The organism is Amycolatopsis sp. FU40 (assembly GCF_021903635.1).
Taxonomy (GTDB): Bacteria; Actinomycetota; Actinomycetes; order Mycobacteriales; family Pseudonocardiaceae; genus Amycolatopsis; species Amycolatopsis dendrobii.
In genome coordinates, this window is sequence record NZ_CP091381.1 from 4,557,774 (window position 1) to 5,010,947 (window position 453,174).

Genomic DNA, 453,174 nt, shown 5'->3' on the forward strand with positions numbered 1-453,174 from the left:
ATCCGGCCCGCGCTGGTGTGCGGCTGGGCGATGTACCCCTCTTCTTCCAGGGCGGCCATGTCGTTGCGCACGGTGGCACTGGAAACGCCGAGGTTGTGCCGCTCGACGATCGTCTTCGACCCGACCGGCTCCTGGTTCGAGACATAGTCGGCGACGATCGCGCGCAGCACCTCGAAGCGACGCTCGTCCGTGTTCGCCACCGGCACCTCCTTCGCGGTCCTCCTGCTACTCACAACGAGTTTACGGACCCGGTGGTGCCCGGCGCGCCCTCCGGTCCGGGCGGCCGGGGGTAAAAGGCAGGCAAACAATTTTTAATAGCGACGAACCGGGCAACTCGGAACTTGGCTTGCACGGGGAACCGGAACCCGGTTTTCTGCCTCGGAAAGACTATGAACCACTCGATCCGAAAGCAGTGGCCGACATGAACGCACTTTCCCCCGAAATCGCCGAAATCCGGCAGCGGGCCGCGGAAGCACAGGAACAGCTGAAGCACGTGTCGGCGACCGCGACGAGCCAGGACGGCGCGGTCACCGCGACCGTCAACACCGCCGGTGCGCTGCAGGAACTCCGGTTCGGCCCCCGCGCGGACGAGATGCCGCGCGCCGCCCTCGCCGCCGCCGTGCTGGCCACCGCCCGGCGCGCGCAGGCCCAGGCGGCGCAACAGCTGACCGCGATCATGGCTCCGGTGATCGGCGAGCACAGCGACGCGATGAAATTCCTCGAAGAACAGATCCCGGAACCGGAAGTTCCCGAGGAAACGGCCCCGCCTTCGACGCCGCAACCGCAATTTTTCGACGCGCAGGACGATTCCGCCCCGCCGCCCGCCCGGCCCGCGCGTCCGGCCCGCCCGGCGCCGGACCCGACCGATGACGACGACTACTACGGCGGCGGCTCGTTCCTGGGGAGGAACTGATGACCGGACCCCACGTCGACCTTCCGTCGCTGCGCGCGCACAAGGGAGAGGTCGAGAACATCGCGGCCGGGGTGCACACCGCGGCGCAGGCGACTGACTCCGTGCAGACGTTCGGGGACGACGCGTTCGGCATCGTCGGCCAGGTGTTCGCGATGCCGCTGCAGATCTGGATGTCAGTGGCGACGTCGTTCGTCAAGGACCTGGGCGGCGAAGGCGACGAGATCGCGAACCTGCTGCAACAGGCGCACGACCACTACGACACGCACGAGCAACAGACTGTCGGCCACATCAACGGCCTCGGCAAGGAGCTGCCGGAATGACCGAGACGCAGGAAAACCCGCTGGTCGCGAAGTCGGAGTCACCGAGCGGCCTCACTGCGAACATGGGGTCGTCCTCGAACGAGCTGGACAACCTCAACGCCCAGACCTCCGGCGCGGGCATCGTCAACGATCTCTCCGCGACCCAGACCGACTTCCGGCACGGCGACTGGGGCAACCTCGTCGTCGACGGGATCACCGACGGGCTCGACCTACTCGGCGTGGCGATGGACCCGCTCGGCAGCCTGGCCAGCGCTGGCGTCGGCTGGCTGATCGAGCACATCAGCTTCCTCAAGGAGGGCCTCGACCAGCTCGCCGGCAATCCGGAAGCGGTCACCGCCAAGGCCGTGACCTGGTCGAACATCGCGAAACAGCTCGCCGAGAGCGCGGACCAGTACGAACAGGCCGCGGGCAAGGTGGCGCCGAACTTCCAGGGCCAGGGCGGCCAGGCCTACCAGGGCCGGGCGAAGGAGTACGTGGACAAGCTCCGCAACGCGGCCGGACAGGCCAACGGCGCGTCCACCGCGATGAACGTCGCCGGCGCACTGGTCGGCACCGAACGCGGGCTGATCCGCGACATGATCTCGTCGTTCGTCGGCGAGTTGATCATCAAGGGGCTCGCCGCCCTGGCGTCGTCGTGGTGCACCTTCGGCGGCACGGTGGCCGCGTTCATCGCGGACACCGTCGTCGAGGGCGGGATCCTGGCGGAGAAGATCGGCACCCGGATCGCGAAGGTCGTGGAGAAGCTGGACAAGCTCGCGGAAAGCGCGGGCAAGTCGAAGGCGGCGATCGAGCAGGCGGCGAACGCGCTGCGCAAGGCCGGCAAGGCGGCGGGCAAGATCACCGACAAGAGCGTCGACGTCGGCGTGAACCTGGAGAAGAAGGCCGGGGAGCTGAAGGACGCGGGCAAGGCCGAGTCCGCCGCGGCCAAGGCCGAGGGCTGGAAGGACGCGGCCAAGGAAAAGGTGCAGTCGCCGCTGAACGAGAAGTGGAAGGACCGGGTCAACGAGTGGGGAGAGACCTACTCGGAGGACGGCCGCAGCGTGCTGAGCCCGAAGGGCTGGAGGGAGGCCGAGGGCGGCGTGCCGAAGTGGAGCCCCGCCGACACGGTCGGCGTCGGAGCCGAGACCCGGCGGCAGGAGAACGAACAATACGACCGATACTCCGAAGCGTCCGAAGCCGCCAAGAAGGAACGCGAGGCCGGGGAGGCCGAGGAGGCGAAGGGCGGCTCCGGCGAGTGACCCGGCAAGCTGTGCAAGCAGCCGCGGACCAGGCCAACCGCGAAGGCAGGCTGCATCCGTCCCAGCGGCGGATGGTGCTGGACGGCAACTTCTGGACGCTCGTCCTGGTGCTGCTCGTCCTCGTCGCGCTGGCGGTCCTGACCCCGATCTGGTTCGGCATCAGTCCCGCCATGATCCGGACCACCAACGATCTCAACGCCTACTTCGGCAAGCCGCTGGTGTCCTACTGGTCGAAGAACGCGCCGCTGTTCATCATGTCGCTGGTCTTCCTGGTCGGCGCGGTGTATCCGGGGCGCGCGATCGGGCGGCGGCTGGCGGACTGGCGCGGGGGCAAGGCGGACGTGGTGACGGGCTTGACGCACGATTTCGGGCACGTGCAGCACCGGCCGTCCGGCGTCCTGCCCCCGATGTATTTGTACGAGATCACCGAGCGGATCCCCTTCACCTACCTCGTCGTGAACGGCAAGAGCTACCGGCTCGATCCCGATCTGCGGAGCCGGGTGCTCGGCGGCCGCGCCAACGGAGCGGTATTCACCCCGCGCAGCAAGATCCTGGTCAACGTGGTCGCGGCATGACGACGAAGGCCGACCCCGGCGGGGTGGCCGCCGCCAACCTCGCCGGACGACTGCACCCGAGCCAGCGCGGGGTGGTCCTGGGCTGGTTCTTCTGGGCGGTCTGGGTGTTCGTCGCGATCGAGGTGGCGATCGCGGTGGTCGCGCTCGCCAAGTCCGGCTTCACCGCTTCCGCGTTGGTGGCGACGGCGGTCGCCGCGGTCGTGGCCGTGCTGGCGGTCCGGTTCGGGAGGCGGCAGTTCGCCGAGTACCGCGCGCCGCTGACAGTCGTGCCCGGGCCGGTGCACGATTTCGGCTCCGGCCCGATCACCGACGACTACCCGGTCGGGTTCAAGCACACCCCGCGCGGCCCGGGGACCGTCGAGAAATGGCAGCTCCGCGTGGGCGGCCGCACCCTTCGGGTCGATCCGGCGCGCGGCAAGCGGCTGGCGGCCGAGCGGGTCGTCGCGGTGTGCCTGCTGGCGAACAGCGGCACGGTGGCGAGCATCGTCGGCGAGAACGGCGTGTGGTGAACCCGGGTCAGGAGTTCTTCGGGAACCCCAGGTTCACCCCCGCGTGCGAGGTGTCCGGCCAACGGGACGTGACCACCTTCGTCCGCGTGAAGAAGTGGAATCCCTCCGGTCCGTAAGCGTGCGTGTCGCCGAACAGAGAGTCCTTCCAGCCGCCGAAGGAGTAGTACCCGACGGGCACCGGGATGGGCACGTTGACGCCCACCATGCCGACCTCGACCTCGTTCTGGAACCGGCGCGCCGCGCGTCCGTCGCCGGTGAAGACGGCGGTTCCGTTGCCGTACGGGTTGGCGTTGACGAGTGCGAGCGCGTCGTCGAAGCTCGCCGTCCGCGCGACGGACAGCACCGGGCCGAAGATTTCGTCGGTGTACACCGTCATACTGGGCGTGACGCGGTCGAAAAGCGTGGGGCCGAGCCAGAATCCGTCGTTCGCGCCGTCCGCTTCCACGCCCCGGCCGTCCATCACGAGTTCCGCGCCTTCGGCGACGCCGGTGTCCACATAGGACGAAACGCGCTCGTGGTGTGCCCTGGTGACCAGCGGGCCCATCTCCGACGACGGTTTGCGTCCGTCTCCGACGCGCAGTTTTCGCATCCGGTCAACGATTTTGGCCACCAGCTCGTCCGCGATCGGCTCGACGGCGACCACCACCGACACCGCCATGCACCGCTCCCCCGCGGACCCGAAACCAGCCGATACTGCGGCGTCCGAGGCCAGGTCGAGGTCGGCGTCCGGCAGCACGATCATGTGGTTCTTCGCCCCGCCGAGCGCCTGGACGCGTTTGCCGTGGCTGGTGCCGGTTTCGTAGACGTAGCGCGCGATCGGAGTGGAGCCGACGAAGGAGATCGCCTTGACGTCCGGGTGCGCGAGAAGTCCGTCGACCGCGACTTTGTCGCCCTGCAGCACGTTGAACGCGCCGGACGGCAGGCCTGCTTCAGCGAGAAGCTCCGCGATGAACAGCGCCGCGGACGGGTCCTTCTCGCTCGGCTTGAGCACGACGGTGTTGCCGCACGCCAGCGCGTTCGGCACGAACCAGAGCGGCACCATCGCCGGGAAGTTGAACGGCGAGATCACGCCGACCACGCCGAGCGGCTGCATGATCGAGTAGACGTCGACGCCGGTGGAGGCGTTCTCGCTGAACCCGCCCTTGAGCATTTGCGCCGCGCCGCACGCGTATTCGACGTTCTCGATCGCGCGCGCGACCTCGCCCGCGGCGTCCGATTCGACCTTGCCGTGCTCGCTCGTCACGATCTTCGCCAGCTCGTGTTTGCGGGCTTGAAGCAGCTCGCGGAACGCGAACAGCACCCGCGTGCGCCCGGCGAGCGAGGTGCCCCGCCAGCCTGGCAGCGCGGCGGTCGCGGCGGCTACCGCTTGGTCCACCTCGGCCGGTCCGGCGAAGTCCACCTGCGCGCTGACCTGGCCGGTCGCCGGGTCGTACACGTCGCCAGTGCGTCCGGCGCCGACGACCGGCTTGCCGTCGATCCAATGGCTGATGCGGTCGGTCACGACGTCCGCTCCTTCCGGTCGGGTGCCCACGAGTCTCCGGGCGAGGCGCCCGGCTCCGCCATCGACAACGTGTACGGACTACCCCTCTCCGCCGTACAGTCTGTGCCCTGCCGGCCAGCAAGGGGGGACCGATGTACCCGACCGTCGCCGAGGCGCTCGCGTTGCCGGTGCTGCGCCAGGGGTGTCCGCGCGTGGTCGCGGGCAGCACCGGGCTCGAACGGCGGGTCCGCTGGGCGCACGCGGCCGAGGTCGCCGACATCGCGCACCTGCTGCGCGGCGGGGAACTCGTGCTCACCACGGGGGTCGCGCTCCCGGACGACGACGCGACGCTGAGCCGATACGTCGCTGACCTCGCCGAAGTGGGTGTCGCGGGCTTGGTCGTCGAGCTGGTGCGGCACTGGAACGACCGGCTTCCGCGCGCCCTTGTCACGGCGGCCGAGCAGCGCGGATTGCCGCTGGTGACGCTGTCTCGCGAGACCCGCTACGTCGCGGTGACCGAGGCAGTGAACGGCATGATCGTGGACGCGCAGCTCGCCGAGCTCCGAGCGGCGGAGCGGGTGCACGAAACGTTCACATCGCTGACCGTCGCCGGCGCCGAGCCCGCCGCGGTGCTGGCCGAGGTAGCGCGGCTGACCGAACAGCCGGTCGTGCTGGAAACGCTGGAACACGAAGTCCTCGCCTACGACACGGCGGGCACCGATCCGGGCGAATTGCTGATCGGCTGGCCCGCCCGGTCGCGAGTGGTGCAGGTCGGCGAGCGCACCGGCTACCACTCGGCGGCGGGCTGGCTGGTCACCGTGGTCGGCGCGCGCGGCCACGACTGGGGTCGGCTGGTGCTCGTGTGCGCCGAGCCGCCGCCGCATCGGTACCAGGTGGTCGCCGAACGAGCCGCGTCCGCACTCGCGGTGCACCGTCTCGTCGCGCGCGACTCCGACACCCTCGAACGGCAAGCGCACCGTGCGGTGTTGACCGAGCTGCTGAATTCCCCTGCGCCGACCGCTGAGATCCTCGCACGCTCTTCTGCACTCGCCGTGCCCCTGACCGGACGACAGCTGGTCGGCCTCGCGGTACGGCCGCGCATCACCGCGACTACGCGTCCGACACTGTCCACGCCGCCACTGTTGCGCGAACTCGCCGAAGCGACCGCGCTCGCGACGCGCCGAGCGAAGGTGTCTGCGCTGGTCTCGACAGACGAGACTGCCGTACGCGCGCTTCTTGCGCTCTCGCCGGAAGCCAACGCCGACGCCGTACTCCAGCGCCTAGCCACCGACATCCACGACGCGCGCGCTTCCGCGCCAGCCGCGCTCGGCGTAGGCACGACGGTCACCGGACCCGCTGAGGCACAACGCACTTTGGTCGAAGCCGCGCACGTCGCTGCCGCTGCGCTCGACGAGGACGACGGGCAACCGTTGCACCGTCTCAAGGATGTTCGGCTACGCGGCCTGCTGCATCTTCTCGCCGACGACGAGCGCGTACACGCCTTCGCCGCGCGAGAGCTGGGCCCGCTCCTCGAACGCGACGCTGCTTCCGGCAGTCGCCTAGTCCCAGCGCTGCGGCACTACTGCGCGCACGGCGGCAACAAATCCGCCGCGGCTGTCGCCGCCCACACCTCGCGGACGGCGTACTACCAGCAACTCGCCCGCATCGAACAGGTGCTGGGAGTGCGACTGGAAGACCCGGAGTCGATGTTGTCGCTGTACGTGGCATTGCTCGCGCACGACCTCAGCGCTGCCACCCGTCCGAGCGAGGAAAACCCACCCGGACGAGGAGCACAGTGATCGGGTTCGCGGCGCCGATATCCCTCGTATGGTGTTCTCTTCCTTCGCTCCGGTCGCAGCCGCCCTGATCGGTTTCGGCGGCCTGGCCGCACCGCACGTCCCGGAGTCGGTGCTGCAGCTGACCATGCACGAGACCTCCGGGCGCGTCACGAGCGCGTCCCTGACCTGCGACCCCACCGGCGGCACGCACCGCCACCGCGACACCGCCTGCGCGACCCTCACGGCGGTCGACGGCGATTTCGCGCGCATCGCCCCGCACCGGCAGAAGTGCACGATGATCTACTCGCCGGTGGACGTCACGGCCCTGGGCACCTGGCGCGGCACACGGGTGACGTACCGGGCGACGTACCCGAACAAGTGCGCGGCGGACAGCCAGTCGAACGGGGTGTTCGCGCTTTAGGCCCGGCGGCGGCAATCGGTTCCGGCGGTCCCGGAACCGATTGCCGCGGCGAACAATTCGGTGGGACGACGCCGCGGGTCTCCGTAGGCTGCGTCGTCGTGATGACCCCCACGACCCTGCGCGAACTGTACTTCGCGGTGCACAGCTACACCGGCCCGGCGCTGTTCTCCGACGTGCTTTCGCCGTGGCTCGACGAGTTCGCCGTCGCCGCGCGCGAGATGCTCGCCCCGCTGGCGGTCTGCGGAGAATGGCAGCGGACGGAGTACGTGTGGGGCGATCTGCTCGAGCAAGCGTATGCGCTCAGCCGGATCAGCGATCTCCTGCTGCTGGGCTTCCAGTCCGGTCTCCCGGACGGAGCCGAAACGCCGTGGGCGCACCGATTGCACCTGCCCGAGCACGACGTGCGCGTCACCGCGGGCGAGTACGTCGGCTTTTTCTCGGCGCTGGGCATGCGACGGGTGGACGTCGCGCGGTTCGATCCGTTCTTTCACGAGATCGCGGCCGTCGACCAGAGCGATGATCCGGACACGCCGATCGAGATCACCGGCGAACAGTGGCCGTGCCTCATGCTCGGCGAGATGCTGTTCGGCCGGGCCGGCGTAGCCGTGCGGGCCGGGGAACGCCGTGCGACGGCCGGGATCGCGGACCGGTCGGCGCTGGAGGATTCGTTCCTCCGCCGCCACCGGCCGACCAGCGACGGATCGCTCGGCTGGGGGCACAATTCGCAATGGAAGACCGACTTCCGCCGCGACTACCTGACCGCGGACGCCTACCGGTTCAACGTCGACGCGAACGCGGACATCGACCAGCGAAGCCCGTTCGGTGACGAGGACCTGACCCCGGCGGAGCGCCGCGACCTGGTGCGCCATCGCTGCGCGATGCGCCGCTCCGAGCATCTCCCGGACGAGAATCCCGACGAAAACCCCCTCGCCGACTGGCGGCTGACCGTGCCCCGGAGCTGAACCCCGTCATTCGCACGGGGCCTGGGACCGGACGATCTCCCGCGCCTGCGAACGGCTCAAATTCCAGGCAGGCCAAGCGTCGTCGGCGATCGGGCGCAGCAGGCAAGCCGCGTCGGGGCGGCGGGCCGCGACGACCGGGGCCACGTCGGCGGAGAAGCGGCTCAGGTAGCGGACGTCGAGCGGCTTGCCCTGCGCCGCCCGGTCCAGGTTGGCGGTCGCGATCGCTGCCTCCGGGTTCGCGGCGGCCAGTCCCAGCAGCGCCAGCGCGGCGGTCGCGATCGCCGCGCGGGGCAGCCAGTTCGCGCGGAGGGTGCCGAGCGTCGCGCCGATCAGGACGAACACCACTCCCAGCCAGATCTCGCACACCTCCACCAGCAAGCGCAGCACGGTGAATCCGTAGGCCTGCTGGTAAGTCCACATGCGACTCAAGGCGGACAGCACCACGACCAGGCTCAGCACAGTCAGCGCACCGAGCAGCGCCCGCAAGACCGCCCGGTCGGCGCTGGTGGCTTTCGGGGCCCAGCGCAGGGCCGCAGCGAGGATGCCGAGGGTCAGCACCGTGCAGGCGCAGAGTTGCCAGAAACCGCCGCGTGCGTAGTCCGCCGAGGTGAGGCCGTCGGTGCGGAGAACGTAGTCCGTGCCGCCGAAAAGGGCGGTCGCTTGCACCCCGACGTACGCGGTGAACAGCACCGACAAAGTGCCCAGCAAGGACGTCCACGACAGCCGGTCGCCGACCGTGGTTCTCCGGTTTTCCCGTTCGGGCAAGGGATCCGCGGAGATCAGGAAGACGGCTGCCATCGCCGCGAAACCCACTCCGAACACGAGCGCGGTTCGGACGGCCGAGCTGGGACGCACTTCCGGGACGAGGTCGCCGACGAACTGCGCGAAGCGGGGGTCCGCGCTGATCAGCAACGGCAGGAACACGACCAGGACCAGGCCGGACAACAGCACCGCGCCGAGCACTCGGCCTTGTTGCCGACCGGGGCGGGGACTCCGGCGGAGCAGCCACGGCACCGCGCGGAACGCTTCGAGCGGGACGGCGAGAGCGTCGTACGTCGTGCCGTGCACCGTCCGCTTCCCGACGACGGCGAGCGACGCCACGACTGCCGCCGCGAGCCCGCACAACACGAACAGCCACTCGGCCGCCCGCAGGGCTCCTACCGCGAGCAGCGCGGTCGCCAGCAGCGCCCAACCGGCTTGCCGCCACCGCCTCGCGTTTCCTTCTCGCGTCCCGGACAGCCTCGTGCGCGTCAAAAGCACCGCGGCGGCGATCAGCAACGCCAGCACCCAGCCGATCCCGGGCCGGTCCACCGGCACGACGACCGCTCCTGCGACCGCGACTGCCAGCGCGGCCAGTTTCGCCCCGACGGGCACCGCTGTTTCGGCCCGCTCGAACAACGGCCTCGGCCCCGACTGCCGGACGACGCGCACCGCCCACGGCGGAACGGCATGCGCGGGGTGATTCTGGACCTGCTCGGACATGGAACCTCTCTCTTCGCGATAGCAAATAGCAGTGCGCGCGGCGGCTGCGGGGAGCCTCGGCGACGCGATGGGGGACTTCTCGGCAACGGAGGCGCGCGGCGATACTCATTCCGCCGACAGGCCCAAAGGTCCGTGAGGGTTTCCCTCACGGAATCAGATTCCCTCAGAGGCCCCCTCACGGACCGCAGTGGGAAAGCAGCCCGCCGTCAAGCGGGCAGTGTCACCCGGATCCGGCACCCCGGCCCGCCGCCGCCAGCAGCGAGACCTCCGCTGGAGACCGGCTCGGGATCGACCACCGCGACGGTCCCGCCGTGCAGTTCCACCACCCACCGCGCGATCGCCAGCCCCAGCCCGGTCCCGCCGCCCCCGGCGCGTTCTCCCCGGGTGAACCGCTCGAACACCCGGTCCCGGTCGGGTTCCGGGATCCCCGGCCCCTGGTCGTGCACCTCGATCCGCGCTTCCCCCGGCTCGACCCGCGCCAGCACCGCCACTTCTCCCCCGGCCGGGCCGTGCCTGGCGGCGTTCTCCAGCAGGTTCAGCACCACCTGGTAAATCCGCTCCCGGTCGGCGGACACCGTCGCGCCGGACGGCGTCACCGAGACCGCGAACCGGACTCCCCGGCCCGCCGCCGCGGCCATCGCTTCCGCCTCCGCCGCGACCTCGGCGAGCAGGTCTTCGAGGTCGACCGGCGAGAGGTCCAGCGGCAGCGTTCCGGCGTCGATCTGCGACAGGTCCAGCAGTTCGGCGACCAGCCGCCCCAGGCGTTCGGTCTGGTGCAAGGCCGTGCGGAGCGTCGCGGGATCCGGCGAGGCGACGCCGTCCACCAGGTTCTCCAGCACGGCGTTCAGCGCGGTGATCGGCGTCCGGAGCTCGTGCGAGACGTTCGCGATCAGTTCGCGGCGCTGCCGGTCCGCGGTGGACAGGTCGGCGGCCATCTGGTTGAACGCCGCGGCCAGCGAGCCGACCTCGTCGCGGGCGGTGGCGCGGATCCGGCGCGTGTAATCGCCTTTCGCCATCGCCCGCGCGGCCGCCGTCATCTCGCGCAGCGGCCTGGTCATGCCGTGCGCCAGGATCTGCGACGTCAGCAACGCGATCGCCACCGCGGTCACCGTCGTCCGCGGCGGCAGCCAGCCGATCTGGTAGCGGAAGAACGCGAACGCGATCCCGCCGGACGCGACCATCAGGATCGCCAGTTTCAGCTTGATCGACCGGATCCCGTCCAGCGGCCTCGGCAGGAAATCGACGGCCTTCGCGACGAACGGCTTCACGCGGGAACCTCCAGCGCGTACCCGACCCCGTGCACCGTCCGGATCAGGTCGGCCCCGAGCTTGCGCCGCAACGCCTTGATGTGGCTGTCGACCGCCCGCGTACCCGCTCCGGTCGCCTGCACGTCCCAGTCCCACACCTCGCTCAGCAGCCGTTCCCGCGGCTGCACCGCACGCGGACGGCGCGCGAAATGCACCAGGAGATCGAATTCGATCGGCGTCAGCTGGGCGGGTTCGCCCCCTCGGCGAACCCGGCGTTCCGCGATGTCGATCTCCAGGTCTCCCAGCACGATCCGCTCCTCCGCCGCGGCCGACGAGCGCTCCACCCGCCGCAGCAGCGCCTGGATCCGCGCGGACAGCACGCGCATCGAGAACGGCTTCGTGAGGTAGTCGTCCGCGCCGACGCCGAGGCCCACCAGCAGGTCGGTCTCGTCGGCGCGGGCGGTGAGCATGAGCACCGGCACCGGACGGCGCGCCTGGATCCGGCGGCACACCTCGAGACCGTCGAAACCGGGCAGCATCACGTCGAGAACCACCAGGTCGGGACTGGTCGCCGCCTCCGCCGCGACCGCACCGGGACCGTCGTGCGCGACCGTCACGGAGAACCCTTCCGCGCTCAGCCGGGCATCGATCGACGCGGCGATGGTGAGGTCGTCCTCGACGACCAGCACCCGTCTTCCCCCGTTGTCCATGCCGCCGACTTTAAGCAATCGCCGTGGAGGCCATCCGGGCGAGATGTGGAGATCCGGTGGAGATGTTTCCGCCGTTTTGCCCGGACGTCACGAGCAGGTTGTGACGCAGGTCATGCACCCCGGCGCGGTTCGGCGCAATCGACAGACTGCGCCAAGGGCGGCCGAACAGTGAACAGTCTGTCTCTGCCCCCGGCCCCCGCCCGGCGCGCAGGATTCCGCAATGGAGCCGACGACACGTGAGCACAGCCGGGTGGACCTCGGCGACGTGCGGGCGCTGCGAGGCAGCCGGTTCTTCAACGACGAACTGGCCCCGGTCCCGGTCGAGAAGCGGACCTGGACGACCTACAACTATTTCGCGCTCTGGATGGGGATGGCGCACAACATCCCTTCGTACGCACTGGCCGCGTCGCTCATCGCGCTCGGCATGAACTGGCTGCAAGCGCTGATCACGATCACCGTCGGCAACCTGATCGTGCTCGCGCCGATGCTGCTCAACAGCCACGCCGGCACCAAATACGGCATCCCGTTCCCGGTCTTCGCCCGCGCGTTCTACGGCCTGCGCGGCGCGAACCTCGCCGCGCTGCTGCGCGCGTTCATCGCCTGCGGCTGGTTCGGCATCCAGACCTGGGTGGGCGGCGAGGCGATCTACGTGATCGTCGGGCGCCTGGCCGGGTCCGGCTGGCGCGATTCGGCGGTGATCGCCGGGCAGCACTGGACGATGTGGCTGTCGTTCGCGGTGTTCTGGCTGTTGCAGATGCTGATCATCTGGCGCGGCATGGAGGCGGTCCGCAAGTTCGAGAACTGGACCGCGCCGCTGGTGTCGGTCGGGTTCCTGATCCTGCTCGGCTACGTGCTGGTGAAGGCGGGCGGCCTCGGCCCGATCCTGCACGACAGCGGGAAGCTCGGCTGGGGGCCGGGATTCTGGAAGGTGTTCGCGCCGTCGCTGATGGCGATGATCGCGTTCTGGTCGACGCTGTCGCTGAACATGCCGGACTTCACCCGCTTCGGCGGCAGCCAGCGCAAGCAGATGCGCGGGCAGATCCTCGGGCTGCCGACGACGATGACCTTCATCGCGATCGTCGCCATCCTCACCACGTCCGGCGGGCACGTGCTCTACGGGCAGGACATCTGGGACCCGGCGCAGCTGGCGGACAAGTTCTCCAGCCCGGTCGTGGTGGTCGTCGCGCTGATCGCGCTCGTGCTGGCGACGATCTCGGCCAACCTGGCGGCGAACGTCGTCAGCCCGTCCTACGATTTCTCCAACGCCTTCCCGAAGCGGATCACCTTCGCGCTCGGCGGACTGATCACCGGCGTGATCGGCGTCCTGATCCAGCCGTGGCGGCTCTACTCCGACCCGGACATCTACATTTTCGCCTGGCTCGGCTTCTACGGCGGCCTGCTCGGCGCGGTCGCCGGAGTGCTCGTCGCCGGGTACTGGGTGGTCAAGCGGACCCGGCTGAAGCTGGCCGACCTGTACCTGCCCAGCGGGCAGTACTGGTTCACCGCGGGCTGGCACTGGCGCGCGCTCGTCGCGACCCTGATCGGCGCGGTGCTCGCGGTCGGCGGGGCCTACGGCGGGCCGTTCCCGGCGGACGGGCTCATTCCGTTCCTGAAACCTTTGTACGACTACAACTGGGCAATGGGTTTCGTCGGCGCGTTCGTCGGCTACATCCTGCTCAGCCTTCCTGTGAACGCGCACCGGAACGAGGAGGAAACCAGTGTCTGACACGGTCCGAGCCGGCTTGATCCAGCAGCGGTGGACGGGCGACAAGGAGTCGATGATCGCGAACGCGGTCGACGCCATCGGCAAGGCGGCTTCGCAAGGCGCGCAAGTGGTGTGCCTTCAGGAACTGTTCTACGGCCCGTATTTCTGCCAGGTGCAGGACGCGGACTTCTATTCCTACACCGAGGCTATTCCGGACGGCCCCACCACGAAGCTCATGCAGGAGGTCGCCGAACGGCACGGCGTGGTGCTCGTGGTGCCGATGTACGAACAGGAACAGCCGGGCGTCTACTACAACACCGCGGCGGTGATCGACGCCGACGGGAAATACCTCGGAATGCACCGCAAGAACCACATTCCGCAGGTGAAGGGCTTCTGGGAGAAGTTCTACTTCAAGCCGGGCAACCTCGGCTATCCGGTCTTCGACACCGCGGTCGGCCGGATCGGCGTGTACATCTGCTACGAACGGCACTTCCCCGAAGGCTGGCGCGCGCTCGGGCTGGCCGGGGCGCAGATCGTGTTCAACCCGTCGGCGACGAGCCGCGGGCTGTCGGAATACCTGTGGCGGCTGGAGCAGCCCGCGGCCGCGGTGGCGAACGAATACTACGTGGGCACGATCAACCGGGTCGGCGTGGAACCGCTGGGCGACAACGACTTCTACGGCCAATCGTACTTTGTGGACCCGCGCGGCCAGCTCGTCGGCGAGGCGGCGTCGGACACCGAGGAGGAGATCGTGGTCCGCGATCTGGACATGGGCAGGCTCGCCGAGGTCCGCGATCTGTGGCAGTTCTACCGCGACCGCCGCCCGGACAGCTACGGCCCGCTCGCGGAGGCCTGATGACGACCCTTATCCGAGGCGGGCAAGTAGTTTCGCCTTCCGGCGCGGTCACCGCCGACGTGCTGGTGGACGGCGAAACCATCGCGGCGGTAGGCGCGCCCGGCACGCTCGCCGGCGACGAAACGATCGACGCGACCGGGAAGTACGTGCTGCCCGGCGGAATCGACGCGCACACGCACATGGAAATGCCGTTCGGCGGCACGCATTCGGTCGATTCCTTCGAAACCGGCACCATCGCCGCCGCATGGGGCGGCACGACGACGATCATCGACTTCGCCGTGCAGGCCAAGGGAACTTCCCTGTTGTCCACTCTGGACAAGTGGCATGCCAAAGCGGACGGCAACTGCGCGATCGACTACGGGTTCCACATGATCGTGTCGGACGTCAACGACTCCTCGCTCAAGGAAATGCGCGCGTGCGTCGACGGCGGGGTCGGCAGTTTCAAGATGTTCATGGCCTACCCCGGCGTTTTCTATTCCACCGACGGGGAAATCCTGCGCGCCATGCAGCAGGCGCGCGAGATCGGCGCGACGATCATGATGCACGCGGAAAACGGCATCGCGATCGACGAACTGGCCGCACAGGCGGTCGCCGCCGGGAACACCGATCCGGTGCAGCACGGCCTGACCCGGCCGCCCGAACTGGAAGGCGAGGCGACCTCACGGGCGATCCGGCTCGCTCAGGTGACCGGATCCCCGCTGTACATCGTGCATTTGTCGGCCGCGCAGGCGCTCGCCGCGGTCGCCGAGGCGCGGGACAACGGGCAGAACGTCTTCGCCGAAACCTGTCCGCAGTATCTGTATCTGTCCATTGAGGACCTGGCGAAACCCGATTTCGAGGGCGCCAAGTTCGTCGCTTCGCCGCCGCTGCGGGAAAAATCGCACCAGGCGGACCTGTGGCGCGGGCTGCGCACGAACGACCTGTCCGTGGTTTCCACCGACCATTGCCCGTTCTGCTTCAAGGATCAGAAGGAACTGGGGCGCGGCGACTTCCGGGCGATCCCGAACGGGATTCCGGGCGTCGAGCACCGGATGGACCTGCTGCACCAGGGTGTGGTCGCGGGCGAGATCTCGCTGGGCCGCTGGGTCGAGACGTGTTCGGCGACGCCCGCGCGGATGTTCGGGCTGTACCCGCGCAAGGGCGTGATCGCGGCGGGCTCGGACGCGGACATCGTGGTGTACGACCCCGCGGCGACCCAGACCCTGTCCGCGGCTACGCATCACATGAATGTGGATTACTCGGCGTACGAGGGGTTTTCGCTCACTGGAAAAGTCCACACTGTACTGTCGCGCGGTCGCGTCGTGGTCTCGCCGGACGGATTCCACGGCAGCCCCGGGCACGGCAAGTTCCTGTCCCGTGAACTCAATCAGTACCTGAATTGAGGGCCGCCTGATGGATTTCGGGATCGTGTTGCAGACCGACCCGCCCGCGGCGGAGGTCGTGCGGATGATGAAGGCCGCCGAGGACGCCGGGTTCCGGTACGGCTGGACGTTCGACTCGTGCGTGCTGTGGCAGGAACCGTTCGTGATCTACTCGCGGATCCTCGAAGCGACGTCCGCGCTGGTCGTGGGCCCGATGGTGACCAGCCCGGGCACGCGCGACTGGTCGGTGATGGCGTCGACCTTCGCGACGCTCAACGACATGTTCGGCAACCGCACGGTGTGCGGCATCGGCCGCGGCGACTCCGCGCACCGGGTGGTCGGCCGTCCGCCGTCCACTTTGGCCACCGTGCGGGAATGCATGCGCGTGGTCAAGGATCTCGCCGAAGGCCGCGAGGTCACGATGAACGACACCGCGGTCCGCATCCCGTGGATTCGCGGCGGCCGGCTGGAAATGTGGATGGCCGGGTACGGCCCGAAGGCGCTGCGGACCGTCGGCGAACACGCGGACGGCTTCATCCTGCAATGCGCCGACCCGGCCATCGCCCGCTGGACGATCGGCGCGGTCCGGGACGCCGCGCGCGCCGCGGGCCGCGATCCAGGCGGGATCACGATCTGCGTCGCGGCCCCGGCGTACGTCGGAGAAGACCTGGCACACCAACGGGAACAGCTCCGCTGGTTCGGCGGCATGGTCGGCAACCACGTCGCGGACCTGGTGGCCCGGTACGGCTCGTCCGGCCCGGTGCCGCGCGAACTGACCGACTACATCCGCGAGCGCGAAGGCTACGACTACTCCCACCACGGCCGCGCCGGAAACCCGTCGACCGCGTTCGTGCCGGACGAGATCGTCGACCGCTTCTGCCTGCTCGGCCCGGCCTCGGCGCACATCGCGCGGCTGGAGGAACTGGCGGAGCTGGGAGTGGACCAGTTCGCGTTGTACCTGATGCACGACGAGCGGGAGGAGACGATGGCCGCGTACGGGGCGCAGGTGATTCCGAAACTGACCGCCTGATCAGTCCGTCATCGCCTGGTACACCAGCTGCCGCAGCTGCTGCCGGATCGGATGCGTCGACGACGGCAGCAGCTGCGTGTAGAACGCCACCGTCAGATCCTCGTCCGGATCCACCCAGAACGCCGTCGAAGCGGCCCCGCCCCACGCGTATTCGCCAGGCGTGGCAAGGGTTTTCGCCTTCACCGAGTCGATCAGGACCGAGAAGCCCAGCCCGAAACCGTACCCGTCGAAGGGCATTTCCGCGAACAGCGGGCGGCCGTACGCCTCCAGGTCCACATGCCCCGGCAGGTGGTTGGCCGTCATCAGGTCCACCGTGCGCGGGCTCAGAATCCGCACGCCGTCGAGTTCGCCGCGGCGCAGCAGCATCTGCGTGAAGCGGTGGTAGTCCGCCGCCGTCGAGACCAGGCCGCCGCCGCCCGAAAGGCATGCCGGGCGCGACGTGCCGACTGCGCCGAAGGCATCGTTGCGGACCAGCTTCTTCGTCCCGGGCGCGGGCAGATACAACGCGGCCAGCCGGTCCGTGTCCGAAGTCCAGAACCCGGTGTCGGTCATGCCCAGCGGGCCGAAGATCCGCTCGGCGAGCACCTCGTCGAGCGGCTTCCCCGCGAGCACCTCGACCAGCCGGCCGAGGACGTCGCTCGCGACCGAGTAGTTCCATTCGGCGCCCGGCTGGAACACGAGCGGGAACCGCGCCCACGCCTTGGTGCATTCCGCCAGGTCCAGTCCCGGCGGCGTGCCCCATTCGTACCCGCCGGCGCGGTAGACCGCGTCGACCGGGTGCGTGTGGTGGAAGCCGTAGGTGAGGCCCGCGGTGTGCGAAAGCAGGTGCCACAGCCGGATCGGTTCGGTCGCCGGCTCCGTGACCGGAGCCAGCGCCGAACCTTTCGCGTACACCCGCGGCTCGGCGAATTCCGGCAGCCACCGGGAAATCGGGTCGGTGAGGTCGATCAGGCCCTCCTCGACGAACGTCATCGCCGCCACCGAGGTGACCGGCTTCGTCATCGAGAAGATCCGCCAGATCGTGTCGGTCTCGACCGGGGCGCCCGCTTCGACGTCCCGCGAGCCGTGCGAGGCGACGTGCACGATCCGGCCGTGCCTGCTCACCACCGCGAGGAAGCCCGGCAGCAAGCCGTCGTCGACGTACCGGGCGAAATGCCGGTCGATCCGCCGCAGCCGTGTCCCGTCGAAACCCGCGTCGGCCGGATCGGCCTCCACCTTCACCTCGGTCGCCATGGCGGCGACCTTACGCCGGACTGGCCGCTTTCCGCTCCGCTGCCTTTTCCTCGCGCCAGGCTTCGTCGTTCTTGCCCTCGCGCCAGTACCCGGACAGCGACACCGCGTCCCGAGCGACGCCGCGTTCGTCGAAGAGGTACCGCCGCAGCTCCCGCACGAAACCGGCCTCGCCGTGGACGAACGCGTGCACGTCCTCGTCCGGCCACGGCAGCCCCTTCACCGCCGCGACCAGATCGTCGGACGCCGAGCGGTGCAGCCACGTGACCTGCGCGTCGGCCTTCGTCGCGAGTGGCTGGTGCTCCGCTTTGTCCGCCACGAGCAGGAACACGTGCGCCAGCGCCCCCGGCGGCAGCGCCTCCAGCGCGGCGGCGATGGCGGGCAACGCCGATTCGTCGCCCACCAGCAGGTGCCAGCCGGCGTCGGCGCGCGGCGCGTACGCCCCGCCCGGACCGGCCAGCAGCAGTTCGTCGCCGGGTTGCGCGCGCTGCGCCCACGGCCCGGCGAGCCCCTCGTCGCCGTGCACGACGAAGTCGAGCACCAGTTCGCCCGCGGCCTCGTCGTACGAGCGGACGGTGTACGTGCGCAGCCGCGGAGCGTGCTCGCGCGGCAATTCCTCGCGGATCCGGTTCAGGTCGAACGGCTCCGGATACTCCACCCCGTCCACCTTGAAGATCACCTTCACGTACGCGTCGGTGAACTCGTTCGGGCGGAAATCCTTCAGCCCCTCGCCGCCGGCCACGATCCGGATCATGTGCGGCGTCAGGTGCTCCTTGCGCAGCACCTCCAGCCGCACCGCGGTCCTCCCCTTGCGCGCCGGACCTTCGGCCATCGAACACCCCTGTTTCAGTAAGGTTTACCTAAGTCGTGGCTCCCACGGTACGCGCCTTCACCCGTTCCGCCCAGTCCCGGACGCTGCGAGCGCCGCTCGGCCCCGCAATCCTTTGACGCCAAGTCCGTGAGGGGAACCTGCGGGACTCCGATTCCGTGATGGTCCCCCTCCGTCCGCGAGGCGCCGCCACCGCCCTCATGCTTCCCACGGCTTCGAGACCCGCGTGTTCTGGAACGCGGTGATCCGCCATCCCTCGTCGCCCCGCACCAGAACGTAGGTCAGCGAGCTCTCCCGCCCCTCGGCCGCCGGGTCGTCTCCGCCGGTCAGCGACGAACCGCCGCCGGTCACGATGACCGCGACGTCGTCCCGCAGGAACCGCACCCGCGGTTCGCCGAAGCCGGTGAGCTTCGAGCCCTTCAGCGGCCCCTCGAACAGCTCCCGGTGCGAGTCCACGATCGCCTGGCGGCCGGTGGACCGGAGCCCGAAGAACGTCACGTAATCGGCGTCTTCGGTGAACAGGTTCCCGTAGGCGGTGGCATCGCCGTTGTTCCAGGCGTCGGCGAGCCGGGTGAGGACGGACAGGACTTCTTCGCGCTGCGACATGCTGATACTCCTTAACGAACGTCGTTCGCGTACGAGGTCCAGTTGTACTCACGAACACCGTTCGCGTCAAGGCCGGGGGTCGTCTAGGCTTCGGGGATGACCGCACCGCCCCCGCCATGGCGCCGGACGCCGAGCCCGCGCCGGCGCGCCGCGAAGCAGATGCTGTCGCAGGAACTGATCGTGAAAACCGCGCTCGAAATCCTCGCCGCGGAGGGCATTGACGCCGTCTCGATGCGCCGGGTCGCGCAGCAGCTGGAGACCGGGCCCGCGTCCCTTTACGCGTACGTGGCCAACAAAGAGGAACTGGACGAGCTGATGCTCGACGCGGCGCTGAGCGAGGTGCCGTGCCCGGAACCGGATCCGCAGCGATGGACCGAACAGGTCAAAGAGCAAGTGCGGCAGCAGATCCGGGCGATGATGGCGTATCCGGGCATCGCGAAAGTCGCGTGGCAGACACCGATCCCGGTGACGCCGAATTCGCTGCGGCAGGGTGAAGTCATGCTTCAGCTGCTCCGCGCGGGCGGGCTCGATCTCAAGCAGGCGGTCTTCGCGGGCGACGCGTTGAGCACGTACGCCAAGGCATTCGCCTACGAGGCGAGCGGCTGGACGTTCGGCGATTACGACCCGGAAAAGATGAGCGAACGCGGCCGGCAGATGGCGGAGTACATGCAGTCGCTGCCCGCGAGCGCGTTCCCGAACCTGTTGCGGGCCGGGGAATTCTTCACCGCGGAGACCAGCCAGCCCCGCCTCGAATTCGCCCTGGAGGCGTTCGTGGCGGGGCTGGCGGCGATGGTCAAACGGTAAGCACGATCTTTCCGCGCGTGTGCCCCTGTTCCAGCTCGCGGTAGGCGGCTTGGACCTCGGCCAGCGGGTACGTCGCGGCGATCGGGACGTCGAGCAATCCCTTGTCCGCCAACGCGACGAGGTCGCGCAGAACCTCGGTGCTGGCCCCGGCGATGTTGCCCTCGGTCTTCACCCGGTACTTCTCGGCGGCGGCGAAGTCGACCACCGTGTCGATCCGGCCGGGGTAGACGCCGAGCCGCAAGGCGAGTTCGACGTAACCGTCGCCGTAGGTGTCGATGAACGCGTGCACCTGGTCGCCGGTCAGCTCCCGGAGCCGCTCCTCGAGCCCTTCGCCGTATGCGATCGGGACGATGTCGTGCTCGCGCAACCACTCATGGTTCGCTTCGCCGGCAATGCCGATCACGGTCGCGCCGGTGAGCTTCGCCAATTGCACAGCCAGCGAGCCGACTCCGCCAGCAGCCCCGGACACGACGATCGTCTCGCCCTCGCGCGGGCACACCGCGCCGACCGCGGCGTATGCGGTCGTTCCGGCCACGAACAAGCCGCCCGCGACCTCCCACGACAGCCCGCTCGGCTTCGGCACGAGGTGTTCCGCCGGGACGAGCACGTACTCGGCGTGACTGGAGCGGGTGTGCACGAAGCCGACGACCTCGTCCCCCGCCTGGATTTCCTCGACGTCCGCGCCGAGTTCGACCACCACTCCGGCCAGGTCGCTGCCCTGTCCGGACGGGAAGGTCGACGGCCAGCGTTCCGCCAGCGCGCCGACGCGGATCTTCGTTTCCCCCGGATTGATCCCCGCGGCCCGGACCTGGACGAGCACCTGCCCGGATTCCGGCTCCGGCCGGGGCACTTCGGCCAGCTGCAGCACTTCGATCCCGCCGTGTTCGCCGTATCTGACCGCTTGCGGCATACGCGTCTCCCTCGCTCGTATGCTTAGCCCAACAAACGATCGAACGGATTTATGCCCGGCGGGCGAAAATTCAGCCGGCCAGCCTCCGGACCACCGCATCCGCGAGCAGACGGCCCCGATCCGTCAGCACCGCGCGGCCTCGACTGTCCAAATCGGACACTTCGAGCAGGCCCTCCGCGGCGGCCGCCCGCGCCTGCGTGACCCCGGCTTCGTCGAGCGCGGCCAACGCCAGTCCGTCGGAGATCCGAAGCTCCAGCATGATCCGCTCCAGGTGCCGGTCTTCCGGGGTGAGCACCTCACGGTCGGCTTCCGGGCTCCGGCCCTCCGCGAGCAGGCTTGAGTACTTCGCCGGATGCTTGACGTTCCACCACCGCACGCCCCCGACATGGCTGTGCGCGCCCGGTCCGGCGCCCCACCAGTCGCCGCCCTGCCAGTAGCCGAGGTTGTGGCGGCATCGCGCGGCCTCGCCGCTCGCCCAGTTCGAGACCTCGTACCAGGTCAGGCCCGCACCGGCGAGGACCGAGTCGATCATCTCGTAGTAGCTGGCCAGCGTGTCGTCGTCCGGCGCGGGCAGTTCGCCGCGCCGGACCCGGCGGGCCAGCGCGGTGCCATCCTCCACGATGAGCGCGTACGCAGACACATGGTCGACTCCGGCCGACAACACCGCGTCGAGCGATGCGCGCAGGTCTTCGACCCGCTCCCCCGGCGTGCCGTAAATAAGGTCGAGGTTGACGTGCTCGAACCCGGCGGCCCGGGCCTCGCGCGCGGCGTCGACCGGACGGCCGGGGGTGTGCACGCGGTCCAGCACCTTCAGCACGTGCCGGGCCGCGGACTGCATGCCCAGCGACACCCGGGTGTAACCCGCGTCACGGATGCCCGCGAAGAACTCGGGCGAAGTGGACTCCGGGTTCGATTCGGTCGTCACCTCCGCGCCCGGCGCGAGCCCGAACACCGACCGGACCCCGTCGAGCACCTCGGCCAGCCCGTCCGCGCCGAGCAGGGACGGGGTCCCGCCGCCGACGAACACCGTCTCGGCCCGCGGTGCGGCGCCGAGGATCTCCGCGCCGAGCTCCAGCTCGCGACGCAGCGCGTCCAGCCACGACCGAGGCGAGGCGGCGGAGCCGAGTTCGCCCGCGGTGTAGGTGTTGAAGTCGCAGTAGCCGCAGCGGGTCGCGCAGAACGGCACGTGGACGTACACGCCGAACGGACGGGTGCCGAGGCCCGCGAGCGCGGTCTCGGGCAGTCCGGCAGGAGGACGGTGGGTGTCGGGAACAGGCACGACGTCCATTCTCCCCCGCCTCGCGCGGACCGCCGCGTGCCCCTGCGCCACCCGGCGGAAAGTTCGGCCGCCGAACGATGCGCCACCCGCAGCGCATCCGGTTGACAAGCGCGCGAAACCGTCCCACGATGCGTCCGAAAGCCGGGAAAGACCTGGCAGATCGTCCGGCCAATGCACATCCGAGGCGGTTTCGCACCCCTGGCGTGAGCCTTCTCCCACCATCCGGACGCCCTTGGACGACGTTCGGCCCGCGTGGCAATCTGAGCCGGTGAGTCCTGCCGGTGTCCTTCTCGTGGCGCGCCGCCACGTCGACCTTCTCCGGGTCGCGAGCGCGCTCTGCCGGCCTGTTCGCTGACTCCCGCGCAAAGCCTGCCCAGCCCGCCACCTGGACCACCGGCCCGCTCCAGCCCCCGCACCGACGCCGCGGCGGAGCCGCCTCGACAACCCTGCCCGGAGGATCTCCATGTCCGCACCCCCGCGTGAAACGCCCGCGAAGGGCCGCACGCCCCGGCCACGCCAGAAGCGGGGCGAGGGTCAGTGGGCGCTCGGTTACCGGGAGCCGCTGAACCCGAACGAGCGCTCGAAGAAGGACGACAGCCCGCTGAACGTCCGCTCGCGGATCGAAAACATCTACGCGCACCGGGGTTTCGACTCGATCGACCCGGGCGACCTGCGCGGCCGGTTCCGCTGGTTCGGCCTCTACACCCAGCGCAAGCCGGGCATCGACGGCGGCCGCACCGCGCTGCTGGAGCCCGAGGAGCTGGACGACCGCTACTTCATGATGCGCGTCCGCATCGACGGCGGTGCGCTCACCACCGAGCAGCTGCGGGTGGTCGGAGAGATCTCGCGGGAGCACGCGCGCGACACCGCCGACATCAGCGACCGGCAGAACGTCCAGTACCACTGGATCGAGATCGAGGACGTGCCCTCCATCTGGTCCCGGCTGGAGAACGTGGGCCTGACCACGACCGAAGCCTGCGGCGACTGCCCGCGCGTCGTGCTCGGCTCCCCGGTCGCCGGCATCGCCGCGAACGAGGTGCTCGACGCCACTCCGGCGATCGACGAGATCCTCGAGCGCTACATCGGCGACCCGCGGTTCGCGAACCTGCCGCGCAAGTTCAAGACCGCGATCTCCGGGCTGCCGGACATCGTGCACGAGATCAACGACGTCGCCTTCGTCGGCGTCGACCACCCGGAGCACGGCCCCGGCTTCGATCTCTGGGTCGGCGGCGGGCTCTCCACGAACCCGATGCTCGCGCAGCGGCTCGGCGCGTGGGTCCCGCTGGACGAGGTGCCGCAGGTCTGGGAAGGCGTCGTCTCGATCTTCCGCGACTACGGCTACCGGCGGCTGCGCTCGCGGGCGCGGCTGAAGTTCCTGGTCAAGGACTGGGGCACCGAAAAATTCCGGCAAGTTCTCGAGTCGGAGTACCTGAAGCGGAAGCTGATCGACGGCCCGCCGCCGGAAAACCCCGCGACCCCGATCGACCACGTCGGCGTGCATCCGCAGAAGGACGGCAACTACTACGTCGGGGCCGCGCCGGTCGCCGGGCGGGTGTCCGGCAGCACGCTGGTCGCCGTCGCCGACGCGGCCGAGCGGGCCGGATCGCGGCGGGTGCGGCTGACCCCGCACCAGAAGCTGGTCGTGCTCGACGTCCCCGAGGCCGAAGTTCCCGCGCTGCAAGCGGAACTGGCCGAGCTGGGCCTGCAGACCAAGCCGTCGCCGTGGCGGCGCAGCGTGATGGCGTGCACCGGGCTGGAGTTCTGCAAGCTCGCGATCGTCGAGACGAAGGTCCGCGCGCAGCAGCTGGTGGCGGACCTGGAGAAGTCGCTCGCCGACATCAACGCGCAGCTGGAAACGCCGGTGTCGGTGCATCTCAACGGCTGCCCGAACTCCTGCGCCCGGGTGCAGACCGCGGACATCGGGCTCAAGGGGCAGATCGTCACCGACGCCGACGGCAACCAGGTCGAAGGCTTCCAGGTGCACCTCGGCGGCGGCCTCGGGCTCGACGCCGGGTTCGGCCGGAAGCTGCGCGGCCACAAGGTCACCGCGGGCGAACTGGTCGAGTACGTGGAACGCGTGGTGCGCGCGTACGTCGCGGGCCGCGAACCGGGCGAACGCTTCCCGCAGTGGGCGTTGCGGGCGGACGAAGGGGTGCTGCAGTGACCGCGGTGGCGGACTACCGGGCGCTGGCCGAGCGTGCCGAGAAGGAACTGGCCGACGCGACCGCCGAAGAAGCGTTGCGCTGGACGGTCGAGACCTTCGGCGACGACTTCATCGTGGCGTCGAACATGCAGGACGCCGTGCTGATCGACCTCGCCACGAAGGTCAAGCCCGCGGTGGACGTGCTGTTCCTGGAAACCGGCTATCACTTCGCCGAAACCCTGGGAGTGCGCGACGCGGTCCAGACGGTGTACCCGGACGTGCGGATCGTCAACGCGCAGGCCGAGCAGAGCGTCGCCGAACAAGACGCGGAGTACGGGCCGAAGCTGCACGAACGCGACCCCGGCCAGTGCTGTTTCCTGCGCAAGGTCGTGCCGCTGCGGCAGACGCTCGGCAAGTACTCGGCGTGGGTCACCGGCGTGCGCCGGGTGGACGCGCCGACCCGCGCGAACACGCCGATCGTCACCTGGGACGAGCGCAACGGCCTGGTGAAGATCAACCCGATCGCGGCGTGGACCGACGACGAGTTCAACGGCTACCTGCACGAGAACGGGATCCTGGAGAACCCGCTGGTGTCGATCGGCTACCTGTCGATCGGCTGCGCGCCCTGCACGGCGAAGGTCGAACCGGGGCAGGATCCGCGCAGCGGCCGGTGGGCGGGACAGTCGAAAACCGAGTGCGGACTGCATGGCTGACACAGGAGGACTGATGACGACGGCGGAACCGGCGGCCGACGCGGCTGTCGACAACCTGGCCGCCTTGGAGTCCGAGGCCATCCACATCTTCCGCGAGGTCGCGGGCGAGTTCGACCGGCCGGTGATCCTGTTCTCCGGCGGCAAGGACTCGACGCTGATGCTGCACCTGGCGATCAAGGCCTTCTGGCCCGCGCCGGTGCCGTTCCCGCTGCTGCACGTGGACACCGGGCACAACTTCGACGAGGTCCTGGAGTTCCGCGACCGCGTCGTCGAAAAGCACGGGCTGCGCCTGGTGGTCGCGAAGGTCCAGGACTGGATCGACGACGGACGGCTCGAGGAGCGCGCCGACGGCCTGCGCAACCCGCTGCAGACCACGCCGTTGCTCGAGACGATCGCGGAGAACAAGTTCGACGCGGTCTTCGGCGGCGGTCGCCGCGACGAGGAACGGGCACGGGCGAAGGAGCGGATCTTCAGCCTGCGCAACGCTTTCGGCCAGTGGGAGCCGCGCAGGCAGCGGCCGGAGCTGTGGAACCTCTACAACGGGCGGCACCGTCCGGGCGAGCAGGTCCGCGTGTTCCCGCTGTCCAACTGGACCGAAGCCGACGTGTGGAACTACATCGCGCGGGAAAAGGTCGAGCTGCCTTCGATTTACTACGCCCACCAGCGCGCGGTCTACCAGCGCGACGGCATGTGGCTCAGCGAGGGCCCGTGGGGCGGGCCGCGTCCCGGCGAGGACGTGCGCGAGCTGAGCGTGCGCTACCGGACCGTCGGCGACGGTTCCTGCACCGGCGCGATCGAATCCACGGCGTCCACCGTGGAGGAAGTCATCGCCGAGGTACAGGCTTCGCGGCTCACCGAACGCGGCGCCACCCGCGCCGACGACCGGATGTCCGAGGCGGCCATGGAAGACCGCAAACGGGAGGGCTACTTCTGATGTCGAGCCTGCTGAGGCTGGCCACCGCGGGCAGCGTGGACGACGGGAAGTCCACGCTGGTCGGGCGGCTGCTGTACGACACCAAGTCCGTCCTGGCCGACCAGCTCGACGCGGTCACCCGCGCGTCTGTCGACAAAGGACTGTCCACTCCGGACCTGTCGCTGCTCGTCGACGGCCTGCGCTCGGAGCGCGAGCAGGGCATCACGATCGACGTCGCGTACCGCTATTTCGCCACGCCGAAGCGGTCGTTCGTGCTCGCTGACACCCCGGGGCACGTGCAGTACACGCGCAACACGGTCACCGGCGCGTCCACCGCGCAGCTCGCGGTACTGCTGGTCGACGCGCGCAACGGCGTGGTCGAGCAGACCCGGCGGCACGCGGCCGTGCTGGCGCTGCTCGGCGTGCCGCAGCTGGTGCTGGCGGTGAACAAGATCGACCTCGTCGGCTACGACGAGAACACCTTCGGCGTCATCGCCAAGGAGTTCACCGCGCACGCGGAATCGCTGGGCTATGACTCGGCGTCCGTCGTCACCATTCCGGTTTCCGCGCTGGTCGGCGACAACGTCGCCACCCGGTCGGAGAAGACTCCGTGGTACGACGGCCCGTCGCTGCTGGAGCACCTCGAAAACGTGCCGGTGGCACCGGATCCGCACGATTCCGCGCTGCGGTTCCCCGTGCAGTACGTGATCCGCCCGCGCACCGCCGAGTACCCGGACTATCGCGGCTACGCCGGCCAGATCGCTGCCGGAACGGTGCGTCCTGGAGACGAGATCGTCGTGCAGCCGCAAGGGATCCGCAGCCGGGTCGAGCGGATCGACACCGCGGACGGTCCGCTGGAAGAGGCAGGCGCCGGAACCTCGGTGACCCTGTTGCTCGCCGACGACATCGACATCAGCCGAGGCGACCTGATCGCGGCCGCCGACGCGCCGCCGGAAGTCACCGACGAGATCACCGGCACGCTGTGCTGGCTGTCGTCGAAGCCGCTCAAGACCGGCGCGCGGGTGCTGATCAAGCACGGCACCCGGACCGTGCAGGGGCTCGCCGCCGAGTTGCACGCCCGGTTCGACGAGCAGACTCTGTCCAGTGTGGACTCGCCGGGAAGCCTGGAGCTCAACGACATCGGCAGTGTCAGCCTGCAGCTGGCCGAGCCGCTGCCGGTGGACGACTACGGCGTGAGCCCGCGCACCGGCGCGTTCCTGGTCATCGACCCGAAGGACGGCGACACCCTCGCCGCCGGACTCGTCGGCGAGCGGTTCTCGTGACGCCACCCCTGGTCGCCGTCGCGCACGGCAGTCGTGACCCCCGCTCCGCCGCGACGGTGCGGGCGCTGGTCGACGTCGTCCGTGCGCAGGCACCGGGGCTGGACGTGCACGAGTCGTTCCTCGATCTGTCGGAGCCGCGCGTCACGGACGTGCTGCGCGGGCTTTACGCACAGGGGCACCGATCCGCGGTCGTCGTCCCATTGTTGCTGGGCAGCGCTTTTCACGCCCGGGTCGACCTGCCCGCGCTGGTCGACGAGGTGGCCGCGGAGTGCCCCGGGTTCCGGATCAAGGTCTCGGACGTGCTCGGCGCCGGCCCGGCCCTCGAAGCCGTCGCCCTGGACCGGATCGCCGGAGCCCGCCGCAGCAGCGGAACCGGAGTGCTGCTGAGCGCTGTCGGTTCCTCGAACCCCGAGGCCAACGCTGTCGTCGCCGGGGTGGCCGCACGCTGGGAAAAGCAGCTCGGTCTGCCGGTGAACGAGGCGTTCGCGAGCGCCGCCCAGCCGGACATCCCGGCCGCCGCGGCCCGGCTGCGCGACCGCGGCGTGCGGCATCTCGTGGTGGCGTCGTGGTTCCTGGCCCCCGGCCTGCTGCCAGACCGGATCGCGTCGCTGGCCCGCGAGGCCGATCCGGACGCGTTCATCGCCGAACCGCTCGCGGACGACCCGCGCGTGGCAGACGTGGTGATCGGCCGGTACGCCGCCGCGATTTCCGGGCTGCTGCGGACCGCCGCCTGACCGTCACACCGGGCAGCCCGCGCCGGTCGCCCGCAGCGAGGCCTCCCACAACCGCTTCTGCAGGTCGGCGTCGTGCGAACGCGCGCTGGACTGGACCAGCTCGGGGTAGCCGCGGATCTCGAAAAGCCCGCCGGGGCCGTAGTACTCGCCGTTGCTCGCGGCGGGATCGGCCGCCGCCCGCAGCGTCGGCAACGCACCCATCGCAGGCGTCCGCCCGAATAGTCGCGCGATCGCCAGGTTCGCACCCCGGAAAGCTGCCGACGAGTGCCGGAAGATCTCCGTGGCCGCCCCGCCGGGATGCGCGGCCAGCGAGACGGTTTCGGTGCCACGCAAGCGTTTCGCGAGTTCATAGGCGAACAGCAGATTGGCGAGTTTCGACGCCGGATACCCGCTGGCCGCCTTCAGGTCGTCCGGGTCGATCCGGCCGAACCGGTGCGCGATGCTGCTGACCGTCACCACGCGGGACCCCGCCACGTCCAGCAGCCGGTCGAGCAGCAGCGCCGTCCACGCGAAGTGGCCGAGGTGGTTGACCCCGAACTGCATCTCGAACCCGTCCGCGGTCCGGCCGGGCGCATTGGTCACGCCGGCGTTGTTGATCAGCAGGTCGATCCGGTCGTGCCGGCCGCGCACCTCGTCGGCTGCCTCGCGGACGGAGTCCAGCGACGCCAGGTCCAGCCGGACGACCTGGGTTTCCCGGCCGATCCGGCGAGCCGCGTCCTCCGCTTTCCCCGGATCCCGGCAAGCCAGCACGACGCGAGCGCCGCGGTCAGCCAGCGCGCGGGCTGTTTCGAAGCCGATGCCGGTGTTCGCTCCGGTGACCACCGCGACGCGGCCCTTCTCTAACCTGAACCACTCGTTCATGTTGTATAGTGAACCATCAGTTCATCTTCATCGGCAAGGAGCGGCAGTGCGGGCAGACGCGGCGCGGAACCGGGCGGCGATCCTCGCGTCCGCACGAACCCTGCTGATCGCTCGCGGACCCGACGCCGGAATGGACGAGATCGCCGCCGACGCCGGGGTCGCCGTCGGCACGCTCTATCGGCATTTCCCGGCCAAACAGGATCTGGTGCGCGAGATCGCGGAAGACCTCGGTGCCGCGATCGCCGAGGTGCTCGACAAGGCGGCCGCCCGCGTCGCCGCCGATCAGACTGCCGCGGCGGACGAACTTCTCGATCTCATCCGCCGGGTCGTCGTCGATCTCGGCGAAGAACGCCTTCTCCGCGCCGCACTCTCGAATCTCTCTCCCGAACCGCTCCAGACGATGCGCGAGCACGCCGCCAAAACGATCGAATCCCTGATCGCCGCCGCCCACCGCGACCACGCGCTGCGGCCGGGAATCTCCGCGGACGACGTCGGCCTGCTCCTCGCCGCCTCGCCGGGCGCGGACGTTCCGGAGCCCGCCCGGGAGCGATGGACCGAACTGGCCTGGCTCGCCCTGTCGGACCACAGCCGGTAGACCCGAACGGCCGATCAGGCCACTCCTACCGCCACAAGGTGAGCTCTATTCACATTTTCCGTCACGGTGCGCTGCTGTGAACGGTCAATCCTTGACGCGCTACTTAACTTGCCGGTAACTCTCTAATCGCTGCGCAGCTTTCTCTCTCCCCCGTGAAACCCGCAGGTAGGAGCACACAGATGAAAGCACCTCACTTTTACCGGCTGGCCGCGCTGACGGCGGTCGCCGCCCTTCCGCTCGCCCTCGCGGCCCCGGCGTCCGCCGCGACCGCGATCACCTTCGACTGCCAGGCCGACGCACCGGTGGTCGGCCCGCAGCAGGTGTCGCTCACCCAGAACGCCGACGTCACCGCACCCGCGACGGTCGCCCCCGGCGGGGCGTTCGACGTCGTCATCGACCCCGCGCCCAACACCGTCCCGAGCGACGTGGGCGGCAACAAGGTCAAGAACATCAACACCTTCGCGCTGAAGTTCCCAGTCCCGGCGAACTCGACCTACGTCAGCGCCGACCTCGCCGGCGGCTCCGGCCTCGGCGACACCCCGCCGACGATCAGCGTCGCCGACGGCGTCGCGACCCTGAGCTTCCCCGGCCCGATCGCCGGCGGTTCGACCTTCGAACTGCCGACCGTCACCGCGCACCTCAAGGCAGGCGACTCCGGCAAGATCGAGACGAAACTGTCCGGCACCAGCTACAGCGACCCCGGCCTGACCTTCAAGGCCGTGGCCAGCAGCATCATCGGCGACGTCACCGCGCCGACGGCGTGCTTCCCCAACCCGAGCCCGGTTTTCACCACCACGACCATCGGCTGACCCGGACCGCGGCCACCCGCTGCGCCCGGGTGGCCGCGCCCGGCTCACGGGAGCAACAGTCCCCAGTAGACCGCCCACGGCACGAACACCAGTCCCGCCACGAGCGGTGCGACCGCCCCGCGCCGCCGGCCCGGGTTTCTCAGCCCGGTTGCGGTCACCGCCAACGCGACCACGGTCGCGACCGCCAGCGCTTGCACTGCCAGCCACGGCAACGGCCGCCCGAGGAACACCGGTCCGAGATCCTTCATCCCGGACAACTGGGCCCAGCCGAGCATTCCGACGAAACCGGCGACCGTCGCCGTCCCGAGTCCGGCCAACCACCGCGACGACCTGGTCCCCCGGCGACGCATCAGCGCGACCACGCCGCCGACCGCGAAGCCTCCGAGCAGCAGCGCGAGCGCGATCCCTTGCGCCCAAACAGATTCCCACCAGGACAACGGCCTGAGCGCTTCCGTTGGCCGCTGCGTGAAGGCCGCGGTCTCGACATGGCCGCCCCGCCGATCCGCCAGCCACTCCGCGACCGCCGCCGGATAGCCAGGCACGACCCGAGGCAGCCGGTCGAACCCGGCGTCGCTGGTCGCGTACAGATCCGGCCCGCCACCGGTGACGAACCGGATCGTGTGGTTCGGGTGTCCTGCCAGCGCGTCCGCGAAAATCCGCGAACTCTCGACCGGCACGTGGTTGATGTCGAGGTCGCCCCACAACGCCAGGATCGGCTGCTTCAGTCGTCGCAGCACCGGCACCGGGTCGTAACCGGCCTCGGGGAACAATCCGGATCCGACCGCGAACCGCGTCCCCTGCACGGGCAACGCCCTCAGCAACGAACCGGAAATCCCTTGGTGGCGAAGGACATTGCCCCAGTACCACGAGGTTTGCCGCGCTCCGCCCCACCCGGACCCGCCGACCGTGATCACATACGAGATGTCCGGTGCCCGCGTCGCGGCGAGCGGCGCGACCCACGCGCCCTCGCTGACTCCCCAGACGCCGACCTCCGCGGCTCCCGACCGCGCCCGCAACGCGCGGACCGCCGAGACCAGATCGTCCGCCAGCACGCCGTAATCGCGCTGGGTCTTGGAATAGCCGCTGGCACGCCGGTCGTAGACGAGTGTCGTCACGCCGAGCCGCGTGAACATCTCGGCCTGCGCGCGGAGGTTGTCCCGCGTCCGCCAGTCCGACCCGCCTTGCAGGACGATCGCGGACTTCGCCGGCCCGTCCGGCCGGAATACCGTGCCGTGCAACGTGATTCCGCCCGCGCCGGCGAAACTGACCTCCGCGGACGGCTGTGCTTGTACCGGCTGGGCGGTCGGCAGGACCGAGCCCAGCACGAGGATCGCGGCGGCGAGCCGCGATTTGCCCCAGGGCAGCATGAAGTGTTCTCCTTGCTTCGGGAGATCGTGCGACGTTTTCCCTCGTTCCTGGGTGCCGAGTGGCCGCTCGGCACCCAGGGCCTTCCTCCGGTTCAGTCCCGGGCGGCCTCCTCTCCGCCCGGCGCCGGGAACGCGAGCATCCGCGTCTCGACCCGGCGCGCCCCCTCCGGCGTCTCGCCGTCCGGCCGCTGATACCGCCGCAGCAAGGCGAGATATGCCTCGAAGAAATCCCCCAGCTCGTCCAGCGTCACGGTGATCGCGCCGCGCGAGTACGGAATCGCGTCCGCCCACTCCCCCAGCTGCGGCCGCTCGCGCTCGAACCGTTCGTACAGGTCGGTGTCGCCCGCGAGCCACAGCCGGTGCAGTTCGCCGATCGCCGCTTTCGCCGGATCGTCTTCGGCAGGCGGCAACCGCAGGTCGTGCGGCACGGCGCGCCACCAGCGCTCCCGCCCGCGCGCGCGTTCGGGAAGCTCCTCGACGAACCCGTTCTCCGCCAGCACCCGCAGGTTGTAGCTGGTCCCGCCGCTGGTCACGCCCAGCCGCTCGGCGAGCGTCGTCGAGGTCGCCGGTCCGGACGCGGCCAGCAGCTCGAGAATCCGCTGCCGCAACGGGTTCGCGAGCGCCTTGAGGGCCTTCAGGTCAGCGGGACGGTGTTCTGCCATGCCCCCAAGGTAGCGGTGCACGAGTTTTGATGCACGAGTTTTCGTGCATCAACTTCACCCCCGCTCCCCGCGAGGCGGTGTGCGAAAGTGTCAGGCATGGCTGACGAACTGGTGCACTACGAGGTGGCGGCCGGCATCGCCACGATCACCCTGGACTCCCCGCACAACCGCAACGCGCTGTCGGCGCAGCTGCGGCGGGAACTGAGCGAGTCGCTGAACAAGGCCCGCGAGGACGACGCGGTGCGCGTGGTGCAGCTGACCCATACCGGCCCGGTCTTCTGCGCGGGCATGGACCTGAAGGAAGCCCGCGGCGCCGGTTCGTCCGACCAGGGCGTGAACGAGTTCCCGCGGATCCTGGACCAGCTGTGGACGAGCCCGAAACCGGTCGTCGCGCGCCTGGCGGGCCCGGCTCGCGCGGGCGGCATCGGCATGGTCGCCGCGTGCGACATCGCGGTGGCGGTCCCGGAAGCGACCTTCGCCTTCTCCGAGGTCCGGATCGGCGTCATCCCGGCGGTCATCAGCCTCACGGTGCTCCCGCGGCTGACCGCCCGGGCCGCGCACGAACTCTTCCTGACCGGCGACGTCTTCGACGCGAAGCGCGCGGTGGAGATCGGCCTGCTGAACGCCTGCGTTCCGGCGGAAGACCTGGACAAGACGGTCGAGGGCTACCTCAAGTCGCTGACCCTCGGCGGCCCGAAGGCCTTGGCCGCCACGAAGGAACTGCTGGCCCGCCCGCGTCCGGCGACCCCGGCCGAAGGCTTCGCCGACATGAACGCCCTGTCCGCGGGCTTCTTCGCGAGCGAAGAAGGACAGGAAGGCATCCAGGCTTTCGCGCAGAAGCGCAAGCCGAACTGGGTCCCGCAGGACTGACGCTGTCCGGGAGGGGAACCCGGAAGGACTCTGATTCCGCCAGGGTTCCCCTCACCGCCCGTTAAGCGTCCACCAGCACCAAGGTCAGCCGCCGGTCACCGGAGCCCATGGCCCGCTGCGCGTCCGACAACACGCTCCGCACCGCCAGGTACGCCTTGGGCTCGGCCGCCTTCAATCCGTCCGACCCGGCCCAGATCAGCACGTGCTCGCCGGTCGGCAGCCACGACAAATCCGTGAGCATGTCGTACAACGCGTCCAGATTCCGCCCGAAATAAGACGGAAAAGAAAGCGCCTCGCCGATCGCGTCCAGCGCCGACAGCTTGTCCAGCGTGCGCGTTCCGTCGACCCGATGCGGGTAAGCCCCGCGCGCGAACGCCGCGTCCGCCGCGGCCTGCGCCGTCTCCCCGCTCACCGCGCGGGATCCACAACGACGAACGACGCGTAATGGTCCGCTGTGTAATACAACTCTTTCCCCGCCCCCGTGATCAGCCTGCGCGCCCCTCGGTCCGGGCTGCCCGGCGTTTTCACGGTGTATTCGTGGTAATAGCCGTTCTTCTCCGCGGGAAGCTTTTTCTCCCGGTTCTGGAAGACGACGTCGTCATTGCGCGGATACGGGTAGGGCCCGCCCTTTTCAATCAGGTTCCACGTGTCCTTCGCCTGCGAAGGCAGCGAGGACAACGGTTTGACCGGCAGCTTCGAGTCCGCTCCCGGCACCTTCCCGGAGGCGGCGGCGGGAGCGCCCGACGAGGACGACGGCGCCGGCGAATCCGAGGAGCCGGCGGTTTCCTTGACGAGCCACCCGCCGAGCACCAGCACGAGGAGACCGACGAGCGCAGCGGTGATCCGCCTACGGTTGACCATGGTGTGCCAGCTTAGGAGCGGCCGGGACCGTCGTCGTCACGGGCCGTGCCGAACCGGCGGCCGAAGCGCTCCACCAGCTTGTCGATGGCCCACGCGGCGAGCAGGCACAGCGGCACGAGCACCGCCATCACCAGCACGAACTGCACGGGGAACCAGGCTTGGGCGAGCCACAGCTCGACCCCGTCCCACCAGTTGGCCAGGCCTTCGAACACGAATGTGAGCCTACGCGCGCTCCCCTGCGCCGGGTCGCGCAGGGGAGGTAGGTTGCTGCCATGTTCGCCGTATACGCGCAGGAACCCAACGCCGAGTCCCCGCTCGATTCGCTGGTCGTCGGCGAGCGGCCGGAACCCGAGGCGCCCGAAGGCTGGGTCCGGGTGCACGTCAAAGCCGCCAGCCTGAACATGCACGACCTGTGGACCTTGCGCGGCGTCGGCATCAAGCCCGACCAGTTCCCGATGATCCTCGGCTGCGACGGCGCGGGAACGCTCGACGACGGCACCGAGGTCGTGCTGCACTCGGTGATCAACGCGCCCGGCTGGCAGGGCGACGACACGCTCGACCCGAAGCGCACCCTGCTCACCGAAAAGCACCAGGGCACGTTCGCCGACCAGGTCGTGGTCCCGGCCCGCAACGCGGTGCCGAAGCCGGCCGGACTGAGCTTCGCCGAGGGCGCGACGATGGGCACCGCGTGGCTCACCGCGTACCGGATGCTGTTCGTGAAGTCGGGTCTGCGGCCCGGCCAGACGATGCTGGTGCAGGGCGCGTCCGGCGGGGTGTCGACCGCGCTGATCGCGCTCGGCCGCGCGGCCGGGTTCCGCGTGTGGGTCACCGGGCGGAGCGAGGAGAAGCGCGCGCTGGCCGAGAGCGTCGGCGCGCACCAGACGTTCGAATCCGGCGCACGGCTGCCGGAGCGGGTGGACGGCGTGTTCGAGACGGTCGGGAAGGCGACCTGGGGGCACACGCTGAAGTCGCTGAAGCCGGGCGGCGTGGTCGTGGTGTCCGGCTCGACCAGCGGCCCCGACCCCTCAGCCGACCTGCAGCGGGTGTTCTTCCTGCAACTGCGGGTCCTCGGCTCGACCATGGGCACCCGCGACGAGCTGGCCGACCTGCTCGCCTACCTCGACCTGAAGGGCATCAAGCCGCAGATCGGCACCGAGCTCCCCCTCACGGAGGCCCCCGCGGGATTCGCCGCGATGGCCGCCGGGGAGACCGCGGGCAAGATCGTTTTCACCCGCTGAAACCAGTCGCACCGCGCTGGCCTGGGCTTTTCACGTTCAGTGAGCTCGGGCCAGCGCTTTTACCTGTTCTCCGGTGAATCGTCAACACCCCAGCTTTGCAATCAGATAGTGACCCCCAAAGTTCCACCAGAACTCGACCTTGGGCGGTTAACCTGGAGAACATGACCGCGACGCAGCGGCCCGCCCCGGCCGGCCGGGGCGGCCGGCACCCCAGCGAACCGGAGCCGATCCGGGAATCCTTCCGGCGGTTCGCCGGCATGCGCACGCGCGTGCTGGAGGTCGGCCCGCCCGTCGCCGAGGCTCCCGCACCCAAGCGCACGCGCCGCAAGGGCGCCGAGAAGCCGCGCGCTCCCCGGCTCGTGTTGCTCCACGGGTATTGCGACAGTGCCGACACGTGGCGTCCGGTACTCGGAGAACTAGCCGCCGAGGGCATCGCCGCGATCGCCGTCGACCTCCCCGGCTTCGGCGAGGCGCAGCCGCTGCGCCCCGGCCCGATGCTGCCGCAGCTCGACGCCTTCACCGCCGCGGTAGTGCGAGAGCAGGCCGTGCTCGGCCCGGTCGTGCTCGCGGGCAACTCGCTCGGCGGCACGATGAGCCTCCGCGCGGCGCAGAACCACCGGCTGCCGACCAACGGCGTGGTGTCGATCGCCGCGCCGGGTTTCGTCGACTCGTGGCTGGTGCGCACGGTCGGGCGCAATCCGCTGCCGCTGCGGCTGTACTCCTCGCTTCCGTTGCCGGTGCCGGGTTTCCTGGTTCGCGCGGTCGCCGAACAGCTCGTGCCGCGGATCCTCTACGCCGACTCGCGCCAGGCGGACGCGGGCCAGGTCCGGCGGTTCACCACGCTCTTCCCCGACTACCGGGCCACCACGTCCCGGCTCGAAGAGGCCCGGCAGCTCGTCGCGGAGCTGGCCGACGCGTACCGGCTCGACCAGATCAAGATCCCGCTGCTCGCGGTCGCGTGCGGCAAGGACAAGCTGGTGACGGCCGCGTCCGGGCGGAAGCTGCACACCCTGGTGCCGCACAGCAGGCTCGTGGTGCGCGAGGACTGGGGCCACTGCCCGCAGCTGGACGACCCGGCCGAGGTCGCGGAGCTGCTCACGTTCTTCGCCGCGGGCGCGGTCCGCTCGGCCGCGCGCCCGGCGCCCACGGTCAGCGATGTCGAGGACAACTCCGCGACCGGGTGACGCAGGCTGCCGAGATCGTCACACTATGGAGTCGGTGACAGGCGCGGCGCCTCCGGGTACGGTGCCCTGCCAGGGCCCGGAACCCGGGTCCTGCGAACCACCAGTCTGAGGAGACATCGATGTCAGCTCCGCGCGGCCCTAACCTGGGCTCCGGGTCCGGGATCTTCCGGCGGAAGCCGATCGAAACCATCGAGCACACCGGGGAAAGCGGCCTGCAGCGCACGCTCGGCCTGCGGCAGCTGACCGCGATCGGCGTCGGCGGCATCATCGGCGCGGGCATCTTCTCGCTCGCCGGTGCGGTCGCGAACAAGACCGCGGGCCCGGCCGTGCTGATCTCGTTCCTGATCGCGGGCATCGCGAGCGCCGCGGCGGCGTTCTCCTACGCGGAATTCGCCGGTCTCATCCCGCGCGCGGGTTCGGCTTACACCTACGGCTACGCGGTGCTCGGCGAGATCGTCGGCTGGTTCATCGGCTGGGACCTGCTGCTGGAGTACACGGCGATCGTGTCCGTGGTCGCGATCGGAATCTCCGGCTACTTCAACGATTTGCTGGGCTTCCTGCACGTGTCCTTGCCGAACTGGATGGCCGGCGCACCCGGTACAGAACCAGCGGGCGTCGCGGCAGGCTCCTACAAGGTCAACCTGTTCGCGGTGCTGCTCTGCCTGCTGATCGCCTTCATTCTCAACCAGGGCATGAAGAACGCGGCGCGCTTCGAAACGCTGCTGGTGTACCTGAAGGTCGGCCTGGTGCTGCTGGTGATCGTGGTCGGCGCCTTCCACATCCAGAGCGGCAACTACAGCAACTTCTTCCCGTTCGGCCTGAGCGGCGCTTTCACCGGCGCGGCAACGGTGTTCTTCGCGGTCTTCGGCTACGACGCCATGTCCACCGCGGCGGAGGAGTCGCAGGACTCGCAGAAGCACATGCCGAAGGCGATCATCTACTCGCTGGCGATCTCGATGGTGCTGTACGTGCTGGCCTGCCTGGTCCTGACCGGCATGGTGAAGTACACCGACATCAACCCGGAAGCGGCCTTCTCGAGCGCGTTCGCGAAGGTCGGCCTCGGCTGGCTGGGCGCGATCATCGCGGTGGGAGCCATCATCGGCATCCTGACGGTCTTGTTCACATTCCTGATGGGCGCGACGCGCGTGGGCTACTCGATGAGCCGCGACGGCCTGCTGCCAAAGTGGTTCTCGAAGACCCATCCGGTGCGCAAGGTGCCTTCGCGCATCACCTGGATCCTGGGCGGCGCTTCGGCGTTGATCGCGGGCGTGCTCCCCATCGGCGAGGCCGCGGAACTGACGAACATCGGCATCCTGCTGGCCTTCGTGGTCGTCTGCATCGCGGTGATCGTGCTGCGCTACAAGCGCCCCGACCTGCCTCGCACGTTCAAAACTCCGGGCATGCCGGTGGTCCCGGTCATCGGCGTGGTGTTCTCGATCTGGCTGATCACGTTCCTGAAGCCGGAAACCTGGCTGCGCTTCGCGATCTGGTTCGCGATCGGCATGGTGATCTACTTCGCCTACGGCAAACGCCACTCCGCCATGGAGCGCGGCGCGGACGCTGGCGACGGGGAGTCCGGCGGAGTCAAGTCCACTTCGGACTGAGCTCTTCGACCGGATCGAACGGGTTGTGACGCGGGGGACGCCGTTGGTGGCGTCCCCCGCGTTTTCTTTGCGCTGCTGGTGAACTCGCTTCACCGGCCAGGTTCGCTCCGAAAACTCCGGAGCACGGCGCGGCCGGCACTGAGGCGATGCCTTGGTCCCGTGCACAATCGGGCACCGTTTCCGGTCCACCCGCGCGCACCGCCTCCGCGCTCGCCGCACGCGACCAGATCACGCATGGCGACTCGAGCCGGACTGCCACCGGGCCAGTATTCGAAACGCCGCCCGCGGCCACGCTGAACCTCAGTGCAGCCAGCAGCCGGGCCGCACGACCAGAGCGCGGCAACCGGCCAACCCGCGGTGTTCCCGGCCTCTCGTCACAGCGGGCATCGCACCGTCGCGACCCCAGCCCTCGCCGAAGCCAGACGCCTCAGCGCAACCGATCGAGCCGTTCCGCCGCCGCCTTTGCCTCGGTGCGCAGGCGGGCCACGATCGAGGCCGCTGAACCGTCACCGGCGAGCGGGTACGTCTGGCCCGCCCACAGCGACATCGCCTCCGGGTCACCGGCTTTGGCAGCCGCCGCGCGGACCGGTTTGCTCAGGTGGTGCAGTTGCGGGTACGCGGCTGGCGCGTCGGCGGAGAGGTCGCTCAGGACGCGGTTCACCATGCCCCGCGCCGGACGTCCGCTGAACGCGCGCGTGAACGCTGTCGTCCGGCCGGCTTCGGCGAGCGCGCGGCGTTGGGTGTCGCCGGTGCCGGCTTCCGTCGCGAGCAGGAAAGCCGTGCCCAGCTGCGCCGCCGACGCACCGGCGGCCAGCACCGCCGCGACGTCGGCGCCGTGGACCAGTCCCCCGGCCGCGATCAACGGCAGGCTCGTGCGCGCGCCGAGCAGCCGCAGCAGTGCGAGCAGGCCGTATTCCTCGCCGCCGGCCGGGCTGCCCGAGTCGTCGGTGAACAGGCCGCGGTGTCCGCCGGCTTCGAAGCCCTGCACAACCAGCGCGTCGGCTCCGCGCGCGGCGGCGAGGTCGGCTTCCTCCGGGTTCGTGACGGTGACCGCGACCTTGCCGCCCGCCTCGTGGATCCGCTGCACCTCGGCGGACGTCGGCGCGCCGAAGGTGAACGACACCACCGGAACCCGGTGCCGCACGACGAGGTCGAGTTTCGCCGGGTACTCGTCGTCGTCCCACACCGCGTCGCCGAGTTCGACGCCGTAGCGGACGGCTTCGGCCAGCAACCGTTCGCGGTGCGCGCTGAGATCGGCCACCGACCGGCCGCCGGGGACGAACAGGTTCACGCCGAACCGGCCGCTGGTGAGGTCGGCCGTGTGCGCGATCCGGGCGTCCAGCGTCTCCGGGCTGAGGTAGCCCGCGGCGAGGAAACCGAATCCGCCCGCGGCCGTGACGGCGCCGACCAGCTGCGGAGTCGTCGGCCCGCCCGCCATCGGAGCCACGATCACCGGGAACTCGAGATCATCGAACATGTCCCCGAGCCTAGTGCCGCACCGGAAATGCGCCGGGCCGCCGCCGCGTTGCAGAAGAGCATGACGGCAACCCTGGAACAGCTCCGCGCGCTGACGGTGGAGGAGAACGGCCTCGCCACCGTGGCCACGACCCGCGCCGACGGCACCGTGCACGCGTCCGTCGTGAACGCGGGCCTCCTGGACGACCCGGTGACCGGCAAGCCGAGCGTGGGCTTCGTCGCCGTCGGCGGCGCGCGCAAACTCGCCCTGCTGCGCCGCAACGGCCACGCGACCGTGACGTTCCGCCGCGGCTGGCGCTGGCTCTCGGTGACCGGCCCGGCCCGCCTGATCGGCCCGGACGACCCCGACCCCGCCTTCCCCGCCGACGGCCTCCCGCCCCTGCTGCGCGAGGTGTTCCGAGCCGCCACCGGCACCCACGACGACTGGGCGGAGTACGACCGCGTGATGGCCGCCGAACGCCGGGCCGCGGTGTTCGTGGAGGTCGGCAAGATCATCGGGAACGGCTGAGCCGACCCCGGTGCTGCGCGCACGAGCGGTTCGGCTCATCCCCTCCCGGCAAGCGCCTCGGGCACCACCCGGACCGGAAACGGCCGCCGCGCTTCGAAGACCTCTGCGCCCGCGGCTTTGGCGATCCGCTGGTAACAGCCGTCTTCGTCGAGTTCGAACACGGTCAGTTCGGGTGCGACGGGGTCGATCACCCAATAACTCGGCACTCGCAGCCGCTCGTAGACCGCTTTCTTGGTGTTCAGATCATGGATCGCCGTGCTCGGAGACAGAATCTCGACCGCGAGCACCGGGGGTGCCGGCAGGTCCTTGGCGGTGAAGTCTTCGCTCCAGCCCACCAACACATCCGGTTGCAGCTCCACCCGATCGCCGACGTGCACCGCGAACGGCGCGCCCAGGACGTCGAACTCCGGCGGGCAAGCGGCCTCCAGCACGTGATAGAGCCGGTATCCGATCTTCTGATGGCGGTATCCGGGCGCCGGAGTCACGAGCAGCGCCCCATCGATGAGTTCGTAACGGCGGCCATCATCCGGCATCCCCTCAAGGTCCCGCACTGTCATGGGACCGGACCCGGGCGGATTCTGGCTCTCCATCATGACCGTCATGGTGCTCTCCTTTCCCTGTTCGCGCCAGAGAATCCCTGTCAGCAATTGAGGACACCACCCGCCACCGACAAAAAACGGCGGCCCCGGAAACCCGGAGCCGCCGTTCACCCGAAGGTGGTGCTACTTCTTGTTCTTCCCGTTGTCCTCAGTGGACAGTGCCGCGACGAAGGCCTCCTGCGGCACTTCCACCCGGCCGACCGTCTTCATCCGCTTCTTGCCTTCCTTCTGCTTCTCCAGCAGCTTTCGCTTCCGCGAAATGTCGCCGCCGTAGCACTTGGCGAGCACGTCCTTGCGGATGGCGCGGATCGTTTCGCGCGCGATGATCCGCGAGCCGATCGCCGCCTGGATCGGGACCTCGAACTGCTGCCGCGGAATCAGCTCGCGCAGGCGGGTCGCCATGCGGTTTCCGTACGTGTAGGCAGCGTCCTTGTGCACGATCGCGGAGAACGCGTCCACCGTCTCGCCCTGCAGCAGGATGTCGACCTTCACCAGGTCCGCCACCTGCTCGCCGGACTCCTCGTAGTCGAGCGACGCGTAGCCGCGCGTGCGCGACTTCAGCGTGTCGAAGAAGTCGAAGATGATCTCCGCCAACGGGATCGTGTAGCGCAGCTCGACGCGGTCCTCGGACAGGTAGTCCATGCCCAGCAGGGTGCCGCGCTTCGCCTGGCACAGCTCCATGATCGTGCCCACGAACTCCGACGGCGCGAGGATGCTCACCTTGGACACCGGCTCGTGCACTTCGGAGATCTTGAGCCCGCCCGGCCAGTCCGACGGGTTCGTGACGACGACCTCGCTGCGGTCCTCCAGCACCACGCGGTACACCACGTTCGGCGCGGTCGAGATCAGATCGAGGCCGAACTCGCGCTCCAGCCGGTCCCGGGTGATCTCCAGGTGCAGCAGGCCGAGGAAGCCGCAGCGGAAGCCGAAGCCCAGCGCGACCGACGTCTCCGGCTCGTAGGTCAGCGCGGCGTCGTTGAGCTGCAGCTTCTCCAGCGCCTCGCGCAGCTCGGGGTAGTCCGAACCGTCCACCGGGTACAGCCCGGAGAACACCATCGGCTTCGGTTCGCGGTACCCGGCGAGCGGTTCCGTCGCGCCGTGCCGCTCGGACGTCACGGTGTCGCCGACCTTCGACTGGCGCACGTCTTTCACGCCGGTGATCAGGTAGCCGACCTCGCCGACGCCGAGTCCCTTGCTGGCCTTCGGCTCCGGCGAGATGATCCCGACCTCGAGCAGTTCGTGCGTCGCGCCGGTCGACATCATCTTGATCTTCTCGCGCGGCGTGATCTTGCCGTCCACCACGCGGATGTACGTCACGACGCCGCGGTAGGTGTCGTAGACCGAGTCGAAGATCATCGCGCGGGCGGGCGCGTCCGCGTCGCCCACCGGCGGCGGGACCTGGCGCACGCATTCGTCCAGCAGCTCGGTCACGCCCATGCCGGTCTTCGCCGACACGCGCAGCACGTCCGAGGGCTCGCAGCCGATGATGTGCGCGATCTCCGCCGCGTACTTCTCCGGGTCCGCCGAGGGCAGGTCGATCTTGTTCAGCACCGGGATGATGTGCAGGTCGTTCTCGAGCGCGAGGTACAGGTTCGCGAGCGTCTGCGCCTCGATCCCCTGCGCGGCGTCGACCAGCAGGATCGCGCCCTCGCACGCCTCCAGCGCCCGCGAGACCTCGTAGGTGAAGTCCACGTGGCCGGGCGTGTCGATCAGGTGCAGGACGTGGTCCTTGCCGTCCACCTGCCAGGGCAGCCGGACGTTCTGGGCCTTGATCGTGATGCCGCGTTCCCGCTCGATGTCCATGCGGTCGAGGTACTGCGCGCGCATGGCTCGCTCCTCGACGACGCCGGTCAGCTGCAGCATCCGGTCCGCCAGCGTCGACTTGCCGTGGTCGATGTGGGCGATGATGCAGAAGTTGCGGATCAACTCCGGCGGCGTGAAGGTGGTGTCGGCGAACGTCTTGGGCGCTGTCACTCGGGCTGTCCTCGGGATGGTGGGGGATGTCCGTACCCCATCGTCCCATGGACCTCCGGGTGCGGGTGGGGGTCATCCCCGATGCGGCCCCGCGCGACTCGTGATGACCTCGAAGCATGAGCACTTCACCCTCCCCCTCGCCGCCCGGTCCCGGCGTCCTCGACGCCGCCCTCGACCGGGCCTTCGGCCATCCCAGCGGGCTGCTGGGCAGGCTCGGCGGCAAGCTGATGGCGATCGGCAACGCCGCGACCGAGCACCGCGTCGTCGGCCTCGCCCGCCTCGAACCCGACGAGACCGTGCTCGTCATCGGCCCCGGCCCCGGAGTCGGCCTCGACGCGGCGAGCAAACTCGCCGGCGAGGTGATCGGCGTCGAACCCTCCCCGCAGATGCGCGAACTCTGCACGGACCGCTGCGGAGACCGCGCCGAGGTGCGCGCGGGCAGCGCGGCCCGGACCGGTTGCGCGAACGCGTCCGCGGACGTCGTGCTGACCGTGAACAACGTCCAGTTCTGGGAAGACCGCCCGGCGGCCTTCGCCGAACTGTTCCGCGTGCTGCGGCCGGGCGGGCGGCTGCTGCTTTCGGCGCACGAGAAGTGGCTTCCGGTGACGCGGCACGAACTGGCCGGCGAAGCCGCCGCCGCGGGATTCACCGACCTGCAGACCTGGACCTGGGACCCGCCGGGGTTCGCCGCGCTCGCCGCCCAGCTCCGGGCCGTGAAACCGGCCTAGCGCTGGTCGCGGCGCAACGGATGGTCCTCCGGGACCTCGACGAGCACGATCCGCAGCCCGTCCGGGTCGGCGATCCACGCCTCGTCGGTGCCCCACGGCTCGCGCCGGGCCTCGCGCACCGGTTCGACCCCGCGTCCGGCGAGTTCGGCCAGCGTCGCCGGGAGATCGCGGACCTGGAGGAAAAGATTGACGTCCGGACCGGGCCCCGCCTCGCCCGTGCCGACCACCTCGATCGACCCGCCGCCGGCGAAGAACCGCGTGCCGCCGGGGAACTCGCGCTCGATCGCGAGGCCGAGGGCATCGCGGTAGAACGCGGTGGACACCTCGTGGTCGCGGGGGTGGATCAGCACCCGGCTGCTCAGTACGTCCATGGCTCCTGCCTACCCGAGCGGCTCAGGCGACCGCAATCGCAGCGATCCCGGCCAGCACCACCAGCGATCCGGCGAGGCGGCGGACCGCGTTGCGCTCGCGGAGCACGAGCCAGGCCGCGACCCCGCCGAAGACGATCGACAACTCGCGCGCCGGCGCGACGAGGCTGACCGGCGCGATCCGCAGGGCGTACAGGACGAGCAGGTATCCGGCGGGCGAAGCGAGCCCGACGATCAGCACCTCGCGCCGGTGGTCCCGCCACAGCCGCTTGACCTCGGACCGGCCGCGGGCGGCGGACGGCGCGAGCAGGATGCTCTGGCCGATCGCGCCGCCGCCGAAGTAGACGAGCGGAGGCACGCCGAGCGACGTGACCGAGTGCGCGTCCCAGAGCGTGTAAGCCGCGATGACCGTTCCGGTGGCGACGCCGTAAAACACTCCGGCACGGCGAGCGTTCGCGTCGCCGCTGCTGCCGCCGACGCTGATCACCAGCACTCCCGCGACGACGAGGAAGGCACCGACCAGCCCGAGCACGCCGGGCCGTTCGCCGAGGACCGTGACAGCCACGAGCACCGACACCAGCGGCCCGGTGCCGCGGGCCAGCGGGTAGACGATCGACAGGTCGCCGACCTCGTAGCCGCGCTGCAGCACGATCCCGTACACCACGTGCAGCACCGCGGTGCCCAGCGCGGCGAACAGCCACGTCCATTGTGGACGCTCCGGTTCGACTGCCAGCGCGACCGCGATCGCCGGGAGCATCGCTGCGGCAGAAACCGTGTAGTAGAGCCAGACGAATCGCGGACCGCCGCCGGAAACCCGTTTGGCGGCGAGGTTCCACGCGGCGTGCACGACGGCGGCGACGAGGACCATGGCGAGGGCAGAGGTGTTCATCTGCGACCCTTTCAGGTTTTCAGCGCACGCTGAAGACCGGGTCCTCCAGGCTTTTGTCCCGTCAGATGAACGGCAGGGCTCGGTGTCCCGCCGAAGGTGCCGCTCGGACCAGGCCCGCCCGCCCTCGTTGTCTTTCGCGACCCGCTCCGCGGGACCACGGGCAGGCGACGGAACCCTAGGCACTACCGAGATCCACCGTAACCGAGCCGCGGACGGAACGCCGAACGGTTGCCGGCTCCGGGGCCGTCTCCAGCGCCGCGAGCAGGGCTGTTAAGATTTTCGACTGTTGCCGTGCGGCATTCCGTCAGGGAGGAAACCCGGCAGTCCCTCGGGACTGATCCGGAGCCACACGAAACGCGGCAGCGACCTTCACCGAGTGAAAGAGGAACGCCTCCATGGCCAACATCAAGTCGCAGGTCAAGCGCATCACGACGAACGAGAAGGCGCGGCAGCGCAACCTGGCGATCCGGTCCTCGGTGAAGACCGCGATCCGCAAGTTCCGCGAGGCCGCCGACGCCGGTGACAAGGACAAGGCCCTCGAACTGCAGCGCGACGCCGCTCGCAAGCTCGACAAGGCCGTCACCAAGGGCGTCATCCACGCCAACCAGGCCGCGAACAAGAAGTCGGCTCTCGCGAAGCGCGCGAACCAGCTCTGAGCGCAGTCTTTCCGGAAGGCCCGGCGGCTTTGGCTGCCGGGCCTTTTCCGTGTGCTGAGCAGGGGACGGCTCCGGCTCCGGCTCCGGCTCCGGCTCCGGCTCCGGCTCCGGCTCCGGCTCCGGCTCCGGAGGAACGGTCGCGGCGGCAGGCGCCTTGAAACTCAGCGGTCTCCCTTGGCCGCGACCACGTCGAGGACCGCGCGCTGCAGCGCGTAGTTCGCATCGGCCGCCGCGCCCTTGACCTCGGCGTTCAGCCGCGCCACGACGCGCATCGCGGTCGCCAGGCCGTCCTGGCCCCAGCCGCGGGACTGCCCTTGCGCCTTGCGGATCTTCCACGGCGGCATGCCCAGTTCGCCCGCCATCTGGTTCGGGTTGCCGCGCCCGGCCGCGGACACGCGAGCGATCGTGCGGACCGCGTCGGCCAGCGCGTCGGCCACCAGGACGTGCGGGACGCCCAGCTGCATCGCCCACTGCAGCGACTCCATCGCGGCTGCCCGGTCGCCCGCGACGGCCTTCTCAGCCACCGCGAAGCCGGTCACGTCGGCGCGTCCGGTGTGGTAGCGGCGGACCGCCTGCTCGTCGACGACTCCCCCGGTGTCGGCGACCAGCTGCGTCGCCGCCGAGGACAGCTCGCGCAGGTCCGAACCGACCGAGTCGAGCAGCGCCATCAGCCCCGCGGCGTCGATCTTGCCGCCCGCTCGGCGCACCTCGTTGCGGACGAACGCCTCGCGCTCGGCCGGCTTGGTGAGCTTGGGGCATTCGGTGATTTCCGCGCCCGCTTTTTTCAGCGCGCCCGGCAGTGCCTTGGCAGCCTTGCTCCGCCCGCCGCCGCTGTGCACGACCACGAGGACGATGCCGTCGGCGGGTGCCTTCACGTATGCGAGGACCGCGTCGGACAGCTCCTGCGAGATGTCCTGCGCCGACTCCAGCACGATGACGCGCCCCTCGGCGAACAGCGAAGGGCTCACCAGCTCGGCCAGCACGGGCGGTGTGAGATCGGACACCCGCATGCGCGTGAGGTCCGCCGTCGGGTCCGCGGCCTTGGCCGCGTCGAGAGACGCTCGCACAGCCCGTTCGATGAGCAGTTCTTCCTCGCCCGTGACGAGGTGCAGCGGCGCGGGTGCGGTGGTCACCCGGCCATCTTCTCACCCGGCCGCCGGGCCGTCCGCTCCGGTGATGTGGGCCGCCTCCGTGGCACGAGCTGATCGGGATGTCGTACGGTGTAGCCGAGGACGCGCCCACCGGCGCTCCGACAACCGAATACCGCTCATCCAGAGGGGCAGAGGGAACGGCCCGACGAAGCCCCGGCAACCGGCGTACAGCCTGTCATCCCGCGATCGCGGGGTAGCTGACGACCACGGTGCCAATTCCGGCCCGCTTCGGCGGGGCAGATGAGGAAAGGAACCTCGCGATGACTGCAGCCCTCAGCGCCACCTCCGCCAACAAGACGATCGACCTCGGTCCGGCCGTCGAACTGGTGTCGAAGGAAGAAGGGCACCGGCAGCCGCTCGCTCCGGAATTCGTCTCCGTCGAAGACTTCTCGCCGCTCGAGGTCGCCTACGACTTCGGCCGCGTCCGCCGCGAGGACATCGAGGCGGGCCCGCGCAACATCTGGCGTTACAAGAAGCTCCTTCCCGTCCCCTCGACCGTCGAGGAGACTCCGAACACCGAACCCGGCTGTACCAGGCTCGTCCGCGCCGACCGGCTCGCGAAGGAACTCGGCCTCAAGCGCGTGTGGGTCAAGGACGACACCGGCAACCCGACGCACTCGTTCAAGGACCGCGTGGTCGCCGTCGCGCTCGCCGCCGCCCGCGAGTTCGGTTTCGAGGTCCTCGCGTGTCCGTCGACCGGCAACCTGGCCAACGCGACCGCCGCCGCGGCGGCCCGCGCCGGCTGGCGGTCGGTCGTGCTGATCCCGAAGAGCCTCGAACGCGCGAAGATCCTCACCACCGCCGTCTACGACGGCGACCTGATCGCCGTCGACGGCAACTACGACGACGTGAACCGGCTCGCCACCGAACTGGCCGCCGAGCACCCGAAGTGGGCGTTCGTGAACGTCAACGTCCGCCCGTACTACTCCGAGGGCTCGAAGACGCTCGCCTACGAGGTCGCCGAGCAGCTCGGCTGGCGCATCCCCGAGCAGATCGTCGTGCCGATCGCCTCCGGTTCCCAGCTCACCAAGGTGGACAAGGGTTTCCGCGAACTGGGCCAGCTCGGTCTCGTGGACGCCAGCCCGTACAAGGTCTTCGGCGCACAGGCCACCGGCTGCTCGCCGGTCTCCACCGCGTACCGCAACGGCCACGACGTCGTCCAGCCGGTCAAGCCGGACACGATCGCCCGCTCGCTCGCGATCGGCAACCCGGCCGACGGCCCGTACGTGCTCGACGTGGTCAACCGCACCGGCGGCGCGATCGAGGACGTCACCGACGAAGAGGTCGTCGAAGGCATCCGGCTGCTCGCGCGCACCGAAGGCATCTTCACCGAAACCGCGGGCGGCGTCACCGTGGCGACCGCGAAGAAGCTCGTCGAAACCGGCAAGCTCGACCCGGACGCCGAAACCGTCCTCCTCATCACCGGCGACGGCCTCAAGACCCTCGACGCGGTCGAGAACCACATCGGCCCGAAGGCCACCGTGCCGCCGTCCGCCGAAGCCGTCGCCAAGGCGCTCGGCTACTGACGCACCGGCCCGGGGTCCTCCGCACTACCGCGGGGGACCCCGCGGCTCGCCCCGGCGCACAACCGCCGGGCCGCTTCCTTCCGGCAGGACGGCGGTGTCACCGTCCACATCGGTCCGGGTGACCAGCACTCCCATCGTGCCGAGAACGTCCACTGTGGACTTGCTCGGATGGCCGTATCCGTTGCCCGCGCCGACACTGATCAGCGCCGTGCGCGGCCGCACCGCCGCGAGGAACTGCGGCAGCGAATACCGCGAGCCGTGATGCGGCACCTTCAGGACGTCCGCTCGCAGGTCGACGCCCTCGGCGAGCAGATCCGCCTGTGCGGCCAGTTCGACGTCTCCGGTCAGCAAGACCCGGCCAGCCGCTGTTTCGGCGCGCAGGACGACCGAACTGTTGTTGATCATCGTGCCGTCCTGCAACGCCGGTGCACGCGTGGTGGCGTAGCGCGGACCGAGCACCTCCAGCGACAGCCCCGGCCATTCCAGCCGCTGCCCATCGCTCAACTGCGCCAGCGGCACGCCACGACGCCGCGCTTCGCCGGAAACCGACTGCCACGCCCACGCCGGAGCACGCCCTGGTCCAACCGCGATCGCACCGACTGCCCGACCGTCGAATACCGAGGCGAGACCGCCGATGTGATCCGCGTGCAGGTGACTCAGCACGAGCAACGGCACCCGCTCGACGCCCAGCCTTCGCAGGCATTCGTCGACCGGCCCTGGTTCCGGCCCGGTGTCGACGACCACGGCGCGGCCAGGCTCGGCGGTGGCCAGGACGACCGCATCTCCTTGTCCGACATCGCATTCCACCATCGCCCAGCCGTCCGGCGGCCAGCCAGGTGCCAAGACTTTGGCAGGCACGACCGTCAACAGCACGACGACCAGTCCGATCGCCACCAGCAGCCGGATCCGACGAAACCGCGCCGCCACCACGACTGCGACCAGCAAAGCCGCCGCGCACAGTCCGCCCCACCAGCCGCCAGGCCAGGACAGCGTCGCGCCCGGCGCTCTCGCCCCATGCCGGGCGACGGTGATCAGCCATCGGGCTTCCGGATCTGCTGCGTGGATCAGCACCTGACCCGCACCTGGCCACCACGGTCCGACGACTGTTGCCAGCACTCCCAGCACAGTCACCGGCGCAACTACTGGCGCCGCAAGGACATTGGTCACGACGGAGACCAGGCTGACCGTGCCTGCCATACCGGCGATGATGGGCGCGGTGACCACGAACGCGGCTAGCGGAACAGCGAGCCCTTCGGCGTAACCGGCTGGAACTCCCCTTCGCACCAACGAATCCGCCCAGCGCGGCGCGAGCAGCACCAGCCCCGCCGTGGCGAGCACCGACAATGCGAAGCCGAAATTACCCGCCATCGTCGGATCCCACGCCACCAGTGCGCACACCGCGAAGGCCAATGCGGGCAACGCTGAACCACGTCGTCCCAGTGCCAGCGCGAGCAGGCCGATGCCGCCCATGACGCCTGCCCGCACCACGCTCGGTTCAGGGCCCACCAGGACGAGGAATCCCGCCAAGCAGGTGCCAGCCGCTGCGGCGGACAACCTCGGACCTGCTCGGACCAATCGGCACAGCAGCAGGACGGCTCCACCGATGATCACAAGGTTCCCGCCGCTCACGGCCATCAAGTGGGTGAGCCCGGAGGCCTTGAACTCCCCCTCGACCCGTTGCGGCAGCGCGCTCGTGTCGCCTAGCACCAGTCCGGGCAGAAGGCCCGCTGGTTCTTCCGGCAGGATCGCGCACAGCGAATGCAAGCTGTTCCGCAGGGCCGCAGCGGCTTGCTGCCACCACGGTGCTGGCCCGACGCCGACTGGCGCGGCACGAACGGAGAGGACTGCCGCGGTTAGCTCGCCGCCGCGTGCGGGCAGGAGGCGACCGGACGCCGTTACCTCCTGGCCGGGCAGCAAGCCGCCCCATTCCGCGACTGGTGCCAGCAACAGGGCCCGGCCGGTCGATTCGACTGGCTGACCGTCCACTGTGGCCGTTGCGACCCGGGCGGGGATCGCCACCGACCTGGTTCCTGCTTGCTGGTCCGCATAGCCAGCTTGGTGAATCGGCCGCGGCCGCTCGCTGATCTCGACCCGCAGCGTCGCGGTGACGCCACGTGCGGCAGCGGCCCCCAACGGGTCGGACGCTGCGTCGTGAATGCGCAGCGCGGTTGGCACGGCAGCAATGAGCCCGACCAGCAGCAGCGCTCCCCCGGCTCCGACGTATCTGGCACGACCGCGCGCTAGGAGCACTGCAGCGCCGACCACCGCTACGGCACCGATCACTGTTGCGACCCACCAGCCGAGTTGCAGTCCGGCGAGCGTGGCCGCCCATCCGGCGACGGCAGCGGGAACGAGACGGAAATCGTGATCGCGCCGCGCCTCTTCCTCGATTTCCAGCTTCATCCGACGGTCACCTGCTCGCGGAGCTTCTCGAACTTGCTCTGGCCAATGCCGTCGACGTCGCGGAGTTGTTCCACGCTCGAGAATCCGCCGTGCTGGGTGCGCCAGTCGGTGATCCGCCGGGCGGTGACTTCACCGACGCCGGGGAGGCTGTCGAGTTGTTCGGCGGTCGCGGAGTTCAGGTCGACTTTGCTGGCTGCGGCTCCTGAGCCCGCCGGCGCTGCTTGCGCAGCCGGGACGCCGACCGCCACCTGCTCCCCGTCGGTGAGTTTGCGGGCGAGGTTCAGTGCGGTCAGGTCGACGCCTGGGTTGGCACCGCCCGCTGCGCGGAGTGCGTCGGCGACGCGGGAACCCGCCGGCACGGTAACCAGCCCCGGCGAGCGCACGTGGCCGACTACGCTGATTACCAGGTTCTCGTTGGTTTTCGACGCGTGCGGCACTTGCGCACGCGCCGCCGGGAGCGGCGGGGCGACTTCGGCCGCGGGTGAGCGACCGAAGATGGCCAAGCCTCCGGCGATGACGGCAGCGGCTGCCAGCAAAGCCAGGGCGAAGATCATTCCCCGGCGGCCCAGGAAGCCCGGCAGACCGGTTGAGCCGGGGAGCCAGCGACGGGCCAGGCGATGTTCGGTGTGTTCCGGCAGCCAGCTGCGGACCAGTTTGCCGCCTGGCAATGGGCTTTCCGGAGGGGTTGGGCTGTCGGCGAGTGCGGACAGGCGGGCTTTGCGGCCCGGTGGCCGCACGAGCGGCGCACCGTCCGCCGACGGGCCGCCCAGTAGTGGTGAACTGTCAGCAGACAGCCCAGCTTTCGAACCCGCGGTGCGGGAGTGCGGCATTGCGCCGTCAGCGCCCGCAGACGGGCGAGAGTTCGGTTCCCACTCCGTGCCCGTGGGCGGCTGGCTGCCTGCCGTTGCCGCCGCACTCCCCCGGCTGCGCGCTGACCGGCCCGCGCGACCGAGAGGCAGCCAGCGGCGTGCCGGCCCGCTGCCGGGTCCGGCGAGGTGCGGAACGGCGGCCAGCTGGTCGGCCAGCCAGGTGAGCCTGACGTTGACGGGAGTGCCCTGGTCTCGGGCGGAGTGCTCGAACACACGATCGACGCTAGGCGTCGGCCGGTCCGGCGGCGAGAGGGTTCCGCGCGATCTGTGGACAACCCGCCCCTTGGGGACAACTCGCCGGTCAGCGCAGGTCACGCGCCGGAGCTTGTCGGGGCACGCGGTCATACTGGCGGGTTCGGCCTGCGGCACCGGTGATCGAAAGGCCTTCGCATCCGCCGACCTCATCCGCCAGACCTGGCAGCCAGCTGTCGAACGGGAGCTTGCCGCAGCTGTGGACCACAACGGCCTGACCTTGCGCCCGATCTCCGGGCAAGAAGAACTCGATCTCTTCTGCCGACTCGCCCGCACCCTCGACCACGAACTCGCCACCGGCCGGAGTGGACGTGGGTCGCGCTCCGCGGCGGCGAGCTCGTCGCCAGGGCAGCGTGGTGGGGCCGCGCCGACGAACGTTTCTGCTGGACTTCTTCGATCTTGAGGAGGTGACCGTCGGCGCTCGGCTGCTCCGGACCGCGATGGCGGAGATCTTGCCTCAAACACCTGACTGGCGCGAAAAAGCCGAGACCCGAAGCGTTGTCGAGGACCGGATGACGGCGTTCGAACAGACTGGGGCTCGCCTGCTCGCCGAGCGGCTGCGTTTCGAGCGGCGGCAAGGGACTCCGGTCGCCCCGCCGCAAAAACGGCTGGTCTTCCGGAAGATCCGCGGCGAAGACGAGGTCCTCGACTTGATGACCCGAGTCTTGGACGGAACGCTCGACGCCCACAGCCGCGACGATCTCGCCCGAATGTCCGCTCGCGAAGCGGCGATCCGGCATTACGAGGACGAATTGGCGCACGACCGCAGCCTGCGGGACTGGTGGCGGGTCGCCGCGCTGCCCGACGGCACGCCGGTCGGGTTCGTCACGCCGGCGCGCAACGATTACCACCCCGTCATCGGCTACCTGGCCGTCCTGCCCGAGCATCGCGGCAACGGCTACCTCGACGAAATTCTCGCCGAGGGCACTCGAATCCTTGCCGCCCAAGAGGTTCCGCGCATCCGGGCGGCTCCGGCACCCTGATTACCGCGGGCCGGAGTTCGCCGCGCTCGGCGCCGAACTCGCCGGGGAAGGGCACCTCGACCCGCGGATACTCGGAAAAGCCGCTGGCCACGACGAACAAGACCTCAAGCGCGTCTGGCACCTGCTCGCGCGATTCGGCAACCCGGAATCCGGTTAGGCGCGCTGCACGACCACGCCGAGCACGCCAGGCCCGGTGTGCGCACCGATGACCGCGCCGATCTCCGACACCACGCATCCCCCGGCGCACCCCGGGATCGCTTCTTCGAGCCGGTTCGCCAGTTCGACGGCTCGCTCCGGCGACGCGAGATGATGCACCGCCAGTTCGACCGGCCCGGTGCCCGCCGCCTGTACGGACAACTCGACCAACCGCCCGATCGCGCGGTTCATCGTGCGCACTTTCTCCAGCGGCAGAATCCGGCCGTCGGACATGTGCAGCACCGGTTTAACCGCCAGCGCGGTGCCGAACAATGCCGCGGCCGAGCCGATCCGGCCGCCGCGGCGCAGGTGTTCCAACGTCTCGACCACGAACAACGTCGACGACCGTTCGGCCGCTTTCGTCGCGGCCTCTTCGACTTCCGCTGGGCTGGCCCCGGAAGCGGCGGCGTCCGCGGCGTGCAGGGCGGCGAAGCCCAAACCCATCGCTGTGGTGCGGGAATCGACGACGCGGACCCGGTCCGAGCCGACTTCTTCCGCTGCCAGAACGGCGGCTTCCCAGGTGCCGGACAGCTCTCTCGACAGGTGCACTGACACGACCGCGTCCGCGCCCGCGTCGAGCGCGGCCCGGAATTCGGTGGCGAACTCGGCGGGAGTCGGCCGGGAAGTCGTGACGATCTTGCGCTCCCCCAGCGCTTCCGCGAGCGCGGCGGGACCCATCTCGATGCCGTCGAGCGAGCACGCCCCTTCCACGAGGACGTGCAAGGGCACCACCCGCACCGAGTGCCGCTCGGCGAAGCCTTCGGGCAGGTGCGCGGTGGAGTCCGTGACCACGGCGACCGACACGTCGTCAGCCTACGTGGCCGGAGCCGAGGTGCGGGGCAACGAGTTTCGCCATCGCGGTGCCGACGGCTTCGTGTCCGGCCCATCCCCAGTGCATGCCGTCGGGATTTCCCGCGCCGCTCAAGACATGTTCGCCAACCACGCCGGGCGTGTCGAGCAACGGCACTTCGCGTCGCGCGGCCCACGAAGCGATTGCAGCGGCCGCTTCGGCGCGTCCCGTGTGTACGCGTCCGTACGCATCAGCGCGGTGCACCGAAGGCAGCATCCCGAACACAGGCAACTCAGGCCGCAACGCGCGCAACGCTTCGACGGACTGGTCCAGATAGCTCACGGTCAGCCGCGCAGGAAGCACGCGAGGACGTCCGCGCATCACGACAGACAACCGTGGCTGCGCAGCGAGATAGGCGCCGCGTACAACGCGACGCACGCCGTCAGGGCGAAGATAGCGAAGGCCCTGACGCAGATAAGTCGGCAACGGTGACGGCAGCGTGTCCATGTGGCCGACAGCGAGCACGACAGCGTCGACGCGCCGCAGATCCGCCCACACGCGCGGGTCGCCAGTGAGAGACCACCACAGGTCGCGTGCGGTCCAGCCGATACCTGCGACGAGGTCGGCTTGTCCGGACAGCGCGTTCGCCGCGACGTTGGGCCACAGGCGCGGATCGTCGGCCGCGCAAGGGCCCTCGGGGCCGTGGAAACAGAGTGAATCGCCGAAGACGAGCAACTGGGGGCTCATTCGGGTCAGCCGGTGATGCCCGCGTTGTACGCGTGCAACCGCCACTTCCCCTCGCGGTGGCCGAGGTCGACCCAGTGGCAGTTCATGATCCCGCCCAGCGACGGCCAGACCTCGACCGGAAGGCCGAGCAGCTTCGCCGTCAGCGCGAGGATCAGGCCGCCGTGCGAGGCGAGCAGCACCGATTCCCCGGCTCCGGAGTTCGGCTGCATCAGGTCGTCGACCACCTCGGCCGCGCGTTCGGCGACCTCGACGCGGGACTCGCCGCCCGGCGGGGCCCACGCGGCGTCGCCGCGCCACAGCTCGCGATCGCCGGGATAACCCTCGTCGACCTCGGCCCCGGTCAGGCCCTGCCACTCGCCCAGATGCGTCTCGCGCAGCCGCTTGTCGATCTGCAGCGGCACGCCGATCGCCTCGGTGAGCACCGTCGCCGTGTCAGTGGCGCGGCGCAGATCGGACGCGATCACCAGCTCCGGCGCGAACCGCGCGAGCGCGGGCACGGCGAAGCGCGCCTGGTTCCAGCCGACCGGGGTCAGCGCCGAATCGAGGTGTCCCTGCATGCGGCCGGCGGCGTTGTAGTCCGTCTCGCCGTGCCGCCAGAGCAGCAGCCGCCGCGGGCTCACGCCTCCGGGCCGTCCGCGTCGTCGCTGTCGTTGGCGGGGACCGTCGCCAGCCCTTCGACCTCGATCCGCGGGCAGTCCTTCCACAGCCGCTCGAGGCCGTAGAACGAGCGCTCGTCCGCGTGCTGGACGTGCACGACGACGTCGACGTAGTCGAGCAGCACCCACCGGCCCTCGCGCGCGCCTTCGCGCCGCACCGGTTTGTGCCCCTCCAGGCGGAGCTTCTCCTCCACGTTGTCGACGATCGCGCCGACCTGCCGCTCGTTGGCCGCGGACGCGATCACGAACGCGTCGGTGATCACGAGCTGCTCGGACACGTCCAGCACGACCACGTCGCTGGCCAGCTTGTCCGCCGCCGCGTGCGCGGCCGCCACCGCCAGGTCCCGTGCCTCGGACGTCGCTGCCACAGTGCTCCTTCAAGATTTCGGGTACGCCCGGACGAGGGTACCCGGTCAGGCATCGGCGTCCTTGCGGTAGAGGTCCTTCTTGGCGATGTAGCGCACAACGCCGTCGGGCACGAGGTACCAGACCGGCTCGCCGCGTTCGACGCGTTCGCGGCATCCGGTGGACGAAATGGCCATGGCGGTGACCTCGACCAGGCTCACCTTGCCGCTCGGCAGATGGTGCGAATTGAGCCGGTAGCCCGGCCGGGTGACGCCGATGAAATGCGCGAAGTCGAACAGCTCGCCGGCCTTGTGCCAGGTGAGGATCTGCTCTAGGGCGTCGGCCCCGGTGATGAAGAACAGCTCGTCGTCCGGGTACTCCTCGTGCAGGTCCCGCAGCGTGTCGACGGTGTAGGTCTGGCCGCCGCGGTCGATGTCGACCCGGCTCACCGAGAAGACCGGGTTGGACGCGGTGGCGATGACCGTCATCAGGTAGCGGTCCTCGGCGCGCGTGACGCGGCGGCCGGACTTCTGCCACGGCTGCCCGGTCGGCACGAAGATGACCTCGTCGAGCGCGAACCGCGACTGGACCTCGCTGGCCGCGACGAGGTGGCCGTGGTGCACGGGGTCGAAGGTGCCGCCCATGACCCCGATCCGGCGTGGTGACATAGCCGGTGAGCCTATACGCGCGGGCACGCGAGGGCTTCCCGTCGCGACTGCGACCTAGGTTACTGTTGTGACATGAGTCACATAACTGTGCGTTCTCAGGTGGAAACTGTCCGTCGCGGTCCGGGCGGCTCCCGGATTGTCGGGGGCATGGGGTAGACCGGGGGACGTGGACATCACCGACACCACCCCAGACCTCCGGACCCGCGCGGAAGCCCTGCTCCGGGCGCTCGCCGGGGACAGCGCCGCCCTCCGAGAGGACCAGTGGACCGCCATCGAGGCGCTGGTCGCGCACCACCGGCGCGCGCTCGTCGTGCAGCGCACCGGCTGGGGGAAGTCGGCCGTGTACTTCCTCGCCACCGCGCTGCTGCGGGAACAGGGAGCGGGGCCGACGGTGATCGTGTCGCCGCTGCTCGCCCTGATGCGCAACCAGATCTCCGCCGCCGCCAGGGCGGGGATCCACGCGGCCACCATCAACTCGGCGAACGCGCAGGAGTGGGACCAGGTCCAGGCGTCGGTGGCCGCGGGCGAGGTGGACGTGCTGCTGGTCAGTCCGGAACGGCTCAACAACCCGGACTTCCGCGACAGCGTGCTGCCGAAGCTCACCGCCAGCGCCGGCCTGCTGGTGGTGGACGAGGCGCACTGCATTTCCGACTGGGGCCACGATTTCCGGCCGGACTACCGGCGGCTGCGCACGCTGCTGGGCGATCTGCCGGAAGGCGTGCCGGTGCTGGCCACCACCGCGACCGCGAACGACCGGGTGGCCACGGACGTCGCCGAGCAGCTCGGCATCGGCGGCGAGACGGACACGCTCGTCCTGCGCGGTCCGCTCGACCGGGAAAGCCTGCGGCTGGCCATGGCCGAACTGCCCAGCGACGAAGCGCGGCTGGCGTGGCTCGCCGAACACCTGGCGGAGCTGCCGGGGTCGGGCATCATCTACACCCTCACCGTCGCCGCCGCGCACGACGTCACCGCGCTGCTGTCCGATCGCGGTTATCCGGTGGCCGCCTACACCGGGAAGACCGATCCGGCCGACCGCCAGGCCGCGGAGGACGACCTGCTGGAGAACCGGGTCAAGGCGCTGGTGGCGACGTCCGCGCTCGGGATGGGCTTCGACAAGCCGGACCTCGGGTTCGTGGTGCACCTCGGCGCGCCGTCGTCGCCGATCGCCTACTACCAGCAGGTCGGCCGCGCCGGCCGTGGCGTCGAACGGGCCGAGGTGGTGCTGCTGCCCGGACGGGAGGACAAGGCGATCTGGGCGTACTTCGGGTCGCTGGCGTTCCCGGACGAACTGCGCGTCACGCAGGTGCTCAACGCGCTCGCGTACGCCGACCGTCCACTTTCGACAGCCGCACTGGAGCCGTCGGTCGAGCTTTCCCGGTCTCGGCTGGAGATGGTGCTGAAAGTGCTCGATGTGGACGGTGCGGTGCGCCGGGTGCGCGGCGGCTGGGAGAGCACCGGCCAGCCGTGGGAGTACGACCGGGAACGGTACGAACGCGTCGGTGTCGCGCGGGCGGCGGAGCAGGAGGCGATGCTCGGGTACATCCGCACTGGCGGGTGCCGGATGGAGTATCTGCGGCGGCAGCTCGACGATCCGGAGGCAGCGCCGTGCGGCCGGTGCGACAACTGCACCGGGGAGCACTGGAGCACGGCGGTGTCCGACGAGATCGCGGGCGCCACGCGGGAACGGCTGGACCGGCCCGGGGTCGAGGTGGCGCCGCGGAAACAGTGGCCGAGCGGGATGAAAGGGCTCGACGTGCCGCTGTCGGGACGGATCAAGACGGAGGAGCAGGCCGAGCCGGGACAGGTGCTCGGCCGGCTCACGGACGTCGGCTGGGGCGGCAGGCTGCGCGAACTGCTCGGCCCGGGCGCGCCGGACGCCGAGGTCCCCGACTCGGTTTTCGACGCGTGCGTGAAGGTGCTCGCGGGATGGCAGTGGGCGCAACGTCCGGTGGCGGTGGTGGCGATCCCGTCGGCGACGCGGCCGCAACTGGTGGACAGCCTCGCACTGCGGCTGTCGGCGATCGGCAGGCTGGACTACCTGGGAGAGCTGGCGTCGGCCGGACCGCCGCCGCGGCAGGCGAACAGCGCGCAGCGGCTGGCCGATCTGTGGCGGAGGCTGAGCCTGCCGGAGGACGTGGCGGCGAGCGTCGCGCAGACGCGCGGACCCGTGCTGCTGGTGGACGACCTGATCGACACCGGCTGGACGATGACACTGGCGGCACGGCTGCTGCGCCGGGCCGGGGCGGAGGGGGTGCTGCCGTTCGCGCTGGCCACTACTGCTTGAGGCGAGCTGGGCCTGGGTGGCTGGGCGGGACGGCATGGGTGGCCGGGGTCGGCGGCTGGTGGGCGCCTTCATGCCTGGGCCGTCGTGCGGGATCGGCTCGGCGGCTTGGAGGCTAGGCGCGATCGGCTCGGCGGCACGATCGGCTTCGGCGGCTAGGCGGCTAGGCACGATCGGCTAGGCACGATCGGCTAGGCGCGATCGGCTAGGCGCGATCGGCTTCGGCGGCCGGAGGCGACGGCTGGCTGCCAGGTGCGCCGAGCGGGGACCGGGCGCGAGGCCGCCGACGTTCCGTCTGCTCGCACGGCGACCGACGAGCCACTCGCATCCCAGCAGCATCGCCTGCGGCAAAGGCAATCCCGCGTCACGGACCGCAGTGGGACAAGCACCAACTGCCATCCTTTGCCGGGATCTACCGATCTCCGGGCATTTCTGGCAAAGTCCCGTTCCACCCGTGCGGACGTGTGGAGGTTGCCCGATGGCCGGTTCTGCGACCGAAGGCATCGCCCGGCATCGGTTGCCGGTGCGGAAGTTGTTCGCTGCCAGCGCGGGCAATGCGCTCGAGTGGTTCGACTGGACGATCTACGCGACCTTCAGCATCTACTTCGCCGGCGCGTTCTTCCCTCCTGGCAACGAAACGCTCGCCCTGATCAACACGTTCGCGACCTACGCGCTCGCGTTCTTCTTCCGGCCGCTCGGCGGCGTGCTGCTCGGGCGGTTCGCCGACGTGCACGGGCGCAAGCCCGCCATGATTCTCACCATTTCGCTGATGGCGGGCGGGTCGGTCGCGATCGGGCTGCTTCCCACGTTCGCGCAGGTCGGGTGGCTCGCTCCGATTCTCCTGCTGCTCGCGCGGATCGCGCAGGGGCTTTCGCTCGGCGGCGAGGTTTCCAACGCTTCCGCGTACCTCGGCGAGGTCGCGCCCAAGGAGCGGCGGGGGCGCTACTCGTCCTTCTTCTACATCTCCACCGGGTCCGCGGTCCTCATCGCGACGGTGCTCGGGTTCGTGCTCGCCCGCACGATGGACAAGGCGCATCTCAGCTCGTTCGGCTGGCGGATTCCGTTCCTGCTCGGCGGGGTGCTCGGGCTGGTCGGGCTGTGGCTGCGCCGCAGTCTCGCGGAAACCGAGCTATACCACGAGAAAAAGGAGACCGCGCGGCAGGTTCAGCGGCCGCTGCTCACCACGATCACCCAGCATCCGCGGGCGGTCGGGCAGCTCATCGGGTTCTCGATGCTCTCGACGCTGTGCTACTACACCTTCTTCAGCGCCCTCACGTCCTTCGCCGTCAAGGGGCGCGGCGCGGACGACGTCGACACCTTCCTCGCGCTTTCCATCGCGACCGCGCTGTTCGTCGTCCTCCAGTACCCGATGGGCGCCCTCGCGGACCGGGTCGGGCGGCGGCCTCAGCTGCTGGTCTGGTCCGGGGCGACGGCACTCGTCATCGTCCCGCTCTCCTACCTCGTGCGGCCCGGGTTCGGGAATCTGCTCATCGTGTTCTGCGTCGGCCTCGCGCTCTACACCGCGATGACCTCGCTCGCCCCGGCGATCATGAGCGAGCTCTTCCCCACCGAACTCCGCGGGCTCGGCATCGGCGCTTGGTACAACCTGACCGTCGCCGTGTTCGGCGGGACCGCGCCGCTCGTGCTCAGCGCGTTGTCCGCGGCGGGCGCTGCCACCGCGTTCTTCTGGTACGTAGCCGCCGGGGCGGCGATCGCGTTCTTCGTGATCTTCCGGATGCCCGAAACGAAGGGCAGCGAACTGAGGTAAACCCGTTCGCGCGCGGTCGGTAGGCTTTGCCGATCGACTACGCGAAGGAGGGACACCGTGCGCAAGCCCGAGGTTAGTGAGGAACTGGCCCGACGCGTGGTGGCCGCTCTCCGCCGCGCCTTCGACGTCGATCTCGACCCGTCCGCGGCGCTCATCGCGGTGTCCACTCGCGACGGTGTCGACTACCAGTGCAACCTGGCGATGAGCCTCGGCAAACGGCTCGGCAAGCCGCCGCGCGAGGTCGCCGCCGGGATCGTCGAGAACCTGGAACTGGACGGCGTCGCCGACCGGCCCGAGATCGCCGGGCCCGGATTCCTGAACTTCGTGCTGCGCCGCGAATGGCTCGAGCAGCGCGTCGCCGAGCAGGCGAAGGACGACCGGCTCGGCGTGGCGGAAGCCGAACAGCCGCGCCGGGTCGCGCTCGACTACAGCAGTCCCAACGTCGCCAAGGAAATGCACGTCGGGCACGTGCGCTCCACGGTGATCGGCGACGCGATCACCAGGCTGCTGCGCTTCGCCGGGCACGAAGTGCTGCCGCACAACCACCTCGGCGACTGGGGCACGCCCTTCGGCATGCTCATCGAGCACCACCTCGACGAACCGTCCGGCGACCGCAGCGACCTCAACGCGTTCTACCAGGCCGCGCGCCGGAAGTTCGACGCCGACGCGGCCTTCGCGAACCGCTCCCGCGAGCGGGTGGTGAAACTCCAGAGCGGCGACCCGGAAACGCTCGCCTTCTGGCAGGAGCTGGTCGACGAGTCGACACGGCACTTCAACGCCGCCTACCGCAGGCTCGGCATCACGCTCACCGACGACGACATCTACGGCGAAAGCTTCTACAACCCGTACCTGGGCGAGGTCGTCGACGAGCTCGAAGCCGACGGGCTCACCGAGATCAGCGACGGCGCGGTCTGCGTGTTCCCCGACGGCTTCACCAACCGCGATGGCGACCGGCTCCCGCTGATCGTCCGCAAACGCGACGGCGGCTACGGCTACGCGGCCACCGACCTCGCCACCGTCCGGTACTGGACCGCCGAACGCGGCGCGACCGACTTGCTGTACGTCGTCGGCACCCCGCAGGCACAGCACTTCGCGATGGTCTTCGCGGTGTCCCGTGCGGCAGGCTGGCTCGACGGCGTGCACGCCGAGCACATCGGGTTCGGCTCGATCCTCGGCGCGGACGGCAAGGTGATCCGCACCCGCGCCGGCGAGACGATCAAACTCTCCAGCCTGCTCGACGAAGCGGTCGCGCAGGCCGCGGAAGTCGTTGCCGAGCGCAGTCAGCTCAGCAAGGAAGAGCAGCAGGAGGTCGCGCACGCGGTCGGGATCGGCGCGGTGAAGTACGCCGACCTTTCCAGCGACCGCGAACGCGACTACGTGTTCGACTGGGACCGCATGCTCGCCAAGGACGGCAATACGTCCGTCTACCTGCAGTACGCGCACGCACGGATCGAGTCGATCCTCGCCAAGGCAGGCGAAACCGCCGAAGAAGCACCAGTGCTGCTCAAAGAACCGGCGGAACGCGCGCTCGCGCTGACGCTGCTGCGGTTCAGCGAAGCGATCAGCGCGGCGACGTCCGCGTACGCGCCGCACAAGCTCTGTACGTACCTGTACGACACCGCAGTCACCTTCTCGCGCTTCTACGAACAGTGCCCGGTGCTGACCGCGGAGACGTCCGAGCTGCGCGCTTCGCGGGTGCAGCTCGCGAAGCTCACCTCGCGCACGCTCGTGCAGGGCTTGGGGTTGCTGGGCATCGAAGCCCCGAACCGCCTCTAGCTCAGCGGCCGAGCTGTCCAATGTGGACGAGCGCCATCAGCGTGTCGGCGACCTCGTCCACGGCTTTCCCCCGCGCGGCGGGCGGCAGTTCACCGCACCACGTCGGAGCCTGGCTCATCGCTGCGTGCATGCACTGCAGCACGGTGTCGACGCTGGTGACGGCGAACTCGCCGCTCGCTAAGCCTTCTTCGATCAGCGCGCGGAAAAGCGCGTCGTGGCGCAGGCGGAGCTCCTTGATCCGCTCGCGTTGCGCGCTCGGCCATTCGCGCGGCATCAGGAACAGCCGCAGCGCCGCCGGATAGTCGTTGACCGCGACCGTGACGTGCTCGTGGATCAACGCGCGCAGCCGGACTTCCGGCGTGCCCTCGGTGCGTTCGAGCAGGTGCTCCAGCCGGGCCGTCCACTCGTCGCCGAGCGTCTCGATCGCGGCCGTGCCCAGCTCGTCCTTGCTGGAGAAGTAGTAGTACAGCGAGCCCTTCGTGACGTCCAGGCGCTCGGCGACGTGCTCCAGGCTCACCGCGTCGTAGCCGCGTTCGCCGAACAGCTCGGCCGCCGCCGTCAGGATCTCCTGGATCCGCTTGCCCCGCTTGCGCTGAACGCGCTCGGACGGCGGTTTCACCGCGCCCATCCTGCTCCTCCCGGTTTTCCGCTGTCCTGGAAGCCTACCGGCTGACTACGCGTTCAACTCTTGACTCATCAGTCAAATTTTGTCACCGTGGTCAGACGACAGACGGGAGCGAACGATGGAGTTCGAGGACATCCGGTACGAAATCGACGGTCCGGCCGCGGTCGTCACGATCGACCGGCCGGAGCGCTACAACGCCTTCCGCGGGCGGACGGTCGACGAGCTGATCAAGGCGTTCCGCTTGGCGTGGGCGGACAAGCACGTGCAGGCGGTGATCCTCACCGGAGCCGGCGAGAAGGCGTTCTGCACCGGCGGCGACGTCAAACAGCGCGCGGAGACCGGCGACTACGGCCCGACCGAGAGCGGCATGTTCGAGATCGGCAACCTGCACAAGCTCATCCGCGACATCCCGAAGCCGGTGATCGCCGCGGTCAACGGCGTCGCGATCGGCGGCGGGCACGTGCTGCACGTCCTGTGCGACGTCACGATCGCCAGCGAGACCGCGCGGTTCGGCCAGGCCGGTCCGCGGGTCGGGTCGTTCGACGCCGGGTTCGGCTCGGCGTATCTCGCACGGGTCGTCGGCGAGAAGAAGGCACGCGAGATCTGGTTCTTCTGCCGCCAGTACGACGCGGCCGAAGCCGAGCGGATGGGCCTGGTCAACGCCGTCGTCCCGCCGGGCGAACTGCTCAAGACCGCCAAGGCGTGGGCCCAGGACGCTGCCGCGCTGAGCCCGACCGCACTGCGGTTTCTCAAGCAGTCCTTCAACGCGGACACCGATCACCAGGCCGGACTGTCCAATTTGGCCATGTCCGCGCTCGACCTGTTCACTGCCTCGCCGGAGGGCCTGGAGGGTGCGCAAGCGTTTGCGGAGAAGCGCAAGCCGGACTTCGTCTCGCACGTGAACTGGCACTGACCATGGACTTCACCTTCACCGGCGACGAGGACGCCTACCGGCAAGAGCTGCGCCGGTTCGCGGCGAAAGTCCTTGCACCGCATTACCAATCCGACGACAAGGCGGCGAAGCTGCGGCCTCAGCTCGTCGCGGACCTGGCCTCGATGGGCCTGACCGGCCTGCGCATCCCGGAACGGCACGGCGGCCAGGAGGCCAGCGCGGTCGTCGCCGGGATGGCCGCCGAGGAGGTCGCGCGCGGCGACTTCAACGCGGCTTACCTGATCATCGTCAGCGCGCTGGTCAGCGACATCCTCACCCGCAACGCGACCGAGGAGCAGCAGGCGGCGTGGCTGCCGCCGATCGCGTCCGGCGAGGTCGTGCCCGCGTTCTGCATCACCGAACCCGGGCACGGCACCGATGCCGCGAAGCTGGAGATGAAGGCCGAACCGGACGGCGACGGCTGGCGGCTCACCGGCGAGAAAACGTCGATCACGCTGGGCATGTCCGCTGACGTCGCGCTCGTGCTCGCCCGCACCGGCGGCCCCGGCGCCCGCGGCGTCAGCGCGTTCTGGGTCGAACTGGACGACGCGCATGTCTCGCGGGCGGCGTTCGACGACCTCGGCAGCCGGGCGATCGGACGCGCTTCATTGCACTTCGACGGGCTGCCCGTCCCGAAGGAAGCGTTGGTCGGCGGCGAGGGCCAAGGGTTCGTCTCGGTGATGCAGGGTTTCGACTATTCGCGCGCGATCATCGGCCTCGCTTGCCTTGGCGCAGCGCAGGTTTCGCTCGACGAGGCGTTGCAATGGTCGCGCGACCGCGAGGCCTTCGGCAGCCCGATCGGCACCTTCCAGGGCGTCGCGTTCCCGCTTGCCGAGCAGGCGACCTACCTGCGCGGAGCCCGGCACGTCTGTTACGAGGCGTTGTGGCGGAAGGACAACGACGTCGAGCACAGCACCGAGGCCGCGATGGCGAAGTTCTGGGCGCCGAAGCTGGCCGCCGAGACCATCCACCAGTGCCTGCTGACCTTCGGGCACCTCGGGTACTCCAGCGAAAGTCCCGTCGGGCAGCGGCTTCGCGACGTGATCGGCCTCGAAATCGGCGACGGCACCGCACAGGTGTCGAAGCTCGTCATCGCGCGCAATCTGCTCGGCCGCGCCTACGCCCCCTAAAGGAGAAAACATGCTCAAAGACAAAGTCGTCATCGTCACCGGCGCGGGTCAGGGCATCGGCCGCGGCATCGCCGGGAAGCTGGCCGCCGAGGGCGCGACCGTCGTGGTCAGCGACATCAACGAGACCACCGCGAAGGAAACCGCGGCCGCGATCGGCGGGCTCGGCGTCAAGACCGACGTCACCTCCCCCGAGTCCGTCGCCGGCGCGGTCGAGCAGGTCCGCGCGCAGTTCGGCCGGATCGACGTGCTGGTCAACAACGCAGGCTGGGACAAGGCGGGTCCGTTCGTGGAGTCCGATCGCGCCGATTGGGACCGCGTCGTGCAGATCAACCTCTACGGCGTCCTCAACACCTGCCGCGAGGTGCTGCCGGTGATGGTCGAGCAGGGCTTCGGGTCCGTGGTCAACATCGCGTCGGACGCCGGTCGCGTCGGCTCGTCGGGCGAGGCGGTGTACTCGGCGGCGAAGGGCGGCATCATCGCGTTCACGAAGTCGATCGCCCGGGAACTGGCGCGCAACACGGTCAACGCCAACGTCGTTTGCCCTGGTCCGGCGGACACCGAACTGTTCGCCTCGCTCGGCGGAGACAACCCGAAGCTGCGCGAAGCACTGACGAAAGCCATCCCGTTCCGGCGGCTCGCGCAGCCGTCCGACATCGCGAACGTGGTCGCCTTCCTGGCCTCCGACGAGGCCGCCTATGTCACCGGCCAGACCGTCAGCGTCAGCGGCGGCCTCACCATGAGCTGACCCGGAGCCCGTCATGCCGTTCGCGACGATCCTCAACGACGAGACGATCGAAGCCCACACCCGCGCCGGGTACTGGGTGAACCGCACCATCACCGACTACCTCGACGACGCCGCGGCGGCCACGCCGGACAAGACCGCGTTCGTCGATTCGCAGCGCAGCGTCACCTTCAGCCAGCTCAAGCGCGAGGTCGACCGGTGCGCGCTCGGGCTGCTGGAGCTGGGCGTCCGGCCCGGCGACGTCGTGTCGTTCCAGCTGCCGAACCGGATCGAATGGATCGTCGTGCACTACGCGGCGAGCCGGATCGGCGCGGTCAGCAATCCGCTCATCCCGATCTACCGGGACCGCGAGGTCGGCTTCATGGTCGCGCTCGCGAAGTCGAAAATCCTGGTGGTGCCGCGGGAATTCCGCGGTTTCGACTATCCGGCGATGGCGGAGCGGCTCCGTCCGCAGTGGCCGGAGCTGGAGCACGTGCTGGTAGTCGGGTCCTCCTGGGACGAGTTCGCCGCGACGCCCTGGGAAGAGCGCCGGGAGCGGCCGACGTGGCGGCCTGATCCCAACGACGTCACCCTGCTGATCTTCACCTCCGGCACCACCGGCGAGCCCAAGGGCGTGATGCACACGCACAACACCGCCGTCGCCGCGAACAATCCGCTCCCTGGCCGGCTCGGCATCACCTCAGACAGCGTCCTGCACATGGCGTCGACGCTCGCGCATCTCACCGGTTTCCTTTACGGCGCAAGGCTCGGCGTGCAGAACGGCGCGACCTGCGTGCTGCAGGACGTATGGGATGCCGCACGGTTCGTGGAACTGGTCGCCGAGTACGGCATCACCTACACCTCCGCCGCCACGCCGTTCCTGCACGACCTGCTGTCCGCGCCGAATCTCGCCGCCCACGATCTCAGTTCCCTGCAACGGTTCTGCTGCATGGGCGCACCGATCCCCCGTGCGCTCGTGCGGCAGGCACGGCAGAAACTTCCCGGTCTCGTCGTGCTCGGCGGCTGGGGCCAGAGCGAGGACGCGCTGGTCACGCTCGGCGTCCCGGGCGATCCGGACGACAAGCTGATCGACACCGACGGCTATCCGTGGCCTGGAATGCGGATCCGGATCGTCGGCGCGGACGGGACCGAATTGCCACCGGGCACCGAGGGCAGGTTGCAGGTCGCGGGGCCGTTCCTGTTCGTCGGTTACGCCGAACGGCTCGAACTGGCCCGCGAGAGTTTCACCGGCGATTGGTTCGACACCGGCGACCTCGCGACGATCGACGCCGACGGCTACCTCCGCATCGCCGGTCGCACCAAGGACGTGATCATCCGCGGCGGCGAGAACATCCCGGTCGCGTATGTGGAGAACGTCCTTTGCGAATACCCGGACGTCGAGGCGGTCGCCGTGGTCGCGGTCCCCGATCCGCGGCTTCAGGAACGCGCGTGCGCCTGCCTGGTGCTGAAACCCGGCACTCACCTGGATCTGGAGAAGCTGCGCGGTTTTCTCTCCGAGAAGGGCGTCGCCAAGCAGTACTGGCCGGAGCGGGTGGAACTGTTTCCGGAACTCCCCCGCACCGCCAGCGGCAAGATCCAGAAGTTCCAGCTCCGGTCGCTGGTCGAAACGGAGAGCGGGACCGGTCCCCGGCCGGCTCAGTAGCTTCGGGCGCGAGAGAGGGGAGAATCTCGTGTCCCGCACCGATCCCGACTACGCCCGCGCCCTCGTCCTGGTGGAGGAAGCGCTGTCCCGGCTGCACGGCCCGATCCGCCGCGAACGACGGCGGCTGCGCTGGGAGCGGTGGTGCAAGCGGCCGTACTACCGTTTCGAACCGGAGGGCAAGAAACCTCAGCTCGTGCATCTCGCCGGACTCCGCGTCACTCCGCTGTGGACGACCGTCAGCACCGGCGTCTCCGACGTCGACGTGCGTTATCCGGTGTCCGCGCGCCGCCGGTTCACGATCGGGTGGCGCTGGCTGGTGCGGCACGACTACGACGAGTTCCGCGTGCCGATCTCGCTGGTCGCCGACGCGAGCGGCCAGGCCGTGCTGATCGCACCAGGCGGCCAGACGTACCCCGCGGACGAAACCGGCTGGCAAGCCCTGGCCGCTCTGCTGTACAAGGAATACGCCATGCCGCCGGGCGGGCGCTGGTACGGCGCGGGCTGAGGTCAGCCGCGCAGCTTCCTCCGCAGCGAAAGACCCGCCCCCAGTGCGGTCATCGACGCGCGCGTCATCCCGCGGCTGAACCGGCTCTCGGTCACGAACTGCTCGGCGCTGCGCAGCGAACCACGCACTTGCGGGTACGCGTACTTCCGCATCCGCCGCTCGTAGTCGGCAACCGCAGCGGTCACATCGCCACCGCGGGAAAGGTTGCGGCACAACACTTGCGCGTCGCGCAGGGCGATGTTCGCGCCGATGCCGCGGAACGGGGTCATGCTGTGCACGGCGTCGCCGAGCAGGGTGACCGGGCCGGTCTCCCAGTCGCGGACCGGCACCGACGTGCGGATCGGCAGCATGCTCACCGTGCCGTCCGGCGAATCCCGCACCAGCCGGCCGAACGCGGGATGCCAGTCGCGGATCCGGCCCAGGATCAGTGAACGAAGCGCGGGAGCGTCCAATTCGGCGAGGTCGGCCGGGAAGTGTGCGGCCTTCGCGCCGTAGGACCACATCACGTAACTGGCGGTGTTGTCGAACAGCACGGGGTCGACGGCCGCGGTCTCGTCATTGACCGAAGCCGACGGAAACTCGTGCGGCGCGGTGAACATTCCGCAGCCCGGCGGGGGCAGCACGAGTGTCGGGGCCGTCGCGAGCCGCTTCGGAAGCTGCGTGCGGGACTCTTCGGTCAGCGGGAATTTGCCGATGACGGTACGGATTCCGGTGTCCACGCGCTTCGCGTGCGGCAACAATTGCGCACGGACCCGGGAGCTCGCGCCGTCCGCGCCGACGACCAGGTCCGCCTCGGCAGTGGTGCCGTCCGCGAAGTGCAGGCCGACCCCCTTCGAATCGGTCTCGTAACGCATGAATTCCTTGTCGTACCAGAGGATTCCGTCCAGTCCGGACGACAGCACCTGGTGCATCGAAATCCGGCTGACCGAATGGTGCGCGGCGGTCGCGTCCGAGCTGGGCGGAGCGTCGAAGGCCGCCAGCTCGCGCATCTTCTCGGTGACGAAGCCGAACGTCCCCTCGCTTACCCCCGTCGTGGCCAGGAACTGCTCCCACGCCTTCGGCGGGAGGCATTCGTGCAGCGCGGCGGAACCCATCGGCGCGATGTGCACGCGGTAGCCCTGCAAGCGCTCGGTCCGGGTGCGGCTGCGCTCGTACACCGCCACCTCGACTCCGGCCCGCGACAGGCCGTGCGCCAGGCACAACCCGCCGGTACCGCCGCCCACCACCGCCACCTTGATCTTCTTCACGGTCATCCCCTCTCGGTCGGCCTCCATAATTATCCGGATGGATGATTGTGTCAACCATAGAGATGATTAATGCGTCGGTTAGGCTGCGCAGGTGTCCGAGACCACCCCGCGCCGCGCGCCGCGCCCCGGTGAGCGCCAGCGCGATCCCGAACGCACGAAGGCCCGCATTTTCGAGGCGGCCAAGGCCGAGTTCGGCAGCAAGGGGTACGCGGCCGCGCGGGTCAGCGACATCGCGCAGCGCGCCGGAGTGAACAAACAGCTGATCTCGTACTACTTCGGCGGCAAGGAAGGCCTGTACGCGGAGGTCGCGAGCGAACCGTTCGCCGGGTTCTCCGCGATGACCACGGCGGACCGTCCGCTCGCGGACGTGGTCGCGGATTTCGCCAGGAGCGGCCTCTCCGACCAAGACCAGGCCCGGTTGTTCCTGCGGGAGAACATGGCCGAGGGCGCCCCGAGCGAGGCGGGGGCGGAGTCGCAGCGCGAGTTTTTGCGGGGCCAGCTCAAGTACATGCGGGCGCGGCAGGAAGCGGGCGACTTCCCGTCCGATGTGGACCCGAAGACGTTGCTGCTGATGCTGATGGCGGCGGCGAGCGCGCCGACGTCGCTGCCCCGGATCGCGGAGGCGCTCACCGGGGAGGATCCGTCGTCGGAATCCTTTGTGGAGTACTACGCGGAGCAACTGGCTCGCGTGGCTCGGTATCTCTCGGGGGCTTAGCGGCGCAGCGGAACGAGGTCGTCCGCGTGCACGACCTCCCGGCGGTGCTCCACCGGGACCTCGTGGCTCGACCGCCCGATCAACGCGGGCAACTCCCCCGCGTCGAACCCGACCACACCACGCGCCACCGGGACATCCGCCGCATCCACCAGATCGACCACGTCACCGGCCTCGAAATCGCCGTCCAAACCGGTGATCCCGGCCGCCAGCAGCGACCGGCGGCGCAGGATCGCCCGCACAGCGCCGTCGTCCAGGCGGAGCCGGCCGGAGGTGTCGGCGGCGTACCCGAGCCAGAATCGGCGGGCGGACAGGCGGGTGTCGGCGGGCGCGAACGCGGTGCCGACGTTCGCCTCGCGCAGCGCGTCGCCGGCGTCGGCGGCTGCGGCCAGCAGCACCGGGATTCCGGCGCCGGCCGCGGTGCGTGCGGCGGAAAGTTTCGAGACCATGCCGCCGGTGCCGAGGCCCGAGGACGACATTCCGACCGCGATGCCCTCCACATCGGACTCGCCGCGCACCTCGGTGATCTTGCGGGTCGCGCCGTCGCGCGGGTCGCCGTCGTACAGACCGTCCACATCGGACAGCAGGACCAGCGCGTCGGCGCCGACGAGGTGTGCCACGAGTGCGGCGAGCCGGTCGTTGTCGCCGAAGCGGATCTCTTGCGTGGCAACGGTGTCGTTCTCGTTCACGACCGGCACCGCGCCGAGCGCGAGCAACCGGGAGAACGTGCGCTGCGCGTTGCGGTAGTGCGAGCGGCGGACGACATCGTCGGAAGTGAGCAGCACTTGGCCGACCGTCAGGGAGTAGCGGCCGAACGATTCCGCGTACGCGTGCGCGAGCGCGAGTTGTCCGACGCTCGCCGCGGCCTGCTGGGTAGCCAGGTCACGCGGGCGCTTGCCCAGCTTCAACGGCGCCAGCCCGGCGCCGATCGCGCCCGAGGACACGAGGACGATCTGCGCGTCGCGGGCCACGCGGTCCGCGATGGCGTCGACGAGCGCGTCGAGGCGAGCCACGTCGAGCCCGCTGCCCGCGGTGGTCAGCGCCGAAGAACCGACTTTGACGACCAGCCGGCGGGCTTCCGCGATCTCGTGGCGCGTGCCGCTCACCGGTCGCGCTCCGCCTGCTCCTCGTCGTCCCACACGTCGTCCAGCTCGGCGTCGATGGACGGGGTCGTTTCCTCTTCTTCGACCAGGTCCTCGTCCTCGCCGGTGCCGTCGCGGCGGATCCGGCGGGCTTCCTTGCGGTCGGACGCGCTGACGCGGTCGTTGCGCTCCAGCCGGACGTCCGTGCCGCGGCCGGAAAGATGCACCGCGACGCCCGGGGTCGAGGGCTGCCATTCGAACTGGATGTCGCCGATGGTGACCGGGCTGCCCGGACGCGCGCCGTTCTTCGCGAGCGCTTCCTCGACGCCGAGCCGGTTGAGCCGGTCCGCGAGGTAGCCGACGGCCTCGTCGTTGGCGAAGTTCGTCTGCCGGATCCACCGCTCCGGGCGCGAGCCGCGGACGATGAACCCGCCTTCTTCCTCCGGATCGCGCTCGACGGTGAACCCGCTGTCATCGATCGCCAGCGGGTGCAGCACGATCTTCTCCGGCTCCAGCACCGGCTGCGCCTCGCGGTAGGCCTCGACGACCTCCGCCAGCGCGAAGCTCAGCTCCTTGAGGCCCTTGCGCGACGCGGTCGACACCTCGAACACGCGCAGCCCGCGCGCCTCCAGGTCGGGGCGCACGAACTCGGCCAGCTCGGCCGCTTCCGGGATGTCGATCTTGTTCAGCACCACCACGCGCGGACGTTCCTCGAGCTTGCCGCCGAGCCCCGGCGTGTAGCGGGCCAGCTCCTCCTCGAGAGCGTCCACATCGGACAGCGGATCGCGGCCGGGCTCCAGCGTCGCGCAGTCGACCACGTGCACCAGCACGGCGCAGCGTTCGATGTGGCGCAGGAAGTCCAGTCCGAGCCCGCGGCCCTCGGACGCGCCCGGGATCAGGCCCGGCACGTCGGCCATCGTGAACACCGACGACCCGGCGGTGATGACGCCGAGGTTCGGCACGAGCGTGGTGAACGGGTAGTCGGCGATCTTCGGCTTGGCCGCGGACAGCACGGAAATCAGCGACGACTTGCCCGCGGACGGGAAGCCGAGCAGGCCGACGTCGGCGACCGAACGCAGCTCCAGCACGAGGTTGCGGCTCTCGCCGGGCTCGCCGAGCAGCGCGAAACCCGGCGCCTTGCGGGCCTTCGACGCGAGCGCGGCGTTGCCGAGCCCGCCTCGGCCGCCCTGTGCGGCGACGAACCGGGTGCCCGGGTTGGTGAGGTCCGCGACGAGCTCGCCGTCCTCGGTGAACACGACGGTGCCCGGCGGGACCTTCATCTCCAAGCCCTCGCCCTGGGCCCCGTTGCGGTTGCTGCCCATGCCCATCTTGCCGTTGCCGGCGCGGGCGTGCGGGCGGAAGTGGAAGTCGAGAAGGGTGTGCACGTTGGCGTCGACGACGAGGGTGACGTCACCGCCGTTGCCGCCGTTGCCGCCGTCCGGGCCGCCGAGCGGCTTGAACTTTTCGCGGTGCACCGAGGCACAGCCGTTTCCCCCGTCCCCGGCGGTCAGATGGATGACCGCGCGGTCCACGAACCGGGACGCCATGGGTTTGCCTCACTTCACGTGCGAAAAAAGTATCCGGACAAAAACAAACGAGGGGTGGTGCCGGAGTTATTCCGGTCCCACCCCTCGCTTGGAGGTTCTGACGCTGTCGAGACCGAAGATCAGGCCTCGACTGGCACGATGTTGACCGTCTTGCGGCCGCGCTTCGAGCCGAACTCGACCGCACCGGCGGCGAGCGCGAACAGCGTGTCGTCGCCGCCACGGCCGACGTTCACGCCGGGGTGGAACTTGGTGCCCCGCTGGCGGATCAGGATCTCGCCCGCGTTCACCTCCTGGCCGCCGAAGCGCTTGACACCCAGTCGCTGGGCGTTCGAATCACGACCGTTGCGGGAGCTGGACGCACCCTTCTTGTGAGCCATCGCTCAAGCCCCTTCTGGGAAAAGTGTGTGTTGCGAAGATCCGGAGGACTACTTGGAGATGCCGGTGACCTCGACGCGGGTCAGCTTCTGCCGGTGACCCTGGCGCTTGTGGTAGCCGGTCTTGTTCTTGAACTTGTGGATCCGGATCTTCGGACCCTTGGTCTGCTCGACGACCTTGCCGGTGACCGAGACCTTCGCCAACGCGTCGGCGTCCGTGGTGACCTCGCCACCGTCCACGAACAGCACGGCGGTGAAGGTGTGCTCGGTGCCCGGCTCGCCCTCGAGCTTCTCGACCTCGACGACGTCGCCGACGGCAACCTTGTACTGCTTGCCACCGGTCTTGACGATCGCGTACGCCGACACGGAAGTCTCCTGCATTACTCGACAATGGGTTAGGGGGCTGGCGCGGCCGGCCCGCCCGGGGGCGGTCCAGGTGCTCGCGCAGCGGCTCATGCTTGCGATGAGCCGTACTACAGGTTACGGGAGGCCCCGGGCGCTGCTGCACCCGGGGTACCCGTGGTGGATCAACTCTGGTCCGAAGCCTTCACCGGCGGCCCTGCCGGACGCGAAGCGGCGCGGCGCGGACGGCGCCGGGTGCTGCGCACGGCCGGGGCCGGGACATCGACCTCGGGTTCTTCTTCGGAGGCCGCCTCGGCGGGCTCCTTCGGGGCTTCCGCCTCCGGCGCGGCCTGGCTGGCCGCGGGCTCCGGCTGCTTCGCTTCCGGCTGCTGGACGGGGGCCGGGGCCTCCGTCTTGTCTTCGGTCTTTTCCGGCGCGGCGGCCTGCTCGGCCGTTTCCGGCTCCGCCGGTTTCACGGCCTCGGCGGCGTCCGCCGCGGCTTCCGGAGCGTGGTGCTCGTGCTTGGCCTTGGACGCGTTGGCCATGGCCTGCACCGCCGACACGACCGACTCGCGCTGTTCCGGAGTCGGGGCCGGGGCGGACTGCTCCGGCTTGGGCTCGTGGTGCTGCTGCTCCTCGCCCTTGCCGCGGCCGCGGGAGCGCCGCGAGCTCTTGGTGTCGCCGCCGCCGTGGCTGTGGCCGTTGTGCCCGTTGCCGCCGTTGTGGCCGTTCCCGTTGCCTCCGCCGCCGGTGCGCTGCGGTTCGGTGGACACGACGACGCCGCGGCCCTTGCAGTGCTCGCACGGCGTGGAGAACGCCTCGAGCAGCCCGGTGCCGATCTTCTTGCGCGTCATCTGCACCAGGCCCAGCGACGTGACCTCGGCCACCTGGTGGCGCGTGCGGTCGCGGCCGAGGCATTCGGTGAGCCTGCGCAGCACCAGCTCGCGGTTGGATTCGAGCACCATGTCGATGAAGTCGATGACGATGATGCCGCCGATGTCCCGCAGCCGCAGCTGGCGGACGATCTCCTCCGCCGACTCCAGGTTGTTGCGGGTCACCGTCTCCTCGAGGTTGCCGCCCGAGCCGGTGAACTTGCCGGTGTTGACGTCGATCACAGTCATCGCCTCGGTGCGGTCGATGACCAGGTAGCCGCCCGAGGGCAGCCAGACCTTGCGGTCGAGCGCCTTCGTGATCTGCTCGTCGATCCGGTGCTCGGCGAAGGCGTCACCGGTGCCGGTGTAGCGCTTGAGCCGGTCGGTCAGGTCGGGCGCGACGTGCTGCACGTAGCCGTGGATGGTCTCCCACGCCGTCGAGCCCTGGACCTCCAGCTTCGCGAAGTCCTCGGTGAACAGGTCGCGCACGACCTTCACCAGCAGGTCCGGCTCCTCGTACAGCATGGTCGGGGCGCCGCCCTTCTTGGCGGACCCGGCCGAGGCCTTCTCCTTGATGACGTCCCACTGCGCCTTGAGCCGCTGGACGTCCCGGTCGAGCTCCTCCTCGCTGATGCCCTCCGAGGCGGTGCGGATGATGACGCCCGCGTCCTCCGGGACGATCCGCTTGAGGATGTCCTTGAGCCTGCGCCGCTCGTTCTCCGGCAGCTTGCGGGAGATGCCGGTGGCCCCGCCCGCGGGGACGTAGACGAGGAAGCGGCCGGGCAGCGAGATCTGCGTGGTCAGCCGGGCGCCCTTGTGCCCGACCGGGTCCTTGGTGACCTGCACCAGCACGCTGTCGCCGGTGGACAGCGCCTGCTCGATCTTGCGCGCCTTGCCTTCCAGGCCCGCGGCGTCCCAGTCGACCTCGCCCGCGTAGAGCACCGCGTTGCGGCCGCGGCCGATGTCGATGAACGCGGCCTCCATGCTGGGCAGCACGTTCTGGACGCGGCCGAGGTAGACGTTGCCGACGATCGAGCCGGTGCCCGACGACGTCACGAAGTGCTCGACCAGCACGCCGTCCTCGAGCACGGCGATCTGCGTGGAATCGCCCTTCTCGGCGACGACCATGGTGCGGTCGACCGACTCGCGGCGGGCGAGGAACTCGGCCTCGGACAGGATCGGGGCGCGGCGGCGGCCCGCCTCGCGGCCGTCGCGGCGGCGCTGGCGCTTGGCCTCCAGCCGCGTGGAACCGCGGACGCTGCGCACCTCGTCGCGCGCCGGGCGCTCGGCCTCGGCGGCCTTGGCCTGGCGGACGTGCGTGACGGTGTTCGGCGGGTCGTCGGCGCCGGTGGTCTCGGCCCCGTCGTCGTCCCCGCCCTTGCGACGGCGGCGACGGCGGCGGCGCTTGCTGCCGCTGTCGGACTCGGCGTCGTCGTCGGACTCCGCCTCGGCGTCGCCGGACTCGTCCGGCTTCTCGGTCTTGTCCTTGGCGTCCTTGGCGTCCTTGGCCTGCTGGTCGTGCTGGCCCTCGGAGGTTTCGTCCTCGTTCTCGTTCTGGGCCTCGTCGCCGCCCTTGCCCCGGCCGCGGCCGCGACGGCCGCGGCGGCGCCGGCGACGGCCGCCCGCGTCGTCGCCGTCCTCGTCGGACCGCTCGTCGCGGGTCTCGTCGGGGGTTTCTTCCTCGGCGGTGTCGGCGGCGCGCTCGGACCGGCCCGGACGCTCGGCCTGCGCGGGAGCCTCGCCGACGCCGAACACCGGCTCGGGCTTGCTCCGCGTCTGCTGCGCGGGCTCGGGCGGCAGGAACACCGGCGAGGGCGCGGCGAAGACCGGCACGTGCACCGGGCCGCGGGCCGGGGTGGCCTGCTCGGTTTCCTGCTGCTCGGCCGGGATCGCGGGCGCGACGGCCCGGCGGGCGCGCCGGGTGCGGGTGCGCTTCTCGCCGGATTCCTGAGCGGCTTCCGGTTCGGCGGTGTCGGCGGCGGACGGGCGGGCCGGTTCGGCCGTGGACGCCTGCTCGGCGGGGGTTTCCGACGCGGTGTCCGCAGCCGGCGCCGGGGCGGCGGCTGCGGGCGGCGCGGCGGCTTCCGGGGATTCGGGGGTCTGCGCGGCGGCGCCCTGGGCGGCTTCCGGGGCTTGCTCGCTGTCCTGGGCCGCGGCGGTCTGCTCGGCGGCGTCGTTTCCGGCTGCCTCCGGCTCGGCCGCGGCCGTGGCCTGCTCGGCGGCGTCGGCGGTCTCCGCGGCCGGAGCGGCGTCGCCGGTCTCGCCGGCGGCCTCCGCGTCGAGGATGACCGCGACGCGGTGCGCGACCTCCTTGGTCACGCTCGACTGGGCGCTGCGGGGGCTCTCCCCCAGCTCGGCGAGCTTGCCGAGCAGGTCGCGGCTGCTCAGGCCGAGCAGCTTGGCCAGCGCGTGCACGCGGATGCGCGGCGGCAGCTCGCCCAGCCTGCTGGTCGTGGGTGCGACGGTATTCCCGCCGGTCTGATCGGCGGGTGTGTCCGCGTTCGACATATGTCTCCTCCGCCCCCGGGCGCGTCAGCCGGTTCGCACCGGTGGTGACGCGGCCGCGCAGGGGCCCTTTCTGTTCCGTGCCCGCCGTGGTGGTGACCAGCGGCGGGAATCCTGCTGGCAGCCGTGCGGTCCGCCGGGTCGGCGGCCGCTCGGTTCCTGGTCTGCTCGGCGGGGTGCCGGCCTGCTCGCGACCCCCGGGCCACCCGCCACGACATCGACCTTGGCCCGGCCTCCCGGGGGCGACGCGCGTGGTGCCGGTCCGGCACTCCTCCGGGCCGCCCACGACGCGGGCGGGATGCCCGTCGGCGCAGCGGCCAACGCGAGTATCCCACACCCGGGGGGACACCCGGTGTAGTCGGTGTCCCGCGGCAGGCGCCCGGGCGTGCCGCGATCATGCACTCGGGCGAACTTCCGCGCTTCGCTTGTCGCGCCGGGCCAGGGGTGGTTAGCGTGCGGGCTCGGGCGCTCGCGCGGGCGCCCGGCATAGCCCCGCGCGCGGTGGGAGGTCCGGTGTCTGTGCTGGCGCGGCCGCTGCGGGCGGCCGTGTGCTCCGTCCTGGTCCTCGCCGGCTGCGCCGCGGTCTCCCCCGCCGCCGTCGCGAGCCCCGGATGCGCCTCCGGCGGCCGGGCGGTGCGCTACGTCGTGGCGTTCGACCGCGGAACCCCGGAATCTTCCGCCCGCCAGCAGACGAGCGCGGGCTGCGGGCGGCTCGTGGGCTACTACCCGCAGATTTCCGTGGCGGTCGTCACGTCAGCCGATCGGGGGTTCGCGGACCGCCTCGGCCCGGAACGGACATTCAGCGCGCAAGCCACCCGCGCGGCCGCCGGACAGCCGGGCGCCGCGGCCCAGCCCGCGCGGGCCGAACTCCCGCTCAGCGACCCGGCGCGGGTGCCCGCCGCGGACCTGTCCGCGCAGCAGTGGGACATGGACCTGATCGGCGCCCCGGCCGCGCACCAGGTCACCGAAGGCAGCCGCGCGGTGGTCGTCGGCGTCCTGGACTCCGGCGTCGACCCGAAGCACCCCGACCTCGCCGAGGCGATCGACCCGGACGATTCGGCGGGCTGTCTCACCGGCGTCCCGGACCCGAGCGCGGCCGCGTGGCAGCCGACGACCTCGGCGCACGGCACCCACGTCGCGGGCATCATCGCCGCGGCCGACGACCGCAAGGGCATCACCGGCGTCGCGCCGGGCGTGCGGATCGCGTCCGTGAAGGTGATCGACGACCGCGGCTACGCCGATCCCGAGGCGGCGGTCTGCGGGATCATGTGGTCGGCCGCGCGGCATCTGCCGATCGCCAACAGCAGCTGGTTCGTGAACCCGTGGTCCCTGTCCTGCGTGCGCGGCAACGACCGCGGCGTGGTGCACGAGGTGCTGGCGCGGGCCGTGGAGTACGCGACTTCGCAGGGCACGCTGAACGTCGCCGCCGCGACCAACGAGGCGGTCGACCTCACGCCGTCGGGCCGCTCGGGTTCGCCGTCCGCCGCCGGGAAGTGCGAGGCCCTGCCCGCCGGGCTGAGGGACGTGGTGACGGCGTCGGCGGTCAGCCCGGACCGGGTGAAGTCGGGCTACAGCTCGTACGGGCTCGGTGTGGTCGATGTCACGGCCCCGGGCGGCGACGACGACCGGTGCGTGGTTTCGACCGTGCCGGGCGGCTACGCGCCGATGTGCGGGACGTCGATGGCCGCGCCGCATGTCGCCGGAGTCCTGGCGTTGCTCAAGTCGGTGCATCCCACGTGGACGGCCGCCCAACTGCGCCGCACGCTGGATTCCCGCGCGACGCCGATGCCGTGCCCGGACAACTACGACCTCACCGGCGACGGCGCCCAAGACGCCTACTGCTCCGGCTACGACGGTTACAACGGCTTCTACGGCCACGGTCTCGTCGACGCCCGGTCCGCGGTGGCGCCCGCGCAGACCGGACTGCCCAGCCCGGCCCGCTGACCGAACCCGCGCTTCAGGCGTTAAGTCAGCAGCAGTTTCGCGATCCTCCTTGTCGCGCCCCAGATCCCGAGCGCGGCGAGCACCAGCAGGTACGCGAGGTTGCCCAGCATGCTCCAGGAGAAGATGCCGGCGGAGAGCCCGCGCATCAGCTCGATCCCGTGGTAAAGCGGGAAGCAGCGGACCAGCCACTGCAGCGCCTCCGGGTAGACCGTGATCGGGAAGAACGTGGTGGAGAACAGGAACATCGGCATCAGCACGAGCTGGATGTAGTCGAACTGGGAGGTCGACTTCAGGAAACTGACCAGCGTGATGCTGATGGCCGCGAACGCGAACGACACGAGCAGCGCGGCGGGCAGGAGCAGCAGCGCCCACCACGACGTCAGCAGCCCCATGACGCCGGTGACCGCCAGGAACGCCACCGAATAGAGACCGCCGCGCATCATCGCCCACGCGATCTCGCCGAGCGCGACGTCCAGCGGACCGACCGGGGTCGCCAGCATCGCGTCGTACGTCTTGGCGTAGCGCAGTTTGAAGAACAGGTTGTACGTGCACTCGAAAACCGCGCCGTTCATCGCCGACGACGCCAGCAGCGCGGGCGCGACGAACGCGACGTAGCTCATCGGCTGCCCGTCCGGCCCCGGCACGGTGGTGACCAGCTTGCCGAAACCGACCTGGAACGCGAGCAGGTAGAACAACGGCTCGAGCGCGCCGGACACCAGGATCGTCCACGACCGTCCGTAGACGGTGAGCGCGCGTTCGATCAACGCGGTCGCGCGGCCGCTGTACATGCCCGCGGGCAGCACGCGGAGCAGAATTCCGCGCCGCTGCGGGAGAATCGGGGCGTTTCGCAGATCGGTCATCACGCCACCAGCCGTCGGTAGAAGCCGCGGTGCGCGATCGTCCAGCCGATCGCGACCAGCGCCGCCAGATACGCGAGGTGCCCGAGCACCGGGAGCAGCTCACGGCCGCCGAGCGTGGCGGCGCGCGAGAGCTCGGTGCCGTGCCACAGCGGGGAAATCCAGGCGAGCCAGCGCAGGTACAGCGGCAATTGGGTGATCGGGAAGAAGGTGCCGGAGAACAGGGTCATCGGGATGACGATGAAGCGGAAGACCAGCCCGAACCGCTGTCCCTCGTCGAAGGTCCACGCCGCCATCGCGGCCATGAGCGATCCGCAGGCGAGGCCGGTGAGGACGCCGACGAGGATCACCAGCAGCGCTCCCGCGTTCGCCCAGGCGCCGAACAGCAACGCGATGAGCGCGTAGACGGTGCCGGAGAGGGCGAGCCGCAGAGTGGTCCAGATCTGGTGCCCGCCGAGGACCTGACCGGGAGACACCGGTGTCGCGGTGACCGCCAGATAGTCCTTCTGCCATTTGAATCCGCTGAGCACCGGATAACTCGACTCGCTGACGCCCTGCTGCGCCGCGCCCGCCACGAGCAGCGCCGGGGCGACGTACACGAGGTATGACACCCCGCCCGTCGCCGGACCGGCCTTGACCTGCGAGCCGAACCCGAGCCCCATCGCGGCGAGGAAGAGCACCGGTTGCAGGCCGGTGGAGTAGAGCGTGCTGAGCCAGTGCCTGCGGTACCAGGTCCAGTAGCCCTCGACGCGCAGCCAGGCGCCGTGGAACCGGCCGACGACGCGGCCGGTGGCGGGAGCGGTCATCAGTCCACCAACGTCCGGCCGGTGAGGCGGAGGAAGACGTCCTCCAGGGAACTGCGCCGGACCAGGCTCGACAACGGGCGCAGGCCGCGCTCGTGCGCGCGCTCGAGGGTGGCCTCGCCGGTCATCGTGTAGAGCAGCACCCGGTCCGGGAGGACTTCGACGCGTTCGGCCAGCCCCTCGAGCCGGTCGGCCGCGTCCTGCTGCTCTCCCGGCGCGAACCGCAGCTCGACGACTTCCCGGGTGGAATGCCGCGCGATCAGGCCGGCGGGCGAGCCTTCCGCGGCGATCCGCCCGCCGTCCATGACGACCAAGCGATCGCACAGCTGCTCTGCTTCGTCCATGTAATGGGTGGTGACGATGAGCGTGGTGCCGCGCGCTTTGAGCCGGAAAAGCCGGTCCCACAACAGATGTCGCGCTTGGGGGTCGAGGCCGGTGGTCGGTTCGTCGAGCAGCAGCAATTCCGGATCGTTGACCAGGGACCGGGCGATGGTGAGCCGCCGCTTCATGCCGCCGGACAGCGAATCGACCGGCTGCTCGGCGCGGTCGGACAACTGCGCGAACTCCATCAGCTCGACCGCTTTGCGCCGGACATGGGCGCGGGAGAGACCGAAGTAGCGGCCGTAGACGTGGAGGTTCTGCCGGACGGTGAGCTCCACGTCGAGGTTGTCCTCCTGCGGCACCACGCCGAGGCGCGCACGGATCCGCGGCCCTTCGACGTCCGGGTCCATGCCGAGGACGCGCAGATCGCCGTCGGTGCGCGGAGACACGCACGCGATCATCCGCATCGTCGACGATTTCCCGGCCCCGTTGGGCCCGAGGAAGCCGAACGCCTCCCCTGGCCGCACCTCGACGTCGACGCCGCGGACTGCCTCGAATTCTCCGAACCGTTTGACCAGCGCTTTCGCTTGCACGAGGGCTGGTTCCGATGCCGACTCTCCCACGAGGAACGACAGTAGAGGGAGGGACCGACAATTCTCGACCCGTTTCCCGAGCCGCGGAGACCAGGCGTACGCGAGGGGACCCCTGAAGGAATCAGATTCCCTCAGGGGCCCGCCTCGCGAACTCGATGCCGAGCCGGCGTCAGCGCACCGTCACCGGAACCGAACGGGTCACCCCGTTCACCGTCACCGAGACCTCCGCCGTCCCCGGGCGCAGGCCCCGCACCGTCCCGGTGGCCGGGTCGAGCGACACCACGTCCCACGGCGCGGGCGGCCAGCAGCCGATGTGCACCCCGCGACCGCCCCAAGCGGCGCTCACCGGATACGCCACCGGAATCGACCGGCCCTCCTGCGTCACCGCGGCGGTCACCTTCCCGGTCCCGCCGCGCGCAAGCGTGCCCGGGCCGGTCACCGTCAGCGCGTCGACGTTCGGGCGCGTCTCGAAGCGCACCGGCTGGCCGCGGTCCGCGGGGTCCGCTCGCACGAGGGTCCAGCCGACGAAGCCGCCGTCGCCGGGGGCCGCGGCCGGGGTCTTGCCCGAGTTGCCGTTCACGAGGTACGGCACGCCGTCCGTGCGCGACAGGCCGAATACGCCCGCGTGCGAGGCCAGCGAGGCGGCCGGTTTTCCGGATTTCTCCTCGAAACCGGTCAGCCACGTTTGCAGCAGCGCGGCCTCCTTCCGGTCGCCCAGCTGCGAATTGCCGGTCGGGCTCGGGTCTTTCACCGGGTGGTGCATCGCGACGACCACCCCGCGCACGGAACGGTCCTTCGCCGCGTTGTCGAGCGCCTCGCGCAGCATGCGCACCTGGTCGAATCCGCCCGCGCGCAGCGAGCCGCGCGAGGAGTCCATCAGGATCAGCCGCACGCCGTGGACGTCGACCACGCGGTGCGTTTCCCCGAACGCGTCCTGGAAGTTCTTCAGGCCGTTGCCGCCCTCGGCCTCGTGGTTGCCGGGGACGTAGTACCAGGGGACGCGGCCGTCCAGTTCTTCAGTGATGATCTTGCGGGCCAGCACGAAATCCGGCGCGGTGCCGCGGTCCACGAAGTCGCCGTTGATCAGCACGAGGTCCGGTTTCGCGGCGACTGCCTCGCGCAGTGCCCGGCGTGCTTGGGCGACCAGCGGGCCGTCCGGGGCGTCGGCGGTGAACTGGGCGTCGCTGACGACCGCGATCTTCAGGCCGCCCTCGCCGAGCGTGCCGTTGGCGACGAGCGCCGGGTCCGGGACGGCCGGATCGTGCGGCACGGCCGTGGTCGGCGCGACCTCGAAGGTGAGGTCGTTGAAGACCAGCTTGCCCTCGTATTGCTTGCCCGCCGCGGTTTCCACGGCATAGAACCGGGTGAGGCGCTGCCCGTCCGGCAGTCCGGCGGGCACCGCGGCGGTCACGTACCGCCAGCCGGTCCAGTTGACGCTCAGCGAAAGGTCCACAATGGACGCCGTGTTGGCGCCGTCGCGGAGTTCCGCGCGGATCCAGGCTCCCTTGCCGTCGCCGTTGATCCACATGCCGATCTTCTGCGTGCCGGCCGGAACCGCGATCGGGTTGGCAGCGTTGACGTACGCGGCGCGAGTGGCGGTGGTGCCGGTGAGCCGGTAGTCGAGCGCCAAGCCCTTGCCGCCGTTTCGTCCGTCCGCCGATGACAACGCGGCGCCGACGACCGCCGGGTACACCGTGGCGGACCAGCCTTCCGGACCGGCCAGCGGCGCCGCGACCTTGGCTTCGGTGCCCACCGAAGCCGCCAGGTGCATGGTCTTCCCGCCCGCGTGCACGGTGACCGCAGTGGCCCCGGACGCGGTCTTCGCGGTGGCTGCGAAGCCCTTGCCCGAAGGTTCGATCTTCACCACAGCGGGGTCGTATTCGAGCTTCACGTCCGACGGTTCGATCCAGGTGCCGTAACCGTCCGCGTCGTAGCCGTAGACCTGGAACTCGCCGCGCGCGTCCGCACCCGACAGCGCGACCTGCTTGGTGCTCGCGCCGAGGCGGACCGGCTTGCCCAGCACGGTCAGCTTCGTGCGGCCGTTCACGAAGTTCTGGTGCGCGGTGACCGTCACGTCGGCTCGCGCGTCTGGGTGCAGGAAGTCAGGCTGCGCGGTGAAAACGTTCTTCGTGACAGTGCCGCGGAACGGGTTCGACGTAGTCCAGAACGGCCTGGACGCCACCGCAGCACCCGTCTCGTCGTGGCCGTTCGGCACGAGCGCGCGGCTCAGGCCGGACAGCACGCGGGTCGAGTCGTCGCCCTCCTGCGCGGGGGCGGGCGCGAAGCCGGTCAGCCGTCCGCTGCCAGCGACGGTCGCGAAGCCGATGCCGTTGGGCACCAAGCGTTCGCCGCCGTCCGACGGCGAGTTGCGCACCAGCGGCGCGGCCTCGCCCTCGCCGCGCGCGAGCAGCGTCGAGGAGCCGCCGCCGTCGAGGTTGATCGCGTCGTCGGCACCGAGCCGCTTCAACTGCCGGGCCATTTCCAGCTCGGTCATCCCGCGGCTGTCGGCTTGGCGGCCGTCCACCGTGACGAGCCACATCCGCTTGCCGTCAGCGGAAAAACCGACGCCGGTACGCGGCGCGAGGGTGACGTCGTCGAGTTGCTGGAGCTGTCCGTCCTTCAGCAGTGTCTTGTTCCCGCCGACCGCGACCGCGATCTTGCCCGCGTCGGTCCGCGGCGCATACGAAACGCCCACGCGGTCACCGACGTGCAGCGCCGACAGCGTGTCCGCGCCAGCTTCCCGACCGAGCAGCAGCGTGCTGCCCGCTGGAATCGGGCCGTCCGCGGGCTTCGGACGCACCTGCGTCACGACGCCGTCGCGGACCTCGACCTCGACGACCTTCTGCGCACCGGCGACCGACGTCGCGCGCGCCGACGAGCCCCAAAGCGGCGTGTAGACCCCGAGAGCGTCCTTGCCGAGCACCGGGCTGTTGAAGTTCGTGGCGGGGACAGCGCGGCCGTCCGGCAGCGTGACCGACGCTTCGAGGAAGATGTCGGCGAGCTTCGCGCGTCCCTCCGCGGTGATCGCCGCGGTGGTGTTGTGGCCCGACGCGGGCGCGTTGTGCAGCTCGCCCTTGTCGATGCCGACGCCGAGCGGCGCGCCCGAGGCGTTGATGTCGAAGAAATCGCCGTTGACGCCCGCGACCGCACCGGCACGAGCGGCCTGCTGAGACAGCGGGGTGCGCGCGGAAACGGTGCCCGGGCTGAGGTAAGTCGGCTTCAGGACCTTGCTGGTGAGGTCGACGCTCAGCGCGTCGCCGCGGATCCAGCCCTTCGGGTCGAAGCGGTCGAACTGGGTGAGGTTCAGACCAGGCGCCACCGCGTTGGTGGCGCTGCTGGTCTCGAGGCCGTCGTCGGCGGCGGGCGCCGCGGCGATCGCCGGGGCCTCCCGGGCCGAGGAGAAGGCGGAGGCGCTCTCGACCGGCGGCGGGCCGAGCGGAGCGGAGAGCGGGTCGGCATGCGCAGGCGTGGCCAGCGACAGCGCCAGCAGGGCGCTGAGCAGCACAGATCTTGATCTTTTCACCAGGTACCCCACGATCGCGAAAATGGCTCAGGTCAGCCAAATCCATCGGCGCGACCGCCGGAAGGCCCTGCGGTGAACGGGACCTGAATGGCGCAGGATTATCCGCTCAGGGGGTCATGCGCGCGGCGAGGAACTCCTTCGCGACGGCCTCGTCGCCAGCGATCTCGGGCTGGGCGTCGGTGCGATTCCACAGCAGCACCAGCAAATCCTGCGCGGGCGCCGCGACCGTGGCGACCGCTTCGCCCTCGCCGAGCTCGGGCGGTTCGCCGGGCACAACGGTCCACGAGTGCCCGGTGTCGGTGGTGCGCAAGGTGATCGGCGCGGCCAGCGGAACCTCGTGCTTCCAGCGAGCGACGCGCGGCAGCATCGTGCCGAGCACCTCGTGGACGCCGTCCGCGGCGATCAGCGGATCAAGCCGCGTCGCTACTCCGCGTGCGCCGGACAAGTCGACCAAATGCACGGCGGTTTCGTGCACCTGACGGCGGAACCAGAACGCCTTCGTCTTCTCCGCGGCGCCGAAAACCCAGCACGAGTCGGCGGGATCGGCCGCGTCGAGCGCGTCCAGCAGCTCGGCCGCGCTCTCGGCGTACCAGGGCGCGAGGTCGGCGCCCGGCGAAACGTCGAATTCCTGGTTGCTCAGCTCGCCGGTGCGGACGATCCCGGCGGCCCAGCGGTGCACGTTGCCCAGATGCGTGACGAGGTCGCGCTTGGTCCAGTCGCCGCAGTACGGGACCGGGTTGCCGAGGTCGCCCGCGGCTTCCGCGGCGAAGGCTTCGGTGAGCGAACGGAGGTGCGGCAGGTAATCACGCGGAGGCAGCGGCAGAGCAGTCACCGGTGGAGGTTAACCGATCCGCTGGGTTCCGAGCACCGACAACAACCGCAGTGCTTCCTCTCCCGGCGAACCCGGCGCGGCGGTGTACAGCACGACCTCCTGGTCCCGGTCGGAGATGCCGAGCACGTCGCAATCCACCGTCACGGTCCCGACGACCGGATGCTCGAACGTCTTGCTGAAGGTCGATTCGGCCACCACGTCGTGCGACGCCCACAGCGCGGCGAACCGCTCGCTCCCCGCGAGCAAGTCCGCGACGAGAGTGCGCACCTCGGGGTCGTCCGGGTACTTCGCCGCCGTCACCCGCAGCCGGTTGGCCATCGCACGAGCGAACGCCTCGGCTTCCACCAGGCCGTACAAGCGGCCACGGCCGTGGGCGAGGAAGACCCGGCGCGGCAAGCTGCGCTCCTCGCGGGACAGAGCGGAGAAATCCTCCAGCAGCGCGGCGGCGAGCGGATTCCAGGCGAGCACCTCGTACGTCGCGGAGAACACGATCCCGGCCGTCCGCGGCAACCGGTCCAGCAGGTCGAGGATGGTTTGCCGGACCTCTCGCGACGGGCCCCGCGCGGGGCGCGGCGCGCCGGCGAGTTCGTGCAGGTGGTCGCGTTCGACGTCCGAAAGCCGCAACGCGCGGGTCAGCCCGGCCAGCACCTCGTTCGACGGGTTCGGGCCGCGCGCCTGTTCGAGCCGCGTGTAGTACTCGACCGAGATGAACGCCAGCCGCGCGACTTCCTCGCGGCGCAGGCCGGGGGTGCGCCGCCGCCTGCCCGCGGGAAGGCCCACGTCGGCCGGTGCGATGCGTTCGCGCCTGCTGCGCAGGAAACCCGCCAGTTCCGTTCGGTCCACCGGTCCAGTCTGCGCAGTCCGGCCGGGCTCAGCCAGGTACACCCGGTGCCTGGTTGCCCTCGCTTCGCCGACGAACGATCGAAGCCATGACCGAAACACGAACGAACCTCCTGCTCGACGGCAAGATCGCCTTCATCAGCGGCGCCGGGCGCGGGATCGGCGCGGCGGCGGCCCGGTTGTTCGCCAAGGAGGGCGCGAAGGTCGTCCTGGCCGCGCGCACCGAACCGCAGCTGAAGGCGGTCGCCGAACAGGTGCGCGCGGAAGGCAGTGTCGCGGATTATCTGCGATGCGATCTCGCCGACCCGACAAGCGTTCAGGCCGCGATAGACCGGGTCCTGGAGCTGCACGGACGCCTCGACCTCGCGTTCAACAACGGCGCGACCGCCACGCCGCCAAGACCGCTGGACCAGGTGCCGCTGGCCGATTTCGACCGCCTGTACGAGGTGAATCTGCGCGGGCCGTGGCTGGCGATGGCCGCCGAGGTGAAGGCGATGCGGGCCAGCGGCGGCGGGGCCATCGTGAACACGTCCAGCATCGGCAGCTTCGGCGCGAATCCCGCACTGCCGGTTTACGGGGCCGCGAAACGCGCGCTGAACAGCCTGACCGAATCGGCGGCCGTCGCTTACGGACCGGAGGGAATCCGGGTGAACGCGATCGCGCCCGGCACGACGATGACCGAGATGATCCGGCAGTGGGAAGCGGCATCGCCGGGATTGCTCGACCAGCTCGCCCAGACCACTCCCCTTGGCCGCGCGGCCGATCCCGCCGAAATCGCCGAAGCCGCGGCGTGGCTGCTGAGCGACCGCGCTTCCTACGTGACCGGCGCCGTCCTGCGCGTCGACGGCGGTGCCCGGGTCTAGAAACACGAACGCCGGGCGGGGACCGCAGTCCCTGCCCGGCGTCCGCGAGGGTCAGTGCCGGTTCAATGCCGGTTCAGCCGGATCACAGGTCCGGGAACCACAGCTTCAGCTCGCGCTCGGCCGACTCCGGCGAGTCCGAACCGTGCACCAGGTTGTACTGGGTCTCCAGCGCGAAGTCGCCGCGCAGGGTGCCCGGGGTGGCCTTCTCGACCGGGTCGGTGCCGCCGGCGAGCTGGCGGAACGCGGCGATCGCGCGCGGGCCCTCGACGGCCAGCGCGACGAGCGGGCCGGACGTGATGAACTCCAGCAGGTCGCCGAAGAACGGGCGCTCCTTGTGCTCCGCGTAGTGCTCCTCGGCCACGGAGCGCTCGACGGTGCGCAGTTCCAGCGCGGCCAGCTTCAGGCCCTTGCGCTCGATGCGCGAGACGACCTCGCCGACGAGGCCGCGCGCGACGCCATCGGGCTTGACGAGGACCAGCGTGCGTTCAGTCACGACGGTATTTCTCCTTGTGCGGATTCGTGTTATTCGGCGCTGAGCCTATCCGACGCCCCGGCCGGGCCGGTCAGCGCCGCTGCGGCTGCAGCGTCTTCGACCACAGCGAGGCCCCGGTCGCGTCGCGCAGGTCGACCGTCAGCGCTCCGCTCGCACCGTCCACATTCACCTCGCCGAAGTGCTGGAATCCTTGCAGCGGCGAGGAATTCTGCGTCTGCGGGGCGTGCACGAACACCGCTTCCGGGCCGAACGTCGGGTCGAGTTTGTTCGGGCCGAACGCACCGGCGTTGAGCGGGCCGGAGACGAATTCCCAGAACGGGTCGAAGTCCTGGAACGCGGCGCGCTCGGGCGAATAATGGTGCGCGGCGGTGTAGTGCACGTCGGCGGTCAGCCACACGACATTGCGCACGCGGTGGCGCGAGATCTGGTTCAGCACCCAGGCCAGTTCGGTCTCGCGGCCGCCGGGCGCGCCGGGCAGGCCGTTGGCGACCGCCTCGATGTCCTTGCCGTCCGGAACGACGAGGCCGATCGGCATGTCCGCCTGGACGATCTTCCACGTCGCGGTGCTGCGCCGGAGCCCGTCGGCCAGCCAGCGGGCCTGCGCGTCGCCGAGGATGTGGCCGGGTTTGGCCTGATCGGAGGTATTGGCGTCGCGGTAGGTGCGCATGTCGAGGACGAACACCTCGACCCGGCTGCCGTAGCGGAAGTTGCGGTACACCCGGCCGTCGACGGCCTGCTTGCGGTCGATCGGATGCCATTCGTGGAACGCCTGGAACGCGCGCCGGGCGAGGACGTCGGCCCGCTTTTCGGTGTATTCGGGGCGGTCGTTGAGGATTTCGCCCGGGTACCAGTTGTTGACGACCTCATGGTCCCACCACCTTTGACAACTAACTACACTGACAGGGCGTCTACCAGCGAGGATAGCGACGATGAGCGCACCAGCACCACGGAAGCGGCGGCGGTTCAAGAAGCAACTGAGCGAGCGGCCGCCGGTCGTCCCGTTCACGCCGGAAGACGACGCAGCAGTCTGCTACGCCCGTCAGTCGCACTTCTCCGACGAGAGCATGTCCAGCGAAGTGCAGGTCAGGGACACCCACCGGTGGACCAGCGCGTACGACGTGCCAGTCGTCGCGACTGTGGAGGATCTGCACGTCTCCGGCGACCTGGAGCCCCACAAGCGGGACGGGCTCAGGCTCTGGCTATCGGATGCACCACCTCAGCCGTGGAAGACCCTGGTCGTGCCCAAGCTGGACCGGCTCGTGCGCAACGTCATGGACGCACTCACCCTGCTGGAGTGGCTCCGGGCACGTGGCAAGCGCCTGATCTGCATCGCCGAGGGCATCGACTCCAGCAACTCGATGTCCGAGTTCATGATCACCTTGATCGCCGCGTTCGCCCGCATGGAACGCGAACGCATGAGGGAGCGCTTCCGCTCGGCGAAGGCGGCCCTCAAGGAGGCTGGTCGCTGGGGCGGCGAGGGCCATATCTACGGCTCCATGCCGGTCGAGTTGCCCGGCGGCGGCTGGGTCCTTGGAATCGACCAGTATGCCGTCAAGATCCTTCACCAGCTGTCCAAGAAGGCTCGGTCGGGCGACGGCCTTACCGACATGTCTCGGTGGCTGAACAAGAACAACATCGTCACGCCGAGGGACCGTCAACTTCAGCTGGGGGCCGAGCGACGCGGGCAAGATCCCACCACGGTCGAGCTGAAGGGCTACAAGTGGCAGTCGAACACTCTCGGCCGCCTGCTGACGGATCCAGCGCTAGTGGAGTTCGGCATCTTTGAGCCCGCGGAGCAGGCAGAGATCGTCGCCCGGCTTGCGGAGAAGTCACGCCGCAAGACGCGTGGCAGCAATCAGCCGTACGAGTTCTCTGGCATCTTGGTTTGCCCGGAGTGTCACGAGAACCTTTGGCATCGCCTCACCTGCGTCAAGCGGAAAGGCAAGGACGGTGCCCCGGTCGAGTACCTATACAGGCACTGGCAATGCCCATCCCGAAAGCACGGACCGGCGATGAAGGCTGAAGAAGTCGAGCCGTTGGCCACGCAGGCTTTTTACAAGATCTTCGCCATGGTTCCGGTCCGCGAGCGCATCATCCTGCCGCCGACCAACCACGCCAACCAGATAGCGAAGCTGGAACGGGAGTACGGCAAGTTGATGTCCGAGGTCGCGCGGGCCAAGTCTACGGCGGACCGGCGTCGGATCATGGATGATGGAGACAAGATTCTGTCCGACATCGATACTCTCCGGGCACTTCCGGCCGATCCCGGGGGTGTGCAATGGGTGCCAACTGACCGGACTTGGCAGCAAGAACTAGAGGGGATGACACCGGAGGACCGGCGGCTCAGGTGGCTTGAACTGGGCTTCTCGTTCGCGGTCCAGAAACGGTACGACGGCACTTGGTCCGCCGGATGGCGATTGCCGAACGGTTGGCAAGAAGCCATGCCAGAAGTAGCCGAATGGTACAGTCAGCCCACCGACGTTGAATCGACGATAGCGATCGTAGACTTACCCTATCCAAAAAATACGCAATGAAGTTTAGTTGGCGGTAGCCCTGACACGGATACAGCTAGCCTGCACCTTCCGCCTCCGCATCACGCTTTCGAGCTTCCTCCCTCGCCACATCGATACGCTCGTAGACCCTCGGTGGCGCTATCGTCGCGACCGTCTCCCAGTCATGCGCTGGCGTGTCTGCGGCGAGCACGCGCGATCCGTCGCGACTAAAGAAGCGTAGATCGAGCGATAGCACATGCAAATCATGTACATTCATGCCGATATCACGCACCCAGAATTTAATATACGGCGTCGAGTTTTCGAAGTCCGCTATGCCCACACCAGAAGGCGAGGTCGCGCGAATATCCGACGAACCAATAGACCTCCTAATAACCAGGCGATGCGTTTCAAGAGGGCTAACAAAAGTAACTCGCCCACTAGAATAACCAAAGAAGTCAAATCCTCCCGTGTCGACAACATCGATACGGGCCGGAAAATTTGATACATTGACTATTTCAACCGTAGCAGTGACGATAAAAAGATAACCTTCACCCTCCTGGACGACAAGAGCAGCATTTCTGGATACAGATTTTTCTTGCAAGCTACGCGAAATATCACCTGAGAATATTTTCTCCGCACTTGAAAGCGCAGCAAGTCGCGGGGCACCTGCTAGGACAACTCCATTGTGCCTAATAATTCCACTAGCATCGTATCCCCCACAGACTCGGATATACACATAAGGAGTTTGCGCATCCAGCTGAGCCTTGAGGAATCTTTCTTCGGAATTTTCGCTTTGAACCCTCTCTCTTTTCTCCACTCTCTCTGCTCGATCTTCTGCAATCCGAGCACGCTCTTCTTGTCTCTCAGCATTCCGTTCCGCAATTCTTACCTGCTTGTTCACCGCATCCACCTGATCCTTTGCAGCTTCAGCTGATTTTCGCGTATACCACGCTGCAGCACCAGCAAAAACTAGTGCGCCCGTAGTCGCAAAGGCCGACAGCCACTCCGGAAATCCGTCAGGCATAATATAACCTCCATGTAATCACTAAAAGACGATTGCACATGCCCGCCTAAGCGCATCAAATAGTAGCAATTAACTATTGAACGCCCCCTGCAACTTCAGTCCCAAAAACCCGACGATAATCCTCACGGGCAAGTGACATTACGTTGATCCTTACCAAAGATAACCACCCAAAGGTTTCCTGAAAGAAAAGATGGATCCGGACTGCAGATCTCCCGCTTTTCAAGCTTCTCTTTTGGTATTCTCTCCAGCCTGGTCGTGTTCCGATAAAGAACGGTTGTTGTTCCATCTTCGACCTTAAGGACATATCCGACACGAGCATCGCCTCCCTTTGCTTGGATAATCTCCGCGGGCTGCCAAGACGACGGAAGGTAAAGTAAACCTACCGTAAAGGAGAACAGTAATGGGAACTGCCACTCTTCAAGCAGAACTTGAGGAAAGCTTCTTAAACGCTTCTTAACTTCCTTGGATCGGCGCCTCTTGAGGGCCTTGCCCAGGAACACCAGGATGCCTACCGCCGCAGCAGCAACCATCATCAACCATGGCACCAGCAGGAGCGCACCCGCGAAACACAGCCCACCCCCATACTGAGCCCAACTGTGAGCATCACCGCTCAATCGCAAACTAATGCGCAGCAGGTAGTATCCCAAAAATATCATAATAAAAGGCAGCTGATCTATGACAACAGTCAGAACAATGGCCTTTAGGTCAAGGGAGGCCAACAGGGCAGCCCGTGCCGAGGAGTCATCTCCCGCCAGTCCGACGACACGAAAGATAGCCACCACGAACGGCGCGATAGGAATCAGTATAGGGGCAAACTTTGAGAGGCGATCATGATTTTTTTCTTCTGAATTAGGGCTAGAACTGTTCCCAGCCGTCGAGACGACTGTTTCCTGCGGTGCATCATCGGCCGCACTGTCATCCTGTTTCACCATGTAATGATTACACAAGTTGGCCCTAACGCATAAACTTTCGCATGAGCCATCACTCGCAGTTCGGCCAATGGTTCCGATCTGTGGATAACCCATCGGGACAGTGATCAGCAACCTTGAACTATGGATTGTTGCTGAATAGTTGCCCTGAAGTTAGCAGGTCGCATACGGCGTCGACCTTATCGGCAAGCTGATCGACATCCGCGCCGTCAACGACAACCCACAGATCGCCGTCTGAACATGCAATGAGGGTCGCCGCAACCCGACGCGGCGCGGGCAAAGCTAGGCGGCCGATAGCCAGTTGAGCTTGTCGCACGGTGGCGCTCTGCGTGAGGCGGCTGGATCGAATAGCGTCACGCTCGCTCGTACCGCAGTCCGCGCCCTCGGAGTGCCCCCGCTCCGAGGCATCGGGCCTGTTTGCCTTGCGATCGGGGACAGATCGTTTGCCATCGGAGGCTCGGCAGTAGTTGTGGTCATCGTCGTTGCCCTTCCGGTTGTGGCACATCGGCGTCTGTTGTGTGTGGGAGGTGTGGTCGGCCAACGGCCGTCACCTCTCCTCGCCTGGCTGAAACCAGACTGGGGAGGGACCCTCGTGCGGCTCGAAGTCGGTTAGGTTTCCGTCCAATCCCGACACTTCCCGGCGGCCGATCCCTGGCGTCCCTGCGGCAGGTTTACGCTGGCCAGAGCCAGGACTTTGACGCAGGGACCCGTCAGGGACAACTCCCTGGTTCCCTGCTAGGTCCCTGTTCGACGCTTTGCTGCCCCGGTCGACAAGCGCAGAGGTGACGTCCTCCGCGCGGACCACCTTGTTCCCGCCCGACTTGACGGGCGCGACTCCAAACACAGCGAGCGCGGCCGTGAGGTCCCGGAAGTTCCACTCGTCGTACTCACCGGGGTTAAGTCGAGCTAGCCGGCTCAAGACAACCTGCGTCCGGACACGACGCTCCCCATTCAGCACCGCATCGATATCGGCTAAGTGGTCAGCGACCGGTCTCTCCTCGATCTCCGGCTGCGTGGTTGATTCGACCGCCCGGCCCGCCTCTTCGATCAACGCCACGGCGCGGGCAATCACCGGGGTCACCTCATCGACCCCGTCTTCAAACGGCACATAGAACGTACGGACCAGCTCGAACGTCTCGTCAGTGATGCCGACCGCGACACAGGTTCCCCGGTCAGTGTTGATCCGCAGCTCAGTCGCGCGGACGCCAGCCGCGTACTTGCCGGAACCCAGCAAGCCGTCATTGGCAACCTGGTCAGCCACCGAGAACGCGACACCGCACGAGACGTTGCGAGTGATCTCACGAGGGATGCTGTCCTTTGTCGGCGATTGAGTGGCCAGCAGCAGCACGATGCCGTACTTACGGCCTCGCTTGATCAACCGGACGGCCAACTCCGCGGCTTTCTTGCCGAACTTCGGGTGCTGGAACAGTTCGTGACACTCATCGATCCCGCACACCAAGGGATGCAGTCCAAGCCCACGCTTGTCCGCCAGCTTGCGCGAAACCTTCGGCGGGCGGCCCGGCTGCTCCCCGAGCACCTTTCCGCGTCGCTCCATTTCAGTCAGCAAGTCCGCCAACGCCTGGGTAGCCGCCTCGGCCACGCTGTCGTCCATGCCCATCCGGTATCGGGAGAGCCGCGGTCGGAACGGCTCGAAGTCGGGAGACTCCCCCATCACGAACGCCCACAGTTCGACCGTGGGATCGAGCGCCGCGCCGAGCAGCAATGTCCGCAGCGCCGCCGACTTCCCTTGCCCCGGACGGCCTCCAATCAGCCAGTTGACCCCGAGCAACGGCGCGTTGATCACCAGGCCGCGTTGAGACAGTCCGAACGGGACGCCCTCGAAAACGTCAACCTGTCCCTCGTGGACCAGCGGCCAGGCCCCGGCACCACCCCGCAGAACGCCCTTGTCAGCGATCCACAGGTCGAGGATTCCGTCCTCATCTCCCTTGGTAGGCCAGGTTTCCAGTGATGCCCGCCCGAGGTTCGCCGCCAATTTGGACCGACGCGCGGCCACCATGTCCGCGGTGACTCCAAGCGGCAACCTGACCTGCGCGAACGTGCCGTCGCCGTCCTTGCGGGCCGCCACGGTGTAAACCAGCTCGCCGCCGTTGCGATAAAACCTGTCCAGCGGGCTGATTCCCAGGTGCGCCAACGCCTTCGAGATCATCCGCTCGTCAATCCATGAATCGGCGTCGTCCCGATCAGGCCGCACCAGCCAGCCGGCGCCCGGAGTCCGGTCCCGGCCTTCAAACGCCGCCGCCACGACCGCCACCAGCGGCAGCAGGACCAGCAGAAGCGGCACAACCGTTGCGAATGCCGACCATGCAGCTTCCGCTCCTGTGTAGACATTCGCCAGCCACGGCCACATGTCCGCCCGGTCCATCACCGAGTCGAGCAGCCACAACGCTGCCGCCACAGGTGCGGCGACACGCAGCGTGATCGCGCACCGGCGGAGCACGATACCGAGCTTGGCCCACCGCGCAGTGGCGTCCGACCGGATCAGCTCCTGCGCGGCACGCCGTGCTTCGGCATCCCCCGCCAGCCGGGCGCGACGGGCGTCCGCTCGCAGGTCGGAGTAGGTCGCCCAACTCCAGAACTTGACCAGCCAGCGCCAGTTGCCGCGGAGTACGAACCACACCAGCCGGGCAACATCCTGCGGAATCTTCCTTACTCGGTAAGCGGCCACTGACCGAGCCCTCACGAGCCGACCGGACCGCCAGACCCGCGCTGCCCAGTAGGCACAGCGCTGCCACGGGTGACCGAGGGATCGGGCTGTTACGCGGCACGGTTTGGGCAACGTGTCATCGATCAACTCCCCATCGAGTACCGGGCCGACGTGTTCGACACTTCGGCCGCCGTTCCGGGCCAACTCGGTGCTTTCGCGTTTCTCCCGGCTTGAATCAGTCATCGGCCCGCACCCCCTTGCCGATCTCGGCAGTCAAGGCCGACGCAAGCCGCGAGGACAGACCGCGGGAGCACCCTGTCGTCTCCCGCGCCCATGCCGGAGTGATCGTTATCTCGGGAGTCCACGCGTTCCGGGCATCGGTCAGGTAGTCGGCGAAGAGCTTCCGTCCGGCAGCTCGGTGCCTGGACTGCGTCGCCGATTCATGGACCGCGACCACCGGCTCATGAACGCTTGCCCGCTCGGTGGCGTTCATGAACGCCACCGTCACCGCCTCGGTGAGTTTGTCCCGCAGGTCAGTGACTGCCTCGGCGGCGACGAACACGACCAACGGCGGCACCGAGTGCAACACCACTCCCGCTGGCGAACCGGCCGCCCACGACGACCAGGTGTTCATGACGTAGGTCGCGGCCAGCGTCAGCCACTTCGCCGCCCTCACCCACGCTCCGGTGCGGACCTGGTACCGAGCGGTCACCTGCTCCGCCCGCAGAATCGCCAGCAAGACCAGGCACACAGTCGGATCAAGCAGCCACGCCGTCAGCCACGGCAGCGACCCGAATGCGGCGCCGGCCGCGGCGAACCATTGGACATTGGCCGTGGTGAACGCCAACCCGAGCACGATCCCGGCCCAGCACAGACGATCCACCTGCGCCCGGACACGTTCCACCCGTAGCGCCACGACGTCGGGATGGGTCTGCCAACGGCGGACGTCGGCCGCCTCGGCGGCGTCCTCGGCCAGCCGCCGAGCACGCCCCGGCACCGTTGTGACTTTCCGAGTCTCGATGGTCATCGGCGACCACCACCCCGGCGGCGCGTGGTGGTGTCCAGCGAGGTGACTGTCAGGACGCGCGTCAGGACATAGGCCGCGATGAGGTCCGGTGCCCCGAGGACCACCAGTACCAACACCGGGTTGTGAACATGAGTGATCACCAGCCACTGAACGCCCATGAACGCCGCACCACTGAACAGGACTCGCCCTGCGAGCGAGACCACGCGGGAACCTTCGCGGGCAGCATCGGCAGCCCGCCGCGCCTTGCGCACGCCATACCGCCACACTGCGAAAAGGGCCATCAATGCCCCGGCCCCGACCAGAATCTGTGTGGACGTCAGGTTGAGCGTCATCGCGCCTCACCGCCTTCACGGCGGCGAAGCCACACCGGGTACAGGGCACGCCGGTCGGTATCCGGCAATGCACCCCACACCCCGAGCGTGTCCGGCCCTGCCGTACGAAGGTCCAGTTCCCGGCACTCGTCGATCACCGGGCAACCCGCGCACATGCGGAAAGCCAGTTCCCGGTCCGGCGTAGCTTCGCCGCACAGCCGCGGCATGTCTGCCCGGTCGAACGCCCAGAAGCACAGGCCGTCACGGGCTACCACTTCGCTCAGGACGTCGTCCGGAACCTCGGCGTACTGGTCGAGTTGAGCGGCCATCTCCGTGTAGTCGTAATCGGTCATCGCGCACCGCCGTTGAGTACGCGCTGGAGTTCCGCGGCGGAGATGACGAGCCGGGAGCGTCGACGCTCCGCGCGGAGCGTGCCGACCCGGATAGCGCGATGTAGCTCGTCGCGGTCGATGCCGAGAATCCACGCGGCATCGGCCAAGGAGTAGAACGCCGGTCGACCGGCGTCAGGAAAGTTCTTAGGCATTAGTTGAGTCCCTATAAGTCAAGAACGATAATTTAGTCGCAAATTGTGCGCTGATTTAGTCGCATCAGAGCACGCGAATGGTCCGAATGCGCGACGCGGTGTCGATCTCGACCCCGCGGTTTCCGTTAAGCGCTAATGTCGGCGCTGAGGCGGACCACGGAGGAATAGGTGTCGGAAGACTGGGCGGCGGTCGCGAAGACCATCAACGAGCGCGTCCACGCGCTCGGATGGAAACAACGCGAACTGGCCGAACGCTCGCAGGTCTCCCAGGCGATCGTCCGCGAAATTCAGAACCACACTGTGGAGCGCAAGCGCAGTGACCGGACGCTGGAAGCGCTGGCCCTGGCACTCGGCTTGCACCCCCAACACCTGATCGCTGTCTTGCACGGCCGCATCCCGCCCGCGCCGGGCCAGCCGCGCGAAGACATGGAAGATGCTGTGTCGGCGCGGCTTGCCGTCATCGAGCGTCGGCTGTCCGACATCACCGACGAACTGGCGGCACTGCGCGTGGATATCGCCGACGCATTGAGTCGGCCGGACAGGCAGTAGGGGTGCCATGCCCAGGCACGTCGAATGCCTAGGCGGCCGGGAGACCGGTTCGGTTTCGTCTGCGTTCATGCCTCAAGAAAACGGCATCGACACGCGTTTTCGCAGGTGGCTGAAGTTAACCGCGGCCCCATTAACCGCAATTAACCGTGCAGGTCAGAGCGGTTATCAGTGGTGGGCTCCAGATGGCTGAAACAAGGCTTCAGGCGGTTCGCCGAACCCTCGGGTACAAGGCCGATGACGTCATCAAGATGCTGCTTCGCCGCGCCGACTCACTCGCCGTTCCTGTCATGTCGGCGACGAGCCTCAAAACAAAGTTGTCGCGATGGGAGAACGGGCGCGAAGCGGTCAGCCAGCCATACCGGCGGCTCTTCCGAGACGTCTACGGACGTACCAATGAGGAACTTGGCTTCCCGGACGAAGAGACGAACGATGAGGCGGAAGAGCTAGTCTCCCGCCTCGCTCTAGCTCGATCCGTCGACGCGGAGACAGTCGAGATCTTCAAACGCCAAGTCGACCAGGCGCGGCATGTCGACCGCCGGTTCGGCGGCGTGGCACTGCTCGACCAGTTACGCAGCAATATCGGGCAGCTTCAAAGCCTTCTCAACTTCAGCACGATGCACGGACAACGCGAGGCGCTGGCCGGCGTTCTCACTGAGGCATCCGCGCTCGCCGGGTGGGAAGCGCTTGACCGCAACGCCATTCGGCAGGCATGGGAGCACCACGAGACAGCTAAGGCAGCCGCACGCGAAGCTGGCTCGCCAATCCTGCTGGCGCACTCAACTGCGCAGCAGGCATTCATCTTGATCGACCTCGGCGAGATCGAGCCCGCGGTTGGGCAACTCGGCGAAGCACGCGCGATCGCGGAGCGCACCGCGCCACCTGTGTTGCGCGCGTGGATGGCGGCAGCACACGGAGAAGGGCTTGCGGCAGCGGGTCAACGGGACGACGCGCTGCGGGCTTTCGATTCGGCGGACACGCATTTGCCCACCGATCCCGTTGATCCGGCGCTGCCGTTTCTGTTCCTCGGCGGCGCCCACCTCGACCGCTGGCGTGGCCATGCTCTGAGCAGGCTGGGCGAAGCCGACGCGATCCAGCAACTCGCCGACGCACTGCCCCGCCTGCCGCCAGACTTCATCCGGGCCAAGACAGGCATGTTGGTTGACCTGGCTTTCGCGCACGCAGCGGCAGGCAATCGAGATGCCGCACTCGATCACGCACGCCAGGCACGACGGCTCGCCGCGCAGATCAGGTCGGACCGCCAGCTACGCCGTCTCAGCGGACTGATTCTGCCCGGCAGTGCCTCCGCCATTGCGTGACGCGATGTAGTACAGCAACGGAACCAACGCACCGGCGCCGAGGACTTCCTTGCGCAGAGCCAGTTCCGGAATCCTGGCAAGCGGAACCCATTCCAGACGACCGACTTCCTCAGTGTCGGTAGGCTCGCCGACCTTCTCGGCGTCGCGCCACAAGTAGACATCGGTCGGTGCCGTCACTTGACCTGGCAGCGGCTCGAAGCCGATCAGATGCTCGGCCTCGCCGAGAGGCTGATAGCCGCTTTCCTCACGAATCTCACGAGCAGCCGTTGCGGCGGGGTCTTCGCCTTCCTCCACCAGGCCGCCGAGCAGTTCGTATCCCCACTGATCGGTGGCGAACCGATAGCGCCAAAGCATGAGGACCTGGTCCTGGTCGTTCACGATCAGACCGATCGCGATCGGGGCCAGGTGCACGACGTGGTACTCCCATCGCTCCCCGTTCGGCGCTTGAACATCGGTCAGCCCGAGGCGCACCCACTTGTTGTCGTAGACAGTCCGTTCGCCAAAGGTCTCCCAGGACCCAACCTCGTCAGTCACCCCGGGAGCCTAGCGCGATTCGATGCGGGCCTTAAGCCGCTCAAGGCGCCGAAGCTGGCGGGCGGAACCGATGTCCGCGGCAAGTGTCTGGGCGCGGCGGATGTGCACGTGGGCTTGCTCATGCTCGCGCATCGCTACGAACGCCATCGCCAGGTCAACCCGCAACGCGGTTTCGGCCCGCACAAACGTCGGGTCGAGACGGCTAAGCGCGTCAGTCAGGACGTCGACCGCTTCTGGCTCGCCAATTCTGGCCAGCGCGTGGCCACGCCAGCGCCCAAGGTGCACCGCGTCCAACGCGAGGTACGGCCCGGCGTCTTGTTCACCCTCGTCCGCCAGCAGCGAGGCAGCCTGATCGAATGCCCGCAAGCTCGCCGAACGCTGACCGTCGGCCGCCAGCACTTCGCCGTGGGCGGCAGCCAGCCACGACCTGAGCAGCCTGTTCGTACTCCGGTCCGCGTCCCGCCGTACGGTCTCCATCAAGTCGACCGCCACCGCTGAATCGCCAATATCCAGCAGCACGAACGCCTGGCCCGCGCGTGTGTGCGCCTCGAACGCCCGGCCTGCCGGTTCTTTGGCGGCTGCCGTGCCACTTGCGTAGTGCTGCCACGCCTGCGCAGCGTTGCCCAGGTCGAGCGCCTGCCACCCGGCGAGCGTCCGCAGCTCCGACAGCAAGGCCGCCAGCGCCTCACGGGTAGTCGGCATGACGCTGTGCCCCATCAGCTTGCCGACCTGATCGATCTTCGCGACGACCTCATCGTGCGCGAGGATCGCGCCCAACTGCCGGTCAAGCCGACGCGTGACGTTGAGCTGAGCTCGCAAGAGATCAAGGACCGTGTTGTCAACCCGAGCGGACGCACGGAGAAGCGCTCGGAACTCACGGTCGTCGTCAGTGGCTTTCCGGGAATCCCGAGGCGGGGCGAGCAACTCGTCAATCCCGACGCCGAAGATCCTCTCCAGCAGTCTCGCGGTGGCGGGCTGCGGTCGGCCTAGCGCCTTGCCGCTGTCTCCGCGCCCCGAGGCCAGTCTCTTCACGTGCCGAGCACTGAGCGTGCCTGGTTCTCCGCAGTCCTTCGCGAAGTTCGTCGCGAAGGCGGAGAACTCGTCGTAAGTCTCATGTCGCCCGCGGATGAGCTGTTCGAGCAGAGTCCGCGAAGTGCGCGGCTCCTGCTCGTCGCTCATGCTGCGCTCCCTGTCCCGTGGCCCTGGCGCGGCACCGTCGTGGCCCTCCAATGACCTTTCGATGAAATCAGTCTAACTGCGACGCTGATGTCAGCGCATCTATTGGCGTCGGCCGGTCCATTGCGACCACGAGAGGCCGGGTTGCATCGGGAGGTTTCTCATGGGCTGGTGGATCAGCTTCGACGGCACAGAGGTAGACACCGATCCGGAGACTGGCGCAGTCATCTGCGAGGACCAGAATGTCCGGATCTTCGCCGAGTCCATGCTGAGCCACATCGAGCGAGGCGTCACGGTTGAGGCGCTCGCCGAGCGGACCGGGCTCGATGAATTCCCGATCCGCGTCGCGCTCGACATCGCACGGGAGCATCGGTGTCAGGCTGGCACCGGCGAGATCAACCCGGTGCACAGGCACGCTGAATGAAGCAACGCCACAACCGCAGCGGCGGCTGCCGTGCACGCTCCGCACTCCTCGGCGTGGAACTACGCGCCGCACGCGAAGAGAAGCAGTACGGCGTGCGCGAACTGGCACGGCGAATCGGCGTGAATCCGGCGCAAATCAACAGTTGGGAATCGGCCCTGCGGAGCCCAGACATGATGGACATCGCCGGAATCCTCGGCGCGCTCGGCGTGGTCGGCGAGCGGAAAGAACGCATCTTGGAGGTCGCCAGACTGGCCGAGTCCGAAGCTATCGTGCTAGGCCAGGCAGACAAACCGCATCACATTGAGGCCGCGGAGGCATGCGCTCGCATGGCGCGCAGCATTGTCGACTGGCACTCGTTCCTAATTCCGGACATCGTGCGCACCCGCGCTTACGCCGAAGCTGCGCTCCACCTCAGCGCGTTCCCTCGCGAGGCCGTGACGGAGGATCTGCTGAACACTCGAGCGCTGGCCGCCATCGGTCATCTTCACGTGAACGCAGACGTCGCTATCTTCATCGGCGAGCGTGCGATCACGCACACCATCGGCAACCCGCTCCTAGCCTTGCAGCAATTGCGGTCCCTCCTCTTAATGACTGACCCACAGCGCGCGCCGAACGTCACGATCAACATCGTGCCCAGCCGCAACGGCGGAACCGAGCAGGCGTTTACCCGCTACTACACCCACGCCGGGCCGATCACCTACGTCTCGCACGGGTTTTGCGGCTCGTTCACACTGGACCACCAGGAACTGTACGGTGCGGTCATAGATCAGCTCGCCGCTACTGCTTGCAACCCCCGGGAGTCAGCGATCCTGATCGAAGAGCACATTCAGCGACTTGATCACGAACTTACGGACGGGAATTGAATTCCCTGCGCGCACACCAAGGGCGCTACTTTAACAAATCATGAGCCTGTAAACAAACTTGACCCGAAGCTTACATGGTGATCCAACGTATTACGCCACGTCGTACGCGAGATTAAATCAGGACTCCATTCGTCATGGCAAGTTAGTCAATATGACCTGACTTGAAGGAACCATAAAAACACTACGAGACACGGGCTCTAAAAGAGCAAGCTGTCCACCAGAAGACCCAAGCAATAACATTTGTCTAATTTTTCCATCCCTGCCGGTGACTGACTTAAGAGACAACGGAATCCGGGCTGGGTCAACGTATTCCACAGAGTAGCGCTTCGGCCTAAGGTCACCCACAACGCGCAACTCCAGCCACGTCGCAGGTGCTGAAAAATCAGCCCGGTCGGCGGACCCGTAGGTCGCCGCCAAAGAGTACAAGAAGTAGTAGATAGAGACCGCAATAGATATACCCGCAAGCGCAATATATCGCCGAATCGAGCGCTCTGACACAGTTCGCGATAGCTTCCCTAAGCGGCCTGCGACCCATTTAGACCTATCCGCAATCCACCTAGATCTCGCAAAACTTCTGTTCAAACGTTTGACGCGTCGCAGATTTGACTTACCCTTTCTCGTTAATTTAAGTCCAGCCTTCCGCGCTTCTTCAAGCGTCCTTCTTCTCTTGATAATTTCCGACCAGAGCTCTTTGCGAGATATCAAAACCCCGTTCTGATCAGTCCGCAAGTCAGAATTAAAGAAGCTTCGCACTGTTAGTCGCGCACTTAGGCGCATGATCCTGGAAAGATCCGCGCGGGCAGCCTCTATTTCCGCAACACTTTCTCGAAGCTCATCACTTGTGCTACGTATTTCTACTTCCAAGTCACGCAGTCTTCGCATATTTCGCACAGCGGCGTCAATGGTCGCCGCCGCAAGTTTTGCACCGTCACTTATCGCGCGGTATACAGACGTCGCACATACGGCGAGCGTGGTTGCAAATACTAGAATTGGCGTAAGAGAAAGCATTCTTTGCGCCGCATTTAGTGGACTTATTCCCGCCTGCGACGGATCCAGATCGAAAGCTTTAAAATACTGATACGCTATGACATACGAAAAGAACTCAACTATCAGCACGGTAAGCGAAATACCAGCTATAACTTTAGAGACGACGCCCTCTCGCGGCGGTTTCGCACTACGTGCGGTGTTCGCGACCTTAGGCGTAATTGGACGCGCACGAACAACTTTCGATCGTGGTAGTCTGGAAACCATTTGACCCTCCCGCCCCAGGTCGCGTTACTCTTTCACCGCGATCCACCAATCATGCGGGTGCCAAAAGTTGAGCTGACTGCTCGCCCAGCTACTCGCGCACACAGTTTACAGCCCGCGAATGCAGCAGGTGCAGTCGGCTTCGAGCGCGACGGCGCGCGCATCTACAAAGTTCGACTGCATACACAAATGATCACCACTATCGGAACACTCGATGCGTACTGGCTGGTGCGGCGCACGTATTGGTTCGCCAGGTCGCTGTGCGAAGGCTCCGACGCTGCGCTCCCGCCCGACACCGACGTCGGGCACCCACAGCAGGTGCTAGTGTTGTTAGTTGTCGTACTTGGTGGTCATCCCACTGGACATAAGCGGGAACTTCCGCGGCGAATCGGCGGAAGTGGGCGTCGAGCCGGTTGTAGGCGTGCTGGCCGCGGTATTCGTCGAGGGTTTCGGCGACCTTCGACTTCTCCGGCGTCACGATGTTGTGCCAGGTGCCCGCGCCGCCGGGCAGCGTGACGGTTTCGGTGAGCGGGCCGTCGGCGTACACCGTGTCGCCGCTGTGCAGGAAGAGGTCCGGACGGCGGTCGGCCATCGCGGAGAAGATCGTCATGCCGCCGAGGGCCGGGTTGATGCCGTAGTTCTGGCCGACGACGTCGCCGCTCCACAGGATCCGCGTGTTCGCGCGGCCGACCGGCGCGGTGGCGAACCGGCCGGCGACCGGCTCGCTCGCGCTGCGGCCGTCGAGGTCCACGGCGGTGACGCGGTAGTGGTACTCGGTGCCCGGGGCCAGCCCGGCGACGCGCACCTTGCCGGTGCCGCCGGTGGCGGGCGTGACGAACGGGCCGGGCACCCGGCGGGCGTGCCGGAACGACGGGTCGCGCGCGACCTCGACCATCAGCCGCGCCGGCCGGTCGGCCCGCGACCACACGATGCCGGAGCCGGCGGTCACGTCCCCGGACGCGACGCCGTGGGCGAGCACCGGACGGTCGCGGCGGACGAGCGGGGCCGCCGAGGCGGAACCGGGCAGCAGCAGCCCGCCTGCCGCGGCGAGCGCGGGGACGGCGATCCCGGCTTTGAGCACGGAGCGCCGGGAAGGGGTCGTTTCGGTCATGGCGGCCGTTCTATCCGGCGACCACGGCCAAGCGGCCAACTCGGGCTGACCGCCGGGTGAACGGCTCACTCGCCAGGAGGAAGCTCACAGCCGGCCGTCACGCTCGGTGTGCTTCCCGAACCATCTCGTGCTCGCACTCGCTCGGTTCGGACAGCGGACGCTCCACAAACCCGTGCCGCTGATACAGCGCCATAGCGTGCTCGTTGCCGCCCGCGACGCGCAACGCCAGCTCGCCCGCCCCGCGTCCCTCGCTCCAGCGCACCACGGCCCGGATGAGCGCGTCCCCGACTCCCCTGCCGCGCGCCGACGGAGCGACCCACATCGACATCAGCTCGGCTTTGTCGCCGCGTTCGGAAAGGTGCCCGCTGACCATCCCGGCCGGAACGCCGTCGAGGTCGGCCAGCACGTTGAGCGACACGTCGCGCAGCCGGGCCCGCCAGCGCGGTTCGGCGTCGCCTTCGCCTTGCCAGTCCGCGAGTTTCGAGCTGAACGCCTGCGGGTCCTCGCGCAGCGCCGCCAGCCGGAGGTCGCGCCACTCCGCCCAGTTCTCCGCGCTCAGTTCCCGCACCACGATCACACTTGCACCGTCGCCGTGGCGGCCCGGCCGTTACATCGGAATAGGGTGAAACCATGCGCATCGACCGGCTCGACCACCTCGTCCTCACCGTCGCCGACCTCGGTGCGACGGTCGATTTCTACACGCGCGTCCTCGGCATGGCCGAGGTGACGTTCGGGGCCGGCCGCAAGGCGCTGACGTTCGGCGCGAGCAAGATCAACCTGCACGAGGCCGGGCACGAGTTCGAACCCAAGGCGGACCGGCCGACGCCGGGCAGTGCGGATCTGTGCCTGATCACGAGCGATTCGCTGGAGCAGGTCGTGGAAGACCTCGCCGCGCACGGGGTGCCGATCGAGGAGGGCCCGGTCGACCGCACGGGCGCGACCGGTCCGATCCGCAGCGTCTATTTCCGGGACCCGGACCGGAACCTGATCGAGGTCAGCGTCTACCGCTGAGCCGCACCTCGCGGGAGTACACCGGCGCGGCGCCCGGTTCCGGGAAGCATTCGAGGAGCAGGTCGCCGCGGAGGTCGTCGAGTTCGTCCGGCGCTTCCTCGAGCAGCGCGCCGGCCCAGGCTTCGAGCGATCCGGTCTTCAGCGCGGCGTCCGGGACCGGGCTGAACCCGCCCGGCCCCATCGGCGTCCAGCCCGGCTCGCCGTCCGCCCGGAACGACAGCCGCCACCAGTACGGCTGCCAGTAACGCCCGGGGCTCAAGCCTGCGGCTGCTGCTGGCTCGGCAGCGTGCCCGCGGCCATCCGGCGCGCGACGTCGCGGCGCAGCCACAGGAACCACACGAACGCGGCCAGGAAGATGATCCCGATGATCGCGATCGCCGGTTGCGTGACGCCGACCGCGATGATCGCCAGCTGCAGCAGCAGGATCACCGGCACCGCCCAGACGTGCTTGAGCATCCCGCACAGCACGATCAGCACGACCGCCAGCGCGATGACGGTCCAGCCGGTGAAGCTCGTGATGCCGCCGCCGAGTTTCGCGACCACCGGCAGCGCGAGCGCGACGGTGATCGCCTCCATGATCAGCGTGCCCGCCATGACGCCGCGGAAGCCCTTCATCGGGTCCTTCGCGGGCGGCTTCACCGGAGTGTCCGGGGTTTCACTCATGCCGGCTCCTTCCCGAACAGCGTGCGCGCGTCGCCCGCGGTGACCACGGAGCCGGTCACCAGCACGCCGCCGCCCGCGAGCGGTTCCTCCGGGTCGTCGTTCTGCTCCACGAGGCCGATCGCGGTCTCGATCGCGGTCTCCAGGTCGCCTTCGGCGAGCACGCGGTCCTCGCCGAAGATCGACGCGGCCAGTTCCGCCAGGTCCTCGACCGGCAGCGACCGCGGCGACGAACTGCGCGTGACCACGACGTCGGAGACCACCGGCTCCAGCGCGTCCAGGATGCCGCGCGCGTCCTTGTCGGCCAGCACGCCGACGACCGCGACGAGCCGGCGGAAGTTGAACTCGTCGGTGATCGTCGCGGCGAGCGCCCGCGCGCCCATCGGGTTGTGCGCGGCGTCGACCAGCACTGCCGGGGCGGCCCGCACGCGTTCGAGCCTGCCCGGGTTCTCGACCTCGGCGAACGCCTCGCGCACCGCCTCGACCACGAGCTGTTTGTCTTTGCCCGCCCCGAAAAACGCCTCGACCGCGGCCAGCGCGAGTGCCGCGTTCGCCGCCTGGTGCGCGCCGTGCAGCGGCAGGAAGATCTCGTCGTAGACGCCGCCGAGGCCCTGCAGCTTCAGCATCTGCCCGCCGACCGCGACCTCGCGTTCGAGCACGCCGAATTCGCTGCCCGCGCGCGCCACCGCGGCGTCGACCTCGACGGTGCGCTTCAGCAGGACGTTCAGCACCTCGGGGTCCTGCTCGCCGATCACCGCGACCGACCCCGGCTTGATGATCCCGGCCTTCTCCGCGGCCGCGTCGGCGGGCGTCGGGCCGAGGTATTCGGTGTGGTCCAGCCCGATCGGCGTGATGACCGCGACCTGGGCGTCGGCCACGTTCGTCGCGTCCCACGCGCCGCCCATGCCCGCCTCGAGCACCGCGGCCTCGACCGGCGCGTCGGCGAACGCCGCGAACGCCATCCCGGTGAGCACTTCGAACTTGCTCATCGGCACGCCGTCCTCGCTCGCGCCGTCCACCATCGCCACGTACGGCGCGATGTCCTGGTACAGCTCGGCGTAGCGGGCGGCGGAGACCGGACGGCCGTCGAGCGCGATCCGCTCGGTGACGAGTTGCAGGTGCGGGCTCGTGTAGCGGCCCGAGCGCAGGCCCATGCGGGTCAGCAGCGAATCGACCATCCGCGCGACCGAACCCTTGCCGTTGGTGCCCGCGATGTGCACGACGGGGTAGCCCTGGTTCGGCTCGCCGAGCAGCGTCATCAGCGCCTGGATCCGGGTGAGCGACGGTTCGAGTTTCGTCTCCGGCCAGCGCTGGTTCAGCTCGGCCTCGGCGGCCATCAGGTCGCGACGGGCCTCCGGGCCGTTCTCGTCGCCGAACTCGGCGGGCGCGCCCTCGTCGTCGAGCTCGTGCAGCTCGGCGCCCTCTTCGGCGTGCAGGTCCGGGACCGGGCCGAGCGCCAGGTTGTCGCCGAGCTGGCCGATGCCGCCGATCCCGCCGCGCGACCCGCCGCCGACGGTGTACGCCGCGTCCGGCGCGTCGAGGTCCGGTTCCAGCTCGTTGCCGGGATCGTCCTCGTCGCTGTGCGCGAGCGCGCCCAGTTCGTCGACCCCCGCGAAACTGTCCGGATCGGCGAGATCCGGCCGCCGGGTCTCCTCGGGCTCCTCACCGCGCGGCACTCGTGCACTCCTCGAAGTCGCTGTCCCGGCGCGGTCGCGCGACCGGGAAGACCAGGCGAAAGGTTCGGCCCGGCACACCGTCGAGCGTACCCGGGGCCGCCGCGCGCCCAGCGCCCCCGGGGCCTGCGCGTGATCACGCCCGCAGCGATCCGTGGCAAGGTCGGGAACATGCCCTTCGACCACAACCATCACTACCACCCTGCCCTGCTCCGGCTCCTGCCGCCGGGCCCCGGCCGAGCACTGGACGTCGGCTGCGGCGACGGCCGGTTCGCCCGCAGGCTGGCGGCCGCCGGAATGACCGTCGAAGGCATCGACACGTCGGCGGAAATGATCACCCGCGCGACGTCCGCCGGTTCGCCGGGACCGGGCACAGTGGAGTACCGCCGCGCGGACGTGACGACCGAGCCGCTGGAACCCGAGGCCTACGCGTACATCTCCTGCCTGGCCTCCCTGCACCACGTCCCGTTCGAAACCGTCACGAGACTGCGCGACGCCCTCGCCCCCGGCGGCGTCCTGGCCGTCCTCGGCTGCGCCCGCCCCAGCCGCCCCGGCGACTACGCCCGCGAACTCGTCGCCGCCCCCGCGAACGTCGCGGCCCGGCTGATCGTCTTCTCCGGAGACCGTCTCAACGGCGGCCCGGACCCGATCGCCAAGGCCCCGGTGCACATGAAATTCCCGCCGCTGAACGACGTCCGCCGCGACGCCGCGCGCCTGCTGCCCGGCAGCACAGTCCGCCCGCTGGTCTTCTGGCGGTACCTGCTGACCTGGCGGAAACCCACGGATCACCCCGCAGCCGGGTGAAAACCCGCCCCGACCACCCGATCGGCGGAGAGCGCGCACGCCCCGCTTGCCGAAAGGTAAAGCGGGTCGACCGCTAGGGAGGACGGGATTCGCATGCGCATCATCCGAATCGTGCTGGCCGCGATCGCGGCCATCGCACTGCTTCTGTCGACGGCGGCGGCCGCGAGCGCCGCGCCCCGGCACTACCGCCACTACGTCGCCCTCGGCGACTCGTACACGTCGGGCCCGCTCATCCCGCTGCCCAGGCTGGATCCGTTCGGCTGCTTCCGCTCGACGTCCAACTACCCGTCGATGGTCGCGGATTCCCTCGACGTGGACCGCTTCACCGACGTCAGCTGCGGCGGCGCGGACACGTCGGACATGACCAGCCCGCAAAGCGTGCCGCTGGGCCAGAACGCCCCGCAGTTCAACGCGCTGCGCTCAGACACCGACCTGGTGACCGTCGGCATCGGCGGCAACGACTCGGGCCTGTTCGGCAAGCTGGTGGACACCTGCCCGACCCTGCGCGCCTCGGATCCGACCGGAAACCCGTGCCAGCAGCACTTCACCGTTGACGGCGTGGACACGATCAAGGCGCTGCTGCCCAAGACGCAAGCCGCCATCCAGCAGGTACTGGCCGGAATCCACGCCCGCTCGCCGCACGCCAAGGTGCTGGCCGTCGGCTACCCGCGCATCGCCCCCGCAGAAGGCTATTGCCCCGACGTCCTGCCCTTCGCCAACGGCGACTACGCCTGGCTCTCCAGCGTGGAAGAAGCCTTGAACGCAGCAGTAAGCAACGCCGTCGAGGCGGACGGCCAATCGTCCTATGTGGACACCTACACGCCGTCCTTCGGCCACGACGCCTGCCAACCCCAAGGCGTCGCATGGATCAACGGCAAAGACCTGAACCTGCTGGCCGCGGCCCCCTACCACCCCCTCTACGCCGGGATGGAAGGCGAAGCAAAGGTAATCCGCCAGCAACTCCGCTAAAACGCCGTGAGGGGCCCCTTCACGGACTCAGATTCCCTCAAGGGGCCCTTCACGGACCGCGGACCCGCCGCCCCGCCCCGCCGGGATGCCGGGATGCGCCCCAATGTGGCATTGGGTGCATCCCACGCACCGAACGCCACATTGGGTGCGCCACATGCACCCAACGCCACATTGGGGCGCTAGCCCCACTCACAAACCGCAGCCGACGCACCCACCGACGGAGGCACCCCACACCGCCCCCAACCCCGATCCGAAGCCACCCTGCGGTTCGGGGGTGCTTGTCAAGGCATCTTTCCCGCCTTGACAAGCACCCCCGAACCGTCAGCACTGAGGTTTCCCCCGGGGATCGGACACCGGGTTTTATGCCGCGTGGGCGTGGTGGTGACGATAGCTGAGACGGGTTTCGTGGGGTGTTCGGTAGTCGAGGGTGGAGTGCAGGCGGTGGTGGTTGTAGTAGGCGAGGTAGGCGAAAACCGCTTGCCTGGCTTGGTGTCGGGTGGGCCAGGAGCGGGTGCCGATTTCGGTTTTGAGGGTGGCGAAGAAGGATTCGGCGGCGGCGTTGTCGTAGCAGGACCCGGTCCTGCCCATGGAGGCCCGGATGCCGTGCGCGGTCAGGGCGGCGCGGAATTCGGTGGAGGCGTATTGGGTGCCGCGGTCGGAGTGGAACACCGCGCCCGGGCCGGTCAGGCCGCGGTCCGCGGCGAGGGCGATCGCGTCGCAGACCAGGCCGGCGCGCATGTGCGGGGCGAGGGCGTGCCCGACGATTTCGCGGGTGTGCAGGTCGAGCACGGTCGCCAAATACAGCCAGCCCTCTTCGGTGGGCAGGTAGGTGATGTCCCCGACCAGCCGCCGGCCGGGGGCGTCGGCGGTGAAGTCGCGGCCGATCAGGTCCGGCGCGGCCGCGGTCGTGTCCGGCCTGGTCAGCGAGTGCCGCCGGCGGCGGGTGTTCCCGGCGAGCCGCCGTTCGCGCATGACCCGCTCCACCTTCTTGTGGTTGACCGTCTCGCCGCGGCGGCGCAGTTCGGCGGTGACCCGCGGGCTGCCGTAAGCGCCTTGGTGGGCGGCGTGGATCCCGGCGATCTCCCCGGCCAGCCGCTCCTCGGCCCGCGCCCGCTCCTCCCGCGCCGGGGCGGCGGCGAGCCATTCGTAGAACCCCGGGCGGCGGACCCCGAGGACACGGCACAGCCGGGCGACGCCGTAGGCGGCGCGGTGGGCGGAGATGAACCGGCAGCTGCGGGTCAACGACCCATCTCCTGCGCGAAATAGGCGGCCGCTTTGCGCAGGATCTCCTTTTCCTTCTCCAGCTCCGCGACCCGCTTGCGCAACGCCCGCAGCTCCCGCTCCGCCGCGTCCCCGCCCGACGCGGCCGCGCTCTCGGCGCGGTCGACCGCCCGCACCCACGTCCGCAAGGTCTCGTGATTCACCCCCAGCTCACGAGCCACCTGCGCCAACGGACGAGCCGACGACCGCGCCAACGCGACCGCATCCCGCCGGAACTCCTCCGGATACCTCGACGAACCAGACACAACAACATCCTTCCCCAGGCCAAAGCCAAGGATCAGAGTGTCCGGGCCACCGGGGGAACCTCACACAATCAACCTTCGGGGGTGGGGGCCCAACCCCCAGCGCAATGTCGCCCGCCAGAGCGACGAGCCGCCCGAGAAATCAGGACGCAGGCAACGCACCCAACCGAGCCTCGATCCGCCCGATATCGGCAACAGCAGTCTCCCGCCGCACCTTGATCTTCTCGATCACATGCTCCGGCGCTTTGGCGATAAACGCCTCATTGCCCAACTTCCCCTCAGTCTGCGCCAATTCCTTCCGCGCAGCCCCGAGGTCCTTCTCCAGCCGCTTCCGCTCGGCAGCGACGTCGATGGTCCCGGAAGTATCCAACTCCACCGTCACCACGCCGCCAGCCAGCGCGACCTCCAGCGAAGCACTGACCGAGAACCCCTCCTCCGGCTCGGTCAGCCGCACCAGCGACCGAATCGCATCCGAGTGCCCCTCCGGATACGCCTCGCCGGTCAGCCGCGCGGCGACCTTCTGCCCGGGCTTCAGTCCCTGATCAGCCCGGAACCGCCGGATCTCGGTAATCAGCTTCTGCACATCAGCGACCCGAGCGTCCGCGACCGGATCCGCATACCCCTCGACCGCCGAAGGCCAAGCCGCGATCACCAACGACTCGCCACCGGTCAAGGCAGTCCACAGCTTCTCGGTCACGAACGGAACGAACGGGTGCAGCAACCGCAGCACGGTGTCCAGCACCTGCCCCAGCACCTTCCGCGTAGCCTCGACCCGCGCGGAATCCCCTTGGTACAGCTGGACCTTCGCCAGTTCCAGATACCAGTCGCACAACTCGTTCCAGGTGAACTGGTACAGCGCGTTGGCGACCTTGGCGAACTGGAAGTCCTCGAACAGTCCGTCCACTTCGGACACCAAGGTCGCGAGCCGCCCGAGAATCCACCGGTCGGACTCGGTCAGCTCGGCAGCAGGCGGCAGCGAGCCCGCCGCGGTGGCTCCGTTCATCATCGCGAACTTGCTGGCGTTCCACAGCTTCGTGCAGAAGTTGCGGGATCCGGCCGCCCATTCGTCGGCCAGCGCCATGTCCGCGCCCGGGTTCGCGCCGCGGGCCAGGGTGAACCGGGTGGCGTCGGCCCCGTAGGCGTCCATCCACTCCAGCGGGTCGATCACGTTGCCGCGCGACTTCGACATCTTCTTGCCGTTCGCGTCGCGGATCAGGCCGTGCAGGTACACGTGGTCGAACGGCTGGCGGCCGTCCATCTGCTGCACGCCGAACATCATCATCCGCACGACCCAGAAGAACAGGATGTCGTAGCCGGTGGACAGCACGCTGGTCGGATAGAACTTCGCCAGGTCGTCCGTCTCGCCTGGCCAGCCCAGCGTCGACATCGGCCACAGTCCCGAGGAGAACCAGGTGTCGAGCACGTCCGGGTCCTGCGTCCACCCGTCGCCCGACGGCGGCTGCTCGTCCGGCCCCACGCACACGACCTCGCCGTCCGGCCCGTACCAGACCGGGATCCGGTGCCCCCACCACAGCTGGCGGGAAATCGTCCAGTCGTGCATATTGTCGACCCAGTCGAAGTACCGCTTCTCCAGCTCGGCCGGGTGGATCTTCGTCCGCCCGTCGCGCACCGCGTCGCCCGCGGCCTTGGCCAGTTCGGCGACCTTGACCCACCACTGCAGCGACAGCCGCGGCTCCACGACCGTGTCGCAGCGGGAGCAGTGCCCGACCGCGTGCACGTACGGCCGCTTCTCCGCGACGATCCGGCCCTGCTCGCGCAGCGCGGCGACCACCGCGGGACGCGCCTCGAAGCGGTCGAGGCCCTCGAACGGACCGGGCACGGTGACCTCGGCGCGCTCGTTCATGACGGTCAGCATCGGCAGGTCGTGGCGGCGGCCGATCTCGAAGTCGTTCGGGTCGTGCGCCGGGGTCACCTTGACCGCGCCGGTGCCGAATTCCGGGTCGACGTGCCGGTCCGCGACCACCGGGATCTTCCGGCCGGTGAGCGGCAGCTCGATTTCGGTGCCGACCAGGTGCGTGTAGCGCTCGTCGTCCGGGTGCACGGCCACCGCGGTGTCGCCCAGCATCGTCTCGGCGCGCGTGGTGGCCACGACGATCGAGGCGTCGCCGTCGCCGTAGCGGATCGACACGAGTTCGCCGTCGTCGTCGCTGTGGTCGACCTCGATGTCCGACAGCGCCGTCTGGCAGCGCGGGCACCAGTTGATGATCCGCTCGGCGCGGTAGATCAGGCCGGCGTCGTAGAAGTTCTTGAAGACTGTCTGGACGGCCTTGGACAGGTTCTCGTCCATGGTGAAGCGCTCGCGCGACCAGTCGACGCCGTCGCCGAGCCGCTTCATCTGGCCGAGGATCTTGCCGCCGTACTCGGCCTTCCACTCCCAGACGCGCTCGACGAACTTCTCGCGGCCCAGGTCGTGGCGAGACAGGCCCTCGCCCGCCAGCTGGCGCTCGACGACGTTCTGCGTCGCGATGCCCGCGTGGTCCATGCCCGGCAGCCAGAGCACCTCGTAGCCCTGCATCCGGCGGCGGCGGCTCATCGCGTCCATCAGGGTGTGGTTGAGCGCGTGGCCCATGTGCAGGCTGCCGGTGACGTTCGGCGGCGGCAGTACGATCGAGAACGGCGGCTTCTCCGACGTAGCGTCAGCCGTGAAGTACCCGGCCGCTACCCAGCGGTCGTACATCGGGGCTTCCTCGGCGGCCGGGTCCCAGGCACCCGGAAGGTCGGTTTTCTGCTGCGGAGCGTTCTCGGTCACAATGGACAAGTCTACGAACCCGCCGCGGCGGGGTTACGCAGGGGGAAAGGCGGTGCGCCGATGACTCGGCCGGAGGATCCGGACGACCGGATGGAAACCCATCCGGACCTCATGGACCCGGAGTGGCGCAAGCACGCCCAGCGGGACGCGTGGCTCGGTGCCAAGAAGGACATGAAGAAGCGGCGCAAGCGCGAACGCCGCAACGCTCCGTCGCCGGTGTACGGCCGCGGCGGCGCGGTGCCGAGCCGCTGGCCCGGGATCGCGGCGATCGTCGGCCTGGTCCTGCTGCTCGCCGCGGCGGTCGTGGTGCACCAGGTTCAGCCGATCGGGGTGAACGACGACAAGATCGGGTACGTCGTCGGCCTCGGCTCCCCCGCCGCGCCAAGCACCCGGCCGCTCTAGCTCAAAAGCCGTGAAGGGCTCTTTGAAGGAATCTGATTCCTTCAAAGAGCCCTTCACGGCTTTTGAGCCGAGGATGCACAGCCTGAACTCAACAGGCTAGACTGTGCTTATGCCTGAACACCCGTCCGTTCCGCCGCGGGTAGCCGAGTCCGCGGGCTGGATCCGCGGCGTCGTCGGCCAGCTGCACCGCAGGCTGCGGCAGGTCGACAACGCCGAGATCCTCACGCCGACGCAGACCGCCGTGCTCAACCGGCTGCACCGCGAGGGTCCCGGGACCCAGGCCGAACTGGCCGCCGCGGAGCACGTCCGGCAGCAGTCCATGGCCGCGACGCTCGGCGTGCTCGACTCGCTCGGCTACCTGAACCGCACGCGCGACCCGGCCGACGGCAGGCGCGTCGTGATCTCGCTCTCCGATCTCGGCGCGAAGACCGTCATCGGGATCCGGCAGCACCGCGACGAATGGCTCGCCGCCGCGCTGACCGACGAACTGACCGAAGACGAACTCGAAACGGTCCGGCGCGCGCTGCCCTTGCTGCAGCGGATCGCCCAGCGCTGACCCCCCTTGAACCCGAGGAGCACTGACGAACACCGCGACCGCCCCCGCGAAATCCCGTTTCGGCGCGCGCCTGGTGACCCCGCTGGTCGCGAGCGCCGTGCTGAACCCGATCAACTCCACGCTCATCGCCGTCGCGCTCGTCCCGATCGGACAGGCCTTCGGCGCCGGGCCGGGCCGCACGGCCTGGCTGATTTCCTCGTTGTACCTGGCCACCGCGGTCGGGCAGCCGGTCGTCGGGCTGCTCGTCGACCGCTACGGCGCGCGGCGCGTGCTGCTCGGCGGCGCGTCCGTCGTGATGGTGGCCGGGATCGCCGGGATGATCCCGATCTCGGTCGAATGGCTTACCGGTGTCCGTGCGGTGCTCGGCATCGGCACCTGTGCCGGGTTCCCGGCCGCGATGGCAGTCCTGCGACGGCGGGCGGACCAGATCGGCGAAGGCGTTCCGGCGCGGGTGTTGTCCGTGCTGGCGATGTCCGCGCAGACGGTCATGGTGATCGGCCCGACGCTCGGCGGCGTGCTGATCGCGCTCTTCGGCTGGCCGGCGATCTTCGCGGTGAACCTGCCGCTCGCCGGGATTTCCCTCGTGCTGACCCTCTTGTGGGTGCCCAAGGACACCCCCGCCGAGAAGCCGGCTGAGAAGATCGACGTGGCCGGGATCGCGCTGTTTTCCGCGGCGCTGCTGGTGTTGCTGTGCTACCTGATGGAACCCGGCATCGGCGATCTGTGGCTGCTGGCCGCGGCGCTCGTGCTCGGCGGTCTGTTCGTGCGGGTCGAACTCCGCGCCCGGAAGCCGTTCATCGACCTGCGGATGCTCGCCGCCAACGGCCCGGTCCTGCGCACGTATTCGCGGCAGGCACTGAGTTTCCTGGCGATCTACACGATCATGTTCGGCTACGTGCAGTGGCTCGAAGAGGCGCGCGGGTTCGCCGAATCCGCCGCCGGGCTGCTGCTTCTGCCGATGTCCGGGGTCGCCGTGGGCGCGGCCGCGCTGTCCGGGCGGCCCACTGGCGTCCGGCTGCGCCTGCTGCTGGTCGGCGCCGCGCTCCTGGGCGGATCCGTCGCGCTGCTGTTCGTGAACGACGGCACCGCGTTGATCTGGCTGCTCGTGCTCGCCGCGTTGTTCGGCCTGGCGCAAGGGCTCACCAGCGTCGCCAACCAGACGACGCTCTACCGCGAAACGCCGGCCGAGACGATGGGCACCGCGAGCGGTCTCTTCCGGACCGCGCAATACCTCGGCGCGATTGTCGCGGCCACGGTCATCGCCCAATGCTATGGCGGGCATGCGGATTCCGGAGGACTGCACCGGCTGGCCGTCGTGCTGATCGTGACCAGCGCGTTGCTGCTGGTCGTGACCGCCGCGGACCGCGCGCTGCTGCGGGCCGAACGCCGGGAACGGGACCGGCAGGCGGCGATGTGACCACCCCCGTCTTGGTTTCCGCAAGGCAAAGGCGGACGATGTGCCCATGACTCGCGAAGCTCCGACTGGTGACGTGGACGAAGCCCGCCTCGATGTAGGCAAGCCGAAAGGCTGGGCGGCCGGAATCCCGGGAGTCGCGGTTTCCCTCGCGCGCGGGGTGGAGCAGATGGGCCCGGTCCGCACCGCGCGCACGCTGCGGCTGCTGAACCAGCGGGACGGCTTCGACTGCCCGGGCTGCGCGTGGCCCGAACCGCGGCAGGTCGACGGCGAGAAGCGCAAGATGGCGGAGTTCTGCGAAAACGGCGCGAAAGCGGTCGCCGAAGAGGCGACGAAACGCCGGGTCGGCCGGGAGTTCTTCGCCGCGCATCCGGTGTCCGAGCTGAACGAGCGCACCGACTACTGGCTGGGCCAGCAGGGCCGGCTCACCGAGCCGATGGTGTTGCGCGAAGGCGCTTCGCACTACGAGCCGATCTCCTGGGACGACGCGTTCGGCCTGATCGCCGACGAACTGCGCGGTCTGGCGAGCCCGGACGAGGCGATCTTCTACACCTCCGGCCGCACCAGCAACGAGGCCGCGTTCGTGTACCAGCTGCTGGTGCGCGCGTACGGCACGAACAACCTGCCGGACTGCTCGAACATGTGCCACGAATCGTCCGGCGCGGCGCTGTCGGCGACCACCGGCATCGGCAAGGGTTCGGTGTCGCTGGCCGACATCCACCAGGCCGACCTGATCGTCGTCGTCGGGCAGAACCCGGGCACGAACCACCCGCGGATGCTGTCCGCGCTGGAGCAGGCGAAGGGCAACGGCGCGAAGGTCGTCGCGGTCAACCCGCTGCCCGAGGCAGGGCTGATGCGGTTCAAGAACCCGCAGAACGTGCGCGGCGTGGTCGGCAAGGGCACGCCGCTGGCCGACGAGTTCGCGCAGATCCGGCTCGGCGGCGACCTGGCGCTGTTCCAGGCGGTCGGGCATCTGCTGCTGCAGTGGGAGGACGCCGCACCCGGGTCCATTGTGGACCGCGAGTTCGTGGAGAAATCCACGCACGGGTTCGAGGACTGGGCCAAGCAGCTGCGCGAGATCGACTGGCCGGAGACCGAGAAGGCGACCGGGCTGGCCCGCGGGCAGATCGAGCACATCGCGCGGATGATCGCGACGTCCGAGCGCACGATCTACTGCTGGGCGATGGGATTGACCCAGCACAAGCACGCGGTGCCGACGATCGCCGAGGTCGTGAACCTGGCGCTGGTGCGCGGGATGATCGGCAAGCCGGGCGCGGGCCTGTGCCCGGTGCGCGGCCACTCGAACGTGCAAGGCGACCGCACCATGGGCGTGTGGGAGAAGATGCCCGAGCCGTTCATGGACGCGCTCGACCGGGAATTCGGCATCACCGTGCCGCGCGAGCACGGCTGGGACACCGTCGACTCGATCCGCGCGATGCTCGACGGGCGCGGCAAGGTGTTCTTCGCGATGGGCGGCAATTTCGCTTCCGCCACCCCGGATTCGGAGCGCACCGCGGAAGCGCTGCGAGCGTGCTCGCTGACTGTGCACGTGTCGACGAAACTCAACCGCTCGCACGTCGTCCCGGGCCGCACCGCGCTGATCCTGCCGACGCTCGGCCGCACCGAGCGTGATGAGCAGGAGTCCGGACGGCAGTTCGTGACCGTCGAGGACTCGATGTCGCAGGTCCACGCCTCGCGCGGCCGGCTGGCTCCCGCGAGCGAGGAACTGCTGTCCGAGGTCGCCATCGTGTGCCGCTTGGCGGAGCGGCTGCTCGGCGCCGACCACGCGGTGCCGTGGCGGTCGTTCGAGAAGAACTACGACCTGATCCGCGACCGCATCGCCGCGGTGGTGCCGGGCTGCCACGACTACAACCGCCGCGTCCGCGAACCGGACGGTTTCGTGCTCCCGCACGCGCCGCGCGACTCGCGGGAGTTCACCGGCACGGCGACCGGCAAGGGCACGTTCACGGTGTCGGAGCTGGAGTACCCCGAGGTTCCCGAGGGCCGGTTGCTGCTGCAGACGCTGCGCAGCCACGACCAGTACAACACGACGATTTACGGGCTGTCCGACCGTTATCGCGGGATCGAGGACGGGCGCCGGGTGGTCTTCGTGCACCCGGACGACCTGGCCGCGCTGGGGGTCGCGGACGGGGAGATCGTGGACCTGGTCTCGGAATGGCGGGACGGGGACCGGCGGGCGCCCAGCTTCCGCGCGGTGGCCTATCCGACGGCTCGCGGGTGCGCGGCGGCGTACTTCCCCGAGGCGAATGCGCTGGTGCCGCTGGATTCCGTGGCGGAGAAGTCCAACACCCCGGTGTCGAAGGCCGTGGTGATCCGGCTGGAGCGGCACAACCACGCGTAGGTGGCTCGTGAGTGCTGGCGCCGGTGGGAACCGGCGCCAGCACTCACAAGGCGTCAGTCGATGCAGTTGTCACCGTCTGACGTGACGGGCGGCGGCTGGTCGGCCTTCGCCGGCACGCCTGCCGCGGACCCGCCGTCCGACACCCCCGGTCCTGAGTAGACCTTCCCGAGCACCACCTGGATGTGCCCTGCCGGAACGTCTGCTGATTCCTTAGCGGACAGTCCGCCCAGCTCCTTCGCCACTTCCGCGCCCTCGGCGGCGAGCGCGGCTGGGTAGCGCACGATCGACGTCCGCTGCGACGGTGCGTTTCCCGCGGCGGTGGCGGCGAACCCCTTGCCCTTCAACACATCCGCGACGCGTGCCGCCAGGCCCGAGGTGCCGCCGGCGTTGGAAATCTCCACCGCGGCCTTCGGCGCTCCGGGCGGCGCGGCGGGCGGGGCGGCTCCGATCAGCCCCGCCGCAAACGCTTTCACCTGCGCCGGATCCACCTGCACCGCGGTCGCCGTGGGATGGGACTTGTCATAGCGGTAGTCCTGGTTCACCACCGGGATCGTCGTGAACTGGATGCCGCCGCCGGACACCCCGCGCATTTTGCCGACGAAGTCCAGGATGTCCCACGACTGGTCCAGCACGACCGAGCGCTTCACCGCGTCGATGAGGTCGCTCAGCTTGCCCGGGTCGGCGAGCGTCCCGGCCGAGAGCACCTCGTGCGCCATCGAGGCGAGGAAGACCTGCTGCCGCCGCATCCGGCCGAAATCGGTGCCGGGCAGATTGTCGCGCTGCCGCACGAAAGCGAGCGCGGCGCCGCCGGAGAGCCGCTGTTTGCCCGCCGGGAAGTCCGCGCCCGAGTTCTCGTCCTTCGTGGCCTTCTTCAGGCACACCTCGACCCCGCCGACGGCCTTGCTGATCTCGGAGAAGCTCAGCAGGTTGACCTCGGCGTAGTGGTCGATGGTGATGCCGGTGAGGTCCTCGACCGCCTGCCGCGTCGCCTTGCGCGCCGCGGTCATCGACTCCTGCTCGATCTTGTCCTTGTCGGTTTCCCCGGCCGCGCGCAGTTTCGAGGCCTCGGCCGCCTTGCCGCGGCCGAACGCGGCGTTGATCTTGCCTTTTCCGCCGGGCATCGAGACGTACGAGTCGCGCGGGATGGAGAACGCCTTGACCTCCTGCTGCCCGTCCGGGATCCGCAGCACGATCAACGTGTCGGTGAGGTCGTCGCCGTTCGCGCCCGCGCGCAGTTCGTCCAGGACGCTCTGCGGCAGCGGGCTCCCGTCCGGGCCTTTGCGCGCGTCCCGGCCGACCATCAGGATGTCCATCGCCCCGTCGGCGTGTTTCTGGCCTTCGTCCACCGATCCGCCGCCGCCGATGACGTCGCTGCGCGTGATGTCGTCGAGCGCGCTCAGGGTCGAGAACCCGTACGCCGTGCCGGCGAACACCACCGTCGACAGCGCTCCGGCGATAACTTTTCCTGCGATCCGCACGCCTCTCTGGACGTCCGGCCGCCCGGATGTGCTGCATTCGTGACGCAGCTCACAACTCAGCGCAGGTGTGAGGCTCCGTTCAGATCGAGGATCGAACCGGACGCCCACGGCGTCTCCGACGAGGCCAGGAACACCACCGCTTCGGCGATCTCCTCCGGTTCGGCGACCCGGCCGAACGGGCTCTGCCCGCGCACCTCGTCGGTGACCCGGTCGGCGACGCGCTCGGTCGCGGTGAAACCCGGGGCCACTGAGGTGACCGAAATCCCGTGCGGGGCCAGCTGGACCGCCAGCGACTGGCCGAACGCGTGCAGCGCGGCCTTGCTCGCCCCGTACGGCAGGTAGTCGGGCTCGCCGCGGAACGCCCCGCGCGATCCGATGTTCACGATCCGGCCGGGCACCCCGCGGGCGATGAGGTGGCGCGCGACGTGGAAGGACACGTTCGCCGCGCCGAGGAGGTTGACGTCCAGCGTGCGCCGCCACGCGTCCTGCCAGTCCGCATAGGACATTTCGGCGATCGGCGTGCGAGTGGCCGCAGTGGTGCCCACCGCGGCGTTGTTGACCAGTACGTCGACCCCGCCGAGCTGCTCCTCGGCCACGTCGGCGATCCACTGCGCGGCGTCGGGGTTGCCGAGGTCGCCGGACACGAGCACGTGCCCGGAACCGGGCAGCGCCTCCAGCGTTTCGCGCGCGGCCTCCCGGTTGGATCCACAGTGGACGGCGATCCGGTCGCCCCTGGTGGCGAAGGCGACGGCGATGGCGCGGCCGATCCCGCGCGAGGCTCCGGTGACGAGGACGTTCATTTCGCGAACAACTGCGTCTCGTCGCGGAAAGCCTTGAACTCCAGCGCGTTCCCGGCCGGGTCGTGCAGGAACATCGTCCACTGCTCCCCCGGCTCTCCGGCGAACCGCTGGTACGGCTCGATCACGAACTCGGCGCCCGTCGCGCGCAGCCGCCCGGCCAGGTCGTGGAAGGTGTCGACGTCGAGCACCAGCCCGAAGTGCGGCACCGGCACGGCATGCCCGTCGACCGGATTGCGGCCCGCTTCCGCACGGGCGCCCGCGACTACGTGCGTGACGACCTGGTGGCCGTGGAAGTTCCAGTCGACCCACGCGTCCGCCGAGCGCCCTTCCGCCAGCCCGAGCACGCCGCCGTAGAACTCGCGGGCTTTGGGCAGGTCGTCGACCGGTATGGCCAGGTGAAAGGCGGGACGGACGGCCATGAGGCACTCCTTCGGCACGGGGATCGGTGTCTTCACGTTGACTGGCGGATGTTCGAATGTCAACATTAGGACGTGGAAGTCACCCCCCTGAGGAAGGCGGCGCGCCGCGGGCTCGCCGACGAGGCCGCCGACCGGGTGCGCGAAGCGATCTTCGCCGGGCATTTCCGGCCTGGCGCGCCTTTGCGCGAGGTCGAGCTGGCCGCGTCGTTGGAGATCAGCCGCGGTTCAGTCCGCGAGGGCATCTCCCAACTCGCGCGAGAAGGCTTGGTCCGCTGCGGCTGGCACCGTCCGACCACGGTGGTCGACGTGACTCCCGAGGACGTCGACGAGGTCTACTCGGTCCGCGCCGCGCTCGACCGGCTGGCCGCGGTCACCGCGCGCGCCAACGCGGCCGAGGCGGATCTCGACGCACTGGACGCGCTGGTCGCCGACTTGGCGAAGGCGGTCCGGAGCAAAGCTCCCGGCCCGCAGTTGCTGGCGCTGGACATCGCGTTCCACGACCGGGTGTACGCCGCCGCGGGCAACGGCCGCCTCACCGAGGCATGGCACGCGGTGCGGTCGCAGGTGTTTCTGTTTCAGCTGCAACGGGTCTCGCTCGGACATGAGCATTACCGGGCCCGAGTCGTCGCGGAGCATCGCGAATTGGCGGAACTGATTCGCAGCGGCGACCGCGAACGGCTGGCCCGGGTGGCCGAGCACCACGTGGAGTCCGCGCGAGAAAGCCTGCTCGACCGCATCCGAACCGAGTAATTTCCCGCATCCGCCCACCGCGCCGGACTGGCAGACTCGTCAGGTGGACACCGATCCGAGCCGAGCACGCGTCGCATTCACCGGCGCGCTGCACGGCAGCGGCGCGTTCCTGATCTCCGCGCTCGGGCTGTGCGTGATCGCGGCCGCGCTGGCGGCGGGCGCGAAGGTGCTGAGCCTGCTGACCGCGTTCGAGATCATCGTGGTCGTGTCGTTCGTGCAGTTCGGGCTTTTCGCGCTGCCGGTCGCGGCCGGGATCGGCGCGCTGGTCGCCTCGCTGGGAGAGCCGAGCCGAGCAGCGCGCCGCGTGTGGATCACGGTTTCCGCGCTCACCGTGGTGTTCCCGATCGGTTTCATCGCCGTGACGGCTGTCCGGCCGGCGTAACCGGCCGGACAGCGCGAACCTGCGGGTTCAGCCGCGTTTCTCTCCCGGACCGCCCCGGAATCTCCACAACTCCCGGGCAGGCTGAGCCAGTGGACCTCACCAGCAGCCCAGCCCAGACCAGCCGAGCAGTTCTCGGCGCACTGCACGCCATCGTCGCGCTCGTGGCCGTGGTCGCCGCGCTCAGCCTGTACGTCGCGGCCGCCTTCACCGAATCCCCGCTCAACGTGGGGTACATCGTCGGCGTTTTCTGCCGCATGTACGGGATCCTCGTTTTTCCGCTCGCCGCCGCGACCGGGGCGGTCGCCGGACTTTTCGTCCCCCGGCCGTACTCCAGCGTCGTCATCTGGACCACCATGCCGGCAGCCGCGGTGCTGTTCCCGGGAATCACCCTGCTCACCGGGTGGCCGTCGCTGGAGTAGCTTTCGCCCGCGCGAGCGCCTCCTCGATCCGCTTGTTGCTCGTCATGCTCATCGTCACCAGCGTCATCGACACGAGCACCCCCGCCGCCGCCACGTACGGCACTCGTACTCCGGCCGTCGCGGCGAGCCAGCCGCCCAGAGCGGCGCCTGCCGGTGCGGCCGAGGCCGAGACCAGGCGCGACGCCGCGGCGACCCGGCCCATCAACCGCGCCGGGACCACGACCTGGCGCAGCGAACCGCCGAGCACCATGGTCACCGCCATGGCGCAGCCGCACAGCGCGAACATCGCCCCGGCTAGCCACGGGTCGCGGGCGAGGCCGAATGCCAGCACCGCCCCGCCCTCGATCACCGCAGTGACGGTGAGCGCGGTCCCGGTGCCCAGCCATTTCTCGAGCGGTCCGGCGAGCACCATCGCGCCTGCCAGTCCCCCGGCGGCTTCGGCGGCGAGCAGGAAGCCGTACCCGGCGGAGTGCAGTCCCAGCGCGTCCTTCGCGAACACCACCAGCACGGCCCCGAACGCGCCGAACGCCAGATTCCCCACCGCAGGTCGCAAAGCGAGGCCGAGCAGCAGCCGATCCTTGACCACGTAAGCGAAACCCTCTTTCGAGTCCGCCCACACCGACCGGCCCGGCGCGCGCTCCGGCACCGGCGCCGGCGGCAGCGTCCGGATCAGCACCGCGCTGGCGGCGTAGGTCAGCGCATTTACCGCGAACGGCAGCGTTCTCCCTACGGTGAAAAGGAAACTCCCGATCGGCGGTCCGGTGAACTGCCCGGCCGCGGTGGACGCCCCGCGCAGATAGCCGTTGGCGCGGCGCAGCAAGGTCTGGTCCCGCGCCAGCAGATCCGGCAGGTACGCCTGTGCGGCGGTGTCGAAGAACAGCGTGCCGGTGCCGAGCAGGAACGCCACGACGAGCAGGACCGGAATGCTGAGCCAGCCGACCGCGCCCGCGGCCACCGTCGCCACCAGCAACACTGCGCGCGCCAGGTCCGCGACCCACATCGTGCGCCGCCGGTCCCAGCGGTCGACCAGCGCGCCGGCGAACAGCCCGGCCACCGGATACGGCGCGAGCACCGCCACCGTCACCAGGCTGACCACCAGCGGATCGCTGTCCAGCAGCACCGCCAGCAGCGGCAAAGCCGCGGCATACGCGCCGTCGCCTAGGGAACTGACCGTCGCGGCTGTCCACAAGCGACTGAACGCGGGAGGCATTTTCGACTTGGTCATCTGGCCGCCCCCGGCCCCGGACGGAAGAACGCGACCGCGACGGTGGCGGCGGCCTCGTCGGCGTCGCGCGCGTCCCGCAGCTCGTCGAGCAGTCCGGCCAGCCGGCGCTCGAACTCCTCGAACTGCGTCTCGCTGATCCGCGTGTGCTGCATCCGGACGTACCGGTGCGAGCCCTCGGGTGCGGTCGAGAGGTCGTTGATCGCGTGCTGCAGCAGCACGTCCCGCTGCCCCGGGGCGGGCTCGGGCAGCTTGATCTTGCGCCCGACGTGCGCGTAGTAGCGCTCCAGCACGCCGCGCACCTTCCGCGTGCGCACGACGTGCACGATCCCGGCCCGCTCCAGCACCCGCATGTGGTAGCTGGAACTGCCTTTCGCGATCCCCAGCTGCTCGGCGACCTGCGTGATCGTCGCGGGCCCGTCGCGCAGCACCGCGAGCACGCGGTGCCGCACGACGTTGCTCACGGCGCGCAGCTGGTCGGTCGTCTCGACGTGGACAGTGTCCTGCGGCGGGACGTAGCCCGCTTGATCATCCCCAGTCACGGGGATAATGGTCAACGACTCTTGACCATTTGTCCAGGGAGTATTTCCGGGCCGTGCCGGTCAGCGGCACTCAGCCGCCGAACAGCCCCACCACCTTCCGGACCAGCTCGACCACGCCGTAGCCGAACGGGGCGAGCACCCACAGCCAGGCGATCACCAGCAGGAGGGTCCGGCCGCCGGAGCGGCCCTCGGCACTCGTCATCACGCCTCGCTCCCCACCGCGGCCGCACCGGCCGGTTCGTGGAATTTCTCCTTCACCGGGCGCACGCATTCGTTCGCGACGAACCCGACCACCAGCAGGCCGATCATGATCCAGAACGACAGCTGGTAGAGATCCGGCCCGGTCTTGCCCGCGGCCTTCTGGCTGTCCGCGATCCCGTCCACGATGAGCGGCCCGAGCACGCCCGCCGCCGACCACGCGGTCAGCAGCCTGCCGTGGATCGCGCCGACCTGGTAGGTGCCGAACAGGTCCTTGAGGTACGCCGGAAGCGTCGAGAAACCGCCGCCGTAGAAGGACAGGATCAGCATCGCGCACAGCACGAACACGAGCTTCGACGCGTTCGTGGTCAACGCGATCACGAGGTACAGCAGCGCGCCGACGCCGAGGTAGAACCGGTAGATGTTCTTGCGCCCCACCAGATCCGAGGCGGACGACCAGACGAACCGGCCCAGCATGTTGGTCAGCGAGAGCAGCGCGACGAACCCGGCGGCGGACGCGGCGCCGACCGGCGCGGAGGTGCCCTTGAAGAAGTCGGTGATCATCGGCGCGGCCTTCTCCAGGATGCCGATGCCCGCGGTCACGTTGAGGCACAAGACGATCCAGAGACACCAGAACTGCGGCGTCTTCAGCGCGTTCGCCGCCGAGACGTTCGCCGTGGAGATCATCGGTTTGGCCGCGGCCTGCTTCACCGCGCCCGCCGGACGCCAGTCGTCGGCCGGGACGCGGACGATCAGCACGCCCATCGTCATGAACACCGCGTACACGATCCCGTGGATCAGGAACGCTGTCGCGATGTCGCCGGTCGTGGGCGAGGAGCCGAGCATCGCCGACGACCACGGCGACGCGATCAGCGCGCCGCCGCCGAAGCCCATGATCGCGATCCCGGTGGCCATGCCCGGCCGGTCCGGGAACCACTTGATCAGCGTCGACACCGGCGAGATGTAGCCGATGCCGAGGCCGATCCCGCCGACCCCGCCGTAGCCCGCGACCACCAGCCAGAACTGCCCGGTCGCGACGCCGAGCGCGGCGAGCAGGAAGCCGGTGGAAAAGCAGACTGTGGCGACGGTCATGGCCCAGCGGGGACCGTTTTTCTCCACCAGGGTGCCGCCGAACGCGGCGGACAGCCCCAGCATCACGATGCCGAGCTGGAACGGCAGCCCGGATTGCGTGCCGGACAGTCCCAGTGTCTTCTCCAGCGGCGTCTTGAAGACGCTCCACGCGTAGGCTTGGCCGATCGACAGGTGGATGGACAGCGCAGCGGGCGGCACGAGCCAGCGGGTCCAGCCGGGCGGTGCGACGATGCGGGAACGGGCAAGGAAGCCGGGGACAGCCATCGGCGGTCTCCTCCCAACAGTGACGAGGTGCTGGGAATGGTTTACCAGATCCTCGGCGTTGCGCCGGATGACTGTCGAATGACTTGAGAATGTCTTGTCGATGACAACAAAAGACAGCGCCAAAGACGACAAATCGAGTGGAGCGGACTGATGGGCAGAGTGACGGTGCGGCGGCCGGTACGGCGGATCTCCGCGGCCGGCGAACGGCGCCGGCCGGACTCGCTGGCCGCCGAAGAACCGCTGGAGCTGCGGGTCGGCGGCAAGGCGCTGGCGGTGACGATGCGCACGCCCGGTCACGACGTCGAACTGGCGCACGGCTTTTTGCTGTCCGAGGGCGTGCTCGGGTCCCGTGAGGACGTGGCCGTCGCGCGCTACTGCGACGGGGTCGACGACCAAGGCCGCAACACCTACAACGTGCTCGACATCGCACTCGCCGAGGGAGTCGCCCCGCCGGACACCGGCGTCGAGCGGAACTTCTACACCACCTCGTCGTGCGGCGTCTGCGGCAAGGCCGCGCTCGACGCGGTGAAGCTGCGCAGCCGGTTCTCCCCCGCCGCGTCCGAGTTCGCCGTGAAGACCGACGTCCTCTCGCAGCTGCCGGACCGGTTGCGGGAACAGCAAAAGGTGTTCTCGTCCACCGGCGGGCTGCACGCCGCCGGACTGTTCGCTTCGGACGGTCAGCTCGTCGTCGTGCGCGAGGACGTCGGACGGCACAACGCGGTCGACAAGGTGCTCGGCTGGGCTCTGCAGGCGGGCCGGATCCCGGCGCCCGATCTGGGCTTGCTGGTCTCCGGCCGCGCCTCCTTCGAACTCGTGCAGAAGGCCGCGATGGCCGGGATCGGACTGCTCGCCGCGGTGTCCGCGCCGTCGTCGCTCGCGGTCGAACTGGCCGAGGAGAACGGCATGACGCTGATCGGTTTCCTGCGCGGCGACAGCATGAACCTCTACACCGGGGACCAGCGCCTGCTCACCTGATCAGGCTTCGGCGGGCACCCAGTTGCCGTGGAAGCCGTGCGGGACCCGGTCCGGCAGGTGCACCGCGGCGACGGCGTCGAGGGTGCCCGCGTCGAGCAGGACAAGATCGCTGCGCGCCTCGGCCGCGTCGTAGACATAGCCCATCAGCACGCCCTCGTCCTCGCCCGCGTCCGCACTGGACGGAACGAAGACGAACTCCCCCGGTTCGCGGCCTGGACCGAACCGGTGCGCATCGACGGAACCCTTGCGCAGATCGTGTTTGTACACCGCGCCGACGCTGCGCGACCGGTCGTCGAGCGCCGTCGCGTAGCCGTACCGGTGCGGCAGGCCGACCAGCCGCTCGTCCACCCTCGGGAACTCCTGGCCGTGCTCGTCGATCCGTTCCTCGACGACCTTCCCGAGCGTGAGGTCCACAGTCCAGCGGTCGAGCGTCGGCTCGCCCTCGGCCGGGCCGTGCAGCGCGCGGTCGAACATCTTCGGGTGCCGGACCACGTCGAGCACGATCCGGTCGTCCTCGTCGTAGGCGTTGAGCGGGTGGAAGACGTAACACTGGCCGACGTCGAACCAGCGGACGTCGCTGTTGTCCCCCTCGCGCGGCATCACGCCGATGCGCGCCGGGTAGTCCGGATTCCACCGGTACGGCAAGGAGCTCACGCCGCGGCCGGTGCGCGCGGTGAGCGGGTCGGGCACGTCGAGGCGCACCGGGGCCTGGTCCGGATCGAAGGTGACCGGCAGGTCGTAGAACACGACATACCGTTCGGTGAGCGAGAAGTCGTGCATCATCGGCGCTCCGGTGACCTCGACGTCGACCGTCCGCCGCGCCCGGCCGTCGGTGCCGACCACCGAGTACTGGACCTTGTTCCCCAGTCCGAATTGGTACGAGACGGCGTGCAGCTCGCCGGTCCGCGGATCGCGTTTCGGGTGCGCGGTGTACCCGGAGAGGGTGCCGTCGAAGTCCCAGACGCCCAGCGTGTCCAGCTCCTCGCTGAGTTCCCACTGCGGCATTCCGCCCTCGACCAGCGCGATCGTGCGCCCGGCGTGCCCGATGACGTTCGTGTTGGCCCCGCCTTCGTCCGTGCCGACGCGGCGGCTGCGGTACCACTCGGCCCGGCCGTCGCGCAGCCGTACGCCGTGCACCATGCCGCGGCCGAGGAACCAGTGGTGCGTTTCGGGATCCGGATCGGCCGGGTTCGGCCCGTTCCGCAGGTAGCGGCCGTCGAGGTAGTCGGGCAGTTGTCCGGTGACCGTCAATCGGGTGCTCGTGTACTCGCGCTCGACCGGCGCGAAGTTGCCTTCGAGGAAGTGATTTCCCATGACCCGCTCCGTCCATAACGTGGTTATGGCCACCGGTATAACAGGGTTATGGGATACTGGCAAGCATGAGCGAGCGGACTCGGGGCGAACACGCGCGGACGCAACTGGTCGAGGCGGCGATCCGGCTGCTGGCCGACGGCGGCGCGGAAGCACTGCAGGCCCGCAAGCTGGCGGCCGAGATCGGCGCGTCCACGATGGCCGTCTACACGCACTTCGGCGGGATGGCCGCGCTCATGGATGCCGTTGCGCGAGAAGGGTTTCGACGGCTGATCGCGAACATGGCGACAGTCGAGCGCACCGACGACCCGGTCGCCGATCTGTACCAGCTGGCGCTCGCCTACCGCCGCACCGCGGTCGAGCATCCGGAGCTGTTCACGCTCATGTTCCGCGAGGCGGGCGCGCACGGACAGCCGGTCGGCGACCTGCTGAAGGACAAGCAGGACAGCGAGGCGGCATCGTCGTTCCGAGGCATGGTCGCCGCCGTGGGACGCACCATCGACTCCGGACGGCTGCACGGCGACCCGCTCGCCGTCGCCTCACAGGTGTGGAGCGCGGTGCACGGCTATGTCACCCTCGAATTGCTGGGCCACTTCGGCCGGGGCGACCGCGGGGTGACCGAAGTGCTCGCGCCACTCTGCGTGACGCTGGTCGTGGGGCTCGGCGACCGCCCTGCCGCCGCCCGGGCGTCCGTGGGGCTGCTCACAACAACCGAGTGAAGATCTTCAGAAGGCAACGTTTCGTCCCTTCCTCACGTCTTACGCTATATGGGTGAGGGGGATCGGGTGACCGAGGAGACTGAGGGCCGAAGGCGGGTGAGCCGCCGGTCCATGCTGATCGCGGGCGCCTCGGGCCTCGGCATCGCCGGGCTCGCGGTGGGGAGCGCGACCGGCGTGGTGCCGTTCAACCAGGCCATGCAGCGGGCACTGGGCGTCACGTCGTCGACGCCGGTCACACAGCTCGGCAGCATGCGGGTGGAGCGCGTCTACTCGCACGCCCGCGGCCGGGAAGTGGACCTTGTTTTCCTGCTGCCGAGCAAGAAGCCGCCGGCCGGCCTGCCGATGTCGCTGATGCTGCACGGCCTGCACGGTTCCGCCCGCTCCGCCGCCCCGAGCGGGTTGCTCAAGCAGCTGGGCAGCGACGTCGCCCGCAAAGCCGTGCCGTCGTACGGCTTCGTCGCGGTCGACGGCGGCGACAACTACTGGCACCAGGTCCGCCCCGGCGACGACCCGATGGCGATGCTCCTGGAAGAAGTCCCGCAGTGGCTGCGCGCTCGCGGCTTCGGCGGCACGGACGGCCTGCCGTTCGCGGTCGCCGGAGTGTCGATGGGCGGTTTCGGGGCACTGCTGTACGCCCGCCGCCGAGCCGAACGCCGCCAGCCGCCCGCCGCGGTCGCCGCGATCGCCCCGGCGCTCATCACGTCCTGGCCGGAAATGGCGAAACGCCGCATTTTCACCGGGATGACCGATTGGACTTCACTGGATCCGCTGCGTCACCAGTCAGCTTTGCAGGGCATTCCGACGGCGATTTACTGCGGTACGGAAGACCCGTTCATCACCGGGGCGCGGCGGTATATCGCGGAAACGCATCCGACGATCGGGTACACGGCGCACGGGAAGCACAGCGACACGTTCTTCCGGACCACGGTGCCCAGCATGGTGGGGTTCCTGGGGAAGCATTTGCGGCAGAAGGCGTGAGCCTGCTCAACGGAGAATCCCGAGCTCGTCCACCAGATGGCTCGGCGTGCCCAGGAACAGTTCCCGCGACACCGGCCCGTACGCGACGTTCAGCGTGTCCAGCCGGTAATGCCATTCCCCGCAGCAGACACCGGTGAGGCGGTAATTCACCTGCCACCGCAGCCATTCCCCTCGGGCCAGGCGGTGGGCCGGAGGGCGGCGAAAGCGGCGTGGATTCCCGTGCGGGGTCGGTTTCACCTCGACCCGCAGCAGGCCGTCCGCCTCGCGGAAGCGGACCGTCGAATCCCAGGGCGACGGCGCTTCGTCCTCGGCACCGGATCGCGGCTCGAAGTCCGTCTCTTCACTCATCCGCACCACGTGCGTGAAGGGCGCGGTCAACGCCGGGAGCGGAAAGGCGATCGGGACGGCATTGCGGCGAGCCGCCTCCGCACCGCCGCGGGACTTCTTCGTCCACGAGGTGCGCACCCACTGCACGACTGCGTCCATCGCGCCATCCTCTACCGCGGAGGACGCCGCCGCGACGAAATTACGAGACCCAGCGGGCCACGACGGACATCACCCAGAACCCGACCATCGCCGCCAGCGCCATCAGCAGCGACCACCGCAGCTGCTGCGCCCGGGTCTCCGACCCGCGCAAGCGGCGCAGGAACAGCCACGAAACCACGAACAGCGGGATCGGAAGCAGCGGCAGCGCCGACAGCCGGGTGCCGACCGCGACCAGGCAGACCAGCGTGAACAGCGCGAGCATGATCTCGGACGCGCGGACCAGCCACGGGAAGCGCGTCAGCACGGACGCGGCGACCCGTTCGCTCAGCTCCACGATGCCGACCGGAGCGGCGGAAGGCTCGGTTTCGGCGGGGACCGCTTCGCCGGGGTCGGCAGTCTCGTCCCCCCGGGGTGCGGTCAGCGGCACGGTTGTCATCCTGTCCATTATCGCGCCTGCCGCCGACACCCGGACAGCCGACTCCTGCTAACGCCCGGCAGCCGCCGGGTCAGGCCGACTTCTCGCCGCGCTCGCTGCGGGTGCGGCGCGACGGCTGGCGAGCCACGATCGTGGGGTTGACGTTCTCCCGCACGGTCTGCTCGGTGATCACGACCTTCGCCACGTCCTCGCGGCTCGGGATGTCGTACATGACCGGCTGGAGGACTTCCTCCATGATCGCGCGCAGGCCGCGGGCGCCGGTGCCGCGGAGCACGGCCTGGTCGGCGATGGCCTCGAGCGCGGTCTTGGTGAACTCCAGCTCGACGTTGTCCATCTCGAAGAGCTTCTTGTACTGCTTCACCAGCGCGTTGCGCGGCTGCGTCAGGATCGAGACGAGCGATTCCTTGTCCAGGTGGTTCACCGTCGCCACGACCGGGAGCCTGCCGATGAACTCCGGGATCAGCCCGAACTTGATCAGGTCCTCCGGCATCGTCTCGGAGAACACGTCGCTGCCCTCGATCTCGGCCTTGGTGCGGATCTCCGCGCCGAACCCGAGGCCGCGCTTGCCGACCCGCTCGTTGATGATCTTTTCCAGCCCGGCGAACGCGCCCGCGACGATGAACAGCACGTTCGTGGTGTCGATCTGGATGAATTCCTGGTGCGGGTGCTTGCGCCCGCCCTGGGGCGGCACCGACGCGGTGGTGCCCTCGAGGATCTTCAGCAGCGCCTGCTGCACGCCCTCGCCGGACACGTCGCGGGTGATCGACGGGTTCTCGCTCTTGCGGGCGATCTTGTCGACCTCGTCGATGTAGATGATGCCGGTCTCGGCGCGCTTGACGTCGTAGTCGGCCGCCTGGATCAGCTTCAGCAGGATGTTCTCGACGTCCTCGCCGACATAGCCCGCCTCGGTGAGCGCGGTGGCGTCGGCGATCGCGAACGGGACGTTCAGCAGCTTCGCCAGCGTCTGCGCGAGGTAGGTCTTGCCGCAGCCGGTGGGGCCGAGCATCAGGATGTTGGACTTGGCCAGCTCGACCGGCTCGTCCTTGGAGTCCTTCGGCCCGGACTTGTCGTCGGCCTGGATCCGCTTGTAGTGGTTGTACACCGCGACCGCGAGCGTCTTCTTCGCGTCGTCCTGGCCGATGATGTACTGCTCGAGGAACTCGTGGATGTCGGCGGGCTTCGGCAGCTCGTCGAGCTTCACGTCGCCGGCTTCGGCCAGCTCCTCTTCGATGATCTCGTTGCAGAGGTCGATGCACTCATCGCAGATGTAGACCCCTGGCCCGGCAATGAGCTTCTTCACCTGCTTCTGGCTCTTGCCGCAGAAAGAACACTTCAGCAGGTCGCCGCCGTCACCGATCCGTGCCATGGCCGTTGACCTCGTCCCCTCCGGTGCGCGGGGCGCACCTGCACAACTGTCTGGCGGCCCCGGGACTGCCAGGCGTTCCCGGAACCAACACGCATTGCCATCGACGGTACCCGTCCGAAGGCGCGGTCGGGAACACCCGACCCCCTTCGGGCACGTCGACGACCGACACTAGACCAGCGGACCGGTGCGCGTCGCGGATTCGCCGCGCACCGGCCCGTCGCGGTCAGTTCGCCGAGGCCTTCCGGTACGGGAGCACCTCGTCGATCAGGCCGTAGGCCTTGGCCTCTTCGGCGGTGAGGATCTTGTCCCGCTCGATGTCGGCCTTGATCTCGTCCGGTTCCTTGTTCGTGTGCTTCGCCAGGATGACCTCCATCTGGCGGCGCACGCGCTGGATCTCGTTGGCCTGGATCTCCAGGTCCGAGACCTGCCCGTAGGTGCCCTCGGTGGCGGGCTGGTGGATCAGCACGCGCGCGTTCGGCAGCGCCATGCGCTTGCCCGGCGTGCCCGCCGCCAGCAGCACCGCGGCGGCCGAGGCGGCCTGGCCGAGGCACACGGTCGAGATGTCCGGGCGGATGTACTGCATGGTGTCGTAAATCGCCATCAGCGACGTGAACGACCCGCCCGGGCTGTTGATGTAGATGCTGATGTCGCGGTCCGGGTCCTCGTGCTCGAGGTGCAGCAGCTGGGCCATCACGTCGTTGGCCGACGCGTCGTCCACCTGCACGCCGAGGAAGATCGTCCGCTCCTCGTACAGCTTGTTGTACGGGTTGGACTCCTTCACGCCGTAGCTGGTGCGCTCGACGTAGGACGGGAGGATGTACCGCGACTGCGGAGTCTGCGGGGCCCGGAAGTCACCCGGGAGCCGGAAGTTGCTCATGACGCTCTCCTGTGTGCTTGCGGGCTCAGTTGCTCGAGTTCAGGCCGCTGTCGCGGGTCAGCACGTGGTCGACGAAGCCGTAGTCCTTCGCCTCCTGCGCGGTGAACCAGCGGTCGCGGTCGCCGTCCTTGATGATCTGCTCGGTGGTCTGCCCGGTCTGCTCGGCGGTGATCTTCGCGAGCTCCTGCTTCCACTTGTTGAACAGGTCCGCCTGGATCGCGATGTCGGAGGCGGTGCCGCCGACGCCCGCGGACGGCTGGTGCATCAGGATGCGCGCGTGCGGGAGCGCGTAGCGCTTGCCGGGGGTGCCCGAGGAGAGCAGGAACTGCCCCATCGAGGCCGCCATGCCCATCGCGTAGGTCGCCACGTCCGGGCGGATCAGCTGCATGGTGTCGTAGATCGCGAACCCGGCGGTCACCGAGCCGCCCGGCGAGTTGATGTAGAACCGGATGTCCGATTCGGCATCGTCCGCGTCGAGCAGCAGGAGCTGCGCGGTGAGCCGGTTGGCGACCTCGTCGTTGACCTCGGAGCCGAGAACGACGATGCGCTCCTGGAGCAACCGCTCGAACACCGAGTCGGTGAGGTTGAGCCCCGCGGTGCCGGTCCGCCCCTCGGGCATGTGCTGCTTCACGTCTGCCTGCCTTTTCACCGGCGGCGGGCCGGCCGGAGGGCCGCGCCGCCGCTGTCGTGTTCAGATGCTTGAGATCTTGCAACCGACCCTAACGAACTTGGGCGGTGCAGAATGCCTGACACCGCCCAAGTTCGCTCACAGCTTTACTCCGCGGGGGTCGCCGCCGCTTCTTCGGTGACCTGCGTCTCTTCGGCCGGGGCTTCTTCGTCCGCGCCGAACAGCTCGCTGAGGTCGACCTCGGACCCGGACGCGTCCTTCACCGTGGTGCCGCGCACGACCGAGGCCAGCGCCTTGCCGCGGCGGACGTCGGCGTAGATCGCGGTCAGCTGGCCGGACTGCTGGGCCCGCTGCACGTACTCGTCCGGGCTGACGCCGAAGCGCTGCGCCTGGTAGATGATCCGCTCGGTGAGCTCGCCGTCGTTGACCGACGTCTTCTCCTTGTCGGCGATGGTGTCCAGCAGCAGCTGCGTGCGGACGGCCTTCTCCGACTCCTCCTTGACCTCGGCGTTGAACTCGTCGAGGGTGCGGCCCTCGGCCTCGAGCGCCTTGGCGAACTGCGCCTCGTCGTGGTCGAACGGGTGAATCGCGTCGTGCTTGCGGTTCTCGATCTCGGCCTCGACGACCTTCTCCGGCAGCGGCACCTCGGTGCGCTCGAGAAGGATCTCGAGGACCTTGTCGCGCGCCTGGACGCCCTGCTGCATCGTCTTGACGCGGCCGAGGCGGGTGCGCAGGTCCTCGCGCAGCTCGTCGATCGTGTCGAACTCGCTCGCCAGCTGGGCGAACTCGTCGTCGGCCTCGGGCAGCTCGCGCTCCTTGACCGACTGCACGGTGACGGTGACCTCGGCGTCCTGGCCGGCGAACTCGCCCGCGACCAGCTTGGTGGTGAACACCTTGGTCTCGCCCGCGTTGGCTCCGACGATGGCCTCGTCGATGCCGTCCACGAGCTGGCCGGAGCCGATCTCGTAGGACAGGCCGGTGGTGGAGGCCTCTTCGACGGCCTTGCCGTCGACGGTGGCCGACAGGTCGATCGACACGAAGTCGCCGGTCTGGGCCGGGCGCTCGACGCCGGTCAGGGTGCCGAAGCGGGCGCGCAGCTCGTCGAGCTGCTCGGCGACCTCTTCGTCGGTCGTCTCGACGTCGTCGACGCTGATCTCGATGCCGGCGAGGTCGGGCAGCTCGATCTCCGGCCGCACGTCGACCTCGGCGCTGAACTCCAGCACCTCGCGGTCCTCGAGCTTGGTCACCTCGAACTCGGGCTGGCCGAGCGTCCGGACCTCGCCCGCGCGGACGGCCTCGATGTACTTGGCCGGGATGGCCTCGTTGACGACCTCGTCGAGCACCGGCGCGCGGCCGATCCGGCTTTCCAGGACGCGAGCGGGGACCTTGCCGGGACGGAAACCGGGGACCCGCACCTGCTGGGCGATCTTCCGGTACGCGGCGTCGAAGTTCGGCTTGAGCTCGTCGAACGGCACCTCGACATTGATCTTCACTCGCGTCGGGCTGAGCTGCTCGACGGTGCTCTTCAAGGTCTTCTCCTCGAGCGGTAAACGATGGGGGCGGACAGTCCCTCGGGACCGCCCCGGTCACCTGCTGACCGGGATATCCGAGTCTAGGCCAGAGGGTTGACAAGACTGGCTGCGGGTCACCTGCCGAGGCAAGCCGATCAGCGGCAGGCCGTGCGCGCCCGTAGCGTCGGGGACGTGGTTTCCGGGCAGCAGAGCGAAGGTCCGGCCGCCGCCGCGGCACGGCTAACCGGGTTCGAGACGGTCTCACACGGCCCTTCAGGCACCCTGAGTGAGATCGTGCTGACCGATGGCAACCAGCGCTACGAGACGGTAGTGAAACGCGGCCACACTCCAGGCGCGACCCGGGCCGAAGCCGCCGGACTGCGCTGGCTCGCCGAGGCGGACGCGGTGCGGATCCCCCGGGTGCACGGCGCGGACGACACCTGGCTGGTCCTGGACCGGGTGGCCGAGGCCACGCCGTCGCACGCGGAGGAGTTCGGCCGGGACCTCGCCCGCTTGCACGCGGCGGGAGCCCCGGCGTTCGGCGCCCCTCCTCCGGGCGGCTTGCCGGACGCCTGGATCGGCACCGCGCCCATGCGCAACACCCCGAGCGACTCATGGCCGGAGTGGTACGCCGAGCACCGAATCCTCCCCTACGTACGGATGGCCTCGGATCTTCTCGACCCGGCAGTCTTCGAACGAGCCTGCGCCCGTATCCCGTCGATAGCTGGCCCACCGGAACCACCCGCCCGGCTGCACGGCGATCTGTGGAACGGCAACGTCCTGTGGGACTCCGACGGAGCAGTACTGATCGACCCGGCCGCGCACGGCGGGCACCGGGAGACCGATCTCGCGATGCTGCACCTGTTCGGCTGCCCGCAGCTGGAGCGGATCGTCGCCGCCTACGACGAGGTCGCGCCGCTGGCGGACGGGTACCGGGAGCGGATCGCGCTGCATCAGCTCTTTCCGCTTCTGGTGCACACGGTCCTGTTCGGCCGGTCGTACGCCGGGCAGGCGACCGCAGCCGCGCGCTCGCTGGGCTGAGTCAGCCCGCTACGGGCCCGGCGCCGTCGGGCGGGGCTCCGGCCTCGGTGACGGAAGTCGCGGTCGCGGTGTCGCCGTTCACCGTCGCGACGATCGTCACGTCCTCGGCGGTCTTGACGCCGGTGGCTGTCGCGGAGTCGATGACGTAGACCTTCGTGAAGCCGTCGGCGCTTTTCGCGGTCAGCGAGGTGGCGCTCAACGCGGTGACCTCGCCGGTCTGCGTGAACTTCGGGCCGGCGCTGGTCGCGAATTCGCCGTGCAGCACGGAACCGAGCCCGCCGCCGGGACCGCCCTGTCCGGCCGGGCCGCCCGCCGAAGCCGCGGGTCCGGCGGCCGTGGACGAGGACGAGGACGAGGACGAGGACGAGGACGAGGACGACGTGGCCGCCCAGATCGCGCCGCCGCCGCCGCCCGCGATGAGCACCGCGGCGGTCCCGCCGGCGATCCACTTGGCCCGCTTCTTGCGTGCCTGGCCGGGTTCGGGTGCGGCGCCCCAGGCCGGTCCGGGGGCGGCGGGCGGGTTCGGAGCGGGATGCGGCGCGGTCATGGCGTTCTCCTTGGTTCGAAGCTTGCTGACCCCACCGTGCGGACGGCGGCTGTGCCGGTCCTGTGCCCCGGACAAGTCCTTCCTGTGTTCGCGAATCGGCGGAACCGGGCGCAACCGCACAGCACGCTCACAGGAAGCACACATCGCACCCACACCGTCCGAACGCACGCTCGGGGCATGAGTTCGCGCACGAGATCCGCCGCCGCCCGCTTCGGGCGCCGGTCCCTGCGCGCGAAACTCACGCTGTCCGTCGTCGTCCTGTTGTCCCTTGTCTGCTTGGTGATCGGCGTGATCAGCGAGTTCGCCCTCCGCGCGTTCCTGCTCTCGCAGACCGACAACCAGCTCTCCGCCACCGCCTCCCGCGCCCTCGATTTCGCCACCCACCCCGGCCCTCCCGGCGGCGGCGAACGCAACCCGCTGGACGCCCCAGGCCAAGGCGCGGGCACCGTCACCGCCCGCTTCTCCTCCGACGGCACGGACGGCAGCGGCGGCTGGCTCTCCCCGCACGGCCAGCGCGTCACCCTCACCTCCGACGAACTGGCGGCGCTGCAACAGCTCCCCACCAACGGCCGCCCGTACACCCGAACCATCGGCGACCTCGGCGACTACCGCCTCACCGCGTTCCCGGTCCCCGACGGCGTCGTCATCACCGGCGTTCCGCTGGCACCGATGCAGCAGACGTTGCTGACCGTCGGCCTGATCCTTTTCGGAGTTGCCGCCGCCGGAGTGACCGGCGCAGCCTTCCTAGGCGCCTTCGCCGTCCGCCGAACCCTCCGCCCGCTGGAACGCGTCGCGGAAACCGCCTCCCGAGTCTCCGAACTCCCCCTGGACCGAGGCGACGTCGACCTGTCTGTCCGCGTCCCCGCCCAAGACACCGACCCGCGCACCGAAGTCGGCCAGGTCGGCGCGGCGCTGAACCACATGCTCGGCCACATCTCCTCCGCCCTCGAAGCCCGGCACGCGAGCGAACTGCGCGTCCGCCGGTTCGTCGCCGACGCCAGCCACGAACTGCGCACGCCGCTCGCCGCCATCCGCGGTTACGCCGAACTCGCCGGACGGTCCGGCAGCCACGCCCCACCGGACGTCGCGCACTCGATGACCCGGATCGAGTCCGAAGCAGACCGCATGACGGCGCTCGTCGAAGACCTCCTCCTGCTCGCCCGGCTGGACGCGGGCCGCCCGTTGGACGTCGCCGAAGTCGACCTGACTCGCTTGGTCGCGGACGCGGTCGGCGACGCGCACGTGGCCGGTCCGCACCACGTCTGGCAGCTCGCGATGCCGGACGAACCAATCCTCGTCCTGGGCGATGTCCAACGGCTGCACCAAGTTTTGGCGAACTTGCTCGCGAACGCGCGCGTCCACACGCCGCCCGGCACCACGGTCGTCACCGCCCTCTCCCGGTCCGCGGACGGAAGCGCCGTGGTCACCGTGACCGACAACGGCCCGGGGATCCCGCCCGAACTGCAGCCGGCGGTGTTCGAACGCTTCGCTCGCGGGGACTCGTCACGGTCGCGGGCAGCCGGTTCGACTGGGCTCGGCTTGGCGATCGCGTCCGCAGTGCTGACCGCGCACCACGGCGCCATCGCGATGCGCAGCCGCCCCGGCCAGACGGAATTCGCCGTGCGGCTGCCGATCGCGGTACCGGCTCAACGGGCACCGCGAGCGGATGACCGCAAGTCCCACAGCGGGCACACAGGGTAGGCACATCCCGGGCCCAGGTGCCCCCACGAGGCTGACCGCATGACCGCAGTCGCGACCCATCCAGCCGTTCCCGCCGCGCCGGCGCAGCGCGCCGAACCGAGGTGGGTGCGCCCGGCCCTCGTGCTGCTGCTCGCCGCCACGGCCGCGCTGTACCTGTGGGAGCTCAGCGCTTCCGGCTGGGCCAACGCGTTCTACTCCGCCGCCGCGCAAGCCGGATCGCAGAGCTGGAAGGCGTTGTTCTTCGGCTCCACCGACGCCGCCAACGGCATCACCGTGGACAAGACGCCAGCCGCGCTCTGGGCGATGAGCCTGTCCGCGCGGCTGTTCGGCGTGAACGCGTGGAGCATCCTGGTGCCGCAAGCGTTGATGGGTGTCGGCTCCACGTGGCTGCTCTACACGACTGTCCGGCGCACTTCCGGCGCGGCTGCGGGATTGCTCGCTGGCGCGGTGCTCACGCTCACCCCCGCGGCAGCGCTGATCTTCCGCTTCAACAACCCGGACGCGCTGCTGGTGCTGTTGCTGATCGCCGCTGCTTACTGCACAGTGCGAGCGATCGAGAAGGCCAGCCCCCGCTGGCTCGTTTTCGCTGGGGTGGCAATCGGATTCGGCTTCCTCGCCAAGATGCTGCAAGCGTTCCTTGTGCTGCCCGCTTTCGCCCTCGCGTACCTCGTCGCCGCCCCGGCCACCCTCGGCAAGCGTCTGCTGCATTTGCTCGCCGGACTGGGCGCGGTCGTGGTTTCGGCAGGCTGGTATCTCGCCGTCGTGGCGTTGTGGCCTGCTGCGGACCGGCCGTACATCGGCGGGTCGCAGAACAACAGCCTGCTCGAACTCACCCTGGGCTACAACGGTTTCGGCCGCATCACCGGCGACGAGACCGGCAGCGTCGGCGGAAGTCCGGGCGGAGGTTGGGGCAGCACCGGGCTGTTCCGGTTGTTCGGCAGTGAAATGGCTGGCGGTATCGCATGGCTGCTGCCCGCGGCGGCGCTCGGGCTCGGCGCTGGCCTCTGGTTCACCCGCTACGCGCCACGCACCGACCGCAGTCGCGCTTCGCTGCTGCTCTGGGGCGGCTGGCTCGTCGTGACCGCCGCGGTGTTCAGCTTCATGGGCGGGATCATCCACCCGTACTACACCGTCGCACTCGCCCCGGCGATCGCCGCGCTCGTCGGGACCGCTGCCGTCCAGTTGTGGCGGATCCGCGGCAATCCGGCCGCTGTCGGGCTTTTGAGCGGCGGTGTCGCGCTGACGACGGTGACGAGTTACCTGCTGCTGGACAGTTCCTGGCAACCGTGGCTCGCGCCGACCGTGCTCATTCTCGGGCTTTTGGCGGCTATCGCACTGTTTTTCGTTCAGCATTTCGGCCGGATCGCCGCTGTGCTGGGACTGGTCGTGCTGCTCACCGGAACCGGCGCGTACAGCCTCGCCACCGCGGCGACTCCGCACAGCGGCGCGATTCCGTCCGCCGGACCGAACACGCGACAAATGTTCGGGGGCGGCGGATTGCTCGGCACCACAATGCCCGGAGCGAACCTGACGGCTTTGCTGCGGAATTCCGGCGACCACCGGTGGGCCGCGGCGACCGTCGGGTCCAACAACGCCGCCGGTTACCAGCTCGCCAGCGGCAAACCGGTGCTCGCCGTGGGCGGATTCAACGGCACCGACCCGTATCCGACGCTCGCGCAGTTCGAGCAGTACGTCCGGGAAGGACAGATCCGCTACTTCCTCGGCGACGGCATGACCATGCGCGGCTCCAGCAGCGGCAGCGACGCCGCCGCCCGGATCGTCCAGTGGGTGGCCGAGAACTGCCAAATGACCACAGTGGACGGTGTCACCGTCTATGACCTGACTGCCTGATTCCATGCCGTGCGGCCAAGATCACCCGAGCGGGCGTACGTCGCACAGCGCAGGCACAGGAACACCACAACGTGGCCAAAGCCCGGCGGACGACGGTGAACGCATGAACGCCACCGCCCCCTCCCGCAGCGGCGCCCCGCGGCCCGGGACGACTCCGGTCGGCCTCGGCGGCCCGCATCCCGTGCTCGACGTCGTCATCCCGGTCTACAACGAGGAAGCCGACCTCGAACCGTGCATCCGCAGACTGCGGGCGCACCTCGCCGAACGCGCCGGCTACCCGTACCGGATCACCGTCGCGGACAACGCGAGCACCGACAAGACCCTTGCCGTGGCCGAAGAACTGGCTCGCGAGTTCCCCGAGGTCGAGGTGCGCCACCTGGACCAGAAGGGCCGCGGCCGCGCGCTGCAGGCCGTCTGGTCCGCCTCGGACGCCGCCGTGCTGGCCTACATGGACGTGGACCTGTCCACCGACCTCGCCGCGCTGGACCCGCTCGTCGCGCCGCTGCTGTCCGGCCACTCGGACGTCGCGATCGGCAGCCGCCTCGCCCGCGGCGCCCGGGTGGTCCGCGGGCCGAAACGCGAGTTCATCTCCCGCTGCTACAACCTGATCCTCCGCGGCACGCTCGCCGCGAGATTCTCCGACGCGCAATGCGGGTTCAAGGCGATCCGCGCCGACGTCGCCCGCGCGCTGCTCCCCCACGTGCGCGACACCGGCTGGTTCTTCGACACCGAACTGCTCGTGCTCGCCCAGCGCGCCGGGCTGCGGATCCACGAGGTGCCGGTGGACTGGGTCGACGACCCGGACTCGTCGGTCGACCTGGTCGCGACCGCCACCGCCGACCTCAAAGGCATCGTCCGGGTCACCCGCGCGACCCTCACCGGCGAGATCCCCGTGCACCGGCTGCGCGAACAGCTCGGCCGCGAACCGATCGGCGTGGAGGCCCCCGGAGTGTCCCCGAGCCTGGTCAAACAACTCGTCCGGTTCGCCGCGGTCGGCGTCGCCAGCACCGTCGCGTACCTGCTGCTCTTCCTGCTGCTGCGGACCATGGTCGGCGCGCAAGCGGCCAACTTCGCCGCGCTGCTCGTCACCGCGATCGCGAACACCGCCGTGAACCGGCGGGTGACGTTCGGCGTCCGAGGGCGGGCGGGAGCCGGACGGCATCAGTTCGAGGGACTGATCGTGTTCGGCCTCGGACTGGCGCTGACCAGCGGTTCGCTCGCTTTGCTCAACCACGCCACCCATCCCGGGCTCGTCCTGGAGACGACCGTGCTCGTGCTGGCGAACCTCGCCGCCACGGTGCTGCGGTTCCTGCTGCTGCGGGGATGGGTCTTCAATCCGCGCCGTACCGCTACCGAGGAGTCGTCTTGAGCACTGTCCTGTCCGCCCGGCCCGCCGCCCCGGACGCGCCGGATCGCGCGAAACCTCGCTGGATCCGTCCGGCGGTGTCCGGTCTCCTGGTGCTCACCGCTGTCCTGTACTTCTGGGACCTCACCGCTTCCGGGTTCGGGAACTCGTTCTACGCCGCGGCCGTGCAATCGGGCACACAGAGCCTGAAGGCGTGGCTGTTCGGCTCGCTGGACGCCGGAAACGTGATCACTGTCGACAAACCGCCTGCCGCACTGTGGGTGGGGACGGCTTTCGCGCGGGTCTTCGGGTTCTCCAGCTTCACCGTGCTCGCTCCGCAGGCGCTGATGGGCGTCGGCTCGGTCGGGCTGCTGTACCTGACTGTTCGCCGGGTTTCCGGGCCGCTGCCGGGGTTGCTGGCCGGTGCGATGCTCGCGCTGACGCCAGTGGCCGCGCTGATGTTCCGCTTCAACAACCCGGACGCGCTGCTCACGCTGCTGCTGATCGCCGGTGCGTACTGCACGGTGCGGGCGGTTGAGAAGGCGAGCCCTCGATGGCTTGTTTTCGCTGGCGTGGCAATCGGTTTCGGGTTCCTGACGAAAATGATGCAGGCGTTCCTCGTGGTGCCCGCGTTCGCGCTGGCTTATCTGATCGCCGCGCCGACCGGGCTCGGGAAACGCTTGCTGCACTTGGTTTACGCCGGGGTCGCGGTGATCGTGTCGGCGGGCTGGTTCGTCGCGTTGGTGGAGCTCTGGCCTTCGGCTTCGCGGCCGTACATCGGCGGGTCGACCGGGAACAGCCTGCTGGAGCTGGCTCTCGGCTACAACGGGCTCGGGCGGATCTTCGGCGGACAAGGCAACGGCGGCGGGATGGGCGGCGGTTTTGGCGGCGGCGGGAACACCGCGTTCGGCGGCAGCTCCGGTCTCGGGCGGATGTTCGGCGCGAGCTTCGGCACCGAGGTCTCCTGGCTGCTTCCCGCCGCGTTGATCGGCCTGGTGGCCGGGCTGTGGTTCACCCGGCGGGCCGCGCGCACGGACCGGACCCGCGCGTCGCTGCTGGTCTGGGGCGGCTGGCTGCTCGTGACCGGGCTGGTGTTCAGCTTCATGAGCGGCACCGTGCACCCGTACTACGCGGTGCAGCTCGCGCCCGCGGTCGCCGCGCTGGTCGCGATTTCCGGGCACGCGCTGTGGCGCGGCCGGGCGCACACCGCGCCGCGAATGGTGCTGGGCGGGATGATCGCGGCGACCGCGGTGTGGGACTTCATCCTGCTCGACCGGACGCCGGACTGGTTCCCCCTGCTGCGCTGGGCGATCGTGGTGCTGGGGTTGCTCGTGAGCACCATTGTGGTGGTCGGGGTGCCGCGGGCGCGGACCGTCCTGACCGGCCTGGCGGCGGCGATCGTCCTGACGCTCGGAGTCGGCACCACTGGGTACGCGGTGGAGACGGTTTCCCTGCCGCACAGCGGTTCTATCCCGACTTCGGGTCCGCGCAGCAGCGGCATGGGCGGTTTCGGGGGCATGATGGACGAGACCAATGGCTCCGTCGCTCAGCTTTTGGGCGGCACGACGACGAAGTGGGCCGCCGCGACGACCGGATCGCAGTCCGCGGCGAGCCTGGAGCTGGCGAGCGGCAAGTCGGTGATCGCCATCGGCGGATGGGACGGCAGCGATCCGGCCCCGACACTGGAGGAGTTCAAGCAGTACGTCGCCGCGGGCGAAGTGGCGTACTACGTGGACGGCGGCCGGGGCGGCGGCCCCGGCGGCGGGTCGAGCGACATCTCCGAATGGGTGGCCGCGAACTTCGCCGCGACCGCGGTCGGCGGCGAAACTGTCTACCAGCTCACCCGGTGATCCTCAGCCTCCTCCCAGGAACGAGGCGCATTCTGGAAAGCACGGAGAGTCATCCGCCGCGAACGTCCGGAGGTCACGATGGCCGCATACCCACGCTGGCACACCGCGAGCGAGCAGGGACCGCGCGAGCGCAACGCCGACGCGGTGAGCGCCTACGCGGCCGCCGGGGCGCGCGGAATCACCTTCGCACTCGCCGACGGCGTCGGGGACGACCCCGGCGCCGGGCGAGCCGCACAGGTCGCCGCCGCGGCCGCCGCGCGCACGCCCGTCGAATCCGGCCCGGTCAAGGCGATTCTGGCCGCCCAGCAAGCAGTCCACCGGCTGGGCGGCACCGGAGACGCGGTGCTCGTGGTGGCGATGCCCTTCGCCGGCGGATACCGGATCGCCTGGGTCGGCGACGCGCGAGCGTACTCGTGGGACGGGTCGATGATCCACAAACTGACGCGGGACCACACGATGGCGGAGTACTTCCGCTCGCGGCACCAGCCGTACTCGCCGCGGATGGAGCACCTGGTCACCACGAGCGTCCGCACGACGAGGCCCGAGGAGATCGGCACGACGGAAACCCCGAGCGGCGGCCTCCTGCTCACCAGCGACGGCGTGCACAAGGTCCTGACGCCCGCCACCATCGACGAAATCCTCGCCGACCCGGCCCGCGGCGCCTCAGCACTGGTCGCCACCGCCATCGCCCTGGGCGGCCGCGACAACGCGACGGCGCTGTTCGTGGAAGCTCCGGACGTGGCCGCGCTGGTCACGGAGAGGTTTCCGGCTGCCGCCTGAGTGAGGTCAGGCGCGCTCGCGTTTGAGGTTCCGGTACTCGCGATAGACGAGCACGATGATCACCACGTCGAGTGCGGCGAAGAACGGCAGCGCGATGGAGTGCGTTTCGAAGGCGCGGTAGATCTCGTACACGACGAACGCCGCGAGCACGACCATCGCGACCGGATACGCGCGAACCCACTTGCGCGCGAGCGCCCACACGAGGCCGAGCTTGAGCAGCCCGTGCGCCAGCAGGTACCCGACAGCGAACGTCTTGGTGCCCCCTCCGGCGAAATGCTCGGCGGCGGTTTCCAGATGCCGCGCGAGCGTGCCGGAGGGGTCGCCAAGCAGGTCGCGGGTGATGACCGCGTTGACGAACCCGGTGACCACCGTCGCGGGGATGAACGCCAGGATCAGCGCTCCGATCAGCTGAAGGGCTCCGTCGAGGCCCTTCAGCGTGATCGCGATCTTGAACAGCCGCTCGGTGGAACGGGTGGAGGTCTCCTCGCTCATCGGTACAGGAAACCGGAAAAGCCCCGGGGTTGCTGGGCTGGCAGCCGGGTTTCGGACGGGTGATCCGGTTTGCGTGGGCTGTGACGTGGCCGCGTGCCGGTTCGCGCACGCTGTGGCTCCGATCCCCGTCCAGTGCTCCGGTTCCCGCGCCTCGCGGCCCGGTCGCGTTCCTTTCACTCGCGAAGCATTGCCGCACCGCCCTTGCTCTGGCATTCCGTACAGCGCGCGTACCGTTTCGTGTGATTGTGCGGATCCTGCCCGAACACCGGATAACACGCGGCCCCGCACAATCCGAGATACACCGGCCCGCAACGCAGCGGACGGCGCCCGACTTGATGCGCGAGCCGCGCCGCGTTGTCCGGCGCGCCCGCCTGCGGCAGCCAGCCGTGCGCGGGCAGGCTCGCCAGGACGATCTCGTTCAGGTGATCGGCCCGCCGGATCAACGCCCGCCCGAGGTCGAGCAGGCGCTCGCCGAGATCCCGCACCGCGTCCGGGCGCGGGTATCGCTCGTCGAGCGCACGGGTCAGGAAGGTGAGATCCAGTGCCAGGGTGGCTTGCAGGTCGCGAATCCAGGTCACCAGCTCGGGGCCGGTGAGCCCAACTGCCGAGGTGCGCTGCTCGGGCAATCTGCTCCAGTGCCCGGTCATGCGCTGTCCCCAGCAGGTGCCGGGATTCGCCCCTCCGCACGGTTCACGCCGGGCACCGTTCTTCGTTCGAGCGGGCCTGTCCGTCCTGACGGAGCCATTCGTCCGCGCAGTCAGAACACGTCGGATCGAACCAATGGCCGCCGAGCTGCGGCACGTCCCTGCGGGCGACCGTGACTTCGGCTCCGCACAGCGCGGTGAACGTTTCCCCGGGTCGCGGCGCGAACGGCCCGTCCAGTGCGTGCCGTTTCCCTTCCGCCTGCTGCCATCTGAACACCGGACTCCTCCCCTTGTGGTGCTTGGAGTCCCATTTCGGATGTCGCCGCCGCGTAACGCAAGCCCCCGTTCCGGGTGATCATCGGAACCGGGATTTCGCCGCAGCCACAAGGACTTTCCGCGCGTGCCGGGGACCGTGCGCGGGTTACCGCCGGGTTAGCTGTCACCAGATGGTGACACCCCCGGAAGGCGGACGCCGCCGCGAGCGTTACGGCGCCCGTGCTGCCTCAGCGATGCGAGGCGCGGCAGCAGCCACGGGTGCCGCGAGGGGGAAGGCGGCGAGCGTCCGCGCGGGCATCACCTCGCTTTCCGGAGTGCGGTCGCCGCAATGACTGCTGTCGCCAAGCGCATACGCAACCCCCGCGCGAGGGTTGTCACCCGGCAGTGGCGCGAATCGCCTGCGCACAGGCTTGAGCACGCCACGACGGTGGGGTCGATCAGGACTGCCGGAAGCCACGGCTGCGCCGTGCAGGACGGGCGGCAAAGCGAGGGCCGCGGTGCAGCCGGTCGGCATGCCGGGAGCGGCCTCGCGGTCCATGCGGCGCGGCGCCCGGAGCCTGTGCCCAGCGCCCGGCCGGGTCACGCCACGGTGGTGCGGCTGATCAGCACGTCGAGGCCGGGGCCGGTCAGATCGTCCGCCGCCGCGCGACGGCCCGCCAAAGCGAGCAGCAGGGCCTCCGCCGGGCCGCGGACCTCGATGCCGTCGCCGGACGTCCAGTCCAGGTCGGTCGCGACCGCGCGCAGACCGGTCAGCCGCCGGGACACCCCGATCGGCGGAGCGCGCAGCGACAGTTCCAGCGCCCGGCGCAACCGCGCCGCCGGGATCGTCCTCGGCAGCCCGAGCGGGCGGCGGATGTCCTGGTGATGGATCAGGCCGTCGAGAAATCCGACCATCCCGCCGAACTTGCCCAGGATCCGGCCCGGCTGCGGGTGCCGGCGCAGGACGCCGATCAGCTCCTCCGGCGCGCGCACGCGGTATTCGGCGAGCCCGATTTCGTTGGCCCGGCTCAGCGAGAGCCTCGCCCGGGCCAGCCGTCGCGCCAGCTGGCGCCCGCTCAGTTCGTCGTAGCTCACGACGTGGGCGACGACCGAACGAACGTTCCAGCCGGTGCACAGCGTCGGCTGGTCCCACTGCTCTGGTGTGAGCGTCTCCAGGAAGTCCGCGAAGTCGGCGCGTTCCTCGCGAGCCAGTGTCCGTACGTCCATGCCCTCCCCCGTCCGCGGCGGACACTCACCGTAGCAGCGCACCCGTCGCGTTCGCCGGGTTGATCAGGGCGGGGAACCCCAAAGTGGACCTCTCACCACATTCATCCGATCGGGTCGAATATACGCGGATGGATAACGCCGGGAATAGTCCGGCAGATCGCGAATACCCGTTCCGGAAACACCCGGACGGACGGCTTCGGCGAAGAATTTTCCGCCCCGGGTTAGCGCGATCGGCAGCGGGCATGCAAAGATGGCGTTGCCGCAGGCAGGAGGGGTTAAGAGGGTGGAATATTCCATTCCCCGGACGCCCGCCGCGGCCGCCGGAACCAGTTCCCCTCGGGGGCGGGCTGGGAACTGTGTTCCGGCACTTTTCCGGCGGACAAGAAAGGATGCGCAATGACCGTTCCTGGCGCGGAAAATGCAGGCCAGGCATACCGTCGGACAGAAAAAACGGACATTGGCGACGACAGACCGTATGCCGTCGCCGTGAGTCAACGCCCCGGCCGGGTGACAGTGACGTTTCACGAGCCGGGCATGCCCCAGCCGGCGCCGGTCGCACCCTCGCCGCGGCCGAGCACCAGACCGGCCTATCCGTCGTGGAAGACCGCGCGGACGGCGGTCGAACTGGCCGCGCGGCAGCCGGACGGCGGGACCCGGCCGTGGCAGCTGATCGCGCTCCTGCTGATCCTGCTCGCCGGCGCGACCGCGATCGTCTTCGCGACCGCCGGCGTCCTGGCCGGCCTGGCCACCGCGGGCGGAGTCGCCCTCGTACACGTCACCGGCGCCGTGCTGCGCAAGCAGCACTCCGCGAACCGGGACGCCTGACCACCCTCGAAGCGGACGCCGGCGGCGGCTCACGGCCGCCCGCGTTCTGCGCTCCCGGTGCCCGGCCGGGCAGGGCCGGGCACCGGGAGACGAGGTTGCCGTTCTGGATTGGTTTCGGGGCCCTGCCGAGTGCTGGCGACGGCAGGGCGGGGAGCCCTGCCGCATCGGGTTGCGCGAGTTTGATTCGCGCCCCGGCTCGACGCGACTTCGCCTTCCGGTGGTTCGGCTCCAGCCCCGCTCTCGGCCGACTCCGCCTAGTTGGCGTGGCTCGGCCCCTCGACACGGCGCGGCCAACCTCGCCTCTCTGACCGCGCTCGTGCGGCTCGCGAGAACCGGCCCGCTGGGCTGGGCTGGGCTGGGCTGGGCTGGGCTGGGCTGGGCTGGGCTGGGCTGGGCTGGGCTGGGCTGGGCTGGGCTGGGCTGGGCTGGGCTGGGCTGGGCTGGGCTGGGCTGGGCTGGGCTGGGCTGGGCTGGGCTGGGCTGGGCTGGGGAGACAGTCGCCCCGCCAACCCGGATCCGCAACCCTCAGCCGCGACCGGCAACCGGCAGGCTCAACCAGCACAGGCTCAACCAGCAACCGCAGTGCGCAGTCGCCGAGCCGCGACCCGGCCCGCCCTCGTCCCGCAGACCGCCCCTCCGCGCCCAGGCAACCGCATCCCGAAGCGGCGCAAGCAGCACTGCACCGAACAGCTCAGCCGCTCAACCGCCCGCCAGGTGTTATCAATTGCAGACACCCCAACCCGTCCCACACCCTAAAAACCACGAAAAAAGCACCATCACCCCACCACGACAACGGAATTCACATCACCACTTCGAAATTGCACGTGCGAAAGCACCACCCAATGCACGAGAAGTGTCCATTCAGGTGAAATCCCCGACCTGCAGCGCCATTGATCCACCAGCCCACTACCCTCAGGAATATTCCGAACACATTCCGTACTTCGCGGAATATTCCATTCACTCACCGAAAACGAGAAAACGAGGGGTTGCAGTGGACGCCTACGACCCGCACGAGCAGCAGCACCCGAACCACGTCCCGGCGGCCGGGCCGGCGGCGGGGTTCCCGGACGGCGCCTGGCGGAAACCCTCCGCCTGCGGGCCGAATTCCGGCAACTGCGTCGAGGTCAACCTGGCCGGGGACGGACTGGTCGGGGTGCGGGACAGCAAGATCGGCGACTCCCCCGTCCTGGTCTTCGACCGGGGCGAGTGGGCACGGTTCACCGAGGCCGTGCGGCGCGGGGAATTCGACGGCTGACCAGGCACGACAACCGCAGCACCTGCCGAAAACGCCGTGCACCTTGCGAAAAAGGCGCCGACCCGGAGTATTGCCCGCCGGGTCGGCGCATTATCATCGGAGGTTCTCACATCGGCCCCTGGACGAAATGACGGAGCCCCTGGTGACCTCCCCGATCCGGCAACCGCCGCCGTCCCTGCGGACCCAGCGTTCCCGGCTGGGCTCCCGGATCCTCAAGTGGCGCACCGCTCGCGGGCTGACCCAGGTCGACCTCGCCGACGGGATCGGCTGCAAGCAGCCCAAGATCCAGAAAATCGAATCCGGCAAGGCGGGCACCCGGCCGGAGGACCTCGAGCGGATCGTCGAGGTGCTGGAGATCCCGCCGGCGGACGCCGACCAGCTGCGGGAACTCAACCGGGCCAACGATCCCTCCGCGCGCCGGGCCGAGCGGAGGATGATCACGCCGCAGTGGTTCCGCGAGGTCCTGGAACGCGAGCAAGCGGCGGCGGAAATCCTGAGCTGGACCGGGAATCGCATCCCGGGACTGCTCCAATCGGAGTATTACATGCTCGCGCAGTTCCAGGCCAGCCGCCAGGAGCGGGTCACCGACCGGGTCGCCGAACGCAAGGCGCGGCAACGGCTTTTCGACGCCTGCCCGGGTCCGCGGGCGGTCTTCATGATGGAGTACAGCTGCGTCGAGAAGCTCGTCTACGGCACCAAGGCCAGCATCGCCACCGATCAGCTCGAGCACATGATCCGGATCGTCGAAACGCATCCCTTCGCCGAGGTCCGGATCCTCCCGCGCGACGCGGCCGCCTACCCGGACGAGGACTTCACCATCCTCCGCTTCGGCCATCCCGACCTGCCCGATTTCGCTTACCAGGAAAGCAAAGTCAAGCTCATCACCGTGCCGAGGGGCCAGGACGAGTTCGCCTCCTACGAGGAGTCGTGGGAAGCCCAGCTCGCCGCGACCCTCTCGCGCGACCAGTCCCTGCAATACCTGAAGGAATGGGCGAGCCGTTGCGCGACGCCCGCCCGCTGACCAGCAGTCCCTCACGAAAGGAACAGCCACCGGTGGCCGACGAACCCTTCCCGCCTCCCGGGGTCGACCTCGACCACCCGAGCGTCGCGCGGGTGTACGACTACTACCTCGGCGGCACCACGAACTGGACGATCGACCGGGAGTTCGCCGACGAGGTGATCCGCGAGTTCCCGCTGATCCGCCCGATCGCGAAGGCCAACCGGCTGTTCCTGCACCGGCTCGTGCGCCACCTGGTGAAAAAGGGCGTGCGGCAGTTCGTCGACATCGGCTCCGGCGTGCCGACCATGGGCCACGCGCACCAGGTCGCCGACGAGCTCGCGCCGGGCGAGAGCCGCGTCTGCTACGTCGACTACGAACCGGTCGCCGTCGCGCATTCGGAAACCCTGCTGCGCGAGGCGGGCGACCTCGACCGGCACGCGGTGATCCACGCCGACATGCGCGATCCGGAACGGCTGTGGGGCCAGATCGCGGCGACCGGCGTGATCGACGTCGAGAAGCCGCTCGCGCTGCTGCTGATCGCGGTGCTGCACGTCCAGCAGCCGCCCGCCGAGGACAGCGGCGGCACCGAGGACCTCGGGCCGTCCATCGTCGCGCAGTACCGCGATCTTCTCGTCCCCGGCTCGTTTCTCGCCCTCTCGCACATCACCGACCAGGGCGTTCCCTCCGACGTGGACGCCGGGCTGGTCGAGCTGAAGCAGTTGTACGACCGGTCCAGCAGCCCGGTGATCTGGCGTTCGCGCGAGGAGATCCAGGCGCTGTTCGGGTCGTTCGAGATGCTCGAACCGGGGCTCACCTGGACGCCGTCATGGCATCCGGAGGAGTCCGGCGCGGGCGCGCCGCAGGTGGAGTTCCAGACGCCCGCGCATTCGGTGATCCTGGCCGGAGCGGCACGGAAGCCGTAATTCGCTCGCTCCGCGTCCGCGCCGCTGCGACCATCGACGCATGCGCACGAGCACTGTGGCGGACCGGATCCGCGAGGCCACCGTCTTGCTCGGGGACGGACCGGACCGCCACCGCTACCCCGACCCGACGGGATGGTGGCGTGCGCCCGAATTGCTGCGCGAACTGGGTCCCGCGCTCGCCGCGCTGTTCGCCGGCGAACGGCCGAACGTCGTGCTGGGCCCCGAATCCCGCGGGTCGCTGCTGGGTCCGCTGGTCGCGGTGGAACTCGGCGCGGGCTTCGTCGAGGTGCGCAAGAACCGGTACCCGGCCTGCGATTCCGACCGGTGGCTCCAGCGCACCTCGCCGCCGGACTACCAGGACCGGCACCTGCGGCTCGGCTTCAGCCGCCGCCTGCTGCAAGCGGGCGATCGCGTGCTGCTCGTGGACGACTGGATCGACACCGGCGGCCAGGCCTTCGCCGCACAAGCCCTGGTCGCCGACGCCGGAGCGACGTGGGTCGGCGTCGCGGTGATTGTCGACGGGCTGCGTCGCCACGAGCCCCGACGGCAGCTCCGCGTGCGCTCCCTGCTGCACTCGCGCGACTTCTGATCACCGGAACGCGTCGACGCTGCGGCTGACCCACGAAGCGAACGAGGTCGCCGGACGGCCGAGCACCTTCTCGACGTCAGAGCTGCTCCGGATCTCCTCCGCAAGCGGCTTGCCGAGGATGTCGAGCGTGCCGTCGGCGACCGGTTCCGGCATCTGCTGCACCATCTGCTCGCGTGCCTGTGCACGGCCAAGTTCGACGAATTCCAGCGGCTCGCCAAGGGCCGCGCCGAGGATCTCCGTACGCTGCCGTGGGCTCGTCGCCTCCGGTCCGGTGAGGACATACGTCTGTCCGGCATGGCCGTCCCCGGTCAGCGCGGCCGCGGCGGCTTCGGCGATGTCGAGCGGGTCCACCGCCGGGAGCGCGATGTCGCCGAACGGCGAGAAAACCTTGCGCTGGGCCCGGATCGTCGGGATCCACGCGAAAGTATTGGTGGTGAATCCGCCGGGACGGAGGACTGTCCACTCCAGACCGGACGACCGCACCGTCTCTTCCAACGCGGCGAGCGGCGCGTGCGAAACCGCGTGCGGGCGAGTTCCGGCGGCCTGCGACGACTGCAGGACGACCCGCGAGACGCCAGCCTCGGCCGCCGACCGCAGGACAGCTTCCCCGTCGACGTGCGCGCCCGCGCCGGAGACCAGCAGAAACAGTGCGTCCGCGCCCTTCAACGCAGGGACCAGGCTGCCCGCGTCCGCCAGATCGGCGACCATCGAGGTCACCCCGGGCAGTGCAGGCGGCGGGGACGTCACGCCGCGCGAAACGGCGGTCACGGCGTGCCCGGCTCCGGCCAGGGACTCGACCAGCAGGCGGCCGACGTTGCCCGTGGCACCAGTGACGACGATCATGGCTTGCTCCTCAGCTAGGGGTCGAAAGCGACACAGCGAGGCTAAAAGCCGCCGTACAGTAGGTTCCCCAGGGAAAGTATTGGAGCCGCATGACCACCACCGCGCGGATCGGCGCCGATCCGCTCGCCGCGTGCCGGATCAGCCCGGCCGTCGACCTGCTGTTCAGCCGGTGGACGACCCCGATCCTGTGGACGCTCAGCCAGTCCGGTCCGGTGCGGTTCGTCGAGCTGGAGCGGCGGCTCGGCGCGACCGGGAAGGTCCTCACCCAGCGGCTCCGGCAGCTCGAACGCGACGGTTTGGTGGAGCGGCGCTACTACGCCGAGGTGCCGCCGCGCGTCGAGTACGAGATCACCGAACTCGGCCGGAGCCTGTCGCCGGTCTTCGCCGCGCTCGCCGAGTGGACCGACGAGCATCTGCCCGCCGTCGAGAGGGCCCGCGACGCGTATACCGGGCCGCTTCCGCGTTAGAGCTCGTGAGTGCTGGCGCCGGTTCTAACCGGCATAACCACTCACGACACCCCAGCTACCCGGCGAACTGCTCGTTTCCCAGCACGCCCAGCAGCTGGATCTTCTCGAACGCCTCGCTGCGCGGCGGCGCGGTCAGCACGAGCAACGCCTGCGACTGGTCCTCGGTGAACAGCACCTGGCAGTCCACCTCGATCTCGCCGAGCTGGGGATGCACGAGCACCTTGTGGTCCTCGAACCGTTTGGCCACTTGGCGTTCTTCCCACAGCCGCGCGAATTCCGGGCTCTCCCGGGTCAGCGCGCGCACCAGTTCGCCCGCCCGCGAGCGCGGCCCCATCGACCCGTGCACCACCCGCAGGTTCGCCACCAATGCGCGGCTTTGCCGGTCCCGGTCGTGCGCCGGATAGACGAGCCGCTCGTCCGGGTTGGTGAACCACCGGTAGATCTCGCTGCGCGCCAGTCCGGTGTACTGCGATCGGTCGCCGTACAACGCGTCCGCGAACCGGTTCTGCACCAGTACTTCGCCGAGGTTCGACAGGATGAGCGCGGGCGTGTCCGACAGCCGGTCCAGGACCCGCATCAACGCCGGAGCGACGTGGGTCGCCGCGACGATCGGTGACGGTGCGTTGCGGCCGGCGAGGTGGAACAGGTAGTCGCGCTCGTCGTCGGTGAGCCGCAAAGCCCTGGCCAGCGACGCCAGCATCTGCTCGCTCGGCTGCGGTCCGCGTTGCTGTTCCAGCCGCGTGTAGTAGTCGGTGGACATCGCCGCCAGCGCCGCGACCTCCTCGCGCCGCAGCCCCGCCGCTCGCCGCCGCGCACCGGCGGGCAGCCCGACGTCCTCGGGCCGCAATCCCTCGCGACGGCTGCGGAGGAAGGCAGCCAGCTCAGCTCGATCCATGGGTCCAGTATCCGGCGGGGCCGGCGCGCCAGCCAGGGATCGCCGATCCCCCGATATGCGGTCTCTGCCGCCGCGACGCCGGCCGGCCGAAACTCAGTGGCATGAACATCACCGGAAACACCGTCTTCATCCCCGGCTCGACCAGCGGCATCGGCCTCGCTCTCGCCCGTGAACTGCAGGCGAAGGGCAACACCGTCATCGTCGGCGGACGGCGCACCGAACTGCTCGCACGGATCGCCGCCGACAACCCCGGTCTCGACACCGTCCAGATCGACACCAGCGATCCGGCGAGCATCGAAGCCGCGGCCAAGGAGGTGCTCGCGAAGCATCCTGAGCTGAACGTGCTCGTCCCGATGGCGGGCATCATGCGCGTCGAGGACTGGCACCGTCCGGAGTCCTTTTTGGATAGTGCGGAAGCGACGCTGGCCACCAACGTCCTCGGCCCGATCCGGCTCATCGCCGCGTTCGTCGAGCACCTGCAAACCCGCCCGGACGCGACCATCCTCACCGTGTCGTCCGGTCTCGCCTTCGCGCCGCTGAAAGCCACGCCGAGCTACAACGCGTCCAAGGCCGCGATCCACATGCTCAGCGAATCACTGCGGCTGCAACTGGCCGACACCTCGGTGAAGGTCGTCGAACTGGAGCCGCCGTCCGTGCGCACCGCGCTCCTGCCCGGACAGGAGGAGAGCGAGTTCGCGATGCCGCTGGACGCCTTCGTCAGCGAGGTCATGACGCTGCTCGAAACGCAGCCGGACGCGACCGAGATCCAGGTCGAGAACGTCAAATTCCTCCGCTACGGCGAGGCCCGCGGCGACTACCGCCAGGTGGTGGCGATGCTCAACGCCGCGGACCCGCACGGGAAGTGAGTCAGAGATACAGCACGGCGGTGAGCACCATGCCGCCGAGCGCGACCACCCAGGTGTAGGGCAGCGTCGAGGCCATCGCCCGCTCCGGCCGCACGCCGGAGTACTGCGCCGCCCACACCGTCTGGGTGCTGGTCGGGTCGGAGACGCCGAACACCTGGTTGTACGAGGCCATCAGCCCGACCACCGCGGGCAGCGGGTAGATGCCGCCGGTCACCAGCACCCCGGCGACGCCCGCGCCGAGGCCGAACACGTTGAGCGGCCCGCGAAACAGGCACAGCGGCACGAGCAGCACGAAGACCACCACGAACCAGACCGCGCCGGACGGGCTGATCGCCGACACGATCGGCGTCAGCGCGTTCTTGGCGCCGGGCAGTTTCACCGCGGCGAGCAGCATGCCGATCGCGACGAACAGCGCGATCGGCGGAGCGGCCACGTCGAAGGCCTTGTACAGCGAACGCAGCGCGCGGCCGTTCAGTTCGCCCCATTTCGTGGTGGTGACCAGCCCGTACAGCACTCCGGCCAGCAGCGACGGCACGATCGGCACCGCGAAGCCGAGCGCGAGCACGATCGGCAGCAACGGCGTGAGGAGCGCATACCAGGGTGCGTCGCCGCGACGGACGCGCGCCTTGGGCCGGTCGAGCTTCACCGCCCACGCGTGCCGCGCGCCGCGGCGGGTCTGGACGAGGACGTAGGCGATGCCGACCACCAGCGCCATCGGGAACAGCTTGATCATGATGGACTTGACGTCGGAGACCGGGGCGCCCAGCGCGTCGGAGAGGAACTGCCACACCGGGAGTTCCAGCGGCGAGCCCGCGGAGATGCCCATCAGGACCGTGCCGCCCGCGGCGACCGGGCGCACGCCGACCGCGATCATCGCCGGGATGCCGACCACCCCGGCCAGCATCGCCGCAGGAGCCGAACCGGTGATGCTGCCGCACAGGATCGACACCGCGAACACGCCGAGTGCCACCGCGGCCGGCCGTTCCCCGCCGAACTCGACGATCTTGCGCACCAGCGTGCCCGCGATGCCGGTTTCGTCCATCAGCGTGCCGAGCCAGGACCCGAGCAGCACGGCGATCATCGTGGACGCCAGGGCCGCGGCACCGGTTTGCAGGACGCCGTTGAGAATGCTGTTCTTCCCCTCGGCCAGCGGCGCCCCGGCGAGCAACGAGATGCCGACCGCCAGGAACACCAGTGCGAACGCCGTCGGCAGCACGCGGGTCAGCATCAGCACCACGCCGACCGCCATCAGGACCAGAATCGCGATACCCATGGTCAGTTCCCTCCGGCGAGCGCGGTGGTGAGCAGCAGCGGGCTGACGCCCAGGCCGCTGCGGTGGTGTGCGAAGCGGTGCGCGACGATCTCCTCGGCCCCGGCGACGTGCCCGCGCACGCGGAACGGGCCGAGCCGAAGCGCGGTGTGGCCGAGTCGCCGGTTCAGCTCGCGGACGTCGATGCGGTGGTGCGCTTTTTCGTGGGCGACGGCCGCCGTCCGCAACGCCTCCCGGGAGACTTGGAAGCCGTGCTCCGCAGCGAGTTTTGCCAGGCGGGCCAAGGAATCCGGGTACACCGTGACGGTGCCGCCGCGGTGTTCGGCGACCAGGATCTCTCCGCGGCCGACGCCGCCCTCGCGCTCCACGACGGGCACGTCCTCGTCGGGTTCGGCGGCCAGTTCGTCGCCGTACGCCAGGGCGATCGCGGCCCATTCGCGGAGCTGTTCCTCGCTGCGGTTCTCGTGGGTGGGCGTCGCGCGCAGCAGGCCGACGGCCAGGTCCAGGTCGGTGGTCACCGGCGGTCCTCCAGGATCAGCACGACCGGTTCGTCCGCCGCGCGGGTCTTGACCTCGGCTCCGGCCAGCGCGACCAGCTGGTCCCGGTCGAGCACGCCGGACAGGTCGGCGATTTTCGGCCCGGCCAGCAGCCATACCGCCGGTGCCCGGGAACCGCCGTCGCCGTAGCGGGTGTGCTGGTCGGCCAGCGTCGCCAGGCGCGCCGGCGCGGAACCGGCGTCGGTGTGCTCCACAATGGAACCGGTGCTGTGCAGGCGGATCACGCCCTCGCCGTCGACCACGCGCACCTGCTCGACCGGTTTCGCGAACCGGCCGAGGAATCCCGTGCGCCGCGCTTTCGCGCCGAAGACCCGGTGCTGCGCCGTCCCGTCCAGCTCGCGCACCTCGCCTGGCCGGACGCCGATGCTGCGCGCGACCGCTGCCCGGATCGCCAGGTCGTCCACAGTGGAGGATCGGTCCTTGGTGCGCAGCTCGGTCGCCCCGGTGGCCACCGCGCGCACCAGATTGCGCCGCGGATCCACCGTCACGTCCACCTCGACGCCCGCCGGATCCGCCCCCTGGGCCACGACCGCGGACTCCGCCTCCGTGCGCACGGCGAGAATGTCCGCATTGGACGGACTCGGCACGATCCGTTCGACCGATTCCCGCACCAGCGCGAGCGCCGCGCCGAGCGGGCTGATGACCTCCGCGTGCGCGGCGATCCGCCAGTCGCGCAAGGACTTTTCGCCGAGGAACGGCGTGACCGACGCGGCCCCGCCACCTCCGCCGACCAGCGTCGGCCGCTCCAGCCGGTACTCGGCGATCAGCCCGTCCACGACCGCGCGGACGGGTTTGACCGCCTGTTCCAGCACGGCTCGCGCGGCCTCGTCGACGGTCGCGCCCATCGCCGCGGCAAGCGGCTCCAATGCCAACCGCGCCGATTCGCCTTCCGCGTGCGCGTAAGCGTCATCCGGAACCACGCCGAGCGCGTTCGCCGCGCAGGTGAGGGTGAGCGCGCAACGACGACCGCCGGACAGCTCCAGCGCGACGTAATCCGCCGGGTCGTCCGGCCTCGGCGAGACCGTGACCAGCTTGGCCCCGGCGAGCGCGGAAGCAGGCTCGAAACACGCGTACGGCAAACCAGCGATGTGCGCGCTGCGCGGCCCGACCTCGGTCACCGCGCGACCGGAGAACCGGATCAGCGAACCGCCGCCGACGCCGACGGTGCGCACGTCAAGCGCGGGCAGGTACGTCTCGTGCCCGCCGAGATGTGCGTGCCGGACCTGAACCCGGCCGCGCCGGATCACGCTGACGTCCGTGGAAGTCCCGCCGGTTTCCAGGAAAACGCCCTCGCTGAGCTTCTCCCCCATCAACGCACCCGCCACGCCCGCGGCCGGTCCGGACAACGCGGTCAGCAACGGACGGCGCCGCATCTCCGGCAACGACATCACCCCGCCGTCGCCGCGCACGACCATCAGCGGCGCGGTGATGCCAGCGCGCTCCACACTGGCTTCGACCAGATCCGCCGTCGACACCATCCGCGGCATGATCCCGGCGTTCAGCACCGCCGTCCGCGCCCGTTTGGTCAGCCCGTACAGGCCGGTGATCTCGTGCGTCGCCGTCGCGAGAACGCCGCGTTCCCTCGCCGCGGCGGTCACCGCCCGCTCGCCCTCGGGATCGTCCACGCTGAACGGTTCGACGGCGACGATCACCTCGGCGCCCTGTTTGGCCAGGTCGTCGACCGCGTCTCCGGCCGCTGCGAGATCGGTGACCGGCGCGAACCGGACCGGCATCCGGCGGCCGGGAGCCAGTTCCGTCTTGCCGAGCGCGGAGAGCCGCCGGGTGGCGAACGCGTCGAAGCCGGTGCCGATGCCCGCGATGCCGACCGTCGCCACGTCGCCTTCCAGCAACGCGTTCGTCGCCTGAGTGGTGCCGTGCGCGAGGAACGACACTTCACCGCCGACTTCCGCCTGCAGTTTCTCCAGCGCTTCGAGGATGCCGTGGGCGACCCCGTCTTCGTGGTCGTGGCTGGTCGGCACTTTCACTTGGCCGAGCAGTTCGAACGTCCGCGCGTCGACGGCCACAGCGTCGGTGAACGTGCCGCCGACGTCGATGCCGACGCGCACGGGACCGGGATGGAACGCCATTGTCCGCACCTCCTGGGGGAATCGTGGTCAGTAGCCGCGGACCTCGGGCCAGCGTCGTTCGACGCCGGCGCGGTCCAGCACGCGGGCGAACTCCGCGAACCGGTCGTCGCGGACCTGGTGCGGCTGCAGCCTTTCGCGCAGCGCGAAGCCCGCGAGATGGCCGGCGACCTCGCCGACGTTCCACTCCACGGGGTGCAGCCGGTGACAGCCGTTGGTGATGTGCGTGGTGCCGATGTTTTTTCCGGCCGGCAAAAGGTTTCGCATCCGGCGCGGCAGCAGCGCGCCCAGCGGGAGTTCGAACGGGACGCTCGGCACGTCGATGTAACTGTCCCCGGCGGTCGACGGGTGCAGGTCGATCCGGTAACTGCCGATGCCGACCGAATCCTCCCGCCGCTTCCGGCCGGTCGGACCGAGGATGTCGAGGGAGACGTCCTGCTCGACGATCGTGGTGACGGCCTGGATCCGCCTCGCCTCGCGCACGTATGCGGACTTCGCCAAGCCGTCGTCAGTCCCGACGATGTCCGGACGCAGCTTCAGCCCGGGGAAACCAGTGCCGCCGTCGAGTCGCGGCGCCTCGGTCTGCAACCAGTACAGGACCGACAGCGAAAGCTGTTTCGCCTCGTAATGCGCACGGGCGACGTCCTCGGCGGTCGTGACGCCGTCGATCTCCAGCGCGGGCCGCAGCCAGTAGTCGTTGAGCGGCCAGTTGACCAGCGTGATGTCGGAGTCGAACGCACCCGGCCGGTGCAGTTTGCGGGCGAGGATCCGGCGAAAGCCCCACAGCTCCTTGTCTCCCGCGTCGGCGCTCTGGTCGGCGCTCACCGCCAGCGGGTCCGTCTCCGGGTTCGGGTCGAAGGACCGCGGCACCGGTTCCAGCGACCGCGGGTCCGGGGCCAGGAACCCCAGCAGCGGGCCCGGCCAGAACTCCGGCCGGTACTCGCGCCATCGGCGGTACAGCTCAGGCCGGTCGATCGTGTGGTTCTCGCCCGCGTGATGGGACAGCGCGAAACAGTAGGTGATGCCTTGGAGATTGGCCGGGTCGGCCGCCTCCGGCGCATGCGGTTCGCCGTGCTCGGACTGGGCTTCGGCCCCGACCGAGAACTCGGTTCCGGTCAGCGGCAGCAGGTCGCCGTTCTCCGTAGCGTCCAATGCGTACTCGGCGCGGACCGTCGTGCGAGCGCCGTCCGGCCCTTCGAAGACGACCGCCTCGACCCGGTCGCCGGTGACGTCCGCGGCGACCGGCCGGTGTCGCAAAAGGACAGTCAACCGGCCCGACGAACGATGCGGCGCCAGCATCGCTTCCAGCACCGCGAGCGCGACTCGAGGCTCGTGGCACAGCTTGCTCACTCGACCCGCACCAGGGTTCAATTCCTTGAGCGCCGAGGCTTCCGCGCGCAAGGGGTAGTGCCGCCGGTAGTAGTCGCGCACGCCCTCGCGGAACTGGCGATACGTCGCGGTCCCGCCGAACTGCTCGATCCACGGGTTTTCGTCCGGGGGCACCGCTTGCGCGGTGAACTGGCCGCCGAGCCAGTCGGTTTCCTCGGTCAGCACGACGCGGTGTCCCGCCGAAGCGGCGGCAAGCGCGGCAGCGACGCCGCCCACTCCTCCGCCGGCGACGAGAATCTCCGTGCCGAGTTCAGCCATGCTCTGTCCTAACGGGATCGTGGTGCGCCGACGTCCTCGCCGGCGACCGGTGGGCACCACAGCAGCTGCTGCTGCGCGGTCGTCTTTTCGGTGACGAGGTCCACGAGCAGGCGCACGGCCCGCCGGCCCATCTCCCGCATCGGGACCTCGAATCCGCTCGTCCCGGCCGGCCCGCCCAGCACGGCGAGGGAAAGATCGTCCGGAGTGGACAGTCCGGCCGAGTCGACGGCGGCTCGCACCGCCCGGTGCGCCGCCCCGGTGTCGGTGCCTTCCACGACCACCGCCGTGACGCCCTCGCCGAGCCATTCGCGGATCGGGACCGGGTTTCCGTTCAGCCGGAGGATTTTCGTGTCCGGCGCCGCGCGCAGCACGCCGAGCTGCCGGTCCTCCGAGGACGGTGCCTCGTCGGCTTCGCGCACGTACCGGATTTCCCGGTGCCCCAGCCCGATCAGCCGCTCCAGCACCTGCGCCGAGGCGGTGACGTAATCCGCTCCGACGTACGGGATCCGTCCTTCCAGCTCCGGCCGGCGTCCGATGTAGACCAGCGGGAAGCCGGACGCCATCAGCCGCGACACCGGTCCCTCCGGCACGTGGCGGCCGAAGAACAGGCAGCCGTCGGCCATCCGCGTGCGGCGGATCGCTTCCTCCTGGCGCGCGTCCGGCCCGCTCGTGCCGGTGAACAGGAGCAGGTCCTGGCCCAGTGCCGCGGCTTCCTCCTCGACGCCGGAAAGGATCGGATGGTACGAATCGGCCTCGTCGGTCGGGAACGCGGTGCGGAAGGTGTACAGCCCCAGCAAATTCGCCCGCGACGACGCGAGCCGGGTCGCCGCCGGATGCGGCACGTAGCCCAGTTCCTCGGCCACCCGCAGCACCCGGCTGCGGGTCGACTCGGCCATCCGCACCGTGCGATTGCCCGCCAGCACGACCGAAACCGTCGCCTGGGACACCCCGGCGATCCGGGCGATGTCGGCTTGGCGGGGCATGCGGTTGCGGCCGGGCACGGTCACCTCCAGGGGCTAATGCGGATTAGCCGAGGATCTGCGCCGCCTGGACGGCCGTCAAGGCTTCGAGGTGGTTTGTGTCCGGTTTGGCCGTCGCACGGGACTAATACGTATTAGCACCTTGACAGCCCCTCGGCGGCGCCCGAAGAGTCGCTGCGGGTAACCGCCGACGAATGGGAGCGTCCGCATGACCGAACTTTCCCGCCGCACCGCCCTGCGCGGCGCCGCCGGAGCGAGTCTCGCCCTGGCCGCGCTGCCCCTGCTCGGCACCGGGACCGCGAGCGCCGCGCCCGCCGGGTTCCCGGAATACCGGTTCCTGCGCACCGCGTTCGACAAAAGCAAACTCCGCTACAACCCGACCGGCGAGCTGATCTTCCCGTGCATCCGGGGCGTCTACGACAAGCTCGCCGACCCGCTGGGCCGCTACTACCTCTACTACGCCCCGCACGACGCGCCGGGCGGCATCTGCCTGTCCTATGCGGACAGTCTCGAAGGGCCGTTCATCGAATACCCGCGCAACCCGATCGTCAAGAACGTCTGGAAGCCGCACTACGACGTGTCGCACGTGTCGTCGCCGTTCGTGCTGTGGCACGCGCAAAGCCGCGAACTGTGGCTGTATTTCCACGGCGAGAACACCACGACCCGGCTCGCGCGGTCGAAGGACGGGATCCACTTCACCTACGACAAGACCGTGCTCTCGACGTCGATGCTGCCCAAGGGAACCACCGAGACTTCCTACGCCAAGGTGTTCGAGCACGATCTCCCGGCGCACGGCGCGAAGTACGTGATGGTGTTCATGATCAACGACACGACCAACCACCGCAGCATCGGATGGGGCTGGTCGGCCGACGCTCGCGATTGGACCTTCTCGCAGAAGCCGTTGATCCGTCCCGAAGACGTCGGCGCGAGCAACATCGGCGCGCCGACGGTGGTGCGGCGCAAGAATTCCACGTACGTCGTGTACCACGAGAACATCGAGGCCGGCGGGAACATGCTGATCACTGAAGTCGGCAACGACTTCGGCAAACGCAATCACCTCGGCGTGTTCCACGCTCCGCTCAGCGGCGCGCCGGACAACGGCCGGTGCGCCGCCGCGTCGTTCGGCACGATGAACGGCAAGGAATACATGTTCTACGAAGCGGGCGAACGGCTCAAAGGCTCGATCGCCATCGCCCGCGCCGTCTGATTCGCCGCGTCAAGCCAGGTACGTCGGCCTTCCCGCCACGATCGTCGCGGACACGGGCATTTCCCGCAGTTCCTTTGTGGACAGTCCACTCGGGTCGGCCGCCGCGAGCACCAGGTCGGCCACGTCGCCGACCTGGACGCCGCGGCGGCCGCCCGAGGACGCCGCCAGCGCCTCCGCGAGCGGAATCGCCTGCTCCGGATGCCACGGCGGCCGGTCGTCGTCGGTCCGCCCGACCGCGGCGGCGATCCCGTCCCACGGATCGAGCGGCGCGACCGGTGCGTCCGAACCGAGTTCCAGCCGGGCGCCGGATTCCAGCAGGGCACGATAGGCGTACGCGCGATCGGTGCGGCCGGGCCAATGCCGGTCGGCGACGTCGCGGTCGTCGGGCTGATGCGCGGGCTGCACACTCGCGACCAGCCCGAGCGCGGCGAACCTCGGCACGTCCTCGGGCCGCAGCAACTGCGCGTGCTCGATCCGGCCCGGACAACCGACCTCGGCGAACGCGTCCAGCGCGATGGTGTTCGCGTGGTCGCCGATCGCGTGCACCGCCGGGGTCAGCCCGTTCTCGTGCGCGCGGCGCAGCAACGGAACCAGTTCCTCCGGCGGCAGCTCCAGCAGCCCGTTCTCGCCGGATCCCGGGTAGGAGTCGTGGCAGTAAGCGGTGCGGGTGTTGAGCGAACCGTCGACGAACAGCTTGAACGGGCCGACCGTGAGCAACCCTTCGCCTGCTGCCAGCACATCGCCGGTACGGTGTCCTCTTTGGATAGTCTCGTCCAGCAAATACCTCGCTATCACGCAGGAAACCCTCGTCGCCGGCGTTGCCGTGGCCGCCCGCCGAGTCCAATCCGCGACCGTGTCCGCGTATTCGTAGTCGACCACCGACGTCACGCCCCGCTTCGCCGCGGCAGCCAGCGCGTCGGCGACCCAAGCGTCCTGCACCTCGACCGGCGCGGACGGCAACGCCGCCGTGGCGCTCATGCAGTCGTTCTCCAGCAGGACTCCGGTCGGATGCTCGCGGCCGATCAACTTCAACGCGGCCGGGCTGAGCCACAACGTATGCAGGTCCGCGCTGAACAACGCCACCGCGCGGCCCGGGAGCGCACGTTGCAGCAGATCCTTGTGCGGCCGGTCCGGCCAAAGCCCGTCCCGGAACCCGACGCCGACGACGAGCTCCCCCGCCGGAGCGTCGAGCAGCTTCTCCATCAGCATTTCGACCGCGCCCACCGCGGATTGCGCACCATCCAGGGGAATACGCCTGCGGAAACCGGCCCACTGAACGAGGTGCGCGTGCGCGTCGACAAGCCCGGGCAGGAGCGTGCCGCCGTGCCCGTCGAGCACCCGCGCGGCGAACCCGGCTCCAGCGCCCGGTTCCTCGACAGCCGACACGACGCCGTCACGCACCCGAACGTCGGCGAGCGGCCCCCGCAACCCGACCCGGACGCGGCGGAGGAGAAGATCGTCCATGTGCCCAGTCTGCCAGCCGGCCCCGTTCGGGTGAAGCGGGAATTCCGGTGCGGGGACGGGCGTTGGAACGGGTACCCGGAAAACATGGCAGCCGTCGCCCGCCGAAGGGTCAGGGCCGGTCAGGAGCGCCGCCTTCACAAGCCGCGCAGGGTTCGACTCCCTCGGTTGCCGCTTCTTTCCGCTGAACCGCGCGGGTGCGCTCGGGTCGGCTGGGGCTGGGTCGCGGATCCAGCCCGGTGGCCGGTCCCTCACGCCCAACCTCGCGGGCGAGCGTGAGTCGACGGGAGCGGGCGAGCGTGGGTCGACGGCAGTCGGGTCGCGGATCCAGCCAGACGGCCGCTCCCTTCCGCTGGATCTCACGGCTGGGCGCGGGTCGCGAATCCGGCCCGGTGGCCACTCCATTCCGCTGACGCTCACGGCTGGGCACGGGCTGGCTGGAGTCGGATCGCGGGCCCAGCCCGGTTGCCGAACCTCGCGGCTGGGCGCGGGCTGGCGGGGTTGGGCGGTGGATGCTGCCCGACGGCCTCTCCTTTCCACCGAACCCCGTGGGCGAACGCGGGCTGGCCGGAGCCGGGTCGCGGGCCCAGCCGCCGTCCACCCGGGCCGGACTTCGCGCGGAGGTCGTTCCGACGTCAGCTGCCGCGCCGTTCGCTGCGACCGGATTGAACGGCGGGACCAGCTTGCCCGGCCCTGGGCGCGATAAGCAGCCGCAACAGGCCGCGATCCCGCAGCCGACAGGGCGTGGAGACGCTGCGAACTTCCCAGCGCAGCCCGAGCGCAGGTCCCGGATCCCGGCTGGACTCGCTTCAGCTACCTGCCGCTTTCCCGCCCCAGCGCAGGTCAGCCCGCCTCACTTCCCCACAGCTCAAACACTTAGCCCTTGCGCTAACCATCCCCACCCGGCAATACTTAGCCTCATGGCTCAGTATTCGACCACGCTCGACGGGGTCTTCGCCGCCCTCGCCGATCCGACCCGGCGGGCTGTCGTGCGGCGGCTCGGGCGGGGGCCGGCGAGTGTCGGGGAACTGGCGGGCGACGCGCCGATGACGTTGCCCTCCTTCATGAAGCACGTGCGGATGCTCGAGTCGCACGGGCTGATCCGCACCGAGAAAGCCGGGCGGGTGCGGACATGCGTCCTCAACCGCGACCGGTTCGCGCTCGTCGAGGACTGGCTCGCCGAGCAGCGGCGCGTCTGGGCCGAGCGCACCGACCGGCTCGAGCAGTTCGTCACCAGCCAGGAGGACCAGCCGTGAACCCCGACCTCGATCTCGCCCTCGACCGCGTCATCCGGGCGCCCCGCAAGCGCGTCTGGGACGCCTGGACCGACCCTGCCAGCCTCGCCCGGTGGTGGATTCCCGCGCCGCTGCGCTGCCGAGTCGAGGAACTGGACGTGCGCGCTGGGGGTGCGTTCGTCACGCGGATGAGCGAGGACGGCGACACTTTCGTCCCGCATCTCGACGCGTGTTTCCTCGTCGTGGAGGACTACGAGCGGATCGTCTTCACGAACGCGCTCGACAGTTCGTGGCGGCCGGCGAAACCGCAGCCAGTCGCGATGACGGCGGAAATCGTCCTGCGGGATCATCCGGACGGCACGGATTACCGCGTCGTCGTCCGACATGGGGATCCGGCGGCCAGGGAGCGGCACGCGGATCTGGGGTTCGCGGACGGATGGGGCACGGTCACCGCTCAGCTCGCCCGGGTCGCGGAAAGCGGGTCCTGACGCGGGTATCCGTCACCGCGTTCGTCACGCTCGGCGGTGTCAGCCAAGGGCCCAGATCGTCCACAGAGGACACCAGCGGCGAGTTCTCCCGCGGCGGCTGGTTCGTCCCGCATCTCGACCAGGCCTTCGTCCAGCGGGCGTCGGAGTGGCTGGATGCGGCTGACGGACTGCTGTTCGACCGCCGCACGTACACGTCGTCCGCGCGGGACTGGCCCGCGGTCACCGATCCGGACGATCCGTTCGCCGAGAGGATGAGCTCGCTGCCGAAGTACGCCGTGTCGAAAACGCTCGAAACCGGCACCTGGGCGCCGACCACCGTGTTGCGCGGCGACGCCGCAAAGGCAGTGCGCCAACTCAAAGCGCAGCCGGGCCGGGAGTTGCAGGTCCACGGCAGCGCCCGGCTCGGCAATACCCTGCTGTCCGCGGGGGTCGTGGACAAAGTGCGGTTGGTCATGACGCCGACAGTGCTCGAGGGTGGGGCGGCTGCGGTTCCCGCATCCGGTGTCGGCGATTGGGTTGCGGTTGGTCCGGCACGAAGCCACGCCTCGTGAGTGGCGTTGCCGGTTAGAACCGGCAACGCCACTCACGAGCGTCACAGGCGTGCGGCGGAGACCATCGCGCGGTAGACGTCGGTGTTGTCCAGCGTCCCGTCGAGCCGGTCCGAGCCGGGGCCGGTCGCGGTGACCGGGGTCGGCACGCCGCTGTGGTCGCCGGTCGTCCAGTCGACGGTCAGCGAAAGTTTGGTGCCGGGAACGGGAAACGGACCGTCCTCGTTTCCTTCGGGAGCGCCGTCGGTGTCCTCGATGGCCAGTCCGCCGGTCTCGTGGTCGCCGCCGATGATCACCAGCGTGTCCGGATGCGAGCGGGTGAAGCGAAGCACCTCGGCGACCGCCGCGTCGAGCGCCCGGCCCGCGTCGAGGACGCCGTGCGCGTTGTTTTCGTGGGACATGCCGTCGATGCCCTCTTCCTCCAGGAACAGGAAGAAACCGCGCGGGTTGGCGGAAAGCGTGTCCAGTGCTTTCCGAGCCATCACCGGCAGCGCGACCTTCGGCTGGTACGCGCCCTTGCCGTCCGGGCCGTAGTCGACCATGTCCTCGTTCGCGAACAGCCCGAGCAGCCGCGGCGCGCGGGTCGCGGCGAGTTCGCCGGCGTTGCGCACATAGGTGTAGCCGGAACGCTTCGCCTGCTCGATGAGATTTCCGTGCGTGCTGCGGCTTTCCTCGCCCGGCTTGTCCGGCCACGCGCCCGGATCGCCCTTCGGCAGCCACCAGTCTTCACCGCCGCCGAGGAGGACTTCCGGGCGGCTTTCGGTGATGTACTGCTTCGCGATGTCGCTCTGCAGATCCCGCGAGGGCACGTGCGACGCGAACGCGGCCGGCGACGCGCCGGTGACCTGCGCGGTGGTGACCAGACCGGTCGACTTCCCGGCGCGTTTCGCCTGCTCGAGCACGGTCAGCAGACGACGGCCCTGTGCGTCCTGGCCGACCGCGCCGTTGCGGGTCTTGTGCCCGGTGGCCAGCGCGGTCGCCGCCGCGGCCGAGTCGGTGACGAGTTCTTCCGGGTCGTCGGGGTCGGTGTGCACCATGCCGGTCACCGGGAGCCGGTTCATGACGAGGTCGCCCTTGCGGCCGGTCGTCGCGAGCCGGACGAACTCCCGCTGCGTCGCGCCCATGCCGTCGCCCTGGATGTAGACGATGTTGCGCGCCTTCGGATGCCAGCCGGCGGAGTCCGCGACGGGACCGTCCCCCGCCGTCGCGACCGCGGGCACTGCTCCGGCCGCCGCGAGCACAGCCGCGGCGAGCACCATCGTCTTGCGCATCCGGATCCTCCTTAGTTAGGAAGCTTTCCTAACATGTTTCCCGGAGCACCGCGAGAGGGTCACCTGAATGGACGTGTCCGCCGACGGTGAACAGGACCCCGCCGAGCCTCGGCGCTCATTACGGTGGGGCGCATGGAGACCGTCACGACGCGCACCGTCGAGTACCCGGCCGACGGCCTCACCATGGTCGGCCGCCTCGCGCTCCCGGCGGGCACCGGACCCGCGCCCGCGGTCCTGATCGGGCCCGAAGGCACCGGTCTCAACGACTTCCAGCGCGCACGGGCCGACGCGCTGGCCGAACTGGGCTACGTGGCGCTCGCGTTCGACATCCACGGCGGCCGCTGGTTCACCGATCCCGACGAGATGCTGGCCCGCTGCCTGCCGCTGCTCGACGATCCCGGCCGGATGCGCGACATCGGCCGCGCGGCACTCGACGTGCTGCTCGCCGAACCGCGGACCGATCCGGGCCGGATCGCCGGGATCGGCTACGGCACCGGCGGCGCGATCGTGCTGGAACTCGGCCGCGCTGGCGTCGATCTGCGCGCGATCGGCACGGTCAACGGACTGGTCACCGGACGGCCGGGCGAGGCCGCGAACATCCGCTGCCCGGTGTGGGCGGGCGTCGGCTCGGAGGACCCGATCATGCCGCCCGCGCAACGGGACGCGTTCGCCGACGAGATGCAAGCGGCGGGCGTCGACTGGCGGCTCACGGTCTACGGCGGCGCCCTGCACGCCTTCCACCATCCGCCGGTCGGCCCGGAGCAGCGGCTGCTCCCCGGCGTCGGCTATCACGCGCGGCACGCCGAACGGGCCTGGCGCGACGTCGTGACCCTGCTTGCCGACAACCTGGGCTAACGGGCGAGGAACGGCCCCGGATCAGCCAAAACGCCGTGGATGGTGCGGCCCGCGGCGCCTAGGGTCGCAGCGGAATCGCCGAGTGCGGACGGGCTCAGCACCGGCACCGAACCGCGGAGGCCCGTCAAGCGCGCCCGCAGCACGGCCTCCGCAGCGGGAGCCAGCCAGGGAAACAGCGGCCCGAACACGCCGCCGAGCACCACGCGGTCCACATCCACCAGATTGACCGCCGACGCCAGCGCCAACCCCAGCGCCTCCCCTGCCGCCGAGACGGCCGACAGCGCCGCGTCGTCGCCCGTCGTCAAGGCGGCCGCGAGAGCATCCACTGTGGACACTCCGGCTGCGGTCAACATCGCTTCCTGCCCGGCGTAGGTCTCCAGACAGCCGGCCGCGCCGCAGCGACAGGACGGGCCGGACGGGGACACCAGGACGTGCCCGAGTTCGCCGCCGGTGCCGCGGAACAACCGCGAGTCCGCGACCAGCCCCGCGCCGATGCCGATCTCGCCTGACACGTAAAGGAAATCCGCCGCACCGGCACCGAACCACAGCTCGCCCAGGGCACCGAGATTCGCCTCGTTGTCCACTGAACCCGGGACCGGCAGGTCCAGCTCGGCCGGAACGTTCCGCCATCCCAGGTTCGGCGCGCTCAGCACCACGCCGTCGCGCACCGGGCCGGACACCGCGAGCACCGCGCCAGCGACCGTCAAGCCCAGCTCGCGCGCTTCAGCCAACTCCGCGGAAGCCAGTTCCCGCACCGCTTCCAGCACGGTTCCCGCTGGCACGCCGCGGTTGTCCCGCTCGATTCGGACCGACCGGCGGACCGTGCCGGTCAAGTCCAGGACGCACGCGGCGAGATAGTCCACATTGGCCTCAAGACCCAGCGAAGCCATCCGCGCACCGCTCAGCGACACCTCGACGCCGGGCCGGCCGCGCTCCCCCGCGCGCACGGCGGCAGTCTCGGACAGGAAGCCCGCGTCCAGCAGCGAGCCGACCAAAGTGGACACGGTCGACTTGGTCAGCCCGGTCAGCTCCGCCAGCGCGGCGCGGGTCAGCGGCCCGCCGCGGCTGATCTCGCCGAGCACCAGTTCGAGGTTCCGCGCCCGCATCGCGTCGTGCCGGACCGGTTCCATGCGCACCTCCGCTCTTGACGGCCGGGGCGGCCGCGGCGCAGTATTTAGTCTACATCGTGAACTAAATGAAGGGACGGGCATGGCCGACTACGCCCCCGCGCCGGAGGACAAGTTTTCGTTCGGGTTGTGGACCGTCGGCTGGGCAGCCGCCGACCCGTTCGGCGTCGCGACCCGGCCGCCGCTCGATCCGGTCGAAAGCGTGCACCGGCTGGCCGAACTCGGCGCGTACGGCGTCACCTTCCACGACGACGACCTGCTGGCCACCGAACCGGACCGCGACACCGCGATCGCCCGGTTCCGGAAGGCGCTGGACGAAACCGGCCTGCGCGTGCCGATGGCGACGACGAACCTGTTCAGCCATCCGGTGTTCAAGGACGGCGGCCTGACCAGCAACGACCGCGACATCCGGCGCTACGCGCTGACGAAGGTCCGGCGCAATCTCGACCTCGCCGCGGAACTCGGCGCGCAGACCTACGTCCTGTGGGGCGGCCGCGAAGGCTCGGAATCCGACGCGGCGAAAGACGTCCGCGCCGCGCTCGCCCGGTACAAGGAAGGGCTCGACGTCCTCGCCGACTACGCCGTTTCGCAGGGCTACGACCTGCGGTTCGCGCTGGAGCCGAAGCCGAACGAACCGCGCGGCGACATCCTCCTGCCGACGATCGGCCACGCGCTCGGGTTCATCTCGCAGCTGGAGCGGCCCGAGCTGTTCGGGCTCAACCCGGAGGTCGGCCACGAGCAGATGGCCGGGCTGAACTTCGTGCACGGCGTCGCGCAGGCGTTGTGGCAGGGCAAGCTGTTCCACCTCGACCTCAACGGCCAGCACGGCCCGAAGTACGACCAGGACCTGATCTTCGGGCACGGCGATCTCACCAGCGCGTTCTTCCTCGTCGACCTCCTGGAGCACGGCGGCTACGACGGCCCGCGGCACTTCGACTACAAGCCGCTGCGCACCGAGGATCCCGAGGACGTCTGGGTTTCCGCGGCGGCGAACATGCGCACGTACCTGATCCTGCGCGAGAAAGCCCGCGCGTTCCGCGCCGATCCGGAAGTCGCCGAAGCGCTCGCCGCGTCGCGGGTGCCGGAGCTGGCCACGCCGACGCTCGCGCCCGGCGAAACCCTGGACGATCTGGCCGCCGACGAGTTCGACGCCGAAGCGGCCGGTCGCCGCGGGTATCACTTCACCAGGCTCAACCAGCTGGCCCTCGAGCATCTGCTCGGCGTCCGGTAAATCAGGCGACGCGGGCGGCGGCGGTGTTTTACCGTTGCGGGCAACACGTTGACGGAGACAAGTAGCGCAGGGCACCGCGAGGGACAGAGAGCTGCCGCCGGTGAGAAGGCAGCGTCGCGGCCCAGCGCGAAGACACTCCCGAGTGCGGGGAGGAAATGCCCCGCCGGCCCGGCCGCCGTCATCCGGCCAGAACGAGGCCGCCCACCGGCGGCGAAGGTGCGGTGGCACCGCGAGTGTCCCTTCTCGCCCGCACCCCCAAGGGGTCGCCGAGTGCGCTCAGGAGAAGGAATGAGTACCCGCACCCCGGTGGCCTGCCTGCGTGACCGCGTGGGCTCCACCGTGACGATCGCCGGCTGGGTGCACCGCCGGCGCGTGCTGAAATCCGTGGCATTTCTCGTCATTCGCGACCGGTCCGGCACCGCGCAGGCGGTGTTCGCCGAGCCGCCGGAGGTCGCCGAGGAGACCGTGGTGCGGCTCACCGGGCAGGTAGTCGCCAATCCGCGGGCACCGCAAGGAGTCGAGCTGCGGGAGCCGGCGTTAGAAGTGTTGTCCGCGCCGGAAAAGCGGCCGCCGTTCGATCTTTACCGGCCGGAAGTAGCCGCCGGTTTGCCTGTGGTGCTGGACAATGCCGCGGTCGCATTGCGACATCCGTTGCTGCGGCGGCGATTCGAGGTCGCCGCCGCCAGTGTCGCGGCGTTTCGACGAGTGTTGGACGGGCAGGGATTCACCGAGATTCACACCCCGAAAATCGTTGCCACCGCGACGGAATCCGGGGCGAATGTGTTCCAGCTCGACTACTTCGGCCGTCCGGCTTGCCTCGCGCAGTCGCCGCAGTTCTTCAAACAGGCCATGGTCGGGGTGTTCGAGCGGGTGTATGAGGTGGGGCCGGTTTTCCGGGCCGAACCGCATGACACCGCACGGCATCTGGCCCAGTACACGAGTCTCGACGCGGAACTGGGCTTCATCGCCGGCCACCGCGACGTGATGGCCGTGCTGCGCGACGTCATAGCGGAGATGGCCGCTGCCGCCGGACCGGACGCGCCCGCGGTGCCCGAAGAGATCCCGTCGATCGATTTCGCCGCGGCACAAGAACTTCTGGCCAGGAACACCGGCGAGGACCCGCGCGGCGAACCGGACCTCGCGCCCGCGCACGAACGCCGGCTCTGCGAGTGGGCCGAGCGGGAACACGGGTCGGAGTTCCTGTTCGTGACCGGATACCCGATGGCGAAACGGCCGTTCTACACCCATCCGGACCCGGCGGACCCAGTCCGGTCGAACAGTTTCGACCTGCTTTTCCGCGGCCTGGAACTGGTGACCGGCGGCCAGCGGCTCCATCGGCACGCGGACTACCTGGCCGTGCTGGGCGAGGCGGCCGCGCAGTACTCGGACTACCTGGACGTGTTCGCGTACGGCATGCCGCCGCACGGCGGGTTCGCGATCGGGCTGGAGCGCTGGGTCGCGCGCGTGCTGGGCGTGGCGAACGTGCGCGGGGCGACGCTCTTCCCCCGCGACCTGCACCGCCTGCGGCCCTGACTGTCCGTGCGGGGAACCCTGAGCAGGGTTCCCCGCACGTCACTTGGCAGCGAAAGTGAGCGACCCCAGCGCGGTGACCAGCGGGGCCAGCTCCGGCAGTTCCTCCGCCTCGGCGAGCGCGGCGGAAAGCGCCGCGTCGTGCGTCGGGCGGGCGGCGGCCAGCAGCTTCTGCCCGGACGGCGTGACCTCGGTGTAGATGCCGCGCCGGTCGTCCTGGCACAGGTAGCGCGAGAGCAGGCCGCGCTCCTCCAGCCGCGTGACCAGCCGGGTCGTCGCCGACTGGCTCAGCACCACCGCGTTGGCCAGCTGGCTCATCCGCAGGTGGAAGCCGTCCTGGCGGCCGAGCACGTCGAGCACCGTGTACTCGCTCACCGACAGCTCGTGCTCGCTTTCCAGCGCGCGGTTCAGCCGGTCTTCGATCCGCGCGTGCAGCGCCGCCAGCGTCCGCCAGCCTTGCGCGCGCGCCTCGACGGCGTCGTCCGACACCGACATGGTGCACCTCCTCCAGACGGCCCCGGTTGCGGGCGGCCGCGGCCCCGAGCGGCATCAGCGCAGGTCAATGTGGTTGCAAGTATTGCGCGCGCCGATAGTGCTCGACTGCCACTGTACTCGCGAAACGCCGGGAGGTCCGCCCCGCAGGGCCTCGGCCGTCCTCCCCCGAACCGCGGCGCGGCTTTTGTCCTCGCCCGCCGGCGAGTAAGTTGTCCCCGCTACCCGGGGGAAAGGCGAGCGGCACATGACCGGCACCGGCGATTCGGACGCGGGCACGACCGCGAGACGGTTCGCGCTGGGCCGGTACGGGCCCGCTCCGCTGGTCCTGGCCGGCCGGTACGAGGTGGGCGAGCGGATCGGCGAAGGCGCGACAGCCTGCGTGCACCGCGCCGAGGACCGCGAAACCGGAGCCGCGGTCGCGGTGAAGCTGTTCCACGCCGGAGCGGTCGAACTGGGACGCAACCGCCGGGAGCAAGAGATAGCGGCCCTGCGCGCGGTGCGGCATCCGGGACTGGTCGGGTTCGTCGACGCAGGGGTCGACGAGGAGCACGCGTACCTCGTGATGGACTGCGTGCACGGGCCCACTCTGTCCGAATGGCTGCGTTCCGGGCCGCTGCCCGCCGACAAGGTCGTCGATTTGGGTGCACAGCTGGCCGAGGCGCTCGCGCACGTCCACGCGCACGAAGTGACCCACCGCGACCTCAAACCCGCCAACATCCTCATGTCCGACGACGGTCCGCGGATCGCCGACTTCGGCGTCGCGCGCATCGTGGACGCGACCCGCGTGACCGACACCGGCGCGGTCGTCGGGACGGCGGCCTACCTCTCTCCGGAGCAGGTGCTCGGCGAGCACCCAGGCCCGGCTTCGGACGTGTACGCGCTCGGGCTCGTCCTCCTGGAATGCCTGACCGGCGTCCGCGAATACCCGGGCACGGCGGCGGAAACCGCGGTCGTGCGGCTGCACCGGTCGCCGCGAGTGCCGCCGGGTACGCCGGAACCGCTGGCGAGGACTCTGCGCGCGATGACCATGCGCGATCCGGAAGAAAGACCCTCCGCGACCGCCGTGGCGCGTGCGTTGCGCGGCACGGAAACGTTGCGGCTTCCGATCAAAACGCGGCTGGCGGTGTTCTGCCGCCGCCACCGGGTCTCGCGCCGGCGCGCGGTGCTCGCGGCGGGCCTGCCGGTCGTGCTGGTCGCGGCGGGAACGCTGCTGCTCGCCACTCCGCTCCGCCCCGCCACCGGGTCCGCGCCAGGCCCCGAACCGGCTCCGATTCCGGTTTCTCCGCCCTCTTCCGCTCCGTCCGATTCACCGGACTCGGCTCCCCGGCATTCGTCGGCCGCGCCCCCGGTCCGTTCGACGAACGCGGCGACGCCCGCGCAGACCACGACTGTGCCGCCCGGCACGACGGCCCAGACCGGACCGGCGCCGGAAAGCCAGGCCAGCCAGACGAGCCAGCCGGGCCGGACCCCGCCGAGAACCCCGCCGGGACAGGCGAAACCGCCCCGGAACACCGTCACCGGCCCGCCGAGCGGGAAGACTCCACATTAGACAGACCGGACCACCCGGTCGGCTGACGCGGCGCAATTCGGTGGCGAAGTCCGTCCCGGCGCGCGATCCTGGTGGCGAGCCGGGGAGGTGGAACCGATGACCGCACACTCACGTCGGTTCGGACGGCAGTGCCGCGAACACTTCGAGCGCCCGGAAACCGCCCGCGCGGCCGAGCCGGAACCGGACGCCAAGACCGTTCCGGAGCCGGAGCGCGCGCCGGAACCGGAGCCGGAAGTCCAGCCCGGGAAGTAGCTTTCCGTTGCCGCGCAGGGGAAGCCGGGCTTACTCCGCGCGCGGCGCGGCCTCGATCGCCAGCACCGCGATGTCGTCGTGGCCGGAGTTCCCGAGCCATTCCCGCACGGCCTCGCGCAACCGGCGCACGACTTCCCGCGCCGGTTGCCCGACGCAGTCCTCCAGCACCGTGTAGAGCCGTTCGTCGCCGAACAGTTCGGTGGATTCCGTGCGGTTGCGGGCTTCGGTGACGCCGTCGGTGTAGAGCAGGCAGACGTCGCCCTCCTCGAGATGCGTCGTCGCCTCGGCGAACCGCGCCTGCGGAGACACGCCGACGAGCGTGCCGGGCACGCTGATCTCCTCGACCCCTCCCCCGCGCCGCAGCACGAGCGGGGCGGGATGGCCGCCGGAGGCGAGGGTGACGTCGAGCCCGGACTCCGCGGCGGCGACCGAACCGAGCACGAGCGTCGCGAACCGGTTGCTGCCGCCGGAGATCAGGAGTTCGTTGAGCAGCCGCAGCATCGTCCGGCCGTCGCGTTCGACCAGATGCAGCGCGGCCAGCGAATGCCGCACCCGGCCGGTCAGCGCGGCCGCCTCGGCGCCTTTGCCGCAGATGTCGCCGACCACCACGAACGCGCTGCCGTCGGCGCGGGAAAGAACGTCGTAGAAATCGCCGCCGACCCCCAGCACCCCGCCCGCGGGCTCGTACCACAGCTCGAAATTCGCGCCGTCGACCTGCGCGGGCGGCGTCGGCAGCAAGGTCGATTCCAGCCCGCGCGTGGCTTCCTCCTGGCGGGCGTAGCGCTGCGCGTTGGCCAGCGCCGTGCCGGCCGCGTCCGCGAACGCCTCGACGGCCTCGCCTTGCGCCAGGCCGAACGCGGGCTCGCCGCGCCTGCCGAGCAGCACCGCGCCCGCCATTCCGGAGCCGAACGAGACCACCGACACCTCGAGGTGCCCCTCGAACGGCTCGGCGACCGCGGCCGGAAGCGCTGCCACTTCAGTCGCCGGGACCGCGCGGACCTCCGGCCGGGCGACTTCCGTGATCGCATCGGACACCACCGGCGCGAGCTGCGCCGGCACCCGCCGGATCCGGCCGTGGCCCGCCGCGCCGTGCTCGGTGCAGCTCCACCACTCCCAGCGGCCTCGGGTCGTCGGCAGCAGCACGAAGGCGCAATCACCCAAAGCGGACGCCGCCAGTTCGGCGATCACCCGCGCCGTGCCGTGCCGTCCGCGCGCGAGCGCCAGTTTCGGACCGGCCTCGGCGAGGAACTCTTCCGGACGGCGGCGGCCGTCGTCGACCACGGTCCAGGCGCGCCAGCCGCCGGGCAGCGCGCGGATCTTGGCCGGCCGGTGGCCGACCTTGCCGGTGGTCTCGGTCACGCTGACGAGCTCGGCCGGGCCGAGCCGCTGCGCCGCCGCGTTGGCCCAGCGCAGGGCGCCTTCCGGGTCCTGGAGGAACACCGGCTCCCGGACGTCGTCGAGCACCGAGCGCCAGAAGCCGGCGTGCCCGGGCAGCTCGGCGCCGGGTGGCAGGGCCGACGCCGGAGCGGGCCGTGACACCATGCACGAACCTCCTGCCTCCGGGTCGACCTGACGGTCCTGGTCCTTCCAGGTTGGCACAGTGTGCGCGGGCGGACTGGGTCGAAGTGTAGGGCGAACCGTGGCAGGCTGGGTCGACGACCATGGCTGGCACACGCGTGGTGGGAAGGTCGGCAGAGATGACAGAGACTCCCCAGGCTTCCGGGAGCACCCGGAACTCCGGGGCCCTTGACCCGGATTCCGTCCCGGCGCACGAGGTCGCGGCGCTGGAGCGGCTGCTCGCCGCGGTGCACGACCTCGGGGACGGCAACTTCCGGCGGCGGTTCGTGGCGCACGGCGACGGGATCACCGCCCGGCTCGCGTCGGCGTTCAACGACATCGCCGAACGCAACCAGCGGCTCGTGACGGAACTCATGCGCGTGCGCGGCGAGGTCGGCCAGGAGGGCAAGCTCACCGAGCGCGTGCGCACCGAGATCGGCCCCGGCGGCTGGGCCACCGCGGTCGACACGGTCAACGGGCTGATCGAGGACGTCAGCCGCCCGGTCGTGGAGCTGGACCGGGTGCTGGGCGCGGTCGCCGAGGGCGATCTGTCGCAGCCGATGGCGCTGCAGCTGGACGGCCGTCCGCTGCGCGGGCAGTACGCCGAGCTGGCGAAGACCGTGAACGGCCTCAACGCGCAGCTTTCGCGGTTCGCCGCCGAAGTGATCCGGCTTTCCCGCGAGATCGCCGGCGAGGGCCGCCTCGGCGGCCAGGCCGAGGTCCCCGGCGTGGCCGGGACCTGGCGCGACCTCACCGACTCGGTCAACTTCCTCGCCGACAACCTCACCGAGCAGGTCCGGAACATCGCCTCGGTCACCACGGCGGTGGCCCGCGGCGACCTGACGCAGAAGATCAACGTCGACGCCCGGGGCGAAATCCTCGAGCTGAAGAACACCATCAACACGATGGTCGACCAGCTCTCGTCGTTCGCCGACGAGGTCACCCGGGTGTCGCGCGAGGTCGGTTCCGAGGGACGCCTCGGCGGCCAGGCACGCGTGCCGGGCGTGGCGGGCACCTGGCGCGACCTCACCGACTCGGTGAACCTGATGGCGGACAACCTGACCGACCAGGTCCGGAACATCTCGCAGGTCGCCACGGCGGTCGCGGCGGGCGATCTGACGAAGAAGATCGACGTCGACGCGCGCGGCGAGATCCTGCAGCTGAAGACGACGCTGAACACGATGGTCGACCAGCTCTCGTCCTTCGCCGACGAGGTCACCCGAGTCGCCCGCGAGGTCGGCAGCGAGGGCCGCCTCGGCGGTCAGGCGGAAGTCCCCGGCGCGGCGGGCACGTGGCGCGGTCTGACCGACTCGGTCAACCAGATGGCCGACAACCTGACCGACCAGGTCCGGAACATCTCGCACGTGACCACCGCGGTCGCGAAGGGCGACCTGACGCAGAAGATCACCGTCGACGCGCGCGGCGAGATCCTCGAGCTCAAGACCACGATGAACACGATGGTCGACCAGCTCTCGTCCTTCGCCGACGAGGTCACCCGAGTGGCCCGCGAAGTGGGTACGGAAGGGCAGCTGGGCGGCCAGGCCACCGTGCCCGGGGTCGCCGGCATCTGGCGCGACCTGACCGGCTCGGTGAACTTCATGGCCAACAACCTCACCGCGCAGGTCCGGAACATCGCGCAGGTCGCGACGGCGGTCGCGCGGGGCGACCTGACCAAGAAGATCGCGGTCGACGCCAAGGGCGAGATCCTCGAACTCAAGACCACGCTGAACACGATGGTCGACCAGCTGTCCGCCTTCGCCGACGAAGTCACCCGCGTGTCCCGCGAAGTCGGCACGGACGGAAAGCTCGGCGGCCAGGCGACCGTGCCGGGCGTCGCGGGCACTTGGAAGGACCTCACCGACAACGTCAACTTCATGGCCAACAACCTGACCGAGCAGGTGCGGAACATTTCGCACGTCACCTCGGCGGTGGCCCGCGGCGACCTGACGCAGAAGATCACCGTCGACGCGCGCGGCGAGATCTTGGAGCTCAAGAACATCCTGAACACGATGGTCGACCAGCTGTCCGCCTTCGCGGACGAGGTCACCCGGGTCGCGCGCGAGGTCGGCACCGAAGGACGGCTGGGCGGTCAGGCGCGCGTCCCCGGCGTCGCGGGGATCTGGAAAGACCTCACCGACAACGTGAACGTCATGGCCGACAACCTGACCGTGCAGGTCCGGAGCATCGCCACGATGGCGAGCGCGGTGGCGAACGGCGACCTGTCGAAGAAGATCTCGATCGACGCGGCGGGCGAGGTCGCGGCGCTGGCCGGGACGCTGAACGACATGGTCGAGACGCTGCGCGCGTTCGCCGACGAGGTCACCCGGGTCGCCCGGGAAGTGGGCACGGAAGGCATCCTCGGCGGTCAGGCGCGGGTCCCCGGCGTGGCCGGGACCTGGAAGGACCTGACCGAGAACGTCAACTTCATGGCGCACAACCTGACCAGCCAGGTGCGGAACATCTCGCAGGTCACCACGGCGGTCGCGCGCGGCGACCTGTCCCGCAAGATCGACGTCGACGCCCGGGGCGAGATCCTGGAGCTCAAGACGACGATGAACACGATGGTGGACCAGCTATCGGCGTTCGCCGCGGAGGTCACCCGGGTCGCCCGGGAGGTCGGCACCGAGGGCAAGCTGGGCGGTCAGGCCGAGGTCGAAGGCGTGTCCGGCACCTGGAAGCGGCTGACCGAGAGCGTGAACCAGCTGGCGGGCAACCTGACCACCCAGGTCCGCGCGATCGGCCAGGTCGCGACGGCGGTCACCGCGGGCGATCTGACCCGGCACATCACCGTGGACGCGTCCGGCGAGCTGGCGGACCTCAAGGACAACATCAACCAGATGATCGCGAACCTCAAGGAGACGACCTCCGCGAACCGCGAACAGGACTGGCTGAAGACGAACCTGGCGCGGCTGTCCGGCCGGATGCAGGGGCACCGCGACCTCGCTTCGGTGGCGACCCTGATCCTGTCCGAGCTGGCCCCGCTGGTGAGCGCGCAGCAGGGCGCGTTCTTCATCGCGCACGACGACGAGGACGCCGGAGACCCGGACAAGCTGCTCGACTGCATCGCCGCCTACGGCCTCGCCCAGGCCCGCACCGGCCTGCGCTTCCGGCTCGGCGAATCGCTGATCGGCCAGGCCGCCGTGGACCGGCGGACGATACTGGTCAACGGCGCTCCCCCGGAGTACGCGCTGGTGTCGTCCGGGCTCGGCTCGGCCCCGCCGGTCAACGTGATCGTGCTGCCGGTGCTGTTCCAGGGCGAGGTGCTCGGCGTGCTGGAACTGGCGTCGGTCAACGAGTTCTCCGCGGTGCACCTGGACCTGCTGGAGCAGCTGCGGCACACGATCGGCGTCAACGTGAACACGATCCTGTCGAACTCGCGCACCGAGGCGCTGCTGACCGAATCGCAGCGGCTGGCCCAGGAACTGCGCGCGCGGTCCGAGCAGTTGCAGGCCCAGCAGGGCGAACTGCGCCGGTCGAACACCGAGCTGGCCGAGAAGGCGGCGCTGCTGGCTCAGCAGAACCGCGACATCGAGGTCAAGAACATCGAGATCGAGCAGGCTCGCCAGGAGCTCGAGGAACGGGCCGGGCAGCTGACGGTCGCGTCGCAGTACAAGAACGAGTTCATGGCGAACATGTCGCACGAGCTGCGAACTCCGCTCAACAGCGCGCTGATCCTGGCGAAACTGCTGTCGGAGAACCCGGAGGGCAACCTCACGGAGAAGCAGATCCAGTTCGCGAAGACGATCTGGGCGGCCGGGTCCGACCTCCAGCAGCTGATCAACGACATCCTGGACCTGGCGAAGGTCGAGGCCGGGAAGCTGGACCTGCAGATGTCCGACGTGACGCTGCCGGAACTGGTGAACTACGTCGAATCCCTGTGCCGGCCTTTGACCGCGGACAAGGGCCTGGAGTTCGCGGTCCTGATCGACCCGCCGGTGCCGGGCAGCGTGCACACCGACGAACACCGCCTCCAGCAGGTGCTCCGGAACCTCCTCTCGAACGCCGCGAAGTTCACCGACGAAGGCGGCGTACGCCTGCACATCCGGATGGCGGACCCCGAAGAAGTCGAGCAGGAGTCGCTGCGCTCGGCGGCCGGGATCATCGCGTTCGGCGTCGAGGACACCGGCATCGGCATCCCCGAGGAGAAGCTGGAAGTCATCTTCGACGCGTTCCGCCAAGCGGATGGAACGACCAGCCGCAAATACGGCGGCACCGGCCTGGGCCTGTCGATCAGCCAGCAGCTGACCGAGCTGTTGAGCGGCGAACTGCGGGTCAGCAGCGTCCCCGGCCGGGGCAGCACCTTCACGCTGTACCTGCCGGTCGGCGCCGCGAACCTGATCGCTCCCACGACGCCCGTGCGGCCCACCCCCAAGCTGCCGGTCCTGCCGAGCACCATCACCGTGGCAGAGCCGAACAGCGCCCCGAAACGCTTCAACGGCGAAAAGGTCCTCATCGTCGACGACGACCTGCGCAACGTCTTCGCCCTCGCAGCGGTCCTGGAACAGGCCGGATTGGAAGTCATCTACGCCGACACCGGCGTGGCCGGAATCCGGGCACTGGAACGCCACGAGGACACCGCACTGGTGCTGATGGACGTGATGATGCCGGAGCTGGACGGCAACGCCACCATCGCAGCCATCCGCGCCGAGGCGGCCCACGAAGACTTGCCTGTGATCGCCGTCACCGCGAAAGCGACGGAGGAAGACCGCGAACGAACCCTGGCTTCCGGCGCGGACGACTACATCACGAAGCCGGTGGACACAGACCTGCTGCTGGACGTGATCGCCGCCCGCCTGGAGGCGGACGCGGCGTCGTCCTCGTCGGACGGAGAAGTACTGGAGCGGGTGACGGGAATCGAACCCGCGTAGCTAGTTTGGAAGACTAGGGCTCTACCATTGAGCTACACCCGCAGCGCCCTCGGTGACCCGGGAGCGAAGCAAGCTTAGCGTGCCCGCTAGGGTGGGTCGTACACCCCCCGGGTACATGGGTTCCGGAGGCCTCGAGAGGGTCCGGAAGCCAGGGCTTCGGGGGTGCCGGGATGTGGCGCAGCTTGGTAGCGCATCCGCTTTGGGAGCGGAGGGTCGCAGGTTCAAATCCTGTCATCCCGACCGAGAGGGGCTGGACCTGCGGGTTCAGCCCCTTTTTCGTGCCGCCGGGCGCGGCCCGGGAGCTAGCACAGCGCTCAGTGACACTCCTATTTGAGGATTTTCAGCTGCGCACCTGAGTCTCGGTCTCGCTCCCGCCCCCTGAGAGATGCTGATCAATGAGTGAACTATGTCACTCGAGAGTGAAATCAGGGCCCGCTCACGATCCGCAGCCGCTGGGACGCCGCGTGATTCTTCCGCCCAGCTCGGCGCCCCTGCCGCGCCGCCGGAAGCCGGCACCCTGGAATCGTGGCTGGCGCGCGCAGGTTTACCCCCTCACGACGTGCACCGCCTACTCGGACGCCGACCAGTCGTGGAGAATGAATGCCTTTATGCTCTAACTGGTCGCGCGCGCAAAGGCGCGCTGGTATCGGCACCATATCTTCCGACCTGCATCTTCTCCGAAGGGGCAACAGCCGACATCGTGGTGCTCGCCGGGTCCACTGGGGTCGCACTTCATCGCCGGACTGCTACCGGAGTAGCCGCATCCGTTCGCCTGCCGCGAAAGAGCCGTGTCGAACAGGAGTCGGCGCGATCGGAGCACTGAGCCAGCTGTGTCGATGGCGAGTCGGCTCGATCCTTGGCGATCGCCGCCAGCACGCCGATCTAGCGGCCTGAACGACATATCTGCCACGAGCGCCACCGACGTCTGACTAAATTTACCGGAAGTATGCACTTACAACACGACGACTATGTGACCGCAGAGGTCCACGCCGCAAATTCGCCCAGCGTACGTTGCAGATCATCTCGCGAGTGAATTTCCCTGTGGTCATCTCGGTCGATATCCTGAAGAACATCTGCACGCATCAACTGCGCCTCTCCAGTGTCCCATATTATCAATTGACTAAGTCGGCTTCGGTAATCGATCGATATAGATATAGAGGTGTTCATTCGAGCACCTCCGGAATCTACGACTACCGTCATTCCGCGATCTTCTAAATCTGCGCGGCGATCAGTTATCCAGGCAGCGGTCTCGTCAACCACTGCGAATGTATCGGTCATTTCTGCGCCCAACCACTAATATTTGAAGCCGGCGGCAATTCTGGAATGGGTAGATTTTTAAGCCGCGCGATCCGCCCCGGCTGGCCGTCTGGTGTCGACATCCTCATCCATCTAGGATCACCGGCAGAATAAAGAGAATCTTCCGGCACATCAAACTCGACGTAGCCCGTATCAGGCTTAGCCGGACCCCTGTACGCTTCTGGAGTCGCCGGAAATGCCACGTAAGTCACTCCGCCTCGACCTTCCTGAACCATTCCCGTTTTTACCATCTTATCGTATTCGTCGCGACCCATCCAGCGACCCACCCTAACCATCGCCGAGCCTGCAATTTCAGGATCGACCACCGGTTCCGCTGCAGCCCGAGCCCCCGCACCCTCTGCCGCGACGGAACGCGCCCCACCAGCAGCAGTAGCGTAACTTCCTCTTCCAAGGAATATCGCAGCTTCCATCGCATCGTTTACCGCACCGTTAAGATACACCTCCGTGTGACAGTCGTCGGCATGATCCAAGCAATAGAATGCCGCGAGCTCTTTAGCCCCGTCCACATCGTCCGGATGTTCCAGAATATGGATCCATGCCATCCGGCATCCGGTTAGACCAAAACAGGCACGCTCGCCCTTGTCGCCAGTTTCCGCTTTCCAGAAATAGTCGCCAGTGTATGTTAGCTGCGCATACGCACCCCAGCGCTTCGCCAACATGTCAGGGTCCCGGGTCCGAAGCGAGTGATTGTTGACCCACGCTTTCCGGTGTGCCTGCTTCGCCGCAGGTTGTTCCCTGAGCACACCTTTCTGCGCCAACTGCTCGCGCGTGTAGTGGGGTCTATCTCGTGATCGGTGTTTCCGGCGTTGTTGATCAGTAGGTTTCGGCTCCCGGCCAGCGGTCACCGAACGTGATGGCGAATGCGTTGATCACGGGTTTCCAGCGCATCGTCCATCGGGCGCGGCCGGTCCCGGTCGGGTCCAGGCTGCGGGTCACAAGGTACAGGCACTTCATCGCGGCCTGCTCGGTCGGGAAATGCCCGCGGGCGCGAACCGCCCGCCGGTAGCGGGCGTTGAGTGATTCGATAGCGTTCGTCGAGCAGATCATGCGCCGGATTTCAACGTCGTAGTCAAGGAAGGGAACGAACTCTTCCCAAGCGTTGCGCCATAGCCGAATCACTGCTCCGTATTTGTTTCCCCATTTCTCCTCGAGATCGTCCAATGCCGTGAGCGCAGCGGCGGGATTGGGTGCCGTGTAGATGGGTTTGACGTCCCGCTTGACTGCGTCCCAGTGCTGCCGCGCGACCAAGCGGAACGTGTTGCGGATCAAGTGGACGATGCACGTCTGAACAACGGTTTGCGGCCATACGCTCGCGACAGTCTCGGGGAGGCCTTTGAGTCCGTCGCAGACGAGGAAGAACACGTCGCGGACGCCGCGGTTCTTCAGGTCGACCAGGACGCTCATCCAGAACTTCGCGCCTTCGCCGCCGACGCCTATCCACAGCCCCAGCACGTCCTTCTGCCCGTCCACGGTGACGCCGATGGCCGCGTAGACCGGCCGGTTGGCGACCTGGCCGTCGCGGACCTTGACGTGGATAGCGTCGATGAACACCGCCGCGTAGATCGCGTCGAGTGGACGGTTGACCCATTCCTGCATCTCGGCGACAACCTTGTCGGTGATCCGCGAGATCGTCTCCTTGCTCACCGACGCCCCGTAAATCTCACCGAAATGCGCGGAGATCTCCCCGGTTGTCATTCCTTTCGCGTACAGCGACAACACGATCTCGTCCACATCGGCCAGTCGACGCTGCCGCTTCTTCACAATCCGGGGTTCGAACGTGCTTTCCCGATCCCGCGGAACCTCGACCCGCACCTCGCCGGCCGAGTCCGAGATCACGGTCTTCGACCGACTGCCGTTTCGCACGTTGGTCGATTCCCGGTCCGGCTCCGCCTGATTCTTCTCGTGGCCGAGGTGCTCGGTCATTTCCTCGTTCAGCGCCGCGCCGCTGATGCGCGCGTCACACAGATGAAACAGCGGGGCTCGTCCGCGCCGCGGAGTCGCTCGGCCGAGCAGGACCCGCATGATGGTCGTCGCTGCCACTGATGCCAGACGCACCGGCTCACCCCTTTGGACATGACTCGCGATGCGTTGCTCGATCACGCGTTCAGGATTGCGGTTGCGCATAACCACGGACTATTCCGCAGAGGCACAGTCAGCGCGATCGTCCGAACGCTCGAATCGAAGCCCCTCGAAGTTCGTGCAGCTTCACGGACGGAGCCTGCGCCGCCGGACGAGGGACATTCGCCACTGCACCACTCTCAAACAAGATCGTTCTGCGACCCTCCTATTTGACGATTTCCGCTCATCCCCGACCAGCGGCTATACTGGTGTAGCACTGCGCTTAGCCGTTCCCGCTTTGGGAGCGGAGGGTCGCAGGTTCAAATCCTGTCATCCCGACCGATAGGGGCTGGACCTGCGGGTTCAGCCCCTTTTTCGTGCAGTGAGGCGCGGGGCGGGTGCTTGTGCGGTGGTTGGCGGCTCTTCTGTTTGAGGATTTCACCTGCGCGCCCGAGCCCTAATCCTCGCTCCCGCGTCCTGGCGGGCGTTGATCGACGAGTGGGCTATGTCACTCGAGGCCGAGACCAAGAGTCCCCGCACGATCCGCGGCTACTGCGACACCGTGCGCTTCTTCCGCATCTGGCTCGCCGACCCGATCGCACCGCCCGAAGCAGACGACCCCGAGGCGTGGCTCGCTTCCGTTCCGCCCGAGCCCGAAGACTACGAACCGAACCACGGCTAACGGTGGGTCGCCTACCGCATCGCAACAACCAGTCCTGGCAATGCGAACAACAATCGCCGTGCGTTGAGCGCGTGGTTCCACTGGCTGATAGCTGAGGAGGCGATCGAGCACCATCCGATGACCCGCATGAAACCGCCGCACATCCCGGACCAGCCGATTCCTATCACCCCGGTGGCATGCATCAAGGAGGTGCTCCGGAACTGCCAAGGCCGCGACTTCCACAGCCGCCGCGACGAAGTACCTGTGGTACCGAATCGGAGAACAGCTCCCGCAGGTCAAGAACCTCAGTGTCACCCCCCACTGGCTCAGATACACCACGCTGACCTGGGCCGAGCGCAACTTTGGGTTCGCCGTCGCAGCCGGGCACGCAGGGCACGTTCCCGTCGTCAGCCGGGCAGGCAACACGCACACCTACGTCGCGGCGAAGCTCGAAGAAATCGCTGCCGCTCTGCCAGGGCTGACCGGAGAACCGCATCCACTCGCGGCAGTCGGAGCGGAGTAAGGCTCGACGAACGGGCCGCGCCAGCAATACTGTCCTGACAAATCGGCGCCCATTCCGTCGGGGAAGCGGGACCACAGGGCGCAATCCTGTCATCTCGGCCAGATGGGGCTGGATCTACTGGCGTGAACGAGCGTCTTGACAACGAGCGCCGATACCCAAGGCACACCGCAGAAGACAGATTCCCTTGTTTAGAGTTCAACCTCCTTCCCTGCCCGGGTACGAAAAACGCACCGGGGAAAGGTTTACGAGAAGCGTCCGTTCGGTCGTATTGTCGACGCCTTCCCGGTGCTACCTTCACCCTGTCGACAGTCAAGAAGTCGGCCGACAGAGCACATTCAGCGAATAGGTCCGACACTGGCGCATCGCACTTACTCACAGCAGGCACCAAAGACGCGCAACAGGGGCTCGGTTGACGACAGGGGGTATATGCGTTTTTCGGCGCGCGGGCCGCAAGAACATGGAGAAACCGCTGATAAAAGGCGGTCGCGATACAAGCCCGCCACGCGCCAGACCGAGAAATGAAACCATGATCGATGCTTTCCTACCGCGCATCCCATGACGCAGGATGCTGAATTATCCGACGAGATTTGATTTTTTCGCATGACTGCAGATACTCAAATCTCATCCGTGAAGCAATGAACCAGTAGCGCCCTGAATTGGCGCGACAGCCGGTGCACCGTTGCGCAATAGCGAACGACCCCAGCATCGCTGCGGTCCATTGCGAAATCCGGTTCCACAGCAGGTTTCGAAACGGAAATTGCGGTATTCGATCGACTCTTCAGAAGAGAGGTGTTCGCTCGATGTCACGAAGAAGATCGGGCCGGTGGAAGGCGGGCGGGGCGCTGGCCGTGCTCGCGTCGTTGTGCATGATCGCGAGTTCGCTGCCCGCACAGGCCGTGGAACCACGGGCCGAGACGCGCAGGCTGGTGGGGTATGTCGTTTCTGATCCGGAGCTGGCGAAGCACCCCGAGAAGATAGTGACAGCACTGCAGCGGGACGGATCTCTGGACGCGCTGGGGATTAAACCAGTGTCCAGATCCGAGGGCGGGAAGACCGTGCTGTCTCCCCCTCCGTTGCAAGCTGTCGACGACCCGCCCTACGTCGTCGACAGCGCAGCGTTCGACCGGGGCGCCAAACCCGTCGAGCCCTACCAGTACGTCCAGACCCCGGCTGAGTGCTGGGGCAACACCTCGGTGTTCCACGACGCGGGGTGGATCAAGAACCGGTTCTCCTACTGCCAGCTCAAGATGAACTGGGCGGTGGACCTGAAATGCTCGATCCTCAGGTGCCGGCCGATCGGCTACCTGGCGGTGTTCAACACGCTCATCGGCTACGGCAAGATCGGCGGCGACCCCGCGAAGCCCGAGCGGCGCTTCGCTGACTTCCAGCTGCTGTCCGAGCCGATCATCACCAACGGCACGTTCGACAAGCCCACCGCGCGCATGAAGGCGACCTTCAAATGCGCCGGCGAGTACCGCATCAAGAACGGCGACCTCGGCAACGGCGACGCGTGCCATCCGCAGGCCGGCCGCGACAGCAGAGAGGACCTCCTCTCAGCATGGAAGGCCAACCCGCAGACCTGGTTCACCCTGCAGTCGGAGGGCTATCCCGCGAGCCCGCAGTACGGCGAGCAACTGGCTCAAGGGGTGTTCCACACCGAATACGAGTTCGCGCCCGACGCCGACATCACCCTCAACTTCGCCAAGAGTTTCGAAGGGGGCGTGCGCTTCGACAGCGCGGATTACCTGTGGGACAAACAGGGCAGCATCTTCGACCGCGCCGTGCCCGGACTCGCGTTCTCCAAGAGCGACCCCAAGGTCGGGCGGCACGCCAAGTTCGTCGAGGAGTCCCGCGCCAACCCCGGCGCCACCTGGCCCGCGAAGGCGGACAAGAAACTACTCGGCGGCTCCCCCGCCCATGCCGACTCCCTGCACCGCGTGGCTCGCGCCAAGGGCCATGACATCGTGCTCGACCGCAACCGAGACACTTCGGAAGCCGCCTGCAAGGCCGCGGGGATGCCAGCACCGCTGCCCGACGAACCGTCACCAGTCGACTGCGACGAATACGCCTACGCCTCCACCTACGAAGGGGCCGGGGACTGGCTGGACCCGGGCAAGCACACGAACGACTTCGCGGTCCGATGGGTCAACCACGACCACAACACCGAAGCTGGCAGACGACTGTACTCCTGGTATCAGACGCATCGGATCCTGGACGTGGAACTGCTGGTTCCCGAGCGCCACGACGCCCTGGACCCGCACGACCAGGAACGTTTCTTCATCCCGATTACTCCGTAGAGCGGCTGAGCGGTCCTGAGGACCGGATAGCCTGCGGGTGCGCCCGGCGAACACACCGGACGCACCCGCCTTTCGCCCATCAACCAGATGCCTGGCGCACGCAGGAGGCTGGCCCGAGTGACCGAACCGGTGACACAAGCGTGGCAGCGGATCACCGCGGTGCTGCGAGAACATGCACCAGCCACCGCGCACGCGATCCACCCCGCAGGCCCGGCCGACAACATCCGGGAGCTTGAACGCATTGTGGGCCGCCGCCTGCCCGCCGACCTGCTGACGTGGTGGAGCGTCACGGACGGTGTCGACGACCGGCGCGACTACCATGCCGGGTCGCTGATACCGACCCATTTCATGCCGCTCTCGGTGACACGCGCCCGAGAGGAATACGCGGGCAATGCGGAGTACCCAGACCCCGGCTGCTGCACCGCGTACGGCGAACATCGCAAACCAGCAGGCGAGCCCGCATTCCCTTACTGCACCGCCCTCGTCCCGGTCTGCCGCTCCATCGACGGCGGCCTGCTTTGCGTCGACCTCCGCCCCGGCCAGGACCACGGCTGCGTCATGACCTGGTACGCCAGCGAAGGGGCCTACGCTGTCGAATGGGACGACGTCACAGCCATGCTCGCCTACGTCGCCGAACGCCTCGACGACCACGCAGCCGGACGCGTGCCCGACCGACCCGAAAGCCGCGTCGTCATCGACAACGACGGGGCACTGAACTGGGGCATGGCCGCGAACTAGCGCGACGGAACACAGAACTCGCCCTGCCGCGGGACTTGTCCGCGGGCCGGACGAGCCGCCGAGTGCCGCAGCACCGCGCAGATGCGCCTGACGTTCCAGTTTGCGGCGGCGGCAATGGTCCGGTGAATGAGTTCGGGCAGAAGCTGCACTGGCCCGGCCCGCGTTGAGCAGCAAGGGGCCATGTCACCCGAAACAGAGAACAAGAGGCCCATACGCGCCGCGGTTGCTGCCGACGCCGTGTGCTTTTCCATATCCGGCTCGCCGACCCGGTCGCACCATCCGGCGTCGAGGGCTCGAAGCGCGGCCGGATCGGTACCGCTGGAGCCAGCCGAGCCCGAGGACACCGAACGGAGGGAACCCCGAGTTTCGCTGAACCCCGTCAGCTCCAGCCCGCCGGGTTCGAACCCGTCTCGTAGTCGACAGGGCTGACGTGCTCCCATTCTTTTCCTGTCGAACTCTCGTAGGCGTGTTGCGCGACGTAGAGCAGGAATTCCGCCTCAGGCCCGCCGACCCCGGTGTACGAACGGAATTTCTCCGGGTCTTCGAGAACGGACCGGTAGGCCTGCTCCCCCGCCAGCACCACCGCTCCCCGGTAGTACAGGAAGGAATCGCTGGAGAGAGGCAAACCGGTGGCGGCGGACGGCACCGCGGCAAGCTCTGACCGGTCCAGGTCGTAGAGACGCTGGGCGAGGATGTCCTCGAACTGCTTGATCTCCGCTTCCCCGCGCCTGCCGAGTTCCGCTTCCAGGGGAGCGAAAGCGGCCTGATCCGTCGCCGGAGGGTCCCGCCGCACCAAGGAGACGAGTGCCCAGAACTCGTGGTCGTTCATCAGGGCCTGTTCCTTCCGGGTGAGTCGATGGTGTCGCCGAGACAACCGATACCGCCCAGTTCTTCGATCGATGCGGCTTCGGCTCGCGCACGGCCCTTCCGGCGGGAAAGCCGCGCGCGCCAACGGGTTCCTCGGCAACGGCCAGTCCGACCGGGTCGGGAAGTCGGGGCAGAGACCCGGGGCTCCAGACCAGGTCACTGGCAGACACCCGCCTCGCCGAATGCCCGCTCGTCCATGACATTCCTTCCGCCTGAGGATCTGCATGCGACTGCCGCCTCCGGGAACCCCTGAATTCGATCAATACTGGATCTCGTCCAGCCATTCAAAACCACCAGAGCTGGCACGCAGTTGCGTGAGCCCTTGCTTCAGGCAGCCGTCGAGACTGGCTGCCTCGGCACGGATGAATCCCTGCCCGTCGAGCCCCGGGCCCGACATCACCAACGTCCACGGCTTACCACCCTCCGCCATCCTCTCGTCGTCCACTTTGAGGATTGCGGTGATGCCTGAGCGGCCCAGCTTCTCCATAAGCTGCTCGATATTCGTCACATTCACTCCCGTCGACAGTCTTTCCAGGCTGCCGATTTATCGTTGATGGCATGCCGCTTATTTCTTAACACCGAGCACTACGACGACTTCAGCTGGTTCCGCGGGATCGTCGCCGTAGACGGACACCGTGTTCAAGTCGCGTTCCACGGGCAATTCCAGACGGATCACGCCGCGGTGCAACAGTTCGAGCCCCTGCGGAATGGCGGGCTCTTCGACGCACGCGACAGCAACCGGTCCGCTGGCCGACTGGCGAACGGACACGTGCAACGAATCCTTGCCGGCATGCACATTCTCGCGAGCTGGATCCCAGCCCGCGTGGTCGTCGACGCTGTCCGGGGAAGAAACCACCAGCAGGCCGAAGGAAAACCGGGCCGCTCCGCCTCCGTAGTAGAGGTCACCGTGGCTGTCGAAGTCCGAAAAGCCCGCCACTGTCAGTACTACTCCCGGCCTGGTCCTGGACACGGCTGCTCTGGTGGGGAGAGCAGGCTCAGGCATGAGGATAGCGTCCGGGGGAATTTTCGCCATTAGTTCACGACGTCCACCGGCGTCGTTTTTCGTTACCCCTTTGTGCGCACCGACACAAATCGTCCTGCCGGTCACCGGAGCTCGCGGAGGTGTCTTACGCTCCTTTCCGCTGATCAAGAATCAAGGAGGACACGGGTGCGCTCCCGTATTCAGGCCGCACGCCGTGGGGGCGTCGCCGGTCTTGTCGTCGCGATCGTCGCGATGCTCATGGCAATAGTCTCTCCCGCACAGGCGTCCATTCTCTGCGACCGGCATCCGGAGCTGGCGGCGTGCAAGGCCGCCGATCGGGCCAAAGCGGCGCTCGTGGCGGGCAAGGCGGTCGCCCGCACCCAGCTCGGCGCTCTGGTGTTCGGGCACGTGCGCCAGGGCATCGCAGAGGTCGCCGGTCACGCGCTCAAGGAAGCCGCCCGGACCTTGGACGAGGTCGGGGAAGCGATCGACGCCGGAGACGTCTCCCGGGCGAACCAGGCGCTCGACCGGTTCCGCGAGGACTCGCTGCAGCCCTTGCGCGACACCGTCGTCGCGACGTCGGTCGTGGTGAAGTCTCTGCCCGAACTGGCTGCGATCGCCAAGTCGGCCATAGCGCAGTTCAACGCGCTCCCGGATCTGGACATCCACATCGACGTCGCCGCGCTGGAAGCCAACAACCGCGGGCTGGCGGCCACCGCGGCCGGCATCGCGCAGGCGGCGGCCCAGCTGGACGACAGCGCCGCCCGGATCCGCGTCGCCATGGCGCAGGCCGACCGGGATTTCGCCGGGGCCAAACGCGATCTGACCGCGGCGAACACGATCCTCGCCGAGGCCAACCGGACCCTGGACAAGTTCACGGCCACCCCGTGGATGCCGGTGGGCGGGTTGTCGCTGAAGGGCATCACCTTCGATTTCGACGAGGCCTTCGGCCACCCGACCCATTCGGGCTCGCTCAATCCGGACGTCAAGGCGGTCCTGTCGGCCGTGACGGACTTCCTTCCCGGGATCGGCAGCGTCAAGAGCGCGGTCGAGGCGATCGTCGGGAAGGACGCGTTCACCCAGCAGGAACTCGACGGTTTCGAACGCGCCCTCTACGGCATGGCCGCGGTCCCGGTCGGCGGCGGCGCCCTCAAGAAGCTCCTCGCCGTCGAACGAGCGGCGAAGGTTTCCCGCGCGATCGAGCTCGCGGCGAAGAACGGGGCCAAAAACTGGCGCGTTTCGTTCGACGCACTGCCCCAGGGCAAGAACAGCGGCGTGAAAATAGTGTCGAACGCCACCGAGCTGCGGACGCTGTTCGACCATTGGACCGCCGGCGCACGGAGGCTCCCCTCACGCGGAGACAAGATCCCCGACGTGTACGACCTCGGCGAAGGCGTCACTATTCAATGGCGGAACATGTCCAGATCAGGCGGCGAAACCATCGACTTCGACACGCCGCTCAAAGAAAAGCTCAAGGTGCACGTTGATGGATGAGTCAGGTTCGCCAGCGCCGAACGATGTCGAGCGGGTCGTCGCCGAGACCATCGCGGACGGTCTCGACGACTGGGTTCCGCTGGATTGGCTGATCACCAACGCCGCACAGGTGGTTCCCGAAGACAGCGACCGCTTCACCGGATTCTTCGCCTCCGTGCTCGACTGCCTGCTCCGCGAAGAACTGATGGTCGTGGGCGAGATCGGCAACACCGGATTCGAACCATGGCCCCCCGCCGCCGTCGAAGACACCGTGGACCGCGTCGTCCGCGACTGCCAAGCAGTCGGCTGGCGACCCCGGCTGGGCCTGTACTGGCTCGCCAACACGCCGGAAGGGGACCGCCGGGCGCGGTGAACCTCGGCGCTAACTCCGGCGGAGCCGGGCCAGGGTGTGTTCGACGTTGCGGCGCGTCGCCTGTGCGGCGGCGTCCGGATCGCCGGCTTCGATGGCGGCTACCAGGTCGTGGTGCGCGTGGTTCGGGTCCCCTTCGGTGTCCAGGGTGGTGACGCTGGTGGCCACGGCGCGCATGGCGTCGAGGAAAGAGTCGAATACGTCGAGCAGCACCGGATTGTGTGCCGCGGCGACGACCGCGCGGTGGAGGGCGATGTCGGCGTCCAGCAGTTCGGGCAGCGAGCCGGCGCGGTCGCGGGCGGCCAGTGCTGTGCGGAGCGCCTTGAGGTCGGCGGCGGTGCGGCGGGTCGCGGCCAGGCCGCCCGCCTCGACCTCCAGTGCGACGCGGACCTCGTATACGTCGATCACCTCGGCCCTGCGCAGCCTGCGGTCCAAATCGGACAGTGGGGTCGCGGAGGCGACGTAGGTGCCCGAGCCTTGCTGCGAGTACAGCTGGCCTGCGGAGATCAGGGCGCGGACGGCCTCTCTCGCGGTGGACCGTCCGACCCCGAGCAGGCGGCTCAGTTCGATCTCGTTGGGCAGCTTGGCCCCGACCGGCCACTCGCCCTCGCCGATCAGCCGGCGCAGTTCCGTCGTCGCCGCGTCGACCAGTGACGTTCGGTGTACTGCCCGGACCGTCATGTCGTGTTCCTCTCCCTGCCGGGCAATCCGGCCCGTCGCGCGGCGAGGCCCGGGTGATCCGCCGATCACCCGCGCAACATATCAGGTCACCAGCTCCTCAGAAGACTTTTCGCATGGCTGAACAGGCAGGACGCGGTCGCGCAAGCGGGTGCCGAACAGCACGGCGACGCCGTAGACCACGAGCACCGCGCCGAGCGTGAACCGCAGGCCCTCGGCGTCGGCCAGCCAGCCGAACAGCGGCGAACTCAGCCCGCCGACCGACATCGCCAGGCCGAGGGTCAGCCCGCTGGCGGTGCCGGGACGAGTGGGCAGGTAGTCCTGAGCGAGCGTCACCTGGTTGGCGAACGGCAGGAACATGGCCAGGCCGAACAGCACGGCGCTGAGTTCCAGGACGAGCCGGCCCGGGCTGAGCACGATGCCCGCCAGCGCCGGAATGCCCAGCAGGTAGCCGGTTCTGATCGGCATCAGGCGGCCCATCCGGTCGCCCAGCCAGCCGCCGAGCAAGGTGCCCGCGGCGCCGGCGAGCGTGAACGAGGTCAGGGTGACCGCGGCAGCCGCGGTCGAGGCGTGCAGTTCGCGAATCGCGTACAGCGAAAGCATCGAACTCACTGTCACGTAAGGGATCGACCAGCCGACAGTCGCCGCGACAAGTCTGCCGAAGGCTCGCCAGTCGTCCGGAACGTCTGCGGTGTGCTCGGTGGCCGCGCTTCCGCTGCTGACCAAAACAGGGGCATTGCGGCGGTTAAGCAACCACAGCAACGCCATGACCAAGGCAGGGACTGCCAGCAGGTAGGTCCCGGAAAGGCCGAGCGAGCCGACTACCGCGGTGACGAGCGCGGGGGCGAGCGAACTGCCCAAGGTGCCGCCCACCGAGAACAGGCTCATCGCCTGCTGCGACCTGCCACCGGCCGCGCGGGCTTGATTGGTGGCGGGCGGATGGTAGGCGGCGACGCCGATTCCCGCTACGGCAACGCAGATCCACGTGAGAAGGTAGCTGTCCGCGAAGCCCGCGGCGGCAAGGCCGGCGGCGGCCACGAGGAAACCCATGGGTGCCAGCCAGTTGCGGTGGGACCGGTCGACGATCATGCCGAACACCGGCTGTACGACACTGGACAAACCCGTTGCGGCCAAGGCGATTCCGGACACCGCCGCGTAACTGTAGTGCCGCTCGCTCATCATGAACGGCAGCAACGCGGGCACCGCGCCCTGGTACAGATCGTTGACGACATGGGTCCCGGTCAGGAATCCCAGTTGAGCTTTTCTCATCGCTGCGCCCGCTCCAGTTGTGCCGCAACGGAAATGAGCGTCGTCTCAGCGCCGTAGCGTCCGGTGAGCAGCACGCCCGCGGGCAGCCCGCCGGGTGTCCGGAGCGCCGGGACGGTCAGCGACGGCTGGCCGGTGATGTTCGCCAGCGGGGTGAGCGGATGAAACTCCAGCATGTTCTCGAAGGTCCGCTCGGGATCCGCGTCGGCAAGGCCGCCCACCAGCGGTGGCAGGGCGGCCGTGGCGGAGCTGAGGACCACGTCGAACCGGTCGTAGCGGGTGGCGATCCGCCGGGCGGCGGCCTGCATCGACACCAGCGCGGACATGAAGGTCACGGCGTCATAGCCACGGGCTTTTTCCCGCAGCCAGCGGGTCAGCGGCAGCAGGTCCTGCTCCCGCTCGGCGGGAACCGGCACCGAGGCGGCGAGCAGCGACCACACGACGGCGAACTCCTCGCGGTAGTCGTCCGGACCGGTCGGTGCGGCGTCCGCCACGTCGTGCCCCAGATCCGCGAGCAGCGCGGCGGTGTCTTCGCACGCCCGCCGGCACCACGGGTCGTCGCTCGCCGGTCCGCGAAGCACGCCGATCCGCAGCCGGCCGGGGTCGCGCTCGGCGCTGTTCGCGAAGTGTCCGTCGGGCACCGGAGGCAACTGGTGAGTGTCGCCGGGGCGCGCGGCGCTCATGGCGTCCAGCAGCAGTGCCGCGTCAGCGACCGTGCGGGCGATCGGACCCGCGGTGGCCAGCCCGGCCGAGTCCGGGCCGGGAGCGGGACTCACCCGGCCCCTGGTCGGTTTGATCCCCACCAGTCCGCAGCACGCGGCGGGGATCCGCACCGAGCCGCCGCCGTCGCTGCCGTGCGCCGCGGGGGCCAGTCCCGCCGCGACCGAAGCGGCGGCCCCGCCGCTGGACCCGCCCGCGGTGCGCGCGAGGTCGTGCGGATTGCGGGCCGCGCCGAACACTGTCTCGGTGCAGGAAGAGCACCCGAACTCGGCCGCGTTGGTCTTGCCCAGCACCACCATGCCCGCCTGGCGCAACTGCGTCACGACCGCCGCGTCCACCTCGGCCACCCGATCCGCGAAGACCTTCGAACCCGCGGTGTAGCGCAGCCCCTTCACCGGCCACGTGTCCTTCACCGAGACCGGCACCCCGCACAGCGCGGGCAGATCGCGCGTGCCGGACAAGACCAGCGCCTCGGCCTCGCGTGCGGCCGCGAGCGCCCCTTCGCGGTCCACCGCGAGGTAGGCGCCCACTTTTTCGTTGTCGCGATCGATCCGGCCCAGGTACTCCTCGGCGAGCTCCACCGGGGAAACGTCGCGGGCCCGCACCGCTGCCGCCAGCTCGGCCAGCGTCAGATCCGTCATCTCAACCCCTCATGTCATCTGAGGACTTGCACGGTAGCCGAGCGCTCGGAGTTAGGCAATCCTTACTTCTGTGGCGCGACCGATTAAGTTCTCGGGGCTCGCCCGTCTGTACGAGTGCGATCGACGCACAGGAGGCTGGCATGACCCGGAAACTGATCTACGGCATGAACCTGACGCTCGACGGCCGCATCGCCGCGGCCAGGGACGACATCGGCTGGAGCGGGCCGCCGAGCGAGGAGCTGTTCCGGTGGTGGCTCGAACAGGAGCTCGCGAACAGCATGTCGCTCTACGGGCGCAAGCTGTGGGAAGCGATGAGTTCCTACTGGCCGACCGGCGACCAGCAGCCGGGCGCCACGCCTGCGGAAGTCGAGTTCGCGCGGAACTGGCGGGATACCCCGAAGGTGGTGTTCTCGTCGACGATCGACAAGGTCGGCTGGAACACCCGGCTGTACGCCGGTGACGCGGTCGCCGAGATCGCCCGGCTCAAGGACGAGGACGGCGGGCCGCTGAGCATCGGCGGCGCGACGCTCGCCGGGGCGGCCATGCGGGCCGGGTTGGTCGACGAGTACGCGGTGGTCACCCATCCGGTCCTGGTGGGCGGGGGTACGCCGTTCTTCAGCGCGCTGGACAGCTGGGTGAACCTGAATCTGGTGGAGACCCGGACGTTTCCCGGCGGCGTGGTGCTGGCCCGATACGAGACCAGGCGGTGAGCACGGCGGTTCACAGTGCCGCGGGCAGCCCCAGCCATGGTTTGCCGGCGACCTCGAACCCGGTGAGCTCGGCGATCTTCCCGCCGGCGATGTGCAGGACTGCGAGGTTCAGCAGCCGGTACGCCGGGTCCCCGGGAGTGCGGAGGTAGAGCGCGGCGGCGGGCATGCGGTTGACCGTCGTGGCGATGCAGCGCCAGTCGTCGCAGCCGGGTTGGAAGAGGCCGCCGGAGACCCAGCCGTCGACCGAGTCCTTGGCCGTCGTGATCACGGTGCCGGGGTCGGGCAGCATCGCGAAGCGCAGGTCGTCGCGGAGGAGGGACGTCAGCCGGTCGAGGTCGTTGCGTTCGTGGGCGTCGATGTACGACTTCACCACGTCACGCTCGACTTGCGACAGTTCGTGGGTGGCGGGGCTGCGCCAGTCGAGGCGGCGGTCGGGCAGCTGTTCGCGCATCGTCACGCGTGCCCGTTGCAGCGCGCTGGTCACCGAGGCGACGGTCAGCTCAAGGGCGTCAGCGGCCTTTGCCGCCGGCCAGCCGAGGACGTCGCGCAGGACGAGCACTGCTCGTTGCCGCGGCGGCAGGTGCTGGACGGCGACAATGAACGCCAGTTCGATCGTCTCCCTCGCGACCGCCGATTCCTGCGGGTCCTCGGGGAGCATCCGATCGGGGTAGGGCTGCAGATACGGCAGCTCAGCGGCGGGAAGCTCGGACGGCACGGGGGTGCGGTCGTTGCGCTTGTCCAGGAAGTCGAGGCAGGCGTTGGTCGCGATGCGGTAGAGCCAGGTTCGCGGCGCGGCGTGGCCTTTGAACGACTCCCGTTTGCGCCACGCGCGCAGGAACGTCTCCTGCGTCAGGTCCTGGGCGTCTTCGTAGTTCGCGAGCATTCGGTAGCAGTGGACCTGCAGCTCACGCCGATGGCGCTCGGTGACGAGCGCGAACTGCGCCGGGTCCCCTGCCCGGACTGCCTCGGCGAACGCGGCTTCGTCGGCGTCCGGCGGTCCAGCGTCGGTCATGGTCGTCGATCCTCCCATCGGCGGCGGGGGTGCTGCCGGAATTGACGACCGGGCGGAGGATTTCTGATCGGTCCGTGAAGGGCCCCTTGAGGGACTTGGCTTCCCGCAAGGGGCCCTGCACAGCCGATGCGCGGGATCAGTCGGTGGCGAGAGCCTTGGTGGCCGGGCCGATCCCCGCCCAGCCGCCGGACTGGGCGCTCCAGCGGTAGATGCCGCCGCCGTTGACTCCGTAGACGCCGTCGGCGTTGGCCGCGAACGAGTCGCCCGAACCGCCGATCCGGGACCAGCCGTTGGCGGTCAGCAGGTTGACGTCCTTGGTGGACGGTTCGATGCCGAGCAGTGTGTGCGCGCCCGCGTACAGCGCGCTCTGCGCCTTGCCGACGCTCGCCCAAGCGCTGCCGGTGCCGGTCCAGTGGTAGACACCGCCGCCGTTGGCCCCGTAGATGCCGTCGTCGTTGATCGCGAAACCGTCGCCGGAGGAGCCGATCTTGACCCAGGTCCCGGGTGCGGTCATCAGGTAGAGGTCGCCGGTGCCGGGCACGGTCCGGGCGAGCAGGTGGCCCGCGGCGTAGAACCTGGTCCCGGCGGGTCCGACCGTTTCCCAGCCGGTGCCGGTGCCGGTCCAGCGCAGGACGCCGCCGCCGTTGTAGCCGTAGACGCCGTCGGCGTTGACCACGAACCCGTCGCCGGGGCCGCCGATCTTCGTCCACTGGCCGGGGGTCCCGGTGTAGCGGTAGACGTCGTGGGTGTCGGCGCGAGTCGCGACCAGCGCGCTTTCGCCTGCGTAGACCCGATCGAACCCGGTGCCCAGCGTCGTCCAGGCGCTGCCGGTGCCGGAGTAGCCCAGAACGGCGCCGTTGGCGTCGATCCGGTACAGGCCGTGGTGTCCCGCGACGGTGTGCGCCGTGACCCAATCGCCGAGGTCGTCCACCCGGGCGGCGCTCACCGCGGGGTTGGTGGCGGTCTCGCCGAGGCAGTTGCGCTGATACGAACCGGTGACCACGCCGGTGATCCGGCCGTCGGCAGTGAACACCGGCCCTCCGGCGTCACCGCGGCACACGCCGCTCGTGCCGGTCGCTTCGAGGGCCAGCCCGTGGTCCGGCGCGCCGGCCGCGATGCTCAGCGAAGCCGACTGCGGGGTGTCCGGGATCCACTCGGTCGCCGTGCGGCCGAACCCGGCCACCGTCACCTGCCCGCTCGACGGCGGCGGCGTGGCAGCGAGATTCCCCAATGCGGCCCCGAGAACCGGCGCGACCAGCCGCAGCAGCACGACGTCGCGGTCGGTCCGCGGCGCCACCCGGTCCACGGCGATCTGGCGGGCCGGCTTCCCGGTCTCGGTCACCGCGGCGGTTACGGCGACGGCCGGCGGCGCGCCGTCGACCAGCCCGTCTCCGGCGTGCGCCCCGGTCTTGCCGGTCAGGCACGACGCGGTCGTCAACACCCATTGCGAGGAAACCAGCGTTCCCGTGCAGGCGTGGCCGCCGCTGGTCGAGTCGCCCCCGATCGCGAGCCGGACCAGCGCGGACGCCGCCGCCCCCGTCACCGGCGCGCCCCCGGCCACCGCGCTCGCCGGCGACGCGGCGGCCAGCAGCCCCGCGGCGGTCACCCCGGCGACACAGCCGGCCAAGCGCGTGGCTTTCCGGTTGAATCCCATGAAGAAACCCTTTCGTTCAGTACGCCCAAGCCGTCCTGACTGGCAGGCTCAACGGGGTTGACGATGAATTCAGCGGGCGTGGTCCGGAGATATCCGTCGAATGGGCCGCCGCCGTGCTCGCCCGCATTTCCGCGGTCCCGGTCATCGGGACAGCGAATGCCTCGGCCGGCGCCCGTCGAATTCGACGAGTCCACGACGATGAATCCACGGCGGCACGAGAACCCGTTCCCCCTTTTGCCGCATGCCCCTCCCCCGTTTGCCGACGCACCCGATCCGCTGAGCGCGCCGCAAATACCATCGCGCCCACCGGGCCGTCATTACCGCGGCATGCGGTGACGTACACCACATTCCACCGGCTCCGCGCATCCGGTTAAGATGCGCCGCTCCGCCGCCGCCCAGGCAGCCAAGAATTGCCAGTTATTTCGCTGCGGTTTTTCCCGGGTTTCGCATTTCCGCGCGAAGGCGGCCTCAAGCGGCGCCGTTCTCCGAACCTCCGCCGAACTTGGCCCACACCTTGCTCGCGGTATCCGCGACCGTCTCCCCGACCTCGGTGAAGACCTTCGTCAGCGGATCGGCCGAGGCCGTCCAGGAATCCTTGTACGACTTCGCCGCGGACTTCAGGTCGTCCTTCCAGTCCGTGGCCGGCGCGTCGTCGTCGCGGCGCGGGTAATCGCCGGTGAGGATTGCCCGGTATTCCTCCGACGCTGCCCATTTCTGCAGTTGCGTCGCCCGGACCACGGCGAACGGGTGGGTTTCCGTCTCGACGTACTTCAGCTTCAGCAGGCTGTCGCGGATGTCTTCGCCCGATTCGTATTCCGCGCCCTGCTCGAGGAAGGACGGGATGTCGATGCGGGACGGGTCGACGCCGCCGGCGAGCTGGATCTGCGCCCGCAGCGCGGCGGTCGGATCCTGGCCGCAGAGCAGACCCGCGCGGTCGCAGGACAGTTCGGCCTTGCGGTACCACTCGCTCAGCGCCGCGATGATCGCCCGGATGCCGAGCGCGCTGACCGGGGTCCAGGACATCGACATCTGGAGGGTGATCAGGCGCATCATGATCGTGCGGTAGACCGCGTGCCCGGACAGCACGTGCCCCATTTCGTGGCCGATGGCGAAGCGCAGCGATTCGTGGCTCATCTGGTCGACGAGCGCGGTGCTGATCCGGATGAACGGCTCGTCCATGCCGAGCGCGGACGCTTGCAGCCGCGGATCCTGGTAGACGAACAGGTTCGGCACGGCGGGAAGATCGAGCGTCTCGGCGCATTCGTGGCGCAGCCGGTCGAGTTCCGGATACTGCCGCGGTCCGACGCGGATTGACGACGCCAGCGCCATCAGCCGTTCGCCGCGCTCGTTGTAGAAGCCGGAAACGGCCTTGATCACCTGGGCGAATCCGGGCACCGCGCGCAGAGTGGCGAGCGCGCCGCGGTCCACCGGATGTTCGTAGGCCCTCGGGCTGATTCCCGGAAAACGCACGGCGGCCCGGCGCGCAGGTTCGATTTCTTCAGTCATCTCTCCCCCAATAGAAGTCGGTGGCAGCAGCCTACTCAAGGACGATCACCGGACGGTTCCGCGGGACTGGGTCCACCGGTTTTGTTGCCCATTAACGGAATCGCGGCGGATCAAGCAAGCGAAAACCCTGTTGTCCAGACCACTACGCGAGTACGGCGCGCACCACGGCACGGGGTGGGCGGATCGGCCGATCGGAGCAGGCATTCGCCGAGGTTTTCGCGCGCGGGGAGTTCCGGGCATTGCTCGCCGTTTCCGCGGCCGGAGTGACGTTCGCGCCGCATCAGGTCAGCGGGCCGTTGCGGCCGGGGCACGCGGACCGGCATCCGCGCCGAGCGGCGATGATCGCGGCCGACGTCGTGCGATCGGCACGGCCGCCTCGCGGGCGACGCCGTTCTGAAATCGGTCGCTGGCGCCATCGGCGGCCGCCCCCGAGTTCAGTCCGCTGCCGCTCACCATTGACGACGCTCTCCACCGGGCGAAAACGGCGGCCGCGACCGCACCGTCCGGGCAGCGGCGCTCGACCCCGGCGAGATCCGGCAGCGCGCTGCCCGTCCGGCGGGATCGGCTGGATTGGATACGATTGGCCACGACTGCGGGGGAGGCAGCGTGGCGCACGGACCTGAAGAGCCCATCCCGGGCGTGGACCTCGACCGGCCCAGCGTGGCGCGGGTTTACGACTGGTATCTCGGCGGCACGGCCAACTGGGCGATCGACCGCGAGTTCGGCAAGATGGTCCTGTCCGCCTTCCCGGCCGGGATGTACTGCGCTCGAGCCAACCGCGCGTTTCTGCACCGCGCGGTGCGGCACCTCGTCCGGCTGGGCGTGCGCCAGTTCGTCGACATCGGTTCCGGCGTCCCCACGATGGGCAACGTGCACCAGATCGCCGACGAGGTCGCGCCGGATTCCCGCGTCGTCTACATCGACCGCGAACCCGTCGCGGTCGCGCATTCCCGCATCCTGCTGGAGCGCCACGGGGATCCCGGACGCCACGCGGTGATCCAGGGCGATCTTCGCGAACCGGACGAACTGTGGCAGGCCGTCGCGGACACCGGCGTCATCGATCTCGACCAGCCGCTGGCCCTGCTGGTCACCGCGGTCCTGCACATCCAGCAGCCCGGCCCGGACGGGCGCGACCTCGGGCCGGAGGCCATCGCGCGGTACCGGGAGATGCTGCCCTCGGGCTCGTATCTGGTGCTGTCGCAGATCACCCACGAAGGGCTGCCAGAGGACATCGCCCGGCAACTGCACACGGTGATCCAGTTGTACGACACCAATGTCAGCAAGCACGTGCTGCGCTCGAACGCGGAAATCCGCGCGCTGTTCGGCGATTTCGAGTTGCTGGACCCGGGCGTCACGTGGACCGCCGCCTGGCATCCCGAGGAAAGCGGACTCACCACACCAGTTGTCGACTTCGCGGATCCGAGCGAGGCAGCGATGCTGGCCGGGGTCGCACGCAAGCCGTGAACGAAGAAGCTGTTGTGGTGCAACGGGAATGTGATCACCGGCCTTCCCAGCTCGAGCACACGCGGCCTTGGCCGGATACCCGGCCGTCTCGGGGCTACACGTCCTCGGCGCGAGAAATTCTGTAACCTGGGCCACCGGAGCGCGATTATCCACAGTGGACGATTGTCCTCGACGTCGCTCACGAGGGTGACCTCCTCGGTGATTCCCCGGGAAGCACGTCGGCGCGCTCGTCCTTGCGCACCACCGGATTTGATCTCGGCGGCGTGCGCGGCCGACCTGCCGAAGTGTTCGTCCTACGAGGACACAGTCGAGCGCATCGAGTGACCGATTCCTTGCCTGCTAACGAATCCGACGGTGGTTGCCTACCCCTGAGTCGCGGTGTACACACGGCCAGGTGTCGGGATTACCAAGGTCGGCGCCGGTCACCGCGGCGCCCTGCCGGTGCGGCTGATTCCTGTGCCGCATCGGCCCGCGTGGGCTACTGCTGGTTCCGTCCCGAAGAGCACTCCGCAGCACCGGTGGGGCGTGCGGCTGCTCGTCGCGATCGGGCTGCTGGCGGGGAGCTGGCTGATCGGCGCCCTCGTCGGCGGAGACACCGCGGCGGCCGATCCGCTGGGCGGGCAGTGTCCGGCATCCGTGCCGCGGGCGGGCGGGCTCTGCCGGCTGGCTGCTGCCGCCTCGCCGGAGCACCTGACGACCAGCGTTCGCCAGGTTGCCAAGGGAGCCGACGCAGGGCGTCCGGCGAGCAAGAAGGACAGTGCTGCTCCGACCGGCCCGATGCCGGACGTCGTGCGTGCTGGCAAGCGGGCGTTGGACACGGTGACCCAGACAAAGCCGATCCACCGGACGATCCACGCGGTGACCACCCGCAGAACGCCCGTGCAATCGATCACGGCGCCGCTCACGAGCACCGCGCGGCGGGTGACCGACGAACTGCCTGGTCTCCTTGGCGCCGCACAGTCGATCAGCAACGAGGTGCTCCCCGTTCCCCTCGCGACCACCGATCGGCCTCTCGGTGCGGACACCGCGCGATCAGTCACCGCTCCCCCGATCAGCAGGAGCCACCATCCGCCCCCGAAGGTCGCTCCGACCCGCGCTGATCGGCCCATCGAGGCCCGCTGCGGCAAAGCGGTCGCCGCGCCAGTACCGGCACCCCGCCCGCACAAGTCCGGTGCAACCAACTGGACCACCGACGCGCCCCAAGAGCTTCCCTCGCCGGCCACGGCGTCCTCGTGCACCCCGTTGGCTCCGGTCGGCGACGGCACGTTGAGCCAGGCTGGTGCCGGCGCGGTCATCGCGTTGGCCGTGCACGCCGGACGCGTGGTGCCCCGTACTTCCGGCGGACCGCCGCGTGCGCGGTGGTGGCGGAGCCAGCGATCGATGGCGGACCTGCCGACTGTTTTCCCTGACTGACCAGGACCGAATCCCCTCGCGCGCCGCGACCGGGCGGTGCGCGGCGCCCCTTGGCTCACCGTGTCCTCCCCGAGCGGCGCGGAGCCTCCGACCGACGAGGAAAGGTCCTGTCCCCATGGAGTGGAACTTGCGGCTGGCCGCGGCCCGACGCGGCATCTGGACCGCCACCGACCTGCGCACCCGCCTGGCCGCGCACGGACTGGCCGTGTCCGCCGGGAAGATGTCCAAGTGGTGGTCCGGGCGACCGGCCAGCGTCAAACTCGACGACCTGGACGCGCTGTGCGCGGTGCTGGGCTGTCCGGTCGACGAACTGCTGATTCCCGAGCAAACGAGCCGTCCGCGGCTGACGCCGGTGCCCGCGCCCGCGCGGCGCGCCCGCTGACGGCCTCGTTTTTCATGAATCGTGAAACGCCGCGTTAGAGACCTTTTCAGGAATCCCGAAACCTGGTCCGGCGCACTGAAAAACACCACCGCATTCCCCCAGATTTTCCTTACCTTGCAAGACAATCTGGTGTTTGCTTCCCCGGCGCGAAGGATGTTACAAAGGAGTCGCCGCATTCGCGGGATCCGGGAAAAACACAACCGAGCGTCTTCGTGCGACGGAGAGCTCTTTTCCGGGATTGATCGAAAGAAGGATCGAGAACGAAAAAGGAGCATCATGGATTCGGTGAAGTTTGAGGAACTGGACGCGCTGGCCGCCGAGGTGCTGCCGGAGCGCGCGGTGCTGGGCATCGTGTCCACTCCGTTCAACAACGCCGGCGGCGGCGCGAACGGCTCCGCCTCCAGCAGCTCGGCGGCCGCGTCGGGCGGCAACACGGTCGTCTACGACGGCGGCAACCACGGCGCGACGGCGCTGTCGGCCTGCCAGTCCTCGCACTCCGAGGGCACTCCCGGCCTGACCGGGACGCTCGGGCTGGGCTCCAACAACCCCGGCGAGACGATGAGCTGCACCCCGGCGGCCGTCTCCAGCTACTGAGCGCGGTGACCGCACCCGCCCGGGCGGGTGCAGGGACGCCGACGGGGCGGGGCCTGCCGTTTTCCGGCCCTGCCCCGTGCGGCGGAAACCCCAGACGACAGCGGAGAGAAGGCGACTACCGTGCACCAAGCCAAGCCCACCGCGGGTGCCGCTCCGGCGGACGCGCGTTACGCGGAGCTGGACGCGCTGGCCGGGGAGGTGCTGCCGGCCCGCACCGCGCTCTCCGCGGTCACCGGCAGCCCCGCCGCTCCGACGGCCGGCCCGGGCCGCTACGCCGTGCCCGACGGACACGGCGGAACCGTCTACTACGCTTGCCAGACCACCCACAGCGAGGGCAGCGGCGGAGTGGTCGGCGCGCTGGGACTCGGCCAGCCGCCGTCGACGACCACCACCTGCATGCCCGCCGCGGTCGAGAGCCACTGATCCGGCCGGACGCGGTGATGCCGGGGCCGCGATCCGGCTCTGCCGCGGCTCGGGTGTCTTTCCGCGGCTGCCGAAGTGCGCTGACCGCCGGATTCCGGTCACACCGTGAGCAGTGGCCTGGTCCGGATCTACCGCCGCAGCACCAAACAGCGGGGCACCGCCGATTGACTCGGGCCCGGGCGGCCATCCACGACCGCCGAACGAATCGGACCCCACCCGCGATCGCCGACCGCCACCGACGAGACCGCCGCCTTCCGGACGACACCGGCCCGCGGCGTGCCAGGGCCCCCGTCGAAGAAACCGCCGCCGGGGCGCGCCCGGCCGTACTCAGCCCCGGAGAGGACCAGCATGTGCCCGCATCCCGGACTTCCCGCCGCCACCGCGGACAACGTCGACGCGCCTGCCGCGCCGGGCGGCGAAAGCGGGGCGGTCGCGAGGATCGGGGAAGCCGGGCCGGTCGGGTTGCTGCCGGACACCGAGCCCGTCGGGGAATTCCGCGGCAGCGGGTACCGCGAACCGCCGCTTCTCGTCGCGCGCACCGACGGGCAGCTCGTCCGGCTGCCCGCGCTGCTGTACCTGATCGTCCGGCTGCTGGTCGCCCAAGAAGCTTTCGTTCCCGAGGAACAAGAAGAGACCGAAAACCGCGACGACGCCGCGACGTTGGCGAAGGTCGCGGCGGCCGCGAGCGAGGAGTCCGGGCTGCGGCTGGAAGCCGAGCACGTCGCGTACCTGCTGGACCGCAAGCTCGCCCCGCTCGGACTGACCACCTGCGCCGACGGCACCGTGCCGGAATTGGCCCGGCACAACCCTTTCCTGGCCTTGCGGGTGCGCGTCCAGGTGCTCGCCCCGGCGGCCACGTGGGTCGTCGGCGGGATGCTGGGGTGGTTGTTCTTCCCGGTTGTGATCGCGCTCCTGCTGGCCGCCGCTGGCGTCGCGGAGTGGTGGCTGCTCGCCGGGCACAGCGTGTCCGATGCGATGAGCAGCACCCTCGCCGACCCGGTCGGCGTGCTGGCAGTGCTCGGGCTCGCGGTCGCGTCGACCGGGTTCCACGAATGCGGGCACGCCGCCGCCTGCCGTTATTCCGGTGCCGTCCCGGGCGGGATGGGTGCCGGGATTTACCTGGTGTGGCCCGCTTTCTACACCGACATCACCGACACGTACCGGCTCAACCGCGCCGGGCGGCTGCGCACCGATCTGGGCGGCGTGTACTTCAACGCGATCTTCGCGCTCGCCCTCGCCGCCGCCTACTTCAGCACGGGCTGGGCGCCGCTGCTCGTGGCGGTGCTGTCGGTGAACCTGGAGATCGTGCAGCAACTCCTGCCGACGCTGCGCTTCGACGGCTACTACCTCATGGCGGACCTCGTCGGCGTGCCGGACCTGTACCGCTACATCGGCCCGATCCTCTCCCATTACCTCCTGCGCCGCCCGCGCGACGCGCGTCTGGACGCGTTGAAGCGCTGGCCGCAGACCGCTGTCACGACGTGGGTGCTGCTGATCGTGCCCGCTCTCGCGCTGGAGCTGGGCTATGTCGCCTGGCAGGTCCCGGGGCTGGTGCGCACGGACGTCCAGGCGGTGTCCGGCCTGATTTCGCACGCCGCGGCCGATCCGCATCCCGTGCTGGGCGCGATCTCGGCGGCCGTGCAGATCTTGCTGCTGGCGCTGCCGATCGCCGGGATCGCCGCGATCGCCTGGCAACTCGGCCGTGCTCTGTGGCGACTCGCCCGGCTGCGCCTTCCCGGCCTGGTCCGCAAGATCACCGACGGACCGGAACCGGCCCGGGCCCGGCGGCGTCGGCTGGCTTTCGGCGCTCTTGCCGCGGCGTTGGCGATTCCCGTCGGCGGAGGGGTCGGCTGGGCGTTGGGCGTTCTGCCCGGCAGCCGGCCCGCGGAACCGGCGGCCGCCAGCCCGGCGCCCGCGCAACCGGAACAGCGCCCGAGCACCTCCTCGTCCGCACTGTCGCCTTCTTCCCCTTCCCCGGCGCCCGCTCCGTCGGACGCGGTGGCAGCGCAGGAAACCGCCCAGGAACCGACGCCGCGGGCCGAAACCCGCCGCCCGGCCAGGCACAGCACCCCGCGGTCCCGCACGCAGCGTCCGGCCGGACCGACTGGACCGGCCGGATCGACCGGGCATCGCGACACCGGCGCGCCCGCACCGCGGCCCGGACCGAACGGCGGCGGCCCGTCGGCCGGGCAACCGCCCGCCGAGAGCGGACCGCCGCCGTTGTCCCCGACCCAGAGCCCGTCCTGCCCGCTGCTGGGCGTCTCGATGAATTGCTGAGGAGTTGGTTGCCATGCCCGTACCGCGCACGATCCGCCGGACCTCGATCACCGTCGCGACAGCCCTCGCCGGCGGGGTGCTGGCCGCGGGGACCGCCAATGCGGACCCGTCGCTGTCGAATCCGCTGAACCGCTCTGCTTCCGCGACGGCCACGAGTTCCGACGGAGCCGCCCACGCGGTGGCGCGCTGCCCGTCCGGCTACCACGTCTCCTCGGGCGGCTACGCGGTTTCCAGCTACGGACCGGCCGTCTACACGAACCGGCCCGCCGACGACGGCGCGGGCTGGGAGGTATACGCGAGCGGACACACCGAGAAACCGTTCCAGCTCAAGGCTTACGCACGCTGCACGCTGGTCTGATCCCCATCCGTCGAATGAAGGTGAGTTGTCATGTCCGATGCCGTCCGCTGGTGCCGAATCGCGACGGTCGCCGCCGGTGCGGCGCTGGCCTTCGCCGCCATGACCGCGACAGCCAGCGCGACGCAGGTGTGTCCGATGTCCGTCCCGGCCGATCAGGGAATCCACGGCTGCGGCCCGATCCACCGCGACCCGCCGGCCCCGGCCCAGCCTGGTTCGCCGGAACAGCTGGCCCAGCTCCTGCCGACGGTGAGCGTGCCCGCCCAGCCCGCGGACGGCACGCGGGCCGAGCCGGGGCCAGGCGGTCCGGCGCGGTGATCCCTCCGCGCTTTACGGATGCAGTTCCGCCCGCAGCAGCATGGCGTTGCGCAGAATCCCGTCCGGCGGGGCGGTCGTGCCGCCGTCCGTGGTCACGTAGAAGGCTCGGCCTTCCTGGCCGGGAACCCAGGCGGCACTGGACGGCCCGACCAGGCGTTCGTCGAACGGCTCGCCCGCGACGTGCCGGACTTCGCTGCCGTGCCGCGGAATGAGCGGCACTCGGTCGAGCGTGTTGGCGCGATGCCTTGTCACGTAAGCGAACCCGGCCTCGTCGTCGAGGGCGAAGTCGTCGGCGTTGTCGATCGCGGCGACGAATTCCGCGGCACCGGCCGGGTCGAGCGTCTCGGGATCGACCGGCACGCGCATGAAGACTTTCTGCGCGGTGGACGTGTAGTAGAGGTACCCGGTCCGCGCGCTGTACCGGACGCCGTTGACGCCTGGCTGCCGCGGCGGGGCGATCTCGGCGTCCGGGTCGTCGGCCATGGTGTCGTGGGCCAGCCAGATCCGGGCCCGCGCACCGCGGGCGTCGGCGTCGAGGTCGACGCGCCAGATCAGCCCGGCGAAGCAGTCGGCGACGGCCAGTACTCCGCGGCCGAGCAGGCAGCTGCCGTTGAGTGCGCGCACGCGGTCGTCGAAGGTGAAGATGATCTCCGGGGCGACCGGTTCGCCCGGCGTCCAGCCGGTGAGGTCCAGCCGGGCCAGATGCGATTCGTGCGTCGTGTACCCCTCGGTCAGGCTGAGCACGAAGACGTCCGGCCGGACCTCGGCGATCCCCGTCACGGGATGGTCGAAGCGGTGCACGAGAACGGGGCGCCGCGGCTCCGGCACGATCCACAGCTCCTGTTGCAGGAGGACGGTGACCAGCACCGACCCGTCGGAGCGGACGGCGAGGTTTTCCGGGAAGTACTTCTCCGGGAAGGCCGCGACCGGGGTCAGCGTGAGGTCCGGGACGGGGGTCATCGGCATGGCGGGTTCTCCTGACACTAAAAGAGGACGGACATCCGCTTTTCTTTTACGCTAGGCTTCCCTCCCGACGGGTGTCAAGGCGAGGAGCGGACGTTGCCGAGGGTGAGCCAGCAGTACAAGGACGACCAGCGGGGCGAAATCCTGGCGGCCGCGCGCCGCTGTTTCCTCCGCGACGGCTTCCACCGCACGTCGATGCAGGACGTCTTCACCGAGGCGGGCAAGTCCGCGGGCGCGGTCTACCGGTACTTCCCGAAGAAGGACGACATGATCGTCGCGGTCGCCGCGCAGAACCTCGACGACGTCACCGGCGTGCTGCGCACAGCCCTCGCTCGCGGCAGCGGCGAGCACGGCGTCGGCGAGGTGATGGCGGAACTGCTGGAGGCCGTCACCGACCTGCACCGCGACCGGGAACTGGCGAGCATGGCCGTGCTGGTCTGGTCGGAAGCCCAGCGCAACCCGGACCTCGCCGAACGCCTCACCGCCGCATCGGCCGAGATGAGCGCCGAGGTGGCCGGCCTCGTGCGCAGCCGCCAGGAGGCCGGGACCTGGACCGGCGCACCTGCCGAGGCTCTCGCGCAGGCGATTGTGGCGCTCCTGCCCGGGTTTCTCTTCAACCTGGCGCTGTCCGGGCCGGACGGCGTGACCGGGTTCCCCGACGCGGTCCGCACGCTTTTGCCGCGGTGAACCCCGCTTAACACCCGGCGCACCGGGTATCCCCTCCGGACTGAACTGGGGACAGACTGGGGAGACCGTGCGACAACGCGCCATTACGGCCAGGCTGCTCACCGCGCACGGCATCACCGGCCTCGGCGACGGTTTGTGGTTCACCGTGTGGGCTGTCTACCTCACCCGGATCAGGGGCTTCCCGGCCGCGGAAATGGGCGTCGGCATGGGATTGGGCAGCGGGATCGGGCTGCTCGCCGTCCTGCCGATGGGTGTTCTCGCCGACCGGGCCGGGCCGCGGATCCTGCTCGTCGCGCTGTCCGCCGCGCGAGCGACCGCGGTCGTGGGGTTCGTCTGGGTGGACAGCCTGTGGTCGCTGATCCTCGCGTCGGCTGTTTCCGCTGGTGCGCAGAGCGCCGCCGGCGGAGTCCGGGTAACCCTTGTCTGCAAACTGACAGCGCAGGAATCGCGGCTGCGGGTTCTCGCGCAGTCGAGAGTCGTCCAGCACATCTCCTACGCGCTCGGCGGCCTCGCGGGTGGCGCGGTGCTGACGGTCGGCACTGCGACGCCGTTCTTCGCTGCGTTGCTGGTGACTGCGGCCGCGTACTTGGCCGCGGCCGGTTTGACGTCTCGGGTTCCGCACGTTCCGCCGGTCCCGCAGGCGCGTCAGCACGTCGCCACCCGGGCGGTGCGCGACTGGCCGTTCCTCGCCGTCATGCTCGCCACCGCGCCCCTGACGTTGTGCTGGGCGATGCTCTCGACCGGGCTTCCGGTGTGGGTTTTCCAGGCGACGGCCGCCCCTCCGTGGACTTCGGCGTTCGCCGTCGTGGTCAGTTCGCTTGCGATCGCATTGTTGCAGGTGCGCTTCACTGAGGGTGCGAAGCGGGTGGTCAACGCGGTGCGCGCGGCGCGCTGGGCGGGGATTTTCCTGGCTCTCGCGTGCTTGCTGTACGCGACGGGTGCGTGGCCGCGCAGCACGCTCCTGGCCTTCGCGGTGCTCGCCGCCGGAGTCGTGGCCATGTTCGTCGGGGAGCTTTTCTTCGTGTCGTGCCGGTGGGGGTTGTCGCTGCGGTTGATGGCGCGGGACGCGGAAGGGCAATACCAGGGCGTTGTCGCGACGACCGAATCCGCCGTCAGCGCGGTCGGCCCGGCGGTCGTCACCGGGCTGCTGGCCGGTGCGGGAGCCGGTGGCTGGCTGATTCTCGCGGGGATCGTTCTCGTGCCGGTGCTTCCGGTGCCCGCGCTGGTGCGCCGGGCGTTGCGCACGCGTCAGCGGGCCGGGTTTGCGTCTGTCGCGGAGAGCGAGTGAGATGCTCTGATGCTCATCCCGTCCGAAGTCGCCCCGGTCGCCTGGCGCAACGGCGCAGGCACCACCCGCGAACTCGCCGCCGACGCCGATCCGTCCCGGTGGCGGATCAGCGTCGCGGACCTGCTCGAGGACGCGCCGTTCTCGTCTTTCCCGGGAATCGACCGGCTTTTCACCGCTCTCGGGCCGCTCCGGCTGACCGTCAACGGGACCCCGACGGACCTCGGGCGCGGCGACCAGATCCGGTTCGCCGGGGAGGACACCGTGAGCGTCGCCCTGGATCAGCCGACCCGCGCCCTCAACGTGATGACCCGGCGCGGGCTGTACCGGGCGGAGGTCGTCCTTCGCTCCCCCGCGGAGAGCGGCACGGACGGAGCGGTCGCGACGATCGACCTCGGCGGGCAAATCGCCGACGTTTTCCTCACGACGCTGGCATGATGCAGCGATGACCAGCACCGCCCGGCGCATGTTCGAGCTCCTTGAGCCGATCTGCCTCGTCACCTTCTTCGCCGACGAATGCAACGAGGAACTGGCCGCACTCGGCCACCGCACCTACTGGGACGGGTACTTCGCCAGCCGGGCCGCGCCGCTGGGCCGGGTGCCGGCGGAGGTCGTCCACGCAGCGTTCTACAACTTCGCCGACGGTGAGGCCGCGCGGCACATCCCGAGCGCGTGGGAGACGATCCCGCCCGAGGCGTCCGTCGCGGCGCGGGAACGAGGCAGCGCCGCTTCGGTGCGCCGGATCCTCGGCGACGAACTGGCCAGCTCGCCGGGACTGGTGCGCGCCGCCGATCTGACCGCCAAGGCCGCGACGAGCGCCCCCGTCGAGGGCCGGATGATGTACGCCGGGATGCGCACCCTGCCGGTGCCGAGCGATCCCGTTGCCCGGCTGTGGCATTCCGCGACCATGCTGCGCGAGCATCGCGGGGACGGGCACATCGCCGCGCTGGTCGGCGCGCGGATCGGCGGGGCGGAAGCGCATATCCTCTCCGCGCTGGAGATGGGAATCCACCCGCCGGAGTCGTTCGGGCGCGTGCATCACCTGCCGAAGAAGCGGTTGGCCGCGATCATGAACGGCCTGCGCGAACGAGGTCTCGTCGACGCCGAGGGCCGGTTCACCGAGGCGGGCCGTGCGGTGAAGCAGCGCATCGAGAGCATGACCGACGAGCTCGCCGCTGCGCCGTATGAAGCTCTGTCGGCGGCCGAACTCGACGAGCTGATCGCCGTGCTGGAACCGATCACGGCGAAGCTGGTGGCCGCCGGATCGCGGTGACGTAACAAGCCCGGCCCTCGCCGCGACTTCGGGTAACCCGAGTCACGACGAGGTGCCTCATGTCCATCGCCAAAGCCTTCGCCACCACCACCGCTGCCGCTGAACCCACCAGCGGCAACCTCGGCGACGCCGCACCGGCGGGCACGAAGAACGTCAGCGATTTCGTCACCGTCCAATCGCTGACCAACTTCGCCGCCATGACCGGTGCGGTTTCCGCGGCGTGGGGCGGCGCGCAGCGTCTGTGGAATCCCTTGCACGGCCAATGGTTCCCGTTCACCCTCTGTGCCCTGTTCGGCCTCGTCTCGCTGCTCGCGTCCCGGCCCGGCGAGAAAGCGCTCGACGCCGACGGCACCCCGTTGCCCAATCAGGCCGCGCCGTTCGTCCGCTGGCTCCAGCCGTCGTTTATCGCGCTGGTCAACGTCTTCGTGCTCTACGGGGCCGTCGTCGGAGCAGTCACCGCGATCAAGTGACCTCAGTCGTGCCGCGCGGCGAGGCGGACGGCGTCCGTCGCAGCGACCTCCTTGGGCGTCCGGCGTTGCGCGCCCACCCCGAGGAATCCGCCCTCCTGGTTCACCTCGGCGACGACGGTGGCGATCTCCACCAGGAACTCGCGGAAGTCCGGCAGCTCCGCCGGCGCGGCGCTCGCGACGATCGACGCGGCCGAGCGGATGGTCTTTTCCGCGTACGGCAGGTATTCGGAGTATTTGACGCCCGGCCGCAGTCCCGTGTCGAAGGCCGACGAGGCGGCGACCTCGCGGATGAACCGCCGCGGGTGCGCGACGCTCGCTTCCCGCAAGGTCTTCACCAGCGCGAACATTTCGTCCGAATCGACCCCGCCGACCGAAAGCCCGACCAGGATCCCGGACGCCATCCTCGCGCGTTGCAGGGTCGCCCAGTCCTCGGCCGTGAAGTCCTCCTCGCCTTTCGCCGCGAGCCGCTTTCCGCGACCCAGTATCCCGGCGCGGTCCGGGAGGGGTCCACAGCACCCGTGCCGGACTGTCCACTGAGGACTTTCAATGACCGGAGCGCGGCAACGAGGACAGCGATACGGAAGAGAAGCCGTTTTCCGGGCCAATTCGTCCAGCACGGCGACAACGCGGTCTCCCGGTGCGGCGTTTTCGCATTCGGCGCGCTGCCGAGGGACGGCGTTTCCTCCGGCCCGGAATCGCCTGCCCGGCAGGCAGCGCTCCGCTGCCCGGGCGCACGTCTCCCGCAATGACGCGGGAACGCTCAGTGTGCACGATCTCGAGTTCGATTGCGCCATGAGCCACGACGCCGGGGACCCTCGGCACCGTGCATTCCGGCGCGATCGTCCGGCAGCGCTTCCCCGACGGCGAGGTGCCGGCCCGGGTGGGCCGCAGGCCCGATCCGGTGCGGCTGATCGGCGACCGGCCGGTTTCCCCGGCGGCCGCGCGGCGTGCCATCGCGTACCTGCGCGAGGGCGGCTGCGCCGATCCGGAACTGAGCCAGCAGCCGCTGCTCGTCCCGGCCGCGTCGCACCTGCTGGCGACCAGCGTGTGACCGCGCTGAACTTCCGGGTCGTGCTCGAACAGGCCAAGGGGATTCTCGCCGCGCACCTGAGCATCGAGGCGGGAGAGGTGTTCTAACGGCTGCGCACGCACGCCCCGCACGCAACGGATGAAGCTCAGCGAGGTCGCGGACCGGATCGTCCGGGGAGAGTCCCCGTCCGGGCTGTCCTCGATCGCCTGAGCCACTATTTCCGATTCATGCCCGCTCGGCAATGCTTTAGCCTCGTCCGGTGGACCGGGGAGGCTACGCGATGGCGCTGGAGTTCCGGGTGCTGGGCGAGGTCGGCGCGACCGCGGGCGGCGAGGTGCTGGCGGTCGGGCACGCGCGGCAGCGGCTCGTGCTGGCCGCTCTGCTGCTCGACGCCGGCCGGGTCGTTCCGGCCGATCAGCTCGTGAGCAGGGTGTGGGGCGAGCATCCGCCGTCCCGCGTCGCGAACGCGCTGCAGACCTACGTCGCGCGCCTCCGCCGGGTCCTGCAGCCGCACGGCGGCGGCATCGAACGGCGGTCCGGCGGATACGTCATCCCGCTGCCCAGGCCGGACGCGCTCGATCTGCACCAGTTCGCCGACCTGGTCAGCCAGGCCCGCGCGACCGCCGACGACGCCGAAGCCGCGCGGTTGTACGAGCGGGCCCTCGACCGGTGGCAGGGCGACGCCTTGCTCGGGCTCGATTCGGCGTGGGCCGACAACGTCCGGCATTCCCTCACCCGCCAGCGCACCGCCGCCGAACTCGACTACGCCGACCGGCAGTTGCGCCGAGGACAGCACGGTGCCGTCCTCAGTCTCCTGGCCCGGCGCGCGGACGAATACCCGCTGGACGAACGCATCGCTGCCGCCCTCATGCGCGCCCTGCACCACAGCGGCCGCACGGACGAAGCCCTCGCCCGCTATCAGCGAACCCGCACGATGCTTCTCGACGAACTCGGTGCTGACCCGTCCCCGCACCTGCGCGCGGTGCACGAGGAGATCCTTGCCGCCCAAACCCCTACGCCCGCGCCGTTGCGGGCGTGGGCCGCGCCCGTCCCCCAGCAGCTTCCGTCCCCGCCGCCTCGGTTCGCCGGCCGCGAAGACGAACTGCGCCACCTCGACACCCTCGCCGGACAACACCCCACCGTCCCCGTCACCGTCCTGCACGGCGGGGGCGGAATGGGCAAAACCGCACTCGCGCTGCACTGGGCCCATCGGCAATCGACCGCGTTCCCGGACGGCCGCCTCTACGCCGACCTGCGCGGCTTCAGCCCGGACGGAGACCCGACCGCGCCTGATGTCGCGCTACGCGGTTTTCTGCACGCACTCGGCGTCACCGGCACTGCCATCCCCGCCGACCCCGACGCGCAGACCGCGCTCTACCGCACGCTTCTCGCCGGGAAACGCGTCCTCGTCGTCCTAGACAATGCCCGCGACACCAGCCAGATCACGCCGCTGCTGCCGGGCGAGCCGAGTTGCGCCGTCGTCGTGACCAGCCGCAACCGCATGAACAGCCTGACGACAACGCACGGCGCCACACCGCTCGCGGTCCGGCCGCTGCCCGCGTCACACGCCCGAAGCGTCCTGCTCGCCCGGCTCGGCCCGGATTATCTCGATGCCGACCCCGACGCTGCCGAACAACTCGTCACCCGTTGCGCCGGCTCTCCCCTGGCGCTGGGAATCCTGGCCGCCCGCGCCGCCGAACACCCCGGCTTCCCGTTGGCCGCGCTGGCCGCCGAACTCACCGACGTGAGCGCGCTCGACGACGGCGACGCCAGTGTCGCCGCGGTCCTGTCGTGGTCCCTGCGCGCGCTCCCGGCGCAGCACGCCGAGGTATTCGAATTGCTCGGCCTCGCACCCGGACCCGACATCAGCGTCCGCGCGGCCGCCAACCTCACCGGGTTGTCCCCCAACGCGGTCGCGGCGATTCTTCTTGCCCTCGAACGAGTTTCCCTCGTGGAGCAGGACTCGCCCGGCCGCTACCGGATGCACGACCTGGTCCGCCTTTTCGCGAGGACCCACACCAGCCTTCCCGCCGAGGCGCGCACCGCCGCGCTGGTCCGCGTCATCGGCTACTACACCGGCACCGCGCTGGCCGGAAACCGTGTCCTGCATCCGCACGGAGTTCTCCCGCAGGGCATCGACACCGGACACGACCATCCCTATCCGCATCCGCCGGCGAGCACCGGCGAAGCCCTCGACTGGTTCGACGCGGACCACGACTGCCTTCTCGACGCCCAGCGCGTCGCCTCCGCGCAAGCGTGGCACCAACCCGCGTGGCAGATCGCCTTGGCCTTGACCGCGTACCACTACCGGCGCGGATTCCTGCACGACGACCTCGCGGTCTGGCCCCTCGCCGTGCAGGCAGCCGACGCGCTCGGAACTCCGGAAACCCGCGTCCTCGCCCACCGCCGCTACGGACTGGCCTGCGCCCGCGGAGCCCGGCACGACGACGCCCTCGCCCACCTCGCCGAAGCCCTGGACCTGGCCGGCCGGGGCGAGGACCGGCGCGTCCGGGCGATCATCGAACACGACCTCGCCCAAACCTGGGAACTGCACGGCGACCAGCGCGCCGCGCTCGAGCACGCCCAGCGCTCGCTGGCGCTGTTCCGCCCGCTCGGAAACCCGGTGTGGGAAGCACAGGCCCAGAACGGCGTCGGCTGGTATCTCACCCTCCTCGGCCGGCACGAGCAGGCCCGGCCGCATTGCGAGCGCGCGCTCCGGCTTTACCGGGCAGCGAACCATCCGGCGGTGGCCGACGTCCTCGACAGCCTCGCGCACATCGCCCACCACACCGGCCGCCACGCCGACGCCATCGAGCATTACCGCGAAGCGCTCGCGCTGTACCGGGAATCCGGCAACACCTACCTCGAAGCCGACACCCTCGAACATCTCGGCCACACCCACCGCGAAACGGGCGACTCCGGCAAGGCCCGCGCGGCGTGGCAGCTGGCGCTCGACCTGTTCCGCGCCCAAGGCCGGTTCGCGGAGGTCAACGCGGTGGAAACGGCACTGGCCCGGCTCGATTCCGGGAGGACGTCCGCGTCGCGGTGAACCGCGCAGTCCAGCAGGCGGTTGTTCTAGCGGTCGCGCCGCAGCAATGCGCGTCCGGTGAGTTTCCGGTCCGCGGCAAGCAAATACGCGACCGGCGACTTCGTCACCTGCTGCCGACGAGCCTTCGCCTTCCCCGCCAGATAGGGCACGAGCGTCACGGCGACCGCCGCCCCCGCTACCGCCAACTGCCCGCCCGCGGCGGCGACACTGCCGAGCACTGTGCCCGCAGCAACGTTGAGGTCGATCTTCTGCACCAGCGTTCCCGCGGAAGCCTCGATGCCCATTCCGCGCAACGCTTTGCGGAGTTCGTCCAGCTGCGGCCGCGTCCGGGTTTCGTACAGCGCGCGCAGATGCGCTGCCGCCACTTCCAGATTCTCCACTGCGGCGACGGCTTGCAGTTCCGGGCCGAGGCTCGCGACGTGCGCCTGGAACGCGGCGAGTCCGGCCCGGTGCGTTTCCCGGAACCTGATGAGCTTTTCCACCGGCACCCGGTCCACATGGGACGGTTCGAGCACCGTCTCGAGCGCGATCTGCAGGTAGGCGCCGGAGACGTTTTCCACCGCCGGAAGCGGAACGTGCTCGTCGAACACCAGCGACACCAGCCGGTCGAGCGCACCGGTCGCGTGGTGCATGCGCGGGTCGTCGGTGACCGGTGACAGCGCTTCGCGCCTGCTCATCGCGTCGGCCAGCACGGCGAGGTAGATCGAGGCCAGTTTCGGGTCGAGGCCGACCCATGGCCCGTCCATCGGCACCGCGAGGCCGATGCCGAGAAGCCCGTCCCGCAGGGTGCTGGTCATCTTCGCGCCGGGGCCGTCGACCGGGACCGCAGTCAGCACCTCGACCGGTGGCGGCCCCGTCACCACGTGCTGGGTGATCGGCGGCGCGTACCCGCGCCAGCCCGGCCCTCTCAGGTCTCCGTGGAACGTTCGCGGCTCGTCCAGCCCGAACCGGTCCAGCAGGCGGCCGGGATCCACGTCGAAGATCTCGCCGAACGACTCGGCGACGACGTCCAGGACAGCGGCGCTCGGCGCGGTCTCCACGAGGAAGTCGGTCTCGGCGCGAAGACGGCGGACGAGGTCCCCGTCCCGGTCTTCCGCCCCGGGCGGGCGCATCCGGGCCAGACGATCCCAGGTCAGCAGCGCGAGCTTGAGCCAGTTGTCGTTCTGGACGTGCGTCCACGGGTAGTACAGGGCGAGCGACGGCATGCTGCTCCTTCACCTGGCTCCGGCGTTCCGGCAAGCTGGACCCGTGCCCATGGAATCAGCGATCGACAACCCCGCCAAGGCTCAGTTCGAGTACTTCGTCAACGAGCACCGCGACGCGCTTCAGCACTGCCTCGACGGGCTCACCGAGGAGCAGGCCCGCCGGTCGCTCGTGCCGTCGAAGACCACGTTGCTCGGGCTGGTCAAACACGTGACCTTCGTGGAGAAGGTCTGGTTCGACGAAGCCGTCACCGGTCGTTCCCGGGCCGAGATCGGGATCCCGGAGACGCCCGACGAATCGTTCGACCTCGCCGAGGACGACACCATCGCGTCGATCCAGCAGGAGCACCGCGAGGCGTGCGAAGCCGCGCGTCAGGCGACCGCGCCGCTCGAACTGACCGACGTCCTGCCCGGCAACCGGCGCGGCCCGTTGCCGCTGCGCTTCGTCTACCTGCACGTTCTGCGGGAACTCGCGCAGCATTGCGGGCACGCGGACATCCTCCGCGAGCAGATCCTCGCGGAGGACGGCGCGCCGGCTACTTCTTGACCGGATACGCCTTGGGCGAGCCGTCCTTGTCGACGCCTGCCGCGGCGTACTTGCTGACCCAGTCCGGCACGAAACCCACCTCGGTGGACAGGTCCTTGCCGGTCTTGGCGTCGAGCACGATCGGCTGCCTTCCGTTGGTGTAGCCGTACAGCGCGCCGTGCCAGGCGACGGTCAGGCCGCCCGGCGCGACGCGGTTCGCGGCCTGGTCCGGCAGGCTCCACAGTTTGGTCCCGGCCTTCGCGTCGTACGCGGTCAGCACGCCGGAGTCGGTGCAGGCGAGCACCGACTGCTCGTCGTACAGGCAGTCGCCGTACGAGTCGGGGCCCAGGTTCCGGGTGCCTTCCACGGAGAACTTCTCCGCGCCGGTCGCCGGGTCGAGGAACTTCAGGAAGGCGTGGCCGCTGCTGTACTCGTTGGCCTTCAGGACCACCATCGCGGGATCGGCGGGCAGGATCTCGACCGCGCTGGACTTCGCGGCGCCGACCCACTTCTGCTGGCCGGTGGCGAGGTCGAGCGCGGTCGCCTGGACCATGGACGAATTCTCGGCCACGTTGGAGTCGACGCCGACCACGACGTCGCCGTTCAGGCTGCCCGCGTCGTAGTCCTTGCGCTCCCACAGCTGTTTCCCGGTCGCCGGGTCCAGTGCGACGGTGAGGTTGCCCTCCGACTGCGCGAAGCTCGCGACCACAGCCTTGTCGGTGACCGCGACGACGTGCGTGACCGAACGGTCGCCGCTGATCCCGTACTGGTCGTCGGCGATCTTGGTGTTCGTCTGCCAGGCCTTGGCCCCGGTTTCGGGATTCACCGCGATGACGGCGAGCGCGAGGTAGCCGGGCGTGGTGCCCTGCTCGGGCATCCGCAGCGGGACGGCCCCGACGGCGAGTTTGCCGGTGACGAGCGGCGGGCGCGGCCCGCTCTGCTCGACGAACGGGCCCTTGTGCGCGTTCGGGTCGGCGGCCGGGCCCTCGATCTTGGTGGTGAACTTCTCGCGGCCGGTGAGGACGTCGACCGCGCTCAGCGATTCGGGGGCGATGATGTAGCCGGTGCGGTCGCGCAGCGTCATGAACTTCGACGTCACCGAGCCGCCCATGTTGGCCTGCAGCGCCGTGCTGGGCAGCGCGACGCCTTTGCTCGTGTCGAACGCCATCGGCGGGTCCGCGGTGACCGCTTCCGGTTCGGCGGAGGAGGCGGGCGCCTGCCCGGCCGGTCCGGCCTGGTCGGTGGGCAGGGTCGGGGCGGCCCCGCCGCCGCACGCGGCCGTGGCCGCCAGCACCCCCAGACAGGCCGCAGTGATCAACATTCGCCGCATCGGTGTCCCCATTCTCCCGAATCACTGCTCCATTCGGAGTCGTCCGGGAACTTAGCCGACAGAACGGCCGTCTGTGCGCGAGATTGCGCAAATGCGGCGAAAAAGGTGTCACGCGTCCGCGCGGCTACCCGGACGGGTGAAACACGCCCACCCGTCCGCGTTCGGTCCGGCTGCGCATGCCTGCCATGACCTTCCGTCCGCGGATCCTTCCGGCAGCGCTGTGCGACGAGCTCGGCAGATGGCGGCCGACGCCCGCACCGGAACCGTGCCCGACTGGCATTCCCCGACCTTTGCCGCGGCCTGGCCAATCCGGCTCCCGCCCGGCGCCGAATCCCTGTCGATCAGTCCACTGTGAACGGAGAATTGCCGTGAAGACCCTTCGCCTCGCCGGTATCGGCGCAGCTGCCGCCCTCGCCCTCACCGCGTGCGGCAGCAGCACCGACGACAACGCTTCGGGCAGTTCCTCGCCGGCGATGCCGTCCTCGGCGCCGATGTCCAGCAGCAGCGGCTCCGGCGTCACCACCAACGACCAGGTCTTCGGCCCTGCCTGTTCCCAGCTCCCGCAGGGCAGCGCGCCGGGTTCGCTCGACTCGATGGGCCCGCAGCCGGTCGCGTCCGCCGCCTCGACGAACCCGCTGCTCACGAAGCTGGTCGCGGCGGTCAAGGCCACCAACCTGGTCGACACGCTCAACAGCCAGCAGGCCATCACCGTCTTCGCCCCGGCCGATCCGGCGTTCGACGCGCTCGGCGACGCGAAGTTCAAGGAGCTCGCGGCCAACCCGAACCAGCTCGCCCCGATCCTGCAGTACCACGTCGTCGGCAAGCGCTACGACGCCAAGGGCCTCGAACAGGCCGGCGCCGTCACCTCGCTGAACACCGCGGGCGGTCCGCTGAAGATCGAGGGTTCCGGCGAGAACATGACCGTCAACGGCGCGAAGATCCTGTGCGGGAACATCCCGACCAAGAACGCGACCGTTTTCGTCATCGACAAGGTGCTCACCCCCGGCGCCAACAAGAACTGAAGCCACCGGGCCCGGCGCGCCTCCCCAGCGCCGGGCCCGGTTTCCGCTCTCTTCTCAGCTGAGCGACGAAGCGACGTGCAGATCGACGTTCTTGGTCTCCGGGGCCATGAACGCGCTCACGATCGCGCCCAGCGCGGCGATCCCGGCGGCGATGTACATCGTGGCCGACAGCCCGAGATTGGCGAGCGACCACGGCGTCGCGAACGTGCCGACCGCCGCGCCGATCCGGCTGATCCCGGTGCACAGCCCCACCGCGGACGCGCGGACCTCGGTCGGGAACAGCTCGTTCGGGTAGATCCATTCCAGAATGGACGGTCCGCCGTTGAACACCGCGTACACCGCGAACGCGAGCGCGATCAGCCACAGCGCGGCGCCCGGTTGCAGGCCGAGGTAGAACAGTCCGGCCGCGGAGATCGCGAAGCCCCAGATCAGGACGGGACGACGGCCGAGCCGGTCCACCAGCAGCAGCGCGGCGATGTTTCCGACGAAGAAGAAGAAATTGATCAGGCCGTACCCGAGGTGCGACAGGTTGCCGCCGCCGAGGTTGAACAGTTCGAGGATCTGCGGCCCGAAGGCGTAGATCGCGAACAGCGGGACGACCGTGCACGTCCAGAAAATCGAAATGAACACGACCCGCTTGAGATACCCGCCGCGCCACAACGCGGACATCGGGGTCTTCGTTTCGGCTTCCGGGAGATCGTCCAGCGTCGCGTGCTCGCCGATCGTCGCGCGCAGCACCTCCAGCGCTTCGGCGTCGCGGCCCTTGCTGTGCAGCCAGCGCGGCGATTCCGGGATGCTGGTGCGGGCGATCACGATCAGCAGCGCGGGCACCGCCGACGACAGCAGCATCCATTTCCAGCCCTGGTCCACGTTCAGCAGGAAGAACCCGACGAACGCGGCGACCGTCGCGCCGACGAACCACATCGCGTTCAGCCCGCCGACCAGCCGCGCCCGCCACGCCTTCGGCGCGAATTCGGTGACCAGCGCGGTCGCGATGGGATAGTCCGCGCCCACCGCGACGCCGATCAGCAGCCGCAGCACGAACAATTGCGCGGCGTCGGCGACGAAGAACTGCAGCACCGAGCACACGATGATCGCGATCAGGTCGATCGTGTACATCAGTTTCCGGCCGATGCGGTCGGTGAGCGGGCCGAACACCGCTCCCCCGATGAACACGCCGACGAGCGCGGACGCGCCGATCAGGCCGGACCACAGCGAGTCCATCTGCCACTGCGGGCCGATCTGCACCAGCGCGATGCCGATGATGCTGAGGATGTAGCCGTCCAGGAACGGGCCGCCGGACGAATACAACGCGAGCTTGCGATGAAACCCGTTGAGGCGGGCCGAATCCAGGGTTGCGCGAACAACAGAGCCGGCTGTGTCCGATGCGCGGTCAGTCTTCATGTCGGTTGGTCTCCTCGCTGCCGACCGCCGCCACGGCGTCGATCTCGATGCGTTTCGTCCCCCGGAACCCGGCGACCTGGACCGTCGTCCGCGGCGGCAGGTCGATGCCGGCGAAACGGTCGAGGTAAGCCTGGTGGTAGGCGTCGAACTCGCCGAGGTCGGCGAGGAACACCGTCAGTTTGAGCAGCGTGCGCAGGCTCCCTCCCGCGGCCCGCAAGGTGTCCTCGAGGTTGTCGAGAGCCACCCGCACCTGCTCGTCGATCGCTTCCGGGACGCTGCCGTCCCGCCGTGCCGGGACCTGCCCGCACGCCCAGATCACTCCGCCGAACACGGCGGCCCCGGCGTAGGGACGAGGTCCGTGCGGATGCGCCACCAGTTCGCGCGAGTTCATCGGCCCTCCCGGTGGTCCGGAATCAGGAACCCGCGCGCGATCGAATACGCGAGAGTCCACAGTGGAGTTTCTACGGACACGCCATGGGTGACCGCTTCGCGATGCCGCTGTTTCCGTTCCGCCGCAGTGGAAATCACCTGACCGTCCGGAACCTCGGACAGCGGACGGATCACCAATCCCGCGACCGGCGGGCGCGGTTCAGCGATGGCGGGCAGCCTCAGCAGGTCCCCGCCAGGCGTGCCGACCGTCCTTTCGCCACCGTCGGAAAGGGACAGTATCCGGCCAGACCGTTCCGCGATGTCCACCGCAGCCCAATCCAGCACCGGACTGCCGGCCATTCCCGGCACGACCAACGTGCCCACCACGGCGGCCGTTTCGCACGCAGGCACGAATGCCTGCAGCGGACCGCGCGAAGCCGGGTCGTGCGCCACGGCGTAGCCGTCGCAATGTTCCAGCCGGAGGCCGACCCGTCCGGCCGGGATCCGGGTCGTCTCGGCGGCCAAGGCGTCGAGCCCGGCGCCCTCGTGGACTTCGGCGGTCGCGATGACTTCGGCCAGGTATTCCGCCTCGCCGCTGCTCAGTCCCGAGGCCCGCAAGGCACGCAGGGAGACCTCGTGGATTTCCCGCACGGACACCCGGGTCCGCACCGTTTCGGCCGCCGAGACGCGCTCGGCCCTCGCCGCGGTCATTGCCCGGCCCCGGGGAACACCGTGTCGAACAGCCGGAGCCAGTTGCCGCCCAGCACCTGCGCCACGACGGTTTCGTCCAGGCCCGCTTCCAGCAATCCTTCGGTGAGAACCGGGAAATCGGCCGGTCCGCCGAACCAGGTGGGCCACACCGGCCACTGCGGTTCCACCGGGACCGCGGACGCGGGCCGCCACCGGCCGTTGCGCAGCCAGGCGACGTAGTCCTGCGACCAGTTCCGCGTGCAGTCGCTGCCGAGCGCGACGTGGTCCGGTCCGATCCGCTCGACCAGTCCCGCGACCATCTCGCAGAACTGCCGCCGGGTCGTCTTCTCGCCGCCGATCACGTTGGGGTACAAGCAACAGCCGAGCACTCCGCCGCGCGCGGCGAGGGCGTCGACGACGTCGTCCGGCTTGTTGCGCGGCGAATCCGCGAAGGACAGCGGGTTCGCGTGCGTGATCGCGACCGGCCCGGCCGAGGCGTCGATCGCGTCGCGGCTCGTGCGGTTGCCGACGTGCGACAGATCGACCAGCATTCCGACGCGGTTCATCTCCGCGACGATGAACCGGCCGTACGCGGTGAGCCCGGAATCGTGCTCGTCGTAGCAGGCCCCGCCGACGAGGTTCTGGATGTTGTAGGTCAGCTGTGCGATCCGCACGCCGAGCCGGCGGAAGACCTCGACCATCCGGTAGTCGTCGCCGAACGGCGAGGTGTTCTGGAAGCCGAGCAGCACGGCGAGCCTGCCGTCGCGCTTCGCCTGCCGGATGTCGTCGGCGTTCTCGGCGAGGACGACCAGATCGGCGTTGTCCCGCGCGAGTTCGTACCAGTCCGCGACCGCGCGCAGCGTTTCCTGCGGGCCTTCCCAGACCGCGCACGTCGCGTTCACGCCGGTGACGCCGCCCGCTTTCAGTTCCTCCAGGACTTTGCGGTCCCAGTTGTTGATCTGCAGTCCGTCGACGACAGTGAGGTCGCCGTGCTCCAGGGGGTCCACTCAGGACTCCTTTCCGGGCTTGCGGGTGAACAGCCAGTCGTCGTCCGCTCCGGACTGGACGTCGTGCGCCCGGGGCGCGCCGGAGAACAGCGTGACGCGCAACCAGTCGGTCGACTGCGGGCTGTAGTTCTCCATGCCGTAGAGGGCGAGCTGGAATCGCTGCAGGTGCAGCGGAAGGAAATCGTCGGCGAGCAGGTTCGCGCGGACCTCGCCGTAGCGGAGCCCGGCGACGGACTGCACGCGCGCGACGATGCCGCGGTGCCACGGGAATTCGAGCAGGAACTCGGCCACCGAACGGCCCGCGCCGGCGGCCGCCAGATCGTGCCGGAGGGCGTGCACGGCGCGGGCGATGCCGATCGGGTGCTCCATCGATTCGCCCGGGTCCTGACCGCGGTTGCCGCGCCGGGGTTCCTCGTTGTCCTCCGCGGAGAACCAGAACCTCGCCTGTTCACCGGGGTCGGTGAAGTCGAACTCGCGGGTCCAGTCGTAGCGGCGGGCAAGCAGGTCGCGCAGCTGACCGCAGGTCTGGGCGAGGTCGACTCGCCGGCGCTGGTCGCACGTCAGCAGGCGTTCGATCTCCGCGTCGAGCGAGTCGTCCAGTTCGACCAGGACGGTGTGCAGCACGGCTCGGGCCTCGGCGCCGAACTCCGCGGCTCGGCCGTCGAGGTCCCGCCACCGGAAACCGCCCGCCGGGAATTCGCTGAGCAGCGAAGCGATTCCGTCGAGTCGTCCGGCCAGTTCGGGACCGGTCAGGTACGGCGCGGTCGCCAGGGTGTCCCGTTCGCGGAAGTACCGGCGCGCGCGATCGAGCAGTTCGCTCGCCCGCCGGACCGAACCGGCGTCCGCCTCGGCGTCGAGGGCATGGGCCAGCGGGAGTTCCCGAGCCGAGCACCAGGCGTCGAGGATGTGCGGATGGTTCACCACGAACGGGACCATGCCGAGCCCGGTCGCGTTGCCGAGGCCGAGGTACCGCCGCCAATCGCCGGAAAGCTGTGCCGCGGACGGGTTTCGGCGAGCGGCGCAATGCTCGACCAGGTCGTAGCTGAACTCGCGCAGCAGCCACGCGGCCAGCATCTGCGCACGGTAGGGCACCTGCAACGGCGGGATTCCGGCCAGCCGGTCGAAGTCGGCGAGACCGAACTTTCCGTTGCTGTAGAAGGCTGTGCTGCGCAGGATGTAGCAGGCGTCGCCCATCGTGGCGCAATCTGGCTGTTCACCGGCAGCCAGTTGCGCCACCACGTAGTCGAAGAACCGCTCGCTGCGGTTCGCCCGAGTCCACACCAGCGTCGCAGCGTCTGCGCGGCCAGCCTCCTGCCGTGGTACTTCACGACGCAGCTCTGCCATCCGAGTGTCCGGAACTGGGCCTTCCACCAAGGCAGCGGTGACATCCCAGCGTTTCGCGATCACGCGGTCGGTGCGCTCGTTTTCCTGCAGTACGGTGGAAAACACCGCGAAGTGCAGCAGCGTGCCATCCGCGTCGATCCGGTAGACGGCCTCGCCGTGGCCGCTGTCGTCGAACTCCCACCGGGTGCGAGACACTGCCCAGCGTTCCCGCGCCGCCTGGCGGAGGAACGACCGCGCGAAGCTGTGCCGGGTGTAGCGGGAAGCGCCCAGCTCCGCCGGGGCGAGCGCGGTGTCCGCGGGCCGGGTCACGATTGTTCCCGGGGCGCGGACGTCCGCAGGTACGCGGTTTTGGTCCAGGTGAAGAACTCCGCGGCGGATTCGCCGTTCTGCTCGCGCGGCGCGGGGAACGACGAGTCCTTCAGACCGCCGAACGGCGCGTGCACCTCGGACCCGGTGTTCGGCGCGTTGACCTTCACGATGCCCGCGTCGAGGTCGCGCAGGCACTGCCGCACCGCGCGCTCGTCGTCGGTGAACACCGCCGCGGTGAGCCCGAACCGGGTGCCGTTCGCGAGCCGGATCGCCTCGTCCAGGTCGGCGGCGCGCAGCACGGTGGCGACCGGGCCGAACACCTCCTCCTGGCTGATCGTCAGCTCGGGCGTCCCGGCCAGCAGCGTCGGCGCGACGAACGCACCGCCCTCCGGGCAGTCCGCGCGGGCCAACACAGTCGCTCCCTCGTCGACCGCCTGCTGGATCGCGCCCTCGACCTCCTCCGCCGCCTGAGCGGACACCAACGGTCCGATCTCGACTCCCGGCGTCGTCCCGGCCCCGACGACGAGGCCCTTGACCCGCGCGGACAGCTCGGCGACCAGCCGGTCGCAGGCGTCCCCGACCGTGATGATCCGGCGCGCGGCCGTGCACTTCTGCCCGGTCCCGCTCATCGACGCGGTGACCAGCGCCGCGGCGGCCTGGGCCGGGTCGGCGTCGGGCAGGACGATCGCCGCGCTGTGCCCGCCGAGTTCGAGCTGCACCTTCGCGCCGCGCGGCACGACAGCGGCCTGGATCGCGCGGCCGACCGGCACCGATCCGGTGAACGTGACACCGGACAGCTCCGGCCGTTCCACCAGCTCGGCGCCCAGCGATCCGGGCGCGAGCAGCAGGTTGAGCACGCCGTCCGGAACCCCGGCCTCGATCAGGATCTCGGCGAACGCCACCGCCAGCGCGACCGTGTCGCTCGCCGGCTTCCACACCACGGAGTTGCCCCACAGCAGCGCGGGCGCGAGCTTCCACGCCGGGATCTGCACCGGGAAGTTCCACGGCGTGATCACGCCGACGACACCCAGCGGACGGCGCACGGTCCGCACCACCTCGTCCGGGTTGCCGGACGGGTAGAGCACGCCGTCGGCGCTGCGCGCCCGGCCCGCGTGATAGTGCAGCGTCTCGACCGAGGCGGCCACCTCGCCGCGCGACTCCGCCAGCGTCTTGCCCTGTTCCCGGGTCATCAACGCGGCCACCGATTCGGCGCGCTGGGCCAGCAGTTCCGCGGCCCGCCGCAGCACGAGACCGCGCGCGATGACGCCCTGGCGATCCCATTCCGGCTGCGCCGCCACCGCCGCGCGCACCGCCTCGTCCAGCAGTTCCGGCCCGGCCGTCCGGTACTCGGCCACGATCTGCGCGGGATCCGCCGGGTCGGTACTCCGCGCGACCGGTCCGTCGCCGGGAACCCACCGTCCCGCTACGAAGTGCTGCAACGACAATGCGTGATCCACGGGTGCTCCTCGACGTTCGCGACGGTGCTTGTCGTCCATGACGCTAAGTCGCGCGGAACACAGAGTGAAGTATCTATTGCCTACGCACTGATAAGGAACCATTATCAGCGGCGTGGAACTCCGCCAGCTTCGCTACTTCGTCGCGGTCGCCGAGGAACGCAGCTTCCGCCGCGCCGCCGAACGGCTGCACCTCGCTCAGCCCGCGCTCAGCCAGCAGATCGCGAAGCTGGAGAAGGAACTGTCCGTGCGGCTGCTCCTGCGGACGACCCGAAGCGTCGAGCTGACCGAACCGGGTCGCGTGCTGCTGGCTGAGGGTCGACGCGTGCTCGCGGGCAGCCAGCACGCCCTCACCGCTGTCGCGCACGCCGCACGCGGCGAACTCGGGCTGCTGCGGATCGGGTTCGTCAGCTCGGCCGCGCTCGAAATCGTGCCCGCCACCGTGCTGGAAATGCGGCGGCAGTGGCCGAATGTCCGATTCGAACTGACCGAATCGACCACCGACGCGCAGATCGCCGCGCTCGGCGACGGTCAGCTCGACGTCGGCATCGCCCGCGAGGTCGGCGAAGCGCCCGGACTCACCGTGCACCCGCTGGGCCGCGAACGGCTGATCGTGGCCGTGTCCGAGACGCATCCGTTGGCGGACAAGGAAACCGTCGAGATGGCGGAGCTGGCCGACGAGCCGTTCCTCGCCTTCCCGCGGACGCGCGTCTCGCGGTTGCACGACCACATCGAGACGCTGTGCCTGCGGTCCGGATTCCGGATGCGCGTGGTCCAGGAGGCGGTCCAGTTCCCGACCATGCTCGGCCTTGTCGCCGCCGACACCGGCATCGCCATCGTGCCGAACGCCTTGCGCGCCTTGCAGTTGCCCGGACTTCGCTATCTCGCCCTCGCCGATGCGGGCGCGGTCTCGGCCGTCTCGGCGATCTCGCGCACCGACCACGAGAACAACCCGGTGGTCGACCGTTTCCTCAGCGTCGCGCGTGCCGGATGATGGCGCGGTGGACTTCGAACCGCACCGCGGCGAACTGACCGCTTACTGCTACCGGATGGCCGGCTCGTTCCACGAGGCCGAGGATCTGGTGCAGGAAACGCTGCTGCGCGCGTGGAAAGCCCGCGACCGGTACGACCCGGCCCGCGCTTCGGTCCGGACCTGGCTGTACCGGATCGCGACGAACGTCTGCCTGACCGCTTTGGAGGGCCGGGCCCGGCGTCCGTTGCCGTCCGGTCTCGGCGCCGCCAGCGACGATCCCGGCGCGCCGCTGCGACCGGCGACGGACATCCCGTGGCTGCAACCCTTCCCGGACGCCCGCTGCGACGCCGACACCCGCGCCGGACTGCGGCTGGCGTGGGTCGCCGCGACCCAGGTCCTCCCCGCACGGCAACGGGCGGTCGTCGTGCTCCGGTCGGTGCTCGAGTTCAGCGCGGCCGAGGTCGCCACCCAGCTGGAGACGACCGTTCCGGCGGTCAACAGCGCGCTGCAACGAGCCCGCGCCGCACTCGCCGGCGCGGGCGGGATGGACGAGATCGCCGAACCGGACGACGCGGAAACCCAGGCCGTGATCGACCGGTACGCACGAGCCTTCGAGGCCGCCGACGTCGAGGCGCTCGTCCGGCTGCTCACCGACGACGCGATCCTGGAAATGCCGCCGGTGCCGCTCTGGTTCCGCGGCAGCGAGGACTACGGCCGGTTCGTGCATCGGGTCTTCGAGATGCGCGGAGCCGGCTGGAGCGTCCGCGGCCTCGCCGCCAACGGGCAGCCCGCGCTCGCCGCCTACACCCCCGACCGGCAGTTGCACACCCTGCAAGTCTTCACCGTGGCCGGCGGGCGGATTTCGCACAACGTCGTGTTCGCCGATCCGCGCGTTTTCAAGGCGTTCGACCTGCCGCCGAAGATTTTTTGACTTTCGCCGATGAGTTCGCTCGGCGCCGCCGGTAAGTACTGGCGACACCGATTGAAGGGAACTCCGCCATGAGCGTCATCGTCATCGCCTTCACCACCCTCGACGGCATCTCGTCCGATCCGGACGGCTCGTCGGCCGCCCCGGACGGCGGCTGGGCGTTCCGGCACGGCCCGGAGTCCGTGGCGGGCGACAAATTCCGCCTGGGCGCCACGCTGGACGACGGGGTCCTGCTGCTCGGCCGCAAGACCTGGGAGCTGTTCTCCGGTCTGTGGCCGCACCGCGACGACCCGTTCTCGCGGCGGATGAACGCCGTGCCCAAGCTGGTCGCCACCAGCACCCTCGCCGACACCAGCGCGTGGCAGAACTCGTCGGTTCTGGAGGGCGACCTGGTCGACGCGGTGAAACGGGAAGAGCGCGACGTCGTCGTCACCGGCAGCCTGAGCGTCGTGCACACGCTGATGGCAGCGGACCTGGTCGACGAATACCGGCTGCTGACCTTCCCCACCGTCCTCGGCCGCGGCACCCGCCTGTTCCCGGACGGCACCCGGCTCGCGCATCTGGAATGCACGTCGGCTGAACGCGTTGGCGCGGCGACGCTTTCGCGGTACGTGCGCGAAAATTCGGTGGATGGTTCCGGGCGCTAGGCCGTAGCGTCGGGGGCCATGTTGCTGGTTGTCTCGGGCGCGTCCTGCGTCGGCAAAACCACCGCTCGCTTGCACGCGCGGCATCTGCTCGGCGAAACGTACGAGACCGCCGAACTGAGCACGCTCGGCCCGATCCCGGCCGCGCCGACCGTCGCGTGGCGGCAGGAGCGAGTGGAAGTCGCGGTGCGACGCGCGATCGCGCTCGAAGCCGAGGACAGGCACCTGCTGCTGGCCGGCGATCCGATACCGGTCGGCGAAGCACTGGCGGCGCCGAGCGCGGACCGGATCGACATCGCCGGTTGCCTGCTCGACCTCAGCGACGAGGCCCACCTGGCTCGGCTCGCCCGCCGCGGCGAGCCGAGCCCCGCGAATCAAGCATTCGCGGCGTGGCTGCGTGCGCACGCGCACGACCCGGGTCATCTTCCGGAAGCCGTCACGACGGACGCCTGGCCGGAAATGCGCTGGGACCGCTGGGTCGGGCGCACCCCGGGCCCGGAGTGGGCGACAACGGTGATCGACACGTCTTCGCTCGGCCCGGCAGAGGCGGGCGAGGCAGTCGCGGACTGGTGCCGCCGCGCCGTGGCAGGCATCGCTCCGGTCTTCCGCGCGGGCTGGTTCGCCCGCTGACCGTCCGTGCGGGGAACCCTCATCGACTCTGCTTCCCTCACGGACCGGCGAACCGGCCCATCGGTCAGTCGGCGTAGCCGTGTTGGTGTGCGTAGTGCACCGCCTGCGCCCGGGTCCCGCAGCCGGTCTTCGCGAAGATCCGGTTCACATGCGTCTTCACCGTCGCCTCGCTGACCTGCAGTTCCCGCGCGATCTCCCGGTTCCCCCGGCCCGCCGCGACCAGCTTCAGCACGTCCACCTCCCGCGCCGTCAGCCCGTCCTGCGGCGGCGCGGCCGGACGCCGGGCCGCGGCCAGCAAAGTCCGCTGCACCGACAGGTCCATCACGGTCTGCCCAGCCGCCGCCGCGTGGATCGCGCGGCCGATCTCGTCGCCGTTCGCCGCCTTGGTCACGTAGCCGACCGCGCCCGCGTCCAGGGCGCGCACGATCGACGCGCTGTCCGCATAGGTCGTCAGCACGACGACCCGCGTGCCCGGCAGGTCCGCGACGATCCGCCGGGTCGCCGCCGCCCCGTCGCAGCGCGGCAGATCCAGGTCCATCAGCACCACATCGGGCTGCAGCCGCAGGGTCTCCTCGATCGCCGCGGCTCCGTCGCCCGCCTGCCCGACGACCTCGATGCCGGGCAGCAACCCGACCAGCAGCACCAGACCCTCCCGCACCGCGGGCTGGTCCTCGGCCACGAGCACGCGCACGATCGTCATGCCGGGATCCTCGCCGACAATCGCCAGCCCGCGCCGTCCGGGCCCGCGGTCACCTCGCCGCCGACCAGTTCCGCGCGCTCGCGCAGACCGGTCAAGCCGTACCCGGCGCCGGGCAAACCGCTGCCGGAACCCGTCCGGTTGACGACCGTCATCGTCACCGCGTCGTCCAGATAGGACAGTTCGACCGACACCGGCGCGCCCGCCGCGTGTTTGCGCGCATTGGACAGTCCTTCTTGGACAGTGCGGTACAGCAGCAGGGTGACGTCCGCGGGGAGTTCGCGCGGCTCGCCGGTCACCTGGATCGACGCGTTGTCCGGCAGCGAGCCGAACAACTCCGGCAACGCCATCGGATCGCCGCGCAACGCGTGCACCGCCCGCCGCGTCTCGATCAGGCCCTCCTGCGCCAACTGCCCGGCCTTCCGCACGCACGCGGCGAGTTTCTCGTCCGGCGACGGCAACTCGGCCACCAACCGTGCCGCCGCCTGCAAGTGCAGCGACAGCGCCGAAAGCGAATGCGCCTGGATGTCGTGGACCTCCCTGGCCAGCCGCGCGCGTTCCTCCAGCGTCGCGCCCCTGGCGACGGCTTCCTGGGTGAGCCTCGTCTGGTCCAGCAGGTCGCGGGCGTGGCGCGCCTGCACCCGGTACTGCCGCCGGTTGAGCCCGAGCAGCACCACGACCGACACCGCGAGCGCGTTCCCCGCCACGAGCCCGCCCGGCTGCCCGGCGAGGTATCCGCCGGCGGTTGCCGCGACCCCCACGACCGCAGCCACGGTGATGATCTCCGCCGGGGTGATCGCCGCCAGCGAGGACAACACGAGCAAGGACAGGCAGACCAGCGACGGTCCGGTGAGGCTCGGGTCCGCGACCGCCACGACCGCGCCGAACAGCGCGGCCAGCGAGAGCAGCACGCCCGCCGCCCGCGGCCAGCGGAGGTCCAGCGCCCCGAACGCCAGGCCGCTCGCGGCGGAAGCGGCCAGCGGCACCCGCTCCCACTCCGCCGCGGGCTGCGCGGTGACGAGAATCGCGACGAAGGCCGCCGGCGTCAGCAGCCGCATCAGGACCAGCGGCAGCCGAGTCATCGCATTCCCTCCCCTTGGGCGTCTTCGCTGCTCAGCGTAGTCAGGCCCGCACCGGCTGCCCGTCACGGACGGGTTCGAGCCGCCGGGATCGCCACAGCACCCCGCCCGCCCGCACCGCGACCATCGCCAGCGCCATCAACACGAAGAACAAGCCCACCCCGTCCTCGTCCAGATGCGTGCTGACCAGGAATTCGCCGACCTGCACCGCGAACGAGCGCACGTTCTCCACCGCCCACACGAACACCAGCCGCCCGACCAGCACGGCGAGCCAGATCAGCAGGTACGGCCAGCCAGCCCAGGTCTGCACGCGCCCGGTGCCCGGACTGCGCTCCACCCGGGTGGTCGCGATCAGCCCCGCCCCGGCGATCGCCCCGACGACGGCCCCGGCCAGGCCGGCCACCAGGTTCGGCGCGGTGAGCGAGATGCCGCCGGTGAAGTACAGGACCCCGATGACGGTGCACGAAACGAACGGCATGATGCCCATGACCAGGTTGTGCCGATGGCGGCCCACCTGGGTGAAAAGAACGAGAGCGAGCAGGATCCCGCCCATGACGAGAGCGTCGGTCATCACGGCCTTCTTCTGGATTCAGGCGGGCCGGAACACCCGCGTCCTCGACGCTAGGGAGCGGACCCCAGCGAATCGTCCAACCATCGACCGATTCCGGGTGGACGTGACGTACACCCGGAATACCGGGACCGGCGCGGCTCCGCCGGTACACTGTGGAGCGTCAGCGGCCGAAGACGGCTGGGCGCGATCAAAAGCCGTGGAGCCGGACGAACGATGATTCCCGCATTGCTGGTCCTGTCGACCGCGGTTCTGCTGCGCGCGCTCGCGGCCAAACAGCTCGACCGGTGGAACATCGCCGCGCCCGTGCTGATGGTGCTGTGCGGGGTCGCGACCGCGTCGTTCGCGAATCCGGGAAAACTGCTCGACCTCTTCGACACGGAAATCGCCCAGCACGTCGCCGAACTCATTCTCGCGATGCTGCTTTTCGTCGACGCCACCGAGGTCCGCGGCGGACGGCTGTGGGGACACGCGCCCAGCCTCGTCGCGCGGGTGCTGTTCCTCGCGCTGCCGCTGAGCCTCGGGCTGGCCATGCTGGCGGGCTGGGCGTTCTTCCCGGAACTGTCGTGGCCGTTGCTGCTGATCGTCGCGTGCATCGTGATCCCGAGCGATTTCGCCGCCGCCGAACGCGTCGTGCGGGACAAAACCCTGACACCGCAAGTGCGCAGCGTGCTGAACGTCGAAAGCGGCTACAACGACGGATTGGTCTCGCCGCTGTTCCTGTTCGCGCTCATCCTCGCGCGCAGCGACAACACCGCGAATACCGCCGGGAAAGCACTCGCGACCGCCTTGCCGTTCGCGATCAAAGCCATTGTCGCCGGTGCTGTCATCGGCACGGCGATCGGTTTGCTGCTGTTCCTCGCCGTCCGCGCCGGCTGGACATCCGGGCAAGGACGGCGCATCGCCCTCCTCACGACTCCACTGCTGACTTATGCGGCGACAGTCGCCATTGACGGCAACGGATTCGTCGCCTGTTTCGTCTCCGGGATCGCCTTCCGCTACGTCTACCGCGCTTTCGCCGCACGGCACCTCCGCACCGCGCACAGCCCCGCCCGGGAGCATTTCGCCCGCCCCTCGGAAGACCTGCGACTGCTCGAAGAGGTCACCGGAATCCTGACGATGGCGATGTGGTTCGTCGTCGGCGGGGCGGCGGTCGTCATGGTGTCCTTCGGCGTGCCGTGGCAGCCGATCGTGTTCTGCCTGCTCGCGCTGACCGTCCTGCGGATCATCCCGGTGATGCTGTCGCTGACCCGAACCCGGATGTCGCGCCGGGACCGGTTCCTCGTCGGCGCGCTCGGCCCGCGCGGCACGACGTCGGTCGTGTTCGGCCTGCTCGCGATCAACGGCCTCACCGGAGCGGAAAGCGACCTTGTCTTGACCCTGACGGTGGTCTGCGTCCTCGGCAGCGTGGCCCTGCACGGACTCGGCTCGACACCGCTCATCACCCGCCTGATGACGCCTCGAACGCACCGTCCGTCCGCATAGCGTGCACGCATAGTAGCCAGCGTTTTTCGGGCCATCACCGTACTTTCCCTGGTTTTTCTCCCCCGCGCGGGTGGCCTCCGGACAGTGCCCGTAACATTCCGTGACCGCCGGCAGAGTAAGGGTCAAGCGCGACGCACCACGTCGCAGTTCCGCGCAGAGGACCCCGCTCATGTCCGCACCCACGCTCGCCGAACCCCAAGCCGGACGGCACCGTTCCGGCAGCGTGCGCGTCGTCGCCGTCATTCCCGCGCACGACGAAGAAGCCCAGATCGCGCATACCGTCGCCGCGCTGCGCGGGCAGGACCGGACCGTTGACGAGGTCTTCGTCGTCACCGACAACTGCACCGACAACACCGCCACAGCGGCTTCGTCCGCCGGAGCCCGAGTCCGACCGTCCGCAAACAACACGCACAAGAAGGCCGGCGCCCTCAACCAACTGCTCGCCTGGCTGCTGCCACGGCTGGACGAGGACGACGTAATCCTCGTCCAAGACGCGGACTCCGCTTTGGACCCGCACTTCGTCAGCACCGCACTGCACCACCTCGACCACGGATACGGCGGCGTAGGCGGAGTCTTCCGCGGCGGCCCAGGCGGCGGTTTCGTCGGCCACCTGCAGCGCAACGAATACGCCCGCTACGCCCGCGACGTGCACCGGCTCCACGGAAAATGCCTGGTACTGACCGGAACCGCGGCGATGTTCCGCGTCCGTACCCTCCGCGAAGTCTCCGCCGCGCGGCTCGCCGAACGCCTGCCCGCGGGCGACGGTCACGGCGGGATCTACGACACCACCGTGCTCACCGAGGACAACGAACTCACTTTCGCCCTGCTGCACCTCGGCCACCGGGTGATCTCACCCAGTGCCTGCACACTGGAAACCGAGGTCATGACGAGCTGGAGTGCACTGTGGACACAGCGCCTGCGGTGGAAGCGCGGCGCGGTCGAGAACTGTGTCCAATACGGACTGACCCGCGTCACGTGGCGGTACTGGGGCAGGCAGCTGATGACCATCGCGGGCGTACTGGTCAGCGGCATCTACCTGACCGCCCTCGCGATCGCCCTCTGCCACGGCGGCCTGCACCTCAACCCGTGGTGGCTCGGCATCTCGGCGATTTTCGTGGTGGAGCGAGCCGTGACCGTGCGCTACCGCGGCTGGCGCCAGATGCTGCTCGCCACGTCGATGTACGAGCTGGTGCTCGACTATTTCCTGCAAGCCTGCCATCTCAAGGCATACGCGGACGCACTCCTGCGCACCCGCAAGAACTGGTGAACACCCGCACTCGGAAGAGAGAACCCCATGTACCAGAAAATCGGCGCGGCCTCGGCCGCGGGAGTGACCGGCGGACTGGCGTTCACCGGAGTGAACGTCCTGTGGCTGCTGCTGGCGGGATTCGCTTTGCTGGCAGCGGGAACGGCCATGCTGCGGATTTTGCCGAGGGTGCGGAAGCAGGAGCTGTAGCGGCGCTGTCCTGAGCGCTCTCGCAGCATCGGAGGCGCGGATGCCGAGCGAAATCGACCTGCGCCCCGCGACGGCCGCGGACAGCGACTTCTGTTTCCAGGTGCACCGGGCCGCGTTGGGCGAGCATGTCGCCGCGATCTGGGGCTGGGACGACGAAATCCAGCGTGGGTACCACGACCGTGCCTTCGTCCCCGGCCGATGGCAGGTGATCACGGCCGACGGAGCGGACGCCGGTCTGCTCGTGGTCGAGTACCGGTCGGCTGAGGTCTGTCTCGGCCGGATCGAACTCGACCCGCGGTACCAAAGCCGCGGAATCGGCGGGCGGCTGATCCGCTGGCTGATCGGCGTCGCGGCGGAACGGGGACAGCCGCTCGTGCTCGAGGTGCTCACGGTCAACACCCGAGCGCACGCGTTCTGCTTGCGCCACGGTTTCCGCGAAACCGGCCGACACGGAAGGAAAATCCTCCTGGCCCCCAGGCCAGGAGGATTGACGTCAGCCCGCGTCAGTCACCGTCCCCGTGACGTCCACATCCGGTCCGGACTCCTTCGGCTCGCCCGTCAGATGCAGCAGCACCTGCTTCGCCGGATCCGCACCGTCGTGCCGCACGGTCGGGATCGTCAGCTCGCCGCTGGTCTTTCCCGCCGGAATCCGCACCACCACCGTCAGCCGGGCCCCTGACAACGGCTGCTTCTTTTCCGGATCGACGCCGTGCTCGATCAGCCACTCCGGATCGACATCGGACGTCATCAGTTCCGGACCGTTCTTCGGCGGCCGCACCTCCCCGAGCACACTGAGGTCCGCATCGGCCGCTGTGGACAGCCGGACCGGCCACGTCAGCGCGGTGCCCTCGACCGCTGTCACGTCTGACTTCCCGACGCTGATCTTCGGGGCCGGGTCGTCGTTCTCGACGTTCAGCGAGCCCTGCGCCGACCCGACCACCGTGCCGCGGGTGGCCTTCACGTCGGCCAGGATCCGGTACGGCCAGCTCCACCGGGTGTTCCCGACGACCGTCGCGGGCAGGTCGAGCGTGTGCTGGCCCGGCGCGAGCGTGACCGCCTGGTACGTCCACTTCACCGGCATCGGCGAGACCGTCTCCGGCCGGAAGACGCGCAGCGAACCGCCGCCGTCGCCGGTCACCGTGACCGGGATCTGGTACGTCTTCGACCCGGAATCGCCTTCCTTGACCGTCAGGGCGCCGAGATCGACCCGCGTCAGCGGAGCCGGGGCCGGATCAGGCAGGCCGGGCCGCCACGCGTACACGTCCAGCAGCCACGCTTCGCTGCCCGAGGTCCGCGGCGTCAGCTCCAGGCTCGCCACCTCCTGGTGCGGCGGCAGCGGGACCCGGACTTCCTGTCCCCAGAACGACCTCGTCCGTTCGGTCCCGGCCAGGCCGGCCACCGTGAACGAGCCCAGTTTCGTGCGCACGCCCCGGGAATCGGCGACCGCGACGTCGAACGAGGCGGCCGGGGCGTTCTCCGGCGCGATGACCCGCATCGCCAGCGCCCGCGCGCCGCCGGAGGAAACCGGGCGGGGCAACTGGATCTGCGCCGGAGCACCCGCCGAGCGCACATGCACCGCGGTGCGGGTCGGGTCGGGCGCGTCTTCCAGCCCGACGAAATGCGGCGATTTGGAGGCGCCCGAGCTGACGAGGCACCGCTGATCCGGGCCGACCTGCTGGCAGACGTCCGCGCTGCCGGCGACCTTGGTCGACGAATCCGGGACCAGCACTGGCGTCCGCGCGCCGCCGAGGGCGTGCGACAGCACGCGGGCCGGATCGGCGGACGGGGCGCGCACGCCGGAACCGTCCAGCAGCGGCTCCATGCGCAGATCGTGCTTCTGGAACAGCTGCGCCGCCGCGGCGACATAGGTGGCGCCGACCGCCCGCTGCTGCGCGTCCGTCAGCCGCGCGGGCACGCCGGGCGAGCAGTTCGGATCCGGCTCGCGGGAGGAGAAATCGTCATTTGCCGGGGCCACCGCGACGCCCGGAGTCCATTCGGCATTGAAGTAATTGTGGTTCGCGCCCGAGACATAAAGCGCGCTGTGCAAGGCCGTGTCCCGGCTGACGCCGCGCGCCCCGTCGATGTATTGCTGCCCTTGGAGGTCCGAGACGTCGCCGTCGCACGAAGGCAGGAAGGTGACCGACGGGACGTCCGGCACCGGGTTGAGCCCGAACACGGTCGGCGCGATGAGCACGTCGCCGCGGATCTTCCAGCGGACCGGCCCGGAGAACCCGGTGTCGCCCGGCGGCGGGTACAAACTGTCCGTCGCCGCGCGGTTCACGCCCTCGCCGCCGCGGGAATGCCCGACCAGCAAGACATTCGACAGGTCCGCGGCCGGAGCGTCCCGGACTATCTGCGGGGCGGTCGCGCGGGCGCTGCCGGACCAGTCCGCCCAGTGCGCGAGGTGCAGCCGGACCAGCGACGACCGGGCCTGCGCGCCGCCGTCCTCCGCCGCGTGGTCGAGCGCGTTGATCGCGTTGGCCGAAATGGACACTGTCAGGAATCCCTGCGACGCCAGCAGTTCCTGGGTCTGCAGGTAGCCGCGGTAGCTCGGGATCGGCAGCATCCCGGTCTTGCACGGCCAGGCCGTCGAGTAGTCGCGCGGATCAGCCGGGTTGTAACACGGCTGATGCCGGCCGTGCAGGAACACCACCAGCGGCCGGTTGCCCGGCGCGTGCTTCGGCGCGACGACCACGCCCTGCATCTCGATCGGCCCGTCCAGTCCCGGCAGCCGCACCGGGTCGAGCGAGTACTCGCCCTTGACCGTCGAGAACTGCCCGGGTTTACCGGGATCCACCGCATTAGCGGGCAACTCCGGCAGCGGCGCCGCAGCCGGTTGCTTCGCCGTCGCGCGAGGCGGCTCGGTCAGCGAACGGCCGCCGACGCGCGCCTCCAGCCCGCGCAGATCGCGGATCCCGCCGGCCGGCAGCGAGAACGTCCGCAGATCAGCCCGTGGCTGGGCACGGCCGAGCAGCTTGCCGCCGGACCAGAACTCCACCGCACCGTCGCCGAACAGCGGTTTCGGCGCGGTCCAGACCAGCCGGCCGTCGGCGACCCGCCACTCCGGCGGCGACGCCGGGCCGGCCGGACTCGCCGCCGCGGGCTGCGCCAGCGTGACCGCCATGACCGCGGCCGCCGCGATGGGGACAAATTTGCGCAGAAGGACCTTCACTGGGTGCTCCCTCCCCGATGATCTTTCTTTTCTACCGGGAAAGCAGCCCGCCGTGCCAGAACGGCGTCCGGGAGTTCAGGCCCGGTTCTCCGCCAGCGACCCGGTGCGCAGACCGGCCACCACGATCTCGCCGAACGCGTCGCCGATCTGCCGGGGCGTCATCTCGCCGCGCGGATCGAGCCAGGTGTGCGCCCACGCGGCCACGCCGATCACCGCGAACGCCAGCACCCGCGCCGTCGCGACCGGTTTGAACGCACCGCTTTCGATTCCGCGCTCGACCACCTGCGTGACCAGGGCTTCGAACTCGTCGCGCTTGCGCTCGATCGAGGCGAACGTCGTGCTGGAAAGGAACCGGCGCTCCTGCTGGAAAATCGAGATCTCGGCCCGGTAGATGCCGATCGGCTCGACCAGCACCTCGGTCATCACCCTGCGGAGCACCCGCTCCGGCGCGCCGCCCTCGGCGAGCACCTCGCGGATCCGCCGCAGCTGGAAATCCATGAACTGGTCGTGGATTTCGTGCAGCACGTCCTCTTTGGTCTCGAAGTGGTAGTAGAACGCGCCTTTGGTGAGCTTCGCGGTGTCGACGATTTTCTGCACCGAAGTGGCGTGGAACCCGTCCTTTTCGAACAGCTTGAGCGCGGCCTCGACGAGGGCCCGCCGGGTGGCGTCCGGATCGCGCGGCGCCCTGGCCCTGCCGTCGCGTTTGCCCGTGGACGGCGGGACAGCGGGCATCGAAGTGCTCCTCACTGGCCGGGCGGCCGCGGCTACGGAGCCCAGAAGGTAACAAACACTCGCCCCTGGACGACGCGGAATCGGCAAGTCGGCCGCTTCGCACCAGGGCAGAACTGCCGGCAGCGCGCGCCCGCAGCAACCGGCTGGCACGAACGGAGCAACGATCCCGGCTTGTCAGGGACCGGAAAGACAGTGCGCGGATGGCGGCTCTCCCGCGGTTCTCCGTGCCGCACACCGCCGGCCTGGAGCAGTTCCGGGCCGCCAACACCGGCGCGCCGGCCACCCTCGCCGCGTCGGGCGTCAAGGAAACCGGCCTGGCCGCGGTCGCCGACGAGGTGCTGGCCGAGCCCTGCGCCAGCCCTCGTCCAGTGCACCGCCGCGACCTGGAAACCTTGCTGCACCAAGCTTTCAGGCCCGCATAGCCGTCTCAGCCCATTCCTCGAAGGAGGTCAGCGGAATCCCGAGCTCCCGCGCGAACTCGGGCCGCGCCGGTTGTCCGAGTTCGTTCAGCATCTTGTGCGAAAAGCCCATCGGCGGCATGCCCGCGGCAAGCGCCTCCTCGACGGTCATGTCCGGCACCGGCAACGGCACGCCCAGCACGCGCGACAGAATCGGCGCGATCTCCGCCATCGACCGGTAGTCGCTCGCCAGTTCCAGTTCGACCCGGTGGAACCGCTCCGGCTCCGCGATCGCCGCCGCGGCCGCCCGGCCGATGTCGCGCGTCGCGGCCAGCGACAGCCGGGTTTCCGGACGCAGGATCGTCACCAGCCCGCCCTCGATGCCGCGCGGGAACACGTACTGCGTGGCCGGCAGGAAGTTCTCCATGAAGAACCCCGGCTTGAGCAACGTCCACCGCGGGAATTCCGCCGCCCGGAGCCGATCCTGGATCGCCGCCTTGGCCTCCATCGACGGAGCCAGGAACGCCCAGCGCTCCTCGGCCAGTTCCGGCGACCCCGCCCCGCTCACCGAGGTATGCACGAACTGCGGCACGCCCGCGTCTTTCGCCGCCTCGATGAGGTTCACCGCCTGGGTCACCTCCCCGGCGAAATCCGGCTCCGGCCCGCTCATGTCCGGCATCTGCACGCTGAACACCGCCCGCGCGCCCTTCACCGCCCGAGCCAGCCCGTTCTTCTCCAGCAAATCCCCGGCGACGAGCTCGGCACCCGCCGCCTCGACCGCCTTCGCCCGGTCCGACGCCGGATCCCGGACCAGCGCCCGGACGGGAACGCCTGCCGCCAGCAGTTCGCGCGCCGTCGCGCCGCCCTGCCGTCCCGTCGCGCCGACCACCAGTACCGGTGCTTCCTCATCCATGATTCTCCCTGGGAACGATAAGTGGCGGGGCCCGCCGTTTCGTGTCCGCTACGATACGGCGGGGCCCGCCACTTAGCAAACCCGGAGGTCACGCCATGCCCGGCCAGCAGCGCGCGGACGCGCGACGCAACTACGCACGGATCCTCGAAGTGGCCGAGGCGGAGGTCGCCGCGCACGGCGCGAACGCGTCGCTGGAACAGATCGCGCGCACCGCCGGAGTCGGCTCCGCGACCGTGCGACGGCACTTCCCCACGCGGCACGCCCTGCTCGAAGCCGTTTCGCGGGAACGGATCGCGCTGCTGGCCGCGCGCGCCCAGGAACTAGCCGGCGAAGCCGACAGCCGCGCCGCGCTCCTGGAATGGCTGGACGACGTGGTCAGCTACTGCGTAACCGCGCGCGGTCTCGCGGCGGCTCTGGCGTACGACGTGCCGGATCCGGCGCACGGCAACTCCTGCTCGACAACCCTGGAGGAATCCGCGGCGCCGCTAGTGGCCCGAGCCGCTCGCGACGGGGCCGTTTCGCCGGAGGTGACGGTCGGCGACCTGATCGCGTTGATCGTCGGCGTCACCCTGACGACCGAACGCCATCCGGAACCAGCCGCCGAAGCCAGTCGGCTGTTCCGGATCGCGGTGGCGGGAATCAGCCCACAGCGCTGATCGCCGCGGCAAGCCGGTCGGCGACCGTGCGCGGCTCGCGCCCGAGAAGTTCGGCCAGCAAGGTACTGGATTCGGCGAAATAACCGGCCCGGGCGGCCTGGTACCAGCTCAGCATCAGCCGGGCCGCCTGCTCCGGCCAGCCGGTCGCGACCTGGTCGGCAACCCACTGTTCGTCATCGACGACAAGCCGTTTGACGCTCCGGCCCGTGAGACTCGAAGCGATCTCGGCAAGATCGTCGAAAGCGACCGCGGCCGGAGCGGCGAGCGCGACGGGACCGTCGACCGCCCGGGCGCCGGCCAGGACGACCGCAGTGGCCTCGGCGATGTCGGCACGGTCGGTGTACGGAACGGGCCCGTCTTCCGGCTGCGCGATCTCGCCGGTCCGCTGCCACGGGCCGAGCACCTGGTCAAGCGAGCCGTAAGCACCGTTGCGCAGTGCGGTCCAAGCAACCCCGGAGCCGGCGAGAATCGCCTCGGTGGCGAGATGGAAATCCGACGGCCGGTACGGGTTGCCCGGAGCAGCGCCGTGCTGGCTCGTGTAGACGATCCGCCGGACGCCGGCCGCGACAGCCGCGTCGATCGCGCTGCGGTGCAGGCTGACCAGGTCGGCAGCCGGGTCGTTCCCGGAGATCAGCAGGACCTGCTCGGCGCCGGCGAAGGAGTCGCGCAGCGCGGCCGGATCCTCGTAGGAACCGCGCCGCACGCGCACGCCGAGGTCGGCGAAATGCCGCGCCTTGGCGGTATCGCGGACGCTGACGCCGATCTGGCCGGCCGGCAGGCGCTGGAGGAGGTGCTCGACGACGGCGCCGCCCAGCCCTCCGGTCGCGCCGGTGACAACGATCATCTCTTCCCTGCCCGAGTCATAAGTTGACCCCACTGGTCAACTTCTCCTCCGCTCGACTTTAGGTAAGCTGACCAAGCTAGTCAACTTAGGTCGCGGGACGACGGCGAGAGGAGCACGGTGTCTCCGGAATCCCGGCTGCGCGCCGACGCCAGGCGCAATTCCGAGCAGATCCGCTCCGCCGCGATCGGCGCCTTCCAGGGCCGCGGCCTGACGGTTCCGCTGGAGGAGGTCGCGCGAGCGGCGGGGGTCAGCAAGGCCACGATCTTCAACCGGTTCGGCGGCCGGATCGGACTCATCGAGGCCGTGATCGAAGAGGTCGTCGCGACGGAACTGTTCGCCGTCATCGACCGCATGCGGACCATCGACGACGTCGGCGAGCAGGTCGCGTACTACCTCGCCGCGCTGCGCGACCTCCAGTACCGCCAACCCGCCGTCAACGACGTCCTGCTGCAGATCTATCCGGATTCGCCGCAGCTCATGGAGATCTGCCGCGTCGGCGGCGAAGCCAACGAAGAACTCGTCGCGGCAGCGCGGACCGCGGGCGTGGTGCGGCCCGAGTTCACGGCAGACGACCTCCATGCGCTCGTCGTCGACAACGCCCTCGCCCTCAAACACGGGGAACTGCCCGCCCGGGACGCCTACGACCGCCGCACCGCCTACCTCCTGGACGGAATCCGCGCTCTGGACTGAGGCCGCCCAGCCCAAGCGTCGATCCCGGCGAGCAGCAACTCCAGCCCGAACTGGAACCGCTCCTCGAAATCGAGCATGGACTCCACCGGCCCCGCCTCCAGGTGCACGTACTTCCGCGCCCCCAGCACGCCCTTCAGCACCTCGACCTCGTCCCCGGTCGCGCCCTGCTCCTCGAGCGTTTCGCCGAGCACGTAGCAAAAAACCGCGCTCGTCGCCCAGATCGCCCGCTTCCGCGGCAACCCGGACGCCAGCAGACCCCCGAGCAGACTGTCCACAAAGGTCAGATTGCTGCGCTTCGCCGCGTAGTTCCCGCCGACGATCCGCGCCCCGTCCCGGTGCGCGAGCAGCGCCGTGCGCAATCCGGCGGCCATGCTCCGCACGCGGCCCTTCCAATCGCCGTCCTCCGCGGGCAGCTTCGCGACCGCGCCGGCGAGGATCGCCTCGGCCATCTCGTCGATCAGCGCGTCCTTGCCGTCGAACAGGCGGTAGATCGCGGGCAGGTGCAGCCCCATCCGGTCGGCCAGCTGGCGCATGGTGAGCGCCTCCAGCCCGCCCGCGTCGACCAGGTCCAGCGCCTCGGCCACCGCCCGCTCGGCGCGCGTCGCCGCGATTCCCGCCCGTTTCGTGCCGGTTGACATGTTAACGATGTTACCAATACTCTCGCCGAGGCGGCAAGTAACAACGTTAACAAAGGAAGGGAAGCCGATGCCCCCGAATGCCGGAACCGCCGGGCAGCTGGACGTCTTCGTCCGGCAGCTGCGCTGGGAAGCCGACGGCGTCGTCTCGCTCGACCTGGCGGCCACCGCCGGGAAACCGCTGCCGAGCTGGGAGCCCGGCGCGCACATCGATCTCGTGCTGCCGAACGGCGTCGAGCGGCAGTACTCGCTCTGCGGTCCGCCCGGCGAACGCTCGTACTACCGGATCGGCGTCCGCCGGGAACGCGCGAGCCGCGGCGGTTCGGAATACGTGCACGCGTTTCTCCGCCCCGGCCAGCGTCTCGCGATCAAAGGCCCGCGGAACAATTTCGGTTTCCACCCCGCCCAGTCGTACGTCTTCGTGGCGGGCGGCATCGGCATCACCCCGATCCTTCCGATGGTCCGCGTCGCGGCCTCCCAGGGAGCCGACTGGCAGCTGTACTTCGGCGGCCGCACCAGCACGTCGATGCCGTTCCTCGGCGAACTCCGCGGCTACGGCGAGCGCGTGCACTGCCACCCGTCGGACACCATCGGCCGGATTTCGTTGTCCGCATTGGAAAAGCCCGTCGAAGCGGGCGCGAAGGTCTACGCCTGCGGCCCGGCTTCCCTGCTGTCCGATTTGGACACCGCAGCGGAGAACTGGCCCGCCGAAGCACTGCGCTTGGAACGCTTCAAAGCCCCGCAGGCCGCCCCCGCGGAGAACAAGCCGATCGAAGTCGAATGCGCGGCCTCGAAGAAGACCGTGTCCGTCGGCGCCGGCGAAAGCATCGTGAGCGCACTCGAAAAGGCCGGCATCCGCCCGGCGACCTCATGCCGGTCCGGAATCTGCGGCTCGTGCGAGACCAAGGTGCTCGACGGCGTCCCCGACCACCGCGACGGCATCCTTTCCGCGAGCGAACAAGCGGCGGGCGACCGGATGTTCGTCTGCGTGTCCCGCGCCCGCACCCCACGCCTCGTCCTCTACCTGTGACGGGAGAGATCATGACCACCGCGGCCGACGCCTACACCCCGATCACCATGGCGCGCATCCGGGAGATCATCGGGTTCCCGGACCAGTTCATCGCGGAGAAGAAGGAACCGCGGCTCGGCGAGTTCGCCATGCGGTTCATCGCGCACAGCCCGTTCTTCTGCGCCGCCACCTTCGGCGCGGACGGCCTGATGGACGTCAGCCCGAAGGGCGACCCGCCCGGTTCGGTGCGGATCCTCGACCCGTGGACGCTCGCCATCCCCGACCGGCCCGGCAACAAACTCGCCGACACCTTCGAAAACGTCACCGCGACTTCGTCGATCGGGCTCGTCTTCTTCGTGCCCGGCCTGCGCGAGGTGATCCGGGTCAACGGCGACGCCTTCGTCACCGACGACCCGGAACTGCTGGGCATGCTCAGTGCGGACAGCAAACCCGCGGTGCTCGCGACGGTCGTCCGGGTGCGCGAAGTGTTCGGGCAATGCGGAAAAGCCGTCATCCGGGCGAAACTGTGGGAGGGCGACACGCGCGGGCTCGCCGAAGCGGCGACCCTCGGCGGCGATTTCTACACGCTCTCCATCGCCGAACAGGCGCAGAAAATCAACAACAGCCTCGGCGATCTCGTCAACGGCGGCCTCTACGACGTGGTCGAGGAAAACTACCGGACCGAGCTGTTCTAGAAACTCCGTTGCTCCCGCCACGAAGCTCTGCCTAGTATCCGTTTTGTGCGATCTCGCCCCTCTTCCCTCACCGACGACACCATCATCCGCGCACTCGCCGAGCATTGGCAGCCCGTCTCCGAGATCGCTTACCTGCCTTGGGGTTTCGGCGCGCACCACTGGCGCGCCGGCTCCCTGTTCGTCACGCTGGACCAGCTCGAACCCCGGCACACCGCGGCGTCGCTGGAAAGCACTTACGCGAGCACCGCCGAACTGGCCGCCGCCGGGCTGGCGTTCGTCTGCGCCCCGGTGCCGACACGTTCCGGCCGGTTCACCGTCGGCACCGGAGTCGGCGCGCTCAGCGTCACCCCGATGCTGGACGGCCGCAGCCCCGCGGAAGACGAAGTCGACAAACCGGCAATCCTCGCCGCGCTCGACGCCCTGCACCGCACCCCGCCGCCCGCCGGACTGCGCGAGTGGGCACCGCAGGCCGGCCCCGGCTTCGCCGACGAGCTGCGCGCCCGCACCGCCGTGCCATGGACATCCGGCCCGCTGGCCGAAGATGCCCGCACCGCCCTCGCTTCCCGCGGCGACGCGATCAAACGCTGGAACGACCGCTACCTCGAGCTGGCCGCGCTAGCCGCCTCCCGGCGCGGCTCCTGGGTCCCGACCCACGGCGAACCCCACAACGACAACCAGGTCGTCACGCCCGACGGCCTGCGCCTGGTCGACTGGGAAACCCTCGCCGTCGCCCCGCGCGAACGCGATTACGCCGACCTGCCCGGCACCCCGGGCCTGGACCCGGAAATGACCGAACTGTTCGCCCTCGACTGGCGGCTCTCCGAACTGCGCGAGTACGCGGACTGGTTTTCCGCGCCGCACACCGGGAACGAGGACGACGTCATCGCACTCGAAGGCCTGCGCGAGGAACTAGGGCTCGGCTGACAGCGGCCTCAGCCGCTCAGACCAGGCTGTTCTCCTTGGCAGGCAAGGTGTTCCGAGTGGCGAGGCCAACAGCTCGGCCGACGGTATTGCGCAGCGCCAGCCCGTACCGAGTTCGCGGAACAAGCAGCGTGGCGACGAGGCTGACACGCCGACGCCTCGGATCCACCTGCCGCCGTTGTTTCGCCTCGTAGACCTGAAAAGCTCGCGCATGATCGCCAGGATGCGCTGCGAGCGCTTCGGCCAGCGTGTGCGCGCCTGCCATCGCCATGCTCGACCCGTCGCCGAGCAGCGCTACCGCGGACGCCGCGTCGCCGAGCAACGCCACGCGGCCGCGCCACCACTGGTCCATCCGCACGTTGGCGAGCGGATCGAAGAACGGTGTGGGGTGCTTCTGGTACGCCTCGACCAGTTCGGGGCTTCGCCAGCCGATTCCCGCGTACGCCTCGGCCACCATGCGCTTGTGCAGCGCGATGTCGTGACGGTCGTAGCCGGGCACTCGCCCGCTGCGGAAGGTGAACATCGCGAGCGGTTTTCCCTGGGACGGATGGAGGGTGAGCATCCGGCCGGGCGCAGTGAACATCACCGCCGTCTCCGGGTCGTCGAGGGCACTGGGCTCCACCGGCACCGTCGCGCTGTACAGGCCCAGGCTGGTCGTGAACTGCTCCGCAGGGCCGAAAACCATGCGGCGTACCGGGGAATGGATGCCGTCCGTGCCGACGACCAGGTCGAAACGGCGCGGCGGCGACCGGCGGAAGGTGACCTCGACGCCCGACCGGTCCTGCCGGAGGCTGGTGATCGTTTCGGCGAAGAGGAACTCCGCGTCGTCCCGCGCTGCCCGGTGCAGCACCGCGGACAGGTCAGCCCGGGTTACCTCGATCGACTGCGGAGAAGCCGTCGGGACCCGGAGAAGCTGCCGCCCGTCCGGACCGAGCAGCGAAAGGGCGCTCGCCCCGGTAGCGACCTCGCGCAACCGCGGGAGGATGCCCATGCTCCTCGCGAAGGTCAACGCCGGCTCCTTGACGACGACGGCGCTCCCTCCGGACCGCAACTCTTTGGCCTGCTCGACGACCGTCGGCCGATACCCGTGCCGGGCCAGCCAATACGCGAGAGCCGGACCGGCGATACCGGCACCGTGGATCAGGACGCGCGAAGGCGCCATAGCCGCAACCTTTCCGAAGAGGGAAGCGACGAGCGCCGCGAGCAGGCTTCGAAGCCCGGGCGCGGGTTCTCAGGTACGTCACTCGTCGTACCTGCAAGTCAAACACGCCCTTCAGGTACGATGCAAGACGTACCTGAAAGAGGTGAGGCGATGAGCGAGTCACATCCGGCCGGAGACGCCGACCTGGGCACGGTGTTCCGCGCGCTCGCCGACGAGCACCGCCGCACCGTGATCGCCGAACTGGCGGCGGACGAGGGCGACAGCGAGCGCACCTGCAACTCGTTCGATCTCCCGGTGTCCAAGCAGACGCAGACGCACCACTTCCGGGTGCTGCGCGAGGCCGGGCTGATCCACGAGATCAACTACGGCAACCGCAAGGGAATCCGGTTGCGCCGGGCCGAGATCGACCGCCGCCTCCCCGGACTGCTCGACCTGCTGACCGCGGAACGCCGCGCCGCCAAGCTCACCTGACCCGAACTACGACGTCCGGCTGCCGGAATCCCCGGGCGTCGACCCAGCGCCCGCCGTCGAGGCGGCCGGTGGCGGCCACCCGGTCAAGCTGGCCAGGCGAACAGAACCTGCCCCCGCCCCGACGATCTCCCCGGTGTCCGCGAACAGATAGACGCACCGCGTGAGCGTCCATTCGCAACGCACGACCGGGCGCCGCAGAACGGCCTCGAACCAGTCCGCCGCCCGGGCCGCCAGTTCTTCCGGATCGCCGGTCGCCGCGAACGCGAGGCCGGTGGGCTCGTCCGGGAGCGTGAACAACTGGTCGTGCACCTGGTCGCCGCGCAGAGTCCGGCCGTCCAGATGCACCCCGAGGGTCAAGAGAACGCATCCGGCGACGGGATCGGACAGGTCCAGGGAAGCTACCAGCGGAAGCTCCGCGCCGGGCGGGTCCGCTCGGCTGTCGAGCGGACTTGCGCGCCACTGAGCCGCGCGAATCCGCAGCGCCTCGACAAAGCGGCGTTCGGTCTCGCCGAGGTCCCCGCCGTACTCGAACCATTCGTCCGCCACAGTCAGGAAGCATGCCAGCGGAACGGCTAAGTGCCCAGCAATTCCGGCACGAAAAGATCTTCCGCCTTCATCGGCCTCTTCGACAATCCCTGCTCGAAATGCCACCGCAAGAACGCTTCCAGCGACAACCGGTTCCGCTCAATCCCGTACGGCCACCAATCCTCCCCGAACAACCGGCGGTTCTCGTCGTACAGCGCACTGAACCACGGCACCATCCCGGCGTCGCCCATGTGATTGACGACGCGGCCACGCCGGTAATCCGCCATCGCGACTTCCTTCGCCTCGACGAACCCCCGATACAGCCGCTCCGCCAACCCAGGCTGCTCCGCCAGCAGCTCCCGCCGGACCACCACTGTGTGCATGATCGGCCGGATCCCGGTGCGCCGGTAATACTCGCGCTCCACCTGCACGTAATCCGGGAACAACTGCGCCACCTCGGGCGAATCCTCCCGGATCCCGCGCGGCGGATCCGCGGTGATCAACGCGTCGATCTCCCCGCTTTCCAGCATCGGCCCGAGTGCTTTCCCCGCCGGGGCCTGCCGCGCCTCCACTTCCGCGGGATGCAGGCGCGGAACGAAATCGAACCACTCCATCGGCCAGTCGAATCCGCCGATCACCCACCGGCTTTGCTCCGGCCGCACGCCGTATTCGTCCGACAGCACGCCTTTCGCGACCACGCCCGCGTCGTGCCCGTAAGTCGCGAACTCGCCGATCGTCTTGCCGATCAAGTCGCGCGGCGCCCGGATCCCGCTGCGGGCGTTGACGTAGATCGCCGAATGCCGGAACTGCCGGTTCGGGAACACCGGCAGGGCGACGAACGGCGGATCCGGCAGGTCAAGGGTGCGCAGGTAGAACGTGAGCCCGAGCTCGGCGACAGCGAACTCCCTGCCCCGCACCATCCGCTCGAACAGGTCCGAGACGACGTCGGCGGTGTGCAGGGTCGCCTCGACGCCTTCGAAGCGGACCCGGCCGTCGAACAGCGGGCGGGTGTTGTCGTAGCGGTACAGGCCGACGTCCAGCCGCAGGTCAGTCATCACATGCCCCTCTCCGTCCCTTCTAATACTAAACGCGTTTACTATCTGCGGGCAACCGCTACGATGCCTCCCGATGGACAAGGACGCACTCGCCGAACTCTTCGCCACCGCCTCGCTCGGCGCCCCCGAGAACGCGGTGGGGTTCGTGATGTGGCGCGTCGTGCACCGCTACGTCCGCGAGGTCGACCAGGCCCTCGCCCCGCTCGACCTGACGCACCTGCAGTTCCAGACGCTCGCGCTCGCCGGCTGGCTGAACCGCACCGGCGGCCCGGTGACCCAATCCGGTCTCGCGACGTCCGGCGACATCCATCCGATGCAAGTGTCGCAGATCCTCAAAACGCTGGAGCGCAAGGGATTCGTCGCCCGCGCCCGCAGTGCCGACGACGTGCGCGCCAAACGCGTCGAGGTCACCGACTCCGGCGGAGCCGCCCTGCGCGCCGCGATGCCGCTCGTGATCGAGGTGCAGCACCGGATCTTCGGCGACGAGGGGCTGCCGGGCGGAAGCCTGCTGAACACCTTGCTGCGCCTGGACAATTCCTGACCGGGCCGCTCGCCGGGCTGCTACAGTGGAAGCGCACCTGTCTCGGGGAGGGACGATGCCGGGAGCTTTCACCGACCGCAAAGCACAAGAACGCTACTTCGCCGTCTACGCGGAAGTCCTGCGAAAGTGGCCGGTTCCGGCCGAGGAACTGGACATTCCCACGAAGTTCGGCCCCACGCGCGTCCGGCGCAGCGGCCCCGGACACGGCACGCCGATCGTGTTGCTGCACGGCATCATGGGCTCGTCGCTGTCCTGGTACCCGCACCTCGCCGAACTCGCCGCCCGGCACCCGGTCTACGCCGTCGATTCGATCGGCGAACCGGGCCACTCGGTCGAGACCGAGCCCGCGAGCACCGACGACGACCTCGCCGAATGGCTTTCCGAAGTCCTCGCCGCCCTCGACCAGGAGAAGGCGTACCTGGCCGGGGTTTCGCGCGGCGGCTACCTGGCGCTCAACCTCGCGACCCGTTCCACCGACCGGATCGCGGGCGTCATCGGGCTGGAACCGGCCGGATTCGCGGAGCTCAGCGTCCCGAAATTCATCCTTTGGAGCATGAAAGAGATCTTCCCCTGGCTGCTGCCCGCCGCGATCCAGCGCCGGATCATCGACGGCGACCCGGCCGTGCGGCGCACCCTGCGGCCCCTGCTGTTCGCCACCTTCAAGTACAAAGCACAGCTGCCGCCGCAGCGCGTCTTCGCCGACGACGAACTCCGCGCGATCGACGTCCCCGTCCAGTTGGTCCTCGGCGCGCGCAGCCACATCCACCGCGCGCGCGAAGTCGCCGCCCGGGTCGCGAAGCTGAATCCCCGTATCCGCACGGAAATCGTACCGAGAACAACGCACGCGCTAACGCTTCAGCAACCCGAACTCGTCACCACGCACGTTCTCGACTTCGTCGAAGCAGACCGGACCTGACGTCAAACCTGCCGCGCGGTCGCCATCGCCCGCTCCGTCTCCCAGAACGCACGCATCGAAACGACCAGCCCGTCCTCGTTCACCCGGTACACGAACACCCCGTCGGTGTCGACGCGGTAGCCGCCGGGCAGGTACGTCGTGATGGTGCCGACGTTCGCGACCTCCGAGCCCGCCGCGTGCGAATCGCGGATCACGAACTCGAACTTCTCGACGTTCCCGATCGTCTTGTCCCAGAAGGCGGAAAGACCGTCGCGGCCGTGGTGGCCCTTGCCCTCCTCGTCGAACATCGACGGGCCGACCGGGTCCTCGACGACCGCGTCCGGGGCGAACAGCGCGAGCCAGCCGTCCTTGTCCCCCGCGGTCGCCGCCGTCATCGACTTGAACGCCGCTTCCCGCGCGGGCGGCTGCTTCGCCGCGGGGTCCCAGCAGACCTCGACTCCCATGTCACTCCTCGATTTTCGCGATGATCTCGTCGCCGAACTTGCGGATCGCGTCGACCTTCGGGCCGAGGTCCGCGTCGAATCCGTGGCCCTCGAACACCCACGGCATGGTGATCGCGTCGGTGACGCCCGCCTCGGCCTGTTCGCGGAACCCGTCGAGCCCGAACCGGTCGACGCACACCGCCTGGAACTCGAACGGGTCCTCAGCGCGCCCGCGCTCGGCGAGCAGGCCCTTCAGCTTGCCGATGGTCTCGCGCAGCTGGTCGAGCGTCATCATCGCGGACGACCAGCCGTCCGCCACGCGCGCGGCCCGGCGCAGCGCGACGTCGGTGTGCCCGCCGATGTAGAACGGCACCCGCGACGGCGGCGCCGGGCTCATCTTGAGCTTGTCGAAGTCGAAGAACTCGCCGTGGAACTCGACCATGTCGCCGCCGAGGATCAGCCGCAGCACCTCGATCGCCTCGTCGAACCGCTTGCCGCGGCGCGCGTACGGCGCGCCGCACCATTCGAATTCCTCCGGCGACCAGCCGATCCCCAGCCCTAGGCCGAAGCGCCCGCCGGTCAGCGCGGCGACCGAGTTGACCTGCCGGGCGAGCAGCACCGGATTGCGCGAACCGAGTTTCAGCACCGAGGTGTAGAACCGGATCCGCTCGGTCACCGCGCCCATCGAAGCGGTCGCGACCAGCGGATCGGCCCAGGGCGTGTTCTCGTCCCAGAACCGGCTGCCGTCGGGGGTGTAGGGATAGTCGGCGGACACTTTCTCGGAGTAGAAGAGCGAATCGGGCAGCACGATCGAGGAGAACCCGGCCTCCTCGGCGGCGCGGGCCAGACCGGTCAGCTGGTCGAGCGGGCTCATCGCGATCGACAAGGAGAACTTCATGCCGCGGACTATAACGTGTTCTAGTTTTGTCGGCCACCGCCCGATCGGCGGCGCCGCCGGGAACTCTCCGCGCACGGTCCGCGTTGTCCGTTTCAGGGACGGCTGCCCGGCCGTCGCGTCAGATCGAGACACGGAGTGACCCATGGGCACCGCGATCCTCCTGATCGTGCTGGTCGTCGTCATCGTCGGAGGCGGGTTGTACCTGGCCAGGAAGCAGGCCGCGACCAGGCAGAGCCAGCTCGACGACGCGAAGGCCGACGCGCGCCGCCTCGTCGAGCGCCTCGGCGGCCAGGTCCTCAACATCACCGGCACCGACACCGCCTCCCAGCAGGCGATGGCCGACGCGAGCGAGCGCTACAACGCCGCCGGTTCGCAACTGGAGCAGGCCAAGACCGTCGAACAGGCCCGGCTGGTGAAGGAAACCGCCATCGAAGGCCTGTACTACGTCCGCGCCGCGCGCACGGCGATGGGCATGGACCCCGGCCCCGCACTGCCGGACGAGGCCGAGCGCGAACGCGCGGGCAAGGTCACCGAACACCGCGAGGTGGACGTCGAAGGCCAGCGCTACGCCGCCTCGCCCGACCCCGGCCAGGACACGCCGTACTACTACCCCGGCGGCCGCGTCGCGGGACGCCCGGTGCCGCAGGGCTGGTACAGCGAACCGTGGTGGAAGCCCGCGCTCGTGGCGGGCGCGTGGGGCCTCGGCTCGATGTTCCTGTTCAGCGCCATGTTCTCCGGCATGAGCGGCATCGCCAGCGCCTCGGCCTGGGAATCCGGCTACGACGCGGGCCAGGCGGACGCCCTGGACGCCGGCGGCATGGACGGCGGCTTCGACGGCGGAGGCTTTGACGGCGGCGGTTTCGACGGAAGCCAGGACTTCGGCGGAGGTTTCGACGGAGGCGGCTTCGACGGCGGCGGGTTTGACGGCGGAGGCTTCGACTTCTGACCCGGTGATCCGGCTGAAGGCCCCGCGGCAGATTTGCCGCGGGGCCTTCGTCGTCTCCCTGTCCCGCGGCTAGAGGCTGCTGCGCGGCTGGTCATGGTTGACCGGGCAGCGCCGCGGCGTCCCGCAGCCAGCACACCGCGTCGGAAATCGCCTCAAGCGGGCTGGCAGGTGGGACACCAATAAAGATTCCGCGCAGCCAATTCCTTCTGCGCCACCGGCGTCCCGCAGATCAAACACGGCATCCCGGCCCGCCGGTACACGTAAACCTCGCCCCCGTGCCGATCCTCCCGGGGAGCGCGCCCCATCGCCGCGGGCAGATGCTCCGGCGCGACCGTGTCGATCCGCCCGACGCGGACCCCGGCGCGCATCAGCGTCACCAGATCCGCCCACATGCCCTCCCACTGCGCGCGGTCCAGCGAACGGCCCGGGATCATCGGCGAAATCCCGTGCCGGAACAGCACTTCCGCGCGATAAACGTTTCCGACCCCGGCCAGTACAGCCTGGTCCATCAGCAACGCGGCGATCGTCGTACGAGACCGGGAAATCCGCTCCCACGCGCGATCCGGCTTGGCGTCGCGGCGCAGCGGGTCCGGGCCGAGCCTGGCCTTGATCGCGTCGACCTGCGCCGGATCCAGCAGTTCGCACCGGGTCGGGCCGCGCAAATCGGTCCAGTGAGTGCGGCCGACCAGCCGCATCCGCACCTGGCCGACCGGCGCGGTCTCCGGCAACGGCGTCTCGGCAAAAGTGCCGTACAGACCTAAGTGGACATGGACTGTCCCCAACGGACCGTAGTTGTGGAACAGGTGCTTCCCGTACGCCTCGGCGGAAACGAGCACCTGCCCGTCGAGTTTCCCCGCCTCCGCGGCGAACCGGCCCTGCGGACTGCTGAGGCCGACCGGTCCGCCGGCGTAGCGGCGTTTGTGGAGACGGGCCAGCCGATGGAGCGTGTGCCCCTCGGGCATCAGGCCTCCGGCAGGGCGGGCGGAGTGCCGGTGCGCTCGTAGTCGAGCAGCTGCTGCACGCGCCGCGTGTGGCGCTCGGCCGGGTCCACCGGCGTGGCGAGGAACGCGTCGACGATCTCGGTCGCCTGCTCCTCGGTGTGCATCCGGGCGCCGACGCCCAGCACCTGGGCGTGGTTGTGCTGCCGGGTCAGCTGCGCGGTTTCGACGCTCCAGCCCAGCCCGGCGCGGATGCCCGGCACCTTGTTCGCGGCGATCTGCTCGCCGTTGCCGGACCCGCCGATGACGATCCCGAGGCTGCCCTCGTCGGCGGCCACGCGGCGCGCGGTTTCGACGCAGAACGCCGGGTAGTCGTCCGCCGCGTCGTAGACGAACGGACCGATGTCGGTCACCTCGTGCCCCTGTTCGCCGAGGTGGCGGACAAGGTGGTTCTTCAGCTCGAAACCGGCATGGTCGGATCCCAAGTAGACACGCACAGCGGGAGTGTGCCATCTCGCCGCCTGCCCGGCATGCTCCGGGGGTGGACATCGCAGCGCAGCGCGGCACGGACGTCCGGCTCGAATGGGGCGGCGAAGGCGTCGCCGTCCTCGGCCGGGAATGCGCCGTGCTGATCATCGTGGACGTGCTTTCCTTCAGCACCACAACGGATCTCGTCGTCAGCCGCGGCGGCCGCGTGCTGCCGGTGCGATGGCGCGACGAACGCGGGGTCGCCGAGGCGCGCGGAGCGGGAGCGGTGGTCGCCGGAGAAGAGGAATGGACGCTCCGGCCGTCTTCTGTGACGGAGATCCCGTCCGGCACGCTGCTCGCGCTCCCCTCCCCCAATGGTGCGACGCTCTGTGCGGCCGCGGCGAAAACCGGCGCGCACGTATTGGCCGGTTGCCTGCGGAATGCGTCGGCGACCGCGGCGAAAGCCAGGGAAATCGCCGGCGGGCGGCCGATCGGCGTCATTCCCGCCGGGGAACGGTGGGGCGTCGACCTGTTCGGGGAAGGAGCGGAATCCGGTCCGCTGCGGCCGTGCGTCGAGGACCAGCTGGGCGCGGGCGCGATCGTCAGCGCGCTGCCCGGCTCGTGGTCCGCCGAAGCCGCGCTCGCCGCCGCTGCCTACGCGGGCACCGACGTGCCAGCCGCGCTGCGCGCCTGCAGCTCCGGCCGGGAACTCGCCGCGACCGGCCACGGCAACGACGTCGTCCTCGCGGCCCAGCAGGACGTCAGCGCTAGCGTGGCGAGCCTGGCACACGGAATCCTGGAGGGGCGATGAGCTGGACCGAGGTGGCCGACCGGGTTTTCGCCCGCCGGTACGACGAACTGGACCTGACGACCGGCCTCGTGCTCGGCCAGGAGCGATGCCTGGTGATCGACACCCGCGGCGACGTCGACCAGGGCGCCGAATTCGCCGCCGCGATCCGGGAGCTGACCGAACTGCCGTGGTCGGTCGTCTACACGCACGCGCATTTCGACCACGCCTTCGGCACCACGCCGTTCCTGCCGTGCGACGTCTGGGCCCACCCCGGGTGCCTGCGAGCCATGCTGGAAAACGGCGAAGCTGACAAACAAACCTGGGCCGCGCACTACCGCGAAGAGGGCAAGCCGGAGATCGCCGACGCCATCGAACGAACCGGGCTCATGCCGCCGGACCGCCTCGTGCCCGACCGCGCCGAACTCGACCTCGGCGGCCGCACAGCCGCGCTCGTGCACCCCGGCCCCGCGCACACCGACCACGACCTGCTGGTCCACGTGCCGGACGCGGACGTCGTCTTCGCCGGAGACGTCGTGGAACACGGCCCGCACGGCTTCACCGCGTACTCGTTCGGGCCGGACGACCAACTCGACGCGTGGGCCGCAGCGATGGACGCGCTGCTCGCGCTCGAACCTCGCGTCGTCGTGCCTGGGCACGGCGACCCGGTGGATGCGGCGTTCGTGCGGACGCATCGCGACGGGCTGCTGCGGCTGCACGAACTGAAGGCGACCAAGGCGTCGCGCGAAGAGGCGCTGAAGGGCTCGCCGTATCCGGAGGACGTCACCAAGGCGGCGCTCGGGTTCTCGTGAGTGTTTATGCCGGTTAGAACCGGCATAAACACTCACGACGGCGTCAGTCGAAGTTCAGGTCCCCGGTCCGGGTGCGCTTCAGTTCGAAGAAGTCCGGGTAGCTGGCCAGCGCGACCGCGCCGTCGAACACCTTCAGCGCGTCCTCGCCCCGCGGGATCGACGACAGCACCGGGCCGAAGAACGCGCTCCCGTTGACGTGGATGGTCGGCGTGCCGACATCCATGCCGACCGGGTCCATGCCCTCGTGGTGGCTCTTGCGCAGCGCCTCGTCGTATTCGGTCGATTCGCCCGCCTCGGCGAGTTCGGCCGGGGCGCCGATCGCGGCCAGCGCCTCCTTGATGACGAGCTTGCGGTCCTCGTTGTGCTGGTTGTGGTAGCGGGTGCCGAACTCGGTGTAGAAGTCGCGCACGGCCTGCTGGCCCTGGGTCTGCGCCAGCGCGGTCGCGACGCGGACCGGGGCCCAGCCCTCGCTCAGCAGTTCCTTGTACCGCTCGGGCAGGTCTTCGCGGCCTTCGTTCAGCACCGAAAGGCTCATCACCCGGAAGGTCAGGTCCAGCTCGCGGTGCTTCTCGACTTCGAGGATCCACCGCGACGAGATCCACGCGAACGGGCAGATCGGGTCGAAGTAGAAGTCCACCGTGGTGGGCTGGGACGAGTCAGTCATTTTTCACGGGCTCCTCGGCGAGGCTGCTCCCCGGCGCTCGCCGAGGGCGGGGCGAACCCCCGCACTGCGAGGCAACGCGGCGGCCCCTCCGCATTGTTCCCTGGTCGCCCCTTCCGGGCGCGTCATGATTGGATGCTGAACGTCGTGCCCACCGGATCCGAAGACCAGAGGTGCCCGTGCCCGCCCCCAACCTGACGCGTGACGAAGCCAAGCAGCGCTCCGGCCTGCTGGACGTGTCGTCCTACGACATCGAGCTGGACCTCACCGACGGCAACGGCCGTCCCGGGGAGAAGACCTTCCGCTCCACCACCACGGTGCGGTTCTCCAGCAGCCGTCCCGGCGAAGCGTCGTGGATCGACCTCGTCGCCGAAGGCGTCCGCTCCGCCGTGCTGAACGGCACCGAGCTCGATGTCAGCGGCTACGCCGAGGAAAAGGGCATCGCGCTGCCCGGCCTTGCCGCGGAGAACGAACTCGTCGTCACCGCGGACTGCCGCTACATGAACACCGGCGAGGGCCTGCACCGGTTCGTCGACCCGGTCGACGACGGCGTCTACCTCTACACCCAGTTCGAGACCGCCGACGCGAAGCGCATGTTCGCCTGCTTCGACCAGCCGGACCTCAAGTCCGTCTACCGGCTCGCGGTGCACGCCCCGCGCGACTGGAAGGTCGTGTCCAACGCGCTGGTCGAAAGCGCCGAAGACACCGAGGACGGCGCGCGCCGCACGCAGTTCGCCGAATCCGAGCGCATTTCCACCTATCTGGTGGCGCTCGTCGCCGGCCCGTACGCGGAGTGGACCGACGAGTTCCGCGACGAGCACCGCACCATCCCGCTCGGCATCTACTGCCGCGCGTCGCTCGCCGAGCACATGGACGCCGAGCGGCTGTTCGTCGAAACCAAACAGGGTTTCGCCTTCTACCACGAGAAATTCGGCACCCCGTACCCGTTCTCCAAGTACGACCAGCTGTTCGTGCCGGAGTTCAACGCGGGCGCGATGGAGAACGCCGGCGCGGTCACCTTCCTCGAGGACTACGTCTTCCGCAGCCGCGTCACCCGCTACGCCTACGAGCGGCGCGCCGAGACGCTGCTGCACGAGATGGCGCACATGTGGTTCGGCGACCTGGTCACCATGCGCTGGTGGGACGACCTGTGGCTGAACGAGTCGTTCGCGACCTTCGCCAGCGTGTTCGCCCAGGCCGAGGCGACCGAGTACAAGAACGCCTGGACCAGCTTCGCGAACATCGAGAAGTCCTGGGCCTACCGCCAGGACCAGCTGCCCTCGACGCACCCGATCGCGGCCGACATCGTCGACCTGCACGCGGTCGAGGTCAACTTCGACGGCATCACCTACGCCAAGGGCGCGAGCGTGCTGAAGCAGCTGGTGTCCTACGTGGGCATCGAGCACTTCCTCGACGGCCTCAAGGTGTATTTCGGCAAGCACGCGTGGGGCAACGCCACCCTCGCCGACCTGCTGGCGGCGCTGGAAGAAGCGTCCGGCCGCGATCTGTCGTGGTGGAGCGCGGAATGGCTGGAGACCACCGGCCTCAACTCGCTCAGCCCGCGCTATGAGATCGCCGCCGACGGCACCTTCGCGTCCTTCGCCGTCGTGCAGACCGGCGCGAAGCCGGGCGCCGGCGAACTGCGCACGCACCGCGTCGCGGTCGGCGTCTACGACGAGGACGGCGACGGCAAGATCGTCCGCACCCGCCGCGTCGAACTGGACGTCACCGGCGAGCGCACCGAGGTCCCGGACCTCGTCGGCCAGGCGGCGGGCAAGCTCGTGCTGGTCAACGACGACGACCTGACCTACTGCCGGATGCGCCTCGACCCGGCGTCGCTGACCACGCTGATCGACCGGATCGGCGACATCACCGAATCGCTGCCGCGCACGCTGTGCTGGTCGGCTGCTTGGGAGATGACGCGCGAGGCCGAGTTGAAGGCTCGCGACTTCGTGACGCTCGTGGCGCGCGGGATTCACGCCGAAAGCGAGGTCGGCGTGGTGCAGCGGTTGCTGTTGCAGGCGCAGACGGCGTTGAACTCTTACGCGGACCAGAAGTGGGCTGCCGCGGAGGGGTGGCCTGCGTTGAGCGGACGGCTGCTGGAGCTGGCCCGTACCGCGGAGGCTGGGTCGGATCACCAGCTGGCGTTTGTGAATTCGCTGGCCGGGGGTGTGTTGAGCGAGGAGATCCTGTCCGCGATCGCGGGCTGGCTCGACGGCTCCGCGCCGCTGCCGGGCCTCACTGTGGACACGGATCTTCGGTGGCGGTTGCTGCAGGCGTTGGTCGCGCACGGGAAGGCCGGTGCGGACGAGATCAATGCCGAGCAGGAGCGGGATGACACCGCTGCTGGCCGGCGGCACGCTGAGCGGTCGCGGGCGTTGCAGCCTACGGCTGAGGCCAAGGCTGATACTTGGCAGCGGGCGATCTACGACGACGAGATCCCGAACGCGGTGAGTGATGCGTTGATTTCCGGGTTCTCGCACCCGGGGCAGAAGCATCTGCTCGGGGAGTACATCGAGCGGTACTTCGAGGTTATCGACGATGTGTGGGCTCGGCGGTCCAGTGAGCGGGCTCAGCCGACGGCGATCGGGTTGTATCCGTCTTGGGCGGTTGAGCCTGCGACGGTGAATGCTTCGGACGAGTGGCTCGAAGGGGATCATCCGGCGGCGTTGCGGCGGCTGGTTTCCGAGGGGCGGGCTGGGATTGTCCGGGCGTTGGCTGCTCGGGACTTTGACAGTCAGGCCTGAGGCTGTTCGGCTGTTCGGCTCGTCGCCTGGCGGCGACATTGCGCCCGGTCTTGGGTTGCGTGGGGCACCCCGAATTTTCATGGTGCTGACGGTTCGGGGGTGCTTGTCAAGGCGGGAAAGATGCCTTGACAAGCACCCCCGAACCGCAGGGCGGCTTCGTATCGGGGTTGGGGAGGGGCTGGGTGCCTCGCTGGGGGGTGCACCGGCTGCGGTGTCGTAGGCGGCGGGGCTAGCGCCCCAATGTGGCATTGGGTGCGTCCCACGCACCCAATGTGGCGTTCGGTGCGTCGCATGCACCCAATGCGGCGTTGGGGCGCAACCCTCGCGGCGGCGGGTGAGCCGTGAAAGGCCCCTCGAGGACCAGCGGCTGGTCGTGAGGGGAACCCTGACGGAATCAGGGTCAATGAGGGTGGCCCGCACGAACGGCGGGGGCAGAACGTAAAAGAGCCGTCCCGCTGGGTGCGGGACGGCTCTGGCGTTTGCGGGAGTATCAGTGCTTCGGGGCGGGGCCTGCCTGGTCGCTCAGCATGCGCAGGGCGTTGACCAAGCCGCCGGTCAGGTCGCCTTCCTTGAAGGAGGCCACCATGCTCGCCACGGCCAGGTTCGCGCCTCGGTCGGGCAGGCGGGAGTGGGCGCGCTCGCCGGTGACGATCTCGATGGCGCGCTGGGCGGGGGAAACGCCGAGCAGCACCGCGTTCGAGGGGTCGTCGGTGGCGGCGTGCAGCTTTTCCGCGCCGGCGCGGGTGTCTTCGCCGAGGTCGCCCAGGTAGATGCTGAAGCCGAGACCGGTTTCGCGCGTCGCGAAGGTCAGGGCCTCGTCGAGGCGGGCCAGCTGCTGCACCGTGAACGGGCTCGTCGGCGCGGCGGGCTCGTACATTTTCGCCGCGGACAGCCTGCCGCTGTTGGTGATGACCTCGCCGAAGGCCAGGTCCTTTTCCGCGACCGCGGTCTGGGTCACTTCACCACTTGCCACGAGCGCCTCCTGCGGCCGTCGAAGCGCCCGCGGGCGCCGCATTCACGTCAACCGCCGGGCCGTGGGCGGCTCCCACGCCGTCCGGGTTGGCGGTCCACCACATCGCGGGGTATTCCCACGGCTGCCCCGGCCGGTACCGCGGCGTCCCCGAGAACTTCTTCCGCAAGGTCGCGGCGCCGACCACGAAGTAAATGGCCCCGGGGATGACCGCGTAGACCAGGATCGTCTCGACAACGTTCACGCCGGTGAGCGTATCGGATGCCTCCCGGAGCCACCGCGCGACACCGGCGTCCGGGGGCGACCGTTCGTCGCCGCTGAGGCGCCGTCCGCCGCTTGGCCCGCCCCCGCTGGAACGTTGGGGCGAAGGGCTGCGGGCCGAAAGATGGCAACTCGCCGTACAGGCGGCCGTACCGGGCGATACCGGCTTGTCCGAACCTTGAAATCCTCGTAGCTTTTTCACCTGTACGGGCCTTGCGCCCGCCTCCCCAGCCCCAGCCCGTCACGCACCGGTCCCAGGAGGACACCTCATGCAGAGCGTCCAGACCCCCGCTCAGGCGATCACCGAGACCATTTCGTCACCCAGCGAGACCGGATTCGTGCCCGGAACGCGGGTCACGTCCGGCACCAGGGTTACGCGGGGCACTCGGGTCACCCGCGGAACCCGGGTCACCGCGGGCACGCGCGTGACGATGGGTACCCGGGTCACCATGGGAACTCGAGTCACCAGGGGAACCCGCGTTACCCGCGGGACCCGCGTCACGATGGGCACCCGCGTCACGCGCGGCACCCGGGTCACGGCAGGCACCCGCGTCACCTGCGGCACGCGGGTCACGATGGGCACGCGGGTCACGATGGGCACGCGCGTCACCCGCGGCACCAGGGTCACCGCCGGAACCCGCGTCACGATGGGCACCCGTGTCACCCGCGGCACGCGCGTCACGCGCGGCACCCGGGTCACGATGGGCACGCGCGTCACCTGCCAGGCCGACTACAGCCTCGCCGCCTGAGCGAAAGCGCCACGTCGAGCAGGTCCACCGGCTCGCCCCGGCCGCCGTACTGGCAGCCGGGGCGCCGACGTGTGCGGGGCTAGGCCGCCGACCCGAGATACGGCCGCCACAGCGGATCGGCCTCTTTGGAATGCGCCAGCAGCCGCCAGTGCGGGCCGTGCGGGGCGCGGGGCACCACGCGCAGCCTCCAGCCGATCTCCGACAGGAGCCGGTCGGCCTTGCGGTGGTTGCACTTCGCGCAGCAGGCGACGCAATTGGTCCAGCTGTGCGGACCGCCCTTGCTGCGCGGGACGACGTGGTCGATGGTTTCCGCGCGCCCGCCGCAGTACGCGCAGCGGTGCCGGTCGCGGTGCATCAGCCCGGCCCTGGTCAACGGCACCTGCGCCCGGTAGGGCACCCGCACGTACGTGCTGAGCCGGATCACCGAGGGCACGGGCAGCGACACCGTCGCGGCGTGCAGTTCGACGCCGCCCGGATCGCCGTGGACGACCTCCGCCTTGCCGCACATGACGAGCACCACCGCGCGCCGCATGGGCACCGCGGTCAGCGGCTCGAAAGTGGCGTTGAGCAGGAGGACCCGGCGCCGCCCCCACGCCGGGGCGACCGGATCGCGGGCTCTACGCTGTCCGGGCGGACGGGATGCTCCCCCTGGACGGGTCCCCGGCCCGGACGGGACGGAGCCGCCGGATGCGGACCCTCCCGGGCAGGCACGCAGGATCGCCTCCGGCGGCAGCTCGGCCATGGCTTGGCCGGCGCCGCCGAGGGGGACGGGTTGTCGGTCTGGCACTCGACCACCTCCACCGGTGCAGGCATAGTCGACCACACATCAGGGCCCCCGCGCACGCGTGTTCTGTGACGTGTCACATACCCGCGACCCGGCGGCCACCCCGCGGCCGCTTGCGCGTCGCGGGGCCAGCAAAGCGAGAAGGGACTTTCCCAGCCAGTGAATGCCGTGCTCAGCGCTCCGCCCAGCTGCATCTCCGAGACCGGGTCGTGGTGCGCCCAGGTCTACTCGGTCACGCACAACGAGTGGCTCGCCGCGTCGGCGGGCTGGCTCGTCACCAAGCCGCTGAAGATCATCATGATCCTCGTCATCGCGTTCGTGGTGCGCTATCTCACCAAGCGGCTGATCGAGCGGGTCACCACGCTCCCGGCCTCGGGCAGCAACGGCAAGATCCCGTCGCTGTTGAGACCGCTGCGCGAACGCGCGCCGGAGATGCTCGGCAGCGCCGTGGTGGAACGCCGCAGGCAGCGCGCCAAGACGATCGGCTCGGTGCTGAAGTCGATGGCGACGTTCCTGATCTACGGCCTCGCGTTCATCCTCGTGCTGGGCGAACTGGGCATCGACCTGGCCCCGATCATCGCCTCGGCCGGGATCGTCGGCGTCGCGCTCGGGTTCGGCGCGCAGAATCTGGTCAAGGACTTCCTTTCCGGGATGTTCATGATGATCGAGGACCAGTACGGCGTCGGCGACGTCGTGGACATCGGCGAGGCCACCGGGACCGTCGAGGCGGTCGGCCTGCGCATCACCACGCTGCGCGACCTGAAGGGCACCGTCTGGTACGTCCGCAACGGCGAGGTGCTGCGCGTCGGCAACTCGAGCCAGGGCTTCGCCTACGCCGTGGTGGACGTCCCGCTGAGCTACTCCGCGGACGTCGACAAGGCCACCGAGGTGCTCAGCGGCGCGGCCACGAAGGCGGTCGAAACGGACGCGCTCTCGGCGAACGTGCTGGAGCCGCCGGAAATGCTCGGCGTCGAACAGGTCACGCCGGAGGGCATCGTGTTGCGCCTGACGGTCAAGGTGCGACCGGGCAAGCAGTGGGCGGTGCAGCGGAAGCTGCGCGGGCAGCTGCTCGGCGCGCTCGAGGAGGCCGGTTTCGAACCACCGCTCGGCCGGTTGCTGTCGTCCATGCAGGACAAGCAGTCGGGCGCGCAGCGCAGCTGAGGCAGGGCAAGATGGAGGTGTGTCGACTGTGAGCGAGCCGGAACCGGCGAACCTGTACGAGGCGGTGGGCGGCGAACCGACCTTCCGCCGGATCATCAAGCGGTTCTACGAGGAAGTGGCCCGCGACGAGGTGCTGCGCCCGCTCTACCCGGAGGAGGACCTCGGCCCGGCGGAGGAGCGGTTCCGGCTGTTTCTCATCCAGTACTGGGGCGGTCCGCACACCTACTCCGACCAGCGCGGCCACCCCCGGCTGCGGATGCGGCACGCGCCGTTCAAGATCGGCCCGATCGAACGCGACGCGTGGCTGCGCTGCATCCGGATCGCGATCGACGAGGAGAACCTGCCCGAGCCGTACCTCAGCCAGCTGTGGGCGTACCTGGAAATGGCCGCGCACAGCATGATGAACAGCTTCGTCTGATGAGACGCAGGGCCGGCCGGCGGCGGCCGGACCGCCTTCCGCGGCCGTCGTGGTGGTCGGACGCGGTGTTCTACGAGATCTACGTGCGGTCCTTCGCCGATTCGGGCGAGGACGGCATCGGCGATCTGGAGGGCATCCGCAGCAAGCTCGGCTACCTGGAGCTGCTGGGCGTCGACGCGCTGTGGCTGACGCCGTTCTACCCGTCGCCGATGGCCGACCACGGCTACGACGTCGCGGATCCGCGCGGCGTCGACCCGATGTTCGGCACCCTCGGCGACTTCGACGTGCTGCTCACCGAGGCGCACCGGCGCGGCATCCGGGTCACTGTGGACGTCGTGCCGAACCACACGAGCAACCGGCACGCGTGGTTCAAGTCCGCGCTGGCCGCCGGGCCGGGCAGCCCGGAACGGGAGCGCTACCACTTCCGCGACGGCCGCGGCCCGGGCGGAGCGGAGCCGCCCAACAACTGGGTCAGCGTGTTCGGCGGCCCGGCGTGGACGCGGGTGCCGGACGGGCAGTGGTACCTGCACCTGTTCGCGCCGCAGCAGCCGGACCTGAACTGGGCCAATCCGGACGTCCGCGCCGATCTCGAGCGCACCCTGCGGTTCTGGCTCGACCGGGGCGTGGACGGCTTCCGGATCGACGTCGCGCACGGAATGGCCAAACCCGCCGGGCTGCCCGACATGGACCCGGACACGCCCGCGCACGGCGGCGGCGCGCCCGGCGATCCGCGCTTCGACGACGACGGCGTGCACGAGGTGCACCAGTTGATCCGCAAGGTGCTCGACGAGTACCCGGACGCGATGGCCGTCGGCGAGATCTGGGTGCAGGACGAGGAGCGGCTGGCCCGCTACCTGCGGCCGGACGAACTTCATCTGGCGTTCAACTTCCGCCTGGTGCTCACCCATTTCGACGCGGACGCGATGCGCACGTCGATCGAGCGTTCGCTGGCCGTGCCGCGTTCGGCGGCCGCTCCGGCGGCCTGGACGCTGTCCAACCACGACGTCTGGCGCGCGGCGAGCCGCTACGGCGGCGGCGAGACCGGGGTCCGCCGGGCACGCGCGATGGCGCTGGTGGAGCTCGCCCTGCCCGGCGCGGTCTACCTGTACCAGGGCGAAGAGCTGGGCCTGCCGAACGCCGACCTGCCGCTTGAGGCGATGACCGACCCGCGCGCCCGCTCGCAGGGCCCGGAGTTCAGCCGCGACGGCGAGCGCGTGCCGCTGCCCTGGGAGGGCACGCTCCCGCCGTACGGGTTTTCGCGCACCGCGCAGACCTGGCTGCCGATGCCCGCGGACTGGGCGTCGCTGACCGTGGAGCGGCAGCTTGAGGAGCCGGAATCGACGCTGTCGCTGTACCGGCGCGCGATAGAGCTGCGGAAACAGCATCCGGCGTTCCGCGGCGGCGACGAGTTGCAGTGGTTCGGCGCGCCCGCGGGCTGCTTCGCGTTCCGCCGCGGCCGGGGCGGCCTGATCTGCGCGCTGAACACCTCGGCCAGCTCGATCGCCCTGCCGCCGGGAGAGGTGCTGCTCACCAGCAGCCCGCTGGTGGACGGCAGGCTCGCCCCGGACTCGGCCGCCTGGCTCGGGTAGCGCATTCGCGGCCTGCCTGAGCGAGCCGGGCCGTCAGCGCCGAGGCCGGCGGCCCGGCCCGGCCGGGTCAGACGCGGGCACCCGCCTCCAGCCCGAGCATCGCGAGCAGTCCCCGCAGGTCATCGGCGTCGCGCGCGTGCTCGGCGACGGTGCGGGCGGCGTGCTCCTGCTGGACGCGCAGGTCTTGTTCGGCGGACACCCGGGCACGGGCGAATTCACTGGTTTCGGCGGACAGCGGACGTCGTTCCGAGCGCATGTCGCTCCTCGTCGAGGTGGAAGGGGCCACCGGCGGCTCCCGCATGAGGCAGACCCGCCGGGGACGACGCCGGCTCGAGCGCCGGCGCACGATGGGACTTCTCGACGGTGCTGACGCTACTCCCCGCCCCCGACCTGCCCGCTCGCGCGTCCCGCCGTGCGCGTCGCGGCGTCCACAGTGGACCGTTCGGGCGGCAGCCCTGGTGAGACCGGCCCGGGCGTGCTTTACTGACGACGGTCGTGTTTTGTGTTCGTGCGGTGGGTACGTCCCGCAGCCACGCTCGCAAGATGTAGCGGGCGTGGTGTTTCTCTTTTCGGAAGGCACACCGTCGGTTGCCAGGCCCGGATGCCGAGGTGGCATCTGTTGTGAGTCCGATGGAGATCGTTTTTATGACGCAAGGCACCGTGAAGTGGTTCAACGCCGAAAAGGGCTTCGGGTTCATCAGCCCGGACGACGGCAGCGCCGACGTCTTCGTGCACTACTCCGAGATCCAGGGCAACGGGTTCCGCAGCCTTGAGGAGAACGCGCGCGTCGAGTTCGAGGTCGGCCAGGGCCAGAAGGGCCCGCAGGCCACCGGCGTTCGCGCCATCTGAGTTTCCCCGGTGTTTCCCCTGGTGCGAAAAGCTTTTCGCACCAGGGGACCCGCGCCGAAGCGGACTTTTCCGCACACGGCAGCCGAAACGGCTCGGCACCCCGGTGCGGCCCGGTGAATTTTCCCGGCCGCACAAGGTCTTCCGCGTCCCGGGAACCCGGACGCGAGATCACCCGTTGACCAGAGCAGGTCGCGACTGGCCTTGAGGCCCTCCCCTGCCTGGCCAGTACGCAACGCACGGCGCATCCCCCGAGGCGGCCCCCTCCGCCTTGCCCGCGCCGCGGCATCGGCCTCGGCCCCGCAGAGCGCGGCGGCCGGACCAGCTCGAGTAGGAGCGTTACCCATCGACACCCAGAGCACCGTCCAGCGTCCCCCGAAATCGCCGCAGCCCATGCTCGCCGGCCGCAAGACCGGCACCGAGGCCTTCCTGGTGAAGCTCTTCGCCGTCGTCCCCCTCCTCGCGGTCGCCGTCGCGGTGCCGCTGGCCTGGGGCTGGGGCCTGAGCTGGCTGGACGTCGGCCTCGCCGCCGCGTTCTACTGCGTCAGCGGCCTCGGCATCACCGTCGGCTTCCACCGGTACTTCACCCACGGCGCCTTCCGCGCCCGCCGCGGGCTGCGGATCGCGCTCGCCGTCGCGGGCAGCATGGCCATGCAGGGACCGGTGATCGACTGGGTCGCCGACCACCGCCGCCACCACGCGTACTCCGACCGCGACGGCGACCCGCATTCGCCGTGGCGCTTCGGCACGTCGCCCGCCGCGCTCGCGAAGGGTTTCTGGCACGCGCACATGGGCTGGCTGTTCGGCCGCGACCGCACCAACCCGCGCCGGTTCGCCCCCGACCTGCTCGACGACGCCGACCTGAAGCGGATCGACCGGCTCTTCCCGGTGCTGACCCTCGTGACGCTGCTCGGTCCCGCGCTGCTGGGCGGGCTCATCACGATGACCTGGTGGGGTGCGCTGACCGCGTTCTTCTGGGCCGGGCTGGTCCGGGTCGCCGCGCTGCACCACGTGACCTGGTCGGTCAACTCGCTGTGCCACCTGATCGGCGAGCGCCCGTTCGAGGCGCGCGACCGTTCGGCGAACTTCTGGCCGCTGGCGATCGCGTCGTTCGGCGAGTCCTGGCACAACTCGCACCACGCCGACCCGACCGGAGCCCGGCACGGCGTCGGCCGCGGCCAGCTCGACATTTCCGCGCGGCTGATCTGGATGTTCGAGAAGTTCCGCTGGGCCTCGCACGTGCGCTGGCCCCGGCCGGAACGCCTCGCCCGCAAGCTCAAGGCCGCCTGAACCCCGTTCGCGGTCCGTGAGGGCCACCTTGAGGGACGCAGAGTCCCTCAAGGTGGCCCTCACGGGCGTCAAGACCGGGTCAGCCGGCGACGCCTCAGGCTCTGCGGACCCGCTCCTCGAGCCGGGTCCGCAGGTCGCCGTGGCTGGACACCGCCAGCACCGGCCCCGGGTTCGCGGCCGTCTCGGCCGAACTCACGACGTCCGCGACGAACCGCCGCACCCGTTCCGGCGCGGGCGTCACGTCGCCGCCCAGCTGGGCCACCGGCTGCGGGGATTCGGCGGGCGTCGTCTCCACCGCCACCGACCAGCCCTGCCGCATGGTCCACAACAGCATCAGATCCCGGCCGGGAAACCGCGGGGACCGGCCGCTCAGCGCGACGTACGCGGTGATCGTGTCGGTGACCTCGCACGACGTGCACTCCACCGACACCCCGATCGCGGCGGCGACCTCGCGCACGTACGCGGCCAGCGCCTGCCGCAGCACCTGCGGATCGTCGGCGGTGGGCAGGGACATCGGGCGTTCCGGACCGGACAGGAGCATGGGTCTCCTCTTCCGCCGCCGCGTCCGCTTCGCGCGGAAACCGGGGTCGTCGAGGCACGCGAAGGCCGGCGGTCGCGATGATCGGGGTCGCACCGGATCGGGCATCCGGCAGCTGGACCGGACTCCGACTCTACCCGCTGGGACAAGCCCGCAGCCGAGATCAACCCGTCTGGCCGCCGCCGAAATCGCTCGATCGGCCGCCTCCGTCAGCGAAATCGGCGCTCGACGTGCCGATCCGCCCGGCAAAGAATCCTATGAGGACAGCCGCGGAAACCGCAGCCGGCACCACGCTCACCCCGATTGGCCGCCGAAATCGCCACCGTCCCCCGACTCCGCGATCGACGTCGCCACCCACGCGGCGAACAACCCCGCCTGCACATACGGCGCGGCCTCGCCCACCGCACGCACCACCGACCGCGCGCGTCCCGGGGCGGGTTCGGCTTCCGGAGCGGGTTCGGCGTCCGCGGGCCGGTCGGTGCGCCACGGCGTCTCCTCGGCCCGGACCTCGGCGAGGAAGTCCGCGGTCGGGTCGCCGTCGGGTTCGGTCATCCGTTCACGATGACACCAGCGGAGCGCTCCCGCCAGCAGATCGGCTCAGAACAGCAGCGGCAGCAACGCTTGGCGCCGCTTCAGCACCGCGCCGTAACGGGCGTCGAGGCGCAGCCACGAATCGGTGGCGGTCACGCGCACCACGTCGCCGTCGATCGACGAGTCGAACAACCCCATCCCGGACAGCGCGAACAGGCACCGCATCTGGACCTTGACCTCGAGGTCTCCCCCGGTGACGGTCAGCACCGCCTGGTCCATCAGCGAGGCGGGCGGCGTGCCGTGCGGCCCGGCGTTGTCGCGGGCGAGCGCGACGCCGCGGTCAGCGAGATCCGACACCACGCCGACCGGCAGCTCGTCGACCTTCTGCCACCGGTCGGACACCGGCAGCTCGGCATGCCACAGCAGATCGCGCGCCGGACCCGGGTCCATCACCTCGCCGCCCGCGACGGCGAGCGCCGCGAGCAGTTCGTTGCCGGACACCGTGACGTCCGCCGGGGTCACCGTCCCCGCGACCGCGCGGGTCGCGAGGACCTCGAACGGCGTGGCCGTCCACGCCTCGACGACGTCGTCGCCCCGGCGGCGCAGCCGGACGGCGGTCGTGCCGTCCAGCCGCACCGCGCGGGCCACGAACGCGCTGAGCGTCTCCCGGTCGCCCGGATCGGGAATCCGCAGCTCAGGCATCGGCCAGCACCCGCTTGAGGAATTCGGATTCCTCGTCGCTGAGCCGGCGCGGCCGGAGGTTGGCCGTGTCGTACGGGGCCAGCACGGTCTCGGCGGTGACCGCGACCGGATCGGTCGCGTCCGGACCGGTCCGCACGACGTACCCGAGCGTCACCGTCGAGGCCTTCAGCTCGGTGAGCGTGATCTCCACGCGCACCGAGCGGCCGGGCGCCGCGACGATCGGCGCGCGGTAATGCACGCCGAGCTTCACGACCACGACGCCTTTCGGCAGCTCGGTGAGCCCCGCGCGCTCGGCTTCGCCGAACAGCACGGGCACCCGGGCCTCTTCGAGCAGCGTCACCACGTTCGCGTGGTTGACGTGCCCGTACACGTCCATGTCCGACCATCGCGGCTGGACGTGGGAAACGAATGTCACCGCACCGTGCTCCGGATCTGGCGCGCGGCCACGGACAGCGTCGCGAGGTCGAGCCGCCCGGAACGGGTGATCTCGTCCAGCGCCACGCGCGCCCGCGAAAGCCGCGACGCGTTGGCCTTCTCCCATTGCTCGATCTGCTCGTCGACGGACAGGTCCTGGTCGCTGTGCCGCAGTGCGTCGAGCGCGATCGCGCGCAGGGAACCGTACACGTCGTCGCGCAGCGAGAGCCGGGCGAGGGCGTGCCAGCGGTTGCCGCGTTCCAGCGCGCTGATCTCGGTGAGCATCTTGTCGATGTCCAGGTGGTCCGACAGCGCGTAGTACAGCTCGGCGGTGTCGGCCGGGGTGTGCGTCGCGTCGAGCCCGACCTGCTGCTCGGCCAGCTCCGCCACCTCGACCACGTCGAGCAGGCCGTAGCTGTGCAGCAGCAGCGCCACCTGGCGGGCGAGTTCGGCGGGCACGCCTTCCTCGACCATCCCGGCCGCGTCCTGCTCCACCGACTCCAGTTCGCGTCCGCGCAGCAGCTCGCCCAGCTTCGGGCCGAGTTCCGCGAGCACCGGGCCGAACCGGTTGATCTCGGCCAGCGGCGCGAGCGGCTGCGGGCGGTTGGTGAGGAACCAGCGCGCGGCCCGGTCGAGCAGCCGGCGCGTCTCCAGCACCATCCGGTCCGCGACCGCGGTCGGCACCACGTTGTCCAGCGCGTCGATCTCGGCCCACAGCTTCGGCAGGTCGTAGACGTGCGTGACCACCGCGTACGCGCGCACCGCGTCGGTGGCGGTCGCGTTCATCTCCTCCATCAGGCGGTAGACGAACGAGATGCCGCCGCCGTCGACCAGCTCGTTGGTGATGAGCGTGGTGATGATCTGACGGCGCAGCGGGTGCTGCGCGATCGCCGCGGCGAAGCGCTCCCGCAACGGGGCCGGGAAGTACTCCGGCAGCCTCCGGGTGAACACCTCGGACTCGGGCAGGTCGGAGGCGAGCAGCTCGTCCTTGAGGTCGAGCTTCACGTGCGCGAGCAGCGTCGCCAGCTCCGGCGAGGTCAGGCCCTCGCCCGCCTTCTCCAGCGCGCGGAACTGCGACGGGGTCGGCAGCGCCTCCAGCTTGCGGTCGAACGCGCCCTTCGCGACCAGCGCGGACACCTGCCGCGCGTGCACCGACACCATCGGCCCGGCGTGCGCCCGGCTGACGCCGAGCACCGCGTTCTGCCGGTAGTTGTCCGCGAGCACGAGCGAGCCGACCTCGTCGGTCATCTCGCCGAGCAGCTCGTTGCGCCGCGCGTGCTCCAGTTCGCCGCCGGCCACCAGGTGATCCAGCAGGATCTTGATGTTGACCTCGTGGTCGGAGCAGTCGACGCCCGCGGAGTTGTCGAGCGCGTCGGTGTTGATCTTGCCGCCGGCGCGGGCGAATTCGATGCGGCCGAGCTGGGTCAGGCCCAGGTTGCCGCCCTCGCCGACGACCTTCACGCGCAGCTGGTTGCCGTTGACGCGGATCGCGTCGTTGGCCTTGTCGCCCGCCGCGGCCTGGCTTTCGCTCTCGGCCTTGACGTAGGTGCCGATGCCGCCGTTCCACAGCAGTTCGACCGGGGCCAGCAGGATCGCCTGGATCAGGTCCATCGGCGCGAGCTTCGTGACGCCCTCGTCGAGGCCGAGCGCCTCGCGGACCTGCGGGGTGATCGGGATGGTCTTGGCCGAGCGCGGGTAGATCCCGCCGCCCTCGCTGATCAGCGAACGGTCGTAGTCGTCCCACGAGCTGCGCGGCAGGTCGAACAGCCGCCGCCGTTCCGCGTACGACGACGCGGCGTCCGGGTTCGGGTCGAGGAAGACGTGCATGTGGTTGAACGCCGCGACCAGCCGGATGTGCTCGGACAGCAGCATGCCGTTGCCGAAGACGTCGCCCATCATGTCGCCGATGCCGACGACGGTGAAGTCCTCGGTCTGGGTGTCCTTGCCCAGCTCGCGGAAGTGCCGCTTCACGCTCTCCCAGGCGCCCTTGGCGGTGATGCCCATGGCCTTGTGGTCGTAGCCGACCGAACCGCCGGAGGCGAACGCGTCGCCGAGCCAGAAGCCGTACTGCGCCGAGACTTCGTTGGCGATGTCGGAGAACTTCGCGGTGCCCTTGTCCGCCGCGACGACCAGGTAGCTGTCGTCGGCGTCGTGGCGCACCACGTTCGGCGCGGGCACGGTTTCGCCCTCGACGCGGTTGTCGGTGAGGTCCAGCAGGCCGGAGATGAACATCCGGTAGCAGGAAATGCCTTCGGTGAGCTGGGCGTCGCGGTCGACCCCGGCGTCGCCGGTGGGCGCCGGCGGACGCTTCACCACGAAGCCGCCCTTCGCGCCGACCGGCACGATCACCGCGTTCTTCACCGCCTGCGCCTTGACCAGGCCCAGGATCTCGGTGCGGAAGTCCTCCCGCCGGTCCGACCAGCGCAGGCCGCCTCGGGCGACCTCGCCGAACCGCAGGTGCACGCCCTCCACCCGCGGCGAGTACACGAAGATCTCGTACTTCGGGTGCGGCTCGGGCAGCTCCGGCACGCCGCTCGGGTCGAGTTTGAGCGCCAGGTACGGCCGCGGGTTCCCGTCGGCGTCGCGCACGTGGTAGTTCGTGCGCAGGGTCGCGTTGATGACCGCGAGCAGCCTGCGCAGGATCCGGTCCTCGTCGAGGCTGGTGACCTCGTCGACCATCGAGGAGATCTCGGCGGTCAGCGATTCCGCGTGCGTCTTGCGGTCCACATCGGACAGTTGCGGATCGCAGCGGGTTTCGAAGAGCCGCACCAGTTTCGTCGCGACCTCGGTGTGCTTGACGACCGTGTTCTGGATGTAGGACTGGGAGAACGGGCTGCGCGCCTGCTGCAGGTAGCGCGAGTAGGCCCGCAGCACGGCGGCCTGGCGCCAGGTGAGCCCGGCGCGCAGGACGAGCCCGTTGAGGCCGTCGACCTCCGCGTCGCCGTGCCACGCCGCGTGGAAGGCGTCCTGGAACCGCTCGCGCACCTCGACCGCCGCGGCCTCGTCGGCTTCTTCGAGGCCCTTCTTGTCGACGCGCAGGCCGAAGTCGTAGATCCAGCTGGCCCCGCCGTCCTCGCGGAACAGCTCGTACGGCCGCTCGTCCACCACCTCGACGCCCATCGCCTGCAGCACCGGCAGCACCTTGGACAGGGTGACGCCCTCGCCGCGCAGGTAGAGCTTGAACCGCCGCTCGCCGGGTTCGGCGTCGGCGGGCAGGTAGAACGACAGCGCGAGGTCGCCCTCGTCCGCGAGGGTGTCGAGCTTGGCCAGGTCGGCCAGCGCGTCCTCGGCGGTGAAGTCCTCTTTGTAGGCCTCGGGGAACACCGCGCCGAAGCGCTGTCCCCGGTCGACCACGGACTCCTCGCCCATCATGCCGATCGGACCGCCGTCGCCGACGCGCTCGCGGCGTTCGGCGATGATCGCCTCGACGAGCCGGTCGTCCCAGCTGCGCACAACGGTGTTGAGGCGTTCCTGGATCCGCAGCGTGTCCGGTTCGACCGCGTTCGACGGGTCGGTGTGCACCATGAAGTGCACCTGCGCCAGCAGCGTTTCGCCGACGCGCGCGCTGTACTCCAGCTGCGTGCCTTCGAGCTCCTCCAGCAGCACTTCCTGCATCGCCAGCCGCGAACGCGTGGTGTAGCGGTCGCGCGGGAGGTAGACGAGGCAGGAGTAGAAGCGGCCGTACGGGTCGCGGCGGAGGAACAGCCGCAGCCGGCGGCGGTCGGACAGCGTGATCGCGCCAGTGGTGGTGTAGAAGAGCGAATCGGTGTCCGCGGAGAACAGGTCCGCGCGCGGCCAGTTCTGCAGGACCTCCAGCATCCGCTGCCCGGAGAACGACTCCATCGGGAACCCGGCGCGGTGGATCACCTCGCGCACGCGCTGGCCGACCACCGGGATGTCGAGCACGTTCTCGTGCAGCGCGGTGGTGGTGAACATCCCGAGGAACCGGTGCTCGCCGGTCACCTTGCCGTTCTCGTCGAACGTCTTCACGCCGACGTAATACGGATAGACCGGACGGTGCACCGTGCTCGGCGCGCTGGCCTGGGTGAGCACGAGCAGCGACGGCGCGAGCGCGTCGACCGAACTGTCCGGCCCCGCGGTGAGGCTGCGCGCGGCGAGGCTGTCCTGGCGCAGCACGCCGAGCCCGGACGCGAGAACCGCGCGCAGGGCGGGCTCGTCGCTGTCCGGCTGCGGGCTGTCGACCAGCTCGTACTTGCGGTAGCCGAGGAAGGTGAAGTGGCCGTCGGCGAGCCAGCGCAGCAGGCGCGCGCCCTCGGTGACCTCGTCGGTGCTGGGCAGCTTCGGCGGGTGCTGCTCCAGCGTTTCCGCGAGCGAGCAGGCCGTCTGCGCCATCTTCTCGGCGTCCTCGACGACCTCGCGCACGTCGCCGAGCACCGACGTCAGCCGGTTGTCCAGCTCGCGCGCCCGCTGCGGGTCGGTGACGAGGTCGATTTCCACCAGCATCCACGATTCCGCGGACGCGCCGGCGGGCGGATCGGCCGGGTCGGCGTCGAGGTGCAGGCCCTCCAGTTCGCCGGTCAGGCCGCGGCTCACCACGACGATCGGGTGCACGATGCGCTGCACCTGCACGCCGTCGCGGGCGAATTCCGCGGTGACGCTGTCCACGAGGTAAGGCATGTCGTCAGTGACGACCTGCACGACGGTCGCGTCGCGCGTCCAGCCGTCCTCGGCGGTGGTCGGGTTCAGCAGCCGGACCGCCGGGCGTCCGGGCATGCGCTGCTCCGCCAGCTGCAGGTGCGAGCGCACCGCGCCGACGAGCGCGGCCGGATCGTCGCCGACGATCTCGTCGGCCGGGATGTGCCGGTAGTACAAGCGGATCAGGTCCGCGATCTCCGGCGCCTGCGCCGCGGCGGTGTCGATCAGCTCGTCCCGGATCTGCTCCGGGCTGGCCGTCGTGCGGCGGGCGGCGCCGGCTTCGGTGCCGACATCGGGCGGGGACGAGACTCCCGTCGAGCTCATTGAGCAACTCTCCAGTGTGCGAGACCGAGATGCGTCCGTCACCACAACGTGCCGGACTTCCCTCACCCTAATCCGCTCTCTACGGCCCCTGTGCGCGGCTGGGAAAGACTTAAGGTTCGTTTCCGGGGTCCCTGACGACGCGCTCGCGCGGGATCGGTTCAGCTACCGGCGGGTTCGACGCGGGCGGTTCCCGGCAAAAGGCTTGGCACGAGGCCGGAGCGCCGGTTTCCCGGATGCGGCGGCCGCTTCGGGATCGGTTCAGCGTCTGTATCGCCCGCGGCGAGAACGGAAAAGGTTGCCTCCCTCCCCTGCGAGAATTCCCACCCGTACGGGCTAATTCTTCCGTTGCGGCGGAGGGAGCCGGGTGCGCCGGGCGGAGCAGCCTGGGTTTCAGGATGGGGCAAGCGAGGGGAGCGCGCAGATCGGCGGGCCGGGTGGTTTGTTGCTGCATGATCTCGGCGCGTTCTGCCAGTGACTGGGAAAATCGCTTGGGGCGGCGGGAAAACGGGGGATCGGCTGGAGTTGCTTCCGCTCCGCTACCGCGGAAGTCCGTGAAGGGCCGCTTGAGGGAATCAGATTCCGTGAGGGTTCCCCTCACGGACCACTCGGAGCCGAAGCCGCAGGACTCTCCCCGTCGACGAGGCTCCCGCACAAGCAGCGCAGGCCGCGCCGGTGCACTTCCGCAAAAGTCCGTGAAGGGAACCCTCATAAACCTCTGGGGGCCAAAGCCGCAGGCCCCCGCGCCGACGAGGTTTCCCGCCAGCAGCGCGAACCGCGTGGCCGCACTCCCGCAGTGGCCCGTGAAGGGCCCTTCACCGACCACTCGAGCCCAAAGCCGAGTCCGAATCGATGCGCGATCCCCTGCCCCCGCCGCGGAATCTGCCCGGTACAGCCAGCATTTCCCCTGCGGCGCAAGAACTTTCCGGCGCGCGTCAGTCGCCGTTGTTGTGGTGGCGGTCGGCGGTCGCGCGGCCGTTGATCGGCTTCGGTTCGTCGTTCGGGCCGAGGCGTTTCACCAGCGCGGCCGCGCTCGCGGTGCCCGCCTGGTGTTCGGCGAGGGCGCGGGCGAGCAGTTCGGCGAGACCGGCGTCCGGCGGCGGTTCGTCCTCCGCGATGGCTCGCGCGTAGCCCTCCGGGAACGGCTGCTCCGACGGCGTCCACGCGTCGACGTCGGACAGCGGGTCCAGGGCGGGCGGCATCCGCAAGCGCGGCAGCCAGGGCTCCTCGGCCGGCTCCGGTTCCTCCGGCCGCGGCGCGGGAGCCAGCTCCGGCTTGTCCTTGGCGGCGGTTTCCGGTGCGGCGGTTTCGGAACGTCCGGGCTCGTCGGCCCGGCGCCGTCCGCCGCCTCCGCCGCTGGCGGTGATGCCCAGCCGGTCCAGCACGGACTTCGCGGCGACCGACCCGTGTTCGGCGTCGTGCCGGGTCTTGCGTCCGCGGGCGTCGCGACGGGCCGCTTCCTCCTGCGCCCACTCGGCGCTTTCCCACAACGGCGCGGCGGGCTCGTCCGCGGGAGCCGGGGCGAGCGGGAGCTCCGGCAGGATGTCCGACAGATCCGGCATCCGCAGCGAGAACCGCGGCGCCTCCTCGGCCGGGGCCTGCGCTTCGTCAGCCGCCCGCGACGGACGGACCGGCGTCTCCTCAGGCTTCGTCTTCTCTTCCCGACGGGCGGGCGCGTCCTCAGCCGACCGCCGCGCGGCCGGCGGCTTCTCCGGCCAGCGGACCGACGTCTCCTCAGCAGGCTGCGCCCGGCGACGACCCGGCGCGGCCTCAGCGACCGGGCTCGGCACCGAAACGTCCTTGGCGGCCCGCGCCCCGGCAGCGCTCTCCGCAGCCTCCGTCCGACGCACCGCCGCAACGCTCGCCGCGTCGTTCGTTCGCTGCACCGCCGCAGCGCTCTCCGCGACCGGCACCGGCCGTTCCGACGCTGCCCGCGAGGCCTCCGCCCGGCTGACCGGCTCCACAGCCGCCCGCTTCCGCGGCGCAGGCGCGTCGGCGCTCTTCCGCCCGAACGGCCGCGCCCATCCGGGCAGCACCGGCGGCTTGCGGTCCTCAGCCCGCCGCCGTCCGCCGGTCCGCGGAGTCTCCTCGGCCTCTTCCCGGATCGCCGGAAGCACTGAGGTCTGCTCGACCTCCGCCTCCGCCGCGGCCCGCCGGAACGACCACGCGGGCTTCTTGTCCGCCGCCTCGATCAAGGCCGCGGCCGAACCCGGCACCGCAGGCACCTCGACCTGCGCCGGGACGACCGGCAGCGGAGCCGCGACCGGGCCCGGCCGCTCGGCGGGGACGTCGCGGATCGCCGGCATCACCGAGGTCTCCTCGGCCGCGACCCGCGGCTCGACCTCCATCGACACCGGGCGCCCGTCGCGCGGGGCGGACGCGGCGAGGACGTCGTCGAGGTCCATCGACGCGACCGACTCGGCGCCCAGTTCGCCCGCGATCAGCCCGCAGGCCTGGCGCCGGGCCCGCGCGTGCACGTGTTCGGCGGCCCGCGCCCGGTGCAGGCATCCGATGGCCTCTTCCGCGCTGCCGAACCGTTCCTCGATCTGCGCCAGCTCCAGCCACAACCGCGCGGTGACCGCCGCGAGCCCGTGCCGGTCGGCGGCCGCGACGGCCTCCCCCACCAGCTCGGCAGCGGCGTCGCCGGCGCCGGAGGGCAAGTGGATGCGCGTCGCCACCGCCAGCCGCAGCCACGCCGCGGGCGCGACCCCGGCGGCACGGACCGGTTCCCGCAGCACGGGCTCGGCGATGTCGTAAGCCATGTCCGCGTCGCCGCGGTCGAGCAGCGTGCTGACCAGTTGCAGCACGAGCCGGATCCGGACGAGACCGCCGTCGTCGCCGGGACGGTCCATCTTCTCCAGGAACCCGAGTCCGGTGCGCGCGGCGTCCGCGGCCGCGGTGAGGTCGCCGTGCCTGCGCCGGTGCGCCGCGGTTCCGTTGCGCAGCAGCGCCCGCATCAGCAGCCGGTCGTCCGCGTCGAGCGAATCGTCGGCCACCAGCAGCCGGTCCGCCTCGACGAGCACCCGGTCCAGTTCCGTCTTCCGGCCGAACTGGGCGAGGCATCCGACGAGATGGCACAGCGCTTCCGCGCGCAGCGACGGCGGCACGTCCTCCGACAGCACCGGCCGCAGCGCGGCCAGCCCCATCAGCGGAACGCCGAGACTGCGCGCGCAGATCGCCAGGTCGACGCGCAGCCGCGCCGCCGTCGTGGCGTACCCGGCGTGCTCAGCCGCGCGCAAGGCCGCGACCGCGCGGCCGACCGTGGACGTCCGCGCCCCGGTCCGCACGCGAGCGGACACCACGAGCGCTTCCGCCCGGATCCAGTGCCCGTCCGCGCCCGCCGTCTCCGCGAGCGCGGCCGAGCGTTCGCCGAGGACCAGCGACAGCTCGGGCGCGCGGAAGCGCAGCGATTCCGCCCGGTCGATGAGCCGACCGAGGTCGGCGAGGGTCCCGCCACTGGCAACGGCGGGCCGCCCGTCCGCGGTCGCGGACGGGCTGGGCCGGTTGTGCCTGCTGGTTTCCACTCGGGACCCCCGCGCCGGTCAGTCGCGCTTCAGCTTGCGGTGGGTGACCCGGTGCGGACGAGCCGCTTCGGCGCCGAGGCGCTCGACCTTGTTCTTCTCGTAGCCCTCGAAGTTGCCCTCGAACCAGAACCACTTCGCCGGGTCCTCGTCGGTGCCTTCCCAGGCGAGGATGTGCGTCGCGACCCGGTCGAGGAACCACCGGTCGTGGGAGATCACGACGGCGCAGCCGGGGAACTGCTCGAGCGCGTTCTCCAGCGAGCCCAGCGTTTCGACGTCCAGGTCGTTCGTCGGCTCGTCCAGCAGGATCAGGTTCCCGCCCTCTTTGAGCGTCAGCGCGAGATTGAGCCGGTTGCGCTCGCCGCCGGAGAGCACGCCCGCCGGCTTCTGCTGGTCCGGGCCCTTGAAGCCGAACGCGCTCACGTAAGCGCGCGAGGGCATTTCGGTCTGCCCGACGTGGATGTAGTCGAGCTTGTCCGAGACGACCTCCCACACGGTCTTCTTCGGGTCGATCCCGCCGCGGCTCTGGTCCACATAGGACAGTTTGACCGTCTCGCCGATCTTGACCGAGCCGCCGTCCGGCTCCTCGAGCCCGACGATGGTCTTGAACAGCGTGGTCTTGCCGACGCCGTTCGGGCCGATCACGCCGACGATGCCGTTGCGCGGCAGGTCGAACGAGAGCCCGTCGATCAGCACGCGGTCGTCGAAGCCCTTGCGCAGCTTCTCGACCTCGACCACGACGCTGCCCAGGCGCGGGCCCGGCGGGATCTGGATCTCCTCGAAGTCGAGCTTGCGGTGCTTGTCCGCCTCCGCGGCCATCTCCTCGTAGCGGTCGAGCCGCGAACGGGACTTGGTCTGGCGCGCCTTGGCGTTGGACCGCACCCATTCCAGCTCGCTCTTGAGCCGCTTGGCCAGCTTGGCGTCCTTCTTGCCCTGGACCTCGAGCCGCTCGCGCTTCTTCTCCAGGTACGTGGAGTAGTTGCCCTCGTAGCCGACGACGCGGCCGCGGTCGAGCTCCATGATCCACTCGGCGACGTTGTCCAGGAAGTACCGGTCGTGCGTGACGGCGAGGACGGCGCCCTTGTAGGTGGCCAGGAACTGCTCCAGCCACAGCACGCTTTCGGCGTCCAGGTGGTTGGTGGGCTCGTCGAGCAGCAGCAGGTCGGGCGCGGACAGCAGCAGCTTGCACAGCGCGACGCGGCGGCGCTCGCCGCCGGAGAGGTGGGTGACCGGCTCGTCCGGCGGCGGGCAGCGCAGGGCGTCCATCGCCTGCTCGACGGTCGAGTCGAGCTCCCAGGCGTCGGCGTGGTCCAGCTCCTCCTGAAGCTGGCCCATCTCCTCCATCAGCGCGTCGCTGTAGTCGGTCGCCATCTGCTCGGCGATCTCGTTGTAGCGGTCGAGCTTCTTCTTGGTGTCGCCGAGCCCCTCCTCGACGTTCTGCCGGACGGTCTTGGTCTCGTCCAGCTCCGGCTCCTGCATGAGGATGCCGACGCTCGCGCCCGGCTGCAGGAAAGCCTCGCCGTTGCTGGCCTGCTCGATCCCCGCCATGATCTTGAGAACGGTCGACTTGCCGGCGCCGTTCGGGCCCACGACGCCGATCTTGGCTCCGGGGTAGAACGCGGTGCTCACGTCGTCGAGGATCACCTTGTCCCCGACGGTCTTGCGCACCTTCTTCATGGTGTAGATGAACTCGGCCATGCCATCGATCGTAGAGTGGCTCCTCCGGCGGCCTGACGGCGGTCACCACCGCGCTACCGAGGGTCAGGTCGTCCTCACTCCGGCGATATCAAATCCGGGCAGTCACTCCGCCCGTTTGCCCTCGGCGAGATTCTTCAGCATCGCGTTGTAGGCGGCGAGTTCCTCGCCGCCGGTGGTCTCCTCGCGCCGGTCGCGCCGCTTCGCCTCGCGCTCGTCCTGGCGCGCCCACTGCACCAGCAGCGCGATCAGCACGAGCAGCACCGGCACCTCGCCCGAGGCCCACGCGATGCCGCCGCCGAGGCGCTGGTCGGTCAGCAGGTCGCCGACCCACGGCAGCTTCAGCGACGTGTAGAACTCGCGGCCGATCACGGTCTGCATGTTCATCAGGATCACGCCGAAGAACGCGTGGAACGGCATGGCGCCGAACATCATCCCGAGCTTCCCGACCGGAGGCAGCCGCCGCGGCGCCGGGTCGACGCCGATCACCGGCCAGTAGAAGACATAGCCGACGAGCAGGAAGTGCGCGTTCATCGCCAGGTGCGCCCAGTGGTAGTTGAGCGCGTTGTCGAAGAGGCCGGAGAAGTACAGCGCGTAGAAGGATCCGACGAACAGCAGCAGCGCGACGATCGGGTTCGTCAGGAACCGCGAAACCGGCGAGTGCACGGCGGCCAGCAGCCATTCGCGCGGGCCGGGAGGGGCGTCGCGGCCGGCGGGCGGGAGCGCGCGCAGGGCGAGCGTGACCGGGCCGCCGAGCACCAGCAGGACCGGCGCGACCATCGACATCAGCATGTGGGTGCCCATGTGCACGCTGAACATCGCGGGCGCGTACCGGCCGATGCCCGACGAGGTGGCCAGCAGGATCACCAGGCAGCCGGCGAGCCACGCGACGGTCCGGCCGACCGGCCAGGCGTCGCCGCGCTTGCGCAGCCGCCGCACGCCGAGCAGGTAGAGGCCGGCGAGAACGATCGCGAGGGTGCCGTAGATCAGGTCGAACCGCCAGTCGGTGAGCAGCCGCCAGAACGTCGGCGGGCCCTGGAGGTCGTAGCCGATGAGGAGTTCGACGGTGCCCGGCTGGGTGACCGCGTCCGGCGGCGGCGGCGTGCGGGCGAGGCCGGACGCGATGCCGATGGTGACGAACATGATCAGCACCTCGACCGCGGCGAGCCGCAGCAATTGGCTGCCGCCCTTGCCGTCCACGAGGTTCGCGACGCCGCGGCTGCGCTGCTGCTGGCCGAAGACGCCGAGCAGCAGCAGCGCGACGATCTTGGCGACGACGAGCAGGCCGTAGTCGGTGGTGAAGAGGTCGCCGAGGTTGATCCGGACCAGCGCGTTGACGATGCCGGACACCGCCATCACGACCCAGCACACCAGCGCGAGCTTGGAGAACCGCTGCGCGGCGAGGCTGAGGTTCTTGCCCCGGCGCCAGCCGAGCGCGAGCACGGCCAGCAGGCCGCCGACCCACAGCGCGGCCGCGACGAGGTGGAACAGCAGGCTGTTGGTGGCGAGGTCGTGCGAACCGCCGCTGGCCGAGTGCCCGGTGACCGCGACCGGGACGAGCCCGGCGACGGACAGGAAGAACAGCACCGCCGTCCAGCCCCAGCTGAGCACCAGGCGGCAGCCGAGGGCGAGCAGGATCGCGATCAGCGCCGTCCACAGCCACGCCTTGGGCTGTTCGATCGCGCCGACGAGGCTCAGCAGGGTGTCCGGGGAAAGGACGTCGCCGAACGGTTTGCCCGCGCTGTCCGCGGCGGTGAAGGCGACGGACAGGATCGAGGCGGCGAACCACACCCACGCGGCGATTCCCGCGGTGCGGACCGCGGCGTACCCCTCGGGGGCGAGCGTGCCGGATTTCTGGGGCGGCACGAGGAAAGCGGCCAGCAGCAAGCCGCCGACGCACACGACCGACGCCGCTTCGGCGAGCACGCGGACCACCGTGACGCCGTAACGCGTGACGAGCCCGGGGTCCGGCAGCCCGGCGATGACGTAGCCCGCGCCGCCGGTGAGCGCGACGAGCCCGACCGCGACGACCGCGCCGAGCACCACTCCGACCGAAAGCAGCGGGAGCACACTCGTCTTGCGTCCGCGGTTCGGGGCGGGTTTCGTCACAGGTTCCGAGCTCACGGTACGAGACTAGGCCGGTCGCGCGGGCGGCGGCACGGGGGTCGGCCGCCCGCCGGGTTTCGCGCCGGATCGCTCGCTTGCGATGTTTGCGCTGGTCGAGCCGGGTTCCTGGACGGAATCCGGTGCACGGCAAGGCTTTCCTCTATGCTCCGCCGATGACCAGCAGCCGTCGCCGCCGCCCGACGCTGGACGACGTCGCGGAGGCGGTCGGGGTGTCGCGCGCCACTGTGTCGAACGCCTACAACCGGCCTGACCAGCTGTCCGCGCAGCTGCGGGAACAGATTCTGCGCGTGGCGGGTGAACTCGGTTACCCCGGTCCGAACCCGACCGCCCGCAGCCTCGCCACGAGCCGCACCGGCGCGATCGCTTTCCTGCTCGATTCGTCGCTGTCGGCGGCCTTCTCCGATCCCGCGCTGTCGATCACCCTCGACGCGCTCGCGAAAACCGTGGAACCCACCGGCAACGCGCTGTTGCTGCTGCCCGGCCGCGAAGCCCAGGAAGGCCCGCCGGCGTCGCGAGTCCTGGCCGCACAAGCGGATATCGCCGTGGCGTACTCCCTCGCCGACGGCACTCCCGCGCTGGAAGCCGTGCGGGCACGGGGTTTGCCGCTCGTAGTCATCGACCAGCCGCCCCTCCCGGACACGGCCCGAGTCGGCTGCGACGACCGCGGCGGCGCCTCGTTGGCCGCACGCCATTTAGTCGAGCTTGGCCATCGCCGCTTCGGAATCCTCGCCGCCCCGCGCCTTTCCGGCGCCGCGGTTTCCAGCGCCTTCCACGGCACCCGCGAACGCCTCGCCGGATACCTCGACACGCTGGCCGCCGCCGGGATCAGCGACATCACCATCACCGAAGCCCCCTGGCTGTCGGCTTCGACCGCCCGCGCCGCCGCGACGGACCTGCTCACCGCTTCCGTGCGTCCGACGGCCTTGCTGTGCATGTCCGACCAGCTGGCCTTCGCCGCGATCGCCGCCGCCCATCGGCTGGGCCTGCGGGTTCCCGCCGACGTTTCGATCGTCGGCTTCGACGACACCCCGCAGGCCGCGTGGTCTGAACCACCGCTCACCACCGTGCGGCAGGACCTGGCGGGCAAGGGCCGCGTCGCGGGGGAACTGGTGATGGGCCTGCTGGCGGGGGAACCAGTCCCGCCGCCGGTCGAACTCCCGGTGTCGCTCGCCGTCCGCGAAAGCACCGCGGCGATTTAGCAAGACCGTTCGGCGATCTGTGGACAACTAGGTCCCGTCCGGGTGACGGGAAACTACTTGTCCACAGACGTAGGAATGCGGGCAGACAAATCGCACGGAACCCGCCAAGGTGGAGATCACACCGGGTTTCCCGGGATACCTGCCGGCCTCTTCGCCCGGCATCGCTTCGATTGAGGGGGAGTTCCCACGATGTTCCGCCGTCTTCTGCCGTCCCTGCCTTTCCCCGGCCGCCGCTCGTGGCCCGCCTCCGCCCCGGCCCGCCTGCCCGGCGTACTGCTGCTGGTCACCGCCGGTCTGCTGACCGCCTCCGGCCTGGCCCAAGCCGCGCCGTCCGTTCCGCCCGCTCCCGCCTGCGGTGCGGGCGAGTTCTGCCTGTGGGACACCGAAACCTATTCCGGCGGCGTGCAGAGTTATGACCTGCGCACGGCGAATCCGGGTGATTGCATTCCCCTGCCCGAGGGATTCCAAGGCCATTCCTTCGTCAACCGGATGACGCGTGACGTCACCATCTACCAAGGAGCGGACTGTTCCACCGAGGGCGATTTCATCACCTATCCGGGCGGTGGCACGTACGTTCCGCAGTCCCCGTTCGCGGTGCGTGCCCTGAAAGTGTGGGAATAGCCCCTGCCCCTGAGACCGGGCCAGGCGAACGAGGCAGCTCCGGCCGAGTCGACTCGCCGCCCCAGTTCGCCGGCCCGGGGGCCGCACCCCCGAGCGGCCCCTAGGCCCGTGGGCGCGCAGCCCGGAAGATCCGCGCCCACGGGCCCCTGCCCCTCGCTTCCCGTTCCCGGCCCCGACCCGGGAGCGGGAGGCGAGGCCCGGGTTTGCGCTCCACCGCAGCTCAGGCGGTTCGGCGCCATTCGGGTGCGGTCTGCTCTGACGTGGCCGCCGCGGACCGGCACCTGGCTCGCGGCAGGTGCGCCCCGGCCACGGCTGCGAGCCGGCAGCCTCGGGGCGAGCCCGACTGTCCGCAGGCCACGCCCCCGTAGTGCGACTGGCTCGGGGTGGGCTCCCCAGTCCGCGTCCGCTTAGTCACACCGGCATCGCGCCAGGCTTGAGCGCGGGTCCGATGCCGCCGGGCCACCGGCGGTCCGGCCTGACACCTTTCCGCCGTACCGCAACCGCCGAACCGCCCAACTGTCATCGCCAGGCCAGAAGCCTTACATCACAAGATCGCCACAGTCTTTCCAGCAGAACAGCCTCGAACCCCGTCCCGCCCACCGCCCCAGCCAGGAGATCCAGGTGCCCAAGCTGCACAAACCGTCGCCCGCCAGCCAGGCCAGGCCGCTTTCCCGCGCAGTGCGTACCGGAACCGTCGCGCGCTGTGGCATTCCGCCTCCGGGCACCCGCAAATCCGACGAACGGAAGCTGAAACGATTCGACGGTGTCGAACGATCGAGAGATTGGCGATGACTAAGCTGCCCATGCTGGAGGTCAGCAGCTGTCAGCCACCCGGGCCCTCGTAGCTCAGCTGGATAGAGCAAGAGCCTTCTAATCTCTAGGTCGCAGGTTCGAGTCCTGCCGGGGGCACAAACGGCCTGGTCAGGGGAACCCCTGGCCAGGCCCGGCCGAGGGCCGGAAGCCGGCCGGCGCACACTGTTGCCGGACTCGGCCGAGCCGCACCCGGCATCCCCCTTGCAAGGCATTGCCCCGAGTCGGCACGCGTGCCGTCCAGAAGCACGCCGCCATCACGACGCCTCAACCAGGCCGAAACGCATTCGTGATCTTGCCCTCAGCCAGCTCGACCACGCCAGGAACCCCTATGTCCGACCGTCCCAGTCCCAGCCGACGGACCCGAAACGAGGCTGCCCGAGTTCTCTTCGAGCAAGCACGCCGCGCCGGGCTCGTCCAGCGGCATCTCCGCAGACTCCACTACCTCGCCCGGCACCCGCGCTCACCGACAGCGAGCGCGCCGCGACCAACCGCGAACCTGCCCGGCACCGGCGTGGTGACCCAGCCGACCAGAGCCTGCCGGTCGCCCGGGCAGCTCAGCCTTGGCATCGAACTCGCCCACCGGCCCGCAACGCCGCCGCGCCGACCGTCCACAAAGACCACCGCATCGGAGGAAGCTGCCTAGCCGCCAACCACATTGGTCGATCGCGCTCCGGCGACAAGAGCCAGTGCGCCATAGCCTTGCCCGCGCTCGCGTCAGCAGCGGGGAAAGGAGGTGTCCGCGCTCCTCGTATGCGAAGCCGCCTAGCGCATTCACGGCGGCGGAAGCGTCCGGCGGCATCGCTTAGCACGGCAGGATTTCGGTTATCGGGCCGGTGTTTTCGTCGAACGTGATCCATTCCGTCGCCGCGGGGGGCGGCCAGCGCGTGGCGGCCCGTTGAGAGCCCTCGCAACCTTTCCGTACCTGCGATTGAGTGCGCGTCGGCAGGCGGGGCGGGGCGGGGCGACGGTTGGCCGCGTGAAATGGCGACGCCGGCACCGCCGGAGTGGATGCACTGTCGCGTAGGTCGCGTGTCGCAAGCTCTCAACAAATGAATCTTCCGCAATCCGGTGCTCTATCCAGAGCTGAACGTGCGCTGGCCGCTATCGCGTTAGTGCCGAGCAACGCGACGCGATCCAGGATCTGGCACGGCACCGTTGGCACTCGAGGTCGCAATTCCATTCCTCACGATTGCGGTTGCCGCGCTGGCTAGCGTCTCGCCGGACTAGTTGGCCGTGTATTCGCCGAGAGCGACAGTGCTCGTCGGGCTGACGATCGGACTGCCTGTGGTCGCCAGCACCCGATATCGCGCGACCGCCCGTGGCCGCCTCTGTGGCCGGAGCCCGGTTCGATCGACGGATCAGCTGAGCGTCGGACAGCCACCCGCAGGCAGCCGCCCAGCTCAGGCACGGCGGCAGAAGCGTGCGGCGGCACCGCGTAATGGGGCTAAATTGACAATCGGGCCGGTGTTTTCGTCGAACGCGGATCAGCGAACCGGGGCGACCAGAAGGCGCACGCCGCCGAGCGGGAGGCGGAGCCGTTCGGACCTCTTCGGCCCGGGCAAGACACGCTGAGCTTCCCGCTTGAGCCCGCGCGGAGGTCGAGTGACGATCACGACGCCCCCTGGAGATGTCCGATCATCGCGGTGGCGAACTTCTTCGCGATGCCGCAGGGGTCCTTCTTGTTCGACCCCATGCTGATGTTCGGGAGGACCGAGACGGCGAGCTGGTCGGTGACGCCGACCCAGAGGGTGCAGATGCCGTTCGCGCGGCTGTCCTCGGCGCCCGCGAAAACGGCCGGGTAGCCGTTGACCGCGGTGGGCTCGAAGTAAGCCTGCTTGGCCTTCTGGTCGTAGATGTCGCTGATCCCGTGCTTGTTCTGCTCGATCGGCGTGTCGTTGACGAAGTTCAGGTTGCTTCCGGAGGAGGTCCACCGGCACCCGTTCAGCACGCCGGTGCTTTTCTCGCCGGGGTACTTGAGGCCGACCTGTTCCGCTTCCGAGGCGTTGAGCACGCTGCACGGGTTGGCGATCAAGTCCTTGGTGGGCAGCGGGGACGGAACCTTGGGTCCCGAGCCGCTGCCGTCGTCCGGCGCGCTTGAGCCCGCGCTGCCCGGCGGCTGAGCAGTTCCTCCGGTCCCGTCGATGTCACCGCCGCAGGCGGAGGCGGCGAGCAAGCCGATGGCGGCGACGGCAGCGGTGGCGAGTCGGACGGTGCGGTGCGGCATCTGGTGCTCAGACTCCCTTTGCCTGCTGGTTCATCTGGTCGCGGCTATCTTGCTCCGCCCAGCTCCGGTGCTGCGCGGCTGGGGCCCGGGCTCCTTTGCGGCGAGGGACAATCTCCGTGATCACCAGCGATATCGTGCCCGCCCTTGTTTCCGGCCAGGAGACCCGCGAGGGACAGTCGCCTGCCCCGAACGCTCAGCCAGGCCGACCAACTGGCACTGAGATCTGGCTCACAACTGGACCTGTCGGAAAACCGCGCCGGCCTCCTACCGTAGTTCTGGTATACCAAAATGCCGCCGGAGTATCGCGCCGGTGCCGGGAAACTGGCCCGGCCACCGTCGCCCCGGCAGCCGCCTTTCCAGGCTTCAGGAGGTCCCATGCTCGGAAGTCGCTGGTCCGTCTTGATCGCACTCGGCCTGCCCGGCTTGGCGATCTTCGTCGGCGTGCCGCTCTGCAGTCAGAGCACCGCCACCGTGTTCGGCATACCACTGGTGTTCGCGTGGCTGTTCGCTTGGCTCCCGCTGACCACGCTCTGCCTGTGGGCGTCGTGGCGGTTCTTCGATCGTGCGCAGTACCGGCGAGTGGAAGGCGGCGAAGAATGATCGCAACGGTATTCGCCGTCGTCATGGCTTTGTCGATCGGAGTGGCGCTGGCCGCTCGCCGGGGCGGAACCGGCAAGGGCGCGGTCGCCACGCTGGTCGCCGGGCGGGCGCTGCCGAGCCGCTTGATCTTCTTCCTCGCCGTGGGAGAGATCTACAGCATCGGCACCATGCTCGGCTTCCCGGGCGGCATCTACGCCAAAGGCGCCTCCTACGGGATCTGGTTCATCGGCTACATCCTGGCGGGCTACGTCCTCGGCTATTTCCTCGCGCCGCTCGTGTGGCGCGCGGGCAAGGCGTACGACGCGGTCACCGTCGCCGACGTCATGTACGGCCACTACCGCAACCGGCTGCTGGAACGGCTCACCGCGGTCTCGTTCGTGCTGGCATTGGTGCCGTGGGCGATCTTCCAGTTCATCGGACTGCAGACAGTCCTCACCGGACTCGGCATCCCGGTCACCCGGCTGGAGGCGATCGTCGGGGCCGGAGTCATCGCGTTCGTCTACGTCGCCGCGTCGGGCATGCGCTCGACCGCTTTCGTCGCGATCGTCAAAGACGTGTTCATGCTGCTGGGCATCATGCTCGCCGGCATCGCGGCGGTGATCGCGGCGAAGGGTGTTCCCGGTGTTTTCGCCGTGGTCGAAACGACGCCGCGCCTGGCCACCGTCAGCGGAGCCGGGCTGGTCTTCGCGATGACCACGATTTTCCTGCAGTCCTTGCAGTTCTACCTCACGCTGCCCGCACAGTTCCTGTTCTCCGCGCGGTCCGAGGCCGGGGTGAAGAAGTCCGTGATCTGGATGCCGCTCTACATGCTGATGTACCCGCTGCTGGTCTTCGCCGCCTACTACGGCCTGCAGACCAGGCCAGGCCTGCACAACGCCGATTCGGTCTTTCTCGAGGTGACCCGCGAACTCGCGCCGGACTGGATCGTGGGTCTCGTGGCGGCGGGCGCGGGGCTGGCCGGAGTCCTGGTCCTGGCAGGCAACGCGCTGATGTTCAGCGGCGTGCTCACCCGCAACATCCTGCCGAAGCGCTCGCAAGCGGCCGCGCAGAGCAGGCTCAAGCCGATCATGGCGGCGTTCCTGGTCGGCACCGCGGCGCTGACGACGTTCGCGTCCTCGATCATGCTGACGTTCCTCAACCTGGCGCTGTCGCTGACGGCTCAACTGGTGCCGGCCTGGCTCGGCGTGCTGTTCTTCCGCAAGCTGCGAGCAGTCCCGCTGGCCGTCGGGCTGATCGCGGGTTGCACCACCGTGGCGTTCTTGTACTTCAGCCATGCCGCGGTCGGCGGAGTGGTCAACAGCGGTCTGATCGCGGCCGCGGTGAACGCGGCGGTCGCGGCGGGCATGTCCGCCCTGTATGCGGGCAAACCGGTCGACCACGAGATCCCGATCGTCCGCCTGGCCCGCGAAATCCTTTCGCCGGCCAGGAAGACAGTCCAGCCGGAGAGCGTCCCGGCGACCGGCGAAGGGCGAAGCTGACATGGTTCGCATCGTGACGCGTTCGGAGGTCGAGGAAGTCCTCGACCTCCGCGAGGTGATCGACGCCGTCGAGCACGCACACCGGCAGCTCGTGCTCGGCGGAGCCACCCAGCCCGGCCGCGCCTGCGCGCCGATCCCCGGCAACGACGGGCTTCTCGTTCCGATGACCGCCACAGTGGACGGTGCCGGAGGCGTCAAGCTGCTGGCCGACCTGCCGGGAAATCCGGAGGCAGGCAGGCCGCGCCAGCAGTCGACGATCACTCTGGTCGACAGCGCGACCGGCCGTGCCGAAGCCCTGGTGGACGGTGCGGTCATCACCCGTTACCGCACAGCGGCGGCATCCGCGGTGGCGACCAGAGCACTGTCCAATCCGGACAGCTCGGTGCTCGGCCTGATCGGGGCCGGTGCGCTGGCGCGGGCGCACCTGGCGGCTGTCTCCTGTGTCCGTCCGATCAGGACGGCAGTGGTCTGGAGCCGCAATCCCGCGACAGCACAGGCGTTCCGGGAAGAGGCAGCCGGCTCCGGGTGCGAAATCCGTTTGGCGGACACTCCTGCCGAAGCAGTCCAGGCCGCCGACGTGGTGTGCACGCTCACCCCGGCGGTGGATCCGATCGTGCACGGAACATGGCTGCGAGCAGGCCAGCATCTGAACGTGGTCGGCGCGCCGCCCCGTCCCCGCCACCGCGAAATCGACGCGGAATGCCTGCGACGCGCCCGCGTCGTCGTGGACAGCAGGCATACCGCGCTGACCGAGTCCGGCGCCACGCTCTCCGCACTGCACGAGGGTGTGATCAGCGAGCAGCACCTGGCGACCGAACTGGGCGAAGTTCTCGCGGGAATCTGCCCCGGGCGCACCGGCGAAAGCGAGATCACCCTGTTCAACTCGGTCGGAGTGGCGGTCCAGGACATCGCGACGGCGGCGCTGGTGCTGCGGCGTGCGGTGAGCAAGGGGCTCGGCGTCGAAATCGCACTGGACCGATGACCTCGCCCTTCGGACAATATGGCAATACCGGATTCAGTCGCGTGCGCGAGCCAGCGCCTCCCGCCTGATTCGTTTCGTGGCACCGGAGGACGCTAAATACTCGAGCACTTGCCGATGCGAAGAGAGTTTCGCGGCGCGCAACTGCAGCCATTGCGACCAGCCTGCCATCGAAGTCGCTCCGGGAGGCTCGCTCGGCCGCGAAGCGAGAGCGTCGAGAACCGATAGATCCGCCATTCTCGCCCTTGCGAGGCCCTGTGAACCACCGGCAGGAAGCGCATTTACCACACTTGCCAGGAGCGGCTCTGGGACTTCCTCCAGGCACTGCAAGGCAACCGAAGCAGCAATCGTCGCGTCCGGCTCACAGCTCAGCAACGGGATCAGCCGATCAATCCCGACCGATACCCGAATCGCCCTGGAATAGAGATGCCAGCGCGCGTGCCCGCTTTCGAATGAATCAACCTTTATCTCCAGCTCGCGCGCCAAGTTTCGCAGATCGCGCACAAAGCCCTCTTCAAGCATCAGCAGCCCGTCACAGAACCTCGTAAGACAGGTCCGCCAACCGGTCGAGGACCGCCAGGAAAGCATCTTCCGACACCACCGGGACCCCGAGCTCACGTGCCTTGCGGGCCTTGCCTGACAGCGAATCCGGGTCCGCGGCCACCACCACGCGAGTCTGCCCGCTGACGCTCCCGGTCACCCGGACACCGGCGGACGCTGCCTGCTCGACGATCTCTTCGCGTCCCCGCGCCATGCTCCCGGTCAGCACCACCTTGTCGCCTGGTCTCAGCGCGAGCCCGCCGAGTTTGCCACCGGAAGGCGCCGCGGGAGAGGCCGCCGTGCGTTCCTCGTCGAGGATTTGGTCCACCACCGCGTGATCGAGCGCCAGAAGCTTCGCGACGGTGAGCAAGTCGTGTCGTTCCTCGTCGGTGACGACCTCGTCGGCCCATGCCTCGCGGGCAAGATCGCGCACATAGCTCAAATGCAGCGCGGTCAATTCGTTCCGGCCCAGGCCGAGATCATGCGCGAGGTCGACGAGCAGGTCCCCCTCGGTCGACGAGATGTCCCGGTCGAGCAGCGCCGCGTCGAGCATGGCCAGGTACGCGTCGGTGACAGGTTCCTCGTCACGCGGCATCCGTTCGACCAGCCGGGCGAGAAAATGCGGTTCCGCTCGTCCTGGTTCGCTGCGCCGCACGGCCGTTGCGGTGCCGGCTGGAATCCGCGGCCAGTCCCAGAACGCGGCACCCACCTGTGCTTCGGTGAGCGTCACCGCCTCCGGCGCGTTTCGAATGAAGTACGCCAGCAGTTCGGCCGCCGCCAGCGCGTCGTCCCGCGCGCTGTGCCAGGAACGTTCGGGCACGCCTGCCGCCGCGCAGCAGTCGGCCAGAGAACGTCGCGAACCCAGGTGGATCCGGCCTGCCGCGCGCATCGTGCACACGCCCGACGAAGCGTCGAACGGCGTCTCGATGCCGAGGCGTTCGAACTCGGATCGGAGGTGCCTGGCGTCGAACGACCAGTTGTGCGCGACCGGCACTCGTCCGCGCAACCGCGCGACGAGGTCGCCGGCCAGTTCGCCGAACAACGGGGCTCGCCGCGCGTCGACGGCGCGGATGCCGTGCACGTTCTGCGGCCCCAGATCACGCTCCGGATTGACCAAGGTCGACCACTCGCCGGTGATCGTGCCGTCCGGGCTGACGTGGACGACGGCGATCTCCGCGATCCGGTGCCGCCATCCGCCGGCGAGGATTCCGGTGGTCTCGGTGTCGATGACGGCGTAACCGTGCACGGCCTTCACAGCGGCAACCTCGTCTCGCTGGCGACCTGCACCGCACTCAGCCAGCTCGGCGGCAAGGGTTCCGCCTCGCCGTGCGCTTCCCGCACGTAACGACGGCGGTTCTTGACCTTCTCAGTCTCGGCCCACACAGACACCACCCACCTCAACGTCCGCGCGATCGTCAGCGCCTCCGACACGACCGGGTTCCCCACCGCGGGACGAACCCCGGCGACCCGCCGCAGATCCTCGAAACAGCCGATCTCAACGCTGTCCGAGAGTTCGTGCACCCACTCCAGCTCGGTGATCGCCTTGTTCCGCGCGCGTTCCTCTTCGACGGTGTCCGCGTACCGCCGCCGGCGCTCGACGATCTCCCCGAACGCTTCGGCCGGCGAGAACTCCTGGCGTTTCCACCAGCCATTCCGCTCCGGAAGGTCCGCTGCCCCAGTCAACTGCTCCAGCCAGCCCGGCACCTTCTCCGGGTACACGGCGGCGACAGCGCGGCGTTCGAGAAACGCCAGAACACGCCGCGCCGCCGCGCGAGCCCCGAACACCTCCGCGACCGGCGCGACCCAAGCTCCCGTCAGCGCACCCGCCACGCTGACATGCCACACGGCAAGCGACTCCGCACCGTCGTCTCCCCCGCCCATGGCAAGCACCGCAGTTCCGGGAACTTGGAACGCCGCAGCATCACTCGCCGCGGCTTCGTCAGTCACCGCATCCGTCATCGAACCTCCTCTTCCGACAACAACAGGTCGTCGCCGCGGAGAATCCGTTACACAGAGCAGTGCGCGCCGGAGCCGAAAAGCAAGCGACACAACCATTGCGAGCAGGCACAATCAGCTTCACAAGCATGGAGGAAACCACGTGTCCGACCAGCTCGCCCCCAACCGGCCCCCGGCGAACCGCCCCGGCGCCCGGCCAAGCGCCCCGCGCCGTGACGTGCGGGCCGGCTTCACCGACCAGACCATCACCGTCTATCAGGCGTACTCACGGGAAATAGCCGATGCGGCAGTCGAATCCCAGACGTTCGCGGCTCCGTTCAAGCGGGAGCGGATGACCTGGATCAAACCCTCGTTCCTGTGGATGATGTACCGGTCCGGATGGGCGGCCAAACCCGGCCAGGAACGCGTCCTGGAAATCCAGCTCACCCGAGACGGCTTCGAATGGGCCCTCGCGCACGCCGCCCTCAGCAGCTACGAGCCGGGCACCTACGCGAGCGAGCGGCACTGGGCTGAACGCAAGAACGCCAGCCCGGTCCGCATCCAGTGGGATCCCGACCGGTCGCCGACCCTCGCGCCGCTCAACCGCCGTGCGATCCAGATCGGCCTTTCCGGCGAGGCGGTCGATCGTTATCTCGACCAGTGGATCACGCGGATCACGGACATCACCACGTTCGCCACGCGGATCCACGGGCTGGTCAGTTCCGGCCGTGTCGATGCCGCGCAGGAAGAGCTGCCGATTGAGCGGGTTTATCCGGTGCCTGCGCCTGTTCTGGGGCTCATCGGGGCGAGTGATCCGCAGCCCGGCGAGGTGCGTTAGCTGCCTGCGCCAACCAGCCCAGCTAGCGACGGCGACGTGGTCCGAGGTAAACCGCGCGGGGCCGTAGCCGTGACGGCCGTTCGTAGGCTTCCGCCGCGTGGGCTAGCCAGCCTGCGGTCCTGGCCACGACCACCAATCCCGTCGAAGCTTCCTCGGGCCAGCGGTGAAGCCAAGCCATGGCACCGAGTGCGAGGTCGATGTTGGGTGCGGGCAAGCCGCGCCGGGTTGCCGACTCCAGGACCGTCCGCACGAGGTCCAAGCGATCGCTCCCCGCGTGGACTCGCTCGAGAGCGGCCAGCAGGTGCGGTGCCCGAGGGTCGGAGTCGGTGTACACCGGGTGCCCGAATCCCGGCAGCTCACCCGCGCGCCGATCGTCCGCGGCCACAATGGACAGTCCTTCTTCCGCGACTCGTTGCAGCATCCGGTGGACGTCGCGGGCAGTTCCGCCGTGGTCGGCCGCTCGCATGGTCTGGATTCCGATGTCCACGACGGCGTAGGGATCCGCGCCGGCGGCGGCGGCGATCCGGGACACGAAGGTGGACGCCGCGAGTTCGTGGTCGGCCAGCAGGCAAAGGGCCAGGTCGACCGGTGCCGCGGGAAGGACGTCGTCGCGGGCGAGCCGGTCGGAGATGGTGGCCGCGACCGATCCTGGCGCCGGACGCGGATCGGGGTGCGCCGAGATCGCTGAGGCCATGGCCGGGACGAGTCGCCTGCCGACGTCGGCGACAGCGGCCGGTCCGCGGTCATGTCGTGCCGGATCCACCATGCCCAGTACCGAAACCACCGCGCTCATCCGGTCGGGCACTCCTGCGGTCTCGGGGAGCGCGGCCAGCACGCGGGCGGCCTCACGCCGACTCTCGCTCGGCCAGGAAACCGGGCCAGCGGGCAGATCCGCGGTCCAGAGCAATTCAGCGACGTCCTCGAAACTCCGGTCCAGCAAGTCCTCGATCGGATAGCCGCGAAACGCCAACGCGCCCGCCGGTTTGAGGTCGGTGACGGCGGTCTCGACGCGGATTTCGACCTGACCGGCTCGTTCTCGTTTCGCCGTCCGGGCAGCGAGCGCCTCGACCTGTGCTCGTTCGTACTGGGAACGACGGCCGCCACCGCCGCGAACGGGCCGCGCGGTCAGGACGCCTCGGCTCGCGTAGGCGTAAAGAGTGCGCACTGTGACGCCCAGCCGATCCGCAGCTTCGGCAGCGGTCATCCACCCGCCGTCCATGGCCGGACCATAGTGCAGGCAATCAACGTTGACAACGTTGATTGTCCCTGGCCAGAGTCGGTGCATGGGCAATTCGAGCAGGCGCGGACTCGGGCCGCGTTTTCTTGGCTTGTGGTGCTCGACCGCGCTCTCCGACACCGGCAACGGAATTTTCCTTGTCGGCGCGACTCTTTTCGCCATCCACACCCTGGACAGCCCTGCGCTCGCCGGGCTCCTGTTCACCCTGGCGGCCGTTCCCTGGCTTGTCGCGGCCATCCCCGCGGGGATCGTCGTGGACCGCATGGATGCGCACCGCGTGATCCAGGCTGCCAACCTCGCCCGCGCGGCGATCATGCTCGGAGTCGGTGCCACTGGACACGCTTCCGCCGTCGTTCTCGCCGTAGCTGTCTTCGCTTCAGGAGTACTCCAAACCTTCGTCGACGGTGCCGCGGAAGCGCTTGTCCCCGAACTCGTCGGCCGCGACCGGCTCTCGGACGCGAACGGCGCGCTGTCGGTGTCGACTCGGGTCTTCTACCAGTTCCTCGGGCCCCCGATCGCCGGTCTGACCTACGCGCTCTGGCCGCCGGCAGCGCCTCTGCTCTCCGCCATTCTCTGCGGTGTCTCGACGTTGTGCATCGCCGCGGTACGGCGGCCCTGGCCCCACCGGCACAGTGCCCGGGGCAAGATCGACGTCCGGAGCGGGCTGCGGATCGTGCGCCGAAGCCGGATCCTCAAAGCCGCTATCGCCATCAGCGGCCTCACCAGCATCGCCAACGGCATCTATCTGACCGCCTTCGCTGTCTACGCCAACTCGGACACCGGCCTCGGCCTCGCCCCGGCGACCTACGGAGTGCTCACCGGCCTCGTCGGCGCCGGAGCGGGCGTCGGGGCGTACCTCACGAGCCGGGCCGAACGGCTCTTCGGAGAGGTCGCCACGATGCGGCTCACCCGGGTCGGCTGGGCTTTGTTGTTTCTCAGCCCATTGCTGCGCTCTCCCTGGCTCATCGCACCCGTCATGGTCGTGGGGAGCGCGTTCGGGGCGATGTGGGCGGTCCAGGCGATGAGCCTGCGGCAACGCGCCACCAGTCCTGGTCAGCGAGCGCAAGTCCTGGGCGTCTTCCGCACCCTGACCTACGGAGCCACACCGCTCGGGACACTCACCGCCACGACCTTCCAGAACACCGTCAGCAGTCAGGTCTTGCTCTGCACCGCAGCGGTTCTCACTGCGGGCGCCATTGGCCTGGTCCCGGCTAACGAGCAGACTCCGCCGCAGGTGCCGAGATGAGGTAAAGCCAGTTGTGCCACGGATCGGCTTCGGAATCCGCACCAGAGCGGAGCATCGCCGCCGTCATCGGGTGGTTTGCCACATCGACCAGGGACTGCACCGCCGCGAAGCCGCGCGTCCGGGCGGCTCGGTAGGCCGCCAGCAGGAGTCGGTCCACGTGGCGGCGGCCTCGCTGTTCCGGGAGGACGCCGATCAGCACGATCGTGCCCACCGCTGGATCGCTTTCCCGTTGGGCCAGGCCCACGAACCCGACCGGCACACCGGCGGGCGTTTCGGCGTACAGCCACGACTGGGCGTCCGCGCCCGATGCGTGGTGGTCCAGGAATGTGGCGACCCACTGCTCGGGCTGGCGCCGACCGAACACCAGGGCGTCGGTTCGGTCGAGGGTCTGGGCCACGCACTGCGCGATCACGTGGGCGAACGGTTCCCGGCCGATCCGCGACATCGGCTCCAGCCGCAGTCCGACGGGATCGGGGATCGCTTGGCCGGTGTCAGCCCACCAGAAGCCCTCTTTTTCCTGGAACAGCGCGAAACCGCACGCTTGCGCGACGTCGCGGCGCTCGGCGTGGTCAGCACTCACTGAGGCGCTGACGGGCAGGTAAACCGAACCGCCGGCCGGAGCAGCGGCTACGGCTGCGGTCACCGCGGCCCGGGCGGCGTCCAGCCGGCCGTCTCGCCAGGAAAGCCGAGCCACCACGTGATCGAGGGGTTCGCGTTCGAAGATCTCCGCTCGGCCCAACACCGCCGAGGCCAGTTCCACGCCGCCCCGCTCCACGGCAAAACGCGCGACCGGCCTCAGTGTCGAACCTGGCGTGATCTGCGAAGGATCTAGCGCGGACCGGCGAACCTCATCCACTGGGCACACCCCCGCGTCGCGGTCGGCAAGTCAAGAGCAGGCTATGCCAGCTTCCGGGACGAGGACTCACGGCTGGCTGGCGGCCACTTTGACGCCGAACCCGATCAGGACGACGCCGGTGATGCGGTGCATGGTTCGGCGCACGGCGGGCCTTTCGAAGAACGCGCGTGCTTTCGCGAGCAACAGCACGTAACTGCCGAGCCAGACGAGGGTGAGGACGGCATGCAGCAGGACCAGCAACGCCATCCCGGCTTGCGGGGCGAGCCCGGCGGGCGCGAGCGTCGGAAGCAGGCCGGTGTAGAAGACCGCGATCTTCGGGTTGAAGAGGTTGCTGATCAGACCGGTCCGCCACGGGTTCCCGCCGGGCGACGATGCTTTCGGGCCGGACTGTGCCGAGCGCTTTCGGCTGTGGAGCAGTGCTTGAATGCCGAGCACCAGCAGAAAAGCCGCTCCGGCCAGTTTGACGATGGTGTAGGCCGTGGCGGACGCGGCGAGAAGGGCAGCCAGGCCGACCACGGTGAGCAGGCCCCACACCAGCAATCCCGCGGTGATGCCGCCGACCGTTCGCAGGCCGTCCTGCCAGCCGGAGGCGATGGACCGCTTCGTCACTACCGCCATGTCGGGGCCCGGAACGACGGTCAGCACGGCGAGAACGCCTGCCGCCGCGAGAAACTGGATCAACATGGGTCCCACTGTCGCATCATCAACCGGTGGCGCCTACCTCATTACGCCGCTGTGCCTGTCCGGCGACGGTGCCGGGTCTCCTCCCCCGCGGATCGCGAAGCGGCAACCACAGCAACGGTTTCCGCGTCCGGGTCCGGGTCCGGCAAGGCGACCGCAATCGTCGCGCGGCCCAGCCAGCCTGGGCCGGCTACTCCGAATGGGGCATCGAGAACTTCCTCGAGGCGGCCACCCGGATGCCGGGCCCGCCGATCAGGAACCGATTCCGGCGGAAGCGAGGCCCGGCAGCCAGGAACGCACCGTCGCGGGCGTCGTCCGCGCCGCGGCCGCTCGCAGCGGGCTCGGACGCCTGGCAGTCGATGACCGGTGCGCGGCGAGAGCGACTGGCGGAAGTGGAAGTCCAGCGCGAAAACGCCGCCACCGCCGACGCCTGCGGATAAGCAGCCTTAATCAATTTCGCCGCACCATTGATCCGACCTGTCGCTCCCCGGATCAGAAATACGGTGCAGCCGACCGGGAAACAGCGGGCAAGCAGCCGACTGCCGCGCGTCCGATCAGCGGTTTTCGCCACGACTCCAGTCGAGCCATAATTCCCTCATGAGCGCATTCAGCGCGCATCGGGAGGGGTTCTGGCATGCGACTAAGACATTTCCTGCCGGGTACTTTCTTGTCCATTCTTTTACTCGCCGCCGCCGTCGTCACGGGCGGGAATCAGACGGCGGCGGCCGCGACGGCTCCGGTTGTCGATCTCGGCGCGTTTCCCGGCGAGACCACGAGCGAGATCGCCGGGATCACCGACAGCGGCCTCGCGGTCGGCTCCTACAACACCGGGGCCGAGGCCTCGGTCGCGGCGCGCTGGAATCCGGACGGCTCGGTGGCCCGGCTTCCGGTTCCCGCCCCTTACCGCACGACGGCGGCGCGGGCGGTCAATGCCCGCGGAGTCGTCACCGGATCCGCCGACGACCGCAACGGCACCCGGAAACCGGTGCGCTGGCAGCCGGACGGCTCGTTCGCCGAGTTGCGTTCGGCGAGCGATTACGGTTGCGGCGAGGCCGTCGCGGTCAATTCCGCGGGTGTCGCCGTGGGCATGACCACGCCCGCCAACGCTTCCCGTCTGGCGGCGCGGTGGGACACCGACGGGACCCTGAAGATGCTCGCGATGCCGCCGGGCGCCGCGGAGTCGGAGGCCTTCGCGATCAACGACCGCGGGACGATCGCCGGAATCATCGGAAACCGTGCGGCCCGGTGGAATCCGGACGGCACGTTCAGCCTGCTCGCCCTCCTTCCCGGCACGAACGACAGCAAGGCGAACGGCATCAGCGACGCCGGGGTCGTCGTCGGCAGCTCCGGCGGCCAGCCGGTGCGCTGGGATGCGAACGGGACTGTCCGGCAACTGCCGGGCCTTCGCCAGAAAGACCCGGCGGGCAGCGGAAACGCGATCAACAAATTCGGTGTCGTCACCGGCACTTCTACCGCTGAGGACGGAGTGAACCACGCTGTGCGCTGGGATTCCCGCGGCGGCGTCACCGATCTCGCCGCGCTGCCGGGGCACCGCGAGAGCGGCGGTTCCGCGATCGACTCCCGCGGCACGGTGGCCGGTTACTCCGTGCCGAGTTCCAGCGTTGCCCGGCACGCGGTGCGCTGGTCGCCTTCGGGCCAGTCCGCCGATCTGAGCCGCGCGCTGCCGCGGTACGAGTCGGCGGAAGCGGTCGCGATCAATGCCAGAGGAGAGGCCGTCGGCAGTTCCCGGACCGTCGACGGCGGGGTCCGTCCAGTGCTCTGGTCTCGCGACGGCGGCATGACCGACCTCGACCCGGAAGGGAAGTCCCGGCGGGCGAACGCGATCAACGCCAGCGGCGTCATCGCAGGAGAAGAAGGCTCCTGGGCGATCCGCTGGAACCCGGACCGGACCGTCACCCGGCTCGCGACTCCGAGCGACCGCGTCCGGTCCCTGGCCTCGGCGATCAACGACAGCGGAGTGATCGTCGGCAGGACAGCGAAGCGGTTCAGGTCGCTGACGCCGGTCCGGTGGAACTCGGACGGGAGCACGACCGACCTGCCCATCCCCGACCACGACGCGCTGGGCGCCGCGCTGGCGATCAACGACCGGGGCGTGATCGCCGGGTACTCCGGCCGCCGGAACGACACCTCCCGGAACGCGCTCCGCTGGGCGGCGGACGGGACCGTGACCCAGTTGCCCGCCCTGCCGGGCGGCTACTCCGCGGCCCTCGCCGTCAACGACCGCGGCGAGGCGGCCGGCTATTCCCGCGGCCTCCCCGTGCGCTGGAGCGCCGAGGGCAAGCTCACCGTCCTCGCCGTGCCCGCCGGGGCGACCCACAGCGAGGCAACGGGAATCACCGCCGCCGGAGAGACGGTCGGCTGGGCCCACTTCAACTCCGGCGTTCCGGACCGGGCGCTGCGGTGGAGCGCCGACGGAACCCTGACCCTGTTGCCGCCGTTGCCCGGCGGAGCCTCGAACCAGGCACTCGGCGTCAACGCGCGCGGGGACGTCGTGGGCAAGTCCGACACTCGCGATCACCAGGTGCACGCGGTGCGCTGGCCCGCGCATTGACCGGCGGAAAGCGTTGGGAGGCAGTGGTTCCGGCCTTTGGCCGCTGGCCGGCGCCGAACCGCGGTGAAACAATGTCCTGATCCCAGAAGCAGGCCGCGATCTCCATTTCCCGCCTGGCCGAGATCGTTTCCGGACAAGGACGGATTCCATGGCAGCAACACGAAGACGTTCGCCGGTGCTGGCAGCCGTGCTGACCGGCCTCCTCGCCCTCGCACCCGGAGCAGCAAAACCTTTTCCCGCCAACGTATCCGCAGCGGCGGCGCAAGACCAGGCACAAGCCAGGCCGGCGGCTCCCCTGCGCGGAGCCGCCACGGTCACCAACTACACCTCCCGGAACTGGGCGGGCTATTTCACCACCAACGCGGCGCACACGACCGATTTCCGGTCCGTGCACGCACGCTGGATCCAGCCCAAAATCGTCTGCCCGGCCGCGAAAGACGCCTGGGTCGTCTCCTGGGTGGGCATGGACGGCTGGTGGAACGACATCGTCGAGCAAGGCGGTTCTTCGGCACGCTGCGCGAACGGCGTCCCGCAGTACGCGCTCTGGTGGGAAATGTTCCCGCACAACGACATCCAAATCGCGAACCCGACCAAACCGGGCGATCTGATCGACGCCACCGTCACCTACGAACCCGTGCCGAAGAAGTTCCGCATCGTCGTCAAGGACCTCACGACCGGGCAGACGCTGGTGCGGGTCCAGCCCTGCTACCCGGACATGGGCGGATGCCCTCGCGTCAACGCCGAGGCGATCACCGAGACCCCGCTCGGCGGGAACGCGGGCGACGGCGTGTTCTTCCTGCCCGACTACGGAGCCGTGCGATACGACCACGTGTCCGTCACCGACACCGCCGGGCACGTCGGCACCCTCGCCGACGCCCATTGGGACCTCGGACACGTCAACCAGGTGAGCCCGTCGAGCAGCGTCCGCAAGCAGACCGCGTTGCCGCTCGGGCCGAACGGCGCGTCTTTCACCACGGTGTGGGTCCACGAGTGATCTCGACGGCCTGATCGCGGACTCGAAGGGGCGTCGCCGGTCCCATCCGGCGCCGCCCCTTCGTTTCGCGATGCTCAGACCAGCAAAACCCGCCGCCCGCGAGCGTGTCCCGCCTGGCTGTCCGCGTGCGCCGCCGAGGCTTCGGCCAGCGGGTAGGACTTGTCGACCGGGATGCGGAGTTTTCCGCGTTCGATCAGGTCTGCCGTCTCGGCAAGGGCTTCCTTCATGTTCCCGCCCGTCCCGGCGAACCGGATGCCCAGCATCGGGGCCTCCAGATCGGCGATCGTGATCACCTTGTCCGGGTCCCCGGTCAGGTCCAGCAGGCCGCGGATCACCCCGGTGCCGTTGAGGTCGAGGGCGGCGTCGACCTGGCCGAGCTGGCGCACCCGGTCGACCCAGCCGTCGCCGTAGGTGGTCGCGATGGCGTCCAGGCTTCGCACGTAGTCCTGATTCGCGGCGCTGGCGGTGCCGATCACTTTGATCCCCCGGTCGCGGGCGACCTGCAGCACCGCCGATCCGACTCCGCCCGCGGCTCCGCTCACCAGCAGCGTCTGTCCGGTTTGGACGCCCACCAGCCGGATGACGCGGAGCGCGGTCTCGACCACCGACGGGTACCCGGCCGCTTCGGCGAAGGTCAGCCCGGACGGCAACGGCGCCCAGGAATTCAGCACGGCGAACTCGGCGTAGGTATTCGCACCTCGGCCCAGCACCGGGTCTCCCACCGCGATGCCGGTGACGCCCTCGCCGACCTCGTCGACCACGCCGGAGGCGTCCTGGCCGACCCCGGAGGGCAGTTCGATCGGGCGGATCCGCTGGAACTGGCCCTCGCGAGTGCGCCAATCGTGCGGGTTCACGCCCGCCGCCCGCACGGCGACGCGGATCTGGCCGGGTCCGGCGTGGGGTTCGGGGACTTCGGCCAGCTCAAGGACTTCGGGGCCGCCATAGGCGGCGAAGCGCACTGCTTTCATGCCGCCAACTTAACAACAACGGTTAGTGTTTTGCAACGGTTAGTGTTACGGTCGGTCGCCTCAGCTCCTCTCCGAACGGGAGTAACCGTGCATCCACCTCGCATCGACGCCGGCGTCGAAATGAAGACCCGCGACGGCGTCACCCTGGCCGGCGACCTGTACCGGCCGGCCACCGAAGGCCGCTGGCCCGTGCTGCTGCACCGGACCCCTTACGACCGCACCGGCGTTTTCCGCGTTTCGGGACTCGTCGCAGATCCGGTGTGGCTGGCCCGCCAGGGCTTCGCCGTCCTGGTGCAGGACGTCCGCGGGCGGTTCGGGTCCGGCGGCGAGTTCGGCTTCATCGCGCAGGAGTCCCACGATTCCTCCGACGCGATCGACTGGGCCGCGGCGCAGCCCTGGAGCGACGGCAACGTCGGGATCTACGGCTCGTCCTACCTGGGCATGACCGTGCTGCAAGCGGTCGCCGCGCGGAACCCGCGGCTCAAGGCGGCCGTCGCGCTGATCGGGACCGCCGACATGCGCCACACCGCGCGTCCGGGCGGGCTGTTCGAACTGGGTTTTCTGACGCTGTACGCCCTCGGGATGGTGCAGGAAGGCCTGGACCACACCTCGTTGAGCGCGGCCGAGCAGGAACGGGTGCGCGAACTGCTGGACGAAGCCTTCGCCGATCGTCGTGCCGCGGTGGGCCAGTTGCCGTTGACCAGCCTCGCCCCGCTCGACGACAGCCGCGTCGCGCCGTTCTGGACGGATTGGCTGCGGTCGCCGCACGACGAGTTCTGGGATCGGCCGACGCTGCTCACCGAGCCCGAGCGGATCGACATTCCGTTCCTGCAGATCAGCGGCTACCGGGATTTCACCAGTCCTACCCAGTTCCGGCTCGCGACCCGGTTGGCCGGCAACGAAAAAGCCGGTCTGATCGCGGGGCCGTGGACGCACGCGGGCACCTACAGCGCGTTCGGCGACGTCGGGGCCCGGGTGTTGCCGAACGCGGCGGCCGGGGCGCCGACGTGGAGTCCGGTGCTCGCCGCGTTCTTCGATCGGCATCTGCGCGGCGGCGACGGTTCGGATTACCCTTCGGCAGCACCATATCTGTCCGGGCGGGTCAGCTTTTTCGTTGGCGGATCGAATGCCTGGGCAACCGCACCGGCGTGGCCGCCCGCATCGACGGTCGAAGAATGGGCGCTTTCCTCAGGCGGTGAGCTGACGCGCGGGAAAGGCGACGGTTCGGACACCTTCACCGCCGATCCGCACGATCCCTTTCCCACCCACGGCGGGGTAATCGCGTTCGAAGGCGATCCAGCCGCGGCACCGGGCGGCATTCAGGACCAGCGCGCGGTCGACGGGCGCGAAGACGTGCTCCGCTACACGAGCGCGCCGTTGACCGAGGAAGTGACGATCGCCGGGCAGGCTGAGCTGATCGCGGATGTCACCAGTACCGCGCCGGATGCCGACATCTGCGTCACGTTGGTGGACGTCGAGCCCGATGGTTTCGCGCTCAATGTCGCCGAGGGCGCGCAACGGGCGCGGTATCGCACCGGCGGCGACACCGACTGGCTCGACCCCGAAGAACCCAGCCGGGTAGCAGTAACGTTGCACGACGTCTCGCACCGATTCGGTCGAGGACACCGGATCCGGGTGCAGATCGCCGGGTTCAGTTTTCCGCGCTACAGCCGCAATCTGCACACTCGCACGGTGCCGGAATTCGGCACTCTCGACGAGGCGGTCGTCGCGCAGCACACCGTGCACCACACCTCAGCGCTGCGCCTTCCGGTGCTCAGCGCGTAAGAAAGCAGGAGAATTCCATGTCCGAGATCGTGGTTGTCGCCCGCCTTCAGGCCAAATTGGGCCGCGGAGCCGAACTGCTCGCGCTGTTTTCCGAACTGGTCCCCGAAGTGCTGCGCGATGAGCCGGACACGCTGCGGTACGCCTTTTACGTCGAGCCGGGCTCCGAGCCGTTGCGGGTGACGGTGGTCGAGAAGTATCCCTCGCGCACGGCCCTCGACGCGCACAACACCGGCGTGCTGACCAAATACCTGCCCCGGCTGCTCGAATTGCTCGACGGCGCACCCGAACCTGTCGAACTGCGACCGGCGGAGCTGGCATTTTCGGCCAGCGCGGCCGACGCGGCCCGGCTGAGCCTCTAGCGTCGCCGGGGCAAAGCAAGCACCCCGGACGGAGCGGATCCGTCCGGGGTACCCCCAGCATTTCCTTACACGGCAGCGAAAGCCTGCTCCAGCCGCGGCAGGTAGTCGACCAGATCCTGTCCCCAGCATCCGGCCGTGTGCTTGCCCTGGCAATTCGGTCCCCAGGTCTTGCCGTTGCCGTAATCCACGGCGTAGTAGGGATGTCCGGTCTTGTCCAGCGCTGCCTTCAGGTTCTGCTGGGCGGCCTCGGTGACCGACTCGGCGAACGCCGGTTCGTCGAGCAGGACGTTGACCGGGTTGCCGTTGCCGGAGCCGGTGTAGAGCGAAACACCGACCTCGGCGAGTTTTCCGGCGTTCACGACCGGACCGCGGGCCAGCGCCGCGGACATGTCGCCCGCCTCGTTGAGCGGCCCGAACGCGGAGTCCGTCGGCACGGCCGGGCCGAACCCGCTGCCGCCGGTTCCCTCTCCGGAGCCGGACGTGCCGGACATGGCGAACCCGGCGTTGGACAACGTGCCCCGGATCGCCGTGCGGACCCAGTAGAGGTTGAAGTCGATCGCGCCGGACAGCGAAACGGCCTGCGTGAACAACTCCGGACGGTCCTCGGCGTAGTGCAGCGCACCGAATCCGCCCATCGACAGCCCGCCGACGGCCCGTCCCGATTTGGCGGCGACGGTGCGGAAGTTCGCGTCGATGAACGGGATCACCTGGTTGAGATGGAAGGTTTCCCAGTTCTGCGCCCCGGCCGCGGTGTCCTGGCGGACCCAGTCGGTGTACCAGCCGCGGAGCCCGCCGTCCGGGATCACGGTGATCATCTTCTGTCCGGCCAGCATCGCGGGGTAGGCCAGGTGCGGGTTGCCCGGATCGTCGCCGACGCCGTGCAGGAAGTAGAACACCGGGTAGCGCGTGGCGGTGTCGGCGTAATAGCTGCTCGGGACGATGACGCGGATGTGGTGCTGTCCCGCGACCGCCGGGGTCGTCACGGTGAAGACGAAGTTGGTCGCGGTGCCCTGAGCGGTCCCGACCTGGGTGAGGCCGTAGCCGTCGGTCAAGGTCGGCAGGGCTGGGGTGTCGGCGTGGGCGGCGGGACCGGTGAAGGCCAGCATCGCGGCGGCAGCGGACACCAGCGCGCGGGTAAGCAACCGTCTCATTGTCACTCTCTCGGTAGCGAGGGTCACGGGTTCTGGGTCACGTGGAAACCGGCGCCGTAGGTGCCGGGGTGCGCGGCGTCGCGGGCGCGCAGGTCGGCGAGGATGTTCGCCGAGCTGGTGTAAACGTACTGCGGGACGCCGAGGATGATCGCCTTGGTGATGCCCGCCCATGGGCCGGCGGCCTGGAAGTTGTTGCCCTGTCCGGGATATTCGGTGCCGGGGACGTGCCAGATCGCCGGGCCGCCGGAGTCGTTCGCCTGGTGCTTGGCCCAGCACTGGTAGACGCCGTTGGCGTTGTTGGTGACGCGGCCGTACCAGACGCCGAGCTGACCGGACACCACGAGCTCGTTGTTGTTGTTCAGCGCGGCGCCGAGGAGGCGTTCGTTGTTCAGCGACGGGTTGAGCGCGTTGGGGCTGGGCTGCCCGTCGGGGACTTCCAGCTCGCCGGTCTGCTTCAGGTACGGCCCCTGCGAGGAGAGCGTCACCGACGGAACCAGCTCGATGATCATGTAGTCCTTGGTCGGGTGGCCCGTCATCGAGCCTTCCCGGTTCTTGAAGTACCGGACGTAGCCGATCGGGCCGAACCCGGTGTCGTTGCGGTCGTAGACCGGTGCGATGTCCTCCGGGATGTCCCGGTCGGAGTAGTGCTGCCCGGGTCCGTCCATCAGGCAGTGCCCCGCCGAGACGGCGATCTTCCGGTCGTACTTGTCGGTCCCGACCGCCCCGATCGTGCAGAAATGATCGGGAGTGCTCAGGTTGAACAGGATCTGCATCGAGTTGAAGACCCGTTTCGCGGGTTCGGCCGAGGCGCTGGCCGCCCCGGTGACCACGAGGACGATCGCCGCGATCGCGGCGAGGAAACGTCGGGTGCGCACGCACGCTCCTTGATTCGTAGGGTTCACTGCCTGCTGCCGCAGAGAGCGGAGTCGATCACGTCGAGAGGCGAGGGGCGGATGCTCGTCTCCTCCCACGCGTTGGTCATCATCGAGGCATACCGGCCGTCGTCGGTCGCCGCGGTCCACGAGGTGTAGCCGGACGCCGCGATGCCGTTGTGGAACCAGGCCTCGCCGCCGCAGGACAGCGTGACGGCCTGCAGCCCGAGGCCCAGACCGACGTAACTCGGGACGTGCTCGGGGACCTGGACCGTCCGGCGCATCTCGGCCAGCGCGGCAGGCGAAACGACCTTGCCGGCAAGCAGTGCGCGGTAGAACGCCGACATATCCGCCAGCGTCGAGACGATCGCTCCGGCCGAGCTTTCGATCGACGGTTCGGAGACGACCGGGGCCGAGGTCGTCTCGGTCCAGAAGAAGAACGGGCCCGCCCGGACCCCGCGGTACCCGGGGAGGTACGGCGCGGGCAGCGATCGGTCGCCCGCGCGCGGGAAGCTGGTCTGAGTCAAGCCGAGCCGGTCGATGATCCGGGCGGTGATCGCGTCGCCGACGGACCTCCCGGTGACCTGCTCGATCAGCAGTCCGTTGATCAGATAGCCCAGATTGGAGTAGAGCACGCCCGTGCCGGGCGCGGACGCGGGCGGGAAGTTCCGCAGCCCGACCTGGACCAGATCGCGCAGGCCGATGCTGCCGTCCGGGTTGACCAGGCCGGCGGCTTTCCGCGCCCACGCCACCACATCCGGGGCGGGGATTCCGGCGGTGTGCTGGAGGAGCTGCCGGACGGTGATCCGGTTGCCGTCGTAGCCGTTGCCGTCGACGAGACCGGGCAGGTAGCGCTCGATCGGCGCGTCGAGCGCGACCTTGCCTTCGTCGACCAGTTGCAGGACGACCGCGGCGGTGAAGGTCTTGGTCTGGCTGGCGACGCGGAAATGCTCGTCCGGCTGAAGGGGACGCGCGGGGCCGGTGATCGTGGCGCTGCCGGTCGACAGATGCCACGACCCGGACGCGTTGCCCGCGTAGACGGCCGCGCCCGGTCCGGCGTGGGATTGGTAGCCGTTGAGGACAGCCTGGGTGTCGGCGTGGGCGTCGGCCGCGGACGCCGGTGCGGCCAGCGCCACAGCGACGGCCGCGCTCGCCAGGATCGGGACTGCCCGTCTCAGTCTGCGCACGAATTCTCTCTTTCGCTCGAAGGGTTCCGGAGCTACCGGGCCTGGTACCGCCAGACGGCCACCGCCACGACGATCAGCAGCAGCACACCCACCAGCACCAGGCAGCCGGCCCCGCCGCTGTCCGACCGGCGGCGCTCCGCCTGCCCCCTTGGCGGAACGCCGGGATGGCACCGGGCGTAGTGCCGCGCTCGCTGTTCGGCGCTCTGCGGCCTCGTGAGCCAAGGTGTCCGGTAGCCGCATTCGCCGCACCAGTACCGAAAGTCGGCGGCCATATCTCTCCGATGCCGAGGTGACCCGATGCCGATCATCGTGGGGTTCGCGCAGGTCACCGCACCAGAGCACAAGCCGGTCAGGCGTGACCGGTCGCGCGGTAAGCTCGGTTCGGGGTAAGCGGGCGCATAGTGAGGGGTCTCCGCGGTGACGAGCCGGGCCGGCGTTCTGCTGCGCGAGATGCGGCGCCAGACGGGGTTGACGCAGGAGCAGCTGGCGGAGCGTTCCGGGGTCAGCGTCAGCACCATCCGGCGGCTCGAAAACGGCAGACCCGTCGATCCGCGGATGGGCACCGTCAAACTTCTGGCCGACGCGCTGGGCACCACGGCGGCCGAGCGGCGCGCGCTGCTGGCCGAGTTCGGCGCCGCCGCCGAGCCGGCGGAAGCCGAGCCGCCGCGGATCCGGAGCGCGCTGTCCGACGCCGCGGACCAGTTCGCGCAAGTGGTCGCTTCTCGCTGGCAACGCGAGGAAGAGCAGCGCCGGGTCCACGATCCTTACCCGCTGCCGGTGCGCTGGCAGCAGGCTTCGCCGAACCTGACCGACCGCTGGGACAACATCCGCGGCGTCCGGCCGGGCGGATCCGCGGAGCCGCTGGACCTGAACGGCGAACTGGACGACATCGCGGACGTCTACCGGCGGATCCCGTCCGGACGCCTGGCGGTGCTCGGCCGGGCCGGGTCGGGAAAGACGATCCTGACACTGCGGTTCGTGCTGGGCTTTCTCCGCACGCGCACCCCCGCCGAACCGGTGCCGGCGATCTTCACCCTCAGCTCGTGGGACCCGACGGCCAGCACGCTGCGGAATTGGCTGATCGAACGCCTGCCGCAGGACTACCCCGACTGCCCCGGCCTGACCGGCCCGCTGGCCGCCGAACTGGTCGAAACCGGGTGCCTCCTCCCGGTTCTGGACGGATTCGACGAACTCGCCACCGGATTGCACGCCGCCGCGCTGGCCGCGCTCAGCGCCACGTCGCTGCCGTTCCTGCTGACCAGCCGTCCCGCCGAGTACGCGACCGCGGTCGCCGCGACGGACGTGCCGACCTCGACCGCGGGCGTGGAACTGCTCGACCTCACCCCGGCCGACGTCTCCGGCTACCTGCCCCGCACGACTTCCCGCGCCGGAGACCGATGGGACCCGGTGCTCGCCGAACTGCGCGCCTGTCCCGGCGGGCCCCTGTCGACCGCGCTGAGAACGCCGTTGATGGTGGCGCTCGCCCGAACCGTCTACAGCGCCGGCCGGGACCCGGCGGTTTTGCTGGACACCGCCCGGTTCCCGACCTCGCACGCGCTGGAAGACCACCTGCTCGCCAGCTTCGTGCCCACCGTCTACGAGCATCGGCCGCCGCACGCGGCCCGCCCGCTCCGGAGCTGGGATCCCGAACGCGCCCAGCGGTGGCTGGGCTATCTGGCCCAGCACGTCGGTCAGCTCGACGAGCACGATCTGGCGTGGTGGCAGCTGGGCGCTTCGCTGCGCCGGTCGTCGCGAATCCTCGCTGTCGTCCTGGCCTCGACACTCGCCATCGCCGTGCTGAACTGGCTCGTCTTCGTTCCGCTCGACCTCGTCGGCCGCGGCACCGCGTTCACCTTCCGCGCGGGCCTGATGGACGGGCTCCTGATCGGCCCGATGGTCGGTCTGGCGTTCGGGCTGGTCCACGGCCTGATGATCGTGTGCGGCGGCCGGGGAATCGAACCGTCGCGCGTCCAGATCCGGCTGCGCGGACGACATCGGACCGGACGGCAGTTCTTCCGCGCTTACGCCTCCCGGCTCGGCGCCGCGTTGCTGGGCGGGTTCGTGATCGGACTCGGCTACGGCCCGGTCAACACGGCTTTGCACGGCCTGCTCTTCGGATTCCCGCCGGACGGCAAGTCGCTTGCCGAGAAGATGCTCGTCCCGACGCTCGTCTACGGACTCATCTTCGGGCTCGCCGCCGGACTGGTGTTCGGGCTGATGGCCGCGCTGGAGATCCCGCTGGACGTCGGCACGGCCGCCACCCCGCTCGGTCTGCTGGCAACGAATCGCGCGACAGCTTTGCGGCAGTTGCTCATCCTGGTGCCGGCAGTCGCCCTCGCGATCGCTTTCGGCGGTTCGCTGCTGGTCGAGCTTCTCCAAGGCCCGCTGGGCCCGCTCCGGTGGCCGCTGTCGTCCGGCCTGCTGATCGGAGCTGTCGGCGGTCTGGGCGGCGGGCTCTCGTATGTCCTGGCGTTCACGGCTTGGGGACAGTGGGTGCTGCTGGCGCGCATCTGGCTGCCGTTGACCGGCCGCCTGCCTTGGGCGGTGCCAGCGTTTCTCGACGACGCGTACCGGCGCGGGGTGCTGCGGCAGGCTGGGGCGGTTTACCAGTTTCGCCATGCGCGGCTTCAGGATCATCTCGGCCGCGGGTACCGGGCGCATCGCTGATCCGGCATGCTGGCCGGCATGCGTGACGAGGGGTGGAGAGGCTTCGGCTGGCGAAGCTGGACGGATCTCGGCGAGGTGCGGGCGCGGCTGGACGAGGGCGCCGACCCGAACGTCGGCTTTCTTTACGATCCTCCGCTGCACGCCGCAGCGGAGCACGGCTCCGCTGAGGTCGTGGCCGAACTGGCGCGGCGGGTGAACGACGTGGACGCGCTGTCGTACGGGCGGACCGCGCTGTGGCGGGCAGTGGCCGCGCACCGGCCGGACAATGTCCGCGTCCTGGTCGCCGCGGGCGCGGATCCGTTGCTGGACATGATGTCGGGCTGGTCACCGGCACGGTTGAGCCTCACGAGCCCCGCCCCGGAACTGCCCGATGCGGGCCTTTCGCTGACGCAGGAGGAAATCGCGACCGTCGAGGAAAGCCGCCGGCTCATCGCCGCGCTCGGCGATCCGTACTACGAGGGGTTGGGCATCGCCTGCGTCTCGGGCATCGACGTCGCGGAAGCGGTGCGCAGGCTCGACGCCGAGGTGGTCGAAGGCGACTACGAGGAAATGCGCGACTATCCCTTCGATCCCACCGTCGTCCACACCATGTGGGCCACCGATGTGCCCGGCGGGTGCGTGCTCGCGCAGCCCTGGGGCTACTCGCCGCAGATGTCCGGCGTCACCAAGGCTTTGTCCGCGGGGACGACCTGCTACGGCATGTACGCCAACCCCAAGAGCGGCAACCAGGGCAGCATCATCCGCGACGGCGAGATCATCGGCTGGGACTTGCACCCCGGCGGCGAGCCCGACGAAGACGGCGACGTGCTGCTGGCTTCGCTCTATACGGGCCACGCACTCGCCTACTGCTTCGCGTACGCGGGGCTGCGGCCCGCTGACAACCGTTCGGTCACCGGGCCGCCCGACGTCTGGATCCGGATTCCTGACCGCGACTACCGGAACTAACCGCGAGCAGTCCGCACCCGCACCGCGCTCCCCGCGCAGCCGAGCACGGCCAGTCCGCCCAGAATGGTCTGCCAGGTCAGTTCCTCGCCGAGGAACACCGTTGCCCACAGCAGATTCAGCACCGGCTGCACCAACTGCACCTGGCTGACCTGAGTCATCGGCCCGAGTCCCAGCCCGCGGTACCACGCGAAGAAGCCCAGATACATGCTCACCACCGCCAAATAGGCGAAAGCGGCCCACTCGCCCGCTGTCGCATGTGGAGGGTGGCTCGACACCGACACGACGGTCAACGCGACCATCAACGGCGAAGCCACCACCAGCGCCCACGAAACCGTTTGCCAGGCACCCAATTCCCGCGCGAGCAGCCCGCCCTCCGCGTAGCCGACCGCGGCGGCCAGTACTGCGCCGAAGAACAGCGCGTCCGACCATTGCAGTCCACTGAAGCCACCGCCTTGCAGGACGGCGAAGCCGATCGCCGCGACGGCACCGACGGCGGCGAGGGCCCAGAAAGTCGCGGGTGGCCGTTCGCGGGTGCGGAGCACCGCTACGACCGCTGTCGCGGCGGGGAGCAGCGCGATGACGACGGCGCCGTGGCTGGCGGAGGCTGTGGTGAGCGCGTACGAGGTCAGCATCGGAAACCCGATCACCACTCCGCCGGCGACGACGGCGAGACGGAACCACTGGGTGCCGCGCGGAAGTCGTTGTCTGGTGGCGATCAGCGCGACGCTCGCGAGCACCGCGGCGACCGCTGCTCGCGCGGAGCCGATGAACATCGGCGAGAGGCCGCCGTTTTCCACCGCGACCCGGGTGAACGGCACGGTGAACGAGAAAGCCACGACACCGACCAGGCCCCACCAGAGCCCGGCCCGGGGTAGCGCCGGTGCCGCCTGGAGAGTAGCGCTATCCTTCAGTTTCATGTCCGACGATAGCAGCTCCCGGATCGCTTCGACACTGCGCGAGTGGATCGCCACCGCCCCGGCGGGAGCGAAGCTGCCCTCGTCGCGGGAGCTGGTAGCGCGTTATTCGGCCAGTCCGGTGACTGTCCAGAAAGCACTGCGCAGCCTGTCTTCCCAAGGCCTGGTGGAGAGTCTGCCGGGAGTCGGCACATTCGTCCGCGCCGCGCCCGCCACCGGGTCCGGCGACTACGGCTGGCAGACCGCGGCGCTGGGCACCCCCGGGCGCGGACCGCTCAAACAGCCCGCGTCGCTGCAGTCGGTCTCCACTGGCTCAGTAGCGCTTCATTCCGGCTATCCTGACCCGGAGCTGCTTCCGGAGCGTCTCGTCCGGAGCGCGTTCTCCCGGGCCGCGCGCACAGCCGCGCTGGTCGGACGGCCGCCGACCGCGGGCGTTCCCGAACTGCAGGCCTGGTTCGCCGCGGAACTGCGCGCGACGACCCCGGCCGGAATCGCCCCGGTGACCCCGCGGGACGTCGTGATCACCCCGGGCAGCCAGAGCGGCCTGGTCACCGCGTTCCGCGCGCTGGTCGGCCCGGGACAGCCGCTGCTGCTGGAGTCTCCGACGTACTGGGGCGCGATCCTCGCGGCGACGAAAGCGGGCGTCGCGGTGGTTCCGGTGCCGAGCGGCCCGAACGGACCGGATCCCGGCGCACTGGCCAGGACGTTCGAGCAGACCGGCGCGCGGGCCTTCTACGCGCAGCCCAGTTTCGCCAGCCCGACCGGCGCGCTGTGGCAGCCCGACCTGGCCGGCCGCGTCCTCGACACCGTCCGCCGGCACGGCGCTTTCCTGATCGAGGACGATTCCGCGCACGATTTCGGCATCACCGCGGAACCGCAGCCGCTCGCGGGCCGCGACGACGACGGCCACGTGGTCTACCTCCGCTCCCTCACCAAGAGCGTCTCCCCCGCGATCCGCGTCGCCGCGCTGATCGCCCGCGGCCCGGCGCGCGACCGGATTCTCGTCGACACACTGGCGGAATCGATGTACGTCAGCACCGTGCTGCAAACCGTCGCGCTCGACGTCGTGACCCAGCCTGCCTGGCGCACCCACCTGCGCCGGGTCCGGCAGCAGCTCAAGACCCGCCGCGACCTGCTGCTCGCCGGCCTCCGCGAACACGCGCCCGCGGTGCGGGCGGAATCCGTGCCGCAGGGCGGGCTGAACCTCTGGGCGCGCCTGCCCGGAACGGTCGACCTGGCGCGCGTGGTCCGCGATTGCGAGTCCGCCGGAGTCGTCATCGGCCCTGGCGACGAATGGTTCCCCGCCGAGCCGACCGGACGGTTCATCCGGCTCAACTACGCCGGACCGAACCCGGACGCGTTCGCCGACGCCGCCCGGGTGATCCAGGAGGCGGTCCTGGCGAACGCCTAATCAAGGTTTCTCAGCAGCGCGGGTGGACTCAGCGGCTCCGAGGCCGTCTCTGCTCCGATTGGCCCGGCGCGCGATGCCGACAGCGGCCCGTTTCGTCAGGCCACTAGCCGTTTTCCGCGCGCAGGGCCGCTTTCTGCACCTTCCCGGACGGCGTCAGCGGCAGGCTGTCCCGCACCACGATCTGCCGAGGAACCTTGTAATCAGCCACCTGCGCCGCGCAGAACTCCCTCAGCTCCGCCTCGGTGACCGCCGAACCCGGCGCCGGGACCACGTAATACCGGCCGATCTCCCCCAGCACCGGATCGGGCACGCCGACCCCGGCCGCCAGCAGCACCCCGGGATGCGCGGCGAGGACGTTCTCCACCTCGACCGGATAAATGTTGAATCCGCCTTGGACGAACATGTCCTTGGCGCGGCCGTGCAGCGTCAGGTAGCCGTCCTCGTCCGCGCGGGCCATGTCGCCGGTGTGCAGCCAGCCGTCCGCGTCGAGCGCCGCGGCGGTTTCGGCCGGCAGATTGTGATAACCAGCCATGATCGACGGAGTCCGGAACAGCAGTTCGCCGGTTTCGCCTGCTGGCAGCGCTTCTCCGGACGGAGACGCGATTTTCGCTTCCACCCCGGGGAAAGGGACGCCGATCGAGCGTTCAGTCGCTTCTGTACTGGCATTCCACGGCGTCATCACGACAGCACCGGATACCTCGCTCAGCCCGTACAGATTCATCACTGTCGCCTTCGGGAACGCGGCCGTAAGGCGTTGCAGCAAAGCAGGTTCCGCGTTCGCGCCACCGGTGACGACTACGCGGATCGCGGAAGTGTCGATACCGGCGAAACGCTCGTGGTTCAGCAGCAGCGTATGCATCGTCGGCACGCCGACCCACATCGTCAGACCGGCCGTCCGGAACAGGTCAGCGGCGGCACCGGCGTCGAAGGACGGCAACAGCACCGTCCGGCTGCGCGCGACCAACGCGGACAGGACGCAGCAGGTGATGCCGCTGACGTGGTTCAGCGGAACGGCCACCGGCAGCACGTCGTCGGCGCTCAACTGCAGGTGATCGGCTTCCGCGGCGGCGGACGCCAGCTGGCCGCGATGAGTCAGCGTCGCGCCTTTGGGACGGCCGGTGGTGCCGGAGGTGTAAATGATCATCACCGGGTCGTCCTTCTCGACCGCCGCCGCAGCCGCGGCCAACGCCTCGGTGTCCGGCTCCGCTGTGCCCACTTCGGCGAAAGTCGCCACGGAAACGCCCGGCAGCGCGAGGTTTCCCAGCAGGGCAAGGAAATCGACGTCGCCCGCCGAAGGTTCGGTGACCACGAGACGCGCGCCGGAATCGCCGAGGATGTGCGCGAATTCGGTTTCCCGGTACCGGGGACTCAATCCGACGACCGCCGCGCCGATCTTCGCGGCCGCGAAGTACACCGCCAGCCACTCCGGCGTCGTGCGCCCGTTGACCGCGATCCGGTCGCCGCGCCGCACGCCCCGCCGCAGGAAATCGGCGGCGATCCGGTCCGACCAGGCGTCCATCTCGGCGAACCGGAGATCCCGGGAACCGGCCGTCCAGCCGACGGCGTCCGCCGGGGCGGTGCGGAGCAGGTCGTGAATACGCGTCATCGCTCGTCCTCACTGGGTCAGGTGGACGGCGAGGAAGCCGAGCTGATCCGCGACGACCTTTCCGGCCACAGGCCGGATGGTAGACCGTGAAACGCTCCGGGTCGCGGGCGGGAAATCCGGTGACCGCCCGGGACGGCCACCGGATTTCCCGCGATGCTCAAGACAGGTGATGCACCTCCTGCAGCCCGTACACCGGCGTCTCAAGGCCCTCGAAGCGCGCCTTGAGCTGCAAAGCGAGATACAGCGAGTAGTGCCGCGACTGGTGCAGATTCCCGCCGTGGAACCACAATCCCTCCTGCTGGGTGGGCTTCCACATGTTGCGCTGCTCGCCCTCCCACGGACCGGGGTCCTTCGTCGTCTCCGAGCCGAGGCCCCAGCATTTGCCGACCTTGTCCGCGGTCTCCTGGCCGACCAGGTCGGCGACCCAGCCGTTCATCGAGCCGTAGCCGGTCGCGTAGACGACCACGTCGGCTTCCAGTTCGGCGCCGTCCGAAAGCACCACCGAGTTCGCGGTCAGGTGGTCGACCTGGCCGTGCGCGAGCTTGATGCTGCCGTTCGCGACGAGTTCCGACGCGCCCACGTCGATGTAGTAGCCGGAACCGCGGCGCAGGTACTTCAGGAACAGGCCGGAACCGTCGTCGCCCCAGTCGTGCTCGAAGCCCGCCGCTTCGAGCCGGGCGTAGAAGTCCGCGTCGCGTTCGCGGATCGCTTGGTACACCGGGATCTGGAACTCCGGCATGATCCGGTACGGGATCGACGCGAAGATCAGGTCGGCCTTCTCGGTGGTGACGCCCGCGGCGAGCGCGCGCTCCGAGTACAGGTCGCCGAGGCCGAGGTCCATCAGCGAATCCGACTTCACGATGTGCGTGGACGAGCGCTGCACCATCGTCACGTCCGCGCCGTGCTCCCACAGCGCCGCGCAGATGTCGTGCGCCGAGTTGTTCGACCCGACGACGACCGCCTTCTTGCCCGCGTACGCGTCCGGGCCGGGGTGCTGCGACGAGTGGTGCTGGTCGCCCTCGAACTCGTCCATGCCGGGGAACGACGGCAGATTCGGCTTTCCGGACATCCCGGTCGCGAACACGACGTGCCGCGGCGTGAGGATTACCTGCTCGCCGTCGCGGTCCACCGTGACGTGCCACTGCTTCGCGTCGTCGTCCCACACCGCCGAGGTGACCGCCGACCGCGTCCAGTACGGCACCTCCATCAGCCGCGTGTACATCTCGAGCCAGTCGGCGATCTTGTCCTTCGGCGCGAACACCGGCCAGTTCTCCGGGAACGGCAGGTAAGGCAGGTGGTCGTACCAGACCGGGTCGTGCAGGCAGAGGTTCTTGTACCGCTTGCGCCACGAATCGCCTGGCCGGTCGTTGCGCTCCACCACCAGCGACGGCACGCCGAGCTGGCGCAGCCGGGCGCCGAGCGCGATCCCGCCCTGCCCGCCGCCGATCACGACGACGTAGGGCTGCCGGCCGTAGCCGAGCGTCTCCTGCTCCTCGGCCCGTTTCTCCGCCCACGACCGGCGGCCGCGGACCACGCCGTGCTCGACGCCCTTGGGCCGCCGTTCCCGCTGCGACTCCTCGAAGCCCTTCAGCTCGCGCAGGCTGGTGAGCAGCGTCCACGCGCCTTCGTCCTTCAGCCGCAGATGCCCTTTCGCGCGTCCGGCGGCGGTCTCGAACTCGATCCACGCCTCGGTGACGCCGTCGGCCTCGGTGGCCGGTTCACTGGTGCGGAAGCCGCTCGGATCGGTCGTCTCCAGGCAGCCGCCGAGCAGACCCGCGACCCCGTCCCGGCCCTCGACGGTCTTGAGGTTCCAGGTGAACGAAACCAAGTCGCGCCAATAGGAATCGACGGCGAACAACGCCGAGGCAGCCTCGATGTCGCGGGCGGCCAGCGCGGCCTCGAACCGGGCCAGCCAGTCCTCGACCCGGGCCTGCGGCGTACTCGCCTCCGCGATCCGGTCGACTGTCTGTGTCATCGCTACTCCTCGGACGTCGCTGTCGTGGGTGTAGCGCCGATCACACTCCCCGGCGCAGGCGCCCGGCAAGGGTTGCAGCGAGTTGCACGCGCCTGGAGCGTGGAAACATCGGTGCAGGTCACCTATGCTGGGCGGCTGACGCGACGGTGCGGGAGGTGACTGTGGTGGTGCACAGTGCGGTGCCTCCGGGCCGCAACCTGCCCACCCACGCACGCGACCTGGTCCGCATGCACGAGGCGGTCATCGGCGGCAGCCGTCCCGCGGTGCCGCCGCGTCCGCTGGTCTCGCGTTCCTGGTCCCGCGTGCTGAGCCTCGGCCTCACCGCCGACGGGATGAACGCCCGCGATTCGGTGCCCGGCGACGAGGTCGAACGCCGCAGGCACGGCTCCCCGCTGCGGCACGTCATCGAAGACCTCCGCCAGGTCGTCGGCGCGACCTCCGATTCCGCGCACATGCTGCTGGTAGTCACCGACGCCGACGGCATCATCCTGTGGCGCGAAGGCTCGTCCGCCGTCCGGCGCAAGGCGGACACGCTGGGCTTCGTCGAAGGCTCCGAATGGACCGAATCCCGCGTCGGCACGAACGCGATCGGCACCGCGCTCGCCGAAGCCGCCCCGATCGAACTGCTCGCCGGCGAACACTTCGAACAGAACCAGCACCCGTGGTACTGCACCGCCTCGCCGATCCACGACCCGCGCACCGGCGAACTCCTCGGCGTCATCGACGTCAGCGGCCCCGCGCTCACCCTGCACCCCGCCATCGGCGCCCTGGTCGAAACCGGCAAGCGCCTTGCCGAATCCGAACTGTGGCGCACCCACCGCCAGCGCCTCGAACGACTGCGCCAAATGGCTGAACCTGTCCTCGCCTCCGGCCCCGCCCTGGTCGTGGACGAGGACGGCTGGGTCGCGCACAGCGTGGGCGTCTCCGCGGGCGAACGCATCGCCGCCCCCCAAGCAGGCCAGGTAGTCGCCGTCCCCGGCCTGGGAGCCTGCCTCCCCGAACCCATCGCCGACGGCTGGCTCGTCCGCCCCGCCGACACCGCCCGCACCGTCCGGCTCGACCTGGACCTCACGCCCGCTCCCCTGCTGAGCCTCCGAGCAGGCGACACCGGCTGGCGCCGCCCGATCACCAGACGACACGCGGAAATCCTGGTCCGCCTGGAAAAGGCCGGCCGCGACGGACTGTCCGCGGTCGCGCTGAGCCACGCCCTCTACGGAGACGCCGAACACCTCGTGACCGTCCGCGCCGAGGTGTCCCGCCTGCGCCGCCTCCTGGGAGCCATCGTCGACACCCGCCCCTACCGCCTGGCCGAAGGCGTGCGCATGACTGTCCACGCAGGACAGTGACCAGCGAAGTCCGGTAAACCGGGCCCCCCGTGCGGCGTCGCCGAGGCGTCCGCTAATGTTTACGACACGTTGCACAGCAGCAAGCGCGATTAGCTCAGCGGGAGAGCGCTTCCCTGACACGGAAGAGGTCACTGGTTCAATCCCAGTATCGCGCACTCCAGTCCACCCCAGGCTGGTGCGTTGCACAACGGGCGATTAGCTCAGGGGGAGAGCGCTTCGTTCACACCGAAGAGGTCACTGGTTCGATCCCAGTATCGCCCACGCTCGGATCTCGAGGCGAGGTATGCCCGCACAATGCGCGGGCCTTCCTCGCCTCGCGGTGTTTTCTGGGGGTGCAACCCCCAGGCCCCGCCCGGAGGGGCCTTCGCCCCCCGGACCCCCCACAGTGCGTGGTTCCGTCGGTCTTGTCGGTGCCGGTAGTGCGTGGTCTTGTCGGTGCCGGGTTTGGGGTGCTGGGGTCAGGGGTTGCGGGGGTTTGTTTTGGTTGCGGCGGTGTGGCGGGTTTTCTTCGTGCGGGCGTGGCCGGCTAGCAGGGCGAGGGTCTGAGGCGACGCGGAGAAATCGGCTAGGCGTCGCTGCATCCAGTCGCTCGCGGCGGACAGGGCGGCGGCGTCCGGGGGCTGGCCGTTTTCGGTGTCCAGCCACAGTTGCCAGTCTCGTATTCGTTGGCGGACGAAGTCGCGGTCGGTTGACGCTGCTAGGCGGTCTGCTTCGGTGACGATGTCTGCCGCCTGCTGCTGGAATTTGGCCGGGTCTGCGGTTTTTTCTGCGATGTGGTCGAGCAGGTTCACCATTGCGGTCTTGGCTGTCAGCGGTTCCGGGTCCCGTGCCAGCACTGCGGCCAGCTCTCGAGGGTCGGTGCTGTCCGCCGCGATGACCCGGCGGTAGGCGGCGGAACGGACGTGCTCGTCCGCGATCGCGGCGTCGACTTCCACGTCGGTCAACTCGGCGGCCGCGAACAAGGCGGTCAGGTCGGCTCGCAGTGTCGTCACTTCGTACATCCTTTGGCCGGGCGCGCTGCTCGGCGACCTGGTCAGCGATCCGGCCGGGCCGTCCGGACGGTTTCCCCGGCCCGCCGCGGCAAAACCGAAACTCCATGTTGCGCAGGGCGAGCGGCGACCCTGGACCGCAGGCAGCCGAGACGGGAGGCGGGGCCAGTGGTCCGTGAAGGGCTCCTTCACGGACCGCTGCTGCCAATGCCCGGGACTTACAATAAGCCGCGTGGCCGCAGTCTCGCCGACCGTCCACACGAGGCGCCACCGCCACCGAAATGCCTGATTCATCCCCTCCTGACGGTGCCTTGACCGCACATCCCGCGTACCAGGCCAGCGGCACCTTCGGCCTGAGCGGACACGGCTCGAACGCACCCGCAACACCGCCCCGAGTCCCCGGCCTTGAAATCCAAGTCCGCACAGGAGTCCTTCACGGACCTCAAGCATCAGTCAGCTGGCCATCAATCAGGCATTTCGGCACCGCTGACGTCTCTTGTGGACGGTCGCCGGCGGCATCGGCGTGGCGCAAGCCCCTGGCATTGCCGGCATGGGGTGGGGCGGACGTTTCCGTTCCGGCCTCGGTTGAGCCGGGTGTTTCTGGCTGGTCAGAAGCTCCAGGGGTCGGGGTGCGGGGTTCTGGTGGGGTCCGCCGACCAGATGAGGCGGGTTTCCACGTCGGGAGCGGCCAGGGTCCGCAGGCGGTCGGCCGCCCATTCGTTCCAGTAGAGCTTGGTCGACTGCGGAACCCGGAAAACCGGGAGGCCGGAGGGCACCGCGTCGGGGCGGAACACCGATTTCCGGATCACCCCGTCCCATTCCGGCTCGGACGACTCGCCGAGATCCAGGCAGTCGACGACCTGCTCGACGAGAAAGAGGAACCACTCGTCGCTTTCCTTGCCGTCGACAATGAGCGGCAGCAAGCTTCCGGAAGCCTCGAAATCGGCGCGGAACTCGTCGGCGACGCCGCGGCCGACGATCGGGGCCTCGTCCGCGCCCGGCGAGAACTCGACCGGCCGCCAGCCCGGGTCGCCGACCCACTCCGCGACGATCCCGCGCGGATAATCGTCCGGAGAGCCCGACAGCATCCAGCGGACGACCTTCGTCAGTTCGCCCCCGATGGTCAGCGCGCGATACTCCCCGCGGGCTTCGCTCACGCTCGGCAGCAGGCGGCACACCGCCCGGCCACGTGGGATGTCGGCCATCACGCCGTCCAGTATGCCCCAGGCCCCGGCGCTCCGCTGGAAAGCTCGCCCAGCACCGATTTCCCGATGCCGCGCAACTCGTTCCGCAGCAGCCCGCCGATCGCGGTCTGGCTGAGGCCGCGCGCCTGGCCCTGTGCGACGACGCCCTGCAGCCGGTTGTAGACCTTCTCGTGGAACCCGCCGCGGTGCGTGTAGTTGTGCGGCGTCGGATGCCCCAGCGGAATGCCGTTCGCCGGGTCGTTGATGTCGACCTTGTGCGCGTCCAGCAGATCCCGGCTCTTCGCGCCCCACGCCCACTGGTTCTTGGTCCCGCCCGACGGGACGATGTGCGCCGCCGCCTCCCCCGGCGCGGGCGCGCGCCCCTCGGCCGCCATGTTGTTGCGCAGGATCGCGGCGTTCTGCTTGCACGTCAGCAATCCGAGATAGTCCAGCCACGCCATCGGGTTGATCGCGTACGAACGCTGGTTCGGACCGCCGGCGAGGCCGAGCGGGTCGGCGCTGGTGTACTCCGCGGTGGCCGGGTCGTAATGCCGGAAGTAGTTGTAGTGCCAGCCGGTTTCGGGATCGAAGTACTGCCCGGGGAACCGCAGCGGCGTGTCCGTGGTCGAGTCCGGGGCCCGGCTGGTGACGCCCCACACGGTGCGCCGCGCGTGCCACGCGACGGCGCCGCTCTCGTCGACCAGTTCGGTGGGAGTGCCGAGCAAATCGGTGACGATCGCGAAAAACCGTTCGTCCACCACATGTTGCGGAGCGTCCGCCGCCGTCCGGCGTTCGACCTGGCTCACCGGACGCACCCCGTCGCGGTCCCAGGTCGTGGTCGTCACGTCCGGACGGTCGACGGCACGAGTGCTCTGTTCGACGAGATGCACGCCGTCCCAGGCGAAAACGGTTTCTTCGGCCACGCTCACGCCGTCCGGGCCGAGCCGTTCCTTGGCGATCCGCCGCCCGAGCGGGTCGTGCCGGTAGCGCCACCTGGTCCCGTCCGGGGTCGTCACGCCGGTCAGCCGGTCGTCGGAATCCCAGGTGTAGCTCCACACCCGCCGCTGCCCGGACAGCGTGCGGCTGGAACGTTCGACGATCCGGCCCTGCGCGTCGTGCCGGTAATGCACGGCGCCGCCGCGGCGAAGGACGACGCCCGCGTATTCGCGACCGCCCTGCGGGGCAGGGTCCTGATCCGGCCACTCGGCGCTGCTGACATCGCCGAATTCGTTGTAGGCGTAGCGTTCCGTCCATCCGGCCCCGCGCACCGCGGTGACGCGTCCCCAACGGTCCAGGTCGTACTGCCGGGTGCCGGCGAGCTGGTCCTGAATACTGGTGACGACGCTGTCCGCGCGGTAGTGGTAGGCGCGCCGCTGACGCGACCGGGCGGAGGCGTCGGTCACCTGCTGCCCGACGAGGCGATGGTTCGCATCCCAGCTCTGGTTCACCATCGCGCCGCCGCCGAGCTGACGGCGGACCTCGCGACCGGCCGCGTCGTAGCTGAGCCGGACCGTGTGGCCGTCGGTGCGGACCACCACCGGCTGGTCGTTCCCGTTGTACTCGCAGCCAGTCCGCACCCCGGCCGGGGTCACGCGCAGGATCCGCCTGCCGAGCAGGTCGTACACCGATTCGACGGCCCGGCCGTTGCAGCTTTCCCTGAGCACCCGGCCGAGCGCGTCCCGCTCGAGGACCAGTTCGGCATCCGGCCCGGCCGCCCGGATCAGCTGATCGGCCGCGTCGAACTCATACGTCGTGACTCGGCCGCCGACGCTCTTCTCGATGACGTTCCCCCGCGCGTCGTGGCGGAACGTCATGACTTCGCCCGCTCCGTTCGTCCGCGCGATCAGCTGGCGGGCCGGATCGTACGCATAGGACGACGTCCGCCCGCCGAAGTCGGTCTCCGAAACCAGGTTGCCCGCCGCGTCGTAGTCGTACCGCCACACCCGGCCGCCGGCGCCGGTGACCGACCGCAGGCGCAGTTCGGTGTCGTACGCGAATTCCAGCCGGGACCCGTCGACGTCGATCTTCGCGGACGGCGAGTCGAAAAAGGTGTACTCGGTGCGGATGGTCTGGCCGAGCGCGTCGACGTAAGCGATCTCGTTGCCCTCGCCGTCGTACCGCCAGTGTTCGGTGGTCCCGTCCGGCTGCGTGCACGACAGCAGTTTGCCTTCGACCGTCCAGGAGAACCGGGTGATCCCGCCGAGCGGATCGGTGACCGTGCTGATCCGGCCGAACACGTCCCGGGTGTAGCGGGTGGTCGCACCGAGAAAATCCGTGACCGCGACCGGTTGGCCCGCCGCGTCGGATTCGACGCGGCGGGTCTGGCCGAGCGCGTCGGTCAGCCCGGCCGGATGCCCGCGGCTGTCGAGGTGGTACCGGGTGAGCGCTCCCGCGGGATCGGTGACGGCGGCGAGATTGCCGCGTTCGTCGTACTCGTTGCGCCACACCGCCCCGTCCGGCCCGGTCAGCACGACCGGCTGGCCGTCGCTGTCGTACTCGGCGGTCGTGGTCCGGCCGTCCGGGTCGGTGACGGCGATCAGCCTGCCGTCCTCGTCGTAGCGGAACCGCGTCGTCTGCCCGAGCGGATCGGTGCGCGACAGCAGCCGGTCGTACCGGTCCCGCTCGGTGACGACGGTGTGGCCCAAGGGATCGACCGCGCGGACGAGCTGCCACGCGTCGTTGAAGTGGTAGGTGGTGACCTGTCCCAGCGAATCGGTGTAGGTCGTCGTCCGGGACGCCGAGTCGTAGCCGATGGAACAGGCCAGCGCGCCGCCGGTGCCGTCGGTGCGGACGCAGCGGCCGAGTTCGTCGAAAACGTAGGCGTACCAACGGTCGTTGCGGTCGGTCCACTTGACCACCCGCCCGTGGCTGTCGTACTCGAACCGGACCGGAAGGCCGGAGGAGTTGAGGATCTCGGCCAGCCGGCCCGCGTCGTCGTAGCGGTAGCGCACCAGGTCGATCCCGGCCCCGGCGTCCGGGCCGAGCAGGCGAAGCCCGGTCACCAGCCCGTTGCCGCTGTCCACCGCGATCCGGTACCCGCCCGAATGCCGCAGCAGAGTCGGGACGCCGTTCTCGTCGCGGTCGACGTCGATCCGGTCGCCGTTGCGGTCGGCGATCGACGCGAGCGGCAGCACGGTGATCGCGCCGGCCTGGTGCGAGGGCGAGAAACTCAGCGTGCGGCGGAGTTCCGGGCAGGTGATCGCGTAGCCGCCGTCCGGCGTGCGCGCCAGCGGCCACCGCGCGCCTTCCTCCGGCAGCACCGGCGAACCGTCCTCGGGCGGGACCGGGTACGCCAGCAGCACGCCGTCCGGGGCGGCGTACCAGATCCGCGTGCCGTCCGACTCGAGCCGCTCGTCCAGCGTCGAGGCCCAGGACGGACCGAAGAACCGGCCGGCGCGGTAGGAGGACAGGTGCGCCCTGGTCACCACGAGCGGCAGCGCGCCGGGCAGTTCGACGTCGGTCTGCACCATCAGCATGTCGCCGGTGGCCAGGTCGATCGGGTCGCCGCCCTCGCATTTCCCGTCGTTGGAGCGGCCGTCCTTGCGCGGCTCGCCGTTCTCGTGCACCGAGCCTTCGCCGTCCGGGTTGCCGGGGCGCGCCTCGCTCGGCGAGGTGTGCCCGTCCGGCGCGGCAGCGGGATCGTCGGCGTGCGCGGCCTGCGTTCCGTCGGCGCCGGGTTCCTTGCCGTGCGGGGAGGTGTGCGGATCCTCGGCCGACGACACATGGGTCGCGTCGCCGGCTTCGCCCCGTCCGCCGTGGAGTTCGGCCAGCACCTTCTTGATCGACGCGAAGATCTCTTCGAGCTTCGACATCAGCGGCCGCAGCTTCTCGACCGAGTTGATCAGCTTCTTGATCAGCGCGCCGATCTTCTCCAGCCACGCCGACACCTGCTCGACCACCTGCGCCACCACGACCGGCGTGCCGAGCCCGAGCGAGCACACCTCCTCCAGCGCGTCCTGGATGAAGTCGCCGACCGCCTGGGTGATCATGTCGCGGACCAGGCAGCGCACCGCGGCGGTGATCACGCCGACGACCTCCACCACCGTGCTGATCGTGTTCGCGCACGTCGCGGCGGCGTTGATGTGGTCGATCTTCTTCCCGATATTGGCCCGGTACGCGTCGGCCGCCGCGCCCTTCCAGTTCGCGGTGTCCTTCTGCACGGTCGCGGCGAGGTCCTTCGCCGCCTGCTGCGTGGCCTGGCCGACGTTCTTCCACGTCTGCGAGTACGCCGAGATCTGGTCGCCGTCGCCGGCCAGCTGGTTCAGCGCGTCCTGCAACGGTTTGACGTGCTCGATCAGCCAGTTCAGCCCGTAGGAGATCAGCGTGCCGACCGGGTTCATCGCGATGGTCAGCATGTCCAGTCCGGTGCCGAGGGCGGCGATCCCGCCTTCGATCCACGAACCGGACTGCACCCCGTCGTACACGCCCGCGGCGTCGTCGAGGACGTTGATCCCGCTGTGCCAGGTGGTCGAGTCCTGCCGCTGCGCCACCAACGGGTTGCTCACGAGAGCTTCTTCCCGAGGCCGTTGATGGTCTGCGTGTGGTTCTGCTCAGCGGTCTGATACGTCGTCACGGCCTGGTTCACCGTGTGCGCCACCTGGCCCATCGCTTGCTGCGCCAACGCCAGCGTCGCCAGCCCCGGCGCGCTCACCGCGAGCACGATCGGCACGAACAACGGCCCGGTGATCAGGCCGTACGCCTGCACCCCCACCGTCACCTGCTCCGCCGCCGCCAACGCCTGCCCCAGCGTTTTGCCGACCTGCTCCACCGCTTGCGCGTGCTTGGCGAGATCGTCCGGATGGACCTCGTAGCCGCCGGAACCGTCACCTGCCATCGGATCATCCCCGTGTCATGAAGGACTGGCCGAAGCCGTCGTCGCCGTCGTCGGAGTCGCCGGGCGGCCTGCGCACCGGAGACGGCTTCGGCGCGGATTCTTCTTCGATGCCGCCGAGATTCCGGACGTTGCGGTCCTCCCCGGGGTCCGGTTCCTCCGGCTCCGGCTCGGGAAACCTGGCCCGGTAGTTGCCGACGATCGTGTCCATCGTCTGCCGGTCGTCGCCGATCGTCTCCGCCATGACCTCGCCGAGCCGGTCCGGCAACCGCGCCTGCGCGCGCCGCAAAGTCGTCAGCACCGCCGCGGCGACCTGCGCGCCGGAGCACTCCCGGACCTGATCGGTGATCCGCAGATCGGTCACGTTCCCCGCGGAGTCGACCGTGACCGTGACCAGACCGTCCTTGCCTGTCTCGGTCACCGAGACCTGCCCGACCGCCGCCTGCATCGCTTGATACCGCTGGGCTTTCTGCTTCGCCTCAGCCACCATCCGGTCCACGCGCGCCGCCGCGTCGCCGGCGTCACCGGACAGCGGATCGCTCATCCCCGCATCCCCCGTTCCCCCGTTTTCGGACCCACCAGAGGAAACCACCGGCGTTCGAGGCACATGGTTCGCGCAAGGCAAGTTAGCTCGAATAGCCGAGCCGTTATGAGCAGTTAACTCGCCGTTTGCCCGGAATGCCCGGCAACCGGCCCCTCGGCATGACGGGCGGGTGGCGTCCGGATTGCCGGGATCCGGCGCGGTCGCGGCGAACCGGAAGTATTCACCCGCGCGCCAGATCCGGGACACTCGGCTCGTTCATGCTCTCCCCCGGGCGAGCGGCGGCCGGTAACTCCGGGCGACCGCTGTCTCGCCGTGAACACGTGGAGGAACGCACCATGGCGGGTACGAGTCGCCGGAACTTTCTGGGCATGGCGGGCGCTTCGCTCGCCGGGGCGGCGGCAGGCGGGCTGCTGCCCGGGTCGATCGGAAAGGCGCTCGCGGTCGAACCGGCCCGCCGATCGGGAACCATCGAGGACGTCGAGCACGTCGTCGTCCTCATGCAGGAGAACCGGTCCTTCGACCACTACTTCGGCACCATGCGCGGCGTGCGCGGCTACGGCGACCCGCGGCCGCACCTGCTGCCCAACGGGCGGCCGGTGTTCTACCAGCCGCCGGCGAAGACGCGCACCTCCCGCTACAACGGCCGCGGCCTTCCCGACGACGCCGAGTACGTGCTGCCGTTCCCGCTCGACGCCCTGCGCACCAGCGAGCACATCGCCGGCACCGACCACAGCTGGGGCAGCGGCGAGCCGCTCTGGAACGGCGGACGCTATGACGGCTGGGTGAACGAGAAGCAGGACGTGTTCACCATGTGCTACCAGCAGCGTTCCGAGCTGCCTTACCACTACGCGCTGGCCGAGGCGTTCACCATCTGCGACGCCTACCACTGCTCGGTTCCCGCCGACACCGCGCCAAACCGGATCATGCTCTGGTCGGGCACCATCGACACGCAGAACCGGCTCGGCGCCAAGCCGAACGGCCCCGGTCTGGACGAGCGCGCGAACACCAACGGCTACACCTGGACCACCTACCCCGAGCGGCTGCAGAAGGCCGGCGTCACCTGGAAGCTTTACCAGGGCGGCAGCGGCATCCCGGGCGAGCCGACGGACAACTACACGGACAACTCCCTCGAGTTTTTCGCGCAGTACCACCCGCAGGAGGGCGCTTCCGGCCCGCTGGTCGAGCAGGGCGTCTCGACGCACACGCTCAAGGAGTTCCGCGCCGACGTGCAGGCCGGGAAGCTGCCGCAGGTCACCTGGATCGTCCCGCCGTACAAGTACAGCGAGCACGCGGCGGCGTCCGCCAGCGACGGCGCGTACTACCTGAACCTCGTCCTCGACGCGCTGGTCTCGAACCCCGAGGTGTGGAGCAAGACCGTCTTCTTCGTCAACTACGACGAGAACGACGGCCTGTTCGACCACGTCGTCCCGCCGATGCCGCCGCTGCTGAACCAGCCGGGCACGGACGGCCTCGTGTCGCGGACGCTCTCGGCCAGCCTCGCCGACGAGTTCCTCGACTTCGACAAGCTGCGCCCGAGCACCGGAACCGGCCCGAGCGGCCACCGGCTGGCCGGCAAGCACCCGGCCGGACTCGGTTCCCGGGTGCCGATGTTCGTCGTGTCGCCGTGGTCGCGCGGCGGCTGGGTCTGCTCGGAAACCTTCGACCACACGTCGGTGCTGCGCTTCCTGGAAGCCCGGTTCGGCGTGGCGGAGCCGAACATCAGCGCCTGGCGCCGGTCCGTCTGCGGCGACCTCACCTCGGCGTTCGACTTCTCCCGCCCGCAGACCAAGCCGGTCGTCACCCCCACGCCCGCCCCGCTGCCGAGCAAAAACCAGCCGTTCTCGGTGAAGCTGCCGCAGGCGATGCCGAAGCAGGAGCCGGGCGTCCGTCCCGCGCGGGCGCTGCCGTACCGGTTCACCACCGCGCTCGCCGGGAACCGTGACGGGCACTCGGTTTCGGTGCGGTTCGCCAACGACGGCACCGTGGGCGCGCACTTCTACGTCTACGCGCACGGCGACTCGCCCCGCCGCTACACGGTCGCCGCGCACGACACCCTCACCGACACTTGGGAAGGCGCGCCGGGCACCGACGAGCACGGCAACTACGACCTGCGCGTGACCGGCGCGAACGGTTACCTAGCGCAGTTCACTGGCACTACCGCGGACACCACCGAACCCGAGGTGTCGGTGTCCACGAACAATTACGGTGCCCCGCTGCTGACGCTGACCGTCACGAACCCGGGCCGCCAGCGTCGGAAAGTGAAGCTGCGCAACGATTACAGCCGTGGTGCCGCCCGCACGATCGTGCTCGGCCCGGGCGAAACCCGCCGGGTGCCGTGCGAAACGGCGTCCGCGTTCGGCTGGTTCGACATCTCGCTGACCGACCCCGCCGCGCCGGGCTACCTGCGCCGGTTCGCCGGGCACAACGAGACCGGCCGACCGAGCTTCAGCGACCCCGGTCCGCGGCGATGATCCCCGCGGAACACGTTCGCGCATAACGGAAACGCCCGGCCGGGCAGTCCTGGCCGGGCGTTTCCGCGTCCCGATTGTTACGTCGATAGCGGCGCGGGCGGATCGCGCAGGCTCTCCGCTGGCGAAGCGGCTAAAGTCCGGCGCATGAAGCGCGCATCGGCGGCCGACGGGCTCGACCTCTACCTGCCCGTGTCCACCACCCGCCCAGCGCACGCGCTCGAAACGGCTTTGCGCGCCGCGGTCGTCGACGGCCGTCTCCCGGTGGGCACCCGGCTGCCCGCCTCGCGCGCACTCGCCACCGACCTCGGCATCGCCCGCAGCACCGTCTCCGAGGTCTACTCGCGACTCGCCGCCGAAGGCTGGCTGGAAAGCCGCGTCGGCGCCGGAACGTGGATCGCCGGCTTCCCGCGGCAGGCGCAACCAGCTGCCAAGCAACAACAATCGCCGCCCGAATACGAATTGCGCGGCGGCCTCGCCGACGCCGGAGACTTCCCGCGCAGCCAATGGAGCGCGCAAACCCGGCGGGCGCTGTCGGAAATGCCGGTCTCCGCGTTCGCCTACGCACCGCCCGAAGGAGTGCCCGAACTCCGCGACACCCTCGCCGGATACCTGGCCCGCACGCGCGGCGTCACCGCGGGGGACATCGTGATCGGCAGCGGCTTCGGCGACCTGCTTTCGTTGACCTGCCGCAGTATTCGCGCCCGCGGCGGCAAGCGGATCGCCGTCGAGGAGTACGGGCACGAGCGGCACCGGCGCATCATCGCCGAGTCCGGGTTGGACATCGTCGCGATCCCTGTCGACGCGGAAGGCGCGGACCTCGCCGGCACGAAGGCCGACGCGGTCTTCCTCACTCCAGCCCACCAATTCCCGACCGGGGTCCCGCTCTCCCCGGAACGCCGCCGAGCCGCCGTCGAATGGGCGAACGCCCGCGACGCGCTGATCCTGGAAGACGACTACGACGGCGAATTCCGCTACGACCGCCGCAGTATCGGCGCGCTCCAAGCCCTCGCGCCGGATCGAGTCGTGTACCTGGGCACGTCGAGCAAAGCGCTCGCCCCGGCCGTCGGCGTCGCCTGGGCCGTGGCCCCGCCCGATCTCCTCCCCGAACTGCTCCGGCAGCGGAACCTCAGCGGCGTCACGCCCAGCGGCCTGCACCAGCAGGTCCTCGCCCGTTTCCTCGATTCCCACGAGTACGACCGCGCCGTCCGCCGACGCCGGGCCACGTTCCGGACGCGCCGCGAACTGTTCGCCCGGCTCCTCGCCGAACGCACCCCGGACCTGCGGCCCGGCGGTCTCGCCGCGGGTCTGCAATGCCTGGTCGAACTCCCGGACACCGCCGCCGAAGAACGCACCCTCGCCGCCGCCCGCCAGTTCGGCGTCGCCCTCGAAGGACTCGCCGGCTACCGCGCACCCGGCGGCGACCCGGACCGCGCCGGGGTCGTCATCGGATACGGCGCGGTGTCGTCCGCCCGCGCCGCCCGCGCCCTCTCCTTGGCCGCCGACGCGCTGGCAAATGGTCTGAGTTACTAGCGTCAGATTGGCCGGGAACCCGGTCCATTCGCGACCTAATCTAGGTCCATGACAACGACGATCCCCATCCCCCAGCGCCTCGATTTCGACGCTCTGGCCCCGATTTTCTCCCGTGCGATGAGCACTTTGGACGACGCCGCCACCCAGCAGCTCGACCACGCCGGCATCGACCCGGCCCTGCGCGAACTGGTCCGCCTCCGCGCATCCCAGATCAACGGCTGCGCGTACTGCGTCGACATGCACTCGCAGGCCGCGCGCAAGGAAGGCGTCACAGCTCAGCGGGTCGACGCGCTCGCGGTCTGGGCGGAATCCGGCCTGTTCACTGCGGCCGAGCGGGCCGCGTTCGCGCTCACCGAGGACGTCACGCGCCTTTCCGAAACGCACGTGCCCGAGTCGACCGTGTCCGAGGCCGTCGCAGCATTCGGCGAGGAAGGCGCGGCCGCGCTGCTCTCGCTCATCACCGCCATCAACATGTGGAACACGGTCGGCGTGACGACCCGCTGCTGGTCGGTCAGCCCGGCATGACCACCGCGCGCACGGCGATCCGGCGGCTCGCCACCGCCCAAGCCCTGACCTCGGCGGGCGACGGCGCGGTGCTGGCCGTGTCCGCCGTCCACTTCACCACCAGGGTCGGCCTGCCGGCGGGAATCGTGGCGCTCGGGCTGTCGCTCGGCGCCGCGACGAGCCTGACCACCACCGTTCCGTTCGGGACGCTGCTGGACCGGATCGGCGCCCGCCGCGCACTCGCCGCGGCAACCGCCGCTGCGGTCGCGGGCCTGCTGCTGTTCGCCGTCGCGCACACCGTTCCGCTGTACATCGCCGCGTGCGCGCTCTTCGCCTGCGGGCAGAGCGCGCTCGCGGCGGGCCGCCAAGCCGTCGTCGCGACCGTGGTGGCTCCCGAAGGCCGCGTCCGGGCCCGCGCGCTGCTGCACACGGCCGTCAACATCGGCATCGGCGCGGGCTCCGGCATCGGCGCACTCGTCCTGGCCGCCGGAACCAACGCGGTCACCGTTTTCCTCGTCGACGCCGGATTGTTCGTCTTCGCCACCGCGCTGTACCTGCACGCTGGGCCGGACGCACCCACCGAACGCCAAACCGGCTGGCCAGCCCTGCGCGACCGCCGCTACGTCACCCTGACGGTGCTAGCCGCGGTCACCCAGCTGACCATGCCAATCCTCAGCGTCACGCTTCCACTGTGGATAGTCACGCGCAGTTCCGCTCCACAATGGACGTCCGCGGTGGTGCTGCTGGCCAACACCGTCCTCGTCGTGCTCCTCCAGCTGCCGATCAGCCGCCAGGTACGCGACGCCCACACAGCACGCCGATCCCTTGCGGTAGCCGGAATCTTCCTCATCGCCGCCTGTTCGGTCTTCGGCTCGCTCGGCGCTTCAGCACACCCGGTAGTCCTGGCGCTAGTGGGCGCACTCCTGCTCACCCTCGCCGAAGCGACCGCCTCCGCCGGTGCCTGGCACCTCGCGTTCAGCCTTGCCCCCGAAGGACATCAGGGCCAATACCAAGCACTGTTCGCCACCAGCACCGCGCTCGCCCGCATCACCGGACCGATCGTGCTGGTCCCGCTCGTGCTGACGTTCGGCTTCCTCGGCTGGACGCTCGCCGGGCTCGGGATGCTGGCCGCGGCCGCCGCGCTGGCGGCCATGGCCGTCCCCCGGCGGAAACCTCAGCGGAAAGCCGACTGCCCGGTGATCGCCTGACCCACCACGAGCGTGTGCATCTCGACGGTGCCCTCGTAGGTGAGCACCGATTCGAGGTTGTTCATGTGCCGGATCACCGGGTACTCCAGCGAAATCCCGTTCGCACCGAGGATCGTACGGGCGGTGCGGCAGATCTCGATCGCCTCGCGGACGTTGTTCAGCTTGCCCATGCTGACCTGCTCCGGCCGCAGCACCCCGGCGTCCTTGCGCCGTCCCAAGTGGATCGCGAGCAGCAACGCCTTCGTGTACTCGAGCGTCATGTCGACAAGTTTCTGCTGCGTCAGCTGGAACGCGGAGATCGGCTTCCCGAACTGCGTGCGGTCCTCGGCGTAGGACATCGCCGCCTGCAAGCACGAACGCGCCGCGCCGACCGAACCCCACACGATGCCGAAGCGGGCTTCGTTAAGACAGCTCAACGGTCCCTTCAGCCCGGTGACCTCCGGCAGCACCGCGTCCGCGGGCAGCCGCACGCCGTCCAGAACGAGTTCGCTGGTGATCGAAGCGCGCAACGACAGCTTGTGTTTGATCTCCGGCGCCGAGAAGCCCGGCGTGTCGGTGGGCACTACGAAACCGCGCACGCCCTTGTCGGTCTGCGCCCACACTACGGCGACGTCGGCGACGCTTCCGTTGGTGATCCACATCTTCCGGCCGTCGAGGACCCAGTCGTCGCCGTCGCGCCGCGCGCGGGTGCGCATGCTGGCCGGGTCCGAGCCCGCGTCCGGTTCGGTCAGCCCGAAGCAGCCGATCGCCTCGCCAGCCGCCATCGACGGCAGCCATTGCTGCTTCTGCTCCTCCGAACCCCACTTCCAGATCGCGAACATCGCGAGCGATCCCTGCACCGACACCAGCGAGCGGATGCCCGAGTCGCTCGCCTCCAGTTCCAAGCAGGCGAGCCCGTACTCGGTCGCCGACATCCCGGCGCAGCCGTAGCCCTCCAGGTGCATGCCGAGCACCCCGAGCGAGCCGAGGTCCTTGGCGAGGCCGCGGACGTCGGGCAGTTCGCCGCGCTCGAACCAGTCGCCGACGTACGGGTCGATCCGGTCGGCGCAGACCCGGCGGACCGCGTCCGCGATCGCCTTCTCGTCTTCGGTGAACAGGTCGCCGAGCCCGGCGGGGTCGCGCGGATCCAGCGGCGGCAGGGACTTCGTGGCGCTCATTTCTTCTCCTCTGCGAGCCAGCGGCGAATCTCGTCGCTGTGCTGCCCCAGCCGGGGCGGGGCGGTGTAGCGGGCGACCGGCGTCTCCGAATAGCCGATCGGGTGACGGACCTGGGGCGGCGAGTCGCCGACCGGCACGGTGGGCGCGAGACCGAGCGATTCCGCGAGCTTGAACCCGTCCGCGAGATCGCCGACCGGACCGGCGGGCACGCCCGCCTCGGTCAACCGAGCCGCCCACGCCTCCACGGTGTCGGCGCCGAGCCGCTGTTCGAGCGCGGCTCGCAGCTCCGGACGGTTGTGCACGCGTTCGGCATTGGTCGCGAACCGCTCGTCGTCGGCCAGTTCCGGAATGCCCAGCACCTCGGCGAGCCGGCGGAACTGGCCGTCGTTGCCGCAGGCCAACGCGAGCACGTCGTCCTTGCAGCGCAACGTTTCGTACGGCGCGATCGACGGATGCGAGTTGCCCATCCGGCGCGGCGCGCGTCCGGTCGTGAGATACGAGGACGCTTGGTTGGCCATCGAACCGAGCAAACTGGACAGCAGATTCACCTCGACCCGCTGCCCGCGTCCGCTCTGCTCACGGGCCCGCAACGCGGCGAGAATGCCGATGGTGGCGTCCTTCGCGGCGAGCACGTCGACGAGCGCGACGCCGACCTTCGCCGGTTCGTCGGTGCCGGTGACGCTCATCAGGCCGCCCATCGCCTGCACGAGGAAGTCGTAGCCGGGCAGGTCCGCGTCGCCGCCGAAGCCGGAAACCGAGCAGTACACGATGCCGGGATTACCCACGCGGACGGATTCGTAGTCGAGCCCGCGCCGCCGCAGGGCGCCGGAGCGGAAGTTCTCCACGAGCACGTCGGCGCGTTGGGCGAGTTCGCGCGCCAGCACCAGGTCGCCCGGATCGCCGAGGTCGAGCACCACCGACTGCTTGGACCGGTTGGCGCATTCGAAGTACGAGCTGGAGTGCGCGGTCCACGGCGGTCCCCAGCCGCGCGTGTCGTCCCCGGAGCCGGGCCGTTCGACCTTGATCACCGTGGCGCCGAGGTCGGCCAGGTTCACGCACGCCAGCGGACCGGCCAGCACCCGGCTGAAGTCCGCGACGACGACACCGTCCAGTGGCATGCTCACGAGCGCACCTCCTCGCTACGCATACTGGCATCAAAATACGTATTTACGCAACCCGCAGGTCCGGGTAGAGTTCCCGATCACCCGAGGAGAGAAAGCACCGATGCCGACGCACCCCACGCCGGACGGCCGCCCGAGGCCGCACCACCGGATGATCGACCGGGTGTCGACCATCCTGGAGCGGGCCGCGCGCTCCCGGAACGGGGTCACGCTCACCGAGTTCGCCCGCGAGCTCGACGCGCCGATGAGCTCGATCCAGGGCCTGGTCAACGGCCTCGTCGCCACCGGTTACCTCGACGAGCACGACCGCCGCTACTCCCTCGGCCCGGCCCCGTTCCTGCTCGTCCGGCTGGTCGGGCGCCCCACCGTCACCACGGTGTCGCACGAGGATCTCGAAGCGCTGCACACCGAAACCGGGATGACCGCGGTGCTGGCGATCATGGTCGGCAGCGACCTCTATTACGTCGACTACGCCTCGCACGACCCGCGGTACGCCTACCTCGCCGAAGGGTTCGTGCGCCGGTCGCCGATCCGCACGTCGACCGGCTGGATCTTGCTGGCCGCCATGGAAAACCGCGATCTGTGGCCGCAGATCGGCGCGCTGCCGCCCGCGGACGCGGAACTGGTCGAGCGCTTCGTGCAGGACCTGACGCGCATCCGCGCCGAGGGTTTGGTCGCCGCGCCGAATGCTTCCACCGAAGCCGACGGCGTGTCCGTCGCCGTGGTCGAGGACGGCCGGACCGTCGCCGCCGTCGGGATCATGGGCAGCCACACCGAAGTGGCCAACCGCAAAGCCGAACTGATCGAGGTGCTGGGGCGGCACCGTCGTGAGTGGCGAAGCGGGTTCTGACCGGCGCGAGCACGCACGACCCCAGCCCACCGACGTCGTGCGCGGCAATCACGGTTCTAACCGGGATCAACACTCACGAGCTTCGCCAGCACCTCGCCGCCCGGATCCAGCTCCTCCTCCAGTTCGGCCAGCTTCGCCGAGGCCCGCTGATACGCACTGCGCCCGCGCGGCGCGAGATACACCCGCACCCGCCGCCGGTCCTCCGCGTCCACCTCGCGATACGCCGCCGCGGTGGTGACCAGCCGGTCCACCACCCGAGTCAACGTCGGCCCGGTGACCAGCGTGCGCCCGGCCAGCTCAGTCATCGTCAGTCCGTCGCCAGCCACGAGCGCGTCCAGCACCAGCCAGCCGTCGAGGGTGAGCCCCTCCGTTTTGAGCAGCGGCTCGATCCGCAGCGTGACCGCCCGTGCGGTGCGGGTGAGCGCGCGGATCAACGACGCCTCGGCCGCCTGTGCCTGCCTCATCGCACCCGCCCTCGTTCCGCCCTTGCGCAAATGCCTCCGCATTGTAAGACTTTCAAATGGAAGCAAGTCAACCGGCAAAGAAGCCCGGAGCCGGCATGGGACTCGGAGTCGCCAGCCGCGCGAGCGCGTTGCGCGTCGCGCTGGTTGTCCCGCTGCAGGGACCGGCGGGCCTTTTCGGGCCTTCGTGCGAGGCGATCAGCGAACTCGCGGTCCGGGAACTCAACGACGCGGGCGGAATCCTCGGGCGCGAGGTGACCCTGGAAGTCGTCGACGGCGGCGCTCCCCCGGCCCAGGTCGCGTCGGCCGTGCGCCGGCTGGTCGACGCGGGCGAGGTCGACGCGGTCACCGGGTGGCACATTTCCTCAGTCCGCAACGCGCTCGCGCCAGTGCTCGCCGATCGCGTTCCGTACGTGTACACGTCGCTCTACGAAGGCGGCGAAAGCCGTTCTGGCATCTACTGTTCCGGCGAGGTTCCGCGCGTGCAGATCCAGCCCGCCCTGCGGTGGCTGCGCGACAACTGCGGCGCTCGGACCTGGTTCGTGGCAGGCGACGATTACGTATGGCCGCGCGGTTCCGCGGACGCGATCCGGCGCTACGCAAGGGAACTCGATCTCCAGATCGCCGGAGAAGCCTTCGTCGGACTGGGTTCGGGCGACATGGCACGGCTCGTCCGGCGGGTCGAAACCTCGGCGTGCGACGGAGTTCTGATGCTGTTCGTCGGACAGGACGCGGTCCGGTTCAACCGCCGGTTCGCCGCGCGCGGCCTTCACGAGCAGATGCTGCGCTTCAGTCCGCTGATGGAAGAAAACATGCTGCTGGCCAGCGGAGCCGAGGCGACCCGAAACCTCTTCGCGTCCGCCGCGTACTTCCGTTCCCTCGTCACCGCGGACGCGATGGACCTGCTCGGCCGCTACGTCCGCCTGCACGGCCCGGCCGCGCCGCCGCTCAACAACGCGGCCGAATCCTGTTACGAGGGCTTGCACACGCTCGCCGAACTCGCCCGCCGGGCAGGCACTCCGGACATGCGCGCCTTCAACGCCGCCATCGACGGCGTCGCCTACGACGGACCGCGCGGCACGGTCGAATTCCACGGCCAGCAAGCCGCCCAGCACGTGCACCTCGCCGCCGCCCAAGGCTGCGACTTCGATCCGATCACCCGGCTCTGACCCGTCCCGCTCCGCTCTTGACGACCGCCGTCCGCCCATTTATTTTCACCTGACAGTATTTCATCTGGTACCAACTGAGGAGCGTGCGATGAACAACGTCGGCCTGCTCTACGTCGGGGCGGTACTGCTGGTCAACGGGCTGATGCTGCTCGGGCGCGTGCCCGCGCGGTCGGCCGCCGCGCTGAACCTGTTCGTGGGCGCGCTGCAGTGCGTGACGCCGACGGTGCTGATCATCCAGGCGCACGGGGATTCCGAAGCGATCCTCGGCGCGTCCGGGCTGTTCCTGTTCGGCTTCACCTATCTGTACGTCGGGATCGCGAACCTCGCCGGGCTCGAACCCGAGGGCATCGGCTGGTTCTCGCTGTTCGTCGCCGGCGCCGCGATCGTGTACGCCGGTTTGGCGTTCTGGCGGCAGGACGATCCGGTGTTCGGCGTCATCTGGCTGTCCTGGGCTCTGTTGTGGGGCCTGTTCTTCCTCGTGCTCGGGCTCGGCCGCGAGGAACTGACCCGGTTCACCGGCTGGACGACCGTCCTGCTGAGCCAGCCGACCTGCACGCTGCCCGCGTTCCTCGCGCTCACCGGCGGCTACCGCTCCACCGCGACCGCCGCTCTCATCGCGGCGGCGGCCGCCGTCCTGCTCGTCGCCCTCGCCGCGGTGCTCGGGTTCCGCGGCCAGCCCCGCTCCGTCCACGACCGCGCCACGGCCGCGGCCTGACCCTCCATCTGAAGGAGAAATCCCATGCGACACGGTGACATTTCCTCGAGCCCGGACACGGTCGGCGTCGCGGTCGTGAACTACAAGATGCCGCGGCTGCATTCGAAGGCCGAGGTGCTCGACAACGCGCGCAAGATCGCCGACATGGTGGTCGGCATGAAGGGCGGCCTGCCCGGAATGGACCTCGTCGTGTTCCCCGAATACTCGACGCAGGGGATCATGTACGACGAGCAGGAAATGTACGACACCGCGGCCACCGTCCCCGGCGAGGAGACCGCGATCTTCTCCGCCGCCTGCCGCGAAGCCGACACCTGGGGCGTTTTCTCGATCACCGGCGAACAGCACGAGGACCACCCGGACAAACCGCCGTACAACACTTTGGTGCTGATCGACAACCACGGCGAGATCGTGCAGAAGTACCGGAAAATCCTGCCGTGGTGCCCGATCGAAGGCTGGTACCCGGGCGATCAGACGTACGTCACGGACGGCCCGAAGGGCCTGAAGATCTCGCTGATCATCTGCGACGACGGCAATTACCCGGAAATCTGGCGGGATTGCGCGATGAAGGGCGCCGAGCTGATCGTCCGCTGCCAGGGCTACATGTATCCGGCGAAGGACCAGCAGGTGCTGATGGCGAAAGCCATGGCGTGGGCCAACAACTGCTACGTCGCGGTCGCCAACGCGGCCGGATTCGACGGCGTGTACTCGTATTTCGGCCACTCCTCGATCATCGGTTTCGACGGCCGGACGCTCGGCGAAACCGGCGAGGAGGAATACGGCATCCAGTTCGCCCAGCTGTCGCTTTCGGCGATCCGGGACGCGCGCGAGTACGACCAGTCGCAGAACCACCTGTTCAAGCTGCTGCACCGCGGTTACTCGGGCGTGCACGCGGCCGGCGACGGCGACAAGGGCGTCGCGGACTGCCCGTTCGAGTTCTACCGCACGTGGGTCACCGACGCGCAGAAGGCACAGGAGAACGTCGAGGCCATCACGCGCAGCACGATCGGCGTGGCCGAGTGCCCGGTCGGCCAGCTGCCCGCGGAAAAGACCAAGCAGGCCTGATCCTCCGCCGGCCGCCGGTTCCGGTTTTTCGGTTCAGGGAAAGGACACCATGCCGTTCATCACCGACAGGTACCACGACCAGAACCGGAACCGGCGGCCAGCCGCTCCGGCCGCCGCCCCCGTCGCGTCCGCCCCGGACACCCCCGATGCTCTGGCGCAACGCCTGCGCAGCCGCGTCCTGGGCCAAGACCCAGCCATCGACGCCGTCGTCCGGGCCATCACCCTGGCCCGCGCGGGGGCGACCGAACCCGACCGTCCACCCGCGACAGTCCTTCTCCTCGGCCCCACCGGCGTAGGCAAAACCGAGCTGGTCCGCCAAGTAGCCGCCGCCTTGCGGTCCGGCCCGGACGACCTGTGCCGAGTGGACATGAACTCCCTCGCCCAAGAACACTATGCCGCCTCCTTCAACGGAGCCCCACCCGGTTACGCGGGCAGCAAGGAAGCCTTCACCGTCTTCGACCGGTCCACTGTGGAGGGTGACCCGTACACACCGGGCATCGTCCTCTTCGACGAGGTGGAAAAAGCCCACCCCACCGTCTTGCGCGCCCTCCTGGGCGTCCTGGACAACGGAATGCTGCGTCTCGCGAACGGCCAGGAAAAGATCTCCTTCCGCAACAGCTTCGTCTTCCTCACCTCGAACCTGGGCTCGAAAGAACTCGCCCGCCGCCGCGGTTCCCGCTGGCGCACCCTCTTGGACCGCGGCCACACCCGCCGCACCGTCGTCGACAGGGCCTTGCAGTCGTTCTTCGACCCGGAGTTCCTGAACCGCATCGACGAAACAGTGATCTTCGACGAACTCAGCCGCTCCACCGTCGAACAAGTCGCCCGCCTCGAAACCGACCTCCTGCGCGCGAGACTCCGCCGCCGCGGCGTCGATCTCCAGGTAGCCGAATCCGCTGTCCTGTTTTTGGCCGATCAAGGCTTCGACCCGGTCTACGGCGCCCGCGGCCTGCGCCGAACCCTCCGCACCCACCTGGCCGCCCCAGTAGCCGCGGAAATCATGCGCGTGCGCCCGACCGGCACCGCCCCACTGCGGATCACCGCGGCCGCCGAGGCCGGAACCGTCCACGCGACCGCCACCGATCCGGAGTCTTGACGCCGCGCGGCCGCCTCTCTAAGTTCTCCGGACATAGGACGTCGGACATCCCACGTCCGGAGCGAGAGGCGGTCCCCCAGTGCTCCCGAGAACAGTCACGCTTGCGCTCGCCGCAACGATCTTGAGCGTCATCCCGGCCCCGCAGGCCAGCGCACGCGGCGGCTGCACGTCGTCGACCCCGTTCGTCTCGGGCACCGAGGGCTACCACACCTTCCGCATCCCCGCGGCGGTCCGCGCGGCGGACAACTCCCTGATCGCCTTCGCCGAAGGCCGCCGCGACTCCCCCGGTGATTCCGGCGCGATCCAGACCGTCGCCAAAACCTCCCGCGACGGCGGCTGCACCTGGGGCGACCTGCGCGTAGTCGACAGCAACGGCGAAGCCACCGCGGGCAACCCGACCCCCGTCGCAGCCCGCAACGGCGACCTGGTGCTGCTGACTGTCCACAACGGACCCGTCAGCGAGAAAGCCATCATGTCCGGCACCGTGTCCCCTCAGGACGCCCGCCGGGTATTCGTCCAACGCAGCCCCGACAACGGCCGCACCTGGACCCAGGCACGCGACATCACCGCCACGACAAAACTGTCAACTTGGCGCTGGTACGCCACCGCCCCCGGCCACGCCACCCTCCTCCGCCACGGCCGCCACGCCGGGCGAATCATCGTCCCCGCCAACCACTCCAGCGCCCCGCCCGCAGGTTCCGCCGACGCGGGAACCGAAGCCAAGTACTACGGCGGCCACGACCTCTACAGCGACGACAACGGCCGCACCTGGCACATCGGCTTCACCGACGACCCGACCGACGGCGTCCTCGCCCCCAACGAAACCACCGCCACCGAACTACCCGACGGCACGGTGTATTTCTCGAGCCGCAACCAAGGCTCAGCCCCCGAACATCGCCTGGACGCCTACAGCACCGACGGCGGCCGCACCCTGACCCGCCCCTACCAAGCGCAGCCGGCCCTGTCCGGCCCGAAGGTAGAAGGCAGCGTCCTGCAAACGACCGACCGCCGCGTCCTGCTCTACTCCGGCCCCTCTGATCCGTCGGTCCGCCGCACGATGCAACTCAGGACCAGCTCCGACCGCGGCAAAACCTGGCAACCGTCCACCGTTCTCGCCGACGCCCCCGCCGGCTACTCCGACCTGGTACAACCGGACCGCTTCACCGTCGGAGTCCTGTTCGAAACCGGCGTCACCAGCGCGTACGAGAAGATCGAATTCCGCCGCTTGCCCCTTTCCTGACGGGCTTCCCCGGTAAAATCGCCCGCATGACGGACCCGTGGCTACGCCGCTTCCATCCCGCCGACGACGCCCCCGCCCGCGTGGTGTGCCTCCCGCACGCAGGCGGCGCAGCCCCGTTCTTCCACCCGCTGTCGAAATCGCTGTCCCCGGCCGTCGACGTCCTGGCAGTGCAATACCCCGGCCGCCAGGACCGAATGTCCGAACCGCCTCTGCGCACTATCGAAGAACTGGCAGACGGCGTCACCCAAGCCCTCCTGGCGTGGCTGGACCTCCCGGTAGTCCTGTTCGGCCACAGCATGGGCGCGACCCTTGCCTACGAGGTAGGGCTGCGCCTGGAGTCAAGAGGAACCCCCGCGGAAGCAGTGGTCGTCTCCGGCCGCCGAGCCCCGTCCCGCCTGGTCAACGAACAAGTCCACCTCCAAGACGACGACGGTTTGCTGTCCGAGATCGAAGGCTTGGCCGGCACTGACCCGAAGGTGCTGCGAGATCCCGAGTTGAGAGAACTGTTCCTCCCAGCCCTGCGCGCGGACTACACGGCCGTCGAGACGTACCGCCCGAGCCCAGGCCCGCTAGCCGCACCCATCCACGCCCACACCGGAGACGCCGACCCGCACGCCCCGGTGGACGACGTCCAAGCCTGGTCGTCCCACACAAGCGGCGATTTCACCCTGACCACTTACTCGGGCGGCCATTTCTACCTGGTGGACCACGCCGCCGCGCTGACCGACGCCCTCCTGAAACTGACCACGAGCGGACGCTGACTCCTCGACTCGTTCCGGTCCTCCCCGCTGTGCAATTCCTTACCGGACAGCCTGCTGTGCGACTCAGCCGAACTGCTGACGTTCCTCCCGCCGCCGCCCAACCATCAGCGCCTCCGAGGTCTGTCCGCCAAAGACGTTGATCGGCGCGCGAACCGACGGCATTCCATCGGCACCCACCGCCCGGCTTCGGCACACTTCCGCCCGCTCCACTTGCCATATCGCCGCCCGAACTCCCGTCCGCTCGCCAACCGGTCCCGCCCGGCCACGCCCGCACGACTGCCGCCCCGCCTGCACCGTCCATTCAAGCCGCTGCCTCGCCAGCCTCCCCCCTCGCCATATCCCGCGCCGTCCCCTCAAGCTGCTGCCTCGCCGCATCCCCGCGCCCTCCCCACAAGCTGCCACCTCGCCGCATCCCCGCGCCCTCCCCACAAGCTGCCACCTCGCCATATCCCCGCGCCCTCCCCACAAGCTGCCACCTCGCCATATCCCCGCGCCCTCCCCACAAGCTGCCACCTCGCCATATCCCCGCGCCCTCCCCACAAGCTGCCACCTCGCCATATCCCCGCGCCCTCCCCACAAGCTGCCACCTCGCCATATCCCCGCGCCCTCCCCATAAGCTGCCGCCTCGCACCCTCACCGCCTCGCCCGCTCAAGCCGCCGCCCCGCCAGCGTCACGTCGCCGCACCGTCCGCTCAAGCTGCCGCCCCGCTAGCCCTCGCCCCTCGTCACATCCCCGCGCCGTCCCCTCAAGCTGTCGCCTGGCCCCCTCGCCGCCTCGTCCGCCCAAGCCGCCGCCCAACCGGCCCCTTGCCGCCCCGTAGGCTGCGCCCCATGGAATTGCGCAGGATGTTCGCCGGGGTGGGCCGCAGCAAGGCATTCGCCGCGTTCGGCCAAGCGATGATGCCCGCCGACCGCCTGCTCCTCCGCATCAGCGGCGGCCGCCTGGGCGTAGGCGCGGCAGTCGGATTGCGCACCCTCCTGCTCACCACGATCGGCCGCACCTCCGGCGAGCCACGCCAGGTCCCGCTGCTGTACGTCGAACGCTCCGGCGGATACGTAGTGATCGGCTCCAACTGGGGCGGCGAACACCACCCCGCCTGGACCGCAAACCTCCTGTCCCGCCCCGACGCGACAGTCTCCGTCCACGGCCGCACGGTGCCAGTCCGAGGCCGCCTCCTGAAAGACGCCGAACGACAGGAAATGTGGGACGCCGTCGCCTCCTACTGGCCGGCCTACGACCGCTACGCCGAACGCGCCGCCCACCGCGAAATCCGGGTCTTCCTCCTGGAACGCACCAACCCTGCTGCTTGACCCGGCCTGTTCCGTTCCGGAATCCCCGAGTCCTCCGGCACGCTCCGCCCCTCTCTACAAGGCTCGCCCAGCCAACCCTCCCCGGCCGGATCGACCGCCCACGGCCCACGCGCGAGAGGCATTGGCAGGGGCGGTTTCCGTCACCTCAGCCGGTCAATCCGCTCCTCACCGAACTAACCGTCCGTCTGAGGCTCCACCCGCCAACTGGCCAGGCAACCCGCCAGACCGGCCAGCCGACCACTCCACCAGCCCGACCGACCCGCGAGCCGGCCAACCCGCCAGACCGGCCAACCCGCTTACTTTCCGCGCGGAAGGAACTTCGCCGCCTTCGCCTGGAGATATCGGCGTTCGGGCATGCTGCTCGTCCGTTTCGCCGCACGCAGGTAGTGCTCGTGCGCACCTGCGGGATCGCCGGCGAGTTCGAGCAGATGCGCACGAACCGCGTCGAGCCGGTGGCCCTGTTTCAGGCGCGCGTCGTCCTCAAGGGTGGCGAGCAGCGCCAGCGCTTTCTCCGGGCCGTGAACCATCGCGACCGCGATCGCCCGGTTGAGCGTCGTCACAGGGCCGGGCGCGAGTTGTTCGAGCAGGCCGTACAACTCCAGGATCTGCGCCCAGTCAGTGGAATCGGTTCCTGCCGCCTGGTCGTGCAGCGCCGCGATGGCAGCTTGCACCTGGTACGGCCCCACCGGACCTTGCCCCAGCACCCGGTTCACCAATTCCAGGCCCTCGACGATCAACGGCACCGTCCACTGTCGACGGTCCTGTTCGGCGAGCGGCGTCAACGCCCCGTCGGGCCCGGTGCGCGCCGGCCGTCGCGCGTCGGTGAGCAGCATGAGCGCGAGCAGTCCAGCGACCTCGCCGTCGTCCGGAAGCAACCCATGGACGGCACGGGTCAGCCGGATCGCTTCCTCGGACAACTCTGCCCGGTGCAATTCCTCGCCTGACGTCGCGGTGTATCCCTCGTTGAAAATCAGGTACAGCACATGCAAGACAACCTGCAGCCGAGCCGGCCAATCCTCGGCGGACGGAGGTGTGAAGGCCGACCCGGCCGCCGCGACGCTTTCCTTCGCCCGCGTGATCCGACGCGCCATGGTGCCTTCCGGCACGAGGAACGCGCGCGCTATCTCGGCCGTCGTCAGCCCGCCGACCGCGCGCAGCGTCAACGCGACCTGCGAGCTGGGCGTAACCGCCGGATGGCAGCACAGGAACAGCAACGTCAGCGTGTCGTCCTGTTCCGGCACCTGCTCGTCCTCAGGCCCGGGCACGACCGCGGTCAGCGCGACGTCCTGCACCGCAACGGTTTCTTCGCGCCGCCGCCGAGCGCTCTCGCTGCGCCATAGGTCGGTTAGCCGCCGCGTCGCCACCGTGAGCAGCCACGCGCGCGGGTTGTCCGGCACCTCGCCTGCCGACCACTGCTCGACCGCCGCGACCAGCGCCTCCTGGACCGCGTCCTCGCACGCCTCGAACTGCCCGTACCGCCGCACGAGAGTCCCGAGCACCTGCGGCACGAGCGGCCGGAGCAGCTCGCCGACGTCCGCCATCAGCCGAGGCCGGACTCGGTTTCCGCGTCAGCGAAGAACACGACCGGCCGGACCTCGATGCCGAGCCCGTCGATCCCCGCGTCGGGAATCATCGCGGCGACCTCCAGCGCGCGGTCGCGGCTCGCGCAGTCGACCAGGTAGAACCCGGCGAGGAACTCCTTCGACTCCGCGTACGGGCCGTCGGTGACCGCAGGCACCCCGCCGCGCACCCGCACGACCGCGCTGTCCTCCGGCCCGCCGAGCGCCTGCGTGTTGATCATCTCGCCGGACGCGCGGATCTTGGCGATGAAGTCAGCGTGCCCGTCCATCACCTCCTGTCGGGTCTCCTCGCTCAGTCCCTCCCATACCTCGGGGTTCATGTGCATCGTCAGCAGAAACTTCACGTCGACCTCCCCGGCAGCCGGTCCAGGCGACCAACCTAGCGGAGCCGCGCGGCGATGCCGTCCAGCAGACATTCGAGGCCGAGCTCGAACTGCGCGTCCTCAGCCGCGGCCTCAGCCACGTTCCGCGCGTCAGCGACAGCGTGCGCGTCCGGTGCCCGGCCCGAGACCGCCTGGTCTGACCCGACCGCCCGACCAGCCGCGGCACTCTCGCGGTCCGCCTCGGCGACCCGCCCGGCGCCGACCGCTTCCGCACCCGGCCGAGCGCCCTGCATGCCAGCCACCCGGCCAGATGAGTCCGGCTCGGCGTCCGGTCCACCACCGTCCGCACTGACCTCACCAGTCTCATCGGTCTCGCCCGCCGCGTCGTGCCGCTCCGCCAGAAAGCTCTCCAGCACCCGGACGAGCAACGGATACGGCCCGTCCTCCGACACGACGTCGCCGAACCAAGCCCGCGCCTGCCGCTGCACGTCCACCACGTCGACGAACGCGTTGCGCTGCCACATCGCCCGCTCTTCCGCCCACTGCAGCGCCTGACCGGTCACGTACCCGTCGAGCAGCCGCGCGTACCCGAGCGCCGACGCGAGGTCCTGGCCCAGCCGGTCGAACGTCGCCAGCACGAACTCGGTCCGCCGGCTCGCGTTCGGCCCCGCCGGAGGTCGCTGGTGCACGAGCCGCGCGTACCACGGATGCCGTTTCGTCATCGCCCACGTGTCGACCGCGACGGCCGTCAGTTCGCCCCGCCAGTCCTCGCCCGGGACTTCCGGGGTGCGCACCTCGGCGTTCGCCAGGTCCAGCATCAGGTCCACCAGACCGTCTTTGCTGTGCACGTAGCGGTACAGCGACATCGGTGTGGACGCGCCCAGCTCCTTCGCCACTGCCCGCATCGTGAGCGCCTCCGCGCCGCCGTGGTCGGCCAGCCGCACGGCCGCGTTGACGATGTCGACTCGTCCGAGACCCCATCCGCGTTCCGGCGGCTCAGGCAACAGCCAAATCGGCGGTGTCGGCCCTTGATCTCCCATTCATCTCCCTGTCTCCAGCCCGCTTGCGTACACAGTACATCGTCATGTACAACGTACACAAGATGTACGACGTACACGACCCTGGGGGTTATGAGATGACTGCCCGAATTCCTGTTCTGATCTGCGGCGGAGGGATCGCCGGACTCACCGCGGCACTGCTGCTGCACCGCGAGGGAGTAGCGCCGGTGCTCGTCGAGAAGCACGCCGGCACGTCCCCGCAGCCGAAAGCACGCCGGTTCAACCCGCGCAGCACCGAGGTGTTCCGCTGGCTCGGCATCATGGACCAGGTCGAGCAAGCCAGCGCACCGCTCGCGTCGTTCACCGGAATGCTCTCCGGCACCACACTGGCCGACGCGACCTGGCCGGAGGTCACCGAAACCCTGCGCGAACGGCTCGTCCAACACGGCAAAATGCCCGACCTCAGCCCAGCGCCAAGCGTGTTGTGCCCGCAGGACGTGCTGGAACCGGTGCTGCGGCAGGCCGCGATCGAGCGGGGCGTGTCGGTTCGCTTCGGCACCGAGCTGGTGTCGTTCGAACAGGACGATGCTGGGATCACCGCCCACCTGCGCCCGGCCGACGGCGAGCCGTACCAGGTCAGCGCCGACTATCTGATCGCGGCGGACGGCGCGCGCAGTCCGATCCGCACCGCGCTCGGGATTCCGCGCAGCGGGCACGGGCACCTGGCCGACAACCTCGACGTCTGCTTCCGCGCCGACCTCGCCGAGCTCGTCCGAGACAAACCGTTCAACCTGTGCCGGATCGAAAACCCGGCCGCCTCCGGCGCGTTCGTGTCGGTCAACGGCACCGACCGGTGGCTCTTCTCCACCTCCGACTTCCCCGGTTCGGATTCCCTGGGCGAGGACGGCTGGCGGGAATTGCTGCGCACCGTCGTCGGCGTGCCGGACCTCGAGGTCGAAGTGCTCAGCCGGATGCACTGGGAGTCGGGGATGTACGTCGCCGACCGGTTCTCCTCCGGGCGGGTCTTCCTGGCCGGCGACGCCGCGCACGCGATGCCGCCGATGGCCGCCGCCGGCGCGAATACCGCGATCGCGGACGTTGCCAACCTCGCCTGGAAGCTCGCCGCGGTATTGGCCGGCACGGCGACGCCCGCCCTGCTCGACACCTATCACGCCGAGCGGTACCCGATCGGGTACGCGACAGCGGAGTTCTCCAGCATGGCCAGCGGCCATCTCGGCACCATGCTCGCCTCGATCACCAGCGACGACGCGCCGCGCATCGACCCGCTCGCCGCGTTGTTCGGCGTGCAGTACGAACGCGGCGCCTTCGTCCCGGACGGACGCGGTCCCGCCCCGGAGGACCGGTACGACCCAGCCGGCCGCCCGGGCACCCGGGTGCCGCACGCTTGGCTCGACGCCTCGACGTCCACAGTGGACTTGGCGGTACCTGGCTTCGTATTGCTTTGCGGACCGGACAGCACCCGGTGGGCAGCCGAAGCCGGCCGGCTGGGCCTCCGCCTCGTTTCCGTCTCGGACGAGGCGTGGCTGGCCGAGACGGAACTGCCTGCGGACGGTGCGCTGCTGCTTCGGCCGGACGCCATCGTCGGCTGGCATTCCTCGTCGGAGGTCCCGCTCGCGGATGCCCTGCCGCGCCTGCTCAACACCTCCGCGGAGGCGCCCGTGTGACCTCTTCGACGGTGCTCGGGTTCGCCCGCCCCGCGCACTGGATCTGCCACACCTTCGACGCAAGAAAGGAGCATTGACCGGACACACCTGAGCGCACGGACCCCCGGTGCCGGTACCTGCCAGCCCGCTTCGGCACCTGACCGGATGCGATCCGCCGCTGCTTCTCCTGACCAGGTCGAACCGCGCCACCGTGCCAGCCCGCACCTACCGCGGCTCGTACCGGAAGAAGACTGCAGCTGCTGCCGCCGATGACAGCGAGGATCGCTGCGGCCCGCGCCAACGGCACGCTCCGCGTGCGAGAGAAATCCAGGGCGCTACGGCCAGCGCTGACGGAGACGCTGGAGTGGCTGCCGGCCGCCTTGAACGCTGGGTCTGCGAGCAGGTCGTGATGGCCGCTGTCGGCGGTGCTCGGCGTCTCGGGCGATGACGACCATCGGCAGCATGCACGAGGAGGAGGTCCACCAGCGCCCTGCGCCGTCGTCCGCCGACCTGACGCAGTCGGCACTTCGAGTGGCGTGCGCCAGCGTGTGCGCTCGTGTCCGCCAGCAGGTCGGAGCAGCGATCGACCGGCGCATGACATGCGCTCGCGCCCTCGCCGACGAGCCTCCCGAGCCGAGCGGCTCGCTCCGCGCACGGAGCGGTCGATCCAAGCGGCCCTCGCCAGTTCGGGCAGCTCATGTCCGCAGCTGTCGAGACGAGAACCGTCACGTCAAGAAGCTGTCTGAGGCAGCCGTCGAATCGAGCAAAACCGCATCAACAGCCGTCGCGCCGAGCGACCCGGAACCGCCGCCCGCACCAGAATCGAACACAACCCGGTCAGGAGGAGACAAAACCGATGACGACCCCGCTCACTCGAACCGGGACGGGTCTCCCGCCCCGTGCCGCACGACCTCCGCCTCGCCGGAGGAGAAGTCGATCACCGTGGTGGGCTCGACGCCGCAGTCGCCGGAGTCGATGACGGCGTCCAGCACGTGGTCGAGTTCTTCCTTGATCTCCCAGCCCCGGGTGAGGGGCTCGCCGGAATCGGGCAGCAGCAGCGTGCTCGACAGGATCGGCTCGCCCAGTTCGCCGAGCAGTTCCTGGGTCACCACGTGATCGGGGATCCGCACGCCGACGGTCTTCTTCTTGGCGTGCAGCAGCCGACGCGGGACTTCCTTCGTCGCCGGGAGGATGAACGTGTACGCGCCAGGTGTGCTGGCCTTGATGGCCCGGAACACCGCGTTGTCGATGTGCACGAACTGGCCGAGCTGCGCGAAGTCCTGGCAGACGAGCGTGAAGTGGTGCCGGTGGTCGAGCTTGCGGATGGTGCGGATCCGTTCCATGCCCTGCTGGTTGCCGATGCGGCAGCCGAGCGCGAAGCACGAGTCGGTCGGGTAGGCGATGAGCCCGTCGTCGCGCAGCAGGTCGACCACCTGGGAGAGCGCGCGGCGCTGCGGGTTCTGCGGGTGCACGTCGAAGTAGCGGGCCATTGCCCGAGCTTAGGCGTGCTCGCCGGGCCGGGCGCGCGGGCTCTCCGCGGGCCGGGCACAGTGACGGGCGAGGAGGTACGTCCGTGCATGCTCTCTGGTCCACCGGCGAACAGTGGGAACTGCTGCCGCCGGTGCTGCTCGCCCTGCTGCTGAGCACGGTGATCGGCATCGAGCGCGAGGTCGGCAACAAACAAGCCGGCCTGCGCACGCACACGCTGGTCGGCGTCGGGTCGGCGGTCTTCATGCTGGTGTCGAAATACGGTTTCGCCGATTTGCTCGGCATCGAGCACGTGGCGCTCGACCCGTCGCGGATCGCCGCGCAGATCGTGTCCGGCATCGGGTTCGTCGGCGGCGGGCTGATCTTCGTGCGCCGCGACGCGGTGCGCGGCCTCACGACCGCGGCGACCGTCTGGCTCGCGGCGGCCGTCGGAGTCGCGTGCGGCGCCGGGCTGCCGGTGCTGGCCGTCGCGACCACTGCCGGGCTCGTCGTGATCACTCGCGGATTCCCGCCGCTTTCCCGGTTCGTCGCACGCCATCGGCGGCAGCCGCCGATCCTCCGGTTGAGCTATAACGACGGGCACGGCGTACTGCGGGCCGTGCTCGCGGCTTGCACCGATCGGGGCTGGGCCGTCCACCGGGTGGCGGTCGATCGCGAGACAGTTTCCGAAGAGGGGCAACGGATCGCGGTCGTCACATTGCTGTTGCAGGGGCGCGGCGATCTTGCCGACCTCACCGCGGAACTGGCCGAATTGCCCGGCGTGCGAAGCACTGCGACGGGCACCGAAGATCCGCTCGAAGATTGACCCGCCCCAGGCTCCCACGGATCGCCGGACTTCAGGCACACTGGAGGCAGTGCGGAAACCCCGGCGCGGCAAGAAAAACGAGCGCCGAGGAGAAACCATCCAAATGGGAGGTGAGAGCATGGCCCCCGGCGGTGGCGAGGACCTCTTGGCCGTCCGGCCGTCCTTCGACTCGGCTTGGCGCGGCTATCAGCGCGGCCAGGTCGAAGAATTCGTCACGTGGGTCGAGGCGGAATTCCAGCGCCTCGCCGCGGAACGCGACGCCGCGGCACGCCAAGCGGCCGAACTCGCCGAGCGCAACCGCGAACTGCGCGCGACGGTCGACCGGATCAGCCGCACCCCCATCGAGCCGGACGCATTGCAGGAACGCTCGCGCCGGATGGTCGAGCTGACGCGCGAGGAAGCCGCGGAGATCACCGCCCGCGCCGAGGACACCGCCGCGCGGATCATCGCTGACGCCAAGGCAGAAGCCGTCCGCCTCACCGAAAAGGAACGCGCGCTCGTCGAAGCTGTCGCCGCGGATCGCGAGCAACAGCGGCGAGAACACGAAGATCTGCTGCGCCGCGCAGTCGAAGAACGCCGAGCCGCGGACGAAGCGGCGGCGAAGGAACGCCGCCGGCTCGAAGAACACCTCACCCGCACCTTGGCCGACCGCCGCACTGACGCACTCCGCGAAATCGCCGACCGCACCGCCGCCGCCCGCGCCGAAGCCGACGCGCACATCCGCCAAGCCACGGACCACGCCACCCGCATCGTCGCCGACGCCGAACAGCGGGTCGCCGAACTCACAGCCGTCCAGCAACGGGTGAAGGCCGCACTGCGCGGAGCCCGCGAACTGCTGGCGACCGCGAACGCCGACCTCGCCCCGGACGGCACGCCGGTGCCGAATCAGCGACGAACCTCCGCGCTCACCGAAGCTTCCCCCACCCCTACGGGCTGAACACCGGCCCTGGAGGCGGCAGGCACGTCTGCTCCGCGGGCAACCACCGCGAACGCCGAGCTCATGCCGAACCGGCGTGACCTCGGCCGCCCACTGCCCCCGGCACGGGCGCGTCAACTCGGCAATCGCCCGCGAACGCCGAGTTGCTGCCGAACCGAAGCCGCCCCCTACCGCCTGACCGACTGTCCCCGAGGCGCAGCTGGTACCGAACCGAACGCTGGACCTCCGCACTCACCGAGGCCACCGACGTCGTCCCGACCGGTTGAAGACCAGCGCCGCGTACGGTGGGCAGTCTGCGCAGCGGGCAACCGCCGCGAAGCGCAGACCTCCCGACCGCGACCGCCTCGTTGTCCGTGCTGGTGGCTGTCGATGGAGGAAGCCGTCAACCCATGCCGAACCAACGCCGGACCTCGGTGCTGAGCGAAGTCGCTGAGGTCGCCGCCACTGGCCGAACACCGGCCCCAGATACGCCGGGTGGGTATACTGGGCAATGAACCAACGGGGACGCCGAGAAAAAGGACCGATGTGCGATGACCGGCTACGGCAGTGAACGAGAGGCCTACCTCAAGCGCCTTCGCCGGATCGAGGGGCAGATCCGCGGCCTGCAGCGCATGGTCGAGGAGGACAAGTACTGCATCGACATCCTGACGCAGGTGTCCGCGGCGACGAAGGCGCTGCAGTCCTTCTCGCTGGAGTTGCTCGACGAGCACCTGGCGACTTGCGTCGTCCAGGCAGCGGCCGCGGGCGGGGAGGAAGCGGACCTGAAAGTGCGCGAGGCCTCGGACGCGATTGCCCGGCTGGTGCGTTCGTAACGTAGTTTCCCCTGTGCGCGGCCCCAGCACGGTGTTTCTTCCCGTGCGGGGAGCATCGAAACGCTTCGCCGCCGGCGGAATCCCGGTGCGCAGAAGTATGGGCAAGAGATCCACGCGAAGGGACGCGAGAGGATCCGACACGCGGTTGCCCGATGAGGGTCGTTTCTGAGGTAGTTCCCGGCTGGTGCCGCAGCCCGAGCCAGCGAGGCTGCCGCGCCGGGCCGATCATCTCGGATATCCAAGCAGGCCAGCACCAAGGGCAGACCGCGAAAACGGGCCAGCAGCGGGAACTTCCGCCGCTGGCCCGTCGCCGTTAGAGCGAGCCGACCGGAACCGTCGCGGCCGCTGACCGATCCCTCGGCGAATGAAGCGCCCAGGACCTCCGCATTCGCTGGCCCGTCCTCGCATCTCCAACCGCCCGGGACCGTCACAACCGCTTGCCGGTTCCGGGCAGATCAAGCGGCCCGGAACCGCGGGAACCCTCGCCGGTCCCAGGCATAACGAGCCGCGCGGGACCGTCGCGGCCGCTGGCCCGCCCCTGGACAGGGTCAGCGGCCGCAACCGCGGAAACCACTGGCCGGTCCCAGGCAAATCAAGCCGATCGGAGCTGCCACAGTCGCTGGCCCGGCTTCAAGCACATCGCGCGGCGCGGAACCGCCGTAGCCGAAGGCCCCGTCCCCAGCCACATCGCGCGGCGCAGGACCGCCGTAGCCGACAGCCCGTCCCCAGACACATCACGCGGCACAGGACCGTAGAACCGGCTGGCGGTCCCGGTCGCATCCAGCCGACCGGGACCGCCAGCCCTATCCAGGGCACATCAGGCTGCCCGGAACCGCCTCAGTCGAAGGCTGTTCGACACCACGAACACGGACGAGAAGGCCATCGCCGCGCCTGCGATCATGGGGTTGAGCAGGCCGAACGCTGCCAGCGGCAGTGCTGCGACGTTGTAGGCGAACGCCCAGAACAGGTTTCCCTTGATCGTGCCCAGCGTGCGCCGAGCCAGGCGGATCGCGTCTACCGCGGCGCGCAGGTCCCCTCGGACGAGGGTCAGGTCGCCCGCCTCGATAGCTGCGTCCGTTCCGGTGCCCATGGCCAGGCCGAGGTCGGCTTGGGCGAGTGCGGCCGCGTCGTTGACTCCGTCGCCGACCATCGCCACCACTCGGCCTTCGGATTGCAGGCGCTTCACCACGGCCACCTTTTCCTCGGGCAGCACCTCGGCGACCACCTCGGTGATGCCCGCGGCGTCGGCGATCGCTCGCGCGGCGCCTGCGTTGTCGCCGGTCAGCAGCACCGGCTTCAGGCCCAGCGACCGGAGTTCGGCGACGGCTTGTGCGGACGTCGGCTTGATCGTGTCCGCGACTACCAGCACACCTCGTGCGACGCCGTCCCAGGCGACGAAGACCGCAGTCGCACCTCGTTCTTCTGCTGCGGTTTTGGCCGAGGAGAGTTGGTCGTCGATCTTGACGCTCCAGTCGGCCAGGAAGGCCGCGCGGCCGGCCAGGACGGCCGCGCCTTCTACCAGGCCGGAGACGCCCAGGCCCTCGGTGTTCCGGAACTCCGTCGCCGACGGGAGGTCGCTGACTCGCTCGCGGGCGCCGTCTGCGATTGCCTTCGCGATCGGGTGCTCTGAAGCATGCTCGACGGCCCCGGCGTAGCGCAGCAGCTCGCGCTCCGTGACGCCCTCCCCGACGTGGACGTCCACCAGGCTCATTCGCCCGGTCGTGACGGTTCCGGTCTTGTCGAGCACCACGGTGTCGACCCGGCGAGTGGATTCGAGCACCTTCGGGCCCTTGATGAGGATCCCGAGTTGCGCGCCGCGGCCGGTGCCGACCAGCAGGGCGGTCGGGGTCGCGAGGCCCAGTGCACACGGGCAGGCGATGATCAGCACGGCTACCGCCGCGGTGAACGCCTCGGTAGCGTTTCCGCTGGTCAGCAACCAGGTGATGAGCGTGCCCAGGGCCAGCACCAGCACGATCGGCACGAACACTGCCGAGACGCGGTCGGCCAGCCGCTGGACCGCGGCCTTGCCGTTCTGCGCTTCCTCGACGAGCCGGGCCATCTGCGCGAGCTGCGTGTCCGCGCCGACCCGGGTCGCGCGCACTGTGATCCGGCCGCCGACGTTCACCGTCGCGCCCGTCACGCCGTCGCCCACTGCGACCTCGACCGGGACGGATTCCCCGGTAATCATGCTGACGTCGACCGCGGAGCCACCGTCGGTAACCACGCCGTCCGTGGCGATCTTCTCGCCAGGGCGCACCACGAACGTGTCCCCGACCCGGAGCTGGTCGACCGGGATCCGCTGCTCGCGACCGTCGCGCAGGACTGTGACGTCCTTCGCGCCGAGTTCGAGCAGAGCCCGCAGCGCGGCGCCGGAGCGACGCTTGGACCTTGCTTCGAAGTAGCGGCCGGCGAGGATGAACGTGGTGACGCCCGCCGCGACCTCGAGGTAGATGTTGTCGGTTCCCGATCCCGCGGACACGCTGAACTCGAAGCCGTGCCGCAGGCCCGGCATGCCCGCCATGCCGAAGAACAGCGCGTACAGCGACCACAGTGTGGCGGCCGAAACGCCGAGCGAAATCAGTGTGTCCATCGTCGCGGCGCCGTGCCGGAGGTTGGTCCAGGCGGCGCGGTGGAACGGCCATGCGCCCCAGACCACGACCGGCGCGGCGAGCGTGAGCGACAGCCACTGCCAGTTCGTGAACTGCAGTGCGGGGACCATCGCCAGCACGATGACCGGGACGGTGAGGATCGCCGAGTATAGCAGCCGGTCCCGCAGCGGCCGCGTCTCGTCCTGCTCGGGTTCTTCCGGCTTCTCCGGTTCCGGCGCTTGCGCGGTGTAACCGGTCGCTTCGACGACGCCCACCAGTTCGTCGACCGAAACGGTGGAGGGGTATTCGACGTGCGCCTTCTCGGTCGCGTAGTTGACGCTCGCGGTGACGCCGTCGACCTTGTTGAGCTTCCGTTCGACCCGAGCAGCGCACGACGCGCAGGTCATCCCGCCGATGGCGAGCTCGACTGACTGCACGGGGGCTGGTGTCGTGGTGCTCATGTCACTCCTTTTTACGCGACGACCTGGTAACCGGCCTCGGCGACGGCGGCCTCGACGGCCTCGCGCGAGATCGGCTCCGCACTGGTGACCTTCACGGCGCCGGTGGCGAGGTCGACGTCGACCGTCTGCACCCCGGCCAGGCCGCCTACCTCCTCTTTCACCGATCCGACGCAGTGCCCGCACGTCATGCCCTTGACGGTGTAAGTCGTTTCGGTCATCGCCACACTCCCTATCGTGCTCTCTGCTTCCGTCTCCTTTATACCCCTAGGGGGTAGCGGCATGCCAGGGGACCCTGTCGTGAACCCGGTTACCCGCCGGGAGAGACTGCACGGATGCGGAAGATCTACGCGATCGGAATCGGCGCCGGCGACCCGGAACACCTCACGGTGCAGGCTGTCGACCGGCTCAATCGCGTCGACGTGTTCTTCGTGCTCGACAAGGGCAGCGCGAAGGCCGACCTGGTGCAGCTGCGGCAGGAGATACTGGAGAGGTTCGTGAGCCGACCGGGGTATCGCGTGGTGAGCGCGAAGGACCCGGACCGCGACCGGAAGCCCGCCGACTACCGCACCGCGGTCGCCGACTGGCATCAGCTCCGCACCGACGTCTACGAGCGGCTGATCCGCGACGAGCTGGCGGACGGCGAGACCGGGGCGTTCCTCGTCTGGGGCGATCCGGCGCTGTACGACAGCACCATCGCGTTGATCGAGGCCGTGCTGGCGCGCGGGAACGTGGCGTTCGATTACGAGGTCGTGCCGGGGATCAGCAGCATCTCGGCGTTGGTGGCTCGGCATCGCACGACAATGAATCAGATCGGCCGTGCCGTGCAGCTCACGACCGGTCGCCGGTTGGCCGAGGGTTGGCCCAGTGACGCTGACGACGTCTTCGTGTTGCTCGACGCGCACATGACATTCGATCAGTACGCGAACCAGGGGCTGTGGATCTATTGGGGTGCGTACGTGGGGACTCCGGACGAGATTTTGCTGTCCGGACCGTTGGACGATGCGTTGGCGGCCAAGATCCGGGAGACGCGGGCCGCGGCTCGGGAGCGGCACGGGTGGATCATGGACACGTATTTGCTGCGCCGGCCGGAATGAGAGCGGCGGGCCGTCTTCACGGCCTGCCGTTTTTGGGCATGAAAAAAGGGCGGGGCTCCGGGAAAACCTTCTCAGGTTCTCAACCGGGGCCCCGCCCCCTTTTCTAAGGTAAGTTCGGCGGTGTCCTACTCTCCCACAACCCTTCGGTTGCAGTACCATCGGCGCAGTCAGGCTTAGCTTCCGGGTTCGGAATGGGACCGGGCGTTTCCCTGACGCTAAAACCACCGAAACACTCCGAAACAACACACACCCGCCACATGAGTGACAGCCGGCGTGGTGTTTCAGAACCGTAGAGTGGATGCGAGCGATCTTTGTGGGCAAGTCCTCGGCCTATTAGTACCAGTCAACTCGACAACACATTACTGTGCTTCCATTTCTGGCCTATCAACCCAATCGTCTCTTGGGGGCCTTAACCCACATGGGGTGGGATACCTCATCTTGGAACAGGCTTCCCGCTTAGATGCCTTCAGCGGTTATCCCTTCCGAACATAGCCAACCAGCCATGCCACTGGCGTGACAACTGGCACACCAGAGGTCCGTCCGTCCCGGTCCTCTCGTACTAGGGACAGCCTTCCTCAAGTATCCTGCGCGCGCGGCGGATAGGGACCGAACTGTCTCACGACGTTCTAAACCCAGCTCGCGTGCCGCTTTAATGGGCGAACAGCCCAACCCTTGGGACCTACTCCGGCCCCAGGATGCGACGAGCCGACATCGAGGTGCCAAACCATGCCGTCGATATGGACTCTTGGGCAAGATCAGCCTGTTATCCCCGGGGTACCTTTTATCCGTTGAGCGACACCCCTTCCACCAGGAGGTGCCGGATCACTAGTCCCGACTTTCGTCCCTGCTCGACATGTCTGTCTCACAGTCAAGCTCCCTTGTGCACTTGCACTCGACACCTGATTGCCAACCAGGCTGAGGGAACCTTTGGGCGCCTCCGTTACCCTTTAGGAGGCAACCGCCCCAGTTAAACTACCCATCAGGCACTGTCCCTGAACCAGATCATGGTCCGAGGTTCAGATTCCCAATCCGACCAGAGTGGTATTTCAACAACGACTCCACACCCACTAGCGTGAGCGCTTCACAGTCTCCCACCTATCCTACACAAGCCGAACCGAAAACCAATACCAAACTATAGTAAAGGTCCCGGGGTCTTTCCGTCCTGCCGCGCGTAACGAGCATCTTTACTCGTAATGCAATTTCGCCGGGCCTGTGGTCGAGACAGCCGGAAAGTCGTTACGCCATTCGTGCAGGTCGGAACTTACCCGACAAGGAATTTCGCTACCTTAGGATGGTTATAGTTACCACCGCCGTTTACTGGCGCTTAAATTCTCAGCTTCACCCACAAAGTGAGTTAACCGGTCCTCTTAACGTTCCAGCACCGGGCAGGCGTCAGTCCATATACATCGTCTTGCGACTTCGCATGGACCTGTGTTTTTAGTAAACAGTCGCTTTCCGCTGGTCTCTGCGGCCAACCACCCCTCCGTCCGCACGGGACTTCAAGATGCTTGGCCCCCCTTCTCCCGAAGTTACGGGGGCATTTTGCCGAGTTCCTTAACCACAGTTCACCCGATCGCCTTGGTATTCTCTACCTGACCACCTGTGTTGGTTTGGGGTACGGGCCGTGCATGCACTCACTAGAGGCTTTTCTCGACAGCATAGGATCACCCACTTCGCCTCAAACGGCTACGCATCACGTCTCAGCCTATGTGCCATGCGGATTTGCCTACATGACGGCCTACACGCTTACACCAGGACAACCATCGCCTGGCGGAGCTACCTTCCTGCGTCACCCCATCGCTTGACTACTACGGAATCAGGTCCCACGCTCCACACACGGAATCCGTCCGAAGACTTCAACCGCGGCTTCGGGTGGTTAGTGTCAACCGCCTCGCCATGGGCGCACATGCTCGGGTACGGGAATATCAACCCGTTGTCCATCGACTACGCCTGTCGGCCTCGCCTTAGGTCCCGACTTACCCTGGGCGGATTAGCCTGGCCCAGGAACCCTTGGTCATCCGGCGGCAGAGTTTCTCACTCTGCATTCGCTACTCATGCCTGCATTCTCACTCCCGCACCCTCCACGACTCGCTTCCGCGGCCGCTTCCCTGGATGCAGGACGCTCCCCTACCCATCCACACGACTGGATGACCCCCGAAGGAATCACCGATCTATTGTGCGAATGACACAGCTTCGGCGGTGTGCTTAAGCCCCGCTACATTGTCGGCGCAGGACCACTTGACCAGTGAGCTATTACGCACTCTTTCAAGGGTGGCTGCTTCTAAGCCAACCTCCTGGTTGTCTGGGCAATCCCACATCCTTTCCCACTGAGCACACACTTAGGGGCCTTAGCTGGTGTTCTGGGCTGTTTCCCTCTCGACGACGAAGCTTATCCCCCGCCGTCTCACTGCCGCGCTCTCACTAACCGGTATTCGGAGTTTGGTTGATTTCGGTAACCCGGTAAGGCCCCTAGACCATCCAGTAGCTCTACCCCCGGCAAGAAACACGCGACGCTGCACCTAAATGCATTTCGGGGAGAACCAGCTATCACGGAGTTTGATTGGCCTTTCACCCCTACCCACAGCTCATCCCCTCAGTTTTCAACCTAAGTGGGTTCGGGCCTCCACGACGTCTTACCGTCGCTTCACCCTGGCCATGGGTAGATCACTCCGCTTCGGGTCTAGACCACGCGACTCAATCGCCCTATTCAGACTCGCTTTCGCTACGGCTACCCCACCCGGGTTAACCTCGCCACGCAGCACTAACTCGCAGGCTCATTCTTCAAAAGGCACGCCATCACCCAACAAGTGAGCTCTGACGGCTTGTAGGCACACGGTTTCAGGTACTCTTTCACTCCCCTCCCGGGGTACTTTTCATCTTTCCCTCACGGTACTCGTCCGCTATCGGTCTCCAGGAAGTATTTAGGCTTACCGGGTGGTCCCGGCAGATTCACAGCAAATTCCACGAGCTCGCTGCTACTCGGGAACACCACCAAGACCTACGACAACAGCTTTCGCGTACGGGGCTCTCACCCGCTCCGGCCGCCCGTCCCAAGGCGTTCCGCTAACCATCGCGTACATCCGGAGAAATGTCAGTCTCTCCAAGGTGGGTCCCACAACACCGCCTGCACAACGCCTGACAGCTTGACATGCAAACGGTTTAGCCTCTTCCGCTTTCGCTCGCCACTACTCACGGAATCACTTTTGTTTTCTCTTCCTGCGGGTACTGAGATGTTTCACTTCCCCGCGTTCCCTCCGCACCGGCTATATATTCACCGGCGGGTAACACCACATCACTGGTGCTGGGTTTCCCCATTCGGAAATCCTCGGATCACAGCTCGGTTGACAGCTCCCCGAGGCATATCGCAGCCTCCCACGTCCTTCATCGGCTCCTGAAGCCAAGACATCCACCATGTGCCCTTAACAACTTGACCACAAAGATGCTCGCATCCACTCTACAGTTCTCAAACACCACACCAGAAACAACGTGTGTTGCCTCAGGACCCAACAGCGCGCCAGCAAACAACCCACCACCCGGATCCGCGACCGGTCTTCCACGCGGCAAGCCGCAGTACTAACCGGCGGCGTCCCCACCGCGATGAGCCTTAACCAGTAGTTCCACAATTCCTTGAGCAAGCCCGGCAACACCGCGTGCGGGTGTTAAACCGTGCCCACCCCACGCCTCTGGCCCCGGGTATCCCGGGAAACGTGGATGTGTTGTGCTCCTTAGAAAGGAGGTGATCCAGCCGCACCTTCCGGTACGGCTACCTTGTTACGACTTCGTCCCAATCGCCAGTCCCACCTTCGACCACTCCCTCCCTTGCGGGTTGGGCCATGGGCTTCGGGTGTTACCGACTTTCATGACGTGACGGGCGGTGTGTACAAGGCCCGGGAACGTATTCACCGCAGCGTTGCTGATCTGCGATTACTAGCGACTCCGACTTCACGCAGTCGAGTTGCAGACTGCGATCCGAACTGAGACCGGCTTTAAGGGATTCGCTCCACCTCGCGGTATCGCAGCCCTCTGTACCAGCCATTGTAGCATGTGTGAAGCCCTGGACATAAGGGGCATGATGACTTGACGTCATCCCCACCTTCCTCCGAGTTGACCCCGGCAGTCTCCCACGAGTCCCCGCCATGACGCGCTGGCAACGTAGGATAAGGGTTGCGCTCGTTGCGGGACTTAACCCAACATCTCACGACACGAGCTGACGACAGCCATGCACCACCTGTACACCAACCACAAGGGAAGCCCCATCTCTGGGGATGTCTGGCGCATGTCAAGCCCAGGTAAGGTTCTTCGCGTTGCATCGAATTAATCCACATGCTCCGCCGCTTGTGCGGGCCCCCGTCAATTCCTTTGAGTTTTAGCCTTGCGGCCGTACTCCCCAGGCGGGGCGCTTAATGCGTTAGCTACGGCACGGACAACGTGGAATGTCGCCCACACCTAGCGCCCAACGTTTACAGCGTGGACTACCAGGGTATCTAATCCTGTTCGCTCCCCACGCTTTCGCTCCTCAGCGTCAGTATCGGCCCAGAGACCCGCCTTCGCCACCGGTGTTCCTCCTGATATCTGCGCATTTCACCGCTACACCAGGAATTCCAGTCTCCCCTGCCGAACTCAAGTCTGCCCGTATCGACTGCACGCTGAAGGTTAAGCCTCCAGATTTCACAGCCGACGCGACAAACCGCCTACGAGCTCTTTACGCCCAATAATTCCGGACAACGCTCGCACCCTACGTATTACCGCGGCTGCTGGCACGTAGTTAGCCGGTGCTTCTTATCCAGGTACCGTCACTTGCGCTTCGTCCCTGGCGAAAGAGGTTTACAACCCGAAGGCCGTCATCCCTCACGCGGCGTCGCTGCATCAGGCTTGCGCCCATTGTGCAATATTCCCCACTGCTGCCTCCCGTAGGAGTCTGGGCCGTGTCTCAGTCCCAGTGTGGCCGGTCACCCTCTCAGGCCGGCTACCCGTCGTCGCCTTGGTAGGCCATTACCCCACCAACAAGCTGATAGGCCGCGGGTTCATCCCATACCGCCGGAACTTTCCACCCCCCACCATGCGGTGAAAGGTCATATCCGGTATTAGACCCAGTTTCCCAGGCTTATCCCAGAGTACAGGGCAGATTACCCACGTGTTACTCACCCGTTCGCCACTCATCCCCGGCCGAAACCGGTTCAGCGTTCGACTTGCATGTGTTAAGCACGCCGCCAGCGTTCGTCCTGAGCCAGGATCAAACTCTCCAACAATGAACAGTTCGATCGAGACTACTTCTCAATCATTCTCAAAGGAAACCCCGACGAGGGGGTTTCATATAAGCTCTACTGGCTTAGTTCACTAGCACACTGTTGAGTTCTCAAGCAACACACCCCGAACCAAACCCGACCCCCGCGAGGGCGAGCCTGACCGAAGCGGTCATTCCTAGCAGTTTTTGGTGGGACACCCACTCAATCACCCTAGAGGCGAGAGCTTGGTTCGTGTCCCGGCGGCCGCCCGGTTTCCCTGGCGACGAAGAGAAGATTACACGGCTCAAAACGGCCCGGAACAGGGGGGTCCCTTAATGCGATCTTCGCAGGTCAACCGGCCGAATAGGCCCACTGCAACCGATCCGGCGGGCCGCGTGGCCGCGAGTCGGCGGGCCAGAGCGCGGCGATTCCGGCGGCTTATCGGCTCGCGGATGCCGTAATGCGGGAGAACGGGGCGGCTCGCGTTATCGGTGAATGCCCGAGCCCCGACCGGCGTCGGCTGCCGAGCTAAACGGATTGCCGCTGGACATCGGCCTGCGCGTGCGCGACGCACGCGGAAGCAAGACGGTTCGAGGGCATCATCAGCGGCGAGCCGGTCGCGACTGGCGAGTGACCCGGGTCACCGGAAACCATGTCCGGTCTGGGGCAGGCAGCTTCGTTCTTCCCCCGGCTGGCGGCCAAGCGCCGGTCGCAAGAGCACAGAGGGAGCATCCGATGGAGTACCTGATCCTCGCGTACGGCAACCAGCAGGACTACGACCACCTCAGCGCCGAGGAAGGCGGGGCGACGCCCCAGGAGGTGGCGGCGGTCGACGACTTCCTCGCCGGGTTCACCGGGGCGCTGGCCGATTCGGGAGAACTCGTCGAGACCCAGGGGCTCGCCGCATCCAGCTGCGGGACGGGGCTCCGGTCGTCACAGACGGGCCGTTCGGCGAAACCGAAGAGGTCATCGCCGGGTACTGGATGGTCGACTGCGCTGGTTTCGACCGCGCGACCGAGATCGCGGCGGGACTGCTCAAGGCGCCGGGGCGGCTGGCGAACGCCGGAGTCGTGGTCCGGCCGGTGATGGGCAGCGAAGACGAACTCTGACCTCCTGCCACAAGACCGAACCAAGGCGGCAGAGATGACCGGCCCTTCCGTCCCGGCCACGCTCAACGACACCCTGCGCACTCTCGCGCCGCAGGTGCTGGGCGCGCTGGTCCGCCGTTACGGGCGGTTCGACCCGGCCGAGGACGCGGTCCAGGAAGCGCTGCTCAAAGCCGCCCAGCAGTGGCCGGAGGCAGGGATTCCCGAGCGGCCCTTCGGCTGGCTGCTGCAGGTCGCGAGCCGGAAGCTGATCGATCTGCTTCGCGCTGACCAGGCAAGACGGGAGCGGGAGGTCCGCGCCGCGCGCGAGGACATCGGCGAGCAGGCCGGGGACGACACCTTGATCCTGCTTTTGCTCTGCTGCCATCCGTCGTTGTCGGCGGCGTCGCAGATCGCGCTCGCCTTGCGGGCGGTCGGCGGGCTCACGACGGCCGAGATCGCGCGGGCGTTCCTCACCTCCGAGGACTCGATGACGCGCCGGATCTCCCGGGCCAAGCGGACCGTCCAGGACAGCGGCGTGCCGTTCCGGATGCCGCCGGAAGAGGCGCGCGGCGAGCGGCTCGAAGCCGTCCTGCACGTCCTGTACCTGATTTTCACCGAGGGATATTCGGCGACGTCGGGGCCGGATTTGCGCCGCGGCGACCTGGCAAGGGAGGCGATCCGGCTGGCCGAGCTGACGGCCGCGTTGCTGCCGGACGACAGCGAGGCCGCGGGGCTGCTCGCGTTGATGTTGCTGACGGACGCGCGGTCGCCGGCGCGAGCGACTGAGCAGGGCGAGCTGGTTCCGCTGCACGAGCAGGACCGGACGCGGTGGAAGGCAGAGTCGATCCGGCGCGGGGTGGAGCTGGTGACGGCGGCGTTGCCGCGCGGACCGGTCGGGCCGTATCAGCTGCAGGCGGCGATCGCGGCGGTCCATGACGAGGCAGCCACCGCGGCGGAGACCGACTGGCGGCAGATCGTCGGGCTTTACCGGCTGCTGCTCAAGGTTTCGGCGAGTCCAGTCGCGAGGTGAGCCACGCCGTCGCGGTCGGGATGGCGGACGGGCCAGCCGCCGGGCTTGAACTGCTTGGCGCGCTGGACCACCGCGACCGGCGGTTTTATGCGGCGCGGGCGCATCTTCTGGAAAAGGCGGGCGACCGCGAAGCGGCCCGGAGCGCGTACCTGCGCGCGGCCGAACTCGCCACCAACGTCCGCCAGGTGCGGTATCTCAACGCCTGCGCCCGGCGGCTCTCCGAAGGAGCTGAGCATGACTGACGAGATCCGGCCGTATCGGCTCGAGATCCCGGAAGCAGACCTGGTCGATCTGCGAGAACGGCTTGACCGGACAAGGTGGGCGCCGGAACCGGCCGGCGGCGACCAGGGATATGGCGTCAGCACTGGCCGGGTGCGCGAGCTGGCCGAGTACTGGCGGCAGCGCTACGACTGGCGGGCTTTGGAGCGGCGGTTCAACGAGTATCCGCAGTTCACGACCACGATCGACGGCAGCAATGTGCATTTCCTGCACGCCCGTTCGCCGGAGCCGGACGCGATCCCGTTGATCCTCAGCCACGGGTGGCCGGGCTCGGCGGCGGAATATCTGGCCGCGGTCGGGCCGTTGAGCAACCCTCGCGCGCACGGGCTTGATCCGTCGATCGCGTTCGACGTCGTGCTGCCGTCGTTGCCGGGGTTCGGGTTTTCCGGTCCGACGACCGACACCGGCTGGGGTCCGCGGCGGATCGCGCGGGCGTGGGCGGAGTTGATGCGCCAGCTCGGGTACGAGCGCTACGGGACCGCGGGCAACGACTGGGGTTCGGGGATCGCGCCGGAGGTCGGCCGCATTGCTCCGGACCAGGTGATCGGCGCGCACGTGACGCAGACCTGGGATCCGCCGCCGGACGACGATCCACAGTGGATCGCCGACCTGTCCGATAAGGACAAAGCCGCCTGGGACGCGTTCCACCGCTACTTCACCGACGAAGCGTCCTACGGCGTCGTCCAGGCGCAGCAGCCGCAGACTCTCGCGCACGCGTTGTCCGATTCCCCCGCCGGCCTGCTCGGCTGGAAGGCGCAGGCGATGCACGACCACGGCCTCGACGCCGACGGGATCCTCGCCCACGTCACGGTCCACTGGCTGACCGGCACGGCGGGTTCGGCGATCCGGATCTACGCCGAGCAAGCCCGGGAGACGCCCGCCGAAGGCCGTGCTCCGGTGCCGCTCGGGGTCGCGCAGTTCCCGGGCGACCTGCCGTCGATCCGAGTGTTCACCGAACATCGCCGGAACCTCGTGTCGTGGAACGAGTACGACCGCGGCGGCCACTACGCGGCACAGGAGGTACCGGAGCTGTGGGCGGGCGACGTCCGGCAGTTCTTCGCGAAGCTGCGGTAAGAACATTGCTCCGACTACATTGCACCTTATTGCACTGAGAAATCGCCCCGATTAGCGTCGGGGACATGCAGACAGTCCTTCTCCCCTCCGGCGCTCGGATCGCCTACGACGACCTCGGACCGCGGCCGGGGACCCCGGTGCTTCTCGTGCACGGGCACCCGTTCGACCGGTCGATGTGGGCTCCGCAGGCCGAGTACCTCGCCCGCAACGGGCACCGTGTCGTGGTGCCTGACCTGCGGGGATACGGCGAAAGCACCGGTCCGGCGGTCCGCGGGCTCGAAGATTTCGCCGAGGACGTCGTCGGACTGGCCGATCGCCTCGGCATCGGCCGTTTAGCGCTGGGCGGGCTGTCGATGGGCGGGCAGATCGTGATGCAGACCGTCCGGGATCACCCGGAGCGCATCGCCGCGCTGCTGCTCGCCGACACATTCGCCGAGCCCGAGACCGACGAAGGAAAGGTGACCCGCGACCAGGCCGCGGACCGGGTGCTCGCGGAAGGCATGACCTCCTACGCCGACGAGCTGTTGCCGAAGATGGTGTCGCCGCGCACCTTCCGCGAGAACCCAGAAGTGACTGGGCACGTCCAGAAGATGATGCGCAACGCACCGGCGGCAGGCGCGGCGGCAGCCTTGCGGGCCCGGGCGAAGCGACCGGACTACCGCGATTCGCTGAAGCAGGTCAGCGTGCCGACGCTGGTCGCGGTGGGCAGCGAGGACGAGTTCACTCCGGTCGCCGACGCGCAGCTGCTGCACCAGCTCGTGGCCAGCTCGCAGCTGGTGGTGCTCGACGGCGCGGGGCACCTGCCTAACCTGGAACGCGCGGCCGAGTTCAACGACGTGTTCGGCCGCTTCCTTGACCAGGACCACGCGGAAGAACGGTGACGCACTCCATGAAGACCGTATTGGTGACCGGCGCGAGCGCCGGATTCGGTGCCGCGATCACGCGCCGGTTCGTCGCGGAGGGCGCGCGGGTCGTCGCCGCGGCCCGCAGCGGCGACCGGCTCAAGACACTCGCGGACGAACTGGGCGACGCGGTGTACCCGCTGGTCCTCGACGTCCGCGACCCCGCCGCGGTCGCGGGCGTCGTCGCGCAACTGCCCGGGGAGTGGGCGAAGATCGACATCCTGGTCAACAACGCCGGTCTCGCGAAGGGTCTCGAACCCGCGCACGAGGCGAAGCTGGAAGACTGGGACCAGATGATCGAGACCAACGTGACCGGTCTCGTCCACCTCACCCGCGCAGTGCTCCCCGGCATGGTCGAACGCGGCACCGGACACGTGATCAACATCGGCTCCGTCGCGGGCAGCTACGCCTACCCCGGCGCGAATGTCTACGGCGCGACAAAGGCGTTCGTCCACCAGTTCAGCCTCAACCTGCGCTCCGACCTGCGCGGTACCGGCGTCCGCGTAACGAACGTCGAACCGGGTTTGGTAGGCGGCACCGAATTCTCCACCGTCCGCTTCGGCGGCGACCAGGCCAAGGCGAACAACGTCTACGCGGGCACCACCCCGCTGACCGCAGACGACGTCGCCGAATCCGTCTTCTGGGCCAGTTCCCAGCCACAACACGTGAACATCAACGTCATCGAACTAATGCCGGTCGTGCAAACCTTCTCCGCGCTGAACATCGACCGCGAAAACTGAGCCGACGTCCGTGAGGGGAACCCTGAGACTCTGATTCCCTCAGAGGGTGTTGTGGAACCTGGTGGTCGGTTCGGTGTGTCGGCTGTGGTAGCGGTGCGGTGATGATGATCATCGGGTCGGGTGTGCGTCTGTGTGTGCAAGCCGGGGTATGACTCGTCGTTGACTGATGCGCAGTGGGCGGTGGTGGAGCCGTTGCTGCCCAGGACTCATCCGGGCCTGGGCGGTCGGCCGCCGGTGCATTCGCGTCGCCTGGTGATCGACACGATCAGTTATGTGCTGGTCAGCGGGTGCGCGTGGCGGTTGGCGCCGCGTGATCTCGCGCCGTGGGCCACGGCGTATCGGGTGTTCGCGGCCTGGACCGCGGACGGCACCTGGGCGCGTGTGCACGACGTGCTGCGCGACAGGGTCCGCGTCCGTGAGGGCCGGGACCCGCAGCCCTCGGCGGCGATCCTCGACTCGCAGTCGGTGAAAACCGTCGAGGGCGGCGAACACATCGGTTACGACGCGGGGAAACGGGTGCGGGGCCGCAAACGACATGTCCTGGTCGACACGCTCGGGCTGATCCTGGGCGTGTCCGTGGGGTCGGCGTCGGTGCAGGACCGTCCCGGAGCCCGGCTGCTGCTGGCGGGGCTCCGGGCACGGTTTCCGCTGCTCGGGCTGGTGTGGGTGGACGGCGGCTACGTCAACTCCAAAGACGCCACCCTCGTCCGCTGGGCCGAGGAGAACGAGAACATCGAGATCGTGGCGGTGCCCCGCAACGCCGATGTGAAAGGCTTCCAGGTGCTGCCCCGCCGGTGGGTGGTGGAACGAACCTTCGGCTGGCTCACGAGGTGCAGACGCTTGACCCGCGACTACGAACGCAAAACCGCGCACGCCGAGGCGATGATCCAGTTCGCGATGATCCGGCTCATGGCAGCCCGCCTCGCCGACGAACACATCGAACCCCACGGCCCCATCGAAACCGAAGCAGCACGCCGCCTAGCAGAAGACCACAACGACTAACCACCCAGGTTCCACAACACCCTCTCAGGGTTCCCGCACGACCCGCCGCCAGGGCGACGAGCCGCTCACCCGGGCGCGAACCTCTCCAACCCGAACAACTCGAACAACGCCTGCTGCCGCTCCGTCCGATCAGACAGAATCCGCCGCGTCCGAGGCCTCCCCCCGGTAGACCGATGCCGCAGCACGGTCTCCCCAATCCCCCGCAACTGATCCAGCAACTCAGCCACCGACAGATTCATCCCAGCCCGGTCCGCCTCCCGCCGCATCACGTGCGTAACCGTCGCAGCCAGCACCGACACCAACGCATGCACCGCGATCCGATGCGCACTCCACTCCCACCGAGGCGACGGCCCCGCCACCGCGGACCCGGTCAGCCACCGGAACGTCGAGTCGAGATACGTCCGAGCCCGATAAGCGGTAACAACCTCGGCAACCGGCCAATCCCGGTCAGTCACCAAAATCTGCTTGCCAAAAAACTCCTCGGCCAGCCGAGCAACCGCCGCCTCGTCAACCCGCCGCTCCAGCCGCAATTCCCCAGCACGACTCCCGGTAAGCGAAGTATTCAACACCCGCTCCACCCGACGCCCCCGGATGATCCGGGACATCTCCGCGTGCACCTGAGTCCGGTCCCCGCGATGCGTACCGGCCGCCAGCGCAGCCGCCAGCCCGTCCAACTCCCGCACAGTAGTGCTCAATTCACTGGTGAACGCCCGATACTGCGCCGCGTGCAGCGTCGCGGAGTGGAGGAGGATGACGCGTCGGCGGGCACCGTCCACAGTCGCCACAGTGTCAAACGCAGTCAGCCCGGCGAACCGCTCCGGATCCACCCGCCGCCGCACCGACGCGGGCCGCGCGAGCAACTCCGGGTGATCCGCCAACGGAAGCGACCCGACAAACCCGGTCCGCGCGCCGAGGTCGAGCTGCGCGGCCTGGCCGGAGTGGAAGACCACCGTGTGCCGCTCCCCCAATTCGGCGGCCAGGGCAGCGAAAGTCGGCGCGTTCTCCCTCCGATAAACCTTGGAAGCCAACGGAATCGCCCCGTCCCGCGTGACGACCAGCCCCAGCCCGGCCAGCACGTCCTGACAAGCCGACGGCATCGTGCAATCGGCGGCGGTGAACGCGGCGAACTGCGCTACATCAACCGCCAGCGCCTCCGTCCCGTCATCGCCCAGAAGCTCCAGAACCGCTTCCGCCACAACAGTTTCCACCCGAGCGATCCGCTCCGGAGTGAGCCGCTGCAGCGCCCGCCAATGCCCAGCCGTCGTGATCGCCCCTTTGGGCGGCCGAGGCCGGACCAGATCCTGCGCGAGGCAGCCAGTCCACCACTCCTCGAACTCCGTCTCCGGCGCGGTCGCCCGATGCAGCACGGCAAGCGCGACATGGAGCCCCAGCGTCGGCCGAGCTCGCTGCGGTCCGGCCACGGAGTCCACGCGCCGGACGAGGTCGAGCCGCTGCAGCGTCCCCCACACGGCGGAAACATCGCCGAACGACCGGTGCCGCGCACCAGCCGCTTCCGGACCGCCGCCTGCCACCGCCGCCGCGATGTCCTCGGCCGTCCCGAGATACCGCTGGCCGACCACGCGCGGCTTGCCGTCGACGCGCGCGGACTCGGCGAAGTAGTAGTACGTCCGCCCGCCGATGCGCTTCCCGATCACTGACGCCACCCTTTAGGTAATACCGTTGCCACCCGTCGCCGACAAGCCCGCAACCTGCGCGAATGATCACTCCGGCCCGGTCGCGCGCACGGCGGCGGGCTAAGAGCTGGCTGGTCGCGGCGGGCGGGTCCTAGCGTGGCGGGAATGGAGCCCGAAGCTGGCGTGACCACGCCCACCCCGTCGGCCATGCGCCGTGCGCTCGCCCGGGCGCGAGACGGGAAGACGCTCGACGTCGCCGAGGCGGCCGTGCTGCTGCACGCCCGCGGCGACGACCTCAAGACTTTGTCCGACCACGCCTCCCGCATCCGCGACGCGGGCCTCGAAGAAGCCGGTCGCGCGGGAATCATCACCTACAGCCGCAAGGTGTTCATCCCGCTGACCCGGCTGTGCCGGGACCGGTGCGGCTACTGCACTTTCGTCACCGTCCCCGGCAAGCTCGAATCGCCGTTCCTGTCGCCGGACGAGGTCCTCGACATCGCTCGCAAGGGTGCCGAGATGGGCTGCAAGGAGGCCCTGTTCACGCTCGGCGACCGGCCGGAGGACCGCTGGAAGGCCGCGCGCGAATGGCTGGACGCGCACGGCTACGACGACACGCTGTCCTACGTCCGCGCGATGGCGATCCGGGTGCTCGAGGAGACCGGCCTGCTGCCGCACCTCAACCCGGGCGTCCTGAGCTGGCAGGACTTCCAGCGGCTCAAGCCGGTCGCGCCGTCGATGGGTATGATGCTGGAGACCACCGCGCGCCGATTGTGGAGCGAGAAGGGCGGGCCGCATTACGGTTCGCCGGACAAGGATCCCGAGGTCCGGCTGCGAGTGCTGGAGGATGCCGGCCGCAGCTCGGTGCCGTTCACCACCGGCGTGCTGATCGGGATCGGCGAGACGCACGAGGAACGCGCCGACGCGCTGTTCGCGATCCGCAAGACCGCGCGCGAATACGGCGGCATCCAGGAAGTCATCGTGCAGAACTTCCGGGCCAAGCCGGACACGAAGATGCGCGCGACCCCGGACGCCGGCCTCGAAGAACTGGCCGCGAACATCGCCGTGGCCCGGCTGGTGCTGGGTCCGCGGATGCGCATCCAGGCGCCGCCGAACCTCATCGGCGACCAGTACGACCTGATGATCCGCGCGGGCATCGACGACTGGGGCGGCGTTTCGCCGCTCACCCCGGACCACGTGAACCCGGAACGCGCGTGGCCGCAGATCGACCTGCTGGCGCGGCAGACCGAGAAGGCCGGGTACGCGCTGCGCGAGCGGCTGACCATCTACCCGGAGTACGTGAAGCGCGGCCAGCCGTGGCTCGACCCGCGCGTCACGCGGCACGTGGCGGCGCTGGTCGACGCGGAAACCGGGCTGGCCCGCGACGGCGCGATGCCGGTCGGGATCCCGTGGCAGGAGCCGGACGGCGGCTGGCAGGAATCCGGCCGCACCGATCTGCACACCGAGATCGACACCACTGGCCGCACCGAGGACCGGCGAGGCGACTTCGATTCGGTCTACGGCGACTGGAAGGAAATCGGCCGGAAGATCAAGACCGGACCGCAGCGGTTCGACACCGACGTGCGGGACGCGTTGCGCAGTGCGGAAAAGGACCCGGCCGGGCTGTCCGACGACGCCGCGCTCGCCCTGCTGCACGCCGACGGGCCGGAGCTGGACGCGCTCACGAAACTGGCCGACGACCTGCGGCGTGAGGTCGTCGGGGACGACATCACGTTCGTCGTCACGCGGAACATCAACTTCACCAACGTCTGCTACACCGGCTGCCGGTTCTGCGCCTTCGCGCAGCGGAAGACCGACGCGGACGCGTACACGCTCTCGCTGGAGCAGGTCGGCGACCGGGTGGACGAGGCTTGGGCCGCGGGCGCGACCGAGATCTGCATGCAGGGCGGCATCCATCCGGATCTGCCGGGCACCGCGTACTTCGACCTCGCGGCCGAGGTGAAGCGGCGGCAGCCGGACATCCACCTGCACTCGTTCAGCCCGATGGAGGTCGTGAACGGCGCGTCGCGGACGAATCTGTCCATTCGCGACTTCCTGATCCGGGCGAAAGAGTCCGGAGTGGACTCGCTGCCGGGCACCGCGGCGGAGATCCTCGACGACGACGTCCGCTGGGTGCTCACCAAGGGCAAGCTGCCGACCGACGCGTGGATCGAAGTGGTCACCACCGCGCACGACATCGGGCTGCCGACCACGGCGACGATGATGTACGGCCACGTGGACAACCCGAGCCACTGGGTCGGGCACCTGAAACTGCTGGCCACACTGCAGCGCGAGGGTGTGGAACGCAACGGGCGGCGCGGGTTCAGCGAGTTCGTGCTGCTGCCGTTCATCCACCAGAGCTCGCCGATCTACCTGGCCGGGCTCGCCCGCGCGGGCACGACGCTGCGCGAGAACCGGGCGGTGCACGCGCTGTCTCGGCTGCTGCTGCACGGCACGTTCGACAACATCCAGAGTTCCTGGGTGAAGCTCGGCGAGGAGGGCAGCCGGGCGGTGCTGCAGGGCGGCGTCAACGACATCGGCGGCACGCTGATGGAGGAGACGATCAGCCGGATGGCGGGCGCGGCGAACGGGTCGTACAAGACGATCAGCGACATGCGCGCGATGGTCGAGCCGCTCGGGCGTCCGCTGCGGCAGCGGACCACGTCGTACGGGACGCCGCCCGACGAGCGGATCGCCGCCGCGCAGGCGTCGGACGGAGTCGCGACGGCGGTGCGGAAGCCGTTGCTGCCGCTGCTCACGCCGTGATCAGCCGGTGCGGTGCAGCCGCCACAGCGCGATAGCCAGCTGCAACCGCAACCGGCCGGCGGGATCGCGCACTGGCCAGCCGAGCAGCGCCTCGGCGTGGGCCAGGCGCTCCTGCAAGGTCGAATGGTGCACGACCAGCGTGTTCGCGGCGGCACGCAAACTCGGAGCGCCCGCTACGGCGGCCAGCGTGGGCAGTACCCACGGGGCGGCCGAGCGGGCGTTCTCCAGGCTGACGACGTCCGCGACCGGTGGGGTACGAGGTCCGACCGCATCGGCGAGCACGGCCAGTCCGCCGAGTTCGGCGTAGTCCACAACGGACGGTCCAGGATCGTCCTCGGCAGCGGTGAACCGGAAAGCCGTCCGGGCTTGCGCACCGGACAACGGCAGGTCGACCAGCTCGACCACGGTGCCAAGGCCCGCCCGGGCGCGCTCCGGCGGAGTCCATTGCGGAGGGACGACCAGCGGGACCGCGTCGGTCACGACAGCTCGCGCGGTGGAGCCGAGGCCAAGGCGATGTGCGGCGCGAAGGCGGGTTCGTTCGTCCGCCGACGCGTCGAGCACCACTTCCACGGACGCCGGATCGACGACCCGGCCGCGGGTGCGGTCCAGCACCGACCGGGCCGCGGCCGACGCGCGCTCCAGCACCATCGCGTCCACCGGGCTCGCCGGGCCGGGCCGTTCCAGCCACAACGCGACCGGCCCGTCCGGACGCAGTGCGGCGGCGGGCCATTCCGGATCGGGCGGTTCGGCCGACGGCACGACGCGCCCGTCCGGTTCGACGCGGACGCGCACCCGGCGTTCGTCGTCGGCCAGCCGCGCGGGACAGCCGGACAGCACCGCCGCCCCGCGCACGATCGGCTCCAGCCCCGCGCGGCCCTCGACCAGCCGGTCGAAATACGCGATGACCTTGACCGTCTCGGCCGCGCCGGGATCGAGCGCGCTCAGATGCGTGACCAGCTCCCTCATCGGTCCATCATCGCTCGTCCGGTTCAGCCGAGCAGCCGCCGCAGCCACGGCGTCCGCTCGGCGCGGGCCTGCTGCGACAGCGCCGCCTGCGGAGCCGAGCCGTCGAAGCCGTGGAAAGCGCCGGGCCAGACGTGCAGTTCCGCCTGCACTCCGGACAGCCACAGCCGGTTGGCGTAGGCGATGACCTCGTCGCGGAAGGTCTCGGTGCTGCCGACGTCGAGGAACGCCGGCGGGAGGCCGGACAGGTCTTCGGCGCGGGCGGGCGCGGCGTACGGCGACACGTCCGGGCCGCCGCGAGCATCGCCGAGCAACGCGGTCCAGCCGACGTTGTTCGCGGTGCGGTCCCAGCTGCCCATCTCGGCCATCTGGATCGCCGACGGCGAGTCGTTGCGGTCGTCGAGCATCGGGTACACGAGCAGCTGGCCGAGCAGTTCCGGTCCGCCGCGGTCCCGGGCGAGCAGCGCCGTTCCCGCCGCGAGCCCGCCGCCCGCGCTCGCCCCGCCGATCACGACGCGGGAGGCGTCGAAGCCGTACTCGGCGGCGTGCTTGACGGTCCATTCCAGGCCGGCGTAGCAGTCCTCGACCGGAGCCGGATGCGGGTGCTCGGGGGCGACCCGGTAGTCGACGCAGACGAAGCCGAGGCCCAGTTCGGCCGCGTACTCCTTGAGGAAGTACAAGTCGCCGCCCTTGTGGCCGCCGATGATCATGCCTCCGCCGTGCAGCCAGTACAGCACCGGGACGTCGACCGCCCCGGCCGGCCGCGCGACGATCAGCGGGATCGGGCCGCGCGGACCCTCGGCATCCGCTTCGGACACTTCGAGGGCTCCGTCCGCGGTGATCTCCTCCAGCGAGATCTGCCGCTTCGCCGCGGCCGCGCGCACCGCCGGGATCGATTCGAGCGTCTTGATCGGCGGACGCTCGGCCGCCAGCACCTCGAGCGCCGCGGCGAGCTCGGGGTCGAACGGGAGCGGCGGATAGGCGGTCATCGCGGGGGCCTCCAAGGGATCGGGGTGCTGGCCCCATCCTCGCCGCCCGGGAGCCGGACCGGGCCAGCCGGGCGGCGGGAATCTCCCGCCAGGTGGCGGGTCAGCGGGTCAGGCTGATCGCGTTCTTCGCCCGCTCGACCGATTCCTCCGCCGCGGGCCCGGCCGCGTTTTCCGTGGCCAGCGCCTGGTTCAGCTCGACGAACGGGCGCATCCGGGTCTCGTAGTCGGCGAGACTGTCGGCCAGGATGTACGCGCCGACCAGCGCGAGGCTCGTGCCCTGCCCGGACAGCACGGACGCGCAGTACCCGGCGTCGCCGACCAGCGCCACCCGGCCGGTCGTCCAGCGGTCGAGGCGGATCTGGAGCATGGCGTCGAAGAAGAACGTCTCGGCTTCCTCCATGGCTTTGACCAGGTCCGGCACCGGGCCGCCGACCTCGCTCAGGCGTTCCGCGACGAGTTTCTTCTGCTCCGCGACGTCCCGGATCTCGCGGTACTCCGGTTCGGCGAAGCCGAGCGTCACCCGGATCGCCTCGTTGCCCGGCACCGGGTAGACCGCGCCGCCGGCGCCCTCGCCCTGGAACCAGATCTGCCAGTCTTCGAGGCCGATCGTGTTGGCCGCCGGGAAGATCGCCAGGTACTGGCCCAGGTAGCGGCGGAACTGGTCCTCCGGGCCGAAGGCGAGCCGCCGGACCGCCGAATGCGCGCCGTCCGCGCCCACGATCAGGTCGAACGTGCGCGGTTCGGCCTTGGCGAACTCGACTCGGCCGGACTCGGCGTCGAGGGCGGTGATCTCGTCGCCGAAGCGGAACTCGGCGCCGGCCGCGTCGTGCAGCAGCTCGACCAGCTCGTCTCGGAGGATCTCGACGTCCTCGCTGTCGAGCCGTCCGCTGCTGTAGGCGCGTTCCTCGGAACGGAACACCTCGTTGCCGGACGCGTCGAGCATCGACATCCCGCGCATCCGCGTCCGTGCGGCGCGGACCTGCTCGCCAAGGCCCATCCGGTCGATGACCTCCAGCGCGACCCCGCGGATGTCGATCGCCTGGCCTCCGCTGCGCAGCCCCTCGGCGCGCTCCACGACCGTCACGTCGTAGCCGTTGCGGCGCAGCCAGTAGGCCGACGCGCACCCAGCGACTCCGGCGCCGCAAACCAGTGCTTCAGACATGTCCTCACCCCTCAGTACGGTGCATCATTACCCTGATGAACCTGCCGTGAGCTGGCTTCCGCCGCCAAAACTGACCTAGTACAGATGACGCGCTGACCTAGTACAGACAGGACCTCGATGCCGACCGAACCGCCGTACCTCCGCATAGCCGCCGCGCTGCGCGAAGAGATCTCGCAGCTGCCGCCGGGCGCGAAGGTGCCTTCGACGCGTCAGCTGGCTTCGGCGCATGGTGTCGCGAACGCCACCGCGGCCAAGGCGCTCGACGTTTTGCGCCGCGAAGGCGTGATCCGTGCCGAACCGCGGTCGGGCCATGTCGTCGCTGGCCAGCACGCTGAGGCCGAGTCGAAGCGTCCGGTGCTGTCTCGGGATCGGTTGGTACGCGCGGCAATCGCGATCGCCGACACGGAGGGCGTGGCGGCGCTGTCGATGCGCGGGCTCGCCGCGCGGCTGGGCGTTCCGGCGATGGCGCCGTACCGGTATCTGTCCGGAAAGGACGAACTGATCTTCCTGATGGCGGACACCGTCTACGGCGAAACCGGTTACCCGGCACGGGAACCGGAGGGGTGGCGGGCGCAGTTGGAGCTGGTGGCGCGCACGCTGTGGTCCGTGCACCGGCGGCATCCGTGGCTGGCGCATCTCGTGCCGCTCACCCGGCCTTGGCCGCTGCCGAACCTGGCGGCGCACAACGAACGCGCGCTGGCCGCGTTGTCGGTCTTCGGACTGAACTCGGCTGATCTGTGCGATTTGAATGTGTTGTTCTACAACCACATTCAGGGCACCGCGATCCATCTGGAACGTGAGCGGCACGCGATGGGGACGACCGGGATCACCGAGGACCAGTGGATGGAGAAGCAGGCGCGGGGGTACGCGGCGCTGACCGGTTCGGGGCGGTATCCGGTGCTGGCGCGGATGGTGCGGGACCTCGCCGAGGAGGGGTACGACCTCGATCTGGACCACTTGTTCGAGATCGGGCTGCAGGCGCTGCTGGACGGGCTGGCTGTCCGATATCCGGTTGGCGGGGCGGTTTCCGGGCGGCAGGATCAGGGATCGTGAACCGCCTCCGCCTGGTCCCGATGGTCCGCGAGCGCCGGAAATACCAGCGTGCGCGCGAGTATCTCGACTTCGAGGTCGACGGCGCCAGCGTGCGCGGCTTGGCCGACACCGGACTAGACCTGATCTCAGTGCTGGCCACCGATCGCCCGCGCGACCCGCTGCGCGTGGCACGCGTGCTCGGCGAGGCTCCAGGCGACACGCCGGACGGCAGGGTGCTGCTGTACGTCTGCCCCGAATGCGAAGACATCGAGTGCGGCGCCATCGCCGCGAAGGTCTCGCGGCGCGGGGATCTCGTCACCTGGCGAGACTTCGGCGTACCAGAGGAAGACGAGGCGGACAACGAATTCGCCGAGCACGCGGTCACCTTCTCCGCGCGCGAGTTCCGCCGCGAACTGGCCAGCCGCTAAGCAGTCAGCTTCAGGATGTCGATGCCCCGCTTGTTGTCCGCCACATACACGTACCCGTCGTGCCAGTACGGAGCCCACGAAGCCGCGTCCGCCGGGCGGAAGTAGGCGATCTGCGTCGGGTTCGACGGGTCGCTCACGTCCAGGAATCGCGTGCCCTGCGCGTAAAACGACTGCACCAGCACGTGCCCGTGCAGGTCGAAGTAGTGCGCCGAGCAGTCGTCGGACACCGGGTCGCTGCCTTCCTGCCCGGCGACGCTCCAGGTGCCGACGCTGCGCATCCGGAACGGCTTCTCCGGCGTGGACCGCCAGCCTTCGCCCTGGTACGAGCCCTCCAGCGCCGAAATCGTCAGGACGCCGTCGCCCGCGCAGCCGGGGAGGAAGCTTTCCTCGGTGGCGTACACCAGGTCGTGCCCGCGCCAGGCGCCGTCGTCGCGGGAGCCGACCGGGTGGAAGCTGTTGTGCAGGAACTTCGACGGCGCGGCGGTTTCCGACACTCCGCCGCCCGCGTACGGCACCGGCTTGAGCGCGCTCGCCCAGCGGTATCGGTTCTGCACCGGGTCGCGATGGAGGCCGGACGTCCAGTATCCGCGCACACCGCCCTTGCCCGACACCCACGCGACGCCCATCTTGTCCACCTGCACGTCGTGCACGTAGTCGGTTTTGCCGTCGTTGCGGGCGAGTTCGATCGGGTCCGGATGCACCTTCGGGTCGCGCGGGTCGCGCACGTCGGTGACCCAGATCGGCCTGCCGCCCCAGTCCGCGGGCTGGTCGTCGGCCTTCGCCGGGCCGCCGGTCCAGAGGTAGCGGCAGTCGTCGACGCAGCTGGTGGTGTGGCCCGCCGGAACCTTGACGTAGCTGAGGATCTCCGGTTTCTCCGGACGCGCCACGTCGACCACGTAGATGCCGGACTCGCCGGTGTGCGTGTTGCCCTTGAACGCGCGCGGGTCGCGGGAAAGGAACACGAGCTTGCGTTTCGCGTCGACCTCGGTGTCCTCGGTTTCCCACAGCCCGGGCAGGCTCAGCTCGCCGATCGCGCGCGGCTTCGCCGGATTGTCCGTGAGGTCGTACGCCTTCAGGCCGAACTGGCCGGACACGACCATCACGTCGCGTTTGCCGTAGCTGAGGAAATTCGCCGAAATAGCCCCTTGCGCGTCGGGCACGTTGCCGACCGGCCGCACGCCCTTGATCGCGCCCGGATCGCCGAGGCTGTGCTTCGCTTCGGTGACCGGCTTGTCGTCCTCGCAGGCCGCGGCGGGCAATCCGGTGGCGACGAGAGTCGCCGCCGCGGTCGCGATCGCCAGTCCGGAACGAATCCACCAACGGCGCACGCGAAACCTCCAGGAGACCCCAGTGTGACTGAAGTACTTTAAGCCGGTCCCTAACCGGACACAACCGCCTTTCGTTGCTTTCCACCTGGTAGTAAGACACCATGCGATCGCGTCTGCTGGTCCCGCTCACGCTCGCCGCCGTCGTCGCGGCCGGTCTCCCCGGCTGTTCGTCGTCGGCCGAACCCGCCCAGCCCGGCGTCCTCTCGGTCGGCCTCGGCGAACCCGGCACGCTGCTGCCCGCCGACGTCACCGATCCGTCCGGACGGCTCGTCACCGGCGCGTTGTGGACTCCGCTCGCCGATTACGATCCGGCCAGCGGAAAAGTCACCCCGCGCGCGGCCGAGTCGATCGCCAGCACGGACCAGGCGACCTGGACCGTGCGGCTGCGGCCCGCTCGATTCCACGACGGCACACCGGTCACCGCACAGTCCTATGTGGACACCTGGAAGGCGATCGCGGGCCACCATTGGGCGAGTACGCCGGTGCTCACGAAGTCGTTGCGGGCCAAGGAGATCACCGCAGTCGACGCGAAGCAGCTGCGGATCGTGCTCGACCGGCCGTCGAATCAGGTGCCGGCCTGGCTGTCCGCGCCCGGACTCGTGCCGCTGCCCGCGTCGGTGCTGAAATCGCGCGACTGGAACGGATTTGCCCGCCATCCGATCGGCAACGGCCCGCTGCGGCTGGAGGGCGACTGGCAGTCCGGCTCCGGCGGCAAGCTCGTCCGGGTCGCCGCGGATCCGGGCCGGGCCAAGGAAATCGAGCTGCGCGTCGGCAATCCGGCGGAGCAGTACGACGACGTCAAAGAGGGCAAACTCGACGTCGCCACGTCCGTCCCCGGCGACCGGCACGAGGCGATGCACGCCGATTTCGCCGACCGGCACGCGACGTGGGCGCTGCCCCGCGCCGGCTACCTGGTGTTTTCCGCCGAGGCAACGCGATTCGCCGATCCGACGGTGCGGCACGCCTTCGCGCTCGGCACCGACCGCGCCGCGCTGGAGTCCGGCCCGCTCGCGCACCAGGCGGACGCGGCCAAGGGATTGCTGCCGCCGGTGGTCGCGCCCGGCGAGCGGTCCGGGAACTGCCGTCCGTGCACCTTCGACGGTCCGGCCGCCAAATCCCTGCTGGAGCAAGCCGGATTCACCGGCGACGCGGCCGTGTACTACGACAGTTTCGACAGCACCTGGCCGCAGGCACTGGCCGAGGGATTGTCGAAAAACCTGGGAATTTCGGTTACCGCACAGCGAAAAGCCACCGGAGGCAAGCCGACCGGACCGTCCGCACTGGAAGTCAAGGCCGTGTCGCCGAGCCCCGCCGACCTGCTCCACGCGCTCGCGGACGCCGCTGGTTACACCGATGCCGGATTCGCCGCTGACCTCAACTCCGCGGAAACCACCGCGTCGCCGGAAGAAGCCGCGCAGCTGTTCCGGATCGCGGAGAACCAAGCCCTGCGCGATCTCCCGGCGATTCCACTGTGGACTGGACACGGCCACGCCGTCTGGGCCGCCCGGGTCCACGACGCCGTGACCACGCCGTTCGCCGGAATAGACCTGACGCGGCTGCGTGACTAAACCCGCGCGTGTTGCGCGAGCACTTCGCCGAACGCCGCCGTCAACGGATCCGGTTCACTGCGGCCGTAAGCGACCAGCTCGCGCCGGATAGGCTTGCCAGGACGCAAAACCCGGCCGCCGAACTCCGCGGGCAGGACATTCGCCGGAACCAGCGCAGGCCCCAACCCGGCAGCCGCGAGCAACGGTGCGGCGGCGGTCTGTTCCGTGCGCACGGCGGGCCGCGGCCGGAATCCGGCTTCCGCACAGGCGGCGTCGAGAAGTTCGGCTAAGCCGTGGCCAGGCGCGTAGTGTACCCATGCGCAGCCGGCCAACTCGGCCAGGTCGACCGTACTGTCCGAAGTGGACTCCGTCGCACCGTCGGCCGGGAGCACGACGACGAACTCTTCCGTACCCAGCTTGCGAACCGGGCCAGTCCACCCGTCCGGACGCGGACCGATCGCGAGATCCGCTTCCCCGGCCAGCATCGCGTCGCGCAGTTCGTCGGCGTGGCGGTACTCGAAAAGCCGCACGTCGACGTCCGGCCGTTCGCGCCGCCACACTCGCAGCGCAGGCGGGAGCACACCGAGGCTCACCGAGTAGACGGTGGCGATCAGCAGCTCTCCGGCGACCTGACCGGACGCCTGCCGTGCGGCGCATCTAGCACGTTCGGCGTCGGCGAGCGCGGCGCGGGCGTGCGGAAGCATCGCGCGGCCCATCGGCGTGAGCCGGACCGAACGCGGCAGCCGCTCCAGCAACGGCCCGCCGACGCTGTGCTCCAGCGCCCGCATCTGATGCGACAGCGCGGGCTGCGTCACGTGCAACTGCTCGGCGGCGCGGGTGAACGAACCGGTGTCGACCACCGTGACCAGGTATTCGAGCTGCCGCAGACTTGTCATAAACCTAGTTTATCGAAGCGGTGAAAAGTAAGCCTTGGACTCATTGTGCGTGCAAGGACAAGATCGAAGACATGAGCAGCACACGCGTGGCCCTCGTGGCCGGGGCCAACGGGATCATCGGCCGGAAACTCATCTCTCACCTGCGGACTCTCGACGGCTGGGAGGTGCTCGGGCTCTCCCGTCGCGGCGGACCGGGCAGCCTCGCCGTCGACCTGCTCGACCCGGCGGGCACGCGGGCGGCGCTCGCCGGCGTCGGCGCGACGCACCTGTTCTACGCGGCCTACCAGGACCGGCCGACCTGGGCGGAACTCGTGGCGCCGAACGTCGCGATGCTGGAGAACCTGGTGAACGGCCTCGACGAAGGCTCGCTGGAGCACGTCAGCCTGATGCAGGGCTACAAGGTCTACGGCGCGCATCTCGGCCCGTTCAAGACCCCCGCCCGCGAAGCCGACGCCGGACAGCACATGCCGCCGGAGTTCAACGTGGACCAGCAGAAGTTCCTGGAGCGCCGGGCCGCGGCCGGAGGCTGGTCGTGGTCGGCGATCCGGCCGTCCGTGGTCGGCGGGACGACGCTCGGCAACCCGATGAACCTCGCGCTCGTGATCGCGGTCTACGCCTCGATCTCGAAGGAACTCGGCCTGCCGCTGCGCTTTCCCGGCAAGCCCGGCGCGTACGACAGCCTGCTGGAGATGACGGACGCGCAGTTGCTCGCCGAGGGCACGGTGTGGGCGGCGACGTCCAGTCAGAACGAAGCGTTCAACATCGCCAACGGTGATCTCTTCCGCTGGCGAGAGCTGTGGCCGAAGCTCGCCGCGTACTTCGACCTCGAAGTCGCTTCGCCGTTGCAGTTGCCGCTAACGACAGTGATGGCAGATAAGGAACCACTGTGGACCGAGATGGCAGCGAAGCACGGTCTCACCGCTTCGTACGCCGACGTCTCTTCGTGGGCCTTCGGCGACTTCGTGTTCTCGTGGGACTACGACATGTTCGCGGACACGTCGAAGTCACGCCGCGCCGGCTTTCACTCCTATGCGGACACTGAGCAGATGTTCTACCGGCTGTTCGACGAGTTCCGCCGCGACCACGTCATCCCCGGCCGATGAACGGCATCGTGGTGGCGGTGATGGTGAGGAACTGGACGTTGGCCTCCAGCGGCAATCCCGCCATGTAGAGCACCGCGTCGGCAACGTGGCCCGCGTCGAAGGTCGGCTCGGCCAGCAGCCGTCCGTCAGCCTGCGGGATGCCCGCGGCCATCCGCTCGGTCATCTCGGTGGCCGCGTTGCCGATGTCGATCTGTCCACACGCGACGTTCCAGGCGCGGCCGTCGAGCGAAATCGACCGGGTGAGGCCGGTGACAGCGTGCTTGGTGGCGGTGTAGGCGACGCTCGCCGGACGGGGCGCGTGCGCGGAGATCGAGCCGTTGTTGATGATCCGGCCGCCGCGGGGGTCCTGGTCGCGCATCAGCCGCACAGCCTGCTGCGCGCACAGGAACATGCCGGTCAGGTTCGTGTCGACGGTGCGCCGCCAGTCCTCGACGGACAGATCCGCGACAGTGCCGCCGAGCGACACCCCGGCGTTGTTCACCAGCAGATCCAGCCGGCCCCATTCGCCGCGCACGGCCGAGAAAAGCGCCTCCACCGAAGCCGGATCGGCGACATCCGCGGGCACGACCAGCGCGTTCGCGTCGGAACCGGCCGTCTCGCGCAAGGCCTCCTCGCGACGTCCGGCGAGCGCGACCCGGTAACCGGCGCCGAGCAGCGCCCCGGCGATCCGGCGGCCCAGCCCGGAACCTGCCCCGGTGACCACAGCAGTCTTCTCCGACACGTCGCCTCCTCGAAAGTCCGTTCGCCCGCACGTTGCCATATCGCGGCACACTGGACGCATGGGACCACGTGACACTCTGCTCGCCGGGTTCGCCAAACAGCTGGGCCATCCGCGGGGCCGGGCCGGACAGGCTGTTGTCCGGCTGCTCAACAACGTCAACCGCGGGCCGGTGACCGCAGCGGTCGAGGCGCTGGAGATCCGCCGCGGCGAAACCGCGCTGGACCTGGGTTTCGGCGGCGGTCTCGGTCTCGACCTCCTGCTGCGCGCGACCGAGGGCGGCGCCGTGCACGGCGCGGAGATCTCGGAAACGGCGCTGGCCCGGGCGCGGCGGACGTTCCCGAAGAACCTCGCCGCCGGACGGCTGGTGCTGCACCAAGCCGGAATGGCCGAGCTTCCGCTCGGCGACGGGACGATCGACGCGGCGCTGACGGTCAACACCGTCTACTTCATTCCCGACCTGGCGCCCGCGTTCGCCGAGGTCGCGCGCGTGCTCTCCGGCGGAGGCCGGTTCGTCGTCGGCATCGGCGATCCCTCGACGATGCGCGAAATGCCGTTCACCAGCCACGGCTTCCGGCTGCGGCCGCCGGAAGAGATCGAGCAAGCGCTCGCGGACGCGGGCCTCGAACTGCGCCGCCACGACCGGCTGGGAGACGGGCCGAAGGCGTTCCACCTGCTGGTCGCCGGCCACTGAAAAGGGCGGGTTCCCCGGTCGGGGAACCCGCCCTTCGCGGTACCGCTACTTCGTCGGCACGCCCAGCGCGGCCAGCGCCGGACCCGCCATGATCACGCCGTTGCCGGTCACCGCGTCGAACCCGGGCGCGCCGAGGTCGATCGCGCTCGACACCAGCGCCGTGCGGACCTCCGCCGGGGTCGCGGACGGCTTGCCGGACAGCAGCAGCGCCGCGATCGCCGCCGCGTGCGGGGCCGCCGCCGAGGTGCCGAAGAACGGCTGGAAGCCGGTGACCGAGGTGGCCACGCCGTCGGCCGCGGTGATGTCCGGCTTCGCGCGGGTCGCGCCGCCGGTCGAGGACACGTTGCCCGGGGTCAGCTCGGTGCCGTCGGCGTTGTAGAAGAGGTGCCGCTGGCCGTCGGAGGTGAAGCGCTCCCACTTGCTGGCCGAGGTGAACAGGCCCGGGTACGGGCCGGCCGGGTTCGCCGGGTCGCCGGTCTCCAGCGGACGGCCGAACGCGGTCGCCGCCGGGGCCGCGGCCACCGAGAACGCCGCGGCCGCCGCCGAGTGGCCCGAGGTCACGCCAGCGGTGCTGAAGCCCTTGAGCGAACCGGAGTCGACGAACCGGCCGCGGACCACGTTGAGCGCGAAGAACCGGTCCGCGCCGCTGTACTTGACCACCGCGAGGCGGTAGCCCGAGCCGGAGGTCGGCACGGTCAGGCTCTCGTACGGGTTCTGCGAACCGTTCTGCGCGTTGGCGCTGGAGGCGACGACGCTGCCGGAAGCGTTGAGCAGGAACAGGTCGTAGTCGTTGGCCGAGTGGCCCCACGGGTCCGACCAGAACAACGTCACCGGCCTGCCGAGCGAACCCGGCGAGAGCGGGTCGGTCGTCTGCACGCCGCTGCCCGGGTCGAAGTCGTGCGGGGTGCCGGTGACGCCCGGCAGCGTGGTGCCGGACGAGCGGAAGTCGCCCTCGTAGTAGCCGCTGGTGCCGTCGGTGAAGTTGCCGGAGTTGCCCGCGGAGGAGAAGTAGAGCGCGCCGGCCGCGGTCACGTCGTTGACCGCCTGAGCGACCTGCGTGTCCTGGAACGGCGACTCGTCGAAGTACGCGACGTCGTCGACGATCACCGTGCACTTGCCGGTCGTGCGCAGCGCGCGGATGTTGTCCGCGAAGCTCGACTCGCTGGTGAACGCGGTCGCGAAGCCGAGCGTCGCACCCGGGGCGAGGTCGTGGACGATCTCCAGCATCGCGGTGCCCTCGTCGCCGCTGCCTGCCTGGCCGGGCAGCACGTCGACGGCGGGAAGCTCGCCCGCGTCCTGCGACTTCTTCAGCGAATTGACGCCGTCGGAAAGCACGCAGACCTTCACGCCGGTGCCGTTCACGCCGTATTGCGTGCGCGCGGTGTCGGCACCGTGGGTCTTGTCCCCTTCGGACACCTGCACGGCGGCGACGGCCTTCTTGGCCAGCTGCCTGCGCTGCGCGTCGGGCTCGTTCCAGGTCATCGCCTGCGTCGCGGGCTGGACCTGCCGGACGTCGCCGCGCGCCGCGATCCGGTCCACCGCGTCGAGCGGCAGCTGGGCGCGAACCGAGCCATTGGACGAAGTGGACTGAACGGTGCCGCCCGCGGCGCGCACGGCCTTCGCGATCGCGGCACCGGCCGTGCCCGCGATGTCCACCGAAACCGTTCCCGCCTGAGTGACCGGCAGGCCGGTGCGGTAATCCGGCAGCTGCGCGGCGAGATTGCGGTCGGCTCGCAGGCGCTTCTCCACGACGAGCTGGCTGGACTGCTTCTGCTCGGCCGGGCTGAGGGTCTTCTTGATCCCCTGCAACGCGCTGATCCCTGTCCCCGTGCGCGCGTTCGCCACGTCCGCGGCGGACGGCTGCGCGACCGCGACCCCGCTCCCGGCGAGCACCACCCCGACCGCGAGGGGCACCGAATACCCCACCACCCGGCTCGTTCTTCTCATGACAACTCCTGTCCTCGCCCCCGGCCACCCACTGTGGTCACGTGAATCTAAATAGCGACCGCGGTTAAGACCACCGACCAAAGTGGTATCTGCCCGGATGGCCCACCTGGTGAGACTCACCGGCCTCTTCCGGCTCGGAACCGGAGCTGGCACTCTGCTCTCGTGGCGAACCTGGGGAGGGACTTCGCGCGGCTGTGGACTGCGTACGCGATCAGCACGGCGGGCAGCACGGTCGGCGCGGGCGCGCTCGGGCTCGTCGCGGTGCTCGTGCTCGACGCCCCCGCGTGGCAGGTCTCCCTGATCACCGCCATCTCGGCTGCCGCGAGCGCGCTCCTCGCCTTCCCTCTCGGGCCCCGCGTCGAGTTCGCCCGGAAGCGTCCCGCGATGATCACCGGAGACCTGGTCCGCTGCGCCGCGCTGGCGAGCGTGCCGGTGGCGGCCGCGCTGCACGTGCTGACCATGCCGCAGCTCTACGCCGTCGACATCGTCGTCGCCACCGCGGCCGTCATTTTCTCCGCAGCCAGCGGCGCGCATCTCAAAGCCCTTGTCGCGCCGGACGAACGGGCTGCCGCCTTGAGCCGCTTCGAAAGCACCGACTGGGTCTGCTGGTCGGCCGGACCGCCGCTGGGCGGGGTGTTGATCAGCGGACTGGGCGCGACCGCGACGATGCTCATCGACGCTTTCTCGTTCCTGCTGTCCGCGCTCGGAATCCGCCGCTTGCGCACGCCGGAACCACCGCCTGCCGCTGCTTCCGGGTCTCCTCGGCGCGGGTTCACCGACGGCTGGCGGTTCCTGCTGCGAAGTCCTGAACTGCGGCCGTTGTTTTTCAACTCGGTGTTGTTCAGCGGAGCGGTTCTTTGGGTCACGCCGCTGCAAACCGTGCTGATGCTGAGGGATCTCCGCTTCGCGCCGTGGGAATACGGTCTGGTGCTGGGCGTTCCTTGTCTCGGCGGGCTGCTCGGGGCTCGGCTCGCGCCGACGCTCAGCTCTCATTTTGGCGCGCAGAAAGTCTTGCGGTGGACCAGTTTCGCGCGTACGCCGTGGCTGCTCGCTGCCCCGTTCGCCTTTCCCGGACCGGCCGGAGTCGCCTTGCTGATCGCCGCGGACTTCGGGCTGTTGCTGGTGGCGGGGATCTTCAACCCGACCTATTCGGCGTACCGCCTGTCGCTGATCGACGACGCCGTTCTGACCCGGACGCTCACCGCCTGGTCGACCGGAACCCGTACCGCCAAACCGGTTTTCATCACCTTCGGCGGGATCGCCGCCGGGGTGCTCGGCGTGCGCTTCTCCCTGGGGATCGGCGCCATGCTCTGTCTGCTCAGCGCCGCCGCGTTGCCCGCCCGCCGGGTCGCGTGATCAGTTTTTGTCGGTGGCGCCGGTTACCGTGGCCGGCATGTTCAAGATCGACCGCGCGGCCGCTGCCGACGCCGCCGCGCTCACCGACCTCATGCACGCCTCATCGGCCTATCAAGGCCAGTACGCCTCGATCCTGGAGGGGTACGCCGTCACTCCGGATTACCTTCGCCAGCACCAGGTTCTGGTCGCCCGCGGTCCTTCGGGACCAGTGGGGTTCGCGGCGCTCACGGATGCCGAGCTTGACCTGTTGTTCGTCGCGGACGAAGCACAGGGAACCGGGCTCGGTGCGCGGCTGGTGCAGCAAATCCTTGCGGTGGCGCGGAAAAACGGGCTGACCGAGGTCCGTGTGGTGTCGCATCCGCCCGCGGTGAAGTTCTACGAACGCGTGGGAGCCCGGCAGATCGGGACCGTACCGCCGAAGCCGCCGCGGATCTCGTGGTCGCGGCCGGAACTGGCGTTCTCCTTGCCCGGAAACGACAGCGCCCCGGCCCGCGAAACCACCGCGGGCCAGGGCGACCGTCGAAGAATCAGAAGTTGATCATATGACCGGCCAGTCCGTGCACCGCTTCCTTGACCGCCTCGCCCAGTGTCGGGTGCGCGTGCACGTTGCGCGAAATCTCGTGCACCGTAAGGTCCCACTGCTGCGCCAGCGTCAGCTCCGGCAGCAGCTCCGTCACGTCCGGGCCGATGAGGTGCGCGCCGAGCAGTTCGCCGTACTTCGCGTCGCTCAGCACCTTCACGAAGCCCGCCGCGTCGCCGAGGCCGTGCGCCTTGCCGTTGGCCGTGAACGGGAACTTCGACACCTGGACGTCAAAGCCCTTCTCGCGCGCCTGCTCCTCGGTCCAGCCGAAGCTCGCGATCTGCGGCTGGCAGTAGGTCGCGCGCGGGATCATCACGAAGTCCAGCTCCATGGTCTCCGCGCCGGCGATCGTCTCGGCCGCCACGATGCCCATCGACTCCGACGCGTGCGCCAGCATCAGCTTCGCCGTCACGTCGCCGATCGCGAACAGGTGCGGCACGTTCGTCCGGCCGCGGCCGTCGATCGCGATCGCGCCGCGCTCGGTCAGCTCGACGCCGGTGTTCTCCAGGCCGTAGCCCTCGACGTTCGGCCGGAACCCGATGGCCTGCAACACCTTGTCGGCCTCGAGCACCTGCTGCTCGCCGTCCTTCGAGACGGTCACCAGCACTTTGGCTCCCGAGTCGTCGATCGCCTCGACCTTGGTGCCCAGCAGGACCTTGATCCCCAGCTTGCGGTAGCGCTTGGCCAGTTCGGCCGACACCTCGGCGTCCTCGAGCGGCACCATCCGGTCGAGGAATTCGACGATCGTCACGTCCACGCCGTAGTTGCGCAGCACGTAGGCGAACTCGACGCCGATCGCGCCGGCCCCGGCGATCACGATGCTGCCCGGCAGCTCGCTTTCGAGGATCTGCTTTTCGTAGGTGACCACGCGCTCGCTGCGCTGCGTGCCCGGCAGCAGCCGGGCCGTCGCGCCGGTGGCGATGATGCCGTAGGTGAAGGTGATGCGCTCGCCGTTCACCTCGAGGGTGTTGGCGTCCACGAAGGCGCCGCGCCCGTTGTACTCGGTGATCTTGTTCTTCTTCATCAGGAAGTGCACGCCCTTGACGCGCCCGTCCGCGACCTTGCGGCTGCGCTCGTACGCCGCGGTGTAGTCGAAGCGGATCTCCCCGTCGGAGGAGATGCCGTAGGTCTTGGCCTCCTCCTTCACCGTGTGCGCGAGCTCGGCGTTGCGCAGCAGCGCCTTCGAAGGGATGCAGCCGACGTTGAGGCACACCCCGCCCCAGTACTTCTCTTCCACGACCGCCACGCTCAGGCCCAGCTGCGAAGCCCGGATCGCCGCGACGTACCCACCGACTCCGGCCCCGAGGACCACCACGTCATAGTCTGCGCTCATACCGTTGAAACTACCTCCCGCGCCCGCGCGGGGCGGCGTGACGGCGCCCGCTTTCGGCCCGGCCGCCGCTCGTCCTGGGCCGTCTGCCTGCTGCCCCGGCGCGTCCGCCGGCGGCTGATCCCGGCGAAACCCGCCGGACCCTCTTCTGGCGCGACCGGATCGTCCACAGTGGCGGCTTCGCCAGCCGGTACCGCGGAGTCCGCCGTTCAGACCGGCGGACGCACGCCCCGGATCCCGGCCAGCAGCTCCGTCACCGCGGCCATGATCCGCGCGGTCGCCTCCTCCAGCACGTCCCTGGTCAGCTCCCGCCCGCGCAGGTCGCCGAGGTCCACCGGCTCGCCGGCGACGAACTCGATCTTCCGCCGCGGCAGGACGCGCGGGAACCAGGAGCCGGCGGGCAGCAGTTCATGCGTTCCCCAGTTCGCGACCGGAATCACCGGCACGCCGGTCTCCAGCGCGATGCGCGCCGCGCCGGTCTTGCCCTTCGCCGGCCAGCCGTCCGGGTCCGCGGAGAGCCCGGCCTCCGGGAAAATCGCGACGCATTCGCCCGCCCGCACGGCGGCGACGGCGTCGCGGTACGCGCCCGCGGCGGTCGGCGCGCCGCGGTGGACCGGGATGTGCTTGCCCGAACGCATCACCGCCTTGATCACCGGCGCGTTCCACAGGCTCGCCTTCGCCAGGTACCGCGGCACCCGGCCGGAGCCGAGGCAGAAGGCGGTGAGCGTCGTCGGGTCGGCGTTCGACAGGTGGTTGGAAGCCACCACGACCCCGCCCGATTCCGGGATGTGCCGCGCGCCGCGCACGCGGAACCGGCTCGTGAGGGCGAGCAGCTGCCACACGACCTCGATGGCGAAGTGGTACCAGGCGCCCCGGCCGGAGCGGGCGAAGCGCCTGCCGTACCTCTGCATGCCGCGGAAGCCGAGCAGCTCCCCTTCGAGCGGGGTCCAGTGGTCCCGGGTCCGGGTGCACAGCGCCATGAGCGTCATTCGTAGCGGAAGACGCTCCGGTTCGGCGCCGCACGACCTCAGGACGCGGCGGGAATCACACCCGCTCGAGCACCACCACGGGGATCTCGCGGTCGGTCTTCTTCTGGTAGTCGTTGTAGGCGGGCCACACCGCGGCGAGCTTGTCCCACAGCCGGGCGCGTTCCTCGCCGGTCGCGGTCCGGGCGCGCGCGGTGAACTTGTCCGCCCGCACCTGCACGCGGACCTCGGGGTTCTCCTGCAAGTTCAGGTACCAGCCGGGGTGGTTCGGGGCGCCGCCCTTCGAGGCGACGATCACCGGGTTGCCGTCGTCCTCCTGGTAGATCAGGGCGAACTTGCGGTCCTGCCCGGTCTTGCGGCCCTTCGTGGTGAGCACCAGCGTCGGCACGCCCTCCTGCCAGTCGTGCCCGACCTCCCCGTCGGTCTCCTCGTAACGGCGAACGTGCTCGTCACCGAACAGCATGCGGATTTCCTTTCGTTCGACTTCCGCGCTCGACAGCCCGGACCTGCCCTCCCACCCTGCCGCGAACCGGTCGGTCGCGCTGATCAGCTCGTGCAGCGTGCCCGGTTCGTCGAAGGCGTGCCCGGCGTCGCCGATCATCTTCAGCTCGGCGCCCGGCAGCACCTGCGCGAGTTCCCAGGCGGTGGTGGCGGGAGTGACCACGTCGTACCTGCCCTGGACCAGAACGCACGGGATGCCCGACAGCTTCCCGGCGCCGCGGATCAGCTGGTCGGGGGCGAGCCAGCCGCCGTGGCGGAAGTAGTGGTTCTCGATCCGCGCGATCGCGAGCGCGAACTCCGGCTCGGCGAACGCGGCGACCACCTCTTCCTGCGGGGTGAACTTCACCGTCTCGCCCTCCCACCGGCTCCAGGCGAGCGCGGCGGGCCCGTGCACGTTCGGGTCCGGGTGATTCAGCAGTTCGTGGTACACCTCCAGCAGGTCGCCGCCGCGGCGCGCGTAGGGCACCGGCGCGAGGAAACGCGACCACGCTTCCGGGAACATGCACGCCGCACCGCCGCCGAAGAGCCACTGCACTTCCTTGAGCCGGAGCGTCGCGACGCCGCGCAGGACCAGCTCGGTCACCCGCTCCGGATGGGTTTCGGCGTAGGCGAGCGCGAGCACGCTGCCCCACGAGCCGCCGAACAGCTGCCAGCGGTCGATGCCGCGGTCCTCGCGCAGCTGCTCCATGTCGGACACCAGGTGCCAGGTCGTGTTCACCGACAGGTCGACGTCGGGTTCGCTGCAGTGCGGCGTGCTCCGCCCGCAGCCGCGCTGGTCGAACAGCACGATCCGGTAGCGCTCCGGGTCGAACAGCCGCCGGTGCCGCGCGGACGCGCCGCCCCCGGGCCCGCCGTGCAGGAACGCGACCGGTTTGCCCTCGGGATTGCCGCATTCCTCCCAATACAGCGTGTTGCCGTCGCCGACCGGCAGCATCCCGTGGTCGTACGGATCGAGTTCCGGGTACAGACCGAGCATGCAGCCACTATGCCCGACCTCGGCCGCGTCCCGCTGGGGGTCCACTGTGGACGCGCGGCAGCTCCCGGGAGGGGCCGGTTAGGCTTCCCTCATGGCGAAGGTACTGGTGGTGGAGGACGACGCGGCGATCGGCAGCGTCCTCGACTCCGCGCTGCGCGGGCACGGCCACACAGTGCAATGGTGCCGGGACGGCCGGAGCGCGCTGCGCGAGACCGCGGCCGATCTCGTGCTGCTGGACCTGGGCCTCCCGGACGTCGACGGCGTCGAGGTGTGCCGGCGGCTGCGGTCGGCCCTGCCGGGCGCGGTGCTGGTGATCCTCACCGCGAGGGCGGACGAGATGGACGTCGTGGTCGGGCTGGAGGCCGGTGCCGACGACTACCTCACCAAGCCCATCCGGCTGGCCGAACTGCTCGCCAGGGTGCGCGCGCACCTCCGCCGGGGCGCGCCCGCCGCGCCGTCGACGCCGGTCGTGCGGATCGGCGCGCTGGAGGTCGACATCGCGAGCAGGCGGGTCAGCGTGGGCGGCCGGGAGGTCGTGCTGCGGGCACGCGAGTTCGACCTGCTCGCGCGGCTGGCCGTCCAGCCGGGGCAGGCGGTGAGCCGGGACACGCTGATGTCCGACGTGTGGGATTCGCACTGGCACGGCTCCACCAAAACGCTCGACGTGCACATCGCCGCGCTGCGCCGCAAGCTCGCCTCGGCCGCCGAGTCGCCGTACGAGGCGCCGAGGATCGCCACCCTGCGCGGGCACGGATACCGGTTAGAGGGGGACTGAACGGGGTGCGCCGCCGGATCGTGACGCTCACCGTCCTCGCGGCGGTCCTGGCCACGAGCCTGTTCGGGCTGCCGCTCGCCATCGGGGCGCTGTGGTACTTCCGCACGCACACCACGGCCGCGCTGGAGCGGGCCGCCGACGGCGCGGCCGTCGTGGTGTCCGACGCGCTCGCCGCCGGCGAACCCTTCCAAGTCCCGGACAACGAGGACGGCGCCGAGGTCGCCGTCTACGACCCGAATGGCCGCCTCCTCGCCGGGGAGGGCCCGCCCGCCGCGGACGACGTCGTGCGCGGAGTCGCCGTGACCCGCAGCGACATGCTGAACCAGAAGGTCGGCGACGAGGATGTGCTGGCCGTCCCGGTGCTGACCGGCGCCCGCCTCACCGGCATCGTGCGCGCGGCGCTCCCCCGCTCGGCGCTGACCCGCGACGTCGGCATCACCTGGCTGGTGATGGCCGGGTGCGCGATCGGCGCGGTGCTCGCGAGCTGGCTGGTGGCCCGCCGGATCGCCGCCCGGCTGACCCGCCCGCTGGAAGACCTGGCCTGTGCTGCGGCCCGGCTCGGCGAAGGCGACTTCTCCGCCCGGTCCCGCCGCTCGGCGATCCCGGAGATCGACCGCGTCGGCGCCGCCCTGGACGTCACCGCGACCCGCATCGGCGAAACGCTGGAACGGGAACGCGCCTTCTCCGCCGAGGCGTCGCACCAGCTCCGCACCCCGCTGGCCGGACTGCGCCTGCAACTGGAATCCGCTTTGGAAACCCCCGGCCGCGACCCCTACGCGGCCGTGCGCGCCGGAATCACCGCCGCCGACCGGTTGGAACGAACCGTCGAAGACCTGCTCGCCCTGTCCCGCGAACGCCGCGCCCCTCGCGACGAACTCGACCTGCCCGCCCTCCTGGCAGAACTATCCGACGTCCCCTTGCCCGACCACCGCGAGCTACGCCTCGAGATCGCCGACCCGCCTCCAGTCCGCGCATCGGCCCCCGCCGTCCGGCAAGTACTGGCCGTCCTGCTGGACAACGCGGTGAACCACGGCGAAGGCGCCATCACCGTCCGAGCCCGAGACGCCGGCGGCGCGCTGGCCGTGGACGTCGTCGACGAAGGCCCGGACCTGGGCGAACGCGATCCGTTCTCCGACCACACCCCCGGCGGGCACGGCATCGGCCTTCGTTTGGCAAGAAGCCTGGCCGAAGCCGAAGGCGGCCGGTTGCGCCTGTCGCGTCCCGATCCGCCGACGTTCACCCTGCTGCTTCCGGAAGCACCCGCCTCCTGACCAAGGCCTGGCGGTGCTTGCTCTCGCCAGCCGACCCGCCCGGCAGGCGACCGCGATAGCTGCCCGCCGCGCCACCGAGATCTTCACGTTGCGGGCAGTCCGGCACTGCGTCGCGCTGCCGGAGCACTGCCCGGAATCCGATTCCCGCCTGGCAACCTCCGCGCAGCACAGCCAACGCGGCTGACTGCACAGTTCCTCGCCCGGCCCGCCGTCGCGACCAGCCCCGCGCACACGCCGCCCCACCCGGCGTCCGCCTCACCCCGGCTCTCTCCGCTCGCGCCCGCAGCGACGAGCGCCGACGGAACACTCACCGCAACCCAGACCCCACGCAGCCCTCGCCGACCCGCCCTGACCTGCGCAGGCAGCCCCGCGACCGCGAGTCCCCCACCCCGATCACTTAGAGTCAGCAACGGCCCGCAAGCCCACCCGCCGCAGGCCGCAACCCCCGCAGGAACCAACCCCGAGAGCGCAATGAATCACGCATCACCGGCAGCAATCCACAACACATCTCGGTTCTCGGGGCAATTTTCGATCGATACCGTGGCTCGAAGTCGACAGTGGCGTCACAATCAATCGCTAGGAGCCGCCCGGTGAGCACCACCTCCAGTTCTGCGCGCGGGAGGCTCGGCGCGGCCGTGCTGCGCCGCAAGCCGGTCACCGATCTGGTGGCCGAAGCGGACCACGGGCCGCTCAAGCGGTCGCTGGGGCTCAGTCAGCTGACCATGCTCAGCATCGGGGCCACCCTGGGCAGCGGGATCTTCGTGGTGCTCGGCGAGGCGGTTCCGGTGGCCGGGCCCGCTGTCGTGGTTTCGTTCGTGCTGGCCGGGATCACCGCGTTGTTCTCCGCGCTTTCCTACGCCGAGCTGGCGGGCATGATCCCGCTTTCCGGCTCCTCTTACTCCTACGCGTACGCGACGCTCGGCGAGCTGGTCGCCTGGGTGTGCGGCTGGTGTTTGGTGCTGGAGTACGGCGTCTCCGTCGCGTCCGTCGCGGTCGGGTGGGGGCAGTACGTCAACGAACTGCTGCATCTGGCGTTCGGCATCACGTTGCCGGAAGCGCTCAGCGGGCCTCCCGGCGACGGCGGGCTGGTCAACATCCCGGCGATTGTCGTGGTCCTGCTGGCGATGGTGCTGCTGCTGTCCGGCGCGAAGGAAAGCGCGCGGGCCAACGCGATCATGGTCGTGGTGAAGATCGGGACGCTGATTCTGTTCTGCGCCATCGCCTTCACCGCGGTCCGGGCGCAGAACTTCACGCCGTTCCTGCCGCTCGGGCTGGCCGGGGTCAGCGCCGGCGGAGCGAAGTTGTTCTTCTCCTACATCGGGTTCGATGCTGCGTCCACCGCCGGCGAGGAGGCGCGCAACCCGCAGCGTGACCTGCCTCGTGCGATCCTTCTGTCGCTCGGCATCGTGACCGTTCTCTACTGCCTCGTCGCGTTCGCGGCGATCGGGGCGCTGCCCTGGCAGGAGTTCGGCGACAAGCAGGCCGCGCTGTCGCACGTGCTCACCACGATCTCGAGCAACCCGCTCTGGGCGATCCTCCTCGCGATCGGCGCGATCGTGGCGATCTCCAGCGTCGTGCTGACCGTCCTTTACGGGCAGACGCGGATCCTGTTCGCCATGTCCCGCGACGGGCTCGTGCCGAAGGCGCTGTCCACCGTGCATCCAAAGACCGGCGTGCCGCGCACCAACACCTTCGTGGTGTCCGGGTTCGTCGCGCTGCTCGCCGCGTTCATCCCGCTCGGCAAGCTCGCCGACGCCACCAGCATCGGGACGCTGTTCGCGTTCGGGCTGGTCAACGTCGCCGTGCTGATCCTGCGCAAACGCCGTCCCGAGGCAAAGCGCACGTTCCGGGTGCCGTTCTCGCCGGTCACGCCGATCCTCGGGCTGGCCTGCTGCGCGTACATGATGTTCAGCCTCGACGGGGCGACCTGGATCGTGTTCGGCGCGTGGATGCTGGTCGGGCTCGTCATCTACTTCGGCTACAGCGTCCGTCGTTCACGGCTCGCGGAGGTCGTCCGATGATCATCGCCGTCCATCAAGGACCGTTTGACCGGCTGCCTGAAGCGATGGCCGCCGCGGCGGAGCGCGGTGCCGAGCTGATCGTGACTGCCGAGATGGGCACGACCGGCTACAACATCGGCGCGAAAGCGGTCGCGGAACTGGCGGAACCGGCGGACGGGCCGCGTGCCGCCGAGTTGGGTGCGTTGGCTGCCAAGCACAAGATCGCGGTGGTCTACGGCTATCCCGAGCGCGACGGCGACGCGGTGTACAACTCGGCGCAATTGCTGTCCGCGCAGGGGGAACGGCTCGCGAACTACCGCAAGACCCATCTGTTCGGAGACCTTGACCGCGACCAGTTCTCCCCTGGCGACGAGCCGGTGGTGCAGGCCGACTTCAACGGTCTGCGCGCTGGCCTGCTGATCTGTTACGACGTCGAGTTCCCCGAACTGGTCCGCGCGCACGCGCTCGCGGGCACGGAACTGCTGCTCGTCCCGACCGCGTTGATGCGGCCGTACGAGCGCGTCGCCGACCTGCTCATTCCGGTTCGTGCACACGAAAGCCAGCTGTACATCGTGTATGCGAACCGCTGTGACACCGAAGGCGAACTCACCTACTGCGGACGTTCGACAGTCGCGTCGCCGGATGAAGTCGTCGCGAAGGCCGGGCCGGGCGAAGAGCTGTTGTTCGCCGAGCTGAACCCCGCTGTGCTCGCCCAGGCGCGAGCCGAAACCCCGTACCTGGCCGACCGACGGCCGTCGCTGTACCGCTCTCTCACCGAAGGACCCCGGGCATGACCTCCGCAGTTCCCGCCGCGATCCACGCCGAGGAACCCGACGGCCGGCCGATCACCATGTTCGGCCCCGATTTCCCGTTCGCCTACGACGATTACCTCGCGCATCCGGCCGGGCTCGGCAGCGTGCCGGAGCAGGTGCACGGCACCGAGGTCGCGGTGATCGGCGGCGGGCTCTCCGGCATCGTGACCGCCTACGAGCTGATGAAGCTCGGGCTGCGGCCGGTCGTGTACGAGATCGACGGCATCGGCGGGCGGCTGCGGACGCACCACTTCCCCGGTCTGCCCGGCGACGTGGTCGCCGAGATGGGCGCGATGCGGTTCCCGCCGTCGTCGACGTCGCTGTTCCACTACATCGCCAAGGCCGGGCTGGAAACCACGCCGTTCCCGAACCCGCTTTCGCCCGCCACACCGAGCACGGTCGTCGATCTCAAGGGCCGCAGCCATTACGCGCGCACGCCCGAAGATCTGCCCGACGTCTACGGCGAAGTGGCGCGGGCGTGGCAGCGCACGCTCGATGAGCACGCTTCGTTCGCCGAGATGCAGACCGCGATCCGCAATCGCGACGTCGCGACGGTCAAAAAGATCTGGAACGAACTGGTGCCCCGGCTCGACAACCAGACCTTCTACGGATTCCTGTGCGATTCCCCGGCGTTTTCCTCGTTTCGGCATCGGGAGATCTTCGGTCAGGTCGGATTCGGCACGGGCGGCTGGGACACCGACTTCCCGAACTCGATTCTCGAAATCCTCCGGGTCGTCTACACCGGCGCGGACGACGAGCACCGCAGCATCGTCGGCGGCAGCGGGCAGCTCCCGAAACGGCTGTGGGAGCGCGTCCCGGAGAAGCTCGCGCACTGGCCGTCCGGCACGAATCTGGCTTCCCTGCACGAAAACGGCGTGCCGCGACCGGGGGTCACGCGGCTGCACCGCACCGCGCCGAACAACATCACCGTCACCGACGCCTCCGGCCACATCCGCACGTTCGGCGCGGCGGTGTTCACCGCGCAGAGCTGGATGCTGCTGTCGAAGATCGAATGCGACGAGGCGCTGTTCCCGATCGACCACTGGACGGCCATCGAGCGCACGCACTACATGGCCTCCTCCAAGGTGTTCGTGCCGGTCGACCGCCCGTTCTGGCTCGACGCCGACCCGGTCACCGGCCGCGACACGATGAGCATGACGCTGACCGACCGGATGCCGCGCGGCACCTACCTTCTCGGCGACGATCCGGACCGGCCCGCGGTGATCTGCCTGTCCTACACGTGGGCCGACGATTCGCTGAAGTGGCTGCCGCTTCCGGTGTCCGACCGCGTCGAGGTGATGCTGCAGTCCCTGCGCGAGATCTACCCCGGCGTCGACGTGCGGCGGCACATCGTGGGCGACCCGGTGACCGTGTCGTGGGAGGCCGAACCGCATTTCATGGGCGCGTTCAAGGCGAACCTGCCTGGGCATTACCGGTACCAGCACCGGCTTTTCACGCACTTCGTGCAGGATTCACTGCCCGAGCGCTATCGCGGTTTGTTCCTCGCGGGCGACGACATTTCGTGGACGGCGGGCTGGGCCGAGGGCGCGGTGCAGACCGCGCTCAACGCGGTGTGGGGCGTGCAGCGGCACTTCGGCGGCGCGAGCGATCCGGCGAATCCCGGTCCTGGCGACCGTTTCGCGGACCTCGCGCCGATCGAGCTTCCGGACTGAGCGAGGCCGTCAACCCATACCGCGCGGTAGCAGCCGAACGTGTTTCCGCCGCGACATTCCGCCCGGTTGATCCGCCTTACTGAACCGATCATGCCAAACTGATGCCATGAGCACCGATCCGGCGCCGAAGTGGCGGCGACTCGAACCGGACGAACGCAAAGAGCAGATCTACGCCTGTGCGGCGCGGCTGTTCGGCGAACGACCGTATTCGGAAGTGTCCACTTCGGACATCGCGGCCGAGGCAGGCGTGGCCCGCGGACTGATCAATCATTATTTCGGAACAAAAAGGGAGTTGTACCTCGAAATCGTTCGGCGCGCGCTTACCGTGCCGCGGATTGCGGTGCAGATTCTGCCGGAGGGCCCGCTGGAAGTACGCGCGGACGCCGCCATCGACTGGCTGCTCGACATGGTGCGCGGGCAGGAGAAGCTGTGGCTCGCCGCGATCGCGCCGGAGGGCATCGGCCGCGATCCGGAGGTGGACCGGATCGTCGCCGAGGCCGACCGCGCGTCGGCCGACCGCGTGCTCGAAGCGGTCGGGCTGTCCCGCGACAGCGCGCACGGCGAGGAGCTGAACGCCGCGGTGCGCGCTTTCGCCGGCATGGTGAAGGCGGCGGGCCGCGAATGGCTCGTGCACCGCTCGCTGGACCGGCGCCAAGTGCACACGCTGCTGACCATGTCGCTCGTGACCGTGGTCGGCCAGGTCTTCCCCGCGATCCAGCATCCGCCCCAGCACTGACGTACCGGAAGGAGAACCCCCGGCACCACGAGGGGGGAGGAAAGTGCCGGGGGCCCCTTCCGGAGGCAAGGCCCCCGGTAGCTGTCCACGCTACGCCGGGAAGGCGTCGAATCGGTGTCGGTCGGCGCAGCGACAGCCCGACTTTTCACCACGACCACGCGGACGGCCCAGCGCGGACGCCCCGGCCGGGCAATTTCGCGAATTTCAGTCGCGCAAACGGGCCAATCGGCACGTGAGCCCGTCCAGGCAGCTGCGGATCGCGAAGTCGAACAGCTGCGGATGGTAACCGGCGGCGGCTTCGGGGTCGGCGAGCAGCTCCTGCATCACGCGGCCGTGCGCGGCCATGCCGGGCAAGTCCTCGCGGTCGTGGTAGGAGGCGTACTCCTCGGTGTTGTCCAGGCGCAGCCCGAGGCTGCAGTCCCGGTCGTCCTCCAGTGCGACGTACTGGCACGCGGTGGTGGTGAGCATCGTGTAGGCCAGCGCGCTCTCGTCGCCGAACCCCGCGTCCAGCAGCATCCGCACGCCGCGGTCCAGGGTGGGCGTCGCCGCGGCCACCGACGGGCCGAACGACGCCATCCGGCGCGCCGTGCCCGGGTGCTTGCGCAGCACCTCGCGCAGCCCGGTCAGCAGTTGGACGAACCACTCCTGCCACTCCAGGTTTTCGTCGGGCAGCCGCAGCTGGCCGACCACCCGGTCGAGCACCGCGCACACGACCGCGTCGCGGTCCCCGACGTGGTGGTAGACGACCGCCGGGTACGCCCCGATCGCCGCGGCCAGCTGCCGCAGCGTCCAGTTCTCCAGGCCGCGTTCGACGGTGAGCTTCACCGCCGCGTCGACCACCTTCGTCGCGGTGACCGCGGGCAGCCCGGCGGCGGAACGGGACCGGGCGCGCTGTCCGGCACGCGGAGTCGGCATGGCGTGCACCGTAACCGGCGACCGGCCGGTTCGGCCACACGCGGTTCCACGCTGCGGCATGATCGGGGCATGCCACGCGCACAGGCCAACGGCCTCGAACTCGAGTACGACACGTTCGGCGATCCGTCCGCGCCGCCGATCGTGCTGGTGATGGGACTCGGCGCCCAGATGATCACCTGGGAGGAGGGTTTCTGCGAGCTGCTCGCGAGCCGCGGCTTCCACGTCGTGCGCTTCGACAACCGCGACGCGGGCCTGTCCACCTGGTTCGACGAGCTCGGCACGCCGGACCTCGCCGGGATCATGGCGGGCACGGCCGCGGCTCCGTACCTGCTCTCGGACCTCGCGGACGACGTCGTCGGGCTGTTCGACGCGCTCGGTTTCGCGAAGGCGCACGTCGTCGGCGCTTCGATGGGCGGAATGGTCGCGCAGCAGCTCGCGATCGACCACCCGGACCGGCTGCTGAGCCTGACGTCGATCATGTCGACGACCGGCGACCAGTCGGTCGGCCAGGTCTCGCCCGCCGCGCTCGCGACGCTCACCAAGCCGGTGCCGGAAACGCGCGAGGAGCAGATCGAGCTGAGCGTCGCGAACTACCGCGTGACGGGGTCCCCGGGCTATCCCGCCACCGAGGAGTACTTGCGGCGCAAGGCAACCCGGAACTACGACCGGGGACGGCATCCGGTCGGGATGCAGCGGCAGGCCGCGGCGGTCGTCGCGTCGGGCGATCGCACTGAACGACTGCACGACGTCCGGATCCCGACCGTCGTGCTGCACGGCGACTCCGACGTGATGATCGACGTCAGCGGCGGGAAAGCCACCGCGGCGGCGATCCCGGAGGCAGAGCTGGTCATCATTCCGGGCATGGGGCACGACCTGCCGGAGCCGCTGTGGCCGGAGATCGTGGCCGCGATCGTCCGCGCGACCGCCCGCGCCTGACGGGGTCAAGAAGCCGTCAATAACGGAGGCCGGGGCGTACGGAACTCGTCCGCGCGTCCCGCGTGACGCGCCCGCGCGGGGTGCCATGGGGCATGCGTACTGAAGGACGGCTGGTCGGCGGATTCGGCTTCCCGCTCGGTTGCGTGGCGGCGGTGGCGGCTGCGCTCGCGGCGAAGCTCGCTAGTGCGTACCCCGGTTATGCCGTGGTGGCCGTCGCGATCGCGGTCGGCGCAGTGGCAGTGATCACGACTCCCCTCGCGGCGGGCGGGGCGGCGGCGGTGGGCTGGGCGGTGCTTTCCGGCTTCGTCTACAGCCGGGCCGGGGATCTGGTTTTCACCGCGGCGACCGGCTGGGTCGCGGTGATCTTGGCTGGTGCGGCGGGGTTCGGGCTCGCCGCCGGCGCTGGGTGGCGCGCGGTCCGGCGGGAGCGTCCGGCGGTCGCGGAGGCTGTCGTGCCGACGCCGCGGAAGGCGGTCGAATCGGGCCACCGCCGGGTGGCGTCACTCTGAAATGGCTCGCCAAGGTGCGGGAAGGGTGCCAGGCTGACGGGGTATCACGTCGTCACCTTCTCGTCACCTTCGGAGGTCAGCCATGAGTGAAGCACAACCGGCACCCAGCGACGGGGAGGGCGACGTCAAGCGGAAGTTCCGCGAGGCGCTGGAGCGGAAGCAAGCCAAGGCGCGGGACGGGGCCGCGCACGAGAACGGCGGGCAGCAGAGCCAGCACGCGCACGGGCCTGCCGCCAACAAGCGGACTTTTCGGCGGAAGAGCGGCTGATCGCCGCTCCTCGGCTCGGGCACCCCGAAGCCCGATTGTGACTACGGTCTGGGGTTGCTTGTCAAGGCGGGAAAGATGCCTTGACAAGCAACCCCAGACCGCGTTTTGGCTTCGTATCGGGGTGCGGGGGTGGTGTGGGCGCCTCGATCGTTGGGTGCACCGGCTGCGGTGTCGTAGGCGGCGGGGCTAGCGCCCCAATGTGGCATTGGGTGCATGTCACGCACCCAATGTGGCGTTCGGTGCGTGGGACGCACCCAATGCCACATTGGGGCGGCACCGGGAGCGGCGGCCGAGCGGGTCGTGAGGGGAACCCTGAAGGAATCAGAGTTCCCCTCACGGACGTTCGCGGAGCTACACCGTGAGGATCGAGCGCAGGCGGCCGACGTCGGTCATCCGGCGTTCGGCGAGGCGATCGGCAGCGGCGGCGGGAGGTACGCCGTCGGCCTTCGCCAACTCGTACACCGCCTTCGTGGTGTCGAAGATGGCCGCTGTTTTGCGCTGAGCGCGGGCGAAGTCGAAGCCGTGGCGTTCGTCGTCCACCTGGATTACGCCGCCCGCGTTCACCAGGTAGTCGGGGGCGAACAGGATGCCGCGGTCGTCAAGGAGCTTGTCGACGCCGGGGTGCGCGAGCTGGTTGTTCGCCGCGCCGCAGACGATTCGGGCGCGCAATGCGGCTACCGTCTCGTCGGTGAGCACGCCGCCCATCGCGCAGGGGGCGAAGACGTCCAGTTCGGTCCCGATCATGGTGTCCACATCGGACACCACCTCGACCTCCGGGTACGCCGCGCGGGTGCGTTCCACCGCGCCGGGCGCGACATCGGTGATCACCACGTGCGCGCCTGCCTCGACGAGATGGCCGACGAGGATGTGGCCGACCTTGCCGACACCGGCGACGCCGACGCGGCGGCCGGTCAGTTCGGGCACGCCCCACACCTGGTCCGCCGACGCGCGCATTCCCTGGTACACACCGAAAGCAGTGAGCACCGACGAGTCGCCCGCGCCACCGTCCTCGGGGGAACGTCCGGTGACGTGGCGGGTCTCGCGGGCGACCACGTCCATGTCGCGCACGTACGTGCCCATGTCGCAGGCGGTGATGTAACGGCCGCCGAGTGATTCGACGAAGCGGCCGTACGCGCGCAGAAGCGCTTCGGACTTCAACGTGTTCGGGTCGCCGATGATGACGGCCTTGCCGCCGCCGAGATCGAGGCCGGCGAGTGCGTTCTTGTACGCCATTCCTTTGGAGAGCGCGAGAACGTCGTCGAGGGCGGCGTCCTCACTGGCGTAGGGGTAGAACCGGGTGCCGCCGAGGGCCGGGCCCAGAGCGGTGGAGTAGATGCCGATGATGGCTTTCAGCCCGCTGGCCTCGTCGTGGCAGAACACGACTTGTTCATGGCCGCTGTGCCGGCCGAACACGCCTTCGGTCACGGTGGTGACTCCTTTGTCTCCCACGCGGCTCGTGGCCGCGCAAATGTGTGAACGGTGCGCACCGGGAGACGAGGGTTGCCCGTCCCGCAGTGCACACCGCCAACCTACTTCGCCGTTCTCCGGGCCACCACCCGCCTCCCGGGAGCTTCACCCCAGATCCGCGACAGCTTCCCGAAGTGTGGAAATCGCGGTCTCGAGTTGTTCATCCGACAGGTACGGCGCGGGCCCGAACCGAAGGTATTGGCCCCGGCTGTCGGTCCGCACGCCGCGCGCGGCCAGGCGTTCGCACAGTTGCCCGGCGACGGGGCTGCGCAGCGAGAGGAAGCCGCCGATGCCGTCGAGCGGCGTCTCGCGGTCGCGGGTGACGACGTCGTCCGGGAGGCCGAGACTGTCGAAGCAACTGGCCAGCAAGCCGACTTGGTGCTGCGAAACCTCGCGCAGGAACTCGGCGGTGAGCCCTTGCTCGGCGAAGAATTGCTGCACTCGCACGCCGCGGTAGTGGCTCGACGGGTCGTAAGTGGCTCCGGCGAACCGGTCGCCGCCGGGTGCGTACGCGACTTCGTCCGGCCGGCGTTCGTCGGCGAGTGCGCCGAATTCCGCGTACCAGCCGGTAATCACCGGGCGCAGTTCCTGGGCGTGCGCGGGCAGGCACAGGAAGCAGTTGCCCTCGCCGAGCTGCAGGTACTTGTAGCCGCCGCCGAGCACCCACGCGTTGGTGAGGCCGAGGTCGTGCAACGGGAACGGGACCGCGCCGACCGCGTGGTAGGCGTCGACGACCAGTTCGACCGAGCGGCTCCGGCAGGTTTCGGCCAGATGCGCGAGGCCCGGCACGATCCACGACGTCTCGAACAGCACCGCCGACGTGAGCACCGCGGCAGTGCGGTCGTCGGCCTGCTCGGCGAGCCGTTCGGCCAACGTCGCGACCGGCGCGGCGGGCACGCGGACGACCTCGACGCCCTCCTCGGCCAACCGGGTGAGCTGGCGGCGCAGAGTGTGGAATTCCCCGTCCGTGGTCACCAGCCGCGGCCGCTTCCGCAGCTCGATCGCGGACAGGAACCGCAAGACGAGTTCGTGCGTGTTCTGGCCGAGCGCGTAGTCGCCGTGCGGATCGGACAGCCACTGCCGGAACCCGTTCCGCAGTTCACCGGCCTTCGCGAACGCCCGGCCCCACTTCTCGTCCACCTCCTCCGCGGCGTCGGCGAACGCTTCGCGCAGCCCCTCTTCGGCGACGTCCGGCCAGGCCTGGTGCGAATGCGCGGACAGCAGCAGCCGGTCGGCGACGCGGAACCGCGAGTAGTGCGGGGCGAGCGCGTTTTCCTTGGCGCGCAGGGATTCCACAGTGGTCACAGCCGGCTCCGGACGGCCCACAGGTCCGGGAACATCGGGTTGAACAGCGTGGTGCGCAGGTAGGTCGCGCCGGACGAACCGCCGGTGCCGGCCTTGTCGCCGATCGTGCGTTCGACCATCTTCACGTGCCGGTAGCGCCATTCCTGAAGGCCCTCGTCGAGGTCGACCAGCGCCTCGGCGAGCACCGACGGGCCGCCGTCGTCGTGGTAGACCTTCAGCAGCACTTCCTGCAGTTCCGGCGACGGCTCCAGCGGACGGCTCACGTCGCGGTCGGTGGCGACCGGGTAGCCCTTTCCGGACAGATAGGCCAGGAACGAATCGAACACCGACGGGCGGCGCATCGCGTCGGCGATCCGCGTGCGCTGCTCGCCGCCGTCCGGGTAGTGCGCGAAGACGCGCTCGTCGCGGCGGCCGAGCACCGCCTCCAGTTCGCGGAACTGGCCGGACTGGAAGCCGCTCGAAGCGTCGAGGCGGGCGCGGAAGCTGGTGAACTGGCTGGGCGTCATCGTCTCCAGCACGTCGATCTGCGCGACCACCACCTTCAGCACGGTCAGGATGCGGCGCAGCGTGCGGATCGAATGCGCGGTGTTGCCCGCCTCCAGGTTCTCTTGCAGGAACGCGGCCTCGTGCAGGATCTGCTTGAACCACAGTTCGTAGACCTGGTGGATCACGATGAACAGCAGTTCGTCGTGTTCGTCCGAGCGCGGGCGCTGCGCGGCCAGCACCTCGTCGAGCGCCAGATAGGACGTGTAGCTGAGCGCGGCTTGCGTGTCGTCGGTTCCGGTCATCGGGTTCCTCATCTCGTGGACAGGGTTCGGTCGAAGTGGCGCTGAGCGGGTGGCGCGAGCGCCGAGTACAGGTCGTGGAACAACGCGACCGCCGCCGCCCGGGTCTCGGGCTCGGGGATCAGTTCAGACGGTAGCTCCGGGTCCAGCGAAGGGAATTCGCGGTAGGTGTGCACCAGTCTGGTCCGCACGGCAAACGCTCGCGCGTCGCCGAGGTCGCGCGGGCAGTCTCCGAATTCGGCCACGAACGCGGCGTACCGGGCGGACAGTCCGTCGAGGTCCCAGGCCCGTCCGGCGAGCCGGCGCACGTCCAGCGCGGCGGACGGGGTGCCGAGCATCAACCCGGCGTGTTCGGCGACCTCGAGTTCGGTGAGCAGGGCGAGCACCTCGGCCTCGCGGTCGTGCGGGGCGAGCCAGGTGCCGTCCTGGACCGGGCCGAACCCGAGGAAGCGCAGCCGCCGCACCAATCGTTCGCGGGACTTGCGCCGGGTTTCCGGAATGTTCTGCCACAGCACGGTCCAGGTCCCGGCCGGTTCGTCCCGGCGGCCGAGGCCGAAGATCCGCCGGTCGCCGTCGTCGAGCAGGGCGACCGTGCGCGCGGTCAGCGAATAGTGCACCAGCCTGCCCTCGCGGTGCCGGGACAGCAGGCCGCGGCGCACCAGCCGGGTCAGCGCGATCCGGGCCGCTCCGTCGGAGAAGCCCAGCTCGTGCAGCAGCGCGACGAGCCCGCCGGACCACACACGCCTGCTCTCGCGCGGGCGCACGTAGCTCCCCAGCAGCGTCATCACGAGCTCCTGGGGCGTGCGGGCGGGTTCGGTGTCGGGCACGAGGCAACTCTATACACCTCAGCCCGCTGCGGTGTAGCTTTCGGGAGTGAGCAGTTTTTCCGACCGAGTCGTCGTGGTCACCGGCGGCACTCGCGGCATCGGCGCGGCCGTCGCCGAGCGGTTCCGCAGTGCGGGTGCGACCGTGCACTCCCCCGGCCGAGCCGAATGCGATGTGACCGACGAGGCCGCCGTCCGTGCGTACTTCGCCCAGCTCGGACCGGTCGACGTGCTGGTCAACAACGCGGGAGTGTCCTCGAGCGCGCCGCTGGCGAAGACGGACCTCGACGACTGGCGCGGCCAGTTCGAGGTGAACGCGACCGGCGCGTTCCTGTGCACGCGGGAGGTGCTGGCGGGGATGCGCGAACGCGACTTCGGGCGGATCGTCACGGTCGCGTCGACCGCGGGCCTGGCCGGCGCGCGCTACACCTCGGGCTACACCGCGTCGAAGCACGCGGCGGTCGGTTTGATGCGCGCGGTGGCGGCGGAGGTGGCTGGCACCGGCGTCACGTCGAACGCGGTGTGCCCGTCGTTCGTGCGCACCGACATGACCGCGGCTTCGGTCGCCCGGATCCGCGAACGGACCGGCCGCGACGAGGCCGGCGCGGAAGCCGCGCTCGCCGCTGCCTCCCCGCTCGGACGGCTGCTCGAACCCGGTGAAATCGCGTACGCCGTGGAGTTTTTCGCCGCCCCGGAGGCGGCCGCGATCAACGGACAGACCCTCGTACTCGACGGTGGAGGAATCCAGAAATGAGCCCGTTCCGCGCCAGTGTCCCGCTCACGAAATCGTGGGAGCACTTCGAGTTCACAGTGGACGACGGGGTCGCGACGGTGACCTTCGACCGTCCGGAAAAGCTCAACGCGCTCACTTTCGACGTCTACGCCGATCTCCGCGACCTCGTCGCCGAATTGCCGCACCGGGGCGACGTGCGGGTGCTGGTGCTCACCGGAAAGGGCCGCGGTTTCTGCTCGGGCGGCGACGTCGAGGAAATCATCGGCGAACTCCAGAAAATGGACACCGCGGAACTGCTCGAATTCACCCGGATGACCGGCGCGGTGGTGAAAGCCATGCGCGAAACGCCGATCCCGATCATCGCGGCGGTCAACGGCGTCGCGGCCGGCGCCGGTTCGGTCCTCGCGCTGGCGAGCGATTTCCGGCTGCTGGCCGAATCGGCGAAGTTCGCGTTCCTGTTCACGAAGGTCGGCTTGGCCGGCGCGGACATGGGTTCGGCGTACCTGCTGCCGCGCCTGGTCGGCCTCGGGCGCGCGACGGAATTGCTGATGCTGGGCGACAAACTCCCCGCCGCGCGCGCCGAAACCATCGGACTGGCGAACCGCGTGGTGCCGGACGCCGAACTGGCCGGCGAGGCCGCCGCGCTGGCGCGACGGCTCGCGGACGGTCCGGCGTTGGCGTACTCCACCACGAAGGTGCTGCTGACCCGCGAACTCGACAGCGACCTCGGCAGTTCGATCGAACTGGAAGCCATCACGCAGGCGCTGCTGATGACGGCCAAGGACCACAAGGAGTTCTACGCCGCCTGGGCCGCGGGCCGCAGTCCGCAGTGGACTGGTCGCTGATCAGGCCCTGGTCACCGAGACCTGGAGTTCCGTCACCCAGTCGTCGCGGTTCTCCGGGCACTCCAGGTTGACCTCGCGGGGGTAGCCGGTCGACCGGTAGCCGTTGGCGTCGATCCAGCGGGCCAAGGCCTGGGCCGCCGGGTCGACGGTCTCCATGGAACCGCGGTGCACGACGGCCGCCGCCTGATCCAGCGGCGGCAGGTCGAGGACCCGGACGTCGCCGTCCCGCAGCGGTGCGGAAACCTCGACGGCGGCGTGGACGACGACCTTGCCGTCGCCCTCCGGGACGTCCTCGTAATAGGCCACTCCGGGTCCGGTGCACGCGATTCCCGCCGCCTCCAGCCGCCGGGAAAGCTCGGCGTAGAGCGGTCCGATGACGGGACCGATGTCCTCGGGCTCGAAGCTCGCGGCGATCGCGGTCAGCTCCGCCACTCGCACGGCGGGGACGCTCTTGACGACGACGTCGGTCTCGGGCATGTGCCCCTCGCTTTCGATCGCTCGGAGCCTCGCCTCGACCCGGACCAGCCGGGCCGCCGCGGCCGCCATCGCCGTCTCCAGATCGGCCCGCCGCAGCCGCAGCATCGCACCCAGCTGCTCAGTGGTGACCTTCTCGTCGAGGATCGCCTGGACCTGCTGGAGGGTGAAGCCGAGATCCTTGAGCGCGATGACGCGGTTGAGGCGCGCCAGCTGGGCGGCGGCGTAATAACGGTAGCCGGTGGCGGGGTCGACGTGGGCGGGGCGCAGCAGTCCGGTCGCGTCGTAGTGCCGCAGCATGCGGACCGAGACGCGGCCGTGCCGGGCGAAGTCTCCGATAGTGAACATGACGTCTTAAAGCTGACCGCCTGACACGGTGTGAGAGTCAAGCACCCTGATCAGAGATCCGTGTAAGCGATCGCGTTCTCCTCCAGCGAGCCGAACCACAACCGCCCGTGATACTCCCGGATCCCCACCAGCAGGTGGAATCCCGGGATCTCGCCGCGCAGTTCCCGCGCCACCGCGCCCTCCGGGGTGACCGCGACCGCGCCCACCCGGCGTTTCGGCGCGGGCTGCAGGGAATCCGGCAACGCGCGCACCGCCGTCCGGACCGGCGCGGGCAGGCGGCGCACGACGTCGAGGGCACGGATGCGCGGGCTCGCCTCGGTGATCCAGATCAGCCCGTCCGAACCGGTCGCGATGTTGTCCGGGAAGCCCGGCAGGTCGTCGATCAGGACCTCGCGGTCGCCCGCCCGCGGACCGGTCAGCCAGACCCGGCTCACCCGGCACGCGCCGGTTTCGGCGACCGCCACGAAGGACTCGTCCGGCGGCAGCGCGACGCCGTTCGCGAACTGGAGACCGTCGGCGAGCAGGTCGATGCGGCCGTCGGGGGCGCGGCGCAGCAGCCGTCCGCCCGCGGTCTGTTCGATGAGGTCGTCGCGCCAGTTGTCGATGCCGAAGCGGCGCGAGGAATCCGTGAAGTAGACCGTTCCGTCGGCGGCGACCGCGGCGTTGTTGCAGAACACGAAGTCCAGCCCGGCTCCGGACGTCGCGAGGGTCGTGGTCTCGCCGCCGGCCAGCGGCATGGTCAGCAAGCCCGCGCGGGCGTCGCAGATCAGCAGTTCGTCGTCGCCGTACAGCTCCAGTCCGAGCGGGCGGCCGCCGGTGTCGCCGATCAGGTCGATCCGCCGTCCGTCGGGCGAAACGCGCAGGATCCGGCCGTCGTCGACGCCGGTGTAGACCCGGCCCTCGGCGTCCACGACCACGTCCTCCGGACCGTGCCCGTTCACCGGCACGATCGCGACCTCACCGAACTGCACGCCGGCCTCCTACCGGTAGCTGAGCAGCCGCGCGTTCTCGCCTTCGAGATGCGGATGCTCGTTGAAGGACAACAGGTTCACGCCGCCGCGGCCGGACGTCAGCTTCGTGATGCCGGTGTTCACGGTGACGCGGTTCAGCTTCAGCAGCCCCGGTCCTGGCGTGCCCAGCAACGAGCCCGCGACCGCGCCCAGCACGCCGCCGGAGGTGAACACGAGCCCGTTCTCGCCCTTGCCGAGCGAGCCGGCGAGCTCGGCCAGCGCCGCCGTGCAGCGGCCGAGGAAAACCGGCCAGCTTTCCGTGCACGGGCCGCTGTCGCCGGAGTCGACCCACGCGGTCAGCGCGGCGTCCAGCAACCGCTGGTACTCGCGCGAATCCTGTTGCGGCGCACCGCCCGCGTGGTGCCGCGCGATGTCGACGTGGTCGTATTCGTTCCAGCGTTCGTCCTCGACCACCGGCACGTCGCAGCCGAGGGCCTTCAACGCCGTCGCCGCGGTGTCCCGCTGGCGGGCCAGCGTTCCCGAGCGCACCTGCGCGAACTCAACGCCGCGCCGTTTCAGCTCCGCGCCGACCACTGTGGACTGTTCGAAACCCAGCGGCGACAACGCGTCGTAATCCGCCGCGCCGAACGACGCCTGGCCGTGCCGGATCAGGTAGATCGCACCCATTATGCCGTCCCGTCAGGCAAACATCCGCAGCAACCGGCCAGGAGCCAAGCGTACCGCGAGACTCAGCGGCACCCAGGGCCACGAAGGCACGTACGCGCGCTTCGGCTCCGCTTCGATCGCCTTGACCAGCGCGTGCGCTCCGGCTTCGGCCGACACCATCAGCGGATTGCGTTTGGTCGAGCGGGCGGTCATCTCGGAACTGATGTAGCCGGGCCGCACGTCGGTGACCGTGATGCCGTGGCCGCTCAGCTCCAGCCTCGCCCCCTCGGCGAACGCGGAGATCCCGGCCTTCGACGCGGAGTACGCGGTGAGGTTCCGGGGAAAACCGCGCAGCGCCATGAACGACGAGATCACCGCGAGATGCCCGTCGCGCTGCTCGCGGAAGATGCCCGCCGCCGCCTCGATCTGGGCCACCGCGCCGACAAGGTTGGTCTCGAGGGTCTGCCGGTTGGCGTCGAACCGTCCCGCGCCGACCGGCTGTCCCTTGCCCAGCCCGGCGTTGACGACGACGCGATCGAGCCTGCCGAGTTCCGCCCGGAATTCCTCGAACACCTGGAAGACGCGGCCGTGCTCGGTGACGTCGAGCGCGCGCGTGACGACAGTGATCCCCGGGTACGCGGCACGCAGCTCCGCCGCCAGATCGTCGAGCCGTTCGGTGCGCCGGGCGCAGAGCGCGAGATTGCGGCCGCGAGCGGCGAACTGCCGGGCCATTCCCTCGCCGAGACCGGAGCTGGCTCCGGTGATCAGGATGTTCTGCCGCAAGACCATGCCCGGAGCCTACCCGCTGGTAACCATTCGGGCGGCCCGGTGTGACAGCGTCGCCAGCGCGGTTCCCGGCCGCCGGGACTGTCCAGTCGACACAGCGGAAGCCGAAGGAATTTCGCCATTCCCGCGGCTGGAGGTATGCGGATCCGGCGCGGATGACCGGTGGCCCGGCCTCTGGGGGCATGCCGGGCCACCGGTTCCGGGCGCGGCCGCCGGCCGGGCGCGGGGCGCGGTCCGCGCTGCCGGGGCCGAGGCTCCGGACGCGCCGGGGGCGGCGCGTTCCGTCCTGGCCATGGAAGCGCGACCGCGCAGGTCACGGCAATGGTTGCCAGTTGCCAGTACTAGCCCGTTCGTCCGAATGGCACGGCGGTACAACCTGGTGGGGCGGCTGCTACCGTGCCTGTGTCGGGCTCGGCACGGTCGGTTACCAGCGGGGGCGGGCGGCGGGACATGACGCAGCGGCATGCGGACCACGCCGGTCCGGACACCGACGGAGGTGCCCGGACCGCGTTCGCGAGCGCGCTGCGCGCCGCGATCGGAGCGAGCGGGCTTTCTCTGGACCGGATCCAGGCAAGGCTGCGCGCGCGAGGCGCGACGGTCAGCGTCACCGCGCTCAGCTATTGGCAGTCGGGCAAACGCCAGCCGGAACGAGCCGGGTCGCTCTCCGCGGTGCGGGTGCTGGAGGAAATCCTCGACGTCCCCGACGGCGCGCTGCTCGGCTTGCTGCCGCCGCCCCGTCCGCGCGGCGCGAGCAAGCGGGACCGGGCGGGCGAGGAACCGGTCACCTTCACCCGCGAGATCCTGCAGCCGCTGCTGGAACGCGTCGGCGCGCCCGACGCGCTGGACCAGCAGCACCAGCTGAAGCTGATCGGCCTGCACGACCGCTGCGACATCGCGGCCGACGGCGGCCAGCTCTCGGTCACCTCGCGCGCGGTCTTCCAGTCCGGTGCGGACGGTCAGGACCGCTGGCTGCTGGTGTACGCACAGGGCGACGCGACGGCGGTGCCCGACTTGCAGCCGGTGCGCAACTGCCGCGTCGGACGCGCCGAAGTGGACGACGACCACGGCATCCTGGTAGCCGAACTGCTCTTCGACCGCGCGCTGGAACGCGGCGAAACGCACCTCATCGAGTACACCCTGCGCAACTCCGGGCCGCCGTATCCGCAATGCCGGGCCACGCACTACCGGGAATTCCGCCGCCCGGTCCGCGAGTACCTGCTGGAGATCCGCTTCGACCCGACCGCGGTGCCCGCCCGGTGCTGGCAGTACGCGAACGCCACCGACGAAGCCCCCGCCCGGCGCCGGCTGCGGCTCGACAGCGGCAATGGCGTGCACGCGATCGCGCTGGACTTCGGGCCGGGGATCTTCGGCATCGGCTGGGGTTCGTGAGCCGACCGTCGTGTCGGCACGAGGCATCCCGGCGGCCTCGCTGTCCGAACTGGACCAGCTCGTCGCGGCCGGACCGGCACCGCCGGGTCCCGACCGAAATCCGCGCCCTCCTCGGATCCCCGCGTGCCGAGCTTCTTCCCCTGACCGCGCTCAGCTCAGCTTGGTCCGCAGCACCTTCCCGGTCGCGTTGCGCGGCAGTTCGTCCAGGAATTCCACATCCCGCGGCACCTTGTAGCGCGCCAGGTTCGCCTTCACGTACTCGCGCACGCCGTCCTCGTCGAGCGTCGATCCCTCGGCCCGCACCACGAACGCCTTGAGCCGCTCGCCGAAGTCCGGGTCCTCGACGCCGATCACCGCCGCCTCGAGAACGTCTTCGCGCTCCACCAAGAGGTTCTCCACCTCGATCGGGAACACGTTCTCTCCGCCGGAGACGATCATTTCGTCGTCGCGGCCGTCGATGAACAGCAGGCCGTCTTCGTCGAAGTGGCCGACGTCGCCGCTGGAGAGCAGGCCGTCGATGATTTCCTTGTTGCGGCCGTCTGTATAGCCGCCGAAGCTGAGCCCGCTGCCGACGAACACCCGCCCGGTCACGTGCGGCTCGGTGATCTTGTTGCCGCGTTCGTCGTACAGCGCGACGCGACAGCCGACCGGCGCGCGGCCGACCGTGCCCGGCGCGCGCTTCCAGTCCTCCGGCGTCGCGACCGTCGCCACCGCGACTTCCGTGGAGCCGTACAGGTTGTGCACGACGTCGCCGAATTCCTCGTTCGCCCGGTTGCCGAGATCCGGCGACAGCGCGGACCCGGCGACGAAGATGATCCGCAGGCACGAGGTGTCGTACCGGTCGCGGACCTCCTTCGGCAGGTCGACGATCCGCTGCAGCATGGTCGGCACCAGGACGAGCGCGGTGCACCGATGCGCGGCGACGCCCTTCAGCGTGGCCTCCGGGTCGAACTTCCGGCGCATCACCACCGTGCAGCCGAGCGCGAAGCTGAGGATGAACTGCGACAGCCCGGTGCCGTGGAACAGCGGCGCGCCCATGAACGTCGCTTCGCCGGAGCGCAGCGGGATGCGGTCGAGGAACTGCGCCGACGCCAGCGCGGACGTGTGCGGTCGCGGCGCGCCCTTGGGAGTGCCAGTGGTGCCGCTGGTGAGCAGCACGAAACCGCCGGGTTTGGCGGGCGCGGGCAGCGGGCGGTCGTCGGTGCTGGCGATGATCTCGGCGAGCACCGGGATCTCGTGCCCGCCCGGTTCGTCCACCCAGGCCAGGTAGCGGTCGACCGTGCCGGCGCTGTCGTCGATCGCGTCGAGCAGGCCGGTGAACTCCTGGTCGTAGACGAGCGCGGTGACGCCCTCGCGCTTGGCGACGTCGGCGAACTGCGGTTTGGCGAACCCGGTGTTCATCAGCAGCAGCCGCGCGCCGAGCTTGCCCGAGGCGGCCATCGTGAGCACGAGCCCGCGGTGGTCGCGGCACAGCGCGGCGATCACCGAACCGGGGCCGAGCCCGCGCTGCGACCAGGCGCGGGCGAGCGCGTTGGACTGGTCGTCGAGCTGTTTGAAGGTGAGCGGGCCGAGGTCGTCGACGATCCCGACGGCCGTCGAATCGCGCCGGGCCGCGATGTGGTTCGCGCCGGCGAACGGGCCGTACTTGCGGATCGCGACGAGGGAGCGCAGGCCCTCGTCGAGCCGGGGGAACGGCACCAGCCCGGCGCGGCGCATCACCTCGACGCTGCGCACGGTCTCGGTCAGCTTGCCTGCCACCTGGCCGGCCAGCTCGGCCACACTCATCCGGGCACCTCCATTGCTGCTGCGGGAGCGCCCACGCCGACGGACTCCGTACCGCCGGTATGGGAGTTACTCGACAGTAAAGCAAGGCCCGCCCGCGCACCAGTGCCCGGCCAGGGAGGAAATCTCCGGTACCGGTCACGGACGGTCTGTGAAGGGCCCCTCGCGGGAATCCGAGTCCGTCGAGGGGCCCTTCACAGACCGCTGAGCGTCCGGTGCGCGGAAATTGTCGGTGCCGGTCCGCACAATGTGACGGTGCAGGTGATCACCGGCCGGGAGGAGGACTCCGGCTACACGATCGAGGGCCCCGCGGGGACCCTCCGCGGGCTTTCGCGCGCCGACTGGGCCGACGAGGTGCGCCGGCTCGAGGCGGCCGAGAGCCCGCGCTGGGTGCTGCCCTCGGCCGAGGAGATCTATCCCACGCTGATCAAGGCCGGGGTGCGGCTGGGCCGGTGCTACGACCTGTCGCTCGCCGAAGGGCTGCTGCTCGCCTACGAGGGCCGGGAGGGCGAATCGCGCAGCCTGCGGGCGGCGTGGGCGCGGGCGAGCGGAGAGGAACCGCCCGACGACGGCCCGGCCTTCGGCGAGGACGTGCAGCCCACGCTGTTCTCCCCGCGCGGCCCTGGCCTGCCGCCGGGCGTCACCGTCGTCGCCGCGGCCCGGCGCGTGCTGGCCGAACAAGAGAAACGCGTCGCCGCCACCGAGGCCCCCGCTCGGATGCGACTGCTGCTCGCGGCCGAATCGGCCAGCGCCCTGGCCGCCGCGGAAATCTCCGCCGCCGGGCTCCCCTGGCGCGCCGATCGGCACCTGCAGTTGCTGGAAGAACGCCTGGGCCCACGCGTACCCGCTGGTCAACGTCCGAAAGCCCTCGTCGACCTCGCCGCGAAGATCTCCGCGGCGCTGGGCGGGCGGCCGGTCAATCCCGACTCGTCGGCCAGCGTCGTCCGCGCACTGGCCAGGGAGGGCATCGAAATCCCGGCGGCGCGGAAGTACCTGCTGCAAGACATCGACCATCCCGCGGTCGCACCGCTGCTGGAGTACAAGGAACTGTCGCGGCTCCACTCGGCCAACGGCTGGGCGTGGCTGGACGAATGGGTCGCCGACGGACGCTTCCGCCCGCACTACGTGGTCGGCGGCGTGGTGTCCGGCCGCTGGGCCACCCGGGGCGGTGGTGCGCTGCAGATCCCGCGCGCGCTGCGTTCGTGTGCGTCCGCGGACCCCGGCTGGAAACTCGTCGTCGCCGACGGGGCGCAACTGGAGCCGCGCGTCCTCACCGCCTTGTCCGGCGACCGCCGCCTTGCCGAAGTCGCCGCGGCCACCGATCTGTACGCCCGTTTGGCGGAGGCGCTGTTCTCCGGCACCCGCTACGTCCCGCTCCGCCCTGGGGATACCCGAGACGACCGTTCCCGCGCGAAGATCGCGATGCTGTCCGCGATGTACGGCGGCACCTCCGGCGAGGCCGGGCCGCTGCTCGCGTTGCTGCGTCAGCGTTTCCCGGACGCAGTGTCCTATGTGGAACACGCCGCCGCGGCGGGCGAACGGGGCGAACGAGTCCGCTCTCGGCTGGGCCGTACTTCTCCTGCTCCGTCTGCTGCTTGGCGCGCCCTGACCGGCGGGCTCACCGAGGACGAGGCGACGGAAACCCGGGCGCGGCGGGCGTCGCGCAGTTGGGGCCGGTTCACGCGGAACTTCGTGGTGCAGGCGAGTGCGGCCGACCTGACGGCGGTCCTGCTGGCCACTTTGCGCGGCCGGCTTCCTGAACCGGCGCATCTGGTGTTCTTCCTGCACGACGAGGTGATCGTGCACGCACCCGCCGAACTGGCGGACGAAGTCGCGGAGATCGTGGAGACCGCGATTCAAGAAGCGGCTCGGCTGGTCTTCGGGGAGGCGTGCCCGGTGCGATTTCCCATGGACGCGAAATCGGTGGACAATTATGCGGAGGCGAAGTGATCAGCTGACTCATCTTCCCCACCCACCACATGGGCGAGGCCGAGAAATCCTTTTGGCGGAGCACAGTGTTGCCGTCGGTGGCGCTCACCGCGGCGCGTTCCACCGCAAAGGCGCTATCCACCAGGCGACACTGATCAGTACCTTCGTGCTCCATGGCGGGGAGAAAAGGAAAAAAGAAAACCGGCAGCCTCTGGAGCTTTCTGGCTTTTATCGCGGTCATCGCCCTCTGGGCGGTCCCGGCGATCGGGCCGGGCGTCATCGCGGTCCTGTCGGCCTTCGTAGTGCTGTACGGCCTCTTTCAAGCACCGACCTGGTGTTGCGCGCCCACCCGGAAAAACGAGTTCTGCCGCAACAACGCCAGTGGAATCCTCCTCGGGTGCCATATCCGGCAGCACAAATGGCAGAAGCTCAAGATGGCGTTCAAGGAGCAAGCACCGGCGAAAGCGCTCCGGAGAATGCTCGGCAACGTGAACGGGGTGGCGGCCTCGCTGTCCGCCGTCGCGGGCACGGTGTCAGCCAGCGCCGCCACCGTCACGCTCCTGGTGAAGTGATCGCTAGGCCAGCGCCTCGTCCAGCGCCTTGGTGATCCGCTTCAACGACACCGGATGCGCCGTCCCCAAGGTCTGCGCGAAGAAGCTCACCCGAAGCTCCTCGATCATCCACCGCACCTCCGCCAGCGCGGGCGACGAGGTCCCCGGCGGCAAAGCGGCCACCGCGTCTTCGTACTCCTTCGTGATCCACGCGACGTCCGCCATCCGCTGCAGGTCACGCGTCTGTTCCAGCGGCAGCTTCTCCAGCCGCCGCTCGATGCCGCGCAGATACCGGACCACGTTCGGCAGCCGGGCCGCACCCGTTTCCGTCACGAAGCCCTTGTGCACCAAGCCGTCCAGCTGCCGGCGGATGTCCGCCAGCGACTCGGCCGGGCCGCGGGTGTCCGACAGGCGCGTTTCGACGTCGATGGCCGCGCGCAGGATCCGCTCGACCTCCGTCAGCACCTCCAGCACCTTCGGGTTCAACCCGGCCCGCACCTTCTCCAGCAGCGCCGCGAAACCGGCCTCGTCCCAGACCGGGCCGCCCGCCGAGGCCATCAGCGCGTCGACCGCGCAGTCGACGCAATCCTCCAGCAGGCCCGCGACGCTGCCGTGCGGATTGCGGTTCAGCACGAGCTTCGAGGAGTTCGACAGCGACCGCGTAATGAACTTCATCGGCGAGTTCAGGTTCAGCCGCAGCATCCGCCGCGTGCCGGACCACATCGCGTGCTGCTGTTCGGCGGGCGTGTCGAGCAGCCGCACGGCCACCGACGCGCCCTCGTCGACCAGCGCCGGATACGCCTTCACGTCGTGTCCGCGCCGGGTCGACGCGAACACCTTCGGCAGCTCGCCGAACGACGGCTGCACCAGGCCGGCCTTCTCGATGCTGTTGGCAGCCTTGGAAATCGTCTCTCGCACGCGCGGCGCGAGACGGCGCTTCAGCTCGTCCAGATCCTTGCCCTCGGCCACCCGCTTGCCGCGCTCGTCCACCACGCGGAAGGTGATCCGGAGGTGGTCCGGCACCGTCGAGAGGTCCCACGCCGAATGCGGGATGTCGATGCCGCGCATGGCGTGCAGCTCGTCGCCGAGGATGTCGAGCAGCGGACCGTCCGAAGGGGACATTCGCGTCAACGCGTCGGCAGCCGTGTCCGGAGCCGGGACGAAGTTGCGCCGCAACGCTTTCGGCAGCGATTTGATCAGCTGCGTCGCCAGTTCGCCGCGCAGGCCGGGCACCTGCCAGTCGAAACCGTCCGGCGTCACCTGGTTCAGCACCGGCAGCGGGATGTGCACGGTGACGCCGTCGGCGTCCGCGCCCGGTTCGAACTGGTAGGTCAGCTTGAAGACGTGCGTGCCCTGCGTCCACGAGTCCGGGTAGTCCGATTCGCGGACCGCGTCCGCGACCTCGTTGATGAGCATGGACTTTTCGAACGACAGCAGATCCGGCTCGGTCCGCCGCGCCTTCTTCCACCAGCTGTCGAAATGCCGCACGGACACGATGTCCTCGGGCACTCGCGCGTCGTAGAACTCGTACAGCGTCTGGTCGTCCACCAGGATGTCGCGCCGCCGGGCGCGGTTCTCCAGGTCCTCGACCTCGTCCAGCAGCGCGCGGTTCTCGGCGAAGAACCGGTGGTTCGTATGCCAGTCGCCCTCGACCAGCGCGTGCCGGATGAACATCGCGCGCGAAATCTCCGGGTCGATCCGGCCGTAGTTCACCCGCCGGTCGGCGACCAGCGGCACGCCGTACAGCGTCACCTTCTCGGTCGCCATCACCGCGCCCTGTTTGCGCTCCCAGTGCGGCTCCGAATACGAACGCTTCACGACGTGCTGCGCGAGCGGTTCGACCCAGTCCGGCTCGACCCGCGCGTTGACCCGGCCCCACAGCCGCGACGTCTCGACCAGTTCCGCCGACATCACCCAGCGCGGCTGCTTCTTGAACAGCGCCGAACCGGGGAACACCGAGAACCGGGCCCCGCGCGCGCCGAGGTAGTCGCCCTTCGCCGGGTCCTTGAGCCCGATGTGCGACAGCAGCCCGGAAATCAGCGCCGTGTGCACGTGCTGCGGTTCGGCGGGCGTGGTGCTGAGCGTGATGCCGAGCGGTTTGGCGAGCTGGCGCAGCTGGCCGAAGATGTCCTGCCACTCGCGGATCCGCAGGTAGTTCAGGTACTCGGTGCGGCACATCCGGCGGAACTGGTTGCCGGTCAGCGTCTTCTGCTGTTCGCTGACGTACTCCCACAGCTTGAGGTAGGAGAGGAAATCCGACGTCGGATCAGCGAATCGCGCGTGCTGCGCGTCGGCGGCCTGCTGTTTCTCCGCCGGCCGCTCGCGCGGGTCCTGAATGGACAGTGCCGCGGCGATGATCATCACCTCGCGCACGCAGCCGTTCCGCGCGGCCTCCAGCACCATCCGGCCCATCCGCGGGTCCACCGGCAGCAGCGCGAGCTTGCGGCCGACCTCGGTGAGTTTCGAGGAATCGCCGGTCTCGAACGCGCCGAGTTCCTGCAGCAGCTGCACGCCGTCGGTGACCTGGCGGCGGTCCGGCGGCTCCACGAACGGGAACGCGTTCATGTCGCCGAGGCCGAGCGACGTCATCTGCAGGATGACCGACGCCAGGTTCGTCCGCAGGATCTCCGGATCGGTGAACTCCGGCCGCGATTCGAAGTCCTCCTCGGAGTACAGCCGGATGCAGATGCCGTCCGAGGTACGCCCGCACCGGCCCTTGCGCTGGTTCGCCGACGCCTGCGAAACCGCCTCGATCGGCAGCCGCTGCACCTTCGTGCGATGGCTGTAGCGCGAGATGCGCGCGGTGCCCGGGTCGATCACGTACTTGATGCCCGGCACGGTCAGCGACGTCTCGGCGACGTTCGTGGCCAGCACGATCCGCCGTCCGGTGTGCCGCTGGAACACGCGGTGCTGATCGGCCGCGGACAGCCGCGCGTACAGCGGCAGCACCTCGGTGTTCCGCAGGTCCAGCCGGTTCAGCACGTCCGCCGTGTCCCGGATTTCGCGTTCGCCGGAGAGGAACACGAGGATGTCGCCCGGCGCCTCGCCGGACAGCTCCTGGACCGCCTCGGCGATCGCCTGCGTCTGGTCGCGGTCCGGGTCGCCCTCGGGATCGTCCGGGTCCACGAGAGGCCGGTAGCGCACCTCGACCGGATAGGTCCGGCCGGAGACCTCGACGATCGGCGCGTCGTCGAAATGCCGCGAGAACCGCTCCGGGTCGATGGTCGCCGAGGTGATGATCACCTTCAGGTCCGGACGGCGCGGCAGCAGCTGCTTGAGGTAGCCGAGGATGAAGTCGATGTTGAGGCTGCGCTCGTGCGCCTCGTCGATGATCAGCGTGTCGTACTGGCGCAGCATCCGGTCGGTCTGGATCTCGGCCAGCAGGATGCCGTCGGTCATCAGCTTGACCAGGGTGTCCTGGCCGGACTGGTCGGTGAACCGGACCTTGTAGCCGACCGTGTCGCCCAGTTCGGTCTTCAGCTCGCTGGCGATCCGGTCGGCGACCGTGCGCGCGGCGAGCCTGCGCGGCTGAGTGTGCCCGATCTGCCCGCGCACGCCGCGGCCCAGCTCGAGGCAGATCTTCGGCAGCTGCGTGGTCTTGCCCGACCCGGTCTCCCCCGCGACGATCACCACCTGGTGGTCGCGGATCGCGTCGCCGATCTCGCCGGAGAGCCTGCTGACCGGCAGCTCGGCGGGGTACTCGATCTTCGGCACGCTTTCGCGGCGCTGCTGCACGCGCAGCAGCGCCGTTTCGACGTCGGCGGCGATGCGCTCGGCCGTCTGCTGCTTGTCGCGAGACCGGCGCGCGCCGTCGAGACGACGGCGGAGCCGGTGCTCGTCGCGCAGCATCAATTCGGGCAGCTGGGCGCGCAGCTCTGCGTAGGGAGATGGAGTGGACATACTTGGGACAAGGATAGCCGTGCGTGACCGTCGTGGCTTCCGAATATGCCGCGAGCGACAGCCCGGGCTCCCCGGCTCACGGCGCCGGGACCGGACGCGGCCGGACGAGCTTGGCCGGAAGCAGCCAGGTCAGCCGGTCCGAGCGGAGCACGGCGAGCGGTCCGATCACGGCCAGGAGCAGCACGTACCCGGCGACGAACGGGGCCACTCGCGAGTCCAGCCCGGCCGCGGTCGCCATCGTCGCCAGGACGAGCGAGAACTCGCCCCGGGTGAGCACGATCAGGCCGATGTTCACGCCTTCCTGCCGGTCGAAGCCGTGCAGCCGGGCGGCGAACGCGCCGGCGGCGAGGTTCAGCACCAGGGTCAGCACGACCGCGGCGAGCACCGGGAGGACGACCGTGCCGACCGCGCCCGGGTCGATCGACAGCCCGAAGATGAAGAAGAACAACGCGCCGAACGCGTCCCGCAGCGGCAGCACCAGCTTGTGCACCCGCGGCGCGACCTGGGAATTGCCGAGCATCATGCCGACCATGAACGCGCCGATCGCGTCGGACACGCCCACCTCCTCCGCCACCGCGGCGCCGAGCACGGCCACGCCGACGAAGCAGACGGTGAGCAGTTCGTCGTCCGCCGAACCGAAGAGCCGCGACACGACCCGGCCGCCCCACCGGGCCAGCGCGGCGAGCACAAGCAGGAAGCCGAACGCCTTGCCGAAGTCGGCGAGCGCCGCGCCGAAGCCGTCCGCGCCGCTGAGCACCGGTTGCAGCAGCGCCAGGTACAGCGCGAGGAAGAGGTCCTCCAGCACGACGATGCCCATGATGAGGCGGGATTCCCGGTTGTTCATCCGCCGGGTTTCGAGCAGCAGTTTGGTGACGATGGCCGAGGACGAGATGCCGATCGCGCCGGCGATCACCAGCGCCTCGCGCGTGCCCCAGCCGAGCGCGAAGCCGAACGCGAGCCCGCCGCCGATGTTCAGCACGAGGTACGCGAGCCCCGCGCCGGCGAGTCTGGCTCCGCCGCGGGCGAGGTCGTCGAGCGAGAACTCCAGGCCGAGATAGAAGAGCAGGAACACGAGACCGAGCCCGGCGAGGACGCCGAACTCGGCCGGGTCGTCCACAAGGGACAGTCCGGGGGTGTGCGGGCCGAAGACGAAACCGGCCAGCATGAACAGGGGGATCGTGGGCAGCCCGATCCGGGCGCCGAGGCGGGCGAGGGCGCCGGCGGCGAGAAACGCGCCGCCGACGGCCAGCAAAGCATGACCGTTGCTCATGAAATCCTCTTGAGAGCCGGGTACAGACGGGAAACGAGTACTCAGCGATCAGGAGGAGCCCGCGCGGCGGCGGGCACGGGCGCGCGGTCCAGTTCGACCGGAGGCGCGGCGGAAAACGGGACGGTGCACCAGTCGGGGCGGGCGAGGCGGATCTCGCCCGGCGCGTCGGCGAGCGGCAGCGGGTGCGCGGCGACGAGATGCGGGCCCTGTTCCTGCACCAGGGCGGGTTCGGGATCGTGCGGACGCGGGCCTGCCGGTCCCGGGCCGGGGACAGCCACGCCGAGCAGGAGCAGCGCGGCGAGTGCCACGACGAGGATGGACCGGTGCCGCGGCGCGGAAGCGGCGGCAGCAGTCGTCATCTCGAGCCGAGTTTACCATGTCTTTAATGTTCTTCGGCAGCTCTCCTTGAAGTCCACAGTGGACATACCGACAGGAACCATCGCTGTCCCGGCGGATTTCCGGGGGCCTTCAGGCAGCCTTCATCGTCCACAGTGGACCTCTCGTGTTCACATCTGTGAAAAATTTTCGCTTCCCTTGCTTCACCGCTTCACGCTCGGTTATCGTGGCGCTACGCCGCAGCAGTACCCGGAGCCGGTCCATTCGCCGGTCCGGCCGCCTTGCCCACGTACCGCGGAAAGGGATTCCCGTCATGCGCAAGACGATGCGGCCCACGCTGGTCGCCGGTCTCACGGCTGCCTCGGCCCTCGCTCTCGTCCTCAGCACCCCCGCTCTCTCGGCCGCCGCCGTGCCCGCCCCGCTCGCCGCCGCGGCGTCTGTGCTGGGTTCCGGCGGCGACCTCGCGTCTCCGGAGAAGAAGGAGATCGCGATGCAGCTGGTGTCGAGCGCGGAAAACTCGTCGCTCGACTGGAAGAAGCAGTACTCCTACATCGAGGACATCGGCGACGGACGCGGCTACACCGCGGGCATCATCGGATTCTGCTCCGGCACCGGCGACATGCTCGAACTCGTGCAGGCCTACACCAAGTCCGTGCCGGACAACCCGCTGGCGAAGTTCCTGCCCGCGCTGGAGAAGGTCAACGGCTCCGATTCGCACGAAGGTCTCGGCTCTGCCTTCGAAAGCGCGTGGAAGCAAGCCGCGGGCACTGAGGAATTCCAGGCCGCGCAGAACAGCGAGCGCGACCGTGTGTACTTCGATCCGGCAGTGAACCAAGGCAAATCCGACGGTCTCGGCGCGCTCGGCCAGTTCATCTACTACGACGCCATCGTGATGCACGGTCCCGGCACGAGCACCGACAGCTTCGGCGGCATCCGCGACGCCGCGCTGTCGCAGGCGAAGCCGCCGTCCCAGGGCGGCGACGAAACCGCCTACCTCAAGGCGTTCCTCGACGCGCGCAAGGTGGTCATGAAGAAGGAGGAAGCGCATGCGGACACTTCCCGCGTCGACACCGAGCAGCTGGTGTTCCTCAACGACGGCAACCTCGATCTGCACACGCCGCTGAAGTGGAAGGTCTACGGCGACCCGTACGAGATCAACTGAGCCCGCAGCAAATTCTCTCGGTCACCGCGCACACCGCGTCCGCGTGGGACCACGACGGCGAACGCTGGGTACGGGCGCTCGGTCCGTACCCAGCGGAAGTCGGCGCGCAAGGAATCGGCGTTGCGCGCGAAGGACTTTCCCGTACTCCGGCCGGAACCTGGCCGCTCACCGAAGCGTTCGGCATCGCGCCGAACCCCGGCACCCGGCTCCCCTATCGGCAAGTGACCACTGCGGACTGGTGGGTGTCCGATGTGCACTCGCCGCTCTACAACACGTATTACCCAGGCATATCAGGCCCGTTCGACGAAGCGGCGGGCGAGAATCTCGGTGCGGCGGGCCCGGCGTACGCGCACGCAGTGGTGATCGACTACAACCGCTCGCCAGTCGTGCCCGGGGCCGGTTCGGCGTTCTTCCTGCACGTGGCCACCGGCGGACCGACTGCGGGATGCGTCGCGCTGGCCTCCGACGACCTCGTCGCCGTCCTGCGCTGGCTCGATCCCGCGCGGAACCCCGTCATCGCAATAACTGATCGGCCGTCCGCGTGTTGATCACCCGGTCCGGCCCGATGCCCGCCTTTTCCGCGCGCTCGCAGCCGTAAGCCTGCCAGTCGAGCTGGCCGGGCGCGTGTGCGTCGCTGTCGATCGCGAACTCGCAGCCCAGCTCGACCGCCTGGCGCAGCAACCGCATCGGCGGGTCGAGCCGGTCCGGCCGCGAGTTGATCTCCACCGCCACGCCGTTCTCGCGGCAAGCGGTGAACACCTTCTCCGAATCGAACTGCGACTCCGGCCTGCTCCGTCCGCCGACCAGCCGTCCGGTGCAGTGCCCCAGGACGCGGACGTGCGGGTTCTCGACAGCGGCCAGCATCCGCGGCGTCATCTCCCGCGCGGGCATCCGCAGCTTCGAGTGCACGCTCGCCACCACGAAGTCGAGCCGGTCCAGCAGCTTCTCGGTCTGGTCGAGCGCGCCGTCGTCGAGGATGTCGACCTCGATGCCGTGCAGCAGGCGAAACGGCGCCAGCTGCTCGTTCACCCGCGCGACCTCGTCCATCTGCGCCCGCAGCCGCTCCGGGGACAGACCGCGCGCGACGGTGAGCCGCGGCGAATGGTCGGTGAGCACGATCCACTCGTGCCCCAGCTCGCGTGCCGTCTCAGCCATTTCGAGGATCGGGCTGCCGCCGTCGGACCAGTCGGAGTGCGTGTGACAGTCGCCGCGAAGGGCTGTACGCAGCGCACCGCCATCCGGCAGCTTGCTTTCGGGCAGCTTCGCCGCGTACGCGGGCGTACGGTCGTGCCATGCGTCCTCGATGACGCCGGCAGTGGCTTTGCCGATCCCCTTCAACGCCTGAAGCGTCTTCGCACCGACGCGCGACGCCAGTTCGTCTTCGGAGAGCCGGTCGACCACTGCGGCCGCCTGACGGAACGCGCGCACGCGGTAAGTCGGTTCACCGGCGCGCTCGAGCTGGAAGGCGATGTCGCGCAGCGCGCGGGCCGGGTCCATGACTCCTGTTTTACCCGCTCAGCCGCGCCGAGGCAGCTCGTGCAGCTCGACGCTGTCGAGACGGCCGTTCTTGAGCTCCACGGTCTGGTAGGTGCAGAACGGCTGCCGCCGCCGGTCCGTGGGCGAACCGGGGTTGAGCAGCCGCAGCCCGCCAGGCGTCACCGAGTCCCACGGGATGTGGCTGTGGCCGAAGATCAGCACGTCGACGTCCGGATACAACGCGTCGCAACGGGCCGCACGCCCCTTCGCGTCGCCGGTTTCGTGGACGACCGCCAGCCGGACATCTTCCAGCGTCTCGCGAGCCACCTCCGGCAGGCGTTTCCGCAGCTCCGGACCGTCGTTGTTGCCGTACACGCCGATCAGCCGCGCGCTGCGGGCTTCAAGCGCGTCGAGAGTCTCGACGTCGACCCAGTCGCCCGCGTGCACCACGACGTCGGCCTGCGCGACCTCGTCCCAGACCTGCGCAGGCAGTTCCTTCGCCCGCTTCGGCAGGTGAGTGTCCGCGACGAGCAGCAACCGCACGCCGTCACTCCTCCCCGATCGCCTCGAGCACATGGTCGAGGAACGCCGCGATGTGCGCGCGCAGCAGCTCGGCCGCGCCGTCCTCGTCGCCCTTCTTCGCGGCGGCGAGCACCGCCTTGTGCTCGTTCCATTCCTTGCGCCAGCTGGGATTCGCGTCCCAGCCGACCACCGTGATCAGCGCCGCGCGGTCGCGCAGGTCATCCAGCATCGACACCATCAGCGGATTGCCGCAGCCCGCGTACAACGCGCGGTGGAACCGCCGGTTCAGCAGGCTCAACGCGGTCTGGTCGGCGTCCGCGGCCGACGCTTCCTTGAGGACCTGCGCGGCCTCGTCGAAAGACGCGCGATCCGTCGCCCGCACCGTACGGCGCAGCGCTTCCGGTTCCAGCACCATGCGCACGTCGTAGACCGACCGCGCCAGCTCCGCGTCGACCACGCACACCGACGCGCCCTTGTACGGGCTGAACGTGACCAGCCCGGTGTTGGACAGCACCTTGAGCGCTTCGCGCACCGGCGTCTTCGACACCCCGAGCCGCGCCGCCAGCTCCGCCTCCACCAGCTGCTGACCGGGCACCAGCTCGCGGGCGAGGATGCCACGCCGGATCTCCTCCAGCACCACCTCGGTGCGGGAGGCGGGGAGGCTGAACGTGGACGGCATGCCGACCCTCCTGGCTTTCGCGCTCGTCCCCGCACATTCAACCAGGCGGACGTCTCCGAGCGTCGACACGTACGATCATATATCAGATGCCATCCGCCGTCGAAGGGACCAGAGCACGATGAAGGCACCCGAGCAACTGCGCAGCCATCGCTGGTTCGGCGGCGACGACCTGCGGAATTTCAGCCATCGCAGCCGCGCCCGGCAGCTCGGGTACGAACCGGAGGAGCACCTCGGCAAACCGGTGATCGGCATCCTCAACACCTGGAGCGACATCAACCCGTGCCACCAGCACCTGCGCGAACGCGCGGAACAGGTCAAGCGCGGCGTGTGGCAGGCGGGCGGGTTCCCGCTGGAGTTTCCGGTGGCGACGCTGTCGGAGACGTATCAGAAGCCGACGCCGATGCTGTACCGGAATCTGCTGGCGATGGAAACCGAGGAACTGCTGCGCTCGTATCCGGTCGACGGCGCGGTGCTGATGGGCGGTTGCGACAAGACCACTCCGGCGCTGCTGATGGGCGCGGCGAGCGCCGGGCTGCCGTCGATTTTCGTGCCCGCCGGTCCGATGCTGCGCGGAAACTGGCGCGGCGAGGTGCTCGGCAGCGGCACCGACATGTGGAAGTACTGGGACGAACGGCGCGCGGGCACGATCGGCGACCGCGAACTGGCCGAACTGGAACGCGGTCTTGCCCGCTCCCCGGGCCACTGCATGACCATGGGCACCGCGTCGACCATGACGTCCGCCGCCGAAGTACTGGGGCTGACCCTGCCCGGCGCGGCCTCGATTCCGGCGGTCGATTCCGCGCACCACCGCATGGCCGCAGCGAGCGGAGCGCGAATCGTGGACATGGTGTGGGAAGACCTCACGATCGCGAAGGTCCTCGACGAGCGCGCGTACGCCGACGCGATCACGACCGTGCTGGCACTCGGCGGCTCGACCAATGCGGTGATCCACCTGATCGCCATGGCCGGGCGCAGCGGGATTTCCTTGTCGCTGCGGGATTTCGACGCGATCGCCCGCCGCGTGCCGGTGCTGGCGAACATCCGGCCGGGCGGCGATTGGCTCATGGAGGACTTCTACTACGCAGGCGGTCTGCCCGGGTTGCTGTCCCGCCTGACCGACCTGCTGCACCTCGACCGGATCACCGTCACCGGACGTCCGCTCGCCGATTCTCTCGCCGAGGCCCGCGTGCACAACGACGACGTGATCCGCCCGCGCGACAATCCGGTCGCCAGCGAAGGCGGCGTGGCCGTGCTGCACGGCAACCTCGCTCCCGGCGGCGCGGTGATCAAGCACATCGCCGCCGACCCCGCTCTGCTCACGCACACTGGTCCGGCAGTGGTTTTCGACAACTACCAAGACCTGAAGAAGCGCATCGACGATCCGGCGCTGGGCATCACCGCAGATTCCGTGTTGGTGCTGCGCGGATCCGGTCCGCTTGGCGGTCCCGGGATGCCCGAATACGGCATGCTGCCGATCCCGGCGCACCTGCTGGAACAAGGCGTGCGGGACATGGTGCGGATCTCCGACGCCCGGATGAGCGGCACCAGTTACGGCGCGTGCGTGCTGCACGTGGCACCGGAATCGCACGTCGGCGGGCCGCTCGCGCTGGTCCGCGACGGCGACCTGATCACCCTGGACGTGCCCGCCCGCACGTTGCAGTTGCAGGTGGGCGACGCCGAACTGGAGCGTCGTCTCGCGTCGTGGGCCGCCCCTGCGCCGCGGTTCGAGCGGGGTTACGGTGCGCTGTACGCGGAGCACATCACGCAGGCCGACGAGGGCTGCGACTTCGACTTCCTCGCCCGCACTGGCGCCAATCCGGAACCGGACGCAGGGTGACCGGTTTGTTCCGCTGGGGGCAGTAGTCCGGCATGTCCGGCTCGGCCCGTACGCTGTGCCCCTGACCGCAGCGAATCGAAGGGGTCGTGAGGTGCAGTACGAACCGCGCTGGCCGGAAACCGACAGCGACCAGACCGAGGTCCTGCCGGTCGTACCACCGGAGAAACCTCCGTCCCCGCCGCGAAGGCGCGGCTTGCGCAAAGCGGGCTGGATCAGCGGCGGCGTGCTCGGCGTCCTGGTCGTGGCGTACCTCATCGACCTGCTGACCAGCCAGGGCCGGGTGCCGCGCGGCGTCGTCGTGGCCGGCGTGGACGTCGGCGGGCTGGAGCGGCCGGTCGCCGAACGCGAACTGCGCGGCAAGATCGAGCCCCGGCTCACCCAGCCGCTCACCGTCACCGCGGGCAACGCGCACACCAAGCTGTCGCCGACCGAGGCCGGGCTGGGGCTCGACTGGAGCGGCACCCTCGACCAGGCGGGCGACCAGCCGATCAACCCCTTCACCCGGCTCGCGTCGTTCTTCAGCACGCGCGAACTGGGCGTCGTGTCGCACGTCGAGGCCGCGAAGCTCGACCCGGCGCTCGAGGACCTGCGCGGCCGCGTCGACCGGGCGCCCGCCGAGGGCACGATCCGGTTCGACGGCACCACGCCGGTCGCGGTCCCGCCGCAGGTCGGGCAGAAACTGGACGTCGCGGCGGCGCGCGCGAAGGTGCTGAGCGGCTGGGCTTCGGGCAGCGAACTGACGCTTCCGGTCGCGCCGACGCCGGTGCGCACCACCGCCGAAGGCGTTCAGCGCGCGCTCGCCGAGTTCGCCAAGCCCGCGGTGTCCGCGCCGGTCGTCGTCAAGGGCGAAGGCGCGGACGCGACGCTGACGCCGGAGCAGATCGCCGGCGCGCTCACGTTCGTGCCCGGCGACGGCGGCGGCCTCGCGCCGCAGATCGACCCGAAGAAGGTCACCGACGCGCTCGCGCCGCAACTGAAGTCCACCGAGCAGGAGGGCAAGGACGCGGCCATCGCGTTCTCCGGCGGGAAGCCAGTCGTCGAGCCGTCCGCGGACGGCAACACGGTCGACTGGGAGCAGAGCCTCAAGCCGCTGCCGAACACGCTGAAGCAGACCGACACCCGCGAACTGAAAGCGATCTACAAGAAGACGCCCGCGAAGGTCACCACCGAGCAGGCGGACAAGCTGGGCGTCAAGGAAGTCATCGGCGAGTTCACCACCGGCGGGTTCGCCGCCGACTCCGGCACGAACATCCGCGTGGTCGCCGAGAAGGTGAACGGCGCGATCGTCAAGCCGGGAGAAACGTTCAGCCTCAACGGATTCACCGGACCGCGCGGACGTCCGCAGGGCTACGTCGAGGCGGGCGTGATCGAGAACGGCGCGCCTGCCCGCGAGGTCGGCGGCGGCATTTCGCAGTTCGCCACCACGCTGTACAACGCGGCGTACTTCTCCGGGATGAAGGATGCCGGGCACAAGGAGCACAGCTACTACATCAGCCGCTACCCGGCCGCGCGCGAGGCGACGGTGTTCCAGAACCCCAATGGCGCCAGCGTGATCGACCTGAAGTTCACCAACGACTCGGACACCGGGGTCGCGATCCAGACCGTCTGGACGCCGTCGTCGATCACCGTGAAGCTGTGGGGCACCAAGCGGTACACCGTCGAATCGGTCCCCGGCGAACGCACGAACCCGACGCCGCCGCCGACGAAACCGGGTCCGGCGGAGAACTGCCACGCCTCCAACGGCGCGCCCGGTTTCACCGCGAGCGACACCCGGATCCTGCGCGACGCCTCGTCGGGCCGGGAGGTTTCGCGGCACACGCGGTCGGTCCGCTACAACCCGCAGCCGAAGATCACCTGCGGGGAGTAGCGAGTCGCTGCATCGTGGCGGCTACCGCGAGGTCGACAGCGAAGGCGAACTCCGCTTCGTGATCGCATCGCGCCAGCTGCGGCGCGGACTCGACCACGGCGGGAAGCTCGGTCTGCTCCAATTCGGCGCGGCGGTGGGCGATTCCGGCTTCGTCGGTGACGCCGAACGCCGGGCCCGCACCGGCCTCGCGCAGGAGCGAGCCGACGACGACGGCCAGGAGCGAGCGCAGCAGGTGCACTGCCTCTTCGGGTGACGCGCCTGCCTTGCGCAGCACGGAAAGCACCGCCTCGACCGGGGCGAGCGCGGCGATCGACGGCAACTGCCTGGTGAGGACCAGCGCGGCGGCCTGCGGGTGCGCTCGCGTTGCCGTCCGGAACGACTGGGCGATCGCGCGGAGGTCCGCTTCGGGCTGCCCGGTCGGTTCCGGCAGGTCGATCCCGCCCAGGACGTGTCCGGCGACGGCGTCGAGCAAGGCTTCTTTGCCGTCGATGTGGTGGTAGAGGCTCTTCGCGTCCACGCCGAGCCGCTGCGCGACGGTCCGCATGCTCACCGCTGCCGCTCCGTCGGCGTCGACTACTTCCAGCGCGGCCGTCAGGATCGCCTCCCGCGACAGCCTGGCGTCTCCCTTGCGCGGGCGTCCCCGGCGGGTCGTGGTGTTCACGGCTCCATCATGGCGCACTTGCGGTTAACCCACACCGTGGATTAAATTGCGGTTCCGCTCTCCTTGACTTGGAGGACCCCGTGGACCCGTCGGCGATTCCCGCACCCGAAGTGCTGCGTGCCCGGCAAAAGCTCGTCCTCGACCACTTCCGCGACGAGGTGCGCCAGGACTGGGACGACGTCCTGGCGACGTTCCCGCACCCGCGCTACGAGATCGTGCCGACGATGACCGTGCACGACGGCGATTCCGCGGTGCGCGGCTACTACGACGAAACGCGCCGCGCTTTTCCCGATCAAGACCACGAAATCATCGCCCTGCGGCACAGTGCGGACGCGGTAATCGTCGAGTTCTGGCTTCTCGGCACGCATCGCGGGCCGCTCGGGAAGATTCCGCCGACCGGACAGCGGTTCCGGGTCCGGATGACGGCGTACTTCCTCTTCGACGCCGGCGAACAGCTGGTGTGCGAACGCATTTACTTCGACACGCTCACCATGCTCCGCCAACTGCTGCGCGCGTACGACGTCCGGAAGCCCACGTCCTGGCCCAAGCTCGTGCGCGCGGTGCGCGGGCTGCTGGCGATGTCCGGGACTCCGGATCCGCGGCTTTCCGACACCACTCCGCCCGCTTTTTGTCGGTGACCCCGCGTACAGTCGTGCGCACACCACGGGAAGGGGGAACCGGTGTCCGACGACGCGGCCATGGGGCTTTACGGACTCACCAAACGGTTCGGGACCACGCTGGCAGTTGACGATGTGCGGCTGGAAGTGCCGCGGGGGTCGTTCTTCGGCCTCGTCGGCCCCAACGGAGCCGGGAAAACGACGTCGCTGTCGATGGCGGTCGGCCTGCTCCGGCCGGACGCAGGCGAAGCGCGCGTGTTCGGCGTGGACGTGTGGCGGGAACCGGAACGGGCGAAAAGCCTGATCGGCGTTCTGCCGGACGGATTGTCCATTCCGGAGCGGCTCACCGGGCGGGAACTGCTGACGTACATGGGCCTGCTGCGCGGGCTCGCGCCGGACACGGTCGCCGAACGCGCGCAGGAATTGCTGGGCGTGCTGGAGCTGACGGACGCCGAGCGCACCCTCGTCATCGACTATTCCGCGGGGATGCGCAAGAAGATCGGCCTCGCGACCGCGTTGCTGCACGGCCCTCGGCTGCTCGTATTGGACGAGCCGTTCGAGGCGGTCGACCCGGTTTCGGCGTCGACGATCCGCACGATCCTGCAGCGGTTCGTCGCCTCTGGCGGCGCGGTCGTGCTCTCGAGCCACGTGATGGCGTTGGTGGAACAGCTGTGCAGCCACGTCGCGGTGATCACGCGCGGCCGCGTCGTCGCCGCGGGCGCGGTGGCGGACGTGCGGGGCGAAGGCACGCTGGAAGACGCGTTCGTGCACATTGTCGGCGGGCGGACCGGCGGAGCGGAGGGGCTGGCGTGGTTGGCGTCCTCGTCCGACTGAAACTGCGGGTCCTGCGCAATTCCCTGCGCGGGCGGCAGATCGCCGGAATGATCGTCGGCGGCATCTTCGGCCTGCTGGCGGCTCTGTTCACCATCGGCATCGCGGTGTTCCCCGTTCCGGAAGCGCGGATCACCGTCGACCTGCTCACCTCGGTCTACGCGGTCTGGATGGCGGGCTGGGTGCTCGCGCCGATCGCGACCGGCGGCGGAGACGACACCCTGCGGCCGGAACACTTCGCGCTGCTGCCGATCCCCCGGCGCAAGCTGGCGATCGGCCTGCTCGCGGCGAGCTTCGTGGGCGTCACGGCGGTAGTGAGCTTGCTGGCGTTCCTCGGCTTGGTGTTCTACGGCCTGCGGTTCGGTGCCGGAGCTGCGTTGGTCGGGCTCGTGTTCACCGTGCTGCAGCTGGCGTTCGTGGTGCTGCTGTACCGCGTGGTGATGGCCGCGCTCGGAGCGCTGCTGACGTCGCGCAAGGGCAAGGAACTGGGCATCATCCTGGTGGCGCTCACCGGGTTGTCCGGCGTCGCGGTGAACTACGTGATGCGAAGCGTCGGCCCGGCGATCGTCAGCGGCCAGATGCCCGGCTTCACGAGTGTCATGCACGCCCTTCCCTCCGGCTGGGGCACGCTCGCGGTACACGCGGCCGGAACCGGCGAGTGGGGCATCGTCGGCGGCCTCTTCGCCGCGCTGCTCGGCGTCGTGGCGGTTCTCATCGTGGTCTGGGGCGCGCTGCTGGCCCGCCAGGTCACCACCCCGTCGTTCCGCGGAGCCTCCCGCACCCGCGCGAAGAGCACCCGCACGCGACGCAGCCTGCTCCCGGCCACTCCGGTCGGCGCCGTGGCACGCAAGGAGCTTTACACCTGGTGGCGAGACGCCCGCCGACGTGTCGCCCTGCTGTCGACGCTGCTGATCGGCTTCGTCATCACCGTCGTGCCAGCCCTGTCCGGCGGTGGCGGCGGACAGTCGGTGATGCTGCCGTATTTCGGTGTCGCGGTGGTGATTTTCGCGTCCATGCAGTCCGGCAACCTGTACGGAATGGACGGCAGTGCCCTGTGGCACACGCTCGTGGTCCCCGGCGCCGAACGCGCCGACATCCGCGGCCGTCAGCTGGCGTGGGCCCTGATCGTCGCGCCCGTGGCCTTGGTGCTGGCCCTGGTCCTGCCCGGCGTCACCGGCGTACCGGGCGCGTACCCATGGGTCCTGGGTCTAGTCCCGGCAACGCTGGGCGCCGGTGCCGGTGTCCTGATGCTCCAATCCGTCTTCCTCGCCTTCCCGCTGCCAGATCAACGCCGCAGCGGCAGCCCTTGGTCGTCCGGCGGGCGGCCCGGGTGCGCCCGAGCCGCCCTGATGCTGGCGTCCACGCTGCTGATCGTGCTCGGCGCGGTGCCGGTCGTGGCGCTGTGCGTCGCCGGGAAGCTGGCTGATCTGCCGGTGCTGCAGTGGCTGGGAATCCCGGCCGGGATCGCGACCGGCATCGCGCTGGCCTGGTGGTGGGGTTCGCTAGCCCAGCAACGACTGGTGACGCGGGGCCCGGAGCTGCTGGCGACCGTCTCCAAAGAACGGTGAAAGTTTTTGCCGAGGTGTCGAATGGCGTCGTGTGCGTTCGTAGCCAAGGCAAGAGACCCCGTCGGGTGAGGAGTTCGCCATGAAGCAGTACCTGCTGGCCGTCCAGGCAGACGAAACGACGCTGGAGACCGGCGACGAGCTGTCCGCCCAGATGGCCCGCACCACCAAGGTCACCGACGACATGAAAGCCGCAGGCGCCTGGGTGTTCGTCGGCGGTTTGCGCCCTTCGCACGCCACCACCGTCGTCCGCCCCGCAAACGGCACCAGCACGATGACCGACGGCCCGTTCGCCGAAACGAAGGAGCAGCTAGGCGGCTTCTGGGTAATCCAATGCGCGGACCTGGACGAAGCCCTGTCCTGGGCGGATAAATGCGCCCAAGCCTGCGGCCGCCCCATCGAAGTACGCCCGTTCGCCGAGGGCCCAGAGGACGTTGCGTGACGCTCGACGCGGTCTATCGAGCCGAGTACGGCCGCTGCGTCGCCACCTTGACCCGCCTCCTCGGCGACATCGGCCTAGCCGAGGAGGCGGTGCAAGACGCCTTCGCCGCCGCCGTCACCGCCTGGGCTGAGTCGCTGCCGGCCAACCCTGGCGCCTGGATCGTGACCACCGCCCGAAACCGCGCGATCGACCGCCTGCGCCGGGAATCCACGCGGGAGGCCCGGCACGCACAGGCCTTGCTCCTGCACCAGCCCGACGAACCAGCCGAGGTGGGCCCCGTGCGCGACGACCAGTTGCGGATGATCTTCACCTGCTGTCACCCAGCCCTGTCCCCTCTCGCGCAAACCGCGCTGACCCTGCGCCTGCCGGGCGGTTTGGAAACCGCCGAGATCGCCCGCGCGTACCTGGTCCCGGAACCGACGATCGCCCAACGCATCGTCCGCGCAAAGAAGAAGATCCGCGACGCCGGCATCCCGTACCGAGTCCCCGACGAGGCCGCCCTACCGGACCGGCTGGCCTCCGTCCTCACCGTCCTGTACCTGGTCTTCAACGAGGGTTACACCTCGACGTCCGGCCCCTTGGTCCGGACAGACCTGTGCCTGGAAGCCGTCCGCCTGACCCGCGCCCTGGCCGACCTGATGCCCGACGAACCGGAGGTCCAAGGCCTGCTGGCCCTGCTCCTCCTGACCGAAGCCCGCCGCCCAGCCCGCGTCAACGCCTCAGGCGACCTGGTAGTCCTCACCGAACAGGACCGCTCACTCTGGAACCAAGCCCTGATCGCCGAAGGCCACGCCCTAGTACGGCAATGCCTGCGCCGCGGACAGCCCGGCCCGTACCAGTTGCAAGCCGCCATCAACGCTGTCCATACCGACGGCACCACGACGGATTGGCCACAGGTACTCGCTCTGTACGACCAGCTCCTGGCCCACACCCCGACCGCCGTCGTCGCCCTGAACCGCGCCGTCGCAGTAGCCGAGGTCCACGGCCCGGAACTGGCCCTGGCGCTGGTCGACGAACTGGACCTGCCGGGTTACCACCTGCTGCCCGCCACCCGCGCGGATCTCCTGTCCCGCCTGGGCCGCACGACCGAAGCCGACGCCGCTTATGCCGAGGCGATCGCGTTGGCCACCAACGAGACCGAGCGAACTTTCCTGGAGCGTCGCCGGTCCGGCCTCGCCGGGGATGGCTGAATCTCGCCTCGATTCGCCTCGCCTGGGGTGCCTCGCCGTGCCGCGCCCCGCCTGGGGTGCCGTGCCTGGTGCGCCGTGCCGTGCCCGCCTGCCACACCTCCCCGGGCACACCTCGCCTGACGCGCCGTGCCGTGCCCCGCCTGCCACGCCTCGCCGTGCCGTGCCCCGCCTGCCACGCCTCGCCGTGCCGTGCCCCGCCTGCCACGCCTCGCCGTGCCGTGCCGTGCCTGCCACGCCTCGCCGTGCCGTGCCGTGCCTGCCACGCCTCGCCGTGCCGTGCCGCGCCCGATGCGCCTCGCCTGGCGCGCCGCGCCCCGCCTGCCACGCCTCCCCGGCCACGCCTCGCCCTGCCGTGCCCCGCCCGGTGCACCTCGCCCCGGCTGGTGCGCCGTGCCCGCCTGCCACACCTCCCCGGGCACGCCTCGCCCTGCCGTGCCCCGCCCGGTGCACCTCGCCCCGACTGGTGTGCCTCACCCGGTGCGCCGCGCCCGCTGCGCCAGCGCCAGTCCGCGCCGCCGGATGCGACCCGGCCAGGTTCTCCTGGCCGACCCGCTTGGCCGATCCACCTGGCCTTCCACCGCCGATCCGCTCGTCGAACCCGCCCAGTCCACCGCTCCTCTCCGCCGCCGCCTTCGCTCGACGTGCCCAGCCGAGCCTTTCCAGCCGCTGCCTCTCATCGCACCTTCGCCTGCCAACCAGCGCTCGCCTGCCCGCTGGTCCCCTCGACCTGCTTCCCGCGACCCGCCAGCCACACCCCTCAGGGCAGCGCCGTCAACGATTCCTCCAGTGCCGCGTCCGGAAGTTCGTTGTCCACCATGTCGCCAGCCAGGTACGCGCCGTACGCGGGCAGGTCGAGGTGCGCGTGTCCGCAGAGCGCCGTCAGGATCACCTTTTCTTCGCCAGCCTCCTTGCAGCGCAACGCTTCTTGGATGCACGCGGCCAACGCGTGCGTCGGCTCGGGCGCGGGGATGATGCCTTCCGTGCGGGCGAACTGCACCCCTGCGGCGAAGCATTCCTGCTGGCCGATCGCGAGCGCCTCGATGAGACCCAGTTCGTAGATGTGCGAGATCAGCGGCGACATCCCGTGGTAGCGCAGGCCGCCGGCGTGGATCGGGTCCGGGATGAAGCCGTGGCCGAGCGTGTGCATTTTCAGCAGGGGCGTGAGGCCGGCGGTGTCGCCGAAGTCGTAGGCGTAGCGGCCGCGGGTGAGGGTCGGGCAGGCCGCCGGTTCGACCGCGCGGATCACCGGGTTCATCCGGCCTGCCAGTTTTTCCCGCAGGAACGGGAAAGCGAGCCCGCCGAAGTTGGAACCGCCGCCGGTGCAGCCGACGAGCACGTCCGGGGTGTCGCCGGCCATTTCGAACTGCCGGAGGGCTTCCTCGCCGATCACCGTCTGGTGCAGCAGCACATGGTTGAGCACGCTGCCCAGCGCGTACCGCGCACCCGGATCCGCCGCGGCCTGCTCGACGGCTTCGCTGATCGCGATCCCGAGACTGCCCGTCGACCGCGGGTCCTCCGCCAGGATCGCCCGGCCCGCGGCGGTGCGGTCGGACGGACTCGGGTACACCTGCGCGCCGAAGGTCTCCATCATCAGCTTGCGATAGGGCTTCTGGTCGTACGACGCGCGCACCTGCCAGACCTCGCAGGACAGCCCGAACGTCGCGCACGCGAATGCCAGCGCGCTCCCCCACTGCCCGGCGCCGGTCTCGGTGGTGAGCCGCGTGACGCCCTCGGCCGCGTTGTAGAACGCCTGTGGCACAGCGGTGTTCGGCTTGTGCGAGCCGACCGGGCTGACGCCCTCGTACTTGTAGTAGATCCGGGCCGGGGTCCCGAGCGCCTTCTCCAGCCTGCGGGCGCGGTACAGCGGAGACGGACGCCAGAGCCGGTAGACGTCCCGGACTTCCTCGGGAATGTCGAGGTAGCGCTCGGTGGTGACTTCCTGCTCGATGAGCGCTTGCGGGAACAGCGGAGCCAGGTCCGCCGGCCCGACGGGCTCGCGGGTTCCCGGGTGCAGCGGCGGAGGCGGCGGCTCGGGAAGGTCCGGCACCACGTTGTACCACTGCGCCGGGAGATCGGCCTCGTCCAGAATGTATTTCGTCCGTTCTGCCATGACGCCTCCTCGGTCGGCGGACCCCAACGTAAGCCGGGCGGCGGGCGAAGCCAAGCGCCGGAGCGCGCGAGGGGACCCCTCGCGCCGATAAAGCAGCAGGTCCACCCGTGTGGGCGACCTGTCCACAATGGAGGGTGTGGCTGATTCCCCGGAGGCTGTTTCCGGCGGGCGCCGGTTTTTGTCGGCGGGTGCCGGTAGGTTCGTTGGCATGGCGACATTGGTGACGTTCCACGCCCACCCGGACGACGAGGCGATCATGACCGGCGGCGTGATGCGCAAGGCGGCCGACGAAGGGCACCGGGTGGTGCTCGTGGTGGCCACGCGCGGAGAACAAGGCGAGATCCCCGAGGGCCTGCTCGACGAGGGCGAGCAGCTCGCGGACCGCCGCGTGCAGGAGACGCGGGCGGCGGCCGAGGTGCTGGGCGTCTCGCGAGTGGAGTTCTTGGGATACCAGGACTCCGGGATGATGGGCGACCCTTCCAACGACGGCCCGGACACGTTCTGGAGCGCGCCGGTCGAGGAAGCAGCGAAGCGGCTGGCGGCGATCCTGCGCGAGGAGTCGGCCGACGTGCTCACGGTCTACGACGACTTCGGCGTCTACGGCCACCCGGACCACATCCAGGTCCACCGAGTCGGCATGCGCGCTGCCGAACTCGCGGGCACGCCGCGGGTCTACCAGGGCTCGGCGAACCGCGACCAGATTCGCCGAGCCGCCGAAGCCGCGCGAGCAGCGGGCGAGGAAGGCGGCCCGGACGAGGAGATGATCGTCGGCAAGCCGGAAGCCGAGCTGACCGCCGAGGTGGACGTGACGGCATACCTGAAGGCGAAGCGGGCGGCGATGCGCGCGCATCGGAGCCAGATCAGCGAGGAGTCGTTCTTCCTGGCGCTGCCGGACGACAAGTTCGGCGAGGCGTTCGGGACGGAATGGTTCATCCGGGAAGGACAGGGGCCGGGGGTGACGGAAACGGATCTGATGAAAGGCCTCTGACCGGGCCGGGTGAGCCTTAGGGCGGAGGGGTTCCGAGGCGGGTTCGGGATCGGTTCGGGCAACCGCCGGGCGCGGGGTTGCGGTGCGACCGGCGGGTCCGCGACCGGCTCGGCGCAGCGTCGGATGCGGGTTGCCGCCGCGAACCGCGAGCCCAAGACACGCACGGGCCGAGCCTGCGAGCGCGGATCACCGGCATGAGCGCAAGATCGGTTCGGGCAACCGCCGAGCGCGGGTTTCCGCTGCGACCGGCGGGCTCGCGACCGGCTCGGCGCAGCGTCGGATGCGGGTTGCCGCCGCGAACCGTGAGCTGGAGCAGGCGAGTTGCGGGGGCGGATAACCGGCACCAGCCCGAGAGCGGTACGAGCAAGCCATCGGACGCGGGTCGCCGCCACGAGCTGCGCGCCTGAGACAAGCGCGAGCCAAGCCTGCGGGCACGGGATACCGGGCGGGGCCCAGGGTCGGCTCGGGCGAGCCGTCCGACGCGGGTTGCCGCTGCGAACCGCGGACCCGAGGCAAGCGCGGGGTCGAGCCGCGGGCGCGGGTTACCGTCGCGAGCCCAAGAGCGGCTCGGGCGCACCCATGTATCGAGCCGCTTTGGCTGAGGCGGGAGCTGCCGAGACGTCGGGCAACGCGGTTCGGAGGTTCAGAATGGACCGTCGTGGTCGGTGCCGTAAGCGGTGAGCGTCCGCTGGCTGGGCGGAAGTGGCCGCCCAGCCTGAGCGGCGATCCACGGGTGCCGCCGAACTGGGCTTCCGGGCACAGCCAGGTGCACGGAGGCTGTGGGTCCTAGCGGAGTTGACTCGGCCGCCCCGGCGTATTCCACGGTCCTCCGCAGAACCGGCGAGCGACGAGGCGCCCGCAAGTATCAGGCGGGACCCGCGGCCTCCCCTGCCCGGGCCGAGGCCAAGCGGACCGCGTCGAGGATTTTCTCGTAGCCTGTGCAGCGGCAGAGGTTCCCCGCCAATGCCTCGCGGATCTCCGGATCCGAGGGGGCATCCACCCGGTGCACCAGGTCGTGCGCGGCGACGATCAACCCTGGTGTGCAGAAGCCGCACTGGACGGCACCGGCGTCTACGAAGGCTTGTTGTACTGCGTCCAGCTGCTCGCCGGACGCGAGGCCTTCTACTGTGCGGACGTTTCTGCCTTCGGCTTGACCTGCGGCGACCAGGCACGAACACACTGGGGTACCGTCCAAATACACTGTGCACGAACCGCATTCGCCTTGTTCGCAGGCGTTTTTCGAGCCCGGCAAACCCAGCTGGTCACGCAGCACGAACAGGAGGCTCTGCCCCTCCCACACCTCGTCGACGGTGCGCGGTTCGTCATTGACCGTGAGGTTCAGGCGCATTTCGGCTGCCCGCCTTTCCGATAGTCTTCCCAGGCCCAGCTCAACGTCCGGCGGGCCAGTACGGCGATCGCGTGGATGCGGTAGTCGGCGCTGCCCCGGACGTCGTCGATGGGGGACGCGGCGCTCGCCGCCAGTTCGCCGAAGCGGTATACGACTGAGACTGGCAATGCGGTACGGGATGTCCATGCCTCGGAGAGGGCGTCGCGGAGGAAGTCTTCGGCGGCGGTCGCTCGGCGAGGGGTCGGGGCGGCCGAACCGACAGCGGCGCCTATCCAGCCGGTTTCCGGGGCCAGGTCCAGGGCGAATGAGCACACTGCGATGACCATCGCGTTGCGGGTGCCGACCTTCGCGAACTGTTGCGGGCCGGTCGCCACCGGGAGGTGGATGGCGGCGATCAGCTCGTCGGGGGCCAGTGCGTTGCGTTTGACGCCTTGGTAGAAGTCCGTCGCCGGGATCAGCCGGGTGCCGCGGACCGAAGCGACCTCGATCGTCGCGTCGCAGGCCAGGAGCATGGGGTGGGTGTCGCCAGCGGGCGAGGCCGCGCCCAGGTTTCCGCCGACGGTGCCTCGGTTGCGGATTTGCGGGGAGCCGACCGTGCGGCTCGCCATCGCCAGGCCGGGGAGGCGGGTGCCTAGTTCGGTGATGACGCGCGTGTACGACACGCCTGCGCCCAGGCGGATCCGGCCGTCATTCTCGGTCCATTCGGCCAGGTCCTCGATGCGGGTGAGGTCCAGCAGGGCGGCCGGGCGGCGGTGGTCGAAGTTGAGTTCGACCAGGACGTCGGTGCCGCCTGCCAGGGGGACGGCGTCCGGGCGCTCGGACTTGACGGCCAGGGCTTCGGCCCAGGTCGCGGGGGTCAGGAAATCCACGGGGCACCTCCGGGAGGCGGCTGCCGGTCAGGGACGGATAGGAGAGGCAGAGGGGCGCGGGCGAGCGGATCTGGCGAGAAGCGGGAGGAAGGCTGGCGCAAGCAGTACCGGGGAAAGACCCGGCGGACCGTTGCCTGCGAGGTGGCCGGCCAGCGCGCAAGAGCCGGCGCGCTCACGAAGCAGCACGTCCCCGGGCCAGCGCGATGTCGTCCGGGCGGAGGGGAGCGTTCGGCAGGGGCAGGCCGGTCGCGGAGCGGAGGGCGTTCAGGATCGCGGGGGTCGACGACAGGGTCGGCGGCTCCCCCACGCCGTTCAAACCGTAGGGCGAGTCCGGGTGCGGGAATTCGAACAGGCTGATCGGCATCGGCGGGACGTCCAGCACGGTCGGGATCAGGTAGTCCGTGAAGGACGGGTTCCGCACCCGGCCCTCGCGGTCGACCAGGATTTCCTCCATCAAAGCCAAACCAAGGCCTTGCACGCTGCCGCCCTCGATTTGGCCTTCGACGGCCAGCGGGTTCATCGCCTTGCCGACGTCTTGCGCGGTCGCCAGTTCGACCACCTTCACCAAACCGAGTTCGACATCCACGTCGACGACGGCTCGGTGGGCGGCGAAGGCGAACGCGATGTGGGCGTTGCCCTGGCCGGTTTCCGGGTCGATGCCTTGGGTCGGGCGGTGGTGGTATTCGAAAGTGTGCGTAAGCGTGTCCGAACCCACCAGGTCGGCGATGGAGCACAGCGGACGTCCGGCGCTGTCCAGGACCTGGTCGTTGCCCAAGGAAAAGCCAGAACCGCGGCGCAGGAGTTCCCGGGCGATCTGGCGGCAGGCGCCTTGCACCGCGCCGGTCGACATCCACGTCATGCGGGAAGCGGACGCGGAACCCGCGTCGCCGATGTGAGTATCGGCGGGGAGGAGGACTACCCGCGAGACGCCCAGTTCTGTGCTCGCCACCTGTGCCTGCACCGTGGTGACGCCTTGTCCGCATTCCGCGGCCGCGGTGTGCACCGAGACCACCGGGGCGCCGTTCACCACGGCCAAGGTGACTCGGGCCGTCGAAATGTCGTCGACGCCTCCTGAGTAGCCGATCGCTTTCACCCCGACCGCGTAGCCGACTCCGCGACGCACCCCCTCGCCGTGCGTCGTGTTGGCGGCTCCGCCGGGCAGGGAAAGCAAATCAGCAGCGCCGGCCGGCGGCAGCGGACGATCGCGGAGGGCTTGCAGCAGTTCCGCGACGGGGGCCGGGCCGTCGACGGCTTGTCCGGTGGGCAGGACGGTGCCCGTGGTCATGGCGTTGCGGAGGCGCAATTCCATCGGGTCCATGCCTAGTTCGTGCGCGAGTTTGTCCATATTGGACTCACAGCCGTAGGCCGATTGGACGGCGCCGAAACCGCGCATCGCTCCGCAGGGCGGGTTGTTGGTGAATACCGCCAGTCCGTCGATTTCGGCGTTGGGGACGTCGTATGCGCCGGTGACGAAATAGCAGGCGTTGGCGATGACGACCGGTGAAGTCGACGTGTAAGCGCCGCCGTCCAGAACCAGGCGGGCTTTGACGTAGACCAGGCGGCCGTCCTTGGTGGCTCCGTGTTCGTAGCGCATCTTGGCCGGGTGGCGGTGCACATGGCCGAAGAAGGATTCGTAGCGGTTGTAGGACATTTTGACCGGACGGCCGAGTCGCAAGGCAAGCATGCACGCGTGCACGTGGACGGAGAGGTCTTCCCGTCCGCCGAACGCGCCGCCGACGCCCGCCAGGGTCAGCCGCACTTTTTCTGGCGGCAGGCCTAGGCACGGGGCGAGTTGTTCCAGGTCCTTGTGCAGCCATTGCGAGGAAACGCAGAGCTCGACGCCGCCGTCCTCGGAAGGAATCGCCAGTCCGGATTCCGGGCCGAGGAAAGCCTGGTCTTGCATGCCGACCTCGTACTCGCCGGTGACCACGACGTCCGCTTCGCCGCGGGCGCGCGCCAGGTCGCCGTGGCGGATTTTCACGTGCCGGACCAGGTTTCCGTCCGGATGAACGGGACGGACGCCCTCGTCCAGGACCGTCATCGGGTCGGTGACCGGGTCGAGCGGTTCGTAGTCGACGATGATCAGTTTCGCCGCCTGCCGGGCGGTCTCCGGATCGTCGGCGGCGACCAGCGCCACCGGTTCGCCGTGGTAGCGGACCTCGTCGACGGCGAGGACCGGCTGGTCGGCGGATTTCATCCCGTACGTTTTCGCGCCGGGCACGTCCTCGTGGGTGAGCACGGCGTGCACGCCTGGCTGGGCGAGCGCCTTGCTCGTGTCGATGGACCGGATCCGCGCGGCCGCGTAGGGGCTGCGCAGCGTGGTCGCCCAGACCATGCCCGCGAGCCACAGATCCGACGAATAGGCGAACCTGCCGGTCACCTTGGCGACGCCGTCCGGACGGAGGGCGCTTTCGCCTACCCCGGCGGCTTTCCCGGTTTCCGCGGCGTGTACCAGCGAGTCCACATTGACCACCAGCTTTCCTGCGTTGCCGACCGCACGGATTCAACACGTGTAGATCGGGACTGTCAACGGCTCTTCGGGTATCGTCTGGCGCATGCAGCGGGTCACCCGGGACGATGTCGCACGGCTGGCGGGCACCTCGCCTGCCGTGGTCAGTTACGTGCTCAACAACGGCCCGCGTCCGGTCGCGCCCGCCACACGAGCACGGGTCGAGCAGGCGATCGCCGAGCTCGGATACCGGCCGAATCTCGTCGCGCGGGCGTTGCGGTCCACGCGCAGCAACGTGCTCGGGCTGGTCGTGCCGGACAGCAGCGAGGGCTACTTCACCCAGCTCACCCATGCGGTAGAGCGGGCCGCGTTCGCTCGCGGATCCCTTGTGCTCTTGGGGAATTCGGCGTTCTCCCGGGAGCAGGAGCTGCGGTACGCCGAATCGCTGGCGAACATGCGCGTGGACGGCCTGCTGCTGGTCCGCGCCGAGATCGCCGGCGCGGCTGCGACCCACTCCGCCTTGGACGTTCCGGTCGTCTACCTGCATCACCACGCCCCGGCCGGTACCGTCGCGCCGTCCGTCGTGCTGGACAACAAGGCGGGCGGGCGGCTGACCACCGAACACCTGCTCGGGCACGGCTACCGGGAGATCGGCTGCCTCACCGGAACCGCGCGGTCCGGGCCGGTGGCCGATCGGGCCCGAGGCTGGACCGAGGCGATGCGGGCGGCCAAGCGGAGTGCGGGCAACGTCGTCCGCACCGGTCTCGATCGGCATGCCGCGCGGGCGGATATCCGGCGGTGGTTGCGGTCGCCGGAGCGGCCGCGCGCGATCATGGCGACAGCGGACGGGCTGGCGCTCGACACGCTCACCGTGGCAGCAGAACTCGGCTTGCGGGTGCCGAAAGACCTTGCGGTGATCGGCTTCGGCGGTACCGACGCCGCCGTGCACAGCTGGCCCGCGCTGTCCACCGCCGGGCATTCCTTCGACGATTTCGCCGATGCCGCGGTGTCCACTCTGGACCAGCTCCGAGCGGACACTCAGCCGGAAGACCGCGTCCTCGACGTCCGCCTGACCGCGCGCGCCAGCTGCGGGTGCGACTGAACCCGCAGCCGGCGCGGCAACGCAATCAGGAGTTAGCGGCCTCTGCCCACGCCGAAGGCGTGTAGCCGAGATAATGCGACGCGTGCGTGTTCGCCGCGGAAGCCTGCGGAATGTCGCCGCGCAAATACGCCTCGGCTTCCGCCTTGTCCTTCGGCGGCGGCGTCGGCGCGAGGCCGAGCAGCTTGGCCATGTTGTTGCCGAGGTAGCCCTCCAGGTCGTCCTCGGACAGGTTCAGGCCCTGCGGCGGCTGATGGCACAGCACTTCCAGCTCCCGCGCCCACATGCCGGGCTCGTTCGGCGGCGAATCGGTGCCGAAGACCAGGTCGCTCTTCTTCATCTCCTTGGCGAATTCGACGATCCGCGACTGCAGCAGCCAGCCCGATTCGCCGATCACGTTCGGCGAGTCCTGGATCATCCAGAACGCCTCGAAACAGTAGACGCCGCCGGTCTGGATGCCGAAATGGCCGAGAATGAACGTGACGTTCGGGAACTCGCGGATGATCGGGTAGAACTGGGTCGGGATCGAGTAGGGCCCGTCCCCGGTGTGGATCAGCACGATCACGCCGAGTTCGTCGCACACCCGCATCACCGGCCGCAGCCAGTCCAGCGCCCGGTCCGGGCGGTAGGAATGCATGTTGGCGTGCAGCTTCAGCATCTTGTAGCCGTATTCCTTCACGTGGAAGGCCAGCTCCGCCGCGCCGTTCTCCGGGCCGAAGCGCGGGTTGTACATGAAGTTGCCGACGAACCGGTCCGGATACTGCTGCACCAATGAGGTCACGTACGCCTGGTATTCGCGAATCCCCTCGCGGCCGGTTTTGTTGCCCTCGCGCCAGGTCGTGTTCCCCGGCGGCGGCATGATGCAGCTGACGTCCACGCGCCGCGGCTTGCCGTTGATCCAGAATGGACCGTCCATCATCTCCAGCGTGCGCTCGCCGGTGAACGGGGTTCCGGTGTGCCGCCAGGCTTCGTCGACGAGATTCGTCGGATGGACATGGGTATCGATAATCACCGGATGTCTCCTTACGCAAGACTTGAGTAAAGGACTCCCCGGCCGCGCTTCACCGCACCTACGGGACCCGGAAGCGCGATCCGCGCTCCGGCGCAACCGAGTGCAGCACCTTCGCCGCCCGGTGTCAACACATGATCGCCGAATGCCTTGCGCGGCAAGACTTTTCCGGAGAGCGCTCTTGACACCGGCCGCCGGAGGGCTTTGCATTGAACGACCCGGCGGCGCTGCCGGGCGCCGGTGACCTCCCGTTTCGGGCCAACCGTTCGGCCAACTGCCTCCAGCCGCGCGCTGGAGACGACCGCCGGGCCGGGTCCGACCCCGCCCGGGGAAGGACGGCCCGATGTCGGCTGCGCAACCCTGCGACCTCCTCCTGACCGGCGGCACCGTGGTGACCGTCGACGATCGGCGCAGTGTCCATCAAAACGGCCACGTCGCGATCATCGGCGACCGGATCGCCGGTGTCGGCGAAGGCCCGGGCACCGAGCGCTGGCTCGCCGGCGAGGTCGTCGACTGCCGCGGCAAAGCCGTGCTGCCCGGCCTGGTCGACGGGCACAACCACCTCTACCAAGCACTCGCTCGCGGACTCGGCGAAGGCATGTCGATCGTGCCGTGGCTGTGCGAATTCATGTGGCCGTATTCGATCGCGATCACCGGGCCCGAAGCGGTGGCCGGGGCACGGCTCGGTGCGGTCGAGGCGTTGCGCGCCGGCATCACGACGGTGATCGACAACCATTACGCGCCAAGCGATCTTGAAACGACGCTCGCCGTCGCCGACGTCATCGAGGAGGCCGGTCTTCGCGGCGCGGTCGCCCGCGGCATGCTGGGCGAGCGGACCGAGATCGCCGACCGCCGCGGCCAGCCGATCGAATTGTTCCGTTACTCGAGCGAAGACGAATTCGCGATCACGCGCGAAGCGATGCAGCACCGGCCGCCGAGTTCGAAGGTCGCCGTCTGGCCCGCCGCGCTCAACCTCTGTTACGTAGAGCAAAAGCTCGTCCGGCAGACGGTCGAACTGGCCCGGGAATTCGGCACTCGCTGGCACACCCATTGCTGCGAGAGCACAACAGACCCGGTCAGCTACCTCGAAACCCACGGGGTCCGGCCGGTCGAATGGCTCGCGAAAGAAGGCATGCTCGACGAACGGGCCACGCTCGCGCACGCGATCTGGCTCGACGAAGCCGAAATCGAGCAGGTCGCGGCGGCGGGCGCGGGAGTTTCGCACAACCCGGCTTCCAACGGCTACCTCGCTTCCGGCACCGCGCGGATCGCGAGCATGCGAAGGCAAGCCATCCCGGTCGCGCTGGGCACCGACGGTCCCAGCTGCGGCCATCGGCAAGATCTTTTCGAGGCAATGAAACTCAGCGTCTTCGGCCAGCGATCGGCCACTTTGGACCCGACGGCGGTGCGGGCGGAGGACGCGCTGGAAATGGCCACCCGCGAGGGAGCCCGGTACGCCGGGATCGACGCGGGCGTGCTGAGCGAGGGCAAACTCGCCGACGTCATCGTGACCGCGCTCGACCGTCCGCACGTGCGCCCGGTGCACCGGGCCGTCGCCGCCCTCGTCTACTCCGCCCGCGGGTCCGATGTGGAGCTGACGATCGTGGGCGGCGAGATCGTCTACCGCGCCGGACAATGCGTCCGCGTCGACGAAGCGGCCGCCGCCGACGAGGCGGAACGGCACGCGGCCCGGCTGCTGGAACGCAGCGGCATGGGCGGCCTGCTCACTCCCTGGGCGCGGTGATCCGCGCTCCCCCTTCCCCGCTGTGGAGGAAACCATGCGATTCCGTCCGCGCACCACCCGAGCCGAAGCCAAGACCCGCGACGCGGTCGACGCTGTCCCCAGGTTCCGGCAACTGCTCCCGCTCGGCATCCAGCATCTGCTGGTCGCCTACTCCGGAATGGTCACCGTCCCGCTGCTGATCGGGCTCGGCGTCGGCCTGTCCACCGCGCAGATCGCCACGCTCATCACGGCGAACGTGCTGGTCAGCGGCATCGCGACGCTCTTGCAGACGCTCGGGATCGGCAACGTCGGCGTCCGGCTGCCGATCGTGATGGGCTCGACCTTCACCGGCATCACCCCGGCCATCATCGTCGGCAAGGAGGCCGGGCTGCCCGCGGTCTTCGGCGCGACGATCGTCGCCGGGCTGCTGACCTGGCTGGTCGCGCCGTGGTTCAGCAAGCTGATCCGGTTCTTCCCGCCGATCGTGACCGGGACGATCATCGCGATCATCGGGTTCTCGCTGCTGCCCTCCACCGCGACGCTGATCGCCGGGTCCAATCCGGGCGCGGCCGACCACGGTTCCGCCGGACGGCTGATCCTCGGGCTGGGCACCATCGTGCTGACTGTCTGCCTGGAACGGTTCGCCCCGCCCGCGGTCCGCCGGTTCGCGATCCTGATCGCACTGGCGGTCGGCACCCTCGTGGCGATTCCGCTCGGCATGGCGGACTTCAGCTCGGTCGGGCAGGCGGACTGGGTCGGCGTGGTGCGGCCGTTCGAGTTCGGCATGCCGACATTCGCGTTGTCCGCGTTGCTGCCGATGATCATCGTGCAGCTGGTGAACATGGTGGAATCGACCGGCGACACGCTCGCCATCGGGCAGATCGTCGGCCGCGACGTCGGACCGCGCGAGATTTCCCGGGCACTGCGCGCGGACGGGATCGGCACCGCGTTCGCGGGCGTGTTCGGTTCGTTCACCGTCGTCACCTTCGGCGAGAACGTCGGCCTGGTCAGCATCACCAAGGTGATGAGCCGGTTCGTGGTCGCCACCGCGGGCGCGGTGCTGGTGCTCATGAGCCTGGTGCCGAAACTCGGCGCGGCCGTCTCGTCGCTGCCCGGACCGGTGCTCGGTGGCGTCGGCGTGGTCATGTTCGGCACCGTCGGAGCCGTCGGCCTGCGCATCATGAGCCAGGCGGATCTGAGCAACGGCCGCAATATCCTGGTCGTCGCCATCTCGTTCGGCTTCGGTCTCCTGCCGGTCGGCGCGCCGGAGTTTTACCAACATCTGCCCGTTGTGGTGCAGACGGTACTGACGAGCGGCATCGCGGCCGGCGGCATCGCGGCCTTCCTGCTGAACCTCGTGCTCAACCGCCGCGAACGGGCCCCGCGCACCGGGCCGGAAGCCGCGCCCGGGTATTGACCCTCGGCGGAACACGATGCACCATAGTCGAAACTCCTTGCAGGGAAAGAAAAATCTTCGGACATCCCATAACCCCGTAGGTGCGGCGGCAGGATTCGCGCGCGGCCGGGGGTCATCGACGCCGGCAGCCCGTCCGGCTCCGGCGACGCCCCGCGATCCGCCCGGCCCGGCCGTTCCCGGCCCCGCCGGCCCAACGAGGTGAGGGAATCATGGCCAGTCACCCGTCTCCCCTGTCCCCGGTGGACGAACGTCCCCGATTCGGTCCGCTGGTGCTGCTGGGTTTGCAGCACGTGCTCGTGATGTACGCCGGTGTCGTGGTGGTGCCGATCGTGGTCGGCGCCGGGCTCGGGCTTCCGCAGTCGCAGATCGCCGATCTCGTCAGCGTCGACCTGGTGCTCGCCGGGATCGGCACGATGCTGCAGGCGTTCGGCGTCTGGAAATTCGGCATCCGGATGCCGCTCGTCGTCGGAGCCGCGTCCAACGGAATCGTCCCGATGGTGCTGATCGGCAGCACGCAGGGGCTGTCCACTGTGTATGGCTCGCTGCTCGTGGTCGGCGTGCTCTGGGTATTGATCGCGCCGCTGTTCAGCAAATTGCTCAAACTGTTCCCGGAGGTCGTCACCGGCACAGTCATCACGCTGATCGGGCTGACGCTGATTCCGGTCGGGCTGAAGCTCATCGCCGGTTCCAATCCGTCCGCGCACAACTACGGTGCGCCGGCGAACCTCGCGCTCGCCGGGTTCACGCTCGCGCTGATCGCGGTGTTCTACCGGGTGTTCCGCGGTCTGCTCGGCCAGCTCGCGATGCTGATCGCGCTGACCGTCGGGGCGATCGCCGGCTGGCTGACCGGGCTGGGCAGCCTCGCCGGAGTCGCCGACGGTCCCGTTTTCGGCTTGCTGAAACCACTGCACTACGGAGCGTTGCATTTCGACATCCCGTCGATCTTGTTGTTCCTGGTGATCGTTTTCGTGCTGATGGTCGAAGCTTCCGGACAGGGGCTCGCGGTCGGGCAGGTCGTCGGCAAGAAGGTCGGGCCGCGCGACATCGCGAACCTGCTGCGGGTGGACGGACTGCTCACCGCGCTCAGCGGCGTGTTCAACGGATTCGCCTACACCACCTTCGGCCAGAACATCGGGCTCGTCGCGCTGACCAAGGTGCGCAGCCGGTATCCGGTCGCGGTCGGCGGCCTGATCCTCATCGTTTTCGGGGTGGTGCAGCCGGTCGGCCGGGTGATCGCGGCGATCCCGCAACCGGTGATCGGCGCGGCCGCGGTGGCCACGTTCGCGGCGCTGACCGTGTCCGGCATTCAGCTGCTGTCCCGAGTGGACTTCAACCAGACCGGCAATCTGGTGATCGTCATGCTGTCGCTCGGCGTCGGGCTGATCCCGGCCGGGGCGCCGGACTTCTACAAGCAATTCCCCTTTGCCGCACAGGTTTTCCTCAAGAGCGGCGTGGCTACCGGAACTGTCCTGGCGGTCCTGCTGAATCTGCTCTTCTTCGCTCGGCGCAAGTGGAAGCCGGAAGAGCCGCTCGTGCAGCGAGAACCCGCCGCGAAGCTTTCCCAGTCCTGAAAGGACGTCATGGGCACCGAACCGCAGCGGCCCCGGCTGATCGTCGGCATCACCGGGGCCAGCGGCCCGCACTTGGCTGTCCACCTGCTGACCGCGCTGCGCAAGCTCGGCACGGTGGAAACGCATCTGGTCATGTCGCGAGCCGCGCACCGCACCATCGAACTGGAAACCGGAATGCCGCCCGCCGAGGTCGCCGAGCTGGCGGATGTCCGCCACTCGCGCGGGGACATCGCCGCGTCGATCGCGTCCGGTTCCTTCCGCACGATGGGCATGGTCGTCGTGCCGTGCTCGATGAAAACCGTCGCCGGGATCGCGCACGGCTACAGCGACGACCTGCTCGTCCGCGCCGCCGACGTCACGCTGAAAGAACGCCGTCCGCTCGTGCTCGTCGCCAGGGAAACCCCGTTGAGCCTCGTGCACCTGCGCAATCTGGTGGCGGTGACCGAGGCGGGCGCGACCGTGCTGCCGCCGGTGCCCGCCTTCTACCACCAGCCCGAGTCCGTTGAGGACATCCTCGCCCATCTGACCGGCAAGGTGCTCGACCAGTTCGGCATCGAGAACGAACTGTTCGCGCGCTGGCAGGGACCGCCCGCCTCGCAAGGAGTTTCGCGGTGAACCAGGATCCGCACGCTTTCGTCGACCAGTACCGCCACGACTTTCCGGAAGACGTACTCGTCCTCGACGATCCAGTCCCGGCCGACGAGGGCGTCACCGGCGTGATCTACGAACTCGCCGCGGCCGGACGGCGCGAGATGGTGCTGTTCCGGAAGGTGACCGGACTCGACGTGCCGGTGGTCAGCAACATGTTCGCTTCCCGGGAGCGCATCGCGCGCATGCTCGAAACCGGACCGTCCGGTTTGCACAGTGCCTACCAGCAGCGTGCGCTCCGCGCGGTGCCGCCGCGGGTAGTCGGCAGCGGACCAGTACTGGACGACGTGACTTCCGAAGTCGACTTGGCGACCATCCCGATGCTCCGGCACTTCGCCAGCGACCGCTCCCCTTACGTCACCAGCGGGATCATCGTCGCGGAGGATCCGGACACCGGCGTCGGCAACCTCAGCTACCACCGGGCGATGCCGCATTCCCGCACCGAGTTGGCGACCAGTCTCCATTCTCGCGGGGATCTGTGGCGGATGCTGCAGAAGTACGCCGAACGCGGTGAGCCGATGCCGGTCGCGATGGTGCTCGGCGGGCATCCGCTGTTCATGCTGGCCGCGTCCGCGCGGGTCGGCTACGACGTGGACGAACGCGCGGTAGCCGGCGGGCTTCTCGGCGAGCCCCTGGAAGTCGTGCGTACACCGCGGCACGGCATTGGCGTCCCGGCTTGGTCGGACTTCGTGCTTGAGGGCGCGATCGACGCCTCCGAGCACGCGGACGAAGGACCGTTCGGCGAATTCTCCGGCTATTCCTCGAATCGCTCGACCAACAACGTCCTCCGCGTGCAAACCGTCCTGCGCCGCTCCGACGCCATGCTCGTCGACGTCGTCGGCGGCAACACTGACGAGCACCTGAACCTCGCGCGGGTGCCGCGGGAATCGGAAATGGCGGAGAAACTCAAAGCCCGCTTCCCGGACGTCACCGCAGTGCACTATCCGACGTCCGGCACGCACTTCCATTGCTACGTCGCGCTTCGCCAGCGACGGCCCGGTCAAGCCCGGCAGGTCATGCTCGGCCTGCTCGGCTGGGACCCGTACGTGAAGACCGTGGTCGCGGTGGACGAGGACGTCGACGTCACCAGCGACAGCGACGTCCTCTGGGCACTCGCCACGCATTTCCAGCCGCACCAGGACTTGTTCACTGTGGACGGTCTGCCCGGCTCGCCGCTCGACCCGTCCTCGGGCTCCGACGGCACGACATCCCGGATGGGCCTGGACGCGACCCGCGGCCCGCAGTTCGACGGCAACCGCATCGTCGTCTCCGAAGAAGCACGTCAGCACGCTCGCCGGATTCTCGGCGGGAACGTTTAAGGAGGGAATCATCATGGCCAAAATTCCGGTGACCGTACTGACCGGCTTTCTCGGCTCCGGCAAGACCACGCTCGTCAACCACATCCTCACCGCGGACCACGGGCACCGGATCGCGGTGATCGAGAACGAGTTCGGCGAAATCCCGATCGACAACGCGCTCGTGCTCGGTGGCGACGAGAAGATCATCGAAATGAGCAATGGCTGCTGCCTGTGCTGCACCGCGCGCACCGATCTGATCGAAATCCTGCAGTCGCTGCTTCGCCGCCGCGAACGGTTCGACCGGATCCTCATCGAGACCAGCGGCATGGCCGATCCGAACCCGGTCGCGCAGACGTTTTTCGTGGACGACGAGGTGTCTTCGGCGTTCGCGCTGGACGCGATCGTGACACTGGTCGACGCGCGGCACGTCGGCAGTCATCTCGAGGAGGGCGAGCACGACGGCGTCGGCGGACAGGTGAGCAACCAGATCGCGTTCGCCGACCGGATCGTGCTCAACAAGATCGACCTGGTCACCGAGCCGGAAATCGAGGAACTGCGCACGCAACTCCGCTCGGTCAACGCGACCGCGGACATCCTCACGTCCAGCTACGGCAGCGTCGACCTGGACGACATCCTCGGCATCAACGCCTTCGACCTGAACCGCACCGTCGCCGCCGACCCGGACTGGCTCGAAGACGAAGCGCACCACCACGACCCGACGCTGGAATCGGTGTCCATCGAACTCGACTTCCCCCTGGACCGCGCCGCGTTCGAGCAGTGGCTCACCGCCCTGCTGGCCGAACGCGGCGACGACCTGTACCGGTTCAAGGGAATCCTCGCCTTCGACCGCCGCACCGTGCTGCAAGGCGTGCATCGGATCTACGAGCTGACGGACGCCGGCGAATGGGGCGCGACGCCACCGGTCAGCAAACTCGTCCTCATCGGCCGGAATCTCGACCGCGCGGAACTGACCGACACGGTGTCCCGCTGCAGCCTGGCCGCGGCTGGGCGGTGATTCAGGCGAGCGCCGCGGTCACGTCCAACTCGACCAGCTGTCCCGCGAAGCCCAGGCATGTCACGCCGACCAGCGTGCTCGCCGTGGTGAACGCCGCCGCGATCGAGGACGTCGTGAACCGCTGCCACACCGCGGAGAGAGCCGGCTGCTCGGCGGTGGCCACGTAGATCACTGTGCGCACGACGTCCTCGGGGGTCGCGCCGGCGTGGGCGAGCGCGACCTCGGTGTTGGCGACGACCTGGTCCACCTGCGCGAGGACATCGCCGGAAACGACCTCGCCGTCGGGCGTCAGCGGGCACTGGCCGGCGAGGTGCACGGTGCGGCGCGCGTCGACGGTGGTCACGTGGTGATAGCCGGGAGTCGGATGCAGGGCAGGCGGGTTCTGCCGTTCAATGGTCACGAGGCGGATCGTCGCTCACCGCGGCGGCGGTCCGCCACGGGATTTCCGGACGGAGGGCGTATGCGCAGGACCATCGACTGGGCCGACGGGGCGATCGTGATCGTGGACCAGGTAGCGCTTCCTGGCGAGTACCGCACGCGCACGCTGCGCACGGTGACCGAACTGGTCGACGCGATCCAACGGCTGGCGGTTCGCGGGGCGCCGGCGCTGGGAGCGGCGGGCGCACTGGGGGTCGCGCTGGCCGCTCGCCAGGGCGGGGAGGTTCGAGCGGAGGCGGACCGGATCGCGCACGCGCGGCCGACGGCGGTCAACCTGGCTTGGGGCGTTTCCCGGGCGCTGGAGCGGCTGCCGGACGGAGCCGATGCGGTGCTGGCCGAGGCACAGGCGATGCTCGACGAGGACGAGCAACGCAACCGCACGGCGTCGGCGCACGCGGCGGAGGTCGTGCTGGACGCGTGCCCGCGCAGGCCGTTGCGATTGCTCAGCCACTGCAATACCGGGCACCTCGCGACCGTCGCGTGGGGCACCGCACTCGGCGTCGTCTGGCACCTGCACGCCCGCGGACTGGTCGAATCGGTGCTGGTGGACGAGACCCGGCCGTTGTTGCAGGGATCCCGGCTCACTGCTTGGGAACTCGCGCAGGCCGGAGTGCCGTACCGCGTGCAGCCGGACGGCGCGGCGGCCGCGGCGATGGCGCGCGGACTGGTGGACTGCGTGCTGGTCGGCGCGGACCGGATCGCGGCGAACGGGGACGTGGCCAACAAGATCGGGACCTATGGGCTGGCCATTTCCGCCGCACACCACGGTGTTCCGTTCGTGGTGGTCGCGCCTACGTCCACAGTGGACAAGAGCATCGCTGCCGGGTCGGACATCGACATCGAGGAACGCGCGGCGTTCGAGCTCACGGAATTCGGCGGAGCACAGATCGCCCCGGCGGGGTCGGCGGTGTTCAATCCGGCCTTCGACGTCACTCCCGCGGCGCTCATCACTGCGGTGGTGACCGAGGACGGTGTGTTCCGGCCGTGAGACCGGCGACGCCAGGAACCGAGCCGCGAGGTCCGTGCGGATCCGGGCGGAGTTCGCGATGCGGGACTAGGGGCGCGGGCCGACGACCTCGGCCCCGTCCCGCACCGTGATCGCCATTGCCGGACACGAATCTGCCGCGTCCAGCACTGTTTCGTCCGGCTCAACCGCCTCGGTGACCGCACGCGCCGTGGCCCCGTCCAGCTCGAACGTCTCCGGCAGCAAGGCCGCACACATCCCGCTGCCGATGCACACGCCTCCGTCGACCTCGATCGACCAGGTCATCGTCACCACCCCACCGGCATCGACCGCGGTCCGCGGACCAGCATCTGCGTCTTCCACTCGATATTCCCGGCCAGCCGCAGTCCCGGCAACTCCCGGGTCAGCGCCCGCAGCGCCTCCTGCAGTTCCAGCCGCGCGAGCGGAGCGCCGAGGCAGTGGTGCACCCCGTGCCCGAAGCCGAGATGGTGGTTGTCCCCGCGGTCGAGGACGAGCTGGTCCGCGGCGCCGAACTGCAGGCGGTCGCGGTTGGCCGCACCGATCGCCACCAGCACCGGTTCTCCTTGGCGCACCAGGACATCGCCGACCTCGACGTCCTCCGTCGCGTACCGGGCGAACCCCGCGCCGGCGCCGAGCGGCACGAAGCGAAGCAGTTCCTCCACCGCGGTCGGGATGAGCGACGGGTCCGCGCACAGCCGTTCCCAGTGCTCGTGCTGGTCCAGCAGGGCATACACGAAGTTCGGAATCTGGCTGGCAGTCGTCTCGTGGCCGGCGACCAGGATCCCGACGCACAGGTCGACCAGCTCCAGCTCGGTGAGCCGGTCCCGCACATCGCGCGCCTCGATGAGCGCGGTCATCAGATCGTCCTGCGGCTGCGCACGATGCTCGGCGATCAACCCGGCCATGTACGCCCGCAGCTCCTCGCGGCTGCGCTCCGCCTCCTCCGGCGTCAGCCGCGTGGTCGACAACGCCGCGTCGCTCCACTCGCGGAACTGCGGCCGGTCCGCCACCGGCACGCCGAGCAGCTCGCAGATCACCGCGACCGGGATCGGCAGCGCGTACAGATCGACCAGGTCAGCGGGTTGCCCGTGTTCCCGCAGCTCCTTGATCAGGTCGTCGGCCAGCCGCGCGACCCGCGGGCGCAGTTCCTCGACCCGCCGCGCGGTGAACGCCTTCGCGACGAGAGTGCGCAGCCGCGTGTGATCCGGCGGGTCCATCGACAGGATGCCGCCCGGACGCCGGTACTCCGACATCCGCGGTTCGTCGCTTTCCTGCGCCAGCGCGCGGGAAAACCGCCGGTCGCCGAGCACGAGACGGGCGTCGGCGTAGCGGGTGGCGAGCCAGGCGGCCTCGCCACGGGGCATCTGGACGCGGATCATCCCGGCGTTCTCGCGAGCGGCGGTGTAGGCCTCGTTGAGCGCGAGACCCGCCTCCTCGTTGAACGGGTAGGCGAGCGGTTCGGTGTGCGTGGTGGTCATGCCAGCGACTCCCCGGATCCCTTTGTAAGCAGGTGCTTACATGCCTACACCCGACGCCGTCCGCACGTCAATCCGCCAGGAGCATCCGGAAAATCGCGAGACGTCCGCCCTAGGCTCGATCCGGTGACATGGACGAACGAAGCCGCCATCCGGCAATGGGACTCCGGGAGCACCCGGGCATCGATGGAAGCGACCGCGGAGCACGGGGACTTCGCCAAACAGCACCTGGTCAACCCGGTCCTCCTGCGGCTGCTCGGCGACGTGCGCGGCCGCCGGGTGCTGGACGCGGGCTGCGGCAACGGATACTTCAGCCGGATGCTTGCCGCGCGAGGGGCCGAGGTGACCGGGGTCGAACCGGCCGAAAGCCTGATTTCGTTCGCGCGGGAGAAGGCGGGAGCGGGCATTTCCTACGTGCAGGCGGAACTCGCCCGGCTGCCGGAACTGGAGCCGTTCGACGCGGTCGTGTGCAGCATGGTGCTGATGGCGATTCCCGACTGGAAGCCCGCGATGCGCGCCTGCGTCGAGGCGGTGCGACCGGGCGGGCTGTTCGTGTTCGCCATCGTGCATCCGGCGTTCGAGGAGTTGTTCGGCACCTGGCGGAAGTACGGCGAATACCGCCGGAAGGAGTATCTGGCGGAATACGAGATCGCCGGACGCGACGCGTCCGACTTCCACCGGCCGATTTCCGCCTACCTCAATGAGCTGGCCGCGCTCGGCTGCCGGCTGCGGGAGGTGGTCGAGCCGGGGCTGGATCCCGCGGTGGCGGAAGGGATCGAGAGTTACGTGCGCATGCCGAACTTTCTGCTCGTTTCCGCCGAAGCCGGCTGACCCGATTGCCCGATCGGCCCCCGTCCGATGACCGAAAGCACTAAGGGCCGCCGTGATGCGGATAGCGTGGTCGCATGCTGGACTACGGCCTGGATTTGTCCGAAATAACTCGTGAAGCCGCCTTGCCGGATTTGCTCGCGGAAGGCGACGACCTCGACGCGGCAGTGTCCGCGGAAGCCGACTGGTCGAGACCGACCCCCGCCGAGGGGTGGACGATCGGCCACCAGATCGCGCATCTCGCGGCGGCCGACGCGAACGTCCTCCTCGCCATCCGGACGCCGGAGAAGTTCGCCGCGGTGCTGGACGAAGACCCCGACGCGGTCGCGGCCGAGGGAGCCGCGCGACCGCGCGCGGAGTTGCTGGAGCGCTGGCGCGCCGGACGGGCCGAAGCAGCCGCAGCGCTCGGAGAAATCCCGCTGGACCAGGCCTTTCCGTGGTACGGCTCGCAGTCGACCGCGAGGCTCGCAGTGACGCTTCGGCTGATGGAAACGTGGGCGCACGGGCAGGACGTCTTCGACACGGTGGGCGTCGAGCACCGTCCGACGGACCGGCTCAAGCACATTGCCGCATTGGGCGTGGCCGGGCGCGGGCTGTCGTT

General features: G+C 69.4%; 417 protein-coding genes, 6 tRNA genes, 3 rRNA genes, 4 pseudogenes and 1 riboswitch (2 of these 431 running past the window's edge). Of the genes and pseudogenes, 219 read left to right on the forward strand and 211 right to left on the reverse strand.

All coding sequences use genetic code 11. From position 1 onward, the window contains the following. Positions 1-200 carry the 5' portion of a heat-inducible transcriptional repressor HrcA gene (gene hrcA, locus L3Q65_RS21770; RefSeq protein ID WP_134663007.1) on the reverse strand. The gene continues 826 nt to the left of window position 1, outside the view, so the window shows 200 of its 1,026 coding nt (coding positions 1-200); the start codon lies at positions 198-200; the stop codon falls past the left edge of the window. 221 nt (positions 201-421) lie between these two features. Here hrcA and L3Q65_RS21775 point away from each other — a divergent pair, with 221 nt between their 5' ends. The 5 genes from L3Q65_RS21775 to L3Q65_RS21795 are packed head-to-tail and all read left to right on the forward strand — an operon-like array spanning position 422 to position 3,555. Continuing rightward, positions 422-913: a YbaB/EbfC family nucleoid-associated protein gene (locus L3Q65_RS21775; protein ID WP_182894221.1), complete on the forward strand. Its 492-nt coding sequence runs from the start codon at positions 422-424 to the stop codon at positions 911-913. Beyond that, positions 913-1,233: a type VII secretion target gene (locus L3Q65_RS21780; RefSeq protein ID WP_182894220.1), complete on the forward strand. Its 321-nt coding sequence runs from the start codon at positions 913-915 to the stop codon at positions 1,231-1,233. Before L3Q65_RS21775 ends, L3Q65_RS21780 begins: the two co-directional genes overlap by 1 nt. Beyond that, entirely contained in the window at positions 1,230-2,471 is a 1,242-nt protein-coding gene (locus L3Q65_RS21785; protein ID WP_237600669.1) for a hypothetical protein, read from the forward strand. The genes L3Q65_RS21780 and L3Q65_RS21785 overlap by 4 nt, the downstream gene beginning before the upstream one ends. After that, positions 2,468-3,046 carry a hypothetical protein gene (locus L3Q65_RS21790; protein WP_182894218.1) on the forward strand — a complete coding sequence of 193 codons (579 nt, stop codon included), beginning with the start codon at positions 2,468-2,470 and terminating at the stop codon, positions 3,044-3,046. The genes L3Q65_RS21785 and L3Q65_RS21790 overlap by 4 nt, the downstream gene beginning before the upstream one ends. Next, positions 3,043-3,555 carry a hypothetical protein gene (locus L3Q65_RS21795; protein ID WP_182894217.1) on the forward strand — a complete coding sequence of 171 codons (513 nt, stop codon included), beginning with the start codon at positions 3,043-3,045 and terminating at the stop codon, positions 3,553-3,555. Before L3Q65_RS21790 ends, L3Q65_RS21795 begins: the two co-directional genes overlap by 4 nt. A gap of 7 nt (positions 3,556-3,562) precedes the next feature. On the opposite strand, the gene L3Q65_RS21800 is transcribed toward L3Q65_RS21795, so the two are convergent. After that, positions 3,563-5,056, reverse strand: coding sequence for a CoA-acylating methylmalonate-semialdehyde dehydrogenase (locus tag L3Q65_RS21800; RefSeq protein WP_237600670.1), 1,494 nt, complete (start codon positions 5,054-5,056; stop codon positions 3,563-3,565). A gap of 131 nt (positions 5,057-5,187) precedes the next feature. Here L3Q65_RS21800 and L3Q65_RS21805 point away from each other — a divergent pair, with 131 nt between their 5' ends. The 3 genes from L3Q65_RS21805 to L3Q65_RS21815 all read left to right on the forward strand — a co-directional run bounded on the left by L3Q65_RS21805 (position 5,188) and on the right by L3Q65_RS21815 (position 8,196). Continuing rightward, on the forward strand, positions 5,188-6,834 hold the full coding sequence (locus tag L3Q65_RS21805) for a PucR family transcriptional regulator (RefSeq protein WP_182894215.1): 1,647 nt from the start codon (positions 5,188-5,190) through the stop codon (positions 6,832-6,834). A gap of 28 nt (positions 6,835-6,862) precedes the next feature. Beyond that, on the forward strand, positions 6,863-7,234 hold the full coding sequence (locus L3Q65_RS21810) for an SSI family serine proteinase inhibitor (RefSeq protein WP_182894214.1): 372 nt from the start codon (positions 6,863-6,865) through the stop codon (positions 7,232-7,234). Between the two features lie 101 nt (positions 7,235-7,335). Next, positions 7,336-8,196 (forward strand): hypothetical protein, encoded by an 861-nt coding sequence (locus tag L3Q65_RS21815; protein ID WP_220508004.1) that lies wholly within the window; start codon positions 7,336-7,338, stop codon positions 8,194-8,196. A 6-nt stretch (positions 8,197-8,202) separates the two neighbouring features. Here the strand turns inward: L3Q65_RS21815 and L3Q65_RS21820 are convergent, their stop codons facing one another. The 3 genes from L3Q65_RS21820 to L3Q65_RS21830 all read right to left on the reverse strand — a co-directional run bounded on the left by L3Q65_RS21820 (position 8,203) and on the right by L3Q65_RS21830 (position 11,614). Next, the gene (locus L3Q65_RS21820; protein WP_237600671.1) at positions 8,203-9,678 is read right to left on the reverse strand and encodes a DUF4153 domain-containing protein; all 1,476 of its coding nucleotides are present in this window, start codon (positions 9,676-9,678) and stop codon (positions 8,203-8,205) included. 206 nt (positions 9,679-9,884) lie between these two features. Then, a complete protein-coding gene (locus L3Q65_RS21825; protein WP_182894211.1) occupies positions 9,885-10,946 on the reverse strand; it encodes an ATP-binding protein in 1,062 nt (353 codons plus the stop codon). Further along, entirely contained in the window at positions 10,943-11,614 is a 672-nt protein-coding gene (locus L3Q65_RS21830) for a response regulator (protein ID WP_370648219.1), read from the reverse strand. The genes L3Q65_RS21825 and L3Q65_RS21830 overlap by 4 nt, the downstream gene beginning before the upstream one ends. Before the next feature lie 241 nt (positions 11,615-11,855). Between L3Q65_RS21830 and L3Q65_RS21835 the strand changes: the two genes are divergently transcribed. Genes L3Q65_RS21835 through L3Q65_RS21850 form a run of 4 tightly spaced genes read left to right on the forward strand, consistent with a single transcriptional unit; the run spans position 11,856 to position 16,587 of the window. Next, the gene (locus tag L3Q65_RS21835; protein WP_182894209.1) at positions 11,856-13,361 is read left to right on the forward strand and encodes an NCS1 family nucleobase:cation symporter-1; all 1,506 of its coding nucleotides are present in this window, start codon (positions 11,856-11,858) and stop codon (positions 13,359-13,361) included. Next, positions 13,354-14,196, forward strand: coding sequence for a nitrilase-related carbon-nitrogen hydrolase (locus L3Q65_RS21840; RefSeq protein WP_037813646.1), 843 nt, complete (start codon positions 13,354-13,356; stop codon positions 14,194-14,196). Before L3Q65_RS21835 ends, L3Q65_RS21840 begins: the two co-directional genes overlap by 8 nt. Then, a complete protein-coding gene (gene hydA / locus L3Q65_RS21845) occupies positions 14,196-15,578 on the forward strand; it encodes a dihydropyrimidinase (protein WP_182894208.1) in 1,383 nt (460 codons plus the stop codon). Before L3Q65_RS21840 ends, hydA begins: the two co-directional genes overlap by 1 nt. A gap of 10 nt (positions 15,579-15,588) precedes the next feature. After that, entirely contained in the window at positions 15,589-16,587 is a 999-nt protein-coding gene (locus L3Q65_RS21850; RefSeq protein WP_237600672.1) for a TIGR03842 family LLM class F420-dependent oxidoreductase, read from the forward strand. Here the strand turns inward: L3Q65_RS21850 and L3Q65_RS21855 are convergent, their stop codons facing one another. From L3Q65_RS21855 to L3Q65_RS21865, 3 genes are all read right to left on the reverse strand, one after another. Next, the gene (locus L3Q65_RS21855; protein WP_182894206.1) at positions 16,588-17,820 is read right to left on the reverse strand and encodes a serine hydrolase; all 1,233 of its coding nucleotides are present in this window, start codon (positions 17,818-17,820) and stop codon (positions 16,588-16,590) included. It abuts the gene before it with no gap. A 10-nt stretch (positions 17,821-17,830) separates the two neighbouring features. Next, positions 17,831-18,649, reverse strand: coding sequence for a siderophore-interacting protein (locus tag L3Q65_RS21860; protein WP_182894205.1), 819 nt, complete (start codon positions 18,647-18,649; stop codon positions 17,831-17,833). Positions 18,650-18,844: 195 nt separating this feature from the next. Beyond that, on the reverse strand, positions 18,845-19,252 hold the full coding sequence (locus L3Q65_RS21865) for an SgcJ/EcaC family oxidoreductase (RefSeq protein ID WP_182894204.1): 408 nt from the start codon (positions 19,250-19,252) through the stop codon (positions 18,845-18,847). A 96-nt stretch (positions 19,253-19,348) separates the two neighbouring features. Here L3Q65_RS21865 and L3Q65_RS21870 point away from each other — a divergent pair, with 96 nt between their 5' ends. After that, positions 19,349-20,056, forward strand: coding sequence for a TetR/AcrR family transcriptional regulator (locus tag L3Q65_RS21870; RefSeq protein WP_237600673.1), 708 nt, complete (start codon positions 19,349-19,351; stop codon positions 20,054-20,056). Here the strand turns inward: L3Q65_RS21870 and L3Q65_RS21875 are convergent. Together L3Q65_RS21875 and hemW are read right to left on the reverse strand one after the other, a co-directional pair. Further along, a complete protein-coding gene (locus L3Q65_RS21875; protein ID WP_237600674.1) occupies positions 20,046-20,966 on the reverse strand; it encodes an NADP-dependent oxidoreductase in 921 nt (306 codons plus the stop codon). The genes L3Q65_RS21870 and L3Q65_RS21875 overlap by 11 nt on opposite strands. A 70-nt stretch (positions 20,967-21,036) precedes the next feature. Next, a complete protein-coding gene (hemW, locus tag L3Q65_RS21880) occupies positions 21,037-22,254 on the reverse strand; it encodes a radical SAM family heme chaperone HemW (RefSeq protein WP_182894201.1) in 1,218 nt (405 codons plus the stop codon). A 259-nt stretch (positions 22,255-22,513) separates the two neighbouring features. Between hemW and L3Q65_RS47630 the strand changes: the two genes are divergently transcribed. From L3Q65_RS47630 to L3Q65_RS21905, 6 genes are all read left to right on the forward strand, one after another. Continuing rightward, positions 22,514-22,600, forward strand: coding sequence for a putative leader peptide (locus L3Q65_RS47630; protein ID WP_350540000.1), 87 nt, complete (start codon positions 22,514-22,516; stop codon positions 22,598-22,600). Positions 22,601-22,708: 108 nt separating this feature from the next. After that, positions 22,709-24,409, forward strand: a complete 1,701-nt coding sequence (locus L3Q65_RS21885) for a nitrite/sulfite reductase (protein WP_182894200.1) — start codon at positions 22,709-22,711, stop codon at positions 24,407-24,409. Continuing rightward, the gene (locus L3Q65_RS21890; protein ID WP_182894199.1) at positions 24,406-25,101 is read left to right on the forward strand and encodes a phosphoadenylyl-sulfate reductase; all 696 of its coding nucleotides are present in this window, start codon (positions 24,406-24,408) and stop codon (positions 25,099-25,101) included. Before L3Q65_RS21885 ends, L3Q65_RS21890 begins: the two co-directional genes overlap by 4 nt. 13 nt (positions 25,102-25,114) lie before the next feature. Continuing rightward, a complete protein-coding gene (cysD, locus tag L3Q65_RS21895; protein WP_182894198.1) occupies positions 25,115-26,035 on the forward strand; it encodes a sulfate adenylyltransferase subunit CysD in 921 nt (306 codons plus the stop codon). After that, positions 26,035-27,297 (forward strand): sulfate adenylyltransferase subunit 1, encoded by a 1,263-nt coding sequence (locus L3Q65_RS21900; RefSeq protein WP_237600676.1) that lies wholly within the window; start codon positions 26,035-26,037, stop codon positions 27,295-27,297. Before cysD ends, L3Q65_RS21900 begins: the two co-directional genes overlap by 1 nt. After that, positions 27,294-28,031, forward strand: a complete 738-nt coding sequence (locus L3Q65_RS21905) for a sirohydrochlorin chelatase (protein WP_237600677.1) — start codon at positions 27,294-27,296, stop codon at positions 28,029-28,031. Before L3Q65_RS21900 ends, L3Q65_RS21905 begins: the two co-directional genes overlap by 4 nt. 3 nt (positions 28,032-28,034) lie before the next feature. On the opposite strand, the gene L3Q65_RS21910 is transcribed toward L3Q65_RS21905, so the two are convergent. Then, positions 28,035-28,892: an oxidoreductase gene (locus tag L3Q65_RS21910; RefSeq protein WP_237600678.1), complete on the reverse strand. Its 858-nt coding sequence runs from the start codon at positions 28,890-28,892 to the stop codon at positions 28,035-28,037. Positions 28,893-28,938: 46 nt separating this feature from the next. On the opposite strand from L3Q65_RS21910, the gene L3Q65_RS21915 reads away from it, so the two are divergent. Together L3Q65_RS21915 and L3Q65_RS21920 are read left to right on the forward strand one after the other, a co-directional pair. Continuing rightward, positions 28,939-29,487, forward strand: a complete 549-nt coding sequence (locus L3Q65_RS21915) for a TetR/AcrR family transcriptional regulator (RefSeq protein WP_237600679.1) — start codon at positions 28,939-28,941, stop codon at positions 29,485-29,487. Between the two features lie 179 nt (positions 29,488-29,666). Next, positions 29,667-30,296, forward strand: a complete 630-nt coding sequence (locus tag L3Q65_RS21920; RefSeq protein ID WP_237600680.1) for a cyclase — start codon at positions 29,667-29,669, stop codon at positions 30,294-30,296. Between the two features lie 44 nt (positions 30,297-30,340). Here the strand turns inward: L3Q65_RS21920 and L3Q65_RS21925 are convergent, their stop codons facing one another. Together L3Q65_RS21925 and L3Q65_RS21930 are read right to left on the reverse strand one after the other, a co-directional pair. After that, positions 30,341-31,663, reverse strand: a complete 1,323-nt coding sequence (locus tag L3Q65_RS21925; RefSeq protein WP_237600681.1) for a S9 family peptidase — start codon at positions 31,661-31,663, stop codon at positions 30,341-30,343. A gap of 92 nt (positions 31,664-31,755) precedes the next feature. Then, positions 31,756-32,325, reverse strand: a complete 570-nt coding sequence (locus tag L3Q65_RS21930; RefSeq protein ID WP_182894192.1) for a transcriptional regulator — start codon at positions 32,323-32,325, stop codon at positions 31,756-31,758. Between the two features lie 96 nt (positions 32,326-32,421). Between L3Q65_RS21930 and L3Q65_RS21935 the strand changes: the two genes are divergently transcribed. Then, on the forward strand, positions 32,422-33,195 hold the full coding sequence (locus tag L3Q65_RS21935; protein ID WP_182894191.1) for an enoyl-CoA hydratase-related protein: 774 nt from the start codon (positions 32,422-32,424) through the stop codon (positions 33,193-33,195). A 61-nt stretch (positions 33,196-33,256) separates the two neighbouring features. Here L3Q65_RS21935 and L3Q65_RS21940 read toward each other — a convergent pair whose 3' ends face one another. From L3Q65_RS21940 to L3Q65_RS21950, 3 genes are read right to left on the reverse strand one after another with little or no spacing between them, the layout of a single operon-like run. Then, entirely contained in the window at positions 33,257-33,607 is a 351-nt protein-coding gene (locus L3Q65_RS21940) for a barstar family protein (protein ID WP_182894190.1), read from the reverse strand. Then, a complete protein-coding gene (locus L3Q65_RS21945) occupies positions 33,604-34,056 on the reverse strand; it encodes a ribonuclease domain-containing protein (protein WP_182894189.1) in 453 nt (150 codons plus the stop codon). The genes L3Q65_RS21940 and L3Q65_RS21945 overlap by 4 nt, the downstream gene beginning before the upstream one ends. An 11-nt stretch (positions 34,057-34,067) precedes the next feature. Next, on the reverse strand, positions 34,068-34,268 hold the full coding sequence (locus L3Q65_RS21950) for a hypothetical protein (protein ID WP_182894188.1): 201 nt from the start codon (positions 34,266-34,268) through the stop codon (positions 34,068-34,070). Between the two features lie 60 nt (positions 34,269-34,328). Here L3Q65_RS21950 and L3Q65_RS21955 point away from each other — a divergent pair, with 60 nt between their 5' ends. The 3 genes from L3Q65_RS21955 (at position 34,329) to L3Q65_RS21965 (ending at position 38,082) form a co-directional block, all read left to right on the forward strand. Then, the gene (locus L3Q65_RS21955; protein ID WP_182894187.1) at positions 34,329-35,294 is read left to right on the forward strand and encodes a zinc-binding dehydrogenase; all 966 of its coding nucleotides are present in this window, start codon (positions 34,329-34,331) and stop codon (positions 35,292-35,294) included. Between the two features lie 161 nt (positions 35,295-35,455). Beyond that, on the forward strand, positions 35,456-36,478 hold the full coding sequence (locus L3Q65_RS21960) for an alpha/beta fold hydrolase (RefSeq protein WP_237600682.1): 1,023 nt from the start codon (positions 35,456-35,458) through the stop codon (positions 36,476-36,478). Positions 36,479-36,597: 119 nt separating this feature from the next. After that, positions 36,598-38,082 carry an amino acid permease gene (locus L3Q65_RS21965; RefSeq protein WP_182894185.1) on the forward strand — a complete coding sequence of 495 codons (1,485 nt, stop codon included), beginning with the start codon at positions 36,598-36,600 and terminating at the stop codon, positions 38,080-38,082. A 427-nt stretch (positions 38,083-38,509) separates the two neighbouring features. On the opposite strand, the gene L3Q65_RS21970 is transcribed toward L3Q65_RS21965, so the two are convergent. Further along, complete coding sequence (locus L3Q65_RS21970) at positions 38,510-39,559, reverse strand: nitronate monooxygenase family protein (protein WP_237600683.1); 1,050 nt, start codon at positions 39,557-39,559, stop codon at positions 38,510-38,512. Positions 39,560-39,619: 60 nt separating this feature from the next. On the opposite strand from L3Q65_RS21970, the gene L3Q65_RS21975 reads away from it, so the two are divergent. Then, positions 39,620-40,066 (forward strand): pyridoxamine 5'-phosphate oxidase family protein, encoded by a 447-nt coding sequence (locus L3Q65_RS21975; RefSeq protein ID WP_237600684.1) that lies wholly within the window; start codon positions 39,620-39,622, stop codon positions 40,064-40,066. A 35-nt stretch (positions 40,067-40,101) separates the two neighbouring features. Here L3Q65_RS21975 and L3Q65_RS21980 read toward each other — a convergent pair whose 3' ends face one another. Both L3Q65_RS21980 and lepA read right to left on the reverse strand, forming a co-directional pair. Beyond that, positions 40,102-40,668, reverse strand: a complete 567-nt coding sequence (locus L3Q65_RS21980) for a Uma2 family endonuclease (protein ID WP_237600685.1) — start codon at positions 40,666-40,668, stop codon at positions 40,102-40,104. 120 nt (positions 40,669-40,788) lie between these two features. Further along, positions 40,789-42,639 (reverse strand): translation elongation factor 4, encoded by a 1,851-nt coding sequence (gene lepA / locus L3Q65_RS21985; RefSeq protein WP_182894181.1) that lies wholly within the window; start codon positions 42,637-42,639, stop codon positions 40,789-40,791. A gap of 116 nt (positions 42,640-42,755) precedes the next feature. Between lepA and L3Q65_RS21990 the strand changes: the two genes are divergently transcribed. Next, positions 42,756-43,367: a class I SAM-dependent methyltransferase gene (locus tag L3Q65_RS21990; RefSeq protein WP_237600686.1), complete on the forward strand. Its 612-nt coding sequence runs from the start codon at positions 42,756-42,758 to the stop codon at positions 43,365-43,367. Here the strand turns inward: L3Q65_RS21990 and L3Q65_RS21995 are convergent. Next, a complete protein-coding gene (locus tag L3Q65_RS21995; RefSeq protein WP_009081033.1) occupies positions 43,364-43,738 on the reverse strand; it encodes a VOC family protein in 375 nt (124 codons plus the stop codon). The two genes, L3Q65_RS21990 and L3Q65_RS21995, sit on opposite strands and share 4 nt — an antisense overlap. A gap of 22 nt (positions 43,739-43,760) precedes the next feature. Next, on the reverse strand, positions 43,761-44,624 hold the full coding sequence (locus L3Q65_RS22000; protein WP_237600687.1) for a DMT family transporter: 864 nt from the start codon (positions 44,622-44,624) through the stop codon (positions 43,761-43,763). Positions 44,625-45,019: 395 nt separating this feature from the next. Between L3Q65_RS22000 and rpsT the strand changes: the two genes are divergently transcribed. Then, positions 45,020-45,280: a 30S ribosomal protein S20 gene (gene rpsT / locus L3Q65_RS22005; RefSeq protein WP_182894178.1), complete on the forward strand. Its 261-nt coding sequence runs from the start codon at positions 45,020-45,022 to the stop codon at positions 45,278-45,280. A 161-nt stretch (positions 45,281-45,441) separates the two neighbouring features. Here rpsT and holA read toward each other — a convergent pair whose 3' ends face one another. Beyond that, positions 45,442-46,413 carry a DNA polymerase III subunit delta gene (gene holA / locus L3Q65_RS22010; protein ID WP_182894177.1) on the reverse strand — a complete coding sequence of 324 codons (972 nt, stop codon included), beginning with the start codon at positions 46,411-46,413 and terminating at the stop codon, positions 45,442-45,444. A 131-nt stretch (positions 46,414-46,544) separates the two neighbouring features. Continuing rightward, positions 46,545-46,678, forward strand: a riboswitch (SAM riboswitch). A 13-nt stretch (positions 46,679-46,691) separates the two neighbouring features. Between holA and thrC the strand changes: the two genes are divergently transcribed. Next, positions 46,692-47,957: a threonine synthase gene (gene thrC, locus L3Q65_RS22015; RefSeq protein WP_237600688.1), complete on the forward strand. Its 1,266-nt coding sequence runs from the start codon at positions 46,692-46,694 to the stop codon at positions 47,955-47,957. Positions 47,958-47,981: 24 nt separating this feature from the next. Here thrC and L3Q65_RS22020 read toward each other — a convergent pair whose 3' ends face one another. Together L3Q65_RS22020 and L3Q65_RS22025 are read right to left on the reverse strand one after the other, a co-directional pair. Next, entirely contained in the window at positions 47,982-50,360 is a 2,379-nt protein-coding gene (locus L3Q65_RS22020; protein ID WP_237600689.1) for a ComEC/Rec2 family competence protein, read from the reverse strand. Next, on the reverse strand, positions 50,357-51,097 hold the full coding sequence (locus tag L3Q65_RS22025; protein ID WP_237600690.1) for a ComEA family DNA-binding protein: 741 nt from the start codon (positions 51,095-51,097) through the stop codon (positions 50,357-50,359). Before L3Q65_RS22025 ends, L3Q65_RS22020 begins: the two co-directional genes overlap by 4 nt. 791 nt (positions 51,098-51,888) lie before the next feature. Here L3Q65_RS22025 and L3Q65_RS22030 point away from each other — a divergent pair. Continuing rightward, positions 51,889-52,464, forward strand: a complete 576-nt coding sequence (locus L3Q65_RS22030) for a GNAT family N-acetyltransferase (RefSeq protein WP_237600691.1) — start codon at positions 51,889-51,891, stop codon at positions 52,462-52,464. 153 nt (positions 52,465-52,617) lie between these two features. Here L3Q65_RS22030 and L3Q65_RS22035 read toward each other — a convergent pair whose 3' ends face one another. From L3Q65_RS22035 to nadD, 5 genes are read right to left on the reverse strand one after another with little or no spacing between them, the layout of a single operon-like run. Next, positions 52,618-53,463 carry a DegV family protein gene (locus L3Q65_RS22035; protein ID WP_182894172.1) on the reverse strand — a complete coding sequence of 282 codons (846 nt, stop codon included), beginning with the start codon at positions 53,461-53,463 and terminating at the stop codon, positions 52,618-52,620. 4 nt (positions 53,464-53,467) lie between these two features. Then, the gene (gene octT, locus L3Q65_RS22040) at positions 53,468-54,196 is read right to left on the reverse strand and encodes a diglucosylglycerate octanoyltransferase (protein ID WP_037813716.1); all 729 of its coding nucleotides are present in this window, start codon (positions 54,194-54,196) and stop codon (positions 53,468-53,470) included. Between the two features lie 5 nt (positions 54,197-54,201). Continuing rightward, positions 54,202-54,816, reverse strand: coding sequence for a histidine phosphatase family protein (locus L3Q65_RS22045; RefSeq protein ID WP_182894171.1), 615 nt, complete (start codon positions 54,814-54,816; stop codon positions 54,202-54,204). After that, a complete protein-coding gene (rsfS, locus tag L3Q65_RS22050; protein WP_182894170.1) occupies positions 54,813-55,220 on the reverse strand; it encodes a ribosome silencing factor in 408 nt (135 codons plus the stop codon). The genes L3Q65_RS22045 and rsfS overlap by 4 nt, the downstream gene beginning before the upstream one ends. Before the next feature lie 45 nt (positions 55,221-55,265). Further along, positions 55,266-55,841, reverse strand: coding sequence for a nicotinate-nucleotide adenylyltransferase (gene nadD / locus L3Q65_RS22055; protein ID WP_237600929.1), 576 nt, complete (start codon positions 55,839-55,841; stop codon positions 55,266-55,268). 190 nt (positions 55,842-56,031) lie between these two features. Between nadD and L3Q65_RS22060 the strand changes: the two genes are divergently transcribed. The 3 genes from L3Q65_RS22060 (at position 56,032) to argS (ending at position 61,690) form a co-directional block, all read left to right on the forward strand. Next, entirely contained in the window at positions 56,032-58,149 is a 2,118-nt protein-coding gene (locus tag L3Q65_RS22060) for a RecQ family ATP-dependent DNA helicase (protein WP_237600692.1), read from the forward strand. Positions 58,150-58,624: 475 nt separating this feature from the next. After that, positions 58,625-59,914 (forward strand): MFS transporter, encoded by a 1,290-nt coding sequence (locus tag L3Q65_RS22065; RefSeq protein ID WP_237600693.1) that lies wholly within the window; start codon positions 58,625-58,627, stop codon positions 59,912-59,914. Between the two features lie 57 nt (positions 59,915-59,971). Beyond that, on the forward strand, positions 59,972-61,690 hold the full coding sequence (argS, locus tag L3Q65_RS22070; RefSeq protein ID WP_237600694.1) for an arginine--tRNA ligase: 1,719 nt from the start codon (positions 59,972-59,974) through the stop codon (positions 61,688-61,690). A 1-nt stretch (position 61,691) separates the two neighbouring features. Here the strand turns inward: argS and L3Q65_RS22075 are convergent, their stop codons facing one another. After that, positions 61,692-62,318: a TetR/AcrR family transcriptional regulator gene (locus L3Q65_RS22075; protein WP_182894165.1), complete on the reverse strand. Its 627-nt coding sequence runs from the start codon at positions 62,316-62,318 to the stop codon at positions 61,692-61,694. A gap of 115 nt (positions 62,319-62,433) precedes the next feature. Between L3Q65_RS22075 and L3Q65_RS22080 the strand changes: the two genes are divergently transcribed. From L3Q65_RS22080 to L3Q65_RS22100, 5 genes are read left to right on the forward strand one after another with little or no spacing between them, the layout of a single operon-like run. Then, positions 62,434-63,228: an enoyl-CoA hydratase-related protein gene (locus tag L3Q65_RS22080; protein ID WP_182894164.1), complete on the forward strand. Its 795-nt coding sequence runs from the start codon at positions 62,434-62,436 to the stop codon at positions 63,226-63,228. 2 nt (positions 63,229-63,230) lie between these two features. Continuing rightward, the gene (locus L3Q65_RS22085) at positions 63,231-64,376 is read left to right on the forward strand and encodes an acyl-CoA dehydrogenase family protein (protein WP_237600695.1); all 1,146 of its coding nucleotides are present in this window, start codon (positions 63,231-63,233) and stop codon (positions 64,374-64,376) included. A gap of 10 nt (positions 64,377-64,386) precedes the next feature. After that, positions 64,387-65,121, forward strand: a complete 735-nt coding sequence (locus L3Q65_RS22090; RefSeq protein ID WP_182894162.1) for an SDR family NAD(P)-dependent oxidoreductase — start codon at positions 64,387-64,389, stop codon at positions 65,119-65,121. A gap of 13 nt (positions 65,122-65,134) precedes the next feature. Then, on the forward strand, positions 65,135-66,760 hold the full coding sequence (locus L3Q65_RS22095) for an AMP-binding protein (RefSeq protein WP_237600696.1): 1,626 nt from the start codon (positions 65,135-65,137) through the stop codon (positions 66,758-66,760). Between the two features lie 28 nt (positions 66,761-66,788). Then, positions 66,789-67,265 (forward strand): hypothetical protein, encoded by a 477-nt coding sequence (locus L3Q65_RS22100; RefSeq protein ID WP_182894160.1) that lies wholly within the window; start codon positions 66,789-66,791, stop codon positions 67,263-67,265. A gap of 2 nt (positions 67,266-67,267) precedes the next feature. Here L3Q65_RS22100 and L3Q65_RS22105 read toward each other — a convergent pair whose 3' ends face one another. After that, positions 67,268-68,518 (reverse strand): NAD(P)/FAD-dependent oxidoreductase, encoded by a 1,251-nt coding sequence (locus tag L3Q65_RS22105; protein ID WP_220508001.1) that lies wholly within the window; start codon positions 68,516-68,518, stop codon positions 67,268-67,270. A gap of 85 nt (positions 68,519-68,603) precedes the next feature. Between L3Q65_RS22105 and L3Q65_RS22110 the strand changes: the two genes are divergently transcribed. Further along, on the forward strand, positions 68,604-69,227 hold the full coding sequence (locus L3Q65_RS22110; RefSeq protein WP_237600697.1) for a TetR/AcrR family transcriptional regulator: 624 nt from the start codon (positions 68,604-68,606) through the stop codon (positions 69,225-69,227). Here L3Q65_RS22110 and proB read toward each other — a convergent pair. The 5 genes from proB to L3Q65_RS22135 form a co-directional block, all read right to left on the reverse strand. Further along, the gene (proB, locus tag L3Q65_RS22115; RefSeq protein WP_182894157.1) at positions 69,224-70,330 is read right to left on the reverse strand and encodes a glutamate 5-kinase; all 1,107 of its coding nucleotides are present in this window, start codon (positions 70,328-70,330) and stop codon (positions 69,224-69,226) included. The genes L3Q65_RS22110 and proB overlap by 4 nt on opposite strands. Continuing rightward, positions 70,327-71,853, reverse strand: a complete 1,527-nt coding sequence (gene obgE / locus L3Q65_RS22120; protein ID WP_182894156.1) for a GTPase ObgE — start codon at positions 71,851-71,853, stop codon at positions 70,327-70,329. Before obgE ends, proB begins: the two co-directional genes overlap by 4 nt. Before the next feature lie 119 nt (positions 71,854-71,972). After that, the gene (gene rpmA, locus L3Q65_RS22125; protein ID WP_009081082.1) at positions 71,973-72,230 is read right to left on the reverse strand and encodes a 50S ribosomal protein L27; all 258 of its coding nucleotides are present in this window, start codon (positions 72,228-72,230) and stop codon (positions 71,973-71,975) included. Between the two features lie 48 nt (positions 72,231-72,278). After that, positions 72,279-72,593, reverse strand: coding sequence for a 50S ribosomal protein L21 (rplU, locus tag L3Q65_RS22130; protein ID WP_182894342.1), 315 nt, complete (start codon positions 72,591-72,593; stop codon positions 72,279-72,281). A 161-nt stretch (positions 72,594-72,754) separates the two neighbouring features. Next, entirely contained in the window at positions 72,755-75,949 is a 3,195-nt protein-coding gene (locus L3Q65_RS22135; protein WP_237600698.1) for a translation initiation factor IF-2 N-terminal domain-containing protein, read from the reverse strand. Between the two features lie 510 nt (positions 75,950-76,459). Between L3Q65_RS22135 and L3Q65_RS22140 the strand changes: the two genes are divergently transcribed. Next, positions 76,460-77,890, forward strand: a complete 1,431-nt coding sequence (locus tag L3Q65_RS22140) for a S8 family serine peptidase (protein ID WP_237600699.1) — start codon at positions 76,460-76,462, stop codon at positions 77,888-77,890. Positions 77,891-77,910: 20 nt separating this feature from the next. Here L3Q65_RS22140 and L3Q65_RS22145 read toward each other — a convergent pair whose 3' ends face one another. From L3Q65_RS22145 to L3Q65_RS22170, 6 genes are all read right to left on the reverse strand, one after another. Beyond that, positions 77,911-78,750: an ABC transporter permease gene (locus L3Q65_RS22145; RefSeq protein WP_182894153.1), complete on the reverse strand. Its 840-nt coding sequence runs from the start codon at positions 78,748-78,750 to the stop codon at positions 77,911-77,913. Further along, positions 78,750-79,553, reverse strand: coding sequence for an ABC transporter permease (locus tag L3Q65_RS22150; protein WP_182894152.1), 804 nt, complete (start codon positions 79,551-79,553; stop codon positions 78,750-78,752). The genes L3Q65_RS22145 and L3Q65_RS22150 overlap by 1 nt, the downstream gene beginning before the upstream one ends. Continuing rightward, a complete protein-coding gene (locus L3Q65_RS22155) occupies positions 79,553-80,494 on the reverse strand; it encodes an ABC transporter ATP-binding protein (protein ID WP_182894151.1) in 942 nt (313 codons plus the stop codon). The genes L3Q65_RS22150 and L3Q65_RS22155 overlap by 1 nt, the downstream gene beginning before the upstream one ends. Before the next feature lie 139 nt (positions 80,495-80,633). Beyond that, a complete protein-coding gene (locus tag L3Q65_RS22160) occupies positions 80,634-83,969 on the reverse strand; it encodes a phosphodiester glycosidase family protein (RefSeq protein WP_237600700.1) in 3,336 nt (1,111 codons plus the stop codon). Between the two features lie 124 nt (positions 83,970-84,093). Continuing rightward, positions 84,094-84,819 (reverse strand): maleylpyruvate isomerase family mycothiol-dependent enzyme, encoded by a 726-nt coding sequence (locus tag L3Q65_RS22165; protein WP_182894149.1) that lies wholly within the window; start codon positions 84,817-84,819, stop codon positions 84,094-84,096. A 9-nt stretch (positions 84,820-84,828) separates the two neighbouring features. Next, complete coding sequence (locus L3Q65_RS22170) at positions 84,829-85,662, reverse strand: helix-turn-helix transcriptional regulator (protein WP_237600701.1); 834 nt, start codon at positions 85,660-85,662, stop codon at positions 84,829-84,831. 86 nt (positions 85,663-85,748) lie between these two features. Here L3Q65_RS22170 and L3Q65_RS22175 point away from each other — a divergent pair, with 86 nt between their 5' ends. After that, entirely contained in the window at positions 85,749-86,522 is a 774-nt protein-coding gene (locus L3Q65_RS22175; RefSeq protein ID WP_237600702.1) for an SDR family NAD(P)-dependent oxidoreductase, read from the forward strand. A gap of 82 nt (positions 86,523-86,604) precedes the next feature. On the opposite strand, the gene ndk is transcribed toward L3Q65_RS22175, so the two are convergent. Together ndk and L3Q65_RS22185 are read right to left on the reverse strand one after the other, a co-directional pair. After that, positions 86,605-87,015 carry a nucleoside-diphosphate kinase gene (ndk, locus tag L3Q65_RS22180; protein ID WP_020660996.1) on the reverse strand — a complete coding sequence of 137 codons (411 nt, stop codon included), beginning with the start codon at positions 87,013-87,015 and terminating at the stop codon, positions 86,605-86,607. Between the two features lie 70 nt (positions 87,016-87,085). Beyond that, positions 87,086-87,895, reverse strand: a pseudogene (locus L3Q65_RS22185) (alkaline phosphatase); the annotation flags it as partial. 49 nt (positions 87,896-87,944) lie between these two features. Between L3Q65_RS22185 and L3Q65_RS22190 the strand changes: the two are divergent. After that, positions 87,945-89,549: a recombinase family protein gene (locus L3Q65_RS22190; RefSeq protein ID WP_237600703.1), complete on the forward strand. Its 1,605-nt coding sequence runs from the start codon at positions 87,945-87,947 to the stop codon at positions 89,547-89,549. A 34-nt stretch (positions 89,550-89,583) separates the two neighbouring features. Here the strand turns inward: L3Q65_RS22190 and L3Q65_RS22195 are convergent, their stop codons facing one another. From L3Q65_RS22195 to L3Q65_RS22225, 7 genes are all read right to left on the reverse strand, one after another. Continuing rightward, positions 89,584-90,531 carry a hypothetical protein gene (locus tag L3Q65_RS22195; RefSeq protein WP_237600704.1) on the reverse strand — a complete coding sequence of 316 codons (948 nt, stop codon included), beginning with the start codon at positions 90,529-90,531 and terminating at the stop codon, positions 89,584-89,586. Positions 90,532-90,653: 122 nt separating this feature from the next. Next, on the reverse strand, positions 90,654-91,463 hold the full coding sequence (locus L3Q65_RS22200; protein ID WP_237600705.1) for a hypothetical protein: 810 nt from the start codon (positions 91,461-91,463) through the stop codon (positions 90,654-90,656). Positions 91,464-92,007: 544 nt separating this feature from the next. Next, complete coding sequence (locus L3Q65_RS22205) at positions 92,008-94,146, reverse strand: FtsK/SpoIIIE domain-containing protein (RefSeq protein WP_237600706.1); 2,139 nt, start codon at positions 94,144-94,146, stop codon at positions 92,008-92,010. 214 nt (positions 94,147-94,360) lie between these two features. Next, positions 94,361-95,152, reverse strand: a complete 792-nt coding sequence (locus L3Q65_RS22210) for a hypothetical protein (RefSeq protein WP_237600707.1) — start codon at positions 95,150-95,152, stop codon at positions 94,361-94,363. Further along, entirely contained in the window at positions 95,149-95,484 is a 336-nt protein-coding gene (locus L3Q65_RS22215) for a hypothetical protein (RefSeq protein WP_237600708.1), read from the reverse strand. The genes L3Q65_RS22210 and L3Q65_RS22215 overlap by 4 nt, the downstream gene beginning before the upstream one ends. Then, on the reverse strand, positions 95,481-95,816 hold the full coding sequence (locus tag L3Q65_RS22220; RefSeq protein ID WP_237600709.1) for a WhiB family transcriptional regulator: 336 nt from the start codon (positions 95,814-95,816) through the stop codon (positions 95,481-95,483). The genes L3Q65_RS22215 and L3Q65_RS22220 overlap by 4 nt, the downstream gene beginning before the upstream one ends. Further along, a complete protein-coding gene (locus L3Q65_RS22225; protein ID WP_237600710.1) occupies positions 95,813-96,007 on the reverse strand; it encodes a helix-turn-helix domain-containing protein in 195 nt (64 codons plus the stop codon). Before L3Q65_RS22225 ends, L3Q65_RS22220 begins: the two co-directional genes overlap by 4 nt. A gap of 168 nt (positions 96,008-96,175) precedes the next feature. Between L3Q65_RS22225 and L3Q65_RS22230 the strand changes: the two genes are divergently transcribed. Together L3Q65_RS22230 and L3Q65_RS22235 are read left to right on the forward strand one after the other, a co-directional pair. Next, positions 96,176-96,556 carry an XRE family transcriptional regulator gene (locus L3Q65_RS22230; protein ID WP_237600711.1) on the forward strand — a complete coding sequence of 127 codons (381 nt, stop codon included), beginning with the start codon at positions 96,176-96,178 and terminating at the stop codon, positions 96,554-96,556. Between the two features lie 182 nt (positions 96,557-96,738). Further along, positions 96,739-97,872, forward strand: coding sequence for a tetratricopeptide repeat protein (locus L3Q65_RS22235; RefSeq protein WP_237600712.1), 1,134 nt, complete (start codon positions 96,739-96,741; stop codon positions 97,870-97,872). Here L3Q65_RS22235 and L3Q65_RS22240 read toward each other — a convergent pair. After that, positions 97,819-98,406: an NUDIX hydrolase gene (locus L3Q65_RS22240; protein WP_237600713.1), complete on the reverse strand. Its 588-nt coding sequence runs from the start codon at positions 98,404-98,406 to the stop codon at positions 97,819-97,821. The genes L3Q65_RS22235 and L3Q65_RS22240 overlap by 54 nt on opposite strands. Before the next feature lie 9 nt (positions 98,407-98,415). Then, the gene (locus L3Q65_RS22245; RefSeq protein ID WP_237600714.1) at positions 98,416-99,585 is read right to left on the reverse strand and encodes a hypothetical protein; all 1,170 of its coding nucleotides are present in this window, start codon (positions 99,583-99,585) and stop codon (positions 98,416-98,418) included. Positions 99,586-99,745: 160 nt separating this feature from the next. Between L3Q65_RS22245 and L3Q65_RS22250 the strand changes: the two genes are divergently transcribed. Both L3Q65_RS22250 and L3Q65_RS22255 read left to right on the forward strand, forming a co-directional pair. Continuing rightward, on the forward strand, positions 99,746-100,006 hold the full coding sequence (locus L3Q65_RS22250; protein ID WP_237600715.1) for a hypothetical protein: 261 nt from the start codon (positions 99,746-99,748) through the stop codon (positions 100,004-100,006). Then, a complete protein-coding gene (locus L3Q65_RS22255; RefSeq protein WP_237600716.1) occupies positions 100,003-100,869 on the forward strand; it encodes a Scr1 family TA system antitoxin-like transcriptional regulator in 867 nt (288 codons plus the stop codon). Before L3Q65_RS22250 ends, L3Q65_RS22255 begins: the two co-directional genes overlap by 4 nt. A gap of 1,588 nt (positions 100,870-102,457) precedes the next feature. On the opposite strand, the pseudogene L3Q65_RS22260 reads toward L3Q65_RS22255, so the two are convergent. Next, positions 102,458-103,228, reverse strand: a pseudogene (locus L3Q65_RS22260) (alkaline phosphatase); the annotation flags it as partial. A gap of 97 nt (positions 103,229-103,325) precedes the next feature. After that, positions 103,326-103,805: an N-acetyltransferase gene (locus tag L3Q65_RS22265; RefSeq protein WP_237600717.1), complete on the reverse strand. Its 480-nt coding sequence runs from the start codon at positions 103,803-103,805 to the stop codon at positions 103,326-103,328. A gap of 53 nt (positions 103,806-103,858) precedes the next feature. Between L3Q65_RS22265 and L3Q65_RS22270 the strand changes: the two genes are divergently transcribed. Beyond that, on the forward strand, positions 103,859-104,239 hold the full coding sequence (locus tag L3Q65_RS22270) for a VOC family protein (protein ID WP_182894144.1): 381 nt from the start codon (positions 103,859-103,861) through the stop codon (positions 104,237-104,239). Here the strand turns inward: L3Q65_RS22270 and L3Q65_RS22275 are convergent. From L3Q65_RS22275 to L3Q65_RS22285, 3 genes are read right to left on the reverse strand one after another with little or no spacing between them, the layout of a single operon-like run. Continuing rightward, positions 104,223-104,498 carry a hypothetical protein gene (locus tag L3Q65_RS22275; RefSeq protein ID WP_182894143.1) on the reverse strand — a complete coding sequence of 92 codons (276 nt, stop codon included), beginning with the start codon at positions 104,496-104,498 and terminating at the stop codon, positions 104,223-104,225. The two genes, L3Q65_RS22270 and L3Q65_RS22275, sit on opposite strands and share 17 nt — an antisense overlap. Next, positions 104,495-104,902 carry a DUF4233 domain-containing protein gene (locus tag L3Q65_RS22280; protein ID WP_182894142.1) on the reverse strand — a complete coding sequence of 136 codons (408 nt, stop codon included), beginning with the start codon at positions 104,900-104,902 and terminating at the stop codon, positions 104,495-104,497. The genes L3Q65_RS22275 and L3Q65_RS22280 overlap by 4 nt, the downstream gene beginning before the upstream one ends. Beyond that, on the reverse strand, positions 104,899-106,575 hold the full coding sequence (locus L3Q65_RS22285; protein ID WP_182894141.1) for a folylpolyglutamate synthase/dihydrofolate synthase family protein: 1,677 nt from the start codon (positions 106,573-106,575) through the stop codon (positions 104,899-104,901). The genes L3Q65_RS22280 and L3Q65_RS22285 overlap by 4 nt, the downstream gene beginning before the upstream one ends. Before the next feature lie 168 nt (positions 106,576-106,743). Here L3Q65_RS22285 and L3Q65_RS22290 point away from each other — a divergent pair, with 168 nt between their 5' ends. Beyond that, positions 106,744-107,376, forward strand: coding sequence for a bifunctional 2-polyprenyl-6-hydroxyphenol methylase/3-demethylubiquinol 3-O-methyltransferase UbiG (locus tag L3Q65_RS22290; protein WP_237600718.1), 633 nt, complete (start codon positions 106,744-106,746; stop codon positions 107,374-107,376). Positions 107,377-107,469: 93 nt separating this feature from the next. After that, the gene (locus L3Q65_RS22295) at positions 107,470-108,345 is read left to right on the forward strand and encodes an SGNH/GDSL hydrolase family protein (RefSeq protein ID WP_182894139.1); all 876 of its coding nucleotides are present in this window, start codon (positions 107,470-107,472) and stop codon (positions 108,343-108,345) included. 360 nt (positions 108,346-108,705) lie between these two features. Here L3Q65_RS22295 and L3Q65_RS22300 read toward each other — a convergent pair. Together L3Q65_RS22300 and L3Q65_RS22310 are read right to left on the reverse strand one after the other, a co-directional pair. Further along, positions 108,706-109,871 (reverse strand): IS3 family transposase gene (locus tag L3Q65_RS22300; RefSeq protein WP_370648201.1). Its coding sequence is split into 2 segments (ribosomal slippage): positions 108,706-109,602 and positions 109,605-109,871, totalling 1,164 coding nucleotides; the frame shifts between segments, so codons are not numbered across the junction. A 139-nt stretch (positions 109,872-110,010) separates the two neighbouring features. Then, complete coding sequence (locus L3Q65_RS22310) at positions 110,011-112,638, reverse strand: valine--tRNA ligase (RefSeq protein WP_182894138.1); 2,628 nt, start codon at positions 112,636-112,638, stop codon at positions 110,011-110,013. A 60-nt stretch (positions 112,639-112,698) separates the two neighbouring features. Here L3Q65_RS22310 and L3Q65_RS22315 point away from each other — a divergent pair, with 60 nt between their 5' ends. The 4 genes from L3Q65_RS22315 (at position 112,699) to L3Q65_RS22330 (ending at position 117,372) form a co-directional block, all read left to right on the forward strand. Beyond that, complete coding sequence (locus tag L3Q65_RS22315; RefSeq protein ID WP_182894137.1) at positions 112,699-113,040, forward strand: hypothetical protein; 342 nt, start codon at positions 112,699-112,701, stop codon at positions 113,038-113,040. A 109-nt stretch (positions 113,041-113,149) separates the two neighbouring features. Next, positions 113,150-113,596 carry a MarR family winged helix-turn-helix transcriptional regulator gene (locus L3Q65_RS22320; RefSeq protein WP_182894136.1) on the forward strand — a complete coding sequence of 149 codons (447 nt, stop codon included), beginning with the start codon at positions 113,150-113,152 and terminating at the stop codon, positions 113,594-113,596. Positions 113,597-113,669: 73 nt separating this feature from the next. Beyond that, positions 113,670-115,013 carry an MFS transporter gene (locus L3Q65_RS22325; protein WP_237600720.1) on the forward strand — a complete coding sequence of 448 codons (1,344 nt, stop codon included), beginning with the start codon at positions 113,670-113,672 and terminating at the stop codon, positions 115,011-115,013. Between the two features lie 46 nt (positions 115,014-115,059). Beyond that, complete coding sequence (locus tag L3Q65_RS22330) at positions 115,060-117,372, forward strand: FdhF/YdeP family oxidoreductase (protein WP_237600721.1); 2,313 nt, start codon at positions 115,060-115,062, stop codon at positions 117,370-117,372. A gap of 53 nt (positions 117,373-117,425) precedes the next feature. On the opposite strand, the gene L3Q65_RS22335 is transcribed toward L3Q65_RS22330, so the two are convergent. The 3 genes from L3Q65_RS22335 to L3Q65_RS22345 are packed head-to-tail and all read right to left on the reverse strand — an operon-like array spanning position 117,426 to position 120,069. Beyond that, positions 117,426-118,850 (reverse strand): LCP family protein, encoded by a 1,425-nt coding sequence (locus L3Q65_RS22335; protein ID WP_182894133.1) that lies wholly within the window; start codon positions 118,848-118,850, stop codon positions 117,426-117,428. Between the two features lie 56 nt (positions 118,851-118,906). Next, a complete protein-coding gene (locus L3Q65_RS22340; RefSeq protein ID WP_182894132.1) occupies positions 118,907-119,650 on the reverse strand; it encodes an SDR family NAD(P)-dependent oxidoreductase in 744 nt (247 codons plus the stop codon). Beyond that, entirely contained in the window at positions 119,647-120,069 is a 423-nt protein-coding gene (locus L3Q65_RS22345; RefSeq protein ID WP_182894131.1) for a VOC family protein, read from the reverse strand. Before L3Q65_RS22345 ends, L3Q65_RS22340 begins: the two co-directional genes overlap by 4 nt. 72 nt (positions 120,070-120,141) lie before the next feature. Here L3Q65_RS22345 and L3Q65_RS22350 point away from each other — a divergent pair, with 72 nt between their 5' ends. The 3 genes from L3Q65_RS22350 (at position 120,142) to L3Q65_RS22360 (ending at position 121,620) form a co-directional block, all read left to right on the forward strand. Continuing rightward, positions 120,142-120,819 carry a GntR family transcriptional regulator gene (locus L3Q65_RS22350; RefSeq protein ID WP_237600722.1) on the forward strand — a complete coding sequence of 226 codons (678 nt, stop codon included), beginning with the start codon at positions 120,142-120,144 and terminating at the stop codon, positions 120,817-120,819. A gap of 43 nt (positions 120,820-120,862) precedes the next feature. Further along, entirely contained in the window at positions 120,863-121,201 is a 339-nt protein-coding gene (locus L3Q65_RS22355; RefSeq protein WP_237600723.1) for a hypothetical protein, read from the forward strand. Between the two features lie 89 nt (positions 121,202-121,290). Next, entirely contained in the window at positions 121,291-121,620 is a 330-nt protein-coding gene (locus L3Q65_RS22360; RefSeq protein WP_182894128.1) for a hypothetical protein, read from the forward strand. Here the strand turns inward: L3Q65_RS22360 and L3Q65_RS22365 are convergent. The 4 genes from L3Q65_RS22365 to L3Q65_RS22375 form a co-directional block, all read right to left on the reverse strand. Further along, complete coding sequence (locus L3Q65_RS22365) at positions 121,595-122,845, reverse strand: MFS transporter (protein ID WP_182894127.1); 1,251 nt, start codon at positions 122,843-122,845, stop codon at positions 121,595-121,597. The two genes, L3Q65_RS22360 and L3Q65_RS22365, sit on opposite strands and share 26 nt — an antisense overlap. After that, entirely contained in the window at positions 122,842-123,384 is a 543-nt protein-coding gene (locus L3Q65_RS22370; protein WP_237600724.1) for a transcriptional regulator, read from the reverse strand. Before L3Q65_RS22370 ends, L3Q65_RS22365 begins: the two co-directional genes overlap by 4 nt. Before the next feature lie 70 nt (positions 123,385-123,454). Then, positions 123,455-123,586, reverse strand: coding sequence for a hypothetical protein (locus L3Q65_RS47360; RefSeq protein WP_255751376.1), 132 nt, complete (start codon positions 123,584-123,586; stop codon positions 123,455-123,457). Continuing rightward, positions 123,586-124,938: an OFA family MFS transporter gene (locus L3Q65_RS22375; protein WP_182894125.1), complete on the reverse strand. Its 1,353-nt coding sequence runs from the start codon at positions 124,936-124,938 to the stop codon at positions 123,586-123,588. The genes L3Q65_RS47360 and L3Q65_RS22375 overlap by 1 nt, the downstream gene beginning before the upstream one ends. A gap of 150 nt (positions 124,939-125,088) precedes the next feature. Between L3Q65_RS22375 and fdhD the strand changes: the two genes are divergently transcribed. Continuing rightward, positions 125,089-125,913: a formate dehydrogenase accessory sulfurtransferase FdhD gene (fdhD, locus tag L3Q65_RS22380; RefSeq protein ID WP_182894124.1), complete on the forward strand. Its 825-nt coding sequence runs from the start codon at positions 125,089-125,091 to the stop codon at positions 125,911-125,913. Here fdhD and L3Q65_RS22385 read toward each other — a convergent pair whose 3' ends face one another. After that, the gene (locus L3Q65_RS22385; protein ID WP_237600725.1) at positions 125,914-127,227 is read right to left on the reverse strand and encodes a carotenoid oxygenase family protein; all 1,314 of its coding nucleotides are present in this window, start codon (positions 127,225-127,227) and stop codon (positions 125,914-125,916) included. Positions 127,228-127,292: 65 nt separating this feature from the next. Between L3Q65_RS22385 and L3Q65_RS22390 the strand changes: the two genes are divergently transcribed. Together L3Q65_RS22390 and L3Q65_RS22395 are read left to right on the forward strand one after the other, a co-directional pair. Beyond that, positions 127,293-127,943 (forward strand): TetR/AcrR family transcriptional regulator, encoded by a 651-nt coding sequence (locus tag L3Q65_RS22390; protein ID WP_237600726.1) that lies wholly within the window; start codon positions 127,293-127,295, stop codon positions 127,941-127,943. A gap of 48 nt (positions 127,944-127,991) precedes the next feature. Next, on the forward strand, positions 127,992-128,921 hold the full coding sequence (locus L3Q65_RS22395) for an alpha/beta hydrolase family protein (RefSeq protein ID WP_182894121.1): 930 nt from the start codon (positions 127,992-127,994) through the stop codon (positions 128,919-128,921). A gap of 6 nt (positions 128,922-128,927) precedes the next feature. On the opposite strand, the gene L3Q65_RS22400 is transcribed toward L3Q65_RS22395, so the two are convergent. The 6 genes from L3Q65_RS22400 to tig all read right to left on the reverse strand — a co-directional run bounded on the left by L3Q65_RS22400 (position 128,928) and on the right by tig (position 134,243). Further along, on the reverse strand, positions 128,928-129,407 hold the full coding sequence (locus L3Q65_RS22400; protein ID WP_182894120.1) for a hypothetical protein: 480 nt from the start codon (positions 129,405-129,407) through the stop codon (positions 128,928-128,930). Positions 129,408-129,447: 40 nt separating this feature from the next. Continuing rightward, positions 129,448-129,843 (reverse strand): hypothetical protein, encoded by a 396-nt coding sequence (locus L3Q65_RS22405; RefSeq protein WP_237600727.1) that lies wholly within the window; start codon positions 129,841-129,843, stop codon positions 129,448-129,450. Positions 129,844-129,913: 70 nt separating this feature from the next. After that, positions 129,914-131,209, reverse strand: coding sequence for an ATP-dependent Clp protease ATP-binding subunit ClpX (gene clpX, locus L3Q65_RS22410; protein ID WP_009081145.1), 1,296 nt, complete (start codon positions 131,207-131,209; stop codon positions 129,914-129,916). 223 nt (positions 131,210-131,432) lie between these two features. Then, positions 131,433-132,086: an ATP-dependent Clp protease proteolytic subunit gene (locus L3Q65_RS22415; RefSeq protein ID WP_009081146.1), complete on the reverse strand. Its 654-nt coding sequence runs from the start codon at positions 132,084-132,086 to the stop codon at positions 131,433-131,435. A 25-nt stretch (positions 132,087-132,111) separates the two neighbouring features. Further along, positions 132,112-132,717, reverse strand: coding sequence for a ClpP family protease (locus L3Q65_RS22420; RefSeq protein ID WP_304504577.1), 606 nt, complete (start codon positions 132,715-132,717; stop codon positions 132,112-132,114). Positions 132,718-132,860: 143 nt separating this feature from the next. Next, positions 132,861-134,243: a trigger factor gene (tig, locus tag L3Q65_RS22425; protein WP_182894118.1), complete on the reverse strand. Its 1,383-nt coding sequence runs from the start codon at positions 134,241-134,243 to the stop codon at positions 132,861-132,863. A gap of 273 nt (positions 134,244-134,516) precedes the next feature. On the opposite strand from tig, the gene L3Q65_RS22430 reads away from it, so the two are divergent. Then, the gene (locus tag L3Q65_RS22430) at positions 134,517-135,266 is read left to right on the forward strand and encodes a fructosamine kinase family protein (protein WP_370648220.1); all 750 of its coding nucleotides are present in this window, start codon (positions 134,517-134,519) and stop codon (positions 135,264-135,266) included. 1 nt (position 135,267) lies between these two features. Here L3Q65_RS22430 and L3Q65_RS22435 read toward each other — a convergent pair whose 3' ends face one another. Continuing rightward, positions 135,268-135,813, reverse strand: coding sequence for a hypothetical protein (locus tag L3Q65_RS22435; RefSeq protein WP_237600729.1), 546 nt, complete (start codon positions 135,811-135,813; stop codon positions 135,268-135,270). Between the two features lie 177 nt (positions 135,814-135,990). On the opposite strand from L3Q65_RS22435, the gene L3Q65_RS22440 reads away from it, so the two are divergent. From L3Q65_RS22440 to L3Q65_RS22460, 5 genes are all read left to right on the forward strand, one after another. Further along, complete coding sequence (locus L3Q65_RS22440) at positions 135,991-137,514, forward strand: cell wall metabolism sensor histidine kinase WalK (protein WP_182894115.1); 1,524 nt, start codon at positions 135,991-135,993, stop codon at positions 137,512-137,514. A 39-nt stretch (positions 137,515-137,553) separates the two neighbouring features. Further along, complete coding sequence (locus L3Q65_RS22445; RefSeq protein WP_237600730.1) at positions 137,554-139,365, forward strand: glycosyltransferase family 39 protein; 1,812 nt, start codon at positions 137,554-137,556, stop codon at positions 139,363-139,365. Positions 139,366-139,468: 103 nt separating this feature from the next. Beyond that, positions 139,469-140,734 carry a bifunctional glycosyltransferase family 2/GtrA family protein gene (locus L3Q65_RS22450; RefSeq protein WP_237600731.1) on the forward strand — a complete coding sequence of 422 codons (1,266 nt, stop codon included), beginning with the start codon at positions 139,469-139,471 and terminating at the stop codon, positions 140,732-140,734. After that, positions 140,731-142,560 carry a glycosyltransferase family 39 protein gene (locus L3Q65_RS22455; RefSeq protein ID WP_237600732.1) on the forward strand — a complete coding sequence of 610 codons (1,830 nt, stop codon included), beginning with the start codon at positions 140,731-140,733 and terminating at the stop codon, positions 142,558-142,560. The genes L3Q65_RS22450 and L3Q65_RS22455 overlap by 4 nt, the downstream gene beginning before the upstream one ends. A gap of 78 nt (positions 142,561-142,638) precedes the next feature. Further along, positions 142,639-143,340: a PP2C family serine/threonine-protein phosphatase gene (locus tag L3Q65_RS22460; RefSeq protein WP_182894111.1), complete on the forward strand. Its 702-nt coding sequence runs from the start codon at positions 142,639-142,641 to the stop codon at positions 143,338-143,340. 6 nt (positions 143,341-143,346) lie between these two features. Here L3Q65_RS22460 and L3Q65_RS22465 read toward each other — a convergent pair whose 3' ends face one another. From L3Q65_RS22465 to L3Q65_RS22480, 4 genes are all read right to left on the reverse strand, one after another. Beyond that, positions 143,347-143,832 (reverse strand): DUF2127 domain-containing protein, encoded by a 486-nt coding sequence (locus L3Q65_RS22465; protein ID WP_182894110.1) that lies wholly within the window; start codon positions 143,830-143,832, stop codon positions 143,347-143,349. 173 nt (positions 143,833-144,005) lie between these two features. Next, on the reverse strand, positions 144,006-144,479 hold the full coding sequence (locus L3Q65_RS22470) for a hypothetical protein (RefSeq protein WP_237600733.1): 474 nt from the start codon (positions 144,477-144,479) through the stop codon (positions 144,006-144,008). Between the two features lie 43 nt (positions 144,480-144,522). Continuing rightward, positions 144,523-144,753 carry a zinc finger protein gene (locus L3Q65_RS22475; RefSeq protein WP_182894109.1) on the reverse strand — a complete coding sequence of 77 codons (231 nt, stop codon included), beginning with the start codon at positions 144,751-144,753 and terminating at the stop codon, positions 144,523-144,525. A gap of 578 nt (positions 144,754-145,331) precedes the next feature. Continuing rightward, positions 145,332-145,958: a maleylpyruvate isomerase family mycothiol-dependent enzyme gene (locus tag L3Q65_RS22480; RefSeq protein ID WP_237600734.1), complete on the reverse strand. Its 627-nt coding sequence runs from the start codon at positions 145,956-145,958 to the stop codon at positions 145,332-145,334. A gap of 534 nt (positions 145,959-146,492) precedes the next feature. On the opposite strand from L3Q65_RS22480, the gene L3Q65_RS22485 reads away from it, so the two are divergent. From L3Q65_RS22485 to L3Q65_RS22505, 5 genes are all read left to right on the forward strand, one after another. Further along, positions 146,493-146,783: a hypothetical protein gene (locus L3Q65_RS22485; RefSeq protein ID WP_182894107.1), complete on the forward strand. Its 291-nt coding sequence runs from the start codon at positions 146,493-146,495 to the stop codon at positions 146,781-146,783. A 991-nt stretch (positions 146,784-147,774) separates the two neighbouring features. Continuing rightward, positions 147,775-148,038 carry a DUF397 domain-containing protein gene (locus tag L3Q65_RS22490; protein WP_237600735.1) on the forward strand — a complete coding sequence of 88 codons (264 nt, stop codon included), beginning with the start codon at positions 147,775-147,777 and terminating at the stop codon, positions 148,036-148,038. Positions 148,039-148,180: 142 nt separating this feature from the next. Further along, positions 148,181-149,059 (forward strand): helix-turn-helix transcriptional regulator, encoded by an 879-nt coding sequence (locus tag L3Q65_RS22495; RefSeq protein WP_237600736.1) that lies wholly within the window; start codon positions 148,181-148,183, stop codon positions 149,057-149,059. A gap of 32 nt (positions 149,060-149,091) precedes the next feature. Then, the gene (locus tag L3Q65_RS22500; RefSeq protein ID WP_182894105.1) at positions 149,092-149,961 is read left to right on the forward strand and encodes an SAM-dependent methyltransferase; all 870 of its coding nucleotides are present in this window, start codon (positions 149,092-149,094) and stop codon (positions 149,959-149,961) included. Positions 149,962-150,001: 40 nt separating this feature from the next. Then, the gene (locus L3Q65_RS22505) at positions 150,002-150,550 is read left to right on the forward strand and encodes a phosphoribosyltransferase family protein (protein WP_237600737.1); all 549 of its coding nucleotides are present in this window, start codon (positions 150,002-150,004) and stop codon (positions 150,548-150,550) included. On the opposite strand, the gene L3Q65_RS22510 is transcribed toward L3Q65_RS22505, so the two are convergent. Beyond that, positions 150,551-151,393 (reverse strand): NAD(P)H-binding protein, encoded by an 843-nt coding sequence (locus L3Q65_RS22510; RefSeq protein ID WP_237600738.1) that lies wholly within the window; start codon positions 151,391-151,393, stop codon positions 150,551-150,553. Between the two features lie 89 nt (positions 151,394-151,482). Here L3Q65_RS22510 and L3Q65_RS22515 point away from each other — a divergent pair, with 89 nt between their 5' ends. Beyond that, positions 151,483-151,860 carry a helix-turn-helix domain-containing protein gene (locus tag L3Q65_RS22515; protein WP_237600739.1) on the forward strand — a complete coding sequence of 126 codons (378 nt, stop codon included), beginning with the start codon at positions 151,483-151,485 and terminating at the stop codon, positions 151,858-151,860. A gap of 55 nt (positions 151,861-151,915) precedes the next feature. On the opposite strand, the gene L3Q65_RS22520 is transcribed toward L3Q65_RS22515, so the two are convergent. Then, complete coding sequence (locus L3Q65_RS22520; protein ID WP_182894102.1) at positions 151,916-152,755, reverse strand: helix-turn-helix transcriptional regulator; 840 nt, start codon at positions 152,753-152,755, stop codon at positions 151,916-151,918. A gap of 101 nt (positions 152,756-152,856) precedes the next feature. On the opposite strand from L3Q65_RS22520, the gene L3Q65_RS22525 reads away from it, so the two are divergent. Continuing rightward, complete coding sequence (locus tag L3Q65_RS22525) at positions 152,857-153,621, forward strand: SDR family oxidoreductase (protein ID WP_182894101.1); 765 nt, start codon at positions 152,857-152,859, stop codon at positions 153,619-153,621. Between the two features lies 1 nt (position 153,622). On the opposite strand, the gene L3Q65_RS22530 is transcribed toward L3Q65_RS22525, so the two are convergent. From L3Q65_RS22530 to L3Q65_RS22550, 5 genes are read right to left on the reverse strand one after another with little or no spacing between them, the layout of a single operon-like run. Then, the gene (locus L3Q65_RS22530) at positions 153,623-154,894 is read right to left on the reverse strand and encodes a transporter (protein WP_237600740.1); all 1,272 of its coding nucleotides are present in this window, start codon (positions 154,892-154,894) and stop codon (positions 153,623-153,625) included. A 2-nt stretch (positions 154,895-154,896) separates the two neighbouring features. Further along, entirely contained in the window at positions 154,897-155,409 is a 513-nt protein-coding gene (locus L3Q65_RS22535) for a hypothetical protein (RefSeq protein ID WP_237600741.1), read from the reverse strand. Then, positions 155,406-157,535 carry a hydantoinase/oxoprolinase family protein gene (locus L3Q65_RS22540; RefSeq protein WP_237600742.1) on the reverse strand — a complete coding sequence of 710 codons (2,130 nt, stop codon included), beginning with the start codon at positions 157,533-157,535 and terminating at the stop codon, positions 155,406-155,408. Before L3Q65_RS22540 ends, L3Q65_RS22535 begins: the two co-directional genes overlap by 4 nt. A 27-nt stretch (positions 157,536-157,562) precedes the next feature. Then, positions 157,563-159,179, reverse strand: coding sequence for an FAD-dependent oxidoreductase (locus L3Q65_RS22545; protein ID WP_237600743.1), 1,617 nt, complete (start codon positions 159,177-159,179; stop codon positions 157,563-157,565). 8 nt (positions 159,180-159,187) lie between these two features. Then, entirely contained in the window at positions 159,188-160,186 is a 999-nt protein-coding gene (locus tag L3Q65_RS22550; RefSeq protein ID WP_237600744.1) for a LacI family DNA-binding transcriptional regulator, read from the reverse strand. A 181-nt stretch (positions 160,187-160,367) separates the two neighbouring features. Here L3Q65_RS22550 and L3Q65_RS22555 point away from each other — a divergent pair, with 181 nt between their 5' ends. Further along, on the forward strand, positions 160,368-161,366 hold the full coding sequence (locus L3Q65_RS22555; protein ID WP_237600745.1) for a hypothetical protein: 999 nt from the start codon (positions 160,368-160,370) through the stop codon (positions 161,364-161,366). A gap of 9 nt (positions 161,367-161,375) precedes the next feature. Here the strand turns inward: L3Q65_RS22555 and L3Q65_RS22560 are convergent, their stop codons facing one another. Then, on the reverse strand, positions 161,376-162,830 hold the full coding sequence (locus L3Q65_RS22560) for an amidohydrolase (RefSeq protein WP_182894095.1): 1,455 nt from the start codon (positions 162,828-162,830) through the stop codon (positions 161,376-161,378). A gap of 917 nt (positions 162,831-163,747) precedes the next feature. On the opposite strand from L3Q65_RS22560, the gene L3Q65_RS22565 reads away from it, so the two are divergent. From L3Q65_RS22565 to L3Q65_RS22575, 3 genes are read left to right on the forward strand one after another with little or no spacing between them, the layout of a single operon-like run. Continuing rightward, the gene (locus L3Q65_RS22565; RefSeq protein ID WP_182894094.1) at positions 163,748-164,083 is read left to right on the forward strand and encodes a helix-turn-helix transcriptional regulator; all 336 of its coding nucleotides are present in this window, start codon (positions 163,748-163,750) and stop codon (positions 164,081-164,083) included. Further along, the gene (locus tag L3Q65_RS22570; protein WP_182894093.1) at positions 164,080-164,550 is read left to right on the forward strand and encodes an SRPBCC domain-containing protein; all 471 of its coding nucleotides are present in this window, start codon (positions 164,080-164,082) and stop codon (positions 164,548-164,550) included. The genes L3Q65_RS22565 and L3Q65_RS22570 overlap by 4 nt, the downstream gene beginning before the upstream one ends. Beyond that, entirely contained in the window at positions 164,499-165,101 is a 603-nt protein-coding gene (locus L3Q65_RS22575; protein ID WP_237600746.1) for a dihydrofolate reductase family protein, read from the forward strand. The genes L3Q65_RS22570 and L3Q65_RS22575 overlap by 52 nt, the downstream gene beginning before the upstream one ends. Before the next feature lie 41 nt (positions 165,102-165,142). Here the strand turns inward: L3Q65_RS22575 and L3Q65_RS22580 are convergent, their stop codons facing one another. After that, a complete protein-coding gene (locus L3Q65_RS22580) occupies positions 165,143-166,369 on the reverse strand; it encodes an alkaline phosphatase (RefSeq protein WP_237600747.1) in 1,227 nt (408 codons plus the stop codon). Positions 166,370-166,501: 132 nt separating this feature from the next. Here L3Q65_RS22580 and L3Q65_RS22585 point away from each other — a divergent pair, with 132 nt between their 5' ends. Beyond that, entirely contained in the window at positions 166,502-167,224 is a 723-nt protein-coding gene (locus L3Q65_RS22585) for a dienelactone hydrolase family protein (RefSeq protein ID WP_237600748.1), read from the forward strand. Here the strand turns inward: L3Q65_RS22585 and L3Q65_RS22590 are convergent. Further along, a complete protein-coding gene (locus L3Q65_RS22590; protein WP_237600749.1) occupies positions 167,221-168,354 on the reverse strand; it encodes an ROK family transcriptional regulator in 1,134 nt (377 codons plus the stop codon). The genes L3Q65_RS22585 and L3Q65_RS22590 overlap by 4 nt on opposite strands. Before the next feature lie 79 nt (positions 168,355-168,433). Between L3Q65_RS22590 and xylA the strand changes: the two genes are divergently transcribed. Further along, a complete protein-coding gene (xylA, locus tag L3Q65_RS22595) occupies positions 168,434-169,582 on the forward strand; it encodes a xylose isomerase (protein WP_237600750.1) in 1,149 nt (382 codons plus the stop codon). A 288-nt stretch (positions 169,583-169,870) separates the two neighbouring features. After that, positions 169,871-171,115 (forward strand): aspartate--tRNA(Asn) ligase, encoded by a 1,245-nt coding sequence (gene aspS, locus L3Q65_RS22600; protein WP_237600751.1) that lies wholly within the window; start codon positions 169,871-169,873, stop codon positions 171,113-171,115. A gap of 39 nt (positions 171,116-171,154) precedes the next feature. On the opposite strand, the gene L3Q65_RS22605 is transcribed toward aspS, so the two are convergent. Then, on the reverse strand, positions 171,155-171,607 hold the full coding sequence (locus L3Q65_RS22605) for a MarR family winged helix-turn-helix transcriptional regulator (protein ID WP_182894087.1): 453 nt from the start codon (positions 171,605-171,607) through the stop codon (positions 171,155-171,157). Positions 171,608-171,851: 244 nt separating this feature from the next. Here L3Q65_RS22605 and L3Q65_RS47510 point away from each other — a divergent pair, with 244 nt between their 5' ends. Next, a complete protein-coding gene (locus L3Q65_RS47510) occupies positions 171,852-173,156 on the forward strand; it encodes a serine/threonine-protein kinase (protein WP_182894086.1) in 1,305 nt (434 codons plus the stop codon). A 96-nt stretch (positions 173,157-173,252) separates the two neighbouring features. Then, positions 173,253-173,408 (forward strand): hypothetical protein, encoded by a 156-nt coding sequence (locus L3Q65_RS22620; protein ID WP_182894085.1) that lies wholly within the window; start codon positions 173,253-173,255, stop codon positions 173,406-173,408. 30 nt (positions 173,409-173,438) lie between these two features. Here L3Q65_RS22620 and L3Q65_RS22625 read toward each other — a convergent pair whose 3' ends face one another. Beyond that, positions 173,439-174,950, reverse strand: coding sequence for a PP2C family protein-serine/threonine phosphatase (locus L3Q65_RS22625; protein WP_182894084.1), 1,512 nt, complete (start codon positions 174,948-174,950; stop codon positions 173,439-173,441). 155 nt (positions 174,951-175,105) lie between these two features. Between L3Q65_RS22625 and L3Q65_RS22630 the strand changes: the two genes are divergently transcribed. Next, a complete protein-coding gene (locus L3Q65_RS22630) occupies positions 175,106-179,833 on the forward strand; it encodes a HAMP domain-containing protein (RefSeq protein ID WP_220507996.1) in 4,728 nt (1,575 codons plus the stop codon). On the opposite strand, the gene L3Q65_RS22635 is transcribed toward L3Q65_RS22630, so the two are convergent. Beyond that, positions 179,802-179,875: transfer RNA gene (locus tag L3Q65_RS22635), tRNA-Gly, on the reverse strand. The two genes, L3Q65_RS22630 and L3Q65_RS22635, sit on opposite strands and share 32 nt — an antisense overlap. Positions 179,876-179,999: 124 nt before the next feature. On the opposite strand from L3Q65_RS22635, the gene L3Q65_RS22640 reads away from it, so the two are divergent. After that, positions 180,000-180,073, forward strand: a tRNA-Pro gene (locus L3Q65_RS22640). 1,034 nt (positions 180,074-181,107) lie between these two features. Here the strand turns inward: L3Q65_RS22640 and L3Q65_RS22645 are convergent. Both L3Q65_RS22645 and L3Q65_RS22650 read right to left on the reverse strand, forming a co-directional pair. Next, positions 181,108-181,809 carry a hypothetical protein gene (locus L3Q65_RS22645; RefSeq protein ID WP_237600752.1) on the reverse strand — a complete coding sequence of 234 codons (702 nt, stop codon included), beginning with the start codon at positions 181,807-181,809 and terminating at the stop codon, positions 181,108-181,110. Positions 181,810-181,963: 154 nt separating this feature from the next. Further along, positions 181,964-183,274: an IS256 family transposase gene (locus L3Q65_RS22650; protein ID WP_370648202.1), complete on the reverse strand. Its 1,311-nt coding sequence runs from the start codon at positions 183,272-183,274 to the stop codon at positions 181,964-181,966. Between the two features lie 193 nt (positions 183,275-183,467). On the opposite strand from L3Q65_RS22650, the gene L3Q65_RS22655 reads away from it, so the two are divergent. The 4 genes from L3Q65_RS22655 (at position 183,468) to L3Q65_RS22670 (ending at position 187,427) form a co-directional block, all read left to right on the forward strand. Then, a tRNA-OTHER gene (locus L3Q65_RS22655) sits at positions 183,468-183,544 on the forward strand. A gap of 169 nt (positions 183,545-183,713) precedes the next feature. Further along, positions 183,714-183,890, forward strand: a complete 177-nt coding sequence (locus L3Q65_RS22660; protein ID WP_182894083.1) for a hypothetical protein — start codon at positions 183,714-183,716, stop codon at positions 183,888-183,890. Positions 183,891-185,192: 1,302 nt separating this feature from the next. Beyond that, complete coding sequence (locus tag L3Q65_RS22665; RefSeq protein WP_182894081.1) at positions 185,193-186,689, forward strand: hypothetical protein; 1,497 nt, start codon at positions 185,193-185,195, stop codon at positions 186,687-186,689. A 117-nt stretch (positions 186,690-186,806) separates the two neighbouring features. Next, on the forward strand, positions 186,807-187,427 hold the full coding sequence (locus L3Q65_RS22670) for an SMI1/KNR4 family protein (protein ID WP_237600753.1): 621 nt from the start codon (positions 186,807-186,809) through the stop codon (positions 187,425-187,427). 379 nt (positions 187,428-187,806) lie between these two features. On the opposite strand, the gene L3Q65_RS22675 is transcribed toward L3Q65_RS22670, so the two are convergent. The 3 genes from L3Q65_RS22675 to L3Q65_RS22685 form a co-directional block, all read right to left on the reverse strand. After that, positions 187,807-188,256 carry a DUF4240 domain-containing protein gene (locus tag L3Q65_RS22675; protein ID WP_182894079.1) on the reverse strand — a complete coding sequence of 150 codons (450 nt, stop codon included), beginning with the start codon at positions 188,254-188,256 and terminating at the stop codon, positions 187,807-187,809. A 297-nt stretch (positions 188,257-188,553) separates the two neighbouring features. Beyond that, entirely contained in the window at positions 188,554-188,802 is a 249-nt protein-coding gene (locus L3Q65_RS22680; protein WP_237600754.1) for a hypothetical protein, read from the reverse strand. A 57-nt stretch (positions 188,803-188,859) separates the two neighbouring features. Beyond that, positions 188,860-189,231, reverse strand: a complete 372-nt coding sequence (locus tag L3Q65_RS22685; protein ID WP_182894078.1) for a hypothetical protein — start codon at positions 189,229-189,231, stop codon at positions 188,860-188,862. A 231-nt stretch (positions 189,232-189,462) separates the two neighbouring features. Here L3Q65_RS22685 and L3Q65_RS22690 point away from each other — a divergent pair, with 231 nt between their 5' ends. Together L3Q65_RS22690 and L3Q65_RS22695 are read left to right on the forward strand one after the other, a co-directional pair. Then, the gene (locus L3Q65_RS22690) at positions 189,463-190,770 is read left to right on the forward strand and encodes a pre-toxin TG domain-containing protein (RefSeq protein WP_182894077.1); all 1,308 of its coding nucleotides are present in this window, start codon (positions 189,463-189,465) and stop codon (positions 190,768-190,770) included. Further along, positions 190,763-191,122, forward strand: coding sequence for a hypothetical protein (locus L3Q65_RS22695; protein ID WP_182894076.1), 360 nt, complete (start codon positions 190,763-190,765; stop codon positions 191,120-191,122). Before L3Q65_RS22690 ends, L3Q65_RS22695 begins: the two co-directional genes overlap by 8 nt. Positions 191,123-191,131: 9 nt before the next feature. Here L3Q65_RS22695 and L3Q65_RS22700 read toward each other — a convergent pair whose 3' ends face one another. From L3Q65_RS22700 to L3Q65_RS22710, 3 genes are all read right to left on the reverse strand, one after another. Beyond that, entirely contained in the window at positions 191,132-191,800 is a 669-nt protein-coding gene (locus tag L3Q65_RS22700; RefSeq protein WP_237600755.1) for a FadR/GntR family transcriptional regulator, read from the reverse strand. A gap of 81 nt (positions 191,801-191,881) precedes the next feature. Continuing rightward, positions 191,882-193,066 (reverse strand): MFS transporter, encoded by a 1,185-nt coding sequence (locus L3Q65_RS22705; RefSeq protein WP_182894074.1) that lies wholly within the window; start codon positions 193,064-193,066, stop codon positions 191,882-191,884. Beyond that, positions 193,063-194,424 carry an amidase gene (locus L3Q65_RS22710; RefSeq protein ID WP_182894073.1) on the reverse strand — a complete coding sequence of 454 codons (1,362 nt, stop codon included), beginning with the start codon at positions 194,422-194,424 and terminating at the stop codon, positions 193,063-193,065. The genes L3Q65_RS22705 and L3Q65_RS22710 overlap by 4 nt, the downstream gene beginning before the upstream one ends. A gap of 140 nt (positions 194,425-194,564) precedes the next feature. Between L3Q65_RS22710 and L3Q65_RS22715 the strand changes: the two genes are divergently transcribed. Then, positions 194,565-195,134: a dihydrofolate reductase family protein gene (locus tag L3Q65_RS22715; RefSeq protein ID WP_237600756.1), complete on the forward strand. Its 570-nt coding sequence runs from the start codon at positions 194,565-194,567 to the stop codon at positions 195,132-195,134. 10 nt (positions 195,135-195,144) lie between these two features. Here L3Q65_RS22715 and L3Q65_RS22720 read toward each other — a convergent pair whose 3' ends face one another. The 3 genes from L3Q65_RS22720 to L3Q65_RS22730 all read right to left on the reverse strand — a co-directional run bounded on the left by L3Q65_RS22720 (position 195,145) and on the right by L3Q65_RS22730 (position 199,306). Then, complete coding sequence (locus L3Q65_RS22720) at positions 195,145-196,146, reverse strand: RNA polymerase subunit sigma-70 (protein WP_182894071.1); 1,002 nt, start codon at positions 196,144-196,146, stop codon at positions 195,145-195,147. Positions 196,147-196,282: 136 nt separating this feature from the next. Next, positions 196,283-197,800, reverse strand: coding sequence for a S1 family peptidase (locus L3Q65_RS22725; RefSeq protein WP_182894070.1), 1,518 nt, complete (start codon positions 197,798-197,800; stop codon positions 196,283-196,285). 468 nt (positions 197,801-198,268) lie between these two features. Then, the gene (locus L3Q65_RS22730) at positions 198,269-199,306 is read right to left on the reverse strand and encodes a M48 family metallopeptidase (protein WP_182894069.1); all 1,038 of its coding nucleotides are present in this window, start codon (positions 199,304-199,306) and stop codon (positions 198,269-198,271) included. A 639-nt stretch (positions 199,307-199,945) separates the two neighbouring features. Between L3Q65_RS22730 and L3Q65_RS22735 the strand changes: the two genes are divergently transcribed. From L3Q65_RS22735 to L3Q65_RS22770, 8 genes are all read left to right on the forward strand, one after another. Continuing rightward, entirely contained in the window at positions 199,946-200,770 is an 825-nt protein-coding gene (locus L3Q65_RS22735; protein ID WP_182894334.1) for an SAM-dependent methyltransferase, read from the forward strand. Positions 200,771-201,211: 441 nt separating this feature from the next. Continuing rightward, entirely contained in the window at positions 201,212-202,183 is a 972-nt protein-coding gene (locus tag L3Q65_RS22740; RefSeq protein WP_237600757.1) for a hypothetical protein, read from the forward strand. A gap of 115 nt (positions 202,184-202,298) precedes the next feature. Then, positions 202,299-202,565 carry a helix-turn-helix transcriptional regulator gene (locus L3Q65_RS22745; protein ID WP_237600758.1) on the forward strand — a complete coding sequence of 89 codons (267 nt, stop codon included), beginning with the start codon at positions 202,299-202,301 and terminating at the stop codon, positions 202,563-202,565. A gap of 276 nt (positions 202,566-202,841) precedes the next feature. Further along, positions 202,842-203,159: a hypothetical protein gene (locus L3Q65_RS22750; RefSeq protein ID WP_037370484.1), complete on the forward strand. Its 318-nt coding sequence runs from the start codon at positions 202,842-202,844 to the stop codon at positions 203,157-203,159. Positions 203,160-203,279: 120 nt separating this feature from the next. Beyond that, positions 203,280-203,582, forward strand: a complete 303-nt coding sequence (locus L3Q65_RS22755; protein ID WP_237600759.1) for a hypothetical protein — start codon at positions 203,280-203,282, stop codon at positions 203,580-203,582. 348 nt (positions 203,583-203,930) lie between these two features. Beyond that, positions 203,931-205,859, forward strand: coding sequence for a hypothetical protein (locus L3Q65_RS22760; RefSeq protein WP_237600760.1), 1,929 nt, complete (start codon positions 203,931-203,933; stop codon positions 205,857-205,859). A 13-nt stretch (positions 205,860-205,872) separates the two neighbouring features. Beyond that, positions 205,873-206,217 carry a hypothetical protein gene (locus L3Q65_RS22765; RefSeq protein ID WP_182894064.1) on the forward strand — a complete coding sequence of 115 codons (345 nt, stop codon included), beginning with the start codon at positions 205,873-205,875 and terminating at the stop codon, positions 206,215-206,217. A 30-nt stretch (positions 206,218-206,247) separates the two neighbouring features. Beyond that, on the forward strand, positions 206,248-206,532 hold the full coding sequence (locus tag L3Q65_RS22770) for a hypothetical protein (protein ID WP_182894063.1): 285 nt from the start codon (positions 206,248-206,250) through the stop codon (positions 206,530-206,532). Positions 206,533-206,544: 12 nt separating this feature from the next. Here L3Q65_RS22770 and L3Q65_RS22775 read toward each other — a convergent pair whose 3' ends face one another. Beyond that, the gene (locus L3Q65_RS22775) at positions 206,545-207,498 is read right to left on the reverse strand and encodes a hypothetical protein (RefSeq protein ID WP_182894062.1); all 954 of its coding nucleotides are present in this window, start codon (positions 207,496-207,498) and stop codon (positions 206,545-206,547) included. 102 nt (positions 207,499-207,600) lie between these two features. Between L3Q65_RS22775 and L3Q65_RS22780 the strand changes: the two genes are divergently transcribed. From L3Q65_RS22780 to L3Q65_RS22800, 5 genes are all read left to right on the forward strand, one after another. Further along, complete coding sequence (locus L3Q65_RS22780; protein WP_237600930.1) at positions 207,601-208,182, forward strand: TetR/AcrR family transcriptional regulator; 582 nt, start codon at positions 207,601-207,603, stop codon at positions 208,180-208,182. Positions 208,183-208,249: 67 nt separating this feature from the next. Beyond that, positions 208,250-209,470 (forward strand): MFS transporter, encoded by a 1,221-nt coding sequence (locus tag L3Q65_RS22785; protein WP_182894060.1) that lies wholly within the window; start codon positions 208,250-208,252, stop codon positions 209,468-209,470. Positions 209,471-209,479: 9 nt separating this feature from the next. Then, positions 209,480-209,905 (forward strand): HutD family protein, encoded by a 426-nt coding sequence (locus L3Q65_RS22790; protein ID WP_182894059.1) that lies wholly within the window; start codon positions 209,480-209,482, stop codon positions 209,903-209,905. Between the two features lie 7 nt (positions 209,906-209,912). Next, positions 209,913-210,740, forward strand: a complete 828-nt coding sequence (locus tag L3Q65_RS22795; RefSeq protein WP_182894058.1) for a MarR family transcriptional regulator — start codon at positions 209,913-209,915, stop codon at positions 210,738-210,740. Between the two features lie 59 nt (positions 210,741-210,799). Beyond that, positions 210,800-211,210: a hypothetical protein gene (locus L3Q65_RS22800; RefSeq protein ID WP_182894057.1), complete on the forward strand. Its 411-nt coding sequence runs from the start codon at positions 210,800-210,802 to the stop codon at positions 211,208-211,210. 2 nt (positions 211,211-211,212) lie between these two features. On the opposite strand, the gene L3Q65_RS22805 is transcribed toward L3Q65_RS22800, so the two are convergent. Next, entirely contained in the window at positions 211,213-211,611 is a 399-nt protein-coding gene (locus L3Q65_RS22805) for a hypothetical protein (RefSeq protein ID WP_237600761.1), read from the reverse strand. A gap of 422 nt (positions 211,612-212,033) precedes the next feature. Here L3Q65_RS22805 and L3Q65_RS22810 point away from each other — a divergent pair, with 422 nt between their 5' ends. After that, the gene (locus tag L3Q65_RS22810; RefSeq protein ID WP_237600762.1) at positions 212,034-212,261 is read left to right on the forward strand and encodes a hypothetical protein; all 228 of its coding nucleotides are present in this window, start codon (positions 212,034-212,036) and stop codon (positions 212,259-212,261) included. A 238-nt stretch (positions 212,262-212,499) separates the two neighbouring features. Continuing rightward, a complete protein-coding gene (locus tag L3Q65_RS22815; RefSeq protein WP_237600763.1) occupies positions 212,500-215,289 on the forward strand; it encodes an AfsR/SARP family transcriptional regulator in 2,790 nt (929 codons plus the stop codon). A 26-nt stretch (positions 215,290-215,315) separates the two neighbouring features. On the opposite strand, the gene L3Q65_RS22820 is transcribed toward L3Q65_RS22815, so the two are convergent. Continuing rightward, positions 215,316-216,494: a DUF6236 family protein gene (locus L3Q65_RS22820; protein ID WP_182894053.1), complete on the reverse strand. Its 1,179-nt coding sequence runs from the start codon at positions 216,492-216,494 to the stop codon at positions 215,316-215,318. Positions 216,495-216,543: 49 nt separating this feature from the next. Here L3Q65_RS22820 and L3Q65_RS22825 point away from each other — a divergent pair, with 49 nt between their 5' ends. Continuing rightward, positions 216,544-217,038, forward strand: coding sequence for a DinB family protein (locus L3Q65_RS22825; protein ID WP_182894332.1), 495 nt, complete (start codon positions 216,544-216,546; stop codon positions 217,036-217,038). Here the strand turns inward: L3Q65_RS22825 and L3Q65_RS22830 are convergent. Beyond that, positions 217,028-218,338: a PQQ-binding-like beta-propeller repeat protein gene (locus L3Q65_RS22830; RefSeq protein WP_182894052.1), complete on the reverse strand. Its 1,311-nt coding sequence runs from the start codon at positions 218,336-218,338 to the stop codon at positions 217,028-217,030. The two genes, L3Q65_RS22825 and L3Q65_RS22830, sit on opposite strands and share 11 nt — an antisense overlap. A gap of 377 nt (positions 218,339-218,715) precedes the next feature. Here L3Q65_RS22830 and L3Q65_RS22835 point away from each other — a divergent pair, with 377 nt between their 5' ends. After that, entirely contained in the window at positions 218,716-219,369 is a 654-nt protein-coding gene (locus tag L3Q65_RS22835) for a fasciclin domain-containing protein (protein ID WP_182894051.1), read from the forward strand. Positions 219,370-219,423: 54 nt separating this feature from the next. Here L3Q65_RS22835 and L3Q65_RS22840 read toward each other — a convergent pair whose 3' ends face one another. Genes L3Q65_RS22840 through L3Q65_RS22865 form a run of 6 tightly spaced genes read right to left on the reverse strand, consistent with a single transcriptional unit; the run spans position 219,424 to position 225,949 of the window. Next, positions 219,424-220,773, reverse strand: coding sequence for an MFS transporter (locus tag L3Q65_RS22840; RefSeq protein ID WP_182894050.1), 1,350 nt, complete (start codon positions 220,771-220,773; stop codon positions 219,424-219,426). Continuing rightward, positions 220,763-221,164 carry a RidA family protein gene (locus L3Q65_RS22845; RefSeq protein ID WP_182894049.1) on the reverse strand — a complete coding sequence of 134 codons (402 nt, stop codon included), beginning with the start codon at positions 221,162-221,164 and terminating at the stop codon, positions 220,763-220,765. The genes L3Q65_RS22840 and L3Q65_RS22845 overlap by 11 nt, the downstream gene beginning before the upstream one ends. Further along, positions 221,161-221,853: a hypothetical protein gene (locus L3Q65_RS22850; protein WP_237600764.1), complete on the reverse strand. Its 693-nt coding sequence runs from the start codon at positions 221,851-221,853 to the stop codon at positions 221,161-221,163. The genes L3Q65_RS22845 and L3Q65_RS22850 overlap by 4 nt, the downstream gene beginning before the upstream one ends. Next, on the reverse strand, positions 221,850-222,839 hold the full coding sequence (locus L3Q65_RS22855) for a membrane dipeptidase (protein ID WP_182894047.1): 990 nt from the start codon (positions 222,837-222,839) through the stop codon (positions 221,850-221,852). Before L3Q65_RS22855 ends, L3Q65_RS22850 begins: the two co-directional genes overlap by 4 nt. Further along, the gene (locus L3Q65_RS22860) at positions 222,840-224,492 is read right to left on the reverse strand and encodes a hypothetical protein (RefSeq protein WP_237600765.1); all 1,653 of its coding nucleotides are present in this window, start codon (positions 224,490-224,492) and stop codon (positions 222,840-222,842) included. Further along, a complete protein-coding gene (locus L3Q65_RS22865; protein WP_237600766.1) occupies positions 224,489-225,949 on the reverse strand; it encodes an aldehyde dehydrogenase family protein in 1,461 nt (486 codons plus the stop codon). Before L3Q65_RS22865 ends, L3Q65_RS22860 begins: the two co-directional genes overlap by 4 nt. A 112-nt stretch (positions 225,950-226,061) precedes the next feature. Between L3Q65_RS22865 and L3Q65_RS22870 the strand changes: the two genes are divergently transcribed. The 4 genes from L3Q65_RS22870 to L3Q65_RS22885 all read left to right on the forward strand — a co-directional run bounded on the left by L3Q65_RS22870 (position 226,062) and on the right by L3Q65_RS22885 (position 229,121). After that, positions 226,062-226,940 (forward strand): LysR family transcriptional regulator, encoded by an 879-nt coding sequence (locus tag L3Q65_RS22870; RefSeq protein ID WP_237600767.1) that lies wholly within the window; start codon positions 226,062-226,064, stop codon positions 226,938-226,940. 7 nt (positions 226,941-226,947) lie between these two features. Next, a complete protein-coding gene (locus tag L3Q65_RS22875; RefSeq protein ID WP_237600768.1) occupies positions 226,948-227,850 on the forward strand; it encodes an RNA polymerase subunit sigma-70 in 903 nt (300 codons plus the stop codon). 68 nt (positions 227,851-227,918) lie between these two features. Then, positions 227,919-228,494, forward strand: coding sequence for a dihydrofolate reductase family protein (locus tag L3Q65_RS22880; RefSeq protein WP_237600769.1), 576 nt, complete (start codon positions 227,919-227,921; stop codon positions 228,492-228,494). An 18-nt stretch (positions 228,495-228,512) separates the two neighbouring features. Beyond that, the gene (locus tag L3Q65_RS22885) at positions 228,513-229,121 is read left to right on the forward strand and encodes a hypothetical protein (RefSeq protein ID WP_182894041.1); all 609 of its coding nucleotides are present in this window, start codon (positions 228,513-228,515) and stop codon (positions 229,119-229,121) included. 64 nt (positions 229,122-229,185) lie between these two features. On the opposite strand, the gene L3Q65_RS22890 is transcribed toward L3Q65_RS22885, so the two are convergent. Genes L3Q65_RS22890 through L3Q65_RS22900 form a run of 3 tightly spaced genes read right to left on the reverse strand, consistent with a single transcriptional unit; the run spans position 229,186 to position 231,468 of the window. Next, positions 229,186-229,821: a response regulator transcription factor gene (locus L3Q65_RS22890; protein ID WP_237600770.1), complete on the reverse strand. Its 636-nt coding sequence runs from the start codon at positions 229,819-229,821 to the stop codon at positions 229,186-229,188. After that, entirely contained in the window at positions 229,818-230,900 is a 1,083-nt protein-coding gene (locus L3Q65_RS22895) for a sensor histidine kinase (RefSeq protein ID WP_237600771.1), read from the reverse strand. The genes L3Q65_RS22890 and L3Q65_RS22895 overlap by 4 nt, the downstream gene beginning before the upstream one ends. A gap of 40 nt (positions 230,901-230,940) precedes the next feature. Next, positions 230,941-231,468, reverse strand: coding sequence for a DUF1453 domain-containing protein (locus L3Q65_RS22900; protein ID WP_182894038.1), 528 nt, complete (start codon positions 231,466-231,468; stop codon positions 230,941-230,943). A gap of 213 nt (positions 231,469-231,681) precedes the next feature. Here L3Q65_RS22900 and L3Q65_RS22905 point away from each other — a divergent pair, with 213 nt between their 5' ends. The 4 genes and pseudogenes from L3Q65_RS22905 to L3Q65_RS22920 all read left to right on the forward strand — a co-directional run. Next, a complete protein-coding gene (locus L3Q65_RS22905; protein ID WP_182894037.1) occupies positions 231,682-232,950 on the forward strand; it encodes a cation:proton antiporter in 1,269 nt (422 codons plus the stop codon). Positions 232,951-233,119: 169 nt separating this feature from the next. Then, positions 233,120-234,217 (forward strand): glycosyltransferase family 2 protein, encoded by a 1,098-nt coding sequence (locus tag L3Q65_RS22910; protein ID WP_237600772.1) that lies wholly within the window; start codon positions 233,120-233,122, stop codon positions 234,215-234,217. A 27-nt stretch (positions 234,218-234,244) separates the two neighbouring features. Continuing rightward, complete coding sequence (locus L3Q65_RS22915) at positions 234,245-234,406, forward strand: hypothetical protein (protein ID WP_182894035.1); 162 nt, start codon at positions 234,245-234,247, stop codon at positions 234,404-234,406. A 40-nt stretch (positions 234,407-234,446) separates the two neighbouring features. Further along, positions 234,447-234,785, forward strand: a pseudogene (locus L3Q65_RS22920) (GNAT family N-acetyltransferase); the annotation flags it as partial. Between the two features lie 114 nt (positions 234,786-234,899). Here the strand turns inward: L3Q65_RS22920 and L3Q65_RS22925 are convergent. After that, a complete protein-coding gene (locus L3Q65_RS22925; RefSeq protein WP_237600773.1) occupies positions 234,900-237,578 on the reverse strand; it encodes a hypothetical protein in 2,679 nt (892 codons plus the stop codon). Positions 237,579-237,653: 75 nt separating this feature from the next. Next, positions 237,654-238,310, reverse strand: coding sequence for a TetR/AcrR family transcriptional regulator (locus L3Q65_RS22930; RefSeq protein WP_220507994.1), 657 nt, complete (start codon positions 238,308-238,310; stop codon positions 237,654-237,656). Between the two features lie 200 nt (positions 238,311-238,510). Between L3Q65_RS22930 and L3Q65_RS22935 the strand changes: the two genes are divergently transcribed. After that, positions 238,511-238,732, forward strand: a complete 222-nt coding sequence (locus L3Q65_RS22935) for a hypothetical protein (RefSeq protein ID WP_182894033.1) — start codon at positions 238,511-238,513, stop codon at positions 238,730-238,732. Here the strand turns inward: L3Q65_RS22935 and L3Q65_RS22940 are convergent. Next, positions 238,719-239,621 carry an NmrA/HSCARG family protein gene (locus L3Q65_RS22940; RefSeq protein ID WP_182894032.1) on the reverse strand — a complete coding sequence of 301 codons (903 nt, stop codon included), beginning with the start codon at positions 239,619-239,621 and terminating at the stop codon, positions 238,719-238,721. The two genes, L3Q65_RS22935 and L3Q65_RS22940, sit on opposite strands and share 14 nt — an antisense overlap. A gap of 95 nt (positions 239,622-239,716) precedes the next feature. Between L3Q65_RS22940 and L3Q65_RS22945 the strand changes: the two genes are divergently transcribed. Next, a complete protein-coding gene (locus L3Q65_RS22945) occupies positions 239,717-240,277 on the forward strand; it encodes a TetR/AcrR family transcriptional regulator (protein ID WP_182894031.1) in 561 nt (186 codons plus the stop codon). Here L3Q65_RS22945 and L3Q65_RS22950 read toward each other — a convergent pair. Then, positions 240,261-241,121, reverse strand: coding sequence for an NAD(P)H-binding protein (locus L3Q65_RS22950; RefSeq protein ID WP_182894030.1), 861 nt, complete (start codon positions 241,119-241,121; stop codon positions 240,261-240,263). The two genes, L3Q65_RS22945 and L3Q65_RS22950, sit on opposite strands and share 17 nt — an antisense overlap. A 117-nt stretch (positions 241,122-241,238) precedes the next feature. On the opposite strand from L3Q65_RS22950, the gene L3Q65_RS22955 reads away from it, so the two are divergent. Then, a complete protein-coding gene (locus tag L3Q65_RS22955) occupies positions 241,239-241,811 on the forward strand; it encodes a TetR/AcrR family transcriptional regulator (protein WP_182894029.1) in 573 nt (190 codons plus the stop codon). Here the strand turns inward: L3Q65_RS22955 and L3Q65_RS22960 are convergent. Next, positions 241,778-242,449, reverse strand: coding sequence for a TetR/AcrR family transcriptional regulator C-terminal domain-containing protein (locus tag L3Q65_RS22960; RefSeq protein ID WP_182894028.1), 672 nt, complete (start codon positions 242,447-242,449; stop codon positions 241,778-241,780). The genes L3Q65_RS22955 and L3Q65_RS22960 overlap by 34 nt on opposite strands. Positions 242,450-242,516: 67 nt before the next feature. On the opposite strand from L3Q65_RS22960, the gene L3Q65_RS22965 reads away from it, so the two are divergent. From L3Q65_RS22965 to L3Q65_RS22975, 3 genes are read left to right on the forward strand one after another with little or no spacing between them, the layout of a single operon-like run. After that, positions 242,517-243,476, forward strand: a complete 960-nt coding sequence (locus L3Q65_RS22965) for a PDR/VanB family oxidoreductase (protein WP_182894027.1) — start codon at positions 242,517-242,519, stop codon at positions 243,474-243,476. 11 nt (positions 243,477-243,487) lie between these two features. Then, positions 243,488-244,150, forward strand: coding sequence for an MSMEG_1061 family FMN-dependent PPOX-type flavoprotein (locus L3Q65_RS22970; RefSeq protein ID WP_182894026.1), 663 nt, complete (start codon positions 243,488-243,490; stop codon positions 244,148-244,150). A gap of 45 nt (positions 244,151-244,195) precedes the next feature. Beyond that, positions 244,196-245,074 (forward strand): aminoglycoside phosphotransferase family protein, encoded by an 879-nt coding sequence (locus L3Q65_RS22975; protein ID WP_237600774.1) that lies wholly within the window; start codon positions 244,196-244,198, stop codon positions 245,072-245,074. Between the two features lie 16 nt (positions 245,075-245,090). On the opposite strand, the gene L3Q65_RS22980 is transcribed toward L3Q65_RS22975, so the two are convergent. Continuing rightward, entirely contained in the window at positions 245,091-246,233 is a 1,143-nt protein-coding gene (locus tag L3Q65_RS22980) for an FAD-dependent monooxygenase (protein WP_237600775.1), read from the reverse strand. Between the two features lie 150 nt (positions 246,234-246,383). Between L3Q65_RS22980 and L3Q65_RS22985 the strand changes: the two genes are divergently transcribed. After that, positions 246,384-246,704, forward strand: a complete 321-nt coding sequence (locus L3Q65_RS22985) for a helix-turn-helix transcriptional regulator (protein WP_237600776.1) — start codon at positions 246,384-246,386, stop codon at positions 246,702-246,704. A 6-nt stretch (positions 246,705-246,710) separates the two neighbouring features. Here L3Q65_RS22985 and L3Q65_RS22990 read toward each other — a convergent pair whose 3' ends face one another. Continuing rightward, positions 246,711-247,250, reverse strand: a complete 540-nt coding sequence (locus L3Q65_RS22990; RefSeq protein ID WP_237600777.1) for a hypothetical protein — start codon at positions 247,248-247,250, stop codon at positions 246,711-246,713. Between the two features lie 26 nt (positions 247,251-247,276). Beyond that, positions 247,277-248,284: a 4,5-dihydroxyphthalate decarboxylase gene (locus tag L3Q65_RS22995; RefSeq protein WP_237600778.1), complete on the reverse strand. Its 1,008-nt coding sequence runs from the start codon at positions 248,282-248,284 to the stop codon at positions 247,277-247,279. A gap of 73 nt (positions 248,285-248,357) precedes the next feature. On the opposite strand from L3Q65_RS22995, the gene L3Q65_RS23000 reads away from it, so the two are divergent. Both L3Q65_RS23000 and L3Q65_RS23005 read left to right on the forward strand, forming a co-directional pair. Next, a complete protein-coding gene (locus L3Q65_RS23000; protein ID WP_182894020.1) occupies positions 248,358-248,825 on the forward strand; it encodes a MarR family winged helix-turn-helix transcriptional regulator in 468 nt (155 codons plus the stop codon). Positions 248,826-248,880: 55 nt separating this feature from the next. Then, positions 248,881-249,741, forward strand: a complete 861-nt coding sequence (locus L3Q65_RS23005; RefSeq protein WP_182894019.1) for an alpha/beta fold hydrolase — start codon at positions 248,881-248,883, stop codon at positions 249,739-249,741. A gap of 2 nt (positions 249,742-249,743) precedes the next feature. Here L3Q65_RS23005 and L3Q65_RS23010 read toward each other — a convergent pair whose 3' ends face one another. Beyond that, positions 249,744-250,184: a nuclear transport factor 2 family protein gene (locus tag L3Q65_RS23010; protein ID WP_182894018.1), complete on the reverse strand. Its 441-nt coding sequence runs from the start codon at positions 250,182-250,184 to the stop codon at positions 249,744-249,746. Position 250,185: 1 nt separating this feature from the next. Then, entirely contained in the window at positions 250,186-251,061 is an 876-nt protein-coding gene (locus tag L3Q65_RS23015) for a TIGR03619 family F420-dependent LLM class oxidoreductase (RefSeq protein WP_182894017.1), read from the reverse strand. Positions 251,062-251,203: 142 nt separating this feature from the next. On the opposite strand from L3Q65_RS23015, the gene L3Q65_RS23020 reads away from it, so the two are divergent. After that, positions 251,204-252,007: a hypothetical protein gene (locus tag L3Q65_RS23020; protein ID WP_182894016.1), complete on the forward strand. Its 804-nt coding sequence runs from the start codon at positions 251,204-251,206 to the stop codon at positions 252,005-252,007. 152 nt (positions 252,008-252,159) lie between these two features. On the opposite strand, the gene L3Q65_RS23025 is transcribed toward L3Q65_RS23020, so the two are convergent. Further along, a complete protein-coding gene (locus tag L3Q65_RS23025) occupies positions 252,160-252,969 on the reverse strand; it encodes an Fpg/Nei family DNA glycosylase (protein ID WP_182894015.1) in 810 nt (269 codons plus the stop codon). Beyond that, entirely contained in the window at positions 252,969-253,442 is a 474-nt protein-coding gene (locus L3Q65_RS23030; RefSeq protein ID WP_037814042.1) for a ribose-5-phosphate isomerase, read from the reverse strand. The genes L3Q65_RS23025 and L3Q65_RS23030 overlap by 1 nt, the downstream gene beginning before the upstream one ends. A gap of 44 nt (positions 253,443-253,486) precedes the next feature. Between L3Q65_RS23030 and L3Q65_RS23035 the strand changes: the two genes are divergently transcribed. Together L3Q65_RS23035 and L3Q65_RS23040 are read left to right on the forward strand one after the other, a co-directional pair. After that, positions 253,487-254,224, forward strand: a complete 738-nt coding sequence (locus L3Q65_RS23035) for a 2-phosphosulfolactate phosphatase (protein WP_182894014.1) — start codon at positions 253,487-253,489, stop codon at positions 254,222-254,224. Next, positions 254,221-255,012 carry an MBL fold metallo-hydrolase gene (locus L3Q65_RS23040; protein ID WP_182894013.1) on the forward strand — a complete coding sequence of 264 codons (792 nt, stop codon included), beginning with the start codon at positions 254,221-254,223 and terminating at the stop codon, positions 255,010-255,012. Before L3Q65_RS23035 ends, L3Q65_RS23040 begins: the two co-directional genes overlap by 4 nt. A gap of 43 nt (positions 255,013-255,055) precedes the next feature. Here the strand turns inward: L3Q65_RS23040 and L3Q65_RS23045 are convergent, their stop codons facing one another. Continuing rightward, entirely contained in the window at positions 255,056-255,676 is a 621-nt protein-coding gene (locus tag L3Q65_RS23045; RefSeq protein WP_182894012.1) for a DsbA family protein, read from the reverse strand. A 176-nt stretch (positions 255,677-255,852) separates the two neighbouring features. On the opposite strand from L3Q65_RS23045, the gene pepN reads away from it, so the two are divergent. Beyond that, complete coding sequence (pepN, locus tag L3Q65_RS23050; protein ID WP_237600779.1) at positions 255,853-258,420, forward strand: aminopeptidase N; 2,568 nt, start codon at positions 255,853-255,855, stop codon at positions 258,418-258,420. A 490-nt stretch (positions 258,421-258,910) separates the two neighbouring features. On the opposite strand, the gene L3Q65_RS23055 is transcribed toward pepN, so the two are convergent. The 3 genes from L3Q65_RS23055 to L3Q65_RS23065 all read right to left on the reverse strand — a co-directional run bounded on the left by L3Q65_RS23055 (position 258,911) and on the right by L3Q65_RS23065 (position 260,099). Continuing rightward, positions 258,911-259,393 carry a DUF5130 family protein gene (locus tag L3Q65_RS23055; protein WP_182894010.1) on the reverse strand — a complete coding sequence of 161 codons (483 nt, stop codon included), beginning with the start codon at positions 259,391-259,393 and terminating at the stop codon, positions 258,911-258,913. Then, a complete protein-coding gene (locus L3Q65_RS23060) occupies positions 259,380-259,634 on the reverse strand; it encodes a hypothetical protein (protein ID WP_182894009.1) in 255 nt (84 codons plus the stop codon). Before L3Q65_RS23060 ends, L3Q65_RS23055 begins: the two co-directional genes overlap by 14 nt. A 309-nt stretch (positions 259,635-259,943) precedes the next feature. Then, positions 259,944-260,099 (reverse strand): hypothetical protein, encoded by a 156-nt coding sequence (locus L3Q65_RS23065; protein WP_199785999.1) that lies wholly within the window; start codon positions 260,097-260,099, stop codon positions 259,944-259,946. A 1-nt stretch (position 260,100) separates the two neighbouring features. On the opposite strand from L3Q65_RS23065, the gene L3Q65_RS23070 reads away from it, so the two are divergent. After that, positions 260,101-260,400, forward strand: coding sequence for a hypothetical protein (locus L3Q65_RS23070; RefSeq protein ID WP_237600780.1), 300 nt, complete (start codon positions 260,101-260,103; stop codon positions 260,398-260,400). A gap of 79 nt (positions 260,401-260,479) precedes the next feature. Here the strand turns inward: L3Q65_RS23070 and L3Q65_RS47635 are convergent, their stop codons facing one another. Continuing rightward, positions 260,480-260,932 carry an HNH endonuclease gene (locus tag L3Q65_RS47635; protein WP_050788293.1) on the reverse strand — a complete coding sequence of 151 codons (453 nt, stop codon included), beginning with the start codon at positions 260,930-260,932 and terminating at the stop codon, positions 260,480-260,482. A gap of 411 nt (positions 260,933-261,343) precedes the next feature. On the opposite strand from L3Q65_RS47635, the gene L3Q65_RS23080 reads away from it, so the two are divergent. From L3Q65_RS23080 to L3Q65_RS23090, 3 genes are read left to right on the forward strand one after another with little or no spacing between them, the layout of a single operon-like run. Further along, on the forward strand, positions 261,344-262,345 hold the full coding sequence (locus tag L3Q65_RS23080; RefSeq protein WP_182894007.1) for a mechanosensitive ion channel family protein: 1,002 nt from the start codon (positions 261,344-261,346) through the stop codon (positions 262,343-262,345). Between the two features lie 28 nt (positions 262,346-262,373). Next, positions 262,374-262,763 (forward strand): globin, encoded by a 390-nt coding sequence (locus L3Q65_RS23085; RefSeq protein ID WP_369806064.1) that lies wholly within the window; start codon positions 262,374-262,376, stop codon positions 262,761-262,763. After that, positions 262,763-264,352, forward strand: coding sequence for a glycoside hydrolase family 13 protein (locus tag L3Q65_RS23090; protein ID WP_182894006.1), 1,590 nt, complete (start codon positions 262,763-262,765; stop codon positions 264,350-264,352). Before L3Q65_RS23085 ends, L3Q65_RS23090 begins: the two co-directional genes overlap by 1 nt. Positions 264,353-264,419: 67 nt before the next feature. Here L3Q65_RS23090 and L3Q65_RS23095 read toward each other — a convergent pair whose 3' ends face one another. Continuing rightward, positions 264,420-264,608, reverse strand: coding sequence for a hypothetical protein (locus L3Q65_RS23095; RefSeq protein ID WP_182894005.1), 189 nt, complete (start codon positions 264,606-264,608; stop codon positions 264,420-264,422). 389 nt (positions 264,609-264,997) lie between these two features. On the opposite strand from L3Q65_RS23095, the gene L3Q65_RS23100 reads away from it, so the two are divergent. Further along, positions 264,998-265,201, forward strand: a complete 204-nt coding sequence (locus L3Q65_RS23100) for a cold-shock protein (protein WP_037814060.1) — start codon at positions 264,998-265,000, stop codon at positions 265,199-265,201. Positions 265,202-265,591: 390 nt separating this feature from the next. Next, positions 265,592-266,488 (forward strand): fatty acid desaturase, encoded by an 897-nt coding sequence (locus L3Q65_RS23105; protein ID WP_182894004.1) that lies wholly within the window; start codon positions 265,592-265,594, stop codon positions 266,486-266,488. Between the two features lie 94 nt (positions 266,489-266,582). On the opposite strand, the gene L3Q65_RS23110 is transcribed toward L3Q65_RS23105, so the two are convergent. The 8 genes from L3Q65_RS23110 to L3Q65_RS23145 all read right to left on the reverse strand — a co-directional run bounded on the left by L3Q65_RS23110 (position 266,583) and on the right by L3Q65_RS23145 (position 280,990). Continuing rightward, a complete protein-coding gene (locus L3Q65_RS23110) occupies positions 266,583-267,029 on the reverse strand; it encodes a DUF6292 family protein (RefSeq protein WP_237600781.1) in 447 nt (148 codons plus the stop codon). 291 nt (positions 267,030-267,320) lie between these two features. Beyond that, entirely contained in the window at positions 267,321-267,578 is a 258-nt protein-coding gene (locus L3Q65_RS23115) for a hypothetical protein (RefSeq protein ID WP_182894003.1), read from the reverse strand. 45 nt (positions 267,579-267,623) lie between these two features. Continuing rightward, a complete protein-coding gene (locus L3Q65_RS23120; RefSeq protein ID WP_134663134.1) occupies positions 267,624-268,259 on the reverse strand; it encodes a hypothetical protein in 636 nt (211 codons plus the stop codon). Continuing rightward, positions 268,252-268,674, reverse strand: coding sequence for a thioesterase family protein (locus tag L3Q65_RS23125; protein WP_037814068.1), 423 nt, complete (start codon positions 268,672-268,674; stop codon positions 268,252-268,254). Before L3Q65_RS23125 ends, L3Q65_RS23120 begins: the two co-directional genes overlap by 8 nt. Next, complete coding sequence (locus L3Q65_RS23130; RefSeq protein ID WP_237600782.1) at positions 268,671-273,653, reverse strand: NAD-glutamate dehydrogenase; 4,983 nt, start codon at positions 273,651-273,653, stop codon at positions 268,671-268,673. The genes L3Q65_RS23125 and L3Q65_RS23130 overlap by 4 nt, the downstream gene beginning before the upstream one ends. 932 nt (positions 273,654-274,585) lie before the next feature. Beyond that, complete coding sequence (locus L3Q65_RS23135; RefSeq protein ID WP_237600783.1) at positions 274,586-277,174, reverse strand: hypothetical protein; 2,589 nt, start codon at positions 277,172-277,174, stop codon at positions 274,586-274,588. 18 nt (positions 277,175-277,192) lie between these two features. Next, positions 277,193-278,869, reverse strand: a complete 1,677-nt coding sequence (ettA, locus tag L3Q65_RS23140; RefSeq protein WP_182894000.1) for an energy-dependent translational throttle protein EttA — start codon at positions 278,867-278,869, stop codon at positions 277,193-277,195. Between the two features lie 102 nt (positions 278,870-278,971). Beyond that, on the reverse strand, positions 278,972-280,990 hold the full coding sequence (locus L3Q65_RS23145) for a cytochrome c oxidase assembly protein (RefSeq protein WP_182893999.1): 2,019 nt from the start codon (positions 280,988-280,990) through the stop codon (positions 278,972-278,974). A gap of 155 nt (positions 280,991-281,145) precedes the next feature. Between L3Q65_RS23145 and L3Q65_RS23150 the strand changes: the two genes are divergently transcribed. The 3 genes from L3Q65_RS23150 to L3Q65_RS23160 all read left to right on the forward strand — a co-directional run bounded on the left by L3Q65_RS23150 (position 281,146) and on the right by L3Q65_RS23160 (position 283,722). Then, the gene (locus L3Q65_RS23150; RefSeq protein ID WP_237600784.1) at positions 281,146-282,192 is read left to right on the forward strand and encodes a LacI family DNA-binding transcriptional regulator; all 1,047 of its coding nucleotides are present in this window, start codon (positions 281,146-281,148) and stop codon (positions 282,190-282,192) included. A 189-nt stretch (positions 282,193-282,381) separates the two neighbouring features. Next, positions 282,382-282,813, forward strand: a complete 432-nt coding sequence (locus L3Q65_RS23155) for a peptidase inhibitor family I36 protein (RefSeq protein ID WP_220507991.1) — start codon at positions 282,382-282,384, stop codon at positions 282,811-282,813. A gap of 835 nt (positions 282,814-283,648) precedes the next feature. Beyond that, a tRNA-Arg gene (locus L3Q65_RS23160) sits at positions 283,649-283,722 on the forward strand. 1,513 nt (positions 283,723-285,235) lie between these two features. On the opposite strand, the gene L3Q65_RS23165 is transcribed toward L3Q65_RS23160, so the two are convergent. Further along, on the reverse strand, positions 285,236-285,850 hold the full coding sequence (locus L3Q65_RS23165; RefSeq protein ID WP_237600785.1) for a DUF3558 domain-containing protein: 615 nt from the start codon (positions 285,848-285,850) through the stop codon (positions 285,236-285,238). Positions 285,851-286,225: 375 nt separating this feature from the next. On the opposite strand from L3Q65_RS23165, the gene L3Q65_RS23170 reads away from it, so the two are divergent. From L3Q65_RS23170 to L3Q65_RS23180, 3 genes are read left to right on the forward strand one after another with little or no spacing between them, the layout of a single operon-like run. Beyond that, a complete protein-coding gene (locus tag L3Q65_RS23170; protein ID WP_182893996.1) occupies positions 286,226-286,450 on the forward strand; it encodes a DUF3311 domain-containing protein in 225 nt (74 codons plus the stop codon). Beyond that, the gene (locus tag L3Q65_RS23175) at positions 286,447-287,928 is read left to right on the forward strand and encodes a sodium:solute symporter (protein ID WP_237600786.1); all 1,482 of its coding nucleotides are present in this window, start codon (positions 286,447-286,449) and stop codon (positions 287,926-287,928) included. The genes L3Q65_RS23170 and L3Q65_RS23175 overlap by 4 nt, the downstream gene beginning before the upstream one ends. Before the next feature lie 13 nt (positions 287,929-287,941). Then, the gene (locus L3Q65_RS23180; RefSeq protein WP_220507990.1) at positions 287,942-288,910 is read left to right on the forward strand and encodes an ornithine cyclodeaminase family protein; all 969 of its coding nucleotides are present in this window, start codon (positions 287,942-287,944) and stop codon (positions 288,908-288,910) included. Positions 288,911-288,943: 33 nt separating this feature from the next. Here L3Q65_RS23180 and L3Q65_RS23185 read toward each other — a convergent pair whose 3' ends face one another. From L3Q65_RS23185 to L3Q65_RS23195, 3 genes are read right to left on the reverse strand one after another with little or no spacing between them, the layout of a single operon-like run. After that, positions 288,944-289,429, reverse strand: a complete 486-nt coding sequence (locus tag L3Q65_RS23185) for a hypothetical protein (protein ID WP_237600787.1) — start codon at positions 289,427-289,429, stop codon at positions 288,944-288,946. A gap of 10 nt (positions 289,430-289,439) precedes the next feature. Then, positions 289,440-290,702, reverse strand: coding sequence for an exonuclease domain-containing protein (locus L3Q65_RS23190; protein ID WP_237600788.1), 1,263 nt, complete (start codon positions 290,700-290,702; stop codon positions 289,440-289,442). Further along, positions 290,699-291,406, reverse strand: a complete 708-nt coding sequence (locus L3Q65_RS23195) for a DUF6218 family protein (RefSeq protein WP_237600789.1) — start codon at positions 291,404-291,406, stop codon at positions 290,699-290,701. Before L3Q65_RS23195 ends, L3Q65_RS23190 begins: the two co-directional genes overlap by 4 nt. 214 nt (positions 291,407-291,620) lie before the next feature. On the opposite strand from L3Q65_RS23195, the gene L3Q65_RS23200 reads away from it, so the two are divergent. Further along, entirely contained in the window at positions 291,621-292,220 is a 600-nt protein-coding gene (locus L3Q65_RS23200; RefSeq protein WP_237600931.1) for a DUF4291 domain-containing protein, read from the forward strand. A gap of 22 nt (positions 292,221-292,242) precedes the next feature. Here the strand turns inward: L3Q65_RS23200 and L3Q65_RS23205 are convergent, their stop codons facing one another. After that, positions 292,243-293,439 carry a citrate/2-methylcitrate synthase gene (locus L3Q65_RS23205; RefSeq protein ID WP_237600790.1) on the reverse strand — a complete coding sequence of 399 codons (1,197 nt, stop codon included), beginning with the start codon at positions 293,437-293,439 and terminating at the stop codon, positions 292,243-292,245. A 64-nt stretch (positions 293,440-293,503) separates the two neighbouring features. Between L3Q65_RS23205 and L3Q65_RS23210 the strand changes: the two genes are divergently transcribed. Further along, the gene (locus L3Q65_RS23210) at positions 293,504-294,703 is read left to right on the forward strand and encodes an MFS transporter (protein WP_237600791.1); all 1,200 of its coding nucleotides are present in this window, start codon (positions 293,504-293,506) and stop codon (positions 294,701-294,703) included. Here L3Q65_RS23210 and L3Q65_RS23215 read toward each other — a convergent pair. From L3Q65_RS23215 to L3Q65_RS23225, 3 genes are all read right to left on the reverse strand, one after another. Further along, positions 294,669-295,463 (reverse strand): GNAT family N-acetyltransferase, encoded by a 795-nt coding sequence (locus L3Q65_RS23215; RefSeq protein ID WP_237600792.1) that lies wholly within the window; start codon positions 295,461-295,463, stop codon positions 294,669-294,671. The two genes, L3Q65_RS23210 and L3Q65_RS23215, sit on opposite strands and share 35 nt — an antisense overlap. A gap of 162 nt (positions 295,464-295,625) precedes the next feature. Beyond that, positions 295,626-296,243, reverse strand: coding sequence for a LysE family translocator (locus tag L3Q65_RS23220; RefSeq protein WP_182893987.1), 618 nt, complete (start codon positions 296,241-296,243; stop codon positions 295,626-295,628). A gap of 187 nt (positions 296,244-296,430) precedes the next feature. Next, the gene (locus L3Q65_RS23225; RefSeq protein WP_182893986.1) at positions 296,431-296,811 is read right to left on the reverse strand and encodes a hypothetical protein; all 381 of its coding nucleotides are present in this window, start codon (positions 296,809-296,811) and stop codon (positions 296,431-296,433) included. Positions 296,812-296,907: 96 nt separating this feature from the next. Here L3Q65_RS23225 and L3Q65_RS23230 point away from each other — a divergent pair, with 96 nt between their 5' ends. Together L3Q65_RS23230 and L3Q65_RS23235 are read left to right on the forward strand one after the other, a co-directional pair. Continuing rightward, the gene (locus tag L3Q65_RS23230) at positions 296,908-298,812 is read left to right on the forward strand and encodes a hypothetical protein (protein ID WP_237600793.1); all 1,905 of its coding nucleotides are present in this window, start codon (positions 296,908-296,910) and stop codon (positions 298,810-298,812) included. Between the two features lie 148 nt (positions 298,813-298,960). Beyond that, positions 298,961-299,806 (forward strand): G1 family glutamic endopeptidase, encoded by an 846-nt coding sequence (locus tag L3Q65_RS23235; RefSeq protein ID WP_237600794.1) that lies wholly within the window; start codon positions 298,961-298,963, stop codon positions 299,804-299,806. A gap of 74 nt (positions 299,807-299,880) precedes the next feature. Here the strand turns inward: L3Q65_RS23235 and L3Q65_RS23240 are convergent, their stop codons facing one another. Next, the gene (locus tag L3Q65_RS23240; protein ID WP_182893983.1) at positions 299,881-300,774 is read right to left on the reverse strand and encodes an NADP-dependent oxidoreductase; all 894 of its coding nucleotides are present in this window, start codon (positions 300,772-300,774) and stop codon (positions 299,881-299,883) included. 87 nt (positions 300,775-300,861) lie between these two features. Between L3Q65_RS23240 and L3Q65_RS23245 the strand changes: the two genes are divergently transcribed. Next, positions 300,862-302,559 carry a CocE/NonD family hydrolase gene (locus L3Q65_RS23245; RefSeq protein ID WP_237600795.1) on the forward strand — a complete coding sequence of 566 codons (1,698 nt, stop codon included), beginning with the start codon at positions 300,862-300,864 and terminating at the stop codon, positions 302,557-302,559. A 17-nt stretch (positions 302,560-302,576) separates the two neighbouring features. Next, on the forward strand, positions 302,577-302,918 hold the full coding sequence (locus L3Q65_RS23250) for a putative quinol monooxygenase (protein ID WP_182893981.1): 342 nt from the start codon (positions 302,577-302,579) through the stop codon (positions 302,916-302,918). Positions 302,919-302,983: 65 nt separating this feature from the next. On the opposite strand, the gene L3Q65_RS23255 is transcribed toward L3Q65_RS23250, so the two are convergent. From L3Q65_RS23255 to L3Q65_RS23270, 4 genes are read right to left on the reverse strand one after another with little or no spacing between them, the layout of a single operon-like run. Beyond that, the gene (locus tag L3Q65_RS23255; protein ID WP_237600796.1) at positions 302,984-304,069 is read right to left on the reverse strand and encodes an alpha/beta hydrolase family protein; all 1,086 of its coding nucleotides are present in this window, start codon (positions 304,067-304,069) and stop codon (positions 302,984-302,986) included. Positions 304,070-304,092: 23 nt separating this feature from the next. Further along, positions 304,093-304,944, reverse strand: a complete 852-nt coding sequence (locus tag L3Q65_RS23260) for a hypothetical protein (protein WP_182893979.1) — start codon at positions 304,942-304,944, stop codon at positions 304,093-304,095. Between the two features lie 23 nt (positions 304,945-304,967). After that, on the reverse strand, positions 304,968-306,128 hold the full coding sequence (locus L3Q65_RS23265) for a serine hydrolase (protein WP_182893978.1): 1,161 nt from the start codon (positions 306,126-306,128) through the stop codon (positions 304,968-304,970). Positions 306,129-306,160: 32 nt separating this feature from the next. Then, a complete protein-coding gene (locus L3Q65_RS23270) occupies positions 306,161-306,400 on the reverse strand; it encodes a hypothetical protein (RefSeq protein WP_237600797.1) in 240 nt (79 codons plus the stop codon). A gap of 145 nt (positions 306,401-306,545) precedes the next feature. Between L3Q65_RS23270 and L3Q65_RS23275 the strand changes: the two genes are divergently transcribed. Continuing rightward, complete coding sequence (locus L3Q65_RS23275) at positions 306,546-308,795, forward strand: helix-turn-helix domain-containing protein (RefSeq protein ID WP_237600798.1); 2,250 nt, start codon at positions 306,546-306,548, stop codon at positions 308,793-308,795. A gap of 18 nt (positions 308,796-308,813) precedes the next feature. Then, on the forward strand, positions 308,814-309,740 hold the full coding sequence (locus tag L3Q65_RS23280; RefSeq protein WP_237600799.1) for an ankyrin repeat domain-containing protein: 927 nt from the start codon (positions 308,814-308,816) through the stop codon (positions 309,738-309,740). Here the strand turns inward: L3Q65_RS23280 and L3Q65_RS23285 are convergent. Then, positions 309,737-310,657: a DMT family transporter gene (locus tag L3Q65_RS23285; protein WP_182893974.1), complete on the reverse strand. Its 921-nt coding sequence runs from the start codon at positions 310,655-310,657 to the stop codon at positions 309,737-309,739. The genes L3Q65_RS23280 and L3Q65_RS23285 overlap by 4 nt on opposite strands. Between L3Q65_RS23285 and L3Q65_RS23290 the strand changes: the two genes are divergently transcribed. Beyond that, on the forward strand, positions 310,656-312,065 hold the full coding sequence (locus L3Q65_RS23290) for a PLP-dependent aminotransferase family protein (protein ID WP_182893973.1): 1,410 nt from the start codon (positions 310,656-310,658) through the stop codon (positions 312,063-312,065). The two genes, L3Q65_RS23285 and L3Q65_RS23290, sit on opposite strands and share 2 nt — an antisense overlap. A gap of 103 nt (positions 312,066-312,168) precedes the next feature. Here L3Q65_RS23290 and L3Q65_RS23295 read toward each other — a convergent pair whose 3' ends face one another. Continuing rightward, complete coding sequence (locus L3Q65_RS23295) at positions 312,169-313,671, reverse strand: class I adenylate-forming enzyme family protein (RefSeq protein ID WP_237600800.1); 1,503 nt, start codon at positions 313,669-313,671, stop codon at positions 312,169-312,171. A 157-nt stretch (positions 313,672-313,828) separates the two neighbouring features. After that, the gene (locus L3Q65_RS23300; RefSeq protein ID WP_237600801.1) at positions 313,829-315,646 is read right to left on the reverse strand and encodes an NAD(P)/FAD-dependent oxidoreductase; all 1,818 of its coding nucleotides are present in this window, start codon (positions 315,644-315,646) and stop codon (positions 313,829-313,831) included. Positions 315,647-315,807: 161 nt separating this feature from the next. On the opposite strand from L3Q65_RS23300, the gene L3Q65_RS23305 reads away from it, so the two are divergent. The 3 genes from L3Q65_RS23305 (at position 315,808) to L3Q65_RS23315 (ending at position 317,253) form a co-directional block, all read left to right on the forward strand. Beyond that, a complete protein-coding gene (locus L3Q65_RS23305) occupies positions 315,808-316,992 on the forward strand; it encodes a GAF domain-containing protein (RefSeq protein WP_182894326.1) in 1,185 nt (394 codons plus the stop codon). Between the two features lie 83 nt (positions 316,993-317,075). Further along, positions 317,076-317,147, forward strand: a tRNA-Val gene (locus tag L3Q65_RS23310). A gap of 34 nt (positions 317,148-317,181) precedes the next feature. Beyond that, positions 317,182-317,253 (forward strand) — tRNA-Val (locus tag L3Q65_RS23315). Between the two features lie 197 nt (positions 317,254-317,450). Here L3Q65_RS23315 and L3Q65_RS23320 read toward each other — a convergent pair. The 5 genes from L3Q65_RS23320 to L3Q65_RS23340 all read right to left on the reverse strand — a co-directional run bounded on the left by L3Q65_RS23320 (position 317,451) and on the right by L3Q65_RS23340 (position 324,540). After that, the gene (locus L3Q65_RS23320) at positions 317,451-317,993 is read right to left on the reverse strand and encodes a hypothetical protein (protein WP_182894325.1); all 543 of its coding nucleotides are present in this window, start codon (positions 317,991-317,993) and stop codon (positions 317,451-317,453) included. Between the two features lie 596 nt (positions 317,994-318,589). Further along, positions 318,590-319,189, reverse strand: a complete 600-nt coding sequence (locus tag L3Q65_RS23325; protein ID WP_220507987.1) for a hypothetical protein — start codon at positions 319,187-319,189, stop codon at positions 318,590-318,592. After that, positions 319,186-323,670, reverse strand: a complete 4,485-nt coding sequence (locus L3Q65_RS23330; protein WP_182893970.1) for a DUF6531 domain-containing protein — start codon at positions 323,668-323,670, stop codon at positions 319,186-319,188. Before L3Q65_RS23330 ends, L3Q65_RS23325 begins: the two co-directional genes overlap by 4 nt. Continuing rightward, the gene (locus L3Q65_RS23335) at positions 323,667-323,999 is read right to left on the reverse strand and encodes a hypothetical protein (protein WP_037814125.1); all 333 of its coding nucleotides are present in this window, start codon (positions 323,997-323,999) and stop codon (positions 323,667-323,669) included. The genes L3Q65_RS23330 and L3Q65_RS23335 overlap by 4 nt, the downstream gene beginning before the upstream one ends. Before the next feature lie 4 nt (positions 324,000-324,003). Beyond that, positions 324,004-324,540: a YbaB/EbfC family nucleoid-associated protein gene (locus L3Q65_RS23340; RefSeq protein ID WP_182893969.1), complete on the reverse strand. Its 537-nt coding sequence runs from the start codon at positions 324,538-324,540 to the stop codon at positions 324,004-324,006. 335 nt (positions 324,541-324,875) lie between these two features. On the opposite strand from L3Q65_RS23340, the gene L3Q65_RS23345 reads away from it, so the two are divergent. The 4 genes from L3Q65_RS23345 to L3Q65_RS23360 all read left to right on the forward strand — a co-directional run bounded on the left by L3Q65_RS23345 (position 324,876) and on the right by L3Q65_RS23360 (position 330,253). After that, a complete protein-coding gene (locus L3Q65_RS23345) occupies positions 324,876-327,011 on the forward strand; it encodes a phosphocholine-specific phospholipase C (protein ID WP_237600802.1) in 2,136 nt (711 codons plus the stop codon). A gap of 144 nt (positions 327,012-327,155) precedes the next feature. Next, positions 327,156-328,541, forward strand: a complete 1,386-nt coding sequence (locus tag L3Q65_RS23350) for a PLP-dependent aminotransferase family protein (protein ID WP_182893967.1) — start codon at positions 327,156-327,158, stop codon at positions 328,539-328,541. A gap of 48 nt (positions 328,542-328,589) precedes the next feature. After that, on the forward strand, positions 328,590-329,066 hold the full coding sequence (locus tag L3Q65_RS23355; protein WP_237600803.1) for a carboxymuconolactone decarboxylase family protein: 477 nt from the start codon (positions 328,590-328,592) through the stop codon (positions 329,064-329,066). Further along, the gene (locus L3Q65_RS23360) at positions 329,063-330,253 is read left to right on the forward strand and encodes an MFS transporter (RefSeq protein WP_237600804.1); all 1,191 of its coding nucleotides are present in this window, start codon (positions 329,063-329,065) and stop codon (positions 330,251-330,253) included. The genes L3Q65_RS23355 and L3Q65_RS23360 overlap by 4 nt, the downstream gene beginning before the upstream one ends. On the opposite strand, the gene L3Q65_RS23365 is transcribed toward L3Q65_RS23360, so the two are convergent. Then, complete coding sequence (locus L3Q65_RS23365; protein ID WP_182893964.1) at positions 330,220-331,410, reverse strand: acyl-CoA dehydrogenase family protein; 1,191 nt, start codon at positions 331,408-331,410, stop codon at positions 330,220-330,222. The genes L3Q65_RS23360 and L3Q65_RS23365 overlap by 34 nt on opposite strands. Then, the gene (locus L3Q65_RS23370) at positions 331,407-332,528 is read right to left on the reverse strand and encodes a CaiB/BaiF CoA-transferase family protein (RefSeq protein WP_237600932.1); all 1,122 of its coding nucleotides are present in this window, start codon (positions 332,526-332,528) and stop codon (positions 331,407-331,409) included. The genes L3Q65_RS23365 and L3Q65_RS23370 overlap by 4 nt, the downstream gene beginning before the upstream one ends. Before the next feature lie 106 nt (positions 332,529-332,634). Here L3Q65_RS23370 and L3Q65_RS23375 point away from each other — a divergent pair, with 106 nt between their 5' ends. Continuing rightward, the gene (locus tag L3Q65_RS23375; RefSeq protein ID WP_237600805.1) at positions 332,635-333,381 is read left to right on the forward strand and encodes a helix-turn-helix domain-containing protein; all 747 of its coding nucleotides are present in this window, start codon (positions 332,635-332,637) and stop codon (positions 333,379-333,381) included. 56 nt (positions 333,382-333,437) lie between these two features. Here the strand turns inward: L3Q65_RS23375 and L3Q65_RS23380 are convergent, their stop codons facing one another. Then, complete coding sequence (locus L3Q65_RS23380; RefSeq protein ID WP_220507986.1) at positions 333,438-333,845, reverse strand: MarR family winged helix-turn-helix transcriptional regulator; 408 nt, start codon at positions 333,843-333,845, stop codon at positions 333,438-333,440. 95 nt (positions 333,846-333,940) lie between these two features. On the opposite strand from L3Q65_RS23380, the gene L3Q65_RS23385 reads away from it, so the two are divergent. From L3Q65_RS23385 to L3Q65_RS23415, 7 genes are all read left to right on the forward strand, one after another. Next, the gene (locus L3Q65_RS23385; protein ID WP_182893960.1) at positions 333,941-335,011 is read left to right on the forward strand and encodes a substrate-binding domain-containing protein; all 1,071 of its coding nucleotides are present in this window, start codon (positions 333,941-333,943) and stop codon (positions 335,009-335,011) included. Positions 335,012-335,099: 88 nt separating this feature from the next. After that, positions 335,100-335,726, forward strand: a complete 627-nt coding sequence (locus L3Q65_RS23390; RefSeq protein ID WP_237600806.1) for an AmiS/UreI family transporter — start codon at positions 335,100-335,102, stop codon at positions 335,724-335,726. 24 nt (positions 335,727-335,750) lie between these two features. Then, complete coding sequence (locus tag L3Q65_RS23395; protein ID WP_182893958.1) at positions 335,751-336,788, forward strand: aliphatic amidase; 1,038 nt, start codon at positions 335,751-335,753, stop codon at positions 336,786-336,788. Between the two features lie 49 nt (positions 336,789-336,837). Further along, positions 336,838-337,884, forward strand: a complete 1,047-nt coding sequence (locus L3Q65_RS23400) for an AAA family ATPase (protein WP_237600807.1) — start codon at positions 336,838-336,840, stop codon at positions 337,882-337,884. Between the two features lie 121 nt (positions 337,885-338,005). Beyond that, positions 338,006-339,124, forward strand: a complete 1,119-nt coding sequence (locus L3Q65_RS23405; RefSeq protein WP_237600808.1) for an exo-alpha-sialidase — start codon at positions 338,006-338,008, stop codon at positions 339,122-339,124. A gap of 26 nt (positions 339,125-339,150) precedes the next feature. Next, a complete protein-coding gene (locus tag L3Q65_RS23410) occupies positions 339,151-339,885 on the forward strand; it encodes a thioesterase II family protein (protein ID WP_182893955.1) in 735 nt (244 codons plus the stop codon). Between the two features lie 831 nt (positions 339,886-340,716). Then, the gene (locus L3Q65_RS23415) at positions 340,717-341,196 is read left to right on the forward strand and encodes a nitroreductase family deazaflavin-dependent oxidoreductase (protein WP_182893954.1); all 480 of its coding nucleotides are present in this window, start codon (positions 340,717-340,719) and stop codon (positions 341,194-341,196) included. Positions 341,197-341,492: 296 nt separating this feature from the next. Here the strand turns inward: L3Q65_RS23415 and L3Q65_RS23420 are convergent, their stop codons facing one another. The 3 genes from L3Q65_RS23420 to L3Q65_RS23430 are packed head-to-tail and all read right to left on the reverse strand — an operon-like array spanning position 341,493 to position 344,103. Continuing rightward, positions 341,493-342,737 carry an RNA polymerase sigma factor gene (locus tag L3Q65_RS23420; RefSeq protein WP_182893953.1) on the reverse strand — a complete coding sequence of 415 codons (1,245 nt, stop codon included), beginning with the start codon at positions 342,735-342,737 and terminating at the stop codon, positions 341,493-341,495. Further along, positions 342,737-343,120: a YciI family protein gene (locus L3Q65_RS23425; protein ID WP_182893952.1), complete on the reverse strand. Its 384-nt coding sequence runs from the start codon at positions 343,118-343,120 to the stop codon at positions 342,737-342,739. Before L3Q65_RS23425 ends, L3Q65_RS23420 begins: the two co-directional genes overlap by 1 nt. Positions 343,121-343,155: 35 nt before the next feature. Next, on the reverse strand, positions 343,156-344,103 hold the full coding sequence (locus L3Q65_RS23430) for a TetR/AcrR family transcriptional regulator (protein ID WP_237600809.1): 948 nt from the start codon (positions 344,101-344,103) through the stop codon (positions 343,156-343,158). Between the two features lie 131 nt (positions 344,104-344,234). Here L3Q65_RS23430 and L3Q65_RS23435 point away from each other — a divergent pair, with 131 nt between their 5' ends. Beyond that, positions 344,235-345,782: an FAD-dependent monooxygenase gene (locus L3Q65_RS23435; RefSeq protein ID WP_182894323.1), complete on the forward strand. Its 1,548-nt coding sequence runs from the start codon at positions 344,235-344,237 to the stop codon at positions 345,780-345,782. Positions 345,783-346,630: 848 nt separating this feature from the next. Here the strand turns inward: L3Q65_RS23435 and L3Q65_RS23440 are convergent. Beyond that, the gene (locus L3Q65_RS23440; RefSeq protein WP_237600810.1) at positions 346,631-347,251 is read right to left on the reverse strand and encodes an L-threonylcarbamoyladenylate synthase; all 621 of its coding nucleotides are present in this window, start codon (positions 347,249-347,251) and stop codon (positions 346,631-346,633) included. Between the two features lie 83 nt (positions 347,252-347,334). Here L3Q65_RS23440 and L3Q65_RS23445 point away from each other — a divergent pair, with 83 nt between their 5' ends. The 3 genes from L3Q65_RS23445 to L3Q65_RS23455 all read left to right on the forward strand — a co-directional run bounded on the left by L3Q65_RS23445 (position 347,335) and on the right by L3Q65_RS23455 (position 349,803). After that, positions 347,335-348,054, forward strand: coding sequence for an MgtC/SapB family protein (locus L3Q65_RS23445; protein ID WP_134663171.1), 720 nt, complete (start codon positions 347,335-347,337; stop codon positions 348,052-348,054). A 118-nt stretch (positions 348,055-348,172) separates the two neighbouring features. After that, complete coding sequence (locus L3Q65_RS23450; protein WP_237600811.1) at positions 348,173-348,991, forward strand: DivIVA domain-containing protein; 819 nt, start codon at positions 348,173-348,175, stop codon at positions 348,989-348,991. Between the two features lie 530 nt (positions 348,992-349,521). Continuing rightward, complete coding sequence (locus L3Q65_RS23455) at positions 349,522-349,803, forward strand: metal-sensitive transcriptional regulator (protein ID WP_009081418.1); 282 nt, start codon at positions 349,522-349,524, stop codon at positions 349,801-349,803. An 817-nt stretch (positions 349,804-350,620) separates the two neighbouring features. Here the strand turns inward: L3Q65_RS23455 and L3Q65_RS23460 are convergent. Then, positions 350,621-352,852 carry a cation-translocating P-type ATPase gene (locus tag L3Q65_RS23460; RefSeq protein WP_237600812.1) on the reverse strand — a complete coding sequence of 744 codons (2,232 nt, stop codon included), beginning with the start codon at positions 352,850-352,852 and terminating at the stop codon, positions 350,621-350,623. Between the two features lie 11 nt (positions 352,853-352,863). Beyond that, a complete protein-coding gene (locus L3Q65_RS23465) occupies positions 352,864-353,070 on the reverse strand; it encodes a heavy-metal-associated domain-containing protein (protein ID WP_182893948.1) in 207 nt (68 codons plus the stop codon). 114 nt (positions 353,071-353,184) lie between these two features. Here L3Q65_RS23465 and cobF point away from each other — a divergent pair, with 114 nt between their 5' ends. Continuing rightward, positions 353,185-353,946: a precorrin-6A synthase (deacetylating) gene (gene cobF / locus L3Q65_RS23470; protein WP_182893947.1), complete on the forward strand. Its 762-nt coding sequence runs from the start codon at positions 353,185-353,187 to the stop codon at positions 353,944-353,946. Between the two features lie 112 nt (positions 353,947-354,058). On the opposite strand, the gene rrf is transcribed toward cobF, so the two are convergent. From rrf to L3Q65_RS23485, 3 genes are all read right to left on the reverse strand, one after another. Beyond that, positions 354,059-354,175 (reverse strand): 5S ribosomal RNA (gene rrf, locus L3Q65_RS23475). 84 nt (positions 354,176-354,259) lie between these two features. Continuing rightward, a 23S ribosomal RNA gene (locus tag L3Q65_RS23480) occupies positions 354,260-357,379 on the reverse strand. Positions 357,380-357,675: 296 nt separating this feature from the next. Next, a 16S ribosomal RNA gene (locus L3Q65_RS23485) occupies positions 357,676-359,195 on the reverse strand. Together the 16S, 23S and 5S rRNA genes form the textbook arrangement of a ribosomal RNA operon. Before the next feature lie 467 nt (positions 359,196-359,662). Here L3Q65_RS23485 and L3Q65_RS23490 point away from each other — a divergent pair. The 8 genes and pseudogenes from L3Q65_RS23490 to L3Q65_RS23515 all read left to right on the forward strand — a co-directional run. Beyond that, positions 359,663-360,148, forward strand: a pseudogene (locus L3Q65_RS23490) (hypothetical protein); the annotation flags it as partial. A gap of 6 nt (positions 360,149-360,154) precedes the next feature. Next, on the forward strand, positions 360,155-360,280 hold the full coding sequence (locus L3Q65_RS47365; protein WP_255751383.1) for a hypothetical protein: 126 nt from the start codon (positions 360,155-360,157) through the stop codon (positions 360,278-360,280). A 34-nt stretch (positions 360,281-360,314) separates the two neighbouring features. After that, positions 360,315-361,289 (forward strand): RNA polymerase sigma factor, encoded by a 975-nt coding sequence (locus L3Q65_RS23495; RefSeq protein WP_370648203.1) that lies wholly within the window; start codon positions 360,315-360,317, stop codon positions 361,287-361,289. Then, positions 361,286-361,531, forward strand: coding sequence for a hypothetical protein (locus tag L3Q65_RS47640; protein WP_370648204.1), 246 nt, complete (start codon positions 361,286-361,288; stop codon positions 361,529-361,531). Before L3Q65_RS23495 ends, L3Q65_RS47640 begins: the two co-directional genes overlap by 4 nt. Next, positions 361,524-362,642, forward strand: coding sequence for an epoxide hydrolase family protein (locus L3Q65_RS23500; RefSeq protein ID WP_237600813.1), 1,119 nt, complete (start codon positions 361,524-361,526; stop codon positions 362,640-362,642). Before L3Q65_RS47640 ends, L3Q65_RS23500 begins: the two co-directional genes overlap by 8 nt. A 65-nt stretch (positions 362,643-362,707) precedes the next feature. Further along, entirely contained in the window at positions 362,708-363,523 is an 816-nt protein-coding gene (locus L3Q65_RS23505; RefSeq protein ID WP_237600814.1) for an alpha/beta fold hydrolase, read from the forward strand. A gap of 8 nt (positions 363,524-363,531) precedes the next feature. Then, positions 363,532-364,284 carry an SDR family oxidoreductase gene (locus L3Q65_RS23510; protein ID WP_237600815.1) on the forward strand — a complete coding sequence of 251 codons (753 nt, stop codon included), beginning with the start codon at positions 363,532-363,534 and terminating at the stop codon, positions 364,282-364,284. Between the two features lie 120 nt (positions 364,285-364,404). Beyond that, on the forward strand, positions 364,405-365,286 hold the full coding sequence (locus L3Q65_RS23515; protein WP_237600816.1) for an IS5 family transposase: 882 nt from the start codon (positions 364,405-364,407) through the stop codon (positions 365,284-365,286). Positions 365,287-365,351: 65 nt separating this feature from the next. Here L3Q65_RS23515 and L3Q65_RS23520 read toward each other — a convergent pair whose 3' ends face one another. Then, the gene (locus L3Q65_RS23520) at positions 365,352-366,941 is read right to left on the reverse strand and encodes a transposase (protein ID WP_237600817.1); all 1,590 of its coding nucleotides are present in this window, start codon (positions 366,939-366,941) and stop codon (positions 365,352-365,354) included. 186 nt (positions 366,942-367,127) lie between these two features. Here L3Q65_RS23520 and L3Q65_RS23525 point away from each other — a divergent pair, with 186 nt between their 5' ends. Then, positions 367,128-369,683: a bifunctional FO biosynthesis protein CofGH gene (locus tag L3Q65_RS23525; protein ID WP_237600933.1), complete on the forward strand. Its 2,556-nt coding sequence runs from the start codon at positions 367,128-367,130 to the stop codon at positions 369,681-369,683. Here L3Q65_RS23525 and L3Q65_RS23530 read toward each other — a convergent pair whose 3' ends face one another. The 3 genes from L3Q65_RS23530 to L3Q65_RS23540 form a co-directional block, all read right to left on the reverse strand. After that, a complete protein-coding gene (locus tag L3Q65_RS23530) occupies positions 369,684-370,649 on the reverse strand; it encodes a helix-turn-helix domain-containing protein (RefSeq protein ID WP_237600818.1) in 966 nt (321 codons plus the stop codon). A gap of 23 nt (positions 370,650-370,672) precedes the next feature. Beyond that, positions 370,673-371,635: an alpha/beta hydrolase fold domain-containing protein gene (locus L3Q65_RS23535; RefSeq protein ID WP_237600819.1), complete on the reverse strand. Its 963-nt coding sequence runs from the start codon at positions 371,633-371,635 to the stop codon at positions 370,673-370,675. Positions 371,636-371,735: 100 nt separating this feature from the next. Continuing rightward, positions 371,736-372,797 (reverse strand): FAD-dependent oxidoreductase, encoded by a 1,062-nt coding sequence (locus tag L3Q65_RS23540; protein ID WP_237600820.1) that lies wholly within the window; start codon positions 372,795-372,797, stop codon positions 371,736-371,738. A 117-nt stretch (positions 372,798-372,914) separates the two neighbouring features. Here L3Q65_RS23540 and L3Q65_RS23545 point away from each other — a divergent pair, with 117 nt between their 5' ends. Further along, entirely contained in the window at positions 372,915-373,850 is a 936-nt protein-coding gene (locus tag L3Q65_RS23545; RefSeq protein WP_237600821.1) for a TetR/AcrR family transcriptional regulator C-terminal domain-containing protein, read from the forward strand. Beyond that, positions 373,847-374,257, forward strand: coding sequence for a hypothetical protein (locus L3Q65_RS23550; RefSeq protein WP_237600822.1), 411 nt, complete (start codon positions 373,847-373,849; stop codon positions 374,255-374,257). Before L3Q65_RS23545 ends, L3Q65_RS23550 begins: the two co-directional genes overlap by 4 nt. Here the strand turns inward: L3Q65_RS23550 and L3Q65_RS23555 are convergent. Next, entirely contained in the window at positions 374,254-375,585 is a 1,332-nt protein-coding gene (locus L3Q65_RS23555; protein WP_237600823.1) for an LVIVD repeat-containing protein, read from the reverse strand. The genes L3Q65_RS23550 and L3Q65_RS23555 overlap by 4 nt on opposite strands. A 101-nt stretch (positions 375,586-375,686) precedes the next feature. On the opposite strand from L3Q65_RS23555, the gene L3Q65_RS23560 reads away from it, so the two are divergent. Then, entirely contained in the window at positions 375,687-377,153 is a 1,467-nt protein-coding gene (locus tag L3Q65_RS23560; RefSeq protein ID WP_237600824.1) for an ABC transporter substrate-binding protein, read from the forward strand. Here the strand turns inward: L3Q65_RS23560 and L3Q65_RS23565 are convergent. Then, positions 377,150-378,028, reverse strand: a complete 879-nt coding sequence (locus L3Q65_RS23565; protein ID WP_237600825.1) for a LysR family transcriptional regulator — start codon at positions 378,026-378,028, stop codon at positions 377,150-377,152. The genes L3Q65_RS23560 and L3Q65_RS23565 overlap by 4 nt on opposite strands. A gap of 71 nt (positions 378,029-378,099) precedes the next feature. Between L3Q65_RS23565 and L3Q65_RS23570 the strand changes: the two genes are divergently transcribed. Further along, entirely contained in the window at positions 378,100-379,131 is a 1,032-nt protein-coding gene (locus L3Q65_RS23570; RefSeq protein WP_237600826.1) for an SDR family oxidoreductase, read from the forward strand. On the opposite strand, the gene L3Q65_RS23575 is transcribed toward L3Q65_RS23570, so the two are convergent. After that, positions 379,115-379,891 (reverse strand): SDR family oxidoreductase, encoded by a 777-nt coding sequence (locus tag L3Q65_RS23575; RefSeq protein ID WP_237600827.1) that lies wholly within the window; start codon positions 379,889-379,891, stop codon positions 379,115-379,117. The genes L3Q65_RS23570 and L3Q65_RS23575 overlap by 17 nt on opposite strands. Before the next feature lie 19 nt (positions 379,892-379,910). Between L3Q65_RS23575 and L3Q65_RS23580 the strand changes: the two genes are divergently transcribed. Next, complete coding sequence (locus tag L3Q65_RS23580; RefSeq protein ID WP_182895531.1) at positions 379,911-380,543, forward strand: class I SAM-dependent methyltransferase; 633 nt, start codon at positions 379,911-379,913, stop codon at positions 380,541-380,543. Between the two features lie 45 nt (positions 380,544-380,588). Here the strand turns inward: L3Q65_RS23580 and L3Q65_RS23585 are convergent, their stop codons facing one another. After that, positions 380,589-382,490, reverse strand: coding sequence for a S8 family serine peptidase (locus L3Q65_RS23585; protein WP_182895530.1), 1,902 nt, complete (start codon positions 382,488-382,490; stop codon positions 380,589-380,591). Between the two features lie 162 nt (positions 382,491-382,652). On the opposite strand from L3Q65_RS23585, the gene L3Q65_RS23590 reads away from it, so the two are divergent. Together L3Q65_RS23590 and L3Q65_RS23595 are read left to right on the forward strand one after the other, a co-directional pair. Beyond that, the gene (locus tag L3Q65_RS23590; RefSeq protein ID WP_182895529.1) at positions 382,653-383,846 is read left to right on the forward strand and encodes an MFS transporter; all 1,194 of its coding nucleotides are present in this window, start codon (positions 382,653-382,655) and stop codon (positions 383,844-383,846) included. 37 nt (positions 383,847-383,883) lie between these two features. Beyond that, a complete protein-coding gene (locus L3Q65_RS23595; protein ID WP_182895528.1) occupies positions 383,884-384,384 on the forward strand; it encodes a GNAT family N-acetyltransferase in 501 nt (166 codons plus the stop codon). On the opposite strand, the gene lpdA is transcribed toward L3Q65_RS23595, so the two are convergent. From lpdA to pip, 3 genes are all read right to left on the reverse strand, one after another. Continuing rightward, positions 384,374-385,759, reverse strand: coding sequence for a dihydrolipoyl dehydrogenase (gene lpdA, locus L3Q65_RS23600; RefSeq protein ID WP_182895527.1), 1,386 nt, complete (start codon positions 385,757-385,759; stop codon positions 384,374-384,376). The two genes, L3Q65_RS23595 and lpdA, sit on opposite strands and share 11 nt — an antisense overlap. A gap of 206 nt (positions 385,760-385,965) precedes the next feature. Then, the gene (locus L3Q65_RS23605; RefSeq protein ID WP_237600828.1) at positions 385,966-386,745 is read right to left on the reverse strand and encodes a 1-acyl-sn-glycerol-3-phosphate acyltransferase; all 780 of its coding nucleotides are present in this window, start codon (positions 386,743-386,745) and stop codon (positions 385,966-385,968) included. A gap of 55 nt (positions 386,746-386,800) precedes the next feature. Then, positions 386,801-388,219: a prolyl aminopeptidase gene (pip, locus tag L3Q65_RS23610; protein ID WP_182895525.1), complete on the reverse strand. Its 1,419-nt coding sequence runs from the start codon at positions 388,217-388,219 to the stop codon at positions 386,801-386,803. Between the two features lie 91 nt (positions 388,220-388,310). On the opposite strand from pip, the gene L3Q65_RS23615 reads away from it, so the two are divergent. From L3Q65_RS23615 to L3Q65_RS23640, 6 genes are all read left to right on the forward strand, one after another. Continuing rightward, a complete protein-coding gene (locus tag L3Q65_RS23615) occupies positions 388,311-388,994 on the forward strand; it encodes a response regulator transcription factor (RefSeq protein ID WP_182895524.1) in 684 nt (227 codons plus the stop codon). Between the two features lie 5 nt (positions 388,995-388,999). Continuing rightward, a complete protein-coding gene (locus tag L3Q65_RS23620) occupies positions 389,000-390,265 on the forward strand; it encodes a HAMP domain-containing sensor histidine kinase (protein WP_237600829.1) in 1,266 nt (421 codons plus the stop codon). Between the two features lie 590 nt (positions 390,266-390,855). Further along, positions 390,856-392,286, forward strand: coding sequence for an amino acid permease (locus L3Q65_RS23625; RefSeq protein WP_237600830.1), 1,431 nt, complete (start codon positions 390,856-390,858; stop codon positions 392,284-392,286). Then, positions 392,283-393,059, forward strand: coding sequence for a carbon-nitrogen hydrolase family protein (locus L3Q65_RS23630; protein ID WP_182895522.1), 777 nt, complete (start codon positions 392,283-392,285; stop codon positions 393,057-393,059). The genes L3Q65_RS23625 and L3Q65_RS23630 overlap by 4 nt, the downstream gene beginning before the upstream one ends. Continuing rightward, a complete protein-coding gene (locus tag L3Q65_RS23635) occupies positions 393,056-394,750 on the forward strand; it encodes an NAD(P)/FAD-dependent oxidoreductase (protein WP_237600831.1) in 1,695 nt (564 codons plus the stop codon). Before L3Q65_RS23630 ends, L3Q65_RS23635 begins: the two co-directional genes overlap by 4 nt. A 106-nt stretch (positions 394,751-394,856) precedes the next feature. After that, the gene (locus L3Q65_RS23640) at positions 394,857-395,486 is read left to right on the forward strand and encodes a TetR/AcrR family transcriptional regulator (protein WP_182895520.1); all 630 of its coding nucleotides are present in this window, start codon (positions 394,857-394,859) and stop codon (positions 395,484-395,486) included. A gap of 204 nt (positions 395,487-395,690) precedes the next feature. Here L3Q65_RS23640 and L3Q65_RS23645 read toward each other — a convergent pair whose 3' ends face one another. Further along, positions 395,691-396,401: a TetR/AcrR family transcriptional regulator gene (locus L3Q65_RS23645; protein ID WP_237600832.1), complete on the reverse strand. Its 711-nt coding sequence runs from the start codon at positions 396,399-396,401 to the stop codon at positions 395,691-395,693. 69 nt (positions 396,402-396,470) lie between these two features. On the opposite strand from L3Q65_RS23645, the gene L3Q65_RS23650 reads away from it, so the two are divergent. The 3 genes from L3Q65_RS23650 to L3Q65_RS23660 all read left to right on the forward strand — a co-directional run bounded on the left by L3Q65_RS23650 (position 396,471) and on the right by L3Q65_RS23660 (position 398,114). Next, complete coding sequence (locus tag L3Q65_RS23650; protein ID WP_237600833.1) at positions 396,471-397,337, forward strand: alpha/beta fold hydrolase; 867 nt, start codon at positions 396,471-396,473, stop codon at positions 397,335-397,337. 92 nt (positions 397,338-397,429) lie between these two features. Continuing rightward, positions 397,430-397,846, forward strand: coding sequence for a hypothetical protein (locus L3Q65_RS23655; RefSeq protein WP_237600834.1), 417 nt, complete (start codon positions 397,430-397,432; stop codon positions 397,844-397,846). 82 nt (positions 397,847-397,928) lie between these two features. Further along, the gene (locus L3Q65_RS23660) at positions 397,929-398,114 is read left to right on the forward strand and encodes a DUF5302 domain-containing protein (RefSeq protein ID WP_093576226.1); all 186 of its coding nucleotides are present in this window, start codon (positions 397,929-397,931) and stop codon (positions 398,112-398,114) included. Positions 398,115-398,465: 351 nt separating this feature from the next. On the opposite strand, the gene L3Q65_RS23665 is transcribed toward L3Q65_RS23660, so the two are convergent. The 4 genes from L3Q65_RS23665 to L3Q65_RS23680 form a co-directional block, all read right to left on the reverse strand. Further along, positions 398,466-399,539: a Glu/Leu/Phe/Val dehydrogenase dimerization domain-containing protein gene (locus tag L3Q65_RS23665; RefSeq protein ID WP_237600835.1), complete on the reverse strand. Its 1,074-nt coding sequence runs from the start codon at positions 399,537-399,539 to the stop codon at positions 398,466-398,468. Between the two features lie 147 nt (positions 399,540-399,686). Further along, positions 399,687-400,886 carry a kynureninase gene (locus tag L3Q65_RS23670; RefSeq protein WP_237600836.1) on the reverse strand — a complete coding sequence of 400 codons (1,200 nt, stop codon included), beginning with the start codon at positions 400,884-400,886 and terminating at the stop codon, positions 399,687-399,689. Further along, on the reverse strand, positions 400,883-401,674 hold the full coding sequence (locus tag L3Q65_RS23675) for a tryptophan 2,3-dioxygenase (protein ID WP_237600837.1): 792 nt from the start codon (positions 401,672-401,674) through the stop codon (positions 400,883-400,885). Before L3Q65_RS23675 ends, L3Q65_RS23670 begins: the two co-directional genes overlap by 4 nt. 8 nt (positions 401,675-401,682) lie before the next feature. Continuing rightward, positions 401,683-402,456, reverse strand: coding sequence for a PaaX family transcriptional regulator C-terminal domain-containing protein (locus L3Q65_RS23680; RefSeq protein ID WP_237600934.1), 774 nt, complete (start codon positions 402,454-402,456; stop codon positions 401,683-401,685). A gap of 88 nt (positions 402,457-402,544) precedes the next feature. On the opposite strand from L3Q65_RS23680, the gene L3Q65_RS23685 reads away from it, so the two are divergent. Beyond that, entirely contained in the window at positions 402,545-403,249 is a 705-nt protein-coding gene (locus L3Q65_RS23685) for an SDR family NAD(P)-dependent oxidoreductase (RefSeq protein WP_237600838.1), read from the forward strand. Further along, a complete protein-coding gene (locus L3Q65_RS23690; RefSeq protein WP_237600839.1) occupies positions 403,246-404,073 on the forward strand; it encodes an enoyl-CoA hydratase family protein in 828 nt (275 codons plus the stop codon). The genes L3Q65_RS23685 and L3Q65_RS23690 overlap by 4 nt, the downstream gene beginning before the upstream one ends. Here L3Q65_RS23690 and L3Q65_RS23695 read toward each other — a convergent pair whose 3' ends face one another. Genes L3Q65_RS23695 through L3Q65_RS23710 form a run of 4 tightly spaced genes read right to left on the reverse strand, consistent with a single transcriptional unit; the run spans position 404,074 to position 407,300 of the window. Next, on the reverse strand, positions 404,074-404,895 hold the full coding sequence (locus tag L3Q65_RS23695) for a MerR family transcriptional regulator (RefSeq protein ID WP_237600840.1): 822 nt from the start codon (positions 404,893-404,895) through the stop codon (positions 404,074-404,076). Between the two features lie 50 nt (positions 404,896-404,945). After that, on the reverse strand, positions 404,946-405,866 hold the full coding sequence (locus L3Q65_RS23700; protein ID WP_237600841.1) for an SMP-30/gluconolactonase/LRE family protein: 921 nt from the start codon (positions 405,864-405,866) through the stop codon (positions 404,946-404,948). Positions 405,867-405,875: 9 nt separating this feature from the next. Next, positions 405,876-406,532, reverse strand: a complete 657-nt coding sequence (locus tag L3Q65_RS23705; RefSeq protein ID WP_182895509.1) for a histidine phosphatase family protein — start codon at positions 406,530-406,532, stop codon at positions 405,876-405,878. A 12-nt stretch (positions 406,533-406,544) separates the two neighbouring features. Continuing rightward, positions 406,545-407,300 carry an SDR family oxidoreductase gene (locus L3Q65_RS23710; protein WP_237600842.1) on the reverse strand — a complete coding sequence of 252 codons (756 nt, stop codon included), beginning with the start codon at positions 407,298-407,300 and terminating at the stop codon, positions 406,545-406,547. 447 nt (positions 407,301-407,747) lie between these two features. Here L3Q65_RS23710 and L3Q65_RS23715 point away from each other — a divergent pair, with 447 nt between their 5' ends. After that, a complete protein-coding gene (locus L3Q65_RS23715; protein ID WP_182895507.1) occupies positions 407,748-408,686 on the forward strand; it encodes a hypothetical protein in 939 nt (312 codons plus the stop codon). A 150-nt stretch (positions 408,687-408,836) separates the two neighbouring features. Here the strand turns inward: L3Q65_RS23715 and L3Q65_RS23720 are convergent, their stop codons facing one another. Then, the gene (locus L3Q65_RS23720; protein ID WP_182895506.1) at positions 408,837-410,471 is read right to left on the reverse strand and encodes an acyl-CoA synthetase; all 1,635 of its coding nucleotides are present in this window, start codon (positions 410,469-410,471) and stop codon (positions 408,837-408,839) included. Positions 410,472-410,723: 252 nt separating this feature from the next. Here L3Q65_RS23720 and L3Q65_RS23725 point away from each other — a divergent pair, with 252 nt between their 5' ends. Then, positions 410,724-412,418: a bifunctional 3'-5' exonuclease/DNA polymerase gene (locus tag L3Q65_RS23725; protein ID WP_237600843.1), complete on the forward strand. Its 1,695-nt coding sequence runs from the start codon at positions 410,724-410,726 to the stop codon at positions 412,416-412,418. A 152-nt stretch (positions 412,419-412,570) separates the two neighbouring features. Next, complete coding sequence (locus L3Q65_RS23730) at positions 412,571-412,969, forward strand: hypothetical protein (RefSeq protein WP_237600844.1); 399 nt, start codon at positions 412,571-412,573, stop codon at positions 412,967-412,969. A 3-nt stretch (positions 412,970-412,972) separates the two neighbouring features. On the opposite strand, the gene hrpA is transcribed toward L3Q65_RS23730, so the two are convergent. The 3 genes from hrpA to L3Q65_RS23745 form a co-directional block, all read right to left on the reverse strand. Continuing rightward, on the reverse strand, positions 412,973-416,848 hold the full coding sequence (gene hrpA, locus L3Q65_RS23735) for an ATP-dependent RNA helicase HrpA (RefSeq protein ID WP_237600845.1): 3,876 nt from the start codon (positions 416,846-416,848) through the stop codon (positions 412,973-412,975). Between the two features lie 76 nt (positions 416,849-416,924). Then, positions 416,925-418,118 carry a cation:proton antiporter gene (locus L3Q65_RS23740; protein WP_182895502.1) on the reverse strand — a complete coding sequence of 398 codons (1,194 nt, stop codon included), beginning with the start codon at positions 418,116-418,118 and terminating at the stop codon, positions 416,925-416,927. A gap of 41 nt (positions 418,119-418,159) precedes the next feature. Beyond that, positions 418,160-418,477 carry a hypothetical protein gene (locus L3Q65_RS23745; RefSeq protein WP_182895501.1) on the reverse strand — a complete coding sequence of 106 codons (318 nt, stop codon included), beginning with the start codon at positions 418,475-418,477 and terminating at the stop codon, positions 418,160-418,162. A gap of 290 nt (positions 418,478-418,767) precedes the next feature. Here L3Q65_RS23745 and L3Q65_RS23750 point away from each other — a divergent pair, with 290 nt between their 5' ends. Then, positions 418,768-419,616, forward strand: a complete 849-nt coding sequence (locus L3Q65_RS23750; RefSeq protein ID WP_182895500.1) for a chitosanase — start codon at positions 418,768-418,770, stop codon at positions 419,614-419,616. Next, on the forward strand, positions 419,580-420,164 hold the full coding sequence (locus L3Q65_RS23755; protein WP_182895499.1) for a L,D-transpeptidase: 585 nt from the start codon (positions 419,580-419,582) through the stop codon (positions 420,162-420,164). Before L3Q65_RS23750 ends, L3Q65_RS23755 begins: the two co-directional genes overlap by 37 nt. On the opposite strand, the gene L3Q65_RS23760 is transcribed toward L3Q65_RS23755, so the two are convergent. Genes L3Q65_RS23760 through L3Q65_RS23770 form a run of 3 tightly spaced genes read right to left on the reverse strand, consistent with a single transcriptional unit; the run spans position 420,130 to position 422,293 of the window. Beyond that, positions 420,130-421,113: a PHP domain-containing protein gene (locus L3Q65_RS23760; RefSeq protein WP_237596652.1), complete on the reverse strand. Its 984-nt coding sequence runs from the start codon at positions 421,111-421,113 to the stop codon at positions 420,130-420,132. The genes L3Q65_RS23755 and L3Q65_RS23760 overlap by 35 nt on opposite strands. Positions 421,114-421,131: 18 nt before the next feature. Continuing rightward, positions 421,132-421,635 (reverse strand): metallophosphoesterase, encoded by a 504-nt coding sequence (locus tag L3Q65_RS23765; protein WP_182895497.1) that lies wholly within the window; start codon positions 421,633-421,635, stop codon positions 421,132-421,134. Positions 421,636-421,639: 4 nt separating this feature from the next. After that, positions 421,640-422,293 carry a GntR family transcriptional regulator gene (locus L3Q65_RS23770; RefSeq protein ID WP_182895496.1) on the reverse strand — a complete coding sequence of 218 codons (654 nt, stop codon included), beginning with the start codon at positions 422,291-422,293 and terminating at the stop codon, positions 421,640-421,642. A gap of 118 nt (positions 422,294-422,411) precedes the next feature. On the opposite strand from L3Q65_RS23770, the gene araD reads away from it, so the two are divergent. Next, on the forward strand, positions 422,412-424,130 hold the full coding sequence (gene araD, locus L3Q65_RS23775; protein WP_237596653.1) for an L-arabinonate dehydratase: 1,719 nt from the start codon (positions 422,412-422,414) through the stop codon (positions 424,128-424,130). Between the two features lie 91 nt (positions 424,131-424,221). After that, the gene (locus L3Q65_RS23780; protein ID WP_237596654.1) at positions 424,222-425,997 is read left to right on the forward strand and encodes a VanW family protein; all 1,776 of its coding nucleotides are present in this window, start codon (positions 424,222-424,224) and stop codon (positions 425,995-425,997) included. On the opposite strand, the gene L3Q65_RS23785 is transcribed toward L3Q65_RS23780, so the two are convergent. Then, a complete protein-coding gene (locus L3Q65_RS23785) occupies positions 425,981-426,658 on the reverse strand; it encodes a TetR/AcrR family transcriptional regulator C-terminal domain-containing protein (RefSeq protein ID WP_182895493.1) in 678 nt (225 codons plus the stop codon). The two genes, L3Q65_RS23780 and L3Q65_RS23785, sit on opposite strands and share 17 nt — an antisense overlap. Positions 426,659-426,738: 80 nt before the next feature. Here L3Q65_RS23785 and L3Q65_RS23790 point away from each other — a divergent pair, with 80 nt between their 5' ends. From L3Q65_RS23790 to L3Q65_RS23810, 5 genes are all read left to right on the forward strand, one after another. Next, on the forward strand, positions 426,739-427,296 hold the full coding sequence (locus L3Q65_RS23790) for an ester cyclase (protein WP_182895492.1): 558 nt from the start codon (positions 426,739-426,741) through the stop codon (positions 427,294-427,296). A gap of 42 nt (positions 427,297-427,338) precedes the next feature. Next, positions 427,339-428,109, forward strand: coding sequence for an ABC transporter ATP-binding protein (locus L3Q65_RS23795; RefSeq protein WP_067582806.1), 771 nt, complete (start codon positions 427,339-427,341; stop codon positions 428,107-428,109). Beyond that, positions 428,085-429,674 (forward strand): hypothetical protein, encoded by a 1,590-nt coding sequence (locus L3Q65_RS23800; RefSeq protein ID WP_182895491.1) that lies wholly within the window; start codon positions 428,085-428,087, stop codon positions 429,672-429,674. The genes L3Q65_RS23795 and L3Q65_RS23800 overlap by 25 nt, the downstream gene beginning before the upstream one ends. A 79-nt stretch (positions 429,675-429,753) precedes the next feature. After that, positions 429,754-430,113, forward strand: a complete 360-nt coding sequence (locus L3Q65_RS23805; protein WP_182895490.1) for a YciI family protein — start codon at positions 429,754-429,756, stop codon at positions 430,111-430,113. Further along, positions 430,110-431,303 carry an RNA polymerase sigma factor gene (locus tag L3Q65_RS23810; protein WP_237596655.1) on the forward strand — a complete coding sequence of 398 codons (1,194 nt, stop codon included), beginning with the start codon at positions 430,110-430,112 and terminating at the stop codon, positions 431,301-431,303. Before L3Q65_RS23805 ends, L3Q65_RS23810 begins: the two co-directional genes overlap by 4 nt. A gap of 757 nt (positions 431,304-432,060) precedes the next feature. Here L3Q65_RS23810 and L3Q65_RS23815 read toward each other — a convergent pair. Beyond that, positions 432,061-433,413, reverse strand: a complete 1,353-nt coding sequence (locus L3Q65_RS23815) for a TrpB-like pyridoxal phosphate-dependent enzyme (protein ID WP_182895488.1) — start codon at positions 433,411-433,413, stop codon at positions 432,061-432,063. 208 nt (positions 433,414-433,621) lie between these two features. On the opposite strand from L3Q65_RS23815, the gene L3Q65_RS23820 reads away from it, so the two are divergent. Next, a complete protein-coding gene (locus tag L3Q65_RS23820; protein ID WP_237596656.1) occupies positions 433,622-434,401 on the forward strand; it encodes a PIG-L family deacetylase in 780 nt (259 codons plus the stop codon). Between the two features lie 865 nt (positions 434,402-435,266). Here the strand turns inward: L3Q65_RS23820 and L3Q65_RS23825 are convergent. From L3Q65_RS23825 to pucD, 3 genes are all read right to left on the reverse strand, one after another. Next, positions 435,267-435,749, reverse strand: coding sequence for a (2Fe-2S)-binding protein (locus tag L3Q65_RS23825; protein ID WP_182895485.1), 483 nt, complete (start codon positions 435,747-435,749; stop codon positions 435,267-435,269). Beyond that, positions 435,740-436,618 (reverse strand): xanthine dehydrogenase family protein subunit M, encoded by an 879-nt coding sequence (locus L3Q65_RS23830; RefSeq protein ID WP_237596657.1) that lies wholly within the window; start codon positions 436,616-436,618, stop codon positions 435,740-435,742. The genes L3Q65_RS23825 and L3Q65_RS23830 overlap by 10 nt, the downstream gene beginning before the upstream one ends. Before the next feature lie 172 nt (positions 436,619-436,790). Next, on the reverse strand, positions 436,791-439,091 hold the full coding sequence (gene pucD / locus L3Q65_RS23835; RefSeq protein ID WP_237596658.1) for a xanthine dehydrogenase subunit D: 2,301 nt from the start codon (positions 439,089-439,091) through the stop codon (positions 436,791-436,793). Between the two features lie 82 nt (positions 439,092-439,173). On the opposite strand from pucD, the gene L3Q65_RS23840 reads away from it, so the two are divergent. Then, on the forward strand, positions 439,174-440,169 hold the full coding sequence (locus tag L3Q65_RS23840; RefSeq protein ID WP_182895483.1) for a LacI family DNA-binding transcriptional regulator: 996 nt from the start codon (positions 439,174-439,176) through the stop codon (positions 440,167-440,169). 25 nt (positions 440,170-440,194) lie between these two features. Here L3Q65_RS23840 and L3Q65_RS23845 read toward each other — a convergent pair whose 3' ends face one another. Then, positions 440,195-441,178, reverse strand: a complete 984-nt coding sequence (locus L3Q65_RS23845) for an amidohydrolase family protein (protein ID WP_009081542.1) — start codon at positions 441,176-441,178, stop codon at positions 440,195-440,197. A gap of 340 nt (positions 441,179-441,518) precedes the next feature. On the opposite strand from L3Q65_RS23845, the gene L3Q65_RS23850 reads away from it, so the two are divergent. The 6 genes from L3Q65_RS23850 to L3Q65_RS23875 all read left to right on the forward strand — a co-directional run bounded on the left by L3Q65_RS23850 (position 441,519) and on the right by L3Q65_RS23875 (position 448,847). Beyond that, on the forward strand, positions 441,519-442,919 hold the full coding sequence (locus tag L3Q65_RS23850; protein WP_237596659.1) for an amidohydrolase: 1,401 nt from the start codon (positions 441,519-441,521) through the stop codon (positions 442,917-442,919). A gap of 34 nt (positions 442,920-442,953) precedes the next feature. After that, positions 442,954-444,315 carry a nucleobase:cation symporter-2 family protein gene (locus L3Q65_RS23855; RefSeq protein WP_237596660.1) on the forward strand — a complete coding sequence of 454 codons (1,362 nt, stop codon included), beginning with the start codon at positions 442,954-442,956 and terminating at the stop codon, positions 444,313-444,315. A 239-nt stretch (positions 444,316-444,554) separates the two neighbouring features. Next, the gene (locus tag L3Q65_RS23860; RefSeq protein ID WP_237596661.1) at positions 444,555-445,886 is read left to right on the forward strand and encodes a nucleobase:cation symporter-2 family protein; all 1,332 of its coding nucleotides are present in this window, start codon (positions 444,555-444,557) and stop codon (positions 445,884-445,886) included. A gap of 9 nt (positions 445,887-445,895) precedes the next feature. After that, on the forward strand, positions 445,896-446,501 hold the full coding sequence (locus L3Q65_RS23865; protein ID WP_182895479.1) for a UbiX family flavin prenyltransferase: 606 nt from the start codon (positions 445,896-445,898) through the stop codon (positions 446,499-446,501). Beyond that, positions 446,498-447,853: a UbiD family decarboxylase gene (locus tag L3Q65_RS23870; RefSeq protein ID WP_237596662.1), complete on the forward strand. Its 1,356-nt coding sequence runs from the start codon at positions 446,498-446,500 to the stop codon at positions 447,851-447,853. The genes L3Q65_RS23865 and L3Q65_RS23870 overlap by 4 nt, the downstream gene beginning before the upstream one ends. Positions 447,854-447,866: 13 nt before the next feature. Further along, positions 447,867-448,847: a GTP-binding protein gene (locus tag L3Q65_RS23875; RefSeq protein ID WP_237596663.1), complete on the forward strand. Its 981-nt coding sequence runs from the start codon at positions 447,867-447,869 to the stop codon at positions 448,845-448,847. A 1-nt stretch (position 448,848) separates the two neighbouring features. Here the strand turns inward: L3Q65_RS23875 and L3Q65_RS23880 are convergent, their stop codons facing one another. Next, positions 448,849-449,247: a RidA family protein gene (locus L3Q65_RS23880; RefSeq protein ID WP_182895477.1), complete on the reverse strand. Its 399-nt coding sequence runs from the start codon at positions 449,245-449,247 to the stop codon at positions 448,849-448,851. Positions 449,248-449,307: 60 nt separating this feature from the next. On the opposite strand from L3Q65_RS23880, the gene mtnA reads away from it, so the two are divergent. Continuing rightward, positions 449,308-450,273 (forward strand): S-methyl-5-thioribose-1-phosphate isomerase, encoded by a 966-nt coding sequence (gene mtnA / locus L3Q65_RS23885; RefSeq protein ID WP_237596664.1) that lies wholly within the window; start codon positions 449,308-449,310, stop codon positions 450,271-450,273. Between the two features lie 66 nt (positions 450,274-450,339). Here the strand turns inward: mtnA and L3Q65_RS23890 are convergent, their stop codons facing one another. Both L3Q65_RS23890 and L3Q65_RS23895 read right to left on the reverse strand, forming a co-directional pair. Continuing rightward, positions 450,340-450,555, reverse strand: coding sequence for a ferredoxin (locus L3Q65_RS23890; protein WP_182895475.1), 216 nt, complete (start codon positions 450,553-450,555; stop codon positions 450,340-450,342). Positions 450,556-450,557: 2 nt separating this feature from the next. Beyond that, the gene (locus L3Q65_RS23895; RefSeq protein WP_182895474.1) at positions 450,558-451,748 is read right to left on the reverse strand and encodes a cytochrome P450; all 1,191 of its coding nucleotides are present in this window, start codon (positions 451,746-451,748) and stop codon (positions 450,558-450,560) included. Positions 451,749-451,871: 123 nt separating this feature from the next. Here L3Q65_RS23895 and L3Q65_RS23900 point away from each other — a divergent pair, with 123 nt between their 5' ends. Together L3Q65_RS23900 and L3Q65_RS23905 are read left to right on the forward strand one after the other, a co-directional pair. Then, positions 451,872-452,576, forward strand: a complete 705-nt coding sequence (locus L3Q65_RS23900; RefSeq protein WP_237596665.1) for a bifunctional 2-polyprenyl-6-hydroxyphenol methylase/3-demethylubiquinol 3-O-methyltransferase UbiG — start codon at positions 451,872-451,874, stop codon at positions 452,574-452,576. 74 nt (positions 452,577-452,650) lie between these two features. Beyond that, positions 452,651-453,174: the 5' portion of a maleylpyruvate isomerase family mycothiol-dependent enzyme gene (locus L3Q65_RS23905; protein WP_237596666.1), read on the forward strand. It continues 229 nt past the right edge of the window; only the first 524 of its 753 coding nucleotides appear in the window; the start codon lies at positions 452,651-452,653; the stop codon falls past the right edge of the window.

Excerpts from the sequence above, each read along its gene's own strand:
- L3Q65_RS21775 (WP_182894221.1), top strand. The coding sequence starts at position 422 with ATGAACGCACTTTCCCCCGAAATCGCCGAAATCCGGCAGCGGGCCGCG.
- L3Q65_RS21780 (WP_182894220.1), top strand. The coding sequence starts at position 913 with ATGACCGGACCCCACGTCGACCTTCCGTCGCTGCGCGCGCACAAGGGA.
- L3Q65_RS21785 (WP_237600669.1), top strand. The coding sequence starts at position 1,230 with ATGACCGAGACGCAGGAAAACCCGCTGGTCGCGAAGTCGGAGTCACCG.
- L3Q65_RS21795 (WP_182894217.1), top strand. The coding sequence starts at position 3,043 with ATGACGACGAAGGCCGACCCCGGCGGGGTGGCCGCCGCCAACCTCGCC.
- L3Q65_RS21805 (WP_182894215.1), top strand. The coding sequence starts at position 5,188 with ATGTACCCGACCGTCGCCGAGGCGCTCGCGTTGCCGGTGCTGCGCCAG.
- L3Q65_RS21810 (WP_182894214.1), top strand. The coding sequence starts at position 6,863 with ATGGTGTTCTCTTCCTTCGCTCCGGTCGCAGCCGCCCTGATCGGTTTC.
- L3Q65_RS21815 (WP_220508004.1), top strand. The coding sequence starts at position 7,336 with ATGACCCCCACGACCCTGCGCGAACTGTACTTCGCGGTGCACAGCTAC.
- L3Q65_RS21820 (WP_237600671.1), bottom strand. The coding sequence starts at position 9,678 with ATGTCCGAGCAGGTCCAGAATCACCCCGCGCATGCCGTTCCGCCGTGG.
- L3Q65_RS21835 (WP_182894209.1), top strand. The coding sequence starts at position 11,856 with ATGGAGCCGACGACACGTGAGCACAGCCGGGTGGACCTCGGCGACGTG.
- hydA (WP_182894208.1), top strand. The coding sequence starts at position 14,196 with ATGACGACCCTTATCCGAGGCGGGCAAGTAGTTTCGCCTTCCGGCGCG.
- L3Q65_RS21850 (WP_237600672.1), top strand. The coding sequence starts at position 15,589 with ATGGATTTCGGGATCGTGTTGCAGACCGACCCGCCCGCGGCGGAGGTC.
- L3Q65_RS21855 (WP_182894206.1), bottom strand. The coding sequence starts at position 17,820 with ATGGCGACCGAGGTGAAGGTGGAGGCCGATCCGGCCGACGCGGGTTTC.
- L3Q65_RS21860 (WP_182894205.1), bottom strand. The coding sequence starts at position 18,649 with ATGGCCGAAGGTCCGGCGCGCAAGGGGAGGACCGCGGTGCGGCTGGAG.
- L3Q65_RS21865 (WP_182894204.1), bottom strand. The coding sequence starts at position 19,252 with ATGTCGCAGCGCGAAGAAGTCCTGTCCGTCCTCACCCGGCTCGCCGAC.
- L3Q65_RS21870 (WP_237600673.1), top strand. The coding sequence starts at position 19,349 with ATGACCGCACCGCCCCCGCCATGGCGCCGGACGCCGAGCCCGCGCCGG.
- L3Q65_RS21875 (WP_237600674.1), bottom strand. The coding sequence starts at position 20,966 with ATGCCGCAAGCGGTCAGATACGGCGAACACGGCGGGATCGAAGTGCTG.
- hemW (WP_182894201.1), bottom strand. The coding sequence starts at position 22,254 with ATGGACGTCGTGCCTGTTCCCGACACCCACCGTCCTCCTGCCGGACTG.
- L3Q65_RS21885 (WP_182894200.1), top strand. The coding sequence starts at position 22,709 with ATGTCCGCACCCCCGCGTGAAACGCCCGCGAAGGGCCGCACGCCCCGG.
- cysD (WP_182894198.1), top strand. The coding sequence starts at position 25,115 with ATGACGACGGCGGAACCGGCGGCCGACGCGGCTGTCGACAACCTGGCC.
- L3Q65_RS21900 (WP_237600676.1), top strand. The coding sequence starts at position 26,035 with ATGTCGAGCCTGCTGAGGCTGGCCACCGCGGGCAGCGTGGACGACGGG.
- L3Q65_RS21910 (WP_237600678.1), bottom strand. The coding sequence starts at position 28,892 with ATGAACGAGTGGTTCAGGTTAGAGAAGGGCCGCGTCGCGGTGGTCACC.
- L3Q65_RS21920 (WP_237600680.1), top strand. The coding sequence starts at position 29,667 with ATGAAAGCACCTCACTTTTACCGGCTGGCCGCGCTGACGGCGGTCGCC.
- L3Q65_RS21925 (WP_237600681.1), bottom strand. The coding sequence starts at position 31,663 with ATGCTGCCCTGGGGCAAATCGCGGCTCGCCGCCGCGATCCTCGTGCTG.
- L3Q65_RS21930 (WP_182894192.1), bottom strand. The coding sequence starts at position 32,325 with ATGGCAGAACACCGTCCCGCTGACCTGAAGGCCCTCAAGGCGCTCGCG.
- L3Q65_RS21935 (WP_182894191.1), top strand. The coding sequence starts at position 32,422 with ATGGCTGACGAACTGGTGCACTACGAGGTGGCGGCCGGCATCGCCACG.
- L3Q65_RS21945 (WP_182894189.1), bottom strand. The coding sequence starts at position 34,056 with ATGGTCAACCGTAGGCGGATCACCGCTGCGCTCGTCGGTCTCCTCGTG.
- L3Q65_RS21955 (WP_182894187.1), top strand. The coding sequence starts at position 34,329 with ATGTTCGCCGTATACGCGCAGGAACCCAACGCCGAGTCCCCGCTCGAT.
- L3Q65_RS21960 (WP_237600682.1), top strand. The coding sequence starts at position 35,456 with ATGACCGCGACGCAGCGGCCCGCCCCGGCCGGCCGGGGCGGCCGGCAC.
- L3Q65_RS21965 (WP_182894185.1), top strand. The coding sequence starts at position 36,598 with ATGTCAGCTCCGCGCGGCCCTAACCTGGGCTCCGGGTCCGGGATCTTC.
- L3Q65_RS21970 (WP_237600683.1), bottom strand. The coding sequence starts at position 39,559 with ATGTTCGATGATCTCGAGTTCCCGGTGATCGTGGCTCCGATGGCGGGC.
- L3Q65_RS21975 (WP_237600684.1), top strand. The coding sequence starts at position 39,620 with ATGACGGCAACCCTGGAACAGCTCCGCGCGCTGACGGTGGAGGAGAAC.
- L3Q65_RS21980 (WP_237600685.1), bottom strand. The coding sequence starts at position 40,668 with ATGACGGTCATGATGGAGAGCCAGAATCCGCCCGGGTCCGGTCCCATG.
- L3Q65_RS21990 (WP_237600686.1), top strand. The coding sequence starts at position 42,756 with ATGAGCACTTCACCCTCCCCCTCGCCGCCCGGTCCCGGCGTCCTCGAC.
- L3Q65_RS21995 (WP_009081033.1), bottom strand. The coding sequence starts at position 43,738 with ATGGACGTACTGAGCAGCCGGGTGCTGATCCACCCCCGCGACCACGAG.
- L3Q65_RS22000 (WP_237600687.1), bottom strand. The coding sequence starts at position 44,624 with ATGAACACCTCTGCCCTCGCCATGGTCCTCGTCGCCGCCGTCGTGCAC.
- rpsT (WP_182894178.1), top strand. The coding sequence starts at position 45,020 with ATGGCCAACATCAAGTCGCAGGTCAAGCGCATCACGACGAACGAGAAG.
- thrC (WP_237600688.1), top strand. The coding sequence starts at position 46,692 with ATGACTGCAGCCCTCAGCGCCACCTCCGCCAACAAGACGATCGACCTC.
- L3Q65_RS22020 (WP_237600689.1), bottom strand. The coding sequence starts at position 50,360 with ATGAAGCTGGAAATCGAGGAAGAGGCGCGGCGCGATCACGATTTCCGT.
- octT (WP_037813716.1), bottom strand. The coding sequence starts at position 54,196 with ATGAGCCCCCAGTTGCTCGTCTTCGGCGATTCACTCTGTTTCCACGGC.
- nadD (WP_237600929.1), bottom strand. The coding sequence starts at position 55,841 with ATGGGCGGCACCTTCGACCCCGTGCACCACGGCCACCTCGTCGCGGCC.
- L3Q65_RS22065 (WP_237600693.1), top strand. The coding sequence starts at position 58,625 with ATGGCCGGTTCTGCGACCGAAGGCATCGCCCGGCATCGGTTGCCGGTG.
- L3Q65_RS22075 (WP_182894165.1), bottom strand. The coding sequence starts at position 62,318 with ATGGGCGCGGTGAAACCGCCGTCCGAGCGCGTTCAGCGCAAGCGGGGC.
- L3Q65_RS22080 (WP_182894164.1), top strand. The coding sequence starts at position 62,434 with ATGGAGTTCGAGGACATCCGGTACGAAATCGACGGTCCGGCCGCGGTC.
- L3Q65_RS22085 (WP_237600695.1), top strand. The coding sequence starts at position 63,231 with ATGGACTTCACCTTCACCGGCGACGAGGACGCCTACCGGCAAGAGCTG.
- L3Q65_RS22090 (WP_182894162.1), top strand. The coding sequence starts at position 64,387 with ATGCTCAAAGACAAAGTCGTCATCGTCACCGGCGCGGGTCAGGGCATC.
- L3Q65_RS22095 (WP_237600696.1), top strand. The coding sequence starts at position 65,135 with ATGCCGTTCGCGACGATCCTCAACGACGAGACGATCGAAGCCCACACC.
- L3Q65_RS22105 (WP_220508001.1), bottom strand. The coding sequence starts at position 68,518 with ATGACCGTGAAGAAGATCAAGGTGGCGGTGGTGGGCGGCGGTACCGGC.
- obgE (WP_182894156.1), bottom strand. The coding sequence starts at position 71,853 with ATGGCGTCCCGGTTCGTGGACCGCGCGGTCATCCATCTGACCGCCGGG.
- rpmA (WP_009081082.1), bottom strand. The coding sequence starts at position 72,230 with ATGGCTCACAAGAAGGGTGCGTCCAGCTCCCGCAACGGTCGTGATTCG.
- L3Q65_RS22135 (WP_237600698.1), bottom strand. The coding sequence starts at position 75,949 with ATGTCGAACGCGGACACACCCGCCGATCAGACCGGCGGGAATACCGTC.
- L3Q65_RS22145 (WP_182894153.1), bottom strand. The coding sequence starts at position 78,750 with ATGACCGATCTGCGAAACGCCCCGATTCTCCCGCAGCGGCGCGGAATT.
- L3Q65_RS22150 (WP_182894152.1), bottom strand. The coding sequence starts at position 79,553 with ATGACCGCTCCCGCCACCGGCCGCGTCGTCGGCCGGTTCCACGGCGCC.
- L3Q65_RS22175 (WP_237600702.1), top strand. The coding sequence starts at position 85,749 with ATGACCGAAACACGAACGAACCTCCTGCTCGACGGCAAGATCGCCTTC.
- L3Q65_RS22190 (WP_237600703.1), top strand. The coding sequence starts at position 87,945 with ATGAGCGCACCAGCACCACGGAAGCGGCGGCGGTTCAAGAAGCAACTG.
- L3Q65_RS22195 (WP_237600704.1), bottom strand. The coding sequence starts at position 90,531 with ATGCCTGACGGATTTCCGGAGTGGCTGTCGGCCTTTGCGACTACGGGC.
- L3Q65_RS22200 (WP_237600705.1), bottom strand. The coding sequence starts at position 91,463 with ATGGTGAAACAGGATGACAGTGCGGCCGATGATGCACCGCAGGAAACA.
- L3Q65_RS22210 (WP_237600707.1), bottom strand. The coding sequence starts at position 95,152 with ATGACCATCGAGACTCGGAAAGTCACAACGGTGCCGGGGCGTGCTCGG.
- L3Q65_RS22215 (WP_237600708.1), bottom strand. The coding sequence starts at position 95,484 with ATGACGCTCAACCTGACGTCCACACAGATTCTGGTCGGGGCCGGGGCA.
- L3Q65_RS22220 (WP_237600709.1), bottom strand. The coding sequence starts at position 95,816 with ATGACCGATTACGACTACACGGAGATGGCCGCTCAACTCGACCAGTAC.
- L3Q65_RS22225 (WP_237600710.1), bottom strand. The coding sequence starts at position 96,007 with ATGCCTAAGAACTTTCCTGACGCCGGTCGACCGGCGTTCTACTCCTTG.
- L3Q65_RS22235 (WP_237600712.1), top strand. The coding sequence starts at position 96,739 with ATGGCTGAAACAAGGCTTCAGGCGGTTCGCCGAACCCTCGGGTACAAG.
- L3Q65_RS22245 (WP_237600714.1), bottom strand. The coding sequence starts at position 99,585 with ATGAGCGACGAGCAGGAGCCGCGCACTTCGCGGACTCTGCTCGAACAG.
- L3Q65_RS22250 (WP_237600715.1), top strand. The coding sequence starts at position 99,746 with ATGGGCTGGTGGATCAGCTTCGACGGCACAGAGGTAGACACCGATCCG.
- L3Q65_RS22255 (WP_237600716.1), top strand. The coding sequence starts at position 100,003 with ATGAAGCAACGCCACAACCGCAGCGGCGGCTGCCGTGCACGCTCCGCA.
- L3Q65_RS22270 (WP_182894144.1), top strand. The coding sequence starts at position 103,859 with ATGCGCATCGACCGGCTCGACCACCTCGTCCTCACCGTCGCCGACCTC.
- L3Q65_RS22280 (WP_182894142.1), bottom strand. The coding sequence starts at position 104,902 with ATGAGTGAAACCCCGGACACTCCGGTGAAGCCGCCCGCGAAGGACCCG.
- L3Q65_RS22290 (WP_237600718.1), top strand. The coding sequence starts at position 106,744 with ATGCCCTTCGACCACAACCATCACTACCACCCTGCCCTGCTCCGGCTC.
- L3Q65_RS22295 (WP_182894139.1), top strand. The coding sequence starts at position 107,470 with ATGCGCATCATCCGAATCGTGCTGGCCGCGATCGCGGCCATCGCACTG.
- L3Q65_RS22315 (WP_182894137.1), top strand. The coding sequence starts at position 112,699 with ATGACTCGGCCGGAGGATCCGGACGACCGGATGGAAACCCATCCGGAC.
- L3Q65_RS22320 (WP_182894136.1), top strand. The coding sequence starts at position 113,150 with ATGCCTGAACACCCGTCCGTTCCGCCGCGGGTAGCCGAGTCCGCGGGC.
- L3Q65_RS22330 (WP_237600721.1), top strand. The coding sequence starts at position 115,060 with ATGACTCGCGAAGCTCCGACTGGTGACGTGGACGAAGCCCGCCTCGAT.
- L3Q65_RS22340 (WP_182894132.1), bottom strand. The coding sequence starts at position 119,650 with ATGAACGTCCTCGTCACCGGAGCCTCGCGCGGGATCGGCCGCGCCATC.
- L3Q65_RS22345 (WP_182894131.1), bottom strand. The coding sequence starts at position 120,069 with ATGGCCGTCCGTCCCGCCTTTCACCTGGCCATACCGGTCGACGACCTG.
- L3Q65_RS22365 (WP_182894127.1), bottom strand. The coding sequence starts at position 122,845 with ATGACCAAGTCGAAAATGCCTCCCGCGTTCAGTCGCTTGTGGACAGCC.
- L3Q65_RS47360 (WP_255751376.1), bottom strand. The coding sequence starts at position 123,586 with ATGACGAGTGCCGAGGGCCGCTCCGGCGGCCGGACCCTCCTGCTGGTG.
- L3Q65_RS22375 (WP_182894125.1), bottom strand. The coding sequence starts at position 124,938 with ATGGCTGTCCCCGGCTTCCTTGCCCGTTCCCGCATCGTCGCACCGCCC.
- fdhD (WP_182894124.1), top strand. The coding sequence starts at position 125,089 with ATGGGCAGAGTGACGGTGCGGCGGCCGGTACGGCGGATCTCCGCGGCC.
- L3Q65_RS22385 (WP_237600725.1), bottom strand. The coding sequence starts at position 127,227 with ATGGGAAATCACTTCCTCGAAGGCAACTTCGCGCCGGTCGAGCGCGAG.
- L3Q65_RS22390 (WP_237600726.1), top strand. The coding sequence starts at position 127,293 with ATGAGCGAGCGGACTCGGGGCGAACACGCGCGGACGCAACTGGTCGAG.
- L3Q65_RS22395 (WP_182894121.1), top strand. The coding sequence starts at position 127,992 with ATGGGTGAGGGGGATCGGGTGACCGAGGAGACTGAGGGCCGAAGGCGG.
- L3Q65_RS22400 (WP_182894120.1), bottom strand. The coding sequence starts at position 129,407 with ATGGACGCAGTCGTGCAGTGGGTGCGCACCTCGTGGACGAAGAAGTCC.
- L3Q65_RS22405 (WP_237600727.1), bottom strand. The coding sequence starts at position 129,843 with ATGACAACCGTGCCGCTGACCGCACCCCGGGGGGACGAGACTGCCGAC.
- clpX (WP_009081145.1), bottom strand. The coding sequence starts at position 131,209 with ATGGCACGGATCGGTGACGGCGGCGACCTGCTGAAGTGTTCTTTCTGC.
- L3Q65_RS22415 (WP_009081146.1), bottom strand. The coding sequence starts at position 132,086 with ATGAGCAACTTCCGGCTCCCGGGTGACTTCCGGGCCCCGCAGACTCCG.
- L3Q65_RS22435 (WP_237600729.1), bottom strand. The coding sequence starts at position 135,813 with ATGACCGCGCCGCATCCCGCTCCGAACCCGCCCGCCGCCCCCGGACCG.
- L3Q65_RS22440 (WP_182894115.1), top strand. The coding sequence starts at position 135,991 with ATGAGTTCGCGCACGAGATCCGCCGCCGCCCGCTTCGGGCGCCGGTCC.
- L3Q65_RS22445 (WP_237600730.1), top strand. The coding sequence starts at position 137,554 with ATGACCGCAGTCGCGACCCATCCAGCCGTTCCCGCCGCGCCGGCGCAG.
- L3Q65_RS22450 (WP_237600731.1), top strand. The coding sequence starts at position 139,469 with ATGAACGCCACCGCCCCCTCCCGCAGCGGCGCCCCGCGGCCCGGGACG.
- L3Q65_RS22460 (WP_182894111.1), top strand. The coding sequence starts at position 142,639 with ATGGCCGCATACCCACGCTGGCACACCGCGAGCGAGCAGGGACCGCGC.
- L3Q65_RS22465 (WP_182894110.1), bottom strand. The coding sequence starts at position 143,832 with ATGAGCGAGGAGACCTCCACCCGTTCCACCGAGCGGCTGTTCAAGATC.
- L3Q65_RS22470 (WP_237600733.1), bottom strand. The coding sequence starts at position 144,479 with ATGACCGGGCACTGGAGCAGATTGCCCGAGCAGCGCACCTCGGCAGTT.
- L3Q65_RS22480 (WP_237600734.1), bottom strand. The coding sequence starts at position 145,958 with ATGGACGTACGGACACTGGCTCGCGAGGAACGCGCCGACTTCGCGGAC.
- L3Q65_RS22485 (WP_182894107.1), top strand. The coding sequence starts at position 146,493 with ATGCCCCAGCCGGCGCCGGTCGCACCCTCGCCGCGGCCGAGCACCAGA.
- L3Q65_RS22505 (WP_237600737.1), top strand. The coding sequence starts at position 150,002 with ATGCGCACGAGCACTGTGGCGGACCGGATCCGCGAGGCCACCGTCTTG.
- L3Q65_RS22510 (WP_237600738.1), bottom strand. The coding sequence starts at position 151,393 with ATGATCGTCGTCACTGGTGCCACGGGCAACGTCGGCCGCCTGCTGGTC.
- L3Q65_RS22515 (WP_237600739.1), top strand. The coding sequence starts at position 151,483 with ATGACCACCACCGCGCGGATCGGCGCCGATCCGCTCGCCGCGTGCCGG.
- L3Q65_RS22520 (WP_182894102.1), bottom strand. The coding sequence starts at position 152,755 with ATGGATCGAGCTGAGCTGGCTGCCTTCCTCCGCAGCCGTCGCGAGGGA.
- L3Q65_RS22525 (WP_182894101.1), top strand. The coding sequence starts at position 152,857 with ATGAACATCACCGGAAACACCGTCTTCATCCCCGGCTCGACCAGCGGC.
- L3Q65_RS22530 (WP_237600740.1), bottom strand. The coding sequence starts at position 154,894 with ATGGGTATCGCGATTCTGGTCCTGATGGCGGTCGGCGTGGTGCTGATG.
- L3Q65_RS22540 (WP_237600742.1), bottom strand. The coding sequence starts at position 157,535 with ATGGCGTTCCATCCCGGTCCCGTGCGCGTCGGCATCGACGTCGGCGGC.
- L3Q65_RS22545 (WP_237600743.1), bottom strand. The coding sequence starts at position 159,179 with ATGGCTGAACTCGGCACGGAGATTCTCGTCGCCGGCGGAGGAGTGGGC.
- L3Q65_RS22555 (WP_237600745.1), top strand. The coding sequence starts at position 160,368 with ATGACCGAACTTTCCCGCCGCACCGCCCTGCGCGGCGCCGCCGGAGCG.
- L3Q65_RS22560 (WP_182894095.1), bottom strand. The coding sequence starts at position 162,830 with ATGGACGATCTTCTCCTCCGCCGCGTCCGGGTCGGGTTGCGGGGGCCG.
- L3Q65_RS22565 (WP_182894094.1), top strand. The coding sequence starts at position 163,748 with ATGGCTCAGTATTCGACCACGCTCGACGGGGTCTTCGCCGCCCTCGCC.
- L3Q65_RS22575 (WP_237600746.1), top strand. The coding sequence starts at position 164,499 with ATGGGGCACGGTCACCGCTCAGCTCGCCCGGGTCGCGGAAAGCGGGTC.
- L3Q65_RS22580 (WP_237600747.1), bottom strand. The coding sequence starts at position 166,369 with ATGCGCAAGACGATGGTGCTCGCCGCGGCTGTGCTCGCGGCGGCCGGA.
- L3Q65_RS22585 (WP_237600748.1), top strand. The coding sequence starts at position 166,502 with ATGGAGACCGTCACGACGCGCACCGTCGAGTACCCGGCCGACGGCCTC.
- L3Q65_RS22590 (WP_237600749.1), bottom strand. The coding sequence starts at position 168,354 with ATGGAACCGGTCCGGCACGACGCGATGCGGGCGCGGAACCTCGAACTG.
- xylA (WP_237600750.1), top strand. The coding sequence starts at position 168,434 with ATGGCCGACTACGCCCCCGCGCCGGAGGACAAGTTTTCGTTCGGGTTG.
- aspS (WP_237600751.1), top strand. The coding sequence starts at position 169,871 with ATGAGTACCCGCACCCCGGTGGCCTGCCTGCGTGACCGCGTGGGCTCC.
- L3Q65_RS22605 (WP_182894087.1), bottom strand. The coding sequence starts at position 171,607 with ATGTCGGTGTCGGACGACGCCGTCGAGGCGCGCGCGCAAGGCTGGCGG.
- L3Q65_RS47510 (WP_182894086.1), top strand. The coding sequence starts at position 171,852 with ATGACCGGCACCGGCGATTCGGACGCGGGCACGACCGCGAGACGGTTC.
- L3Q65_RS22620 (WP_182894085.1), top strand. The coding sequence starts at position 173,253 with ATGACCGCACACTCACGTCGGTTCGGACGGCAGTGCCGCGAACACTTC.
- L3Q65_RS22625 (WP_182894084.1), bottom strand. The coding sequence starts at position 174,950 with ATGGTGTCACGGCCCGCTCCGGCGTCGGCCCTGCCACCCGGCGCCGAG.
- L3Q65_RS22630 (WP_220507996.1), top strand. The coding sequence starts at position 175,106 with ATGACAGAGACTCCCCAGGCTTCCGGGAGCACCCGGAACTCCGGGGCC.
- L3Q65_RS22645 (WP_237600752.1), bottom strand. The coding sequence starts at position 181,809 with ATGTTGGCGAAGCGCTGGGGTGCGTATGCGCAGCTAACATACACTGGC.
- L3Q65_RS22650 (WP_370648202.1), bottom strand. The coding sequence starts at position 183,274 with ATGCGCAACCGCAATCCTGAACGCGTGATCGAGCAACGCATCGCGAGT.
- L3Q65_RS22660 (WP_182894083.1), top strand. The coding sequence starts at position 183,714 with ATGTCACTCGAGGCCGAGACCAAGAGTCCCCGCACGATCCGCGGCTAC.
- L3Q65_RS22665 (WP_182894081.1), top strand. The coding sequence starts at position 185,193 with ATGTCACGAAGAAGATCGGGCCGGTGGAAGGCGGGCGGGGCGCTGGCC.
- L3Q65_RS22675 (WP_182894079.1), bottom strand. The coding sequence starts at position 188,256 with ATGAACGACCACGAGTTCTGGGCACTCGTCTCCTTGGTGCGGCGGGAC.
- L3Q65_RS22695 (WP_182894076.1), top strand. The coding sequence starts at position 190,763 with ATGGATGAGTCAGGTTCGCCAGCGCCGAACGATGTCGAGCGGGTCGTC.
- L3Q65_RS22700 (WP_237600755.1), bottom strand. The coding sequence starts at position 191,800 with ATGACGGTCCGGGCAGTACACCGAACGTCACTGGTCGACGCGGCGACG.
- L3Q65_RS22705 (WP_182894074.1), bottom strand. The coding sequence starts at position 193,066 with ATGAGAAAAGCTCAACTGGGATTCCTGACCGGGACCCATGTCGTCAAC.
- L3Q65_RS22710 (WP_182894073.1), bottom strand. The coding sequence starts at position 194,424 with ATGACGGATCTGACGCTGGCCGAGCTGGCGGCAGCGGTGCGGGCCCGC.
- L3Q65_RS22715 (WP_237600756.1), top strand. The coding sequence starts at position 194,565 with ATGACCCGGAAACTGATCTACGGCATGAACCTGACGCTCGACGGCCGC.
- L3Q65_RS22720 (WP_182894071.1), bottom strand. The coding sequence starts at position 196,146 with ATGACCGACGCTGGACCGCCGGACGCCGACGAAGCCGCGTTCGCCGAG.
- L3Q65_RS22725 (WP_182894070.1), bottom strand. The coding sequence starts at position 197,800 with ATGGGATTCAACCGGAAAGCCACGCGCTTGGCCGGCTGTGTCGCCGGG.
- L3Q65_RS22730 (WP_182894069.1), bottom strand. The coding sequence starts at position 199,306 with ATGACTGAAGAAATCGAACCTGCGCGCCGGGCCGCCGTGCGTTTTCCG.
- L3Q65_RS22745 (WP_237600758.1), top strand. The coding sequence starts at position 202,299 with ATGGAGTGGAACTTGCGGCTGGCCGCGGCCCGACGCGGCATCTGGACC.
- L3Q65_RS22750 (WP_037370484.1), top strand. The coding sequence starts at position 202,842 with ATGGATTCGGTGAAGTTTGAGGAACTGGACGCGCTGGCCGCCGAGGTG.
- L3Q65_RS22760 (WP_237600760.1), top strand. The coding sequence starts at position 203,931 with ATGTGCCCGCATCCCGGACTTCCCGCCGCCACCGCGGACAACGTCGAC.
- L3Q65_RS22765 (WP_182894064.1), top strand. The coding sequence starts at position 205,873 with ATGCCCGTACCGCGCACGATCCGCCGGACCTCGATCACCGTCGCGACA.
- L3Q65_RS22770 (WP_182894063.1), top strand. The coding sequence starts at position 206,248 with ATGTCCGATGCCGTCCGCTGGTGCCGAATCGCGACGGTCGCCGCCGGT.
- L3Q65_RS22775 (WP_182894062.1), bottom strand. The coding sequence starts at position 207,498 with ATGCCGATGACCCCCGTCCCGGACCTCACGCTGACCCCGGTCGCGGCC.
- L3Q65_RS22790 (WP_182894059.1), top strand. The coding sequence starts at position 209,480 with ATGCTCATCCCGTCCGAAGTCGCCCCGGTCGCCTGGCGCAACGGCGCA.
- L3Q65_RS22795 (WP_182894058.1), top strand. The coding sequence starts at position 209,913 with ATGACCAGCACCGCCCGGCGCATGTTCGAGCTCCTTGAGCCGATCTGC.
- L3Q65_RS22800 (WP_182894057.1), top strand. The coding sequence starts at position 210,800 with ATGTCCATCGCCAAAGCCTTCGCCACCACCACCGCTGCCGCTGAACCC.
- L3Q65_RS22805 (WP_237600761.1), bottom strand. The coding sequence starts at position 211,611 with ATGGCGTCCGGGATCCTGGTCGGGCTTTCGGTCGGCGGGGTCGATTCG.
- L3Q65_RS22820 (WP_182894053.1), bottom strand. The coding sequence starts at position 216,494 with ATGCCGTCGCTCGCCCTGTACTACCCGTGGACGCACGTCCAGAACGAC.
- L3Q65_RS22825 (WP_182894332.1), top strand. The coding sequence starts at position 216,544 with ATGGAATCAGCGATCGACAACCCCGCCAAGGCTCAGTTCGAGTACTTC.
- L3Q65_RS22830 (WP_182894052.1), bottom strand. The coding sequence starts at position 218,338 with ATGTTGATCACTGCGGCCTGTCTGGGGGTGCTGGCGGCCACGGCCGCG.
- L3Q65_RS22840 (WP_182894050.1), bottom strand. The coding sequence starts at position 220,773 with ATGAAGACTGACCGCGCATCGGACACAGCCGGCTCTGTTGTTCGCGCA.
- L3Q65_RS22845 (WP_182894049.1), bottom strand. The coding sequence starts at position 221,164 with ATGAACTCGCGCGAACTGGTGGCGCATCCGCACGGACCTCGTCCCTAC.
- L3Q65_RS22850 (WP_237600764.1), bottom strand. The coding sequence starts at position 221,853 with ATGACCGCGGCGAGGGCCGAGCGCGTCTCGGCGGCCGAAACGGTGCGG.
- L3Q65_RS22880 (WP_237600769.1), top strand. The coding sequence starts at position 227,919 with ATGAGCGTCATCGTCATCGCCTTCACCACCCTCGACGGCATCTCGTCC.
- L3Q65_RS22885 (WP_182894041.1), top strand. The coding sequence starts at position 228,513 with ATGTTGCTGGTTGTCTCGGGCGCGTCCTGCGTCGGCAAAACCACCGCT.
- L3Q65_RS22890 (WP_237600770.1), bottom strand. The coding sequence starts at position 229,821 with ATGACGATCGTGCGCGTGCTCGTGGCCGAGGACCAGCCCGCGGTGCGG.
- L3Q65_RS22895 (WP_237600771.1), bottom strand. The coding sequence starts at position 230,900 with ATGACTCGGCTGCCGCTGGTCCTGATGCGGCTGCTGACGCCGGCGGCC.
- L3Q65_RS22900 (WP_182894038.1), bottom strand. The coding sequence starts at position 231,468 with ATGACCGACGCTCTCGTCATGGGCGGGATCCTGCTCGCTCTCGTTCTT.
- L3Q65_RS22905 (WP_182894037.1), top strand. The coding sequence starts at position 231,682 with ATGATTCCCGCATTGCTGGTCCTGTCGACCGCGGTTCTGCTGCGCGCG.
- L3Q65_RS22910 (WP_237600772.1), top strand. The coding sequence starts at position 233,120 with ATGTCCGCACCCACGCTCGCCGAACCCCAAGCCGGACGGCACCGTTCC.
- L3Q65_RS22915 (WP_182894035.1), top strand. The coding sequence starts at position 234,245 with ATGTACCAGAAAATCGGCGCGGCCTCGGCCGCGGGAGTGACCGGCGGA.
- L3Q65_RS22930 (WP_220507994.1), bottom strand. The coding sequence starts at position 238,310 with ATGCCCGCTGTCCCGCCGTCCACGGGCAAACGCGACGGCAGGGCCAGG.
- L3Q65_RS22935 (WP_182894033.1), top strand. The coding sequence starts at position 238,511 with ATGGCGGCTCTCCCGCGGTTCTCCGTGCCGCACACCGCCGGCCTGGAG.
- L3Q65_RS22940 (WP_182894032.1), bottom strand. The coding sequence starts at position 239,621 with ATGGATGAGGAAGCACCGGTACTGGTGGTCGGCGCGACGGGACGGCAG.
- L3Q65_RS22945 (WP_182894031.1), top strand. The coding sequence starts at position 239,717 with ATGCCCGGCCAGCAGCGCGCGGACGCGCGACGCAACTACGCACGGATC.
- L3Q65_RS22950 (WP_182894030.1), bottom strand. The coding sequence starts at position 241,121 with ATGATCGTTGTCACCGGCGCGACCGGAGGGCTGGGCGGCGCCGTCGTC.
- L3Q65_RS22960 (WP_182894028.1), bottom strand. The coding sequence starts at position 242,449 with ATGTCAACCGGCACGAAACGGGCGGGAATCGCGGCGACGCGCGCCGAG.
- L3Q65_RS22965 (WP_182894027.1), top strand. The coding sequence starts at position 242,517 with ATGCCCCCGAATGCCGGAACCGCCGGGCAGCTGGACGTCTTCGTCCGG.
- L3Q65_RS22970 (WP_182894026.1), top strand. The coding sequence starts at position 243,488 with ATGACCACCGCGGCCGACGCCTACACCCCGATCACCATGGCGCGCATC.
- L3Q65_RS22980 (WP_237600775.1), bottom strand. The coding sequence starts at position 246,233 with ATGGCGCCTTCGCGCGTCCTGATCCACGGTGCCGGTATCGCCGGTCCG.
- L3Q65_RS22985 (WP_237600776.1), top strand. The coding sequence starts at position 246,384 with ATGAGCGAGTCACATCCGGCCGGAGACGCCGACCTGGGCACGGTGTTC.
- L3Q65_RS22995 (WP_237600778.1), bottom strand. The coding sequence starts at position 248,284 with ATGACTGACCTGCGGCTGGACGTCGGCCTGTACCGCTACGACAACACC.
- L3Q65_RS23000 (WP_182894020.1), top strand. The coding sequence starts at position 248,358 with ATGGACAAGGACGCACTCGCCGAACTCTTCGCCACCGCCTCGCTCGGC.
- L3Q65_RS23005 (WP_182894019.1), top strand. The coding sequence starts at position 248,881 with ATGCCGGGAGCTTTCACCGACCGCAAAGCACAAGAACGCTACTTCGCC.
- L3Q65_RS23010 (WP_182894018.1), bottom strand. The coding sequence starts at position 250,184 with ATGGGAGTCGAGGTCTGCTGGGACCCCGCGGCGAAGCAGCCGCCCGCG.
- L3Q65_RS23015 (WP_182894017.1), bottom strand. The coding sequence starts at position 251,061 with ATGAAGTTCTCCTTGTCGATCGCGATGAGCCCGCTCGACCAGCTGACC.
- L3Q65_RS23020 (WP_182894016.1), top strand. The coding sequence starts at position 251,204 with ATGGGCACCGCGATCCTCCTGATCGTGCTGGTCGTCGTCATCGTCGGA.
- L3Q65_RS23025 (WP_182894015.1), bottom strand. The coding sequence starts at position 252,969 with ATGCCCGAGGGGCACACGCTCCATCGGCTGGCCCGTCTCCACAAACGC.
- L3Q65_RS23040 (WP_182894013.1), top strand. The coding sequence starts at position 254,221 with ATGAGCTGGACCGAGGTGGCCGACCGGGTTTTCGCCCGCCGGTACGAC.
- L3Q65_RS23045 (WP_182894012.1), bottom strand. The coding sequence starts at position 255,676 with ATGACTGACTCGTCCCAGCCCACCACGGTGGACTTCTACTTCGACCCG.
- L3Q65_RS23070 (WP_237600780.1), top strand. The coding sequence starts at position 260,101 with ATGGGAACTCGAGTCACCAGGGGAACCCGCGTTACCCGCGGGACCCGC.
- L3Q65_RS47635 (WP_050788293.1), bottom strand. The coding sequence starts at position 260,932 with ATGCGGCGCGCGGTGGTGCTCGTCATGTGCGGCAAGGCGGAGGTCGTC.
- L3Q65_RS23090 (WP_182894006.1), top strand. The coding sequence starts at position 262,763 with ATGAGACGCAGGGCCGGCCGGCGGCGGCCGGACCGCCTTCCGCGGCCG.
- L3Q65_RS23095 (WP_182894005.1), bottom strand. The coding sequence starts at position 264,608 with ATGCGCTCGGAACGACGTCCGCTGTCCGCCGAAACCAGTGAATTCGCC.
- L3Q65_RS23100 (WP_037814060.1), top strand. The coding sequence starts at position 264,998 with ATGACGCAAGGCACCGTGAAGTGGTTCAACGCCGAAAAGGGCTTCGGG.
- L3Q65_RS23105 (WP_182894004.1), top strand. The coding sequence starts at position 265,592 with ATGCTCGCCGGCCGCAAGACCGGCACCGAGGCCTTCCTGGTGAAGCTC.
- L3Q65_RS23110 (WP_237600781.1), bottom strand. The coding sequence starts at position 267,029 with ATGCTCCTGTCCGGTCCGGAACGCCCGATGTCCCTGCCCACCGCCGAC.
- L3Q65_RS23115 (WP_182894003.1), bottom strand. The coding sequence starts at position 267,578 with ATGACCGAACCCGACGGCGACCCGACCGCGGACTTCCTCGCCGAGGTC.
- L3Q65_RS23120 (WP_134663134.1), bottom strand. The coding sequence starts at position 268,259 with ATGCCTGAGCTGCGGATTCCCGATCCGGGCGACCGGGAGACGCTCAGC.
- L3Q65_RS23130 (WP_237600782.1), bottom strand. The coding sequence starts at position 273,653 with ATGAGCTCGACGGGAGTCTCGTCCCCGCCCGATGTCGGCACCGAAGCC.
- ettA (WP_182894000.1), bottom strand. The coding sequence starts at position 278,869 with ATGGCCGAGTTCATCTACACCATGAAGAAGGTGCGCAAGACCGTCGGG.
- L3Q65_RS23150 (WP_237600784.1), top strand. The coding sequence starts at position 281,146 with ATGACCAGCAGCCGTCGCCGCCGCCCGACGCTGGACGACGTCGCGGAG.
- L3Q65_RS23155 (WP_220507991.1), top strand. The coding sequence starts at position 282,382 with ATGTTCCGCCGTCTTCTGCCGTCCCTGCCTTTCCCCGGCCGCCGCTCG.
- L3Q65_RS23165 (WP_237600785.1), bottom strand. The coding sequence starts at position 285,850 with ATGCCGCACCGCACCGTCCGACTCGCCACCGCTGCCGTCGCCGCCATC.
- L3Q65_RS23170 (WP_182893996.1), top strand. The coding sequence starts at position 286,226 with ATGCTCGGAAGTCGCTGGTCCGTCTTGATCGCACTCGGCCTGCCCGGC.
- L3Q65_RS23175 (WP_237600786.1), top strand. The coding sequence starts at position 286,447 with ATGATCGCAACGGTATTCGCCGTCGTCATGGCTTTGTCGATCGGAGTG.
- L3Q65_RS23185 (WP_237600787.1), bottom strand. The coding sequence starts at position 289,429 with ATGCTTGAAGAGGGCTTTGTGCGCGATCTGCGAAACTTGGCGCGCGAG.
- L3Q65_RS23195 (WP_237600789.1), bottom strand. The coding sequence starts at position 291,406 with ATGACGGATGCGGTGACTGACGAAGCCGCGGCGAGTGATGCTGCGGCG.
- L3Q65_RS23205 (WP_237600790.1), bottom strand. The coding sequence starts at position 293,439 with ATGGACGGCGGGTGGATGACCGCTGCCGAAGCTGCGGATCGGCTGGGC.
- L3Q65_RS23210 (WP_237600791.1), top strand. The coding sequence starts at position 293,504 with ATGGGCAATTCGAGCAGGCGCGGACTCGGGCCGCGTTTTCTTGGCTTG.
- L3Q65_RS23220 (WP_182893987.1), bottom strand. The coding sequence starts at position 296,243 with ATGTTGATCCAGTTTCTCGCGGCGGCAGGCGTTCTCGCCGTGCTGACC.
- L3Q65_RS23235 (WP_237600794.1), top strand. The coding sequence starts at position 298,961 with ATGGCAGCAACACGAAGACGTTCGCCGGTGCTGGCAGCCGTGCTGACC.
- L3Q65_RS23240 (WP_182893983.1), bottom strand. The coding sequence starts at position 300,774 with ATGAAAGCAGTGCGCTTCGCCGCCTATGGCGGCCCCGAAGTCCTTGAG.
- L3Q65_RS23250 (WP_182893981.1), top strand. The coding sequence starts at position 302,577 with ATGTCCGAGATCGTGGTTGTCGCCCGCCTTCAGGCCAAATTGGGCCGC.
- L3Q65_RS23255 (WP_237600796.1), bottom strand. The coding sequence starts at position 304,069 with ATGAGACGGTTGCTTACCCGCGCGCTGGTGTCCGCTGCCGCCGCGATG.
- L3Q65_RS23270 (WP_237600797.1), bottom strand. The coding sequence starts at position 306,400 with ATGGCCGCCGACTTTCGGTACTGGTGCGGCGAATGCGGCTACCGGACA.
- L3Q65_RS23280 (WP_237600799.1), top strand. The coding sequence starts at position 308,814 with ATGCGTGACGAGGGGTGGAGAGGCTTCGGCTGGCGAAGCTGGACGGAT.
- L3Q65_RS23290 (WP_182893973.1), top strand. The coding sequence starts at position 310,656 with ATGTCCGACGATAGCAGCTCCCGGATCGCTTCGACACTGCGCGAGTGG.
- L3Q65_RS23285 (WP_182893974.1), bottom strand. The coding sequence starts at position 310,657 with ATGAAACTGAAGGATAGCGCTACTCTCCAGGCGGCACCGGCGCTACCC.
- L3Q65_RS23295 (WP_237600800.1), bottom strand. The coding sequence starts at position 313,671 with ATGACGCGTATTCACGACCTGCTCCGCACCGCCCCGGCGGACGCCGTC.
- L3Q65_RS23300 (WP_237600801.1), bottom strand. The coding sequence starts at position 315,646 with ATGACACAGACAGTCGACCGGATCGCGGAGGCGAGTACGCCGCAGGCC.
- L3Q65_RS23320 (WP_182894325.1), bottom strand. The coding sequence starts at position 317,993 with ATGTACGAAGTGACGACACTGCGAGCCGACCTGACCGCCTTGTTCGCG.
- L3Q65_RS23335 (WP_037814125.1), bottom strand. The coding sequence starts at position 323,999 with ATGGCAGGTGACGGTTCCGGCGGCTACGAGGTCCATCCGGACGATCTC.
- L3Q65_RS23340 (WP_182893969.1), bottom strand. The coding sequence starts at position 324,540 with ATGAGCGATCCGCTGTCCGGTGACGCCGGCGACGCGGCGGCGCGCGTG.
- L3Q65_RS23345 (WP_237600802.1), top strand. The coding sequence starts at position 324,876 with ATGGCGGGTACGAGTCGCCGGAACTTTCTGGGCATGGCGGGCGCTTCG.
- L3Q65_RS23350 (WP_182893967.1), top strand. The coding sequence starts at position 327,156 with ATGAAGCGCGCATCGGCGGCCGACGGGCTCGACCTCTACCTGCCCGTG.
- L3Q65_RS23355 (WP_237600803.1), top strand. The coding sequence starts at position 328,590 with ATGACAACGACGATCCCCATCCCCCAGCGCCTCGATTTCGACGCTCTG.
- L3Q65_RS23360 (WP_237600804.1), top strand. The coding sequence starts at position 329,063 with ATGACCACCGCGCGCACGGCGATCCGGCGGCTCGCCACCGCCCAAGCC.
- L3Q65_RS23365 (WP_182893964.1), bottom strand. The coding sequence starts at position 331,410 with ATGAGCGCCACGAAGTCCCTGCCGCCGCTGGATCCGCGCGACCCCGCC.
- L3Q65_RS23370 (WP_237600932.1), bottom strand. The coding sequence starts at position 332,528 with ATGCCACTGGACGGTGTCGTCGTCGCGGACTTCAGCCGGGTGCTGGCC.
- L3Q65_RS23375 (WP_237600805.1), top strand. The coding sequence starts at position 332,635 with ATGCCGACGCACCCCACGCCGGACGGCCGCCCGAGGCCGCACCACCGG.
- L3Q65_RS23380 (WP_220507986.1), bottom strand. The coding sequence starts at position 333,845 with ATGAGGCAGGCACAGGCGGCCGAGGCGTCGTTGATCCGCGCGCTCACC.
- L3Q65_RS23385 (WP_182893960.1), top strand. The coding sequence starts at position 333,941 with ATGGGACTCGGAGTCGCCAGCCGCGCGAGCGCGTTGCGCGTCGCGCTG.
- L3Q65_RS23390 (WP_237600806.1), top strand. The coding sequence starts at position 335,100 with ATGAACAACGTCGGCCTGCTCTACGTCGGGGCGGTACTGCTGGTCAAC.
- L3Q65_RS23395 (WP_182893958.1), top strand. The coding sequence starts at position 335,751 with ATGCGACACGGTGACATTTCCTCGAGCCCGGACACGGTCGGCGTCGCG.
- L3Q65_RS23400 (WP_237600807.1), top strand. The coding sequence starts at position 336,838 with ATGCCGTTCATCACCGACAGGTACCACGACCAGAACCGGAACCGGCGG.
- L3Q65_RS23410 (WP_182893955.1), top strand. The coding sequence starts at position 339,151 with ATGACGGACCCGTGGCTACGCCGCTTCCATCCCGCCGACGACGCCCCC.
- L3Q65_RS23415 (WP_182893954.1), top strand. The coding sequence starts at position 340,717 with ATGGAATTGCGCAGGATGTTCGCCGGGGTGGGCCGCAGCAAGGCATTC.
- L3Q65_RS23420 (WP_182893953.1), bottom strand. The coding sequence starts at position 342,737 with ATGGCGGACGTCGGCGAGCTGCTCCGGCCGCTCGTGCCGCAGGTGCTC.
- L3Q65_RS23435 (WP_182894323.1), top strand. The coding sequence starts at position 344,235 with ATGACTGCCCGAATTCCTGTTCTGATCTGCGGCGGAGGGATCGCCGGA.
- L3Q65_RS23440 (WP_237600810.1), bottom strand. The coding sequence starts at position 347,251 with ATGGCCCGCTACTTCGACGTGCACCCGCAGAACCCGCAGCGCCGCGCG.
- L3Q65_RS23450 (WP_237600811.1), top strand. The coding sequence starts at position 348,173 with ATGGCCCCCGGCGGTGGCGAGGACCTCTTGGCCGTCCGGCCGTCCTTC.
- L3Q65_RS23455 (WP_009081418.1), top strand. The coding sequence starts at position 349,522 with ATGACCGGCTACGGCAGTGAACGAGAGGCCTACCTCAAGCGCCTTCGC.
- L3Q65_RS23460 (WP_237600812.1), bottom strand. The coding sequence starts at position 352,852 with ATGAGCACCACGACACCAGCCCCCGTGCAGTCAGTCGAGCTCGCCATC.
- L3Q65_RS23465 (WP_182893948.1), bottom strand. The coding sequence starts at position 353,070 with ATGACCGAAACGACTTACACCGTCAAGGGCATGACGTGCGGGCACTGC.
- cobF (WP_182893947.1), top strand. The coding sequence starts at position 353,185 with ATGCGGAAGATCTACGCGATCGGAATCGGCGCCGGCGACCCGGAACAC.
- L3Q65_RS47365 (WP_255751383.1), top strand. The coding sequence starts at position 360,155 with ATGGTCGACTGCGCTGGTTTCGACCGCGCGACCGAGATCGCGGCGGGA.
- L3Q65_RS23495 (WP_370648203.1), top strand. The coding sequence starts at position 360,315 with ATGACCGGCCCTTCCGTCCCGGCCACGCTCAACGACACCCTGCGCACT.
- L3Q65_RS23500 (WP_237600813.1), top strand. The coding sequence starts at position 361,524 with ATGACTGACGAGATCCGGCCGTATCGGCTCGAGATCCCGGAAGCAGAC.
- L3Q65_RS23505 (WP_237600814.1), top strand. The coding sequence starts at position 362,708 with ATGCAGACAGTCCTTCTCCCCTCCGGCGCTCGGATCGCCTACGACGAC.
- L3Q65_RS23510 (WP_237600815.1), top strand. The coding sequence starts at position 363,532 with ATGAAGACCGTATTGGTGACCGGCGCGAGCGCCGGATTCGGTGCCGCG.
- L3Q65_RS23525 (WP_237600933.1), top strand. The coding sequence starts at position 367,128 with ATGCGCCGTGCGCTCGCCCGGGCGCGAGACGGGAAGACGCTCGACGTC.
- L3Q65_RS23530 (WP_237600818.1), bottom strand. The coding sequence starts at position 370,649 with ATGAGGGAGCTGGTCACGCATCTGAGCGCGCTCGATCCCGGCGCGGCC.
- L3Q65_RS23535 (WP_237600819.1), bottom strand. The coding sequence starts at position 371,635 with ATGACCGCCTATCCGCCGCTCCCGTTCGACCCCGAGCTCGCCGCGGCG.
- L3Q65_RS23540 (WP_237600820.1), bottom strand. The coding sequence starts at position 372,797 with ATGTCTGAAGCACTGGTTTGCGGCGCCGGAGTCGCTGGGTGCGCGTCG.
- L3Q65_RS23545 (WP_237600821.1), top strand. The coding sequence starts at position 372,915 with ATGCCGACCGAACCGCCGTACCTCCGCATAGCCGCCGCGCTGCGCGAA.
- L3Q65_RS23560 (WP_237600824.1), top strand. The coding sequence starts at position 375,687 with ATGCGATCGCGTCTGCTGGTCCCGCTCACGCTCGCCGCCGTCGTCGCG.
- L3Q65_RS23565 (WP_237600825.1), bottom strand. The coding sequence starts at position 378,028 with ATGACAAGTCTGCGGCAGCTCGAATACCTGGTCACGGTGGTCGACACC.
- L3Q65_RS23570 (WP_237600826.1), top strand. The coding sequence starts at position 378,100 with ATGAGCAGCACACGCGTGGCCCTCGTGGCCGGGGCCAACGGGATCATC.
- L3Q65_RS23575 (WP_237600827.1), bottom strand. The coding sequence starts at position 379,891 with ATGGCAACGTGCGGGCGAACGGACTTTCGAGGAGGCGACGTGTCGGAG.
- L3Q65_RS23580 (WP_182895531.1), top strand. The coding sequence starts at position 379,911 with ATGGGACCACGTGACACTCTGCTCGCCGGGTTCGCCAAACAGCTGGGC.
- L3Q65_RS23585 (WP_182895530.1), bottom strand. The coding sequence starts at position 382,490 with ATGAGAAGAACGAGCCGGGTGGTGGGGTATTCGGTGCCCCTCGCGGTC.
- L3Q65_RS23595 (WP_182895528.1), top strand. The coding sequence starts at position 383,884 with ATGTTCAAGATCGACCGCGCGGCCGCTGCCGACGCCGCCGCGCTCACC.
- lpdA (WP_182895527.1), bottom strand. The coding sequence starts at position 385,759 with ATGAGCGCAGACTATGACGTGGTGGTCCTCGGGGCCGGAGTCGGTGGG.
- L3Q65_RS23605 (WP_237600828.1), bottom strand. The coding sequence starts at position 386,745 with ATGACGCTCATGGCGCTGTGCACCCGGACCCGGGACCACTGGACCCCG.
- pip (WP_182895525.1), bottom strand. The coding sequence starts at position 388,219 with ATGCTCGGTCTGTACCCGGAACTCGATCCGTACGACCACGGGATGCTG.
- L3Q65_RS23615 (WP_182895524.1), top strand. The coding sequence starts at position 388,311 with ATGGCGAAGGTACTGGTGGTGGAGGACGACGCGGCGATCGGCAGCGTC.
- L3Q65_RS23630 (WP_182895522.1), top strand. The coding sequence starts at position 392,283 with ATGATCATCGCCGTCCATCAAGGACCGTTTGACCGGCTGCCTGAAGCG.
- L3Q65_RS23635 (WP_237600831.1), top strand. The coding sequence starts at position 393,056 with ATGACCTCCGCAGTTCCCGCCGCGATCCACGCCGAGGAACCCGACGGC.
- L3Q65_RS23640 (WP_182895520.1), top strand. The coding sequence starts at position 394,857 with ATGAGCACCGATCCGGCGCCGAAGTGGCGGCGACTCGAACCGGACGAA.
- L3Q65_RS23645 (WP_237600832.1), bottom strand. The coding sequence starts at position 396,401 with ATGCCGACTCCGCGTGCCGGACAGCGCGCCCGGTCCCGTTCCGCCGCC.
- L3Q65_RS23650 (WP_237600833.1), top strand. The coding sequence starts at position 396,471 with ATGCCACGCGCACAGGCCAACGGCCTCGAACTCGAGTACGACACGTTC.
- L3Q65_RS23655 (WP_237600834.1), top strand. The coding sequence starts at position 397,430 with ATGCGTACTGAAGGACGGCTGGTCGGCGGATTCGGCTTCCCGCTCGGT.
- L3Q65_RS23660 (WP_093576226.1), top strand. The coding sequence starts at position 397,929 with ATGAGTGAAGCACAACCGGCACCCAGCGACGGGGAGGGCGACGTCAAG.
- L3Q65_RS23675 (WP_237600837.1), bottom strand. The coding sequence starts at position 401,674 with ATGACCGGAACCGACGACACGCAAGCCGCGCTCAGCTACACGTCCTAT.
- L3Q65_RS23680 (WP_237600934.1), bottom strand. The coding sequence starts at position 402,456 with ATGACGCTGCTGGGGAGCTACGTGCGCCCGCGCGAGAGCAGGCGTGTG.
- L3Q65_RS23690 (WP_237600839.1), top strand. The coding sequence starts at position 403,246 with ATGAGCCCGTTCCGCGCCAGTGTCCCGCTCACGAAATCGTGGGAGCAC.
- L3Q65_RS23695 (WP_237600840.1), bottom strand. The coding sequence starts at position 404,895 with ATGTTCACTATCGGAGACTTCGCCCGGCACGGCCGCGTCTCGGTCCGC.
- L3Q65_RS23705 (WP_182895509.1), bottom strand. The coding sequence starts at position 406,532 with ATGGGTGCGATCTACCTGATCCGGCACGGCCAGGCGTCGTTCGGCGCG.
- L3Q65_RS23710 (WP_237600842.1), bottom strand. The coding sequence starts at position 407,300 with ATGGTCTTGCGGCAGAACATCCTGATCACCGGAGCCAGCTCCGGTCTC.
- L3Q65_RS23715 (WP_182895507.1), top strand. The coding sequence starts at position 407,748 with ATGACGCAGCGGCATGCGGACCACGCCGGTCCGGACACCGACGGAGGT.
- L3Q65_RS23720 (WP_182895506.1), bottom strand. The coding sequence starts at position 410,471 with ATGAGTGTGGCCGAGCTGGCCGGCCAGGTGGCAGGCAAGCTGACCGAG.
- L3Q65_RS23730 (WP_237600844.1), top strand. The coding sequence starts at position 412,571 with ATGGCGGGGAGAAAAGGAAAAAAGAAAACCGGCAGCCTCTGGAGCTTT.
- hrpA (WP_237600845.1), bottom strand. The coding sequence starts at position 416,848 with ATGTCCACTCCATCTCCCTACGCAGAGCTGCGCGCCCAGCTGCCCGAA.
- L3Q65_RS23740 (WP_182895502.1), bottom strand. The coding sequence starts at position 418,118 with ATGAGCAACGGTCATGCTTTGCTGGCCGTCGGCGGCGCGTTTCTCGCC.
- L3Q65_RS23745 (WP_182895501.1), bottom strand. The coding sequence starts at position 418,477 with ATGACGACTGCTGCCGCCGCTTCCGCGCCGCGGCACCGGTCCATCCTC.
- L3Q65_RS23750 (WP_182895500.1), top strand. The coding sequence starts at position 418,768 with ATGCGCAAGACGATGCGGCCCACGCTGGTCGCCGGTCTCACGGCTGCC.
- L3Q65_RS23760 (WP_237596652.1), bottom strand. The coding sequence starts at position 421,113 with ATGGACCCGGCCCGCGCGCTGCGCGACATCGCCTTCCAGCTCGAGCGC.
- L3Q65_RS23770 (WP_182895496.1), bottom strand. The coding sequence starts at position 422,293 with ATGCCGTCCACGTTCAGCCTCCCCGCCTCCCGCACCGAGGTGGTGCTG.
- araD (WP_237596653.1), top strand. The coding sequence starts at position 422,412 with ATGAAGGCACCCGAGCAACTGCGCAGCCATCGCTGGTTCGGCGGCGAC.
- L3Q65_RS23805 (WP_182895490.1), top strand. The coding sequence starts at position 429,754 with ATGAAGCAGTACCTGCTGGCCGTCCAGGCAGACGAAACGACGCTGGAG.
- L3Q65_RS23815 (WP_182895488.1), bottom strand. The coding sequence starts at position 433,413 with ATGGCAGAACGGACGAAATACATTCTGGACGAGGCCGATCTCCCGGCG.
- L3Q65_RS23820 (WP_237596656.1), top strand. The coding sequence starts at position 433,622 with ATGGCGACATTGGTGACGTTCCACGCCCACCCGGACGACGAGGCGATC.
- L3Q65_RS23825 (WP_182895485.1), bottom strand. The coding sequence starts at position 435,749 with ATGCGCCTGAACCTCACGGTCAATGACGAACCGCGCACCGTCGACGAG.
- L3Q65_RS23840 (WP_182895483.1), top strand. The coding sequence starts at position 439,174 with ATGCAGCGGGTCACCCGGGACGATGTCGCACGGCTGGCGGGCACCTCG.
- L3Q65_RS23850 (WP_237596659.1), top strand. The coding sequence starts at position 441,519 with ATGTCGGCTGCGCAACCCTGCGACCTCCTCCTGACCGGCGGCACCGTG.
- L3Q65_RS23855 (WP_237596660.1), top strand. The coding sequence starts at position 442,954 with ATGCGATTCCGTCCGCGCACCACCCGAGCCGAAGCCAAGACCCGCGAC.
- L3Q65_RS23865 (WP_182895479.1), top strand. The coding sequence starts at position 445,896 with ATGGGCACCGAACCGCAGCGGCCCCGGCTGATCGTCGGCATCACCGGG.
- L3Q65_RS23875 (WP_237596663.1), top strand. The coding sequence starts at position 447,867 with ATGGCCAAAATTCCGGTGACCGTACTGACCGGCTTTCTCGGCTCCGGC.
- mtnA (WP_237596664.1), top strand. The coding sequence starts at position 449,308 with ATGCGCAGGACCATCGACTGGGCCGACGGGGCGATCGTGATCGTGGAC.
- L3Q65_RS23890 (WP_182895475.1), bottom strand. The coding sequence starts at position 450,555 with ATGACCTGGTCGATCGAGGTCGACGGAGGCGTGTGCATCGGCAGCGGG.
- L3Q65_RS23895 (WP_182895474.1), bottom strand. The coding sequence starts at position 451,748 with ATGACCACCACGCACACCGAACCGCTCGCCTACCCGTTCAACGAGGAG.